Origin of the sequence: Pseudarthrobacter sp. fls2-241-R2A-168 (assembly GCF_030209335.1) — a bacterium.
In the GTDB taxonomy this organism is placed as follows: domain Bacteria; phylum Actinomycetota; class Actinomycetes; order Actinomycetales; family Micrococcaceae; genus Arthrobacter.
This window is the reverse complement of the sequence record NZ_JARVSG010000004.1, coordinates 1-461373: the sequence shown is the minus strand read 5'-3', so window position 1 is coordinate 461373 and position 461373 is coordinate 1. Positions and strand designations below refer to the sequence as shown.

The following is a 461373-nucleotide window of genomic DNA, read 5'->3' as shown; positions in this document are numbered from 1 at the left end:
CGCGTGGATCTTGTCGTCCACCAGGTGGTGGAGCTTCAGGATGTACATGTAGCCGACCGAGATCGGATCCGGGAACGGCTCGCCGGAGCGGCCGTCGAACAGACGGGTCTTGCCGGAGGAGTTGATCAGGCGTTCGCCGTCGCGGGTCACGTTGGTGGAGTCCAGCAGGCCCGTGATTTCCTCTTCACGGGCGCCGTCGAAGACCGGCGTTGCAACAGTGGTCTGGCCACTCTCGCGCGGCAGGTTCGGCAGCTGCTTGACCCACTCGGGCTCGCCTTCGATCTTCCAACCGGTCTTGGCAACCCAGCCGAGGTGCGTTTCGAGCACCTGGCCCACGTTCATACGGCCCGGGACACCCAGCGGGTTCAGGACGATATCAACGGGGGTGCCGTCGGCAAGGAAGGGCATGTCCTCAATGGGGAGGATCTTGGAGATAACACCCTTGTTGCCGTGGCGGCCGGCGAGCTTGTCGCCGTCGGTGATCTTGCGCTTGGCAGCGACGTAGACGCGGACCAGCTGGTTCACGCCCGGGGGCAGCTCGTCGTCGTTGTCGCGGTCGAAGACGCGCACGCCGATGACGGTGCCGGACTCGCCGTGGGGCACCTTCAGCGAGGTGTCGCGCACTTCGCGGGACTTCTCACCGAAGATGGCGCGCAGCAGGCGCTCTTCCGGGGTCAGTTCGGTTTCACCCTTCGGGGTGACCTTTCCGACCAGGATGTCCCCTGCTTCAACCTCGGCACCGATGTGGATGATGCCGCGCTCGTCCAGGCCTGCCAGGACTTCCTCGGACACGTTGGGGATGTCACGGGTGATTTCCTCGGCACCAAGCTTGGTGTCGCGGGCATCGATCTCGTGCTCCTCGATGTGGATGGAGGAAAGAACGTCCTCGGCAACGATGCGCTGCGAGAGGATGATGGCGTCCTCGAAGTTGTGGCCTTCCCACGACATGAATGCCACGAGCAGGTTCTTGCCGAGGGCGAGCTCGCCCTGGTCCGTTGCCGGGCCGTCGGCGATGATGCCGCCAACTTCCAGGCGCTGGCCTTCGTTCACCAGGACACGGTGGTTATAGCAGTTGCCCTGGTTGGAGCGGGCGAACTTGTTGATGCGGTAGTTGGTCTCGGTGCCGTCGTCGTTGAGCATGATGACGAGCTCGGCGGAAACCTCGGTGACCACACCGGCCTTCTTCGCGATGACAACGTCACCGGCGTCGACGGCGGCTGCGCGCTCCATGCCGGTGCCCACGAAGGGAGCCTCGGAACGGACCAGCGGCACGGCCTGGCGCTGCATGTTGGCACCCATGAGTGCGCGGTTGGCGTCGTCGTGCTCGAGGAACGGGATCAGGGCGGTAGCCACGGACACCATCTGGCGCGGGGAAACGTCCATGAACTCGACGTCGTCGGCGGGAACGAGGACGGGCTCGCCTCCACCACCACGGGCACGGACCAGGACGGTGTCCTCGGCGAACTTCTTGTTCTCGTCCAGCGGCGCGTTGGCCTGGGCGATCAGCACCTCAGCCTCGTCGTCGGCCGTCAGGTACTGGACGTCGTCGGAAACGACACCGTTCTTGACCAGGCGGTACGGGGTTTCGATGAAGCCGAACGGGTTGATGCGTCCGTAGGAGGCCAGCGAACCGATCAGGCCAATGTTCGGGCCTTCAGGAGTTTCGATGGGGCACATACGTCCGTAGTGGGACGGGTGCACGTCACGGACTTCCATGCCGGCGCGGTCACGGGACAGACCACCGGGGCCAAGCGCGGACAGGCGGCGCTTGTGGGTCAGGCCCGAGAGCGGGTTGTTCTGGTCCATGAACTGCGACAGCTGGGACGTTCCGAAGAACTCCTTGATGGCTGCCACCACGGGGCGGATGTTGATCAGGGTCTGCGGCGTGATGGCCTCGACGTCCTGGGTGGTCATACGCTCGCGGACAACGCGCTCCATACGGGACAGGCCGGTGCGGACCTGGTTCTCGATGAGCTCGCCGACAGCGCGGATGCGGCGGTTGCCGAAGTGGTCGATATCGTCGATTTCGACGCGGAGGTCCACTTCCTGGCCATCGCGGGTGCCCTTGATGGTCTTCTCGCCGGCGTGCAGCGCAACGAGGAACTTGATCATGGCAACGATGTCTTCAACGTGCAGGACCGAAGCTTCCTTGTCGCCAAGGGAGCGGTCGATGCCAAGCTTGCGGTTGATCTTGTAACGGCCAACCTTGGCCAGATCGTAGCGCTTGGAGTTGAAGTACAGGTTGTCCAGCAGGGACTGGGCAGCCTCGACGGTGGGCGGCTCGCCCGGGCGCAGCTTCCGGTAGATGTCCAGCAGCGCGTCTTCGCGGGTCTCCGTGGCGTCCTTCTCCAGGGTTGCCCGCATGGAGTCGTACTGGCCGAACTCTTCGAGGATCTGGCCTTCGGTCCAGCCGAGGGCCTTCAGCAGCACGGTGACGGACTGCTTGCGCTTGCGGTCGAGGCGAACGCCGACCTGGTCGCGCTTGTCGATCTCGAGCTCGAACCAGGCGCCGCGGGACGGGATGATCTTCGCGGTGAAGATGTCCTTGTCGCTGGTCTTGTCAGCGGCGCGCTCGAAGTAGGCGCCCGGGGAACGGACCAGCTGGGAGACGACGACACGCTCGGTGCCGTTGACCACGAAGGTACCCTTCTCGGTCATCAGCGGGAAGTCGCCCATGAACACGGTCTGCTGCTTGATTTCGCCCGTGTTGTTGTTCATGAACTCGGCCTTGACGTACAGCGGAGCCGAGTACGTAGCGTCCCGGTCCTTGCATTCGGCCATGGTGTACTTGGGGTCAGCGAACTCCGGATCAGAGAAGCTCAGGGACATGGTGCCCTGGAAGTCCTCGATCGGGGAGATCTCTTCGAAGATGTCCGAGAGGCCGGACGTGGTGGCGACGCTGAGATCGTTTTCTTCGACAGCTTTGGCTACGCGTGCCTGCCAGCGTTCGTTCCCGACCAGCCAGTCGAAGCTGTCCGTCTGGAGGGCAAGCAGATTCGGAACGTCAAGAGGTTCGTGAATCTTTGCGAATGAGAGCCGGCGAGTGGCACCATCAGTGCTGTCGGCGGTGTTAGCGGTTTCGTTATTAGAGGTGCTCGAGGCGACCAAGAGGGATCCTTCCACAGACCTTCAGGCGTTTTCAGATCTCCCCCGCTGCACCCTGCGGAATGACTCCGCAGTGCTACCATCCGGTTCCGCTATATGACCCGGGGCCGGTGCCGATAATCCTGTGACGTTGTTGACGGCACGTTGATTGCCAGCTGCCAGGCGAAAGCCCACCGCTATATGAAGGCTGAAGGTAAACAGGGAAGACGCAAATATCTACGATACGGCAAAACAACCTACATGTCTACCCCACATCCGGTCCGATTGCAAGCACCGGTTTTCGCGGCTGCCTCCGGGGTGGCTTGCTAGAGGCGCAGGGTGACGCCTTGGGCGGTGCAGGTCCCGGCGTTGGCGAACACGGCGTCCCGGACCGCGTCCCTGGACTCCTGGGCCGGGCCGCCGCCGGAGTCAACGGCTGCCGAATGGTCGATGGCGAGCAGGCTCAGCGATGCGAAGAGCCCCGCGAGATCCCCGCTGACGGTGGCCTTGGCATCTTCGGCCTGCAGGTAGATGTCCTCGAAGCCGTCGGCGTCTCCGGCAGGGACGGCCTGGTAGTCGGCGAAGAGGGAGTTGAAGAGCTCGCAGGCTGCCCTGGTTCCTCCGGCCGGCGCAGCCGTCGGCGTCGAAGCCCGTCCGGACGGAGCCACCGCCGTGGGGGCCAGTGAAGCGGACGACGGCGGGCCTGGAGTTCCGCTGCCGGCGGCGGAATCGGGCGTGGAGACAGAACAGGCGGTGAGTCCGGCGATAGCGGCGGCGGCCAGGGCCAGGTATTTTCTCACTGCTGCTCCAACCATCCCGGGGCACGGACCTGCTGTCCCCCTGCAAAACTGTCCGTCGTCCAGCCTACGCAGGACAGCGTCGTCGTGCACGTTGCCCGGATGGGGACCTCTCCCCTGCCGCCAGGTGCCGCTCGATGCCCCTGCGCAGAACGCCAGGCTTCCCCGGAATGCTTGTGCCGGCCCGGGCGTTTGAATAGTTGGGTGAGCAGCGTCACGATAGCCTTGGTGGCCTACCACCGGAATCCGATCAGGAGAGATACACATGGGCAACTCCACGGACAACACTGACGTTGTCATCCTCGCAGCAGTACGCACACCGCAGGGCCGGATCAATGGGCAACTGGCGAGCTTCACCGCCGTCGACCTCGGGGCACATGCCATCAAGGCGGCGCTCAAGGCCAGCGGCGTGGACGCCGGCCAGGTGGAGGCCGTCATCATGGGCCAGGTGCTGCAGGCCGGTGCCGGGCAGAATCCGGCGCGGCAAAGCTCCATTGGCGCCGGCATCGGCTGGAACGTTCCGGCCGTGACCGTGAACAAGGTCTGCCTTTCGGGGCTGACGGCCGTGATCGACGCTGCCAGGATGATCCGTGGCGGGGAGGCCTCCGTGGTGGTGGCCGGCGGCCAGGAATCCATGACCCGGGCACCCCATCTGCTGCCGGGGTCCCGGCAAGGCTGGACCTACGGTTCCATCCAGGCACTGGACGCGGCGGCCCACGACGGATTGACCGATGCCTTCGACGGCCAGTCCATGGGCTTGTCCACCGAAACCCGCAACCTCACGCTCGGCATCGACAGGACCTCCCAGGACAACGTGGCCGCACAGTCCCATCAGCGGGCGGCACTGGCAGCCAAGAACGGGACGTTCGACGACGAAATCGCGCCCATCAGCGTCAAGCAACGCAAGGGGGATGCACTGGTGGTCTCCACCGACGAGGGCGTCCGCCCCAACACCTCGGTGGAATCGCTGGCCGGACTGCGCGCAGCCTTCGTCACCGACGGCACCATTACCGCCGGCAACTCCTCTCCCCTGTCAGACGGTGCTGCGGCCCTGGTCCTCTCTTCCCGGGCTTATGCGGAAGAACACGGGCTGGAATACCTGGCGGTTGTGGGCAAGCCCGGGCAGGTTGCAGGGCCGGACAATTCACTGCACTCCCAGCCGTCCAACGCCATCCAGAACGCTTTGGGGCGTGCGGGTTGGAGCACGTCGGAGCTGGACTTCATCGAAATCAACGAAGCGTTCGGCTCCGTGGCGGTCCAGTCACTGAAGGACCTGGACTATCCCCTGGAGCAGTGCAACATCCATGGCGGGGCCATTGCCCTGGGCCACCCCATCGGAGCATCCGGCGCGCGCCTGGCAGGCCATGCCGCACACGAACTCAAGCGCCGCGGAAAGGGCAAGGCTGCGGTGTCGCTGTGTGGCGGCGGCGGACAGGGCGAAGCGCTCCTGCTGTACCGCGACTGATGGGCAACGCAGCACCCGGCGCCGGCCGGGACCGGTTCCTTGCCGACGCCGAGGCCCGCGGCCTGCAGGTGGAGGTTGTCGAAAGGCCCGCCGCCAAAAGCCTGGAGGAGGCAGCCGGCATCCTGGGGATCACGCCGTCGGACATTGTGAAGTCCCTGGTGGTCAAGCACAAGGACGGCTCGTTCCTGTTCGCCCTGATTCCGGGCGACCGCCAGATTTCCTGGCCCAAGCTCCGCACCCTCGTGGGCGTCAACAAGCTCTCCCTGCCTCCGGCTGATGTGGCCTTGGACGCCACCGGCTACGAACGCGGCACCATCACCCCGCTGGGCAGCACCAACAGCTGGCCGGTCTATGCGGACGCCACCATCACCGGCCGGAGGATCTCGATGGGTGCCGGAGCCCACGGCTACAGCGCTTTTGTAGACGCGGACGCCCTCACCGGTGCGCTCGGCGCCGTCGTGGCGGATATCAGCGAGCCCGCCTGACCTGCCGCCGGGGAACGCAAAAGCCCCGCCCACAGACGTGGACGGGGCTTTTGCAGGAAAAGGCGTTGTTACTTGAGGGTAACGGTGGCGCCTGCAGCCTCGAGCTGCTCCTTGGCCTTCTCGGCAGCTTCCTTCGTTGCACCTTCGAGGACAGCCTTGGGAGCACTGTCAACCAGGTCCTTGGCTTCCTTCAGGCCCAGGGAAGTGATGGCGCGAACTTCCTTGATCACTGCGATCTTCTTGTCGCCGGCAGCTTCGAGGACGACGTCGAAGTCAGTCTTCTCTTCGACCTCTTCAGCAGCAGCACCGGCGGGGCCGGCAACAGCTACAGCAGCAGCGGTAACTTCGAAGGTCTCTTCGAAGAGCTTGACGAACTCGGAGAGCTCGATGATGGTCAGTTCCTTGAAAGCTTCAATGAGCTCTTCGTTGGTGAGCTTCGCCATGGTAGGCGTCCTTCCTGTTGTGGTGTCGGCGCGGCACGAAGCCTTGCGTTACACCGGAGTCTGGTGGAGTAAAGAGACTTAGTTCTCTTCGGCAGCCGGAGCTTCGGCCGGAGCCTCAGCTTCAGCGGCGGGGGCTTCTTCAGCGGCAGGCGCTTCGGCAGCTGCCGGTGCACCGTTCTCTTCTTCAAGCTTGAGGCGCAGTGCGTCAATGATGCGTGCAGCGGCGGCGGCAGGTGCCTTGAGGACACCGGCAACCTTGGCGAGCTGCAGCTCACGGGACTCGAGCGCTGCCAGTTCGGCAACCTCGCTGGCGTTCAGTGCCTTGCCCTCGAAGTAACCGGTCTTGATGACCAGCTGCTTGTTGGTCTTGGCAAAATCCGTCAGGCTCTTGGCAGCGGCAACTGCGTCACCCTTGATGAACGCGATTGCAGTGGGGCCGGCAAGCTGGCCGTCGAATGCTTCGACGCCGGCTTCCTTGGCTGCAATGGCGGTCAGGGTGTTCTTGACGACCGCGAACTTGGTGTCCTGGCCGAGAGAAACACGCAGCTGCTTGAGCTGTGCAACGGTGAGCCCGCGGTATTCGGTCAGGACAGCGGCGTTCGATTCCTTGAAATCGTTAGTGATCTCAGCTACTGCTGAAACCTTGGTAGGCGTTGCCATAACCCTCCTTCCGGGGATAGTGCCGGTATGCGACGGTCCCCGCTCAAGAGAGCTAAAACTAAAAACGCCCCGCGCAGATGCACGGGGCTTGGCTCAACACAGATCAGTCCATGGAGCTTTGCTTCGTTCACCTGCGCCGGCCGCCCTGCGTTGAGGGTCCTTCGTCCAGAAACCCACTGCATCTCCCGCGCACAACACAGAGTTGAGTCATGCTCGAGAGAGTGGATTTCCAACAACCGACGGTCTTTGGTCATCCCAGTCTACGGGAGAGCCACGGAGACCGCCAAATCGAAGCCTTAGCTGGTGCTGGTGTGCAGGTGCGGGAGCTCCTTTTGCCAGATCCCTGTGACTCCTGCTGTCTGGAAGCCCAGTTGTTTGTTCACGGTCAGGAGGTAACGGTTTTCCGGGGCGTTCCAGGTGTAGATGACGCGCGCGTCCGGGAACTGCTCGGTAAGCCGCTCCATGTTGGCCACCTTGATCAGCAGGCCAAGCTTGTTGCCGCGGTGTTCCTGCAGGACCAGGGTGTCGTCCTGGAAGACGACGTCGGCGCGGTGCGCCAGGACAGTGATGGTGGTCAGGCCCACCAGGGTTCCGGTGGCGAGGTGTTCGACGGCGGTGACCACGGTCCGCCTGCCCTGGGCAATGGCGACTTCTTCGGCCTCCCGGAGGATGGCGCCGTCGAACACCATCTCCTGCTCAACGGGCGCATCCAAGGCGGGATCGACGTCGGCCCCGGCCAGGTTCTCCAAGGCCGCGACGGCCTCCAGCCACTGCTCCGGGCAGCGGTCCGTCCAGTGGTGGAGCCGGTACCGCCCGTTGTTGGCCTCATCCGCTTCCGCCTGCAGGTCGGCCACAAGCTTGGTGTCCAGCGGCAACGCGCAGGAGCTGAACTGTTCGATGTGCTGCAGCGTATAACCGGTGCGCTGGGCGAACTCCACTTCCCGGCTTTCGAGCGGCACAAAGCCCTGCCCCGTGCCGGGGACCAGCTGGGCGCGTTCAAATTCGTGCAGGGAAGCGCCCGGGTGGTTGGTGTCCACCAGGATCATGGTGCGGCCCTCCTCGCGGGCCAACTGTTCCGCTGCCTGCAGCAGCCGCCGGCCCACTCCCTGGCGCTGGAACTCGGGGAGGATGTCGAGGGTGAACTCCGCCAGGTCCAGGTTGTCAGTGAGGGGCAGGGCAATATCGACAGTGCCCACTATCTCCCCGTCCACCTTGGCCACGAGAATGAGCTGCCGCTCGTAAGGGTCCTGGAACTCAAGCAGCTTCTCCAGGGGGCCGTAGGCGAGGTCATCGCTCCCCCAGGTCTGCATGCGGACTTTCCGGCCTACCTCGACGGCGGCCAGGAAGTCAGCTGCGTCCGGCGCGTCCAGTGAGTCGGGAATCCAAAGCTGCTCGATCTTTACGTCTCTTGCCATAGGCGCATCATCCCAGCCGTTTCTGCCACTCGCCTTCATAACCTGCAGGTTTGAATCCAAGTGCGATATTTATGGCCAGCATATGTTGGTTTTCGTTGGCATTCCATGTCAGGACCGAACTCGCCGCTGGCCATCTCGCTTGTGCCCGCCGCAGGTTTGCTATTTTGACGAGCATGCCCAGGCGCCGGCCACGGTGTTCCTTCGTCACCAGGGTGTCCTGCTGGGCAACGGATTCCGGGACCCCGGGGCGCCAGTTCAGGACCGTGTAGGCCACCAGTTCCCCCGTGGTCCGGTGCACCGCAGCTGTGACGGCGGACTGGACACCGCCGCGCAGGAGCGTCTGTTCCTCCTCATGGACCCGTGCCGTATCCCAGTCCTCGCGTTCCCAGTCCAGTCCGGCGATGGGAACGTCGGTGCTCATAGTTGCCTTGAGCCTCGCATAGGCCTGCACAAGGTCCTCGGGGCAGGTGTCATCCCAACCGGTCAAGGTGTATTCCCCGGCCATCGGCGCAGCCCCGGCTTCCAACCGGTCCAGCACCTCCTGCGGCACGGGCAGCGCCAGGCGGCTGGATCGTTCCACCTGCTCCAGTTCATAACCGGCGGCAACAGCGAAGCCCACGGCCGGATCATTCACCGGCAGGCCGCCCGCCCCTGATTTGGCCGGCAGCAGGGAGCCGCCTTCTGTCCTGCCCATGGGCACTTCGTGGTAGGCGTCCAGGGAGGTCCTGCCGCGTGCCCTGGCAACGCCTTCGGCATGGGCCAGGAGAGCACGGCCCATGCCCTGGCGGCGATGTGCGGGGGCGATGAGGACGTCAATTCCGGCGGTGTGGGTGTTCTCGCGCAACGGAAGCGTCACCGAGCATAGGCCCACGGGTTCAGTTCCACGCCGGGCCAGGTAGAGGTGGCGTTCCTCGTAGTCGTTGCCACGCCAGTACTCCATTGCCTCGGGCAAGGTGGGGCAGCGGTCAAGGTTGCCCCAGAGGGCCAGTTCATGGGCCACCCGCAGGCTGTGGCACTCCCGGAATGCGGCACTGAGTTGTGCTCCCCCGTGTTCAGGCCCGGCAGCTGGCGGCACCTCGACGGCGGCTATGGTCAGTACTGCGTTTTCTGCTGCGGATGGTTCCGGATCCGGTGCGGCCATTTCCATAGCTTAGGCGTCGAACGTGCCCGTCCGGAGAGGTTCCCGCGGGCATCATGGAACCGCCAGCTAAAACAAGAACCGCCCGGCAAGCGCCGGGCGGTTCTGTTTGCTGCGGAAAGTACGCAGCGGATGGTCCAGGCGAGGATTTAGGCCTCGGTCAGAACCTTGGTGACGTTGGGGTCAACGGAAATGCCGGGACCGAACGTGGTGGCAACCGTGGCCTTCTGGATGTAGCGGCCCTTGGAAGCGGACGGCTTCAGGCGAAGCACCTCTTCCAGAGCTGCTGCATAGTTCTCAGCCAGCTTGATGGCGTCGAAGGACACCTTGCCGATGATGAAGTGCAGGTTGGAGTGCTTGTCGACGCGGAAGTCGATCTTTCCACCCTTGATGTCGTTGACGGCCTTGGTGACATCGGGGGTCACGGTGCCCGTCTTCGGGTTCGGCATCAGGTTACGCGGACCCAGGACCTTACCGAGGCGGCCAACCTTGCCCATGAGGTCAGGGGTGGCGACGGCGGCGTCGAAGTCGGTCCAGCCGCCGGCGATCTTTTCGATCAGGTCATCGGAACCAACGAAGTCGGCGCCGGCAGCGATTGCTGCCTCAGCCTTGTCACCCGTGGCGAAAACCAGGACGCGGGCAGTCTTACCAGTGCCGTGGGGCAGGTTAACCGTGCCGCGGACCATCTGGTCAGCCTTGCGGGGGTCCACGCCGAGGCGGAATGCAACCTCAACGGTGGCGTCGAACTTGGACGGGTTGGTGTCCTTGGCCAGCGTCACTGCCTCGAACGGTGCGTAGAACTTCTCGCCGTCGATCTTGGCGGCTGCTGCCTCATATGCTTTGCTGCGCTTTGCCATGCTGCTTGTTTCTCCTTGTGCAGTTGTGGTCTGCGGACCGCGCTGGGCCCTGCCACAGTTGGTGCTCCGACCCGTTATCCGTGCCGGATGTCCAACATTTCAGTTTTGATGGTGCCGGTGTCCCGGCGGTGCCGCCCGTCGTCGTGATCGGTTTCCCGAGCCCGGTTCAGAGGCGGCGGGTGCGACTAACCCTCGACAGTGATGCCCATGGAGCGGGCGGTGCCGGCGATGATCTTCGCTGCGCCTTCGAGGCTGGTGGCGTTGAGGTCTTCCATCTTGGTGGAGGCGATCTCGTTGACCTGGGCCTGGGTCAGCTTGGCAACCTTGACGGTGTGCGGGGTAGCTGAACCCTTGGCGACGCCTGCAGCCTTCTTGATGAGCTCTGCAGCCGGCGGGGTCTTGGTGATGAACGTGAAGGAACGGTCCTCGTAGACCGTGATTTCCACGGGGATGACGTTTCCGCGCTGGGCTTCCGTCGCAGCGTTGTACGCCTTGCAGAATTCCATGATGTTGACACCGTGCTGGCCAAGCGCAGGACCGATCGGCGGAGCCGGGTTAGCGGCACCTGCCTGGATCTGCAGCTTGATGAGGCCGGTGACCTTCTTCTTGGGAGCCAATGTAGGGTCCTTCTCTCAATAACGTCCTGGGACACAGGAGCGTGCCTCAGGTTTTTGGCCGCCATGGCGAGGCGGCCGGCCGTTCCGGTGCTGCTAAGCGGGCAGCGCCGGGACGAATTCTCGGGAAATCAGATCTTGGTGACCTGGTTGAACGCCAGGGTGACAGGCGTTTCGCGCTCGAAGATGGAAACCAGCACCACGAGGGTCTGGGATTCGACCTTGATCTCGGAGATGGTGGCGGGAAGGGTCTCGAAGGGACCTTCCTTGACGATGACGGACTCGCCAACTTCGAAGTCCACGTCCACAGGGGCCTGGTTCTGCTTGTTGACCGGCTTGCCCTTCTCGGCCTGCTCTTCTTCGAAGACCGGGGCGAGCATGGAGAAGACCTCGTCCAGGCGCAGCGGGACCGGGTTGTGGGCGTTGCCCACGAAGCCGGTGACACCGGGGGTGTGCCGGACGGCGCCCCAGGAGGCGTCCGTCAGGTCCATGCGGACCAGGACGTAGCCGGGGATGCGGACGCGGTTGATGACCTTGCGCTGGGCGTTCTTGATCTCAACGACTTCTTCCATGGGCACCTGGATTTCGAAGATGTAATCTTCCATGTCCAGGGTCTGGATGCGGGTCTCCAGGTTGGCCTTCACGCGGTTTTCGTAACCTGCGTAGGAGTGGATGACGTACCAGTCACCTTCCTGGCGGCGCAGCTTGGCCTTGAACTCCTCGGCGGGGTCAACGTCGGCCTTGGCTGCGGCGGCGGTGAGGGCGTCGGCGGACTCTTCCCCGGAGCCGGCCTCGTCCTCGGACTCTGCGTCAAAGTCATCAGAGTCGGCGTCATCGTCGGAATCGGCGTCGTTGGCTTCGGGCGCGGAGGAATCAACCTCAGACTCGTCACCGGCTTCTGCCGTGATGTCCGCGGACTCTTCCAGCTCAGTCTCGGTTACCTCGAGCTCCTGCTCAGACACTTGGTCTCCTGCTTCCTCATTGCCTAACTTGCCTATTTAAATGGCTCAATTCCGCACACCGGTGTTCCCTCCGGTTTTCCCGGACGGAACACGCAGCTGCGGATGGTTCAGCCTTAGCTGTCCCCGGGGCCGGTTCCGGCGAAGACCCACTGAACAACAGTTCCAAAACCGATATCCAGCAGGCTGACGATGACCATCATGATGGCCACGAACACCAGCACCACGAGCGTGTAATTGACCAGTTCCTTGCGGGTTGGTGCAACAACCTTCTTCAGTTCGCCGATGATCTGGCGGACAAAGAGTGCAATGCGGGCGAAGAAGCTTGCCTTGGCGTCCTTCTTAGCTGGGCGGCCCTTGGAGCTGCTGGCAGCTGTTTCGGTCACCTGGTCCTCGCTCATCTTTGCAATGTTGGATTACCCGGCCCTGATCAGAACCATGGTTGCTGCGCTTGCCCCGGGCTTTTCGCCCGGGACAGCTTGCGCAGGGCAGACAGGACTCGAACCTGCAACCTGCGGTTTTGGAGACCGCTGCGCTACCAATTGCGCCACTACCCTATGGAGTGAATCCCACCCTGACCACAACGAACCGCCAGCTTGTACTGGGGCGCACGTCATCATCCGTGTTTTCAACACCGGTGAACCAGTCTACGCAACAACTTCGCGTTCGTCGAACCGGCCCGTTTCCGGCCCTTCCCGACGCCTTTGCTGAAGCTGGCTGCAAGGCAGTCACATTCAAAACCGGCAACCCGGAGGGTCCGCTGAACAGCATAGAGTAGAACTCGTCGATTCCCACATTCCAGCCTCCGGGCTGCAAGCGAAGAACGGACCTGCCATGTCTGCCGCCCGCGTTTCCAAGCGCATATCCGCAATTGCCGAATCCGCCACCCTTGCTGTTGATGCCAAGGCGAAGGCGCTGAAGGCAGCAGGCCGGCCGGTTATTGGATTCGGCGCCGGCGAACCCGACTTCCCCACCCCGGACTACATCGTCCAGGCCGCCATCGAAGCGGCGGGCCAGCCGAAGTACCACCGCTACTCCCCTGCCGGCGGGCTGCCAGAGCTGAAGAAAGCCATTGCCGAGAAGACCCTGCGCGACTCCGGCTACGCCGTCGACCCTTCCCAGGTCCTGGTGACCAACGGCGGCAAGCAGGCCGTCTACAACACCTTCGCCACGCTGGTGGATCCGGGTGATGAGGTCATCGTCCCCACCCCGTTCTGGACTACCTACCCGGAAGCAATCCGGCTCGCCGGCGGTGTGCCCGTTGAGGTTTTCGCCGGCCCCGAGCAGGACTACCTGGTGACCGTCGAGCAGCTTGAGGCCGCGGTCACCGACAAAACGAAGATCCTGCTGTTCGTCTCGCCGTCCAACCCCACCGGCTCGGTCTACTCGCCGGAGCAGGTGGCGGAAATCGGCAAGTGGGCCGCCGCCAAGGGCCTGTGGGTTGTCACGGACGAGATCTACGAGCACCTGACCTACGACGGCGTTCCCTTCACCTCCATCGCCACCGCCGCCCCGGAACTGGGCGACAAGGTGGTCATCCTGAACGGTGTGGCCAAGACCTACGCCATGACCGGCTGGCGCGTGGGCTGGATGATCGGCCCGGCGGACGTCATCAAGGCCGCCACCAACCTCCAGTCACACGCCACGTCCAACGTTTCGAACATCATGCAGATCGCCGCCCTCGCGGCCGTGTCCGGACCGCTGACCGCCGTCGACGAGATGAAGGTGGCCTTCGACCGCCGCCGCCAGGCCATCGTCGCCGGGCTCAACGCCATCGAAGGCGTGGAATGCCCGACGCCGACGGGTGCCTTCTACGTGTACGCGGACGTCCGCGCGCTGCTGGGTAAGGAATTCCCGACGGCGTCCGGCACCTCCACCCCGCAGACCTCCGCCGAGCTGGCTGCCTTGATCCTGGACGAGGTTGAGGTGGCAGTAGTTCCGGGTGAGGCGTTCGGGCCCTCGGGCTACCTCCGCCTGTCCTACGCCTTGGGCGACGAAGACCTCGCTACCGGTGTGCAGCGGCTGCAGGACTTCCTGGGCAAGGCCCAATAGGACGCTCTCTCACTTAACGCTGGAAAAACCGGAACGCTCTATCACTCTCTTCAGGAGAGTGATAGAGCGTTCCGGTTTAAGGCGCATCAAGTGATGGAGCGTCGGGGAAAAGGGCGCGTTAAGTGAGAGAGCGTTTGGCTGGGCTAGAGGAGGCGGCGCTCGGCGGCCCACTTGGTGAGTTCGTGGCGGCTGGAGAGCTGGAGTTTGCGGAGCACCGCGGAAACATGGGTTTCCACCGTCTTGATGCTGATGAAGAGCTCCTTGGCCACTTCCTTGTAGCTGTAGCCGCGGGCTATCAACCGCATCACCTCGAGTTCGCGGGCTGAGAGCCTGTCCAGTTCGTCGTCGGCGATGTCTGCAGGGGCGGTGCCGAAGGCGTCAAGCACGAAGCCTGCCAGGCGCGGGGAGAAAACGGCGTCTCCCCCGGCCACCCGGTATACGGCATCGGTGATTTCCTTCCCGGAGATGGTCTTGGTGACATAGCCCCGGGCTCCGGCCCGGATCACGGCCACAACATCCTCCGCGGCGTCCGAAACGCTGAGCGCAAGAAACCTGGTGCTGGACAGCAGCGCGGCCGAGCCGGCGATGACTTCCCGTCCTCCACCGCCGAGGCCGCCGGGCAGGTGGACGTCCAGCAGCACAACTTCCGGCCGTTCCCGGGCGATCACGTCAATGGCCTGCTCCACCGTTGCTGCTTCCCCCACCACGTGGATACTCGGATCAAGGTCCGCCTTCAGGCCGGAGCGGAAGATCGCATGGTCGTCGACGATCACCACCCGGACTGGTGTGGCCGGCCGGACGGGGCCCGTAGCGGCTCCCTGCGTGGTGTTCATGCTTTGCCTTCCGTACTTTGTGATGGCTTCTCTGCCTGCGCAGCGGCCGGGTAACCGAGCCGCACTTCCGTGCCGTCTGTAGTGCTTGTGATGGTGGCGGTGCCGCCATGGCGGTTCATCCGGCCGATGATGGATTCCCGGACACCCAGACGGTCCTCCGGCACGTGCTGCAGTTCGAAGCCCGGGCCACGGTCCTTGATGAAGATCTCAGCCCGGCCCCCGGATACTTCCAGGTACACCGAGACGGTCCCGCCGCCGTGCCGGGAGGCGTTCAGCATTGCCTCACGGCTGGCCTGGATCAGGGCCTCGTGGCCCTCGGTGACTGCCGTGTCCCCCACGCTCACCACCTCCACGGCGTTGCCCAGCAGGTCCTCCACCTCGGCAGCAACAGCCTTGATCCGGTCCGAGAGCTGCCCGGCATCCTTCTCCGGATCGGCGAACAGCCAGCCCCGCAGCTCCCGTTCCTGGGCACGTGCCAGCCGGACGACGTCGTGCTCGTTGGACGCCCGCCGTTGGATCAGGGCCAGGGTCTGCAGCACGGAGTCATGAAGGTGGGCTGCGATCTCCGCGCGCTCGGTTTCCCGGATCCGGCCTGCACGTTCCGCCTCAAGGTCGCGCCAGAATTTCAGGGCCCAGGGAAGCAGGACCAGCACCACGCCGCCAAGGACAGCCACGGAGGCCAGCAGAGCCAGCCAGGTCTGTTCCCAGGAACCGGAGCCGGACACCATCACCAGGACGCCGGCCACCACCAGTGCCAGGCCGGCAGCGAGCCGTGCCCACCCGCCGGCCTGGTCCGCCTTGGTTTTGTCCACGAGGCCCGCACGGCGGGTTTCGTCCAGCTGTATCCACGCGATGGAGGCCCCGCCCAGGACCGCTGCAGCAGGAATCAGGGTGCCCAGCGGAACGTCGACGCCGAGGATCTGGGCGATCAGGATGCCGGCCACCAGCAGCAGCCCGGCGCCGAGCAGGATTTCCTTGCCGTACCGCATTTCACGGAACTGGAACCAGGGGGGCCGTGCTGCCGCCGCAGTGGTTCCGGCGAAGTCACCGGGCGCGGCATACGCGGGGTCTTCCGGACCGGGCGGGTAGGTGCCGGCACCTGGCATAACTGAAGTTGGCATGCCAGGTCCGGCGGCCGGGACACGGCCAGGGGCCCAACCCCGAACATCGCTGCGAACAGCTGCCTGGACGGGGGCCTGGCTCACAGCAGGCGCAATGGGCGACGCCGGGCGGCGCGCCTGCCGCCGGGCGCTTTCGTCCGCCGTGGGCACCATGATCCACAGCCAGGCATAGAAGACGATGCCGGCACCGCCCGCCAGTGTTGCCAGGGCCATGCCCACCCGCACATTGCGGACCGGCCAGCCCAGGTGCGCGGCAAGGCCGGAACAGACGCCCGCGATAAAGCGGTCGCTGCGCCGGACCAGCGGGGGCCGGATGGGGGCGGTTGTCATGGATCAATCCAAACACGGATCAGGGTTGCCCGGACCCCGTTCCGGCCTGAACCGGGGGCCACTCAGGGACCGTTCAGGGTGTCCCCCAGTAGAGCGGAAGCGCCACGGACGGAAGGATCGAGGTATGAACTCGCAAACCCCCACCCCTGATGACGGCCACCCCACGGAGCCCCTCCCCGAACGGGACAACACACACCCCACAGAGCCACTGCCAGCGGCTTCCTCTTCCCCACAGGACCAGGAGCCGGCACAGGAATCAGCTAATGAATCCACGGGCGAACCCGGCCGCGGGTCCAGCAGCGGATCCAGCCGGGACACCTCCAGCCAGGAAACCTCCAGCGGCCCCTACGCCAGCCCCTACACCGGATCGTATTCCGCCCCGAACTCCGGGAGCTACGCATATGCCGGAATGCCGGGCCAGCAGGGAGACTTCTTCGGCTGGGTCCGCGGCCACGGCATCAGCCGTGGCCAGGACCGCTGGATCGGCGGCGTCTCCAGCGGCATTGCCCACCGCATGGGCATTGACCCGCTGATCATCCGCGGCGTCTTCATCGTCCTGACCCTCTTCGCCGGGATCGGCGTTCTCCTCTACGGCCTGGCGTGGGCATTCCTGCCTGAGCCCGACGGCCGGATCCACGTCCAGGAAGCGGGTGCAGGGCGCTGGACCAGCGGCATGACCGGTTCCCTGATCGCCACCATCCTCGGCTTCAGCGGGCTGGGCGGCGGCTTCTGGGGCTGGGGCAACCACGGCTTCGGCGCCTTCCTCTGGACCATCTTCTGGGTGGGCGGCGCCATCTACATGATCTACTACCTGGTCCGGCGGAACAAGGCAGCAGCCGGCGTCCCGGCCGGCGCAGCAGCGGCAGGCACCAATGCTTACGCCGCGGGTTTCCCCACCGCAACAACTCCCCCCTACGCCGACGTCGCGGGCACCGGTCCTTTCACCGGCAGCCCCTACGGCGGCAGTTCCTCCGGCACTTCCACCGGCACCCCGTCCGGCAGCGGCTATAACGGCAGCGCGTATGGAAGCGGTGCTTACGGTGGCAGCGGTTCCGGCGGCAGCAGCTGGGACAACACGAGGCCGCCCCAGGGCCCGCCGCCGGCACCCAAGGTGCGTCCCGCTGGTCCCGGTGCTCCCGCCGTCGCGATCGTTGCCGGCAGCGCCCTGCTGATAGGTGCCGGACTCAAGGCGCTGGATGTCACCCACATCATCAACCTGGGCGACTCCGCCAACGCCATCGCGTGGGCCAGCGCGGCAGCAGTCCTGGGCCTCGGGATCCTCATGATGGGCCTGCGCGGCAGGACGTCCGGTATCCTCTCGTTCTTCGCGGTGGCAGCGCTCATCGTCGGCGGTGTCTTCAACGTGGTGGGCAACAACGGCGACCGGATGCGGTTCCAGCAGCTGAACTGGAGCCCGGCGAGCATCGAAGATGCCCGCAACGGCCTTGATGTGGCGGGCAGCCGCGGCACTGTTGACCTCACCCAGCTGGACGGCAACGCCCCGCTGGCGTCCGACGTCGTGGTTCCGCTGGACATCGCGGCAAGCAACGTGACGATCGTCATCCCCGACAAAATGCCCGTGGACATCAAGGCGGACATGGCCATGGGGAACATCCATGAAAGCGGCGGCAACCGTGGCGGCGTCACCACCAGGGAAAGCAGCTACAACAGCGACCAGCCTGGCAGCCACCTGATCATCGAGATCGACGGCGCCTTCAGCAACATCACCATCGAGGAAGGCAACTGAGATGAGCACCAACAATCCGGCCCCGGACCCCTATGTTCCGGATCCCTACGTCCCGGGAAGCACGACGGCGGCAGGCGCCTCTGGTGCCCCAGCGGCAGGGGCTAGGGTGGGCACCGTGGTGTGGGGCCTGATCGTCCTGGCCCTCGCCGCCCTGATCATCATCGCCCAGCTCGGCATCGTCACCCTGAACTGGACCTACGTCCTGATCGGCCTGATGATAGGCGCCGGCGCGGCCCTGGTGGTGGGCGGTCTCCTCTCCGCCCGGAAACGTGACAACAGCTCCTCAACACGGAAGTCTTGAACCATGGACAAGTTTTTCAGCATCGTCAGGGGCCTTGGCCTGAAACGCGGACCCGAACGCTGGCTCGGAGGGGTACTGGGAGGAGTCGCAGCCAAGCTCAACGTGGACGTGGCCTTCGTCCGGATCGCCTTCCTGGTCTTCTGCCTGCTCCCCGGACCCGCCGTCATCTTCTACCTCCTGGCCTGGGTGGTCCTGCCGGACCAGCGCAACGTCATCCCGCTCCAGACATTCCTTGAGCGGCGGTCCATCAACCGTCCATAGCGACACGGCAAAGGCTCCCGCTCCTCTTTTGGAGCGGGAGCCTTTGTTGTGTCCGGGGACTTCGCGGGGCTGGGCAATGTAACCGGTTTGTGTCGTACCCCACACCCCCCACTAGACTCTATGTGAGCTCAGCGTGGCGCTCTGCCTGTACACCTTCTCCCCAGGATTTGAGCCAGAGACATGAAAATTGGAATTCTCACCAGCGGTGGCGACTGCCCCGGACTGAACGCCGTGATCCGCGGAGCCGTCCTCAAAGGCATCGCCATCCACGGTCACGAATTCGTGGGTTTCCTTGACGGCTGGCGCGGCGTTGTGGAGGGCGACATCATCGATATCCCCCGCACCATGGTCCGCGGCATCGCCAAGCAGGGCGGCACCATTTTGGGCACTTCCCGCACCAATCCCTTTGAAAACGGCGGCGGGCCCGAGGTCATCAAAGAGCACATGGACCGCCTCGGCATAGACGCGATCATTGCTATCGGCGGTGAGGGAACCCTGGCCGCAGCCAAGCGCCTGACTGACGCAGGACTGAAGATCGTGGGCGTCCCCAAGACAGTGGACAACGACCTCGACGCCACCGACTACACCTTCGGCTTCGACACTGCTGTACAGATCGCCACCGAAGCCATCGACCGGCTGCGGACCACGGGCGAATCACACCACCGCTGCATGATTGCCGAAGTGATGGGCCGGCACGTGGGCTGGATTGCCCTTCACGCCGGCATGGCAGCCGGCGCCCACGCCATCCTCATCCCGGAGCAGAAGGTCAGCATCGAGCAGATCACCGAGTGGGTGAATGAAGCCCACGCCCGTGGCCGCGCACCACTGGTAGTGGTCGCCGAAGGCTTCGTGCCCGAGCACATGGAAACCCCGCACTCCGAGCGCGGGCTGGATACCTTCGGCCGGCCCCGGCTGGGTGGCATCGCGGACCAGCTCGCGCCTGAGCTCGAAGCCCGTACCGGCATCGAAACCCGCGCCACCATCCTGGGCCACATCCAGCGCGGCGGCGTGCCGTCAGCCTTCGACCGTGTCCTCGCCACCCGGTTGGGCATGGCCGCCATCGATTCCGTGGTGGAAGGTTACTGGGGCACCATGGTGGCGCTGAAAGGCACGGACATCGAGCACGTGGGCTTCCAGGAGGCCCTGGGCCAGCTCAAGACCGTTCCGCAGAAGCGCTACGACGAAGCCGCTGTCCTCTTCGGCTGAGGTGTCCCGTTCAGCTGAGGTGTCCTGCCCGGTGGCGCCGCGCGACCGCCCTAGGCTGGGGTTATGACACTTGACCCCGGTTCGGCCGCCATCATCCAGCTTGCGTGGGCACGGCGCCTGGGACTGGACGATGACGCTTTCAGTTCTGCCCTGGCCTCCGGCGAGCGGATTGTCCGCGCCGACGAATCAGCCCGGACCGTCGAGTTTGTCCGGCTCTTTGGCAGTTCGGCGCTGGTTGGTCCGCAGTGGATCATTGACGCCGCCGCAGCCATCCCGGATGAGGAGATGGCCCAGCACGTCACGTTGCTGACGCTCACCCGCTCGCATGGCGGCCACGGATTGGGTGCGGCGGCACTGTTTTTCGCGGATGACTTGCCGCTCAAGCAGCCCTCGGAAGAAATGACCGTCTCACACGGCAATCCGGAAGCCATTGAGCTGGAGGGCCGCTGCCCGCCGGACGATGTGAACGAGGTGGGCCTTTCGGACCTCGAGAACCGTTACACCATCGTCCATGAGGTGGAAGGCCGCCGCGTGCCCCTGGCGTGCGGCGCCTACTCCGAGTGGGTGGGCCTGCTGGCGCACCTCGGTGTCCTGGTGGACCCGGAGTGGCGGCGCCGCGGCCTGGGCTCGCTCGCCGTGTCCATTGCCGCCCATGAAGCCCTGGCGGCAGGGCTTACGCTGCAGTGGCGCACCGACGTCAGCAACACCGGATCCCTGGCGCTGGCCCGGAAGCTCGGCCTGTCAGCCGGCGGAATCCAGACCAGCGTCCACCTTGGCTGACGGGGTGGCGCTGCCCCAGTCCTGAACCGGCTGCGGCTTGGCAAAGAACAGTGCCACTGCCGCCCCGACCAGAATCACTGCGGCGGGCAGCAGGATAGACTGGCCCATCGCCGTCGCGAATCCGCTGTGGAGGGCCTCCGGCAGGCTTCCGGAAAAAGCCATGCCCTCGCCGGCAGCTCCGCCGGGTCCGCCCGTGGGAAGCTCGGCAGCCAGCCGGGACTGGATCAGCACGGCGATGGCAGCGCTGCCCAGAACCGCCCCGAACTGGCGGGTGGTGTTGTAGACCCCCGAACCGGCACCGGCCTGGCGCGGCGGCAGGTTGCGCGTGGCGGTGGTGCTCAGCGGCGCCCAAATGCCCGCGTTGGCAAGTCCCAGGACGGCGCTGGGCAGCAGGAACATCCAAATGGGTGTGTCCGGCTGCATCAGGACCGAGTTCCAGACCAGCGACACAGCCATCAGGGTCAAACCGCCAGCGGCAAGATACTTCGGGTTGACCCGGTCCACGATCTTCCCCACCACGGGCGCCAGGCCACCGGAGATCAGCGCCATGGGCACCATCAGGAGGGCTGACTGGGTGGGCGTGAGGCCACGGACCAGTTGGTAATAGAAAATCAGCGGCAGGGTGAAGGCAGTCACCGTAAAGCCCACGAGGGTGATTCCAAGGTTGGCGAGGGAAAAGTTCCGGTCCCGGAACAGCGCCAGCGGCAACAGCGGTTCGCCCTTATTGAAACGCTGCCAGAGGACAAACAGGACAAGGACGGCGATCCCCGCGATGATCAGGCCCCATACGCTGACAGGCCCTGTGATGGTGCCCCAGTTGTATGTCTCGCCTTCCTGGATGCCGAAAACCAGCAGGAAGAGTCCCACGGCGCTGAGCAGGACGCCGGGGATATCGAACCGGTGCGGATGGGTGCTGAGGGCGGGGACGTTGCGCCAGGCGAGGATAAAGCCCACCACGCCAACCGGGACGTTGATAAAGAAGATCCATTCCCAGCCAAGGCCGTCCACCAGGACGCCGCCCAGGATGGGCCCCACAAGCGTCGCCATGCCGGCGGTTGCTCCCCAGATGGACATTGCCGCCCCGCGCCGGTCCGGCGGAAAGATCCGCGTAATGACGGCCATGGTCTGTGGAGTCATGATTGCCGCCCCAAGGCCCTGCAGGACCCGCGCCGCAATGAGGGTCTCGACATTGGCGGACAGTCCGCACCACAGCGAGGCCAGCGTAAACACCACAAGGCCCAGGAGATAGAGCTTCTTGGGACCGAACCGGTCACCGAGCCTGCCGGTGATCAGCAGCGGGACCGCGTAGGCCAGCAGGTAGGCGCTGGTCACCCAGATGACCGCGTTGATGTCGGCGTCCAGGCTTTCCATGATCCGCGGGTTGGCCACGGACACGATGGTGCTGTCGATCAGGATCATAAAGAACCCGATCACCAGGGACCACAGGGCCGGCCAGGGCTTTGCTACGTTTTCCACTCGGGCATCTTTCGTCAGGGTGTTGCGGCCAGGCGGGACCCGGTGATCCTAGCCCAGGAGATTCAGGATCTCCGTACGGGCGAACATTTGGGCGGCGGCCCGGGCGGACGGTGATCCCGCGTCCGGGTCTGCGCCCGCGTCCAGCAGGACACGGGCAACATCGGTGTAGCCCTTAAACGCGGCTCCGGCCAGCGGGGTCTGTCCCCGGTCGTTGGCTGCGTTGGCCTCGGCGCCGTGTTTCAGGATCAGCTGCACAGCCTCTGCGTGGCCGTGGTAGGCGGCCAGCATCAGCAGGGAGTCGCCAGCGGCATTGGTCATGGTGGCGGGAGCGCCGGCGTCGAGATACGCGCCCAGCAAAGCCGAGTCCCCTTCCCGGGCCGCCTGGAAGAGCGTATGCGCCAGGGCAAGCGTTTCATCATCCGGACCACCGCTGGCCCCGGGAGAGTTGGCCGGTGCAGTGTGGGACGGAGTGTTATTGGACGGTACGGCGGCGTTGTCAGTCATTAGCGTGGCCCCTTGAGGAATCCGGTCTGGCGCCCCACCACCTGGCCGGCGTCGGGGGCAACGATCAGTTCCTGGGCGGCAGTGTATGGCTCGTCCCCGTCCAGGACCGTCAGTATTTCATCCGCCGCTACGGAACGCTTTATGACTGCCAGGGCAACCGGGCCCATCTCGTAATGCTGCGCCACGGAGGTCACCGCCCCTACCTTCCGCTCCCCTACCAGCACCGGGCTGCCGGCCTCAGGCAGCGTGTGCTGTGAGCCGTCGAGCTGGAGGAACACGAGCCGCCGCGGCGGGTGTCCCAGGTTGTGCACACGTGCGATGGTTTCCTGGCCCTTGTAGCAGCCCTTGGCCAGGTGGACTGCGGTCCGGAGGAGGTCCAGTTCATGCGGGATGGTTTTATCGTCCGTTTCGGCACCGATGCGGGGACGCCACGCCGCCACGCGCAAGGCTTCGGCGGCGAGGACCCCGGCCAGGGCGCGCCCGTCCACAGCATCTTCCAGCCCGGCGGCCGGAATCAGGTATTCAAACCACGGGCGTTCGAGCCCGGGGTGGTTTTCCTCTGCAACCGTTGCGTAGGAGTACCCGCCTGCGGATACATGCGGCCACGGGTCCAACCACGCAAGCCGGTCCGACCACTCCGGAACAGCCCTGGTGCTCCCCACAACGGCCCAGTCGGCCGAGACGTCGGCAATCTCCACCCGCAGCATGAACTTCATCCTGTTCAGGAACTCCGCCAGCGGGGCAGCTTCGGCGCCCTCCACGATCAGCCAGGTGGTCCCGCCGTCGTCAATCACCCGGGCGTCGAAGTCAATCCTGCCCTGCACGCTCAGGAGGAGCAGCTCGCTGGACTCTCCCGGCTGCAGGCCGGTGACCTGCTGGGAGGACAGCGTGTTGAGCCAGCTCAGGCGGTCCGGCCCGGTGACCGTCACCACGCCGCGGGAGGAAAGGTCGACGACGGCGCTTCCGGCCGCGAGGGCGCGCTGCTCGCGCAGCGGCTCGCCATAGTGGGCCGCGACGCCGGCGTCCGCACCGGCGGCCTCAACGGCTCCGGGGCGCGACAACAGAGGGCTGGGAGTAGTCATACTGGGGGCAACGTCCTTTAGTCAGGGAGTATTCCGGAGTTGGTGCGGCCGCCCGACCACAGGCGGGAGTAGCTACCGGTATTCCGGGTTTTCAAAATCGAAGCGGGTTCCGGCGGCCCATTCCTTGGGGAGGTTGCCGTAGTCCGGGTATCCGCCGGCGTCCTTGAGGATCCAGGCCAGGTGCAGGAGGTTCCAGGTCATGAACGTGGCGTTCCGGTTGGTGAAGTCGGTTTCGGGACCGCCGGAGCCCTCGTCAAGGTAGCTCGGGCCCGGACCAACAGGCCCGATCCAGCCGGCATCGGCCTGCGGCGGAATGCTGAAGCCAATGTGTTGCAGGCTGTACAGGACATTCATGGCGCAGTGTTTGATGCCGTCTTCGTTGCCCGTGATCAGGCAGCCGCCCGCCTTCGGGTAGAACGCCCACTGGCCCTTGCTGTTGAGTTCACCGGAGTGGGCGTAGAGGCGTTCGATGAGCTTCTTGGTCTGGGAGGAGTTGTCGCCGAGCCAAATGGGCCCGGCCACCACCACGATGTCCGCTTCCTGCACCGCCGGATACAGCTGCGGCCATTCGTCCGTCGGCCAGCCGTACTGGGTCATGTCCGGGTACACGCCGCTGGCGATGTCATGGTCCACGGTGCGGATCACCCGCGTGCTGACACCCTGCTTTTCCATGATCAGGCGGCTGATGGTGATCAGGCCGTCAGTGTTGGAGGTCTGCGGTGATCTCTTGAGGGTCCCGTTGAAGAAAACGGCTTTCAGGTCGCTGTAATCCCGCCCGTGCCGCGGCGCCTGCAGGTTTCCGGGATCCTCCATTGCCGCGCCCTTCCTTCGTTCCTGTGGTGGTCAGGATACTTTTTTGAGGAAGGCAGACGCATGGGCTTCAAGCCCTTTGCCTTCCTTGCCGCCCACCGCCACATCCCAGCGCCAGAGCAGGTTTCCATCCACCAGGCCGAAGATGCGCGTGGCAGCACTGTAGTCCTTGGAGTGGCTTCCGCGCATCACCATATCCGTGGTGAGCTGGATCTGCGGACCCTTGATCTGCCCGTAGTACAGCTCCGAGATGCCCCCGGGGTGGGAGATGGACACGGAAATGTCGAAGCCGCCCTCGCTGTTGCGCAGGGCTTCCACTTCGTCTGCGCTCTTCAGCGCCGGCACAATGTCTGCCGGAATGAGGCCGGGGCCGCCGTCGGCATCCAGCTGTTTGCGCTCAAGTGCCCAGAAGCCGGTCTCGACCGTCAGCGGCCGGAGCCGCGTGCCGTCGTCGTCCGTCAGCCAGCTCTCCGCCCGGTACTGCAGGTACGGCAGCCCGTTGTGCGTGAACGACACGTGCTGCAGGAAGTGCTCCGAGTCCTCGTCCCCGCTGCCCAGCCGGCCGCGGCCCTCCCACTCACCAATGAGCCAGGAAAGCGGGACAAGTTCTGGAGTCAGGTCTGTGGGAATATCAATCGGCACAGCAATTACCTCGGAAAACGGCTAGCTCCGGAAAGGGTCTACTTCTGGCCTTTGAAGAGGCGGTAGACCACAAAGCCGGCAAACCACGCCATGGACAGGCTGGCGATGCCGAGCAGGACAAGGAAGAAAATTTCAAAAGCAAGTACGGACATGATGCCATCCTAACCGTTAGTAGATGAGTAGTTTGTCTATGAAGTAGGCAAGGGAACCTACTGCAGAAACAGGCGCCAGCCCCATGCTAAGGGCAGCAGGAACATTCAGCGGCGCCCCCCGCACGGTAACAAGGCGGCGGAAGCTCACGAGCACCGCACCCACCACCACACCAAAAATCGCGGCCGGGAGCACGGCGATGTCGGACAGAACCAGCCCTGCAAGCGGCCCGGCAAGTCCGGCCAGGACGATCCCCAGGGGAGCCACGATGCTGTCCGGCCAGCGGATCAGCCCTGCCAGCAGGGCAACCGCCGCGCTGATGGCCGCCACGAGCAGCATCTCGCGGACCCCGTTGAACCTTGCACCGGCGATCCATCCGGCGCCCAGGCAGGACAGCAGCACCCCCACGGAACAGCCGAGGGTCGACTCCAGCCGCTGCGCCTGGCCGGTCCCGCGGATGAGCTGCACTACAAACACCGCCATGATTCCGAGCGCAATAAAGGGCGGGGTCCAATCCAGGAACCCGGGAGCGGGCGCGTAGGCGGCAGCCACAGCGGATCCGGCGCCGGCCAGGCCAATCACGGCGGCCAGGGTCTTTTTGGCGGGAATCCGGAGGAAGTGGGGCCAGCCGATGCCAACACCGGCTGCGATGGCCACCGCAACGGCCACAAGGGCCTCCCGGGACGCATAGACTCCGCCGACGATGGCCGCCAGTCCGGCAAGGCCCGCCACGCCAATGGTCCATGAACCCAGGGAGCGCGCGGGTGCCTGAAGTTCCGCCGTCATTCGGATCCCGGCCGGGGCTTAGTCTGTGCACTCACTGCGCTGCATCCCATCCTGCGTTGACGTTGGAAGGCGGCGCCCGCCCTCAGTGCCAGGGCATCCAGCCCTGCCCCAATCCTGCCTTATATGAACGGCATATGTCGCAAAACGTACCGTGGTCCGAAGCCAATCCATGCCGCTGGGGGACCCGCCGGGTATACTCAAGGCTCAGCTAAGTTCCCTGCCGGGGTAGCCGGATCATTGCGGATGGCAGTGGCCCAAAACCGGGGCGGGGAGCCAGTACCGGCCGGTGAAAATCCGGTTCAGTCGCCCAACGATGCGCGGACGGCCCTTGGAGGAACAATGTCGCACATCCTGTTATTGACGAACAGCACCGGTTCTTCGGTGGACATCCTGCCTGCCTTGGAATTGCTGAACCACAGGGTGCACATCCTCCCCGCCGAGCCCACAGCACTGCTGGAGACCGATCCCTGCGACATCGTACTGCTCGATGCCCGCAAGGACCTTGTGGGCGCCCGGTCCCTCACCCAGCTCCTGAAGGCCACCGGCCTCAGTGCACCGCTGGTGCTGATCCTGACTGAAGGCGGCATGGCCGCCGTTTCCTCTGCCTGGGCCGTTGACGACATCGTGCTTGAGTCAGCCGGCCCCGCCGAGGTAGAGGCCCGCATCAGGCTCTCCGTCGCCCGGGCCGTCCCGGACCAGGAGGACGCACCGTCCGAGATCCGGGCTGCAGGCGTCATCATCGACGAAGCGAGTTACACCGCACGGGTGAACGGCGCGCCGCTGAACCTGACATTCAAGGAGTTCGAGCTCCTGAAGTACCTGGCACAGCACCCGGGCCGGGTGTTTACGCGCCAGCAGCTCCTCACCGAGGTGTGGGGCTATGACTACTACGGCGGCACCCGCACGGTGGACGTTCACGTCCGGCGCCTGCGGGCCAAGCTGGGCGCCGACCACGAAAACCTCATCAGCACTGTCCGCAACGTCGGCTACCGGCTCACCCTGGTGCGGCAGCAGGAAGACGAGCTGACCGAAGCCTGAACCGGCTTCACCGCAGTCCGCCTGCAGCCTTCGACGTATAGCCTTGCTTCATGACTCCAGCACACCCTGAGAAGTGGCCCGTCCATGCAGTCCAAGGCGGGGTTGACCAGCAGCTGCTCAAAGACTGCCGCAACCTCCTGGCAGCGGCTGAAGAGTCGGACGGCAACCCGTCCATCTCCGAACAGACCCTGATCAGCATGCGCGCCGGGGATTCCACCGAACACAACGTGCTGACCCTGGCCCTGTACGCCCCGGATGAAGACTCGGATCCCTCCTCCGGCCAGGACCTGGCCGGGTTCGCCGCTGTGGTGGAAGAGCCCGATGGAACCGGGGTGGTGGAGATCGCGGTGCATCCCAGTTACCGCAACCAGGGCGTGGCGGACCGCCTGGTGGGCGTGCTGCGCGACCGGCGGGGGTTCGCCGGGTTGAAGGCCTGGTCCCACGGCAACCACGAGGCGGCCGCTGATCTTGCCGCCCGCTACGGCTACGTGCCCGTGCGTGAACTGTGGAAAATGCGGATGACGACGACGGCGGCGGACCTTCCCGACGTCGTCCTCCCGGACGGGGTGCGCATCCGCGCGTTTGTGCCGGGGCAGGATGAGGAGGGCTGGCTGGCGGCCAACCGCGCCGCCTTCGCGCACCACCCGGAGCAGGGCAGCCTTACCCGGGCGGACCTTGATGCCCGTATGGCCGAATCCTGGTTCGATCCGGCGGGCTTCCTCCTGGCCGTTGGCCGGGACAACCGGCTGTTGGGTTACCACTGGACGAAGGTCCATCCCCGGCACGGCGCCCACCCCGCAGTGGGCGAGATCTACGTGGTGGGCGTGACCCCGGAAGCCCAGGGATCAGGTTTGGGCAAGGCCCTCACGGTGGCGGGCATCAAGCACCTGCAGTCGTTGGGGCTGCACGCCGTCATGCTGTACGTCGACGCCGATAACGCGCCGGCGGTTGCCCTGTACCGGCGGCTGGGCTTTTCCCGGTGGGACATGGACGTGATGTACGGCCCGGCGGCCGGTTAGTCCAATCGCCTGACCCAGAGGGTCTTGGGACGCCAAATCAAGGGCCGTCCCGCCTTGAATGCTTGTAAGGTTGAAACAGAACCGCGCCGGCCGGAAACGGCAGCATCAAGCGCCAGGTAAAGGAGATGCCATGAACCCGGAACCTTCCGGAGCAGCCACGTCCCAAGAGACTCCAGTCCCGGTGCGCGCGCGCTTCGGCTCCTCGGAGGTTCCTGCGGCGCGGGCCACGCAGGACCGGATAGACATCCCCGACTTTGCGCCCAACCTGGAGCCCGACGGGGATATCCGGCCGGACCGTTTCCTGGACCGTGAACTGAGCTGGCTCAGCTTCAACTCCCGCGTCCTGGAGCTGGCCGAGGACCCTACACTGCACTTGCTGGAACGCGTCAGCTTCCTCTCCATCTTCGCGTCCAACCTGGACGAGTTCTTTATGGTCCGGGTGGCGGGACTGAAACGGCGGATCGCCACGGGACTGGCCGTCCCCTCCCCCGCCGGCCTGAGCCCGGTGGAGGTGCTGGAAAAGATCGGTGAGGAAGCACACCGGCTCCAGCAGCGCCACGCCCAGGTCTTCGCAGAGCAGATCCGCCCGGCCCTGGCCTATGAGCACATCCACCTCATGCACTGGGATGAACTCGACGATGCCGCCAAGCAGCAGCTCAGCCAGATGTTCGCCGAAAAAGTGTTCCCCATCCTCACGCCCCTGGCCGTTGACCCGGCGCACCCGTTCCCCTACATTTCCGGGCTCTCACTGAACCTGGCCGTGGTGGTCCGGAACCCTGTCAGCGACAAAGAGCTCTTCGCCCGCGTGAAGGTCCCGGACCAGCTGCCGCGGTTGATCTCCATTGACGGCCCGCGGGCCGGGGCCGTAGCTGGCCGGGTGGCCCGCTTCATCGCGCTTGAAGAAGTCATCGCCGTCCACCTGGACAAATTGTTTGCCGGGATGGAGGTCCTGGAACACCACACCTTCCGGGTGACCCGGAACGAGGACGTGGAGGTCGAAGAGGACGACGCCGAGAACCTCCTCCAGGCACTGGAAAAGGAGCTCCTGCGCCGGCGCTTCGGCCCTCCTGTCCGCCTTGAGGTCACCAACGACATCAACCCCAACATCCGGGCGCTGCTGATCCGCGAACTGGGCGTAGAGGAATCCGAGGTCTACTCGGTCCCCGCACCGCTGGACCTCCGCGGCCTGTCCGTCATTGCCGGCATCGACCGCGCGGACCTGCACTACCCCAAGCATGTCCCGCACACGTCCCGGTACCTCAACGAGTCCGAGACGTCCAAGGCGGCCAACGTTTTCGCGGCCATGCGCCGCCGCGACATCCTGCTCCACCACCCCTACGACTCGTTTTCCACCTCTGTGCAGGCGTTCCTGGAGCAGGCGGCAGCGGATCCCAAGGTGCAGGCCATCAAGCAGACCCTGTACCGGACCTCCGGCGATTCGCCCATCGTTGACGCCCTGATTGATGCGGCCGAGGCCGGCAAGCAGGTCCTTGCCCTGGTGGAGATCAAGGCCCGGTTTGACGAGCAGGCGAACATCTCCTGGGCCCGCAAGCTGGAGCAGGCAGGCGTGCACGTGGTGTACGGCATCGTAGGCCTGAAAACGCACTGCAAGCTCTCGCTTGTCGTGCGCCAGGAAGTGGACGGGCTGCGCCGCTACTGCCACATCGGCACCGGCAACTACCACCCGAGGACGGCCCGCTACTACGAGGATCTCGGTCTCCTCACGGCCAATGACCAGGTGGGCGAGGACCTGTCCAAACTGTTTAACCAGCTCTCCGGTTATGCGCCCAAGTCAACGTTCAAACGCCTTCTGGTCGCCCCGCGTTCGGTGCGCTCCGGGCTGATCGACAGGATTGAAACCGAGATCCGCAACGCCCGTGCCGGGCTGCCGGGCCGGGTCCAGATCAAGGTTAACTCCATGGTGGACGAGGCTATTATCGACTCGCTGTACCGGGCGTCGCAGGCCGGGGTGAAGGTGGATGTTGTGGTTCGCGGCATCTGCTCGCTGCGCCCGGGCGTTCCGGGGCTCAGCGACAACATCACCGTCCGCTCCATCCTGGGCAGGTTCCTGGAGCACTCCCGCGTGTTTGCCTTCGCGAACGGCGGGGATCCTGTGGTGTACATCGGCTCGGCGGACATGATGCACCGCAACCTGGACCGCCGGGTGGAGGCACTGGTCCAGCTGGCCAGCGCTGATGACATCCAGTATGTCCTGGACCTGATGAAGCGCTACATGGCGCCCGAAACCGCCAGCTGGCACCTGGACAACGAGGGAAGGTGGACGCGCCACCATCTGGGCGACGATGGCAGGCCCCTTGAGGACGTCCAGTCCTTCCTGCTGGCATCGCGGCCGCGGCAACGCAGCCTGAGCCGACGGTAAGGGCGCGGTTTTGTCGAGCGACGCACTCGTAGCAGACCAGACAGACCACCCAGGCGAACCCGTAGCCGTCACGGCTGCCGGTGCGCTGCCCTGGCGGTTGAATAAAGACCAGCTTGAGGTCCTCCTCATCCACCGCCCGCGCTATGACGACTGGTCCTGGCCCAAGGGCAAGATTGACGACGGCGAGACCATCCCTGAGTGCGCCATCCGTGAGGTGTGGGAAGAGATTGGCCTGTCCGCGTCACTGGGCATACCGCTGCCCCCGATCCACTACCACGTGGCGTCCGGCTTGAAGGTGGTCTACTACTGGGCTGTCAGGGTCAACGGGGACAAGCTGGTGCCCGACGGCAAGGAGGTGGACAGCGTGATGTGGTGTGCCCCCGAAAAGGCGGCCCGGCTGCTGTCCAACCCCTCCGACGTCGCACCGCTCGAATACTTGCAGGACGCCCATGGGCGTGGCGAGCTGAACACCTGGCCGCTCCTGGTGCTCCGCCACGCCAAGGCGAAACCCCGCTCGTCCTGGTCCAAGGCCGAAGGTGAGCGCCCGCTGGCCGCCACTGGAACCCGCCAGGCGCAGGCTGTGGGCCGGCTGCTCCAGGCGTGGAAGCCGCCTCGGGTGGTCACCAGTCCGTGGCTCCGCTGTGTGGCAACCATCGCCCCCTACGCGAAGGTGGCCAGTCCCAAAGTGAAGCTCTCGGAAGCCCTGACCGAACACCGGCATCAGCGGAACCCGAAGAAAACCGCTGCCGTGGTCGAGAGCCTGTTTGATAAGCAGCGGCCAGTGGTTGTCTGCACCCACCGTCCGGCGCTGCCCACCGTGTTCGGGCAGCTGGCCCAACACATGCCGCAGCAACTGGCCTCGCTCCTGCCGGCCAACGAACCATACCTGTCCCCCGGGGAGCTGGTGGTGTGCCACGTGGCCCCGGGCGGGAAAAACCGGATTGTCGCCGTCGAGCAGTTCAGGCCCTTCGACGACTGAGCCCCGCCTCTGGCCCAGTAGACTTGTGGCGTGAGCATCCCAACGCCTTATGAAGACCTCCTGCGCGAAGTCCTGGCTTCCGGCACGCACAAATCGGACCGTACCGGGACCGGAACAACCAGCGTTTTCGGGCGCCAAATGCGTTTTGACCTCTCGAAAAGCTTCCCGCTGATCACCACCAAGCGGGTCCACTTCAAATCCGTGGCGGTGGAGCTTTTGTGGTTCCTGCGCGGCGAAACCAACATCAAGTGGATGCAGGACCAGGGGGTCACCATCTGGAATGAATGGGCAGACGCCGACGGCGATCTCGGCCCTGTCTATGGTGTGCAGTGGCGCAGCTGGCCCACACCCGATGGCGGCCACATTGACCAGATCGCCGAACTGGTGGAGAACCTGAAATCCAACCCGGACTCCCGGCGGCACATAGTGTCCGCATGGAACGTCTCCGAACTCCACGACATGGCGCTGCCGCCGTGCCACGCGTTCTTCCAGTTCTACGTGGCAGACGGCAAACTGTCCTGCCAGCTGTACCAGCGCTCCGCGGACATGTTCCTGGGCGTGCCGTTCAACATCGCCTCATACGCACTGCTCACCTGCATGGTGGCCCAGCAGGTGGGGCTGGAGCCCGGCGAATTCGTCTGGACCGGCGGCGACGTCCACATCTACGAGAACCACATGGACCAGGTCCTCAAGCAGCTGGAACGGGAGCCTTACGAGTACCCGCAGCTCAAGATCACGCGGAAGCCGGCGTCGATCTTCGATTACACCCTTGAGGACTTCGAAGTGGTGGGCTACCAGCACCACCCCACGATCAAGGCTCCGATCGCCGTATGAGCACGGAGAACTCCACCGATCCGCAGTCCTTTACGGAAGAGCTGGCCGCCTCGGTCACCGGTGTGGGCCTCGTGTGGGCGCAGACACCCGACGGGGTCATCGGCAAGGACGGCGACATGCCCTGGCACCTGCCCGAGGACCTGAAGCACTTCAACCAGCTCACCATGGGCCACCCGGTGGTGATGGGCCGCAAGACGTGGCTTTCCTTCCCGGACAAGTTCCGCCCCCTGCCCGGCCGCACCAACATCGTGATTACCCGGCAAAAAAGCTGGGCCGACACGCCTGAGGCGGAGGGCGCCGTCGTGGTTCCTTCACTTGATGACGCGTTGCTCGAGTCCCAGTTTGTGGACGGCGGCGAAACCGTCTGGATCCTGGGCGGCGGCGAGATTTTCCGCCAGTCCACGGAGCTGGCGAACGTCGCGGTGGTCACCACCATCGACGTCGAAGCCGACGGGGACACGTTCGCCCCCGAGCTTGGCACCGGGTGGGAGGCTTCCGCCTCGGTTCCCCCGGACGGCTGGCTGACGGCCGCCAACGGCACACGCTACCGGTTTACCAAATGGTCACGGACTGAGGGCTAGGAATGTTAAAGAAACCCGAAACTCTCTTTGTGCTGGGCTACATGCTGCTCCCCCTGTTGGCGCTGCTGTCCGCCATCGTAGGATTCACCATGATCCTGGGCGGCAACAAGATCGCCGGGGCCATCGTGCTGGTGGTGGTGACGCAGGTCTTCGCCTTCGGGGCCTTCTTCGCGCTGCGGGCGCGCAAGGCAGCCGTGCTGGAGGAGTCGAAGCGCGGCTAGCACGCGGTGCTGCGTATGGGGAGGACACCCCATCGCGGCTGCAGCATGTTGCTAATAGGCTGGGCTGGGTTCCGGCTTGAAAGACGCTGGTCGAATATCGGGGGGATTGCCTGGTGGCAGGAAATTTGTGGGGCGCGGACGTTGCCGGGTTGCGGACGCTGGCGCAGCAGTTCGGCAAGACGGCCGATCAGCTGCTGCAGCAGTCCACGCAGCTGACAAGCCACATCAACAGCACGACATCATGGAAGGGCCAGGACGCCGTTGCGTTCCGGTCCGAGTGGAACGGAAGCCACCGGGCGATGCTCCAGCAGGCTGCCTTCGCGCTGCAGCAGGAGTCGAAGAAGCTACTCGTCAACGCTGATCAGCAGGAGAAGGCGAGCAACACGGGCGCGGGATCCGGCGGTTCCCGTCCTGGTGTCGAGGCTGGCACTCCGTCCTCGCCGTTCGTTCCCGTGGGTCCAGAGTGGCTTTCCAACGGTGACTCACCCTTCCGGAACGGCTGGGACGCCTACAACGGAGTCCTTGGGCTGAAGGGTGTTCCTCTGGGTCTTCGTGACATTTCGCAATTTAATGCCCGGCATGGCCACGAAATCGACGCCTTGTTCGGAGCGGGCCAGGACTTGGCAGCATGGAAGCGCTTTTTCAATAAGGACCTATGGGAAGCTTCGGCGCGCGCCGATCCTTTGCGGGGCGCGTTCTCAGGTACTTCTGACCTTCTGAGCGGCAAATTCGGTGACTTCGCCGACATGGCCCGGGGTACGGGAGCAGCGGAGATCGGCCCCTGGGCGAAGTTCGGTCTCAACTCCGCGGGACATGTCCTCGGGGGGATCAGCGTTGGCTTGGATGGACTCGACACGGTCAACGCGATTCGCGCCGGCGAGACTGGTGACGCGCTTAAGTCCGGCCTGAAAACCGCTCTCGGCGTCGGCTCTTTCTTCCCCCCACCCGTCGGGGTCACGTGCATGGTTGTGGGCGGCGCATGGGCCGCCGTCGAGATGGTCCCAGGGGCCAAGGACGCGATCGACGACGCCTTCGATTGGGTGGGCGACACGACTGAAGATTTGGTAGGAGCAGTCGGCGACGGTGTCAAGGACTTCTTCGGCTTCTAGAAAATGGGGACTCATAGGATGGACAGCATGACTGAGGCACAAACGGCGACAGACACCTCCCTGGGATTCGGTGTTGCAGAAATGGCTTATCTCGTACAACTGCAGGACACAGACGAATCCCGCGGCAGCGCCGCCTGGCTCCGGCTAACGGAGGAGTCAGAGAACAAGCAACTGGTCAGCGCGGGCCTCTCATCGCTCATCGCTCGCCGACTGGCGGCAGTCGATGGCACCAACGTCGAGTTTGATGCAAAGGTGGATGCAGTTGCTTACACCCTCTCCCATGCGGCGAAATGGACACAACTGGATCTGCTGATGGACGCGCAGCGCGCAGACTCGGTGCTTCATGCCGAGGCCGGAAAAATATCGCTGATCTTCCAGCCGAGAACCATGATGAGCTGGTTCGTCCTTCCCCAGGATGCTCACTTCTCCAAGGAAGCGGCAGAAGCCTTCATTGTTCGGGAGCACCTGCTCAAGTATCCGGAAGGTGGCGTGAAGATCAGATCTGGACGGGTCCCTTCCTCACAGCAGCTCCTTATCCGCAAAGACACCCGCGGCTGGGCCCACACCATTGCGCAGGGCGACGTTGTTGGACCTGAACAACTTGCGACGACCAGCGAGGACCTTACCGCGGTACTGAAGGCCTTCGGTCATGAAGCCGGCGAAAACTGATGGAAATGGATCCCGCCGTACAAAAACTACTCGTCGAACGCCAGTACTTTTATGCGACGGGTATGGAACGCACCGTGCATGCCTACACGAAGGAAGAGTGGGGCATCGGCGGTGCCCAGCCAACCGGGAACTACTCCGTCCACACAACCACCGGGCTTTTCGTGGTAACAGCCCTCATGACCATCCCTGCGCTCGGCGCACCAATTCTGCTGATCATCGCTCTTGCGAGCCTTAATCTGATTGTGGTTGTTTTTGGGTTACTTGGCACCGTCCTCTTTACCGGCGGCTGGCTACTGGGCATCATGAATCTTCGCCGCGAGTTGCGGGCTTCCAGGCAGCGCAGGCTGAAAGGGCTGCCGAAGCCGCGTTTCGCCCTGACCGATGACCAGGCCCGGGCCTGGTTTGAATCCAATCCCTCGGGTATTGCCATCACCCGCGAAAACTTCCCCGACAGCACGCGCCCATTTCCTGGTGAGGCCTAGTACTGAAGCGGCATGACTGAGATGTAAGTTCCGCTGCAAGAAAAACGCCTCGGATAGGAACGCTTATGGAAGCTGACCGCCCCGCATTCCGCTGGCCGGACGGAACTAAATATGGTCCGAGCCCCGTCAATGTGCTCGAGTACGAGAAAGAATACGGACCGGGGACCAGCGTGCACAACGGCATCCCAGGCAGCAACACGGGCAGCGGCCCGGACTCCGACGATCAAGTCCGCGCCTACCACGAACAGGCAGTGACACGCGGTGACAAGAGAATCCTGTTCCGTACCGTGGATGGCAGGCTTCACAGCTACGCGAAGGATGAGCTGGGAGTGGTCACGGCCAGTTCCCACCCGCAGGTGAGGTCCGCCGGCGGCTTCCTGGCGATGGCTGTCTTTTTCGCTGCAGCGGCAGTCTTCTCCGTCCTGCTGGTCATCGGGCCCACCGGCCAAGGCGAGGATCCGATGTGGGGTGCGCTGTTCCTGTCGGCCGCCGGACTGGGAGGCGCGGCATATGCCATTCGGATGGCGACGGTAGCTTCGACGGCAAAACGCCTGCGCGCCGAGCGTGGGATCCCCGAGCCCACCGCACACCAGTTCGACAACTAGGCTGCCCCACACGTGCCGGCGTGTCCGTTGAGCCGGAACCCGTGGGCGCGTGACGTAACCGACTGCGCCGTGCCGGTTCCGAAGTCTAAACTGTACGAATGACTACAGCAGCTACCCCTTCCGTCGGCCTGGTCGGATGGCGCGGCATGGTCGGTTCCGTCCTGATGCAGCGCATGCAGGACGAGGGCGACTTCGCCAACATCAACCCGGTGTTCTTCTCTACCTCCAACGCGGGAGGTGCCGCGCCTTCCTTCGCAGAAGGCACTGGCAAGCTCGAAAACGCGTTCGACGTCGACGCGCTGGCCAAGCTGCCTATTATCGTCACCGCACAGGGCGGCGACTACACCAAGCAGGTCCACGGCGAACTGCGCAGCCGCGGCTGGGATGGCCTCTGGATCGACGCCGCCTCCACCCTCCGCATGAACGATGACTCCATCATCGTCCTGGACCCGATCAACCGCGACGTCATCGACAAAGGTCTCGTCAACGGCACCAAGGACTTCATCGGCGGCAACTGCACCGTCTCCTGCATGCTCATGGGCCTCGGCGGCCTGTTCAAGAACAACCTGGTCGAATGGGGCTCCTCCATGACCTACCAGGCTGCCTCCGGCGGCGGCGCGCGGCACATGCGCGAGCTGCTCAGCCAGTTCGGCACACTCAACGCCGAGGTCAGCACGGAACTGGACGACCCGGCGTCGGCCATCCTGGACATCGACCGCAAGGTCCTGGCCCACCAGCGCACCGACATCGACGCCACCCAGTTCGGCGTTCCCCTTGCCGGCTCCCTGATCCCCTGGATCGACGCGGACCTGGGCAACGGCCAGTCCAAGGAAGAGTGGAAGGCCGGGGTTGAGACCAACAAGATCCTGGGCACCTCGGACGAAAACCGGATCATCATGGACGGTCTCTGCGTCCGCATCGGCGCCATGCGCTCCCACTCCCAGGCACTGACCCTCAAGCTGCGCGAGGACCTGTCCGTCGCCGAGATCGAAAAGTTGCTGGACGAGGACAACCAGTGGGCCAAGGTGGTTCCGAACACCAAGGAAGCCTCCATGGCCGACCTGACCCCCGTCGCCGCCTCCGGCACCCTGGACATCCCCGTGGGCCGCATCCGCAAGATGGAAATGGGCCCGCAGTACATCAGCGCCTTCACCGTGGGCGACCAGCTCCTCTGGGGCGCCGCCGAGCCGCTGCGCCGCATGCTGAACATCGCCACCGGGAACCTGTAGGCCGGTTCCCCAGGAGCGGCCCTGGCCCGCTTAACCGTTGCTGCCCAGCACCGGTTAAGCGGGTCAGGGCCGCTCTTGTGTCAGGCGGACATCCGGCGGGAGCGCTCTGCCATAACCTGCAGGCGGAGCTTTAACTCTGCGGGCCGGTCAAGGTGCTGCCAGTTGAGCCGAAGTACCAACCACCCCTCTTCAATCAGCGCGTTCTCCCGCCGGCGTTCAGCGAGAAGAACTTGTTCCGTGGGCCGGTACTCCGTGTACTTCCCGGCGCCATCAAACTCGATGACGGTCCTCGCTTCTGGATCAGCGAAATCGGCCCGGAACAGGCCGGAAGCAGTTGGAATCTCAAATTGGGGTATGAAGCTGCGAATACCTATGGCATGCAGCAGAAGCCTCGTCCGGGTCTCCCCCGCAGATTCGGACCGTCCGTCCAGCGCGTCCAGCAGGATACGGGCCTTCCGGCTCCCTCGCTTTTCCGGACCGATGCTGAGAAGCCGCTGGATATCGTCGCGCGAGGCTCCCTTGCGCAACGCGTGATCGCCAATGACGGCCGCCTGCTCGAGCGGCAGGATCCGCGCGCAGTCCAGAACAGTCCTCTCCAGGCTGGTTGCAAGGAAAACCTTACCGTCAGTGGTCACGAGCCGGGTGATGTCATCCTCCGTGACGGCAGCCCGATGCGTCCTGACATCCGTTCCTGCGCTTGCCCGGGAATTCGCATATCCGGTTGTTACGTGGATCAGCGGTCCGGTATTCCACACCTGGCATTCGTGCAGCCGCGCTGCGCTGAGGTGGCTGTACAGGGCAGTCCCGCCAGTGGAGAGATGGTGTGCATCAACGAGCAGGCGGTCACGGGCCCATGGCTTTAGCCCGTTCCAATACAAGTTCTGTGCGTAGGCGCCGCGACGCACACGAACTACGGTGCCGTGCCGCACCGCCGACGTGAGGAGCCGGTCCCCTATGCTGGCTTCCTGAAGCTCCGTGGTCGATGCCAGGGGCGTTGACGGCCAGCGGTCCTCTATCAATTGCCGGGTTTTCTCGGGCTTCATGGACCAATACTTCGTCCGCCGACCGTGTGAAGGGAAGCCGCAGGCTGCCGGGTGTGGACAACTCTTGTACCCGTAAATGTGCAGCAGCGGCCGTGCCCCGCTCAACCGGTGGTGGCCAGCACCGGTTAAGCGGCCCAGGGCCGCGCGTACGGTTTTAGGCGCCGAGGAAGGCGAGGTAGCGTTGGGCGGCACGGTTGAAGGCAGCCTGCGCCGTGACGCCGAGGGGACGGGCTTCATCAAAGAGTTCAGGCACGACGGCGGCACCCGCGCCCGTGCCGGAACGGGCCCACGTGCCTATCACCTCTCCCCCGGCCACCAGCGTTTTCTTGAAGACACCGTTGCCGCCGGGGACGATCTTGTTGGCATGCTCGGGAGCCAGGACAAGGCTGCGGTCCTGGTAACCCAGCAGAAACTCGTCGAAACCGGGAAGCAGGAGGACGGACCGCTGCCCCGGCACGCGGCCGTCGAGCAATGATGCCGTCTCCGTGGACAGCCAGTAACTGGTGCCCCCAAACTCCACATTGACCAGCTGGTCCTTAATGCCCTCAAAAGCCGCCCGGACCTCGGTCAGCGGAACCTGCGTCCACCAGGCGAAGTCCCGGATGGTGGCCGGCCCGTGGCTTCGGAAATAGCGCAGCGCGAACTCGGCGATGCCCTCCTGCCGTTCGAGCCGGCGCGAGTCCGGGATCCATTGATTGAAGCAGGCAAACAACTGCTGGTTTCCCGCCAGCGGCCCGAGCACCAGCCAGCCGTGCCGGCACAGTGTCCCGAGGATGTGGATACCCCGCTGGCCCTGGGTAGACTGCCCGGCGGCGTCGAAAACCTCGAAAAGGGCAGCCCTGCCGGCAGGACCACCTGCAGCGATGTACTCCAGGGCCAGGTCGCGGCACTTTTCGATGTCAGCCCAGGAAATACCCAATTCGCGGTGCCGGCCGGCAATGCCTTTGGTGAGACGCTCCGCAGTAAGGTCCAGCATCCAGTGCAGGTCCTCCGGCGCCACCAGGTGCAGCGTTCCGCGCATGGGCCACGAGCGCACCACAGCACCGGAATCAAGGGCGGAACGGACATCGGCCACGTCTGCTCCGGGAGCCCTGGCGCCCACAGCCCAGAGTGCCGCCTGCAGGTCCTGGGCCTGAATGGCTGTCATCCAGCGGACCGTGGCAGCTATCGAATCAGGATGGTGCGGTTGCGGGGGAACAGCCGGGTGCGGGAGCAGCCGTTGGGACACCAGGCGAAGCCTGCCCAGCGTTCGACGGTCAAGACGGATCCCCACCTTCGCAGCCATGGCCCCATCCTATGGCCAGGACCGGGCTACAGCTCCAGCCCGATCAGCAGCGGTTCCGGGTGGAGTTCAATGCCAAAACGACGTTCGACGCCGGCACGCACCTCGCGGGCCACCGCCACCACATCGGCTGCCTTGGCTGAGCCGCGGTTGGTGATGGCCAGGGTGTGCTTGGTGGACAGGGATGCACGGCCTCCGCTGACGCTGTCAGGCTCCAGCCCAAAGCCCTTGCCAAAGCCGGCCTGGTCTATCAGCCAGGCGGCAGAGAGCTTCACCAGCCCGTCCTGACCGGCAGGATAACGCGGCGCGCCCTCCGGCAGAGCCTCGGCCACCTCCGCCGGGACAATCGGGTTGGTGAAGAACGAACCAGTGGAAAAGGTGTCGCGGTCTGCCGGATCCAGCACCATGCCCTTGGAAGCACGCAGCCGCAGCACTTCCCGGCGGACGTCGGTGGCGTAGGCACGCTTTCCCTGTTCCACCCCCAGCGACCGGGCGAGCTCCGCATACCGGATGGGAGCACTCATGCGCCCGATCGGCAGCTGGAACTCCACCGTTAGCACCACATAACGGGGCGAGCCGTTGATGGTGGTCTGCTTCAGGATGGAGTCCCGGTAGCCGAACTTCAACTCGGAGTTGGTGAAGGTTTTGACGGCGTTCCGCTCGCGGTCCCAGGTCCGCACGGCGGCAATGGTCTGCGAAACGTCCGAACCATAGGCGCCCACGTTCTGCACGGGAGTTGCCCCGGTGGAGCCCGGGATGCCCGCCAGCGCCTCGATGCCGGACCAGGCGTGAAGGACAGCGTGCTCCACGAGCTTGTCCCAGTTGTGGCCCGCCTGCACCACCACGGCCACCCCGCCGCAGGAGTCCTGGGCGTTGACGGTGAATCCCTCCGAGGCGATCCTGACGACGGTGCCGGGGAACCCGTCGTCGGAAATCAGCAGGTTGGAGCCGCCGCTGATAATCAGCAGCGGCTCCCCAGCCGCGTCCGCTGTCCGGACGGCGTCGATGATGTCAGCCTCAGTCCGGGCCTCGATAAAGGTGCCGGCGGGGCCTCCGACGGCGGCCGTGGTGAACTGGGAAAGCAGGGTGGAAGTCACCAGACAACCCTATCGCCGAACATGAGTCCCGCTTTCCGGCTCAGCTGAGTTTGACGACGGCCTGGGCCTTCATCAGGACCTTCTGGCCTGCCGCCACAACGGTGAGGTCGATGCGCGCGGTGTTGGCCTCGGCGTCGAGTTTTCCGATCAGTCCGCTGACCTCGATGGTGGCGCCCGGCTCCTCCGTTCCCGTGGTGTCGGTGACCAGGACGGGCTTGGTGAAGCGGGTCTGGAAGTCCACGACGGCGGCCGGATCGCCTGCCCAGTCGGTGACCAGCTGCACGGCGGAGCCCATGGTGAACATGCCGTGGGCGATGACGCCGGGCAGTTCAACGCCGGTGGCGAAGGATTCGTTCCAGTGGATGGGGTTGAAGTCACCGGAAGCGCCGGCGTACTTGACCAGGTCGGTGCGGGTGACCTCGATGGTGCGGCTGCCAATCTCCTGGCCGGGGCTGAGTTCGTGGATGCTGAGGCTCATGGTTACTGTCCCTCTCCGCGGACCAGGATGGATGACGTGGTGGTGGTGACCGGCTCACGGGATTCGTCCGCGCCCAGTGCGAAGACTTCAGAGCGGGTGGTGATCATCGCTCCCCCGCCCATGGCCCGGACGCCGTCCACGTGGAGCTCTGCCACCAGCCGGTCGCCGGCAAAGATGGGGCGGTGGTGCGTGAAGCGCTGGTCGGCGTGGACCACGCGGGAGAAGTCGATGCCGGCGTCCGGATCCTCGATGAGCTGGGCGTCGGCGCGTTGGGCGATGATGATGGCGAACGTCGGCGGGGCAACAAGGTCGGCGTGGCCCAGGGCCTTGGCGGCGTCCACGTCGAAGTGTGCACGGTGGGTTGCTTTCACGGCGCGGGCGAACTCGCGGATCTTCTCGCGGCCGACGTCGTACACCTCTGCGGCAGGGTAGCTTCTGCCCTGCAGGTCCGGATTGATAGTCATGGGCTCAAGCCTATCGCTGCCTCATCTCGCGGGCGGTCTTGCAGGCCTTGGTATGATGGTTTTATCAATCCATCAATCGGCGGGGCTTGCTCCTGAGGCAGTCACCGCGCACAGGAGCGCTGCCATGTTGTCCTCCGCCCAGGCTCCGCTGTACGAGATCAAAGCCAACCTCTTCAAGGCTTTAGCGCATCCGGCAAGGATCCGGGTCCTTGAGCTGCTGGCAGCGGCGCCCAGGGAAACTGCGCCAGTGAGTTACCTGCTGGCAGAAACCGGGCTGGAAGCGTCCCACCTCTCCCAGCACTTGGCCACCCTGCGGAAGCACAAGGTGGTGACGTCGGTACGCACTGCCAATGCGGTGACCTATCAGTTGGCGCATCCCGGAGTTTCGCAGCTGCTTGCCATCGCGCGGACGTTCCTGCTGGACAGCCTCGCTGAATCGCACGAGCAGCTCAGGCTGGCACAGCAGTTGCCGGCAGAGCACCTGTCACCCGGAGCAGCCTCGTGAGCACAGGCCAGCGCACCGCCACCGGCCCGGCGATCCGGAGGGCACGGCGGTTCCTGCCGTCCCGGAAGGACTACGCGGGGCTCGCGGCATCATGGCGTACCGATCTGCTGGCCGGCATCACCGTGGGCATCGTGGCGCTGCCGCTTGCCCTGGCATTCGGCGTGAGCTCCGGGGTGGGCGCTGAAACCGGACTTGTAACAGCGATCGTGGCCGGGCTGGTGGCGGCTGTTATGGGCGGCTCCCCGGTGCAGGTGTCCGGGCCCACCGGCGCCATGGTTGTGGTGCTTGCTCCCGTGGTGGCGGTCCACGGCACCGGCAGTGTGGCTCTTTTGTCCCTGATGGCGGGCGTGCTGGTCTGTGTGCTGGGTTTCAGCGGCCTGGGCCGGGCTGTAGCCTTCATACCTTGGCCGGTGGTGGAGGGTTTTACCCTCGGCATCGCGGCCATCATCTTCCTTCAGCAGGTCCCGCTTGCCACCGGCACGTCCGGAACCCCGGGACACAACACACTCCTTGCGGCCATCGAGGCGGCATCGACGGCGGCCGCTCCAACCGTCCTGCTGACGCTCGCACTCGTGGCGCTGGTCGCCGTCGTTATGGTTCTGGCGCAAAAGCTGTCCCGGGCGCTTCCCGCGAGCCTGCTCGCGGTTTTCCTGGCCACGGCAGCTGCCGAGCTCCTGCAGCTGGACATTCCCCGGATCGGCCCTCTTCCGCATTCCCTGCCGGCGCCTGCCATCCCCGCTTTTGAGCTGGCCTCCTTGGGCAGCCTGGCGATGCCCGCTGTGGCCATCGCCTGCCTGGCTGCCATTGAGTCCCTGCTCTCTGCGAGGGTGGCCGCCGGGATGAGCGGTCCGGACGGCAAGCCCACCGGGCCCTACACTCCGGACCGGGAGCTGACGGGACAGGGCCTGGCGTCCATCGCGGCCGGCCTGTTTGGCGGCATGCCTGCCACCGGGGCCATCGCGCGGACCGCGGTCAATGTTCGCTCAGGAGCCAGGACGCGCCTTGCAGCAGCAATCCATGCGGTGGTGTTGCTGGGCATCACGTATTTTGCCTCGGGGATGGTCAGCCGCATTCCGCTGGCGGCGCTGGGCGGGATCCTGATGGTTACGGCAGTACGGATGGTTTCGCGGCGGACCGTCACCGCCATCCTGGGTTCCACCAGGCCGGACGCCGCCGTCTTTGTTCTCACGGCCATCATTACGGTAGCTTTCGACCTGATTGTTGCCATCCAGATCGGGCTTGCCGCGGCGGCCCTTTTCGCGCTGCGGAAATTCGCGTCACTGAGCAGTGTGCAGCGTGAGGACATTCCCGGGGAGCCGTCCGAAGGAGATGAGCACATCGCCGTCCTCCGGCTGGACGGAGCCATGTTCTTTGGAGCCGCCGAACGGATCCTCCAGGAAATCAGCCAGGTCAAGGACGTCCAGGTGGCCATCATCAGGCTCTCCCAGGTGCGGATGCTCGACGCCACCGGTGCCCACGCCCTGGTCGAGGTCATCTCTGCCCTGGAACTGCGCGGAATCACAGTCCTGCTCAAGGGTGTCCGGCCGGATCACCTGGCGTTGGTTACCAACGTGGGAGTAATCCGTTCCCTGCGGCACCACAAGCACCTGTTTGAGCGTCTGCCCGACGCCGTGGAGCATGCCCGCAGCCACGTCCGCCGGAGTGCGGGCTACCGCTTGTAGCCCTTGCGGATGGCCTGGCCGCGGACCACGATGCCGGCGATGTGCAGGACAAGTCCCAGCCCGATCAGCGGGAGCGATGCCATGGCCAGCGCCTGGTTGCCGCTGGTGTTGCCAACGAGGTTCAAAATGATGCCGACGGCGATCAGTCCCATCGCGCTGAAAACCAGGACTTTGTAGCGGGTTGGCGCAGTGGCCCAGAATTCGTTCAGCACCTTGCCAGTCTACCGGGCTTCAGAACAGCGCTTCCTGGACCGCCGGAACCTCGGATGAGTGCCGGCCCAGTTCGATGGTGCGGCCCTTGAGCCGGCCCAGGTCCAGCACGAACTCCAGGTTGGAGCCGTCCAGCGTGGCCAGGACGAAGCTGCCGCAGACGGACCGGACGGTGAAGCCGTGGGCGCCCGAGTCCAAAGCGTGCGGGTAGGCGTGCCGGGCAGTTCCGGAGCACAGCCGCCCGGCCAGCCGCGGTCTGGTCCAGGTTTCAGTCACTACCTCGAAGCCGTCTTCATCCGCACCGGGCAGAAGCCGGCGCGCGTCGTCGGCCAGGGCGGCGTTGCGGGAATTAAGCTGGTCCGCGGGTGCCGGCGCAGCCAGGGCTGCAGCCTTCGCCGCCGAGCGCACCTGCTGCGGCAGCCCGCCGTCGCGCGTCACCAGGTCCTCAAGGATCCGCACCACCCGGCCGTCGGCAGCGCGGGCAATGTAACTGGCCGCCACGGCACCCTGTTCGGCGAGCCGCTGCCACTTTCGAAGATCGGATGCCGTTCCCACCTTGCTGGCCCCGCTGGCAAACGTGGCGATATACAGCCAGTGCGGCTGCATCAGGTAGCTGCGCAGCCCGGGCGGCACGCCGCCGCCCCGGTGGAAGTCATGCATCAGCCGGAAGTCGTCCGCCACAAAGCACCGTTCGCACTGGTGTCCCCGGGCAGACGGAGACCGGCCTTTGCACAGGATATGGTCACGGCGGCCGGGGCCGTGCACCCGGTGGTGGCCCAGGCAGGACGTCCCTTCGACGGCGAGCCGGAAGCCCAGCCGCGTGCCGTCGTCGAGCGCTGTTTCGGTGAAGGTGCCGTCCGGGCCCTGCAGCCGCAGGACGGGAAGGGCTGCAGGCGCCCCGGGAGACTCCGGCGGCGCAGGCCAAAAGACCCCGTGGACCAGATAGGACGTATCGGTCACGGGGTCTCCTGAAGAAAAATCTGCGGGCGTTACAGCGCGGGCTGCACTCCAAAGGCTACCGCGAGCTTCATGATCTTTTCGGCGCGGCCCAGCCGGGGCAGGTCGGATCCGTCGCGGATGACCCGGCCGTTGGCTTCGAAGTCCGCCATGAAGTCCGTGGCCCAGGCGACATCCGACGGAGTGGGGCTGATGACCTCGTTGATGACGGGGGTCTGGTCGATGGCCAGGCACAGTTTGCCGGTCATGCCCATCATCACGGTGATGCCGGTCTGCTCGCGCAGGATGGGGTGGTTGGTGCCCACGGTGGGGCCGTCGATGGGGCCCGGCAGGTTGCCCACCCGGCTGGCGACCACGAGCTTGGCACGCGGGTAGGCCATCGCTTCGGCGGTGGCGGCCATGCCGGTATCGCGGCGGAAGTCGCCCGAGCCGAAGGCGAGGCGGAACGCGCCCTGGGCCTTGGCGATGTGGTTGGCTTCCTCGATGCCGACGGCGGATTCCACCAGCGGGATGACGGGGGTTTTGCCGTCCATGCGGTGGAAGGATTCGGTGACCTGGTCAGCGGACTCGGTCTTGGCGAGCATCACGCCGAGAAGGCCCGGGGTGCCGCGCAGGCCGGCGAGGTCGTCCGCCCAGAAGGGGCTGGTGGCGTCGTTGATGCGGACCCAGGCCTTGCCGCCTGCGGTCAGCCAGTCGATCACGTTGTTCCGCGCCTGGTCCTTCTGCGACGGGTCCACGGCATCTTCAATATCCAGGATGATCGAGTCGGCGCGGGACACTGCCGACTGGTCGAACAACTCCTGCTTCATGGCATTCACGAGGAGCCAGGAGCGGGCGATCTCTGCTGGGATATTGCGTTCCGGCCTTATGGTCTCGGTGGCGATGGTAGACGTCATGTATCTACCGTATCCGCCCCGCCACCGCGATGCCTCTGAAAATGGCCCGCGTGTGAGGATCAATACGAACTAAACGGGATATGACTGTTGCCTCTCCATATGGAGGCGGCAGCAAGGGCCGCAATGGGAGTCCCATACGGCACCTGCTGCTGCTCCATGGGGGTGGTCAGGGGATGTTGCTGCCCCGCGCAGTGATCCAGAGTTTGTACCAGTCCGCCCGGCTCATGGTTTCGGCCACGCGGGCAGCATCTGCACAGGCCCGGATGCGGCCGCGGTTGACCGTCCCGATCACCGGTGCAATGCCCGCGGGGTGCTTCATCAGCCAGCCCAGCAGGACGGACTCCCCCGAGCTGCCGTACTCACCCGCCAGTTGCGCCACCAGTTCAGCGGTAGCAGCCTCTGCGGACGTTGGGCTGTCCGGTTCCGCACCCGTATAGAGGCCCCGGGCGAGCGAGCCGTAGGCCTGCAGGGTGATGCGGTTCCGGACGCAGTACTCCAGGGTGCCGTGCGGGAAACTGTAGTCCAGGTGCTCGGCATGGTTCACCAGCACCTGGCTTTCCAGCCAGGCCCGCTTCAACAGGCTCATCTCCAGCTGGTTGGCCACCACCGGAGTTTCCAGCCGGTCCTGCAGCGCCTCGATCTGTGCCCCGGACATGTTGGACACCCCTAGGTGCCGGACCTTGCCTTCCGCCATCAGCTGTCCGACGGCGGCAGACACCTCCGCCGGGTCCGCCAGGGGGTCCGGGCGGTGCAGCAGGAGGATGTCCGCGTAGTCCGTCCGCAGCCGCTTCAGGCTTTCGTTGACCCGCTCCAGGATGGCTTCCCGGCTGAGGTCGTAGTGCGTCTGCAGGCCCCGTTCATTCAGCCTGATGCCGCACTTGGTCTGCAGCCGGATCCGGTCCCGAAGCCCCGGCGTGGCAGCCAGCACCTCGCCGAACACTGCCTCGGACTTGCCGCTGCGGTAGATGTCCGCGTGGTCGAACAACGTGATCCCGGCATCCAGGGCAGCCTGGACGGCGGCAGCGGCTTCGTCCACATGCTCACCGGCATGGGGCTCGTCGGACCAGCTGCCGCCCAGGCCCATGCAGCCGTAGATGAGTTCCTGCATCAGGCGGGCCACCCCGTACGGTTTGTCGAGCCTTTGCGGCTTGGCGGCATCACCGCAGCCATGCAGTGGTGTTGGAGGGCAGCTTGCCGTCTTCAAGCAGTGCGCTGCTGATCAGGACTTCGCCGGCAGGCAGGCCGACGGCGGTGTTCCCGAAGTTGGTGACCGACTGCCAGCCATTTGGGCGGCGGAAGTGCAGGACGTCAGGGCTGCCGGTCTCCACCCATTCCAGCTCCTCGCCGGTCAGCAGTTCGCGGCGGAGCTTCAGGGCCTTGCGGTAGAGCTCCAGCGTGGAGCCTTGGGTCCCGTCCTGCGCTTCCACGGCGTATTTGCTGAACCAGTCGGGCTGGGGCAGGTGCGCACCGCCGGCGCCGAAGCCGAAGGAGGTTCCCTCAACCTTCCAGGGCAGCGGGACGCGGCAGCCGTCGCGGCCGATCTCCACGCCCTTGTTGCGGAAGAAGGAGGGGTCCTGGCGCTCGGACTCGGGGATCTCGGCGACTTCCTGCAGGCCCAGTTCCTCGCCCTGGTAAAGGTAGGCCGAGCCCGGCACGGCGAGCATCAGCAGCGTGGCTGCGCGGGCACGGCGTTCACCGAGCTCCACGTCCAGCTCTTCCTTGGGGCCGCCGGCGAGCAGCCAGTCCTTCCCGTCCTGGCCCTTGGTGCCGGCCTTGCCTTTGGAACGCTGCGGCAGGCCGTAGCGGGTGGCGTGGCGGACCACGTCGTGGTTGGAGAACACCCAGGTGGAGGAGGCGCCCGTTGCGGCGGCCTCGGCCAGGTTGCGGCTGATGATTTCCTTGTACTCGGCGGCGTCGAAGTCGGCTTGGAGCAGGTCGAAATTGAAGGCCTGGCCGAGCCCATGCGGGCTGGCATAGCGGGCCCGGCGGGTGGCGTGGACCCATGCTTCGGCGACGGCGGTGCGCGGCGGGTTGTACTCGTTGAACACCTCGCGCCATTCGGCGTAGATTTCGTGGACCTCGTCCCGGTCCCAGAAGGGGTGCGTGCCGTCGTCGAACCCGTCCACGCCGGTGTTGGCCGCGCTCAGTTCCAGCTTGGAGAGCAGCGGTTCGGTCAGGTCCTTGGTGAGCGCGTGCGCCACGTCCACGCGGAAGCCGTCCACGCCGCGGTCTGACCAGAAGCGCAGGGTCTTGAGGAAGTCCTCACGGATTTCCCGGTTGGACCAGTTCAGGTCCGGCTGCTCCTTGGCGAAGATGTGCATGTACCACTGGCCTGGGGTGCCGTCAGGTTCGGTGATCCGTTCCCAGGCCGGTCCGCCGAACACTGAGTCCCAGTCCGACGGCGGGAACTCGCCGTTGGGGCCCTTCCCGTCGCGGAAGATGTAGCGGTCGCGGGCGGGCGAGCCCTTAGGTGAGGCGAGGGCCTCCTGGAACCACTGGTGCCTGTTCGAGGAATGGTTGGGCACGATGTCAGCGATCAGCTTGATGCCGGCCTCGTGCAGCGCTTTGGCCATCTCGTCAAAGTCCGCCAGGGTTCCCAGCTTGGGGTCCACGTCGCGGTAGTCGTCCACGTCGTAGCCGCCGTCAGCCAGCGCGGAGGGGTAGAACGGGCTCAGCCAGACGGCGTCGATCCCGAGCGATTTCAGGTAGGGAACCTTAGAGGTGATGCCCTTGAGGTCACCGATGCCGTCACCGTTCGAGTCGGCGAAGCTGCGCGGATAGATCTGGTAGACGGAGGCCTGGCGCCACCAGTTCGGATCGGCCAGGCGGTCGGAATCGGACAGGGTTGCCAGGGTGGCGGTGGTGGACAAGGGGTGATCCTTTGCTTCTTGTCGACTATATTTATTTTGAATCTAAATTTAGTTGCCCAAGTATTATCTGGCGCGATCCGCAGAAAGGTCAACAGCATGGCTGAAACCACCGCTGCCACCCCGCAGTTGTTGCGCCGGGTGAGCGCCGGTGCAGTCCTGGAATTCATGCGCTCCGCCACCGTGGTCACGGTCACCGAGGTCATGGAGGCAACCGGTCTGACGCGGGCCACCGCCATCGCCGTGTGCGAAGACCTTAAGGATCGGGGCTGGATCCGGGAACTGGAGAACCAGCGCGCCTTCGGCGACTACCAGAAGGGGCGCCCGGCCAGGCGGTTCGAGCTCAACGAGCGCGCCGGGTGCGTCCTCGGCATGGACGTGGGCGTTTCCAAGGCAACTGTGGTGGTATCGGATCTTCGGGGCAACACGCTCGGCAGGTCAAGCCAGCCGTTTGCGGAAGCGGAAATTTCCGCCGAAGAGCGCATCTCGGTCATCGACCGCGCCGCCCTGGCGGCCTTGGACCAGGCGGGCGCCTCCCCGGAAGCCGTGCTCGCTGCCTGCGCCGGCATCGCCGCACCGGTGGACCGCAACGGGGACGTGCTGGCCGCCCAGCACTTCTGGGGATTGTTCGACGTCGGGCTGAAGTCGGCGCTGCGGGACCGCCACGGCTGGACGGTACTGCTGGAAAACGACGCCAACCTGGCCGCCCTGGGCGAACGGTGGCAGGGCGCGGCCGCCGGGATCGACGACGTCGTGGTGATCCTTGCCAGCGAACGCTTCGGCGCGGGAGTGGTCGACGGCGGGCGGCTGCTTCACGGCAGCCGTGGCGGCGCCGGCGAACTCGCGTTCCTCGAGCATGTCCAGGGCGTGGGCGACACCTACGGGATCGCGAGCCTTGCCAGGACCTGGGCCGCCGAGGCGCTGGCGGGCAACGCCGGGACATCCCTCCGGGCCCATGCCTCCGGCGGGGTCGAGGCAGAGCAGGTGTTCGCCGCCGCCGCCGGCGGGGATGAAGTGGCACTGGACATCCTTGACCGCCTGGCTGACAGGTTGGCCCGCATCATCGGCGCGGTATCCACGTTGCTGAACCCGGAGCTGGTGGTGATCGGCGGCGCAGTGGCCAACTCCGCCGGCGTCCTGCTGGAACCCATCGGCCGGCGGCTGACTGAGCTTACTGCCACACCCCCGCGGGTGGCGGTCTCACCGCTGGGCGACTCGATTGTCACCGTGGGTGCTGTCCGCGCCGCCCTTGACTACGTGGAGAGGCACTCCCTGGACCTGGCACTGGCGGCACCGCTCAGCTAAGCGACTCCAGCGCCGCCGCGACAGGCAGCGAACCGTCGCAGAATTCAATGGTCTTCCCTGCCGTTTGTGGCAGGTCCAGCACCGCTGCCGCAACGATGGCAGTGTTGCTGCGCGACGTTGCCCGCTCCCCCGCAGGATCAGGATCCACAGCGATCATGCCCGTGCCCGGCTTGTCCGTGAGTCCACCCGGACCCAGGATGGTCCAGGCAAGGCCAGTGCTGCGCAGGTATTCGTCCGCCGCTGCCTTGGCTTCGGCGTAGGCGAAAAAGCCGTGGTCCGCCGGCACACCGTGGTCCTTGCGGGCGCCCAGGTAGGACACCATCACGTAACGGTTGACGCCGGCCTGCCCTGCCGCGTCCATGGAGCGGATGGCGGCATCCCGGTCCACAGCGTACGTCCTGTCCGGATTCCCCCCGCCTGCACCGGCTGACCAGACCACGGCGTCGTGGCCCTGCAGGGCATCGGCGAGGGCCGCCGTCGTCGAATTCTCCACGTCAAGGACCGACGGCGTGGCGCCCGTTTCCGCTACGTCGGCGGCATGGTCCGGGTTGCGGATGAACGAGGTGACGGCGTGGCCTTCTTCCGCCAGCAGGGTGGACAGGTGGAGGGCCACTTTGCCGTGGCCGCCGATAATTGCGATGCGTGTCATGTCCCCCATTCTGCCCTTTAGCCCAGGCAGCGGTAGCGGAGGTACACCACGCCGTTGCCGAACCGGTGCTCGTCGAGGAGGTCGAGCCGCAGGTTAAGTTCGTCCGGCAGGTACCGCAAACCGCCTCCCACCGCCACCGGGTTGACGAAGAGCTGGCACTCGTCCACCAGCCCGGCACGGAGCGCGGCGGCGGCGAGGGTGGCACCGCTAATGCCGATATTCCGGTCCGTGCCGGCCTTCAGCTCCCGCACGGCATCGGGGTTGAAGCTGCGCTCCACACGGGTGCGGGCAGTGGTGGCATGGGCGAGCGAAGAGGAGTAGACAACCTTGTCTGCCCCGCGCCAGATCCGGGCAAAATCCTGGATGACCGGCGGATCCTCGGGCCCGCCCATCGTGTCCCATACGGACATGACCTCGTACATGCGCCGCCCGAAAAGGTACGTGCCGGCGTCGCGCTCCAGGTCGTTTACGAAGGCGTGGACTTCCTCGTCCGGTGCGCTCCAGTCAAAGTTGCCCTGGCTGTCCGCGAGGTAGCCGTCCAAAGAGATGATGCCGGAGTAGATGAGCTCGCCCATCCGCCCATTCTGCCGGTGCGGGTGGCTTTGCGTAAGGGCAGGGCCCCTACGACGCGTCCGGCTGGCCGTCACCGCCCGCGGGCTGCCGCTCACGGACGAAGAACTGCTGGGCCAGGGTCCAGATATTTGTCACGGTCCAGTAGATCAGGACGCCGATAGGGAAGAGGATGCCGCCCAGGCCGAACACGAGCGGCAGGCTGTAGAGCAGGATCTTCTGCTGCCGCATAAAAGGCGGTTCCGGCGTCCCTGTGGACGCATTCCGCGCGAGGATCAGCCTTTGGGTGAGGAACTGTGCCGCGGTCATGGCAAGGATCATCACGACGGTCAGGATCACGACGGCGGCCTGGTCCCCGCCGCCGTGCAATACCGATGCGGTGAGCGGGGCGCCGAAGATGCCGGACTGGTCGAACTGCACCACCAGGTCGCGGCTCATGGCACCAATTCCCTGGCCCTGGCGGGCAAGTGTGCTGATGCCGGACAGGACCTGGAACAGCGCGAGGAAGAAGGGCAGCTGGATCAGCAGGGGCAGGCATGCCGAGAAGGGGTTGGTCCCGTGCTTTTTGTACAACTCCATCTGTTCCCGGGCCATTGCCTGGCGGGAGACCGCGTCTGTTTTGCCCTGGTATTTTTCCTGCAGCTTCATCAGGTCCGGCTGCAGCAGCCGCATCCGGCGTTGGGCTTTCACTTGCTGCAGGAAAATCGGAATTAGGGCGGCCCGGATCACCAGTACCAGCCCGATGATGGACAGGGTCCACGTCCAGCCGCTGGCCGCCGGCAGGCCCAAGGCGCCCAGCCTGTCATGGAACCCAACCATGATGGCGGACACCAGCCACCGGAACGGAACCATGATTTCGTCAAGAAAGCCCATACGTTTCCCCATCCCTCAGATGCCGCAAAGCTACGGCGAAACGGGGAGCTTGTCACGCAGGGGCTGGCCGGGGCAGAATTTCCGCCCCGGCTGCCACGGAAGTCCATTGGTTGCTGCTTTGGCGTGCGTAGAAACAGAGAGCCCCCTGGAACTTAGTGAATTCAGGGGGCTATCTGCAGTTAAGGTGTCTTGGGTCGAAGCGCCACCATCCACCCGGCGAACTCGCGTGCGGCACTGAAGGTCCACGTCTTCGCACCGCTTGGTCCCGCGACCGCCTGGACGCCATCAGCGACTTCAAAGCGGCGGGCACCGGCCTCGACGGCCTGGGTCATTCCGGAGGGTGAAGTGAGCGTCACGGAGCTGGAGTTGACGCTCATGCATCCGACGAGCATCGCGTTCGCGGCCGTGGTTGTTACTGCTGGGACTGCTCCCGAGGATGCTGCAGCGCCTGTCGCCGACGTAGCGACTCCGTCGAGCCCTGAGGCGCCGGAGTACCTCGCGATACCCGCGCCGCTCGTCGTCGAAGTTGTCATCCAGGAATAGCTCGCAGGCTCGGACGCAGTGGCCACCTTGTAGTAACCATAGACTTTCGGGTTTGCGATGGTGGTCACGGCTGCTATCCGTGTCCACCCGGCAGGCACACCGGTCGCTGCGACTGTGCCGCCGTTCAGGGCGAGACAGCTAACGAGCAGATCACCTTGGCCGACATTGGCCGGCTTGGGAACTGTGAGCGTGGTGGTGGCCGTGGTGTTCACCGCCTGACTCACCGACTCCCGGACGATGCCGCTGCTGCCGCCGGGGTCACTGGGGGCCACTGTCCAGGTCTGAGTCGCCGGCGTGGCATCGGCGTTACCCGCTGCGTCGGTGGCCACGACAGCGAACGTATGGGATGCGTTGGACAATCCGGTGTAGGTCTGGGGCGAGGTGCATGCGGCGCGCGGAGCACCGTCAAGGCTGCACTGGAACGTCGAATTGGCTTCACTTGAGGTGAAGGCGAAGATGGCGCTGGTCGATGTTGTTGTTGCAGGTGGTCCCGAGCTAATTGCCGTCTCAGGGGGCGTGGTGTCTGTAGGCGGAGGCGTGGTGCCCACCGTCCATGTATAGACCGCGGGGGTCGCGTCAACGCCGTTCTGGTCAGAGGCACGAACCTGGAAGGTATGCGTGCCGCTCGCCAACCCGGAGTAGGAGACCGGACTTACGCAATTTGTGAACGATGTGGTGTCGAGCGCGCAGGCGAAGGTGGCGCTGGCCGATGTCGAGGTGAAGCTGAATTGGGCCGATGTTGAGGCCGTCGGGTTGGCCGGCTTGCTAGTGATAGTGGTGTCAGGCGGAGTGGGGGTTGCGGTCCCGGCTCCAATTTTGCGCGGATCGTAAGCCGCATCGACGAGCAGAGCAGGTGAGTAGGCGGCTGCGATGGACTGCCACGGAACCGCTTTGAAGTTCTGGCGTTGTTCGTTGGCAGTGTCCTGGGTGACGAAAAAACCCTGGGGGAAGGGACCGCCGACGCCGAAGTTGGTGACGTCTATGCCGTCCATACCGGTGACAGCATCGATCCCGTTCCCGGCGGGGATGGCAAAGGCGCCCAATGGTCGGTTGTCATCGCGGCTATAGATGTGGAATCGGTTGGAGCCCTGACTGGCCGCCAGCAGGTAGCCGGCGCCCCCGCTTCCGTAGTAAATGCTGATGCCCTTGATGTCCTGGATGATGTCGCCGCCGTTCTCGGTGGTGCTGACAACTCTCGTTCCGGCGGTCGGGTCCCCGGGTTCGGCTCCGTAGCGCCAGATTCCGCCGATGTCCTCCTGCGCAATGTACAGCCGCTTCATCTCGTCATCGGCCACCAGGCCCTCGGTGTGGGCAGGACCGCTCACCGTCCAGCTGCGCACGAGCCGGCCGGTGACTGATCCCGAGGAGCCATCAAGTTCCCACTGCTCCACCTTGCCGACATCCGTGACATAGGCGAAGTATTTGCCGGTGTCGGGTGAGTGGTAGAAGGAGAACCCGCGGGGCGTCGCAATGCTGGCGGTGGGCAAGAAGCTGCCGGCCTTGGTCAGTGAGCCGTCCGAATCGTTGACTTTGTAAAAATCAAGGCTCCGTTCCCGGTTCGAGACACCCACCAGGCCTACGCGGCTGCCGCCGAGAGGGAAGTTGTAGCGAACATCAACGTTGTTCATCCGCCCGTCGGGGTAGTAGAACAGCTGCCGTCCGGACAGGTCGTAGACGACGAGACCGTGCCCGTCCCTGCTCTTGTCCGTGCCGATGATGGTGCTCTTCGAGGGGTCGGTGGGATGGATCCAGATGGCCGGATCGTCCGCGGCGTCCGGCGTTCCGGGTATCGGGGCCGTTTCGACCGTTGCAGGCACCTGGACTACAGCCGCACTCGCGACGGGAGCGGTGAGCCCCACAATCAGCCCGGCCGCCGCCAGCCCCGCAACAGACTTCGACGTGAGCATCAACCTTAGGAGTAGCCAAAGCCAGCCGCCGAACGTCCGGCCGCGGCGACGGCGCTTTGGGGAATACTGTTGCTTTGTATTTGTCTTGAGCGGATTCATCGCGTTCCGATTTCTAGAAATCTCAGACTGAGTCAGGTGCGCTGGGAACTTGCCGGGCGGGAAGCACAGCGACCATTGCTGCACTGATGAACGGGCCTCTAGGTCTGTTGGCAGTGTCATACGCCGCCCTAACTAACGACTGGCGCGTGGCGCGGCGATAATTCGAATGCTAGTACCCGGGCAAGCCAAGGGTAAGGCCCTCACTTGATTTAGGGGGCATGGCAAAGCGCACAATACGGGTATTAGGGCAAACGAGTGTGTGGGAGGGGGGTTATAGGACAAAACGTGTGTATGGGAGGGGCTTGCTTCCCAGTAAGCGCGCGGGAAATCCGGGATAGCTAAGCTTTTGAAGCTTAGGGTGGCTGGGGTGCTTGCATATCTCTGGAATGTTTGATTTGTGGCCGCGGGCTGGTTCGGAACGGGAAAACAGCCGCCGGCAAACAGCGGTACCGGTGTCTGGAGTGCGGAGCAAGCCGCTCGAGTGAGCGTTCTGATGTGAGCCGCCGGGCTGAATTGGACGCATTTCTGGGCTGGCTGCTAGGCACGGCGAATCAGTCCGCGGCAACCTCATTCGGCACGGCCCGTTCTTTCCGCGCCGCACCGGATGGTGCTGGAACATCGCCCCCGAGATTCCGGTCACGGGCGAGGTCCATGACCAGATTCAGGTCGACGGGATCTATGTCGGCTCGTGGTGCTGCCTGATCGCTGTGGCCGGGGATCACGTGCTGGGTTGGCAGTGGTGCGATACCGAGAAGAAGGCCGCGTGGGCTGCCCTGCTCGCCCGGTTCCCCGCCCCCACCGTCGTGGTCACCGATGGCGGCTCAGGGATCGCAGCGGCCCTGTCCGAGTGCTGGAGTGAGACCGCGGTTCAACGGTGTCTGGTCCACGTCCAACGGAACGTCCGGACCTACCTGACAGGCCGTCCCAGGACTGAAGCGGGCAAGGCGCTACTGCGGCTAGGAAGGGCCCTGACGAGGATCACGACCGCGGACGAGGCCGCCGCGTGGCTGGGCGGGTTGAACGACTGGCATCAGAGTTACGGACACCTGGTCAAAGCCCGCACCTACCGGAGCGGCAGTGCCATTGTGCCGGGCTGGGTCAGGGCGAATCAGGCCTGGTGGTACACCCACGACAGGCTCCGTAAGGCCTACCGGCTGCTGGAACGACTCAGCCAAGCCGGCACACTTTTCACCTACCTGCGCGCTGAGTTCGCCGGGCTGCAGATCGCCTCAACGACCAACCGCATCGAAGGCGGCACCAACGCCCAACTCCGGTTGCTGCTGCGGGCCCACCGCGGCATGAGCGAAGAGCACCGCAAACGCGCGATCGAGTGGTACCTCTACCTCCACAGCGAACAACCCCTACCACCGGCCAAACTCATCAAAACCGAGCATTACCGTCCAACCGAGACCGAAGCCGGGACCATGGTCGAGCAGAAACCCGGACCCGAGCTCTACAGCACCGGACTCAGCGCAGACGAAGGCCTCTGGCACCGCAAAGGATGGGCAGGCCGCACATGACACACCCGCGAATTACACACGTTTTGTCCTATAACCCTGGGAGGGGGCTTGCCTGCAAACAGGAAAGCCCCCGGAATCTCGGGGGATTCCGGGGGCTTAGCCTGTAGCGGTGGGGAGGCTCGATCTCCCGACCTCACGATTATGAGTCGTGCGCTCTAACCAACTGAGCTACACCGCCACGAATGAGAAAAACCTGCGCCAAGCCGGTCAAAACCGCCTTGACACAGGCCCTCATCCAGAGCCCCCCACCGGAATCGATCCGGTGACCTCGTTCTTACCAAGAACGCGCTCTACCACTGAGCTAGGGGGGCAACGAGTAAATACTCTACCGGAAGATTTCATCACCAACAAATCGGGCTCCGGGGCGGTTCGGGGGCGGTGCAACACTTGCATTTCGCCCTGCAATTTCCGCCATTTTCCGCGCCAGTGCTGGGATCTACGGGCGTGCGGGAAACCGCCGGGACCAGGGCTGCGGCAGGCTATTGCGCCGTTCGAAGGCCCCGATGTGTCGAGTCCCACATCCTGCCATACCAGTTAAACGCCGATGGGCCGGCTCGAAAGCCGGCCCATCGGGGGAAATCGGTCAATTAGAAGCTGACGGGTTTACCACTTGCCCTTGCGGTTGAAGTCGCGCTGGCCGCCCTCGTTGCCGTGGCGGGGCTTGCGGGAGCCGTCGCCGTGGCCGCCGAAGCGGGAGTCGCTGGCCTGGCCGCGGCTGGAACCGCTGTCGGCACTAAAGCTGCGCTCCGAACGCTCGCTGTACGAGCGGCCGCCGCGGTCCGCGGAGCCGCGTTCGCCGTCGTTCTTCCGGAACTCCTTTTTGAAACCGCCGTTGCCCTTGAAGTTGCCGCCACGGTCGCCGCCACGGCCGCCCTGGTAGGCGCCGCGGTCACCGGAGGGCTTGCGGCCGTTGTCCAGCTCGAGGTGGATCAGCTCGCCGCCGATCCGGGTGCGGGACAGGGCACGCAGCTGCTCGGGGCTGAGGTCCGCTGGGAGCTCCACCAGGGAGTGGTCCGAGCGGATGTCGATCCCGCCGATCTGCGCCGAGGAGATGCCGCCTTCGTTGGCGATAGCGCCCACGATGGAACCGGGCATGACGCGCTGGCGGCGTCCCACGGCGATCCGATAGGTGGCATTGCCTTCGGTCAGTGTGCGGGTAGGCCCGCGAGAGCCGAAGCCGTCCTTGGAGCGCTCGCGCTTCTGGAACTCGGGAGCTGCCGGCAGTTCCTTGACCAGCAGCGGCTGCCCGCCCTGCGCCATCACGGCAAGGGCTGCCGCGATTTCCGAAGCCGGAACGTTGTGCTCTTCCTCGTAAGAGGCGATGAGGTCACGGAACGGGGCGACGTCCTCGGAGGCCAGGGTCTCCGTGATGCGCTCGGCGAACTTGCCCAGGCGCAGCGTGTTCACAGTCTCGGCGGTCGGCAGGTGCATCTGCTCCACCGGCTGGCGGGTGGCCTTCTCAATGGAACGCAGCAGGTACTTCTCGCGCGGGGTCATGAACAGGATGGCGTCACCGGAACGGCCTGCACGGCCGGTGCGGCCGATGCGGTGGACGTAGGACTCTGTGTCGTGCGGGATGTCGTAGTTGATCACGTGGCTGATGCGTTCCACGTCCAGGCCACGGGCGGCGACGTCTGTGGCCACGAGGATGTCGATGCGGCCTTCCTTCAGCGCGTCCACGGTGCGTTCACGCTGCTGCTGCGGAATGTCACCGTTGATCGCTGCAGCCTGGAAACCGCGGGACTTCAGCTTGTCAGCCAGGTCCTCGGTGGCCATCTTGGTGCGCACGAAGGCGATTACGCCGTCGAACTCTTCCACCTCGAGGATGCGGGTCATCGCGTCCAGCTTGTGCGGGCCCATGACCTGCAGGTACCGCTGGCGGGTGTTGGCGCCGGTGGTGGTCTTGGACTTCACCGAGATCTCGGCCGGGTTGTTCAGGTACTGCTTGGACATCCGGCGGATCTGGCTTGGCATGGTGGCGGAGAACAGCGCAACCTGGCGGTCAGACGGGGTCTGCTGGAAGATCTGCTCCACGTCTTCGGCGAAGCCCATACGCAGCATTTCGTCGGCTTCATCCAGCACGAGGTACTGGAGCTCGGAGAGGTCCAGGGAGCCCTTGGAGATGTGGTCGATCACGCGGCCGGGGGTACCAACAACCACCTGGGCGCCGCGGCGCAGGCCGGCCAGCTGGGGGCCGTAAGCAGAACCGCCGTACACGGGCAGCACGGTGAAGTCATCGATGTGCTTGGCGTAGGAGGTGAAGGCCTCGGCCACCTGGAGCGCGAGCTCACGGGTGGGGGCCAGCACGAGGGCCTGGGTCTTGCGGGACGGGCCGTTGAGGTCGTGGAGTTCGGCCAGGCGGGACAGTGCCGGTACTGCGAATGCTGCAGTCTTACCGGTGCCGGTCTGGGCGAGGCCAACCACGTCGCGGCCCTCGAGCAGCAGCGGGATGGTGGCTGCCTGGATGGGTGAGGGCTTCTCGTAGCCAACATCCTGCAGGGCAGCCAGGACGCGGCCATCGATGCCGAGATCGGCGAAGCGCACGCCGTCCTCTTCGGATTCCTCAGCCTTGGCGGCGGGAGCCTCAACGGCCGGAGTTTCAACTGCCGGTGCGGAAGTCTCGGCTGCGGGCTCAGCAGGCTCTGCTGCGGGGATAGCGGCCTCGGTGAATTCGACGGCTGCGGTCTCGACGCCGGTGTTCTGGGCGTCGATGGTTTCGTTTTGATTTTCGGGCATAGGGAAATATTCCTCATCCATAGGGGGCCAGGCGGCACTACCCGAGGTGAGCGGAGCCGCAGTACGTGTGCCGTGGATGCCGGGCAAACGTTGACCGGCCGGTCACAGAAGTCCGGCGCTTTCGCAATCCCGTGGCAGGACTTCGCGCTGCATCTCTTGGCTGCTATCCCAGCAGTCTGTACAGCGTTTTCTTTAGCCGGCTCTCCCTATGAAAATGCCCGCATCACAGTTGCGGGCCCCAACACTTGCCAGTCCTGCCTCAAAAATTGGGCAGGAATAAGGGATTTCCGGAGTGGGGGATGATTCAAGTGTAAGGTACGCAGGTGCCGCAGCGGAAATTGAGCGTACGACGGCGGGCGGTGAGCTTGCGCACATGCCTCACCGTCCGGCCGCTGCTGCAGGCCCCTACCGCGCCAGCTGCCGCTCCAGCGCCTCGAACTTCTTCCTGAACTCGGGCTGCTGAAGGCGGATCCCGCCGTCGGCCTCGGCATCCTTCAACGCCTCCATGGACTCACGGTCCGGCTCGCTGAACCACTTGCCCACCGTGACGCCGTGCTTCGGGACGTACAGCTTATGGATGTGGTCGCCGGCCCGGATGGTGCCCACCTTGACGACGCGGAGGTAGGCACCCACGCGTCCTTCGCCGGTGAACCGCTTAACGAACTGCGGCTCCCCCATCCGCCGCTGGAACGTGGCGCAGGGGGTGCGGGGCGAAGTGACCTCGACCTCCACGTCCAGGCCGATCTTCCAGCGTTCCCCGATCACGGCGTTGGTGGGGTCAATTCCGGCCACCCGGAGGTTCTCGCCGAAGATTCCGGGTGGGAGCTCGCGCTGCAGCTCCGCGGCCCAGTAGTCGGCGTCGGCCTGGGAGTAGGCGTAGATGGCCTGGTCCGGTCCGCCGTGATGGACGCGGTTGGCCTGGATGTCGCCCTGGAGGCCCAGCTTGTGCACCTTCACCGGCCCGTCCACCGCACGCTTGTCGATGGCCGTGACTCCCACGTTCGAAGAGTCCGGGACAAGCTGGTGGACACGGCAGACGGCAAGGACTGAGGCGGTTTCCATGGCACCAGTGTAGGGATCCCTTAGCCTTCCGCGGCGGCCGCCGCCACCGTGGGGAGTTCTTGCGGGCTATCTGCTCGCAGCCGGGGCCGGCAGGGATTACGCTGATTCGAGGATTGCAATTGGGGGTGCAGCGCTGTGCCCAATTCACGTGGACTACTGAGGGGGACGCCATGGACCCGAACAAAGATCCGGAGCGCGAGCCGCAACGCGACGCCGGCAAGGGCGCGGGCGGCAGCGATGCCGGAGCCGGCCCGGGCAAAGCGGCAGGCCAGCCGAGCGATGCTCCCGGCGGGGACGGGGCGCCCAAACCTCCCCCCTGGCAGGTTCCCAAGCCTGAACTGCGTCCCGACCTCCTGAACCAGCCAGTCACCCCGGTGGATCCGTTCGCCCGGGACCGCGAGAAGCAGCTCAACGAGGCCGCCGCACGGAAGAAGCGCTCCCAGCGGCGTACCGTGGTGGTGGGACTGGGCGTCACGGCACTGCTCGCCGGAACCATCACCGCCGTCGTGGCAAGCAACCAGGACGACCCCGAATACGCGCAGGTCTGCTTCAACGATGAAACCGGCGAGCGCGTTGACGACAACAATTGCAACAGCTCCGCAGGGAGGGGCGGCGGGATCTACGCCTGGTACTTCTTCTCCCGCGGCGCCTATGTCCCGCCCTTGGGGCAGAACCGCTCCACTGCCCCCAGCTACACCAGGACGGTGCCCAGTGGCGCGAAGGCGTCCACGGGGTACAGCACCCAGGGCGGCACTGTGAGCCGGGGCGGATTCGGCACTACCGCGAAGAGCGGTACCAGTGGCGGCGGCGGCAAAGTCTCGGGGGGTTAGGCGTGAAGCGGTTGTTAAGCGAGCCCAGGCCCGGATGGAAGCAGAAGATCGAGGAACAGGGCCTGGTGTTCTCCACCACCACCATGGACGACGGGCGGAAGATCGAATACTGGAACGAGTCCGCGTACTACGAATTCACCACTGACGAGGTGGAAACCCTTGAGGTAGCCGCCGAGGACATGCACAAAATGTGCCTGGAGGCAGCGCGGTTCCTGGCCACCGGGGCCATGGGGGACATTGGCATCGGTCCCCAGGCCCTGGAACTGGCTGCGGCCTCCCTGCAGGCGGCTGACGTGGACGTCTACGGCCGGTTCGACTTCATCTACGACGGTCAGGGCGGCCCGGCCAAAATGCTGGAGTACAACGCCGACACTCCCACCGGACTGATTGAGGCCGCCGTCGCCCAATGGTTCTGGCTGCAGGACGTCTTCCCTGGGAAGGACCAGTGGAACGGCATCCACGAAGCCCTGATCCGGCAGTGGAAAAAGTTCCAGTTCCGCACCGGCATGAGCACCCTGCACGTTGCGCACTCGGAAGTTGAGGAGTCCGGCGAGGACTGGATGACCGCCGCCTACATGCGGGACGTCGCCAGCCAGGCCGGCTGGACCACCATCGGCATCAACATGTCCGATATCGGCTGGGACCCCAACCTGAACCGCTTTGTGGACCTGGACAACTTCATGATCAGCACCATCTTCAAGCTGTACCCGTGGGAGCTGATGATGAAGGAACCGTTCGGCCACCGCCTGCTCGAACGCGCCCACAACCCCCGCTGGGTGGAGCCGGCCTGGAAGATGCTGCTCTCCAACAAAGCACTCCTGGCCGCCCTGTGGCACCTCTATCCGGAGCATCCCAACCTGCTCCCCGCATACCTGAACGAGCCCGGTCCCTTGACGGAGTGGGTGGCCAAGCCCCTGCACGGCCGCGAAGGCGACAACATCCGGATCCACGCCCAGGGCATCAACCTTGAGCAGCCCGGCGGCTACGGCCGTGAAGGCTGGTGCTACCAGCAGTACCATCCGCTGCCGGACTTCGACGGCAACCATCCCGTCCTTGGCCTGTGGGTGGTGGACGGCGAATCCGTGGGCTGCGGCATCCGCGAATCGGACGGCCCGGTCACGGACTATTTCTGCAGGTTCGTCCCCAACACCATTGACGCCCCGGCCCCGCTCTCGGCCGCGGCCAATTCCAGCAAGGCAGGTATCGCCCTATGAGCCCCCTGACATTTCCGGCCCCGGTGGCAGCATGAGCACAGAGATCACGACGGCGGGAGGCCCGGGCGGAGCGTCCGGCGCCGGCGTCCCGGCCAAGGGACTCCGGGCCGGCATCCTGGACCTCGGCGACTCCGTCATGCTGGGCCTGGCCTCCACCGCGCCGGTGTATTCGCTGGCCGCCACCCTGGGACTGATCGTGGCAGTGAACGGGGACTACACTCCCCTGATCCTGCTTATCGGTTTTATCCCGGTCCTGTTCATCGCCTACGCCTTCCGGGAACTGAACAGCGCTATCCCGGACTGCGGCACCACATTCACCTGGTCCCGGCGTGCCTTCGGACCGTGGGCGGGCTGGCTGGGCGGCTGGGGTGTCGCGCTCGCGGGCATCATCGTCCTGGCCAACCTCGCGCAGGTGGCGGGCCAGTACCTGTGGCTGCTGGTGGGTGACGGCACACTGGCCGAAAACAAAGTACTGGTGACCGCCACCGGCGTGCTCTTCATCGCCGTGATGACGCTGGTCAATTACCGCGGCATCCGCCTGGGCGAGCACGTGCAGCGTGTCCTGACGTATGTGCAGTACATATCGCTGGGCATTTTCGCAGTGGCCATCGTGGTGGGAATCATCAGGGGTTCAGCCAGCGGCGAGACCACCATCCAGCCCTTCGATTTTGAGTGGTTCAACCCCGCCGGTGCTTTCGCGGACCCGGGTGCCGTGGTGCACGGCGCCCTGCTGGCCCTGTTTATCTATTGGGGCTGGGACACGTGCCTGGCAGTCAACGAGGAAACCGAGAACCCCTCCACCACTCCGGGCCGCGGGGCCGTGATCTCCGCGTTCGTCCTGGTGGCCATCTACGTGTCCGTTGCGCTCCTGGTGATGATGTACGCGACGGTGGGCACGGAAGGAATCGGGCTCGGCAACGAGGCGAACCAGGACGATGTCTTCCTGGCCATGAAGGACGTGGTGCTGGGCCCGTGGGGCTGGCTGATCGTCGTCGCGGTGCTGGCTTCCGTCTTGTCCTCCACCCAGACCACCATCCTGCCCACCGCCCGGGGCACCCTGTCCATGGGCGTCCATGGCGCCCTGCCCGCCAAGTTCGGCGAGGTGCACCCAAAGAACCAGACGCCGGGTTTCTCCACCCAGGTGATGGGCGGCGCGGCCATTGCCTACTACGTGGCCATGAGCTTCCTCAGCGAAAATCTGCTCTCGGACTCCATCAGCGCCATCAGCCTCTTCATCGCCTTTTACTACGCCCTGACCGGCTTTGCCTGCTTCTGGTTCTTCCGGAATACGCTCCGGCAGTCGGCGCGCAACCTGTGGTTCCGGGGCATCCTGCCGCTCGTGGGTGCGCTGCTGCTGACCGGTGCCTTCTTCGTTTCAGCGGTTCAGATGTGGGACCCGGCGTACGGCGATACCCGGATCTTCGGCGTCGGCGGTGCCTTTGTTAGCGGCGTGGTGCTCCTGGCCCTGGGTGTGGTCCTCGCGGTCGTCTGCCGGTTCCTGCCCGCCACCCGGGCCTACTTTGTGGGGAAACCGTGACAGCTGACCCGTCTGACGTCCTTGCCCTTGACTCGCTGCTGACGGCGGACGAACTGGCCCTCCGGCAGAAGGTCCGGGACTTCACGGACCAGCGCATCAGGCCGGACATCGCCCGCTGGTATGAGGACGCCGTCTTTCCCCTCGAGCTCGCACCGGAACTGGGTGAGCTCGGGGTCCTGGGGATGCACTTGAAGGGCTACGGCTGCCCCGGCCGGACCGCCGTCGAATACGGCCTGGCGGCGATGGAACTGGAAGCCGGGGACTCCGGAATCCGCACGTTCGTCTCGGTGCAGGGTTCGCTGGCCATGACCGCCATCCACACGTGGGGCTCGGAGGACCAGAAGCAGGAGTGGCTGCCCCGGATGGCCGCCGGGGAAGTCATCGGCTGCTTTGCGCTGACCGAACCTACCGCCGGTTCCGATCCCTCCTCCATGACCACCTATGCCCGACGCGACGGGTCCGGTGACGACGCCGGCTGGGTGCTGAACGGGGCCAAGCGGTGGATCGGGCTCGCTTCGGTGGCGGGGGTCCTGGTGGTGTGGGCCATGACGGACGACGGCGTGCACGGCTTCCTCGTGCCGGCCGGAACGCCTGGCGTGACCGCCACGCCGATCGCGCAGAAGCTGTCCATGCGTGCGTCCATCCAGTGTGATGTGGTGTTCGACGACGTCCGGCTGGGTCCGGAGGCCCTGCTCCCGGCGGCGCGCGGCCTGCGCGGGCCGTTCACTTGCCTGAACGAAGCGCGGTACGGCATCGCCTGGGGTGCCATGGGCGCTGCCCGCGATTCCTACCAGGCGGCACTGGCGTATTCTCAGGAGCGGCTCCAGTTCGGCAAGCCGCTGGCCGGCTACCAGCTGACCCAGGAAAAGCTGGTGAACATGCTGGTGGAGATCCAGAAGGGCACGCTGCTGGCGCTGCACCTGGGCCGGCTCAAAGACGCCGGCGTGCTGCGGCCGGAGCAGATCTCGCTGGGCAAGCTGAACAACGTCCGCGAAGCCATCCGCATTGCCCGCGACGCACGAACCATCCTGGGCGGCAACGGGATCACGCTGGACTACCCGCCCCTGCGGCACGCGGCCAACCTGGAATCGGTGCGCACCTATGAGGGCACCGACGAAGTCCACACGCTGATCCTCGGCCAGCACATCACCGGCTTGGGCGCCTTCCGCTGACCCATGCATCCCAACTAGGTAGCGCTAAGTGTCGCTGTGGAGCGCCAAAACGACACTTAGCGCTACTCAGTTTGGGTGCGGGGTTTATGCGAGGCCCTGCAGGAAGCGGCGGACCTCGGCATTGAACGCTTCGGGTGCTTCGGCGAACACCAGATGTCCGGCGCCGGGAATCACCGTCAGCTCTGCCCCGGGTATCTGCCGGTGGAGCTCATGCGCCACCGGCAGCGGTGAGCGCTGGTCTTCCTCGCCGTAGATCAGGAGGGTGGGAACAGCAATGGTGGGCAGGAGGTGGCGGTAGTCCGCGCGTCCGCTCGCGCTGAGCAGTGCCCGCAGGCTTGCCGGGCGGACATCGAGCATGATGGCGGCAATCTCGGCGACTACCGCGGGGTTGGCGGCGGGCGTGAAGAGGGTGGGCAGCCACTCGTGCACGAACTTTCCCGGCGGCTCCCCGATTTCCGCTTCCACCATGGCAATCCGGCGGTCTACTTCCTCCGGCGGCAGCGACCCTGCCCAGCCTGCATAGGCCGATACCAGCAGCAATGACGCAGGGACGTCCGGGTACCCCTTGTATAACTCAAGCGCCACCATGGAGCCCCAGGACAGGCCCAGGATATGTGGCTTTCCCTTGCCGCGGACGGCCTGCTCCACGAAGCCGGCGGCGAGCAGGCCCAGCTCCGGGGCCGAGAGGTCCGGTGCAGGATCATCGGACTGGCCGCATCCGGGAGCGTCCCAGGCGATCAGGGTGAAGTCCCGGGAGAGGTCCTCCAGTTGCTGACGCCAAATCCTGCTGTCATCGCCTGCCCCATGGAAGAGGACCAGCGGCGGCCCGGTGCCCACCTGCTGGTAGGCAATCCTGAGTCCGGCTACCTCAACGGCGTCCATATCCGCGATTGTAGGACTGCGAAGGCCTGTTGCCTACGAGCAGGCGTCAGGCCGAGAAACCGCCGTCGGCTTTGATGAGTTGGCCGGAGACCCAGCGGCCGGCCGGTGAGAGCAGGAATGCGACAGTACCGGCCACGTCCGCGGGGGTGCCCAGCCGGCCGATGGGCTGCTGTGCCGTCAGAGCTGAGCGGACCTTGTCATCCATCCAGCCTGTGTCCACGGGCCCGGGGTTGAGGACGTTGGCGGAGATGCCCAACGGGCCGAGTTCACGGGCTGCTGCGATCACGATCCTGTCCAGGGCCCCCTTCGAGGCGCCGTAGGGAAGGTTGAACGCTGTGTGGTCACTAGTCAGCGCCACGATCGCGCCGCCGTCGTCCGTCACGTGCCGGGCGAAGGCGGCAATCAGCTGCCAGCTGGCACGCGTATTAACGGCAAAGTGTCGCTCGAAGGATTCCAGGCTGGTATCCAGGATTCCCGAATCAACGGACTCGGCGTGGCTGAGCACCAGTCCCTGCAGCGGCCCTGCCAGCCGGACGGCTTCGGCGAACAACTGCTCTGCGGCGGCCGGGTCCTCCAGGTCCGCCGGCAGGGTATGCACCTGGGCGCCGATCGCCTCCAACTCGGCGGTCAGGCGCACGACGTCGTCCGGCCCGCTCCCCCACGGCATCCGGGCATCGTAGTCCTGCCAGTAGGCCAGGACCAGGTCCCAGCCTTCGGCCGCCAGTTGCCGGGCGATGCCCGCACCGATGCCGGCAAGGCGGCCGGCGCCCGTGATCAAGGCAGTGTTGCGGGCAGCGCCCGGCACAAGGGGTTCCATGGCACCAGCCTAATGGCGCGGCGTTAAGCCACGGCGACCGGCTCTTCCCGCGGGGCGGCGTGCCTGCGGATGGTGGCGCTGATGACCGCGGCGATGGTGCACATGGCCGCCGCGCCGAACCAGGCGTAGGTGTACTGTCCGGTGGAGTCGCGGATGGCGCCGGCGGCCAGGGCCGCGGCGGCGGCCCCGAGCTGGTGCGCGGCGAACACCCAGCCGAACACCACGCTGCCGTCCGCGCCGAAGGTTTCCCGGCAGATGGCGGCGGTGGGCGGGACGGTGGCCACCCAGTCCAGGCCGTAGATCACCACAAAAACGATCATGCTCGGCTGCACTTCGGCGCTCAGGAGCAGGGGCAGCACCAGCAGGCCGATGCCCCGGAACTGGTAGTAGACGGCCAACAGGATGCGGGGGTTGAACCGGTCGGTCAGCCAGCCCGAGGCGATGGTGCCCACAATGTCGAAGATCCCGACGACGGCGAGCAGCCCCGCGGCGGTGGTTTCGGCCATCCCGTGGTCATGGGCGGAGGGGATGAAGTGGGTGCCGATCAGCCCGTTGGTGGTGGCACCGCAGATCGCGAAGCCGGCGACGAGGGCCCAGAAGGTGCGGACCTTGCTGGCCCGCTTCAGCACCTGCAGGGCGCGCACGGCGGCGTTGGCGCGGGGGCCGCTGTCCGCGGGCGGTGCCTGGAAGGTTCCTGCCTCCGGCGGTTCCGCACCGTACGGCAGCGCACCGGCGTCGGCCGGCGAGTTCTTCAAAAACTTCAGCACCAGCGGGACCACCGCCAGGGCGCCTGCCGCGATGAGCAGCGACGCCTGCCGCCAACCCGGATCCTGGGCCAGCACGGCGATAAACGGAAGGAAGACGAGCTGGCCGGCGGCGCTTCCTGCGGTGAGGATACCGATGACGAGCCCACGGTTTTTGACGAACCAGGTGTTGGCGATGGTGGCAGCGAACACCAGCGCCATGGACCCGGTGCCCAGCCCGATCAGCAGGCCCCAGGTCAGCAGGATCTGCCATGACTGGTTCACCAGCACCGTGAGCGCACTGCCGGCACCGATCAGCACCAGCGCCGTTGCCGTCACCGCCCGGATGCCAAAGCGCTCCATCAGCGCCGCGGCGAACGGCGCCGTCAGCCCGAACAGGACCAGGTTGATGCTGACGGCCCCGGACAACACCGTGGTGGACCAGCCGAATTCCTGCTGCAGGGGCACCATCAGCACGCCTGGAGCAGCCCGGAAACCGGCAGCTCCCACCAGCGCGAGGAACGCGACGGCGGCAACGATCCAGGCCGGGTGCAGGCGCCGCCGCCGTGGCGGATTGTCCTGCGGGCGGACGACGGCGGATGCGGCATTGGCGCTTCCGTCGCGAGGGAGCCGGCTGGCTGCCGGTGCTGTGGTGCTTCCGTGGGTTGGCTTGTCGTCGCTCACGCGGCTGTTCCCTTCGGGGATCCGGCGGTGGCGAGCTCCACCGGCGATGTTGTCCTGGTCTGGCTGTGCCAGCTGGTGTTGGCCGCGGTCAGGCGGTCACCGCAGTGGGTGCAGGTGTCGGCGGAGCTGGTTCGCTGTCCGCAGCCCGAATGGATGACGTACATGTGGGCCTGCTCGGACGGTGCGGGCAGGTGTTTCTCCGACCAGATGGTGACAGCGTTCAGCACCGGGAGGGCGTCTTCGCCCTTCTCCGTGAGGACATACTCGCCCCTGGTGCGGCCGCCGTCGTCGTACGGCCTTTTGGTCAGCAGCCCAGACTCAACGAGGCTGGCCAGGCGTTTGGTGAGCACGGAGTCGGCCACCTCCAGCCGGGACTTCATCGCGTCGAAGCGACCGTTACCGAAAAACACTTCCCGGAGGACCAGGATGGTCCAGGGATCGCCCAGGATATCCAGGCCACGGGCCATGCTGCAGTTGCGCCGGGACCAGTCAGATCGGAGTGCCATATGGGGACCCTAGCTGACTTTCTTGAAGAAAGCCAGCACGAGCGCCCTAAGGGATGGACGAGAACGCCTGCTCGAGGTCCGCCACCAGGTCCTCCACGTCCTCTATGCCGCACGACAGCCGGAGCAGGTTCACCGGGACAGCGAGTTCGGTGCCCTTGACCGAAGCGTGGGTCATTTCCGACGGGTAGTTCATCAGCGATTCGATTCCGCCGAGCGACTCGGCCAGGGTGAACACCGAGGTTGATTCGGCCACCTTCCGGGCAGCCGCCTCGCCGCCCTTGAACTGCACGGACACCATGCCGCCGAAGCTGCGCATCTGCTTCTTCGCGAGCTCGTGGCCGGGGTGGGACGGCAGCCCCGGGTACAGGACAGCCTCCACTTCGGGGCGCTCCAGCAGCCATTCGGCAACCGCCTGGCCGTTGAGGCTGTGCCGGTCCATCCGCACACCCAGGGTCTTTAGGCCGCGGGTGGTGAGGAAGGCATCCATCGGACCTGAAACGGCGCCCACGGCGAACTGGACAAAGCCGATCTTCTCGGCCAGTTCGGCGTCCTTGACCACCACGGCGCCACCCACCACGTCCGAATGCCCGCCAATGTACTTGGTGGTGGAGTGGACCACCACGTCGGCACCCAGGGCGAGCGGAGTCTGCAGGTAGGGCGACGCGAAGGTGTTGTCCACGACCAGGAGGGCCCCGGCGTCGTGCGCTATCTCTGCGAGCGCGGCGATGTCCGTGATCTTCATCAGCGGGTTGGACGGCGTCTCCACCCACACAAAGCGGGTCTTGTTGGCGGCGACGGCCTGGCGGACGGCGTCGAGGTTGGCCATGTCCACCGGGGTGTTGCCGATCCCCCATCCGCCCAGCACGCGGCTGATGAGCCGGTAGGTCCCGCCGTAGGCGTCGTTGCCGAGCACGATGTGGTCGCCGGGCCGGGTCAGGGCGCGGATGAGCGAGTCCTCAGCCGCCAGTCCGGAACTGAAGCTGTAGGCGTGCGTGCCGCCCTCCAAAGCGGCGAGCTGTTCCTGCAGCGCGTCCCGGGTGGGGTTGCCGCCGCGGCCGTACTCGTAGCCGTCGCGGAGCCCGCCGATTCCGTCCTGGGCATAGGTGGAGCTGAAGTGCAGCGGCGGAACCACGGCACCGGTGCGCGGCTCGAAGGGCTGGCCGGCGTGGACGGCGCGGGTGTTGAAACCTTGGTTTTCCGGGAGGGACATGGTGCTCCTTATCGGGCAGGGAGGTCGGAGGTGCAGGTCAGTTGCTGAGGTAGGCCAGGAGGTCGTGCCGGGTAAGGATGCCCACCGGGGCGCCCACGAACGTGACCATCACCGTATCTACGTCCGAGAGCAGCTCCCTCGCGGCAGAGATGGTCTCCAGGGAACCGATGACGGGCAGCTTGGGGCCCATGTGCTCGGCGATCTTGTCCGTCAGCTTGGCCTCCCCGCGGAACAGCTTGGCCGTGAGGCTGCGCTCATCCACCGCACCGAGTACCTCGCCCATGACCACGGGCGGCTCCTGGGACAGGACCGGGATGTGGCTGACACCGAACTCGTTCATGATGTTGATGACGTCGCGGACGGATTCGTTGGGGTGGATGTGCACCAGGTCCGGCAGTTCGCCGTTCTTGGACTTGATCACCTCACCCACGGAGGTTTCCTCGCCGCCGGAGAGGAAACCGTAGGACCGCATCCACTGGTCGTTGAAGATTTTGGCCAGGTAGCCGCGCCCGGAGTCGGGCAGGATCACGACGACGACGGCACTCTCCGGCAGGTCCCGCGCCGCCTGCAGCGCGGCTACTACAGCCATGCCCGAGGAGCCGCCCACGAGGAGGCCTTCCTCGCGGGCGAGGCGGCGGGTCATGGCAAACGAGTCCGCGTCGGTGACGGCGATGACCTGGTCCGGGACGGACTTGTCGTAGTTCGCCGGCCACATGTCCTCCCCCACGCCTTCCACAAAGTAGGGGCGTCCGGTGCCTCCGGAGTAGACCGAGCCTTCGGGGTCGGCGCCGATGATCCGGACCAGTCCGCCGTCGGACTCCGGCCTGCCGGCCGAAACCTCCTTGAGGTACCGGCCGGTGCCGGTGATGGTGCCGCCGGTGCCGGCGCCGATCACGCAATGCGTGACTTTGCCGTCGGTATCTCGCCAGATTTCCGGGCCCGTGGTCTCATAATGGCTTCCCGGCGCTGCCGGGTTGGAGAACTGGTCCGGTTTGTAAGCGCCAGGCGTTTCGCGCACCAGCCGGTCCGAGACACCGTAGTAGCTCTGCGGGCTGTCCGGCGGAACGGCCGTAGGCGTCACCACCACTTCCGCGCCGTAGGCCTGCAGGACGGCCCGTTTGTCCTCGCCCACCTTGTCCGGCACCACAAAAATGCACTTGTAGCCCTTCTGCTGGGCGACAAGAGCCAGGCCCACCCCCGTGTTGCCGGAGGTGGGCTCGATGATGGTGCCGCCGGGCTTGAGCTTGCCGTCCCGCTCGGCGTCCTCGATCATTTTGGCCGCGATGCGGTCCTTGATGGATCCGCCCGGGTTCACGTATTCCAGTTTGACCAGGACGGTGGCTTTGATGCCGTCCGTCACGTGGTTGAGCTTGATGAGCGGGGTATTGCCGATGAGGTCCAGGACGGACTGGGCGTACTTCATGAGTACAAAGCTACCGCTTTCGCGGGCGCCTGCCCCGTCAGTCAACTCCCTGCCGAGGAATCCGTCTGCCAGAGGCCCATGATGTTGCCTTCGGTGTCCTTGAAGTAGGCGTAGTAACCCATGCCGGGAACGGCGTCCTTGGCCTGGGCCACCGAACCGCCGGCGGATTCCACCTGCGCCAGGGCTGCGTCCATGTCCTCGACGTCGATGGTGATGATGGGCGTCCTGAGGTTGTCCGTGCGCGGGAACAGGGCACCGTTGATGGCACCGGGCGCGCTTGGCATCCCTGTTTGCTGGTCCGATGGTGTGGTGATGGCGATGGTGTAGTCCATCCCCTGCATGGGGCTCAGGTTCCAACCGAATGCGCTTTGGTAAAAGCCGTTGGCGCGTTCCTTGTCGTCGGCGGGGATCTCGAAATGCACAACTCCAGCCACTGCATGCTCCTTTGAATGCGAAGTGAAGGCGCGGACGCCCCGCGCCACACCTGGGAGTCTAGTCCTTTGCACGCCATGGATTAAGGGCCCGGCTGGGACCCCGGGCGCATTGTCCGCGTGCCATGGGACGATGGCAGTATGACCATTGCAGAGGCACCCGCGCGGCTTTCCGCCGCCGCGGACGCCTCTCTCCGCTGGTATCCGGGCGGCCAGTATGACCTTGCCCGCACCTTGGGCCCGCTCCTGCGCGGCAACAGTGATCCGTCCTTCAGCGTCCAGGGTGGAGTCATCTGGAATGCCTTCACGACGGCGGACGGGCCGGCCACCGTGCGCCTCAGCCCCGCCGGCAGCGCCGAACTCGAGTTCCGGGTGGACGTCCAGGCATGGGGTCCGGGAGCAGGCACCGCCATCGGCTCAGTGCCCCGCCTCCTGGGCGCGGAGGATGACTGGAGCGCCTTTGATGCGGCGGCCTTCCACGCCACGCTCCCCCACATGGTCCGGGAGGCGCGGCGGCGGAGCCTGGCCCTCCGGCTTCCCTCCACCGGGCGGATGATCGACCAGCTCGTGCCCATCATCCTGGAGCAAAAAGTGACCGTGATCGAGGCCCGCCGGGCCTACCGCTACCTCGTACACCGCTACGGCTCGCCCGCACCGCAGGCAGGGCTGCTGGCTCCCGGTACCCTGATGCTGCCGCCCACCCCAGCACAGTGGGCACAGATCCCCAGCTGGGAGTGGCACAAGGCGGGCGTGGGACCACAGCGCTCGGCCACCGTGATGCGGGCGCTGCGTTCCGCCGTCGCGCTGGAACGGCTGGCAGCACTGCCGGCGCTGGAGGCGGCAGCAAAAATGCAGACCATCCCGGGCATCGGCATCTGGACGGCGGCCGAGGTGGTGCAGCGCACCCATGGCTGCCCGGACTCCATCTCCGTGGGCGACTACCACCTGGCCGCGTACGTCGGCGCCGCGCTGACGGGCCGGCGGACGGACGACGCCGGCATGCTCCGGCTGCTGGCACCCTGGCAGGGGCACCGGCAGCGGGTGGTGCGGATGATCCAGAGCACAGGCTTCCGGAAACCCACCTTCGGCCCGCGGATGACCATCCAGGACCACCGCCGGCACTGATCCGGCCAGCCTTCGTTACTGCAACGCCGGGTCACGCTTGATTACTGCAACGCGGGGTCACGCTTGATTACAGCAACGCGGGGTCACTTTTGGCCTAATAAACCCCGGTTTTTGGGCTAAACCTGACCCCGCGTTGTTTGAGAAGACGGGTTTTGCGAGGATCGGCGTGCTTGTTTCATCCTGGTGATGAGATCCAGGAAGCCGTCGGCGAGGTCGTCCGCGTTTGGCTTGAAATAGGACCAACCGGCGTTGATGAAGAATTCATCGCGGCGATTATCGCGTGACTGCTGCTCCCTCGAACGGTGATGTTCGCCGTCGTACTGCACAGCGATCCGGTACTTCCGATACCCAAGGTCGGTTGCCGGCGACCGCGGATCGTCGGGATCAAGGCGGAGCTGCAGTTCCGGCTCGGGCAGGTGCGCATCCAGTATCGCAAGCCGAAGGAATGTCTCCGGAAAGGAATCAGACCCTACCCGCATCTCGTCAAGGGCGAGACGCGCCTTTTCCACGCCCTTCATGTTGGGATGCTGCCGTATCAGCAGCCGGAGCCCTTCTTTGTAGGCAAACGGCGCGCTGCGGAACTCCAGTTCAGGGCGTGGAATCCGGATCAGCTGGTCTCCCAAGGCCACGAGGTATGGGAGCGGCAACTCATGGGCCAGGTCCAGCCACGTCCTTGCTGGCCCGGTGACCCTGATTCCATCAATCTCCACCACTTCACCAGGGATCATACGCACCCGGTGAGCGATGATTCCGGCCCGGCGAACACGCGGCAGGCTGTGCGGCTTGCTGAGATGGATACGCGGCTCGTTGCCCAGCCAGGGAGGAAGCCCCAGCCCGCAGAGGATGGCAGCTGTTTCATGGGACACCCAGGCATCCGTGGTCGCCGTGCAAAGCACACGGGCCCGTTCAGCCAGCTCAAGCTCCCGCCCGGCATGGGCCCGAATCAGCCGCCCTGCCCCAACAAGGTCCTTTGCGCGCAAACGCTTTGGCGCAACGCCAAGGTCGCGTGCCTCGTAGATCGTAAAAGGCAGCTTGGCGAGAGTCTCGGGAAGTGGCTTGGCGGTAACCATGGCACCAAGTGTGCACCCCACAAGCAAGACCTTCTGAAGTTATCCACAGGTATAGGTCCCTCCACCCAACGCGGGGTCATTTTTGGCCCAATAAGCCGCGGTTTTTGGGCCAGATCTGACCCCGCATTGGAGTCAGAGGCCCAGCCTGGCCACGGCCTCCTCGCGCATCTCCACTTTCCGGATCTTCCCGGACACCGTCATGGGGAAGCTGTCCCGTACATCGACGTAGCGGGGAATCTTGTAGTGCGCCAGCTTCCCGCGGCAAAATTCGGCAACGGCGGAAGCGTCCAGCGGTTCAGCACCCGGCTTGAGGATGATGCAGGCCATCAGTTCCTCCCCGTACTTGGCATCCGGCACTCCAATGACCTGCACATCCTGGATGGACGGGTGGGTGTAGAGGAACTCCTCGATTTCGCGCGGATAGATGTTCTCGCCGCCCCGGATCACCATGTCCTTGATCCTGCCCTCCACCACCACGTAGCCGTCGTCGTCCATGCGGGCCAGGTCACCGGTATGCATCCAACCGTCGGCATCAACGGCCTCGGCGGTCTTGTCCGGCTGGTTCCAGTACCCCTCCATCACGGCGTAGCCCCGGGTGCACAATTCGCCGATTTGTCCGCGTTCCAGGACTTCATCCGAACCCGGGTCGACGATCTTGCTTTCCAGGTGCGGCATGGTCCGGCCCACGGTTTCCGTCCGGTGTTGCAGGGTGTCTCCGTCGCGGGTCATGGTGGACACCGGCGAGGTCTCCGTCATCCCGTAGCAAATGGCCACGTCGCGCATGTTCATCTCCGAGATCACCCTGTTCATCACCTCGATGGGGCACAGCGAACCGGCCATCACGCCAGTGCGGAGCGTGGACAGGTCGTAGGAGGCGAAGTCCGGCAGCGCCAGTTCTGCGATGAACATGGTGGGCACCCCGTACAACGACGTCCCGCCGAAATCCTGCACGGCTTCCAGCGCCGCGGCCGGGTTGAAGCCGCGGCCCGGGATGATGGTGGCGGCACCGTGGCTCAGGGCGTTCAGGTTGCCGATCACCATGCCGAAGCAGTGGTAGAACGGCACCGGAATCACCACCCGGTCGTGCTCCGTGTAGCCCAGCAGCTCCCCGATCGAGTAGCCGTTGTTCAGGATGTTGTGGTGGGTCAGCGCGGCGCCCTTGGGAAAGCCGGTAGTCCCCGAGGTGTACTGGAGGTTGATGGGGTCGTGCGGGCTCAATTCCGCCATGCGCGTCTTCAGCGCGGCATGTCCGACGGCGTCCGCCCGCCGAAGCAGCTCTGCGTACGTCAGTTCCGCGTCAGTGAGCGGGACGGCGCCGTCGGACCCTTCGCCGCCAGTTTCCTCCCAGCCGGGCCCTTCCCCGCCGGCCCCTTCCCCACCGGGTGGGGGCAGGAACACAAGTTCGCGAAGATCCGGGCACTCCGCGAGCGCATGGCGGGCCATCCCCACAAAATCGCTGTTCCGGTCCGAGGGCGCGGCGACCAGCATCCGCATCCCGTTCTGCTTGACCACGAACTCCAGCTCGTGGCTGCGGTAGGCGGAATTGACGTTCACCAGGATGGCACCCACCTTGGCCGTTGCGTACTGGAGTAGCGTCCACTCGGCGCAGTTCGGACTCCAGATCCCCACCCGCTCCCCTTTGGCGACGCCCATGGCGAGCAGTGCGCGCGCCAGGCGGTCGACGTCGTCGTTCATTTTGGTGTAGCTCCACCGCCTCGCGTCCGCACCGGGCACCGGAGCGGCCTCGATCAGTGCGTCGTGGAGCGGGAACCTGGCCACCATTTTTTCGAAGTTCCCGCCGATGGTCTCCTCGAGCAACGGGACGTCAGTGTCCCCGGCTGTGTAAGCGCGCATGAGGGCACGCTACCAAGCGGCCCCGGGCAAACAAAGGATTGAGGCGGTGCAACAGTCGGATGGCCCGCGTAAACAGGAGCGGGGCTGCAGCCGGTGGCCGGTATTGTGAAATCCATGAGTTCTCCCATTGACCTGCAGGCAACGTTCATCCCCAACGACGGCGAGTTTTACCGTGTAAAGCTGGCCCTGGAAATCGCCATCGACGAGGTGGTGAACGAACCCGGCTGCATCCGCTATGAGCTGACCGAAGCCACCGAGGACAAGCTGGTCCTGACCGAACAGTGGGCCTCGGAGGAGGATCTGGCCAAGCACTCCAAGGGCATCGCCGTCCAGGACCTGAACGAGTCCCTGAGCGCATTGCTGGCCGAGCCCGTCAAGCTGGAACGCCTGTAGCCCCTTTCACACGAACAACGCGGGGTCACTTTGCGCCCAAAGAACCGAAGTTCTTGGGCGTAAAGTGACCCCGCGTTGCAGTTAAAAAAGGTTTAGAGATCCGGAATCTGGGAGCCGTCCTGGGGTCCCGCCGACTTGCTGGCAGCGCCTGCTTCTTCGCGCTGGCGTGCCACGTGGGCGTGGACCTCGTCCATGTCCAGGGCCTTGACGGCGTCCACAACCTGTTCCAGCTGCTGGGAGTTCAACGCGCCGGGCTGTGAGAACACCAGCACCTTTTCGCGGAAAGCCATCAGCGTGGGGATGGACGAGATGCCTGCCTCGGCGGCCAGCTGCTGCTCGGCCTCTGTGTCCACCTTGGTGAAGAGGACATCCGGGTGCTTCTCGGAAACGGCGGAGTACGTGGGCCCGAACTGCTTGCAGGGGCCGCACCATTCTGCCCAAAAATCCACCAGGACAATGTCGTTGCCTTCGATGGTTGATGCGAACTGTTCGCCAGTGATGTCAACGGTAGCCATGTTTCAACCGTACGCGTGCGTGGCCGGGATGTCTTGGCCAGGGCCGTTTGTTCGCTCCCCGCGTCATCGGGAATAAGAGTGCCCGGCGCATATACAGCTTGCACCCGGGCGCCTATTCTGAGGGTCATCAGCGTTCGGCGCGGTCCACGGGAGGGCTTATGGCTATCGCGATTTCGGCCCGGTCGCTGACCAAGAGTTTCGGCCGCCGCGAGGTGCTGCACGGGATCGACTTCGCGGTGGAAGCCGGCTCGGTGTTCGGCGTGATCGGGCCCAACGGTGCCGGGAAGACCACCACCATGCGCTGCCTCCTCGACATCATCCGCCCCACGGCAGGCGAAGTGCGGGTGCTGGGTGTGGATCCGCGGAAGGGCGGCCCGGAGCTGCGGCGCCGCATCGGCTACCTGCCCGGCGAGCTGTTCCTTGAGGGCCGGGTGACCGGTCGCAAGCTGCTGGCGCATTATGAGGCGGTGAGCGGTCCAGTTCCTGCCGGCCGGATCAACGAACTGGCCGAACGCCTGGGACTGGACCTGGACCGCCACACACGCAAACTTTCCAAGGGCAACAAACAGAAGCTCGGCCTGCTGCAGGCCTTTATGCACCAGCCCGAGCTGCTGGTCCTCGACGAGCCCACCAGCGGCCTGGATCCGCTGGTTCAGCAGGAATTCCATGCGATGGTCCGGGAAGCCCGGCACCGGGGCCAGACCATCTTCCTCAGTTCTCACGTCCTGAGCGAGGTCCAGCAGACGGCGGACACGGTGGCCATCCTCCGGGACGGACACATCATTGCCGTGGAATCGGTGAGCGGGCTTCGCGAAGGTGCAGTGCGCCGCGTCCGCATCACCGCTGCCGGAATAACGCCGGACGACGCCGTTGCGCTGCTGGCCGGGGTACCCGGCGTCGGACAGGTGGAGGTGCTGGAGTCCGACGGCACCGTGACGCTGTCCGCCCTTTTGGAAGGCCCCATCCAGCCGTTGGTGCGGATCCTGGGATCCCTGCAGCTGACCGACCTGGTCCTGGAGGAACCCGACCTGGAGGATGCCGTGCTGAAGATGTATTCCGCCCAGCCGGAGGAGGCGCAGTGAGAACACGCCTACCGCTGTTCCGCCGGGCCTTCTTTGATACGTGGCGGTCCACGCTCGCCTGGGCCGCTGGACTGGCGGCCGCAGCATTCCTCTACCTGCCCCTGTACCCCTCCATTGGCGGCAGTGCCCAGATGCAGGACATGATCAACGCCCTGCCCGCCGAAATGACCAAAGCCCTGAACTACGACCAGATCGCCACCGGCCCCGGCTATACGCAAGCCACTCTGTTCGGCCTGATCGGCTTCCTGCTGATGACCATCGCCTCCGTGGCATGGGGTGCGGCGGCCGTCGGCGGCGACGAGGAGTCCGGCCAGCTGGAGCTGACGCTCGCCCACGGTGTGCGGCGGGTACAGGTGGTCTTGGAACGGGCACTGGCATTGTTGTTGCGGGTGCTGGTCCTGGCGGGCGTGGTCTTCGTCCTGGTGTCCTTGCTGAACGGCCCCTCCCGGCTGGGGATCGAGCCGGGCAACCTGTTCGGTGCCACCGTCCTGTTCGCCGGGCTGGCACTGCTCAGCGGCACCGCCGCCCTGTGCGTGGGTACCATCACCGGCCGCAGGATCCACGGCATCTTCGCCGGGGCTGCAGTGGGGGTGCTCGGGTACGCGTTCAACGCCGCGGGCCGCCAGAGCCAGGACGTGGAGTGGCTGCTGGACCTGAGCCCGTACCACTGGGCGTACAGCAACTCTCCCGTTGCCAACGGCGCGGACTGGGCTGCGGCCGGGTGGCTGTGGGGCATCGCGGCGGCACTCGTGGTGGTCGCCGCCGTCGCACTCGAACGGCGTGACGTGGGCGCCTGAGGCCGCCGGGCAGACGGCCGGGGATGTCTAGGCCCAGGCGTGCGGCGCCGGGGTCCGGCTCCCGGGCAGCGCGCTGGAGGCCCGCCACTCATGGACCCATTCGGGAAGAACCAGGTCTGCGGGGGGCTCGCCAAACTCGCGCAGGATCTCCTCCTGGCTGACGGGCCGGCCCTGGTGGACCAGGCGGGTGGCGATGTAGGCGCGGGCGTAAATCTCGCCGTCGGCCACCATACGCTGCTCAAAGTAGATGGCCTTGGCGTCCAGCCCGATGATCCTGGTTTCGGCGGTGTAGTGCTGCCACAGTTGCAGGGACTTGCGGAACGAGATGGTTTCCGCGGACACGACCGGGCTCCAGCCCCGCCGCCGCATCCGCTTCCAGACGCCGGAACGGACCATCAGGTCGAACCGGCCAAGGTCCATCAGGGACAGGTACATCCCGTTGTTGACGTGCATGGCGATGTCGATGTCCGTGGGCAGCACGCGCAACGGCAGCGACGAATGGTCCCAGACGGTCAGCGGCGGCCGGCGCGACGACGTGATGAGCAGCAGGAGGGTTCTCAACAGCAAGTGCATTCACTCATGTTACCTGCGGGTAACTTTCGGGTCAGCCAGACATCAAGGCTGATAAGCCTCCACGTAGGATTTCCTCCATGACCCAACAACGCTACCGGGACCTGGCGGACTGGCCGCTCACCATGACGGCGCTGATCTTCCTGGCAGCGTATGCGTCGCAGGTCATCGGCCGCATTGAGGGCAGCGCGGCCATCTGGCTGGAGGCCATCATGTGGGCCACGTGGGGTATTTTCGCCGTGGACTACGTGGCAAACCTCTGGCTCGCAGCTGACCGGAGCAGCTGGTTTGTCCGGAACCTGCATGAGCTGCTGATCGTGGCCCTGCCATTCTTCCGCCCACTACGCCTGCTGCGGCTGGTGACCCTGTTGTCCGTCCTGCACAGGACGCTGGGCGACACCCTCCGGGGACGCGTGGTTACGTACGTGGCGGGATCGGCAACCATGCTCGTGTTTGTGGGCGCCCTCGCCGTCCTGGACGTGGAGCAGTCTGCGCCGGACGCGAAGATCCTGATGTTCGGTGATGCCCTGTGGTGGGCCATTACCACCATCACCACCGTGGGCTACGGGGATATGTACCCGGTAACGCCTCTCGGCCGGGTGGTGGCAGCAGCCCTCATGATGAGCGGCATCGCCGTTCTCGGTGTGGTGACGGCATCCATTGCGTCCTGGCTGGTCCAGCGGGTGGAGGACACCGCCGAAGCGGTGGCCGAGGCCGAGGAGCCCGTGCGGGCCGAACTGGCGGACCTGGTTGCGGAAATCGCCATGCTCCGCCGGGAGATTGCGGAGCTGAAGGGCCGGCAAAGCCGGTAGCATCCGCGCCCGGAGCAGCAGGTAGTACGCAGGAACGATTTTGAGTGTCCGGGACCGCACTCCCAAGTACCGGTCCAAAATATTCGGGTAATCCCTACTGGTGCCTGCGCCCCGCCGCACTTCCTAGACTCGGGATTCCTAGGACCGAACATGTGCTGGCCTGTTCACCGGGTGGCTTCCGGATGGCAGTGCCTTCTCGCGGAGCTTCCGTATTTTCTGGGTATGCGGACGCCTCCATCATGCGCCGGCGGCGGCCTGGCCTAAGGCTGGGCCGCCGGTGCGTCACACCTCGATCCGTCCTGCCCCGCTTCCTGCACCCGCAGCTGCCTGGCCGGACCGCACCTCGATGGGCTACCCATGAACCAGCCATACTTCTCTACCCCCGACGGTCCGAGCCGTAGTTTCGCCACCGACGTCCCCCGTTCCGACCTGACGGCGGGCCGCCCCACCATCAGCAACAAACTGTGGGCGGGGATGGCCACCGCTGCCGTTGTGGCGGCGGTGGGAGTGGGAGCCCTTGCCGCGCCCGTCACCATCGCTCCGGCAGGTACGACGGCGGCGGCTCCCGTTGCCGAGGCTGTTTCCCAGGCGCAGGGCACGCAGGCCGATGCTGCCGGTTCGGGTTCCGCGGAATCTGTCCAGGCACCGGCAGAAGCACCAGCCGAGGCCCCCGCTGCTGCCCCGCCGGCCGCGGAAGCGCCGGCGGAGGCAGCACCGCCGCCACCCGCCGTCGAGCCCGCACCCGCCCCGGAACCGGCACCCGCGCCGGCCGCCGACGGAAACCAGTACACCGTGGTTCCCGGCGATACCGTCGGTGCAATTGCAGGGCGGTTCGGGGTGGACATGAACGCCATGCTTGCCGCGAACGGCCTGGGCCAGTACAGCATCATCGTCCCGGGCCAGACACTGGTACTGACCGGTCCGGCAATTGCCGCCCCGGCCCCGGCACCTGCTGCTGTTTCTGCTCCCGCTCCTGCTTCGGCCCCCGCACCGGCACCGGCAGCTGCTCCGGCGCCTGCCCCGGTTGCGGCCGCTCCAGCCGTCCGGACCATTTACGTTGCCGGCGCCGGTGGGCAGTCCATGGTCGATGCCTGCATCGGGCCCATCCACTTCACGCCCAACGACGGCTACTCACTCTTTATCACCGAACATGATTTCTGCGGCGGCTGGGCCCGCTTCTCCGGAATCGGCGTGGGTGAGACGGTGAGCATCCCGGGCTACGGAACGTACACGGTGACGGCTCGCGGGCAGGTACCCAACCCCGGGACCACCAACGATGTCATCAATGTGTTTGGCGGTTTCCCCCGGGCCATCCTGCAGACGTGCATCCCGGGAACCAGCCAGATGCTCCTGATTGCGCTGAACTGAAGATTCCTGCCGCGCACGAGGATTCATAAACTTGTCCGCAGTTCCTAACCTTCAAGGTGGGGAGCTGCGGACAAGGCCAGGATTTGGCATCAAGAAACGCCACGGAGCGACCTCCGTGGCGTTGGTTGATGAAAATTTCCCGGCTAAGCGTTCATCCGTTTGCGTTCGGAGATGTGCTCCACCAGCTCGCCCACGCGCTGTTCGGAGTAATTGCGGGCGATGTCTCCCTGGCTAAGGATCCCCACCAACTTGTGGTCGGCGATGACAGGAAGCCGGCGGACCTGGTGGCTCTCCATCATGTCGATGGCCTCATCAACGTTCGCATCGGCGTCGATCCAGTAGGGCTTGCCCGAGGCGAGATCGCGGGCCATCATTTCGCGGGGATCGCGCCCGGCGGCCACGCACTTGAGCACGATGTCACGGTCGGTGATCATGCCCCTCAACTTGCCGTCGTCACCGCAGATCGGCAACGATCCGCAGTCAAGGTCCAGCATCATCCGGGCAGCATCTGCTAGGGACTGGCTTTCCTTAATACACTGCGCGTCCGTAGTCATGAATTCACGTACGGCACTCATTTGTCCTCCTTTATCGATTCTTTGATCGACGCAGGGCATCGGGCACTTGCGCCGATGGTGCCAGACTACGCCCGCGCCACTGTCATGTCGACGACGGTTTTGCCGCCTCTGGAGACAGCTCGGGAACCTGGGGTTATAGGACAAAACGTGTGTATGGGAGGGGCCTGCTTCCCAGCAGAGGCGCGGGAAATGGGCGATGGCTAAGCTTTGCCGATTTCCCTACAACGCGCCACCACCACCTGCCGCTTCTACCGCATCGCCCCATCAACACCAGATGAAGTACGACGGCGGTGCTGCCGCCGCCTTGTGCATTCGATAGCTCCAGCAGACCCCAAACGTGATGGCGTGTCGCCCGATCTGGTACAGAACGTGATGGCACGTTCCCCGATTGGGTGCAGGAGGTGGTAGCGGGTTGCCGGATGCTGCGCCACCTTGATGGGGGCGGGCTCGCAAACACGAAAAAGCCTCCGGAACCTATGGTTCCGAAGGCTTTTCCTTGGGTGGCAGATGAGGGATTCGAACCCCCGTAGGCGTTGCCAGCTGATTTACAGTCAGCCCCCTTTGGCCGCTCGGGTAATCTGCCGAACTTCAAAAGAAGTACCCGTAGATGCAGTCTGCAGGACGTCCGTTTCCGGGCCGTTCCGCTTCCAGTAACCGCGGGCAAGACAACTTTACAGAACTTCCGCCGAAGAATCGAATCGGCGCTGTAAGGCCCGGAATGGCGCGGATTCCGGACCCTGCAGGCGGTCCAGGCAGGCGGTCCCTAAGGCTGCTGTCAGGCCTAGCCCAGAATCCGGCCGGCCAGCTTCGCCTCGAACTTCATGGCCTGCTCCTCGGTGATCTGGTTCAACTGCACCGCCCGGAGCAGGTCCTCGCGGACGCCGTCCATACGGGAGGATGCATCCGCCACCGGGCTGAAAATAATGGAAGCTGCCACCGCCGCTGCCGCCACCGAGGTTGCTGCTGTTGCAACCGCCCCGGCTGCCGCCGAGGTGGTTCGTGTGACGTAGTGGACAGCTTTGCGGTGCATGGTGTTCCTTTCGAGCAGTTCCAACTCCTTCAACTCTGTCGCCGCCTCCTTCGTTCCCCCGGGATGTCCGCTGAGAGGGAACTGTGAAATACGGCTCCCCCTCATCAGCGACATCCGTATTAGGCTGGAATGCAGCGATCCCGGCCCTGTCCGCGGACAAGGCCCCCACCAGCACAAGGAGAGTCATGGCAGGCGAGTCAACGTTCGACGTCGTAAGCAAAGTGGACAAGCAGGAAGTGGCCAACGCGCTCAACCAGGCACAGAAGGAACTGGCCCAGCGCTACGACTTCAAGGGCGTCGGTGCAGAAGTGGACTTCAGCGGAGAGAAGATCCTCATGAAGGCAAACTCCGAAGAGCGCGTCCTGGCGGTACTGGACGTGCTCCAGTCCAAGCTGATCCGCCGCGGCATCTCACTGAAGTCCCTAGACACAGGTGAGCCTTATGCCTCGGGCAAGGAGTTCCGCCTCGAGGCTTCCATTAAGGAAGGCATCGCCCAGGACCTGGCCAAGAAGATCAACAAGCTGATCCGCGACGAAGCCCCCAAGTCGGTCAAGTCCCAGATCCAGGGCGACGAACTGCGCGTTACGTCCAAGTCCCGTGATGACCTGCAGGCCACGATGGCCTTGCTGAAGGACTTCGACGAGGCCGACCTGCAGTTTGTGAACTTCCGCAGCTAGCAGCCCCCGCCGTCGGGTTTCGACGCGCACAAATTCTGCCGCCGCAACAAGAGGCTGGCGCACCCGGAATATGGGCAGCGCCAGCTTCTTTGCGTGTCGCCGAAACCGGGATCAGCGCAGCGGCCTGCCGGCCATCCGCTCCAGCCTCGAAATCCGGTCCCGCATGGGCGGGTGCGTGGCGAACAGCTTGTTGATGGCGCCGCCGCGGAACGGATTTGCGATCATCAGGTGCGATGCGTTGACCAGCCTCTGATCATGCGGCAGCGGCGCAATGCTGACGCCGCGCTCGATCTTGGCCAGGGCTGAGGCGAGCGCCAGCGGATCGCCGGTGAGCGCGGAACCGTCCTCGTCGGCGTCGTACTCCCTGGTGCGGGAGATGGCCATCTGGATCAGCGACGCCGCGAAGGGCGCCAGCAGGGCCATGGCGATCATGGCCAGGGGGTTCGAGTTCCGCCGGTCGCCGCCGCCGAAGAACAGCAGCATCTGGCCCACCGATGTGATAACGCCCGCGACGGCGGCGGCCACGGACGAGGTGAGGATGTCGCGGTTGTAGACGTGCATGAGTTCGTGCCCCAGGACGCCGCGGAGTTCGCGGGCGTCCAGGAGCTGCAGGATTCCTTCGGTGCAGCAGACCGCCGCGTTCCGCGGGTTCCGGCCGGTGGCGAAGGCGTTCGGATTCATGGTGGGCGAAATGTAGATCCGCGGCATCGGCTGGTTGGCGCGCACGGACAGCTCACGGACAATCTGGTACAGCTGCGGCGCCTGCGCTTCCGTGACCGGGTAGGCCTGCATGGACCGGATGGCGATCTTGTCGCTGTTCCAGTAGCCGTACGCCGTGGTCCCGACTCCGACCAGCGCCATAATCCAGATAGGAGCCGAACTGCGGGTGCTGGCGCCAATGAAGGCTCCGAGGCCAAGCAGCACCGCCCACAGCACGCCGAAAAGCGCCGCCGTCTTCAGGCCGTTGTAGTGTTTGTGCACGATTCCTCCTCGCTCATCTATGGAAACGGCTTTCTACGGAGCCGGGTTCCGCGCGTCGTATTTCTGGAATCCCGGCTGCAGCCTCGCCGCCAGCCACGCCCCCATAATGCACAGCAGCCCGCCGAACAACAGGACCCACCCCTCGGCCACCATCTTGGTGGCGCCGCCGGCCAGCAGATCGCCGATTCGAGGGCCGCCTGCCACCACCACGATGAACACACCCTGGAGCCGGCCGCGGAGGTGGTCCGGCGCGGCGGCCTGGAGGATGGTGTTGCGGAAGACGCTGCTGATCGAGTCGGCGATTCCAGCCAGTGCGCAGCACAGTGCAGCCGGAAGCAGCCAGAAGGTAACCTCCCCGTCCGGGGAGCGGCCGGCGAGCACTGCCACCATGCCAAACGCGGCGATGGATGCACCCCACCCCATTACCGAGAAAACCACCGCGCTCCCCTGCCAGCGGACAGCGCCCAGGGGGCCTGAGAACAGCCCGGCCAGGAACGCTCCCACCGCTGTTGAGGCAAGGAGTACGCCCACCGTAGCTTCGCCGCCGCCGATCATCACAGCGCCGATGGCCGGCATGAGGGCGCGCGGCTGGGCGAGGATCATGGCAACCAGGTCGATCACGAAGGTCATGCGCAGGTTGGGACGGGTGCCCAGGAACCGGAACCCCTCGATGACCGAGCGGATGCCTGGCCTGCCGGGGCTTCCCGACGGCGGCAGGGGCGGCAGCCGGTAGACGGCCCACAGCACCAGGGCGAAGCTGGCGAAGTCGATGGTGTAGGTCCAGCCAAATCCCACCCATGCCACCAGCACGCCGGCCAGCAGGGGCCCGGCGGTCAGGGCAAGGCCGAAGGACATCATGCTCAGGGCGTTCGCCGCGGGCAGCAGTTCCTGGCGGATCAGCATGGGAAGGATGGCGCTGCGGGCGGGCTGGTTGATAGCCTGCGCGCCGCTTTGCACGGCCACAAGGAGATAGAGGACCCAGACGTTGCCCAGGTGCAGCCAGGACTGCAGGGCGATCAGGCCAGTGGTCAGCCACATGACCGTGCTGGCCAGCAGCGCCACGCGGCGCCGGTCGTGGGAGTCGGCGATGGATCCACCCAGGAGCCCGCCGATTACCAGGGGCACCAGGGCGAAGACGGCCAGCAATCCCACATAGAAGCTGTCCTGGGTCAGGCGGTAGATCTCCAGGCTCACTGCCACCAGGGTGAGCTGGCTTCCGACGGCGGATACGGCCGAGCCGAGCCAGAGCCGGCGGAAGGCGCGGCTCTCCTTGAGCGGCGTGATGTCAGCAAGCAGTTTCCCCACCCTGCAACCCTAATGTCGCCGGTGCCCCATACCGGTCACGGGAAGTTAGCCAAGCCTTATTGTGAGAAACTCAGAATAAGTGTTTCAATGGAGCCATGACGGAGCACTTTGACGGCCAGGAAGCATGGGCTGCCGCCCTGCGCGCCCACGGCCGCAGGGTGACCAAACAGCGGCTGGCGGTCCTCGCCGCCGTCGAACGCCACCCCCACTCCCCCGCCGAGAGCATCCTGGCTGCCGCCCGCGCCGAGCTCCCCGAACTGACAGCCCAGTCCGTTTACGTGGTGCTGGGGGACCTGACGGACCTGCACATGCTGCGCCGCTTCGAACCCCCGCACTCCCCCGCGCTGTATGAAACACGCGTCGGAGACAACCACCACCACGCCATCTGCATCAGCTGCGGCCGCGTTGAGGACGTGGACTGCGCCGTGGGGCACGCGCCCTGCCTCACGCCCCACTGGGATGAACACGCCAAGCCGATGACCATCCAGATCGCCGACGTAATGTACCAGGGCATCTGCCAGGACTGCCAGCAGTCCCAACAACTTCCTTCCAATCGTCCCTCAGAAGAAACACAGAAATAGGAGAACAATGACTGCCATTTCAACAACCCAGTCAGGTGCCCCCGTTACGTCAGACGCGCACTCGAAGTCAGTTGGTGCCGATGGTGCCATCATCCTGACTGACCACTACCTGGTGGAAAAGCTTGCCCAGTTCAACCGCGAGCGGGTGCCGGAGCGCGTAGTGCACGCCAAGGGCGGCGGTGCATTCGGTACGTTCAAGACCACCGAGGACGTGTCCAAGTACACGAAGGCAGCCTTCCTCCAGCCGGGCGCCGAGACCGAAATGCTGATCCGTTTCTCCTCCGTTGCGGGCGAGAACGGCTCCCCGGACACCTGGCGCGATCCCCGCGGTTTCGCCGTGAAGTTCTACACCTCCGAGGGCAACTACGACCTCGTGGGCAACAACACCCCGGTGTTCTTCATCCGCGACGGCATCAAGTTCCCGGACTTCATCCACTCCCAGAAGCGCCTGCCGGGCACGCACCTGCGCGACGCCGACATGCAGTGGGACTTCTGGACCCTGTCCCCCGAGTCCGCCCACCAGGTCACCTGGCTGATGGGTGACCGCGGCCTGCCCGCCTCCTGGCGTGAAATGCAGGGCTACGGCTCACACACCTACCAGTGGATCAACGCCGAGGGCGAGCGGTTCTGGGTCAAGTACCACTTCAAGTCCAACCAGGGCGTGAACTCCATGACCGGCGAGCAGGCTGAAGCCCTGGCCGGTTCGGACGCGGACTTCTACATCCGCGACCTGTCCGAGAACATCGAAGCCGGCAACTTCCCGTCCTGGGACCTGCACGTCCAGGTCATGCCGTACGAGGATGCCAAGACCTACCGCTTCAACCCGTTCGACCTGACCAAGGTCTGGCCGCATGCTGACTACCCGCTGATCAAGGTGGGCACCATGGAGCTGAACCGGAACCCGGAGAACTACTTCGCGCAGATCGAACAGGCCACCTTCGCGCCGTCGAACTTCGTGCCGGGCATCGCCGCTTCCCCGGACAAGATGCTGCAGGCCCGCATCTTCTCCTACGCGGACGCACACCGCTACCGCGTGGGCACCAACCACGCCCAGATCCCGGTGAACCAGCCCAAGAACCAGGTCAACAACTACAGCCAGGACGGCGCCGGACGCTACCTGTTCAACGCTCCCTCGGTTCCGGTCTACGCCCCGAACACCTTCGGCGGTCCCGCTGCGCTTGAGCCGCAGAACCCGGCCGGCGGCTGGGAGAACGACGGCGAGCTGACCCTCGCCGCGCACTCCCTCCACGCCGAGGACAGCGACTTCGTCCAGGCCGGCGCGCTGTACCGCGAGGTCTACGACGACGCCGCAAAGGCCCGCTTCCTGGACACCATCACCGGTGCCGTGGGCGGCGTCAAGCGCTCCGACATCAAGGAACGCGCCATCCAGTACTGGACCAACGTTGACGCCGAACTCGGCGCCAAGCTGCGCGCCAACCTCGGCGCTGCACCGCTCTCCGAGGCAGAAGCCGCCAACAAGATCGGCTGATCCAGCCCCTCTCTGAGTTGCTGAAAACCACCCCGTCACGGGTTTCCGTGGCGGGGTGGTTTTTTCTTTTTCCACATAGGTATTGTTCGCCATGGCCGCCGGTGGCTGCTGTCCCTAGGATCGACGCATGACAACTTTCCAGGGCATCCCCGCCGGCGCCTTCGAGTTCTACCAGGAGCTGCAGGAGAACAACACCCGCCAGTGGTGGCAGGAGAACAAGGACCGCTACCAGACGCTGGTCCGGGAGCCGTTCCTCGCATTGCTGGCCGGGCTGGAGCCCAGGTTTGGTCCCGGCAAAATCTTCAGGCCAAACCGGGACATCAGGTTCTCCCAGGACAAGTCGCCCTACAAAACCGCCCAAGGCGCCTTTGCATCCGTCCAGGAAGGAGTGGGCTTCTACCTGCAGGTCAGCGCGGACGGGCTCCTGGTGGGCGGCGGATACCACTCCCACACCCCGGCCCAGCTGGCCCGGTACCGCAACTCGGTGGACGCTTCAGGAACGGGCGAATCACTGCGGCACATTGTCGAAGCCGTGGCGGCTGCCGGTTTTATGGTGGAGGGAGAGAAGCTCAAGACCGTCCCGCGCGGGTACCCGCAGGATCACCCCAGGGCCGAACTCCTCAAACACAAATCCCTTTCCGCCGCCACCGACCTGGGACAGCCGGCGTGGCTGGCCACTCCTGCCGCCCTCCAGGAGATTGCTGCTTTGTGGGATGAGCTGCGGCCGCTGGTGGACTGGGTGGGCCGGCACGCAGCACCGTAGCCTCAACCGGCTGTGTCGGGAGCCAGTTCCACATTGTAGGAGCGGATGCGGACCACCCGCCCGTCCATAAAGTCGTAGATATCGCAGGATGCCACCCGGCTGAGGCTGCCATCCGCTGAAAGGTACCGGGCAACGCTGTCCACCACAACAGCCGCAGGTCCGGAAACCATCCGGAATTGGTCGAACGTGGTCTGCACATCCTGCAGGTCGCGGGCCAGGGATGAACAGACATCAACCATCGCCGGCTTGCCGGCCAGGACTTCCCCTCCCACAAGCTCCCACGCAACATCGTCATGGATCTGGGGAAGGGCCTCTTCAAACCGGTGGCTCGAAAAAGCGCCTGCCACCTGCTCCATCGTCATCTGCACAACGCCCACGTTCCTTCCAGCCATCCCGTGGCCCGCCGCCACAGGTGCACTTTTATTGAACTGCAGACTCCGTCCTGCCGCACTCCCAATTCTCGCTCCGACCGGCAGGCAAACGCAGAACCGCCCGCTGATTCCAGGATCAGCGGGCGGTTCTGCGGCTCCGGCGTCAGCCACGACCAGCGCTCAGGCGCAGGTCAGCGCCAGGCGCAGGTCAGTGTCAGGCGCGTGTCAGCTCGTCCTCGTCGTCGGCCGACGCCACCGGAGTACCAGCTTCCACAGGACCCCCGTTGACGGCGGTGTTTGCCGTGGCGAACCTCTCGTTCAAACGGGAGTGGCGCTGGCCGTAGGCGAAGTAGATGGCCAGGCCGATCGCCAGCCAGATGGCGAAGAAGATCCAGGTCTCCACGGCAAGGTTCGTCATCAGGTAAAGGCACAGCACGGCGGACACAACCGGCAGGACCTTACCGAAGGGAACGCGGAACGCGGGCTTGAGATCCGGACGCTTCTTGCGGAGCACCAGGATGCCCAGGCTCACCACCACAAAGGCGGACAGCGTACCGATGTTGATCATTTCCTCGAGCAGGTCCACGTTGGTCAGCCCCGCCACCAGGGCCACGGCGGCACCGCAGATGATCTGGAGGCGGACCGGCGTCGAGCGCTTGTCACTGGTCTTGGACAGCGCACGGGGCAGGAGGCCGTCGCGGCTCATCGCCAGTACCACCCGGGACAGGCCCATCAGGAGCACCATGATCACGGTGGTCAGGCCAACCAGGGAACCGAAGGCAATGACCTTGGCGGCGGAGGTGTCACCCACGGCTTCGAAGGCTGTGGTGAGGGTGGGGCTCTTCGCCTCGGCCAGCTGCGTGTAGGAGACCATGCCGGTCAGGGCCAGTGATACCAGGATGTAGAGCAGCGTCACCACGGCGAGCCCCCCGAAGATGCCCCTCGGCAGGGTCTTCTGCGGGTTCTTGACTTCCTCGGCCGAGGTGGCCACAACATCGAAGCCGATGAAGGCGAAGAACACCAGTGCAGCGCCGGCGAAGATGCCCAGGGTCCCGTATTGTGCCGGGGCGGCTCCGGTGAGGAACCCGAAGAACGACTGCTTCAGCACATCCGCGGCGCCGGCACCACCGGTGGGCTCGGCGGCGGGAATGAAGGGAGTGTAGTTTTCGAACTTCACGTAGGTGAAGCCGACGACGATCACAAAGAGCACCACACCGATCTTGATCAGGGTGAAGATGTTGCCCACGCGGGCGGACAGCTTCGTACCCAGCACCAGCAGTACCGTGAACACGGCAACGATGAGGAAGGCGCCCCAGTAGAGGTCCACCCCGCCCAGCGAGATTGCCGGCGGAATGTCGGCACCCATCAGCGCGAACACCTTGCTGAGGTAGATGCCCCAGTACTTGGCGATCACCGCTGCGGCCGTGAAGAGCTCAAGGATCAGGTTCCAGCCGATGATCCAGGCAAGCAGCTCACCCATCGTGGCGTAGGTGAACACGTAGGCGGAGCCTGCCACGGGAATGGCGGTGGCGAACTCGGCGTAGCACATGATGGCAAGGGCGCAGGTGACGGCGGCGATGGCGAAGGACAACGTCACGGCAGGGCCGGAGAAGTTGGCTGCGGCCTTGGCACCAACAGAGAAGATACCGGCACCCACAGCCACCGCAACGCCCATGATCATCAGGTCCCACGTGCTGAGGGACCGTTTGAGCTTGCGTCCGGGTTCATCGGCGTCAGCGATGGACTGCTCGATTGATTTGGTCCGGAGAAGGTTCATAGGGGGATCACAATCCTGATTTCTGATGGAAACAGACCTATCAACGATAGTGTCCATCCACTGGACGGTCCCAATTGTTCCGAATGGTGAGACGGCAGAGCTGCCAAACTATGTTCTGCATAAAGCGCTTGAGGCCCTCCAAATGGAGGACCTCAAGCCTGTAGGGCCGAAGTACTATGCCGGCCAATCCATCAGTGCGGACCGGATCAGGAACCGCTTGCCTTCGGGCGCTTCCACCGAAAATCCGCTGCCCCGCCCCGGCACCACGTCAACGGTCAGGTGCGTGTGGCTCCAGTAGTTGAACTGCTCCCGGGACATCCAGAACTCCAGCGGCTGCGGCTCCAGCCCCTCGGACACATCGAATATGCCCAGCAGCACATCCGAGTCACCGGTCAGGAAGTCTCCTGCCGGGTAGCACATGGGTGAGGACCCGTCGCAGCACCCGCCGGACTGGTGGAACATGAGCGGCCCGTGCCGAACCCACAGCAAACGCAGCAACTCGGTGGCCGCCGGCGTGAGCGCCACCCGGGAGAAGTCCTCCCCGGGCAGCGTCACTGCAGCATGGATGCTGTCCTGGGTCATCAAAACCTCAGGACCACGCGGCCGTCGATTTTGGCGTGTTTCATCTCGTCAAAAACCGCGTTGACCTCGGCGAGTTCCCGGACGGAGACCGTGGGATGGATCTTGCCCTGGGCGTAAAAGTCCAGGGCCTCCTCCAGGTCCTGCCGGGTTCCGACGATCGAGCCGCGGACCGTCAGGCCCTTGAGCACAATCTCGAAGATGGGCGCCGGAAAGTCGCCCGGCGGCAGCCCGTTGAACACAATCGTGCCGCCGCGGCGGACCATTCCAATGGCCTGCCCGAACGCTGACGGGTGCACTGCAGTGACCAGGACTCCATGGCAACCTCCGGTTTCACGCTGGATCACTTCCACGGGGTCTTCGTGCAAAGCGTTGACCGTCAGTTCGGCCCCGTGTGCCTTGGCGAGGGCGAGTTTGTCGTCGGCAATGTCCACCGCGGCAACCCGCAGGCCCATCGCCACGGCGTACTGCACCGCGATATGCCCCAGGCCGCCGATGCCGGAGATGGTCACCCACTGGCCCGGCTTGGCTTCGGTCATCTTCAGGCCCTTGTAGACGGTGACACCGGCGCAGAGCACCGGCGCCACCTCGACGGGGTCGGATCCCGCCGGTATCCGGGCGGCGAAGCGGGTATCGACGAGCATATATTCGCCGAAGGACCCGTCGACGCTGTAGCCGCCGTTCTTCTGTGCCTCGCACAGGGTTTCCCAGCCGGTGCGGCAGTATTGGCAGTCGCCGCAGGCGGACCACAGCCAGGCGTTGCCCACCATGTCGCCGACAGCAAGGTCGGTGACGCCGTCCCCGAGTGCCACCACTTCACCCACTCCTTCGTGCCCGGGAACAAAGGGCGGCGAGGGCTTGACCGGCCAGTCGCCTTCGGCGGCGTGCAGATCCGTGTGGCACACACCAGTGGTGAGCACCTTGACGAGGGCTTCCCCGGGGGCGGGCTTTGGGATGGGCAGGTCCTGGATCTGGAGGTCGGTGCCGAATTCGGTTACTACTGCTGCTTGCATTGTCGTCGTCATTGGCGAAATCCTTGCGTCGTTGTAGCGGTGGTGTTGTTAGAAGAAGCCGAGCTTGTTTTCGTTGTAGCTGACCAGCAGGTTCTTGGTCTGCTGGTAGTGGTCCAGCATCATGGCGTGGTTCTCGCGCCCGATGCCCGAGGACTTATAGCCGCCGAACGCGGCGCCCGCCGGGTAGGCGTGGTAGTTGTTGACCCAGACGCGGCCGGCCTGGATTTCGCGGCCAGCGCGGTAGGCGATGTTGCCGTTGCGGGACCAGACGCCGGCGCCCAGGCCGTACAGGGTGTCGTTGGCCAGGCCCATGGCGTCGTTGTAGTCGCTGAACTTCGTGACTGCCACCACCGGGCCGAAGATCTCCTCCTGGAAAATCCGCATCTTGTTGTGGCCCTCGAAGACGGTGGGCTGGACGTAGTAGCCCCCGGCCAGGTCGCCGGGCAGTTCGGCGCGGCCGCCGCCGGTGAGGACCTTGGCACCTTCCTGCTTGCCGATGTCGATATAGGAGAGGATTTTCTCGAGCTGGTCGTTGGAGGCTTGGGCGCCCACTTGGGTTTCGGTGTCCAGGGGGTTGCCCTGGATCATTTTCTCCACCCTGGCCACGGCGTCGGCCATGAAGGATTCGTAGATGTCCTCCTGGACCAGCGCCCGGGACGGGCAGGTGCAGACTTCGCCCTGGTTGAAGGCGAACAGCGCGAAGCCTTCCTGTGCTTTGTCGTAGAACGCGTCGTTGTCCTGGGCGACGTCGTTGAAGAAGATGTTCGGGCTCTTGCCGCCCAGTTCCAGCGTGACGGGGATGAGGTTCTGGCTCGCGTACTGGCTGATCAGGCGGCCGGTGGTGGTCTCGCCGGTAAAGGCAATCTTGCGGATCCTCGGGCTGGATGCGAGCGGCTTGCCGGCCTCCACGCCGAAGCCGTTGACGATGTTCAGCACGCCTGCGGGCAGCAGGTCGCCGATGAGTTCCACCAGGACCAGGATGGAGCTCGGCGTCTGCTCGGCAGGCTTGAGCACCACGGCGTTGCCTGCCGCGAGCGCCGGCGCAAGCTTCCAGACGGCCATCAGGATGGGGAAGTTCCAGGGAATGATCTGGCCGACGACGCCGAGCGGCTCGTGGAAGTGGTAGGCGGTGGTGTCGTCGTCGAGCTGGGAGAGCCGGCCCTCCTGGGCACGGACGGCGGAGGCGAAGTAGCGGAAGTGGTCGGCGGCCAGCGGAATGTCGGCGTTGAGGGTTTCGCGGATGGGCTTGCCGTTGTCCCACGATTCGGCGACGGCGAGCATTTCCAGGTTCTCGTCGATGCGGTCGGCGATCTTGTTCAGGATGGCGGCGCGCTCGGCCACGGACGTCTTGCCCCAGGACGGTGCAACCTTGTGGGCCGCGTCCAGCGCCAGGTCGATGTCTTCTGCGGTTCCGCGGGCTACCTCGCAGAAGGCTTCGCCGGTGACGGGCGTGATGTTTTCGAAGTACTGGCCCTTGACCGGGGCCACCCATTCGCCGCCGATCCAGTTCTCGTAGCGGTCCTTGAAGGTGACCTTCGAACCCTCGGTACCGGGCTGGGCGTAAACAGTCATTGCTAGCTCCTTTGCTGTGCAGAGGGCGGCTCTTGCTGCTGGCGGCCGCCGTTGGAATCAGCGTAGGAGCGGGCAGGTTGCAGTCAGGTTGCAACGCTGTCCCGGTGGTTGAGCCCGTCGAAATCCGGGGCTTAAGCGCGCAACCCGGTTTCGACAGGCTCAACCACCGGCGGGTGGGCGCGCAGTTTCGACAGGCTCAACCAACGGCGCCGGCTTACGCGCGCAGCTCGGCTTCCAGCCGCTCCAGGTCCGCGACGACGGCGGCCCGCTTGGGTGAGCGGGCGGGCAGGAGGCGCAGGGCGGCGCGGCGGACCCCGACGTCGTCCCTTGCCTCGGGAAGTTCGGCGTACTTGAGCAGCGACTCGGCGCTGCCGTCCGTGAGGACTGCCTCTCGCAGGAGCAACGAGACCTTGTTGCGCAGCTCCACGACGCCGGGCGCCTCGGACCGCGGCAGGACAGCGCCGCGGTAGATTTCCAGGGCGATGCGGTGCGCGCCGCGTTGCAGGCAGCTCAGCACCTGGCCGCTGTCCGGCACCACATCGACCGGAAGCCGATAGGGCCGGGAACCGGGAACGGCATCGGGGCTCAGTTGCTGGAGGACTTTGCGCAGGCGCACCATTTCAGCCCTCAGGGTGATGGTGGAACCCTCACCGGGATAGAGCAGGACGCCCAGTTCCTCAGCAGAAAGCCCGTCGGGGTGGGTGCTGAGCAGCGCCAGGATCTCGCTGTGCCGGGCGGAAAGAACAATGGTTTTTCCTTCCAGGCTGAGCAGTGCCTGGTCGCGGCCCAGCAGCTGCAGGCTGTTCCGGTACAGGCTGCCTTCCTTGACCCCCTGCCCCGGTGCGCGGGAAGCGGAAGCCGTGGCCCGGCGTCGTGCCGGCCTGTTCGCAAGCTCCGCGGCAAGCTGAAGGCGCTCCACCCGCAGCTGTGCCTGGGCGGCCGCTACTGTTGCCTCCACCAGCGACAGGGTATGCGGCGCCACCGCCGTGGCCGTGCCCGTGATGTCCACGACGCCGAGGACGGCACCGGAATCCGGGTCGTGGAAGGGCACCGCCGTGCAGCTCCAGGGGTGCACCGCCCGCTGGTAATGCTCAGCGCCGGCAATCTGGATGCCCCGGCCCAGGGCAAGGGCGGTTCCGGGGGCGCTGGTGCCCACCGTGGCCTCGGACCAGTCGGCGCCGGCAACAAACATCATGCCCTCTGCCCTGCGCTGCAGCGCCGGATCGCCCTCCACCCAGAGCAGCCGGCCCACTTCGTCGCCCACCGCCACCAGCAGGCCGCTGTCGTGGCTGGGCTGGACCAGGAGTTTGTTGATGACCGGCATGATGGCGGCCAGGGGGTGATGGCTGCGGTAATCCTCGAGCTCATCCCGGTCCATGGCCAGTGGAGCGGCAGGGTTGTCCGGGTCCGCCTTGAATCCGGCGGAGCGCTGCCACGATTCGCGGATCAGGTTGCGCAGGCCGCTGGAGGCATCGTGCAGGGAGCCGCCGTCGAGCAGCTCGTGGGCGGCCAGTGCGCCGCGCTGCAGCGGCTCCAGCTGGATCAGGTTCTTCATCGAACTCCTGTGCTGCCTGTAGGCACGGCGCTGCCGTGCCGGCCAAGGGGTGGTGGCAATTCTAACCCTGCCCTCCTCCCCCACCTAGGCCTGCCGGCGGGGTGGTCAGCCCCGGGAGATGCGGATCATCTCCTCGCGCGGCACCACCTTGATGCGTTCGCGCACCACATGGTCGAGGCCTTCGGGGCCGGTCCAGGCCGCGCCCAGGCCCGCTTCGTGGGCATCGAGCTTGTTCCAGCCTTCCCACGTGGTGTATTCGATGCCGCGTTCCTCCAGCAGGCGGATGATGGCCTGCGGATCGGGGTTCTGCGCGGGCGGCAGGGTGAGCCGGTCCTCCAGGAGGAAGCCGATGGTCTCCAACGCGTCGCCCTTGGTGTGGCCGATCAGGCCCACCGGGCCGCGCTTGATCCACCCGGTGGCGTAGATCCCGGGCACCGGGTTACCTGCGGCGTCCAGCACACGGCCGCCCTCGTTGGGGATGACACCGCGCTTTGCGTCGTACTCCAGTTCGTCCAGGGCCGAGCCGTGGTAGCCGATGGCGCGGTAGACGGCCTGCACGGGGTAGTCGATGAACTCGCCGGTGCCTTTGGCGTTGCCCGTGCCGTCAAGCTGCATGCGCTCAAACTTGATGCCTGCCACCTTGCCCGATCCGCCGTCGTCGTAAATCTCAACGGGACTGTGCAGGAAGTGCAGGTGCAGCCGGCGGGAGGAGGGGTTCTCCGATTCGGTATGCTCCTCCACGAGCCAGTTGGTGAGCGTGTTCACCATGGTCTTGATCTGGTTGTTGCTGCGGATGGCTTCGTCGGAGGCCTCATCGAACTCGAAGTCCTCCGGGTAGAGCACGATGTCCACGTCATTCATGTGGCTGAGCTCCCGCAGCTCCAGCGGCGTGAACTTCACTTGGGCCGGGCCGCGGCGGCCAAACACGTGCACGTCCGTCACCGGCGAAGCCTTCAGTCCCTGGTAGACGTTGTCCGGAATCTCGGTGCTGAGCAGCTCCTCCGGATGCTTGACCAGCATGCGGGCCACGTCCAGCGCCACATTGCCGTTGCCGATGACGGCAATCTCCTTGGCGTCCAGGGGCCAGTCCCGCGGCACGTCCGGGTGCCCGTCGTACCAGGACACAAAGTCGGCTCCGCCGAAGGAGCCCTGCAGGTCGATGCCCGGGATACCCAGGTCCGCATCCTTGACGGCGCCGGTTGAGAAGATGACGGCGTCGTAGAAGGCGCGGAAATCGTGGAGGGTAAGGTCCCGCCCGTAGGTGACGTTGCCCAGGAACCGGATGTCGCCGCGGTCCAGGACCTTGTGCAGCGCATTAACGATGCCCTTGATGCGGGGGTGGTCCGGGGCCACGCCGTACCGGATCAGGCCGTACGGCGCGGGGTAGGCCTCAAAAAGGTCGATACTGACTTCGAAGTCGCCCTCCTTCACGCCACTGGACTTTGTGAGGATGTCCGCAGCGTAGACTCCTGCCGGCCCGGCGCCCACGATGGCTACGCGGAGCGGACGTGTGGGGGTGGTTTCGCCGTGGTTGGACACTCGGAGCCCTTCTGACCGATGAGGATGCGCAGGTAGGAGCAGCGCACAGTCACTTATTCTAATTGGCCCCGGACCCCTGGCCGCGGAGCACAAAGCCGGCCTTATCCGCTTTTGGCCAGCGGAACCACATCGCCTTCGCGGTAGAGCAGCGCGCGCAGCTCGGCCTCGGCGGAGTCCGGCCGCTTGGGGTCGATGGTTTCGCCCTCGTGGTAGTGGTCCACCACGCGGGGGTCCACATAGCTTTTGCGCGCGATCGACGGCGTGTTCCCCAGTACTTCGGAGGCGTCCACCATCGCCCGGCTGATGGCCCGCTTCCGCTTCGCCGCCGTTCTCTGCGGGCCGGTCCTGGCAAGGCTGGCAGCCGCCGCCACCGTGCCCCGCAGGGTCCGGAAGTCCTTGGCGGTAAAGTCCGAGCCGGTCCGCTCCTTCACGTAGGCGTTGATGTCCGCACTGGTAACCGGCCGCCACTGCCGCCCGTCCTTGTACGCCAGGAGCCGGGCGTTGGGTCCCCGCCGCTTGAGCAGCCGCAGCAGGGCGGCAAGGTCGGCGTCGCGGATTTCCGACTCCCAGTCCTTGCCGCTCTTGGCAGGGAACCTCAACAGGATCCGGTCCTTGCGCACCTGCACGTGGGCGCAGAGCAGGGTGGCCAGGCCACGGCTGCCGTTCTCGTTGGTGTACCGCTCGGACCCCACCCGCAGTGACCCGCTGTCCAGCATCCGGAAGGCGGCCGCAAGGACCCGGTCTCGCGAAAATCCGTCACTTCGCAGGTCCATGGTTACCCGACGGCGGGCACCCGGCAGCGATTCGGCCAGCTGGAGCGCCCGGTTGAACTTCACCCGGTCCTTCCGCTCCCGCCATTCCGGGTGGTAGATGTACTGCCGCCGGCCCACCGCGTCCACGCCGGTGGCCTGGATGTGCCCGTTCTCGAACGGGGCAATCCAAACATCCGTCCACGCCGGCGGTATTCCGATACTTTCCAGCCGCTCGCGGACGGGCCCCGGTGGCAGGGTGGAGCCGTCCAGGTCCCGGTAACTGAAACCCTTGCCCGCCGCCACCCGGCGGTAGCCGCGGCCCGAAGCGTTGCTGCGCCGGAGCCTCATGGGGCGGTCTCCGGCCGGTCGGCGTAAGTCATAAAAGCAAGCCTACTGACTATTTGCCGGAATACCCGTCCTGGAAGTGATGTTATGGGTGTTGTGCCTTTTCCCGACGGATCCTCCTCCCCCGCCCACCTGCCCGCTCCGGCTACCCCAACGTCCTCGCCAGGGCCGGCTCCTGCAGCAGCAGTAAGCGGGGCACCCGCAGGCGGCGCCGGCACCAAGGGGGCGCCGAAGGCCGTGGACAAGGAGACGACGGCGGGGATCCTGTTTGGCATCGGCGCCTACGGACTGTGGGGGCTGCTCCCGCTGTACTTCTTTGTGCTGATGCCGGCAGGCGCCGTCGAAATTGTGGCCAACCGGGTGGTGTGGTCGCTGCTGTTCTGTGCGCTCCTCATCACGGTGACCCGATCATGGGGCACCCTGTCCCTGGCACTGCGGGACCGCTCCGTTTTTGGGACGCTTGCCGTGGCCGCTTTCCTGATCGCCATCAACTGGCTGACCTACACCTACGGGGTGACCACGGGACAGGCCGTGGAGGCATCACTGGGATACTTCATCAATCCGCTGGTTTCGGTCATGCTTGGCGTGCTGGTACTTAAGGAAAAACTGCGGCCGCTGCAGTGGGCGGCCGTCGCCATCGGCTTCATCGCCGTAGGAGTGCTCACCTATTCCTATGGAAAGCTCCCGTGGATTGCACTGACGCTCGCCTTCAGTTTTGGCCTGTACGGATTCGTGAAAAAGCGGGTTGGTCCGAAGGTGGATGCCGTCACCAGCCTCAGCGTTGAAACAGTGGTGCTGGCTCCGTTTGCTGCCGCCACCATGATTTACCTGGCGTCGGCCGGAACCGCCACCCTGACCACACAGGGGCCCGGCCATTTCTGGCTTCTGCTGGCTTCCGGCGTGATCACCGCGGTGCCGCTGGTGTTCTTCGGTGCCGCGGCACGCAGGCTCCCGATGACCACCATCGGGCTGCTCCAGTATTCAGCACCGGTGCTGCAGTTCATCCTGGCGCTGCTGGTGTTCAAGGAAGCAATGACCGTGGACCGCTGGATCGGGTTCGGCGTGGTGTGGCTGGCGCTGCTGGTCCTGACCGTGGACATGCTGCGCACCGCACGCAAGACGTCCGTGGCCCGCCGAAGGAGCAAAGCTTCCCTGAAATCCACCTGACCCACTGTTGCGGGGAAGCCCGGTGGAGTAGGTTGCTCGGATGGAGGACTCATATCAGGTCATCGTGATCGGGGCAGGATTCGCCGGCATCGCCGCAGCCAAGGAACTTGGCCGCAAGGGCGTCCGGGTACTGCTGATCGACTCGAACAACTACCACCAGTTCCAGCCGCTGCTGTACCAGGTGGCCACGTCCCAGATCGGCGTGTCAGCCATTGCCCGGCCCATCCGGTCGGTTTTCCGGCGCCGCAGGAACGTCCGGGTCCTGACGGCCGAGGTGTCCGCCGTCGACGCCGCAAACCACACTGTCACCACAGCCGAGGGTGACACATTCCGCGCGCAGATCCTGGTGGTTGCCGTTGGTGCCGTCCCCAATTTCTTCAACATTCCCGGCGCAGCGGAGCATACCTTCCCGCTGTATTCGGTCACGGACGCAACCCGTTTGGGAACCAGCGTGACCCGGCTGCTGGACCGGGCGGACCGGGAGCCGGGGGCGCCGGTGGAGATGGTCGTGGTGGGCGGCGGACCCACCGGCGTGGAGACAGCCGGGGCTCTGGCGGAAAACATCAAATTCGTCGTGGCCAAGTACTTCTCCCCTGAATTGGCTGCGCGGTGCCGCGTGCACCTGGTGGACATGGTCCCCACCGTCCTCACCATGTTTTCGGCGAAGTCCCAGGAGTACACCCGGCAGCGCCTGGCAAAAATCGGCGTCCAGATGCACATGGGCGTGGGCGTCACAGAAGTTCGTGACGGCGGCGTGACGCTGGCCGACGGGACGGACATCCCGGGAGGAATCGTGGTGTGGGCCGGCGGGCTCAAGGGCGGCGACCTCCTGGCCGGTTCCGGGCTCCCCCAGGGGAAAGGCGGCCGGATCGATGTCCGCACCGACCTGACCGTTCCCGACGTCGAGGGCGTCTACGTCATTGGCGATGCCGCCAACATCACCGACTCCACCGGAGCCAAGCTGCCGCAGCTCGGCTCAGTGGCTCAACAAGCCGGCAAGTGGGCAGCCCGCAACATCAACGCAGACCTCAACGGCGGCACCCGGCAGCCGTTCCGCTATGTGGACAAAGGCTACATGGCCATGATCGGGCGGGGAGCGGCGGTGGCTGAACTCGGCCGGCAGCGCATGCAGCTCCAGGGGCCGCTGGCCTTCCTGTCCTGGCTCCTGGTGCACCTGGCGCTCCTGTCCGGATTCCAGCAGAAAGTCCGGGCCTTGTTTTCCTGGCTTAACGGGTACGTCCTGCACAGCCCCGCGCAGGTGGTTATCGGCGGACCGGATAACGTCAACCGACAGCTGCCTTAAAAACCGACAGCTGCCTTAAAACCCCTGGGCCCCGGAACGGTAGTTCCGGGGCCCAGGTTTTGTTCGCGCCGTTGCGAGGGGACGCTAACTCTATTGACGGCTACGCGTTGGCCTTGATGGCCGCAGCCAGGACCTCCAGGCCGTCGTTCAGCAGCTCATCGGTGATAACCAGCGGCGGCAGGAGGCGGATGACGTTGCCGTAGGTGCCGCACGTCAGGATGATGACGCCTTCCTTCAGGCAGGCGGCGGCAACGGCCTTGGTCAGTTCCGGGTTCGGTTCCTTGGAGCCGGCCTGGACCAGTTCGATGGCCAGCATTGCACCGCGGCCGCGGACATCGCCGATGACACCGGTTCCGGCGGATGCCAGTTCCTGCTGCAGTTCCCGCAGCCGGGTAGTGGCGAGGGCTTCGATGTGGCGGGCGCGGCCGTTCAGGTCGTACTCCTCCATGGTGCCGATGGAGGCAAGTGCGGCGGCGCAGGCTACCGGGTTGCCGCCGTAGGTGCCGCCGAGGCCGCCCGGGTGGACGGCGTCGAGCAGGTCTGCCCGGCCGGTGATGGCGGAGAGCGGCATGCCGCCGGCGATGCCCTTGGCCAGGGTCATGATGTCCGGGATGACGCCTTCGTGGTTGACGGCGAACCATTCGCCGGTGCGGCAGAAACCGGACTGGACCTCGTCGGCGATGAAGACGATGCCCTTGTCCTTGGCCCAGGCTGCCAGTGCGGGGAGGAATCCTTCAGCGGGGACGATGAAGCCGCCCTCGCCCTGGATGGGTTCGATGATGATCGCGGCAACCTGGTCTCCGCCGATCTGCTTTTCGATCATGGTGATGGCGCGCTTGGCGGCCTCGGCACCGGTGATCTCCGGGTTTTCCTCGCGGTAGGGGTAGCTCATGGGCATGCGGTAGACCTCGGGCGCGAACGGGCCGAAGTTGGTCTTGTAGGGCATGGCTTTGGCGGTCAGCGCCATGGTGAGGTTGGTCCGGCCGTGGTACGCGTGGTCGAAAGCCACGACAGCGTCACGCCCCGTGGCGAGGCGGGCCACCTTGATGGCGTTCTCCACTGCCTCCGCACCGGAGTTAAACAGGACGGTGCGCTTCTCGTGGTCGCCCGGGGTGAGGCGGTTCAGCTGCTCGGCGACAGCCACGTAACCTTCGTACGGCGTGACCATAAAGCAGGTGTGCGTGAAGTGCTCCACGGCTTCCTTGACAGCACCGACGACGGCGGGATCGGACGCGCCCACGCTGGTCACTGCGATGCCTGAACCAAGGTCGATGAAGGAGTTGCCGTCCACGTCGTGGATGATGCCGCCGTCGGCGTCGGCAACGTATACCGGGACGCCGGAGGCGACGCCCGCGGCGACGACGGACTTGCGCCGTTCAGCCAGGGCCAGGGACTTGGGGCCCGGGAAGTCGGCCTGGACGCGGCGCTTCTGTTCCAGCCGGAAGGTGATGTCTGATGCGGTGGTGGTCATGGGGGGCCTTTCAGGAATTGCGGGGAGCGTTTGGGGAAGTGGTGCCGTTAGCGCGGACTCGTCAGGCGTCCAGTGCGCTCATCACGTGCTTGATGCGCGTGTAGTCCTCGACGCCGTACATGGAGAGGTCTTTGCCGTAGCCGGACTGCTTGAAGCCGCCGTGCGGCATCTCGGCGGTGAGGAGGATGTGGGTGTTGATCCAGACGGCGCCGAAGTCCAGGTCGCGGCTGAGCCGCATGGCCGTGCCGTGGTTGGAGGTCCAGACGCTGGAGGCCAGGGCGTAGTCCACATCGTTGGCCAGTTCCACCGCTTCTTCTTCCGTGCTGAACTTCTGCACCGTGATGACCGGTCCGAACGTTTCCTGCTGGACGATGCTGTCCGTCTGCTTCGCACCGGTGACGATGGTGGGCTCGAAGAAGAAGCCCTTATCCCCCGCCTGGTGTCCGCCGGTTTCGATCCGGCAGTGCGCTGGAAGGTTTTCCACCACGGAGCTGACCTGCTTGAAGTGGTTGATGTTGTTCAGCGGGCCGAAGTAGTTGTCTTCGTCGTTCTGCGAGCCGGTGTGCAGGGTCTTGGTGTGCTCCACCATGGCGGCCACAACGTCGTCATGCACGGATTCCTCCACCAGCACCCGGGTGATGGCGGTGCAGTCCTGGCCCGCGTTGAAGAAGGCGAACTCGGCGATGGCCGCGGCGCTCTTCTTGATGTCGGCGTCCTTGAACACGATAGCCGGCGCCTTGCCGCCCAGCTCCAGGTGCGCCCGCTTGAGGCTCTTGGCGGCACCGGAGGCGACGGCGATGCCGGCGCGGACCGAGCCCGTGATGGACACCAGGCCGGGGACCTTGTGGTCCACCATCATGGCGCCGGTCTGGCCGGTGCCCAGCACGACGTTCAGAACGCCGGCGGGCAGGATCTCCCCGGCGAGACGGGCCAGGACCAGGGTGGACTCCGGGGTGGTGTCCGAGGGCTTCAGGACAACGGTGTTGCCGGCTGCGAGCGCGGGGCCGATCTTCCAGATAGCCATCAGGAACGGGTAGTTCCAGGGCGCCACCTGGGCCACAACGCCGATGGGTTCGCGGCGGACGTAGGAGGTGTAGCCCTCGAAGTACTCACCAGCTGACTTGCCCTCGAGGATGCGGGCTGCTCCGGCGAAGAAGCGCAGCTGGTCCGCACCAGCGGCGACTTCCTCAGACGCGATCAGGGAACGCACCTGGCCCGTGTTGCGGTGCTGCGCCTCCACCAGTTCGTCGCTGTTGGCCTCGACGGCGTCGGCGAGCTTGAGCAGCATCAGCTGGCGCTGGCCGGGCGTGACGTGCTTCCAGCTCTTGAAGGCTTCCTTGGCTGCAGCCATGGCAGCGTCCACGTCCTGCTGGTTGGAGATGGGCGAGTGCGCCACCACTTCACCGTTCGTGGGGTTCACGATGTCCAGCGTGCCGCTGCCGGCGGGCGTGACAAAGGAACCGTTGATGAAGTTCTGCAAGGTTTGGACCACGGTGTGCAACCTCTTTCCTGGGGGCCATCGGCGTCGAAACTGATGGATCTGACTGCCTTGAGCCTATGCCAGCGCCCCTGCGCCGTGAATAGCCACCTGCACACCTTTCCCGCCGCTTTTTAGTGCGGTTGACTAGCGCCCGTTTATCCTTGGTTCATGGCCATTTCCCTTGCTGCCCTCCTGGGTGTCAAATCCCTGAACCTGTCCAAAGTGGGGGTCGCCGAGACCACCTGGCACGAGGACATCAACTGGGTGGCTGTGACCGAACTGGAGGACCCGCAACGCTTCATCAATGGCGGCGAGCTCATCCTCACCACTGGCTTGCGGCTGAAATCGGCCCCCGAGCAGCGGCGTTTTGTCCGGCAGGTACAGCGGGCCGGCGCCGTGGGTATCGGCTTCGGCGTGGGGCTGTCACATGAAGCAGTACCGCCGGCCCTGCTTGCCGAGGCCAACCGCTGGGGCCTGCCGGTGGTGGAAGTCCCCTACGAAACACCCTTCATCGCCATCGGCAAGCTGGTGGCGGACGCCCAGTCCGCGGACCATTACGCCAAACTGGAACGGCTGATCGCCGGCCACCAGGTGCTGGCGCGCGCACTGCTGACCGGCGGCGGCCTGGCCGAGCTCCTGAAGCACCTGGGCGGCATGCTCCGCGCGGACATCGCGCTCACCCAGTTCACGGCACAGCTGTACAACAGCACCAAAGACAGTCCGCAGGCCGATACCTGGGCGTCCTACCCCATCCCCACCGGCCGGCGGGATGCCTGCACCCTCTGGGTCCGCAAGCCCTTTGAGGACTCGGGCATCATCGGGTACGCCCAGAACCTGATCAGTGTTGAGCTGAACAACATGGTCAAGCAGCGCCAGGCCGAGCGCGCCCTGTGCGGGCAGGTGCTGGAGGACGTGATCCACGGGGCGCTGGAGACCAGCGAGGCGCAGCGCCGCCTGGCCGGGGTGGGCATCAACAGCACGCGCAAGAACGTGGTGCTGTTGGCTGTCTCCGCCGCCCATCACAAGGCCCTGGTGAGCACCTCGGTGCCGCGGGAACTGGAGAAGTCCGTGGCCGCCGTCGTGGGCAAGGACCTGATGCTGGTGATGAACGACGACGGCGGGGCGGCGCCGTCGCTGGCGCGGAAGTTGAGCGACCACCTGGCGGAGGCGGGGATTCACGCCACGATCGGCATCGGCGGCGCGTACACCAAGCCGAACGGCCTGCGCTGGAGCTACTTTGAGGCGCGGGATGCGGCCAGCCACGGACTGCCGGTCAACGAGCCGGAGCGGCTGAGCCTGACGTCGCTGCTGCTGGCCAGTGAGGACGTGCCGCTGGCGGACATGGCCCACGAGTCCCTGAATCCGCTGCGGACCTTCGACGCCGCCCATGGCGCCGAACTGATGACCACGCTGGAAAGCTACCTGAACAACAACGGCTCCGTGGCCGCCGTCGCCGAGGAGCTCACCCTGCACCGCAACACGGTCAGGTACCGGCTGGCACAGATCACCGAACTGACCGGTTACGACCCCGCGGTCACCACGGACCGGGTGCAGCTCTGGCTCGCCCTCGCGGTGGCCCGGCTGTCCGCCCGGCAGGGGAAGTAGCCGCAACGCGGGTGGGCCCACGCATGGGCCCACGCTACCGAGGGGCCCCAATCGAGCTTGCGAGATTGGGGAGGTAGCGGGGAGGGTTCCCTGGCCGAGCTTGCGAGGCTAGGGTGCGGGCGGGGTCAGACAGCGCCCAATAGTTGGGGTTGAAAGGGCGTTATCTGACCCCGCGTTGCCTTGCGCAGCCCCTACAGAACCCCGCGCCGCAGCAGGCCACGGGACTTTTTCCGGGCCTTGCGGTACTTGGCCTCGGCCTGGTCCATGACGTCGGCCTGGCGTTTCCGAAGCACCGCCAGCGTCTCGGCCGTGGCCTCCGCCATGGCAGGGCCCGATTCCAAGTCCTGCAGCAGCTTCCGGGCCACCACGGCGTCGTGGAAGCCGCCGAGGATTTTCTGCTGCTTGTGGGCTGCCTTGGCCACTTTCCCGGCGCGTTTGCCCTTCACCAGCACCGCCAGCTCGGCCACATGCCGCAACCGCTTGGCCTCCTTGCGGACCTGGTGGAGTGCGTTTTCGTAATCCGTGCCGCGCCGGGCCTGGCGGGCGGCCTTCTGCGAGCGCCGCAGCCTGCGCACAGACTTGTCCACGGCTTTCACGGCAAGCCGGCGGCCTGCCGCCACCTCATCCGCCCTCACCGGCGGCTTATCGCGGAAGTCTTCCAGGTTGTCCAGCAGCCGAAAATACCGCTCGGACTGCAGGGCGTCGTGTACCTGGCGGTAACCGGCGTCAAATGCCGCTCCGGCCTTGCGCTCCACCTGCTCGCGGACGGCGTCCGTGCCGGCACCCGGCGGAAGCCCGGCCAGTTGGCTGCGCAGCCCTGCCAGGACCACCTCGGCGTCCCGCGGATCGCCCAGCAGCTGGCCCAGCCAGTCCAGCTCATCCCGCAAACGCCGGACGGGCGTGGCCCGGTACAGCTTCTTGTACGCGGCCAGCACCGACCGGAGCCGGCGGATGGCGGACCTCATGTTGTGGATGCCCTCGGGTTCCTCCAGCCTGACCGCGGCGTCCTCGGCGAGGAGCCGCCGCAGTTGCTCCGTCACGTAGACGGTGACGACGGCGGCGGCCGGTGCCTTCTTTCCGGCCTGCAGTTCCACCGGGGCTGCCTGGCCTTCCAGCGCTGCGCCCGCCTTTGACGCGCCCCCGAGGGCCCGGGCCAGCTTGGATGCGTGGCCGGCCGGACGGGCTCCCGCAGCCAGGAGCAGCGGCTCGGCGGGCTCGAACAGCTCCGGCCCGCCGTGAACCAGCTCGAGTTCCCACTCGCGCCAGCTCTGCGGCTGTTCTTCCGCGTCTCCGGGGTGCAGGCGGGCTGCCTCCACCCAGTCATCTGCCAGGTCCGCCAGGTGCGTCCCGTCCCCGGCGTACAGCGCGTGGGTGGTACGCCGGGTCTGAAGCCGGACTACGGGCCTCACGTCGGCTCCCCGAAGGTGAGCCTGGACATGCGCCATCAGGCTGTCAGGCACGACGTCGGGCTGGCCCAGCGGTGCGTGCACCTCGCGGCGGTGCTGGGGTTCTGTTTCAGTGGTTGCTTCCGGCGGCAGCTTCAGGTGCCAGCCGGCGTCGGCCCCACCGGTGCGGCGGCGCAGGGTGATGCGGCGGGAGGCGAGCGTGTGCTTGTCCGTATCGAAGTAGACGGCCTCCAGGACGGCAGTATGCGGCGTCCCGACGCTGGCCACACCCGGCAGTTCTTCCAGCGCGGGCACTGCGGCGTCTTCACCGACGTCGTACTTCTTCTCGATCTCAATTCCCTCGGAAGCCATCACAGCCGTCCTTCCGCACTCGTCACGCATGGCTTGGACGGATTGGCGCCCCAGCCCCCGCTGGCAGTCTATTGCCCGGGCAGGCAGCGGCGGGAGAGCTTGACCACAAAACTGGAAACATCAAACGTCTAACCTTTAGCCTTGGGAGATGCCCGCCACTCCCCCCTCCCCTGCAATCCCGTACACCGCACATGCTTCGGCGCCTGCCACTGCTTCGGCCCAAGTGCGGACTGCCGCGCCCGCTGTTGCGGGCACTTCTGGAGGCGAGGCAACCAAGCCGCGCTCCGCCGTCGTGTTCGGCGTGATAGCTCTGGTACTCATCGGGCTCAACCTGCGGGCGGGCATCACCGGGGCATCGGCGCTTCTGCACGACCTGCAGACCGTATTGGGTTACGGACCCCTCGTGGCTGCCATCATCCCCTCCATCCCCACACTCTGCTTCGCCCTGGCCGGCGCCGGTACCTCCTGGCTGACAGGCAAATTGGGCGTGGAGAAGGCCATCCTGCTGTCACTCTCCATGCTGGCCGGCGGGCTCCTGCTCCGCGGCATCCCCGCCACCGGAATGCTGGTACTGGGCAGCGTGGTGGGAATGTCCGGGCTGGCAGTGTGCAACGTGGCCATGCCGTCCTTCATCCGTGAACACTTCGCGCACCGGACGTCGCTCATGACGGCCGTCTATACGGTGACCATGACCACCGGGGCCACCGTCACGGCCGTTGCCGTGGTTCCGCTGGCGCAGGCCCTGGGATCGCCGTCCGCGGCCGTCGGCGCCATTGGAATCACCGCCGTCGCCGCGTTCCTCGGCTTCCTCCCCGTCGCCTTGCACGTACACCGCAACAGCACCCGGTCCGCGGCCCGGCATGTGTCCCCCTGGCCGCTGCTGCGGACCCGGAAAGGGCTGCTCCTGACGGCAATTTTCACGCTCCAGGCCCTGTTGGCCTATGCGCTGCTGAGCTGGTTCCCGTACATGCTCACCACCATGGGCATGAACGCCTCGGACAGCGGGCTGATGTTCGGGCTGATGCAGCTGGTGTCCGTTCCTGCGGGCATGCTGCTCATTGCCATTGGTTCCCGCCCCCGGATGCTGCGCCCGGCGTTTTACCTGGTCAGCATCACCATGGCCGCGGGACCTGCCCTGCTCCTGGTCCTGCCGGTGGCCCTGGCCGTTGTTCCCGCGGTCCTGCTGGGGTTCGGCCTGGGTATCTTCCCGCTGGTGATGGTGATGATCAGCCGGAGCGGAGCCAGCACGGCCGAAACCACAGCACTTTCCACCCTTGCCCAGTCCAGCGGATACCTGCTTGCCACCGCCGGTCCCTTCGGCATGGGACTGCTGCACAGCGCCACCGGCGGCTGGATCCTGCCCCTTGCGTTACTGCTTTTCCTGTCACTGGTCCAGATTGTGGTGGCGCACCTGATCACCGGCAGCGCGATGACCCGCGGCGCAACTGGCGCCATGGCCGTCCGCACGGCAGGATCTTCCGCGGCCGAATCCCCCGCGGCCGGGCGGAAGTAGGACGCCATGGCCCTCAGTACCTCACACCGTCCGCCGCTTGCCGAGGAAGTCACGGCAAAGCTTCGCGCCATGATCCACTCAGGCGAATGGCCCCTGCACCAGCGCATCCCCTCCGAGACCGGACTGATGACGGATCTGGGCGTCTCGCGAGGCACGCTGCGCGAGGCCATCAAGGCCCTGGCGCACAGCGGCATGCTGGAAGTGCGCCGCGGAGACGGCACCTACGTCCGCGCCACCAGCGAGATCTCCGGTGCCGCCCGCCGCATGTACCAGGACCACACGGAGGCCCACATCCTGGAGGTCCGCCTCGGCCTGGACACCCAGGCGGCCCGGCTCGCAGCGCGCCATGCCACACCCGACGACGTCGCGGCCCTGCGCGCGCTCCTCAGCGACCGGGCCCAGGCCTGGAAAAGCCAAGACTATGCGGCCTGGGCGCGTGCCGACTGGGGTTTCCATGAGCGGGTGGCCCAGGCCTCCGGCAACCCCCTGCTGCATGAGCTCTACGTCAGCTTCGGCGCCGTGGTCCATGAGGACATGCTCAAACAGCTTCTCCGGCCCGGATTCGACGGGCTGCAGCACGAGGGGCATGACCTACTGCTCGAGGCCATAGAGCAGGGCGATGAGGACGGGTCCGTGGCCACCGTAAACCGGAACCTCAACTCCTGCGCAGAGTGGCTGGCGGCGTAGCGGCTCCCCCTTCGGAGGGAAATGCGGCGGCACGGGGTTTCACCGGCCCCTAATCGGTCAGTAGGCTTACTATTCGACGAAGGTTGTCTTCCTGGCGTGCTCCTACACGCGCACCAGGGTACCCGCCGACGAATGAGGAGTTCCCCATGGCGCGAGCACGCCTGACCGAACAGGTGCCGGGCACCGATACCCCGCAACCGCTACCGGCGCCACATCCAAACGGCCACGAACCGGCCGCGGCTCCAAGGAAACGCCCGGCCAAACAGCCCAGCGCACTTTGGACTGACGGGCTGGGCAGGGTGGGCACCCGCGCGGCCCAGGTCCTGCTGATCCTGACGGTCGCGGTGGTGTCCGTCTACGCGCTGATGCAGATCAAACTCCTGGTCATTCCGGTCCTGATCGCGCTGATCCTGGCCGCGGCGATAGGACCGTTCGTCAACATGCTCCGGCGCCGCGGGCTCCCCGGCGGAGTGGCCACCGGCATCGCCTTCTTCGCCCTGCTGGCTTTGCTCGCCGGTATTTCCACCGTGATCTACTTTTCGGTCCGCAACCAGTGGGGCGAGCTGGCGGCACAGGCTTCCTCAGGGCTGGATGAGCTGGAACAGTTCCTGCTGACCGGCCCGGTTCCCATCGAGCAGGAACAGCTGGACCAGGCGCGCGAAGGGATTGTGCAGTTCGCCACCAGCAGCCAGGTCCGGTCCGGCGCCATCACCGGCCTGTCGGTGGTCACCGAATTCATTGCCGGGGCCAGCCTGATGGTGGTCATCCTGTTTTTCTTCCTTAAGGACGGCGCGAAAATCTGGAACTTCTTCCTCCGGCCCTTCAGCGGGCAACGGGAAGCGAAGCTGCGCCGGGTGGGGAGCCGGACGCTTGAAGTGCTGGGCGGGTACGTCCGCGGTACCGCCATCGTGGCCCTGGTGGACACGGTGGCCATCGGCGCCGCACTGCTGATCATGCAGGTTCCCCTGGCCTTTCCACTGGCCATCATTGTGTTCATCGGCGCATTTATTCCGCTGGTGGGCGCCACGGTGGCCGGCATCCTGGCCGCCCTGGTGGCGCTGGTGGCAAACGGCCCGATTGTCGCGCTGATCGTGGTGGCCGTGGTGGTGGCGGTCAACCAGCTCGAAGGCGACCTCCTGCAGCCGATCGTGATGGGCAAGTCACTGCAGCTCCATGCCCTGGTGATCCTGATGGCACTGACTGCCGGCACTATCCTGGCCGGCATCGTAGGTGCCGTGCTGTCGGTGCCGCTTGCCGCCGTCGCGTGGGCCATCATCCAGGTGTGGACGGCTGAGGATCCAAACCTGGAGGACATGAACCCGAATCTGCCTCCCGCGCACAGCCAGCCGGTCTAGGCCTGGCCTTTTAATCACGAACGACGACGGTCCGGCACCTGGGCGCCGGACCGTCGTCGTTCGTTTTTGCTGCGTTAGCGCTGCAGGCCCGCGAACACATTCTTGGGCCGCTGCATCTCGCCGTGCTTGGCGCCCAGGATGACCACCAGGCCGGCGAACGCCGGGATGACCCACTGCAGCACCTTGAGCTGCTGCTGCGCCGCCTTCAGTTCATCCGAGGCATCCGGCCGCGGCTCCGTAGCACCCTCAGCACCCTGATCGGCCAGCTTCTCCACCTTCTTGCCCAGGATGCCGGAGTACAGCGTCACGGCCGCGCCCGCCACCGTCACCGCCGTCTTGATCACCGTGTCCCGCGCCACGCCGTCCTGCTTGGCAATGCGCTCCTTGTTTTCCCAGGCAATCGCGAGGTCCGCCACCAGGTGGGAGGCGAACGCAGCCGTCTGGAAGGGCGCCCACTTCATCCACCCGGCACTGGAGAGCCGGGTCCGCTCTGACGGCTCCCTGGCCGCCGCTGCCGCACCGTTCAGGCCGATGGCACCCATCAAGGATCCACCGAACCATGCTGCTGCCGTCAGGTCGTGAACCGACCGGGCAATAAGATTTCCTGCCATGATGTGCATTCCTAACGTTGAACTGGTTACAGATGCCGTGCCTGCGGACGTCTCTTGCCGTGTCCCCTCAAGGTCATGGTGCGCCTATGGTAAGCACACTTACTAATGTTACGAAAGCCCGTCTTGTACAGGCGCAACGCGTAATATCTTGGGCATGGGTACTACAGGGAGTTTGTTCGGCTGGGCCTTTGGTGACCCCGCCCGTGAAGATGACGGCAGCTACGTGGAGAAGCTTCAGCGCGAAGCGTTCGGGAATGCGCGGGACACTGCCAAAGCCAAGGGCGTGGCAGTGGTGCCGGGAACCGAAGTCTTCACCGTGCTGAGCGGAAACGATTCCCTCGTGGAACTGGAGAACGCCCCCGGGCAGTTGGTGGTCCGCTGCACCGTCCACGTCGAGGGACCAGGCGCGGAGAAGATCCGCGCCGAAGGACCCATGAACGGATAAGCAATGTCGGACAGCGACTCCACCCTGAGCCAGGCAGCGGATGCCGTCGAGGAGGCCTCGAACCACCCGGCCCTCGACGTCCTGGCCCGGGCCGGGTTCGCGGTTATGGCGCTGCTGCACGTCATCATCGGGGCCATCGCCATTGCGGTGGCCTTCGGCCAGCCCGGAGAGGCCGAGCCCACGGGCGCCATCGAACAGCTCGCGGCCAACGCGTGGGGACCGGCCGTGATGTGGGCCTGTGTGGCTGCGTGCCTGGGCCTTGCTCTATGGCAGGCCAGTGAAGCCACGCTCCGGGCCCGCCGCCTTCCCCGCAAGGAGCGGCTGGCCAAGCTGGTTTCCTCGGGCTTCCTGGCCATCGCTTACGGCAGTGTTGGCCTCAGTTTCGCGGGTTTCGCCGTCGGACTGCGGGGCGACTCCAGTGAGAGCACCCGCGATTTCAGTGCTTCGCTGATGGGAACCCCGTGGGGGCTGTGGGCGCTGGTGGCGCTGGGCCTGACCATCATCGGGATCGGCGTCTACTTCATCTTCAAGGGCATCCGGCGGGGGTTCAAGGAGGAACTCTTCCACTTCGACGGCACCCGGCGCGGACGGCTTATCGACAGCCTGGGCATCTCAGGCCATATCGCCAAAGGCGCTGCCCTGTGCCTCACCGGGCTGCTCTTTGTAATTGCCGCCGCGAAGCATAACGCCAACGAATCCACGGGATTGGACGGCAGCCTCAAGGCGCTCCGCGACCACCCCTTCGGCCCCTACCTGCTGGTTGCCATCGGGGCCGGATTCATCGCCTACGGAATTTTCGCCCTCATCCGGTCGCGCTTCGGGCGGATGTAGCTCCACTACAGGAAGGAACGCCATGTCCACCGTGTCACAGCTGTTCAACACCCCTGCCGCCGATGTCTGGCGGGTCATTGCCGACGGCTGGCTCTACTCCGGCTGGGTAGTGGGTGCCTCAAGGATCCGCGCGGTGGATGACACCTGGCCGCAGGCAGGCTCACGCCTCCACCATTCTGTGGGCACGTGGCCGCTAGTGATCAACGACAGCACCCGCGTGACAGCTGCCGAACCGGAGAAGTCACTGGAACTGGTGGCGCGCGGCTGGCCGCTGGGCGAGGCCAAAGTGGTGATCACCCTGCAGGACCAGGGCAACCAGTGCCTTGTCACCATGGCCGAGGACGCTATCCGCGGCCCGGGCAAGAAGGTCCCGAAGGCACTGCGGGATCCGATGATCACCATGCGCAACCGCGAGACGCTCAAGCGGCTGGAGCTGATGGCGGCAGGCGGAGCCGGGAAGTAGCCCGGCCGGGTTAACTATTCCGCGGTCAAAGTGAAGGTGGATGCCTGGTCGCCGAAGTCATCGCTGACCACTACCTTGACCGGCCCCTTCTTGACGTCAAACGCAATGAGCCCCTGGCGGAGATCCCCGACGCCCACTTCCTCAGTGGGCAGGCCGCCCAGGCCATCCTCAAGATAGATCCGTTCGCCTTGGTTGCCCTCCGAGTCGTACACCTCGAAGTTCATCGGCGCGGCCGTGCTGGTTCCGGTGAGCGTCTCCCATGAGACCTCGAAGACCAGGAACCCTCCGTTCGCCGGTTTCAGGTAGGACATGGCCGGGATCTCGGTGGTGTACAGGGAATCGAGGACGCCGATCTTTACGGTGTTGCCTTCGGACACGGTGACCACGAGGGAGTTTTCATCGGTGGTGCTTGCCGATGATGGAGCGGGCGCTGACTGCGAGGCCGGGGGAAGAGGCGGCTGAACGGGAACGTTCCGGCCCTCGAGGGCTGCAGCTGTGATGCTGATGGACACGACAGTGAGCAGGATTGCCGTAATCATGCTTGCGAGCCAGAGGATTACTGTGATGATCCACGCCTTCTTTTTGTTCTCCGGGTAGCCTTCCAGCGGACGGCCATCCTTGTCCCTGGCATTCCCGGTCAGCGTGATGATCAGGTCAACGATGGCCCAGATTCCCAGTCCGCCCAGCGTCAGCAGCTTGGCGACGCCGGTGCCAATCTTGCCGAGATAGAACCGGTCCGCGCCCAGGCTGCCGAGCAGGAGGGACAGGATCCAGGTGGTGACGAAGGACTTGCCCGGCCCGCCGGCGTAAGGAAGCTGCCCGTATGGCTCCGGCTGGTAGCCGCCGGACTGTCCTCCCTGGTAGTGCCCGGCGAAACCGGACGGAGCAGGCGGAACGGGCGGAACTGACGCGCTGTTTTCGGGCGCAGGCGGGTAGCTGGGGTGGCTCATGGAGGGTCCTTAGGTAAGGGCAGGCGGAATGGCAGCGGCCGGCCGGGGCCGGCAAGTGTTTCTCCAATGAATTTACTTTATTGGCCCAAAAAGTGGGATGGGCAGAAATGCCCATCCCACTGATTTGACTTCGAAAGCGCTAGACCTGCGCGGCTACACCGTCGCGGGAGATGTCCACCATGTCCTCGCGCGGCACTACCTTGATGCGCTCACGCTTGACCTCAACACCGTGCGAGCCGCCTGCTTCGGTGGCCGCTGCGCCAAGGGCGAGTTCGTGGGCGTCCAGTGCCAGCCAGCCTTCCCAGCTGGTGAACTTCACGCCACGGGCGTCCAGGAGTTCCACCACGGCGTCCTCGGCCGGAACGCTGGCCACCGGAAGGTTTTCGCGGTCTTCCAGCAGGTAGGTGACGGTCTCCAGGGCGTCGCCCTTGGTGTGGCCGATCAGGCCGACGGGACCGCGCTTGATCCAGCCCGTGGCATAGATACCCGGCACGTGGGTGCCGGAGGCATCCAGGACGCGGCCGCCGTCGTTCGGGACCACACCCTTCTTGTGGTCGAACTCGATCTCCGGCAGGGCGGAACCGAAGTAGCCGATGGCCCGGTACACGGCCTGGACCGGGTAGTCCACGAACTCTCCGGTGCCGCGGGCGTTGCCCGTGCCATCCAGTTCGGTGCGCTCGAACTTGATGCCGGCCACCTTGCCGGGCGCCTCGGCGTCGTCGTAAATCTCCACCGGGCTGTGCAGGAAGTGCAGGTGCAGGCGGCGGGAAGCCTTGAGCTCGGAGACGTCCTCGGGCTGCTCGGCGATCCAGTTGGTGAGCGTGCCGACCATGGTCTTGGTCTGGTTGTTCGTCTGGATCTGGCGGTCCGATTCCTCGTCGAACTCGAAGTCCTCCGGGTACAGGATGATGTCCACGTCCTTGGAGTGGGACAGCTCGCGCAGCTCCAGCGGGGTGAACTTGACCTGGGCGGGACCGCGGCGGCCGAAGACGTGCACGTCGGTGACCGGCGAGGCCTTCAGTCCGGCGTAGACGTTGTCCGGGATTTCCGAGACCAGCAGGTCGTCGGCGTGCTTGGACAGGACGCGCGCCACGTCCAGGGCAACATTTCCATTGCCGATGACGGCGATTTCCTTGGCTTCGAGGGGCCATTCACGGGGAACGTCGGGGTGGCCGTCGTACCAGGAGACGAAGTCCGCGCCGCCGTAGGAGCCGTCCAGCTCGATGCCGGGGATGTTCAGGTCCGCGTCCTTGATGGCGCCGGTGGCGAAGATGACGGCGTCGTAGTGGGTGCGCAGGTCCTCGATGGTCAGGTCCGTGCCGTAGTCCACGTTGCCGAAGAAGCGGATGTCGCCGCGGTCCAGGACCTTGTGCAGGGCGTTGACGATGCCCTTGATGCGGGGGTGGTCCGGGGCCACGCCATAGCGGATCAGACCGTAGGGTGCCGGGTAGCGGTCAAAGAGGTCGATGCTCACGGTCAGCTCACCGCTCTTGACGGCCTCGCTTTTGGTGAGGATGTCCGCGGCGTAGACGCCTGCCGGGCCGGAGCCCACGACGGCGACGCGCAGCGGACGGTCGGCAGAACCTACGGTGGTGCTTGATGACACGGCTGTGTTCCTTTTCTTCGATCCGTCCCAACTAAGTAGCGCTAAGTGTCGCTATGAGGGCTCAAAACGACACTTGGCGCTACCCAGTTGGGTGGGGGCTAGGTGGTAACGGAGGTCTTGCGGGGGCTGTTGGGGGTGGTGGTTCCGTAATCAGCGGTTTTGAAGTGCGACGGCGCGAACGGGCTCACGCGCACCACGTCACCGATGACTATGACTGCCGGGTTGGCCACACCGGCGGCTTCCGCCTGGTCCGCGATGGAGCCGAGGGTGCCGATGGTGACGCGCTGGTTGGGCAGGTAACCGTTCTCCACGATACCAACCGGGGTGTCCGCGGGCAGGCCGGCTTTGCCGAGGGCGGACGCGGATTCGCGCAACTGGCCCACACCCATCAGCAGCACCACGGTGTGGTCGGGCCGGGCCGGCACCTCGGAGAGTTCCTCATGGCCGGTCACCACGCTGAAGCCCTTGGCGAGGCCGCGGTGCGTCACGGGGATGCCGGCTGCGGCGGGGACGGAGATCGCGGACGTGACGCCGGAAACCACTTCAACGTCGACGCCGTGCTGGCGGCAGTATTCGGCTTCCTCGCCGCCGCGGCCCAGGACGTAGGGGTCCCCGCCTTTGAGCCGGACCACGCGGTGGCCCTTCAAGGCTTCCTCCACAAGGATCCGGTTGATCTCTGACTGCGGCACGGGGTGGTGGCCGGGGGTCTTGCCAACCTCGATGACGTGGACGTCCGGTGCCAGTTCGTTGAGCAGGTCGCGGGGGCCCAGGCGGTCTGCCACCACAACGTCGGCCTGGCCGAGGAGCCGGCGGCCGCGGACGGTGATGAGGCCGGTGTCGCCTGGACCGCCGCCCACCAGGGCGACGGAACCATTACGGGCGGCCCGGCGGCGGCGCAGCGGCAGGTCGCCCGTTTCCAGCGCAGTGGCGACGGCGTCGCGCACGGCCATGGCGCGGCGCGGGTCTCCCCCGGCGTTCACGGCGATCTTGACGTCGTCCACTTCTGCGACGGCAGGCGTCCAGGCAGCTGAGGCTTCGTGGTCGGAGGCGTTGACGCACCAGATGCGCTGCGCCTCGGCGTCGGCGGAAACCTGGGCGTCCACGGCGGAATCACCGGTGGCGGTCTGGACGAACCAGACGCCGTCGACGTCGGAGGAAGAGTAGGTGCGCGCCTCCCAGGTGAGGAGGCCGGCGCCGGCCAGTTCCTGGAGTGCGGCGGAGGCAACCGGAGCCACGACGGTGACCCGGGCACCGGCGTCGAGCAGCCCCTTGGCGCGGCGTGCAGCAACGGGGCCGCCGCCCACCACCAGCACGGGGCGGCCAAGGAGGCGCAGTGCTGTGGGGTAGATATCCTGAATTGCCATGAATCAACGGTAGGGCCGCGTCACAATCGCCCACAAAGGCCGAGCAACACCAGTTCACGTAAGGTAACGCTGCGTCACATACTGGTTCGCCGCCGTCGTCGACCGTCCTGGGGCATATTGGCGGCAATTCCAGCGGGCGCAGGCTTGATCCGCGGCGTGTCCGTGTCAAAGTGCCCCGGTTCGGCGGCTGGAGGCCGTGAAGTCGCCATGAAACAGCAAAGCCCGACGGCGGGAGTTGCCGTCGGGCTTTGCTGGAGGTTTGGAACGGGCTGGCTTAGCGGGTGCTGCCGGAGAGAAGGCCGCGGCTGCGCAGGAGCCTTTTTTCGATCGGTGCGAACACCAGCAGCTCGATCAGGATGCCAACGGCGAGGATCAGCAGGATTGCGGCCATCACCACCGACATGTCGGACAGCTGCCGGCCCTGGTCCAGGAGCGAGCCCAGGCCAAAGCCGATGGTGCCGCCTACGGCGATGATTTCCGCGGCCATCAGTGAGCGCCACGAGAACGCCCAGCCCTGCTTGAGGCCGCTCAGGTATCCTGGAAGCGCGGCGGGAAGGATGATCTGCAGCGCCATCTGGAGCCGGGACGCACCCAGGACGGTACCCACGCGGCGGTACTGCGGCGGGATCTGGTCCACGCCCGAAATGAGCCCGTTGATGATGGACGGGATGGCGCCCATAAAGATCACGAAGTACACGGTGGCGTCGGTCAGCCCGAACCAGATGATGGCTGCCGGCACCCAGGCCACCGATGGCAGCACCTGCAAACCGGAAATCAGCGGCCCGAAAGCCCTGCGGAGCGGAGCCACCTGGGCCAGCAGCAGGCCCACGGGGGTGGCAATGACAACGCTGATCACAAACCCGATGATGCCGCGCTGCATGGAGGTCCAGACGGATTCCTGGAGCTTGCCTTCGTTCCAGAGCACGCCCATCTGGGTCACCACGTCCAGCGGACCCGGCACCAGGTCGCGGCGCTTCACCCCGAGCGAGACGTAGAACTGCCAGATGAGCACCAGAACCACCAGCGCGGCGATGGGCAGGAGTACCCGGCTCCAGTCCACCCGGTGTTTACGGTCGGCGTCGGATTGCAGGGAGTCAAGGCCGGATTCAAGTTCCCGCAGGTCCTCGTGGCCGGTGGAAGTCCGCGTCAAAGCGGCATGGACGTGGGGGGTTTCGACAGGCTCAACCAACGGATCAGACACGGAGTTACTTGGCATGGCGGCGAATCTCCTCACGCAGCCGGGCGGTGATGACCCCGGTCAGCTGGCCGGCAAGCCCGGCATCGGTTCGGTGTTCCTCGGTGACGGCCCATTCCTGGACAACGCGGCCGGGGCGGGAGGACAGCAGCAGCACGCGCTGGCCCAGCCGGACAGCCTCGCGGACGTTGTGGGTCACGAAAACGATGGTGCGACCGGTTTCCTTCCAGATGCGCTCAAGTTCGTCGTGCAGCAGGTCGCGGGTGATCGCGTCCAGGGCGGCGAACGGCTCGTCCATCAGCAGCAGCTGCCGGTCCTGTGCCAGGGACCGGGCCAGGGAGACGCGCTGGCGCATGCCGCCGGAGAGCTCATGCGGCCGCTTGTCCCCCGCGGTGCCGAGGTGCACCAGCTCTAGGAGCTCCTGCGCCTTCGCCTTGCGCTCGGCCTTGCCCATGCCCCGCAGCTTGAGCGCCAGTTCGATGTTCTCCCGGGCCGTAAGCCAGGGGAACAGCGCGGCGTCCTGGAACATAAACGCGGCACCGTCGCTGGGCACTTCGAGGGCGCCCGACGTCGGCGCCTCGAGTCCGGCGATGATGTTCAGCAGGGTGGATTTGCCGCAGCCGGAGGCACCGAGGAGGGCGACGAACTCGCCCTGGCCGATGTTGGCGTTGACGTCGTCCAGCACCGGGGCGCCATCGCCGAAGCGCTTGCCCAGGTTTTCCAGTACGACTGGCATGGTGCCGTCCTTAGTTAGGTGGGGTGGATCAGTTCTGGCCGAGGCCGGCGGCGGAAATCTTGGCGGTGCTGCCTGTGGCGGCGGTGACCTCGTTCAGGGGGCGGAGGTCGAAGAGTCCGTTGAGGTCAGCCTGCTTGGTGGTGCCGGCCTCCACGCCGTCACGCAGCAGCCGGGGGTAGCTTCCGGCCAGCGGGTCCAGGGTGAAGGTGATGTTGGTCAGGGACCGGGCAAGGACGTCGTCCGCCAGTGCCGCGCCTGCTGATTCCTGCAGGGCCGAGTTGATGACGGCGGCCTTCTGCTCCGCGGGCGCTTCGTTCAGCCAGGCAACCGACTTCGCATGGCCGGCCAGGAGCGCCTTCACGGTGTCCGGGTGGTCTGCTGCGAATTTCTGGTTCACGATCAGGACGGTGGTGGGGAATTCGCCGGGCTTGCCGGTGCCTGCGCCGTCCCACAGGTCTTTTTCGTCCACCAGCACCTTCGCTCCGGCCTGGAGCACCAGGCGTGACGCCCAGGGCTCAGGCAACCACGCGCCGTCGAGCTTTCCGTCCTGGAACAGCTTCAGGGTCTGCGCGTTTTCGGTGGGGTTGATGGCCACGTCGCCGCTGCCGTCCACGTTCGTTTTGTATCCCTGGTCCGCGAGCCAGGCGCGCAGGGCGACATCCTGCGTGCCGCCCAGTTGTGGGGAAGCCAAAGTCTTGCCTCGGAGATCCGCAGCCGAGCTAATCTCCGGCTTGACCACCAGTTGCGCGCCGCCGGCAGCGGCCCCGGCAATGATCCTGACGGACTCCCCCTTGCTCTTGACGAAGGAGTTGATGGCCGGGTTGGGGCCGATGTAGGCGGCATCGATGGCACCGGCATTGAGCGCTTCAATGGCTGCCGGACCGGCGTTGAACGTCTCGGTGCTGAGCGCCGTGCTCCCCAGGGCTTCGGCCAGGAAACCCTGCTTGATGCCAACCAGTGCGGGAGCGTGCGTGACGTTGCCGAAGTACCCCAGCTTCAGTTCTGCGGCCGGAGCGGGTTCAACTGCCTGGGCCTCGCTATTGCGGGAAACGGTGGACCCCACCACGGCGCCGAGGGCGATCAGCAGTACCAGCCCGATGGCGAGGGCAGCCTCGATGGCACGCTTGCGCTGGGGAACAGCGCTTTCGCCTGCCACGATGCGGGTCATCCCGGGCTTGGAACTAGTCATTGTTTCACCATAGGGAGTGACCCAAACCCGTTCAACGAAGCGGAAACGGGGGGTCACGAAGGTTCATCTAGCGTCACATTCCGCTGCACCACTTGGGGCCTGCGCTGCCGCCGGCCGCAAGATTCGAGTACTCGCTACTCGTGCTTCCCGGCGCCCTGCCACGTAGCGTCCATAAAAGTCCTGCTGGGGAGGCTCATAAGCGAATTGACTTATAGGGGCAGGTCATGGGTAACGAGCTGTGCAGGCATGAGTGTTACGTGGTTGGGCCCGCCGCCGGGACTGGCCTCGAGGCGTTGCTGTGACCGAGGGCGACGCTTATGCCCCGCTCCTGGACCCTTCAGTGCTGGAGAGGCTGCGCGATGAACTCGAGGACGATGAGGGCGTCTGGAAGGTGTTCGTACAGAACTTTATCGAGCAACTGCCCGAACGGAATGAGAAGCTGCGGCAGGCATTGACCACCGGTGACGTCACCGGCGCCATGGATGCCGTGCTCAGTCTCAAGACCTCCAGTCAGATGGTGGGCGCGGAACGGCTGGCGGGCCTGGTCATGGACCTCGAGCAGGCCCTGCGCCATGACATCCTTGGCAGCGATCCGGCCGTGGCGCTGCCCCAACTGGCCGCCGCCCATCTCCGGCGGATCAAGCAGTGCAGCCGGCAGACCACCTACCTCCTCCAGGCCACGCTGAAGCGGAACCCGGATGGGGGCTGAGCGGCTTCAGTTGCCCTTGACATTGATCAGTTGCCGCAGCTTGTGCCGGACCTTGACCAGGTCTGCGGCGTCCTGCATCACCTGGTCAATGGGTTTGTAGGCGGCCGGGATTTCGTCGATGAACGCTTCCGAAGGCCTGAACTCGATCCCGCGCATGGCCTTCTTCAGCTCGTCCAGGCTGAAGGTCCTGCGCGCTGCGTTGCGTGAGTACTCCCGGCCGGCCCCGTGCGGTGAGGAGTTCAGGGAGGCGGGGTTGCCCAGGCCTTCCACCACATACGACGCCGTCCCCATGGATCCGGGAATCAGTCCGGGATCGCCGGGGCCGGCTTGGATCGCGCCTTTCCGGGACACCCACACGGACCTGCCGTAGTGGGTTTCCTGCTGGGTGAAGTTGTGGTGGCAGTTGATCCGTTCGCGTTCCTGCACCCGGCCGCCCACCCAGTGGCCGAACCGGGCGCTGAGGCGGTCCATCATCTCCTCCCGGTTCAGGAGCGCGAAGTGCTGGGCCCAGCGCAGCTCTGCCATGTAGCGGTCGAACTGCGGTGTGCCCTCGTCCAGGTAGGCGAGGTCCGGGTGGGGTAAGCGGATCTGGTGTTTCCGCGACACATGCTGGGCGACGCCGATGTGATGCTGGGCGATCTTGTTGCCGATGCCCCGTGAACCGGAATGCAGGAACAGCCAGACGGCGTCGGCCTCATCGGCGCAGACTTCGATGAAGTGGTTGCCCGAGCCCAGGGACCCTAGCTGCAGCTCCCACTTGGCCACATACTGGGCGGGATTGAACCCGGATTTGGCAGCGAACTGCTTCAGTTCGGCGATCCGCGGCTCGGCGCTGGGCAGCACGGTCCTGTTGTTGTGCCCCGCGGAGAGCGGAATGACGCGTTCGATGTCTTCACGGAGCTTCTTGCGGTCCTTCGGGAGGTCCGCCAGCGAGTACTGGGTCCGGACGGCAATCATGCCGCAGCCTATGTCCACGCCTACGGCCGCTGGGATGATCGCGTGCAGCGTGGGAATCACCGAGCCCACGGTGGCACCCTTGCCCAGGTGGGCATCGGGCATGAGTGCCAGGTGGGGATAAATGAAGGGCAGCTCGGCCGTCATCACGGCCTGCTCCCGGGTCTGGTCATCCAGGATGGATGCCCAGTTGAGCAGCTTGCCGTTGATGGTTTCCATGTGCAGCCTCCCACTGCCGGATGAGGACCAACGTGAGTCTTAGGCTACCGCCCGGCCCCCAAGACCGCCCTGAACCGGTTCCCCCGGGGAAACGGCAAAACCGCGGCTTGTTCGCAAAACCTGGCCTTGACGGCGGGGTTTCGCGAACAAGCCGCGGTTTAGTGTCGGAACTTAGATGCTGTAGCGCTCGTCCTCGTGGTCGCCCGGGTGGTCCTTGACCAGGCCGGCAGCCAGCGTGTTGCCGTCCAGCGGGTCGATCACCAGGAACGCGCCGGTGCGGCGGTGGTGCAGGTAGTTCTCGAGCGGCAGCGGCGTGGCGAGCCGGAGCTGCGCGTGGCCGATGTCGTTCAGTTCCAAGGTGGACGCCGGCTCCAGCTTGAAGGTGGACAGGTCCAGCTTGCCGTTGACATTGCGGACCAGGGCCTGCACGGTGCGGGTTCCGTGTTTTACCAGCACTTTCTGTCCTTCCCGGAGCGGCTTCGGGGACAGCCAGCACAGCGACGCGTACAGATCAGCCGAGGCTTCGCGGACGGTGCCTGCAGCGGCGATGGTGTCACCGCGCGCGACGTCGAATTCCTCAGCAAGGCGGATGGCCACGGACTGCGGCGCCGCTGCTTCCTCCAGGGAGGCCCCGGCGAAGTCGATGCCCACGACCGTGGTGGTGCGCGGGTCCTGGCCGGGGGTCAGGACCGAGACCTTGTCCCCCACCTTGACCGAACCTTCGGTGATCTGGCCGGCATAGGCACGGTAGTCACGGTAGGCCTCAACTTCCAGGCCGGCGGCCACGGCATCAGGAGCCAGTGCACCTTGCGGCCGGATGACCAGCTGCACCGGGAAGCGGAAGCTCTCCAGGTGGCTTTCGAGTTCGTCGGCAGCAGGCAGGGTCTCGAGCACTTCGAGCAGCGCAGGGCCCGTGTACCAGGGGGTGCGCTCGGAGCGCTCCACCACGTTGTCGCCGTCAAGGGCGGAAACCGGAACCACCAGCAGGTCGGCAATACCGTCCGAGCCGAGGCCCAGCTCGCGGCCCACCCGCTGCACGTCGGCCTCGATCTCGCGGAACACGGACTCGCTGAAGTCCACCAGGTCGATCTTGTTGACAGCCACAATCACGTGGGCCACGCGCAGCAGCTGCAGCACGGACAGGTGCCGGCGGGTCTGCTCCAGCACACCCTTGCGGGCGTCAATGAGTACGACGACGGCATCCGCCGTGGACGCGCCGGTCACCGTGTTCTTGGTGTACTGAACGTGCCCGGGGCAGTCGGCCAGGATGAAGCTGCGCCGGTCCGTGGCGAAGTAGCGGTAGGCGACGTCGATGGTGATGCCCTGTTCGCGCTCGGCGCGCAGGCCATCCGTCAGCAGGGCGAGGTCGATGCCGCCTTTTTCACCGCCGAAGCCGCGGTCCGCCGAGGTGCGGGCAACGGCGTCGAGCGTGTCAGCCAAGATGGCCTTGGAATCGTGAAGGAGGCGGCCCACCAATGTGGACTTGCCGTCGTCGACCGATCCTGCGGTGGCGAACCGGAAAAGTGTGGTGGGCAGGCCTTCGTTGATTGAGCCTGTCGAAATCTCGGAAATCGTGCTCATTAGAAATAGCCGTCCTTCTTGCGGTCTTCCATGGCGGCCTCGGAGATGCGGTCATCTGCCCGGGTGGCGCCACGTTCGGTGAGGGTGGAGGCAGCAACTTCGACCACGACGTCGGACACGGTGTAAGCGTCGGACTCTACGGCTCCGGTGCAGGACATGTCCCCCACGGTGCGGTAGCGGACGGTCTTGGTGATGACGTCCTCGTGCGGCAGCGGCTGGGACACCTCGCCCACCGCACGCCACATGCCGTCGCGGGCAAAGACCTCGCGCTCGTGGGCGTAGTACAGGCCGGGCAGCTCGATGTTCTCGCGCTCGATGTAGCGCCAGATGTCCAGCTCAGTCCAGTTGCTGATGGGGAAGGCACGGACATGCTGGCCCACGGTGTGGCGGCCGTTGTACAGGTTCCACAGCTCGGGGCGCTGGTTGCGCGGATCCCACTGGCCGAACTCGTCGCGCAGGCTCAGGATGCGCTCCTTGGCGCGGGCCTTGTCCTCGTCGCGGCGGCCGCCGCCGAAGACGGCGTCGAACTTGTTGGACTGGATGGCGTCCAGCAACGGGACGGTCTGCAGCGGGTTGCGGGTACCGTCGGCGCGCTCGGCCAGCTCGCCGCGGTCGATGAACTCCTGCACGGAGCCCACCACGAGCTTTAGGCCCAGGCGCTCCACAGTGCGGTCGCGGAAGTCGATGACCTCGGGGAAGTTGTGGCCGGTGTCCACGTGCAGCACGGGGAACGGGACCTTGCCCGGCCAGAATGCCTTGGTGGCCAGGTGCAGCATCACCACGGAGTCCTTGCCGCCGGAGAACAGCAGGGCCGGCTTCTCGAACTCGGCAACAACCTCGCGGATGATGTGAATGGCCTCGGACTCGAGGGTGTCCAGGCTGGAGAGGCGCGTGGATACGGCAGCTTCAGTCACCTGGGTGGTCTCCTCGGATAGGTAAGTGCTCATACGTGTAGTCCGCATTCTGTCTTGTCGGTGCCTGCCCAGCGGCCGGCGCGGGGGTCGTCGCCGGGCGCCACCTTCCGGGTGCAGGGCTGGCAGCCAATGGAGGGGTAACCCTGGGAAAGCAGCGGGTTGACGGGCAGGAGGTTGTCGTCCGAGTACTGGACCAGCTGGTCGAACGTCCACGCGGCCACCGGGTTGACCTTGACCAGGCCGTTGGCCTCGTCCCAGGTCACCAGCGGCGTGTTGGTCCGGGTGGGGGCCTCGTCGCGGCGGACGCCGGTGAACCAGAGCTCGTAGCCGGACAAGGTGCGGCGCAGCGGGGCCACCTTGCGCAGGGCGCAGCACTGGGCGGCGTCGCGGGCGAAGAGGTCCTTGCCCAGGAGCCGGTCCTGCTGTTCCACGGTGTTCTCTGGCAGCACGTCCACCACGTTGACGCGGAGGTTTGCGGCCACCTCGTCACGCGTGGCGTAGGTTTCCGGGAAGTGGTAGCCGGTCTCCAGGAACAGGACGTCGACGCCGGGCAGCTGGTCCGCGACGAGAGCCGGCAGGACGGCGTCGGCCATGGAGCAGGCGACGGCCACTGCGGGCAGGTCGAAGTTGCGCTCCACCCAGGCAATAACGTCGCGGGCGGGGGCGTCCCAGCCGAGCTCGGCGGCGCCGGCTTCGGCGAGGGCCTTCAGCTCATCCTTGCTGCGGAGCTTGGGGGCAGTGGTTGCCTTGGTTTCGACAAGCTCAACCACCGTCGCTTCTGCCTCGGCAGGTGCAACCACCGGGTCCAGTCCGAGTGCGTGCTTACTCACTGGAGTGCCTCCTCGTCTGCTGCGTGTGCCCATTCGGCGAAGGTCTGGCCTTCGGCGCGCTGGGCCACGAAGGTGCGGACTACGCGCTCCACGTAGTCGGGCAGGTCGTCGACGTACACCTTGAGGCCGCGGACCGTGCGTCCCAGGCCTGCTTCCTCGCGGTCGTTGGAAGCCAGCCCGCCGCCCAGGTGGACCTGGAAGCCCGGGGAGGGGTCGCCGTCGGGCGTGGGAAGCATCATGCCCTTGAGGCCGATGTCCGCCGTCTGGATGCGGGCGCAGGAGTTGGGGCAGCCGTTGATGTGCAGGGACAGTGCGTGCGGCAGTTCGCCGGACCCGGCCAGGTCGGCCAGGCGGCGTTCCAGCTCGGCCACGGCGGTGGCGGCCGTGTGCTTGGTCTCCACGATGGCCAGCTTGCAGTACTCGATGCCGGTGCAGGCAATGGTGCCGCGTCGGAACACGGACGGGCGGGCGGACAGGCCCAGGGCGTCCAGCTCGGCCACGAGCGGCTCCACCTGGTCCTTTTCGACATCCAGGACTACGAGCTTCTGGTGCGGCGTGGTGCGCAGCCGGTACGAGCCGCGGGCCTCGAGGGTGTCCGCGAGCTTGACCAGGGCGGCACCTGACAGGCGGCCGGCCAGCGGGGTGGCGCCGATGAAGAACTTGCCGTCCTTCTGCTCGTGCACGCCGATGTGGTCGCCGGGGGTGGTGGGCTTGGGCGCGGCCGGACCGTCGGCCAGCTTGTAGCCCAGGTATTCGTCCTCGAGGATCTGGCGGAACTTCTCCGGACCCCAGTCGGCCATCAGGAACTTCAGGCGTGCCTTGGTGCGCATGCGGCGGTAGCCGTAGTCACGGAAGATGCTGGTGACGCCGAGCCACACATCCGCGGCCTGCTCGGGCTTGACGAATGCACCGAGGCGCTTGCCGAGCATCGGGTTGGTGGAGAGCGCGCCGCCGGCCCAGAGGTCGTAGCCGATGCCGAGCTCAGGGTGGCGCACGCCTACGAGGGCGAAGTCGTTGATCTCGTGGACCACGTCCTGGCTGGGGTGGCCGGTGATCGCGGTCTTGTACTTGCGGGGCAGGTTGGACAGCAGCGGGTTGCCGATGAACCGCTCGCCCAGCTCCTCAATCAGCGGGGTGGGATCGATGATCTCGTCCTTGGCGATGCCGGCCACGGGCGAGCCCAGGATGACACGCGGAACGTCGCCGCAGGCTTCGGTGGTGGACAGGCCAACACCTTCCAGGCGGGTCCAGATCTCGGGGATGTCCTCCACGCGGATCCAGTGCAGCTGGATGTTCTGGCGGTCCGTGAGGTCGGCCGAGTCACGGGCGAAGTCAACGGAGATCTGGCCGATGACGCGCAGCTGCTCGGTGGTGAGCGCACCGCCGTCGATCCTCACCCGGAGCATAAAGTACTTGTCCTCGAGCTCGTGCGGCTCAAGGGTGGCGGTCTTGCCGCCGTCGATCCCGGGCTTGCGCTGGGTATAGAGGCCCCACCAGCGGAACCGGCCGTGCAGGTCCTGGCCGGGGATGGCGTCGAAGCCCTCTTTGGAGTAGATGGTCTCGATACGCTCGCGCACATTAAGGCCGTCGTCTTCCTGTTTCCAGGTTTCGTTGGCGTTCAGGGGCGTTTTGCCGTCCACTTTCCACTGCCCGTGCGGTTTCGCGGCGGGTCGGGACGGGCGGGCCGGGCGCTTCGGGGCGGCGGTGTCCGCGGACGCTCCGGCTAGAGCTGTATCAGTCATGCATCGACTGTAGGTCCCGTCCGAAGAGCGTCACAAAGGCCCGGAAACGTTGAGTCACCTAGGGAAATATTTCGTCACGAAACGCCGGACGGCCTTGAAGAAGCCACCCTCCTGTGCATCTGAAGGTGCTGATTCAGGGGCATTGGCTGGCGCTGTGGAAGGCACTTCGGAGGGTGCCGCCGCGGCAGCTTCCCGGGCCTTCGCGACGGCGGCGTCGTACCGTTCCAGCGCGATCTCCGCCAGCACGGGTGACGGCAGCAGGGGTTCGGTGACGACGTCGGCCCCCGCCTTGGCGAGCTGGTCATGGAAGTAGCCCGGCGCCAGGAGGTAGGACGCAATCACCACGCGCCCGCCGACGTCGACAGCCCCTGCGGACTCCCCCGCGCCGGCACCTCCCTCCAGTTCCTCGCGAAGCATTGCGACGGCGTCGGGCACGGACGGCTTGGCGGAGGCACCATAGGCGGCCACCATCCGGTTGGACCGCAGCTCCCGAAGCTGGCCCAGCAGTTCCTCCACGCTCACGGCAGCCTTGGGGTTGGACGAACCGGCGGCAGCGAGCACAATCACGTAATTGTCCGTAACGCCCGCTTCACGCAGCCGCTGGTCCAGGAGGGCGGCGAGGCGCCGATCCGGGCCCAGCGGAGCGGCCGCCGCACTGCCCGGCCGGCTCTTCACGGCCCGGGCGATGTCCACTTTCACGTGGTAGCCCACGCTGAGCAACAGCGGAACCACGACGGCGGACTCCCCCGCCGGCAGCCCCGCCACCACGTCCACCAGGTCCGGCTGCTGGACATCCACATAGGCTTCCCGGACGTCGAGGCCCGGGCGGAGCGCTGCGATGGCATCGCGCAGGGCGTTGACCTCGGCGGCGCCTTGTGTGTTGGATGTCCCATGGGCACAGGCGATCATGATGGGGCTGTTCATAGGGGCTAGCGTAACGTTGGAGCCGCCCTGTCCGCCCTCTTTGTAACCGCCGGGACGCTCCATGACATTCGCCTTTGACAACGCGCCCGTGTGGCTGGATCTGCTGGGCGTCTTCTTCTTTGCCGTCTCGGGTTCGCTGCTCGCGGCGCGCAAGCAGATCGATATTGTGGGGTCCCTGTTGCTGGCTTCCCTGGTGGGCCTTGGCGGCGGCGTGATCCGCGATATCATCCTGGGCGTGGTCCCGGCAGCCTTCACCAACCCCGCCTACCTGGTGCCGCCGCTGCTGGCCACGGTCCTGGTGTATTTCCTGTTCTCCAGCGTCCAGCGCTACACGTCACTGCTCACCCTGTTCGACGCCGGCGGGCTCGCTTTGTTCTGTATGACGGGCACCCTCAAGGCGCTGGCCACCGGCCTGAATCCGGTGGCATCGGTGCTCCTGGGAGTGACGTCGGCGGTGGGCGGGGGCCTGCTGCGGGACGTGGTTGCCAACGAGGTTCCGGAGCTTTTTAATCCCAAGGACATCTACGCGCTGCCAGCCTTCCTGGGAGCTGCCATGACGGCTGTCCTCTGGGTCCTGGGCGTGTTCAATGTTTTGACTGCAGCCGTGATCGCGGCCCTGGTGTTCACGTTCCGGGTCCTGGCCTGGCGGCGGTCCTGGCAGGCCCCGCTCGCCGTTCGCGGGTGGCACCGGGCAGGGGCAGGCAGCGGCGAATCACAGGGCCGCGATTAGCTAGGATATGAGCATGACTGACATGTTCCTCGAGAAGTTCCGCGCGCTTGTTCCGAAGTATCTCGAGGATGAATGGCAGGAAGAGGACGGGCTGTCCCCCGAGGAGCTGGAGAAGGCCCTCGCCGACCACCAATTCCAGATCCCCCTGGTCCTGCGCGAGTTCTACCTGGCCATTGGCGGCTGCGAAGACCTGATGGAGGCGTACCACTACTTCTGGGATCCGGACGAGCTCGAAGTTGATGACGAGGGCTTCCTGATGTTCCTCGAGGATGAGGAAGAGGAATACACCTGGGGCTTCCGGGTAGGCGACCTCGGCGTCCCGGACCCCATCGTGTACCGGCGCAACAACGCCCGGGGTCAGTGGAAGTCTGAAGAGGGCACGTTCTCGGAGTTCGTGTTCGACATGTTCGAGTGGGCCTTCGAGGACGAAGACTAGGTTCCGCTGCTTTTTGGCGGTCCTGGGGCACTTTGACACGGACACGCTGGGCCTTGAGGCCAGTTCAAGTGTTGTTCGGCCCAAAGAGCCCCACGACGGCGGCGGTCACCGTCCGCCGAAGGCTCCCTGCCGGCTAAGCTCCAGCACGGCCAACACCTGGGCCACCATTCGCTCGGGATAGTGGACTACGTCCGCGTAGCCGAATCTAAGGCAGAGACGTCCGCCAACCACCGTGGCGTTGTTACGTACGCGGTCCTTTTTGACCTGTTTTGCCTCCAGGTGGGTGGCCCCGTCGGTTTCCACCACCAGGCAATCCTCAATCAGGAAGTCCACCTCGCCCACGCCCTGGAGCTCCACGTGCCGGCGAACATACAGGCCGGCCCTCCGGAAGTGGTAGTTGGCCAATACCTCAAGAACCGAATCGGCCCGGGGAATCACGTAATCCAGGACTTAACGGGAACGTGCGTTCCGATTCCCGGGAAGTTTGCGCCGCAGGAAATCCACTGCCACATCTCCGCGCTGCGCCGCACATTGAACCATGACCAAGGCTTCCAGGACGGGAAGGCAATGCAGAGCATGGATGAGGACGTCCGCCAGGCCCGCCACCGGCAGCCAGGGGTGGACAGGATGAAGGATCCGGCCGTGGGTCAGGGTGCCCGGCACTGTCTTCTTGTGTCCAGGGCTCAAGTGGACCATTCCGGCCTTCTCCAAGGTCCACAGCTGATAGGCAGGGGCAGCGGACAGGCAGGTCACGAGCGCATTGTGCTGCAGGGCCAAACCGAGAACGCCGCCTTCCGTTGGCAGGCCATAGACACCTCGCCGGACCCGGACGACCTGGCCTGCTGCGAGGGCCTGGTCCACACGCGTTCTCGCGAATCCGGCACTGTGGAGTGCAGCAGTTCGGGCAACGCCTCCGCGATGGCGGAGAAAGGCTTCAATATCCATGGAATCAAATTCGCTCGAACCCCGCGGCAGGCGACAGTTCCAGGCAGGGCCATGTGGACAACTCGCCGTCGGAGGGCACTTCGACACGGACTCGCCGCGACTTCAGCCCTGACAGCAGGGAGCGAGCGTCAATGCACCCCAACACGGCGGGAAAGCCGACGCTGAAAATTCTTTGACACAGGCAGTAACAAGGGGCTTGCGTCTTATGACAAATCTGTCATAGACTGTTCACGGATCCGCTAAACGCCTCCGGCGGGTCTGATGCGAACGGAGAGATAGCCTCGGTTCACGGCAACATATGACTCGTATTGTTGCTGCGGACCGGGGCTATCCCGCTTAACCAGGGCCACTCACCAGAGTCACAGCAGCAAAGAAGAAGCCCGGCGCCGTCCACGGAGCCGGGCTTCCACAGAAGCAGGAACTAGCTGGCGCGGTCCACCACAGCCACAGCGAAGTTGGACAGCGATTCCTTGACCACACCGTCGGGCAGCGGAGCCAGGGCCGCAATGGCCTCATTGGCCCACTGCCGCGCCACGACCCAGGACTCGGCCGTGACCGGGTGCTCGCGCAGACCCGCCACCGCCTCGGCGAGGGCTTCGTCGGAGGTGAGGTCGCCGTCAATCAGTTTCAGGAGTTCGACGGCGGATTGGTCGCCATCCGCTGCCGCCTTCCGGAGGAGCAGCACCGGCAGGGTGGGCACGCCTTCGCGAAGGTCCGTACCCGGGGACTTGCCGGACCTGACCTTAATACCGGTCACGTCGATCACGTCGTCGGCAAGCTGGAAGGCCACGCCCACCTTCTCGCCGTATTCCACCAGCACGGATTCGTAGGCGGGATCTGCCTCGGCGAAGATGGCACCGAGCTGCCCGGAAGCAGCAACCAGGGAACCGGTCTTGTCTGCGATGACCGAGAGGTAGTGCTCCACCGGGTCCTCGTCCGGACGCGGCCCCACGGTCTCGTGAAGCTGGCCCAGGCAGAGCCGCTCGAAGGTGCGGGCCTGGATGCCCAGGGCGCGGGAGCCGAGCTCGGACACCAGGATCGAAGCGCGCGCGAAGATGAGGTCGCCGGTGAGGACAGCCACCGAGTTGCCCCACACCTCGTGGGCCGTCGGAGCGCCGCGGCGGAACGGAGCCGAGTCCATCACATCGTCGTGGTAGAGGGTGGCGAGGTGGGTCAGTTCAACCACGACGGCGGCCTGCACCACAGCGGGAAGCGAGGCGTCACCGAGGTGTGCACAGAGCAGCGTCAGGAGCGGCCGGATTCGCTTGCCGCCGGCCTCCACCAGGTGGCGCGACGTTGCGTCAGCCAGCGGATCGGAGTTGGCGATGGCCTCGCGGAGCTTCTTCTCCACCCGGGCCAGGTTGTTGGTGATGGCCGGTCCCAGCTCGGCATCCCCGGCGATGGCAGCGAACCCCGCGGGCAACTGCAGGCCGGTGGCGATGGCGGTGGTGTTCAGGCTGGGTTCAGAGTCCGGCAGGCCGTGTCCGGCGTGCGTCCAGCTGTGGTCTGCGGGGTTGGTCACGGGTTAACCCTAACTTTTTGTTGCGGATACCGCTGGTTCGAAGCCGACGGGGTGGCGGATGTGTTCGATGTGGCCGGAACCAGCGACTCCAGGACCCGGATCACCCGGTCCTCGAAGCCCTTTGCGGACGGGTCCGTGAGGTTGGCCAGGAGCCGGACCACGAACCGCATCAGCACCGGGATGGGCATGCCGGTCCGCAGCGCCAACTTCATGACCGCCGGCTTGCCGATCAGCGCGGCGAACGCCCGGCCCAGGGTGAAGTGCGACCCCCATTGCCCGCGCACGTAGTCCGCGTACCGCGAGAGGTGTGCGTCGGCGTCGTACATTCCGGCCGAGGAGGAACTGCGCGAGGAGGCGTCGATGATGAACTCCGCGGCGAACCGGGCGGATTCCATGGCGTAGGAGATGCCCTCGCCGTTGAACGGGGAGACCATGCCGCCGGCGTCGCCCAGGAGCAGCAGGCCGGGTGAGTAGTGCGGGGTGCGGTTGAAACCCATGGGCAGTGCCGCGCCGCGGATCTCGCCCACCTGGTTCTCCGGGGTGAAGCCCCATTCGGCGGGCATCCCGGCGGTCCATTCGCGCAGGACCTGCTTGTAGTCGAGCTTGCCGAATTCCTTGGACGAGTTCAGGATGCCCAGGCCCACGTTGGAAGTTCCGTCCCCCACGCCGAACACCCAGCCGTAGCCCGGCAGCAGCTTGCCGTCGCGGCCGGGGAGCTCCAGCCAGCCTTCCATCCAGTCGTCGTCAGTGCGGGGGCTGGTGAAGTAGGTGCGGACGGCCACGCCGAGGGGGCGGTCGTCGCGTTTCTGGATGCCGAGGGAGACGGCTGTGCGGGTGGAGTTGCCGTCGGCGGCGAGGACGACGTCGGCACTGAACTCGTGCGTCGCCCCCGTCTTGCGTCCGGACTCGTCCAGGAGGGCGGCCCGGACGCCGGTGACCCGGCCGTTTTCATCGCGGATGGCGTCGGTGACACTGTGCCGCTCCAGGATGGTGGCGCCGGCAGCCTGGGCGTGCCGCGCCAGTTCCTCGTCAAAGCCCAGGCGTGTGCGGATCAAGCCGTACTGCGGGAAGTCGGACACCTCGGGCCATGGGACTTCGATGGTGCGGCCGCCCGCGATCAGGCGCAGCCCCTTATTGCGGCGCCAGCCCTCGTTTTCCGGGTGGGCGAGGCCGAGCTTCTGGATTTCACGGACGGCGCGGGGGGTCAGTCCGTCACCGCAAACCTTCTCGCGTGGAAAGCTCGTCTTTTCCAGAACCGTGACCTCGAGGCCGGCCTTGGCAAGGTAGTACGCGGCAGTGGATCCGGCCGGACCCGCGCCGACAATCAGTACCTTCACAGATCAGCGCGTGATGTTGCGGCGCAGCTTGGCCACCGGGCCCTTGTGCGCGGCGATGGCGGCGGCGGCGCCGTCCGGTGACGAATCGGCAGGCTTGAAGGCGCGGTGGACCGCCACGATGCCGCCCGTGAGGTTGCGGTAGGTGACGTTGTCCCAGCCGGCGTCCTGCAGCCAGGCCGCGAGGTGGTCCTGGTCCGGCCAGGCGCGGATGGATTCGGCGAGGTACACGTAGGCGTCCGGGTTGGAGGCAACCTTTACGGCGATGGCCGGCAGGGCGCGCATGAGGTACTCGGTGTACATAGTGCGCCAGAGCGGCACCACGGGCTGCGAGAACTCGGCGATGACCAGCCGGCCGCCGGGCTTGGTCACGCGCAGCATCTCCTGCAGCGCCTTTTTGGGCTCGTTGACGTTGCGCAGTCCGAAGGAGATGGTGGAGGCGTCGAACGTGTTGTCCGCGAACGGCAGGTTGGTGGCGTCACCGGCGATGAAGTCGATGTCCGGGCGGCGGCGCTTGCCTACCTTGAGCATTCCGAGGGAAAAGTCGCACGCCACAACATCTATGCCTGCGTCAGCATATGGCTCGCTGGACGTCCCCGTGCCGGCCGCCAGGTCCAGGACCCGCTGCCCCTTGGACACTTCCATGGCTTCCACCACAACCTTGCGCCAGCGGCGGGTCTGCCCCATGGACAGAACATCGTTGACGACGTCGTACTTCGGTGCGACGTCGTCAAACATCGTGGCTACTTCGTCCGGACGCTTATCCAAGGATGCTCGGTTCACCATGACATTGTCTCAAATGTTCAGGCGGGTCCGGACCAAGCCTTATTCCGCCGCACCGGGGCCTGGCCTGCGGCGCTACTGGGGAAGGTTCAGCGACGCCTGTTGCCCGGCTGCTTCCTTGTAACCGGTCCCGGCAACAAAAAGGAGTACCGTGGTGCAATCATGACGAGCACGTTCCGCACCTTGACAGTCCCCCTCGATGGCCAACAATTCGCCGGGGGGCTGCCGTCGTTTCTGGTCCGGGACGACGTCCTCTGTTGGACCCGGCGCGAGGCAGGACTGGTGGGGTTCGGCGAGATCACGCGCTTCACCGCCGCTGGACCGGAGCGCTTTCTTGAGGCGGATATCTGGTGGCGCCACCTGGTCCTCGAAGCCGACATTTCAGACTCAGTTCAGCTCCCCGGCACAGGTCCGGTCGCCTTCGGCTCCTTCGCTTTTTCCAAGACCTCGGCCCACGAGTCCCGGCTGATTGTGCCGGAGATTGTGGTGGGCGTCCGCGACGGCCAGGCCTGGCTTACCCAGTTGACGTTCGACGGCGGACCGCTCACCCCAGAGGGCGCCCTCACGGCCCTGGACCGCTGGCTCGGCAGTGGCTCCACTGCCGAAACCACGACGGCGGCAGCGGACTCAGGCGGGGACGGCACCCCCGGCAAGGTGCCCGCCACGGCGGGCGGCGCCGTCGTACGTCCCCTGCCCCTGGCCGCCGGGGCAACGCTGCACACGGGCTCGCTGAGCGAGGAGGACTGGAAGGCCGCCGTCGCCGCTGGCGTGGCCGAGATCCGGACCGGGGCGCTGGAGAAGCTGGTGCTCGCGCGCGACATCGTGGCCACGGTGCCTACCGGTGTGAACGCCGCGAAGGTGCTGCGGGAGCTTGCCGGGCGGTACCGCGAATGCTGGACGTACGGCGTGGACGGACTGGTGGGCGCGACACCGGAGATGCTGATCCAGGTGGAAGGACGGACCGCCCAGGCGCGCGTCCTCGCCGGAACCCTGGACCGCCGCGACGCCCACGGCGAGGACGGACTTCCCCTGGACTACGCCACGCGCGTGCTCGCGGGCTCGGAGAAGCAGCGGCACGAACACGAGATCGCCATCCAGTCGCTGACCAGCCAGCTGGCGCCGTTCTCCGAAGCCATGAACGCCCATGACGAGCCGTTCATCCTGGAGCTGCCCAATGTGTGGCACCTGGCCTCGGACGTAAAAGCCGAACTGGCTGAGGTGGAAGGCCACGTGCCCACATGCCTGGCTCTGATCAACGCGCTGCATCCCACCGCGGCCGTCTGCGGGACACCGACACAGGTGGCCGGAGCCTTAATTCGCAAGCTGGAGCACCTGGACCGCGGGCCGTACGCTGGCCCGGTCGGCTGGCTGGACGCGGCAGGAAACGGTGAATGGGGCATCGCGTTGCGTGGCGCGGTCATCGAGGGTCCGGACACTGTCCGGCTATATGCCGGCTGCGGAATAGTTGACGGGTCCCAGCCCGAGGCCGAACTCGCCGAGACCTGGGCGAAGTTCCGGCCCATGCTGGAATCCCTGGGAATCCAGAACTAGGCCAGCGAGTCCGGTATCAGAGACATCACTGCTTCGCCTAGGCTTGAAAACAGGGGTAATTTAGTTATCCAATAGTGAAACTAAGTTTCCTGTGATGCACATCTCTTATTCGGCGCTACACTATGAACCGATTTAGTACCGCATACTCCTGCAACAAAAGGTAAGAAACATGCAGCTCAAGTCCCTGGCCACGGCCAAAATGACCGCCAAGGCAGCAGCACTCTTCGCCGTCGGCGCCCTCACCCTCACGGCCTGCGGCGGCGGAAGCTCAACCCCGGCAGCGTCCGAAGGCGGAGTCCAGCTCATCAACGCCGGCAAGCTCACGGTCTGCTCGGATGTCCCCTACGAGCCGTTCGAATTCCAGAAGGACGGCGAGACGGTGGGCTTCGACGTCGATATCGCCAAGGAAGTTGCCAAGGACCTCAAGGCCGAACTGAGCATCGTTGACAGCTCGTTCGAGGCCATCGAGACCGGCACCGCGCTGACCCAGTGCGACCTGTCCATCTCGTCGATCTCCATCACGGACACCCGCAAGGCCGTCATGGACTTCTCCACCCCGTACCTGGATGACGACCTCACCCTCCTGGCAACCACGGCCTCCGGCATCAAGGACATTGACAGCGCCAAGGGCAAGAAGGTTGGCGTCCAGCAGGCCACCACCGGCGCAAAGTACGCGGCGGACAAGGGGATCGATGCCCAGCAGTTCGAGGACACCGGCCTCCTGGTCCAGGCCATCCAGGCCGGCACCATCGACGCCGCCCTGGGCAACCAGTCCGTTCTCGCTTACGCCATCAAGGACAACTCCGCCTGGAAGCGCGTGGAGAACTACGCGAGCGGCGAGAAGCTCGGAATCGCCTACAAGAAGGGCAACACCGCCATGGGGGACAAGGTCAACGCCACCCTCAAGCGCCTCACAGACGACGGCAGCCTGAAGAAATTCGAAACCACCTGGTTCGGCGAGACCGCCAAATAGCCAGCGCTTCGGCCTTCCACCGAGGCCTTCGCCGCCCTGAGAATAACGCAGCCGGGGCCCCGGACACGCTGAACAGCAGTACGTCCGGGGCCTCAGCCACGCACTACGAATGTGAGCATCCATGGCAATGACCGCACGCCAACGCGCCAGAGTAAGCCTGTACGTCCAGGCAGGAATCTTTATTGTGGCCGTCGCCGCCCTGATCCTGGCCACGGACTGGAAGACCATCGGCAACAGCGTCTTCAACTTCGGCAAGATCGGCCCGATGTTCCCGGGCATCTTCACCACCGGCCTGGTGAACACCCTGATTTACACGGTGCTCGGCTTTATCGTTGGCCTGTCCGGCGGCCTCCTGCTGGCACTGATGAAGCTTTCCAGCTTTCCGCTGTACCGCTGGATCGCCACCGGCTACATCGAGTTCTTCCGCGGTGTCCCGGCACTGCTGGTCTTCATCGCCTTCGGTTACGGCGTTCCCCTGGCCTTTGGCGTTCAGTGGAACGTCACCATCATCGTCATGGTTTCGCTGGGCATCGTGGCCTCCGCCTACATCGCTGAAACGCTCCGCGCCGGCCTGCAGGCTGTGCCCAAGGGCCAGCTTGAAGCAGCCCGCTCCCTGGGCATGCCGCAGTGGCGGGCCATGGTGACCATCGTGATTCCGCAGGCCTTCAAGATCGTCCTGCCCCCGCTGACCAACGAGGTCATCCTGCTCACCAAGGACTCCTCGCTGATCTACGTGCTGGGCCTGACCGCATCGCAGTATGAGCTGACCAAATTCGGCCGCGACGGCATCTCCAGCCTGGGCGCCGGTCTCACGCCGCTCCTGGTCGCCGGCGCCTTCTACCTGATCATCACCATCCCGCTGAGCCTCCTGGCCCGGAAGTTCGAAAGCCGCTCCGCGCGGACCAAGCGATAGGCAGGGAAGCCATGAACGACGTCGTAAATTCCTCCGCCGGCCACCCCGGCACCGTCAATGCGGCAGGTGTGTCCATCAAGGACCTGCGCAAGTCCTACGGCACCAACGAAGTGCTCAAGGGCATTAGCCTGGACGTGAAGCCGGGCGAAGTGGTGTGCCTGATCGGCCCCTCCGGCTCGGGCAAGTCGACCCTCCTGCGCTGCGTGAACCTGCTGGAGCAGCCCAACAAGGGTGCCATCCACGTGGGCGGCTTTGAAGCCACCGACGCCGATGTGGACATCGACAAGATGCGCCGCAAGGTGGGCATGGTGTTCCAGCAGTTCAACCTTTTCCCGCACCTGGATGCCAAGCGCAACTGTTCCATCGCCCAGGTCAAGGTCCTCAAGCGTTCGCAGGCCGAGGCGGACAAGGTATCCATGCACAACCTTGAACGCGTGGGGCTGGGACACCTGGCGGACCGCTTCCCCGACCAGCTTTCCGGCGGCCAGCAGCAGCGGGTGGCCATTGCCCGCGCGCTCAGCATGGACCCGGAGCTGATGCTCTTTGACGAGCCCACGTCCGCCCTGGACCCCGAAACCGTGGGCGATGTCCTCTCCGTGATGCGCAACCTCGCCAAGGAGGGCATGACCATGCTGGTGGTGACACACGAGATGGGCTTCGCCCGCGAAGTGGCAGACCGTGTGGTGTTTATGGACGGCGGCGTTGTGGTGGAAGAAGGCGTGGCTGAGCAGGTCATCTCCGCGCCCACCCAGGCTCGCACCAAGGAGTTCCTGCGCCGCGTCCTGGATCCGACGCACATCGAGATCGAGGAATAGGGGCACCCGCTTTAGCCATGACGATGCCCTGCCGCTACCGGAATTCTCCGGCAGCGGCAGGGCATTTGCATGTCCCGGGAACTTCGATACGCGCCCGGAAAGCCTTTACTTCGCGCCCGCGAGGAGTCGAGAATGGGTGGCACTGCAACTCTGACCCTTCAAGGGCCTGCCGGCGTTGCAGGCCCATCACGTGCAGGAGCGATATGACCGGACGGACCTACCCGCACGGCGTCCCGTGTTGGATCGACACGGAGCAGCCCGACGTTGATGCCGCCGCCGGGTTCTACGCCGGACTCTTTGGCTGGACATTCGAGGACGTTATGCCGGCGGACGCGCCGGGCCGGTACCTGATCGCAAAGCTCGGGGGCCAGGACGTCGCAGGCATAGGCAGCGGCGGGGACGGAACCACTGCGTGGAACACCTATATATCAGTCGACGACGCCGACGCTGCCGTTCCGCGCCTCGTCGCAGCGGGTGCCAGCCTCCTCTCAGGTCCGGCGGACGCCGGAGAAGGTGGCCGCAGTGCGGCCCTGGTCGACGCAGAAGGCGCCGCGTTCCGCCTCTGGGAAGCCAACCGCCGGTTAGGGGCACAAGTGGCAAACCAGCCGGGCGCGTGGAATTTCAGCGATCTCCATACTCCAGATCCGGATGCAGCCAGAGCCTTCTATGGACAGGCATTCGGCTGGCAGGTGGACGATATCGGCTATGGACTGATGGTGCGCAGCCCCGGGTACGGCGACCATCTGGCGGCAACAATCGACCCTGGGATCCGGACGCGGCAGGCGGGGATTTCCGCTCCACCCGGCTTCGAGGACGCGATCGCATGGATCGTGGCCAGCGCCCCGGACAAACCACCGCACTGGCACGTTACGTTCACCGTCGCGGACCGGGACCAGACCGTGGCGGATGCCGAGCGGCTCGGCGCCCAGGTCCTGGGGCAGGCCGACACCGGCTGGACGCGGGAAGCATTGATCCGGGACCCGCAAGGCGGGGAATTCAGCGCCAGCCAGTTCACGCCCCCCACCGGTTAGCAGTTCCCCAGTGCGGCCATGCACAAGTGCCGGAACTAGCGCGCCAGGACTCCCCCGACGGCTGCGGCAACGGCGTCCTTGATCCGGGCATGCAGGGCACGCAGGCTGCTGCGGTCCGTACGGACTTCGATAAGGCTGCGGCCCTCCAGAGGCTGGTCAAGGGCTTCGGCGAGTGCCGCCGTCGTACTTACCGCGCTATGGCCGACGCCGTACGCCGCAGCAAGTGCCGCAAGGTCCACGGAGTGCGGGGTGGCGAAGAGGCGCTCGACGGCGTCGCCGTACGTTCCAGCCTCACGCACCGCGCCGTGTTCCAGCAGGTCGAAGATGGCGCCGCCGGAGTCGTTCAGGACCACGATCCGAAGCTGCGGCTGCTCCTCCCCTGGTCCCACCAGCAAGCCCCCGGCATCGTGCAGGAACGTGACATCGCCCAGGAGGACAGTGGTTTCCTGCCCGCTGCCCAGTGCGATGCCGGTGGCGGTGGAGATGGTGCCATCGATCCCCGCCAGGCCCCGGTTGGCATAGACGGTGGCGGCCGGTTCAGGGGCAGGCAGTCCGGCCAGGTCCGCGTCCCGGATGCCGTTGGAGGAGCCGAGCATCAGCTGGCCCCGGGCATGCTTCCAAACGAGGGACGCCACTGACGGGCCGGTGGCGGGCGCGTTCTCGGCCAGGACGAGGTCCAGCGCGTGCTGGGCGGCGGAACCGGCGAGCAGCCAGGTGTCCAGCCAGTCCGCCGGGCCGCGGCCGGCGAATTCCGCGAGGTCGGCGAGGCTTTCGAGGGGCAGTTCGGTGCGCCGGCCGGGTTCGTACCACGCCACGGGAACCGGCTGGTACAAAGCCGACGGCACGTCGGCGCGGGCAAGGAGCGCAGCGACCGGCCGGGACAGCGTGGGCCGGCCAAACAGCACCACCCGTTCGATGCGCTGCGCCGCGCCAGGGCCAAAGTGCTCCAGCAGCAGCCGGTACGGGCCCACGGCATTCGGCCCGAACCGGGCATTCGAGGACGGTTCCGCCAGCAGCGGCAGGCCGTGGGCGCGGGCGAAGGCCTCGGCCACCGGACCGGCGTCGTGTCCGGCCAGAACCACCGTCCGGTGCTCGGGCAGGTCCGTGGCGGCGGGCGGAAGATTCATGATGAGCGGCTCGGTGCCGATGCGGTAGCGCGGCCGTTCGGTTGCCGCGGGCAGCTGGTCGGCGGGCTCCGGAACCAGGGGGTCGCGGAAGGCAAGGTTGAGCTGGACCGGCCCGGGGGCGAGATCCGGGAACGCCCCGGTTGCGGCGGAGAGACCCGTCCGGACGGCCCGCTCCGGATCGGAGCCGGCCGGGATGTCGACGGCGAAACGAACCTGTTCACCGAAAATATCAGGCTGGATAGTGGTCTGGTTGGCACCGGTGCCGCGAAGTTCGTCCGGCCGGTCCGCCGAGAGGACAACCAGCGGAACCGCCGCGTGGTTGGCTTCCATCACCGCCGGCATCAGGTTTCCGACGGCGGTGCCGGACGTCGTGAGGACTGCCGCGGGCGAGCCGGTGGACAGGGCAAGGCCCAAGGCTGTGAATCCGGCGGAACGTTCGTCGATGCGGACCAGCAGTTCCACCCGGCCCTGCGCGGAAGCCTCGGCAAGCGCGTAGGCCATGGGGGCGGACCGGGAACCGGGCGAAACCACCACGTGCTGCACGCCGCCGTCGAGCAGTACCCCGACGGCGATCCGCGCGGCTGCCAGGGCTGTCAAGGAATCAGCAGCACGGGATGAATCAGGCGAGGCGTCGGGGGCAGGTTCGTTCAGCGAAGTCACCAAACCAGTCTGCCACCCCCGACGCCCTATCACCTTTCGCACCAATACGCCCCACGCCCCAGCACCTCCTTCACGAACGCCCCGACGCTCTATCACTTGATGCGCCTTAAACCGGAACGCTCTATCACTTGATGCGCCTTTAGCCGGAACGCTCTATCACTTGATGCGCCATAAATTGGAACGCTCTATCACTTGATGCGCCTTAAGCCGGAGCGCTCTATCACTCTCCTGAAGAGAGTGATAGAGCGTTCCGGTTATTCCTGCGGTAAGTGAGAGAGCGTCCTGGATTTTCCCGCGTTAAGTGAGAGAGCGTTCGATTCGGACAAGCTCAAATCGCCGCGGAGGGACCTAGCCGGGGAACACCTGGACTACGGCGGGTCGGGGCGCACGCACCTGGCCGGCTGCCGGCGTCGTGCCCGCCGGGACGTAGTCCGGGAAGTAGGAGTGCGGCGCCTCGAAGGTGCCTTCCTCGCCCGGGTGCTGCACGGAGACGAACACCGTGCGCTCGTCGTCGTGGATGACCGGGCCGCAGGTCTCGGCGTCGCGAGGAACGGAGAGGAACTGTTCCACCTTGCCACGCTCGGCGCCGTCCAGGGTGACCTTGAAGAGACCGTCGTTGTACCCGATGCCGGAGGGGGCGCCGTCGGTGGAGATCCAGAGGTTGCCGACGGAGTCGAAGGCCACGTTGTCCGGGCAGGAGATGGGCGAGACCTGGTCCACCGGGTAGCCGGAGAAGTAGGTGGCGTCACCCTGCGCCGGATCACCGCAGACCATCAGGAGGGTCCAATTGAACGTCGTGGACGTCTGGTCGCCGTTTTCGGTGATTTCCACGATGTGCCCGTCGCGGTTCTGCGTGCGCGGGTTGACCTCGGTGGCGCCTTCCTTTGTGCCGGTGCCGCGATCCGAGTTGTTGGTGCAGACCACGTAGACCTTTCCGGTGTGCAGGCTCGGCTGAACATCCTCGCAGCGGTCCATCTTGGTGGGCCCAACCTTGTCCGCAGCCAGGCGGGTGTACACCAGGACCTCCTCGACGGACATGCCCGGGACGGCGGACTTTCCGCCGACCACCAGTGGCAGCCATTCGCCCGTGCCGTCGAACGCGCCGTCGGAAGGAAGCGCCCCGGTGCCGGTGATTTCGGCAGAGGGTGAGTTGCCGGTGAACTTGGCAACGTAGAGGTCGCCCTCGGACAGCAGGTTCATGTTGTGCCGGCGGTCGCCTTCACGGTACTTCTCTGCGGAGACGAACTTGTAGAGGTAGTCGAACTTCTCGTCATCGCCCATGTAGGCCACCACGTGCCCGGATTCGGCCACGATCACGTTGGCGCCCTCGTGCTTGAAGCGGCCCATGGCGGAGCGCTTCTTGGGGGTGGAGGTGGGGTCGAACGGGTCAACCTCCACGATCCAGCCGAACCGGTTGGTTTCGTTCTCGTAGCCGGCGTTGCGGGTATCGAAGCGGGGGTCGTCCAACTCCCACTTGCGGTTGGTGGGCTTGGCGGTGAGGCCGTAGCGCTTGTCACTGGCTGAGGTGCCGGCGGCGACGAAGTAGCCGTTGAAGTTCTCCTCGCCGGAAAGGATGGTGCCCCAGGGGGTGGTGCCGCCGGAGCAGTTGCCGAACGTGCCCTTGATGGCGCGGCCGGAGGGGTCCGCGACGGTCCTGACGAGTGCGGAACCGGCAACGGGGCCGGTCAGTTCATAGGTGGTGTCGGAGAGGTAGCGGCGGTTCAGCGGTGCGCCCTTGACGTAGCTCCACGGTTTGGTGGTGTTCTTGCGCTCCAGCTCCACGACGGCCAGGCCGTGGGCGGCGCGGCCGATCGCGCGGGTTTCCTTAGCGTCGTATCCGGCCGGGACCATGATGTTCTCGTTAGTGTATTCGTGGTTGGTGAACAGCACGGCGCGGCGGCCCTTGCTGTCCGGAATTTCCACGATGTCCGTGTAGTCGTTGTTGTAGCCGAACTGGCGGGCCTGTGCTGCCGCGGTCTGGTTGTTCAGGTCGAAGTCCGGCGAGTCGGCGAACAGCGGGTCGCCCCAGCGGATGATCGGCTGCCAGGTGAATCCCTCGGGAACGGTGAAGGCGTCAACGGCCTTGTCCACCGGCTTGATGGCCGTGAACTGCAGCTTGGACTTGCCGAAGCCTTCCTTGGCGGCCTTGGAAAGGCCTACGGCACTCGCGGGTTCGGCGGACGTCACAGCGCTTCCAAGTACGACGGCGAGGGCACCGGCGGCGCCGAAGCCCAGGGCGGCGCGGCGGGACATGGTGGCGGAAGCGATGTCGCGGAAGTAGCTGTTGGAGCTGGTGTTGCAGACGTCGCCGGCGCAGGCGTTGTCACACTTGAGCGCGCAGGTGACGGGGCTCCGCTTTCCCTTGGTGTGGCCAAGCATGGGCAGCAGGTTGAACTTGCGGGCAGTCGTTTCAGACATGGGTGCCTTCCAAAAAATCGATGCGGTCCGCCCACCCTGCCAGCCAGTTCCTACGCTCAGTAGTCAGTGAGGTGAAGTTCCGGTGAACCGCCGGTGACCTGCAGAAACGTGATGGAGCGTCCGCAGGAAAGGCACCTCAAGTGAGAGAGCGTCCCGGGAAACCCCGCGTTAAGTGAGAGAGCGTCGCTACGGGGTGAGGAGGGCGTGGACGCGGGCCAGCCGGGCGAGCCACCAATCGCGACGTTCTGCGGAAGCCGCATACTGCTCAAGCAGCCCGGCGTCGGCGGCCACGTCGCGGAGGCGGATGGCGCCGTCGTCGGCCACCAACGGATCCGTGGTGACGTCCGATTCAAACAGGGACACCGTCCCCAGCCCGCACGCGTAGGGCAGTTCAGGCAGCGCTGCCGCGAGCGCAAGGCCCGCCCGGATCCCCACCGACGTGTCCAGCGCAGAACTGACGACGGCGGGCAGGGCGGCCTGTGCCACGATGTCCAGGGCACGCCGCACTCCCCCAAGCGGCGCCACCTTGACCACGATCAGGTCCGCCGCACCGGCCCGCGCCACTTTCAGGGGATCGGATTCCTTGCGGACGCTTTCATCCGCCGCGATCAGCACTGGAGTACCCGCGGACCGCAGAGCGCGCCGCACCTCGGCCAGGCCGTCGATGGTGGGAACGGGCTGCTCAGCGTATTCGAGTCCGACGCCGGCCAGCCGGGTGAGCGCCTTGATGGCAGTAGGCACGTCCCAGCCGCCGTTCGCATCCACGCGGATGGCTGCGTCCGGCAAGACGGAGCGGACGGCGGCGAGGCGGGCTGAATCGTCGTCGAGCGTCTGGCCCTGTTCGGCCACCTTGACCTTGACCGCGTCCACCCGGCCAAAGCGCGCAAGTATCTCGGGCACACGCTCCGCTGCAACGGCGGGGACGGTGGCGTTGACCGGGATCATGGGCCGCAGTGGAGCAGGAAACCCTTGCCAGCCGGCCTCGATGGCGGCGGCCAGCCAGTTGGAGGCCTCCGCGTCGGCATATTCGGGAAAGGGGCAGAATTCGCCCCAGCCGGCCGGGCCCTGAAGCAGGAGCGACTCGCGTTCCATGATGCCGCGGAACTTCACGCGCATGGGCAGGCTCACCACGCGTGCACCTGCCAGGAGTTCTTCAAGGGCGGGCACGGCAGGCGTAGGCATGGACCCACTGTACAAGCGGGCGTTTGCCGCTAGATCCATTTGTTGTGGCGGAACGTCCAGTAGAGCGCCAGTCCCATGGCCACCATCAACCCCAGCGCGAAGGGGTAGCCGAACACCCAGTCCAGCTCGGGCATGGAGCGGAAGTTCATGCCGTAGATGGTTCCCACGAGCGTCGGGGCGAACAGGATCGCCGCCCAGGACGAGATCCGCTTGACCTGCTCACTCTGCGCAAAACTGGATTCAGTGAGCCGGCGCATCTCGTCGTTCTGCCGTTGGGCCACGAGGGCGGCGTTGACGGCGAGGGCGTTCTGCAGCAGCGCCCGGAAGGAGGCTACGCGTTCGTTAAGCCGCAGCACGTGGTCCAGCACATCACGGAAATGGTCCTGGAGTTCGGGGTGGGGCACCCGCTCCGGAGTGCCGGCGGTGAGGGCCTGCAGGATGCCCGCCAGGGGGCTGGTGGCCCGCTGGAACGTGATCACCTGGCGGGAGAGTTCGTAGATCCGGCGGGAAACGTCGGGGTCGGCGCCGAAGAGGTCGTCCTCGATCTCGTCGATGTCGTTTTCGAGGCCCGCCGCCACCGGCTCGTACTCGTCCACCACCTGGTCCAGGATGCCGTAGAGCACAGCGTTTGGGCCCAGCGCGAGGAACTCCGGCATGGATTCCATCCGCCGGCGGACCTTGGCGAGGTCCGGGGATTCGGCGTGCCGGACGGTCACTACGTAGTCCTGGCCCACAAAAACGTGGATCTCGCCGAAGTCCACCTTTTCGACGTCGTCCAGGTAGCGGGCGGGCCGCAGGACCAGGAATACGCATTCGCCGTAATGCTCCAGCTTGGCGCGCTGGTGCCCGGCGAGGGCGTCCTCCACGGCCAGGGGGCTGAGGTCGAACTCCTCGGCCACGGACTGCAGTTCCTCGGCGTCCGGCCGGTACAGCCCGATCCAGGCCATCCCCTCCCGCTGCCGCAGCACAAAGTAGGTTTCGTCCAGGCTCCCGGGGTCCTGCGTGCGCAGCCCGTCAACATACACAGCGTTGTCGATGATGGTCACAGCCGTCCTCCTTTGTTGAACACAGCATCTCCTCCGGCGGGAGGAAGCGCTGCCCCTCGAAGCCCCGCGTGAGCCCATGGTTCCCTTGATCCGCACACTACTCAGCTTCACGGTTTTGGGAAGACTGAACACCGCAAGCGCTGAAACGCGCGCTCCAACAGATCTTCCACTCATACCCATATGGATATATGATGTGTCCATGGCGCGGGCGGCAACAACGGCAGATGCATTCAACGCGGTGGCCGAGCCCCGCCGCCGGGAGATCCTGGACGCCCTCAGCGAAGGCGAGCGGCCCGTCAACGAGCTGGTGGACCTGCTCGGCCTGGCACAGCCGCACGTGTCACGCCACTTGCGGGTCCTGCGCGAGGTGGGGGCCGTCGTCGTACGTGATGAAGGCCGGCACCGCGTCTACCGGCTTAATCCGCAAGCCCTCAAGCCCATCCACGACTGGGTGGCCGGTTACCGGCATCTCTGGGAGGAGCGCTTCGAGCTCCTGGAAGATGTGCTGGAGGACCTCAAAGAGTCAGACACGCAAGAGTAGGAGCAGGGCAATGCCACACACCAGCATTCTGGACGTCAGCTTTCCCAGCGATCAGGAAATCCTGATCACCCGCACCGTCAACGCGCCACGGCACCTCGTCTACAAAGCCTGGACCACGCCGGACCTCGTGAGGAGATGGTGGCCCGGCAGGCGCGGGGAGATGACGGTGGCAGACATGGACTTCCGCGTGGGAGGTGCCTGGCGGTATGTGATGGTGGCGCACGGTGAATCCGAGGTGGCCTTCCACGGGACGTACCGGGAGATCGTGCCCAACGAGCGGATCGTCCACACCGAAATCATGGAGACGCCAGGCACAGCTCCAGACAGCGAGGAGGGCGCCGTGCTGAACACTGTCACCTTTGAAGAGGCCGACGGCGGCGCCACCCTGGTCAGCATCCGCACCGATGCGGGCAGCAAGGAAGTGCGCGACATGATCGTCCAGTCCGGCATGGAGGACGGCGTCCGCGAGCAGTTCGAGATCATTGAAGAGCTGGCGGCCTCGCTCTCCTGACCCTTGCAGCGGATAAACTCGCGGGTGTGACCGCTTCCGGCCTTGCCACCCGCTCATCCTCCGCCCCGCTCTACGCCGCCGGATTCGTTACGGCGTTCGGCGCGCACAGTATTGCTGCGGGCCTGGGCGCGCAGAGTGGCAACATCGGCCTGACGCTGCTTAACCTGGGCATCCTCCTTGCGCTGTACGACATCTCGGAGGTGTTCCTCAAACCCGTTTTCGGCGCCCTCAGTGACCGGGTTGGCCCCAAGCCGGTGATCGTCGGCGGGCTCTTCGCCTTTGCGGCGCTGTCCCTGATCGGCCTGTGGGCGGCGGATCCGCTCATGCTGGCGCTGGCCCGGCTGGGCCAGGGCGCGGCGGCGTCGGCGTTTTCCCCGGCGTCGTCCTCCATGGTGGCCAGGCTGGCACGCGGCGGAAAAGCCGGCACGTACTTCGGCAGGTACGGGTCCTGGAAGAGCCTGGGCTACATCATCGGCCCGCTGCTCGGCGCCGGCCTCATCTTCGCCGGCGGCTTCCCCCTGCTGTTCGGGGCCCTTTCCGCGCTGGCTGTGGCGACGGCGGTCTGGGTCCTGGCTGCGGTGCCGCACCTGGAGCCGCTCCCCCGCCAGCGGTACACGGTGATGGACCTGGCACGGCAGGTGGGCGAGCGCCGCTTCCTGGTGCCCACGCTGGTGCTGGCCGCGTCCACTGCTGCACTCGGCGCAGCCGTTGGCTTCCTTCCCGCGCTGGCCACCCGGCACGGGCTCGGCGCCCTGGCCGGCACTGCAGCCGTCAGCGTCCTCGCCGCCGGCTCGGTACTGGTCCAGCCGTGGATGGGCCGGATGCGGGACAGCCACCGCATCACGGACAACCGGGGCACGACGGCGGGCCTGCTGCTGATCGCTACGGGTGTCGGCCTGGTGGCGCTCGCCCCGGGCGTGGTCACCATTTTCGTCGCCGCCGCAGTAATCGGCGCGGGCATCGGTGCTGTTACCCCGCTCGGGTTCGCCCACCTCGCGGACACCACACCGCCGGAGCGGATGGGACGGACTATGGGGTCCGCCGAACTCGGGCGGGAACTGGGCGACGCCGGCGGGCCGCTGCTGGTGGGCGGTATCGCTACCCTCACGGCCCTGCCTTTCGGCCTGGGCGCCCTGGCGGTGCTCGTTGCGGCGGCCAGCATCCCGCGGCTGGGCGCTGTCCCGCCCCGCCTGCCCAACTAGGTAGCGCCAAGTGTCGTTTTGGAGCTCGAAAACGACAGTTAGCGCTACCCAGTTGGGGTGCGGCCAGCTCCCAGCTTTCTGTGACACCCTTAACCGGTGACAATCTCGCGGCAGACCTCCACCAGGACACCCAGCCGGCCCGCTCCGGGTTCGGGTTTCCTGTTCGTTCTTGCCACGCTGGCGTGCATCGCCGGTCTGATCGCGACGTACCACTACTTTGTCCAGACCACCACAGGCCAGTTCATTGACGAGTCGGCGCTGGTGGAGGCTGTGCAGATCCACGGGCCGGCGGGCAAGGCGAGCACCAAGTTCCTGGACCTGCTGCCCACCATCTCACTGGTGATGGCCGCCGTCGTGGTCCTGTTTGTCACCGTGATCCGCAAGCACTGGACCGAGGCCGGCATTGCAGTGGCCGCCTGCATAGGCGCGAACATCGCCACGCAGGTGCTCAAGGACCTGCTGCCGGCGCGGCCGGACAAGGGCGTGGTGACGCTGGAGCTGAACTCGCTGCCGTCCGGCCACACCACGCTCGCGGCATCCGCTGCGGCTGCCGTATTCCTGATGGCATCGCCGCGGTGGCGGCCGATGGCCGGCTTCGTGGGAGGCACGTTCGCCATCGCCTCCGGCGTGTCCACGCTGATCAACCAGTGGCACCGGCCGGCCGACGTGGTGGCCGCATTCCTGTTGGTGGGCGCGTTTATGATTCCCGCAGGCTGGCTGATCATCCGGCGGGGAATGTGGAACGCCTGGGACGGTTTCGGCGCGCACGTGGGTTCGGCCAGGGTCTGGCTGTCGCTGCCGGTGGTGATCGGGCTGTCGTCGGCGGCCGTGGCGATGTATTCGCTGGCCCGGATCGCGCCGAGCCCCTGGCAGGAGACCAGCACCACCAACTACTTCTGGGCCGGTATCTCCCTGATTGTCATAGCCGGGTATCTGGCCACCGTCGCCACCACTGCCCTGTTCGCATTCTCCGCACGACGGCGGGACTCACCTCAGCGCTGATGCCGCGCCGCAGGGTCAGTCCGGGGAATTAAGCCGGGCAATCAACAGAGCCTCGGCGACGATGGCGTTTTCGAAATCGCCCAGGTGGATTGATTCGTTCGCCCCGTGGGCCCGGGAATCGGGATCCTCCGCCCCGGTGATGAGGACCTCCGCCCGCGGGTACAGCTTGGTCAGGATGTCGACCGCCGGAATCGAGCCGCCCACCCCCATGCAGACGGCCGGGACGCCCCACGTGTCCTCCATCGCCCCGAGCATGGTCCGGGCGGCCCGTGAGGTTGCGTCGCCCGCAAACCCCTCGGTCCGGCCGGCGGGCGTGAAGGTCACGTCGGCGCCAAAGGGAGTGTGTGACTCCACATGCCGGCGGACTGCCTCCATCGCGGCAGCCGTATCAGTCGCCGGCGCCAGGCTGAGGCTGAACTTGGCCCGGGCCACCGGCAGCAGAGTGTCCGAGGAAAGGGCCACCGAAGGAACGTCCATTCCGATAACCGCCAGCGCCGGCTTGGTCCACAGCCGCGACGTCAAGGACCCCGAGCCGGCCAGCGGAACCCCGGGACGCACGCCGGAATCCGCCCGGAATTCCTCCTCGGACAGCAAAGGCCCCGGTGCATCAGAGGAAAGGAGCCCCTCCACCGCGACGCTGCCGTCGTCGTGATGGAGCGTGGCAATCAAGCGGACAGCACGGTGACCGCATCCAGCAGCGGCCCGCCGTACGTGCCCGAATGCAGCGCATGGTCCAGTACCCGCACCTCGATGGTGCCCAGGATCAACCCGCGCAGGCTGGTGGTCAGCGCCGGTACCCCCACCTTCCAGTTTCCGGAGTCTGCCACCACCAGGACGTCGGCGTGAAGCAGGTCCGCGTGCTGTTGAAGCAGCAGGGGAAGCGACGGCGAACCGGCTTCCTCCTCGCCGTCGATGAACACCGTCACCCCGAGCTCCAGATCATCGCCCAGCACGTGCAGCGCGTTCCGGAAAGCGGCCAGGTGCAGCATCACGCCCGCCTTGTTGTCCGCCACTCCCCTGCCCCAGAGCCGGCCGTCCCGCTCCACGGCGTCAAACGGCGGGCTCTCCCAGAGCGTGATGTCACCTGCCGGCTGGACATCGTAATGCGCGTACAGCAGGAGCGTCGGCTTGCCGTTGCGGGCAGGCCTGCGTCCCACCACCGCAGGTGCCCCCGGTGCACCGTCCGGCCGGGGTGCCTGCAGGATGTCGACGTCGGTGATCCCGGCCTCGTGAAGCAGCGCAGCTACGTGCTTGGCGGCTGTGTCCAGTTCGGCCGGGTCGAAGGAGTCCCACGCCATGGCCGGAATCCGGACCAGCCCGGACAACTGGCCGACGACGGCGGCAAAGTCCGCGCCCACCGCTTGCCGGAGCGGGGACAACAGGGAGATGTGGGTGCCTTCCAGGGCCAAGGATCAGCCCACCCCGTGGTGCTGGAGCCACATTTCAAGCAGTGCCAGTTGCCAGAGCACGTTGCTGTTAACCGGGGTCCGCTGCACGTTGGGGTTGGCCAGGAGACCGTCGATGTACGCAGGCTGGAAGAGCCCGCGCTGCTTGGCCTCGGGCGCGTGCAGCGCTTCGCGGACCATGCTGATGAAGGGTTCTTCCAGGTGCCGCAGGGCCGGGACGGGGAAGTATCCCTTGGGCCGGTCCACCACAGCCGCCGGGAGCAGTTGCCGGCCCAGGTCCTTCAGAATTCCTTTCCCGCCCTGGGAGGCCTTGAATTCGGGCGGGCAGGCGGCGGCGAGTTCCACCAGTTCGTGGTCCAGGAACGGGACGCGCGCTTCGATGCCCCATGCCATGCTCATGTTGTCCAGCCGCTTAACGGGGTCGTCCACCATCAGCAGGTGGGTGTCCAGCCGCAACACTGCATCCAGGGCCGTCTCCGCCCCGGGAGCGCGCAGGTTGTCGGCCAGGACCTCACGGCTTACATCTGTACCGGAGTACCACTCGGGCTCCAGGATGTTCAGGAGCTCCTCATGGCTGTGGTCCACAAAGCTCGCTGAAAAAGCCGATAAAGCCCCGGACCGGCCCGCAGAAGCAAGCGGTTGGTGGTACCCGTACCCGCCAAATACCTCGTCGGCGCCCTGGCCGCACTGCACCACCTTCACGTGCTCCGTCACGGTTTGGCACAGTAGGTGGAAGGCCGTCACGTCATGGCTGGCCATCGGCTCGGACATCGCCCCCACTGCCCCGGCAATGGACGGGGCGAACTCGGAGGTGCTCACGTGCAGCTGCTCATGCCTGGTTCCGAACTCCCGGGCCACGAGGTCCGAGTAGGCGAACTCATTCCCGGAATCGCCGCCCGCGCCGTCGAACCCGATGCTGAAGGTCGAGAGGCCGTGCTGGCCTTCCTCCGCCAGCAACGCAACCAGGAGGCTCGAATCCAGTCCCCCGGAGAGCAGTACGCCTACCGGCACATCGGCCACCATCCGCCGTCGTACGGCCGTTTTTAGCGACTCGCGGACGGCGTCCTGCCAGTCGGCAGCGGACCAGCCCGAGTGCTCCGCCTTCCGCGTGTAGGAAGGCTTCCAGTACTCGCGGTCGTGCCAGGTCCCGTCCGGGCGGATGGTGCGGATGGTGGCCGCGGGCAGCTTCTGGACGCCGTCCAGGATGGTCCGCGGGGCGGGAACGATCGAGTGCCAGCTCAGGTAATGGTGCAGTGCAGCCTCGTCGATGGACGTGTCGATCCCGCCGGAAGCCACCAGCGCAGGCAGGCTGGACGCGAAGCGCAGCCGGCCGTGCCGGTGGGAAACGTACACGGGCTTGATGCCCAGCCGGTCCCGGACCAGCAGGACTTCCTGCCGCCGGGGGTCATACAGCGCGATGGCGAACATCCCCACCAGGTGGTGGACGAAGTCGTCGCCCCACTTCCGGTAGGCCTTCAGGATCACCTCGGTGTCGCTGGTGGACCGGAAGGTGAATTCGGGTTCGAGTTCGCGGCGCAGCTCCTTGTAGTTGTAGATGCAGCCGTTGAAGGTGATGGCCAGGCCGCCGTCGTCCACCATGGGCTGGGCGCCCGCCGTGGAAACGTCGATGATGCTGAGCCGCTGATGCCCCAGTGCAACCCAGCCCGCCTCCCAGGTTCCCCGTCCGTCCGGTCCCCTCGACGTCATTGCCCCCATGATGTCCAGAACTGCCTCCTGCGAGGCCCGTCTACCGTTGAAGGCGATTTCGCCGGCTATACCGCACATGCTGCTGTCCTCGTTCCTTGCGATTTACTGCGATCGGTGTGGTTCTTCACGGACCACCCTGATGGTCTTGAGCGTTGGATCGGCGGGATCAGGCAGGACCATCCCTGCCTCCACCCCGCTCCTGAGATAGTCGATGGCGGCTTTGTTGATCCGCTCGCCGGGCAGCAGGAGCGGCACACCCGGCGGGTACGGGGTGGCCATTTCTGCGGCAATACGCCCCGGCGCTTCCTCGCACGGGATGACTTCCACCGGCCCGAAGAACGCATCCCGGGGCAGCATCACCGTTTCCAGGAAAAGGTCCTCCTCGCTGGGGATGACGACGGCGGGAGGCCGGGGCAGGTCCGGAGCGGCTTCGGTGAGTGCGCGGAGCCCGCCCAGGAGACGCTCCGCAGTTTCCTGGTCATCTGACGCCGAGATCACCGCCTCGGTCCGGCGGTGGTCTGTTGTGCCCATGTCGATGCGGCAGTTTTCGCGCAACCAGTCGGTGGCCTGGAACCCGCTGATGCCGAGGCTGGAAACGTCGATCATGATGTGCTGGATGTCCAGGTCGTGGGAGGCTTCGGCGTGGACGAGTTCGTCTTCAAGGACGTGCAGGCCGGGGATCGCCTCAATGTCCCGGCGGAGTCCTCTGGTGAGCTCCAGGGCCTTGTCGATCATGGCTTTGCCCTCCTGCACCATCTGCCGGCGCCAGCCGTCCATCGCCGCGTACAGCAGCGTGTTGGCGCTGGTGGTGGAGAGGACGTCGGCGCACTGGTTGAGGCGGACGGGGTCCACCAGGTTGCCTTGGAGGTGGAAAATGGAGCCCTGCTCGAACCCGAGTCCCATCTTGTGCACGCTGACCACGCAGATATCAGCGCCGGCGGACATGGCCCAGGTGGGGGTGTCCGGGTGGAAGGGCAGGTGGGCGCCCCAGGCCTCGTCGACAATCAGCGGTTTGCCCCGCTTGTGGCAGATCTCGGCGATGGCCTTGAGGTCCGCGCACGTGCCGTAGGGGGTGGGGCTGACGATCAATGCGGCGGATGCGTCCGGGTACCGTTGCCACATCTCCTCAACAGTTTCCGGTGACGGCGGGTGGCTCAGCTTGAGCTCGTTGTCCCAGCGCGGCTTGATCCACCGGGGCTGCAGCCCGGACAGGACAAGCCCGGAGACCACTGATTTGTGGGCGTCGCGGCTGATGAGGAGCTCCCCCTCGCCGCGTGTGACGGCCAGGATGGCGGCCTTGATGGACAGGGAGCTGCCGCAGGTGGTGAAGAAGGCCTTGTCTGCTCCCACGGCTTCGGCAAGGAGCTGCTCTGCTTTGGACAGGTAGCCATTGGAGGACTGCCGGTCGTCCAGGCCTGAGGAGGCAACGACGTCGGACTTGAAGCTTTGTTCGCCCAGCACCTCCAGCACCCGCGGATCGACGCCGCGGCCCTGGCGGTGGGCAGGCGGTGTGAAGCCGTACCTGTCCAGTTTCTGGTGTTCGGCCAGTGCATCAAGCACCGGTGTTTCGTTCTGGTCCATGTGTCCTCCCGGATGGTTGTCTAGGAACTCTGGTCGGTGGCCAGCAGCGGCAATCCCCTTAGCGTCTGAAGCGGTGTGGCCGGCAGGCTGGTGATGTGGACGGCGTCGGCGATGACGTGGCACAGGCTGCGCTCCGCGAACGCGGCACGCTGGCGTGCAGCGCCTGTACCCCTGGTCAGCACCTGGAACAGCAGGGACTCCACAACATCGAACTCGTCCTGGCTCTTCAACGCTGCGTGCACGTGATCCAGCAGCGCCATGGCCACCTCGAACGCGGGCCGGGGCCGGCCGGTGAGAGGGTCCAGCAAGTCGCCGTCGAGCCCGAAGCGGCCCGCCTGCCAGGAAGCAAGCCGCAATTGTGTGGCGGAGACAGGGGCGGGAGGCACGCCCTCACGCCATTGCCTGGCTGCCGTCTCCACCAGGCCCCGGACCAGCCCGGCCAGGAGGACGGCGTCGTCGGCAAAAAGGCACACATCCCCCACCCGTACTTCAACGGTGCGATGCCGGTGGCTGAGCCGGGCATCAAAGTAGATTTGCCCCCTGTCCAGCAGGACTCCGGAACCCAAGATCTCGTTGACCTGGCGGTGGTAGGCATCGGCTGATCCGAAAATCTCGCAGGGCCCCGCGGTGGGCCACCGGTTCCACGCCTGGGAGCGGTAGCTTGCATACCCCGAGTCCGTGGCGTTCCAGAAAGGGGAATTGGCGGTGATGGCCATGAGCACCGGGAGCCAGATCCGGATCCGGTCCAGGACGGCGACGCCTTCCTCGTCCGACTCGATTTCCACATGTACATGGCAGCCGCAGGTCAGCTGCTCCACCGCCGTCAGGCCGAACCGCTCGATCATCCGCTCATACCGCAGGCCGGGGCTCGTTGTGGTTTTGACATGTAGGGGTGACGTGGCCAGGGCCACTGACCGTGCCCCCGCTGCGCGGGCAGTTGAATCGGCGCTGAGCCGCCGCACTGTGATGTCCCGGGCGAGCTCGTCCAGGCTGATCCTCGGCAGCGTGCAGGTTTCGATCTGCTCCTGCTTCATCTCCCGGCTCAGCCCGTCGTCACCGTTCAGGCGTTCCAGGAGGTCTCCGAGGGGCACGGCATGCCCGTCCGCGGCATCGACGATGAGGAACTCCTCCTCAACACCTACCCGGCGCATCACAGCTGCCCCTTAGGACCGTCAGCTCCCCTGCAAGGGGCTGGTCGATGGGCAGGAGGAAAAACGATAAGGAAATCAGCCATCATTCGCTCCTGGATCAAACCCATGAAGCTTTGGCTTAACTTCAGTGTCTAAAACATACTAAGCATGCTTATTTATATCGGGCAAGCTGCAACGCAGGAACCGCCCAGAACGGCGCACTTTGACGTGCTGCTTCGGGGCGGTTCCGCTGCTCTTGAAAGGAAGCTTCCGGGTCAGGCCAGCGCGGGTCCGGCCATGCTGGCATTGATTTCGGCGGAGACGGACGACGGCGGCGTGGCCGGCACCAGCCGGGACAGGAACTTTCCGCGGGCTGCTTCGACAAACCCGCGGAACAGGCCGAAGTCCTCCGGCAACTCCTCCGGGTGCCACTGGACGCCCAGGGCGAACGTGCTGGCAGGGCGCTCGATGGCTTCCACCACCTGGTCCTCGCTCCATGCGGCGGCGGTGAGGCCCTCGCCCAGTTTGTCCACGGCCTGGTGGTGGGAGACCGGCACGGGCCCGGGGTTGGGTCCGATCAGCTGCTCCAGGTGGGAACCGGGTTTGATCTCCACCGGGATGCGGTTGAAGGTGTAGCCTCCGGGCTGGTAATTGCCGCTGCCGATGACATCGGGCAGGTGCTGGTGGAGGCTGCCGCCGAGCGTCACGTTCAGCAGCTGCTCGCCGCGGCAGATGCACAGCAGTGGAACGTCCTGCCGGATGGCTTCCTGGATGAGGGCCTGCTCCCAGGCGTCCCGCTCCGGATGCGGCGCGTCGGTTGCGGGGTGGGCTTCCTGGCCGTACAGGGCCGGGTTGACGTCCCAGCCGCCCGGTACCACCAGGCCGTCGAGCCTGCTGACCAGCAGTTCCACCACGCCTGCCATCACCGGCTGCGGCGGCAGCAGGATGGGCATGCCGCCAGCGGCGATGATCGGTTTCAGGTACGTCTCGGGAAGGAAAGCTGCCCTGACCGTGCCGCAACCATCAGTACCCGCCTGCTCAAGGTAGGTGGTGAGTCCGATGACAGGTTTCATTGCGGCGTCGGTGGTGTGCACTGAGGTCCCTCCAGGAAGAATTACTGACTCCAATTTTATGGCCCATGCAGCCCCGGAATGTTTCGCCAGTGTCAATTCCAAGTGTCAAGACGATCACACTTCTTGCGGCTCATTCCTCGTCTGCCGGGACCACCCGAAAACGGCGGTTCCGCAGGGAGGGCACACGCGTCCGGACGGCCGCGATCCGTTCGGGTTCAAGCTCCGCAAAGACCAGGCCCGGCGCCTCGCCGGCATTGGCGATCACCACCCCGAAGGGATCCACCACCATGGAATAGGCAGTGGCCAGCGGTCCGCACTGGTTTGCCGCCACTACATAGGAGGTGTTCTCGATGGCCCGGGCGCGCAGCAGGGTATAAAAGTGGTCTTCTTTGCCCGGCCCGGCGATCCACATGGCAGGCAGCAGCAGGACGTTGGCTCCGGCGTCCACCAGGTAGCGGGCGCTCTCCGGAAACCTCAGGTCGTAGCAGGTGAGCATGCCCAGGCGCAGCTGGCCGTAGGAGAGCAGGGCGGGCACCCCGATGGATCCCTGGCTGGTGCCGTCACTTTCCCGGTAGCCGAAGGCGTCGTACAGATGGATTTTGCGGTACGTGCCCTGGATGGCGCCGGCGGCGTCGAGTGCCACCAGGGTGTTGAACGGCAGGCCGTCGGGATTGGCCTCGGTGGTGCCCACGACGACGGGCAGCCGGAGGTTCTTGGCGAGAGCTGCGATACCGCTGATAAAAGGGCCGTCCAGGGGCTCCGCCACAACGGCCAGGACGGTGGCTGGTTCGGCGCTGGCGTAGAGGCTGGACTCCGGAAGCACCAGGAGGTCCGCGTTTCCCAGGGCGGCAGCTTCCATCAGCTGCGCGATCTGCTGCAGGTTGTTCCGGGGTACCCGGCCGGCACTGAACTGCCCTGAGGCGATCCTCATGTCCGTCCTCCTGCCACCGGGAAAGGGCCCCCTCAACACAGACTGGCACACGCGGGTCTGCGGGAACAGTCCCTTCGTGTTTCCCCAGCCCAACCAGGTAGCGCGAAGTGTCGTTTTGATGCTCCATAACGTCACTTAGCGGTACCTGGTTGGGAAGGATGCCGTTGACCTGCGGAAACGTCGATGAACTATTGACAGAACCTTGAGTGATTACCCGTGTGTAATTTGAGGCAGCTCCGCGAAGCTATTCCTATCGGAGCCGCTAAGGCTCACAAGGTCTCAGCGGAACACCGCACAAAATTTTTAGGGGCACATCATGGGCAAGGTTGCAGGACGTAAAAAGCGCATCATCGGTACCACAGTTGCACTGGTAGCCATCGGCGGCGGAGCCGCCTTTGCCTACTGGAGCGCTACCGGCACGCACGACACCACCACCGCCGCCGGCACCGCCACCAACTTCACCATTTCCAGCACGATTACGGGGAACCCGCTCTCCCCCAACGGCCCCACCAAGACGGCCACCTTCACGGTGACCAACCCGGGCACCGGCGTCCAGAAACTCAGCAACGTTGTTGTGACGGTCGCCGGCACGGACGGTGCGGCCTGGACCGCTGTAACCGGATGCTCGGCAGCTGACTTCGTAGTCGGCACGCCGGCCTTCACTCCCACCGAGATCGCGGCCAATGGCGCCGTGACCGGCACCGTTACCCTTCAGATGGTCGACCGCCCCGGCATCAACCAGGACGGCTGCAAGGGTGCCGCGGTGCCCCTGCACTTCTCGGCCAGCTGAAGAGGGCAGGGATTAACCTTCCTGGAACAGTCCATCAGCTTCATAGCCCGATGGTGATGAAGCCCGCCTAACTGCTACAAGCTCGACTTTTTGGAAGGTTCCCGTGCCCACAGTCGCCAGCTCCCCCGAAGCCACCCCCCGGCTTCGGCGGGAGCTGGTTTTGTTTTTTCCGATGGTTCGTTCAGCGGCCTTGGCCGTTATCGTTCTCATCGCTGCGACCCTCGTGGGCGCCGTTCCGGCATCCGCCTATTGGCGCGCCGCCGGAACGGGGAGTACGACGGCGTCAGTCGCTACGCTGCTGCCGCCCACCAACGTGTCGGTGCCGGCCACCAGCAACTCCAGCGTTGCCGTCAGCTGGACTGCTTCCACCGGTGCGATCGTCCCCACGGGCTACTACGTCACTCGGCTTACCGGCACCACGGCCATTGCTGCGTGCGGTTCGAGCCCTTCGGCACCTATCGCTGCCACCTCCTGCACGGACACCTCTGTACCGGAGGGGACCCACCGATACATGGTCACGGCGGTTTACCGCTCATGGACTGCCGCCAGCACCGCGAGCGGAAGCGTAACCGTCAGCAGTGTGAGCGTTCTGGCGTTCACGTCGCAGCCGGCTGCGAGCGTCACAGCCGGCACGGCCACCATCTCTGTCAGCGTGCAGGCCCAGACCCTGCTGGGCCTTCCCGTGGCAGGCGTTCCGGTGACCATCGGCTTCGCCAACAATGCCGGCGGCGGAACACTGTCCGGCACGGTGACAGCCATAACCAACTTGTCCGGCACCGCCACCTTCACCGGCATGTCCATTAACAAGTCTGGAAGCGGCTACACCCTTGCCGCTTCCAGCACCGGATATTCCGGAGCGGTCAGCAGCAGTTTCGAGGTCACCCCAGCGGCCGCGAACAAGCTGGTCCTCATCCCCGGAAGCACTCTTACCGGCCCTGCATCCTCCGCGGCACTACTGGGTCCGGTAACCCTGCAGCGCCAGGACGCCTACGGGAACCCGGTGACGGCGGGGACCACCACCGTCTCCATGACCACCTCCGCAGCGACGGGATTCTTCGCGGCAACGGCCAACGGGGCAAAGGTCACTGCAGTGACCATCCCGGCCGGGTCCTCGTCCGCATCGTACTTTTACGGCGATACCAAAGTTGGCACGGCAACCATCACGGCAACGGCGCCGGGCCTGACCGCTCCTGCTGCAGTCACCGCGACCATCACAGCAGCCCCGGCCGGCAAGCTGAAGTTTGATGCCGTTCCCGCCATAGTCTTGAAAAACACGGCGATAACACCCACCGTGACGGTCCGCTTCCTGGATGCCTTTGGCAATCCGGCTGATGGTTCGGCCCAGGTCACGCTGACGTCCACCTGTACCGTCAAGGGCACCCTCACCGTATCCGCTTCTGCGGGAGTTGCGTCCTTCCCGGACCTCCAGATTGCCGGAAAGGCCACGGGCTGCACGCTGAGCGCAAGCAGCGGCTCCCTGGCCGGGGACACCAGCAACTCGTTCAACGCGGAGTAAGCACCATCCGGTGGTTCCGCCACCTATGAGGATTTACGCAACCGCTCCGGCGGGTGCAGGTCGATAATCGGCAGGTGCCCGTCGGTGCGGATGGCGTCACCGCCGCCGTTACGGTGGTGGTAGCCGCTGGAGTAGTTGAGGATGATGTGGATAGACTCCACGGCGTTGGCCGAGCGGAGCGTCTCGATGATGAAGTCCCGTTCCTCATCCGTGCGGTCGGCGATCTTGTGGGTGATCTGGAAGGTGAACAGTGACAGCCCCACGCTCCGGTCGTAGGTGCCGGCGCCCACCCAGTCCACGGCGAGTCCGCCCGGGAGCCGCCATCCGGGCGGGCATTTCCAGAACCGGACGTGATGCCGCTTCCGCGGGTTTCCTTCGATTTCGCGCTGGAAGGCGAGGTCCTGCTTGTTGCCGAATACGTAGAGCGAACTGACCGGTGCGGCCGGATAGCTGCGCCCCAGGACCGTGGATGTGAGCGTGCGCCAGGCGGTGCCGGGCGTGATCGGATCAGCCTCCACCCAGCCCGCCGTCATCATGGCCTGGCGCAATTCCTCCCTGGGACCCACCACGGCGAGGTTCACGGGGTCGCCCAAAACGCCGTCGCCCGTCCTCGTCCTCCCGATGAAGTAGTCCGGAATGTACAGGCTGCTGAGGATCTTGTGCACGCGCGGCAGCAGGGCGTAGGCCAGGATCAGCCAGACCGGCAGGAACACCCACGCCTGTTCCGGGCCGCGTGACAGGCGGGCGAGCAGGAAATAGTAGACCGCCCAGCCCACGGCGATGGTCACCACCAGGTACAGCAGCCGCTGCAGGACGGCCAGGACGGTGGCCCATCTGCTTTGCCGGCGGACCACGGGGCTGCTGGAACGTGAGTGGTCCGGCTCATCCGGAACAGCCCGCTGGGAGCCAGTGGACGTCACGACGCTTCTCCTTTCGGTCGCTCACCAATAGCCTAAAAGGTCCGGTGGGATAGCCGGACGCCCTCAGACTAGGCCGGAAGGTTCAGCTGCTCCACGATGATCCGGGCCGTCTCCGGCTCGCCCAGAATCCGGAAGTGCCCGGCGGCGGGCAGCTCGATGTTGGTGGCACCCGGCAGGACGCTGCCCTCCGGGATGTGCGGGTCGAACGGGCCGTAGATGGAGGTGATCCGGCTGTTAATGGTCTCCTCCCGTGCCAGCTGAAGCGTCAAGGCGTTGCGCGGGGAGAAGATCCGCAGGCTGGGCAGCAGCATGTAGCGGGCATAGCGGGAGCCGGAAAACGGCGTGCAGACGGCAATCATCCGCTCAATCCGGTGCTCGGGGTCCAGGTTCAGCATGGCGTACTTTCCGATCAGCCCGCCCTTGCTGTGCGCCACTATGGCAACATCACGCAGGCCCGCTTCCTCCAGGTGCTGGGCCACCATGCGTGCGGCGGCGGGAACATCCAGCTTGTTCCGCTGCAGCACCGTCACCACGTGGACCGGGTGGCCGGCATCATGGATGGACCGGATGAGCGGCATCATGAACTGCCAGTTTTCGTACACGCCCGGAATAATCAGCACGGGACTGAGGTGGCCTTTATGGAAGGAACCCGGCTGCACCCTGGACACTGTGCCCTGGACCTGGCAGATGGCGGCATAGACGTAGTCCTGCAGCCACCACACGGCTTTCTGCAGGCCACTGCCACGGACGGGCATCCCCGTTTCACTCATCTGTCGAGGATAGCGCCCGCACCCCGTTGCCCTATCACTTTTGGTCCCCAACCGGGCAGTTTGGGCACCAAAAGTGATGGCTCAAGTGGAGGGTCAGTAGTTCCGGCGGTGCTTCAGTCGGGGAATCACGACGGCGAACACGGCCGCCGCCGCGAAGCCCAGGATGCCGGTGGCTGAGATCCCCGCGCCCAGGGAGGCCAGGGCCGTCACCCCGGACAGGAGCACCGGGCCGCCCGTGGAACCGGCGTCCGCCATGAACCGCCACAGCCCCAGGAACTGCCCGCGCCCGCGGTCCGGCGAGAAATCAGCCCCCAAGGTCATCACCAGTCCGGAGCTGATCCCGTTCCCGAACCCGATCAGCAGCGCCGCGAGCAGCAGCCCGGTAAAGGACCCGGTCAGCGGAATCAGCAGCAGGGCCAGTCCCATCAGCAGCGTGGACGGAACGGCCACAAACTGCCGGCCCTTCCGGTCCATCAGCTTCCCGGCCGGATAAAACACCAGCATGTCGATGGCTCCGGACAGACCGTAGATCAGCGATGCGGAACTGGCATCCATGCCCAGGTGGTCCGCCCACAGCGGGATCACCACCTGGCGTGAGGAGCGCAGCGCACTCAGCAGCAGGATGCCCACACCCACGCTCAGGAACACCTTCGCGTGGGACACAGCGACGTTACGGAGGGTGGGCTCCGGACCCTTGTGCCCGCCGTCGGACGTTCCAGCCAGCTCCAGGTCGGGGATGGTGAGGGACAGCAAGGCAGCCGCAGCCATCGCCACCACCCCTACCCAGTACGCACCGCCGATGCCCGAGAACTGCATCACCGCGGCGCCCAGGAACGGCCCGATGAACACACCGATCCGGTTCACTCCGCCCAGTGTGGACAACGCCCGCGCCCGGAACTCCACTGGCACAGCCTCGGTGAGGTACTTCTGCCGTGCAAGCCCGAACACGGCGCCGGACATCCCGACAACGGCCATCGCCACCGCAAGCAGCCACAGTCCGTTGGGGATCAGCGAGGACAGCCCCGCGGCGGCCAGGGCCAGGCCGGCAGCCACTGCGGCGCCCACAATGGCCCAGCGTTCGCCGAACTTCAGCGTCACCAGGGAGGCGGGCAGGTTGAAGAACCACGAGCCCAGTCCTATCAGCGTGACGATCAGCGCCGCGAGGGCCACCGAAGCACCAAGCCCGCGGGCGGTCAGTGCCACCACCGGAAGAATGGCGCCCTGCCCGACCCCAAAAAGCAGCGTGGGGCCGAAAGCGGCCACGGCGATACCGCGCAAGGTAAAGGGCTGTGGGTCATCCGGGGAAGTCATCAGATTTATCCTAGGGCGGGCTGCAGCAGGGGCCAGAAAGACGCCGGTTTGGGGGTCACAAAACCCTTGCAAAGGACTAGCGTTTGCCTTATGGGTGCTGATCCGCGCCCACAACCAAAGGGGAGGTTCATTTCATGGGTGAAGTGTGGATCCGTACGCTCGGCAACGGGTTGGTCCGGGCAGACTATGTCACCGAAATTTCATCCACCCGCGGGTCCCTTCATGAGGACCAGGGTTTTTCGCTGAAGGTCATCGTGGACGGCAAAGGCCATGTCCTGATTGATGACAGCGACCTGCAGGGCGGCCTGGCCGAGCGGCTCGAATACGCCCGGCACGTTGAAGACGCCCTGCTGCTCGCCATGGACGAAGCGCGGGAAATCGACGCCGCGGTGGTGATTTCCTACGAGCCGGAGCGCGAGCGCTGGTCATCGGCACCGGTGTCAGTAATAACGGGAAGGCTTCCGGAGGTGGTCTGACCTTCTGCTCGGAAGCATTTGGCGGGAAAGTACGACGTCGGCCGGCGGCACGGGTGCCGCCGGCTGCTGTTCAGGAAGAGGCGAGCGTGCTTGTTTTTGCCGCCCCTGGCGTCACAACATCAGCATCTACATTCGGTGTAATAAATACGTAACTGTTGCGTGGATCACATTCACCCCCTACTCTGATTGAGGCTTGAGAAACAGGCCAATGCAAGAAGCTGCAGCGTCGCAGCCAATGCCGGGGAAGGCTTTACATTTTGAACTCCAAGCTCAACATCGTTGTCCGTGTAGATCTCGACCACGCGAAAGCACTGGTGATTGCAAAGGGGCACATCACCGTGCACAGCGTGAATGCGCTTTATGTTGTGGCCAAGCGCGCCAATTCCATCAAACAGGGTTTGTACCTGGAGTTGGATGTCTCTCATGCCGTGGTGGATGACGAGGCACTGGAGCAGCTGCAGGCGTGCTCCCAGACCCATCACCTGCCGGCACTTATTGATCCGTACCAGAAGCCGTGCGATATCAGTGTCCTGGCACCGCGACGGCAACATACCACCTCGCGGCCGGAACTGCTCGCCGCATAAAGATTATGGCCAAGGCACCCGCAGCGCCCCCTGATCGGGCCAGTGGTGCCGGCCGCACACTTTCTTCTCTCCTTAGACTTTCCACCGACTGGAAGTGCAGCCGTATCCGAATAGACGGGTAGCCGCACTCCCAGTCCGGTGGAAACCTTTTATGCGATGGCGGGTTCGCCGTCACCGTGGGCGTCCAGCCACTCCTTCAGGGCCGGGGCAGGCAGCGGGCGGGCAAAGTGGTAGCCCTGTGCAAGGTCGCAGCCCATCGCCCTCAGCGTCTGGACCTGCCCTGACGTCTCCACGCCTTCGGCAACCGCCCGGATACCCACTGCATGGGCCAGGTCAATGCAGCTGCCCACGATCGCCGAGTCTCCAGAGTCCGAACCAAGCCCGTTGATAAAGGACCTGTCGATCTTCAGCTCGTCGATGGGGAACTTCTTCAGGTACGTCAGACTTGAGTAGCCCGTACCAAAATCGTCCACGGCGAGGTTGACACCGAGATTCCTCAGGGCTGTCAGCGACTCGAGTGCAGCGTCAGGGTCCGCCATCAGGGCCGTTTCGGTGATTTCCAGCAGCAGGTGTGACGGATCAATGTCCCGCAGCTGCAGTGCGCCTTCCACCATCGTCACCAGCTCCGGGTCGGTGAGCTGCCGGGCGGACAGGTTGACGGCGAATTCAAGGCCCGCGCCGCGGCGGCCTTCCCGGCGCCAGCTGTCCGCCTGCCTGAGGGTTTCGCCCAGGACCCAGGCTCCCAGCGGGCGCACCAGCCCGGATTCTTCAGCCATGGTGATGAATTCCGACGGCGGCAGCAGTCCGCGGGTCGGGTGTTGCCACCGGACCAGCGCCTCCACTCCAATGGTCCGCCCGGTGCGCAGGTCCACGCGCGGCTGGTAGTGGACGCGGAGTGCACCCTCGTTGATTCCCCGGCGGAGTTCGCCCAGCGCGCGGAGCCGGTCCACGGTGGGATCAGACGCCGCGGGCTCATGCAGTTCCCAGCGGCTGCGCCCCAGTTCCTTGGCCCGGTACATCGCGATGTCCGCGCGGCGAATCAGCTCTTCAAGGCCTTCCCCCTCCCCCTCCGCGGCAGCTACTCCAATGCTGGCGGAGGTGACTATTTCCAGGTCTTCGATCCGAATCGGCGTCTTGAGGATCTCCAGCAGTTCTGCCGCGAGGGCAGTGGCTTCGCCGGGGCCGGTGAAGGGGCCCACCACCACGAACTCGTCCCCGGAAAGCCGGGCCACGGCACCTGCATCCGGAGCTGCTTTTGCCAGGCGCTCCGCAACGGAGACCAACAGCTCATCCCCCGCCGAATGGCCCAGGCTGTCATTGACGGCCTTGAAGTGGTCGAGGTCGATGAACAGGACGGCCAGCCGGCCGCCGCCCTTAGCGCCATTTCCCGAAACCGCGTCCAGCTTCGCCTTCAGTCCGGCCCTGTTGGGCAGGCCGGTCAGGGCGTCATGCAGGGCGAGCCGCTGCAGTTCCTTTTCAGCCTCCGCCCGGCGGGCTTCGGATTCCTCGGCAGCCCGCACTGCCGATACCAGTTCCTTTTCATACGTCCGGCGCTCATGGGCGCTGAAGACGATCACGCGGACCATGGCCGGCTGCCCTCCGGAGCCCGTAGACCGTGACGCGGAGAGCAGCGCTGCGCGGCGCCCGCCGTCGGCGTCGATGATTTCAACGGCTATTTCGGAGACAGCGCCGTTGATGCCCAGCTGCGGGATGCAGTGGGTGGAATAGAGGATCTGGTCTCCCACGGGCATCAGCGACTGCAGCTTGGATCCGGTCAGCTTGCTGCGGGAGTAACCCGACCAGCGCACAAAGGTGTCGTTGACTGCGGTAATGCGTCCGGCGTCGTCGGTGATCAGATATCCACATGGCGCCTGTTGGAACAGCGCTTCAAAATCGGCCCGGTCCGGCTCGTCGGAACCTGTCACGTACTGGCCGATAGATAGTCCAGGATGGCCCGGGCGGTATCTTCGGGTGCACTGACGTGCGGGCAGTGGCCGGTGGCCTGCAGCTGCACCAGCGTGCTTCGTTCCAGATGCCCGTGTACATAGGAACCCACCTCCGGCGGCGCAAGCAGGTCATCGGAGCATTGGAGGATCAGGCTGTCAGTCCCCACCTGTTCCAGCATGGGCCTGGTGTCCGAGAGGAAGGTGACCCGCGCGAAATGCCGGGCGATGGAAGGATTGGTCCGGCAGAAACTGCTCCGGAGTTCTTCCGAGAGCTCCGGCGCCTCCGGGTGGCCCATGGCCATCGGTGCCAGCGCCTCAGCCCAGGCGAAGTAGTTGCTGTCCAGCGAAGCGAGCAGGCCTTCAATGTCCTCCTGCGAGAACCCGCCCACGTAACCATCGGCTAAGTCGTTGATGTAGCGCGGGGAAGGTGCCACCAGGACGAGCCGGGAGAACCGCTGCGGTTCCCGCGCGGCAGCGATCACCGCAACCATCGCGCTGACGCTGTGCGCCACCAGGATGACGTCTTCCAGCTCCAGGGCATCGCAGATTTCCAGGAGGTCCGCCGCGTAACCGTCCAGCGACGCGTACTTGTCGCGGTCGTAGGCGTCCACGTCAGAGCGGCCCGCGCCCACGTTGTCAAAGAGCACCAGCCGGTACGTGTCGGCGAAGTAGGGCAGGAGCCGGCGCCACATGTCCTGGTCGCAACCGTAGCCGTGCGCAAACATCATCACCGGCGCGTCGGCCTGCCCGGATATGGTGACGTTGTTCCGCCGGATAACGGGGGAAACTGCTGAGGTGACTGTTTCGACCATGCCGCACCGGCTTCCAAGGGGTAATAAGCAAGGTTGCTTCGTGTTGCCTCAGATATTAGCCGCGGCACGCCGGCGAATCCTAGGGCGGGGCCCGGCTTGATGGAATCTTTCCTTACCCGATGATGGGGCGCTCCTCCGGGAGACGGTACAGGCGCGGCCGTGACGAGAGGGCCAGGGCGGACGCTACCGTCACCGTGCCGATGCGTCCCGTGAACATCAGCGCCATCAGCACCCACTCCGCGGACGGGGGAAGGTTGTACGTGATGCCGGTACTCATGCCCACGGTGCCGAACGCCGAAATGGACTCGAACAGCACCTTCTCCAGGCTGTAGTCGGTGAAGATGAGCAGCAGCATGGTTCCGATCACCACGGCGGCGACCCCCAGCAGTGCCACGGACAGGGCCTGGCGCTGGGAGGAGGAACTGACGGACCGGTGCGCGATGGTCACCTGGTCGCGGCCCCGTACCTCGTTCCAGATGGCGAAGCCCAGCACCAGGAAGGTGGTGACCTTGATACCGCCGGCAGTGCCGGCGCTGCCGCCGCCGATGAACATCAGGATGTTGGTGACCATCAGCGTTTCCGGGGCTGCGGCGCCGTAGTCGATGCTGTTGAAGCCGGCAGTACGGGGAAAGACGCTGCCGGCGAAGGAACCGAGGATCTTGCCGGTGAGGGAGAGCGGACCGAGGGTTTCGTTCCGGTTCCACTCAAACGCCGCGAACAGCGCCATGCCGGCGATCAGGAGGAACAGCGTTCCATAGATGGTCAGGCGCAGGTGGACAGTCCAGTTCCGGGGTTTGGTCTCGCCGCGGGTGAGCTGGATGATCACCGGGAACCCCAGCCCCCCGGCAATGATGGCCAGGCAGATGGGGGTGATGATCCACGGGTCCTCGGCGAAGCCGATGAGGTTGTTGCTGTAGACCGAGAATCCCGCATTATTGAAGGCGGAGATGGCGTGGAAGATCCCGTGCCAGAGGGCAGTTCCGGGGTTCTGGTCGTACGCGATCCAGAACCGCGCTGTGAGGATCGCGGCCGTTGCGGCCTCGAAGGTCAACATGATTTTCGCTACCCGCAGCAGCACTGCCCGGACGTCGCCAAGGTTCAGGGTGTGGGTTTCCGTCTGGGCCACGAGCTGGCCGCGCAGGCCGATGCTCTTGCGGACCAGCAGCGCCAGGAGGGTGGCCAGCGTCATGATGCCAAAGCCGCCCACCTGGATGAGCGCCAGGATGACCACGTGCCCGAACGGGGTCCAGAATGTTGCCGTATCCACGGTGACCAGGCCCGTGACACACACGGCCGATACCGAGGTGAACAGGGAGTCCATAAACGCATCAGCGTCGGGATCGGTTCGTGAGGCCGGAAGCATCAGCAGCGCCGCGCCGATGAGGATGACCATCAGGAAGGCAACGGGAACAGCCCTGACCGGGTGGGTCATGATCCTGCGAACGACGTTTGCCTTCCGGCCCTCTCTTTCGTTTTTGGCGTCCCGCAGCATCTTTTGGACGGCGGCCACGCTGGCGGGGTCGGGACCCGGTTTGGCAGGTTCCGACGGCGGGAGGCTCCTTCGCAGGCTCATCCCACGTGGATGCCCGGCCGCCGGGCCGGGTCCGGTTCGTTCTCGCGGATGATTTCCCGGACCACCGGCGCAGTGTCGCCGCGGCCCAGGAGCAGGTAACGCATGAGGTGGGCCAAGGGGTTCCCTTCAGACCATTCAAAGTAGGCGTGCGGCTTGACGCCCGTGCCGTCGCGCAGGGCCAGGAGGATGGCTGCGATAGCGTTGGGGGCGGCAGGGCTCTGGGCGCGCAGGACCCGGTGGCCGGCCACTTCAACCCCGTGGACCTGCAACGTGTCGCTGAACTCGGACGGATCCGTGATGTCGATTTCCAGGAATATGACATCGGCCGTCCCGGGCACGGGGTTGTTCTCCCGCTGCACTGCTTCCTTGTCCGCGTACTCAGCGGCGTCACGCCCCTGCGGCCGGTTGGCAATGAGGTTGATCCGGCCGTCGTAATCCAGGGTGTCGCTGATGAACCGGCGCGCATCGTCGTCGAACTCGATCCTGTCCACCCGCAGCTCGGTGGTGCGGCTGATGCGGGAGACAAGGGAGACGGCCACAATGCCCAGGATGAAGAACCCGGAGATGGCCAGGCCGTCCGGTTTTTCAATGACGTTGGCCGCCAGTGCGTAGAGCATCACCAGGGTGAGCAGGGTGAAGCCTACGGCGGCGGCCCGCTGTTTGCGGCGGATGGCGGAGATGGTGACGGCGATGGCGCCGGAGACCATCATGGCCAGGATGCCGGTGGCGTAGGCGCCGGCCTGGGCGTTCACGTCGGCATTGAAGCCGATGGTGATCAGGATGCTGATGGCGGTGTAGACGAGCACCACGGGACGGACGGCGCGGGACCAGTCCGGGGCCATGCCGTAGGAGGGCAGGTAGCGGGGGACGATGTTGATCAGGCCGGCCATCGCGGAGGCGCCGGCGAACCACAGGATGAGGATGCTGCTCACGTCATAGACGGACCCGAATCCGTTGCCGAGATGCTCGTGGGCCAGGTACGCCAGGGCGCGGCCGTTGGCCTGTCCCCCGGCCTGGAACTCCTCGGCCGGGATCAGGACGGTGGTGACGAAGCTGCTTCCCAGCAGGTAGACGCTCATGATGAGTGCCGCCGTCGTGAGCAGCCTGCGCGTGTTGCGCACCCGGCTGGCCAGCTTTTCCTCAGGGGTGGCGCCTTTGGAGGACACCAGGGGCATCATGCTGACGCCGGTCTCGAATCCGGAGAGTCCCAGGACCAGCAGCGGGAAGGCCATCAGGGCCGGACCCACGATTCCGCCCGGTCCGCCGCCGGAGGAGGCCAGGGCGTCGGTCCACGTTCCAAGCGCGCCCGGAGTTGCGAGAACCTCGGTAATGCCGGCCCCGATGATGATCGCGTTCATCACCAGGAACACGGCCACCAATGGAATTGCGACGGCGACGGCTTCGGAAAAGCCCATCAGGAAAACGGCGCCGAGCACCAGGAGGAAGAAGACGGTAATGCCTACCGCCTGGCCTTCCAGGAAGGGCGGCAGGTACGGGTTCTCGAGCAGGTGCACGGTGGCGTCGGCCGCCGAGAGGGTGATGGTGATGATCCACGAGGTGGCAACGAAGCCCAGCAGGACCAGCACAAAAACTTTGCCGCGCCAGAAGGGCAGGAGCCGTTCGAGCATGGCCACCGATCCCTGCCCGTGCGGGCTTTCCTTGGCCACCCGCCGGTACATGGGGAGCATGCCCAGGAGCGTCAGGGCCACGATGAGCATGGTGGCCAGCGGCGAAAGGGCGCCGGCGGCGAGCGCTGCGATGCCCGGCAGGTAGGACAGGGTGGAGAAGTAGTCCACGCCGGTGAGGCACATGACCTTCCACCAGCTCTGCTGTGCGGCGTGGGCTTCATTGGCCTCGGGGCCGACGGGCTGGCTGACCCGGTGTTCCAGCAGCCACTTGGCTAATGCGCTCCGCGGTTCGGTTTCAAGCTCCGGGTTGGGAACGATGGCGGGAAGGGAAGACCGGGCGGAAGCCGTCAAGGACGTGTCTTTCTTTGGTGCCCGTTACGGGCGCAAGTTCCCCGGTTCCAGGCGCGACGCTGTGCTGATAACTAACGGAGCCTAGCACCGGGCCTCGCGCCTCCCGCCCGGAATTCCGGGGATCTTAACGCTTTCTTAACGCCTGCCGTAGCCGGACGTCCGTCAGTCCTCCACGAACTCCAGCAGGTCGCCCGGTTGGCAGTTCAGGACGCGGCACATGGCCTCCAGCGTGCTGAAGCGGACGGCCTTCGCGCGTCCGTTTTTGAGCACCGCCACGTTGGCGGGCGTCAGGCCCACGCGCTCGGCGAACTCCCCCACGCTCATCTTCTGCCTGGCCAGTTCGACGTCGATGCGCACCACGATGGGCATCAGATCACCGCTTCCATGTCGGAGCGGAGGTCCGCGGCCTGCCGGAGCAGGGCGCGCAGCACCACCACCACCAGGCCGACGGCGGCACCGGCCGCCAGCATCAGGATCAGCAGGAGCGGCACGCCCGGGTCATCGGCGTTGAGGACCACGATGGCCGAGAACACGGCCAGCATGGTCCAGGCTGCCGCGATGGCCCACATGATTGCGTCCACCCACACAAAAGCCCGCCTGCTGAAGATCCGGTCCTGCTTGACCATGGTCAGCAGCTTCCAGGTGCTGACGACCACCACCTGCACGCACGCCACCTCGAGGACTCCGAAGATGGTGAGCGGCCACTGGAGGTACGCCCGCTCCGGGTTTTCAGCTGCCATGTGGGCGAACTGGCCCGGCAGGGACATGACCTGGAACAGGACCAGGAGGAGGAACGCGCCCACAAGGACGATCCGAAGGGCGGTGACAGCCACGCGATTGATCTTCATGCATCGAGTTTCAGTTACTATCTATCGAAAGTCAATCGAACCGGCAGGTTACTCCTCCTTGAGGAGGTGGGTTTTAGACCCTTCGTGCGATCGTGTTTGAAAAAACGATTTTTCCGAGACGAAGGTGACTCTTGACACGTCCGCGCAGCGCGTCTTATGGTGTTGCCAAGTCGTTTTAGCAAAACGATTTTTCACCCCAAGCATTGTCTCGCCATTTCCGTTCGAGAGAAAGTGAGTCGACAGCGATGTCCACTCGAAAGACCATCAACAGGTTCGTCACCATCGGCGGCATCTGCACCGCCGTGGCACTGGCAGCCACCGGGTGCGGCGCGGGGGGCCCGTCCACCACGGGTAGCGCCGGCACCAGCACCGTCAACGTCCTGGTGGAGGCAGGCGGCCACGCCGAACTGACCGGCGTCGCCGAACAGTGCAAAAAGGACGCCGGAGTCAACGTCAACTTCGTCGAACTGCCCTACGACGGCATGTTCAACCGCCTCTCCAGCGAGTTCTCCTCCGGCAATGTCTCCTTCGACGTCGCAGCCCTGGACTCGGTCTGGCTGCCCAGCTTCAAGGACGCCGTCCAGCCCATCGACGAGATCTTCACCGATGAAGCCAAGAAGGACATCTTCCCGGCCCTGGTCAAGGAAGCGAATGTGGACGGGCACTTCATCGGCCTGCCTGCCTGGACCAACGCCGAGATCATCCTGTACCGCAAGGACCTCTTCGAGGACGCCAAGAACAAGGCGGATTTCCAGGCCAAGTACGGCTATGAGCTCGCCGCCCCCACCACCTGGAAGCAGTACCAGGACATCGCCGAATTCTTCACCAAGGACGGTATGTACGGCACCGACGTCAAGGGCGGCGTGGAAACCGAATGGCTCGCCCACGTCCTGCAGGCAGGCTCCCCCATGGTCCTGGACGGGGACAAGGTGGTCATCGACAACGCCGCCCACAAGGAAGCCCTGGACTTCTACGTCAGCCTGGTCAAGTCCGCCCCGTCCGGCGCCGCCCAGGTGGACTGGGCCGCCGCGCAGAACCTGTTCAACCAGGGCAAGACCGCAATGACCCGCTTCTGGGCCCATGCCTACCGGCAGATCCCCAAGGATTCACCGGTGGCCGGCAAGGTGGGCACGGCTCCGATGATCGCCGGGTCCGCCGGCATTGGCGGAGTCCCGGGGCCCTGGTACCTGACTGTCCCCAAGGCCACCAAGAACACGGACGCCGCCAAGAAGTTCATCAAGTGCGCCTATGACAACAACAGCATGGGCATCGAGTCCAGCCTCGGCCTGGCGTCCCGCATCTCAGCGTTCGAGAAGTACCAGGACAAATCAGGCTACGAGAGCTTTGGTCCGCTGATCGAAACCCTCAACGGCAAGGCCACGGCCACGCGCCCGGCCACCGAAAAGTGGCAGCAGATCGTGGACACCGTGCTGGTTCCGATGCTGCAGAAAGCCGTGGCCGGCGGTGACTCCGCCACCCTCCTCGCAGATGCCAAGAAGCAGATCGAGGACCTCGTCAAGTAAGACCCCCGCGGCCGGCACCTGGGTAGCCGGTGCCGGCAGCGGCCCCCAACCAGCGGAAGAGAAAACCGTGCGTATTTCCGATCGCCGCTTCGCATTGTTCCTGATGACACCAGCGGCGCTGTTCCTGGCAGTGTTTGTCGCGTTCCCGCTGTTCCGCCTCGTTGCGGACAGCTTCTTCAAGATCTCACCGATTGCCGGCGGTCCCCGCGACTTCGTGGGCCTGGACAACTACTTCCGGGCCTTCGCCTCCGAAGCCTTCACCGGCGCGGGCTGGCGGACCCTGGGCTACACCGTCATCGTGGTCACCCTCGAATTCGCCCTCGGCCTGGGCATGGCCCTGCTGTTCACCACCCTTGGGCGCAGCTCCCAAATCTGGCGGACAGTGTTCATGTACCCGCTGATGATCGCCCCCATCGTGGCAGGCCTCCTCTGGAAGTTCCTGATGATCGATAACTTCGGCCTCATCGGAACCCTCCTGCACCAGGCCGGCATCCTGTCCAACCCCAACCAGATCGGCTGGCTCTCGGACCCGGGCATCGTGCTCTACTCCGTGGCCATTCCGGATATCTGGCTGACCACGTCCTTTATGTGCCTGGTGCTCTTCGCCGGCCTGCAGAACATCCCGGGTGACCTGATCGAGGCGGCCCGCCTCGACGGTGCCCGCGCACCGGCCCTGCTGTTCCGCATCATCCTGCCCCTCCTGCGCCCGGTCATCGCCGTCGCGCTGGTGGTCCGCGGCATTGATGCGGCCCGGGCCTTCGACACCATCCTCATCCAGACCAACGGCGGCCCGCAGTCCGCCTCCGAAACCATGAGCCTGCTGATCTACCGGACCATGATCCGCTTCGGCGATCCCGGACTGGCCAGCGCCATGGGCACCCTCTACCTGCTGGCCATGCTCGCCGTCGCGTTTGTTGCGGTGTCCACCATCTGGCGGCCAGGAAAGGACAGCTGATGCGCGTCGCCGAGCGAATTAAGAACGACGCCGGGAAGTCACCTGCAGCGGTTGCGGGACCTTCCGCGCCAACCACCGGAAGCGGCAGCGGACGCAAGCGCCGGGGCGTCAACCGTGAAGGCCTGGAAGCAGGCCGCCGGAGCACCAGGACCCTGCTCTGGGTGCTTCTGGCAGCTGCCATGGTGCTCTACGGATTCCCGTTCCTGTACCTGCTCTTCACATCCTTCAAAACCCCCATCGATACCATCGCGGTGCCGCCCACCATCCTGCCGAAGGAATGGACGCTGGAGAACTACGCCAACGCCCTGGGCCGCAGCGGTGTGCTGGCTTCCTTCATCAACAGCATCCAGACGGCCATCATCAGCACCCTGCTGTCACTGGTGCTGGCGGTACCCGCGGCGTACGGCATCACCAGGTACCAGACCCTCAGCGGCCGGATCTTCATCATGGCCGCACTGGTTACCCGCATGGTGCCGCCGGTGGCCATCGGCATACCGCTGGCCTCGATGATGGCGTCCATGGGCCTGGCCGATACGCCCATCGCACTGTCCATCGCCCACACCACCATCTCGCTGCCGCTCTCCATCTGGCTGATGTCCAGCTTCTTCGAAGCGGTGCCCAAGGACCTGGAGGAGGCGGCCACCGTGGACGGTTGCAGCAGGCTCGGTGCCCTGTGGCGGGTGGTGATCCCGGTGGTGTCCGGCGGCATCGCCGTCACCGCGATCTTTGCCTTCCTGGCCTCCTGGAACGAGTTCCTGTTCGCACTGCTGATGACGGCGATCCGCTCCCAGACAACGCCGGTGGTGATTGCGAACTTCCAGACCCAGTTCGGACTGGACTGGGGGTCCATGACAGCCCTGGCCGCTGTGTACTCCATCCCGGTCATCCTGCTGACCCTGCTTTTGCAGCGCAAGATCGTCGCAGGCATGACGCTCGGCGCGGTCAAGGGCTAGACCACCAATAACCAGTAGCCTACTGATGACGCCCAGGGGCATCACCGACCATAAGGACGTGGGAGACAGATGAGCAACAAGAACATCGGGATCAAGGACGTGGCCACCGCCGCCGGCGTGTCCGTGACAACGGTCTCCCACGTCCTCAATGAAGTGGCCTATGCCCGGATCAGCCCCGAAACCAGGGACAAGGTCCGGTCCGCCGCGGAACAACTGGGGTACGGCCCAAACCGCCTGGCCCAGGCTCTCCGCACCCAGAGGACAGGCATGCTGGGCCTGGTGAGCGAAGACATTGCCACCACCCCCCACGCCGGCCGGATCATCCTGGGCGCCGAGGAGGCTGCCAAAGCACGCGGATACAACCTCATGATCATCAACACCTCCGGCTCAGCCAGCCTCGAATCCCGGCGGGACGATGTGGAGGCCCTCCTGGAACGCCGGGTTGACGGCATCCTCTACGCCACCATGTACCACCGCATCGTGGAGCTGCCGGCCAATCTCGGCAGCGTTCCCTCCGTCCTGGTGGACTCGGTGGCCGCCGGCGGAAACATCACCGCCGTCATCCCGGATGAGGAAGGCGGTGCCCGCACCGCCGTGGAAGCATTGCTCGCGGCCGGGCACCGGCGGATCGGCTTCCTCAACAACACCGACGATGTCCCCGCGACCCGCCAGCGGCTCCATGCCTTCCGGGCCACGCTGAAGGAAGCAGGGCTCGACGGCGACTCGGCACCTGTGGAGTCGGAGGTGTCCGAGGTGCACGGCGGCTATGCGGCGGCCCGCCGGATGCTGTCCCGGGATGACCGGCCTACGGCATTGTTCTGCTACAACGACCGGATGGCCATGGGCGCCTACCGCGCGGCTGCGGAACTGGGTCTCTCCATCCCCGGCGATCTCTCGGTGGTGGGCTTCGATGACCAGGAACTGATCGCCGCCAACCTCCACCCGGGCCTCACTACCGTTGCCCTCCCGCACTACGAGATGGGTGCCTGGGCCACCGAGCACCTGATTGACGCCGTTGAAGGCAAGACCGACCTTTCCCTCATGACACTTCACCCGACCATTCTCAGCTGCCCGCTGGTGAGCCGCGATTCCATCACGGCTCCCCGGCAATAGGCAGCCAGCCCCTTCCGTTTACCACTTCCCACTTCCGCAAGAGGAACGCCAGACATGACCAGTTACCTTCATGCCGCACGCCCGGAAACAGCCCCGGCCGGGACCGCCGGGTACCGGCCTGCCATCCACTTCACGGCAAGGGATACCTGGCTGAACGATCCCAACGGCCTCGTCTACCACGACGGCGTGTACCACCTCTTCTTCCAGAACAACCCGTTCGGCAACGTTTGGGGCAACATGTCCTGGGGCCACGCCACTTCCCACGATTTGCTGCACTGGACCGAGCATCCTGTGGCCATTGCCTGCGACGAGACAGAGGACATCTTTTCCGGAAGCGTTGTGGTGGACCACGGCAACACGTCCGGTTTCGGCACGGCGGACGCACCTGCCCTCGTAGCCATCTACACCAGTGCCTTCAAAGCCGCGTCGGAACACAGCGGCACCCAGGCCCAGTCCCTGGCCTACAGCACAGACGCGGGGTTGACATGGCAGAAGTACGGCGCAAACCCAGTCCTCACCCGCAACTCAGCCCACTTCCGCGATCCCAAAGTGATCCGCTATCAAGGGCGCGATGGGGGGTTCTGGGTCATGGTCGCCGTCGAAGCGCAGCACCAAACGGTGGTCTTCTACCGGTCGGAGGACCTCAAGTCCTGGGAGCTCCTCAGCGACTTCGGCCCGGCCAACGCCGACCAAGGCGAATGGGAATGCCCTGACCTCTTTCCCCTGGCAGTGGACGGCGACCCAGACAACATCAAGTGGGTCCTGATAGTGAACGTCAACCCCGGCGCGGTGGCCGGCGGGTCCGGCGGCCAGTACTTTGTGGGCGACTTCGACGGCCTCCGCTTCACCCCGGATCCCGGTTCCGTGGTGGCGCCGGCAGGAGTGGCGGCCATCGGCGACGCCACGGCGGCCGCTGCAGCCTTGCAGGAATGCCTCTGGCTGGACTGGGGACGTGACTGCTACGCCTCAGTATCTTTCAGCAACGTCCCGGATGACCGGCGCATCATCATTGGCTGGATGAACAACTGGGACTACGCCAACCAGCTGCCCACCGCCCCCTGGCGGTCCTCAATGACCCTCGCCCGGGAACTGCGCCTGACAGCAGTCAACGGTGCAGCCCGCCTGATCCAGCAACCGTTGCTGGCCGGCCCCGGCACCGGAAACGAGGTTCCTGCTGCCAGGGACCAACTGGCCCCGGATGCCTTTGAGCTGCGGGATTCGAACCTCCGATTGCCAGCGTCCGTACCGGGCAGCGCCCACATCATCGAAGCGGAAATCCTGCCGGGAAGCACCGGACACGTGGCCTTCCATCTCTTCGCAACTGATGACGGAAGCACGGGGACCGTGCTCAGTTACAACGCCGCCACCGCCCAACTCGCCCTGGACCGCAGGCATTCCGGCAACACGGGCTTCCACGAGAAGTTTCCTTCCGTGGAGTCGGCCCCGCTGGTCCTTGAGGACGGCGTACTCAAGCTGCAGATCGTCGTCGACCATTGCTCAGTGGAGGTCTTTGCCCAAGGCGGCAAGGTAGTCCTGACTGATCTCGTCTTCCCCTCAGCCGGCAGCCAGGAAAACTGGCTATCGGCTGAGGGAGGCGCAGCGGCAATACTGAAGCTCGCGGTCTCAACACTCGCCTAACCGCAACCCAAGGGGAAAAAATCCATGTCAAGCAGCAACTACTACGACGTGACCACGTGGCCGGTCGGCAATGCATCCAAAGACGTCGGTGAAGTCATCAACAGCATCATCGCTGACATCAAGGACCGGCAGTCCGCCACCGATGAGAACAGCGGAGGAAAGCCGGGAGCGGTGATCTACCTTCCGCCCGGCGACTACCACCTCCGAACCCAGGTGGTGATCGACATCAGCTTCCTTCGGATCCAGGGCTCGGGACACGGCTTTACGTCCTCGAGCATCCGGTTCAACGTTCCCGAGGACGAATGGCCCGGCCTTCATGAGCTGTGGCCGGGCGGCAGCCGCGTTATCGTCGACCTTCCCAAGGGCGCAGACACGGAGGAAGCCAAGGGAGCCGCCTTCTACGTTGAGCGGACCGGGAGCCCGCGGATCAGCTCGGTGGAGTTCTCCAACTTCTGCATCGACGGGCTGCACTTCGAGGCGGATGGCTCAGGCATGCATCCGGAGAACACCTACGTCAACGGCAAGACCGGCATCTTTGTCGCCAACGAGAATGACTCATTCCGCGTCAACGGCATGGGCTTCGTCTACCTTGAGAACGCCCTCACCATCTACAACGCGGACGCACTTTCCGTGCACGACAACTTCATCGCCGAATGCGGCAGCTGCATCGAGCTGCGCGGGTGGGGGCAGGCATCAAAGATCACCGACAACCTGGTGGGAGCGGGCTTCAAGGGCCATTCGATCTACGCTGAAAACCATGGCGGGCTCCTGATCACCGCGAACAACGTCTTCCCCCGCGGGGCGAGCAGCGTCCACCTTTCCGGCGTCACGCGGTCAAGCATCACCAACAACCGCCTGCACTCGTTCTACCCCGGGATGCTGATTCTCGCCGCAGACAGTTCGGAGAATCTCGTGGCCACAAACCACTTCCTGCGTGACCATGAACCCTGGACACCCTTCGTGGGAGTGGGCAACGGACTGGATGACCTTCACGGGCTCCTCAGCGTCACCGGCAGCAACAACTCAGTGATCGGCAACCACTTTTCCCACATCATCGATGCAGAGAGCATCCAACCGGCCGGTGCTACGCCGGTAATCATCCGGCTGGTTGCGGGGGCCGGAAACTTCGTCTCCAACAACCACGCGGTGGCCATGGACGTCCACGCCACATCAAGCGACTCCTGCTTCTCCGCGCAAGTGGACGCCCTGCTGACCACCGAGGCTTCGAAAGTCCTTGCCGTTACGGCGGTCTCGGTGGACCCCGCATCGGCACGGAATACCATCCTGGATTCCGGAAGCGAGGCCCAGATTGTTGCGGACAGGGCCGTGAACGCCATCAGGGCCACACCCGCCATCGGCTCCTGACCAACAACGAAAGGTACATCATGCCCACAACCCAGCAGCCCAAATCCATAGATGTGGTGGTGGTCGGCGAAGCCTTGGTGGACATCGTCGTCTCCCCCGCCGGCACCGTGGAGCACCCGGGCGGATCACCTGCGAACGTGGCCTACGGATTGGGACGGCTGGGTGTGGGCACCGCATTGCTGACTTCCCTCGGCGACGACCCCCACGGCCAGACGATCGAGCGGCACCTCTCGAGTGCCGGCGTCGACCTCCTGCCCGGCTCCCGGGGCGGCGGCCGGACGGCGACGGCGACGGCCGTGCTCGCCTCCGATGGCTCAGCCAGCTATGACTTCGACGTCCGCTGGGAGCTGCCACGCACCGTTCCCGCAGCGTTGCCCAAAATCCTCCACACAGGCTCCATCGCAACGTTCCTGGCACCGGGAGCGGCTGCAGTACGGGACCTCCTGGAACAAGCACACGAGCGATGCCTGGTGACGTACGATCCGAACGTCCGCCCCGCCTTGCTCGGCAGCCAGGCGGAGGCACAGCGCATTTTCGAGGACCTGGTCCCCCTCACCGACGTGGTCAAACTCAGCGACGAGGACGCAGGGTGGCTCTACCCCGGGCTGCCGGTGGAAGACGCCGCCCAGCGCATCCTTGAACTCGGCACCGGACTCGTGGCCGTCACCCTCGGGTCAGACGGATCCCTGCTGGCAGTGTCAGGAACGCGGCTGGCCATTCCCCCGGTGAGCTCGGCCGTCGCCGACACCATCGGCGCCGGCGATTCCTATATGGCGGCCCTGATCTACGGCCTCCTGATGCGCGGAACCGACGGGCTCACCCCGTCAGTGCTGGAGTCGCTGGGCCGCCTCGCCTCGAAAGCCGCCGCCATCACGGTCCGCCGCCCAGGGGCCAACCCGCCCACGCTGGCGGAACTTCAGGGGGAGCTACCCGAGCACCAGCCCGTCCCGTAAATCCGTTGACCTATCACCTTTGGTTCCCAAACCACTGCTTTGGGAACCAAAGGTGATAGGTCAACATGCGGTGTGAAGGGTGTACCGGCAGTACCTGTCCAGGACGCGCAAATTGGAGTTACCTAGTGGTTGGGCCTGGATGCAGGCCCGCAGTCCCATCCACACAACGAAGAGGAACCACCGATGGCTACCTGGCTCATTACCGGCTGCTCCACAGGACTCGGCCGGGCACTGGCCCAAGCGGTGCTCGCGCACGGGCACAACGCCGTCGTCACAGCCCGGAACCCTGCCACCGTGCAGGACCTGGCCGACGCCTTCCCGGACACCGCACTTGCCCTGCCCCTCGACGTCACGGACCGCCCCGGGATCAGCTCGGTGGTGGAAGAGGCGAAGCAGCGCTTCGGCGGCGTGGACGTCCTGGTCAACAACGCCGGCTACGGGTACCGGGCCGCCGTGGAAGAAGCGGACGACGCCGATGTGCGGCAATTGTTCGACACGAACGTTTTCGGCGCTGTTGACATGATCAAAGCGGTCCTTCCGGATATGCGCGGGCGCAGGTCCGGGTCCATTGTGAACATCTCCTCGATCGGAGCCCGCATCACCCCCGCCGGGTCCGGCTACTACTCGGCAACGAAAGCTGCGCTGGAGGGCATCTCCGGCTCGCTCCGCAGGGAGGTGGAACCGCTGGGCATCAACGTCACCGTCATTGAACCTGGCGCCTTCCGCACCGACTTCGCCGGGCGCTCACTGACCCAGTCCGCCTCGCCCATCGGTGACTACGCGGAAACTGCCGGGAAGCGGCGCAAGGAGAACGACACCATGGACGGAAACCAGCCGGGCGACCCGGCCAAGGCCGCCGAAGCAATCCTGGCCATCGTTCAGAGCCCCAACCCGCCGTCGCTCGCGGTGCTTGGCGAGGACGCCTTCGGCGCCTTTGCCGCAGTAGCCGACGCTCAGCGCGCGGAACTGGACCAGTGGCGGGACCTCAGCCTCAGCACCGGCCTGGACCACTGAGAACCAAGAACCGACGAAGGAAAACCATGGACAACGTAACCCTCAACAACGGCGTCGAAATGCCCATCCTGGGCTTTGGCGTCTATCAGATTCCGCCGGAGGAAACCCAGGCCGCCGTCGAAGCCGCCCTCGAAGCCGGTTACCGGCACCTGGACACCGCCGCAGCCTACGGCAACGAGGAGGCGCTGGGTGCCGCTGTCAGGGCAAGCGGCATCGCGAGGGACGAACTCTTCATCACCACCAAGCTTTGGGTCCAGCACGCGCCGGCCGGCAGCGTGGAGGAGGACAGCCGGCGGGCCTTCGAGAACTCCCTCACCCGGCTTGGACTGGACTACGTGGACCTGTACCTGATCCACCAGCCGCTGGGAGACTACTACAGCGAATGGCGGGCCATGCAGAACCTCAACAAGGAAGGCCTGGCCCGGGCGATCGGCGTCTCGAACTTCCATTCTGACCGGCTGGTGGACCTCATCGACCACAACGAAATCGTGCCCGCCGTCAACCAGATCGAGACCCACCCCTTCCACCAGCGCAGCGCCGAGCAGGACCTCATGCGGGAACGCGGCGTCCAGATCGAGTCCTGGGGCCCGTTCGCCGAAGGCCGCAACAACCTCTTCACCGACCCCCTGCTCAGCGACATCGCCCAGGCACACGGGAAGTCCGTGGCGCAGGTGGTGCTCCGCTGGCTCATCCAGCGCAGCGTCGTGGTCATTCCCAAGTCCGTGCGCCCCGAGCGCATGGCAGAGAACTTCGAGGTATTCGACTTCGCCCTGAGCGACGAGCAAATGGGCAGGATCGCCAGCCTGGACACCGACGAAAGCCTCTTCTTCGACCACCGCGACCCCGCAATGGTGAGCCGGCTGGGCGGACACAGGGTGGATTGACCGCCTGGCCTCCGCCAGCGCGGGAGGCCGGCCTAGCCCGTTGAGGCGGTGTCGTCGTGGGCGGCGCCGACGGGCTTGGACTCGGGTGAGCCGCGCTGGCGGAGGTAGATGGACAGGACCACCATGGAGCCGACGGCGAGGAATTCCGACTGCCAGTTCTGCAAGGTGCGGTTCCAGAACTCTGCAGACGTCACATACTCGGTCCAGGTGACCGGCTGCTGGAAGTTGCTGATCTGCTCTTCGTTGTAGGCGCTGGTGCCGGCAAGGGACTGGACCAGCCAGCACAGGACAAAGATCAGCCCCATCGTTGTCCCCAGCGAATTCGAAAAGACCGTGCGGCGCCAGCCGGCCGCCCTGGCCCACGCCGGCGATTTCGGGTTGCTGTACTCCCCCACCAGCTGGTCCTTGTCGGATTCGATTCCGGTCTGGTCCACTTCCTTTGATTCGGGTGATCCTTTTTGCACCAGCCAGATGGTGGCAAGGATGTAGAGCAGGAACTGCAGGTACTCGGACTGCCAGTTTTCCGAGACGTCCACGGCGAAATTGGAGGATGTCAGGTACTGGCCCAGGCTTATTTCCTCAAGCCCGTTCGCAACCTGTTCCTGGTTGAACAGGGCATGACCGGTCAGCCCTTGTCCCAGCAGGGCCAGGAGGAAGATCAGCCCGAAGAAGAGGCTCAGTCCGTTGTTCCTCAGTGCTTTTTTCACTGCTTCCTCCTATCCGTGGACGAGTCCGACAACAGCCATGTAGGCCAGTCCGCCGAAAATCAGGATCAGGTACAGGGCAAAGCTCCACCGCATGACTATTTGCCTCCCACTTCGCAGGTATAGGGCGCGTCACCGTTCGGCGTGCACCCGGCTGCCGTAATCTTCCAGCCGCCCTCGGCGGCAGCCAGGAAGACTGCGTCGTTCTCGAATTCCACGAAAGCGCCCCGTCCGTATACTTCGGTGCGCGTCACTGTTCCGGGTTCCTGGACATGCAGGTTCCTCAGGTGGTCCTCGCAGCTGCTCTCCTGCTCCCGGGCAGTCTTCTCGCGTGTATCGGACGCCAGCATGGAGCAGGCTGCGGACCATTCGGAGCCCGACAGGGCCTGGTGGAACTCCCGGGCGGCATCAGCAGCAGCCGTTCCTTCCGGGGCACAGCCTGTCAGGGCCAGCAGGGCCGCGATCCCCACCAGGGCCATAACGCACAGGCGGCGCCTTCTCTTCGTCAGCGGGACCATGTCAGCCTTCTTCCTTCCCGGGACGCACTCCAAAAAGGAGGTTCAGTCCCCAGCCCACTACGGTGATGAGCACGATGGCTCCGGCCATGGACGCCAGTTCCGCCGGAGCGGTCAGGATGCCCAGGCTCACGATCAGGGTGGTTGCCCCTGCCGGTGGGTGCGGGGTCTTGAGCAGTGTCAGCACCAGTGTGGTCAGCGCCACCGATAGTGCGCCGGCCAGCAGGTAAGCCGGGGTGAGTCCGCCCACCGGGGCCGGCGGGCTGTCTTGTAATTGGAAGGCGTAGAGCATAGCGACGCCGGCCAGCAGGCCAACGACGTGGCCAATCAGCGCGTTGGCCGGCCGCGAGGCCTGCTGGGACGGGGACTCGAAAAACAGCATCACCGTAGGTCCGAGGCTGGGGAATAGCCAGGGCTGGTGGAGCACTAGTCCTGCTGCGCCGGCGGCAGCCAGCACCACCAGGGACAGCGCGGCCGCATACAGTGCGGCTGCGGGGCGGCTTTGGGTCAGCCGTGACGCGTCGGGCACTGGGCGCCTCCTCTGTTGCGGGTCCGGGGCATGTTCTGCATGGTCATTCGGCGACGATCAGGGCCTGGGGTGCGGCTTGTTTCATGCGGGTGGACAGCCACTCGAGCTGGGTTTTGGTCTCGCCCTCGCAGCGGGTGACCACCTCGAGCAGCTCCGCGTCGCGGAGCCCCTGGGCGGCCTGCTTGACGGCGGTCCAGGTGATGTCCACCAGGGATCCCAGCAGATAGAGGTCCTGCAGATCGCGCAGCAGTCCAACCGCCCCGGAACGGGTTTTGGACAGCCCATCGGCATGCAGCCGCTCCGGTTCGTCGTCTTTTTCAACCTCGCCGTAGCGTTCCACGATGGGCAGCAGGGCCTGCTCATGTTTTTCGCACTGATCGGCCAGTGACCTGCAGAGGAAGTACACGTCCGGTTCATCGCCGTGGCCGTCGGCCACCTGCCGGAAGGACTCTGCCAGGGTGTGTTCGGAGCGGTGAAGCAGGCCGAGGTAGATGGGGAGCTTCATGACCTCACCCCGTCCCGGGGCGCCGCCGGCGGTTCTGTGGGGGCGATTGTCTCGCTCACCTCACCGGCTGCGCCGCCCACCGTCGCCAGGACGCGGCCGGCCCGGGCGGGACGGGACGCCGTGGTGGTGGGGGCGGGCGCCGGACCGGTGGCATCGGCGACTTTGGTGACACGCACTGCGGCGGTCTTGTAGACGGGCTGCTTGGACACCGGGTCCCACTCCGTCAGGGTCAGCTCGTTGGCCGCCCGCGGGCGTTGTTGCGGATCGGCCTCGGCTGGATCCGCAGCGTCCCAGTACCCGTAGTGGAAGGGAGCAAAGACGGTTCCGGTACGGATGTTGGCTATCCGCACGGGGGCGAAGAGGTGCCCGCGGCGGGACTCGACGCGGATCATGTCCCCCTCGCCCAGGCCCAGCGCCCCGGCGTCGCTCTCCGCCATTTCCACCCACATGGCCGGGGCGGCATCATGCAGCTGCGGGGAGCGGCCGGTCTTGGTGCGGGTGTGGAAATGGTAGGCCGTCCTGCCTGTGGTGTAGCGGAAGGGGTATTCGCCGTCGGGGGTTTCGTGCGCCCCCTGGTACTGCGCCGTTTTGAAGATGGCGCGTCCGTTCGGCGCCATTGCCTTGTAGGCCTGAGCCCCCACGGTGGCTCCGGTGGCGAGGTCGTGCCCGTAATCTTCGGCGGCATCAGCTTGGGTGGGAAAGACCCCGTCGCCGTACAAGCGGTCCGTCCCGTTGGGGTGTTCCTCGTTGACCGGCCAGGGGATGCCGCTTCCGCCGCGCAGCCGCTCGTAGCTGAGGCCGGTGTAGTCGCACAGGCGGCCTTTGCTGCATTCCCGCCAGGCGTTGAAGCCGTCCTCCGGGCCCTCCCAGTCCAGCAGCGGACGGCCCGACTTGGTGCGGAAGTCCATGCGCCGGGAGTAGTCCAAGAAGATCTGGAGGTCGCTCCGGGCCTGGCCGGGCGGTTCGACCGCCTGCTCGGACAGGTGAACGGTGCGGTTGACGTTGGTGAACGTCCCGGTCTTTTCACCCCAGGCGGCGGCCGGCAGGACTACGTCCGCATACTGCGTTGTCTCGGTCAGGTAGAGGTCCTGCACCACCAGGAACAGCTCGGGCTTGGCCAGGATCTCGCGGATCCGGGGCAGCTGGGGCATGGACACCGCCGGGTTGGTGGCCGAAATCCACAGGAACTTGATGGAACCCTGTTCGGCATAACGGAAGATCTGTGCTGCGTGGGTGGGCGGGGCCCAGTGCGGGATGACCAGCTCTTCCACGTCCCACAGTTCGGCAAGCTGCTTGATGTGCTGGGGGTTCTCCCAATTGCGGAAGCCCGGCAGATCGCCGTCGGCCCCTGCCTCGCGGGTGTTCTGTGCGGTGGGCTGCCCGTTCATCTGCAGGATCCCGCAGCCCGGCTTGCCGATCATGCCGCGCAGCAGGTGCAGGTTGTTGACCTGGCAGGACGAGGCCGTGGCCTGCGCGGACTGGTAGAAGCCCTGCAGCACCGTGGAGAGCACCCGCTGCGAGGTCCCGAAAATCCGGGCCGCCTCCACCACCGCGGCTGCGTCCACCCCGCACTCGGCGGCCACCGCCTCCGGCGTCCACGGCTCAATCTTGTCCGCCAGATCCTCGAAGCGGAGGGTGTGGGCGGCGATGTACTCCTCATCGATCCACCCGTTCCGGATCACCTCGCGGATCAGGCCGTGCATCAGGGCCAGGTTGGTGCCCGGCCGGACGGGCAGGTGAACGTCTGCATGCCGGGCCACTTCGGTGGAGCGCGGATCCACACACACCACCATCGGCTTATTGGGCCCGGCAATCCGGTCCAGGACCCGGGCCCACAGCACGGTCTGGGTCTCGGCCATATTGTGGCCGTAAAGGAAGATGGCGTCGCATTCGTCGATGTCGGTGTAGCTGCCCGGCTGACCGTCCGAGCCGAAGGACTCCTTCATCGCCGCCGCTGCGGTGGCCGTGCACAGCCTGGTGTTGCCGTCCATGTGCGGGGTGCCGAGCCCGGCCTTGCCGATGATGCCCAGGGCGTAGTACTCCTCCAGGAACAGCTGGCCGGAGGTGTAGAAGCCGTGGCTCAGCGGCCCCTTCTCTTCCAGCAATGCCTTGCTGCGCGAAACGATGCGGTCCATCGCGGTGTCCCAATCAGTCTCCACGAGCTCGCCGTTTTCGCGGATCAGGGGCTGGGTCAGCCGGTCCTTGTTGCTCACCCCCTGCCAGGAGGCGAAAAGCCCTTTGGGACCCAGACGGCCGTGGTTGACGATGTCCATCGCCCGGCCCCGGACACCCACCATCGTGCCGTCCTTGACCGCGATGTCGATTCCGCAGCCGTTGCTGCACAGCACGCAAGCCGACTGCACCCAGCGGTCCACGTCCTGCTCGCTCAGCCCCTTCGCAAGGACCTGGTCCACCCGGACCGGCCACCGGTCCCCCTGCGCGAATGGTGTTCGAGTCCCCCAAATGTCAGCAATCCGGTCCACCATGGCCGTTTTCCTTTCGTCCGGGACAGCTTTGTCCGAGTTCCGCCGTACTGCTGGATGACGGGTTGAAAGTACTGTTTACGCAGGTCAGCCGTGAGGTCATCCTTAGATCGACAGTAGCCTTACTATTCCGGCGAGTAAAGCGCCGCCATGTCCCACGTGACTGGCGGCGGCGGAAGGTTACGTGGGCGTTCTGTTCATGCGCGCAGGGCAAGCAGTAGGCTTCACGAATACTGACCTGTTGGGGCGGGGCTGGGGGAAGACGATGTTGTTTGAGTGGATAGCACGCTATTTTCGGACGCTGGGGCCGAGGGGCCGGACGGTGATGTTCCAGCTTCCGCTGTCCATCACCATGCTGCTGGTGGTGGTCCTGGCCGCGATTCTGCATCCTGCTTTCGAGTGGACCGGGCCCTTCCCGTACACCTTGCTGGGCCACCTCCTCCTGCTGGCTGCCTGCGCCCTGGTGCCGTGGGAACGGCTTCCGGAGCGGGCAACGCTCAGCATCCCGGTGCTGGACTGCCTTGCCATTGGGCTGACCCGCGAAGCAGGCGACCAATATTTGTCGGTCCTGGGCTTCCTCCTGGTCTTCCCGGTGGTCTGGCTGTCCTACGGGCCGCAGCGCAGCGGGGTAATCATCGCCGTACTGGCTGCCTTCGTGAGCGTCGCACTGCCGCCGGCGATCCTCGACACGGGCTACACAAGCGCCTCCTTTATCCGCATCGTGCTCCTTCCTGTGGTCCTGGGAGCGATGGCACTCACCACCTACGGAGTGGCCAAGGCCCTCCGCCAGCAGCGGCTCCGGCTTGAGAACCAGGAAGCCGAGGTCCGGCGGCTGCTGGCGGCCAGCGAAAACCGCGAGCAGCTCCTGGGCACTGTCATGGATACCGTCAGCGTGGCTGTCTGCGCGCTCGACGACAAAGGCAGGACCATCCTCACCAACCAGCATCCGGGAAGCGGCCCCGCCGGCACGATCTTCATGGATACGCCGGCAGACGGGGGCGCGGGCCTTCCGGTCTATGGCATCGACCGCAAACAGCCCCTTCCCCCGGAGCGGCATCCGCGCCTCCGCGCCGCCCGGGGTGAGCCCTTCACCGACGAACTGGTATGGGTCGGCAGTGGGACCGGTCAGCGTGCGTACTCAGCCACCTGCAGGCTGATCACCACGGCGGAGGGCCGGCATTCCGGTGCCGTCATGGCCTTAACCGACGTCACTGCGCTGGTGGAGGCCCTCTCTGCCAAGGACCAATTTGTCGCAAATGTTTCCCATGAACTTCGAACGCCGCTGACGTCGATCCTGGGCTACCTGGCCCTGGCGCTGGATGAAGGCCTCGATCCCGACGTCGAACATTCCCTGGGGGTTGCCAAACGCAACGCCGAACGCCTGCTGACCCTGGTGGGCGACCTGCTCAGCACTGCCTCCGGCACCGTGACCATCACTCCCCGCCCCGCCGACCTCGCCGAGGTTGCCGCCCAGAGGGTGGAGGCCGCACAGTCGCGGGCCAAGTCCGGCGGCGTGACGTTGAATCTGCAGACGGACGGTCCGGCCACGGGATGCTTCGATCCCGACCGGATGGGCCAGGCCATCGACAATCTGGTGTCCAATGCCATCAAGTACACGTTGGCAGGCGGTACTGTCACAGTCCGCGTCAGCACCAGCGGAGAGAACCTCACCTGCGAGGTGGCCGATACCGGAGTCGGGATGACAGAAGAGGACCTGGCCCAGGCCTTCACCCGCTTCTTCCGCACGGCCAAAGCCCACTCTTCCGCCATTCCCGGTGCCGGCCTGGGACTCGCGATCACCAGGACCATCATCGAAAACCACCGGGGAAGCATCACCCTCAGCAGCACCCACGGAAAAGGGACCACCGCAACGATTACCCTTCCGGATGCGGATGCGGTGGCCCGGCCCTTGGTTTCATCCGAGCCCGGAGCAGGTTTGAGCAATTCTTGAGCGAGTCTTGACCGTATGCGCGCTGGCCCTTGAGGAATTCAGTGCACAGTATTCCGTGTAAGGCCTGAAGCGCGGCGCAACTGCAACTGGGATCTGGGCCCGGTAGCGCCAGGGCCTTGATTCGGGAACAACCGAAGGTCTTAGCGCTTGGCGGTGTCTAGAAGCTGGCACCGCCAAGCGGATCTTCCACCCACGGGCTCCGCAGCGGCCTCAATCAGCTGCAGTCATCCAACGGGATCATGCGGAGGCCCGGCTGGTGCAAACCATGTTTAGTCCCCGGTGAGCTCCGCGTGGAGTTTCTGCACACGGGCTTTGATGTCGTCCCGGACCAGGCGCATGCGCTCCATTCCCTCGATCCCGCGCTCGGAGGGCTCGTCCGTTTCCCAGACCTCGAAGCGCTTGCCTTCAACCGGTTCAAGCTTGGCCTCGGTGCCCAGCACGATGACAGCGTCCACGGTGTCCAGGACTTCGTCAGTGACCGGTTTAGGGTAGTCACCGGTGACGTCGACGCCCAGTTCGGTCAGGGACTCCACTGCCTGCGGGTTCAGGTCCTTGGCCGGCTTAGTACCGGCGGAATAGACAGCAATGGCGTCTCCGGCAAGGTCTCGCATGAGGCCGGCGGCGAGTTGGGATTTGCCGCCGTTTTTGCTGCAGACGAACAGCACTGACGGAGTCTTTTTCGGGGTCATGGGTGGCATGTTTCCTTTTCGGGTGAGATGGCGGGTTAGTTGTTGATGCCGGAGCGGCCGTGGGCCAAGCCTGTGGGGAAGCCGACCAGCACCGGTTCTGGTGCAGCGCAGCAACCGGACTGTGCATCCGCGGAGGCGCCGGCTGCCGAGGCGGTGGCGGGGGCGTCGCAGCTGGTGCCGGCGTCGGTGGAGCAGACCCCGGTTTCCGGAAGTTCAAGGTGCACGGTGTCGGCGGATTCGTGGTCACCGGCAAGGGCGGCGGCGACGGAGCGGACCTGTTCGTAGCCGGTGGCGAGCAGGAAGGAGGGAGCCCGGCCGTAGGACTTCATCCCAACAATGTAGAAGTCTTTGTCCGGGTGGGCCAGGAGCTTGGCACCGTGCGGCGGGACAGTGCCGCAGGAGTGGAACTCCGGGTCGATGAGCGGGCCCAGTTGCATCGGAGCTTCGACGGCGGGGTCCAGGTTCAGGCGGAGCTCGCGCAGGATGTCCAGGTCAGGCCTGAAGCCCGTGCAAGGGACCACGACGTCGGCCTCAAGGGTGCGGCCGTCGACCGCACCAACGGTGACGGATGAGTCCAGGGATTTGATCGAGCTGATACCGAAACCGGTGTGCAGCTCGATCTTTCCGGCCGCGACCAGCCGGCGCACCCGGCCGCCGAGCTGCCCGCGGGCGGGCAGTCCGTCGAGGTCTCCTCCGCCGTAGACTTTGTCCGCACTTGCCCCCCGGACGGCCCACAGGATCTGGGTGTCCGGCTCTTCCCTGGCGAGGTCAGCGAGGTTGATCAGCATGGTGGCGGCCGAATGGCCCGCACCAACCACCAGGACACGGCGGCCGGCAAAGGCGGCCCGGTCGCGGCGGGTGACGTCGGGCAGCGGCGCAGAGATCCGGTCCCCTGCTGCCTGTTCGCCGATGGCAGGCAGGCCCGAGGTGCCCACCGGGTTACGGGTGGACCAGGTGCCGGAGGCGTCGATGACTGCTGCGACGGTGTGGTCCCGGGTTTCGCCGTCACTGTGTTCGATCCGCACCACGAAAGGCGTGGTATCGCGGCCCTTGATGTGGGTCTTGTCCAGGCCCTGCCGGGTGACGGCCGTGACGCGGGCGCCAGCCTGCAGGCGGGAAGAAATCTGAGGCAGCGCGGCCAGGGGTGCCAGGTAGTTGTCGACCAGCTCCCCGCCGTAGGGAAGCGCGGTGGGGCGGGGTGCTTCCCAACCGGCGGCCTCGAGGAGGCGGACGGCGGCGGCGTCGGTGTTGAACCGCCATGGTGAGAAAAGGCGGATGTGACGCCAGTGCTCGATGGCCGCGCCCGCCGTCGTGCCGGCTTCAAAGATCAGCGGTTCCAGGCCCCGTTCGAGGAGGTGGGCGGCCGCGGCCAGGCCGACAGGGCCGGCGCCGATCACGGCAACCGGGAGGTTCTTCGCTGAATCCAAGGTGTCCTCTTTCATCCGTAACCGTGGTCCGGTTCAGTTAGCGGCGGGGTTGCCCAACTAGGTAGCAGTAGGTGTCGTTTTGAGGCCCCAAAACGACAGTTACTGCTACCTAGTTGGGTGGGAGGGGTTAGCAGCAGTCCTCGTCGTCGCAGCAACCTGAGTCGCCGCAGCATCCGTTGGTCATGAGAGTCACCCCCTCCCCTGTTTCGGTTTAGGCGCGGGTCACTCTCGACAACGGCACGGCTACTTGGCGGCCGGGGTCAGGGAGTCAATGAGGCCCTCGATGCGGGTCTTGATCTCGTCACGGATGGGGCGGACGGACTCGACGCCCTTCCCGGCCGGGTCCTCCAGGACCCAGTCCTCGTAGCGCTTGCCGGGAAAGTAGGGGCACTCATCGCCACAGCCCATGGTGATGACCACATCAGACTCTTTGACGGCTTCGGTGGTGAGGACCTTCGGAACCTCCGCGGACATGTCGATACCCAGCTCTGCCATGGCTTCCACGGCGGCGGGATTGATCTTGTCCGCCGGCTGGGATCCGGCGGAGCGGACCTCAATCCGGCCCTTGCCCAGCGTGGTCAGGAACGCGGCGGCCATCTGGGAACGGCCTGCGTTGTGGACGCAGACGAACAATACGGAGGGCTTCTTGGCGGTTTCGGTGCTCACGGAGTGTCTCCTGGTGTCGGTTGGCGGTGGACTGTATCCAGACAGCTCGCCAAAACCGAACATTGATGATGATCGATATAGCAAGTATCTGGCGACACATTGATGGATGTCAATATATGTTTTTGAAGGTCGCTTGAAGGCTTCAGGCGGCGGTGACGCGCGGAGCAAGGTCGGTGACGCGGCGGGCGATGTCCTCGAAAGCTCTATCAAACGCTTCCCGGGTGCCCAGGCGCAGGGGGTCGGGAATAGACCAGTGGATCCCGCGCAGCCCGGCCAGTTCCTCATGGGCGTTGTCACAAACGGTGACCACGAAGTCGGCGGCTCCCGCGACATCGTCGAGGGAGCGCGGGGCCTGGTCGGGGAGGTCGAGTCCGTGGCGGCGGGCAGCCTCCACAGCTCCAGGAGCGATATGGTCGGCCGGGTGCGTCCCTGCAGAGACTGACGGGATACTGCTGGCCTGGCGCCACAGCGCCGCAGCCAGTTGGGAACGTGCACTGTTGCGGGTGCAGACGAACAGGACACGCTCGGCACCCTGCACCGCACCCGGTACCAGCCCATCCAGGGCGCCGGCAGCCAGTCGGAGGTAGCTGCGGCGCTTATCCCCCTCAGAGCGGTGCCTGGTGGCCAGTCCGGCATCGTCAAGTGTCCGCAGGTGGTGCGCGAGCAGGTTGGAGGACATGCCCAGCTCCGCCTGCAGCTCCGTAGGGGAAAAGTCGCCCAGGGTCAGCAGATCCACAATGCGCAGGCGCGCCGGATCGGCAAGGGCAGCATGTCTAGCGACGCGCGCTTCAAAGCTGGAAGCTGGCTCAATATTCATTGATTCAATTTTGACTGAGGTAATTTCGTGCGTCAAGCTTAGATCATGACTTCACACCAACCAGCCCTGTGGCGTCGTGCCGTTGCAGAGCTGCTAGGCACCGCCTTGCTCGTTGCCATTGTCGTCGGCTCCGGGATCGCCGCCCATCAACTCTCGCCCAACGACGTCGGCCTGCAGCTGCTCCAGAACAGCACCGCCACCGTCCTTGGCCTGACGGTGCTGATTCTGGTGTTCGGCCCGGTCAGCGGCGCACATTTCAACCCCGTGGTGTCCTTGGCCGACTGGTTCCTAGGCCGGCGTACGGGCTCGGGCCTGACGCTTTCGGACGTTGGCGCCTATGTAGCGGCCCAGGCTGCCGGGGCCATCGGCGGCAGCGTGCTGGCCAACGCAATGTTCGACGTCGGGACCTCCATCTCCGTCAAGGACCGGGCAACTGCAGGGCACCTGCTGGGTGAGGTTGTTGCCACCGCGGGGCTCATCCTGCTGATCTTTGCCCTCGCCGCCACCAATCGGGGCGCCCTCGCCGCCCCCGCAGTCGGGGCCTACATTGGAGCCGCTTATTGGTTCACCTCGTCAACCTCGTTCGCCAACCCCGCAGTGACGGTCGGCCGAATCTTCAGCGACACTTTTGCCGGCATCGCCCCGGGCTCCGTACCCCCATTTGTGATCGCCCAGCTGGTCGGTGCCGCTATTGGCCTGGGCCTGCTGCTCCTGCTGTTCCCGGCCGCCGCCCGCGCAGCTGACGACGTCGTCATTCCACACGGCAGCCAAGCCGGCAAGCCCCAGGCGTAGGCCGCACGTCACTATATTGATGAATGTCAATGTTGCGGCATAATGGCTAAATGACCACACTGCCCGTGCTTGAACCGGCTGTCGACACCGCCTGCTGCCCGCCGGCAGCGCCAGCGCTGGGTGCCGCCGAAGCACAAAGCACCGCCGCCGTGTTCAAAGCCCTGGCCGACCCCAACCGGCTGCGGCTCCTGTCCATCGTCAAGGCTGCGGAGAGCGGTGAGTCCTGCGTCTGCGACCTCACCGAACCGCTGGACCTCGGCCAGCCCACCGTGTCCCATCACCTGAAAATCCTGGTCGATGCCGGGCTGTTGCACCGGGAAAAACGTGGCACCTGGGCTTACTACTCCCTCATCCCCGGCGCCCTCGAGCGTATCGGGGAACTGCTGGAGAGCCTGTGACACCAGCGGAGCCGGCGACGACGATCCGCTCCATGCGCCCGGAGGATTGGCCGGCGGTCCGAAGCATTTACCAGGAAGGCATCGATACCGGCCACGCCACATTCGAATCCCAGGCGCCCGACTGGGACAGGTTCAACGTTTCCCGGCTTCCCGGCCACCGGTTCGTCGCGGAAACTGCGGCTGGCTGGATCGTTGGCTGGGCGGCCGTCTCCCCCGTGTCGGCACGTCCCGTTTACTCCGGAGTCGTCGAACACTCCGTGTACGTTGCAGGCGAAGCACGCGGCCTCGGCGTGGGGACAGCCCTGCTGCAGGCTCTGGCCGCATCAACCGAAAACGATGGGATCTGGACCATCCAGGCGAGCGTTTTCCCCGAGAATGAAGCAAGCCTCAAACTCCATCTCGCCAATGGCTATGTCATTGTGGGCCGCCGTCAACGCATTGCGCACATGGGACACGGGCCCCTGAACGGGCAATGGCGGGACACTATCCTGATTGAACGCCGCTCCCCCACTGCCTGAACCTGCCGGACAGGCTGACGGGGCGGGTGTCAGTTCAGCCTGCGCTGCGGGGCGCGAACATGATGACCGCGACTCCCAGCAGGCAGATCACTGATCCCGCGATATCCCAGCGGTCCGGGCGGAAGCCGTCGAAAACCATGCCCCAGGCCAGGGATCCGGCGACAAACACGCCTCCGTAGGCTGCCAGGATCCGGCCGAAGTGAGCGTCCGGTTGGAGCGTGGCCACGAAGCCGTAGATGCCCAGGGCCACCACGCCAAGGCCTGCCCACCACCATTGCCTGCCCTCGCGGACGGACTGCCACACGAGCCAGGCACCGCCGATTTCGGCCGCCGCAGCCAGGATGAACAAGAGGACAGATTTTGAAATACTCACGGACCAATCTTGGCAGGGCCTGAAGATCCCGCTTCCGCCGGGGCCAGGCAAAGACTAGCGTGCGGCGTCGTCGAGCAGTTGGCGGAACTGGGCCTCGCTGTTCAGCGTGAGCTTCTGTCCGTCAAGGAAGAAGGTGGGGGTCCCGCTTACGCCCAGGCTTTTTCCGTCGGCGATGTCCCTGCGGATCCGCTCCTTGGTTTCCTCGGCGGCTACGGCTGCGTCAAACTTCCCCATGTCCAGGCCGATCTCTTCGGCGAATGTCCTGAACAGGGCCGCCTGGGAGTCCTGCTTGTCGCCCCACTGCGGCTGGGTCTCGAAAAGCCTGGCTGCCATGGCGTCGTACCTGCCCTGCTGGGCGGCCGCCTCAACGGCGAGTGCGGCTACTCCGGAGTTCGCGTGGCCCGGCAGTGGGAAGTACCGGTGAATGAACGTAATCCTGTCTCCGTACTCCGCCTTGAGCTCCTGGACGAGCGGCTCGGCGGCACGGCAGGATTCGCATTCGAAGTCCAGGAACTCCACCAGTTGGGCTTTTTCAGTGACGGGGTTCGAGACGCGGTGGCTGTCCTCCCGGACCAACTGGGCATCGACGGCCTGGGGCGCAGCGGGAGACGGTTTGTTGGCAGCGGACACGACGTACCAGACCAGGCCAGCAGCGACGAGCACCGCGAGGATGGTCCAGATGGCAATGCGGACGTTCCGTGCGGTGGAAACAGCGCTCATCGATCAGCCGGCTTCGTCCCGAGGGTCAGGCTCACCGGCGCCGGCCCGGCAGCGGCCCGGCAGCCGGGGCAGCAGGCATCTTCCTGTTCCCCAACAACCGGAGCTTCCGCCGCGGCGGGGGTCTGAGTGGCTGCTGGTGCACAGCAGTCATCGCCGGCTTCGCCGTGACCGCGCGCGTCGTTGGCGTGGGGAACTGCACAGCACGCCTCACCCCGCCAGGCACTGATACCTTCACGGACCGCGATCCCGGCAATAACCAGGGCGGCCCCGGCATCGGCCCACCACCACCCCAGGGTGCCGTTCAGGACCAGGCCGATCAGCAGGACGGCAGAAAGGTAGGTGCACAACAGGGTCTGTTTGGAATCGGCGACGGCAGTCCTTGAACCCAGTTCACGGCCCGCACGGCGCTGCGCCCAGGACAGCACGGGCATAATGGCCAGGCTCAACGCGGCGATGACAATGCCGGGAGTGGAGTGCCGGGCCTCTTCGCCTCCGGTCAGGGCACGTACGGCGTCCGTGGCCACGAAGGCGGCCAGGGCGAAGAACGAGATGGCGATGATGCGCAGCGTCAGGTGCTCACGGCGTTCCGGATCCTTGGACGAGAACTGCCACGACAGAGCCAGTGCGGAACTCACCTCAATGACGGAGTCCAGCCCGAACCCGATCAACGCGGAAGAATCAGCCACGTTGCCGGCCCAGAGTGCCACCACCGCTTCAATGACGTTGTAGGTGATGGTTGCGGCGGCGAACAGCCGGATCCGGCGGTTCAGGACGGTGCGCCGTTCCACGGTGGGGGCTCCGGGCAGCGCGGTCATGCGAAGCACTTCCCGTCCGGGGCGCAGCAGGCAGGATCGACGGCCAGGACAACACCGATCAGGTCGCTGATCGCGTGACCCAACCGCGCGTCGGCAAGCTCATACCGGGTCCGCCGCCCGTCAGGAACGGCCACCACCAGGCCGCAGCCGCGCAGGCAGGTCAGGTGATTGGACATGCTCTGCCGGGAGACGCCCAGGGAATCAGCCAAAACGGAGGGGTAAGCCGGGGCGCCGGAGAGTGCCAAGAGAACCCGCGCGCGGGTAGGGTCCGAGACCGCATACCCGAAGCGGGCCAGTACAGGCGCCTGCGTGAGTGTTTCCATGCCACCAAAGTACAAGACTGGATGTATTCACGCAAAACTGTACCGAGAAGCCCAGGACATCGCAGCCCGCCACGTCGGACCTCCTAAAAACTACTTTTCGGTATGCCTAACTTTCGGTTATCCTCGTATCAGAACGCCCCGATGATGAGGATTGCCATGGCCGCACCCACTCTTGAACTCCGCCCCGCACCCCGCAAGGTGTGGTCCCGGCTCCTGCTGCTCGGCCCTGCCTTCGTCGCCGCGATCGCATATGTGGATCCCGGAAACGTCGCCGCGAACCTCACCGCTGGAGCCAACTACGGTTACCTGCTGGTGTGGGTCCTGGTGGTGGCCAACGCCATGGCAGTCCTCGTCCAATACCAGTCGGCCAAGCTGGGCCTGGCCACGGGCATGAGCCTTCCAGAAATAATGGGCAAGCGGCTGGGCACAAAGCGTCGGCGCCTGTACTGGGTGCAGGCCGAAATCGTTGCCGGTGCTACCGACATGGCCGAGGTCATCGGCGGCGCCGTAGCTTTGAACCTGTTGTTCGGGCTGCCCCTGCTGGCCGGCGGGGTGATCATCGGCGTGGCATCGATGCTGCTGCTGGCGCTCCAGTCCCAACGGGGCCAGCGGTCCTTCGAGTACGCAATCCTGGTGCTGTTGGGCGTCATCGCTGTCGGATTCATGACCGGACTGTTCGTCAACCCGCCCGACGGCGGAAGTGCTTTAGGCGGTCTGCTGCCCCGTTTTGAAGGTACTGACACCGTCCTGCTCGCGGCCAGCATGCTCGGTGCCACCGTTATGCCGCACGCGATCTACCTGCACTCCGCCCTGGCCCGGGACCGGCACGGTTTCTCCGAAGACCCCGCCGTCCGGACACGGCTGATCCGTGCCACCCGGTTCGACGTCGTCGGTGCCCTGCTGCTGGCGGGGGTGGTGAACATTTCGATGCTGCTGCTGGCCGCGTCCAGCCTGCGCGGCATCGAGGGAACGGACACCATCGCCGGCGCCCACGCTGCTGTCACATCCGCGCTTGGCCCCGCCGTCGGCATCATTTTCGCCATCGGCCTCCTGGCCTCGGGCCTGGCCTCGACGTCCGTGGGCTGCTACGCGGGTGCCACCATCATGGGCGGGCTGCTGAAAGTCCGCATCCCCCTGCTCACCCGCCGTATCATCACGCTGATTCCGGCCTTGATCATCCTGGGGGCCGGGATTGAGCCCACCCTCGCTTTGGTGCTCAGCCAGGTGCTGCTCAGCTTCGGTATCCCGTTTGCCTTGATCCCGCTGATCCGTTTGACCGGCAAACGGGAGGTCATGGGCATCCATACGGACTCCAATGCCCTGAAGATCGCCGGGTGGACCAGCGCCACGCTGATCGTGGGCCTGAACATTGTCCTCATTACCCTCACGCTCGCCGGCCAGTCCTGAGCCGGCGCACATGTACCGGCCCCAGGCCACCGCAGTAATGCCCTGCTGAAAAGTCGAGTACCGGTTACTCGGGCGTTCCCTCTCCCCCACCCCGTATCGTGCAGCAAGAGATATCCTCGGGGACCGCTGCTGACGGGAGCAGGTTGTGGGAATTGAGCTGCGCCTGAAGCGGGCGCCCCATCAAGCGGGGGCCGGTGACGGCAGCAACGGAACGGCGCGGTTCCACAGCCGGTCAGCGGCCCCGCCCAGGTTCGGCGTTCTATTGGACCTGCGTGCCCACAGTGACGAGGCCTCCCTGCAACTCCTCGGCCTGGCCGCAACATCCGCCCTGTCGGAGCTGGCCGGATGCACCCTGGACTGTGCCGTGACACTGGTACGCCCACGCCACCCGGCCTTGACGGCAGGCGCCAGCAGCGGCGCCACCTTCCTGGCACAATCCGATCAAAGCCGCGGGGACGGACCGGTATCCCACGCCCTCGCCGGGCATCTGGCGCTCATGGCCAACAGCTACTCGGCCGATCCCCGGTGGCCTTCGTATTGGCGCCCTCTGGGCGAGGCCGGCTACAGGTCGCTCCTGTCCGTGCCGCTGCAGCTTCACGCGGACAGCCTGGCAACCCTGACGCTCCTGGCCCCGCAGGACAACGCCTTCACTCCCGGCGTTATAGTCGCGGCCGGCGCCTTCAGCAAACTGGCAGCAGGCAGCTACCTGTCGGCAGCTGAGTTGCGCGCAGCACAGGCCAGGGCGGAACAACTCGAGGCGGCCCTGCAGGGCCGTACCTCCATCGACGTCGCCTGCGGAGTGATCATGGGACAAAACCGGTGCTCCTACGACGACGCTTTCCACATCCTTGCCCAAGCCTCAAGCCACCGGAACGTCAAAGCCCGCGTCGTAGCGGAAACCATGCTGCGGGAACTGCCGGGCGGCCTGCCCTCAACGCATTTCAAGGAATGAAGCGCGGCCGTTTTGATGCCCGCGTCCGCTCCTTGGGATTCCCTAGGAACGGTTGAACCCGCAGTACGGGCACTGGGGCTTTCACGCCTTCCTGACAACCACAGACGAGGCATGGATCCAGCTGCTGGCTAGTCTTTCTCCAAGGTGGCGTTCCTAGGTTGTAGCTGTGCGTGAAGCCTTCGCGCATGCTCCCAGGACCTGCGAGGTTGTCATGAAAACAGCACCAAACCAACCAAGAGAGCCGAGGTACCGCCGCCAAAGCTACGGACGTGCCGCCATTGTCGGCTCTGTCTCGACCGTACTTTGCGCCGCGTCCCTCTTAGCCATCCCGACGGCGAACGCGGCTGTCCCGGCGTTCCCCAACAACGTGGTGGTGTTCCCCGACCGTGACTTCGTCACGATTGAGGGCTACCAGGACAAATTGGGCCAGACCGCCACCGTGGAGGTCAGCCGGCCGGGAGTCGGCCTGGTCGGTTCCGCCCAGGGCGTCGTCGCAGCCGGTGACGTGGCCTTCGAAATCAACCACCCCGGCGGCTTCTGCTGGGGTGCCGGGACAAACCTGAAAGTCACTCCCGATATCCAGCCCGGTGACGCCGTGTCCATCAAGTTCGGCGGCGCGGAAGCAGGCACCACCACCGTGCAGGACACCTTCGTCAACACCAGTTCCGTCCTCACCAACGGGAACACCGTGACCGTCAAGGGGCACGTCGGATCGGGTGTCAACAGGGACCAGATGGAACAACGCATTATCGAGCCTGCTTTGAAGGACACCTCAGTAGGCCGCCGGGACGTCCGTGCGGTCTCCGGGCCCCAGGCGGTGGAGGACGGCTACCAGTCCCGCCTTGAATTTGGACTCGACGGCCCGGATTCCTTCACCGCCACGTACATCTTTGACGAACCAGCCGCCGCCGAACTTGCCGCCGCCGCCGGCGGCGCGCGTTCCATGGCGTGGCAGGAACAGGATGCAGACGGAAACCGGCAGGGCCTGACCATCGCAGAGTTCGGCGAAGCCGGCGGCCCTGGAATGGGCGGTTGCCCTAACGGGCCACTGGGCTCCGGTCCCGTGGGGCCCACCAACGTGTCCGCAGCCAAAGTCAACGGTGACTTGAAGGTGAACTGGACGCCCGCTGCGGCTATCCCCGGAACACCGGCTATCACCGGTTACCGCGTCACTGCGGTTGCGCAGACAATGACCGGGAACGAACAGGTGGAGTCCGGCGTGCGCATCAACAGCCAGGCTGCCTCCAGCACCACCATCAAGGGCCTGGCCAGCGGTGAAGAATATGACGTCTACGTAGTATCCGTCAGCAGCGTGGGCGAGACGTACCCGGCCATCCACGCCTTTGCCGAAACGGACACCAAGGCACCGCTGGTGACGGCGTCGCCCAATGGCGGTACCTTCTCCACTCCACAGGAGCTGAAGCTGGAAGCCGACGAACCGGGCAGCGACATCTACTACACAACGGACGGATCAGACCCTGCGACCAACGGCGGTGGCGCTCCCAACGCAACCCTGTACAAGGGTCCGATCATGGTCAGCGAGAGCACCACCTTCACCTTCAGCGCAATCGATCCGTCCGGCAATGAATCCGATAACGGCACGGCCGAGTTCACCATCACCAATGATCCGGTACCGGCCGCCCCTGTCATCAGCTCCGCGCCCAAGGCAGGGATGGGAACGGCGGAACTGTCCTGGACAAAACCGGACGCCGGAGCGGCCGGGCTGGACATCACCGGCTACACAGTGCAGGCCTACACCGCCGGCGGTCCAGCGTTCGGCAGTCCCAAGAAGGTTGCCGGGGACATCACGTCGCTGGTCTATGACGGGCTGACTGGTGACACGGCCTACGAGTTCACCGTGAGGGCCAGCAACGCAAACGGCGATGGACCAGAATCAGCCAGAAGCGCTCCCGTCACCGTACAGGGCGCCGTTGTGGCCATTGCCGGACCGGACCAGACCGTCACGCGGCGGACCACGCCCACTACGGTCACCCTGGACGGCACCGGTTCCAGCACCGCCGGCGCCACCTATAAATGGGAGCAGGTTTTGACCGGAGCCTCGGATCCGGACAAGGTTCTCCTGAGCGCAGACACCACACTGAAGCCAACCTTCAGCCTGCCAATCTACAAGTACCCGATGACCAACAATCCGCTGACCTTCAAACTGACAGTCACTGTTGGCACCACCACACTCACGGACGAGGTCAAGGTAACGCCCGTCCCGGACAAGGTCACCATCAGCCTGGCCCAGTGGAAGATCGGGGATCTGCGGATCAACGGCACCAGCAACGTGGTGGGCGGCATAGTGACCGTGCACGTTGGCGGCCCACAGGGCCGTGTGCTGGGCCAGGCAAACGTGACCCCCGCGGTCGCTCCGGAAACCGGCGGCGTCTACACACTGCGGCTGCGGAATGCCGACGCAGGCACCACCAACCCCGGCAGCGTCTGGATCGAATCCAGTGTGGGAGGCACTGCCGGCCCCACCGCTGTGGCGAACAAATAGCCGCAAGGGGTTCCTGCACTAACTAAGGCCCGGCGGCTCCCGGTACCAATCCGGAAGCCGCCGGGCCTCGGTGTGTCCGCTGTCGCGCTGGTCCCTTTTGGTGCTGTTCGCTGGCGCGCCGTCCCGAGGCGCTATCCGCCGTCGCGGGTTGTCCCCAAGGTGCTATCCGCCGTCACGCGTTGTCCACCCCTGATGCTGTCCGCCGTCGGGCCGTCCCGACAAGGCGGTATCCGCCGTCGTGCGTTGTCCCGATGAGGCGCTATCCGCCGTCAGGCGTTGTCCCCAAGGTGCTATCCGCCGTCGTGCTGCACCCAACTGCTCTGCGCTCTGCCACCCATTGCGTCCCGGAGCCGTTGTCAGCCGGACAGCCCGCATGGATCAAAAGACCACCAGGCCGGTCAGAAAGCGGCAGTACCCCGCTGTGCCGGTATCGCCGCCACGTCCTGTCCAGGGGCTGCACCCGGGCCAGGCAGGCCGGCGAACCGGAGGGCGGGCGCGGCCACACCGAAGGTGGCTGTCACGATGGTCCCCAGCCCCGGGGTGGAGCGGACTTCAAGGCCGCCGCCCGCCTGCTGGATGGTGTCCCCCAGGATCCGCAGGCCAAAATGGCCTTCCGGCCGGGGCCCGCCCGGGTTGAAGCCGCGGCCGTTGTCCGAGACTGTGATCTGCGTGATCTGGCCGGCCTGCCGGATCCGAATCTTCACGGAGTGCGCCGCGGAATGCTTGGCGGCATTAACCAGGGCTTCGCGGGCCACACGATAAACCAGCACGGCCCGGTCCCGGTCCAGGTCCAGCTTGTCCGGTATGTCAACGGCCAACCGGATGCCGCGCTCCACGAGGGGCGCCTCCAGCCTCGCAATGGATGCCTTCAGCCCGAGCTCATCGAGGTCGGGAGGATACAGCTCGCTGGTCATGGCCCGGAGGGTGCGGATGTTGTCCTGCAGCATGCTGCGCGCCTTCGAGAACACGGGCCCTTGCTCTGCCGGGCCCCGTCCCTCTACTGATTCGAGGGCATACGCCAGCCCGGACAAGTCCTGGATCACTTCGTCGTGGAGTTCACTGGCGATCTGCCGGCGCTCGTGGTCCGACGCCTCGATCGCACAGTGCAGCAGGGCTGTGCGTGCGGCCTGGTGGACCTGGATCCGCCGGGCCAGCCGGACGGCCGGAATCAGCTGCGCCAATTGGAGGACGGCCAATGACAACAGCATCGGCGGCACCATACCCATCAGGACGGCCTGCTGTTCGCTGCGGACCCCGTCGCCCGAAGAGTAGGTTTCGAAGATCATCGGCGCACCGCTTTGGGACGTTGAACGGACGTAGACCTCCACCAGTTCGCCGGAGCCGGTCTCGAACGCATTTTCCGCCGCGTCCTGTGGTTCCAGGGTGGCCGTGGCCGGGCCGCCGGCGAGCAGCCTGCGCGCCCATTCCTCCTGTTCGAACACCTGCCCGATGAGTGATTCGGCGTCCGAGTAGATCACCTCGCCGTGTTCGTCCCACACTTTAATCCTGGCTACGCCGCTCTCCGCCAGCCACGGCTCGAGCCGTTGATCCAGCAGTTGCAGCGCGGCAGGATCATGGGCAATGAGCTGGTCCGTGATCAAGGGGCCCACCACCCGGTCGGCCAGACGCTGGGTAACATTTCTTGCGTTGTCCAAAGCGTGCCTTTCGGCAGCGTCCCGGATCCAGAAGGCAACGGGGGTGGCCACCAGGACAAGCGCTATGAAGCCTGCGGTAAGAAAACGCGCAACGGCGGCCCTGACCTCACGCCGCTCGGCGCTGCCACGACCACCGCGGTTGGCGGGAGCGGCATCCCCGGCATTTCGTCCTGGCATGGCGGGCCTGCTGTGGCTAAGCCGAAAGTCCCGGTGCCTGCGCCCCCGTGCTGCCCAACCCGATAAGGAGGGACGGGTGCACAATCAGGTTGCCGGGCCGGGCGTGCCTCAAGGTGTCCAGCATGATCCCCAGGGCGCCGTCCTTCGGAAGGAATGCGCACACCCCCATGCCGGCGGCCTCACGAAGGGCTTCCTGCGACGGGTTGCCCGTCAGCATGACGATCCTGGCATCGGGGGCTTCAGCGAGAATGCGTTCGGACGCCGTAAGCCCCGAACCGTCAGCGAGGTGCAGGTCCATAATGACGACGTCGGGCTGCAGTTCATGGAACATGCTCACCGCTGATGCCACTGACTTGGCCGCTCCCACACTCGCGAGGTCCGGCTCCCGGTCCAGCGCTCCGGCCAGCAGGTCCGAAAACGTGGTGTGATCGTCAGCGATCAGGATCCGCAGGCGTTCCGTTTCCTGCCGGGTGGCTGCGGGGGCAGGGTGGCGGCTTTCCTTGACCACATGAATGGGACCCCGGACTTCCGCCGGTCGTGACGCTGCCGCGGTGTTTGACAGGAGCCTGGCTTGTGCCGCCCTCAGCAACGGACCGGGGGCGCAGCCCAGTTCCTCATCCATGACCCTCCGGCAGCGGTCGTACGTCCGCAGGGCTTCGGTGTTCTCCCCATTGCGTTCCAGTCCAAGAACCAGGGCCGTCCATGCCCGCTCGTTGAGGGGATCTTCCTTCAGCGCCGCGTTGCTGAAGGTCATCGCCTTGGCAACGTCACCGACAGAAAGGGCCGCTTCTGCAGCCAGCACGCGTGCAATGTTAACCTGGTCCGCATGCAAGGCCCGCTCTTGCTCGGCCCAGGCCGGCAGCAGTTCGTCCCCGAGCAGCGGAGCCGAAGCCAGCTCAAGTGCTTTGGTGAGCAAGGCGAGCGCCTCGCTGGGTTCGGCCTGGCTGGCCATTTTTGTCAGAGTCTCAAAGCGGTCCAGATCCAGTTCCACGAGCGAACGGTCGATGGCATAGCCGCCTGTGACTGTCCGGAGGGGGCCAGTCCGGCCAGCGCCTGGCTGCAGGTGGCGTCGAAGGACACTGACGTAGCTTTCAAGCGTAGGCAGGGCAACGGCTGGATGGTTGCCGTCCCAGAGCAAGTCCATGATGCGGGTCTTGGATACCGCCGAGCCGAAACTCAACAAGAGGATTTCGAGCACTTGGCGGGGCTTGGGTCCCCCCAGGTCCTTGGCGGTGAGTTCCTTTCCACCGCGGCGGATTGTCAGCGGACCAAAAACAGAAATCTGAAGCGCCGGCATCTGTGGCGGTGCTACAGAAGGTGCTAAAGAAAGGGTGCGGGCATCGGCCGCTTTCTTCGCCAGTTCCAGAGTAATCACGAAGGTCTCCCCCAAATACAAATAGGTCAATGCGTGAGTCCCATTGAAAAGGGTGGGCAAACACCCGGACAACAGTGTTGAGTACTCAGTTCTTGGAGTACCCATACTTGGGTTTTGAGGCCCCTACGCACAGCCGGTTTTGCCACCCCACGCCGTGACCTGAAGGAAGAAACCGGCGGGGAAGCGTTTCCGCTGGTTAGACCAACGATTTGATGCTCGTGGGGATGTTGGGAAAAACCTAGGTAGCCTCTTGGGAGCGCGATGGGCAGAGCCAAAGCTTTCCCCAACCGGCCTACCCTATTTTTCCTTGTATGGGCACACTGGCGGTTTGTGACGACAGCTCTGGTGCCGGCGCCGATGGGAGGGGAATCCAGATGAACGTATCCACCAGGGCTTTCCTCAATCTCCCTTCGATGTTGGGCAATCTGTCACTGGCTGGTGGTTGGCAGCGGCTGCGGGCAGGACTGCATACTGTCCGCTTTCGCGTTCTTGCCACTGTCCTGGCTTTCCTGGCGGCGGGCCTGCTGGTTGCCGGCATCACCACGCTTGCCCTTGACTTGCGTAGCCTCAACAGCCGGGTCAACGAGGATCTCCTGCTCCAGTCCGAGCGGCTCCAGAACATCGCGGAACAGGGTGTTCCGGGCGGAGGCCCCTCCAGCTCCCTGGAAGTACTGTTTACCGTTTTCCTCCAGGGTGACACCCCGGGCCGGTATGACTCCGTGATGGCCACCATCAACGGCGGCAATACGTTCCTGCCCGCGGGAGGCCAGCCAACAGATCTCGCGGCTTCCGCAGTGCTGGAGACTGTCCGCGCGGAGCAGCGGGAAGGGCGCACCGTGTTCCATGACATGACCCTGGACGGCCGGCAGGTACGCCTGGCCATCACGTCAGTATCGCTCGGTGACGGAACGGCCGGCGGGCTTTTGGTGGCAGCGAATGAGATTGGGCGTCAGCGCGAGCAGGCCATCGGGTCCTTCGGGACTTTCGCGCTGGTCTCGCTGGCCACGCTGCTGCTGGCCGGCGCCGTGGGCTACATCGTCACGGGCCGGTTGTTTGTTCCCGTCCGGCGCCTGCGCCAAGCCACTGGATCCATCACCTTTGACGATCTGAGCAGCAGGGTCCAGGTACCGCCCGGAGACGACGACGTCTCGCAACTGGCCACCGACTTCAACCGCATGCTCGACAGGCTGGAAACCGGCATCGCCGACCAGCGCCGGTTTGTGGATGATGCCAGCCATGAACTTCGTACACCCCTGACCATCATCGGCGGCCACCTCCAGCTGCTTTCGGCGGCAGACCCCCAGGACGTCGCCGAAACCCAGGTCCTGCTGCTGGAAGAACTGGACAGAATGCAATCCCTGGTGGATGAGCTCCTCCTGCTCGCCCGCAGCGGGCGTCCGGATTTCCTCCGGCCGGACTGGATCGACGTCGACTCCTTCCTGCAGGCTGCGATGAACAGGATCAAGGTGCTGGCCGACCGGCAGTGGCGGATCGACGCCATGCCAGGGGGCCGCATCCGCGCAGACCGCCACCGCCTCACCCAGGCGGTGGAACAGCTGGCAGCGAATGCTGTGCAGTCAACGCGGCCGCACGATGTGATTTCCCTTGGTGCAGCATGGACCGGAACGCCGGACGGCACGGCACTGCCGGGACAACCCGGATCTTCCGGAGCGGGCCTGGACATCTGGGTGGCAGACACAGGGTGCGGCATCAGCGCAGCGGACCAGGAACGGATCTTCGACCGCTTCGCCAGGGCGGGAGTTTCCCGCGGCACGGAAGGATCGGGGCTGGGCTTGCCCATCGTCAAGGCCATCGCCGAAGCACACAGCGGCGCACTGCGGGTTACTTCACGGATCAACGAGGGCAGCCGGTTTGTCCTTTCACTGCCAGGAGGAATGACATGCCAAGGATCCTGATCGCCGACGACGAACCACGGATCGCGAGCTTCATCACCAAGGGCCTCACAGCCGCAGGTTTCACCACCACTTCCGTGGAGGACGGCATCCGGGCGCTGGACTACGGCAGCTCCGGGGAGTTCGACCTGCTCATTTTGGATATCGGCATGCCCAGGATGGACGGACTGGCTGTGCTTGCGGCCTTGCGGTCAATGCGCTGCGAGGTTCCAGTGATAGTGCTGACGGCCAAGGACTCACTCCAGGACACCCTTGGGGCGCTCGACGGCGGTGCGGACGACTACATGACCAAACCCTTCCGCTTCGAGGAACTTCTTTCGCGGATCCGCCTGAGGCTGCGTGACGGCGCCGGTGCGCAGGCGCCGCCGGTCCCGGTACACGGGGACATCAGCCTCGATGTCGACCTCCGCTGCGCAACCGTGCGGGGCCGGACAGTGCCGCTGTCCGCCAGGGAATTCGCCATGGCCCGGGCGTTTGTGGAGAACGAGGGCAAACTGCTCACCCGGGAGCAGCTGCTCAGCCGGGTATGGGGATACGACTTTGACGGGTCCTCCAACGTGGTGGACGTCTACGTGGGGTACCTGCGCAACAAGCTTGGCCCGGAAAAATTCCTGTCCGTCCGCGGTGCGGGATACCGCTTTGTAGCCGTCCCGGCTTCCCCCTCGCAGGCATCTTCGGCTGGATGAGAAGTCTCTCATAAACATCTCATCCCCCTCTCACGGGCCCCGGGCACAGTGGATGCACAACCAAAAGCGGATACACCACCAAGAAAGGCGAACCGATGAAGAAGTTCTGGTATCTTCCTGTTGCAGCTGTTATGGGCGCGGCGAGTCTCACCGTCTGGACCCAGGCCAACGCAGGCCCGCCCCCGGCTGTGTCGCCGGGCGTGGTGGTCGCGGACGTGAAGTCCGGCGACGACAAGCCCAAAACCGAGGACCGGCCGGCGCAGCTGCCCGCCCCAAGGCCCAGCGCCACCATCACCGCGGTTCCCGAGCCTGCCGCCGGTCAAACGCAGCTCGTGCCGGCCGAACCGCAGACTGTTCCACCCGTCGTCGATGACAAAGGCGGCCTCCGGGCACCCGGCGTCTCGGACGACCCCGTCACCCACGACCTCGGCGACGACAAAGGCGGCCTCAGGGCACCTGGCGTCACCGACGACCCCGTCACCCACGACCTCGGCGACGATAAAGGCGGGCTCAGGGACGCAGGCGTTTCGGACGACGGCCCCACCCATGACGCCGGCGACGACAAGGGCGGTCTTCGGGAAGGGGACGACGATTAGGGCAGCGACTGCCAGCACCTGACCGCCCGGCACAAGGTTTTCCCTAGAAGGCCATAACACCATGGCCTTGTTTCGCCGGCTCTACTGGGGAGCCGGCCCTACGGGGGGAACCGATTGAGGATGAAGGCTTTAACGCGCCAGTCACCGTCCATGCCACACCACAGGACCGGGAGCGCGCGCCTGCGGTTCCTGGCGGCTTCCGGAGCGCTGGCTTTGGCGGCCTCCATGGGCCTGCCGCCCCTCCCTGCCAACGCCGTGCAAGCCCCACCGGGCGCGGGCTTCACCATCACACCTGCCGACTTGTCCTTCATCCTGAAGCAGATCAAGATCGCTGAAGCCCACGTTGCCAACACCACCTCCGCAACAGGGCCTTGCGGTGCCCTGGTGGGAACCGGCCCCAACCAGCTGGCCAGCCCCCTGCTGTCCCACGGCCTCCGCACGGTGGATGGCAGCTGCAACAATCTCCAGCCCGGCCAGGAAAACTTTGGCGCCTCGGACCAGGTGTTCCCGCGCCTGGGCTCCAAGTCCTTCGGCGCCGCAGAAAGCGGCTCCTTCGGCGGACCACCCATGGCAACGGGCTACACCCAGAAATCCGGCAGTGTCTTCGATTCGCGGCCACGCACCATCAGCAACCTCATCGCGGACCAGACCTCCACCAACCCCGCAGCTGTGACGGCCGCCGGGTTCCCCGCGCGAAGCCAGGGCAACGAGGGCGTGGTGCCCTGCACCACGGACCCCGATCCGGACGCCGATCCCCCGGTGAAAGCCGCACCGGACGGCTGCGTCCCCTCGCACAACACGCTGTTCATCCCTAATGTCACCACCGACGTCGGCCTCTCCCCGCCCTACAACTCCCTCTTCACCCTGTTCGGGCAGTTCTTCGATCACGGCATCGACCAGACAGTCAAAGGCGGAGGCACCGTCTACGTTCCGCTCAAGGCCGATGACCCGCTGATCGCAGGCCCGGACCACGTCTTCGGCAACGCCGATGACCTCAACCCGCACATGCGTTTTATGGTGCTGACCCGGGGCCAGAACCAGCCGGGCCAGGACGGCGTCCTGGGAACTGCTGACGATGTACAGGACGCGCTGAACACCAACTCGCCGTGGGTGGACCAGAGCCAGACCTACGCCTCGCACTCCTCCCACCACGTATTCCTGCGCGAGTACGTCAACAACTCCGCGGGCCGGCCGGTGGCTACAGGCCGGATGCTGGGCGGCCCGGCGGGCACGCCCACGGAAGGCGGCATGGCCACCTGGGCCGATACCAAACGGCAGGCCCGGGAGCTGCTCGGAATACAGCTGCTGGACAAGGACGTCCTGAACGTCCCCCTGCTCGCCGCCGATCCCTACGGCAAGTTCATCCCCGGCCCCAAAAACGGTTTGCCGCAGTTCGTCACGAGGTCGGGCCTGGTGGAGGCGGACCGCACCGCGAATGACGGCCGCGGAACGCTGGTCCCGCAGGACGTGCTGTACTTCAACACCCCGTTCCTGACGGACATCGCCCACAATGCGGACCCGTCCCCGCAGGACTCCGACCACAATCCGGCCACCCCGCCGTCGGCGCCCACCCCCGACGGCGACAAGGCCGCCTCCGCGGATTTCGCCAGCCAGGCGCCGGGCACCTATGACGACGAAATGCTGGACGCGCACTACATCGCCGGCGACGGCAGGGTGAACGAGAACATCGGCCTGACCGCCATCCACCAGGTGTTCCACTCCGAGCATGACCGCCTGGTGGGGGACATCAAGCGGGTCCTCGCCAATGACACCTCGGCCAGGGGCACCGCAGCCCTCGCCGAGTGGAAGCTGGCGGCGGGCGCCGGGGGTTGGAACGGCGAGCGGCTGTTCCAGGCCGCACGGTTCATCACGGAGATGGAGTACCAGCACCTGGTGTTCGAGGAGTTCGCACGGAAGATCCAGCCCGGCATCAACCCCTTTGAGCCCTTTGCCTTCGCGCAGACGGACATCAACCCGGCCGTCAGCGCCGAATTCGCCCACGCGGTGTACCGCTTTGGCCATTCAATGCTCACGGAGACCATTTCCCGCCGCAACGAGGACAGCCCGGGGGCTGACAAGGTGTTTGGAACGTCCGACGACGTCCGGGGCTCCCGGAATGACATTTCCCTTCTCGAGGGGTTCTTGAATCCGCCCGCCTACACCGATGGGGGCCCAGCCGGGGCGCTCACCTCCGAGGAGGCCGCAGGCAGCATCATCATGGGCATGTCGGACCAGGTGGGCAGCGAACTGGATGAGTTCGTCACCGATACGCTCCGCAACAAACTGCTGGGCCTGCCCATGGACCTGGCCGCGATCAACCTCACGCGAGCCCGGTCAGAGGGCCTGCCCACGCTGAACGCGCTGCGCCGGGAACTTCACGGCGCCACCAACGACAGCCAACTCAAGCCGTATGCCAACTGGATCGATTTTGGCGAAAACATCAAACACCCGGCGTCCCTGGTCAACTTCGTGGCCGCCTATGGCCAGCACCCCTCCATCCTGGCAGCCACCACGCTGGAAGCCAGGCGCACGGCAGCCCGGCTTATCGTCAGCCCGGACGCCCTGGCCGGCGAGGTGTCCCCCGAGGATGCGGTGGACTTCATGAACAGCACCGGTGCCTGGGCCAACAAGGGGACTACATCCATCACCGGGCTCGACGACGTGGATTTGTGGATCGGCGGCCTGGCCGAACGGACCAACCTGTTCGGCGGTCTGCTCGGCAGCACCTTCAACTATGTCTTCGAGAGCCAGATGACCGATCTGCAAAACGGTGACCGGCTGTACTACCTGGCGCGCACGCCCGGCATGAACCTGATGGCACAGCTCGAAGGAAACTCGTTCGCCGAAATGATGATGCGCAACACCAACGCGCAGGCGCTGAAAGCCGATGCCTTCGCCACTGCCGATTGCAAGTTTGAGCTGAAGAACCTCAATGGAACGCCCGCGGGCTTCGCGGCCGCCGGCAACGCCGTCGCGGACGATCCCCAGTCGGAGTGCAACGAGTCTGCGCTGCTGATCCGCATGCCCGACGGCACCATCAAATACCGCGCATCGAACGGTGTGGACCCGGCCGGCATCAACGGCCAGGCCGTCTACAACGGATCGGTCAATGCCGACCGCATCCACGCCGGCGTGGACAACGACACCATGTGGGGCGGCGCGGGCAACGACGTCATCGAAGGCGGCGACGGCGCCGACACCGTGTTGGGCGGCGATGGCAATGACGTCATCACCGACTCGAATGGCGACGACATCCTCAAGGGCGGCCCGGACAATGACGCAATCGACGGCGGCCCCGGCCTGGACCTGCTCCTGGGCGGAGACGGGCGGGACTTTATCAATGGCGGCGCGAACTCGAACGAAACGTTCGCCGGCGAAGACGACGACTTCGTGATCGCCGGTGAAGGCCTGGACGCCGTGTTCGGCGGCGGCGGCAACGACTGGGCCGAAGGCGGCGACGGCCCCGACCTGCTCATCGGCGACTCCAGCAACCTGTTTTTCCTGGACGATTCCGAGAAGCCCGGCAACGACATCCTGGTGGGCCAGGGCGGCGACGACGACTACGACATGGAAGGCGGGGACGACATCGGAATTGCCGGGCCCGGCGTGGAAAAGGTGGCTGGTGCGTCCGGCTACGACTGGGAGAGCGGCGAATATGATCCCCAGCCGCAGGACGCGGACCTTGACCTGCCCATAGCGCCGCTGGACATCCTCCAGGTGGGTGTCCGGGACAGGTACAACGAGGTGGAAGCGCTCTCCGGCGGTCCTTTCGACGACAGGCTCCGCGGCGACGACATCATTCCCAAAACCAGGGGCGGCGCAGGCTTCATCGGCTGTGACGTGCTGGACCAGGCCGGCGTGGACCGCATCAAGGGACTCAGCGAGCTGATCCCGTCGCTGCCCACTCCCCTGGCCGACGTCGTCAATGCCTCCGCCTCGAAGGAATGCCCCGTGCTGGCCGGCCCCTCGGTCTGGGGTGAGGGCAACATCCTCCTGGGCGGCGGCGGCAGCGACCTCCTTGAGGGCCGCGGCGGCGATGACATCATCGACGGCGACCGGTACCTCAGCGTCCGGCTCAGCGTCCGCACGGATGCCAGCAACGCATCCAGTGAAATCGGCAGCGCCACGGCAATGAACGCGCAGTACCAGCGCACCTCCGACGGCGCGCTGACCGGCCCGACGCTCCAGCAGGCTGTGTTCGCGGGCACCGTGGACCCTGCCAACATCATCGTTGTCCGGGAAATCCTGCGCTCCAGCGAAGGAACCGACACCGCGGTGTTCTCGGACTTCGAGGCCAACTACACCGTCACCACCACCGGCGGCGACGGCACCCTGGGCTCCCCGGGCTCCGTCACCACCGTCCAGCACATCACCGGCGGGGACGGCACGGACACCTTGTCCAACATCGAGCAGCTCGTCTTTGGCGACGGAACCGTTGCAGCGGGCGACGATCTCGGCGAGGAGGCCGAGGATGAGGTGGACGAGGTTGAGGACGGTGTGGATGCAGGCGTCGAGGAGGAAGTCGATGACGGAATCGACGAGGTCATTCCGGGTGACGGCGAGGTGGTGGTCATCATTACGCCGACGCCGGACACGGAGCCCGCACCCGGTCCTGCGCCTGTGGACCCCGCACCAGCCAACCCTGCACCCGGTCCTGCACCCGTGGACCCGGCGCCAGCGGACCCGGCCCCCGTTCTCCAGGCACCCGCCGGTCCCGCACCGGCAGACCAGGTGCCCGCGGATCCGGCACCTGCCGATCCCGCATCTGCCGATCCGGCACCCACGGATCCCGCACCCGCCGATCCCGCACCCGCCGGCTTCTTCGTCCGAACCGTTGATTCGATGGGAACCCAGGTGGGCGAGATCGTGGCTGCCGAACCCGGTGCCACCAGGGTGGTGGTTCCCGGCCTGGAGAACGGCACCCCCTACAGGTTCCAGGTTGCACCGGCCGACGGCGGTGTTCCCGAATTCTCCGACTTGAGTGGTGCCGTTGTGCCCGGCGCCACCGAGGAGGACCGCCGCACCTTCAACCAGGACGCATTGCCTCTGGAGGCCGGGACGGACCAGCTGCCGGCGGCAGGAGCTGCACCGTTCGGCGGAGTGTTCGGAACGGCACCGGTGATCACCCTGGCGGCACTGGCCCACTACCTGTCCACCAGCCCCGGAACCGCGGCCCTGGCCCTCACCACAGGGGGCCTGCTGGCAGCCTGCGCTTTGCTGGCCTACAAGCTGTACCGCGCCCGTGCCAACACCAGCGCCAGCGCCCGGAAAGCAGCCGCCAAGGAGCCCACCAAAGCCTGACTGACGGGGAGCACGCCGCCCGGCGTGCTCCCCGCTTGGCTAAAGAAACTCCCACCTTGGGAAAGAGCGAAACACTAAGGCTGGCTGCACATGGTTCCCACAACATGTCAGCAGTAACTTCACTTCATGGTTACTTGCTCAGTCCTCCGATGCACCAATCCCGGCTCCGCCTTTACGGTAGGCAGCCAACGCCTGGTTCCCGGCTATCACGAGGCCTACGTCTGTGCGGAGCACAAGGCGTTGATCGAAGCCGGCGCCCCTTGGGATATGGAAGGGAACCTGGTCCTGATGGGCATGGACCTGGCGCCCATCCTCGCGAATTGGCGCGCCCGCCCCAGCGTTGGGTCTGAGGGCTTCACCCTCACCCTTGAAATCGCCGGCCAGATAAAGCCGGTGGAAGTTTTCCTGATGCCCAGCGAGGCCAGGACGCTGTCCAGCTTCATCGATGCGGCAAACAGCGACGGCGGCGTGTGCGCTTAGCGCTCCAAGCTTTTTCCAAGGCCAACCGGGGCGGCAATCTTCGAGCATTTCGGCTGCTGCACACTCCAAGGCGGGCACAACGTATCTCCAAGCCCCATGCCGAATATTGGATGCCATCAGCACCCTTTTCTGAGGAGAAAAAATGGTATCCACACCAGCTGAATCCACAGGCAGCCGCCTGAACCCTAGAGTTGCCACGCGCCGCGGCGTTGCCGCGGCTGCCGCCGTCATCCTGACAGCCGCTGGCCTCAGCTCGGCTGTAGCAGCCACGCAGGTAACAGTTAAGAACCCGGGGCAACTGACCGCCGTCGGCCCTGTCAACACCGAATACGGCTTCCCGTCCTGGTACGAGGACAGCACGAAAACCCGCGTGGAGTTGTGCCTTGACGCGGAGAACCCCTTATGCGGATTCCTTCCCGGCGACGTACCGGACGAAACGGCACCCATCTCGTTCCCGGACAACTTCCCGGACGAAGCCTTCTATATGCTCGCCGGCTCGGAGCTAGACCTGCCCGGCGGTGGACGGGCAGTGCTGGTCCTCGGTTTGGAAGCCGCATTTGCGAATACGGTTACCGCCGGCGACCAGGTGGTGTTTGGCCGCCAACGCATTGTGGTCAAGGGCGGACCGGCGAACGCCGCGCTGGAGTTCAAGCACCCGTACGGCACCATCACCATCGACACCGACGCTGCCGGGGACGGCAAGCTGGTGGAAGACATCTCACCAGCAGCCGGTAACTTCACCACCGCCCTGAAGAGCAACGTGGGACCCTTCCTGAAGTGGGATCCGGCGGTCGCTCCGGCGGCCCCCGAGGGCTACCTCGGAGACCCGAACCAGGAACACGCGGTGACGGGCAGCCCCATGAACTACAACAAGTTCTCGGTCACAGGCGGCGGGCTTTCCCTTGAAACGGACCAGTTCGGCCTTCAGGGCAAAATTTCCACCAACCGTGGAGTCAGTGCCGATGGCGCGGTCCACAACGGGGACATGATCGACGTCTTCGCCACCAGTGGCCCCGACTCGCAGCTCCAGGTGGACGGACAGGGCTCCGCCTTCGCGACCACCCCCATGATCAGCGATCCGGGCAGCGGCCGGTACTACGCCCGGATCAAGCTCAACGGCACTGCCCCGGAGAGCATCAAGATCACCAATATTGGCGACAAACCCGCCAGCAGCAGCATCGTCAAGCTGGCCAAGCCAAGCACCATTTCCGTCACCAAAGCAACGTTCGACGGGACATCCCTGACAGTCGGCGCCGTATCCGGCGAAGACGGAGCATTGACCGTAACCGACGTAGGTACCCTGGATAATCCCGCTCCGGGCACACCCACCGAGAAGTCCTTCCCGGTCAAAGCACCTCCCGCAAATGTCACCGTGAAGTCCGCTTCCGGCAGTTCAGCGTCCCTGCAGGTCACCGTCAGCGGCGGCACGGCAACCCCGTCGGGACTGGATCCTGTCACTCCGCAGCCGGACCCGGGTCCTGTGGTGGAGACGGGCGGCGGTTCAGGAACCGTCACCCCGGCTCCTGACCCCACCCCCGCCACCACCGCAACAGCCACCGCCGCCTCTCCCACGCTGACCCGTGGCGGCAGCGTCCAGCTGGATGGCAGCGCCTCCACCGGGGCCGCCATCTACAAGTGGCGCCAGGTTGGCGGTCCCGCGGTAACCCTGTCCAGCGACACGGCAGCAAAACCCGTGGTATCCATCCCGTTCTACGCCAAGACCACGGACACGGCGCCCCTGCCGGCTGTCACAGAGGGTGCGGTGCGGATCGAGCTGGTGGTCACCGATAAGGCCGGTGTCAGCAGCGCCCCGGCCTTCGTTGACCTGGCCATCCAAACGGACACCGTGGCCGTTGACCCCGGATCCCGCCACCGCCTCGGGACGGAGATGCGCATTGAAGGCACCTCCACACTGGGCACCACCACCCTGTTGATTCCGGCCACCACCGTGGTGGTCTACGACACCACTCCCGGCCGGCCGGTGACCAAACTCGGTACAGCGCAGGTTGACACCCTGGGCGCCTGGTCCCTGAGGGCCAAGCCCGGACCCAACCGGCAGATCACCAGCGTGTTGGTCCAGACCAGCCGCGGCGGCACTGCAACGGGAGCTGTCGCTACCCGCTAGCCGCTCTGGATGCTAAAAGTCCAGGACCCTGTCCGCTGATGCGGGCAGGGTCCTGGACTTTTGGCTGCCGAGGCTAGGCAGCACACCTTCCAGCCCATAGGCTGATGGCCGAGGTCCGAATCCATGAAGGGGTGCAGAGTGGCAGAAGGAACCAAGGCCGATCCGTGGCGGCTGGTCACCGCCCCGGGATCGTCTGAATACACCATGTACAAGGATCCCGAGGCGGATCCTCCGGCACTGGTCTGCCAGGTAGGCTCCACCACGCTGAAGTATCACCTGCAAGCCATCGAAGACCTGCATGCCTGGCTGGTGGAGCAGGGCGGCTGGGTTCCGCTCGGGGCGGCGGACGAGAACAAGCTGGCACCCGAAGGCAGCGTTGAGGCCTGGGGCAGGGATGAAGCCAACCCCGTGGGCGGCTGGTATGGGCTTCGGAAGGGCTACCGGGGCCGGTTCGGGATGTACCTTCCGCCGTTGCTGGAGGAACTCGGCCTTGCCGAACTCACCCATGACAAGCGCAACAACCTGGTCCGCGCCATCCCGCAGCCCTGATTAGCCCCCCCTCGTGCGCCTACCCGTCCTGCCCTGCCCGGCAATGCGTCCGGCGAAAGGGCAGGCACACTAGCAACGCCCCGGTCTCCCGGACCGGGGCGTTGCTATTGTGCGTTGAAGGACGGGCCTACTTCTGGCCCGTCAGCAGTGTTCCCTGGATCGCCGTCAAAGGCACTGCCCCGTAGTCCCTGGAATCGATGGACACACCGCGGTTGTCCCCCAACACAAAAACGCTGCCGGCCGGCACTACCTCCGGCCCGAAGTACGTGGCATCGATGCGGCTGTGGTCGATGAAGGGTTCTGGAACGGGGACGTCGTCGACGTACAGTTCGGAATCCCGGATGGCCACGGTCTGACCCTCCACTGCGATGATCCGCTTGATGGCCGTGTGGCCGTCAACGGGGCTGGTAAAGGCAACCACCACGCCATTCCGGATCCAGCCCGCCGCGGCGGCTGGCTTGTACAGGAGCACCACGGCGCCCTCGGCAATGGTGGGCTCCATGCTGTCCGAGGCAACGGTGAAGGGTTCCACCAGCCAGGCGCGGGCGGCGAAGATGGCCAGGGCGGGAATCAGCGCCCTGGCCAGGAGGCGGGAGTGCTGTCCCTTCAGGACATGGACTTTTGGCCGCAGCAGGCGGTGGCGTGGAGCCCGCCGCCTGCCGCGGCCAATGATGCGCGCCGTGGTCAGTCCTTCTCGTTGTCCCACGTGGCCTTGGCCGCCGTCATGGGATCATTCGGGTCCCAGTCGCTGTCCTTCAGTCCTACCCGGAATTGGACCATCATGTCGTGGTCCTCGTGCGGGAGGTTATGGCAGTGCATCATGTAAATGCCCTGCTGCGGCGTGAACTTCATCAGGACCCGGACGGTCTCGCCTTCACCGACGTACACCACGTCCTTCGGACCGCGTTCGTGGGCGAAGGGGGCCCCTCCGTTGCGGCTGAGGATCTGGAAGTCCACCAGGTGGATGTGGACGGGATGGAACCAGCCGCCGGAGGAGTTCTCGATTTCCCAGATCTCCACGTCGTTCAGCGCGGGATCGGCGACCACTTTCTTGTAGCCGCTGGCGATGACGTCCTGCCAGCTGTCATCGTTGATGGTCCACAGGTTGGAGCTGTCATTCCGCTTGACCCGGAACTTACGTGTTTTCACTGCCTGCCCCGCTGACAGCGACATGGCCTCGCTCTTCACAAGGGTGGTGGGGATCCGGTTCCAGGTGGGGTCCGAGGTGTCCACCGGCTCGTCCGTGACGTCAAACGCCATGATTTTGTTGGTGAAGTCGTAATCCACATTGTTTTTGTTGGACAGGTTCCGGAGTTCGATCCGCTGCCCGGTCTTGTACTTCCGGAAGTCGATCAGGACCTCGTAGCGCTCCGCACCGCCATGGCGGTAATTCGCCACGCTTTGCGCCGCCGGCATCAGGCCGCCGTCGGTCCCCACCAACACCAGGGGATCCCCCGTGCTGAGCGTCGGCCGCAGCGAGCGGGAGATGGAACAGTTAAGGATCCGGAAGCGGTATACGCGTTTCTGCACCTTCATGACCGGCCACGGCTTCCCGTTGACCAGGATCACGTCGCCCCACAGGCCCGAGTGGGTGTTGTCGTCGTACCCCAGGGACCCGTCGGCGGCGAACATCGCATCACTGACCGTCAGCGCCACATCGTACCGGCCCTGCGGGAGCAGCTGGCGTTCGATCGGATCGTGCATGTGGTACTGCGCGGCAAGGCCGGAATAGGCGTTGAGGGCCGTGAAGTGGACACCATGGTCGTGGTACCAGAGCGTGCGGGCCGGCTGGAAGTTGGGGTAATGGTAGTCCTTATAGAAACCCGGAAGCGTGATGTCGCTGGCGTAGCCGTCGTACTGCGGCAGGGACGCTGACCCGTGCAAGTGGGTGGACGTGGAGAGGGAGTGCCCGTCCAGCGCGTGCTGGGCCGGAAGCTGGTTGCGCACCCTCAAGACGGCTTTTGTGCCCTGGTCAAGGCTGATGGTGGGACCGGGGAACAATCCGTTGTAGCCGAGGATTGGCGTGGTGAGCCGCGGAAGGATGTTGGCCGTGGCGGCCTTCTCCGTCACCCGGTAGTAGTTGACCGGCAACCCGTCTGCAGGGTCGATGCCGGTGGAATAGGGTTCGAGGATCGGGGACTGGACAAAGGATGACTGGAACGGCCGAGGCATATCCCTGTCGCTGAGCCGGCTGGCCGACTTGGCCTCCACCGATCCTGTGGGCAACATGGCAGCCCCTGCTCCCAGGACTCCGAGTCCTCCGAATATTAGAACCTGTCGGCGTGAAATGGTCATGGCCGGCCTCCTTCGTTGTTGTGTCCGACTGTGCCGGAACCAGCTTGGAGATTTCCTGCGCAGGATTTGCGTGCCCTTGGAGAAACCATGAAGGCCGGCGCGCATCCCGGAAATCCGGCGGACACGCTACTTCCCTCCCCGGTGGTGTCCGGCGCCCAGTGACAGCCCTGGTCCTCCTGGCAGTTCCAGCGCCAGGTCGATTGCTTTATCCGGGAGCTCGTACACGAGCGTGGCGTTGATGCTTTCCCCTTGGCGGGCCTTGGCTGGTCCGGGAGAAAACCAGACCGGCTTCCAGGTCCCGGTGCTAAGGGCCGAGACGGTGTACCTGGACGGGTCGAAGGACAGGCCGTCCTGCTCCATCGCAGTCAGCTCCACCAGGATGCGTACCCGGTGCACTTCGTTGCCCGGCGGCTTGGCGAGCGCAGCCGACGGCGTGGGGGGCATCCATCCATCCACTTCGAGGGGTATCACGCCGTGGATGCGTGCCAGCCCGCCATCAAGGCTTCCTGATGCCCCCAGCATGGCAGGAGGCGTCCGCGGGGTGGCCAGCAGGATGCTGGCCAGCAGGGCCCCGACGATCGTGAGCAATATTGCCGGAACAAGATATTTGGTGCGCGTGCGCAATGCTGTTGGTGCCATACCGGCAGTGTCCCCACGGCTCCTAGGGAATCCCTAGGAGCGGGAAAAGGGACCTTCCCCCATCAAGTGAAGAACTTGAGCAAGTCCTGCGCCGTCCTTGATCATCTGCTCACCGGTCCTTGATCAAGGAGGTGCACAGTAGTCCCAGCGAGCGCAGTAGGTGTGTCCTGAATAGTTGAGTACTCATTACTCGTGCGCTCCAAATATCCCGCCCCGTAACGTGCAGCACAGAGTGCCGTTGTGGTCACTCGCTCAGGGTTTCGAAACTGTCAGGCGGGCAGGTTATGCGGATAAATTTCCGGGTGCGGACAGGGCATCCCAGGACCGGGGCCGATGGCGGAGGCGGCGGAACAGCGTTGTTCCGCAAAGAGCCATCGGCCCCTGCACCCTCCCGGCCGCGCCCGGGCTACGCGGCTTCATCCCCTGACCGCGCCGTTGGCAGCGCCCGGTGGGACCAGCAATGACCGTTGCGGAGTACGACGACGAGAGCGCACCGCTGCTGGACGGTTCAGTACTGGACAGGTTGCGTGAGGAGCTGGATGACGACGAAGGTGTGTGGAAGGTATTTATCCAGGACTTCGTTGCCCAGCTGCCGGCCAGGACGGAGAAGCTGCGCCTGGCGCTGACCACAGGAGACAGCGTGGGCGCCATGGTGGCAGTGCTGAGCCTGAAGACTTCGAGCCAGATGGTGGGGGCCGAACGGCTCGCGGACCTTGTGCTTGAGCTGGAGAACCTGCTCCGCGTCGAATGCTCCGGCCGCGACCCTGCTGTTGTCCTGCCTCGGCTCGCGGCAGGCCGCCTGGTGCAGATCAAGGAGTGCGCGCAACAGACCAGGTATTTCCTGCAGCGGCACCTTTAGCGGCCAGGCGTTCCCATGGAGCCCGTTCCGGGCGGAACGGTTTTGCAGGCCGGACCAAAAATGACATCAAGAAACTTGAGCGGATCTTGAGACTTTTGCTCCGGCAGGACCTTAGGATCGGGTCAGTGCCGCTGGCACCGGACTGACGGCTGCCGGACTGGCAGCCCCGACGATTGCGGGGACCGATCGCTGTGTTCAAGTTTGTAAAAGTACTTACCGCTGCCCTTGCCGTCAGCGCAGGCCTGGCACTGGCAGGGGTTCAACCGGTCCAGGCAGCACCAGCGGCCCAGGTTACGCTCAGCCCGGCCACGGGGCCGGCGGGATCTTCCGTCACTGTCAGCGGGGCCGGTTTTAAGGTTTCCACGTCCGGAACGGTCATAGTCGGCTCGGCGACGTTCCCTTTCCGGACGGCCTCCAACGGAGCGTTCAGCACGGCGATCACCATACCGGCGGCCGCAACGGGAAAATTGACCATCACCGCCAAGACCTCCTCCATCCAGGGGTCCTCGGTATTCACCGTGGCTCCCCCGGTGCAGGAGCTCCCGCCGGTCAGCACTGCCCGCCTGCGGTTCGGGGCGGCAACCCCAAATGGGCCCCTGGCCAGCGCTGAGCTGGACGAGGTGGTACGGCTGGCAGGGGAAAGCCCGTCCAGTGTCCTCTTCTACAAGGACTTCCTGCAGGCTCCGCCGATCAGCGAAATGAATGCGGCACGGGCACGTGGCGCAGTGCCGTTGGTGACGTGGGAGCCGTGGGCATGGGGAGGTGGACTGGATCAGCCCGCTTACGCATTGGACAGGATCGCTGCGGGCGATTTTGATGCCCGGATCGTTGAGTGGGGGCAGGCACTGGCTGCTTGGGGTTACCCGGTGCAGCTGAGGTTCGCCCATGAGATGAACGGCAACTGGTATCCCTGGGCAGAGGGCGTCAACGGCAATGGGGCCGGGGACTACGTCCAGGCATGGCGGCACGTGCATGATGTGGTGGCTGCCACGGGCGCATCCAATGTCTCATGGGTATGGAGTCCGAACGTTCCCTATTGGGGTTCCACTGACTTGGCCGGCTTGTTTCCCGGCGCCGGATATGTCGACGTCGTAGCCTTGGACGGATACAACTGGGGCACGTCAGCGTCGTGGAGCGGTTGGGTCTCGCCGCAGGATCTTTTTGCTCCGGGTATTGCCGAACTGAAGGCGCTGGCCCCGGGCCTGCCGATCCTGATCGCTGAGACCGCCTCCAGCGAGGCCGGCGGGTCCAAAGCCGCATGGAACACGGATCTGGTGTCCTACCTCGCGGCCCAGCCGGACGTGATGGGTTTCGTCTGGTTCCATATGCAAAAGGAAGCGGACTGGCGCATTAACAGCAGTGACGCCTCGGCGGCCGCCTTTAAGTCAGCGTTGGCGGCCCGCCGGGCGTCGTAGGGCTTGGGGCCGGTTACGGCCGGGCGGCGGGGTTCCGGCGTACCAGGGCGATCAGTGCCACACCAATGAGCATGATGCCGAGTGCGGTGAGCATGCCGGCTCCAACGTTGAGTCCGGTGTAGGCCAAAGCGGCGCCGGACGCGGGGATGGAGGCGTTCATTCCGTACATTGTTAGTTGATTTCCTCTGCTGTGTATTGCGCTTCCCAGCGGTCGATGCGCCGCCGGGTGATCTTGGTTTTCAGGACGGCGCTCCAGGAAGCCAGGAACCATCCGGAGCGCAGCCACATGAACAATTCCTGCGGGAAGAAGGTGGCCGCGATCAGGATGTCCTTCCAGTCCCTGTGCGGGATCCGCAGTGCCCGTTTGATGTCCAGCGCCACAAACAGGATGGGCACCAGCCACCAGAACAAGACCACGTGGAACACGTTCAGGGCCACGGCCAGGACGATCACGGCGATCCACAGGAGCTTGAGGAAGACGCCCAGCAGGCCCATGGCCTGCTGGGCCCAGTCCCGGAGCGTCAGCCGGTTGACTCCCAGGTCCAGCAGGTCCTCCACCGTGCCCACTTGCCACTTCATCCGCTGGCCCCAGAGGGCTTTGATGGACTTCATGGAATCGGTGTAGGCCCTCACGTCGGGTGAAACCTGGCAGATGTAGCCGAGCTCGCGGATGCGGTAGGTCAGTTCGAAGTCCTCAACCTGGGAGGTGTAAACCCACGGCCCTTCCCTGTCATCCCGGGCGGCGATCTGCCGCAGGACGGCATTGTTGATGGCGCAGCCGGTTCCGGCCAGCACGCTCGTTCGCCCCCGCCGCAAGGCGGTATCGGTCCAGGTGGCAAACTCGGCCTTTTGCAGCCGGCTCAGCAGTCCGGGATCCTGCATGGTGAATTTCGACGACGACCCGCCCAGGAGTGCCCCCGTTTCGTCAGCAAATTCGCGCTCCCAGGCTGCCAGCGCGTTCGGCGGCAGCACGGTGTCCGCGTCCAGGCAGACCACCACGTCAGCATCGGAGGCGTATTCTGCCCAGGCACGGTTCAGTGCCTGGGACTTGCGGTGCTCCAGCCGGGGCAGTTCCATCACCGTGACCGGGTACTTGCGGGCCTCCCATGCCGTGGCATCCGTGCAGCCATTAGGGACCACCACCACCAGGTCCGCAGGCCGTTCCTGGCCCATCAGCCCCTCCAGGGTAGCCCCGATGGAACCGGCCTCGTTATAGGCAGGTACCAGCACCACTACACGCAGGCCCGGACCCGCCGCTTCACGCGTGTGGTCGTCGGCCGTGCGCACCCGCTCCCGCAGGGCAGGCGCGCCGGAACGCACCACTTCTTCAGCTGCCGGGGGCAGGGCAACGGACACGGGAATCTCCTTCTGAATTTCATTCGTCCCAACGGGACGCAAAATCCAGCTAATAGCCCCCGCCGCAGAATTAGCCCCCGGGGCGCATCAAGGTTCAGTCAATTACTCTCAATTCTTCATCAACAGACAAATTCAGGCACCTACACCAATAGTTCGACTTTGCGAAATCGTGCTCCAAAAATAGCTATTTCACTTCCAGAAAACGCGTCTGACCAGCACCTTCTTCGCGCAGCACCGCACTCAAAACCGCGTTGCGGGTAATTTGTGTCACATTATCCCGGGCTATGAAAATAGACCTTTCCTGATTCTTGAGCGTGACCGGCGGTTGCCCTTGATGCATTTCCACTAAATGTAGAGATAGTCGGGCCGGCAGCACTGCCTGCATTTTCAAGGCAGTCCTCAAACGAGGCACGCCAGTAACGCAAAGGACAGCTTTTGGGCACCAGCATGGCCACCACCCCGGGTACAGATGCCCATCACGGATGGCCGCCGGCTGCCCTGATCCTGCGGGCTGCGCGGAACCTCGCGGATGAGACCGGCAGCTCCCGCATCGCCCTGCAGTTCCTCAGCGACTACCTCGACATGCTTCCCGCCCGGTTGCAACGGATACTGCGGGGCCTGCAGGCAAGCGACGTGGAAACATCCATGGACGCCATCCTGAGCCTGAAAATCGCTTCCGCCATGGCCGGGGCATTCGACGTCGAGGCCTGCTGCCATGGCATTGAGGCCCTGATCCGCCGGGAACAGTTCCCTACGGCCCGCGAGGACGCCCTGGCCCTCACCATCAACACCCTCTGCCTGATTAAGAGGACGCCGGGGCTGCTCGCAGGCGCCCAGGACGCCCTGGTGCCGAAAAGTTAGCTCCCGGGCCACCCGTGGCTGTGACGCCGCCAGAGTCCTCCCAATGTGTGGCTTCCCCCAATGACCTGCGGTTCTATCCCATCCTGCTTCCCGGCAGGCATAGGATTTCCCCATGAGGATTGCCGTTGCAGGGGGAACCGGAATTGCAGGGCGCCACGTTGTGGCCGTCGCGAGGGAGCGCGGCCATGACGTGGTCAGCCTCAGCCGTTCAGAAGGGGTGGACCTGGTCAACGGCCGCGGCCTGGTCCAGGCGCTGCAGGGTGTGGACACCGTCATTGACGTTTCCGGCCTCCAGACAATATCCACCAAAAAGGCCGTCGATTTCTTTACCAACGCCACCCAGAACCTGCTGGCGGCGGAGAAGCTGGCGGGCGTCAAACACCATGTTGCCCTGTCCATCGTGGGCATCGACAAAGCTGATTCCGGCCTCTACGCCGGAAAACTGGTGCAGGAGGACGAAGTCAGGCACGGTGGCATTCCCTGGACCCTCCTGCGGTCCACCCAGTTCCACGAGTTTGTGCCCATGACCGTCAATGCCGCTTCTGCAGGCCCGCTGGTTTTCGTTCCCAGGATGTTTACCCAGCCGGTGGCCGCAAGGGAAGTAGCTGTTGCCCTGGTGGATGCGGCCGAGGCCGGGCCGAAGGGCCGCCTTCCGGACCTGGGCGGCCCACGGGCGGAAGTGCTGAAAGCCATGGTGGAGGCGTACCTCGCCAAAACCAGTCAAAAGAAGCGGATCGTCCCGCTGCGCATTCCCGGCACCATGGGGAGGGCGATGCGCAAGGGTGCGTTGATCCCGGTGGCGGGTGCCGCCGTCGGACGCCAGACGTTCCTGGAGTGGCTGGAAGCCGGCGAAGGCCTGTAGCCCGCGAAAAGCCAGGGGGAACGTCCGGCCGGCACCGCCAATCAGGGCATATCACCCGCGCCCCTGGCCGCCCAAGGCACAACTACTTGGTTTCCCACGCGCCCAAATTCGAGTACACGCTACTCGTGCCCCTGCCCCCGCTCCCCCGTTACGTTCGAGGGGCAACGCGCGGATGAACCCGCGCGGGCGCCGTTCATGAGGGGGAACGTCAATGACAGTACCGGTGCAGGGCACCAGCAGAAGAGTGATCAAGTCCGGCGATGGCAACCAGGAAGCCGCTGGCTTCCCCAACGGCCCGGCCTTTGAGCCGTACGGCTTCCTCTTGGACCTGGTCACGGATGCCGACTCCGAAGCGGCATCCCTCAGGCGCCTGGCGGTGGCAGCGTCCGTGGCGCTCACACAGGCCATGGGGGTCCAGGTGGACTGCACCGCAATGCTCGTTGCGGGCCACAGGGCTCCTATCCGCGCGGCGAACAATGGCCGGGCCGCGGGCCTGGGCTACCTGGAACAGGAGCTCGACGACGGCCCCCTGGCCCAGGCCGCGGCGGCAGACACTCCGGTGGTGGTGGAGGGTGCCGCGGCCTCGCTGCGGTGGCGGGCCTACCAGCGCAGGTTCCTTGACGCCGGCTACGGTGAGGTGGTGGCCGTTCCCTTGCGCCTTGACCCCGGCACCACCGCCGCCCTGGCCTTCTTCGCCCCGCTGGACGTGCGGTTCGATGCCGATGCCGTCAGCCACGCCAGGTGGTTCGCCCGGGTTGCGTCACAGAGCCTGAAACTGGCCCTCGAGGTCCGGAGCGTCCGCTCGGCCGGAGATAATTTGAAAACGTTGCTGGAGAGCCGGACGTCCATCGACGTGGCCTGCGGGGTGATTATGGGCCGCAACCGGTGCTCCTATTCGGACGCCTTCGGCATGCTCGCAAGTGCGTCCAGCCACCGGAACAAGCAGGTCCGCGAAGTGGCCGAGGGACTCCTGAAGAACCTCCCCAACGGGACCCCCGGGACACGCTTCGAACTCTGAGTCCGATTTTGCCCGGCAGCACAAGGGGTTTCTGATTTTTGGGCCTGGAATCTGCGGAAAACCACATAGTTACTCTTCCCAGGTTCCCTTTGGGCCCGGCATCCGTATTATTCATCCATGTGGACTAAACAGCATCAGTCGTTCTGCAATGCCTGCGGCAGAAGCACCAAACACGTCACACATTTCCAGAAGGACGCCACCGGCGCCCTGATCGCCGATGCCCGGTGCACTGAGTGCCCTGAGTCCTCAGAGGTGGCCGCCTAGGACCGTCCGGCCGCGGCTGCCAGTTCCCGTTCCACCTTCCGTTCCGGCTCGGGTGCAGCAGTGGAGCGGCCGACGGCGGCATCGAGCCTTTTGTTGGCCCAGCGGCGCACGGGCGTTTCCACCACGCGGAAGGATGCGTAGGCGAGCAGTACCGTGACGGCTGCAGCCAGCGGTACGCGAAGCCAGAGTGACGGGACCAGCGGCATCAGCAGCAGGTAGACGGGCATGTGCCAGAGGTACAGGGCGTAGGAGAGGTCCCGCCCGGGGCCAGCAAGCCAGGGATGGCTCAATATCCGTGCGGTGAAGCCGGCCGGGGACAGCACCAGCCAGCCGGTGGCCAGTGCCGCCAGCAGTGCCAGCGCGGTGGGCCCGGCAGTCCAAAAAATGCTGAACCAGAGGCCGGGGGTTTCCGGTTCCTTCAGCAGGAAGACGGCGGCCAGCAGGACAAGGGATGCGGGCGGCCCGGCCCATCTCGCTGCGGCAAGCAGCGACGCGTGGGACCGGGATCCCTGCCGGACAACCGTGAGGACCAGCGCCAGGGTGCATCCGATCAGCAGCTCATCGGCCCTGGTGTCCGGCCCGTTGTAGAGCCGGTTCAGCGGCGCCCCGGCCAGGACCAAAAAGAACCGCTCCAGCAGGAACGCCGCGGCCAGGCCGGCGGTGATCCAGGCTACCGTCCGCACCTTCCAGAACCGCAGCAGGACCAGGAGGAGCAACGGCCATACCAGGTAGAACTGTTCCTCCACGGCGAGAGTCCAGGTGGGGCCGAGGGTTTCACCGGTGATGGAGCCGCCGAACGTCCCAAAATGCGCCAGGTTCATCACGTATCCGGCGGCGGGCAGGACGAAGCCTTCCTGGCCGCCCCACTTCGACGCCGGAAACACCACGCCTACAGTGACAACCACTGCGCACACCGCCAGGAGCGCGGGCCACAGCCGGGCCAGGCGCTTGGCGTAGAAGATGCCCAGGCGCAGCCCGCCGGTGGCGAGGTACTCCTTCATGATCAGGAGGGTGATCACAAAGCCGCTGAGGGTGAAGAAGACGTCCACACCGATGGATCCGCCAGGGGCCAAGCCCGTGGCCGCATGGAAGAGGAACACAAACGCCACGGCAATGGTCCGCAGCCCGTCCAGGGCGTGTTTGCGCCCGGAAATAAGCCCGGATGGGGGCACGTCCGGACGTCCGGGAGCTGACACATTTCCACTGCTTGACGTAAAAACCACTAAGCAAGCATATATAACGTTTCCATAACTGCGCTGGGTGCAGGCTGGGCGGAACCTCCGAAGCCACACCTTGGAAAACACTAGGACTGCCCTTGGCAACGGCTGCAGGGTTCCCCCAACATCCGCCCAATACCGTTCCAGCATGAGAGCAACCACAGTACCGCTGCACACCCTGGTTGGCCCCGAAACCGGCGGGACTTTGCCGCTGGCGGGCTTCCAGGAACCTGCCCGGCCCCTCCTGGACAGCGTCCCCCTCCTGGACCATGCCGTCCTGGACAAGCTGCGCGCGGACCTGGACAACTATGAGGAAGTGTGGCGGGTGTTCGTCCAAAACTTCGTCGCCGCCCTCCCCCTGAGGATCGACAGGTTGCGGCTGGCGTTGACCACCGGAGATCTCCCGGATGCCATCGATGCTGTCCTCAGCCTCAAGACCGCGAGCCTGCAGGTAGGGGCCGAACGCCTTGCCGGCCACGCCCGGGATCTGGAACTGGCGGTGCGTGAAGGTACCCGTGACCGTGACCCGTCCGGCGTCCTGCCCTGGCTCGCTGCGGACCACCTGCCGCAGATCAGGCAGCGTGCCGGGCAGACTACCTACATCCTCGAAGCGCACCTCAAAAGGGCCAGCGCAGCTTCCCCGTCAGAAACGCGCGCAGCCAGCTGAAAGGCACCTCCCCATGACAACTGCACGCCACCGCACTTCCGCAAGGACCGCTGCCGCCTTCAGCGCGGCAGCCGGACTCCTGCTGGCCGGCGCAGGCCCGTCCTTCGCGCACGTCAGCGTGGATCCGTCGTCGCCCGCTGCCGGCGGCTACTCGCAACTGACCTTCCGGGTTCCCAACGAGTCGGCCACGGCCAAGACCACCAGGATTGCGGTGGCGCTGCCCGCCGGAACTCCGTTCACATCGGTCTCCGTCAAACCCCTGGAGGGCTGGACCGCAGAGATCACCGAGGCCGCACTGCCCTCCCCCGTGACCATCGAGGGTGCCACCATCTCCAAGGCGGCCTCCGCCGTCACCTGGACAGCGGACGCGGCCCACCAGCTGGGCCGGCGCGAATACCAGAGCTTTTCGATCTCGGTGGGCCGGCTCCCCGCGGCCGGAACCACAGTGGCCCTGCCTGCAACCCAGTGGTACTCGGACGGAACGGTGGTGGACTGGGCAGATCCGGCAACCCCCGGCCAGGAGGAACCGAAGCACCCGGCGCCCTCGTTTGTCACCACAGCAGCCCAGGACGGCCACGGCCCCGCGGCCCCGGCCGAACCGGAAGGGCTGTCAGCAACCACGGAGGTGTCACCCGCCGCGGACAACACCCTTGGCCTGGCCGGCCTGGGTACCGGAATCCTGGGCCTGGCGCTGGGAACCGCGGCCCTCGTCCGTACGCGGGCGCCGCGGAAACCGCAGCCTAGCGGGATACAGCCGGGGACTCGTCGTCGGCCGCTATGAGGATGTTGCCCTCGCTGATGGACTCGGAGAGGACGTCGTGCTCCACGGCCGTGGCCAGCGGCTTCTCCTTGACGAAAAGCAGCACGACGGCGGCAATCAGCGCCAGCGGGACCATCCAGATGAAGATGGGGGTCAGGGCGTCGTTGTAGGAGGAGATGATCAGCTCCCGGATCTCCGCCGGCAGCTGGTTGACCAGCGCGGGGGTGAGCGAGTTCGATCCGCCGGGGGCGTTGCCGCCGGATGCGGAGGCCGGCATGCGCTCGGTGAGGAGTTCGGCGAGGCGGCTGGCGAACAGGCTACCCACCACCGCTGAACCCAGGGTGGCGCCGATCTGGCGGAAGAAATTGTTCGACGCCGTCGCGGTGCCCACCTCGCGCAGGGCGAAGGAGTTCTGGACCACCAGCACCAGGATCTGCATGCTCAGGCCCAGCCCGAGGCCCATCACGGCAAGGTAGGCGCAGATCTCCCAGAGCGGCTGGCCGGGTTTGAGGGTGGAGAGCAGCACCAGGGCCACCGCCACCAGCAGGGAACCGGCGATGGGCATCCATTTGTACCGGCCGGTCCGGCTGACCAGCTGGCCGGATCCCACGGAGGCCACCAGGAGGGCACCCATCATGGGAATCATCAGCAAGCCGGATTCGGTGGCGTTCACACTGAAGGCCATCTGCAGGTAGGTGGGCAGGTAGCCGATGGCGCCGAACATGGCCACGCCGATCAGCAGGCCGGCGAACGTGGAGAGGTTGAAGTTCAGGTCCTTGAAGAGGTGCAGCGGAATGATGGGTTCAGCCGTGCGCCGCTCCACCAGGACGAACGCCACGGCGCTGGCCACGGTGCCGGCGATCAGGCCGATGATGATGGGATCGGACCATTCGTACTTGCTGCCGCCCCAGGTGGCGAACAGCACCAGGCAGGTGGTGGCGATGGCCATCAGCACCATCCCGCCAAGGTCCAGTTTGGGCTTGCCGGAGTGCTTGGGCAGTTTGAGGAAGAACGCGGCTCCGGCCAGGGCCAGCAGGCCCAGCGGGATGTTGATCCAGAAGACCCAGCGCCAGCCCGGACCTTCGGTGAACCAGCCGCCCAAAAGCGGGCCGGCCACGGAGGCGATGGCGAAGACGCCGCCCATCATGCCCATGTATTTGCCGCGTTCCCGGGCCGGGACCACGTCGGCGATGACCGCCTGCGAGAGGATCATCAGGCCGCCGCCGCCCAGGCCCTGGATGACGCGGGCGATGATCAGCACACCCATGTCGTTGGCGAGCGCACCCACCACGGAGCCGATCATAAACAGCAGGATGGCAGCGATCAGGAGTGATTTGCGCCCCATCAGGTCACCGAGCTTGCCGTAGATGGGCATGCTGATGGTGGAGGTGAGGATAAACGCGGTGATCACCCAGAGCATGTCGCTGACGCCGTGGAGTTCGCCCACGATGGTGGGCAGCGCGGTGCTCAGGACGGTCTGGTTGAGGGCGGAGAGCAGCATGGAGAGCATCAGGCCCACAAAAAGCAGCACCATGTGCTGCTTCTGCGGGGCCTGCGCTGTTTCGGGCGGAGGGGCCGTGGTCATGAGAGTTTCCTTTGCAAGTGGTGGAAGAGCGCCACCGCGGGCGCTAGGTCTTCGGGAGTGAGCCCGGTGGCGGGATCGAAATCGGTGGATTTTGCCCGGAACTTGGCGGGGACTGCCGCGAGCATCACGGTCATCCGCGCGGTTTCCTCCGGGCTGAAGCCTCCAGCACCTGCGGCCCAGTCCGGGTCACGGCTGAAGTGGCCGGCCACGGCCTGGCACACCAGGGCTTCGGCCTTGGCCATGTACTCCATCTGCCGCGCGAACAGGTGCGGGTGCCGCTTCAGGATGAGCCGGCGCCGGGCGTTGTCCGTGTCCCGGATGGAGGAACGGGCGACGGCGACCAGCAGCAGGGTGACCTGCTCCAGCAAGTCTTGTGCCCCGCCCAGTTTCGCCGCCTCAGCCGCGTCCAGGACCGGCTCGTGGAGGCCGAGCACGGCGTCCTCTTTCGACGGGAAATAGTTGAAGAATGTCCGGGGCGAGACCCCCGCGCTCTCCGCGATGGCCTCGACAGTGGCGTGCTCCAGGCCGCGCTGCTGTGCCAGCGAGGCTGCGGCTTCATGGATGGCAGTCCAGGTTTCGACCTTTTTGCGCTCACGAAGGGAGGGGGAAGAAGTGGGGGGCATGCGTTTATTTTTGCATAACTGCAAAGATTGCACAACTGCATGTTTTTCAGGACCGGGCAGATGCCAAAGCGGAGAAAAGCTCAAGATCGACACAATAAATCCCGATGATGGACATATGCGCTTCCGCCAAGTGACTTGGCTTCCTAGAGTGGCTGTAAGCGCAGCAGGAACTACTACGTCAAGGGGGACGGGATGGCCTCGGATAGTCCGCTCGCGGGACAAGAAGCACCGAGCGTGGAGCGGCCAAGGGCATCCCCCGTCCCCGCTCCGCCCAAGACACGCCTGGAAAGACCCTGCGCAGCGCAACAGAGCAGGCCTTCCAGGAGCCGGGAGCATGAGGTGCGTCGGCTGATCATCGACCTGGCCGCGCTTGCCGCCAAACATCGCCCCGCCGTTGCCTAGGAAGTCCGTTCCCCCCTGCCGGCCGACGTGTCGTTTCGCTGCGAATGGTGAAGCGGGCAGTTAGGCTGGGCTACACAGACTCTGGGGGGAGAGTAGAGATGAAGCCAATCACTGTTGACGGCGGCAAGGGCACGTTGGAACTCGGTGACGACGGGGTTTTCCACCTTGTGTGGAAGCCGGGAACCGTACTGGTGGCCGCCGATGTACACGCGGCGATGGCAAAGCTTAATGAGCTTGCCGACGGTGCCGAGTACCCGATGTTGATCGATATGGCGAACACCCAGGCTGTGACGCGTCAGGCCAAATCCGTCTTCAGCCACAAGTGTGCAGCTTCACGAATTGCCCTGCTTGGCTCGAGCCCGGTCAACCGTGTCATTGCCAACTTCGCCATGGCACGGCGCACCCTCCCGTGTCCCACCCGGTTTTTCACCTCCCGCAATGAGGCCCTGTCCTGGCTTCTTCCGGCGCCCGTGCCGCGTCCCGACCACGGCTTGTAACGCCGATTGCCGTTCCCGCGCGTGTGGATCCACAGGTGATGGGTGCCTTTACGCAAAGGGAAAGCCCCTCCTGGGAGGGGCTTTCAACGTAGTGGTCAATTGTCTTCTGATGTAGGTCAGCGGTGATGCACTCCCCCTTCCCGGACGCCCCGGCGCCCATCCGGACTATGACAAGAACTGACTCTAATCAAGCGACCGGGGCCAGTAAATGGCCTGGGCAAAGGAAAGTCGATGGAGATTCTCCGCCCTGCTCAGAGGCGGCGGGCAGCGGACAAATGTTGCGGCTAGTCCAGCGGAGTGGCGTCGCGCCAGTAGGACGTTGCCACGGTTTCACCCTCCTGGCGGCGGCCGCCATGGAGGACGCCCGGAAGCGTCGGCTCCTCGGTTGGCGAGGGGAGGCGGAAGATGGAGAGTTCGGACATGTCCAGAAGGCGTCGGCCTCCGGTCACAGTGTCCAAAATCCAGAACAGCCCGCACTCCGGCATCGTGTCCGTGACCGGGCCTCGATGGACCAGGATGTCCTTATGGAAGGCTTCGATGCCGTCGCCTGACGCGAGTTCATCCGTTGATTCCACAACCACACGGCCGTTGCTTGCCATGACTGTCCTTTCCGGTTGCCGAGACTTCTCCCCACCTCCAGTTTTCCGTCCCAAGGTGGCGGCGAGGTGTCATTAAGGTGATGTTTCCCTGACAACCACTTGGCCGGGACGGGGAGTCCTGTTTACTGAGTCAGTCGGTTCCAGGCTTCCAGGAACTTCCCGGCAAGGTAGGCGTGCCCGGCGGTGTTGGGGTGGGCGCCGTCGGCATCATAATTCGGGCTGTTCGCGGTGGTGAACCATCCGGCCTCGACGGCGTCAATGAATGGAGCGCTGGCCGCCGCGGCACCGTCCCGGACAGCGCTGTTCACGCGGCGCAGGTCCTCCCCGAGGGGTTGCGGTGCGGACGGTCCCAGCACCACCACCTGGATGCCCGGCCAAAACCTGCGCGCCGCTTCGATGGTCTGCGTGGCGGCTGCTTTGACTTCGTCCGGATTGGCGATCTGGGAGTCGTTCTGGCCGCCCTGGAGAATAAGGACATTGGGAACAAAAGCGGGGTTCGCCGCGATGTTCCGCAACCGGACTTCGTACTCACCGCCCTGATCGTCCCGGGCGCCACCGCCCCAGGCGAACCCTGTCCCGCCCACCCCGTCAATATTGGTGGGATATCCGAGCTGCCCGGCAACAAGGTAGGCCCACCCCTGGTCCGGCCGTCCCGCACCGACGCCGGCTGTGTAGGAATCGCCAAGAATCAGCACCACGGGCTCGGCGGGCAGCTCGATTCCCGGTGCCTGGGATGTTGCGCTAGCAGTAGCCGTAGGAGAGGCAGTCGCCGTCCCCGCGGGAGTGGCGGTGGCTGACGGAGTAACGCTGCTCGTGGCGGCCGGCATGCTTGGCGCCGGCGGGAGAGCCTCATCCACGTTGCGCGGACCCATCAGGGCGATGGCCGCCACCCCGAAGGCAGCCACTGCCAGCACAAAGAGCGCAGCGTATTTGATCCACTCCTGTTTGCTGATGCTGGGGCGCCCGCCGTTCCTTGTCACCCGGCACATACTACCGGCGGGAACGGTCCAGACCTGTTTCCACGGCCCGGGTGACCACCCCCCTTAGTGAGGCGTACGACGGCGGCGCGCGGCCGCCGTCGTACGCTCACTTTCCCGAGGCGCGAGTTTTGAGCTAATTAGGTCCTCTCCCAGATAGCGACCCAGTCAACGTAGACATGGCCGCTGGTTTCGGGCGCCGGGCAGCTTGTTAGGCAGGCCTCCGTCTGCATGATGTAGTGCATTGGTGTGGCCGGTACGCCTCTGGCGGCTACACCGATGGAAACTCCATCGAGGAAAAATTCGATCCGCCCGGGACTCCACTCAGTGGTGGCTGTGTGCCATCCTCCATGGGGAACGTTTGGACGAAAGACTTCAAAGTGATGCCCATCTGGGCCGACGTAATGCCAAGCCGCATAAATGACCTTGCCCAGGTCCCCCTCCGGAAAGTCGATCTCCCCGTCCTGTGGCCACTGCTTGCTGTCGGGCCACAGCAACCATGCCAACTTGAATCCCGGGAGGACATCGGCCTTGAAGCGCACAGAGTAGCGCCCGTACACCTGGCTGTTCCAGGGCCGCTGGGTAGCTCCCCCAACTATGGGGGATGGTGCGGCGCCCATGGCCACGCCATTTTCCGAATGGAGGAACATGTCCAGGGCGCCGTTATGGACACTCAGGACCTTCGATGGGAAATACCCGGATGTCCGGGCGCCCTTTGGCTGCTGTTGCGCAGCCGTATCGGGCGTGCCATCGAAGTAGTTCGCGCTCCAGCGTGTGCCGTAGATGCCTGGAAAGCCACCAAGTCCAACGTCGCCGTCGTTGAAGTCCTCCGCGAAGACCTGCCTCCACCCGGGCAGGTCGCCGACGGGCATGGCATCGGAGGCAGGCAAGGGCGCGGATTCCGGAACAAGCTCGGGAGCCGGAGCTGGGATTTCAATAGTCGGTTGTGCAGCACTTGGAACTGGGTCCGCGGGAACCGGAGTCGCCGTTTCAGCATTTTGTGTGGGCGCTGGACTTTCAGTTTGGCTGGGTGCTGCGCTTGCCGTATCAGCACTTTGGCTGGGCGGTGGACCTTTCGTTTCCCCGTCAGGGGTGGGCGCTGAATAGGAAGCAACGCCGATGGTGCCGCAGGTGAGAGCGAACATGGCTATTAGCAGGACGAGGATCCGGGTCCTCGTATGGCGCTGACGTTTATCCACGGTTGTCACTTCCTCCGAAAGGAGCTGGTGCGTTTTGCCGCGGCCGACAGCAACGCCCAGCTCTGGATCCGGCTGAGGCGGCTCCCCTGGATGTAGATCCCCGCTTGCATAGTTGTCCTCCCATGCATGGTCCGGCAGGGAACCTCAAGCGAAACCGTTGTGCGGCGCCCGCATCCCCCTGTCCGGTCCACCCTATGAGGGGCGCCATAGCCGGTCATGAGTACCGGGTACTCGTTTTTCCGCGTGCTACCTGAGAGCGACTACTCGGTTTACTCGGTTTTTTCGGTTAGACATCGGGACTTCACCGGGCCCGAGATTCGGCCCATGCCCCTGCCTGGAAAGGAGAAAGCCCCTCCTAAGAGGGGCTTTCCACGTAGTGGTCATGTGTCTTCTGGTTTATATCAGCCTTGATGCACTGCCCCCTCTCCAGACGCCCCCCGGCGTCCATCTGGACTATGAACTCTAATAACGGGTCCGGGGAGAGTAAAGGGGTTGTGCTAAGTAATTTCCGCTGACATCCATTTAGCCGGCACTCTCCGCTGATGAGAGCCTGAACAAAGGAATGTTCCAGAAACTAAGTAGCAGAATGTGTCGTTATGGCCCCTGATAACGGCACTTACTGCTACCTACTTCCAGACCTGTCACGGCACCTGTCGGCCACCCGTCTGTAAACTGGCGGAGGCTGCGCGAAACGTTCGCGTAAACGATTCCCTGAGGACGGCGACATGACGACGATGGTAAAAGTGGCCAAGCTTGCCGGCGTGTCCATCTCCACCGTCTCGCACGTCCTTAACGGCACCAGGCACGTCAATGATGAGACCCGGCAGAAGGTCCTAAAGGCCATCGAGGAAACGTCCTACCGCCAGGACGCGCTGGCCCGCGCCATGCGCCGGTCCCGGACTGACAGCATCGGCCTCATAGTGTCCGACGGCGGCGAGCCGGCTTTTGCGGAAATGATCCGGGGCGTCGAGGAGACAGCCGCCAGCCAGGGAGTCACCTTGCTGCTGGCCAATTCCGCCGAGGATCCGCAGCGCGAGGCGCGGGCCGTCCAGGCACTCCTGGAGCGCCGGGTGGACGGCCTCATCCTGGCCCGCGTCGCAGGCTCCGGCCTGGACGCCATCAGCGAGTTTGCCAACCACGAGACTCCCCTGGTGCTGATGGACCGGCTGTCCGACGACCCCTACGACCAGGTGGGCGTGGAAAACCGCGAGCCCATCAGGGAACTGGTGCAGCACCTCACTGCCCAGGGCCACGAACGGATCCTGCTGATAGCCGGGGACACCCGGGTTGCCACCCTGCGGGAGCGGCACGAAGCCTTCACCGAAGCCATGGCGGCCGCCGGCATCCCCGCGGCAAAGCAACTGACCGTCTCAGCTCACGACTCCAAGGAGACCGACGCCGGAATCCGCAAGGCCTTGGGAGCGGCTAAGCCACCAACGGCCGTCATAGCCTGCAGCACGGTGCTCGCCGCCGCTGCGCTCCGGCAGATCCAGCAGCGTGGCCTGCGCATGCCCGACGAAATTGCCTTCGCAGTCTTCGACGGCTTCGCTTATGCGGACCTGTTCGAACCCCAGCTCACCACGGTCCGCCAGCCGGCTTTCGATGTGGGCTCCACGGCGGCCGAGCTCCTGGCAAAGCGGATCGCAGACAAGTCACGTGAACCGGCCATCGTCCGCCTCGCCCCCGTTATCGAATACCGGGCGTCCACCGGCCCAGCTCCCGCCTAGCCCAGGCTGACGGACTTCGCGTCCGGACCTTCTGAGCCGGTCCGGCTACCGCTCGCATCGTTCACTTCCACGAGCAGGTTGGTGTGGACAGTTACCCAGCCGTCAGCTTCCAGCGGGCGGTGGTCGAACTGGTCCGGAACCAGGACTACCAGCCTGCCTTCCGGGTCGGAAAGGCTGGTGAGCGCATCCCGGCCGTCGATGAGCTGCCCGCAGCTGGCGTTCCACCCGCCGTCCGGCAGGACGCGCTCAGTGATGAGACAAAAGCCGGTACTGTCGAGCCGGTCCGGTGCCACGAAGTAGTTGCTGTTGTTGTACTCACCTAGGTACCGGACATCCTCCAACCACACCTCTTGCTCCAGGTCCGAATAATCTCCCGCAAGCACGTCCTGATCGGTCGGTGCCTGTTCCAGAACATCAAGTGTTCCCGGCTGGGCGAGGAAAAGCGCGGACCAGAGAAATGCCAGGCCCACCCAGGTACCCAGGCCCACCGCAGCGGCCAACGCGATGATGAGCTTCCATCCGCGGGTCAACGGTGTGACGCCGGGATAGGCGGTGGTGAAGTAGCCGGGTGTATCCATGCTCTGCCCCCTCAGGCTGGTTGGTCCCTGTGTAGGCTACACCGGCTTGAGGACCTTTCGCTGCGGGCGGGAATCCGCCGTGAACCCGGACCCGGGTCCGCCCGCAGGAAACCGCTGTTCAAAAAACTTCAACGTGACCCATTGCACATCGAAACGTTTGTCTCTACTATCGAAACGTTCGCGCAATCGTTTCGCTAGAGGGAGTCACAGTGGCAACCATCGTCGATGTCGCATCACTTGCCGGCGTATCGACGTCCACGGTGTCGCACGTCCTGAACGAAACCAGGCACGTCGAGCCGGAAACCAAAAAGCGTGTAATGAGCGCTGTGAAGGCCACAGGCTACCGGCGTGACGTGCTGGCCCGCTCCATGCGCCGCGCCAGGACCGACTCCATCGGACTGGTGGTCTCCGATGCCGGTGAACCGGCATTCGCAGACATGGTGCATGGCGTGGAGGAGGCGGCTGCGCACAACGGCCTCTCCCTGCTGCTGGCCAACTCGGCGGAAGATCCCGCCCGGGAGCGCGCAGCGGTGGAAGCCCTCCTGGACCGCCGGGTCGATGGCCTCATCCTCGCGCGGGTGGCGGGGTCAACCGCCGGACTATTGGAGCGGATCAGGAAGGAAAATAAGCCGCTGGTCCTGCTGGACCGGCTGGCGGACCTGGGCGGGGACCAGGGGCAGGTGGACCAGGTTGGCGTCAACAACCAGGCCGCAATGGCAGCCCTGGTTGACCACCTCACGTCCCAGGGCCACGAGCGGATCCTACTCGTTTCCGGGGACCTGCGGGTGTCTTCGCTCCGCGAGCGCTATGACGGTTTCCGGGCCGCCATGCTCACGAAAGGCATGGCAGTACCACCCGAACTTCTTTGCGAAGGCACAGTCACTGCGGCAGCCACGTTCGACCGTGTCCGGCCGCTGCTGGCCACCCCCTCAGGACGTCCGACGGCGATCCTCGCCTGCAGCACCCTCCTGGCGGCAGGTGCGTTGCGGGCTGTGCAGCACGAAGGACTCCGGGTGCCTGGCACCATGGCCTTCGCGACGTTTGACGGCTTCACCTACTCGGACCTGTTCCAACCACAAATAACCACCGTGCGCCAGCCCGCGTTCCAGCTGGGTGAGAGCGCGGTGAGTTTACTTTTGCAGCGGCTCGAGAACCCCGCTGCGCCCGCCACTATCCTCCGGCTCGAGTCCCGGATCGAGTTCCGCCGCTCTACCAGCAACAGCTCCACCGACTAACCCAAACAAACCAACGTCGCATCCCACCAGCGCACCTCCCCCGGGCGCAGCATGCAAAGGAGCATTCCATGAGAAAAACAGTCCGCACGACCCTGGCCACAGCGGCAACCGCTGCCCTGCTGGCCCTCACAGCCTGCGGCAGCGGCACGGATGCAGCCACGCCGGCGGCGGACGGTCCCTACGCCGCTCCGGCCAAGGACATCACCGCCAGCATCTCCGTTTCCAACTGGGGCGATCCCGGCGACAAAGCCGTCTATGACGGCGTAGCCGAGCGCTTCAAGGAGAAGTATCCCAACGTCACGGTGAACAACAACTTCACCCCGATCACCACCTGGACCGAGTACGTTAACAAGCTCGTCACGCAGGCAGCAGCCGGGCAAGCGCCGGATGTCATCAACATCGCCACCGAGGGCGTCGAGCTGGGCCTGGCCAACGAGCTGTTCACACCCCTGGACGGCTTCCTCAAGAACGATCCGGAGGCCAAGTCCCTGCGCGAGGACATCGACCCCAAGCTCCTCGAAGGCTTCAGCAAGGACGGCTCCACGTATCTGATGCCCAACACGTTCAACACCATGGTGATCTACTACAACACCAAGATGTTTGCGGCCGCCGGGATTGAGCGCCCCAGCGACGACTGGACCTGGGACGACTTCCTGGAGATCTCCAAGAAGCTGACCACCGGCTCAGGCGCGGACAAGGTGTACGGGTTCGCCATGCCGTACTACTCCTTTGGCATCACCCCGTGGCTGTACTCCAATGGCACGTCCGTGATGAGCGATGATCTGGACAAGGCCCAGCTCACCGACGAGAAGGTTAAGGAAACCGTGGGCTGGGTCCGGGACCTCGTCACCAAGCACGGTGTATCCCCGCAGCCGAAGGGCTCCGACCCGTACCAGCTGTTCCCCGCCGGCAAGGCGGCCATGACCGGCGCCGGGCACTTTGTCACCGGCGGCTTCGAAAAGGCCGGCTTCAGCGACTACGACATCCTTCCGTGGCCGAAGGGCACCACCAAGTCAACCGTGTTCGGCGCCGGCGCCTTCGCAGTCTCCAAAGCGTCCAAGAACAAGGAGCTGTCCTGGGAGTTCATCAAGATGCTCACTGACCAGCAGACCCAGAAGAAATGGGCCGACGCCGGCGCCGCTGTCCCGTCCACCAGGACCGCCGCTTCGTCCCCGGATTTCCTTGCCTCCCCGGAGCACGCCGAAGAGTTCTACAACTCACTTTCCTACGCGAAGCCGGTAGCGGCTCCGCGTGCCTACAACGTGCTGGATCCGGCGTTTATGCGGGCCATGGACGAGATCATGTCCGGCCAGGACATCGGCGCCTCCCTTCAGAAGGCCCAAAAGGATGTTGAGGAGGCGTTGCAGCAGTGACCCTGATCGTCCCCCAAACTGAGCTGCCGCCCGCGCCCCCGTCCGGGCGCGGGGGCCGCCCCGGGCATCGAAGCGCCGCCCGCCGTCGGGAAGCCCTCACCGGCTACCTGTTTACGGCACCCACGGTGATCGGCTTCCTGGTCTTCGTCCTCGGCCCGCTCATCGCGGCCCTGTACCTCAGCCTCACCAAGTACAACATCCTCACGGCACCAAAGTTCATCGGACTGGACAACTACGTCCGGATGTTCCGGGATGAGCGGCTTGCCACGACGTACGGCAACACCGTCCTCTACGTGGGCGCCGCCGTCGTACTGATCAACGGGTTCGCGCTCCTGTTCGCCGTGCTGATCAACCAGCGGCTCCCCCGCGCGTTGACCTACGTGTTCCGCTCCGCCTACTTTTTCCCGTACCTGGTGGCGCTGGTGTACGTGTCCATCATCTGGCAGGCGCTCTTCCAGAAGGACACGGGCATCCTGAACTACTACCTCACCGCCATGGGCGGGGAACGGATCGACTGGCTCAACAGCCCGGAGTTCTCCAAAGTGTCAGTGGTCATCGTGGACACGTGGCGGAACGTCGGCTTCGCGATGCTGATCTTCGTGGCCGCCCTGCAGGAAGTCCCCAAGGACATGGTGGAGGCCGCCCGGATGGACGGCGCCAACGAGTGGCAGATTTTCCGCCGGATTGTCCTGCCGATGATCAGCCAGGCAACTTTCTTCAACATCACCATCACTATCATCGGCGCGTTCCAGATCTACGAATCGATCATCGTGCTCACCCGCGGCGGCCCCGGCGATGCCAGCCGCAGCGTGGTGATGTACATCGCCGAAGTGGCCTTCAACAAGTTCGACATGGGCTACGCCTCAGCCATCGCGGTGACCCTGTTCCTGATCATCATGCTGGTGACCATGGTGCAGTTCCGCCTCAGGAAATCATGGGTGAACAATGAGTAACGCCGTCCTCCCCTCCCGCACCCTTTCAGGACAGGACGTACGACGGCGGCGGCGCGCCGGCGTCGGGAAGTCCATTTCCGTCGGGCTGCTTGTCCTGGGCGCCGTCGGAATGATCGCCCCCTTCCTGTGGATGTTCACCACGTCCCTGCGGGACGCCGGCCACGCCTACGACCTGCCGCCGCAGTGGCTGCCCACCGAATGGGACTGGGGAAACTATGCCGCAGCAGTCAGCGGGCCGGTGCCCATCCTGCGGAACATGTTCAACAGCGCTGTCATAGCGATTGCCGTCAGCGTCGGCATGATCATCACCGCACCGATGGCCGGATACGCCTTCGCCAAGCTGGAATTCCCGGGCCGCAACTCCATCTTCGTGGGCCTGCTGTCCTCGCTGATGGTGCCGGCGCAGGTGACCATCATCCCGCTGTTCCTGCTCATGCGGAGCTTCGGCCTGCTGGACAACCCGCTCAGCCTGATCCTGCCCGGCATCACCGGAGCCCTGGGCGTATTCCTGCTCCGGCAGTTCTTCCTGGGCCTGCCCCAGGAGATCATCGACGCCGCCCGCATGGACGGGGCAACCGCCTGGCAGACCTACCGGCTGATCGCCCTTCCCCTGGCCAAAAACGCGGTCAGCACCCTCGGTGTCATCACCTTCCTGGGCAGCTGGAACGCCTACTTCGCCCCGTCCATCTTCCTCAACAGCACCGATACCGCCACCCTCCCGCTGGGCCTGGTCCTGATGCTCGGCCCCTACGGCGCCGGCAACGTGGCCCAGGTGATGGCAGCGACCACTATCGCCATCGCCCCGGCACTGATCGTCTTCCTTGTGGCACAGCGCTGGATCATCGCCAGCCTCACCCAGTCAGCCGTCAAGGGCTAAACCACCAACTCTTTTGAAAGGTACATCTACCATGGCAACATCGCCGCGCTCCGGCCTGCTCTCAAGCCTGACCAAGCTCTCCACGGCCCGCACCGCCCGAGCCTCCAGCTGGGACCAGACCGGCCGCAACCGGGACAACTGGATCATCATGCCCGGAGAGGAACGCGTCCTGGCGGACCTCGAAGGCCCCGGCGCCATCACCCACATCTGGATGACCCAGTCCTGCCGCATCCAGCCGGGGCCGGGACAGATCTCACCGGAACTGGTGGGTGTCCCCATGCTGGAAATCCACAACGCCCTGGGTGTCAGCTGGGAAGTGGTGGACCCGGACTATTACCGCAAGATCGTCCTGAAAATGTACTGGGATGACCAGGAAACCCCGAGTGTCATCGCACCCTTGGGCGACTTCTTCGGCCTGCTCAACTCGCTCTCCGGCTCCTACGACTCGCTGCCGCTCTCCGTCTCCGCCAAAGAACCTGAACTGAACACCTTCGGCGGCAGCGCGGCCTTCAACAGCTACTTCGAGATGCCGTTCAACTCACGGGCCCGGATCGTCGTCGAAAACCAGAACGATATCCCCTACCTGCAGTACTTCTACATTGACTACGAGCTGTACACCGAGCCCCTCCCGGAAGACACCGCGTACTTCCACGCCCACTGGCGCCGGCAAAAGCCCAACGCCGGCTGGGGCCCGGACCTGCAGACTAACAGCATCGAAGTGGCCATCCCCAACCTCACCGGCGAGGACAACTACGTTGTGCTTGAGACCGAGGGCCAGGGCCACTACGTGGGCTGCAACCTGGCCGTGCGGCATTTCCAGGGCTCCTGGTGGGGCGAGGGCGATGACATGATCTTCATCGATGACGACACCTGGCCGCCCAGCCTCCACGGCACCGGCATGGAGGACTACTTCGGCCACGCCTGGGGAATGCAGCACAACGCCTTCCTCATGAACGGCACCATGGTCCATGAGGAAAATGTGCCAGGCTTCCACCACAGCTACCGCTTCCACATGACCGATCCCATCCGGTTCCAGAAGCGCATCAAAGTCACGTTCGAGCACGGCCACGCCAACCACCTCTCCGATGACTGGTCTTCCACCGCCTACTGGTACCAGACGCTTCCCTCTCCCGTCCTGGACATCGACGCCGTGGAGGATCGGCTGCCGCTGCGCCCGCGGGACCAGGTGGAAGAACTCCCGCTGCCGGAGCTGACGCCCGCGCAGCAGGCTGCCCGTGACGCGGCCGCCGAGCGGATGCAGAAATTCACGGAGGCCCGTGACGCCGTCCGGAACGAGCGGCGGGCCGAAATAGACCAGTGGGAAAAGGCCAACGCGGAGCAGGCCCGGGACATCCGGCAAAGGTTCCACGCCGCCAACAGCGTCCCGGTCTCCTGACCATTCCTACCGCAACCACGAGGACCAGCATGAATGCGCACGAACTGCGGCCCGCCTTCCACTTCACTGCCGCCGAGGGATGGATCAACGATCCCCTGGGCGTTACGTGGAAGGACGGCCAGTACCACCTCTTCTACCAGTACGTCCCCGGCCGCACCACCTGGGCGTCCAACTGCCACTGGGGCCATGCCACGTCCCCGGACATGGTCGCCTGGACGGAGCAGGGTGTCGCCATCGCCCCGGGTGACGGGGACGACGGCGTCTGGTCGGGTTCCATCGTGACCGACGCCGGTGGCGCCGCCACCATGTTCTACACTTCCGTCACCGAGCCGGACCTCGGCATCGGCACCGTGCGGACCGCCACCCCGGACGACGCTTCCTGGAACAGCTGGGCCAAGGGCGGAAAGCTGATGACCGCCCCCGAGCTGGGCGTGGTGGCCTACCGGGACCCGTTCGTGTTTCGCGACGGCGGGCAGTGGCGCATGTTCGTGGGCGCCGGGCTTGAGGGCGGCACGGCAGCCGCCGTCTCCTACAGTTCCCCTGATTTGAAGCAGTGGACCCTGGACGGCATCGCCGCGCAGCGTTCCGGCGCTGAGATGGAACCGGTGTGGACCGGCACCATGTGGGAGTGCCCGCAGCTGTTCGAGATTGATGGCTCGCACGTGCTGGTCACGTCCATTTGGGAGGACGATGTCCTGCACTACGTGGCCTACGGGGTGGGCACCTACTCCGACGGCACGTTCACTGCACGTTCCTGGGGCCAGCTCAGCTACGGCAAGAGCTACTACGCGCCCTCCTTCTTCCGGGACAAGGACGGTGTGCCGGCACTGATCTTCTGGGTCCGCGGCGTCATCAGCCCCGACGGCCAGTGGGCCAGCGCCCTCAGCGTCCCGCACACACTCACCTTGGACGGCGACACCCTGGTGGCCACACCCCACGCCGACCTCGCCAACTACACGCAGACCGCGCGCGTGGAGCAGTTGGGCGGCGGTGCCTATGAAACCGTGCTCGACGGCGGCGCGGACCTTCGCTGTACAGTCGCCGCTGGGACGGTCATCTGCTTCGGGAGCCCGGACGGCCAGCTGGCCGCGCTTCGCCACAACGGGGCCGGCCTGGAGGTGACGGCGCCCGGAAACGCCGACTTCACCGGGGTATTCCTCCCGGTTGCTGAGGGGACAGACGTCCGCGTCCTCATCGACGCCGGAGTGCTGGAAATCTCCGGCCAACAGGGCATCATGGCGGTTCCGCTGCCCATCACGGTCGCGGCGGTAACCCTTACCGTGACCGGTCCGCAGGAGCTGAGCCTGGCGATGGTCGGCTCGGTGGAAACCCCGCAGGATGACCATGCAAAAGCACAGCCAGCCCTGACAGGTCGCTAAAGCGCCAGCGCTTCCACCCGTCCCTGGGATTCAAGGACTCTGCCGGCCGCCTGGCAGCACCAGCCCGTACGCTGGCGCTGCTAGGCGGCAGGCGGAGTAGTTTTCGCTTCGATCGGTAGCCACAGCTGTCCGCGGCCCCTCGAACCGTCCGGTTCCGGCTGGACGGTCAGCAGTTGTGGTCCTGGCGCCCATAGGTAGGGGTTGGCGGGGAACCACTCGGCGGCGGCGTCGGCCCACAGCTTTTGCAGGGCCTCGGGGAATTTTCCCTCAGTCTCGAAGACCACCCACAGGCCGGCCGGGACTTCCTTGGAGTCAAATCCTTCCGGCACCGGCTGCGACGATGCCGCGGCACGCCAGTAATCCAGTTCGCTCCCCTCGGTTCCCGGCTCCTCGATGTTCTCGGTGACCGCCACGAGACCGAGCGGCTCGGTGTCGGACAGCTCGGCCAGGCGTGGCCGCACCGAGGGGTCCAGTCCCCGCTCGAACGCCTCTATGCCTGGGTTGGGTCCTTCATAGATGAGCCGGATCCGTGTCCTGAGGCCAATCAGGCGGAAGGCTTCCTTCTTGACGATCTGGTGTTTCATGCCTGCGCTCCCTTCAATTCGAAGATGGAATCTCAATTGCGGTTGTGAGTGGAGCACGGCGCCGGGGCGGCGTGCCTGTGAGGGGCTAAGCCCATGCATGGCTTTGAAGGCGCGGGTGAACGCCTCGGCGGACCCGTACCCGTACCGTGTTGCGACGTCCAGCACCCCCTGGCCGGCAATGATTTCGGCCGTCGCCGCCGTGAGTTTCCGGCGCCGGATGTACTCGGAGACGGGCATGCCGGCCAGCGAGGCGAACATCCGCCGGAAGTGGTACTCCGAGGTGAGCGCGACGCGGGCCAGCCCGCCGACGTCGACCGGCGCGGTCAGGTCCGCCTCAATGAGCTCAACGGCCCGGTTCCATTCCTGCACGGCATCCTCCCCTTCCCTTCTACGGTATGGCCAGCAGGGTTCAGGCAACCCAACTATCCCTGCCCGAAAAGATCAGGCGCCCGGCAAGTTGAGGCAGAAGGAGCCGCCGAAGCCCTCTTGACAGGCCCCAGATCTGGCCTTCTGATTCACGTACCTACTTGATCAGGAAAGGCCGTGGTGGCTATGCCTGCCATCCAAGCAACTCCCCCGGCGAAGCAGTCCCGCCTCCGGACGGGAGCCGGCCTCATGGCACTGGCCGGGCTGGCCTTCGTGGCATACGCCGCGGTCTTCCTGGCGCTCAACTTCGCCGGCACCTTCCTGGAGTTGGGCATCGGGCCCGATGAAGTGGACAAGACCAAGGCGGACGTGGAGGCGTTCAGCCCACAGCTGTTTCACTACATCAGCCACCTGCACATCGCCCTCAGCGGTTTTATCGCCGCCACCGGGCTGGCCCTAGCCGGCCTCGCCTGGTTCGGGGTGCGCCGCGGAGAACGGTGGGCCTTCACCACAGCCGTCGTCATCACAGTTGCCGGGCTCGCCGTCGCAGTCCCCGCACACTACCCGTGGGGCCTGGCCACGCTTGGGCACCTCGGCCCGGTCTACCTGGCCGTCCTGATTTTCCTGGCCGGGGCCGGGACAGCGTTCAGCGGGCTGCGAATGGACTCCGCCTCCTCTCCGCGCCCGGCGGATGCAGCGGACTAAGCGAGGACGCTCTCCGCGCAAGGCGTACGACGGCGGCGCGCGGCCGCCGTCGTACGCCCACCTCATTAAGGTACGGGCCTGCGCAGGGCGCCCCGGGTCGCCTCACGTTCACCGCGGTGTCATGTGTTCGCTGCCTGCCGGACTCATTCAGTACGGCACTCAGGTGAACAGTGGTGCGTGCTCATTACCGATGACATCAACGTGGAGAATTCACCATGAAGCACACCAAGCTGCTGACCGCGGCTGCACTCGCTGCCGGCCTGGCCCTGGGAACATCCCTTCCCGCCCACGCAGCGGACACCAACCCCAACGGCACGGACAACCATTTCGACCTGCAGGCGCACCGCGGCGGGCTCGGCCTCACCGTCGAATCCACCCTGGCCTCCTTCGCCAAGGGCCTCGAGACAGGCGTCTCCACCCTCGAACTCGACCTGCAGATCACCAGGGACGGCCGCGAAGTCATCACCCATGACCGCAAGATCAGCGGCCAGAAGTGCCAGGACACCGCCCCGGTCACCCCGGCAGATCCGCAGTTTCCCTACGTGGGCAAATACATCAAGGACCTCACCTTCGCCCAGGTCCGCAGCCTGGACTGCGGGTCGCTGACCCTGCCCCAGTTCCCGGGCCAGCAGGCCTCCCCCGGCGCCAAAATGCCCACACTCGCCGAGGTCTTCGACCTCACCCGGCAGTACCGTGCCAGCCAGGTCAAGTTCAACATCGAAACCAAAGTCGAAGCGGGCGCCCCGGAGCAGACGGCACCGCGCGAGCAGTTCGTGGACGTCGCACTGCGGGAGATCAACGCCGCGAACATGGCCGGCCGCGTCTCCATCCAGAGCTTCGACTGGGGCTCACTGCGCCTGGTCAAGGAACGCCAGCCCGGCATCCGCACCGTCGCCCTGACCAACAAGGACTTCCTGCAGGCCGGCAAGCCCGAAGCCTCACCGTGGCTCGGCGGGATCGACTCGGATGACTTCGGCGGTGACCTGGTGGACTCAGCCGCTTCCCTCGGCGTGGACGCCATCTCCCCTGTTCACGGCACACCCCAGAACGGCACCGTCACCGACGCAGGATACGTCCCCTACGTCACGGCCGACATGGTGAACCGCGCCCACGCCAAAGGCATGCAGGTCATCCCCTGGACGGTCGATGACAAGCCCACCATGCGCGCCCTCATGGACACCGGCGTGGATGGACTGATCACCGATTACCCCAACCGCCTGCGCGAGGTCATGGCCGAGCGGTCCCTGAAGCTGCCCAAGCAGTTCACCTTGGAGCCCGGCGCCTCAGCAGCCAGCTGACTCCACCAACCACTGAATGCCCCTGCCCCCACTACCCGGGACAGGGGCATTCCCTTTTCCAGGTTCCTCCCGGCCGCGCCCAACTCTTGAGCCGCAACAAACACGTTTAGGGCACCAAGTGCTGGACAGCGGGCCGCGGCGCACCTCACTCTGGTGTGAAGCCGCCGGCAGCGTGGCTTGGAACAGGAGACCGGCGTGGCGATTTCGGGAGGCTTTTTCGGACGTGCTTTCCACCGGCACGATGCCACCCCGCCGTCCCTCGTCGATTTGCTCCCGGTTTCCGGCCACCAATTGCGGATGCGGGTGGAACCGCGCCTGGCTGAGCTTGTTGGAACGGTGGTGGCGACGCTTCGGGCCGCCGGAGTGAGGCCCATCCCCGTCACCGACCCCCACGGGCGGCAATGGGCTCCCGCCTACGTCCTGGGCAGGCTGGAACTGGAAGGTGCCCGGGCGGAAACGGCCTCCAACATGGCCGTGGCGGAGGTGGTGCTGGACGGCTCAGGCCGGTTGGCCCGCAACCATCCCGTGCAGGTCACAGGCAACGCCCACAGGCTGGTGCCTGTCAGCTGCCCGAGCGTGGCTGACAGCTATGAGCAGTTCATCCGCGCCCTGAAAGTTGCGGAAGAACCCCGCGGCGATGGTTTGGTCCTCACCCCGCACGGGAGCCTGATGATTGCCGGCCCCGAAGGCGAACCTCTTGCTTTGGCTGACTATTTGGACAGCCTCTGCCGCACCGGGGCCTATCCCGCCTAGTTCTCCCGGCGGGTCTCCTGCAGCCGCTTGATGAACCAACGCGACTGTTCCGGCCCGTAGGGCAGCACCGGGATGGCCTTGGTGGCATCGTCCGGGGTGTCCCGGATGGACCCGCGGGCCTGGCGGACCGCGGTGGTCATGGTGTTGGCCATGGTCTTGACGAACTGGTCGCTGCACGGCTTCCCGTGCCCCGGGATCAGGAACTCGTAGCGGTGGCGGAGCGCCGAGATGTGCCGGAGCGCGTCCGCCCACTCCTCCGGGTACGAGTCTTCGAAGGACGGGTGGGCGCCCTGCTCCACCAGGTCACCCACGTACAGGGTGGTGGGGGTGCCCACCAGCAGGTCGCCGTCGGTATGGCCGCGGCCCAGGTAGAACAGGGTGGCGGTGAGCCCGCCGAGATCAACCAGCACGGGCTGGTCCTTCACCAGGGCGTTGGGAACCACGAGCTCCACGTTCTCGCCCTCGCCCGTGGACATCTCCGGCTCCAGCGTCCCCACGAAGCGGCGCTGGAGGTCCCCGCGTGAGTCGATTTCAGTGGCGCAGTTCTGGTGCGCCCAAAACTCCGTGACGCCGGCTTCAGCAAACACGGCGTTGCCGAAGAAGTGGTCGTAATGCGCGTGGGTGTTGACGACGACGAGCGGCAGCTGGGTCTTCTCCCGCACCGCGTCCAGGATCTCCCGCCCCTGCCGGGGGCCGCAGCCGGTATCGATCACCATGGCCCGCTCGGATCCCACGATCAGTCCGGTGTTCAGCAGCGATCCTTCGGTGACCAGCACATAGTTGTTCGCGCCGACTTCGAGCCATTCCGACATTGTTTCTCCGTACCTCCGGCAAAGCAGTGTTCGTTCGTCTAGGCGTCGATTGTACCCACCGGCCCTTGGTTGAGCCTGGGGCCACGCCTGCAGGGTTCCCTGGCCGAGCTTGCGAGGTAGGGAGCGGGTGGGGAATGAAACCCCGTGAGGCCGTTCGGTGGCCGGAGTCTCCTGGAACCGTACGCGGTGCCATGCGGCCGCAGCCGGGCACCGCCGGGGAGGGCGGCCGCACCCTCAATACGTCGTGACCCTTGACACATTCCAACTTCTGTCCAATGCTTAAACGAAAGTGCCGCAGAGCCGCGCACTCGAATGGAGTAGTGCATGAACCACCAATTCCCCTCCCCAAACCACCTGCCCTCCCGCCGCAGCATGCTGCTGGCCGGCCTGGGGGCAGCCCTCTCGGCCCCTTTCCTGTCCGCATGTGCAGGCTTCGATACCAGCGGAGCAGCCGCCGGCAGCGGAACCGTGAGTTTCCTGTCCACGCAGTTCACGCCTGTCGAGGAAAAGCAGCGCTATGAGCAAGTCCTGAAGAAATCCCTCCGGGTGCCCGTCGCCTATAACGCGGTCGATCCCAGCGTCTTCGCCTCCACGGTGAAAACCCAGACGTCCGCCCAGAACATCCGCACCTCGCTGCTCGGCGGGCTACACGGTGAGCTGGCGCCGCTGGCAGGTTCGCTGGAGAACGTGGACAGCATCCTCTCGGACCTGGCCGGCCGCGGGTTCGCCAAGGAGATCCTGGAACTAACCAAGGCGGGCACGTCCTCGGCGAAGTACGTCCCCTGGATGCAGGCAACCTATGTTGTGGCCATTAACAAGAAGGCCCTCGAATGGCTGCCGTCCGGCGTGGACGTCAACAACCTCAGCTATGAGGACTACCTGGCGTGGGCCAAGGCAGCCAAGCAGGGCGCCGGACGCCCCGTGTTCGGCATGCCGGCAGGCCCCAAGGGCCTGCACCACCGCTTCTACCAGGGATTCCTGCTGCCCAGCTTCACGGGCGGCCAGATCACCACGTTCCGCAGCCCTGACGCCGTGGAAGCATGGAAATACATGCAGGACCTGTGGGACAACATGGTGCCTGCATCCACCAACTTCGACGCCATGCAGGAACCCCTGGGCCGGGGCGAAGTGCTGGTGGCGTGGGACCACGTGGCCCGGCTGATCAAGGCCCCTGCGGACAACCCCGGCGAGTGGCTCATGGTGCCTGCCCCCCAAGGCCCCAAAGGCCGTGGCTACATGCTGATCGTGGCCGGCCTCGCCCTGCCCACGGGTGGAACCGAACGCGAATTGGCCGAACAGGTGATCCGTGGCCTGTCCGAACCGCTGACCCAGGTGGAAACCCTGCGGCAGAATGCCTTCTTCCCCACCGTCCAGACCGAACTCCCCACGGACCTGGCCGGCGCCATCGCCCTCGAAGCCGGCGCCGTCCGGCTGCAGCAGCGGTCCGAGGGCGCGCTGCTGGCATTGCCGCCAGTGGGCCTGGGAGCCAAGGAGGGTGAGGTGTCCCAGATCTTCAAGAACGTCTTCCAGGAAGTCTGCCTGAACAACCAGGACATCCAGCCTGTCCTGGACCGGCAGGCGAAGGAACTTAACACCATCGTCCAGGAACTCAACGTCCCGTGCTGGGCGCCCGATCCCGTCTCCGCGAAATGCGAGGTAGCGTAATGACCGTCCAAGCGCCCCCGGCTCCCGCCAAAGCCGCCGCCCCCGCGCGGCGCCGCCGCGTCCCGGCCGCGGTCTGGCTGATCGGGCCCTCCGTCCTCTTCATGACCCTCCTCCTGGGCTGGCCTGTGGTGGAAGGCGTCCTGCAAGCCTTCCGGAACGAGCAAGGCTTCACCCTCGAGTTCGTGAACCGCATGGTCCAGGACCCGTACTTCTGGCCGGCCGTGCGCAACACGCTGCTGCTGATCGCTGTGATGATCCCCATCCAGTTCGCCTTCGCCATCACCATGGCGCTGCTCCTGCGCGCCAATCCGCGGCTGAACAAAGTCCACTTCTTTGTCTGGGCCATCCCCCTGGCTCTCAGCGACCTCGCCGCCGGCCTGGTGTGGCTCTCCATCTTCAATGACCGCGGCTACCTGAACTCGGCCCTGTCATGGCTGGGCATCGAGGGCATCTCCTGGCTGGCCTATGACAACCAGACCACGATGTTCATCTGCGTCCTGATCGCAGAACTGTGGCGGGCAACCTCGCTCGTGCTGGTGATCGTCGTCGCAGGCCTGCAGGGCATCCCGAAGGACTACGACGAGGCCGCCCAGGTATTCGGGGCAACGTTCTGGCAGCGCCTGCGCCACGTCACCCTGCCCCTCCTGAAACCCAGCCTCCAGGTGGCCCTGATCCTCCGCACCATCCTGGCGTTCCAGACGTTCGCGGTGGCACAGGCCCTGACCGGGCAGAACTTTCCGCTGGTGGTGGGGGAAACCTACCGCTGGTACACGGGGCTGCAGAACCCCAATGTCGCTGCCGCCCTGGCCTTGGTGATCCTGGCTGTGTCCATGCTGACGTCCATCTTCTACCTGCGGGCTCTCCGCGACAAGACCCAGGAAGGCACGCGATGAGCCAGGCAACCGCAGCCCACGCAACAGTCGATACCGCACCGCTGAAGCGCCAGAAACGGAACAGGGTCCTGCTGCAGCTCGCCTGCCTCGCCGTCTCCCTGTTCATGCTGGTCCCCATCTACCTGATCTCCCTGGCGGCGCTGTCCACCCGCGAATCCCTCAATAAGTTCCCGCTGAGCCTGCTGCCCACCAGCTTCTCGTTGGAAACGCTCAACGCGTTCCTTGGCTCCACCGGCGTCTTCGGTGCACTGGGCAACTCGCTGATTGTCGGCGTCGGCACCCTGCTGCTCTCCGCGCTGATCGGCGTCCCGGCCGGTTACGCCCTGGCCCGGTTCGCCTTTCCCGGCAAGGAGCCGTACCAGCTGTTCCTGCTCTTCACCCGCGCACTGCCCATCGTGGTGTTGTCCGTCCCGCTCGCCAGGCTCTTCCTCACCGTGGACATCTACGACACCACCTACGGCGTGATCCTGCTGCACACCGCACTGGCGCTGCCCACCACCATCCTCATATCCGCCAGCGTGTTCCTTGGCGTCCCGCATGACGTAGAGGAGGCGGCCCGGGTATTCGGCTGCAGCCCGTTCAGCGCCTTCATGCGGGTGGTGATGCCCATGGCCCTTCCCGGCATCGCCGCCGCCTCGATTTTCACGTTCGTGATGTCCTGGAACGAGGTCCTCGGCGCATCGATCCTCACCCTGGACCACCGCACCCTGCCGGCCCAGGTGCTCACCTCGCTGGCCGATTCGCCCCTCGCCTACCGGTTTGCCGGCGGCTTCGCGCTGGTGATCCCGTCCATCATCTTCATCGCCTTTATGCGCCGTTACCTCACCAACATGTGGGGCTCCACCATCCGCTGACCCGGCCAGCCGGGTCCTCCCGGCATCCACAAACTTCCCAGCTTCCAGAATCCCCCAAGGAGCCGATCCCATGGCTGATATCACCATTTCCAACCTCGTCAAGACATACCCAGGCGGCACTGAACGGGCCACCGACGACGTCTCCCTGCACATTGCCGACGGCAGCTTCACGGTGCTCCTGGGCCCGTCCGGCTGCGGCAAGACCACGCTGCTGCGCATGCTGGCCGGGCTTGAACTGCCCGACTCCGGCGCGGTCACCATCGGCGGGCGCGACGTCACCTACCTGCCGCCGAACAAGCGCAACATCTCCATGGTGTTCCAGTCCTACGCCGTTTTCCCGCACCGCTCCGTCCGTTACAACATCGGCTTCGGGCTGCAGATGGCCAAGGTGCCGAAGGAGCAAATCGACAAGAAAGTCCAGTGGGCTGCGGACCTGCTGCAGCTGACCCCGTACCTGGACCGGCTGCCGGCCAAGCTCTCCGGCGGCCAGCGCCAGAGGGTGGCCGTGGCCCGGGCCATCGTGGTGGACGCGGACGTGCTGCTCATGGATGAGCCGCTGTCCAACCTTGACGCCCTGCTGCGCCTGAACTTCCGGTCGGAGCTGAAGAAGATCGTGCAGGACCTCGGCACCACGACGGTCTACGTCACCCACGACCAAAGCGAGGCACTCTCCCTCGGCGACCAGGTTGCCGTCATGCGCAAGGGCCGGATTGCCCAGCTCGGCGATCCGCTGGATGTTTATGACGCCCCGAGCGACCGCTTCGTGGGCGGCTTCATCGGCTCCCCGCCCATGAACTTCGTGGATGCCGCAGTGACCCCTGACGGCGAACTGGTGGTCGGGGACCAGCGGCTCATGGCGCCGTCCCTGCTCCGGTCCTTCGGGAACCACAACATCGTCCTGGGTGTCCGGGCCGAAAACGTGTCCGTGGCCAAGGACCGCGAGTCCGGGTACATCGCCGCCACGGTGCTGGTGGTGGAACCGATGGGCTCCACCATCCTGCTCACTGTGGACGTGGAGGGCCAGACCCTCAAGGTCCAGGCCCCGCCGAGCTTTCGGACCGCACCGCACCAGACCATCTGGCTGGGCTTCTCCCCCAACACGATGCGCTTCTACGACCGCGAAACCTCAATGGCACTGGAGGCCAACTAAATGAACGCCCACCCCAACGTCAGCACCGACGAGCTCCGCGCTGCGGCGATGGAAGTGCTCCGGCGCAACGACCTGGGCACCATGACGACGGCGGCGCCGGACCTTTATCCCCACATGTGGAGTTGGGATGCGGCGTTCGTCGCGATCGGCCTCGCCAGGGTGAGCGTACCCCGCGCCATCACCGAACTGCGGACCCTGCTGGCCGCGCAGTGGTCCAGCGGAATGATCCCCCATATTGTGTTCAGCGACGACGAAGAGCGCTACTTCCCGGGCTTCGACCGCTGGGGCACGGCCACCGCCGAGGCACTCCCGGAGGGTGTCAAGAGCAGCGGCATCTGCCAGCCGCCCGTGCACGTGATTGCCCTCCAGCACATCCTGGACCGGGGCCGGGAGAACGGCGGCAGCGACCAGGCGGCGGCAGAAGAGTTCCTTCGCGAGTCCTTCGACGGCTGGCTGGCCTGGCACCGCTGGCTGGCCGAGGTCCGCGATCCGGACGGGGTGGGCCTGGTGGAGATCCACCACGGCTGGGAATCGGGCTTTGACAATTCACCACGCTGGGACGGCCCGTATGCGGCCATCCAGCCCGGCGAGCTGGAGCCCTTCACGCGCCGGGACACCCTCCACGTGGCGGATCTTAGGGAGCGCCCGGACGATGCCGAGTACGCAAAGTACCTGTGGCTGGTCCAGCAGATGGCGTCCGTGGGCTTTGATGACCAGGCCGTCCAGGAGATCGTGGACTTCCGGGTTCGGGACGTCTTCTTCTCCGGAATCATGGCAGCGTCCACCGAGGTCCTGGCCGCCCTGGCCCAGGAGATCGGCCGCCCCGAGGCCGCTGAACTGCGTGAAATGGCCGCGCGCTTCCGTCGCGGTGTGGCATCCACCGTGGATCCGGAAACGGGATTGGCCAGGGACTACGATGTCCTGGCCGGCAAGTGGATTTCCACCGAAACGGTCTCCGGTTTCGCGCCGCTGGTGGCCGGCGGCGACACCGCACTCCTGGCCAGCCAACGCGAACTGCTGCTGGGCAAGGACTGGATGGGGTTTCCCGGCATGAAGTTTGCCCTGCCGCCGTCCACCTCGCCCGCCAGCGCGGCGTTCAGGCCCCGGACGTACTGGCGCGGCCCGGTCTGGCCGTTCCTGAACCTGCTGCTGGGCTGGGCCAGCGCCCGCGACGGGCAGCGGGACCTGTACGAGGCTCTGCGCACCGAGTCCCTGCAGCAGCTGTCCGACCTCACGTTCGCCGAATACTATGAGCCGTTCACGGCGGAGCCCCTGGGCAGCCTGGCCCAGGCATGGACGGCGGCGGCTGCCCTGGAATGGCTGGGCCGCCCGTGACCACAGTGCTGGTGGCGTGTGACAAGTTCAAGGGCAGCCTTACGGCCGCCGAAGTCTGCGCGGCAGTGGCCTCAGGCATCAAAAAGGCCCGTCCCGGGACGGACGTGGTGGCGCTTCCCATAGCCGACGGCGGTGACGGCACCGTTGCGGTGGCGCTGAACGCGGGTTTTGAGGAGATCACGACGACGGTCACGGGACCGGGCGGGCAGCGGGTGGCATCCTCATTTGCCTTGAACCGCGACGACGGTACAGCCGTTGTGGAAATGGCCCGGGCGTCGGGGCTGCTTCAGCTTCCCGGGGGGGTTCCCGATCCGCTGTTCGCCACCACGTTCGGCACCGGCGAGCTGGTCCGGGCGGCCCTTGATGCGGGTGCCCGGACCATTGTCCTGGCCCTTGGCGGCAGTGCAACCACGGACGGTGGCGCCGGTTTCCTGCAGGCGCTCGGCGCCAACCTCTCGCGGGCTGACGGGTCCCCGCTGGAACGCGGCGGCTCGGCACTGGCCGGCTTGGCCGCCGTCGGCCTTGACACGCTTGATCCGCGGCTGGCCGGCTGCCGGATCATCCTGGCCGCGGATGTGGACAATCCGCTCCTGGGTCCCAACGGGGCCGCCGCCGTCTATGCGCCGCAAAAGGGCGCTACCGCGGCGGACGTGGAACTGCTGGAAGAAGGACTCCGGCACTACGTGCAGGTCCTGCAGGCAGCCGGGGTTCCCGCCGGTGCCGAGGACGTGCCGGGTGCTGGGGCAGCCGGCGGCCTGGGCTTTGCCGCCCAAAGCATCCTGGGTGCCACCACCAGGGCGGGGATCGATGTGGTGATGGACATCGCGGGGTACCGCCATGCCCTGGCTGCCCTGACCGGCGCCGACCTGGTGGTGACCGGGGAGGGCTGCCTTGATGAACAGACCCTCAACGGCAAGGCGGTGGCGGGCATCGCCCAGGCGGCGTGGGAAGCGGGTGTTCCCACGGTGGCAGTGTGCGGGCAGCGGCACCTGGGACGCAGCGAACTGGCCCAAAAGGGCATCAGCCAGGCCTACGCCCTCACCGAGCGTGAACCGGACGTTGCCCGCTGCATGGCGCAGGCCGCGGCCCTGCTGGAGGACTCCGCTGAGCAGCTCGCACGGGACTGGATCAGGGCACACGCTTCCTTCCCGGTATGAAGTAAGTTGTTTTGAGGAAAAACGGGAGGACGACATGACGGTGGAACGGGTGCCGGCGAGCCTGGGCGGGGCGACCTCCCACGGGCACCTCCTGGAGCTGATCCGGTCCACCGGCGGGTTGTCCCGCCAGCAGTTGCTGGCCGCCACCGGCATGTCCCGCGCCACCTTGTACGAGCGGCTGGAGAGCCTGCTGCGCCGTGGATTCATCTACGAGGCCGAATCCTTGGAGGCCACGGGCGGACGCCGCTCGCGCAAGATCCGGTTCGATGACCGGGGCCGGGTGGTGCTGACCATCGCCCTTGGCCAGACGCATGCCACGGTGTGTGTCACGGATATCCGCGGCGAGGCCTTGCGCTCGATCACCAGCACCCAGGACATCAGTGGCCCGGCCGGGTCCGTGCTGGCACCCCTCATTGACGCCGGGAAAGCCCTGCTGGCCCAGGGGTCCGGCGAGGTTTTGGTGGGGGTGGGCGTCAGCCTGCCCACACCGGTTGAAGCGGAGACGGGCTACGTTGCGCACGCCACCACCATCCCCGGCTGGCCCCGCGACGCCGTGGCACGGGCGGTAACGGACGCCTGGAATGTGCCCTTCGCCGTCGAAAATGATGCCCGGGCGGCCGCGCTGGGCGAACGCGTCAGCGACGCGGAAACAGTTGTGTACGTCAAAGTGGGAACGGGCATCGGCTGCGGCATAGTGGTGGAAGGGTCCATCCTGCGCGGAGCCCGCGGCGCGGCCGGCGACATCGGGCACATCCGGATGGCGGAGGATGGTCCGCTGTGCCGGTGCGGCCGCCACGGCTGCCTGGCCGCGTACAGCTCGGGCCGCGCAATTGCAGAGCGCCTGGGCGGGCACGGGCCCTCCAGCCTCAATGCGCTCAGCGAGGCCGGCCGTGCCGGGGATCCCGCCGTCACGCCGGCACTGACCTCCGCCGCACGTGTGCTGGGCCTGGCGCTGTCCGCCACCATCACCACACTGAATCCGGACCGGCTGGTTATCGGCGGCATCATCGGCGCGGTCCCGGCCTTCGTCGAACAGGTCAGCGCCACGGTGATGTCCACAGTGGTGGAGCGCATCGCGGACGGGCTGGCCATCGAGGCCGGCGATCCCGGGGACCGTTCCGCATCGCAGGGCCTGGTCACCCTGGTGATGCGAAAGGTCTTCTCCCCCGGGGCGATCGACGCCGGAACCCACGAGGCAGGCGCGGGCACCAGTGTGACTGCTTCGGCTTAGGCTCCCTTCATAGAGAGCAGGGTGTACGACGGCGGCACTTGCCGCCTCCGCACGCTCACCCCATCGCATCATCCGCCACGCATCCACCCCCGGCCGGACCAGTAACGGTGCAGTAACGCGCGCCTGATGGACTCATACCTGTGGTTCCCCCGCGTGTGAGGCCGGTGTGATGAGGCAGCCCTGGAGTTCGGTCCGGATGGCGGGCCTGGCCCTGGACGTGCCGGCCCAGCTTGCCCCGTCGGAGGAGCACGGCATCGAAAGCGGCGCCGCCACCCTTGAGGGCGCCGGCATGCGGCTGACTGTGGATGCCAGCCCCTTCGCCGACCCCCTCACCCGCTACGCGGACAAGCCCGGCTACGAGCATTGGCAGGAGGCTGTGGCCAGCCAATCCGCTGACTTTGTGGTGTTTGAAGAGGAGGGCACCCGCACCGTTGCGGTCGCCATCCCCGGCCGCGCCACCGCCGTCGTCCATCAACCGGCAGACGGTGAAAGGGACGTCGCCCTGCAGATCCTGCGAAGCATCCGTACTGATGAAGGAGAGTCTCATGTCTGAAGAGCAATACCCCGCCGCCCCGTACCTCGCGGCGGTCTCAAACACGGCCGCGGGTGAAGGCAACCCGGGCTTCGGCAAGGTCCAGGCCTACCTTGAGCGGTTCGGCTACCTCGCCGAATCCACCGCACGGGACATCGGCGTCCTGGACGACCCCACCGAAGGAGCCCTGAGGAACTTCCAGGAGTTCTTCCACCTGCCGGTCACCGGCGTGTTCGACGACGCCACCCGGGACGCGATGATGCAGCCCCGCTGCGGGCTTCCGGACATGCGCGGCGACGGCCTGGCCTTCTCCACCGCGTGTGCCTGGGGCGACCGGACCCTGACGTTCGCGTTCGACACCGGAACCGACGACGTCGGCGGCACCGCCGAGTTCGACGCCATCAGGCGGGCCATCCAGACCTGGCAAAACCTGGGCGGACTGACGTTCACCGAAGTGGCCCTCGGTTCCAGCCCCGACATCCGGATCGGATGGCGGCCCGCGGCGGACCCGGACCATTCGATGGTGGGCGGCATCCTGGCCCACGCCGACTTCCCTCCCGGCTGCAGCGTCATCACCAACACGTTGCCCAAGCCGGTGCACTTCGACGACAGCGAGCACGTGTGGAGCGTGGGCGCAGTGGCAAGCGCCTTCGACATCGAAACGGTGGCACTCCACGAACTCGGCCATATCGTGGGCCTCTTGCACTCGAGCGTTGCGAATTCCGTGATGGCACCCACCGTGGCATCCAACTTCACCAAACGGGCCCTCACCCAGGACGACATCGACGGATACCGGGCGCTGTACCCGGCAGCGCCGCAGGCCTGGTCCGGCTGGAACTCCCTGGGCGGCACCCTCACCTCGGACATCTCCGTAGGCAACAACAAGGATGGCCGGCTGGAAGCCTTCGTCCGGGGCACCGACGGAGCTGTGTGGCACCGATGGCAAACCGCGCCCAACGGCAACTGGTCCGGCTGGGCCTCCCTGGGCGGCGTGATTACCACCGAGATCGCCGTGGCCAACAACCAGGACGGCCGGCTGGAAATCTTCGCCCGCGGCACCGACAACGCTCTCTGGCACATGTGGCAGACCACCCCCAACGGCAACTGGTCCGGCTGGAATTCCCTGGGCGGCGTGATCACGGGGCCGCCGGCCACCGGACGCAACGCGGACGGCCGCCTCGAGGTCTTCGCCCGCGGTACCGATGGCGCTGTGTGGCACCGGTGGCAGACTGCGCCCAATGGAAACTGGGCCGGCTGGGCTTCCCTGGGCGGCGTGATCACCTCCGAGATCTCCGTGGGCAGGAACGCGGACGGCCGTCTCGAAATCTTCGCCCGCGGCACGGATAACGCCCTCTGGCACCGGTGGCAGACAGCACCCAACGGCAACTGGGCCGGCTGGCAGTCCCTGGGCGGCGTGCTCACCTCCAACATCACCACCGGCAGCAACGCCGACGGCCGGCTCGAGGTCTTCGTCCGCGGCACCGACAACGCCCTGTGGCACAAGTGGCAGACAGCACCCAACAGCGGCTGGTCCGGCTGGGCCTCCCTGGGCGGCATCCTCACCTCCGATATCGCCGTAGGCAGGAACGCGAGCGGACGCCTCGAGGCTTTCGTCCGCGGCACGGACAACGCCCTGTGGCATATGTGGCAAACGGCCCCCAACAGCGGCTGGTCCGGCTGGGCCTCCCTGGGCGGCATCCTCACGTCCAACATCACCGTGGGGAACAACGCGGACGGCCGGCTGGAGGTCTTCGTCCGCGGCACGGACAACGCGCTGTGGCACATGTGGCAGAACAGTCCTTTCCTGACCGAAGAATCCACCGGCGCTTCCGGCGCTGCTGCCATGGCGGAGGAGGCAGGCGCCGACGCTGCCTCCGCGGCAGTGGTCCCCGAAACAGTGGACATGCCAACCGGCACCATGGCCGGGAGCGTGACAAACAACGGCCACAAGCAGCCCGCAGCGGCGGCCATGCCCGCCGGGGTTATGGACGCCCCAGCCAAGGAGCCCACGGGCAAGCCCGGCACGCCTGACAAGGAAGGCGCCATGCCGGCCCTGGGCATGTCCGTCAGCGCCTGAGCAGGCGGGTGGCAGGAACCGTAAGGTACGACGGCGGCCCGCGGCCGCCGTCGTACGTCACCTCCGACGCACCCCGGGATGGCCCGCCGCGGCCGGCAGTAAAAGGCACCACCAGGAAATGGACATGGCATGAACACCACCGACCGCCCCGCCCCGGAAGCAACACCTGACGAAGAGCAGTTGCTGGCTTCGCTGCGGCAGTTCATCCGGACCAGAGGCGCCGCCTACCTTGAGGATCCGAACATCACTTCGATCGGTGTGGGCCACAAAGTGGTTGACGGTGTGTCCACAGGCGAGATTGCCCTCCAGTTCACGGTGGGTGAGAAGGCGGCGCCGGAAGCCCTGGAGGCCCTCAACACCACGCCCATACCGGAAGCGATCGTGGTGGACGGGGTTGCCGTGCCCACTGATGTTATTGAGCGGAACTACCGTCCCTCGTTCCGGGCGGTCGCCGAGGTGGAGCCGCCGGCCACCAAAGTCCGGCTCGATCCCATCAGGCCGGGGGTCAGCGTGGGCCACTTCCGGTCCAGCGCCGGCACCATCGGCTGCATCGTGTATGACAGGCACGAGGGCACACCCATGATCCTCAGCAACTGGCATGTGCTGCACGGTGAGTCGGGCGCCCTGGGCGACGCGGTGGTGCAGCCGGGCCCGCACGACGACAACCGGGTGAGCGCCAACGGGCTGGGCAAGCTGGTGCGCTCCCACCTGGGCGTCGCCGGAGATTGTGCTGTGGCAACCATCGAGGACCGCGGATTCACTACCGCGATCCAGTCGTTGGACGTGACCCCGGATCAGCTCGGCGAACCCGAAATCGGTGACAAGGTGGTCAAAAGCGGCCGCACCACGGGGGTGACCCATGGCAAGGTGCGCCGGGTGGATGTGATCGCAAAACTGAGTTACGGGTCCGCGGGGACCCACGCCATCGGTGGCTTCGAAATCGGCCCGGACCCGGACAATCCCCCGGTGGACGGGGAAATCAGCCGCGGTGGGGACTCGGGGTCCGTGTGGATTTTCAAGACCCCTGCCGGAGGGCTCACAACCGTTCTGGCGGGCCTGCATTTCGGCGGGGAATCGGGCGACAGCCCTGACGAGCACGCCCTGGCCTGCCTGCCCCAATCCGTGTTCGAAAAGCTGGAGATCACCCTCCGCCCGCCGGCAGCTCCTGAGGCCGCCGAGGATGTTCCCGAAGGGTTCGGCAGTGATTTCCTCGGCCCCCACATCGGCCTGCCCACCCTTGCCGCCGGCCTGGACAGTGACGCTGTCCGCCTCGCAGGCTCGGAGGTCATCCCGTACACCCACTTTTCACTCTCGATGAGTAAGTCCCGGCGGTTTGCCCGCTGGGTGGCGTGGAACATCGACGGCGCCGGCTTGGTAAAACTTAGCCGGACCGGCATCACTTTCATCAAGGACCCCCGCGTCCCGGCCGACGTCCAGACAGGTGACGAGCTGTACAGCGGCAACCGGCTGGACCGTGGGCACATCGCCCGCCGCGCCGATCTGGTCTGGGGACAGCCCGACGAGGCGGCCCGGGCCAACAAGGACTCGTTCTACTTCACCAACATCACCCCGCAGATGGACGATTTCAACCAAAGCAGCAAGAACGGGGTCTGGGGACGGATCGAGGACGCGGTGTTCGCGGACGTCGACGTCGACCGCCTGAAAGTCAGTGTGTTTGGCGGGCCCGTCCTCCAGGACGATGACCGCGCGTATCGGGGCATCCGCCTGCCGCGCGAGTACTGGAAGATCATCGCGTTTGTGGAGCAGGGACAGCTCAAGAGCAGGGCCTTCCTGCTGACCCAGAACCTCATCCAGGTGGAAGCGCTCGAACTCGACGAATTCCGGGTTTTCCAGGTTGCCGTGACCGAAATCGAGGAACGGACCAGCCTGCAGTTCGCGGAAACGCTGCGGCAGGCTGACACGCTCGTGGTCCCGGACTCGGTGGGTGACCGGCGGCCGCTGGAGGATCCGTCGGACATCCAGTGGTGAGTACATCCAGTGGTGAGCCATCCAGTGGTGAGTCACCAGGGGTGTGCCGTTCGCCTACTGGATGTCTGCCTCCGGGGGCGGCAGCCGGTATCCCAGGTCCTCGTCCACGGACTGCACGCCGTGCACGGACTTCAGGGCGGGCAGGCTGTCATCCTCAGCGGACCCAGTGATGAAGCCCATCTGCAGCACCTGCTCCACCTGCATGCCGCGGGCGCGCAGGGCGTCCGCGACATCGGCGATGGCGGACACGTGCTCCGGGTCCACCGTGATGTTGATGTTGACCATGCTTCAGATTATCCTCATTGCGGTACGTACAGCGGTGCTCACAGCGGGGCGATGACCAGGCCGGAGCCAACGTCCAAAGACGGTGCCATCAGCCGGTCGCATTCCTGGACCAGTGAAGACCAGAGTTCCCGGCCACGGAAGCCGGTGGCCTGTGCCCAGAGGGCGGCAACGCCCGCGGCATGGGGCGTTGCCATGCTGGTGCCGCTGATGCTCCGGTACCGGGTAGGCATGGGCCAGGACGAGTAGACCTGCCAGCCGGGGCCGGCAACGTCAACCTGCCCGCCGCGCACCGGCAGGCTGCGTGCGGAGAAGAAGGCAACGTCCAGCTGATGGTCCAAAGCGCCCACAGCCATGATGAAGGGGCTGTTGGCCGGGGTGCCCACAAAACCGAAGTTGCCCTGGAGCCGCTTGGCGTTGTTTCCGGCGGCCGCGATGATCAGCGTCCCGGCGTCCAGTGCCCGTTCGCCGGCCGCCACATAGGGCGGGTGGACCTGTGGCACGTCGGCTCCCAGGGACATGGAAATAATGGCGCAGCCGCTGGTCACCGCCCAGTCGATGCCGGCGAGGATCCCGGCGTCGCTGCCTGACCCGGCGTTGCTGAGCACCTTGCCGGCGAAAATTTCCGCCTCGTAGGCCACGCCGTAGCGCGGCCCCGTGGACGGGGACTTGGCGCCGCAGGATGTGCCGATGCAGTGCGTGCCGTGCCCGTGTCCGTCCGTGGCGGGTTCCCCTTGGATGAAGGAACGGATGGTGATGTTGCGTCCGGCGAAGTCCGGGTGGGTTGAGTCGAAGCCGGTGTCCAGGACGGCCACCTTGACCCCGCGCCCGGAATACTGGGATGAGTGGGCCTGGACCGCCTGCAGCCCCCACGTGAACTGGGCCGTGTCCTGGAAGATGGGCACCGTTGGGGGTGCCGCCACCGCCGCGCCCTGACCGTTTCCGCCGTTAAGGCGGGTGTCCAGGTCCAGGACAGCGTCGCGGTAGCCCCTGACGTATTCTATGGGGCCTGCCGGGAGGACGTGGTGGATCAGTTCCGGCGATACGGACAACACCGCCCCCTGCACCGCTTCGGTGCTCTGCAGCGCGCCGATCTGCTCCGGCGCCGCCGAAACCACGGCGATGCCCAGGGAACTGAAGAACGTGGCGTCCGCGCCGCTGGTTTCAGAGACATCCACTTCGCGGTCCTTGAAGTCACGCGAGTCCGCCACGTTGGACAGTCCTGCCGATTCCAGCACCGAGGAGGGGCTGCCCTCTTCCCGGGCAAACACCACGATGAACCGGCCTGTGGTCTCGGCGCCGGAATAGTCCGCCTCCGGGATGGACCCGGACGCGTTCTCGGACGCTGGGAAGGAATTGGGGTTAATCATTTCAGGTCTCCTTTGAGCGGGGGATGGATGGTGTTAGAGGACCAGTGTCCTGGGGGTCACCGTCAGGCGGAGGCCGGCTTTTTGTCCGAGGAGGCTCCTGGACACGACGGGAACGGGAATGAATCCCTGCCAGCGGTTCAGGGTGGGGTCGGTGTCCTTCAGCTGGTCCTCATCGCCCGCGTCCCAGTTGCGAAGGGCGCCAGGAATGGTGCTGTTCCACGCTGCCCAGGCCTTGGGCAAGGGCCGGGCCTCAGAAGGCGGTTCGATGTCCACCAGCAGTGTGTCCTGCCAGTCCTCGGTCTGCTCCAGGTGGTCGGCAAAGAAGAAGTGCCCGTCCTTTTCGATGATGGACATCAGCGTCAGCTTGAGCGCCTGGCGCAGGCGGGGTACTTCCTTCCCATCGACGCGTGGCCGTGGGGCCGCGGACGAAAGGAACGTGGTCAACAGCGGGACCGGTGAGTCGATGGGGTCCCCTTCTTTCCAGTGCTCGATCTGGACCGGGCAGAAGTGGGCAGCACTTTGTTCGTGGACCAGGACGGGAAGCCCGCGGATGGCCAGGCCCACGTCGAGTTGGTACTCGACTTCCGGCGGGTCGGCCCTGCCCACGGTGAAGCCCACCAGTTCCACCTCAACTTTGAGGTCGCCGAAGAGGAAGCGTTGGAGGTTCTGGTAGCCCTCTTCTGAGTTGACGATGCCGTAGCGTCCGCTGTGGCTGCGATGCACCACGGCCACCACCGCGCCTTTGACGGCGGCATTGTCGATCTGGACCAGCCCGTCGCTTCGGGCACCCACCGCTTTGGAGGACAGGCCCATGGCGACGTCGTAGTCCTCAGGGTTGGACCCCACCAGGCAGAAGAGTTCGTCCACGGGGAACCCGTCGTCGGGCATCTCGGTGGCGTGGAAGCTTTCGCGCGTCCGGATCCGCCGGAGCGCTGGTGGCGTGAGGTATTCGTACATGCGGTCAGGGCCGAAGATGTCTGCCCCCTGGAAGCGTGTGGCGTCCCGGAGTTTCTCGAACAGGCCCAGGCCGACGGCGAACCGGATTCCGCCGTGCGGCGTGGCATACGTGAACACTCTGGCGACGTACCTGGCGCCGGCCGCGGGGTCGATCCCGCCGTCGTCGCCGGCCAGGCTTTCGGGGATGACGCGCTGCAGGAGTGAGCGGCAGATGAGTCCTCCCATGGAGTGCGCCACAAGGAAGACCTTGGGGGCACCGGTTTTCTCCAGCACGAGTTTGATCATGCCGAACAGGTCCTTTGCCGCTTCCTCGAACGTGAAGTTTTCGGCCTCCTCATCGAAGGTGTCCGCCGCGTCGTCGTAGAAGCGGTGGATCCAGATCGACGCCGGATTCACGGACTTGGCGTCCGCGCTGTTCAGGAAGGCCGAGTGGTCCCCATGGACCGGCACCTCGTAGTGGTGGTCTGCCACCAGGCGCAGCATGGGCGACTCGAACTGGTGGAATTTTGCCCGTCCGCCGCCGTCGGCACGGACATGGACCGAGCCTTGGCTGAACCCGTAGAAGGGGTCGTCAACAGCACTGTTGATCGCGGAGCCGGTGCCCGCAAACCCGCGGACGTAGATTACCGGGAGCCGGCCGTCGTGAAGGGTGTTTCCCATGGAGAGAGTGGAGCACGGGAGCCGTTACGGCTGCGTTACTGCCTAGGTGGGGTTGAGCGCGGCCCGCCCGCCCAGCAGGGAACCGGCGGCTGCAATCAGGCGGTCCGCCACCGGACGGGCCTGGCGGTCAAGGAGGTGGGCCACGAGGGCGGTGAGGGATCCGGAGGGCAGGAGACCCATGTCCTTTTCCAGCTGCTCCCGGTACCGTTCGTAGGCCCGCAGGGCTGCGCCGGGATTTTCGCGCTGCAGTTCCGCCGCAACGAGCCACGAAACGGCACGCTCGTAGAGGGGCTCAATTTCCAGTGTGCCGTGGGCAGCTTCCGCTGCCGTTTCACAATCACCTGCGGCGAGGGATTTCCGCGCCAGCAGGGCGAGGGCCTGGAAACGCTCCTCCGTCAGGCGGTTCTGCGCGAAGACCACCCAGTCCTCGTACCAGCCGGGGAGCAGTTCAGCGTCGCGCAGGTCATGCAAAAAGGCGGCGCCGTTCCCCGTGTGCCGGTCTTCCTGGAGAGCCTGGATCTGGGCCCGGACGCGCTGCACATCAACGTCCACCCGCTCGTCCAGGGACAGCATGGCTCCGCCGTTAACCAGCAGCCCGGGCACCTGGCGGGAAATCAGGTGCACCGTGACGCGCAGGCTTTCCAGTGCCCTGGCGTCAGGGTACTCCGGCCATAACAGGCCGCTCAGATACCCCCGCATGCCAGGTCCATGCACGGCCAAGGCAGCGATCAGCCGTTGCTGGCGTGTTGCAACATGGAGAATTTCGTCGTCCCGGCGAAGCCGCCAGGACCGAAGTAAGTCCAGTTTTAGTTCCCCACAGCCCACGGTGCCCATGGAAACCTGATTTCCGATTTGTCAAAAGGATGAGGCAGGTATGAATGAGCATCCTCAGTACGAACAGTGCTGTCAATAAGCTGCTACCCCCTTCTTCGATAGGGAGAGTGCACTCTCTCCTGCCGGTCAAAAAAGGTGTCATAGGGGGAAAGCCGCTTTACCTTCGGGTTGGAGCAACTTGCCGTGGGGGTGCTCCCACTGCAGGCGTTCCCGTGGTGGGTCTGACGGTGGTGGTCACAGGCGCCGGCGTAGCGGTCCCTGAACTTGCCGACGGCGACGGCGACGGCGGGAACGGAGAGGTGGTCGACGGCGACGGCGCGGGCCCGGACATGGAACCTGTGGTGGGTGGCAGGGTTGCATTGCCGGCGGTGGCGGCCCCGGGCGCTGGGAGCGGGACTGAAATCCCCTTCCTCACTGATCCTTCCGGAGCGTTCGGTTCGGCCACGGTTACTTCCAGGTTGGCCTCCCGCAGTTGGGTGGTGGTCCATTCCCCGCGCACCACGCACGCTTTACCTGGCTTCAGGATTCCCGTGCAGCCGTTGAAAATGACGCGGAACGCCGTGTTGTTTAGGCCGACGTCGGGCACGCTCACGTCAGAATCAGTGCCGTTGGTGACTTCGATCGACTCAACAGTGCCGGCAACAGCAACGGGGTTGGTCTGCGCGGCCTGGACTATCCAGGTGTCCTCGCCAATCCGCACCCGGTTCTCAACTACCGGCTGTGAGTCCTCCGTATTCCGGGCACCGCCGGATGGACCTGTGCAGGAAGATAGGACGCCCACGCCAAGTAGGCATGCAATGCACATTTCCATTGCTGAATGTCTCAACTCTCAGCCTCCTGGAACGAATTCGACTCGATATTCCGGATTTTCTTCCAGGACGATTGCCACACCGCTCTCGCGCCGCCAGCCTTCGGGAAGAAGAAAGAATTTGTCAGCGCTCCTGGTGACAAACTTCAATCCCGTGTATTTGAAGTGATATTTCGCGTCCGGGTCCGGAATCCTGTCCTCCCGGACCGGGCTCGCCAGAGCCAGTGAGTGGACGCTGTAAACAACCACGGAGGGGCGTTTAGCCAGCTCTCGTTCATATTCGCGGGACCTGCCTGTACCCAGCGCCGCGGCGTAGAGCGAGCAGGCCCAGAACAATGCCAGAACCACCAGCAGCACAGTGCACACGTAGCCGAGTTTCTCCCACATGGGCAGATATCTGAGCCTTTGGCCGCTCGGTGCGGCCAGCCTCCGAAGGACCCAAAAGGCGTAGGCGCTTACCGCAACGCCGCTGCCCAGGGCAACCGGTTCAAAGAGGAAAGGGGAGACGAAAGGAGGTTCCTCAAACATCACCCACACGCCAAGCGTGGTGACCAGAACGCCCGCAAAGAGGACTATCCACGCCCCGAAGAGAATGTACCTGTGTACGCCGCCCCGGCCGATGATATTGAGTGTAAGGGCGTGAATTCCAATACAGACAACACTGATGAGAAGTATGGATATCGCAGGCACAATGATCGCGTCGGCGCTTCGCAGCAGATAGTCCACGGTGGAGTATTCGAGAATGCTTTGATCTATGCCGAAATAGGCGGTGCGGGTAGCCGTCATGGTCCAGCCGAACCAAAATGCCAGCGCGGTGGCGACAGTGGTCAAGGGCGCAATAATGGCAAACCACTGAATTATTGAGTGGCTGAGATCCACCCCCGTTGTGGGGGCTGAAGGCGACTTCCGCCGGACAGTGTTAAGCCGGGCGGCTGCAGGCATGGGCGATCCACGGCTGCGCTGCGCGTCCGGCCGGCGTACTGGAACCCTGCCCGAGTTCACTCTTGCTCCTCATGCCTGGTAGGCATTTCGCATTTGCTCACACAGGCCGTTACTAGGGCGTTACTGCATCGGGCGGCGGTTGAGCCTGGCGAAACCCTGGCCGTGGCTGAGCCTGTCGAACGAGACATTCACAGCACTCTGTCAATCAGTGGCCCGTCGGTCCTGCCGCCGATCAGTTAACTGCTGCCGCACTAGTCCGCTCTGGCTTACGGGCGCTCGTGTGTCTCATAACTAACGATGAGTACTCGATTTTGCCTGAGGGTTGCAATACATAGTTACGAGAATTGCCCTTGCCACCGCACATCCAGCACTCCGCCGAAAATCTGTGACTGTGCAGATGAGGGGATTGTTCACTGGTTGCGACGTCTCGTTTCTCCAGGGTTTCGAGCGGCACTGTCACCTTGACACTGATTCGATCCTATGGGGCGTCTCGAACGTACAGCCGCGGTCACTCGCGGCATGCCGGGGCGTAGGGCCGAGCCCCTAAGAGCTCCCCCCACTCCTGTTGGGTCAGTATTCGTCCCGCGATCCGACACGCGCGCTCCTCCCACGCCGTCGGCTCGGCGACGATCACTTGAGTGTTCCCGTCAGTCTGTTCGAGTAGGAGCCTGCGCTCGTCCTCCTCTTCGAGGAACGTGCCTTTGCTGGTGAAAGTGTCGGTGCGAAAATTCGCCGACCAATCGCCGAGGTCCCACGTCACCATCGCGCCGTCTGCTCCGGCCGTCACCAGCTCACCGGTCGACCGGAACTCCGCTGCGGTGACCTCGCCCTCGTGAGTGCGAAGATTCTCCGCGACGTTGCCAGTCCCGGTGTTCACCACCACCACGCGGGTGCCGGCTGGGATGGCGATTTGATGGCCGTCAGGACTGAAGTCCGCCACGGTTGGAGTCGCTGGCAATGGGACCGTGATAGGTGGCGTTGCCCCGGAAACATCGACGATGCGGACCGCGAGTAAGCCGTCCCGGAGTGCAATTCGACGGCCGTCCGGGCTGACGGCCAGAAGCCCGTTGCCGGCAATCTGGTCGATCGCCTTTCCCGAGGACGTATCAAACACCATGGTGGGTCCTAATCGACTGGCGTACAGCCGCGAGCCGTCCGGCGCAAACTTGACCGCGCCGAACTGTCCGACCCACCCGGAGGGGCCGGGGTCAGAGCTGTTCACGTCCAGGTCCAATAGCATCGGGTCCCCAGTGCCGGCACGCCAGAGGGCGACGCTCCCGGACGATTCGATCCAGGATGTCGCCTCCAGCGCTGCAAAGAGGAATCCGTCGGTGGAGTATTCAACGTCTGCCGCCGCCTCAGGCAAGCCCTGGTAGGTCTTCAAGCCGGCGCGACCCCCGTAAGCCAGATCGAGCGTTCCCGTTCGTCCACGATCGCAGGGGAGGGCGTTGCAGAGTCCCAACGCCTGGCTGAATGCAACGGTGCCCGAGACAGGGTCGACGGCGGTTGCCGCCACCATTCCTCCGAAGGGTGAGTATTCGCCGAGCTGGGATCGATTGGCGAGATCGAATAGCCGTAAATCGTCGTCACTGTCGATCACTGATGCTCGGGTTCCGTTCTTTGCGAGCGACATGCTCGCGGGCGTCACTCCGTCTTCCTGAATGCGGGTGATGCTCGTGACCCGGGGTGCCCGCGCGAACACCCGCACGAGGTTGGTACGTGTCTCGGTGCTGTCCCAGATCTGGATGGCCTCCACCGCGAGCAGCAGCGCTCGATCGAAGTCCGGATCCTCCAGCGCGGTCGCGGCAACGCGCCGCGCCTCTGCGACCGTTGCACGCTCGCCGGCGAGACTTGCCTGGAACCCTGCCACAAGACTCGCCGTGATAGCAACGATCGCGAGAGCCACTGCGCCGGCAGACACCCAGGACAGTCGGCGCACCATGCTGCGCTCCTTACTTAGCTGTCTCTGGGTAGCCGCCAGTCCTGCGGTCTCAGCAGCTGCGCAGGCTTCTAGGAACTCTCGCTCAACCACTGTGAGCGCGGGCTTGACTGCATCCCGCCACTGCTGGGCCGCCGTTTGGCGGCCGCCGCGATAGAGCTCGCCGTTTGGGCGCCCCATCGCATCCCAGGCGGTGGCTGCGGAACCAAGATGCCGCATGATCCGTTGGCCCTCGATATCATCGGCTAGCCACTCCTTCAACCGTGGCCATTCTCGTGCAACCGCTTCGTGGGATAGCTGAACCGACTCCTCATCGGTGGTGAGCAGGCGGGCATCGACCAGTCGATCGACGATCTTGGCATGGTCCTCGTCGATTGCGATCCGCGTGCGCTCGATCCGACGGGAAATCACCACACCGTCTGCAGATGCTTCGACGAGACGGAGAAGGATGTCGCGCAGCAGCCGCGTGCCCTCCGGGGAGAGCGCGCCGAAGACCTCTTCCGCGGTCTTCGCGACGGCACCGTCGATCTCACCGGATGCCCGATACCCGTCGACGGTCATGACGCGGCCCTCGCGCCGTAACCACACCTGGTGCAGGGCGTGGGACAACAGTGGAAGGTTTCGCCCGTCGGCGTCGCGGATAAGGATCTCGACGAGGCCTGGTTCCAGGATGAGTCCAGCCTGATCCGCCGGCTTCTCGATCACGGCACGGAGTCCTTCGGGGCTCAGCGCGGTCAGCATGAGCATGTGCGATTGGATGATCTCGGCGAAGCCTTTGTGTTCAGCCAGGTCTCCCAGACGGTCCGCGCGGATGGTGACGACGAGCATCCCGCGGAAAGCCTCTCGCGACAGAGCGTCGAAGAACTTCATGATCTCGGCGGGGTCGTCCGCGGCGAACGCCTGTTCGCATTGATCGACGATGAGCAGCGAATCCCCGGGGCGTCGAACTACGTCTCGAAGGGCCTCGAGAGGACGCTCGCCGGGCGTTACTATGACGACCTGCGTGCCGCGTGCGGTGAACTGGGCGGCTATCCCGGCCCTAACGAATGAGGACTTGCCGAGGCCCGACGCGCCCGCGATGAGGAGCACGCCGTGTTCATCAAGCGCCCGCAGTGCTCCGGTCAGCTCCTGCGCGCGACCGAAGTACCACTCGGCATCCGTCACGCCCGCGGGAGGCAGGCCGAAGTACGGACACTCGGAGCTCCCGGCCCGCAATACCTGGGCGGACAGTAACGAGGGATCCTGCCTGAGAATGGCCTGCTCCAGTTCGGCGAGCTCTGTGCACGGATCCAGTCCAAGATCGGCAACAAGGAGTCCCCGCGCCCTGCGTACGGTGGCCAGCGCCTCCGCTTGCCGGCCCTGGCGGTACTGCGCCACGCTCAGCATGACCCATCGCCGCTCGCGCAGCGGAGCTTCGGCGACGCGGGTGCGCGCTAAGGCGGCGACCTCCTGAACCTCGCCGGCTTGCAGCCGCGCATCGAGGAGTAGCTCCTCGGCTCCGAGGCGGATCTCCTCAAGACGGCCGGAGGCGATCTGAGCCGGCCCCCAATCGATGAGTTCGACGAACGCCTCACCCCTCCACAGCGCGAGGGCCTCCGAGTACGAGTGTGCGGCACGTTCCGGCTCACCAAGCTTCAGCTGTTGGGAACCCCGACTGACGAGCCGCTCGAACTGGTCGGCGTCGACCTCGATATGGTCCGCGGTCAGCCGATACCCGAACGGGGTCGTTTCGATCCGTGCAGGCGCGATGAGCCGACGCAACCGCATGATGCAGCCCGGAATCACCTTCGACCATGAGGCCGGCAGATCAACGCCCCAGAGCGCCTCGGCGAGGGATTCGACCGACAAAGATGAGCCCAAGCGGACCATGAGCGCACCGAACACCACACGATCGCGCGGTGCCAAAGGAATCCGATCGTCATCGAGCGTCAGCGCTCCAAGAACGCGTACCTCCATGAGGCCACGTTCCGCCCTGACCCCACATCCGTCAAGTCGGCTGATATCGGGACGATACCGCGTTTTTGGGCGCCGGTATCCTGCTGATACCGGCGTGTTCTTCACTGGTGGAAACAGCCACGGCGCTGCATGGATCGAAGTAAAGGACTTGACATGTGGACTTCAAACCGGCCCTCCCGCGTCACTCACGGCGGGCGCTCACACCCGATCGGTGTCGCCGTCGCAGTGCTGGGGTGCATTGGCCTCTCCGCGTGCACCGCCGCCGAGGCGCCCTCCCCCACATCGACTACGGAGGCTCGCACCGTCGCACCGTTCCCGGAGAGCGGCGTCATCGACGCCGGCACCTACCTCGTGACCGGCTACCCGGTGCCCTTCGAGATCACCGTCCCAGACGGCTGGGTGACGTACGACGGGTCGGGCCTGGGCAAGGACGACCCGGATCTCCCGGATGAATGGGATGTCGCCGTGACTTTTTGGCCCGCCACCCATGTCCCGACGGACGCGTGCGCCTGGAGCGGCGCGCTCGTCCAGGTGGATCCGACGGCTGAGGCGTTCGTCGATGCGATGACGGCGCAGGCGTCAACGGTAAGCACCCCTCCGGTCAAGGTCATGGTGGGCGACTACTCCGGCTTCGAGTTCGACCACGCCGTCGAGAGCGACGTCGACATCACAGCCTGCGATGGCGGCAAGTTATGCATCAACTCGGATTTGGCGCAGGACTGCGACGGACGCGCGTACAGAAATGTGGGCGAGCGCGAAACCTACCGGGTGGTCGACCTGAACGGCGAACGCGCCGTGATCACGGTGGGCCAACCCCCCGAATCGATCAATCCGGATATGACGAGAGAGGCACGCGCCATCTTCGACTCAATTGTGTTCAGGTCCGACAAGTGACCGGCTGATGCGATAGGCGATCCGGCCTGCGGGCGCCGGCTCCTTCTCTGAACCCATCTGGTGTCTCATAGCCTCGGTGTTTCGAAACGCTAGGGATACGAGACGTCGTAAGTGTTCGATTGAATTGGCCGAAAAGGTTGACCCCGGTCCCCGGTGACCACATTGGTCGTTGCGGTACTTTCGGTCCCTCGTCTAAGGGCATTCGCCGCTGGGAAGCACGCATGGGCTCGAGCAACATCCTGACATCCAAGCACGCTGCTTCCATGGAAAAAATCTCCTGTGAAGAAACCGGAACCAGCGCAGTAGTCGTAGGCATAATGTGCAAATCGACGACGAACAGTCAGACGCGGCAAGATCTCTCGGGAACGACGTCACCACCTCATACTCGGCATACGGGCGAGTCATGGTCGCGGCAAGAGCCTTGCGCACTCCCCTGACCGGTGTACGAGTAGAGATTGCGAGGCGCGGCCGGGCATCGGTTGCCTCCGGTGGTTGAGCCTCTCGTGTCTATCGGCGGAACCGGCCTGGCGTCCACAGCCCCCGCATTGGTCAGGCCACGCAAAGTCATAGGCCCGTCGCAGACTCGGTGGTCGAAGGTGAGCGTCAGCTCGGTGACTTTCCGGACGGCGGCTCGTCGTTCGCCACCCACGGCTTGTCGATGATCCGGCCGACGCCGAGGATGGCCACCTCCGGGTGGTTGATGATCGCCGCCGACCCGCCTACGCCCAACACTCCGTAGTTGTTCAGTTGAACGTGCCGCTGCCCAACTCGGTGGGCGTGGCCTTGCCCTGGCGCGCGACGTCGGTCAGCCGCCGGATCTCCGCGTCGAGCTCCCGGGCACTCAGCTTTTCCGCTGCCCGGACCGACTGGACCACGAGACCCCGATCGGTCTGGGCGGCGATGCCGAGGTTGATCCCGTCGAACGAGACGATCTCCTGGGACCCGTCGGCCGAGGTTTCGATCCGCGTGTTCAGCTCCGGGTACTTCTTGAGGTCAGCCGTGAAGAGGCTGCGTCAGCGAGGTGGGTGAAGCCACCAAGGTTTGACGTGGAGACAATCGATCGCGAGAAGGTCATCAAGGACCGGTTTCTACGTGTCGCCCAGGCGAAAGGGTGCCCTGAGAGGACTCAATGCGCCTTGCGCGCGCGTCAGGAGTCACGTGGGAGGGCATCGGGGGCTCTATCGGCATGTCCAAGCAGGCAGCGTGGGAGTCCTACCGACACCTCGAGCAGCGAGACCATGCGGAATGATGGCATCGATGTTGCCGAGAACCACGGCGTCGCCACCATCACGTCCGGCGGTAGAGGATCACCGTCAGCCATGGATGCAAACGCAACCCCGCCTACAGTAGTCATGCTTACGTGGCTGAGTGCGGAACCCGCCCATGCCTACGCGAACAGCATTCGTCGTCTCAGTTCCAGGTCGATGTTGCAGCAGCAGTGACAGCGGCACGCGACATGATGTGGGAAGCGAGAGTCTGAGCGCGCCCGTCAGTGCTCGGGATTAGCCAGGAGCCGCTCACCAGCTGGTTCTGACGCCCATTTGGGCAGATGTGTCTTGCGCGTTAGATCCGATTTGGCCCGCGGGTAGGTGAGCCCGATTACGACCAAGGCAATCACCATCGGGGTGGCCCTGCCTTCTGTCCAGTATATGAACCGAGGAAGCTCCAGCACCCCTACGAAGACGACCGCGTAGGCGAGGAACGACGGGACACTACTCTTGCCTATTGATGAGTACAACGCGCCAAGTATCACGCCGACGACCAGCCAGAAGGCAAGCATCCCTATGAGTCCGAACTCGGCATAGGCAACCAGGAAGCTACCTTGATTGTTGAACTCGATGTTCCCCATCGTGCCGAGGGTTTGTTTCCACCAGGCCTCGGGTTCGTACCCGAATATACCGGGGTGCTGGGGCGCTCCGGGGGCGTTCCATATGCCCGGGATGCTGAAGTACGGGTCGGCGCCCGAACCAGCATGCGCGGTTGCGAAGATGGCGCTGTTGTTATAAGCGGTAACGTAGTAGCCGGCCAGCCGTGCGGAAACCCATTCCGTGAAGGGCAAAGTAGTCATTGTCTGGTAGTAGACCCAACTGCGCGTGTACTCGGATATGGCGAACACGGCCCATATCAAGGGGGCCCCGATCAGCGGTGCTATTCTTGCCAGTCCACGCCAGCGCGAGCCTGGCTTCACAGTGACAGCTGCTATCACCATGACGGGTATGCAGATTTCAATGAGGGCGAGGCGTTCTGCATAGAACATGGTTCTAATGCCAGCGAGGAGAATCAGCAGCACCCATGCCTTTCCGCCTACTCCCAGACGCTGAAGAAGTAACCCAATCACGGCAACTACAGGAGCAAATTGCGTCATTGTCGTGAGGCCACCGATAGGTTTGGCATTGCTTTTCAGTGAGCGGATAGCGCCAAGCTCCCGATCCACTACGGCTATGAGGTCGGCTAATCCCACGCCTTGGATTACGGCGCTGGCTATCCAGATCGCATATCCGGCGAGTACCAAGGCGAACATGACGCGATACGCGACGCGCAAGAATCCAACTTGCCGCGCGTTGAGTTTCAGCGTCATCGATCTGCCTCGCACTGCCATTCCCGTACCGATTAAAGTGCCGGCCAGTGTGGCCACGATGGCCAAAAGCAACGTCAGGGATAAGTCCTCGTTTAGGTACTTTGGGACTCGCCACAACGAAAATGCGGCATCGTCGAGGAACACGGCTGTTATTGCCATGGACCCCGAAACGAGGAGTATCGGCCAGACGGGGTTCAGCCACCATGGAATGCTGATGGCCAATTCGTAAAGCTGGCCCAACTCGGCCTTGCGCAGGACGGCGCGATGTGCAGTTCGAGTAGGCATTTGTTCCCCCGTTGACTGAGACTCCATTGATTCTAAGTGAAGGAGAATCATCAAAAATTCATGCGCTGCTGAAGCTTACGTGCCGGCACCTCGACCAGGTAATACAAGCCAATCCCTGCGCCCACTCCAACTGCCACTGTGACAGCGACCTCGGGCATCGTGGGCAGGAAGTCAAGGGTGGGCTTCATCACGTCGAGCAAGACGTAATGAAGGAGATAAATACTGTAACTGGCGAGGCCGATGATATTTATGGGCTTCCAGGCGCTGACTAACTGGAAGCAAGCCTTGATCGCGCTTTTACCCGGTATCATGCCGTAGACGATCACGAACAATGCGGCGAGGGCATGGAAGGTGTACCGGAACGTCATCTCATAATTTGAACCGAGGGGCGCAAAGCCCACGACAAAAAACGCCCCGCCGAGCAAAAGTGCCCAGTCCTTACCGAGATGGCGGAGTTCGTCGAGCCGCCCTGTCTGCCATAGATGGACCATGACTGCCGCTGCGATCCCCCACCCGATCGCATCAATGCGAGTATCGGTGGCGCGGGCGATTCGGATGTCACTAGCTCCGTCATAGACGAGCCACATCCGCCAGAAGGTCGCCCCGAGAATACCAACCACTGCGACGACTTGCAGCCCGGCGAGCCAGTTCCGGCCCCGGACCAGAAACAGCCAAAGCAGCGCGAAGGCAATATAGAACTGCTCTTCGACAGCCAGACTCCAAACCACTTGGGACCCTGGCAATAGATTTGTGGGTTCGCGGTTCGCTCCGACCTGGACCCAGTTGTAGGCGAAGAAGATCTGCGACAGGAAAGCTGGCCAGTCCACGTTGAACGTCTTTAGGATCGGCCCAAGAAGCAGCGTGGGCAAAAGGATAGCCACCATGAACGGTGGTGCGAGCTTGAATGCGCGCTTAGCATAGAAGGCCCCAGCATTGAAGGAGGCAGAATGCACGCGCTCCTTGATCAATATACTTGTGATGACGAAACCGGAGATGACAAAGAAAACCGTCACGCCGGACGGGCCCGGGATGAACGTTAATCCCGCGTGTTGAAGTACCACCAGGAGCACGGCGAAGGCCCGCATTGCGTCGATGTGCGCGTAGCGGCCAGCAAGCAGCCGAGGACCTTTGACTTTGGGCGGGTCGAGCACGTCATGGCGATGTGCCATTGGAATCCCCCAGATATAATGCGCGCCCCATCAGCGCGAACAGAGTCCATAGTAGGACAAGTCAAGCAAAGTTCGATTTCGACAGCACCGACCACGAGTTCTTCAACCTAGCGCCGGACGCTGTAGGTGAGATAACCCACCGGGGCCACCAGATTATGCTCTGATCAGCCACCGGGCATTCGGCGAAGGCTGCATCACCCTCAGGTCCGGTCGCGGGGCGTCACAAAGTGCCAAGGCTGATCCGACCAACCCGCACGTCGGGGCGAGGATGGCAACGTAGTCTCACATTTCGATGATGAAGCCCACGACAATCACCGCGAGCACCGCAAAGTCAGGCGCCAATTGCCAAGGCTTCTCCCGAGCCGATGACGTGCTCCCCATAGGGACCCGCACCCGGCCCACCAAGTGCCCAACAAGACCGGGCGCAAGTAACTCCAGCCCCGGATGAGTACTCGGTTACCAGCAAGACGCGTAACTACCACTGTGGTTTGTATGACTTGCGCCAAATAGCTTCTGGGTATGGTCATCAAGATCGGAAATATTGGTTCGGCAGAAGTGCAAGACTACGGAGGCGTCAGACGCCGGGGTTTACTCCGCTTCGGCACCCTCGTAACGGCGATCACTGGCGCCTCAGCTGTGTCAGCTTTGGCTGCCGGCAGCGCTGCGGCTGCGCCTGGAGACAAGACGCCGCCAAACACATACGTCCCTGTGGCGGAGAAGGGCTCACCGTCTGGCGTCGCAACCCTGGACTCGACTGCGAAGCTTCTTCCCGATCAACTGCCTGATCTTTCTACCACCTTTGCCAGCAAGGCTGAGGTGCGTGTGACTGTGGCAGCATCGGATTCGGCGCCGCGCGCCAAGGCCCGCGCCGATCACGTGTGCACCGGAACCGGGGACTTGGCTGTCATCCAAGCTGCACTGGATGAACTACCCGATAACAACGCGGTTTCGGGCGAGGTTGTGCTCCTGGCGGGGAACTACCAGGATGCCACGGGCGGTACTGTCGCCATCGGCTCTCCGTCGTCCGCGGCTCTCAACCCTCGGAAAATTCTCCGCTTCCAGAGGGGCGCGCGCCTTAACGTTTCTGGGCGGACCGGACGCAAGGCCGTCTTGAAGGTCGAGTCTCCCGACTGCCAGATCATCAACGCCAATGTGTCCAACAGTGAGGCGTTCGGGAACGGTACGGGCATTGCCATTGGCGGCGACATCTCCACGTTTGGTGGACGCTGGGACCGCGTGTGCAACCGCGTGACTATCTGGCAGCCCATCCTCTCCAACCTCACGACGGGCATCGAGTTCTGTAGTATCGACGGAGGGCCCGGCGTGGGCGGCTCATCGGGCGATTGCAACGTCCACGGCGGCTACCTTTTCCAGAATCAGACCGCCATCCGTGCCGCCGGCTACACTAACACCGTCTACAGCCCAACGCTTGCCTATAACAACGTCGGAGTATGGGTGGAGTCGCGGCGCGTGGAGGCGCAGCTTAGATGCTACGGGCTAACGCTGGTCGGCTGGAACGAGGTCGGCATTAAGGTTGACGGCGGCTACGGCTCAACATTCCACGACACCTGGATGGAACATGTATCCCCGAATGGCAGTACGGCTAGTGAGGCCATCCGGCTAGGTCTGTCGTCGACTACCCGCACCCATCTCACTCGATTTGCTGGAACGACCACGCTCCAGCTCGCAAACGAGGCTTACGGCGTCCGATATGTCGGCGCTGTTGGTACCAAATTCGACAATCTCGTGTTCTCCACAAGTGGCGCTGTTCCATCCGCTTCCCTAATCCGCAACGAGGGTGACTCCAATAGCAAGGGCAACGAAATTGACCGAATCACATTCGGCCCAAATGGAATTCCCAGCCACAGCGTCCTGAGTATTGACCCCGCCGCGTGGGGGGATGTGTTCATCAACCGTATTCCGGGAACGGTCGGAAGTCCCGGCTTCTCAAGTCGAGTGAACACCTCTACTAGAGCCTCACGATCGCCAGTAGTTCGCAAGCCCACTGACACCTCCAAGACCGCAGACGCCGTGCTGTCGAGCGACCCTGACATGACGATTGCCCTCGCGCCGGCAACAAACTATGCACTGACGGGATTGATCATTTTCGATGCGAGCCAGGATGGCGACTTTAAGATGCAGCTAAGTATCTCGGCAGCAAACGGGACGGTTCAGTGGGCCGGGACAGGCCCCGCTTCTTCACATACGTCGTCCGTTGGAATCTCGAGCGTGACAACTCAGCAGGCATCTTCCGGTTTTGTTCAGGCGTGGGGCGGGGCTGCTTCGGGCACCCCCATTGCGGTTCCAATTGCGGGCATTGTAAAAACCTTGGACCTCGCCACGCTCACGATGAAGTGGGCACAGAATACGGCTGACCCCACGCCGACCATTCTGAAGAACGGTTCTTGGCTGAAGCTGGAGCCAATCCCGTAAAAAGGTTTCGCTTAGGAGGTCGCCAGCGCGTCCTTGAACACAGGGACGAGTGCCGCAGCGTACTGCTTCGTCGTGTGCACGGTATCCCGCTTGACGGGCGTATTACCCACGAACGACGGGCAGTATCCGGAGCCGTTGCAAAACCAGCTGCGTGTGTCGATTAGCTTGGCACCGGCAGCGTCAGCAGCGGTCTTCATGGCAGCCGCTGTGTCGACGAAGCTGGTGGGGATTTGGTACATGCAGTCACGCGGCGTACTGGTGCGGTTTGCGCAATCGGCAGGGGCCTTGCCGGACGGCGGCGCCGTGACGATGACGAGCTTAGCACCGCTGGGCTTCAGTGCCTCCAACATGCCGGCCGTCCCGGTCTGCCACTCCTGCTGCGCTGCGGCACCAGTCGCTCCGGAGGAAAGCGCCCCGAGAAGGCCGGAGGTGTTGGTCAGGAACACGACCTGCGGCTTAATGTTGTTAATCTCGGTAATCGCCGCATCCTTGAATGCGGCACACTCGGCCATAAAACCCGGCCTGTCGTCCTTCGTTTCGAGGTCCAGCATCGTGCAACCAGCCTTGGTCATGCCCCGCACGTTATGGGTATCGCCCATAGCAGCCCGAACGGTGGGAAGCAGCGTAATGCCGGTTGAGTCTCCGAATACCACAGCTGTCTCGGCCTTGTCAGTTCCGAAAACGCAGGTTGGCTTGAACAGGTCAGTGCTGCCACATCCGGCGCTGTCCTCGTCGGGCTTGCCCTCGGCCAGGACGCTACTCAACGACGGTGATAATTCCGGCCATTCGGAAGCAGTGAGGGCAGTGTCTATCTGGGCCGAAAGACGCGTGGCGTTCGTTTCCACCACGGGCGCCGATGGCTTCAGCGTCCCGAAGGTTACCGGAACAGAAGACGCCTCAACCGGAGCAGAGTGTTGAACCGCTAGGGGGACGACTACCGCGGTCGCGACTACCAAAGAAGCTAGACCGAAGAGCTGATGTTTCGAGTCCATCTGCGGACCCGTCTGCTTCCGGCGCGCGTACCAAGAATTGGCCTTATACATCGCGGTCAGCCGACTCTGCGTCGGCTTCTCAACGTACTCATACGACAACGCTGCCAGGAACGCCATCAGCACAACCATCACCACGTAGAACGTGACGTCCTTGGCAGGCCAGAGGGCGCCGCCAATGATAATGACGGGGAAGTGCCAAAGGTACAGCGAGTACGAGGCGTTGCCGATATAAGCGCTGACCTTGTTGGTAAGGAAGTTGAAGCCTGCGACCGGGCTGCCGCTGCCAGCGATGATGACCAGAGCAGTTGAAACGACGGGGAGGGCCGCCCACGGCGCTGGGAACGTGAAGGACTTAGCGATGATGGCAATGCTCGCGGTGATCCCGACGATACCCACCCACCCGAGGACAAGCCGGAAGGTTGGGCCAATCTGCCTAAACAGTGGATTCAGAACCGCAAGGAGGGCACCAACACCCAGCTCCCACGTGCGGGAAGGCGTTGAGAAGTAAGCCCACGCAGCGTTGTCCTTTGTCTCCAAGATTGCCCAGGCGAAAGACAGAGCAGTCAGCGCGGCCAAAACTACGGCGAGAATGATGCGTCTCCTGGCAATTGGAGCACCCACCTTGACTGCCATTCCCAGCACCAGGACGAGCACTAAGGGCCACACGAAGTAGAACTGTTCCTCAACGCCAAGGGACCAGTAGTGCTGGAGCGGCGAGATGGGTGCGTCCTCAGACCAGTAATCGGTGCCTGTCAGAGCGAAGCGCCAGTTGGCGGAGAAGAACATCGCCCACAGCCCGTCCTGCAGGATGCCATTGGCGCGCTCCGTGAAGAACGCAAAGTAACTGACCGTGACCGTCACGACGATGGCAAGGATGCCGGCGGGAAGGATGCGCGCCACGCGCCGGAAATAGAAGTCCCTGAAAGACACTCGCCCGGCTGTCTCATGCTCCCGCACAAGGCCGAGCGTGATCACGAAACCCGAGATAACAAAGAAGATGTCAACGCCGACGAAGCCGCCACCTGGGTATCCGGTCAGGTGGTTGGCAACAACGGCGAGAACCGCGACGGCTCGTAATCCCTGAATGTCTAGACGCCGAGCGTGGGACGCGGTTTTCCCTGCGTTTGAAGGGCGGTTTTTGGTCAGCGTCGATTGCGCCATGCTTCCCCCATGTATTGAGACCTGCCCTAATGATAAGGGTTACGAACGATGGGTGAAGCGCCGCTGCCATCGCTCACCAGTTGGTAGTCTCCGGAGAAGGCTCCTTACAACATCCTTTTCCTCCGCAAGTTAAAGGTCTGCCAGGAGGCTGTTCGGGTTTTCGATGGCGTCGGCCACCAAGCGGAGGAAGCCGGCAGCTGTGCCGCCGTCGCAGACGCGGTGGTCGAACGTGAGCGTCAGCTCGGTGACCTTGCGTATTCTCAGTTCGCCGTTCACTACCCACGGCTTGTCGATGATCCGCCCGACGCCGAGGATGGCAACCTCAGGGTGGTTGATGATCGCCGCTGAGCCGTCCACGCCGAACACTCCATAGTTGTTGAGCGTGAAGGTGCCGCTGCCCAGCTCCGTGGGGGTGGCCTTGCCTTGGCGCGCGACGTCGGTCAGCCGGCGGATCTCCGCATCCAGTTCCCTGGCGGTCAGCTTCTCCGCGGCGCGGACTGACGGGACCACGAGGCCACGGTCGGTCTGGGCCGCAATGCCGAGGTTGATGCCGGCGAACGAGACAATTTCCTGCGACCCGTCGTCCGCGGTTTCGATCCGGGTGTTCAGTTCCGGGTACTTCTTCAGCCCAACCGTAACAAAGCGGGCAATAAATGCGAGGAGGCCCGGGACTTCAGAGCCGCCGGCTTTGAGTTCCTTGCGAAGCTCGACCAAGGCAGTGGCGTCGACATCCACCCAGACGGTGGCCTCCGGGATCTCCGACCGGCTGCGCGTCATGGTCGCAGCAACGGCCTTGCGCACTCCCTTCACGGGTGTGCGGGAAGAGATGGTGAGGCCAGTGCGGGCGTCGCGGCCCTGGGTTTCGACAGGCTCAACCACCGGGCTTTGCTTGGTTTCGACAGGCTCAACCGACGGCCGCGGTTTGGTTTCGACAGGCTCAACCTCCGGTGTGTGGATGGCTGCTTCCACGTCCTTGCGCATAATCAAGCCACCCTCGCCGGAGCCGGGCAGCTCGCCGAGGTCGACGCCGTGCTCCCGGGCCATACGACGGACCAACGGAGAGATCACGGCACCGAGCTTGCCGGGGACGCGGGTGCGCAGGAGGGAGAGGTCGTCGAGGTCCTTCGTTTCGGCCGCTTTGGTTTCGACAGGCTCAACCACCGCAACGGATGACTTGCGAGCGCGAGTGCGCCGAGCAACGCCATGGCCACCCGGAGTTCCGTACCCGATCAAGACATTCCCGGACCCGGCTTTCTCTTCTTCCCGGTAGGTCTCGGCTGCCGCCTCAGCAACAGCCGACGCGGATGATGGCGCTCCGGGAGCGGCATCGGGCCTGTCGGAGCCGGACGGCATGCTGCTTGCAGCATTGCCGTCCGGCGAAGGGACGGGGGCGGCATCATCCATGGCGGCCACCGGGTCGCCCAGTTCAGTCTCAGTGGGCTTGGTCTCGGGCTGGGTTTCAACCGGCGTCACCGAGATCAGCGGCTTCCCCACGTCCAGGGTCTCCCCCGGCTGCCCGTGCAGCTCCGCCACAATGCCGGCATACGGCGACGGCACCTCAACCGTGGACTTCGCGGTCTCCACCTCGGCAATCGGCTGGTCCACGGTAATCGTGTCCCCCACCGAAACGTGCCACGACACCAGCTCGGCTTCGGTCAGCCCCTCGCCCAGGTCCGGCAACAAAAACACACGCGCTTCACTCATAGTCAGTTCTCCCACTGAAGGTCGTCGACGGCGTCGAGGATGCGGTCCACGCCGGGCAGGTAGTACTTCTCAAGCTTGGGCGCCGGGTACGGGATGTCGAACCCGGTGACGCGCCGGATGGGGGCGGCCAGGTAGTGGAAGCAGCGCTCCTGGACCCGGGCCACGATCTCGGAGGACACGGACGCGAAGCCGTGCGCCTCGGCGATCACCACAGCCCGGCCGGTCTTCCGCACCGACTCACACACCGTCGCGTCGTCGAACGGCACAATGGTCCGCACGTCAATGACTTCCAGCGAGCGCCCCTCCAACGCAGCCGCCTCGGCGGCGGCAAGCGCGGTGGGGACGGACGGACCATAGGCGATCAGCGTCGCGTCAGTGCCGGGACGCGCGACGGCGGCGCGCCCCTCAGTGGCGAGGCCCGCCGTCGTGCCTTCCACGTAGGAGGACCGCAGCTCAGCCAAGTCCACCAGGTCCTTGGACCAGTACAGCTTCTTGGGCTCCAGAAACACCACGGGATCGTCCGAGTCGATGGCCTCGCGGAGCATCCGGTACCCGTCCGCCACGGTGGCGGGGGTGAACACCTTCAGGCCGGCGGTGTGGGCGTAGTAGGCCTCGGAGGAATCGCAGTGGTGCTCCACTCCCCCGATGCCGCCGCCGTAGGGCACCCGGATCACCATGGGCAGCTTCACCGCCCCGCGGGTCCGGTTGTGCATCTTGGCCACGTGGCTGACGATCTGCTCGAACGCCGGGTAGGCGAACGCGTCGAACTGCATCTCGATCACCGGGCGCATCCCGTTGATGGCCATGCCCACGGCCATGCCCACAATGCCCGACTCGGCCAGCGGGGTGTCGAAGCAGCGCTGCTCCCCGAAGGTTGCAGTGAGCCCGTCGGTAATCCGGAACACTCCACCCAGCGTCCCCACGTCCTCGCCGAACACCAGGACGGACGGGTCGGCCTGCATCGCGTCAACCAAAGCGGTGTTCAACGACTTGGCAAGGGTGACCGGCTGCGGGCCGGCGGCTTCGGCAGATGCAGCGGCGGAGGCGGCTGCCCGGGCGGTAGCCGCGGAAACATTGCCGTTGGCCTCGGATGAGGTGGTGATGGTGGGGCTCATTTGCCGGCCTCCTCGGTAGATGCTGCGTCGCGGGCCAGTTCGTCGGCGAGCAGGGCGGACTGTTCCTTCAACTGCGGCGTTTGCTTGGCGAAGACGTGGCGGAAGAGCTCCTGGGGATCCACCGGCACGTCCTCGCTGAGGCCTTCGCGCAGCTGGGTGGCCACCGCTTCGGCGTGCAAAGCAATCCGCGCCTCCACGGAATCGTCCAGCAGGCCACGGTCCGTCAGGTAGGCGCGCATCCGGTTCACCGGGTCCTTCGCCCGCCACTCGGCAACTTCAGCGCTCTCCCGGTAGCGGGTGTCGTCGTCGGCATTGGTGTGGGCCTGCATGCGGTACGTGTTGGCCTCCACCAGCAGCGGACCGGAACCCTCCCGAGCGAGCGCAACGGCCCGGTCCAGGACGGCGAGGAGCGCGACGACGTCGTTGCCGTCCACGCGTTCGCCGGCCATGCCGTAGCCCACGGCCTTGTGCGCGAGCGACGGCGCCACGGACTGGTGTGCCAGCGGCACCGAGATGGCGTACTTGTTGTTCTGGACGAAGAAGATGACGGGCAGGTGGAAGACGGCGGCGAAGTTCAGGGCCTCGTGGAAGTCGCCTTCGCTGGTGGCGCCGTCGCCGCACATGGCCAGCACCACGGTGTCCTCGCCGCGGAGCTTGGCGGCGTGGGCCACGCCCACGGCGTGCAGCAGCTGGGTGGTCAGCGGCGTGCACTGGATGCCCACCTTGTGCTCGAGGGGATCGAACCCGCCGTGCCAGTCGCCGCGGAAGATGGTCATCACCTGCACGGGGTCCACGCCGCGGGTCATCACGGCCACCGCGTCGCGGTAGGTGGGGAACATCCAGTCGCCCTCGGACAGGCACAGGGCGGCCGCCACCTGGCAGGCTTCCTGGCCGTGGCTGGACGGGTAGACGGCCATGCGGCCCTGCCGGACCAGTGCCGAGTTCTGGTCATTGACGCGGCGGCCGACGACGAGCTGTTCGTACGCGGCCAGGAGTTCCTCATCGCCGGGCAGGGGGTACTCGTGGCCGGGTTCGGTGCCCTGCTCACCTTCGGGCAAGAGCCGGCCTTCCGGGTCCACCATCTCGATCTGGTGCCGGGCCGGGAGCATGTAATCCTCGGCTGTGATGCCGAACTTTTTGGCGGCCTCGGTGAGGGCGTCCTCTGCCGGCACCGGGCTGGCATGCTCGCGTGCGGCGTGGTCTGCGGAGATCGTCATTGTTCCGTCCTTCTGTTGCCACTATTCCTTCCCAGTATCTGCCCGCAGCAGGTTTCGTATCCAGCATCTGGAGGAATCGTGGAGAAGCTGCTTGATTCTGCCTTCGCCGGGAGACGAATTGTCATTGTGAGCCGGCTTACTGACGCTGGCTATGGACAAATTGGACATGCAAGGGGGCACACATGGATGTACAGGGGGCGGCTCTGTGGGTCTGCGGACCGGATGGCGGAGGATAATGGCATACACGGCCCGAAGGAGCGACGCGCATGAGCAGCTATGACTTGGAGACGGAGAGCCACCAGGGCCTTGCAATGGAACCTGTTCCGGACGGGCACGCCGGCTCATCGATGGATGCTGCGGCGGAGCTGTTCAAGGCCGTGGCACACCCGGCCCGGGCGCAGATCCTGGAGCTGCTCACCCAGGGTGAGTGCACCATCCCTGAACTGTGTGACGGCACGGGGCTGAAGCCCTCGCACCTGTCCCGGCATCTGACCCAGATGCGCGGGCAGCACCTGATCAAATGCCTCCGGTCCAGCGGCCGGCTGGTCTATCGGCTGGCATACCCGGAGGCTGCCGAGCTGCTGGTTGCTGCCAGGTCAGTGCTTCAGGCGCGGACAGGGGAAGCGGTCAGTTCCCTGGGCCCCACGCCGGAGGTGCAGCCGTTCTCGTCCCTGTGGGGCGAGCGGTTTTCGGCGCCGGAAGCGGCACTGGTTTCGCGTTCGGTGATCGCGGACGCCTGCCAGGCGATGGCGGCGCGGACCGGTTGCAGCCCGGAGGCGGCGGCCGGCCGGCTCATCACGGTGGCCCGTACGTGCAGAATCACGCTTCTGGAAGCCGCGCTGGAAGAACTGCGCACAGGCGAGGACAGCAGCGACGACTGATTCTTGCAGGTCCCCGGACAGGCCTGACTGTCCGCCCCGGGCCCGCCGTGGCCAGCCTTCGTTCGGACCGTGCACCGGCCTTGACAAAAAATTGCGTTGACCTCTGGCCTGCCTCAGGACGAGACTTTTTAAGTGAGTTGACGAAAACGTCAATTCGTCCAATTTATTGAGTTTCTTCTCCTGTCGATCACAGGGTGAAGGCTTCGCACCAAGTGGCAGGGGTTGCCCTTATTGGGGGTTCTTGGAGCGGGGATGGACGCGGAGGGGACAACGAGGTTTCCTCCGCCTTTCCATCACCTTTCGCGGTGACCGTAGCTGCGGAAGATGGGGCGGTGGAAACAAGCGCCTCGGCTTGCGGGACCGGGGCGGCATTTCATACACGGGAATCACAATGGGTGGGAGAAACCGTCATGGGGATCGAAAAGCTGTGGGACCGGCTGGATACGGAAACGCGGCAGTGGTTTGTGGATAATCCCGGGTGCGTGATCCTCCCCCGGGCCGTGGTGGCAGCGATCAGCAAGGCCACGGGAGTGGAGTTGGAACAGGACCGGCACGGTGAAACTGTCCTCTCCCCCAGCGACTGCGACTTCATCCGCAGGGAAGCGGAACGGCACGATGCCCTCCGCAGCGAGTCCGCCGCCCCGCGCTCCTGACCGCTTGGCCGGCAAGCCCGCATCTGGTTCTTGGCTGGCTGCCTTGGTGGTGGGTGGCTTTCCGAGGTCGCCTGCGATCTGCTCTACGAAGCCACTCTGTACGCCCAGTGTGGATCCGCGTGAACTTTCGTATTCAGCTTCGGTTGGAACTGCAGACGTCTGAAGGCTTTCATCTACACTGAGAGACGAATTGTAGATGTGAGCTCGCTGACTGACAGGCGTTGTGGACAATGGCAAGCAGGGATGCGCGGACTGAGCCAGTCCCGCTGGATGACATCGACCGCAGGATCATTTCTGAACTGACCAGGGACGGCCGGATGTCCGTGACCCAGGTTGCCGAGAACGTCCACATCTCCCGTGCGCACGCGTACACCCGGATCGGCCGGCTTACCAGCGAGGGCGTGCTGTCCCGGTTCACGGCGCTGGTGGACCCGATCAAGGCCGGGCTCCGGTCCTCCGCCTACGTGACCCTAAAGCTGAAGCAGGATGCCTGGCGCGAACTCCGCGACCAGCTAGGCGCGATCCCGGAGGTGCACCACGTGGCCCTGGTGGGCGGCGATTTCGACGTGATCCTGCTGGTCCGCGCCGTGGACAACATAGACCTGAGGCGGGTCATCTTCGACCAACTGCAGTCCATGCCCGGAGTACTCGACACCCAGACCTTCCTGGTGTTCGAGGATCTGGATACGCGCTAGGTCAGTGGCGCGCTTTTGCTTTGATGAATCCTGCGGCCAGAAGTCCCACGCCCGCTAGTGATGCCAGCATTCCGCCCAGCGCTACTGCATATTCGGTGATAGTCATTTCCGTTGCCCCTCCCCTGCTGTCCTGCCTGATGGACCCAAGCTACCCATACAAGCTCAGCATTGGCCGAAGGCTCGGCTATAAGTTGGGTCAAGATCTGTGCAGCATCCAGGCAGAGGACAGATATCAGTCAGGGCAAGAAAGCGGGATTTCCTACCGGTACCCGTCGACAATTGCGGCAGCAATCTCCTTGTAGGCACGTCGGGTTTCGGGCTTCAGCACGTCCAGGGTGACTAGGTCACCATCTGCAACGCCACGGTCATGCGGAACGGCGATCAACTCCCGGCAAATGCCCGAAAGGTGCTCCTCGATAGCGTCCTTGTCCACACGTGAGGAGACTTCGTCCTTGTCAGTGATCACCACGATGGCGTTGCGAGCCAGGTCCTCGTACCCGTGGCTTGCCAGCCAGTGCAGCGTGCTTCGTGCGCGCTTGGCGCCGCTGACGGCGTAGCCAGCAGCAATTACCAAGTTGTCCGCGGACTGAAGGATCCCGCTCATGGCATTATGTGTGACCCCAGTCCCGCAGTCAGTCAATGCAACCGAGTAGTAGCTGGAGATGAGCTTTCGGATACGCAAATATTCAGCAGCGGTGAGCGAATCCGAAACCTCCGGATCCTGCTCCCCCGCGATCAGATGCAACCTACCGGCGTGATGCATGTATCGGGCGAGGGCAGTAAGCGAATCAATCGACTCAATGTTCTCCAACAGGTCCGTGATGGTCCGGGGGCTGGCTTGCTGGTAAATGCCTTCGCCGAGTGCACGTTCCACAAGATCACCCGAGTCAGGGTTGGCATCGATGGCACAGGGAGCATCTCCCCGGTATTCGGCCAAGGTTAGGCCAACACCGACCGTGGTCGAGGTCTTGCCGATGCCGCCTTTGAGGCTCAGGATCGCTGTGTTATAGCTGCCTTGGAGCTGACGCGAAATGCGTCGGGCCAAATCGTCTTCTTGGCGCTGCTTGGCACCCGGTCCCAGGTTCCACGCGCCGCCAGTCATTTTATAGAGGGCCCCACGAAACCCACCTACCGGGCGAGGCTTCTGTTCTTTGACGAATAGCCCAGGTGAGCTGATGAAGTCCGGCATTGGGCTTTCGGCGATGGTGTCGGCGACAGTCGGTCGAACGCGGCGGAATTCAGGCGATTCAGCGGGAGCGGGGGTAGGAGCCGGCCCGGCTGCGTCTCCTGGATTCGGTACTGAGGAGATGGTATCTGGCGAGGCAGGCTGCGCCGATACCGGTGGCCGGCTGGGGGCAGCCGGCTTTCCAACATCCGCTGCAGCGGCCGCGTCCGCCCAGGAGGTGCGGCGCGTCAACGGCTCACCGTCGGGCTGGACTGAGAGGGTCGGTGTTACAGCTGGCATGGTTCCTGTCCAGGCATCCCGCGGCGAGCCGTCGGCGCGACGAAGGTCGCGGCGTCGGCGCGGCTGCGGCTGCCCTGCATCCGTTGCATGGGAGCGTGCGTTTTGATCCGCCGGATCGGGCATGAGTGTCCCCCCAGGACGTTCGGCAAAAGGTTCTGCAGCACTGGTTCAAACACTAAGTCTATGGGCTTTGTTGCAAAGGCCGGGTCAGATGCGGGTAAGCGCAGCCGCTACCACCGCTGCTGCGAGGACAAGAAGAATCACGAGGACGGCGTAACCCTGCCACCTGGGACGGCCTTTATGAGGATTGATGTCAACATACGGCATGGCTAGCGCTTATTACCTCGGGGGACTGGGCGGACGGGAATCCGGACTCCACGACGCTTAAGCCGCAGCAAGTGATACAGGATAACGAACGGTACCAGCAGAGTGCCCAGCAAGGCGCTCAGCGCTAGGGCGTAGTCGGAAAAAGCCACGACAGCCTCCATTGGTCAGTAGTGATACCTTTCCAATGAACCCAACCACGTTTCAATTTGTTTGACAAATCTAGTCAATCGTTCCTGGCATAGCAGGACGCTCCTTTTGACAATTACGCGACCACATCGCACAAGACGTTGGCTGATTTGCCATCCGCAATTCCCGCGCTGCTAGCCAACCATCCGCAGCAGGCATCACGGAGATCTTCACGAGCCCGGCGGTGCCAGTCTTCGGCAAGTCGAACGGAAAGCCAGGGTACAGGCAGCCCGTCCAGCTCGTAGCCCAAGTCGAATGATCACTGGCGGGTCAAAGCGTGAGGAGATGGGCCCGCCGCTGTCACAAAGAACTATGTTTGTGGCCATTTCGACTGGATTGTTGCAGTTGTGTTGAGTGGCATGTGGTCGAAAGTCGAACAGGTCTTCCGGCGCCGAGCTGATAGGTACAATGTTCTGGACCGCACGAATATTGCCGTTCTGGTGGCGTGCCCAAGGCAGGTCTCCAGACGAGAGGCCAGGGGGACCCGTTTTGGACCTACGCGACTACTTTCAAGTTCTAAGGCGTAGTTGGATTGTGATTTCGGCTTGCGTAGCGGTGGGTCTCCTCCTGGCTGGCGCTTCCGTACTCCTCACCAAGCCTTCGTATACGGCGAGTACGCAGCTTTTCGTAGCAACTCAAAGTTCTGGAAGCATCCAGGAACTGCAGCAAGGAAATACGTTCACACAAGCGAGGGTGCAGTCGTATGTCAAGACGGTTAGCACCCCGGTTGTCCTGCAGCCTGTGATCGAATCGTTGGGGCTTGGCTCTGATTCTGGCCAACTAGCCCAAAAGATCAAAGCCAGCACTGACCTTAATACCGTGCTGATCACCATTACAGCCACGGACACGTCACCTGTGCAGGCTGCCGCCATCGCGCAGGCTGTCGGGGAAAGCTTGGTTCGGGCCGTAGAAACCCTCGAAAGACCTCGGGCCGGCGGAGAATCCCCTGTCCGGCTCTCTGTAGTAACGCCGGCAACAGCGCCTACGCAGCCTTCTGCCCCCAACACCAAGCTGATGCTGATCCTCGGCACGCTTCTTGGCCTGATCGCCGGTATCTTGGCTGCCGTGCTTCGTGCCGCTATGGACACGAAGATAAGAGGGGAAGCCGACCTTCGTCGTGTCACTGACGCCCCAGTCCTGGGCGGTATTGCCTTCGATGCGGAGGCGAACACGCGCCCCCTACTTTCACAGATCTCGCCCCACTCGCCCAGGGCAGAGTCCTTTCGCCAACTGCGTACCAATCTGCAGTTTGCCAATGTCTCCGGAGCAGCAAGATCCGTGCTGGTGACCTCATCGCTTCCAGGCGAAGGGAAGAGCACAACGGCGACTAACCTTGCCATCGCCCTCGCGCAAGGTGGTCAAAGTGTTTGCCTCGTCGATGCCGACCTCCGCCGACCTATGGTAAACGACTACTTGGGTCTGGATCGCAACGCCGGCCTGACTAACACTCTCATCGGGGCTGCCGATGTCAATGACATGCTTCAGGCATGGGGTGAGGACAACCTGTATGTCCTCACCTCCGGGCCCATACCCCCAAACCCCAGTGAGCTATTGGGGTCGGCTCAAATGAGCAATCTTCTTGACAGGCTGGAAGAGACATTCGATGTGGTGATCATTGATGCTCCGCCACTACTGCCAGTTACTGATGCAGCGGTTCTGGCCCAGCGCGCCGGCGGGGCAATCGTCGTAGCTGGCGTTCAAAAAGTTAAGCGTCACGACCTTGAACGGTCGCTTCAGGCACTCAATATGGTTGGAGTCCAAATTCTGGGAATCGTGCTTAACCGTCTGCCCAATAAAGGCCCGGACGCGTACTCCTACACCTACTACACCAGCGAGGACACCGCTCAGGCTTCCGGAGACCGCCCAACCAGAAGGCGAGGCGTCAAGGCCGAAAAGACTGAGCTCTCGAGATACTCTCGTGAAAAGACGCCACAGGGAACATTAGCCTCCCGGGAGCCATCAAACTATCCGAAGTCACTCAGCCGGATTTCGGGCCACGAGTAGGTAACTCTGAAGAACGACGTGATTTCTCGCACTACGTCCGAATTGGTTGCTTCGACGTCGCGGATAGGGTCTGAAGATTCCTAGCGGGCAAACATCTCCGCCAGAGTGAAGAAACTGCCATGAGATCATCATTTCAAAAAAGGGGCAGCTGCGTTTGGGAGAAAGTGAGTTGGTTCGGCAGCATCCAACCTTTCATCGCCTCGCCCGCGAATCATGCTGAAAATTGATGCTGTGAAGCGTCTCGATGACTCATTCTCAGCAACGCCAGGCCTCTTTTGTCGTGAAGGGGTGCTTAGTGTTAACGGCAGGTTGTCTGAGGGTGCATTGGCAAACGTTGATGATCATCCAAGATGCCTTGCGGATTTGTCTATATCGATCTGGATTCCGTGCAGATGCACATTCACCTCAAGTCCTAGCGATATCGCAATTGAATATATCCATTTTAAGGGGGACGCTTACATGCATGTCTTGATGCCGGAGAGAATACTTGATCGTAATGTCGGCGGGAATACAACTTATGCCCGAAATATAGCAAGGGGCCTTTACGAGCGCGGCATTCTAGTGGGGAGAATCCGTGCCGGAAAACATCCTGCCCACACCACGCTCCTCGAGACCCGAGAGGCTTTGAGGGCACCAGTCAAAGACCGAATACTTCATTACGTTGCAGACACTGGACCCTTCCTTCCCACTCGGGGTCCCTCCGTGGTCACAGTCCACGGTGTTGCAAGTCGCTGGATCTCCACGGCCAGGACGTCTCGTCAAGAATTTATTTGGCGTCAGCGCGTTGCTTCTGCCATCAGCAATACTCGCCGAATAATAACGGTTTCAGAATCAAGCGCGGACGACATCTCCGCTGTTTTTAATGTCCCGCGAGAAGATATTGTTGTGATCCATCATGGTATTGACACGACGGCCTTTGCCTCAGAATCTGTCCTGTCTGAGGAAATCGCAAGGAAGCTCCCCGCCGAGTTCGTTCTCTACCTTGGCAATATCGAGCCTCGCAAGAACCTTGTCGAACTTGTAGAAGCCGTAAATCGCATTTCTTCCTGTTCTTCCTCCATTCCATTAGTTATTGCTGGGCGCCCCGCGTGGAACTATCAGGAAAGCATGGAAGCTATAGAGTCATCTTCGAAGGTAATCTACCTCGGGTTCGTGAGCGATGATGATAGGCGTGCACTCATGCAAAGGTGCTCGATCTTTGTGTTTCCGAGTCTCTACGAAGGTTTTGGATTTCCGATCCTAGAGGCCATGGCCGCCGGGGCACCAGTACTTACGACGGATAAGGGCTCACTAGCAGAGGTTAGTGGCCCCGCCAGAATCATGGATGGTACCGACAGGGCTAGCATCGCGGACTCTCTAGCCTCGGCACTCGCAGACACTTCCTGGATGATTCAGGCACCGGTGGAAGGGCAAGACTGGGCAAGCCGCTTCAGTTGGGACAAGAGTGTGCAGGCGCACCTAGAAGTTTACGGGGAGCTACTTCAGTGAAGCGCGTATTGATAGCCCATGGTTATAGTGCCAAAAACAGCGGCGACGGTCTGCTTGTACATGAAAGCATCGAGCTTATTAAGGAAGCCTTCGGAAGTGAGGTGTGCTTAACAATCCTGGCCTCCTACCCAGAATCTTTCAGTCATCTGGGCGTTAGAGTTGTTGGTACAAAGCCCACTAGTCGGGGTTACGACAAGGAATATGTATCTCTTCTTCGATCCAGGTTTCGCGACTTTGATGTCGTCGTGGGAGTTGGGGGCGGATACCTTCGAGCTGGAAATTGCCTCGAACTGCTGAAGACAGGCCTAGTCATGGGGCCACAGCTCATGCAAGTGGCCCGCAGCAAGACTCCAAGCGTCTACCTTCCTCAAAGCATCGGGCCCGCCCGACTTGGTAGCCGAGGTCTCATGGCCGCCTTGTTAAGAAGAATAGGTACAGTATGGGTGCGCGATGATCGAAGTGCGAAAGAGTTTGCTGACGCGGACGTGTCACGATCACCTGATCTTGCAATTTTAGGGATGAAGCGCACTTATCTACCTTTTGGCCAAAACGATCCGGTAGTCCTATCGGTTCGAAGTCACCGCGGAAGTGTTCCTGAGGCAGTTTACGTTCTGCGGGCCAAGATGGGAGTTGTAGACAGCTTCATTCAAAGCACCGTGGGCGGGAATGATGACACTCGTGCCGTACACTCGCTCCTTCCCCGGAAGGTCCTCGACCAAGCTTCTCTCATGCTTCGGCCGGCTTCAGCCAAGGTGGTTGTAGCCATGCGCCTTCACGCGGCTCTTATGGCTCTTCGAGCCGGCCATTACGTTATCCACCTATCCTATGAACGTAAAGGATTCGGCGCCTTTTCTGATCTCGGATTGAGTGAGTACGTTTTTAACGTACATGACTTTGATCCTGAGCAGGTGAGACGCCTAGCCCAGGATCTGTTGGAGAATGAAGAATTACGGGATCATTATGACGCCTCTGTAGCCCGCGCTAGTGATGAGGTGCGTTCTAGTCGCAGGGCGATTGTTTCGTCACTTCAGCAAGCCGTAGGGCTTGGAAAAAAATGAAAAGCCCGACTAACAATCGGCATGATTTGCAAGAGGCGATTAAAGACGCGTCTCATATGCGCGTTCGGGGTGCTTCGGCAAAAGGTAGGTTACTGCTTGGTTTCATAGACCAAGGGATTGTCAGCGCAAGCGGCCTATTAACTTTCGTAATTGCTGCACAATTTCTTGCACCCACTGAACTTGGACATTACTCTTTTGGCTTGGCTACCTGCCTATTGATTGTAAGCCTGTCTCGGGCCATATGCGGAGAACCGTTGCTCGTTCGTTCCGTCGGGCAGTATATTGGGCGTCCTTCTGTTGCCCGCGATACGCGAGCTATGTTGGGGCTTACGATCATTATTGGCCTATTTTCCGCGGCTTGCTGTTACTTCGTTGGAATAATTGGACAAGGTACTAGCGGCCCACTCGTCGCAGCAGCTATCGCAGCTCCAGGCTTGGTTCTTCAGGACTCGCTCCGCTACTGCTTCATCGCGCAAAAGAAAACAAGCGCCTTAGTTACTAATGACAGCTTGACCCTGGTAATAGGCGCAACCGCGATAGCTTCATCTGGACTACTAACACGAGACAGCTTTTCCATGCTCGCATCTTGGGGCCTAGCGTCCTTAGTTGTAAGCCTAGCTACTTTGATCTGGACCGCCACCCTTCCATCCGTTAAGAACGCTTGGGCTTGGTTTCGTGGAACCTGGAGAAGCAGTTCCGCGTATTTTACGGAGAACGCCATGGGTGCCTTGGCCAGCTACACAATCGTCGTGATACTTGCTGTCTTCGTCGCGTCATCAGAGGTTGCCGCTTATAGGGCAACTTTGGTCGTCTACGGGGTGGCGAATCTGGTTATCAATTTCATGCGGACCCAGATTCTTCGGGAATTACGTGCTGACATGCTTAGTACTGTCGGGGGGTTGAGCCGAACGTCGGGAAAGCTGGTCATACCGGTCGTTGTCACGATCGTAAGCATGCTGGGAGCCCTTCTCCTGATGCCGCAACGCCTTGGAGAAATTCTGCTCCAGGATACTTGGATGCTCGTTTCCGCCCTACTGATCCCCGGGGCGCTTAACCGTCTTGCCGCCGGCCTATCGATCGTTCCAACTATCACCCTGCGGGTCCAAGGCATCACGTGGAGGGCCACCGTAATTAAAATGGTGATTCTCGTGGTTTCACTTGTGCTCGGTCCTCTAGGTGCACTCTATGCGGGTGCCGCCGGTGCACTTCTAGCAGACACGGCATGCTATGGCTTGACGGCCGTACTCTTATTCGTGCTTTCCATACGACAGTCTCGAAACCACTCAAATAAGCCCGTGACAGTGTGAAATAGTACGAAGCACCATGGCTGCAACCCAGAAGTCCTTTGTGAACTTTGGAGGCTCTTCACGGTTCGTGGTGAATGTTCTGCCGTGAAGGATGTTCATGCCGCTGTTCTGGCGGCACTGCGCAACAGGATACGCGTTTTGTAGTTGCGTGCGTTGGTGAATCCCCGGCCGGTCCTCTTTATGTGCTTTATCGCGGTGTTGTTAGCTTCCACTTTCGCGGTTGTCGCACCGGTGACAATGAGCACTTCGATCTCTTTCCACCACCGACAGACTGTGCGCCAGAGCCGGTTGGTTTCGGGCTGCGAGGCTTGAACCACCAGTGCCTGAAGCTGGTCTTTCGCGGCGGCCGCGTCGGCGAGGGACCCGGTGGCCAGCAGGGCTCGGAGCTGTTCCTTGACCAGCCAGGCCGCTTGCAGTTTTCCGGTGGCGTCGTCGGTACCGAACACGGTGCTAAGCCTTTCCCGTGCCCGGTCCGAGAGTGTGTCCCCGGCGCGCAGGAGCAGTCGACGGTTGGCCCAGACGGGGTCGATCTACGACCGGGATCACCCACTACCGCCTAAGGGTCCAGCAGGACATCCTCGGGCCCCCAGTGGAACAGACAGGCCGTCATGCCTGAATGGGAGGGGCCACGTTGCTTTATGGTTCAGCTGGAAAAAGCGTATACGCGGTCGAGCGTCTTACCTTGCTGCTGATCATTGCACTCTTTAAGCGCGTGTCGCACTGCCTCGTTGACGGTCCGTCTAAACTCCACGGAATAAAGCTCTGACCAAAATGCGAGAAGTTCATCGGGTTCAACAATACGTAATGGCATGTCGACTCCAGCAAAGGCAGGGATGTCCCTAACAACGATTGCCACTCCCACTAGGGCTGCTTCCAGAACTGCGATGGGAAATCCCTCCCACAGGGCTGAATGAATGTACACATCCATTTCGCCTAGACGCTTCAGAGTTTCCTCTCGGGGAAGCCATCCCGTGGTGGGGATATCTGCAGCGTGGAGCATTGCCTCTATTTCAGGATCCCCGCCTCCGATCCAAAGAGGATCAACCGAGTAGCCGTTCCCGCGTAAAAACTCGATGCACTCGAGAAAATATCCTGGATCCTTCTGTGCACCAAGTCGCCCTGCTCCTACAACTTTAAGTTTAGTCGAACCACTCGGTGGGGCTGGAGCAGGTTGGATGTCAACTGCTGGCACGTTAGTCAGGAGGACAGTCTTACTCGACGCCAGCGGCCATTGCGAAAGAGCCTGCTCCCTTTTGGAACAGGCAGCGAACGTCGTAGTGTTGAAAGCTAGGAGCCATTCTGCAACCCAATAGGCCCCCCTGTGTACGGCACTGACGTCGCGTCGCTCAAACCCGTAGCAATGGGGCGTGTAAACGATGGGATGCCTTACAGACTTGCGAATAGCTAGACGAGCGTATGCCCCGCCAAAACTTGAGTGTGCATGTATGGTCGCCTCCGGGTATCGCTGAATAATCCTGCGAATGCGAGCGATTCTACTGATGTGGCCGCTTCCCATCTCGACGACCTCCGCAAAATCACTCAACAGGGAATCGTTGATCGGCGCATCCGAACGAGCAGCGTAAATAAGAACGTGCTTCGCCTCAGGATAATTTCGACAGTAGTCCCCTATCGCGCTGGCCACGCCCCCACCGTAGCTTTCGGCGACATGGACCACGATCTGCTCGTTACCCTGCAATTGTTTGCCCCCCGGCTAGCAAATCTCCCGAAGCCTAATCAGGCTCAAGTTCAACAGTACCAACGTCTCTGGGACATCACTCCATCTTGCCGATGATCCTCGTCACCGAATGGCATCATGTCGTAATCATCCCGTTGACGCTGAGGATTTGCGGAGCGCGGCCACGATGCGCGACGATTGGCGCGTACTTTCAGGTCAAGCTGCTGAAGTGATGCGGGTTCGACGCGCTTGCGGTAGCTAGACGATGAGGGCAAGGGTGTTTGGACGGGGACCGAGCGCCGATTCAGCCTTTTCAACGGCCCCGGTGATGAAATGAGGGTCTACTTGCGTCAGGAATTGGATTGGCGCGTTCGATCATCCAGACTTTTGGGCCTGGTGGACGCCTGCGTCCTGACATGGGCGGTCCTAGGCGCATTCGTCCTTCGATTTGGAACCGAATCCGACCAAATCAACGGACATGACATGGCCTACGGCTGGGGGTCGGTACTTCTCATTGCCACTTGGTGGACAATGCTCGGCGCTTGGAATAGCCGGCAGAGCAGGGTATTGGGTTCTGGCTCAGATGAATACAAGCGTGTTGCCGCAGCCTCACTTTGGCTATTTGGCCTTATAGCCATTTTCTCGTACGTTTTCCGTATTGACACAGCCCGCGGTTATGTTGGGATTGCGCTTCCCGTCGGGCTCCTCGGCTTATTTCTGGCGCGTTGGCTAGTACGGCAGCATCTCAACGTGCAAAGAAATAGCGGCAACAGTATGAATCGGCTGATGTTGCTAGGCGGACCAGGTGCGGTTTCTCATCTTGAAAAGTCCTTAAATAGGTCTAAACAGGCGGGCTACCTTCCGGTAGCTGTATATACGCCCGGATCGGACTCCACGGCCTCGGTGAAGGCGGGCTCCGGACTCCCCGTACTGGGCACCAGCACTGACCCGAACCTGATTCTCGAAGCGATCGACCGGTGCAAAGCTGATGCGGTGGCCATCTCCGCGGGAGTTCAGTTGCATCCTCAGGTCCTCCGTCATTTGGGCTGGGAACTAGCTTCCAGAAACATCGGCTTGATCATGGCACCTGCCCTGACGGATATAGCAGGGCCACGAATACATACACAGCAAGTGGCCGGTCTTCCTCTAATTCACGTCACAACGCCCTCGCTCCAGGGTGGTCAGAGGGTAGCTAAGCGTCTCTTCGACATCATTGCGGCGGGTTTCCTCATTCTTGCGACCTCACCGCTGATGGCAATAGCAGCCATACTTGTGAAGCTTGACAGCAAAGGACCGGCACTTTTTAAACAGGACCGTGTGGGCATTGAAGGCAGGATCTTCAAAATGCTCAAATTCAGATCGATGACCGTCGATGCTGAGGAACGTCTCGCTGACTTGCAAGGGGTGAACGAGGGTAGCGGCGTGCTCTTCAAGATGAAACACGACCCTCGTGTTACCCGGGTTGGTCGGATTCTGCGAAAGTTTAGCATCGATGAGTTGCCACAGCTTTTTAACATTTTTAGCGGATCAATGAGCCTTGTCGGGCCTAGGCCGCCGTTGCCGAGAGAAGTCGCCGTTTACGAACGAGACGTCAGGCGGCGGCTTCTTGTGAAGCCCGGGCTTACGGGTCTATGGCAAGTCAGCGGCAGGTCCAACTTGTCGTGGCAGGATTCTGTACGCCTGGATTTGTACTACGTCGAGAACTGGTCGCTAACTGGGGACCTGCTCATCCTGCTTCGGACTATAAGAGTAGTGCTCAGGAGCACAGGAGCTTACTAAGACTTGATTACCTCTCACCTCGGCGTTTCAGCCTGTGTGAAGGCGGTCAGTAGATAACACCATGCGCGATAAGCATGTTGGGCAAATTGATGCGGCGGCCTAACCCGCCCGAGGCGGACAAAATTCCAGATAGGAAGTGAGCCGATGGCGCAGGGACGAGGCCGGAAAATGGTCGTTAAGGTCGTCAGTACAGCAGCATTGTTAATACTGCTTTCAACGGGCGCGGCTGCTTGGCTATACAGCAGAGCAGACGTAATAAGCGAAGAGCTGAAGTCAGCAGCGGACCTGATACCGCAACTGAAGACTGCAATCGCCGCAGATGACATCAAACGCGCGACATCTGCGGCTGACGAACTGAGAGCGCATACAGCCACCGCCAAAAGCGCTGCGAACGATCCTCTCTGGGTGCTCGCATCAGCAATCCCTGAATTCGGGGAAAACTTTGGTGCAGTCTCGGAGGTTGCCAGGTCGGCGGATGATGTTGCTGTGCTTGGAGTTGCCCCGCTCGTGGAGGTTTTCAAGTCCCTCGACTGGAAGAAGTTGGTTCCGGGAAATTCTGATGTGGACCTTGCAGGCATCCACGTGGCCGCACCGAGGATTGCATCAGCCGCGCACGCCGTTCGTGAATCTGCAAGCCGATTAGAGGCCATTTCCGTCGAGAACTTGCTTCCGCAGGTGTCGGAACCGCTCGTGAAGGCACGGGAGGAACTTGCCGGCATTTCGGTCCCGCTATCGGCCGCCGCTAACACCTCATCAATAGCCCCCGCCATGTTGGGAGGTGAAGGTGCTCGCAATTACTTGCTCATGGTTCAAAACAATGCGGAAACGCGCGCGTCGGGGGGAATTCCTGGAGCCTTAGCGGTCCTAACCTTTGATAATGGCAAGATGACCCTAGGCGCGCAGAGTAGCGCCACCATCCTTGGACCCATGGCTCCCGTCCTTCCGGTCGAAGAAGAACAAAAGCGGATATACACAGCTCGGCTCGGCAAGTACATGCAGGACGTCAACTTGACTCCGGATTTCCCTACAACCGCGGCTACTGCGCAAGCTATGTGGGAAGAAAAGACCGGACAACGTGTTGATGGGGTGATCTCCATCGACCCGCTGGTCCTGAGCTACATCCTTCAGACAACGGGACCGGTTGCAATTGGAGGTTCGGAACTTGCTGCAGTCGAGGCTTCGGGTCTTCCAACCGAGTTGACTGGAAGCAACGTTGTGCCGACCCTGCTTTCAGACGTTTATGCAAAAATTCACCAACCGAAATTGCAAGATGCCTACTTTGCGGCTGTGGCCCAGGAAGTGTTTGCTGCACTTTCCCATGGAAGAGGAGAAAGTCAGGGCCTCATAGCAGGGCTCACGCGCGGAGTAGAGGAGGGACGGGTGCTTCTTTGGTCGACGAGGGTCGATGAACAGTCGGTGATTGGCAAGTACACTCTGAGCGGTTCCATAGCAGGCCCTTCCGTCTCACCTGCAGAGTTCGGCGTCTACTTCAACGATGGGACGGGCGCCAAGATGGACTACTACGTGAAGCGCACTGTTAAGCTCATCAAGGAATGCCCGAGGGATGGCTACGAGCAGACGACGGTCCGTATCACAAGCACAAATACCGCACCCGGGGATGCGGCGACGTCGCTGTCTGAATACGTGACCGGAGGCGGCTTTTATGGTGTTCCTCCGGGATCAGTTCAAACCAACATCGTCGCCTACGGCCCGGTTCAGGCGAATGTCGAGTCTGCAAGGGCGGACGGGAAGCAAACGGAATTTGCGCCATACGTGCACTCAGAGCGTCCGGTTGGTGTCTTGGCCCAGCGCCTTGCGCCGGGTGAGACCAAGACCGTCGAATTCACTTTTGGGAAGATCGTTCAACACAGCGAACCTAACTTGGTTGTCACTCCTACGGTCCAATCTGTAAAAGACGTCACTCTGCCCAGCGAAAAGGCTGTTTGTGACTAGGGCCCGTGACAAGCGCGTTAACACTATGTAAACCGACTGGATTGAGATTGCCCGCAACGAACTGCAGGTGGTACCGTCTTTTTTGGGATATCTATCCGTAGTTCTGCACACGGTCTCGTGCGGAGGGGAAAACTCCCCAAAATCGGGTACATCAAAAACTTAAACGTCTCCGGGGGGACAAACATGAAGAAAACACTTGCAGCACTCGCACTGGCTGGATCCATCGCACTCGTCGGCTCAGCTCCGGCAATGGCAGCCACCTACCCAGCACTTCCGCCCCAGGCAGCCGTTTCTGACGGTGTTGTAGGCCCGGGTGAGACGTTTGTATTCCGTGGCCAGGGCTTCCTCGCCGGAGAACGGCTGATCATCCGTGTTACGCCGGGCCAGGCCCCTGCTTCCAACGGCGCCAACATTGCCGGTGGCCGGGCAGTAGCAGCACGCATCGCAGTTGTCGCAGAAGCACAGGAGCTGTCCGCTACTGCTGACGCTCAGGGTGCCGTCTCACTGCCGATCGCCATCAGTGAGGCCGGCACCTACTCCATCACGGCCACTGGCACCCAGTCCGGCGTGACCGTTGGCCCTGTCACGGTCACCGTGGCAGCTTCGCTCGCCAACACCGGCGGCTCGGTTTCCGGCACCACGGGCGGGGCTCCGCTTGCCAACACCGGCGGCCTGGCCAACACCGGTGCCGACTCCGGGCTGGTCCTGTGGACCCTGGTTGGCGCTGGGGCCCTGGCGGCCGGTGCAACCTCCGTAGTGGTGGTTCGCCGCCGCGCCAAGGCAGAGGCCGCTGCCTAACCGCAACGCTTTCCAGCACCAAAGAAGGTGGGTGCTTCTCCGATAATTCGGAGAAGCACCCACCTTTTGCTTTGTGTGGTATCTATTTGATCTATGGGGAGACATTGGCGCAAAGCACCACGGCAGCTCGACCTTTCCATTGCCTTCCCCCGCCCAGAGGTGCTGCGCTATGTGCTTCTTATCCTCCTAGCCGCGTCAGCCCTCGGGACGTCCGCTTTCGCCCTTCTACGGGCCTCCTGAGGGCCGCTTGAGGTTTCTCGAGAACTATCGCCTCTGGCGCACAGTACTGGTCGCCATGCTTATTCCCCTGGCGCTCGTTGCTTTTTGGCCATCGCCAGTTGATAAGCCTGTTTCAGGACAACTCACGGCGGTCCTGAATTTTCTCCACGGCCATGGCGTACCCGGCTGGTTCGATTACAAGTTTGTTGAAGCCTTCGCGAACGTTGTTCTTTTCGTGCCGGTCGGTTTTGTAAGTTCACTTGCATTCCGTGCCAAACGCTGGTGGCAAATTGGAGCCTTCGGATTGCTGATTTCCGGTTGTATAGAGCTTGGCCAGCTGCTCTTTCTTGAAAACCGCTTTGCAAGCCCGTCGGACATCGTGACAAATGCGTCAGGAGCGGTCATAGGCGCCCTCCTGGCCGCCTTTGTGGCCGAGACGCAGAAGAGGCCCGCTGCCCTGCGCCAACGGGCCCCCAAGAAGCCTTAGCACGTCAAGGCTAGCCGACGAAGCCCTTCATCCAAGTCTTCAGATCCTCGCCGAACTCGACGCGCTCGGAAGCCAGTGTGATGACGGCCTTGAGATAGCTCAGCTTGTCGCCGGTGTCGAAGCGACGTCCTTTGAAGACCACACCGTACACCCCTGAACCTTCACCCTCACCTGCGGCAAGCGTCTGCAGCGCGTCCGTCAGCTGGATCTCCCCGCCGCGGCCAGGCTCCGTCGTCTCAAGAATGCCGAACACGGACGGGTGCAGTACGTAGCGGCCGATCACAGCCAGGTTGGAGGGCGCCTCTCCCGTTGCAGGCTTCTCCACCAGGCTGTTGACGCGGACGTATTCCTCACCTTCCACCGCGGTGATATCCGCGCAGCCGTAAGCGCTGATCTGGGACGGATCTACCTCTATCAGGGCGATCACGGAGCCACCGGTCTTCTGCTGCACCTCCATCATGGTGGTGAGCAGGTCCTCGGCCTCGTCAATGAGGTCGTCACCCAGCAGCACGGCGAACGGCTCGTTGCCGACGTGCTGGCTGGCACACAGGACGGCGTGGCCCAGGCCCTTGGCCTCGCCCTGGCGGACGTAGTGAATGGGCCCCAGCTCCGACGCGTACTGCACGGATTCCAGGCGTTCCTTGTCGCCCTTAAGCTCCAATGCACGCTCCAGGCCTGGCTCGCGGTCAAAGTGGTCCTCAAGGGAGCGCTTGTTGCGCCCCGTGATCATCAGCAGGTCTGTGAGGCCGGACTTGACGGCTTCCTCGACGACGTACTGGATGGCCGGCCTGTCTACAACCGGCAACATTTCCTTCGGCATTGCCTTGGTGGCGGGCAGGAAGCGAGTCCCCAATCCGGCAGCAGGAATGACGGCTTTGGTTATTGCTTTCCCCGTAGTCATAGCTGAACCTTACAAATCAGGGGCAGGCAAAGGCAATTTTCCGCCACCGAACTGCGGCTCACGCTTCTTCGAAAATGCCCGGACCCCATCTCGCGGCCCCGGGCAAAGGCACCACCTATTCGCCCGGGTAAGTGCCGGAGTCCGGCGAGAACGTAGTCCCACCTTCATCCGTCACCAACTGGTCCGATTCGCTCAGGACCGCTGATGCGGAACAGTCATCGCACCGCCCAACAAATTGGTGGGGGCAGGCCGAGAGGTTGATGCCGTCCCCAGTGGATAATCTGGCTCGCATGGGATCCTGCCGTTCCTGAATCGTCCCCGGCTTGCCGGGCGACTCAATGTTCTTGCCACCACGATCATGGTGCCGGCGAAAGGCTGGATGAGAGCCTTGGTGCGAAAGCCCTCTCCTCGCCGGCACTCCCAGTAAACAGCCAAGCCAAGCGGGAAACACGAGTAACCCATACCCGTTCCTCCAGGCCGACCGTACTTCCCCATACTCAGGAGAGGTGCTACTACCCAAACCCCCTATGGTTTCGACGGGATCAACCCACCGGCAGTCACCGCCGGCTCCCCACGAGGTCGAGTTTCGCTCACCACCCGGCTGGGTTTCGACAAGCTCAACCACCGCAGAAAATTGGCGGTCCCTAGGCGAACTAAGCAGCTACGGGCTACTGATAGACGAGGCACGGTAACAGGCGTAATCTAGCGCTGGGCACGATAGACAGGTGCCCTGCAGTCGAAGGTGCCCGATGACTATCCGGGCACTGCGTTCAGGCCCACGCTGGGGCATACAAGAGGCCTATCAGGCCCTGGTCGACGACGCTGCCGGCCCGGGGCCGAACAATTCCATCTCTTTGTATGGAAGAACTGTTTTCTCTTCTAAGAAGCAAACAATGAAAATTCATGTCCGTCGATTGGTCATGCTCTTCGTAACCATGCTGTTCGTCTTCACAGCGGGATTGTCAGCGGCGCAGGCCGCGAGCCCGCACTTCAAGAGAGGCGGCGAACCCGTCTGTACCATCAGCCAAAGCGGGTCGACATCAAGTACCACCTGCCGAACTGTCCTGTCAGGCCTAGGCAATGAGGATCTTAAGGCAACTCTTACGGTCGGCGGTTTTGCCGTCTACACGTGTGAGAACAATGGTGGCCAGCAGGCCCCCGGGCAGAACAAGGTCCTCGAAGGTCCTGCTACTGCACCCACTTTTATTGACAGCGGTGCCATCAAGAACGGGAACCTGACCCTGGTAACCAACCCGACAGTCCTCACAGCACCCGCGACTGTAACAGGCGCGCAGGCCGGTTGCCCGAACAACAACTGGAAAGGCGTTAGCCCCAAACTCTCGGTGACCAGTATTACGCTCGTCATTGAGCAGCCTCCAGGAACGGAAATCTTCACCTGTTCCGCCTCCGATCCTGACGGACTGACGGGAAAGGTGGCGCTCAGCTGCTGACTCCTCGCGTGTAACCACCAAAAGCGCTGGCGGCACCACGGTGCCACCAGCGCTTTCTGCGCTTGCTACCTCTATCTCAGCGGGCGCGGATGGTGCGGTAAATTCCGGTGTGATCCAGGTCGCCGTCGCCTGCCGCCACCATATCTTCGAAGGCGTTTTGCACGCAGGCTGCGAGCGGGAGTTTCAGTCCCGTCTGTCCGGCGATTTCCATGATGAAGCCCAGGTCCTTGAGCTGGTTCTTTGCAGATCCGCCGCCGTCAAAGTCCTGTTCCACCCACCGCCGTCCCTTTTGCGCCAGGACCTCGGAGTTCGCCAAGCCACCCGCAAGAACCGCCTGGACCTTCTCCAGATCCAGGTTGCTGCCTGCCGCCAGGGCCATCGCCTCGGCCAGGGCGGTCACGGTGGCCGCCACCACGATCTGGTTGCATGCTTTCACGGTTGACCCGGCACCGGTCTCCCCGAACCGCACCACTGTTGAGCTGTAGAGCCCGAACAGCGGTGTCACCCGGTCCACGGCCTCCCTCGGGCCACCGGCCATGATGCTCAGCCGGGCTTCTTCAGCCCCGATAGTGCCGCCGCTCAAGGGGGCGTCCACCACCACCACGCCCCAGCTGCGCTGGCACCGGTCTGCGAAGTCGGCCACCGCCACGGGTGACACGGTCCCGTGGATCACCAGGATGGGGTGCTGTATTCCGGCAGTCCGCCAGCCTGCCAGCAGGCCGTCGTCGCCGTGGAGCAGGGCCTCCACCTGGGGCAGGTCGGGCAAAACGGTCAGGACGACGTCGCGCGCGGCCTCCGCCGGGGAGGCCGCCAGGGTGCCTCCTCCGATGGCCCGGGCCTTTTCCGGTGTCCGGTTCCACAGAGTCAGGGGAACTCCGTGCCTGAGGATGTTCCGTGCGATGGGGGCGCCCATCGGTCCGGTGCCCAGGAGGGCAACGGACGGATAGGTGCCGGGCAGCTGCTGCTGTTCCAGTCTGGGCGTCTGCACGGGCTTAGAAGGGGATGAGTCCGGCAAGGGCGGGCAGGAACGTGCTGAACCACGGGACGGCAGCGAGCACCAGCAGTCCGAGGAACACGGCGATCAGGTAGGGCCAGAAGTGTTTGAGGCTCCGTTCCACCGTTTCGTGCCCCGTGGCGCAGGCAACGTAGAAGCCGACGCCGGCGGGCGGGGCGAAGGAGCCGATGCCCATGGAGATGATCAGGACCATGGCGTACTGCACCGGGTTGACGCCGAAGTCGACGGCGATGGGCAGCAGCAGCGGCGCGAAGATCAGGACAGCAGGGAGGCCTTCGAGCAGCTGTCCCATGATCACCAGCAGGACGATGGTGAAGAGCATAAAGAGCAGCGGGGAATCGCCCAGTCCTGACATGAGGTCATGGATCTGCTGCGAGACGCCGGCAACGGCGAGGGTCTGGGCCAGGGGCGAGGCCGCGGCGATGATGAACAGCACCATGCCCGCCGTCGTGGTGGTTTCCCGCAGTGTGTCACCCAGCAGCTTCCTGCTGCCGCGCCGGTAGGCCGCGGCGAGGATGAACGCGTAGGCCACTGCCACCGAGGACACTTCGGTGGGGGTGGCGAAGCCGCTGAGGATGCCGACCACCATGCCCACCGGGAGCAGCAGGGTGGGGATGGCGAAGAACGTCGCTGTGCCGCGGGCCCGCCAGGTGGCCTTGGGGCTGGCGACGCCGCCCTGCTTCTTGGCCCGCAGGAAGACCAGCGCCATGACCACCAGGGCCAGGAAGGCCGCCGGAACGAAGCCGGCCAGGAAGAGCGTGGTGGTGGAGATGGTGGTGATGGAGCCGAGGATGAGCAGCACGATGCTGGGCGGAATGGTTTCGCCCATGATCGCGGAGGCGGACAGCACGGCCACCACTTCCCCGCGGGGGTACTTCCGCTCTTCGAGCATGCCGCGCATGGTGGTGCCCACTGCTGCGACGTCGGCCACCTTGGAACCGGAGATGCCGGAGAAGATGTACATGGTGACGACGACCACCTGGAGGAGTCCACCGCGGAGGTGTCCGATGAGGGCGTCCACGAGCCGGGCCAGTGGGAGGGTCAGTCCGGCCGAGTTCATCACGGTTCCGGCGAGGATGAAGAAGGGGATGGCCAGCAGGACGAAGCCTTTGGCCCCGGATGCCATACCGATGGGGATGGCGCTGATTTCAGAGATGCCGCCCAGGTACAGGTAGATTCCCGAGGCCAGGGCCAGGACGAAGGCGATGGGCAGGCCGAGGAACAGCAGGATGAACAAGACTGCCAGGACCACGGCGAGGAGGGCGTTGGGGGACGCGTAGTAGAACAGCGGCTGGGCCATGGCCACGAGGGCAAAGAGGACAGCGGTAATGCCTGCGGCCACCAGTACGGGCCGGCGTTCCTGGCGCCACAGTTTCAGCAGGGCGAACCAGGCGATGAGGACCATGCCGAGCGAGAAGGGCAGTGAGACCCAGAAGACGGGCAGCTGCAGGATGGGTGTCTTCTCCTCGAGCTGCTGGACCAGGGTAGGAACAAAGAGGGCGAAGGTGCCGGCGCTCATCACCAGGACGAGCCAGTCCACGAGGGCCGCCAGGTAGGGCTTCCAGGCCGCGGGGAGCCGCATGATGAGGGCCTGGACGGACATGTGCGCGCCCTTGGGGTACGCGATGGCGCCGCCGATGAAAGCGATGGTAAGGAGCGCGATTTCGGAGACTTCCTGCGTCCAAAGGACGGAGTCGCCGGTGATGACCCTGATCATGATGTTCAGCAGGATGACCACGAGCTCTGCGATGATGGCCGCACCCACCACACCTTCGAGGGCCTTATCGAACCACAGTGCGCCGCTCCAGCGCGGCGGGACGTGGTCGTGGTGGAGGATTTCTTCCGCGTCTGAGGGGATGACCTCCTCTAATTCCTCGGGAGTATTGATGTGTTTCATGTGTCTTCTTCCGGACTGTCGACGTTGAGAGTGGGATGCGGTGGGCGGGGTCCGGGGAGCGGTGGGCTCCCCGGACCGCGCGTGCTACTTGCTGGCGTTGAAGGCGACTGCCTGGTCGAAGAACTCTTTGCCGATCAGGTTTGAGAACTCCGGGTAGAGGCTCTTGGAGGCGGCCTTGAATTCCTCCAGGCCGGCGGCGCTGACCTCGTTGGCCTGCATGCCCTTGGCCTTCAGCTCGTCCAGCTGCTTCTTGGACTGCTCCTCGTCATAGCCGGTCTTGTACGTTGCCGTCTCCTCCGAGGCCTCGGTGACGGCCTTCTTCTGGTCCTCGGAGAGGCTGTCCCACTTCTTGGAGGACAGCGCCAGGACCCAGGCGTCGTTGATGTGGTTGGTCAGGGAGACGTACTTCTGGACCTCGGAGAACTTGTTGGTCCACGGTACTTCGATGGGGTTTTCCTGCCCGTCGATGGTGCCGGTCTGCAGGCCGGTGAAGACCTCGGAGAACGCCATGGTGGTGGGGCTGGCGCCGAGCTTGGTGAAGTAGTCAGTCCACAAGGTGTTGCCGGGGACGCGGATTTTCAGGCCCTTCAGGTCCGAAGGCTGCTGGATGGGCCGGACCGAGTTGGTGATTTCCCGGCCGGTGCGGGTCAGGAAGCTGAGCGCAACGGTGTCCTTTTCTTTGAGCTTGTCCTTCAGTTCCTTGCCGGGCTCACCGTTCAGGAAGGCTGCCTCCTCCTTGGTGTCCTTGAAGAGGTAGGGGATGCTGATGGCGTTCATCTCCGGCACCACCGACGCGTACACCGACGTCGAGAGGATCAAGGCGTCCAGGGACCCTCCCTGCAGACGCGTGACGGCGGCGTTCTGGTCGCCGCTGAAGCTTGTTCCGTTGGGAACCACAGTGACAGTCACGGAACCATTGGATGACTTCTTGACCTGGTCCGCAAAGTGCTGTGCGGAAACACCCACCGAGGAGGTGAGAGGGTCCGGGATAGAGAGCTGGATCTTGGCGGGCGGAGCGCCAGTCCCGCCGGCGGGAGCTCCGGAGGCGCAGCCGGCGAGGACTGAGGCTGCCAGGGTGCAGGCGAGCACCCCGGTGAGGGCGCGGGTCTTGGAATTCATGTGAAGCCTTTCTTCTTTGGAAGGAGTCTTGTTCCGGAGGCGTGAACGCTGTGAGGTCCATTGCCGCGCCCGGGGGCAGTGCGTGGACGGTTAGGCGGTGACTGCGGTTTCCGAGACCAGGGCTTCGGTTTCCCGGCGGAGCTCAAGGGCCTGTGCCAGGGAGTCATCCATGATCACATCGTCCCAGCCAACGATTCCGCCCTTAGGCACGTCGTTGCGCAGTTCCACGTGATGGGCCAAGGCCACCGGGAGCGCGCCTGTGGCCACCGAGTGCTTCGCGGAAACCAGCTGGCCCCAGACGGTGTATCCGCCTTCGCCGTCGAGGAATTCGCCGGCCTTGAGGTCCTTCTTGGCGGTGGCAACGACGTCGCCGAAGAACCCGATGGGCGCACCCGTGGCAACCCCGCGGAGGACCGCGTTGGCGATGGACATGTTCAGCTCCAGGCCCACGTAGTGGTACGGACGGTAGAGCGCCGCGTACTGGCCGGTGGGGTCCGGGTGCCAGGGGTACTCGTTGAAGCAGCCGGAGACGTAGTCGTTCGTGGCCTTGACCACCACGAACACGCCCTCCTGGGTGTTGTGGGGGATCCAGGTGCCGTCGCGCTTGACGCTGGACATGACCTCAACGCTGCCTTCGTGCGCGAGGACTCCCCCGACGTCGGCCGGGCGGCAGATCGTGGCGATCTCCTCGACGTCCCCGGGCGTGAAGGTCAGCCCGGAGTCAGAAGGCACCAGTCCGGCGCCGTTGGCCACGGCCGCCATTTCGATGGAGGCCTTGGTGCCGTCACGGAAGGAGGTGTGCATGTTGGGGTTCAGCTGCCCGGAGTCGGTCAGTTCCTTGGAGAACTCCCAGTTCTCCCACACGTTGTCCGGGTTCATCTCGTGGTAGTGCTCAAGGAATTTTGCACCCTTGCCGGCACAGACGACGTCGAACCCGCTGGTGCGTGCCCAGTCCACCAGTTCCATGATCAGTGCAGGCTGGTCGCCGTAGGCCATGGAGTAGACCACGCCTGCTGCTTCAGCGCGCCGGGCCAGGGCCGGGCCGGCCAGTGCGTCCGCCTCGACGGTGACCATGATGATGTGCTTTTTGGTGTCGATGGCGCGCAGTGCGTGCTTCACGCCGACGATCGGGTTGCCTGTTGCTTCGACAATGATGTCGATGTCCACATCGAACAGCTCATCTGCGTTGGCGATGATGGCCGTTGAGCGGTCCCGCAGCGCGGTGGCGATGTCCGGGGCGATCTGGTTCTTGGGCCATCCCACCAGGTCAAAGGCGCCTTCTGCACGCTTGACGTTGATGTCGGCGATTGCCACCACATGGATTCCGGGGATGTTGTTCGCCTGGGCCAGGTACATGGTGCCGTAGCGTCCGGCTCCAATGAGTCCTACCCGGATGGGGCGGCCGTCTTGCTCGCGGTCGCTCAGAAGCTTGTGAAGGTTCATGGGGATCTCTCTGCTTGCGTTCAGCGCGGAAGCATCCTCCACCGGTATTTGGCGGAGCAACTTCTTCGTCGCTAACTGGAATTCTCATCCGGAGTGGAACCGGTTCCACATTTGTACCAGTCGGTGTTAGGCTGTGTCAACAATCACTTCGCAGGGCCAAAAGTTCGCTGGCACGGCTGACTGGAGCAGATGCGTGGGCCGCCTACATGATGAGAAAGAGGAGGAAGAATGAAGAAGCCCCCAACAATTCGCGATGTCGCAGCGGCGGCGGGCGTTTCAGTCTCCGTCGTATCCCGGGTCCTGAACCCGGAGTCGGGGCCGGTAGCACCGGCGAAACGCGAAACGGTGCTGAGAGTCATCGAGGAACTCGCCTACCGGCCGCGTGCCGCCGCCCGTGAGTTGAGCGTGGGCAGCACGCCCACTGTGGGGCTGGTAGTGGCGGACCTCGCCAACCCGTTCTTTGCCCAACTTGCGGACCGCATCGTCTGGGAGGCCCGCAGCCACGGCGTGCAGGTGATGGTCATGACCACGCAGGAGGACCCCCACTTGGAGGCCGACTCCCTTGACACCCTCCTTGACCGTTCCGTGGCGGGAGTCATCGCCACGCCCACGGGCGCGAACGTTGAAAAGTGGGCCCGCCTCCAATCCATGGGCGTGGACGTGGTCTTCGTGGACCGCACCATCCCCGAACTGGGGAACGTCGACGTCGTAAGCATTGCCAACACAGACTCTGCCCGGCGCGCCACTGAATACATGCTCAGCCTGGGGCACAAGCGCATCGGCCTCATTTCCGGGCCCGTCACAACGTCAACGGGGCGGGCAAGGATCCAGGGCTACCAGGGCGCCCACGAGGCCCACTCTGTCACTATGGATCCCCAGCTGATACGCGATGTGCCGTTCCGGGGAGACGGCGGGGGTGACGCGGTGGGGTCCCTCCTGGGCCTTCCTGACCGTCCTACTGGCCTCATCGTGGCCAACACGGCCCAGGTGCAGAGCTCCGTCCGGCGCCTGATCCAGACGGGCGTGCAGATACCTGAGGATCTCTCGGTCATAGTCTTTGACGACAATCCATGGACCGAGCTGACAACGCCTCCGCTCAGCGTGATCAAGCAACCCATCGACATGCTCGCAGTCCATTCGCTTGAACTGGTGCTGGGACGCATGCAGGGCAAACTCCCTTCCACCCCGCGCGTCATCGAAGTCAACGCAGACTTTGTCCCGCGCAGCAGCTGCTCCCCGCTCCTCCTGACACCCAGCCGATAAGGAAACACATCATGACTGTTATTGTTACCGCCATCTTCACCCCCAAGGACGGGGCGTTCGACGACGTGGTGGCCGCCCTCTCCCCCGCCATCGCCGAAGTCCACGACGAGCCCGGCTGCGAGCTCTATGCAATCCATGAGGCACCCAACGGCCAGATCGTCATGATCGAAAAGTGGGAATCCGCGGAACTGCTGGACGCCCACGGCGCAGGGGAACCCGTCAAGCGCCTGAACGCCTCGCTCGAAGGCCTCCTGCAGGGGCCCGTTGAGGTCACCCGGCTCGCGCAGATCCCCGCAGGAACACCGCATCAGGGCACCCTCTGATGAAGCCGGTCATTGTTGTGATGGGTGTGTCCGGCGCAGGGAAATCGACAGTCGGGGCCGCGCTTGCCGAACGCCTGGGCGCGGCATTCGTCGACTCCGACTCGCTGCACCCGAAAGCGAATGTCGAGAAGATGGCCGCCGGAACGCCGCTGACGGACGAGGACCGGTGGCCCTGGCTGGATCTGGTGGGAGCCGAGCTGGCTTCAGCCCACGCTGACGGGATTGTTGTTGCCTGCTCCGCCCTGAAGCGCGCCTACCGGGACGCCATCAGGGCAAAAGCACCCTCGGCACTGTTCGTTCAACTCCAAGTGGAGCTTCCGCTCCTGCAAGAGCGTGTTGCCAAGCGGCCCGGACACTTTATGCCCGCTTCACTGCTGACTTCCCAGCTGGAAACGCTGGAGCCCCTGCAAGCAGACGAGGCAGGACTAACGGTGTCCACGCAGGAAGGAATCGAGGCGACGGCCGACGCGATCGTCTCGCAGCTTCGCGCCCCTGCGGCAGTCGCGTCCTGAAGCAGCGCTGCCTTGGGTCTCTAGGGTGGGTGGGGTGGCCGCCCTTCGGCTACCCCGCCTGCTTTGGTTTCGCTCCCCACCCGCACCCTCGCCTCGCAAGCTCGGCCAGGGAACCCTGCGTGCGTGGGCCCGGCTCAACCACCGAACTGCGGCTCGCGCTTCTCCTGGAACGCCCGGAACCCTTCGGCGTAGTCGTCGGTTTTGCAAAGCCGTGCCTGCTCGGTGTTCTCCTCGGCCATGGCTTCCCACAGGCCCAGGCGCTGGTCCCGGATGTGGGCCACCAGCTCCTTGCTGGCGGTGAAGGCACCGGTGGCGCCACGGGCCACCTTGGCCACGATGGCCCGGGTGGTCTCCAACAGCTCGTCGGCCGGCATGGCGCGGCTGAACAGCCCCTGCGCCACGGCCTCGGTGCCGCTGATCAGTTCGGCCGTGTAGATCAGGTCCAGCGTCCGGTGCATGCCCAGCCGCTCCGTGAAGTACCAGTGCCCGCCCGAATCCAGCGTGGCACCCAGCTTGGCGAACGGCGAGCCGAACTTCGCGTTCTCCGCCACGTACACCACGTCCGTGGCCAGGAGCAGCCCCAGCCCCACCCCCAGGCAGGCGCCGTGGGCCGCCGCGAATGTGGGAGCCGGGAACGCGCTCATCTTCTTCAGCAGCGGTTCCACCAGCCCGCCCAGGTACGCGGCGGCGTCGTCGCTCTCCGGCGTGACGTTCTGGATGTCGCGGCCGGCACAAAAGGCGCGGCCCTCTCCCCTCAGCAGCAGCGCCCGCACCTCACCACGTGAGGCGGCGGCAGCAGCGTCGTCGTACGCCTGGGACAACTCCGCCAGCGCCTGCTCATCCAGCGAGTTCAGCTTGTGCGGGGCGTCCAGGACGATCTCGGCGACGTTGTTGCTGATGGAGAGGGAAATCATGGGGCTCCTTGGTTCGTCCGTGTCCCCACCCGCACCCTAACCTCGCAAGCTCGGCCAGGGAACCCTGCGGGCGTGTACCCGGACTCAATTGTTAGTAGAAATTACACGTCGAAGTCGACGGTGACTTCCTTGCTGGTGGGGTGGCTCTGGCAGGTCAGGACGTAGCCCTTGTCCAGCTCATCCTGCTCCAGCGCGTAGTTTTCGTCCATGGTCACGCTGCCGGTGACCACCTTGGCCCGGCACGTTCCGCACACTCCCCCGGCGCACGCGAACGGCACATCCGGGCGGACCCGCAGCGCGGCGTTGAGGATGGACTCGCGGGCGTGGGTGGGGCTGGCCACCTCGCCCTGCAGGCCGTCCAGCTTGAACGTGATCTTGTACGTCTCCTTTGACTCGTCCACCACCACGGGCCGGCCCGCATGCCCCTCCGGCTTGTCCGGCTTGCCCGATGTAAACAGCTCGAACCGGATGTTCTCCGGCTTCACGCCGCGCTCGGCCAGGGTGTCCCGGCACAGCTGCACCAGCTCGAACGGCCCGCACAGGAACCACTCGTCCACATCGTCCGCGTGGATGGCGGTGCCCAGCAGCTGCTGGAGCTTCTCGGCGTCGATCCTGCCGCTGAGCAGCGGCGCGATCCGCTGCTCGCGGGACAGCACGTGGTGGATGGCCAGCCGCTGCGGGTACTTGTCCTTCAGGTCCGCCAGCTCCTCCAGGAACATCACGTCCATGGCGGCCTTGTTGGCGTAGATGAGATCGAACCGGCACTGCGGGTTGGCGGCCAGCAGCGTGCGGGCGATGGCGATCACCGGGGTGATCCCGCTGCCGGCGGCGATGGCCACAAAGTTCGCTTCCCCCTGCCCGGCGACGTCCCCGGCGAGCTCCTCCGGGTTGTTCATGGAGTTCATCCGGTTCTGCTCCACGGCCTGGCCGTCCTTGCCGTGCCTGGACACAAACGCGCCCATGGGGCTCATCACGTCCAGCGTGTCCCCGGCCTTCAGCTCGGCGTTGGCCCAGGTGGAGAACAGCCCGCCCAGGTCCTTCTTCACGGCCACGCGGATCTCGCTGCTGCCGTCCGCGAAGCTGCGCGGCTCGGCGCAGATGGAGTAGCTGCGGCGCACCTCGTGCAGTTCACCGGTCTCATCCGGGAGCTTGGTGCGCAGGGCAACGTACTGGCCGGGCAGGTAGTCGAACTGGCCGGCGAGCTCCTGGGGCACATGGAAGGCCACCTCGATGGCGTCCTCGGTGAGCCGGCGCACCTCCTTCACGGCGAGCGTGTGGAAGGACGGACGACGCCGGCCGGTGGCCTGCGCCGATTCGGCGGCGGTCTGGCGGACAACAGGCATGGGACTTCCTTACAGCACTTTGAAGTAGTCGAACGGTTCCTTGCAGTCCTGGCACACGTACAGCGCCTTGCAGGAAGTGGAGCCGAAGCGGGTGAGCTCTTTGGTGTTCAGGCTGGCGCACTGCGGGCACTTGACCGCCATGGTCAGGCGGATGGGACCGGCGTGCCTTTGTGCCGTGGACAAGCCCGACGGCGGGGCGATGCCGTACTCCTGCAGCTTCGCCTTGCCTGCCTCGGTCATCCAGTCCGTGGTCCAGGCCGGCGCGAGGACCAGGTCAACCTGGACGTCCTCGTAGCCTTCTTTGGCGAAGGCTGCTTTGAGGTCGTCGCGGATGGCGTCCATGGCCGGGCAGCCCGAGTAGGTGGGGGTGATGGTGACGGTGACTTTTCCTGTTTCCGCCACCTGCACGTTCCGCAGGATGCCGAGGTCCTCGATGGTGAGCACCGGGATCTCCGGATCGCACACGGTGGCGGCGATGTCCCAGGCCTTCTGCCGCGGAGTCCGGGTACGGGTTTCGAAGTCCGAGATGTACATGGCCGCGGTCACCAACTTGCTCCGGGATGCTCGCGGGCCAGCACCTGCATCTCGGCCAAAAGGTAGCCCAGGTGCTCCGAGTGCTTGCCCCGTCTGCCACCACCCGGGGCTGCGGGGACGTCCGGAACCTTGAGCTCGGCTTCTTGGAGGACTTCGCCGGTGAGCCGGTCAAAGTCCTCGCGCAGGCCGGACGGCGCGGCGGCGGCACCCGCCTCGACGAGGCGCTGCGTCAGGTCGTCGTCCTGGAACAGTTCGTTGACGTACGGCCACATCAGGCGCAGGCCGTGGATCATTCTGGTTCTTGATTCTTCGGTGCCGCCGGCCAGGCGGAGGATCCACTGGGCGCTGTGGTCCCGGTGGTAGTCCACTTCCTTTACGGCCTTGGCGGCGATGGCGGCCAACGTGGCATCCGTGGATTCGGTGAGCCGGCGGTACAGCTCGAACTGGTAGTAGCTCACGATGAACTGGCGGGCGATGGTCACCGCGAAGTCGCCGTTGGGCTGCTCGAACAGCTGGACTGAGCGGAACTCGTGCTCGCGGCGGAAGTAGGCGAGGTCATCCTCACTCTTGTCCCAGGCGCCGCCGGCGTAGCTGAGGAAGCTCCGGGCGTGACCCAGCTGGTCCAGGGCGATGTTGCCCAGGGCCACGTCCTCCTCCAGTTCAGGCGCGCGGGAGATCCAGTGGCCCAGGCGCTGGGCGAGGATCAGGGCGTCGTCGCCGAGTCTTAGGGCGTATTCGGCGACGTCTTCGGTGGGTTTGGCCAGGCCGGTGCGGACCTCGAGGGCGATGTCCTCCGGGCGCAGGGCGTTGCCGGGGGTGATGCGGGTGGCGGAGGCGTTGGAGTCGCCGCCGGCCACTCCGGTGGAGATGTCGCCGTGGCCGGTGGTCTCGGTTGCTTCGGGGCTCACAGGTGCTTTACCCCTTCGCTCTTGGTGTAGTACGTGGCGTGCCGGTAGTCCTTGCCCTGGGGCGACTCGAAGAACGAGCCCTTGGCGTCCGGATCACTGGCGGCGATGGCGTCGGCCGGCACCACCCAGATGGAGACGCCCTCGTTCCGGCGGGTGTAGAGGTCGCGGGCGTTGCGCAGAGCCATGGCGGCATCCGGTGCGTGCAAGCTGCCGGCGTGCACGTGGCTCAAACCGCGGCTCGACCGGACGAATACCTCCCACAGCCCCCAGGCGTTGCGACCTTCGGTGGTTGAGCTTGGGGCCACGCCGGTGGTTGAGCTTGTCGAAACCTCCGGACGATCGTTGGTTGAGCTTGTCGAAACCTCCGGGCTCGGACTCGGGTTCTGGGACTTAACCTCTGGACTGGCCGAGGCGGGCATTTCCGGGTTGCCGTGGGGGCTCATGCTGCGTATTCCTTCGTCGTCATTGACTGCTTTGCCTGCTGTTTTGCCGCATAAGCCGCAGCTGCCTCACGGACCCAGGCGCCGTCGTCGTGCGCCTCCCTCCGGCGCTCCAGGCGCTGGGCGTTGCAGGGGCCGCGGCCGGCCAGGACTTCCTGGAACTCGTGCCAGTCCAGCGGGCCGTGCTCCCACTTCTTCGTGTCCTCGTTGAAGCGGACCTGGTCGTCCGGGAGGGTGAGGCCCAGGACCCGGACCTGCTCCACCATCATGCCCACGAAGCGGCTGCGGAGTTCGTCGTTGCTGAAGCGCTTGATGTTCCAGGCCATGGACTGCTTGGAGTTGGGTGAATCGTCATCCGGCGGGCCGAACATCATCAGGGCCGGAGCGTACCAGCGGTTCACGGCGTCCTGGGCCATCTGCTTCTGCTCGGGGGTGCCGTTGGACAGTTCGAGGAGGATCTCGAAGCCCTGGCGCTGGTGGAACGACTCTTCCTTGCAGATGCGCACCATGGCGCGGCCGTAGGGGCCGTAGGAGGCGCGGCACAGCGGGACCTGGTTGCAGATGGCGGCGCCGTCCACCAGCCAGCCGATGGCACCCATGTCCGCCCAGGTCAGCGCCGGATAGTTGAAGATGGACGAGTAGCGGGCCTTGCCGGCGATGAGGTCGTCCATCATCTTGTCCCGGCTTTGGCCCAGGGTCTCGGCGGCGCTGTAGAGGTAGAGACCGTGGCCGGCCTCGTCCTGGACCTTGGCCATGAGGATGGCCTTGCGCTTCAGGCTGGGGGCGCGGGAGATCCAGTTGGCCTCCGGCTGCATGCCGATGATCTCGGAGTGGGCGTGCTGGGAGATCTGCCGCAGCAGCGTCTTGCGGTAGGCCGCCGGCATCCAGTCCTTGGGCTCGATGCGCGAATCCTCGGCCATGACGCGGTCAAAGTTGGCCTGACCTGCCGCCTCATCTTCCGGGGATAGCTCAGCTGGCACTGACTGCAAGTTCTGCGCTGCCATGGTTGCTCCTATGCAAAGACCTTCTGGGACGTGCCGAATTATTTACCGACCGTTCGTTCAGGATATGCGGAAGCGCAGAAGCCCGTCAAGCGTCACACCAGTTCCACCAGCCAAAGCAGGTAGCGCGGAGTGTCGCTTCTATGTCTGTCATGCGGCTGGAAACGGGTACGGGCTGGCAGTTACATGCATGCTGGCGCGCGAGCCACGGACCTGGGTCTGAAATGCTCTCTAGCGTCGTACGTCAATGCGGCTCTGGACGACGGCGGCAAGAGCCCTGAGTACCTGTTGTTCGGAGACAGGAAATTCCCGGGGCTCCTGGTCGATGATGCATAGGCTTCCGATGTTCCAGCCGCGCGGACCGTGTAAGGGAAAGCCAGCGTAGAAACGGATAAAGGGCTCACCGACCACAAGCGGGTTTGAAGCGAACCGGTCATCGGCGTGTGTGTCGTTGATGACAAGCATCGCATTCCCCTCGACCGTCCTAGTGCAGAGCGCGATCTCCCGGGGCGTTTCCTCCCGTAAAGGGCCCACCGCTGACTTCAGGAACTGGGTGTCTTTTGCGATGAGGGACAGGGACGCCGTGCTCACGCCAAAGAATTCCTTGGCGGCGACGACCACCCTGTCATAGATCTCATCCGCCCCCGAGTCCATCAGACCCGTCTCGTGCAGCGACTGCAGCCGTTCCGCCTCTGCCCGCTCAGGGCTGAGCAGAGTCCGTCCGGCGGCTCCCAGCGCCGCCAAAATATCTTCGTCATCGACCTCTTGAGTATCGGAGGCATGTCCGGCATTGCCCCGGCTCGTCCCGGTTGCAACTGTCGGGCTACTGCCCTTGTCAAATCCATCGGCCCCCGCGCCGATATCGACGTGACGTTCAGGCTCCGGCAGGGATAGGGCCCCATGGAGGTAGGCGGACAATTCAAACTCCGAAAACTGACGCCGCCCGAAATAAACCGGCCAGGCAATTGTGGGGTCCAGACCAGCAAGAACCATGAGAGCAAGTTCCCGTCGTCGGCGCTCGGCCTCTTCATCCACACTGACCACCTCCTACCCCGGCATCCCTTGAGCGGAACTGCCGTTCGCCGTTACAAGCCATATTGATAAGTGTACTTACTAATATGTCGGCTGAACACCCAGACCGACCGGCAGCGTAAAGGGCTCAATTTCAATCTCCACCGCACGTCATCAACGATCTGGTGCCACGTCTGCGTTGGCCGCGGCGCACTGCCCACTTGCTGGCACCCGCACGGCAGCGGAGGCAGGGCTGGCTCCTGAAGCGTTCCTGAGACCAGGAGCCAGCCCCTTGCGGAGCCCCCGGTGAAGGCTAAAAAGAACCTCTCCCCAGCGAGGTAGAACACCGCTACTGCAGATACTTCTTTACCTGAGCGCTTTCGACAAGAGCAAAGGCCCGACCAGTTTTGCGAGGAGTCCCTGAGACAGGGTGCACGGGCGACTGTAGAAGCTGATCCTGATTCGGCCTGGGCTCACTTGATGGTCTTGCCGGATTTGGGGAGCAGAAGCAAGGATTGGTTATGAGGGACGCGCGACTGGCAGCCAGAATTCTGCTCCAGGAGAGGTCTGTGGCTCTGATCGATGTCTGGATCCTGTACTGGAACAACGGCGGGCGCTGCCATCCCTTTGAATTCGATGCCATCATTCATGGTGCGTTGCCGGGTGCCTGGTTTGATACGGAAGCTCTCGGCTTTGCACTGGATGAGTTAATGCTGGAAACCAGCGGCTGATCGGACTCCCTGCCGGCGGAGTCTCTGTCTAGGGGGCAGCCGCTGGCCTCCACCCTGGCAGCAGCTCATCCAACCTTCCCAGACGTTCCGGGTAAAGCGTTCCCTTCTTCAGTGCGTACCGCTGAACTGCCAGCCACTTGCCCAGCGCGTATTCCTCAGCTGATGCGGATGCCCCCATTGTTGGAAGCCTGCCGTACGTCTGCAGGTGGCCGACGATTTGTTCCAACCGGCTGTTCCAACCTTCGGTGTCACCAGAGGGGCGCTGGCGCCAGCCGGCCAACGCGTTGTTTAACTTGGCTAGGCGTTCCTCATGCTGGCGGTCCCGGCTTGCAGCTTGCCGGTACAGCCAGTTAGCCAGGCTTCGCTCGGCAAAGTCGGGAGACGTGCTCGATGGCCACCTGCCGTGACCGGTCTTGAATTGAACGACACGGGCAAGCATCTGATCCCAGCCGGGACGCAGCCTGTAGGGCGAGCTCCACCCGGGCAGCACCCTTTCCAACTTCTCAAACCTTTCCGGCAGGAGTAGCCCGTTCCGCAAGCTGGCCTTCTGATGCCGGAGCCAGAAAGCTAGCATTCGCTCGCCCGGGCCTTCGCCGGACTGGGAGGGAACCCGGTTGCACTCCTTGACGAAGCTAACGTACTTATCGAGCTGTTCGTCCCAATCACGGCGAGGAACCATATCGGGGTCTCGGCCTGAGGCCCCCACGGATTCCAATTTCTCCACTTCCTGGTTCCTGCCTTTTCGTGGATGCGTCAGGACTCGTTACCCAGACGAGTCCATCTTTTCGAGTTCGCTCTATGTCGTCTAGGCAGCAGGTCGTTCTGCCACTTCCCCGGCGTGGGGGCGGAGGCCATCATTAGAGGTACAGAGCGCTGCGATTTGAATCGGAGGCTGCCATGATCCAGGCCCTGCTGTGCAAGCTGAACATTCGGCACGAATGGCATCTCGAACATGCCGAAGACGGCGGCGTTTATAGACGCTGTCGCCGATGCGGCAAGGATGACGATCAACGCGGCGAAGGGACACGGGGCGACTACAGTGCCTGGGTAGGGCCGACAATAGGGTAACGCCAACCGTTCCCCACCTACATGGCTTCCGCAGCGGATTGTGGCGTTCTGGCTAGCACTGCTCCTTGCTGTCTGCAGGAGAGCGTCCTCTATTCTTGCCCACGCTGCAAGGCACTTTACGGGACCTCCGCCCCCCGGACAGGAAGACGCGGCGGGTCTCGTATGTCATGAGCCCCGCAGGGCGTTGCGCGGACGAATGTGGTAGATAGGCAGCATGGAAATTCGTCGGGCGATGCCTGTAATCAAGACAGATGACCCGGCCCAGGCGCGGGCGTTTTACGAAGGCTTCCTTGGTTTCCGTGTCGTGATGGACGAAGACGGCATGCTCATGCTCGCATCCACGAGCACGCCAACGACTCAGATCATCCTCGCCTGGAACAGCTCATCTGCGGTCGACCCTGAACTGCTTGGGGTCGACCTGTCAATCGAGGTTGCTGACGTCGACGGCGCGCACAAGCGGGCTGTGACCGACGGGTTGGATATCGTGCGCGAACTGCGGGATGAACCTTGGGGGATTCGGCGGTTCTTCCTCCGCGACCCGAGTGGCTGCACCATCAATGTTGCGAGCCACATCGCCCGCCGTCCCTGATCAATGTTCCGCCCCGCCCGCCGCTGAGACAGGGGATCGTTGAACGCGGGCTCCACCATGGATTCTTCGGCCCGCCGTCCAAGGTTTTCCCACGTTGACGTTCTTACCATCGGAATTGCGGGTTAGCGGCCGGAATTGCTTCACCAGTCTGTCCCCATGGGAGGAGGCGCAGATGAACTTTCAAAACTCGCTGGGCCTCTGGAGAGCGACGGCGAGCTCCGTTTCGGGACGGCTACGGTCGTCCACTGCCTGGCGGCAGGCAGGCGTCGCGGCCCTTGCCCTGCCGTTCTTGACACCGATCACATCGGCGGCTGCACACGACGCGATCGAAACGGCGGAGCCTGCTGACGGGTCAGTTCTGTCATCGGTTCCCGCGGCAGTGAAACTGACATTCAACAACACTCCCATCGCCCTCGGCGCTGCAGTGCAGGTCACGGAAGGCGGCCGTAAGATTTGTGAGGTCACCGCTCCGGCCAAGGGTGGTCCCGCGGAGAGAGGAACGCCGATGATGCCCCGTGCTTCGTTCCGGCTGTTCCGCACTGGGCTCATCGGTTCGGTGGTGCTCAGCCTGGCAGTGGGCGGGCACCTGGCCGGCGGAGGCCAGCTGCCGGCGTTCTCTGTCCTGGCTGCCCTGTGCGGCGTGACCATGATCCCGATAGCGGCGTTGACCCGTTCCCGTCTGTCCATTCCGGTTCTGAACGGCCTGATCGGCGCCGGGCAGCTCTGGCTTCACTGGGCGTTTGAGGCACTGTCCGCAGGGAATCCGCCCACGGTCCCCGCAGCAATGCTGGCAAGCCACGGCGACCACCTCCACCGCGCGGCCACACGCGTGGTTTCCGAGACTTTGGCCGTCTCCGCCCGTGCCCACGCTTTGGCGCCGGAGTCGTTGATGTTTGTCTCGCATGCGGTCGCCACCCTGGTGACGGCACTTCTTTTGGCCCGTGGCGAACGAGCCTTGGAGATTGTGGCCGGCTGGCTGGAACCGCTCCTGCGGCGTCCCGAACCGGCCGCCATTCTCCCGGACCGCGTTCCCGGGCCCTGCTTTCTGGCAGTGGTCCTTCGGGCGTCGCGGCCAGGCCTCCGGCTGCCCTCACGGCGCGGCCCACCGGCACTGGCCGCCGCCTAAAGCCTTTCTGCACTGGCAGGAACCGAAGGCGGCAACAGCGCTTTCACCCGGACGCATCGCCGTACGGCCCGTTCCTGTCCTAATGCACTTTTGAAAGGCACCCGACCATGAAGACCTCCATCCGCCGCACCCTCAAGACGACCGGGGCCACCGCGCTCACGGCCGTTCTCCTGGCCGCCGGCGCGGCCGCAGCCTCGGCCCACGTCACCGTCGACCCGTCAGTGACCAAAGAGGGCGGGTTCACCAAACTCACGTTCAGCGTTCCCAACGAATCCGCCACCGCCAAGACCAGCCGGCTCGAAGTGAAGCTGCCCACCGACACCCCGCTAACCTCCGTCTCGGTCAAGCCCATGGACGGGTGGACAGCCCAGGTCATCACCACCGACCTGCCCAAACCTGTAGAAGTAGCGGGGGCAACCGTCACCAAGGCCCCGTCCAGTGTGGTCTGGACCGCCGATGCCACCCACAAGATCGGACAGAACGAGTTCCAGACCTTTACGCTCTCCGTCGGCCGCCTCCCGGCTGCTGGCACCACGGTCGTGCTGCCAGCAGCGCAGGGTTACACCGACGGGACAACGGTCAACTGGGCTGATGTCCAGGAAGCAGATCACGACCGTCCAGCAGCAGCGTCTTCTGCAACCGCGTCAGCGGCAGCAACAACGGAGGCGGCAGAAACCCACCCGGCACCCTCGTTTGTGACCACGGCAGCAGACGCTGACGCCGCCGGGGCTAGTTCGGCCGCCGCGCAGGCGCCAGCCGCACCGGCTGCCGCTGCTTCTTCATCCAGCGGCGGGGACACCGCCGGCTGGATTGGGCTCGCTGCGGGCCTGATCGGTCTCGCTGCCGGTGTGACTGCACTGGCGCGCACCCGCCCCGCCCGCAGCAACTAGCCACTCGCTTTCGCACTGAACAACCCCCGCCGGTATGACCGGCGGGGGTTCCTCCGTACTGTCCTCAACGCTTCGCGCTGGCCGCGAACAGAGTCGTCTACGGCACAACAGAGCGAGACGCGAAAAACAAGACCATGACCGTTTTAAAGGCGACTCCCGTGCAGAGTCACACGGTCACCAAATTGGTCCTTGAACCTCTCACAAAAGCCCAACGCGGTCAGCTGCACGAAATCAGCCTGCGGATCCAGCGGGCCATCCGGGAGCAGGAGGGCTGGCAGCCGGCGCCCCCGGGTAGCGGCTAGTTGTCCTTGGCGCGATTGCTGCTGCGGCGAAGCCAGCTCATGGCTTTCCTGATGGAGGTGAAATACGCCACCGGACATGGCAACGGGCTAATTCGCAGAACAAACAGTGCGATGACGTAATCGACCGGAGAAGAACCTAAAAGCGCGATCTTTGAAACGCTTGGCGAAGGGGGTACTTTTCGGGCAGGTCGGGTGAACGTGACCCCTTCAACATCGACGAGCAGGGGAAGACTGCGTCCCTGGCTTAGCGCCTCGATCGCGGCATTGGCCCGATGCGCGTCCTCCGGGCCAATGGCGTGTCCGGACCTCCACCGAAGCCTGAGGATCCCGTCAGTGAGCTCAAGGGTGCCTTTGTCAGTGATCTCGATGTTGTGCATTGGTCCTCGTCACGATGGTTCCGCCCCCAAACACGACCGTAGTGCATCATGTCCCCGCGGCGCTGGCCCCGCCCCGGCAGGAACACGATGAGTCGGCTCCCGGGCACGCCCCACCGTTCAGGCACCAGTCCAGCGGCGCAGCGTGCTGTTGACAAGGCCGATCAGGACTGCGGTCCACCAGCAGGCCTGCGAGACGGTGAGTGCGATCATGAGCCGAAGACGCAGAGGGCGGGTCAGCTCGCTGAAGCGCGTGTGGGGCGGGAGCGCCAGCAACTGGTGCATGGCCGGTGCGATGCTGAGGCCATTGAGCATCAGGACCAACACGCAAACGAGTTTAACCACGGTGACCGGGTTGGTTAGGTCCGGGTCGATCAGGGCGCCGGACGCGAGCAACAGGGCCAGGCCGCCCCAGATCAGCGGTTTGGCAGCGGCCTCGAGCTTCCCGGACGCATGCATTTCCACCTTGCCGAGCAGCCACAGCAATCCCAGCCAATCGACCACGAGGATGGTGCCAAAGGACAGGACGAGCGCCAGGATATGGCCCGCGAGCCCAAACCGGTGCAGTACAGGTCCGCAGTCCACGTGGTGCCCGACGAGCACCGAAGCCAGCCATCCGGCCGTGCACAGCAGACCCAGCAGGAGCAGCCGTTGGATGTGGCGGCGCGTCAGCGGTTCCGGGGGGACCGCTGGCTCCAGCGGTGATGTACCGGGCTGCGAGGGGTCGGGGCGGACCTGGGCCTCGGCCGTCACTGGGCCGACCCGGCAGCTGGATGCTGCCCTGCCGGGAAGCACAAAAAGGGCATGAAAGAAGTCATGGGGATCCTTGGGGGAAGGAAGTCGGCGATTTCCGGCAAATTACAGCGGGGGAAATTTCGGCCGAGGCGCGCTGCGCCTCAGCCGAATCATGGGGCGGCGCGAAATCGATCGCTCCCGCCTAGCGCTGGCTACTCTTTCGTCAGCTCCACGTCCGTGAACTCCACTGTTGCTCCCTTGGCCAGGGCAGGCGTTTCGGACTCCTCGCCGTGGCGGTTGAAAGTGGGAACCCCAAGGGTGGCGCGCAGTGTGTACGTGCCTGCTTCAGGCACGGTGAAGTTGTTGGCGTAGTGGTAGAAGGTGGAGTAGTAGAAGTTCAACTTCATTTCCTGGACCACCTTGCCCTGGGCATCCACCACTTCAACAGTGATCGGCACCTCGGGAACGATCCTGCCGGTGGAGGTCTCGGTGGGGATGATTTCGATGTGGTGGGTTTCGCCGGCTTCCGGTGCACGGAAATGCGTGGCGTGCTCATCGAACCACGGTTCAGCAGCTTCGGTGATCAGGTTGACTGTCCATTCCCCGGATTCCACCGTCTTGCCCTTTTCGGCAAGCTCCTCGGCAAGCACCTCGTACTGCTTCTGGACGCCGGCCGGAACGGTGAAGCCTTCCTCCTTTGCGGCGGCCTGGGCCCCGCATCCGGTGAGCGCGGCGAGGAGAAGAGGGGCGGCCAGCAGGGCCGTGGCGGCACGAAGCATCAAAAATCCTTAAGCGGGTATGAGGGAGAGAACCGGGATGGTTCAAGGAGCAATGCAGGAAGCCCAAGGTGGTGCGCACCCAGCGCGCAGCCGCCCGTTATCCAAACCGTGCGGCATTGCATCCTGGCTCGCGGGGGGCGAGTTAGGCTGACCTAAAAAGAAGATTACCGAAGACCGAAAATTAAGCAAAGTTCTTGTGCGCTAATTCTCAAAGGTTACGTTTCGGCGTGATGCTGGCGGCGGGCTTGACACCGTTACCCGTCCCGCGGACTATCGGAGAAGCCGCTGGGGCCAGGATGTCGATTGGATGCCGGCCAGTGGTCCGGCCCTCGAAGGGTAGTCGGATGCCGTCAGCGCCACCTCGTTTCCGGTTCCTCCGGCGGCTGGCCATGGCCGCAGCCGTTCTTCTGGTGTTCGCCATGGCGGGTTGCACTCCCCCGGACCAGCAGTTCCCTGCAGGCGTTCGCATCGCTGCCGTTGGCGACATCAACGGCGTCAAGAACCGTGAGCCGGACAGTCCGTCCGGCCGCAATGCTGCGGCAATAACACAGCTGGCGCAGGACAACGGGATTGACGCCTTCCTGGGGCTGGGAGACTTCCAGTACTCGGTACCGCACTGTGAGGACTACGTGAAGTACTGGACCCCGCTGTGGGGTGGCACCAAGCCCAAGTTGTACTGGGTTTCCGGCCCCAACCACGATTGGCAGCCCGGCCGCAACGAAGACCTTGAAGACTTCATGGACGGCCGATGCCCGGGGGCTCCGGAGAAGGCTGCGATCAACCAGCAGCGCGGGTTCATCGGGAACGGGCAACCCTACTCGAAGGACTTCGGGAACTGGCACTTCGCATTCCTGTCCTCGGCGACCTGGCGGTACGACCGCCATCAGGCCCAGTTGGAGACAACCTGGCTGGACAACGACCTCGCTGCCGCCAAGGCGGCCGGCAAGCACCTGGCCGTGGTGTACCACGAGCCGTATTTCACATCCAACACCGCTGAACATAGCCGGGCCGCTGAGCAAAAACCGTGGATCGACGTGATGTGGAAGTACCGCGTCCGGCTGACGCTGTCCGGGTCACAACACAACTACGAACGGTCCTGTCCCGTGAACAACTCCGACCAGTGCGTCAGTGACGGGATGACGGCGTTCCAGGTCTCGACAGGAGGAATCGGCCTGCGTTCCTTCACCAGCAGGCCGCCGTACATCGAGAAGCGGTTCAGCGATACCCACGGGTTCCTCCGGCTGACGCTGCGGGCGGACGGGTCCTTCGACTGGAAGTTCGTCCCCACGTCCGGTTCGAGCACGGATTCGGGGACCCGCCCCGCACCGTAGCCGCGGCTTCTTTCTCTCGGTTACCGGCCCTGCAGTCCACACGCTCGCTCAGGTTTTCCACAAATGTTCCCTGGAGCGCCACCTGTCTTAAAGAAGTCCGGATACCATGTGTTGTTCTACGGCAGTTCCTGGCTTCCGGGAAGTTGGAGGAAATCGTGGACGGAAGGTCGCTTCGGGCAGTTGCCAAGACCGCCTCCCTTGCTGCCCTCCTGACTGTTGTGGCCACGGGGTGCACTCCGGCCGGCGTCAAGCACCATGCGTCCGGGAACCCTCCGGTCCGGGTTGTTGTAATCGGCGACTCGCTGAGCACAGGCTACGGGACTTCGCCGGACCAGGCCTGGCCGAAGCTCCTGCAGCACGCGCACCTGACCCAGAAGCGGCCGGTACAGGTCACCAATGCGTCAGAGAACGGCAGCGGCTACCTGGTGGCCGGGGAGGGCGGGAACACCTTCGGCACGGAAGTCGAGTACGCCGTCGGGCCGGACGCGGACGTAGTGGTCTTCTTCGGATCCGACAACGATGCGGGAGCAGACCCGGAGGAGCTGAGGGAGGCCGCGGCCTCAACGTTCGCCGCGGCTTCATCCCGGGCTCCGCAGGCAGTCCTTGTGGCGGTGGGTCCGCTGTCCGGCAGCGAAGAGCCTGATCCGGTGCTGGCCGGCGTGCGCGACTCCGCCGCCTCCGCGGCACAGAACCGCGGGGTACCCTTCATTGATCCCATCGCAGAGCAATGGCTCGGCGGCCGTGCCGACGTCCTGCTGGGACCTGACGGTGAACATCCCAGCGCGTCCGGGCAGAAGCTCCTGCGGGACAAAATGAAGGAAATCATTGCAGCCGCGGTGGAGGGCTGAACGGAGCCTCCTGTTGCCCGGGGCCATAGTCCCGATTCAGAACTTCTTAAGCCTTTCTTACTCACGCTGCGGAAGGGTAGAACCATAGGCGCAGCAGCGCCCTGCCCCTCCCCGAAGGACATCATGGACGGCCCAGCTCCTGACGACCGACCTCAAGCTCAAAGTCCACCGCCGACTCGCCCGGCGGTCGGCACCCGGTTTTTGGTACTCCCCCAGCCCCGCCACTGGCTGCTGCTCGGGGCACTCCTGTGCGCGGCCGTCGTCGTGCTTGGCCTGTCTGTAGGGCTGCTGCCCGGCGAGACGGCTGCGGAACTGGGCGTGGACCAAGGCCTCAGCCTGCACCATACCGCCGCGCTGACCGCTGTGGCCATGACGATCAACCTGCTGTTTGGTCCGGTGGCCGGGATGGTGATGATCATCCTCATAGCACTCGGCATTTGGCTGGCCCGCCGCGATCTTGCCAGGGCTGCCGCCTTTGCCCTGCTGGCGTGCTCGGGCTGGGTGGCAAGCGAGGTCTTCAAGCTCATCCTTGCGAGGCAGCGGCCCGACCCCGCGCTGCTCTTCGATCCACTTTCGCCGGAGACAGGATCGAACAGCTTCCCCAGCGGCCACACCTGCTTCGCCGTCGCCCTGGCGTACGCCTTGTATTTCCTGGCCCGCGGAACCCCTTGGGCCAAGGCAGTGGCGGCAGCCGGCGCAGTGATGGCCGTCATCGTGGCTTGGTCACGGCTCTATGTTGGAGTCCACTACCCCACCGATGTTGCTGCCTCGTTCCTGGCCGCCAGCGCGGCGGTGGTGCTGCTCGCGGGACTCTGGAACCGCTTCGCACCCAGGCTGGCGCGCCGCTTGCCCGCCTCATTCCACCATCAAGCCGATCCCCCAGGACCTGACCATGCATAGCATTCTCGCCTCGGGATTGGTCCCGGCACTGGCCGGCACGGGCTCCCCCTCCCTGCTGGACCCTGCCAGCCTCCTCGAAGGCCTCGGCCCTGCAGCCCTCGGAGTCATCGCAGCGATGGTGTTCATCGAATCCGGCGTGCTGTTCCCGTTCCTGCCCGGAGACTCCTTGCTCTTCACCGCCGGCCTGCTGCATCAGCAGCTGCAACTGACCCTCCCCATCCTGATCGGCGTCATCACTGCAGCTGCGATTGCCGGCGACCAGGTGGGCTACATGCTGGGACGCAAGTTCGGGCGCCGGTGGTTCAAGGATGACGCCCGCGTGCTGAAGACCGCCCACTTGACCGCCACGGAAGACTTCTTCCGCCGCCACGGAGGGGCCGCCGTCGTACTGGCCCGCTTTGTGCCCATTATCAGGACTTTCGCGCCGCTCACCGCCGGGATTGCCCGCTACGGGTACAAGGCCTTCACGCTGTGGAACGTCGTGGGCGCATTGGCATGGGCGACGTCGGTAACCCTGCTGGGCAGCTGGCTGGGACACTACGAGATTATCGCCAGGAACATCGACGTGATCGCTGTGGTGATGGTCCTCGTTTCGGTGGTGCCCTGGGTGATCGAGTTCCTCAAGCGGCGCCGCAACCATCGCCGGACCGAGCCGGCGGGAGAAGCTTCAGCCGGCGCTAAAACCGCTGCGGAAGAATAGGCCGTATGACACGTGCCGAGGGACCCTCCCTGCTGCTCGTCGAGGACGATCCGGTCCTGGGCCCGCTGACAGCCGAACTGTTGGAGCCGGACTACCGCGTCCGGCTGGCGGCCAACGGGCAGGAGGGCCTGCACCTGGGGATGACGCAACCGTGGGACGTGATGGTGATAGACCGCGGCCTGCCCGTCATGGACGGGATCAGCCTGATCACGGCCCTGAGGTCGAAGGGCATCTCCACACCGATCCTGGTCCTCACCGCACTGGGCGACACGGACGAAAAGGTCAGGGGCCTGGACGCTGGTGCCAACGACTACGTGACAAAGCCGTTCGACGCCGGCGAGCTGGCTGCGAGACTGCGCGCCCTGACCCGTACCTACACCCAGCCCGCCGGTCCGGTGAGCTTCGGCGCCTGGGAGCTCGACCCGGCGTCGCGTTCTGTCCGCTCCGTGTACGGCGGCCTGGTATCACTCACGGCCAAAGAGACGGCTCTGCTGACGGCACTGGCTTCCGAGCCCGGCAGGGTATTTACCCGCGACGAGCTCCTCGCCAGCCATTTCCACGCCACAGACCAGCCCGGTGTGATCGACACCTATGTCCACCACCTGCGCCGGAAAATTTCCAAAACAGTGATCCGCACCGTGCATGGCGTGGGCTACCAGATCGGTGATGCAGCATGACGTCAAGTCCTACTTCAGTTGAGCCTGACCGGGATACCCTCCGCCGGGCATCGCTAAAAGTAGCGCTCCGGATCAGTGCTGCCTGCGCCGTGCTGGTCCTGGGCCTCCTCGCCGCCGCGACCGCGTACCTCATGAACAAACTGGCCCACCCGGACCTGCCCGATGCTGCGGGGGCTGGGAGGGCTTACACGTACCTTGATTCCCAAGACCTGATCGAGGGAATGATCCTGGCTGGAGTGGGCGGCATTCTTCTGGCAGGCATCGTGGGATGGCTCAGCGCCCGCAGCGCCATCCGGCCGTTGGGCGAAGCGCTGGCCCTGCAGCGGCGATTCGTCCAGGACGCGAGCCATGAGCTGCGCACTCCCCTCACCATCCTGGACGCCCGCATCCAGCTCGCCCAGCGCAAGGTGGCGCCCGGTTCCGAAACAGGCCAGGCCTTAGCCAGGATCAGGGAGGATACCGCCACCCTGACAGGCATCATCACCGAGCTCCTGATGGCGGCGACCGGGCATGCGTCCGGCCCCGCGGAACCTGTGGATGTAGCCAACGTGGCCGGGTCAGTGACTGAGGGCCTGCAAGAACTGGCGGACCACCAAGATATCCGCCTTTCGTTCTCCGCCAGCGGGCAGCCGATTGCGCGGATCGCCCCCGGCTCCCTCCGGCGCGCCGTGCTCGCCCTGGCGGACAATGCCCTCGCCCACACCCGGCCCGGCGGGAGCATCGCGATCAGCGTAGGAGTCGAGGACCGCCAGGCGGTGATCCGGGTGGAGGATACGGGGCACGGAATCACCGGGGTGGACCCGGACCGGATCTTTGACCGCTTTGTCCGGACGGCCCGACGGGATGAACCCGGCGGCAGGCGCAGCTTCGGGATCGGCCTTGCACTGGTCCGCGAGATTGCCTCTGCCGCGGGCGGCACCATGGAAGTAGCCAGGACCGGGCCGGAGGGGACCACCATGAGGCTTGCGCTGCCGCTGACCCGGCGGTAGCTGTTGGCCGCCGCCGCGTGCCAGCTGTTGGCCGCCGCCGCGTGCCGTGAAGCAGCTCCGGCAGGGCCGGCTGCCCAACACGGGTGCGTGCCGCCGTCGTCCATTTCCTGCTGTGCGTCACGGGGCACTTCCTGCCCGGGAATCTCGGGCTACCCTAATTTCCCGTCATCTCGTGAATATGCTTGCCAAGCCCACGTGGCCTTAATAACATCGGAAGTCTTCATGGTTCGGCCGGATCAGCGGCGGCAGAACGAACCCACGCGCCTTTTTCGTATCCACATACTCTCGGCCCCCTCCGAGTCCTCCGCCGCCTCCGGCCGCGGAACCCGGAAGGCACCGACGCCTCAACAAACCCGATCATCATCATGCTGGCATGGGGTGGCGACTTGGAGAACCGATGGCCTTTAAACGATTCCTGGCTCTTGTGATCGGCGTTGTGCTGACCTGCACCTTCATGCCTGCACTGAACTCTGGTATAGCCCATGCTGCGGCCGGTCCCTGTATCGGTGCGCCGCCAGCCGACGGCACGGCATACGCTGAGACCCGGCAGTTCGTGGACACCCAGGCGTGGTGGATGCCGGATGTTGACCAGCCCAACAACTCCACCACCAACGCCGGCCATGTCCACCTGGGGGCGTGCATCCCCGAACGCGAAACGATCAGTTCGGGCAATGTCACCGTGAACGTACGGGTGATCCTCCATGACAACCCGGGCAAGGCCAATTACGTCTCGATGGTGTTCAAAACCCCTGATAGTGAAACCACCGTCCAGAAGTGTTACCTCCGGGCTACAGCAAAGAACTTCACCTGCCCCGGCCCGTCCAGCACGGGCAAGGGCGACTTCGTGTGCACTGGAACCTGCGAGCGCTGGCTGACATTCTCCTGGCCAATTTCCTCCTTCAACCATTCGGGACTGGAGGAAGTCCGCCTGCGCGGCTACGTCCCCCAGCCGGGCGGCAAGGAGATGCTGGCTAACTTCAACTGGCAGGCCAACATCCAAAACGGCAAGTCCCTGTCCAACGTATCGAGGGATCCCTTCCTGCGGGGCAAAGGGTGGTACACCCACGCCCTGTACTGTGAGGCCTCACTCCGCAGCCTTCCCCTCCCGGACGGTCCGGTATCGGGTATCTGGACTCCCTCCGTGGGCCTCACCACCCACCCCGACGCCTCGCTCCCGGCAACCCACTCATTCATCTCCATCGACCCGGACTTCCACGCCGTGCCGCCCAACCGCGGAACCGTCCTCTGGGACGCTGCCGGACCCTACGGACCCGAGCCCTTTGGGGCCGCCCCTATCTCAATCGACACCAGGACCCTGGCCAACGGGCTCCATAAACTGCACCTGCGAACGTCATGCCGCGACGACACTCTGGGTTCGACAAACTCCGGCGTCACGGTGATCCCCTTCACGGTGGCCAACTAATAACTGGTGATCAGCGTTTCCAAGTACCCGGGCGCGCACTACTCAAGTATCAGGAACCCTATTCCACGCTTCGAAGCAGGTACCAGCTACTCGTGACTTCCGCCTGCCCTGAAAACTAGGCTTGCAAAACAGTGTGGCCAGACCATGGTCGATTGCGCTGCAGATGCTGCTGGGGCATGGGGTTTCAACTCCGGGGAGCAACATTGTCTGAGCAAGGATTTTTCAACAAAAGTTTGTCCGGCACCGGCAGCAGGTGGTTCTGGCCCGGCAGACCCGGGGACGGAAAGCCCGGGGCACTGCTGACAGCACTGGTGCTTGCGGCTGAGGGTGGCTTGGTGATGCTGCCTGTTGCTGCCACCGCCGCCGGGCCTGACTTGCCCGTTTCCACGAATTGTTCTGCTCGGCTGCTCCCGGGCATAGGTGGCCAGGGCAGCAACGCCGTCGCCGCGACCAGCAACGGGCTGGTGGTTGGCCTGGCCGATACCGCCACTGGCGGGTCCGCTCCGGTGCTCTGGCGGGACGGTCAGCCCACCGTGCTGGCGATCCCCCTCGATGCAGCGGTTCCTGAGTCGGTGAATGCGGCTGGCGTGGTGGTCGGAACGGGCTATGACACCGCCAATGAGGTGCTGGTTGGCTGGTGGTGGCAAGACGGTCAGTACCACCCCCTCCCGGTCACTCCCGGTGAGATTGCACTCCCATCGATGGTGTCGGACAGCGGCGTTGTTGTGGGGGCGGTGATCGACGACGAGGAGCACTCCGACGGACCGGGTGCCGACGACGACGAGCGTCCCGCCGTGTGGTCCGCCGTGACCGCGGCGCCCCGCGAACTTGCGTTGCCTGCCGGAGCGCGGGGCGGTCATGCCTTCGCCGTAGGCCCGGACGGCACGGCGGGTGGGGTGGCCCTTGGCGACGACGCCACCCCGGTCGTGTGGTCTCCCGCCGGCACCCCGAGGGCCCTGCCGACTCTCACCGGGAAGGGCGGTGTGGTGCTTGGCATCGACTCTGCCGGGCAGGCGCTGGGTCAGAGTGCCGTGGCCGAAGGAACCCACGCGGTGGCCTGGGGAGCCTTGGGCGTGATTTCCGACGTCGGCTCAACCGCCGCAGGCCCCTCGTCCAGCGCGGCATCAGGCACTGCAGGAACGACAGTGGGTGAAGGCAGTTCGCCGTCCTTCCGCGGTTCCCGGCCCCAGGCGCTGATGTGGACCGGCAAGAGCGCCCGGATCCTCCCACCGGGCTCTGATGCCCAGTTCACCGGAGTCTCCGGGTCAGCGAGCTCTGTGGCACGTCAAGGCGGAACCACCGTTGTGATCGGGTTCTCCGCCGCAGCCAACGGGTTGCGCCGCGCCACCGAATGGAGCTGCAAGTGACCGCCCACCAGCACACGCGCCACCCGCTGCGCCGGGCGCTCGCCGTCCTGCTCGGCACTGCACTGGTTCTCGCCAATGTCTATTTCCTTGCCACATCGCGGGAGTCCCAGGCCACTGCCGCAACCTCCGTAAGCCTGGGATTCGCCGGTGACACCGGCGGCAACACGGTGACCGGCAAGGTCATTGATGCAGCACGCACCGCGGGGGTCGGGGCGATGTTCAACCTCGGGGACTTGTCCTACTCCCAGATCACCCCGGAATCGTCCTGGTGCTCGTTCGTCAAGCAGCATGCCCTGACGATGCCCTACGAGTTCGTGTCCGGGAACCACGAGGACAATGGACCTGACGGCGTATGGTCCAGCTTTGCCTCGTGCCTGCCGGACCAGCTGGGCTCGGTCGGAAACTACGCGCAGCAGTTCTACACGGACTACCCGGCAGGCAGCCCCCTGGTCCGCGTCATCATGGCATCCCCGAAACTGACTTACAGCGGCAGCAGCCTGGACTGGTCCTACAAGTCGGGCACCCAGGGCTACAAGTTCGTGTCGTCGGCGATCGACTCCGCACACGCAGCGGGAATCCCGTTCGTGGTGGTGGGCATGCACATGTACTGCCTGTCCATGGTCAACTTCCCCTGCGCTGCCAGTCCTGACCTGATGAACCTGCTGGTGGCAAAGAAGGTGGATCTGTACCTGCAGGCCCACGACCACGCATACGCCCGCAGCTACCCGCTCGCACTCAAGGGCAGCTGCACGGCCATCCCCGTCAGCAGTTTCAACCCCGACTGCGTCGCCGACACTAACCCCAGCGGGCAGTTCGCCGCCGGGACCGGGACCATCCTTGCCACCGTGGGTTCGGGCGGCAGATCGCTCAACAGCGAGAGCAACACGACGACGGCGCCGTACTTCCAGCGGTTCATGGGCACCAACAACAACCCGACGTACGGCTTCTTGAAAGTATCGGTGACCAGCACCACCCTGACCGGTTCGTTTGTTAGAGCCTCGGGTGGAACCTTCACCGACAATTTCACAGTCACCCGGTCGGCACCTCCACCGCCGACGCCTACCCCGACACCAACGCCCACGCCCACGACACCGACGCCGCCTCCCACCACGACGTCGCCGCCACCAACCACGACATCGCCTCCGCCCACAACGACTTCGCCTCCGCCGGCACCGACAGCAGTCTCTGTCCGGTCCTCGGCCACCGGAGCCGGCGAACTGACCGCTGCGGGGTCCTACACGGCCGCCCTGCCTTCAGGTTGGCAGCCGGGCGACACAGTGTTCCTGTTCTCGCAGGTCACCGTGTCCTCGGCGGCGAACGCCACGGCCCCGGCAGGATGGACGCGGGCAGTCGGCGACTTCACCAGCGCCGGATCCGCGTCGGCCCACCAGGCGGTCTGGTACCGGGTAATGCAGGCCGGCGACACCGCGCCGAGCGTGCCTGAACCCGCCTCCCGCTACGCCTGGTCCACTGTTGCCGTACAGGGCGCGAACCAGACAACACCGCTGGATGTCACGCCCACCACTGACACCAACAGCGGCGTGGTCTATCCGGGTGTCCGTGCCCCATCAATCACGCCGGTAACGCCGGGGGCGCTGCTGCTGACCGCACATGGCGTCAGGAACGGCACCAACTCGGCCACCACCACCTTTACCCCGGCAGCAGGGACAACCGAGCTTGGCGACGTGACGTCAGGCATCGCATCCAAATCGAACGCCGCAATCGAAGTCAGCTCCCTCCCGCTGACCGATACCTCCGCGACCGGCGCAAAAACAGCCAGCGCAGCATCAAGCTCCGGCACGGTCATCAACCAGTGCGGTTCGGCGATCGTTGTGCGGCCCGCGGGTCCGTGAGCTTGCCTTAATCCGTAGTCCATTTGAGTTAGGTTAGGTTTCCCTTATAAGGTGCACCGGTGACGTTACAGACAGAGCTCGCCGGCGTCTCCTTTGCCGCCACCCTGGCCCGCTTTGGAGACCGCACCGCCGTCAGTACCCAGACCGAATCACTAAGCTACCGCGAGCTCGCCCGCCGGGTGGAGGACATGGTCCACTCATTCGGCGAAGGCCGGCGCCTGGTTGCACTGGAGGCCGAGAACAGCCTGCCGTCGCTCGTGGCCTACCTCGCCGCCCTCGCTGCCGGGAACCCGCTGCTGGTCCTGCCCTCCGGCGGCGCGGCTGCCGATGCCCTGATCGCGGCCTACAACCCCGACGTTGTGGTGCGGGCATCCTCCGGCGAAGCGGTCCTGGACGTGCGCCGCGAGGGCACCGCGCACGATTTGCATCCGGACCTGGCGCTGCTGCTCAGCACGTCAGGATCAACCGGTTCACCCAAACTGGTGCGCCTGTCCGCCGGCAGTATCCAGGCCAATGCCGCCGCGATCGCCGAGTACCTGCAGCTGCGGCCGAGCGACACCGCCGCCACCACACTCCCTCTCTCCTACTGCTACGGGATGAGCGTGGTCAACAGCCACCTCCTGGTGGGTGCCACCCTGGCGCTGACGGATCTTTCAGTGGTGGATCCCTGCTTCTGGGACCTCGTCAGAACTGAGAAGGTGACGTCCTTCGCCGCGGTGCCCTACACGTTCGACCTCCTGGACCGCGTGGGCTTGGCGGACATGGACGTGCCCAGCCTGCGCTACATCACCCAGGCGGGCGGCCGGCTCGCTCCCGACCGCGTGCGCTCCTACGCCGAGCTGGGCCGACAGCAGGGGTGGGACCTGTTTGTGATGTACGGCCAGACCGAGGCGACGGCGCGCATGGCCTACCTCCCGCCCGACCACGCTGCTGAGCATCCGCAGGCCATCGGCGTGCCCGTGCCCGGCGGGTCCTTCCGGCTGGAGCCCGTCCCCGGACTGGACGCCTCAGAGCTGGTGTACTCCGGGCCGAACGTGATGCTGGGGTACGCCGAGCAGCCCGAGGACCTTGCCCTGGGGCGGGTGGTCACCGAGCTTCGTACCGGCGACCTCGCCCGCCGCGGCGCCAGCGGCCTCTACGAGATTGTTGGCCGTCGCAGCCGGTTCGTGAAGATTGTGGGCCTCCGGGTGGACCTGGGGCAGGTGGAAAAGATCCTGGCCGATCTCGGCATGACCGCTGCCGCTGCCGGCACCGACGACGCCGTGGTGGCCGCCGTCGAAGGCGACCACGACCTCGCCCTCATCGCCAAAACCCTGGCGCAGGACCTGGGCCTGCCGCGCGCCGCCGTCGAACTTTATCCTGTGGAGGCCATTCCGCGCCTCAGCAACGGGAAGCCGGACTACCCCGCCGTGGCCGCCCTCGCCTCTGAAAGAGCGGACGATGACGGCGCCGCCTTGGCCACGAACGCGAGCTCCACCGATGTGCGCCGCATCTTCGCCGAGGTGCTGGAGCAGGACGACGTTGCCGATACCGACACGTTCGTGTCCCTCGGCGGCGACTCGCTCTCCTACGTGGCGGCGTCCCTCCGGCTGGAGCAGGCGCTCGGCTACCTTCCGCAGGGCTGGCACCTGATGCCGGTGTGCGAGCTCGCCCCGGCGCCGCACGCATCGCCCGGCCAGGTGCCGCCGTCGGGCAATCCTTCGAAGAAGCCGAGGGGGCTTGGTGCCTGGCGGCGGAAGGTGCTCGCGCCGATGGAGACGGGGATCGTGCTCCGCGCCGTGGCCATCATCTTTATCGTCTCCACCCACATCGGTTTCTTCCACTGGACCGGCACGGCGCACGTCCTCATGGCCCTGGCCGGCTACAACTTTGCCCGATTCCAGTTGTCCGGGGAGCGCACGGCTCGGCTGCGGCGGCACCTGCGCAGCATCGCGCGGATTGTGGTGCCCAGTGTGGCGGTCATCGCCCTTGCGTTCGCCATCACGGACAAATACGCCTGGTACAACGTGTTCCTGCTGAACCCGCTGCTGGGCCCGCCGGGGTGGAGCGACTACTCGCGTTTCTGGTTTGTGGAGATCCTGGTCCACATCCTCCTGGGCCTTGCCGCGGTGCTGGCCATCCCGGCCGTTGACCGGGCAGTGCGCCGGTGGCCGTGGGCGTTCGGGATGGCCCTGGTGGCGGTTGATATGCCGCTGTTTTTTGGGCTCGTGGACAGCCACTATCCGGGCCAGGGTCCAGTGCTGTGGCTGTTCGGGCTGGGCTGGGCCGCTGCCACGTCCAGAACGCTATGGCACAGGGCGGCCGTGACGGCGGTGGCATTCCTGGTGGTTCCCGAGTCTTTCGACAACCCCTACCGCAGCGCCACCATCCTGGCCGGCTGCCTCATCCTGCTCTGGCTGCCCACCCTGCACGTTCCCCGCGGGCTGCACCGGATTACCGCCCTGCTGGCCAGCGCTTCCCTGCACATCTACGTGACGCACTGGCTGGTGTATCCGCTGGTTGATCCGTACAGCAAGGGCCTGGCCGTGCTGGCGTCCCTGGCCTGCGGGGTCCTCTACTGGATCCTGGCCACGCGGGCCATGGGGTTCGTGGAGAAACGGATGAAGCGCCGGCGCTCGCCCGCTGTTGTGCCCGCTGTGCATTCCCGCCCGGTTACTTTCCGGGCCTAGGGACGCCGCGCCGTGCACGACGGCGTGTCCCGGCCCTGGCGGCCCGGCTTGCGGGAGTAACCGGGAAGGAACGCACTGGCCCCTGGTGTTCCCTAGCGGTTACGCGGCGGGCGGGACTGGGCGGTGCTCATCTGCCTGGCTTTCCGCGCCTGCAGGATCCGGCTGATGATGGTGGGGAGCAAGGCGAACAGGAGTTTCTTCACAAGACTGGTCCTTTGGTCGGGGCCTGGTTTTTTCGTGCAGGTTACGGCTGTCGCTCTGAAGCCCGGACCTCGCTGAACGGGTCGTCCGGATCCTTCAGCGGCACGCCGCCCGCTTCGGTCCCCGAATAAGAGGGGCGGGCAGGTTCGCCGTAGATAGTTTCGCCGTAGGTGGCGGGCGTGGGAGCCTGGTCCCGGTACACCGGTTCTGCGCCCCATGGCGGAGCTTTTGTTCCGGCCGTCTGTCCAGCCATGGACTGGACTCCGGCCTGTGCTGTTGGGGCCCCTGCCTGCAAACCGCGGGCCACGCGGCCGGCGAGGATCCCGGCGCCGGCAGCCAGGAGCAGGAACGTTCTAGGCCTGCGGCGGGCGAAGGACTGCACGTCAGCCAGCAGCGCCGACGGTTCCTTATTTTCAATCCAGGAGGCAACCGAAGTGGCCCTCCCGGCGGCCTGCCGGACCAGGTCGCTGGCCACTCCCTGTTCCGCCGGAGCATCCGCCATCGAGTGCAGTTGGCTGGAGATGCTGCGGATTCCATCGGCAGCCTTCCGTTGTTGCTCTCCGGCCTGGCTGCTCACGCCCGCCTTTGCCTGCTGCAACAGACCCTGCGCGCTGGACTTGGCCTCGGTGACGACGTTTCCGGTCTCAAGCCTGGCGGTCTGGGCCACATTGCGGGCCGCACCGGCCGCCTGCCCGGCAACCTTCGACGTCTCCTCCTTTGCTGCATCTTTCTTGGTGACATAGGTTTCCGGCTCCGCCGAAGCATCGGCCGGGGTGTTCCCGTACTGGTCGAGAGGGCTTCCGGCAGAGGGCTCAGGCCACTGGTTCTCGGACATCGTCACTCGCTTCCACTGGATCCTGCTGGCTGTTTAAGCCCAGCCGGATCAATTAGTAAGTAGGGTTACTAATTAGATAGTAGGCATACGGGCGGACTGTCGCGCAAGACGGGATGCGCAATCGGGTAGCCCTCCTTCTGCCCAACCACCTCCGCCGAGATGACAGTTCACGGCAGTCCCCGTCCCTGCCATTGCCGTCAAATGTCATCTCGCGGTCCATGAGGGACTTCCCTAACGCCTCCAGCCGTTCGACCCGTTCCACGCTGGCCCAGGTTTTGGCCCCGTTCTGCAGGTTTAGCGGCCACTTTGCCGGCAATCACGTGGATAACCGGGCCGGTTTGGCAGCGGCGGCACGGGCTGGCCCTGCAGAATTCCGGACCCGCCCGCCTTACTTGCAGGGGATTGTCGCTTCGCTGGGCAGCTATGTCAGAATATGCGCATGAATGCAGATAATAGTGCTTGCTCGCTCAGCGCCGACAGCCAGTACGTGGAGCTGGCCGTTGAGGTGTTCGCGATGCTGGCCGACGCCACGCGTGTGCGCATCATCCTTGCCCTGCGCGACGGCGAGATGGCAGTGGGTGCGCTGGCCGACGTGGTGGGGAAATCACCGGCCGCGGTTTCCCAGCACCTGGCCAAGATGCGCCTGGCCCGGATGGTCTCCACCCGCCAGGACGGCACCAAAGTTTTGTACCGGCTGGAAAACGAGCATGCGCGACAGCTCGTCGCGGATGCCATCTTCCAGGCCGAGCACGCCCTTGGCGGAGAACCGGCGCACCACCGCCGCGAACGGAAGGCCGCATCATGAGCAGGCAGGACCACGTTCATCAGCACGCAGAGGCCGGGCCTTCCCACGACGACGATCACACCCACGATCACGAGCACTCCCATTCCCATGATCACGGCCATGACCACGGGCACAGCCACGATGACGACCACGCCCATGACCACGGCCACGAGCACGACCACGACCACGACGGGCACCATCACCACAGGGGTTTCAAAGGCTGGCTCTTCGAACTGTTCGTTCCCCACACGCACGATGCCGCCGACTCGATCGACGACGCCATGGAAGCCAGCGTCGAAGGTATCCGCGCGCTGAAGATCAGCCTCTTCCTGCTCCTCGCCACCACCATCCTGCAGTTCCTGGTGGTGCTGGTCAGCGGCTCCGTGGCCCTTCTGGCCGACACCATCCACAACTTCTCCGATGCCCTCACCGCGGTGCCGCTCTGGGTCGCGTTCATCCTGGGCCGCCGCGCCGCCACCCGCCGCTACACGTACGGCTTCGGCCGGGCGGAGGACCTGGCGGGCCTGTTCATCGTTGCCGTCGTGGCCCTGTCCGCCGTCGTTGCAGCCTGGCAGTCGGTGGACCGTCTGCTGAACCCCCAGCCGCTGGCCAACCTCTGGTGGGTCTTCGCCGCCGGCCTGATCGGCTTCGCCGGCAACGAGGCGGTGGCCATCTACCGCATCCGGGTGGGCCGCCGGATCGGCTCCGCCGCCCTCGTGGCCGACGGCGTGCACGCCCGCACGGACGGTTTCACGTCCCTGGCGGTGGTGCTCGGCGCAGTGGGCGTGATGCTCGGCTTCCCCCTGGCCGACCCCATTGTTGGCCTCCTGATCTCCGCTGCCATCCTGGTGCTGTTGTGCGGAACGGTGCGCAGCATCGGCCGTCGTCTTATGGACGGTATTGAGCCGGACCTGGTGGACACCGCACAGAAGGCGCTCGAGGGAACGCCGGGCGTCCTGGCCGTGCCGCGCCTGCAACTGCGCTGGTCCGGCCACCGGCTACAGGGCGCAGCCACGTTGGTGATGGACGACGGCGTCACGCTGGCTGACGCTGAACAGGTCACCCGGGAAGCCGCGCACCGCCTGAAGCATGCCCTGCCCAAGGCGGACGACATGGTCCTCACTCCCCTGGCCGCCACCCGATAGCGCAAAGCAGGGGCCGCCGTCGTACGTTCCTTCCCAGTTACCTCCGTGGGCTAAGCGGCGCGGGGGCGAAAACAATGGCCCCTTCCGTTCCGGAAGTGGAAGGAACTGGGCGGGAACGCACGCCTGAACCCGCGCCGTCAAACGCTCATGTCCCGCTCCTTCACCAGGCGGGCCGCAGCGGCCGCAGCAAGAAGCACGACGGCGGCCATCACCAGGGCGCCGTCCCGGTTGAAGGCCTCAACGGGCATGGCGGAGGAATGCCGGAACGGGCTCAGGTCCTGGAGCCAGGTAGGCAGTCCCAGCAGTTCGCCGAACTGTCCCAGGACCAGCGCAACGGCAAGTGCGCCCCAACCAACAGCACTGGTCCATCGGGGCCGGATCGCGAACACCAGTGCCGTCAAAGCAGGGAATACGAGCGCCGCGGGCACGTGGGCCAGGGCGCCGGCAAACACAGTTCCGGGGTTGCTTCCCCCGGCCTGGACCAAGGCGAGCACCAGGGCGGCGGAGGCTCCGGCAGCAGCGGCGATGGCCGTCGTCGAGATTGCTGCGATGGCAAGTGACCCGCCCAGCCAGCGGACGCGCGACGCCGGCGCGGCCAGGAGCAGCTCGGCCCGCCCTTCCGCCTCTTCCGCACGAAGCCGCAGCACGGCCTGGATGCCCGCGGCAGCAGCCATGATCCCGGCGAGCCCCAGCATCGCGGTGGTGAACAGGTCCACCATGCTTGCTTCGCCCGGCACCACGCGGCTGATCAGTTCGGCCACGGACGGGTTTCCGGCCAGGGCGTCCCGTACCACCGGGCCCAGGCCGCCGGCCACCACACCGAGCACCGCAGCAGTCAGGCACCAGCCGGCCACGGTTCCGCGTTGCAGGCGCCAGGCCAGCCCAAAAAACGAGGCCAGGCCGGGACGAGCCCGCGCCGCCCCTGATTCGTTCGCAGGGATGTAGCTGGCCCCCAGGTCCCTGCGGTTCCTCAGCAGCACGGCGGTGGCTGCCAGGACGAGGGCCGCGGAGGCAAGGACGAGAAGCGGACGGGGGTCGGCATCCGTAAACGGCCGGATCCGCTGGCCCCACCCGATGGGTGAGAACAGCGAAGGCCAGGCGGCCACTACATGCAGCGGGGAATCCGCGGTGCCCAGCGCATCCCCCGCCCCGCGCAGCAGATAGGCCGCGCCCACCAGTGCAGCCGCAACCCCGTTGGCGCTCCGGGCGGAGGGCATGGCCTGCGCCACCAGGGCGGCTGTGGCCGTGAAGAACAATCCAACGGCCCCCACAGCCGCACCGGCGAGCAAGGAACCCGTCACTGGCAGGCCGGCACCGGCGAACCCGGCCGCCACCACCAGGGCAAGAACTGCGTTGGCGCCGCCGCCCAGCATCAGGGTGGCACCAAGGGATGCCGTCCGGTTCACAGGGGCAGCGCCCACCAGCTCCGCGCGGCCCTGGTCCTCATCGGCACGGGTGTGGCGCACCACCAGGAACGTGCTCATGAGCCCGGCCAGCACCGCGGTGAACGAATAGCCCTGGAAGAAGGTGACTGCCCCGGAGCTGATCCCGTCGGGAAGCCCGCGAAGGAACAGGAAAGCTGGACTCGCAGCGGCCACGCCCATCAGGGCGGCCCGCTCCGTGTCCCCAGCGAATTCCGTAGTCACGGCGGTGGCTGCGGCGTATCCGAGCCCGGCGATGCCCACGGTCCAGGCCGCGAGAACGCCACGGTCCCGGCGCCCCTGGAGCAGGGCCAGGCGGACGACGGCGCCCATCACCGGACCTGGCTTTCCCTGTTGACGGGGGTGGCCGGGGTTGCGAGGCTTGCCTGGCCCGGCCGCCTGTTGGCCTGCCCGGTCCCATATCCTGTGGCCTGCCCGCCGTAGTGGCGCATAAACAATTCCTCAAGGGAAGGGGGCGAGGCAGTGAAGGCCGTGACGCCGGCTGTTGCCAATGCTTGCAGGACCGCCCCCAGGTCCGCTGCATCGGCGTCGAACTCCATGGCTGACCCGCCACGGCGGAAGTCATGGATGCCCTGCAGCGTTGACACCCCTTCCGGGTTCTCTGCTGCGGTGACGCGGAAGCGGGTCCTGGTCAGATGCCGCAGGTCGGCGAGGGTGCCGGATTCCACGGCCGCTCCAGAGCGGATGATGGTGACCCTGTCACACAACTGTTCCACCTCCGCCAGGATGTGGCTGGACAGCAGCACCGTGGCCCCGTCCGCACTGACCCTGCGGACATGCCGGCGGAAGACGTCGTCCATAACCGGGTCAAGGCCGGAGCTGGGTTCATCCAGGAGGTAGAGCCGGGCGGGCCGGGAAAAGGCGGCGATCAGCGCTGCCTTCTGCCGGTTGCCCTTGGAATAGGTCCGCGCCTTTTTTCGCGGATCGAAATCAAATTCATCCATCAGTTGCCGCCGAAGCCCTTCGTCGGCTCCGCCACGCAGGCCGGCGAGCAGGTCCACCACTTCCCCGCCGGTGAGGTTGGGCCAGAGCGTCACGTCCCCCGGGACGTAGGCGATATCCCGGTGTGCCCGCACAGGTTCGGCCCAGGGGTCAATGCCGAACACTCGTGCTGTTCCGGAGGTGGGCTTGATCAGGCCCAGGAGTATCCGCAGGGTGGTGGATTTTCCGGCACCGTTGGGACCGAGGAAGCCGTGGACCTCGCCGGGCATCACGGAGAGGTCAAGGCCCGTGAGCGCCGGGGTACGCCCGAAGCTTTTGACGAGGTGCCGGGTGTGGATTACTGGGGATGATTCTGGGTGCATGGCCGGGTCCATTCCTGGGTCGCAACGATCACACCCAAGGCGGTTGCCAGGGGCATGCCGCGTGCGCTTCCGCACGTGGGCCGACCAGGCTTCCCGGCTCTCCGGTGCACATCTTACAGCCGGGTGTCAGGGGGCGGAAGGGGCGGCGGAAGGGGCGGCGCTTCCGCCGCCACCGAGCATTCCTGCCTGAGCGGCCCCTCCCTGAGTAGGCTGGGCTGATGGCCTTCCTCGCTGCCCTGGCACCCACCTTCGCGGCCGTGGCCATCCTCATGCTTCTCACCATGGCCGTGCTCCGGGGCGCGCGCACGCCCCAGTACCTGGCTCCGGCCCTGGCCATCCTCCGCGGGGCCGCCCAGCTGGCCCTCATCAGCCTGGTGCTGGGCGGCATCATCACCGATCCGCTGTGGGTGGCGGCCGCGCTGGTGGTGATGTTCAGCGTGGCTGCCGTGACGGCAACCCGCAGGCTGGGCTGGTCGGGGCCGCGGTTTTTGGTGGTGGCAGGGACCATGGCCCTGGGGATTGCGGTGACGCTCGGCGTCGTGTTCGGCACCGGGGCGGTGGCACTGGAGCCGCGGTACGTCCTGGCTGTGGGCGGCATTGTGATCGGCAACTGCATGACCATCGCCGTCCTTGCCGGGCACCGGTTCTACGAGGCCGTCCGGGAGCAGTGGGACCAGGTGGAAGGCTGGCTGGCCCTCGGCGCCACTGCACGGCGGGCCACGCTGACGCAGGCGCGGAACTCGGTGCATGCGGCCCTGATCCCCTCCACGGACCAGACCAAAACCACCGGCCTGGTGACCCTGCCCGGTGCGTTCGTGGGAGCGATCTTCGGCGGCGCGTCCCCGCTCGAGGCCGGCCGCTTCCAGGTGGTGGTGCTGGCGTCCATCATGGCGGCCGGTTCGATCACCGCCGTCGCACTGATCCGGACTCTCGGCGCAGTGAAGGTGCGGCCCGCCTAGCGGCTCTCGTGCCTAGCCTTCGCACTCCGTGCAGTATTTCTTCCCGTCCTTTTCGCGCGCCAGCTGGCTGCGGTGGTGGACGAGGAAGCACGACATACAGGTGAATTCATCGGACTGGACGGGGACCACCTGCACCTGCAGCTCTTCGCCCGAAAGGTCCGCTCCGGGCAGTTCAAAACTGTCCGCCAGCTCGGTTTCGTCGAGATCGATCACACCCGCCTTGGGCGCAGCCTTGTCCGACTTGAGCTCATCAAGCGGTTCGCTGAGCTCTTCCTCGGCAGACTGCCGCGGGGCATCGTAATCAACTGCCACTGATTCTCCTTTATTGCTCTGGATGTTCTTGTTGGAACCACGACACAACCCGGCGGAGCGGCTGGTTATTCCCGTTTACGTTGGAGGCATTCTACTGGCCGCGCGGCGCCGTGGCGATGCGCCAAGGCAGCTCTACGCCGGCCCTCTACGCCCGCCCACCTGAAAGCACCTGCTCCAGCTCCGCGGTCATCGCGTTGACCAGCTCGGGCCTGCCGTGGAACTGGGCAGGCGTGTTCTGGAACAGTTCGATGCCCCAGACGCCCTCTTCCAGCACGGCCACGAGTGTTTGATGCGCGTTGGTGGCCGGGGCGATGTCCGTCCGGCCCGGCGGAACCAGCCCGCTGATGGCAGTAAGCAGCACGACGCCGGGTCCCAGCGGCCGCAGTCCGCGCACCTTGGTGACGTACGTGGCCGTCGCATGGTCCTTGAAGATGGGCTCGAGGTGCCCGAAGATCTGGTCCGGTCCGGTGGCGGTGCTGCCGTCGAACCCGATCTGGAGCCCGCGCTGCGTGAAGAGGTCTGCCATTCCCCGGGCATCCCGCTGGTTCCAGGCATCAATCAACCCCTCGTACAGCCCGCGGACTTTGTCCAGGTCCGCATCATCCATCGCCGCCCCCTAGAAACGTTCGGATAGTCTCTGCCATTCTCTGCGACTGTGTCCAGTGCAGATAATGATTTCCTTCCAGGGTGACGATCTCGTGGCGCCGGACATTCTTCAGGAGGTTTTCCGCCGCGGCTGTCTTGTCGGCTGAATGCTCGGTCTTCTCGTCAGCGACGAAGGCCAGCACCGGCAGGTCATCCGGGTACGTCACTCCCCGGAGGGCCTGGGAGTTGTTCCCGATCCGGGCCGTCTCATCCACCACGGCCGGGTTGCCGAAGTTCCAGTTCATCATCATCCGCATGCGCCGCAGCTCATCATCGGTGTACGCCTTACTGTCCGGGTCGGTAATGCCGGGCGCCACTGCGGTCACCGCGCGGAGCACCCCCGTGACGGCCAGGGCCCGTTGCCAGTTGAACTCGGGCTGGGGCTCCGGCACCGGCTCATTTCCGGGCTTGGGGATAGTGGCATCAATGCCCACCACGGCCGACACTTCCGCCCGGTACCGGTTGGCGTAATCAAGCATGTAGAAACCGGCGATCGAATGCCCGGCCAGCACGTAGGGCTGCTTCACCTGGAGCTTGGCCAGCACTTCGTGGAGTTCATTGCTGATGTTCTCGTTAGTCCGTGGGCTGGCTTCAGGGTCGCTGTACCCGTACCCGAACCCTTCCACTACAGTCACGTCAAAACCATTGAGCTCACGGATCAGCGGCTGGAAATCGAGGGCAGGAGCCGGCGTCGACAGACCACTGAGGAGGACGATCCGCTGGCCCTCCTGCCCGTTCCGGTACACGTTCAGGGAACCGCTTCCGACGGCGACGCGCTCGCCGTACGCGGGCGTGTTCGCCTTTTCGGTCCGCTCCAGGACCAGGTTGACCGCCGTCGAGAGCAGGATCAGTCCCAGGATGACGAGGGCCGCGATCCCGGCACGGCGCAGCCCGCGCCGGGGCTTTTTGGACACCCCGGCGCGGGCTGCTTCAGGCTGGTTGGAAACCTCTCGAGGAACTGGACGCATGAGCCCTTCCGATCCATCCGACCTTATGGTGCGCCTAGGCGGGCTTGGCAAACACAGCCGCACTCATGATTTCGTAGGCCACGAACGGCTGGTCACCTTCCACCCAGGCGTCATGGCCGGCAGGAATGGTGTACGCGTGGCCGGCGCTTACCGTGCTTTGTGTTCCGTCATCCATTCGCACTGTCAGTGTTCCCGACGCACAGATTCCTACGTGATTGACCTGGCAGCTGTCCGTATGCACCACGGTCTTGATGGTCTCGGACCAACGCCAGCCGGGCTCAAAGGTAAACCTGCCCAAGGTGGTGTCCCCGACGTTAACCACATCGACGGCGGTCTTGGGCGGACGGCGCCGCTCATCGGGATCGTCGAATGACTTTGCTTCCAGGGTTTTTACTGCTTCTCCGGCCATTTCCTTCTCCTGATAGGGAGTTATTGGAACTATTCATCCGGAGCGCCCAGACCGCTCCCGGGCTTCGTTGGCCGGCCCAGGTGGGGACCAGTGCCGTGCCAACGCTGGCACCCAGCGGTATCAGAGTGCGCCCGGCAGCGGATCGTGTCAATACGCTGGTGCGGCAATCCACAACGCAATTACGTCAAACAATTGGGTCTTTTTGATCAGGCCCTGCACGCCTACCGTGGGAAAACACAGGACGGCCAACCCGGGCTGCCGAAGTACGGAGGGTCTTAAAGATGACAACGCACGTCGCAGACTGCAGCGTAACCAACTGTTCCTTCAATGACCACACCAACTGCAACGCCGCAGCCATTACCGTCAGCGGCGCCGAAAACCACGCCCAGTGCGCAACATTCATCGACACCGGCATGCACGGCGGCCTGCCCAAGGTGCTCGCCGACGTCGGAGCCTGCCAGCGAAGCGAATGCGTCCACAACGACCACCTGATGTGCAACGCGCCTGAAGTCCGTGTGGGCCCCGGCGCGGACAACGCCGACTGCCTCACCTATTCACACAGCTAATTCCGCACCCCGGTGGTTGAGCGGGATTCCGGTGGTTGAACCTGTCGAAACCTGGTTTCGACAGGCTCAACCACCGGGGCTTTGTTTGCCCCGCCTCGTCTGCCCGCCTACTCTGCCGGCACCCACACCGTGCAGTCCGCAGCATCGGCCACCACGGCCTCAAGCTCCCCGGCGCGGTGCAGCACTTCCAGCTGCCGGGACGCCCCGGTGCCCACGGCAAGCACGTCGTCGACCAGTTCCTCCACCCGGCCCAGGTCGCCCATGTCCTCCAAAGCCTCGCGGATGTGGTCCAGCAGCACATTCACCACCGCAAGCGCGGGCGCGGGTTGCAACGTCAGCGGGTCCAGCAGTTCCCCGCGCAGCCCCCACCGGCTCGCTTTCCAGGTGGCCAGCCGCACGAGCTCTGTGGGTACGGCTACGGGCGGGACGCCCGCCCGCCATTCCCGGGCGGCCGTTTCCACCAGCCCGCGCGCAATTCCTGCCAGCAGCACAGCGTTCCGCGGGCGCAGGCACACATCGGCAATCCGGATCTCAACGGTCGGGTAATGCCGGGACAGCCGCGCGTCGAAATACACCATGCCTTCGTCCAGCAGGACGCCGGTGCTCACCATGTCATGCACCAGCTGGTGGTACGCCTCCGGCGAGCCGAGGATATCCAGCGGCCCGGCGGACGGCCACCGGCTCCACACCTGCGCCCGGTAGCTGGCATAACCGCTGTCCTGCCCGTGCCAGAACGGCGAATTCGCGCTGAGCGTGCTTAGCACCGGTAGCCAGGTGCGGATGCGGTCCAGCACTGCCACGCCCTCATCGTCCGAGTCCACTGCGACGTGGATATGGCAGCCGCAGGTGAGCTGTTCCCTGGCGGTCAGCCCGTATTCCTCGGTCATGGCAATAAAACGCCGCAGCTGCACCGGATGGGGATCAGTGGGCAGGGGTGATGTTCCCAGGGCCGCAGCCCGCACCCCAACCCTGCGCGCTTCTGCATCCGCCATGGCCCGCCCCAGGATGATGTCCGCCTCGAGCGTTGCCATGGTGGCGTGTGGAGGGGTGACCACCTCGATCATTTCCTGCTGGAATTCGGCCGTGAGGACCGGTCCGCCGCCGGGACCGGCCGGGCGTTTGTAGCCCTCCAGCAGCCCTGCGGCCAGTGGCACGGGCTCCCCCGTCTCCGGACTCACCAGCAGCAGTTCCTCCTCCATGCCAAACGTACGACGCCGGCGCTCGCCTCCGCGGCTGCCGTCAGTTGCCGCCGGGGTGCTTTCCGCTCCTGAGCCGTCCATCGCCGTCGTCCTTCTGTCATTCCATCCGGGCCAGTTCGTCCCAGAAACATGCAAGCGTGACTGCGCCGTTCACGAGGACCGCAAGGTTGGCGCTCTCGTCGCTGTCGTGCCAGTGGTCCTCCACCAGGCCGGTACCGAAAAACAGGACAGGAGCATCCAGGGCCCTGGCGAGCAGCTCGGCAGGACCACCGCCGGCGTTGCCCATCCTGCCCACGGCGGCGGACTGGAAGCCCCGGCCCATGGCCCGTTCCAGCGCGGAAACCGCCGGATGGTCCGGGGTCCGGTACGCTTCCTGCGCTGTCTCCAGGTCCACGCTGAAGGTGTGACCGAAGCTGTCCCCGATAGTGGACTCCACCCACTGCCGCAGCAGCTCCGCCACCTTTTCCACCCGCTGCCCGGGCACGGTCCGGAAGCTCAGGTCCGCCGAGGCCACGGCCGGCACGGCGGCACGTGAAACCCCGATAGGGTCCCCGGCGATGAGTGACGTGACCTCGACGGCGGGACGCAGCCACAGCCGCTCCAGCACCGTATACCCCTGCTCACCGGTGACCGCGCCGGATTCGGACCGCTTCAGCCAGTCCTCCTCGCTGAAGGGAAGCCCGGCGAGCGCCTGCCGCAGGTCCTCCGGGAGCGGCTCGACGTCGTCGTAAAAACCCGGAACAGCAATGCGGCCCTCCCCATCGTGCAGGAGCGCCAGCAGCCGGCCCAGCTCGAAGGCAGGATTGGGTGCGTTCCCGGACACGGCGCCGCTGTGGACATCCCGCTCCGGCCCGAACACTTTCAGGCTGGCGGAGAGCATGCCGCGCAGGCTCACACAGACGGCGGGATGGTCCTCGCGCCACAGCAGGGTGTCGGAGAAGAGGACCATGTCGGCCCGCAACCGGTCCCCCTGCTCCTCCAGCAACTTGGCCAGATGCGGCGAGCCGCCTTCCTCCTCGCCCTCGACCAGGTACTTCAGGTTGACGGCGGGCGCGGTGGTTGAGCCCGCCCCGGTGGTTGAGCCTGCCCCGGTGGTTGAGCCTGTCGAAACCCCGCTGGAGTGAGAGAGGGTTTGGGTTTTGGCCGCATTAAGTGAGAGAGCGTCCGGGTTTTGGGGGCCATTAGTGAGAGAGCGTTGGTGCAGGTGCGCGCGCACCGACCACAGGTGGGCCAGGACCTGCCCCTTGGCATCGGAGCTCCCGCGGCCATATAGCCTGCCGTCGCGCACTACGGGTTCGAAGGGGGCCGTCTGGTCCCACTCCTCGGGCTTTGCGGCCCGGACGTCGTGATGGCTGTAGACCAGGACCGTGGGGGCTCCGGGCGCCTCGCACCATTCCGCGTAAACAGCATGCGACTCCCCGGTGGGCAGCACTTCCACCGTGGGGAAACCGACGCCCCGGAACGCCGCCGCCAGCCAATTGGCCGAGCGGAGCAGGTCCTGCGCGTGCTCCGGCACTCCCAACACGCCGGGCACGCGCACCCACTCCGCCAGCTGCCCTTCCAACTCGCCCTGCCGCGACCGGACGAAGGCGTGAAGGTCCGAACCGCCGTCGTGATCCTCGTCGGGATGCTCCCGGCCGCCGTCGTGGTCACGCAAACCGTGGTGCTGCTCCACGGTTTACCGTGGCTGGGCCGGGTTGGTTGGAACCCCCTGGGACGGCGGGTTGACGGGAGGTCCCGGCACGTTGGCCGTCTGCGGCGCGTCAGGCTGGCCGGTGTTCACCTCAGGGGTGCTGGGCGTCCGTGGGCCGCGGGGCTCTGCGCCGCCCTGCAGGTCGTGGAGCCTCTTCTCCAGGATCTGCATGATGGGCAGCCGGTTTCCGTGGGCCTTCTCGTACGTGATCAGCTGCGCTACGTCTGCCTCCTCCAGGCCGGAAATGCGCGACGGCAGCGTTCCCGCCGGCAAGTGGTCGTAGTCCGGCAGGGGAAGTTCGCTGTGCTGCGGGACATTGTTCTCGGGTACATGTTTCATGGGTGTTCAACTCCTTATGTCAGAATCAACAGCGTCATGTGAGTGAGGCCAGCAGCGCGCCGCATGCCTGTTCGCAGCGCCGGCACGCTTCGGCGCAGATCTGGCAGTGGTCATGCATGTCCGCGTGCTTTTCGCATTCCTCCGCACAGGCTTTGCAGGCGGTCCGGCAGGCTTCCACGAGTGCCCGGGTGATGGTGCGGTCGGACCCGGTGAGCCGAGACAGCACCTTTCCCGTGGTGGCGCAGATGTCCGCGCAGTCCAGGTCTGTCCGGATGCATTTAGCCAGCTCCGCCACCATGTCCTCGCCCAGGCAGGCGTCCGCGCAGCCAGTGCACGACTGGGCGCATTCGTAGCAGGCGCTGATGCACTCGGACAGGGTGGCGACATCGATATCGCCGAGGTCCTTGGGATATGCGTCAATCATGGACCGGATGTGGGTCATGCTGTTCTCCTTCCCTTGGCTTCCCCAAGTCGCCAACCCTATTGATAAGCACACTTACTTGTTTTACGGTACCGGGATGGCCGCCGCTGGTACAGAGTGCGGAGCCCTCTTCCCGTCGGCGGGATGGGGCACGGCAAATGAGGCTAGAGCGGCCCGGATGCCGTCAGAGCCGCTGACCATGTTTCATTCCATGCGCGCAGAGGGTTCCTTTGGGAGCGACTCGCGCACGCCGTTCAGCCTTCCAGATTGGCGATCCGGGCCAAGTCGGCTGACAGGCTCAACTTTGCGCCGCCGTCACCATTGCCCTCCAGATGGTTGTAAAGGAACCCCAGAAGTTCCACTGCCCTGCGGTTCAGCCGGCGCGACTCCTCCAGGTCCCGGTCCAGCCGGGCAATCTCGGCCCGCAACTCCGCGACGTCCGTGGCGGCTATGGCCAGCCGAAGGTTGATCTCTTCCAACGGATCACTCAGGGGCTCGTGCTCGTGAATGGCCTCAATCAGGGGATCATGCATGGCAGGGGCTCACTTTCAATCGACTGCAGCCTCGGCGCCGCCTGGCGCCTCAAGCGGGAACTGGGGCGTCGGGCACCAAAGGCCGCGCCCGCCGTCGGGCTGGATTGCGAGCTGCCCCGCAACACTGCAGGGTAGCGCCAGCCCGAAAGGCGATCGGGCGGACAGTGTTGGGCATGGGTGCATATGGATTTCAGGGGCATAAAGACCTTTCAGCCAGTTCCCATAGGTCGCAGCCCAGAGGGACTGCGCACTGACGGGCCCTGCTTGCCGCCGAATGAAGAACATAATAAGCACCCTTATCAACCCGTGGGAAGACCTTGTTTCCGAACCGCGGATCCTTTTCCGTCCCGGGCTGCCGGCAGCCGGCTCAACCGGACCGCGCGCTTGAAAATACCCTCCCGCCGCGAGTAAATTCGGAAGTGTGACAGGGATCATTCCCGTCCTCCTGCCGCCCTCCTGCGGAGGCTGCGGGAGTAGCTGCTGGAGCAGGCCGGTAGCACATGGTGCAGAACCGGATAGAGCGTGAAATGCCGTCCACCCACTTCCAGCAGTTCCTAATGAAGCCACCACTGCCGACCCTTCGGCGGATCACCCGCTGGGACCCGATTGCCTCTATGGCCTGTACGTCAGTTGGGCCTCGCTGCACGGCTTCCGGGCGAAATCGGACCAGGCTTTCCGGGCCGGCATGCTCCGGTGCGGCGTGAATCCGAACGACTGCCGCCTGCACATGACCGGGGCCGCGGCCGCCGACTACATCCTTTACAGTTATCCCGCCGTGGCCTGATGGTGGCCGCCCACGGCAAGGGGACAGCCATGGGATACGATCCGCACGAGCAAGAGGAACGCCGCCAGCTCAACCACATGCTGCTGGCAGCCGACATCACCGTTGCTGAACTCTGGTTGCGGTACTTCAGCATGAGCGGCATGGCCGGAGAGTATGAGGTGCAGGCCTATGTGGAGGGGCTGATTTCCCTCCCCTCCCTCCAGCGCAGCCTGCTGGCCATGGCCGCGGAGGAACTTCGAAGCGAGTCGGCCTGAGGCCGGGCGTGAAGGTTACCCCGTGTACTGATCCGGAACCCTTTCTTGCGGCTCCTTTCCGCGCTAATCTGGGCTCACAACCCACAGGCCGTAAGCCATGGGTCTTTGGGCTCATGCAGTTGGGCCTCTGGAGCAGATCCGGAGGAGAACCACGCGGTGAACACCCCTAGGCGCAACACTTCCAGATGGCGGCGCGGGGCCGCCTTATCCTCTGTCCCAGCACTGCTGGCGTTGACTTCCTGCTCCGCCGAAGTCCAGAGGGGCTGGCTTCCGGGCGAACGGGACACTACGGATCACACCCCCCTGGTCACGGACCTCTGGGTTAATTCGTGGATAGCCGCCATCATTATCGGCGCTATTACCTGGGGACTCATCCTCTGGTGCATCATCGCCTACCGCCGGCGCAAAAATACGGTGGGCTTCCCGCGGCAGATGAGCTACAACCTCCCGCTGGAAGTCTTCTACCTCTCCGTGCCGCTGATGATCATCATGGTCCTGTTCGTCTTTACCGACCGGGACCAGCGGGCCATGGACGACCGCTTCGAGAACCCGGACGTAGTGATCGACGTCCGCGGCAAACAGTGGGCGTGGGACTTCAACTACGTCAAGGAAGACGTCCATGAGGACCCGGGCGTGCAGGCCCACCTCGACGGCAACTGGGGCACGCCGGACCGGCTTCCCACCCTCTACCTGCCGGTCAACAAAAAGGTCGAACTGCAGCTGAACTCCCGCGATGTCCAGCATTCGTTCTGGGTGGTCGAGTTCATGCAGAAACGGGACTTGTACCCCGGTGAAAACCAGTACAACAGGTACATCGACATCGTTCCCACCCGTACCGGCGAGTACACCGGCAAATGCGCCGAACTCTGCGGCGAATACCACTCCGAAATGCTTTTCAAAGTACGGGTGGTGACCGAGCAGGAATACAACAACCGCATTTCCGAACTCCGGGCCAAGGGCAACACCGGCATCCGGGGCGATGAATATGACCGGAACCCGGCAAGGCCAGCCCTGGAGCAGGCACAACAAAGGACGGAACCGTAATGACCACCACCGGCCAGAACATGGGCGCAACGTCTGCCACCGCCGCACCGGCAGCGGTCAAACGCGGCAAGGGCAGCATTGTGGTCAGCTGGCTGACCACCACCGACCATAAAACGATCGGCTATCTGTACCTGATTGTCTCGTTTGTGTTCTTCTGCCTGGCGGGCGTAATGGCGCTGCTGATCCGTGCCGAGCTGTTCGAGCCCGGCCTCCAGATCCTGCAGACCAAGGAACAGTACAACCAGCTCTTCACCATGCACGGCACCGCGATGCTGCTGATGTTCGCCACCCCGCTGTTCGCCGGCTTCACGAATGTGATCATGCCCCTGCAGATCGGCGCCCCGGACGTCGCCTTCCCGCGGCTGAACGCGCTGGCATTCTGGTTCTTCCTCTTCGGCTCCATCATTGCAACCTCCGGCTTCATCACCCCGCAGGGCGCCGCCTCCTTCGGCTGGTTTGCCTACGCGCCGCTCTCCAACACCACCTTCACTCCCGGGCTCGGCGGGGACCTGTGGGTGTTCGGCCTGGCACTGTCCGGTTTCGGCACCATCCTCGGTGCGGTCAACTTCATCACCACCATCGTCTGCATGCGCGCCCCGGGGCTGACCATGTGGCGGATGCCGATCTTCACGTGGAACGCCCTGGTCACATCCATCCTGGTGCTGATGGCGTTCCCGCCGCTGGCAGCCGCCCTGTTCGCTTTGGGAGCTGACCGGAAGTTCGGCGCCCACATCTATGACCCGGCCAATGGCGGCGCCATCCTTTGGCAGCACCTGTTCTGGTTCTTCGGCCACCCCGAGGTGTACATCATCGCGCTGCCGTTCTTCGGCATCGTCTCGGAGATCTTCCCGGTCTTCAGCCGCAAGCCGATCTTCGGGTACAAGGGCCTGGTCTACGCAACGATCGCCATCGCCGCCCTGTCCGTGACCGTGTGGGCCCACCACATGTACGTCACCGGCGCAGTGCTGCTGCCGTTCTTCGCGTTTATGACCATGCTCATCGCGGTTCCCACGGGCGTGAAGTTCTTCAACTGGATCGGCACTTTGTGGGGCGGTTCGCTGACGTTCGAAACGCCCATGCTGTGGAGCCTCGGCTTCCTGATTACGTTCCTTTTCGGCGGCCTCACCGGCATCATCCTGGCCTCTCCGCCGCTGGACTTCCACGTATCGGACACCTACTTCGTGGTGGCGCACTTCCACTACGTGGTGTTCGGCACCGTGGTGTTCGCCATGTTCGCCGGCTTCTACTTCTGGTGGCCCAAGTTCACCGGGACCATGCTCAACGAACGCCTGGGCAAGATCCACTTCTGGATGCTGTTCCTCGGCTTCCACGGCACCTTCCTCATCCAGCACTGGCTGGGCGTTGAAGGCATGCCCCGGCGCTACGCGGACTACATGCCCGAGGACCAGTTCACCTTCATGAACCAGTTCTCCACCATCGGCTCCTACCTGCTGGGGGCGTCACTGATCCCGTTCTTCTGGAACGTCTACATCACCTGGCGGAGGGGCAAGAAGGTCACCGTGGACGATCCTTGGGGCTTCGGCGCCTCGCTCGAGTGGGCCACGTCCTGCCCGCCGCCGCGGCACAACTTCACGTCCCTGCCCCGGATCCGCTCCGAACGTCCGGCGCTGGATCTGCACCATCCTGAGCTGAGCGTCCGGGAGCACGCGCCCGTCCACAGCCCGGCAGCGGACGTGCTCGGCGCAGCGGACATCGGCGAGCGCGATGTCCGCAGCCCGGACCCCAACCAGTAACACGCACCCACGCCCTGCCGGTGTTTCTCCCGCGAGACAACCGGCGGGGCGTATGTGTCCCCATACCCCGGCGCTTAGAACCAAACACGTAACAACTACCAGCGAGCCAGACGGTACCGCCTGGCTCTGGATCGAGGGATGAGCATGGCACAGTTCACGGATAAGGTAGCTCTGGTCACAGGCGGCGGCTCGGGGATCGGCGAGGCCACGGCCAAGGAATTGGCAGCCAAGGGCGCCAAAGTGGTGGTGGTGGACCTGAACCTGGAGGCTGCGCAGCGCGTGGCAGGCGAGATCGGCAGCGCAGGCGGCTCCGCGGCCGCGTTCCAGGCCAACACGGCCAGCAAGGAAGACAACGAAAAGGCCGTCCGGTTTGCGGTGGACACCTATGGCAAGCTCAACTACGCCGTGAACAACGCCGGGATCGGCGGCAAGCCTGCCCCCGCCGGAGACTTCGACCTGGACGAGTGGGACAAAGTCATCAGCATCAACCTCAGCGGAATCCTCTACGGCATGCGGTACCAGATCCCGGCCATGCTCGACGCCGGTGCCCGGCAAAGCGCGATCGTCAACATGGCATCCATCCACGGCATGGTGGCCGCACCAATGAGTGGCGCCTACACAGCCGCCAAGCACGGGGTGGTAGGACTGACCAAAAACGCCGCGGCCGAGTACGGTGCCCAGGGCCTGCGCATCAACTGCGTGGGACCCGGATACATTTCCACACCGCTGCTGGAGAACAACCTGGACGAAGAAGCCAGGAACGGCCTGGCCGCCAAGCACCCGCTGGGCCGCCTGGGCACCGCTGAGGAGGTAGCCCACATGGTGGCCTTCCTGCTCTCGGATGAGGCATCGTTCTCCACCGGCGGCTACTACCTCGTGGACGGCGGCTACACCAGCCTCTGAGGGGCCGCCTGCCGCTGCCGTGAAACGCCGGCGCTCCCGGAATTTCGGGTGGGCGTTTCAGCGCCTCGGAGAGCGCTCGGGGGACGGCTGCCCGCTGCTGAACAGCCGCCGGTCCGGCGTCGGGCATTACTGCTTGTTGAGCTTGTCCTGGATAGTTCCCGCGGCCTTTGAGGACGGCGGCGGCCGCCACCAGGACCCACATGGCGCCGTGGAACAGGCCGTCAGCCAAAGTATTCAGTTGCAGGCGCTGATGCAGGACGGTGCCGTCCACAAAGCCGCCCATCCCCATCCCGAAAAAGGAACGCAGGCGCTTTCGCGGACGGCCTGGCTGACACTCCTCCACCCCCTCGTCCGGCGAGCCTTTCACGCTGTCCCCTACCCGCCGTCGGCCGCCCTACCCACCCTGACGCAGGGAGTTCGCAGAACCCTTGACCAAGTCCGGCAGCAGGTGGAAACGTAGGGCACGCGGTGCGCCTCCAGCAGCGGGGTGGTTCCTGCAGGCGAGGGAACCGCACTGCCAGCCACGACATCCAAGGTGGCGCTCATGCGAGCAATGGTTTACCGCGGCCCGTACAAAGTCCGCATCAAAGAAAAAGACATTGCCAGGATCGAACACCCCGCTGTCAGAGGGCTGCGGCGGGCTGCGGGAGCGCGGCGATGACGCAGGCTGCCGCCGGCCGGGCCTCGTTCACCACCGTGGCGGAGGGCGTGCACCGCGTCTCCGAGGCATTCGTGAACTTCTACCTGGTGGAAAGCGCGGACGGCTTGACCCTGGTGGATTCCGGACTGCCGGCCATGTGGAAGTCCTTGGAGGAATCCGTTCGGGGGCTTGGGCACGCGATCGGCGACATCAGGGCCGTGGTCCTCACCCATGCGCACTTCGACCATCTGGGTCTCGCGCACCGGCTGCATATGGAGTTCAAGGTGCCGGTCTGGGTCCACGGCGGCGACTCGTTCATCGCCCGCCACCCGTACCGGTACCAGCATGAGAAGTCCCGTTTTGTGTTTGCCCTGGCCCATCCCGGAGGCTTTCCGGTTCTCGCCAGTATGACCAAGGCGGGCGCGCTGCGGGTGAAGGGCGTGGACGATTTGACCCTCTTCCCCGCCCAGTCCGGCAGCCTGCCGGTGCCGGGGCAGCCCGAGGTGGTGTTCTCCCCCGGCCACACCGCGGGGCACTGCGGGCTCTACCTGCGGGACCGGGACGTGCTGTTCAGCGGGGACGCACTCGTCACGCTGGACCCCTATTCCGGCCGGACCGGTCCGCGCATTGTGGCCGGCGCCGCCACCATGGACAGCCGCCAGAACCTGGACACCCTCACCCAGCTGGCGGAGACGGGCGCTTCCCTGGTCCTGCCCGGCCACGGTGAGCCCTGGACCGGCGGGATCGGGGAGGCAGTGGCAGCAGCCCGGCGTGAGGCGGCGTCCTGACCCCGCCGCGGCAGCCCGCCGTCGTACTCCTCCTACTGGTCACAGAAAAAACACCGTGTTGAAACATTTCAGCAATCTCGGCCGGGCAAGCTGTGACTACGGGGATACAACAGCAGGAGGCACCGCATTATGGAGGCACAAGGAGTACGCACGGCCCAGCTTCGCATCGGGGATCAGATCGAGGCGTGGCACAACGGCAAGCTGTTCCACCGGGGGCGCGTTACCGACGTCGTCCCGGCCCTGGAACTGTTCTGGATCCTCGATGCAAGGACCGGCACACGCAAGTTGCTGGATCCTGAGGCGCTGGAGATCCGGCATGTGGAGGCACCGGCGGAGCCGCTGGCCACTGCCTGAGCTACTTTCCTGCCGCGGCCCCGGGACAGTAACCTCTGGAACCAGAAGAAATTTTGGTGAAGGAGGCCGGGGTTGAGCGAGGGAGAGTCGCAGGGCAATTGGGGGGACAGCGGAGAGCCGTGGAACAACGGGGAGGACCGCCAGCTGCAGGAGCTGGTCCTCAACAGTGTGGATGTCAGGGCGTTTTTGCAAGAACTCGCCGCCCTCACTGCCTCCACCTTGTCCACGCCGTCGGTTCGGCTCCACTGCGGGGTGACGGTGGTGCGGCAGCGGAAACCCGGCGTGGTGGCGAGCAGCGATGAGCGTGCCCGGGCATTGGATGAGTTGCAGAACGCGTTCGACGACGGGCCGTGCCTTACCGCCTTACGGCGCCACGAGATTGTCCTGGTCCAGGACGTCAGCCGGGAGAGCCGGTGGCCCGACTACCTTGGCACGGCACGGGAACAAGGCATCGGCTTAATCCTGGCCATCCCGCTGGAACTTGCCGGCGACGCCGAGGCCGTGGTGAACCTCTACGCCGAAAAGCCTGCCAGCCTCTCGCCTCTGGACATCGACACTGCGCAGAATTTCGTGGGCAACGCGGCCAAGTCACTGCGGCTGGCGCTGAAGCTCGGCAATTTGCGGGACACCAGCAACGATCTGGCCGCTGCCATGAAGTCCCGGGCGACCATTGATATGGCCGTGGGAGTGATCATGGCCCAGAACAGCTGCAGCCATGACGATGCGATCAATGAGCTCACGCGCACCTCCGGGGCGAGGAAAACCAGGCTCCGTGAGACGGCAGAAGTGGTGGTGGGCGCGGTCAGCGGCAGGGGCTCGGACGCGGCCCGGGACAGCATCCGGTCTTTGCTGGAGGAGTAGGGAACGCGTTGTTGGCGCTGTTTAGAATGAAGCCCATGCGGAACCACCGCGGCAGTACGGGCCTCACATGCCCGCAGAACCGAAGGAGAACACCGTGATTGGATTTATTGTTGCCGGCCTGGTCATCGGCGCGCTTGCCCGCCTTATCAAGCCGGGCAAGCAGAACCTGGGCCTGCTCGCCACCTTGCTGCTGGGGCTGGTGGGCTCGGTCATCGGCGGAGTGGTGGCTTCCCTGCTGGGCACCGGGGACATTTTTGAGCTGAACTTCCTGGGCTTCATCGTGGCCGTCATCGCGTCGGTGCTCCTGGTGGGCACGGCCGAGGCTATCGCCGGGCGCCGCTCAGTGCGCCGCTGACGTTTCACGGCAGAGGCAACGCGGGGTCACTTAAAGCCCTCCCAGGCCTCCGGGGCGGGCCGTAAGTGACCCCGCGTTGCACTTAGGGGCGTTCCTGGTACACGTCCGGGATGCCGTCCTGGTCCGCGTCCAGCTTTTCTGCTTCTTCGGCGGCGCGGTATTGGCGGTTCCGGGTCCGGAGCACGGCGGTGGCCAGCAGCGCCGCCAGCAGGGACGCGGTGAGGATTCCCACCTTGGCGTGGTCGTCGTGCAGGCTCCCGTGTCCGAAGCTGAGCTCGGCCACCAGCAGTGACACCGTGAAACCGATGCCGGCCAGGACCGCCACCCCGAAGACGTCAATCCACTTGAAGGATTCATCCAGCCGGGCCCTGCTCATTTTTGTGAGGAGCCACGTGGTGCCCATGATGCCCACCGGCTTGCCCAGCACCAGGGCCACGATGATGCCCAGGGCCACCGGATCGGCGAGGGCAGAGCCAAGCCCTTCCCAGCCGCCCACTGCTACGCCGGCTGAGAAGAACGCGAAGATGGGCACCGCGATCCCCGCGGAAATGGGCCGGAACCGGTGCTCAAAGATCTCCGCCAGTCCCGGCCCGGCTTCCGGCCCGCCCGCAGCCTGGGACCGGATCACGGGGATGGCGAAGCCCAGCAGGACGCCGGCCACTGTTGCGTGGATGCCCGAGGCGTGGACCAGAGCCCACGTCACCACCCCTAGCGGCAGCAGGATCAGCCACGCCGCCGCCGTGTGCCGGCCGAAGAAATAGCGGAACTTCTGCGCCAGGAACGCATAGATGGCCAGCGGAATAAGGGCCAGGAGCAGCGGCATGACCTGCAGGTCGCTGGAGTAAAAGAAGGCGATGATGCTGATGGCGATCAGGTCATCCACCACGGCCAGGGTGAGCAGGAAGATCCGCAGGGCACTGGGCAGGTGCGAGCCGATGATGGCCAGGACCGCCACCGCGAAGGCGATGTCCGTGGCCGTGGGGATGGCCCAGCCGCGCAACGTCTCCGGGCTGGCCAGGTTGATGAGGGCGTAGATGGCTGCCGGGGCCACCACGCCGCCGAAAGCGGCAGCCACGGGGACAATCGACTTGTTGAGCTGACGCAGGTCCCCCGCCACAAACTCCCGCTTGAGCTCGAGGCCCACCAGGAAAAAGAAGATGGCGAGCAGCCCGTCCGCCGCCCACGCACCCAGGCTGAGCTCAAGATGCCAGGGCTCGTACCCGACTTTGAAATCCCGCAGGGCGAAGTAGCTGTCCGACGCCGGCGAGTTGGCCCACACCAGGGCGATCACCGCGGCGGCAACAAGCAGTGCTCCGCCCACGGTTTCCTTGCGAAGGATCTCCCCGATCCGCAGGGCTTCGGCATAGCTGCCGCGTCCAAAGATGGTGGAGCGGGTGGGGCCGGAAGGGGGCGTTTGGCTCATTAAGCGTCCTCAAACTGGGCTCGACAGAATTATGCCGACCAGACTTCCCGGCGCACCTTCGATCAATCCTACAGGGGCAGGATGGGCCGCGGCCTTCCATGTCTCCGGCGCCGCGGGCGCATTGTGGTCCGGTTCACATTCCGGCCCATCCGCAGCGGAAGCTGCACCGAACCACTGTTGTCCCTCATCTGGGACAACAACGTCATTTGTATGAGGAGATTGCTTTCCGATGAACAAGACACTCCGCTTTTTGGCTGTTCCCACACTCGCCCTGGGCGCCCTTGCCCTCTCCGGCTCTCCCGCCCTGGCCGCCGATCACTCCTACCAGTCCACGCTGGGCCAGATCAACGGCAGCTCCGCCTCCGGCACCGTGACGGTGGACGTCACCGGCAACCAGGCCCACGCCGTCCTGAAGGTGTCCGGCCTGGCCGCCACGTTTATGGACGCCCCGTACCCCCACGTCCAGCACATTCACGGCGGCGCTCAGGGCGCTTGCCCCGCACCCTCCGCGGACAAGGACGGCGACGGCGTCATTTCCACCACCGAAGGCGCACCGGGCTACGGCGGCATCGTCACCACCCTGTCCACCAGCGGCGACACCAGTCCCGCCGCCGGGCTGGACCTCAAGGTGGCCGGCCAGGGTGCAAGCTACACCGTTGACCGCACGTTCGAATTGAACGCCGAAACCAAGGCCGCACTCGAAGCCGGCACCGCCGTAGTGGTTGTCCACGGCCTTGATCCCGCCACCCTGAGCGCGGCCGGACAGGCCGCCAAGAGCGACCTCGTTCCCAGCCTCCCGCTGGCAGCGACCTCCCCCGCCCTGTGCGGAACCTTGAAGGCAGGCCAGATGACCATGCCCGTTGGCGGTGCTGAAACCGGCATCACCGCAGGGACGGCCGGGCCCGACGCCGGTGCCCTCGCCCTCGGAGGGGGCCTGGTGCTCGCCGCAGCAGCCGGCGGCGCCTATGTAGTCCGTCGCCGCAGCGCCCGGTCAGCCGCGTAGCAACAGGCTGACTGGATCACCGCTGTGACGATCATGAATTCCGGCCACCGTTGGGGTCTTGGGGCCTCAACGGCGGCCGGGCTTCTGCTCCTGCTGGCCGTGAGCGGCTGCGCTGGGGGCAGTACGGGAACGCCCGACGCCGGCCCTGCACCTTCGGTGTCCGCCGCACCTTCTGCGCCGGCCGCCCCTGCCACGCCTGGTTCCACCGCAAGTTCCTCCCCACCGGCGGCTCCGGCCCCAAGCCCGGCTGATGCGGCACCCGCCGTACCCGCCGCAGCAGAGCCGGCCGTCCTTTCCCGGTCGGAACCGGTGACCCTGGAAATCCCCGCCATCGGCCTGACAACCGGCCTTATCAAGCTGGGACTGCTGGACAACGGTTCGCTCGAAGTCCCCGAAGACAAAGGCAACGGCGCGCCCGCCAGCTGGTACAACGGCTCCCCCACCCCCGGCGAGCGTGGCCCGTCCGTGGTGCTTGGCCACGTGAACGCCCTGGGCGGCCACAAAGGTGTCTTCGCCGATCTTCGGCAGCTCAGGCCTGGAAGCGACATCATTGTCCTGCGGGCCGACGGCAGCTCCGCCGTGTTCAGCGTGGATCACGCGGCGCAGTACAGCAAGGACGGGTTTCCCACACTGGAGGTTTATGGAAACACCCCCGGTTCCGAACTCCGGCTCGTCACGTGCGACGGGTACGACCCCTCCACCGGACGCTTCAACGACAACTACGTCATCTACGCAAAGCTCAAAACCTGACACTGGACCGCGAACCGATGATCCACGAAAAGCCGAACAAGCGGCCGCACCCCTGAGGAGCGGCCAGGACGGACGAGTCATGCACAACCGCACACCAATGCTGGCAGCCCTGGCACTGTGCTCCCTGCTGCTTACTGGCTGCGCTGGGACCGCAGCGTCCGTGGGAGTGGCTCCCGCACCGGCGTCGGACGCCACGTCACAGCCAGCCGCCCACGGTGGCCATCACGACGGCGGCACCTCCTCCCCCCGCACCTCCGCCAACGGCCCGAGCGACGCCGCGAAAATGGTGTGCGGGGACCAGCCCATGGACCGGCTCACCGCCATCCTGCGCCTGGAAGAGGACCCGCACACCGTGAACAGCTGGGCGGACAGCACCTTCACCTGCACCTACCACCTTGCGGAGGGTGCACTGGAGATCTCCGTCAAGGAAGCGGCGGGGCAGGCCGCGGCGATGAAGTACTTTGATGCCATGCAGGCACTGGCCAAAGACGCGCGGCCCATCCAAGGGCTCGCCAACCTGGGCTTTCCGGCGTACGAAACAGCGGACGGAACGGCAGTATTCCAAAAGGACAATTTTGTGCTGCAGGTGGACGCGTCCGGCCTTCCGGCAACGCTCGGCCCGGACGCCATCACCCGCAACGCCCTGGCCTACCAGCTCTCCACCACCATCCTTGCGTGCTGGGTGGAGCACCACTAGGACGCAGGTCCTACCCTGCCTTACGGCGGGAGCCCGCTTTGCTGTCGTAGGCGATCGCTCTAACGGCGGCGTCGAGGTACCCGCCCGCCGCCTGGGAATTGGCCAGCCGCACCAGTTCGGCGGCCACCACCACCAGCTTGACGTTACGGTGGCTGCTGGTGCTGACGAGCACCTTGAAGGCCTCCTCCGAACCCATTTTCAGCTGGCCCATCAGGATGCCCCGGGCCTGGTCGATCACGCTCCGGGTGGATGTGGCCCCGGCCACCGCTTCCCGGGCAGTCTCCTCGGTTTCGCGCTGGAGTGTGGAGGTGAGGTCGATCATGACGCCTTCCAGGGCGGTGACCGTCCCGGCGTCGTCCACTATGGCCTCACCGGATGTAAGTACCCGACGTGTCCGGCCGCGGGAGTCGATGATCCGGTGGTACATGCAAAAGTACCCTCCGGTGCCAACAACCTGGGCCACGATCTCTTCGCAGCGGACCCTGTCCTCGGGGTGCTTGTGCGAGTACAGCAATTCCACGGTGGGCACTACTTCGCCACGCTCGTAACCGTGCAGCAGGAACATGCCGTCCGACCAGCGGAGCTTCCAGGTGTCCAGGTCCACATGGAACGTCCCCGCCACACACGGGTTTTCTCCCAGAGCGCTCGAGTACGTGTAGGGGCCGCTCAACTCACCCATGGAGCCAACCTCCGGTTCATCACCCAGCCGCCCAGCATGGGCAGGCACCATTGCCGTTGACACAAGTATGGCCGTGAACGCGCCGCGGGGATAGCCGGGATGCGTTTACGATTTCGACGGGGCGGTGCGCAGGTTCAGCTCCAGCCCTTGACCCGCATACCCCCAGGGGGTATATTTCCGAGTGTTGTCAGTGAAGTGGTATGTCCCGGCCGGTGCACCGCACCCGCTTTCACAGCCGTTCAACCCAGCGACGCCCCATCGCCTTCCGTGCTGATCCCGGCGACGCCCCACCACCTTCCGCACGAACTGCCGCAACGCTCCAGCATTTACCTCCCGGAGCAGCGGCTGAAACGTCCTCCAAGGAGGAACAGATGCAGGACCACAGGCACCATCACGACGACGACACCCCCGCCAGCGCCACCCTCACCGAGGCGGAGCGTGCGTCAGCCCCTGCCGCGGCTGCCGCGGGGCACGGGCCCGAGCACGGCCACGGGCACGGGCACCAGCACCACCAGCAGCCCCAGCCTCATGCGGGCCACGACGACGACCACACGGTCCACAGCCACGGGCAGCATGCCGGACACAGCACAGCCATGTTCAAGAACAGGTTCTGGCTGACCCTGGCGCTCTCCCTTTCCGTGGTCTACTTCAGCCCCATGGTGGGCCACATCCTGGGTTACATGGCCCCGATGTTCCCCGGCTCCGCCTGGATCCCGCCGATCCTGGGAACGGTGATTTTCCTCTACGGCGGCCAGCCGTTCCTCAAGGGCGGGCTGCAGGAGCTGAAGGACCGCCGGCCCGGCATGATGCTCCTGATCGGCATGGCCATCACCGTGGCATTCGCCGCGTCCTGGATCACCAGCCTGGGAATCGGCGGCTTCGACCTGGACTTCTGGTGGGAGCTTGCTTTGCTGGTGGCCATCATGCTGCTGGGCCACTGGATCGAGATGCGGGCCCTCGGTTCGGCCCAGGGCGCCCTGGATGCGCTCGCCGCACTGCTGCCCGATGAAGCCGAACGCATCACGGACAGCGGCACCGAAACTGTGCCCGTCTCCGAACTCCGCCCCACAGATCTTGTCCTGGTCCGCTCCGGCGCCCGGATGCCCGCCGACGGGACGGTGGTCCAGGGCCAGGCCGAATTCGACGAATCCATGATCACCGGCGAATCCAAAACCGTGCCGCGCGGCCCCGGAGATGCGGTGGTGGCCGGGACGGTCGCCACGGACTCGAGTGTCCGCGTCCGGGTGGACGCCGTGGGCGAGGACACCGCCCTGGCCGGCATCCAGCGGCTGGTGGCCGAAGCACAGGCCTCCTCATCGCGGGCCCAGGCCTTGGCCGACCGCGCCGCAGCCTTCCTGTTCTACTTCGCTGCGGGCGCCGGCGTCATCACCTTCATCGTGTGGACGCTGCTGGGCAGCATCCCCGAGGCCGTCACCCGGACCGTCACGGTGCTCGTCATCGCCTGCCCTCACGCCCTGGGCCTTGCCATTCCGCTGGTCATCGCCATCTCCACCGAACAGGCCGCCCGCGCCGGCGTACTGATCAAGAACCGGATGGCACTGGAGCGGATGCGCACCATCGACGTTGTCCTCTTCGACAAGACCGGCACCCTCACCACCGGCGAGCCCGAGCTGAAGGACGTGGCCGCGGCTCCTGGTGTGGATGCCGATGACCTGCTGGCCCTCGCCGCTGCCGTCGAGTCCGACAGCGAGCACCCCGTGGCGCGGGCCATCGTCCGCGCCGCCCGGGAGCGGAACCTGTCCCTGCCTGCCGTGACCGGATTCGCGTCGCTTACCGGCCGCGGCGTCCGGGCCGCCGTGGACGGCCGCACGGTGCACGTCGGCGGACCCGCGCTCCTGCGCGAGCTTGGCGCCGTCGTACCTTCCGCTCTGCAAGCCACGACGCGCGGCTGGATGGACCGCGGCGCTGCCGTCCTGCATGTAATTGACGACGGCGGGAGCGTCCTTGGGGCGGTCAGCCTTGAGGATGCGGTGCGGGCCGAGTCGAGGCAGGCGGTGGCGGCACTGCAGCAGCGCGGCGCCAAGGTCGCGATGATCACCGGCGACGCGCGGCAGGTGGCGCAGGCCGTCGCCGCAGAGTTGACGATCGACGAGGTGTTTGCCGAGGTCCTGCCCGCGGACAAGGACAAGATAGTGGCCGAGCTCCAGTCCCGAGGCCTGAAGGTGGCCATGGTGGGCGACGGCGTCAACGATTCACCCGCACTGGCCCGCGCCGAGGTGGGCATCGCGATCGGAGCGGGGACTGACGTGGCCATGGAATCGGCCGGGGTGGTGCTGGCCGGGAACGACCCCCGCGCGGTGTTGTCCATGGTGGATTTGTCCCGGGCGAGCTACCGCAAGATGTGGCAGAACCTGGTGTGGGCCACGGGCTACAACATCCTGTCAGTGCCGCTGGCCGCCGGCGTCCTGGCCTTCGCCGGGGTGGTCCTCTCCCCTGCCGCCGGTGCCGTGCTGATGTCCGTTTCCACTATTGTGGTGGCGTTGAACGCCCAACTGCTGCGGCGGGTCCGGCTCAACCCATCCGAGGTACGTTAGACCGACGCCCGCTCACTTGTGGCCGCCCAAACCCCCACGCGCGCTCAATTGTGGCCGCCGTAGCCCTGACGCCCGCTCACTATTGGCCGACACGCCCGTCCCGGAAAGGAGGAATTGTCCATGAGTGCAACCATTCGTCGCCTGCCGTCCCTCCTCGGCGTCGCGGCGCTGATGGCTGTTGTGCTGGCCGTCATGGCCGGGATCCTCGGGATGCACGTGATGACGGCCGCCCACTCGGCGCAAACATCCCACGCCGTGCTCCAGGGCACGGATTCCTCCCCGGCCGCCGACATGCACGGGTCCGCCCACAGGGGCCACGCCACACCGCCAAGCCTGGCGACGGAGTCCTGCTTTGGTTCCTGCCCGGAGATGCAGGATCCGGGACCGATGTGTGTCCTCCTGGCCAAGACCGCATCACTGACTGTCTTTCCGCCCGACGGGACTTCCCACGTGGAACCCAGCCACACCGCAGGTGCCAGTCCGGCAGCTCTCTACTCCTACATTCCGGCAAGTCCAACGCCCTGCGATCTGTCCATCAGCCGAACGTAAAACAGGACGGTGCAGCGCACTTGCGCACACCACCGCTGGTCCCGTTCAACTACTTTCCTGAAGGACACTTTCCATGAACACCACGATCAAAACGCTTTCCGCCGCAGCCGCCCTGGCAGCTTCGCTGGGCCTCGCCGGCTGCGCCGCCGATTCCGGAACCTCCGGGGGCATGCACTCCACCCACGCCGGTTCGAGTCCGATGTCCAACACCATGCCGGACGCCAATGCCGACCATAACCAGGCCGACGTCATGTTCGCCCAGATGATGATTCCGCACCATGCCCAGGCGGTGCAGATGAGCGGGATCGTCCTGGCCAAGCCGGACGTGCCTGCTGACGTCACCGCGCTGGCCACCAGGATCAAGGACGCCCAGGCACCGGAAATCGAGACCATGACCGGGTGGCTCACCGGCTGGAATGTCCCCGCGACGGCCTCCGACCAATCCGGGCACGGCATGTCCGGAATGGTGGACGCGGAGGGCCTGACTAAACTCAAGGCCGCCCAGGGAACCGAGGCCGCCAGGCTCTTTATGGAGCAGATGACCGGTCACCACGAAGGAGCCATTGAGATGGCCAAGGACGAAATCGCCGGGGGCAAGTATCCCGCGGCCATCCAACTGGCCCGCGAGATTATCACTGCCCAGGAAGCGGAGATCGCCGAGATGAAGAAGCTCCTGGCCGCCCTCTGACCCTCTCTCACTTAACGCAACTACCCGGCCAACGCTGGCTCACTTTCTTAGGAAAAGTGAGCGAGCGTTGGCCGGTAAACAGCATTAAGTGAGCGAGCGTCCCATGGGCACCGCAACGACCGGGTCAGGTGCTGCGGTGTTTGACGTGCTCGGGGCGGATTCCTATCCCAACGAACCTGGCGGTGATCCGGCGCAGCAGCGGCGAGGCGGCCCGCAGGAGCATCACGAACCAGCGGGGCGCAATGCGGTTCCCGTTGGTAGCCCTAAGCAGCACCCGGTGTCCGTTGCGCTGGAGCTGCTGCATGATCTTCACCGGCATCTCCCGCCGCCGTTGCACGGCCGCGAGTTTCCCAACGGGAGCAGTTCCACCCGCAAGATCCTCCCCGATGGCGTTGGCCAGTGCCACGGCGTCCTGGATGGCGAAGTTCACGCCGACGCCGAACATCGGCGACATCGCGTGCGCAGCGTCGCCGATAGCCATGAATCCGGGACGGTACCAGCGCCGCAGCCGGTTGATCTGGACGGACAAGAGTTTCACCTGGTCCCAGTCCGTGAGGTTGCCGACGACGGGGCGCAGGATCGGCGCCGCGCCGGTGATCCGCGCCTGGAGTGCGTCGATCATTCCTCCGCGGAGCTCGTCAAAACCTCCTTTGCGGATCACCATCCCGGACTGGTACCGGTCGCCCCGGTCGATCGTGAGAACCAGCCCCTGCGCGGAGATGTATCCGAGCGTCGGGGGCGGAGGGTCCGGCGGCTTGGGCAGGTTGAACCAGAGCACATCGATGGGCACACCGAAGTCGTCGGGAATCAACCCGGCCGCGTGACGCAAGGCCGATTCCCGTCCGTCGGCAGCGACGGTGAGGGTGGCACGGATCTCCAGGCCGCCGTCGGACGCGAGTGCCCGCACCCCGCGCACCTGGCCCTCTTCGATGATGAGGCCGGTGGCCTCGGTGAGCATTCGCAGCTCGAAGCTGGGGAACGTGTGCGCCTCGCGGGCGAGGAAGTTCAGGAAGTCCCACTGGGGCGCGAGGACCAGGAAGTTGTCCGGCGCGGGGAGTGTACTGAAATCTGCCGTGGTGATCCGGTGGCCGTCGATGACGATGTCCAGAGTGGACAATTTGCTCAGTGGCAGTTCCAGGAATTTGTCGCGGAGCCCCAGTTCGCCGAGCAGGGTCACGGTGGAGGGATGGACGGTGTCGCCGCGGAAGTCGCGCAGGAAGTCGCCGTGTTTTTCCAGGACTGTGACCTGCAGGCCCTGCCTCGCAAGCAGGTACCCCAGCACCATGCCCCCTGGGCCGCCGCCGGCAATGACGCAATCCCGTTTGATCTGGCTGTCCACAGTCATATCATCGTGCTTCCGTGCCCTCGGGTGATAGAGCGTTGCCGGGAAAGCGGCCAAAAGTGATGGCGCGTCGGTTGGGAAGCGGCCAAAAGTGAGCGGGCGTGCGGGGTGGGGCGGCCGGCGTCGGGCTGATGCATGTTAAGTTGAAAAGCACGGAGGCACCGGCTGGAAAGAGAATCTCCCTTGGACTCACCCGCACCAGTAAGAATCCTGACTGTCTGCACGGGCAACATCTGCCGTTCTCCGGTGGCCGAGCGGTTGCTGCAGGCGGGACTGAACCAGGTGCTGCCGGCCGGTTTCGAGGTGCGCAGTGCAGGGACCCGGGCCATGGTGGGCGACCCCATCCAGCCCATTTCGGCCGACATCATCCGCACCTTCGGCGGGGACCCGGAGCAGTTCGCCGCCCGCCAGCTGACGCCCAAGATCCTCCGCGGGGTGGACCTGGTGCTGACCATGACCTCCGGGCACCGCGGCGAAGTCCTGCAGGTGGACGCGTCCCTCCTCAAGCGCACCTTCACCATCCGCGAGTTCGCCCGCATGCTCGATGTCCTGGACCAGCGCGCCGAGGCGGCCGGCAACGTATCAGAAGGAACGGACGACGACGGCGATCCGCTCGCTGCCAACCACGCCTTCTGGCGCGGCTTGCCTGCGCGGGCGGCAGCTGTGCGCCACTTGTCACTGCCCGCGGACTCGGCTGAGAACGACATCATCGACCCGTACCGCCGGGCGCCCGAGGTTTACCGGCAGATGGAGGACGAGCTCGCGCCGGCCATCGTATCCATCCTGCGCCACGCACGCCTCAACGCCCCCGTTCGCTGGAACGGTGCGCCGACGCTCTAGCGTTTAGGCGACCCCGCACCGTTCCAGCGAACCCGCGCACTCGCGCGCCCGAGACTGCTGCCGCCTGCCGGGGTGACCTGCGCGCCGGACCCACTGCCGCCGTCGTCATTCCCGCCGTAGGCAAGTGTGCGGGTAATCTGTGGATTCCCCCGATGTATCGCCTTTCCGCCGCTGCTAATTTTCGGCAATGGGCAGCCAGCGAAAGCATCCCGGCACGCAATATCCCGGTCCCAAACCCCGGGCTGCACGCCGCCGGCACCCCTTGCGGACCATCCTCCTGGCGCTGCTGGCCGTAGCGATCCTGGTTCCGGTTGCCGCTGGCGCCTACCTCTACAACCTGGGCCAGATCTACCAGTCCAGGACCAACATCATCGCAAGCCCCTTCCCTGCCGAGTCCACCCGTCCACAGCCGCACGCACCGGGACCGGAAGCGGCCGGATCCGGAGGTCAAGGAGGCGCTCCGGGGGCCGGCGCAGCGGCCGGTACGGCCCCCGGAACCGCGGCGGGGACAGCGGCGCAGGAAGCGGACCCCTATGCGGACGCGGCACTGAACATCCTGGTGATGGGCAGCGACAGCCGCGGCGCCACAGCGGACGATGCCCTGTCCGGCGCCAACTCCAACCAGCGCGCCGACACCCTGATGCTGGTCCACATCCCCGCTGACCGGTCCAGGATCTACTCCATCTCGCTGATGCGGGACCTGTGGATCGGCATCCCGGACCACGGCCAGGCAAAGATCAACGCAGCCCTTGCCGTCGGCGGCGTACCGCTGATGGTCCAGACCGTGGAGGCTCTGTTCCAGCAGCGGATCGACCACGTGGCCATGATCGACTTCGAAGGGTTCAAGGGCATGACCGATGCCTTGGGCGGGGTGCCCGTGAACGTCCCCGAGCCGTTCGTCTCGCGCCACGACAACTTTGCCTTCAGCGCCGGAACCCAGACGCTGGACGGCGAGCATGCCCTTGAGTTTGTCCGCGAGCGCTATGCCTTTGCCGACGGCGACTACCAGCGGGTCCGCAACCAGCAGGCATTTGTGCGGGCCCTGTTCGCGAAGAACCTCAGCCCGGAGACCCTCCTCAACCCGGTGAAGCTCCACAACGTCCTCAGCGCCATGGCCCCGTTCATCAGCGTGGACAGCGGACTGGACGCGGCAACCCTGGCCCGGCTCGCCCTGGAACTGCGCGACGTGCGGGCCGGCGACATGGTGATGTTCACCCTGCCCACACTGGGAATCGGCACCTCGGCGGACGGCCAGTCGATCGTCCTGCCGGACCCCTGGGCGGTGGATATCATCTCGCAGGCCCTGGCAGATGACAGTTTGGACACGTATGTAGCCAGCGGAGCCCTCGCGGGCGGACACTGATCCCACCAAACGCACAATGAGGTGAGGCACAATGAGCATGCCAGGCGGTTCTGAGCCCTCCGGCACCACCCCTTCCGGGTCCCATCCGCACGGCCTGGGCTGGGTGGCGCATGGACGTCGGCGCTGGATCGCGGCCCTGCTGGCGCTGGCACTGGTGGCGGTTGCCGTCGTCGCGATCGTCAACCTGAATAACGCGGGCAAAGAGACGCAGCCCGCAGCAGCCCAAACCGCTTCCCCAGCCGCAAGCCCCGTGGATACTCCGTCTGAGACTCCCTCCGAGACACCCCCGCCTGCCCCGGCCGCCCCGCCGCCGCCACCCCCTATTCCGGAGCTTCCGGCTGCACCTATGAACGTGCTGGTGATTGGCAGTGACATGCGCGGAGATGCCCGCGAGGCAGCAGCACAGACGGCGGCCACCGGTGAACCCATGGACCAGCGCGCCGACGTCCTGATGGTGGTCCACGTCCCGGCCGACCGGCGAAGCATGTACATGATCTCCATCAACCGCGACTTGTGGGTGGACATTCCGGGCCTGGGCGGTTCCAAGGTCAATGCCGGCCTCCAGTACGGCGGCATCGACATGCAGACGGCCGCGGTCCAGTCTTTGCTGGGTATCACCATCGACCAGACCCTCATGGTGGACTTCGGCGGCTTCAAGATCCTCGTTGACGGGCTGGGCGGAATCGACGTGGACGTACCCGTCCCGTTCCAGTCCACCCATGACACCGGGCACGTCTTCACCCCAGGTGTGAACCATCTGGACGGTCAGGCAGCTCTGGAGTTTTCCCGCGAGCGCTATGCCTTTGCCGACGGCGATTTCCAGCGGGTGCGCAACCAACGGACCCTGCTCCGCGCCATCCTCGCCCGCCTCACTGCCAATGGCGCCCTGAACGATGTGACGGCGGTACGGGGGCTGGTGGACTTCGCATCCTGCTGCCTGACGGTGAACAAAGGCTTTGACCCGGTGCAGGCTGCCATCCTTGCCTACAGCCTGCGCAACCTTGACGCCACTGCGATCCGCACCATGACCCTGCCCACGGCCGGGGCCGGATTCGTGGGGGCCCAGTCAGTGCTGTTTCCCGATTACGGCGGCATCAACGCGGTGGGCGCGGCGCTGCGGGAGGGCAGGATCGCCGAGTTCGCCGTGGAATAGGAGCTGGCCGGCCTCCGGCTGCGCAGGCCGGCGCATGGCGTGGCCGGGTTCCGTCCTGTTCAACCAGGGCTTACCCGGGGTTCACCTGAGGGCAACAGTCCGTGCGCCCGGCCCACACAAGCTGGTGCCCATGACTGACATTTCCCGCCGCACCATCGTCAAAGGTTCCGTCCTCGCCGCCGCCCTGGCTGCCGCACCCGCCGCCGCCCAGGCCAGTCCTTCCACGCCGGTCCGCTCTCCCGGGGCAGTGGCGCTGGTCCGGAACCGGCTCACCCTGCCCAGCGGCATCGCCACCGGCGATGTCACTTCAGATTCGGCTGTGCTGTGGTCCCGCGCGTCGGCTGCGGGGCGGATGATGGCGGTGCTGCGCGCAGTGGACGACGGCGGGGAGATCCTGCGCGGGCGCGGCGCCTTTGAACGCGTCCTCCGTGGGCCCCGCGCCACCCAGGCGTCCGACTTCACCGCCAAGATCCACGCCGGGAACCTGCCATCCAATACCCGCTTCGCGCTGGAAATCAGCTTCGAGGACGACGGCGGCGCGGCGGGTGAGAGCGTTCGGGGCACCTTCCGGACGGCTCCGGACGCCGGGACGTACAACGGCAAGGGACGCACTGGTGACACCAGCGCCGGAGGTGAGGTGCCGGCGTCGTCCGCGCAAAGCTTTGTGTGGACCGGCGACACGGCGGGCCAGGGCTGGGGAATCAACGAGGAAATCGGCGGAATGCGCGGCTACCGGGCCATGCACCAGACGCGGCCGGACTTCTTCATCCACTCGGGTGACACCGTGTACGCCGACGGACCCATCGCCGAGACGGTGGTGGAGAAGGACGGGCAGGTGTGGCGGAACCTGGTCACGGAGGAAGTGTCCAAGGTGGCCGAAACCCTCACCGAATACCGCGGCCGGCACCGTTACAACTCCATGGACGCCAACATGCGCGCCATGTTCGCCGACGTTCCGGTGATCGCCAACTGGGACGACCACGAAACCACCAACAACTGGTATCCCGGCGAGATCCTGGATGATCCCCGCTACACCGTCCGCGACGCGAACACCCTCGCTGCCCGCGGGCGGCAGGCATGGCAGGAGAACATGCCCATCGCCGATTCGGCAGCGCTGTGGCGCCCGGGAACGTTCGACGACGCCGGGCAGTACCAGCCCGCGCGCATCTACCGGAAGATCAGCCGCGGCCCGCAGCTGGACATCTTCTGCCTGGACATGCGCACCTTCAAGTCCCCCAACACCGACGGCAAAGAGGCCTACACCACGAATATCCTGGGCCAGGAGCAGGTGGACTGGCTCATCCGTGAGGTCACGAAGTCCAAGGCGACGTGGAAGGTCATTGCCGCGGACCTGCCGCTGGGGATTATCGTGCCCGACGGCCCGGTGAACCAGGAGAGCCTGTCCAACCGCGATCCGGGTGCTCCCCTGGGCCGCGAGCTCGAGATTGCGGGGGTGCTCAGCGCTTTCAAGCACAACCGGGTTAAGAACGTGGTGTGGCTGACCGCCGACGTGCACTACTGCGCCGCCCACCACTATTCCCCCGAACGGGCGGCCTTCACGGACTTCGATCCGTTCTGGGAGTTCGTGGCCGGGCCCATCGCGGCGGGGTCGTTCGGGCCGAACGCAATGGACGGGACGTTCGGACCGGAGGTGGTGTTCTCCAAGGCGGGCCGCTTCGCCGGGGAGTCCCCGCGCAACGGCGAGAACCAGTTTTTCGGGCACGTGCAGCTGGATGACGAGACCTTCACGGTGAGCCTCCGGAACGCGAACGGGGCCACGGTGTTCTCCAAGGTGCTGACGCCGGAACGGTAGCCGCGCGCTTCTTTGAGGACACGCGCTTCTTTGAGGACAAGCAACGCGGGGTCACTTCCGGCCCAATAATCCGCGAATATCGGGCGTTATCTGACCCCGCGTTGCGGTGGCCAACACTCCTGCCGTTCAGCAGCCGGGTTTAGGTTCGGTGGCCCGTGGGTACGCCGCTGGTAGTGTTCCTGCATTCGGCAAGCCAGGCGGACGGAGTGATTTCTTGTGAAAGAGGACGGACTGACGGAGGCCGTGCAGGAGGCCGGGGCGGTGGAGCTGCTCCTGGTGCGCCACGGTGAGAGCGAAGGAAACGTGGCTGCCACGGACGCGCGGCTGGCCGGGGCCGAGGTTATCGAGGTGCCGGCCCGGGACGCGGACGTGAACCTGTCCGGGACCGGCCAGGAGCAGGCCAAAGCCCTCGGCGCGGCGCTGGCCCGGATCGCCGAGGACCACCGGCCCGATGCGGTGGTCTCCTCCCCGTACGCCCGGGCGCGGCAGACCGCCGAGATCGCGGTGGAAGCCGCCGGCTGGCCGGTGAAGGTCCGCACCGATGAGCGGTTGCGGGACCGGGAACTGGGCATCCTGGACCGGCTGACGCGGCTGGGGGTGGAGAAGCGTTTCCCGGAGGAGGCCGAACGCCGGGAGTGGCTGGGCAAGCTGTACTACCGGCCGCCGGGCGGGGAGTCCTGGGCCGACGTTGCCCTGCGGCTGCGCTCCGTCCTGGACGAGCTGAACAACCTCAGCACCGGGCACCGGGTCATGCTGGTCTGCCATGACGCCGTGATCCTGCTCTTCCGGTATGTCTTGGAGGGAATGAACGAGGAGGAAATCCTGGACCTGGCGGCCAGCACCTCGGTCCTCAATGCCTCCCTCACCCGGTATGTGCGGCCGTCCGGCGAAGGGCCCTGGACGTTGGAGAGCTTCAACGTGGCGGACCACCTGACGGAGCAGGGTGTCACGGTCACCGAGCACGCCGGAGATGTCAGTGTCCACCCGAAGTGAGGCCAACTCCCCTACCCTGGTGACGCCGTCGCTGCTGCGCGAGTGGCCGCTGCCGGCACCGGGCGAGGACAAGTATTCACGCGGTTCCGTCCTGGTGATCGGCGGAGCGCGGGCCACACCGGGTGCGGCACTGCTGGCCGGTACTGCTGCACTCCGGGCCGGCGCGGGGAAGCTGAGCCTCGCCGTTGCAGAGTCGGTGGCCGTGCAGGTGGCTGTGGCGCTGCCCGAATGTGGCGCGATAGGCCTTCCCGAAACTGCTGAGGGGTCGCTGACAGGGGAAGGGCTGGACCGGATCTCCACCTACCTCGACCGTGCCGACGCCATCCTGGTGGGCCCGGGCCTCGACGACCCGGATCTTGCCGAGGAGCTTTTGCGGGGCCTGCTGGAGCGGGAGACCGGAACCGGCGGCTCCGACCGGGGCGGCTCCGGCTCAGGCGATTCAGGCTCTGGTGGGAAGACCGCGGACGGAGGTCCCGCCGTCGTCCTTGACGCCTTTGCCTTGGGCGGCCTGCTGAAGCTGGCCGACCAGCTGGAACCGTGGAAGGGGCGGCTGATCCTTACACCGAATCCCAAGGAGGCCGCGGTCCTGCTGGAGCGGGAGGTGGATGACCTCGCGGCTGACGTGGCGGCGATAGCGGACAAATTCCAGGCGGTGGTGAGCTGCCAGGGCTTTATAGCCCGGCCGTCGGACGGTGGCGCGAGCGGGGAAGCTGAGCTGTGGCAGATGACCACGGGCTACGGCGGACTGGGAACATCCGGTAGCGGCGATGTGCTGGCCGGCGCGATTGCGGGACTGCGCGCACGCGGAACAACCAGCGCACAGGCTGCCTGCTGGGGGACGCATCTCCATGCTGCCGCAGCGGACCGGCTCGCCAGCAGGATGGGGCCCCTCGGATTCCTCGCCCGCGAACTGGCTGACGAACTGCCCGCCCTGATGCTGGAGCTGAACACCTGAGCCACTAAAGCAACGCGGAGTCACTTCCGGCCCAATGTTTCCGTTTTATTGGGCCGGATCTGACCCCGCGTTGCAGGAAAGTGAAGCCCCGGCATGGGATGACCCCCGGCTGAAGCCGGGGGCCACCGTATCGGGAGGTTCAGGCGTAGGCTGCCGATGCGCTTTAAGCGCTGTGGCGTGCATACTAGCGATCCGCCCAAGAGGCAGTCAGCAATTTATCGAATACCCGACGTCCCGATCCTGTTGAAACTAGGCGGCAATTTCCTGCTTTGCCCCCTTCGTCTCAATTTCGATCTTGCGCGGCTTGGCCCTTTCGGCGACAGGAATCCGCAGCGTCAGGACACCGGCGTCGTAGCTTGCCTTGACGTTATCTGTATCCAGGGTGTCGCCGAGGATCAGCTGGCGGCTGAACACGCCGCGCGGCCGCTCGGAGGCGATCAACTCAGTGTCCTTGCCCGCGGGGTCCGGACGCTCGGCCCGCACCGTCAGGACATTCCGTTCCACATCCAGGTTCACCGAATCCACTGCAACACCGGGCAGATCAAAGGCGACGACGAATTCCTGGCCCTCACGCCAAGCGTCCATCGGCATCGCTGCCGGACGCGCTGCCGTGCCGAGGACCTGCTGGGCCAGCCTGTCCAGCTCGCGGAACGGATCGGTTCGCATCAACATGGCTTCCCTCCTCGTAAGAGACGGTCCAACAATTGGTTTGGGGTATCAACCGATCTGTAGTGGCTGATATAGATTTTTTACCACTGCGCCAGTAGGTCTGCAAGCGGTTTTGGGAAGAATTTTCTCGTTTCTGCCAGGTTCGTCCAGGCGCGGCGAAGGGGCCTCCCGCGCTGTGCAGAAGGCCCCTTCTCTCCGGTGTTTTGGCTGGTCAGCTACGGGTGGGATCCGGGCGCAGTGGCGTGGGCCCGGGATCCGGCACGGGCAGCGGCCCGGGAGGTTCCGGCGTCGGGAAAGGATTGGGCGGCTGTGGGCCGGGATGGCCGGGCTGGGTGGGATCAGGCTGGTCCGGGCCTGGTTCCGGCGGGAACGGTTCGGGCTCGTGCACTGGCGGGATGGTCATATGCTTCCCCTCTCACGCTGGGCGGATGTGCCTTAGCGTGAACAGGATACGCCTGCGGCCGGAACCCCACTAGGCCACCGTTTCCCCGACGCCCTATCACTTTTGGTCCCCAAGACGGCCGCTTGGGACCAAAAGTGATAGGGCATCGCCTGTATTTCTGCGGGAGGTGATGGGGCGTTATCGTCCGGTAGCGAACGGCCGGTTCATTGTCGGGGCGGGTCTATATATTGAAACCATGACCCAGACTCCGCTGCAGGATTCCGCCAGCACCACCGCCACGCCCGCTCCCCCGGTTGCTAAGAAGGTTCCCACCGAACGCAAGCACCACGGGGACACCTTTGTGGACAACTACGAGTGGCTGCGGGACAAGGAATCCGCCGAGGTCGTGGAGCACCTGAAGGCGGAGAACGCCTACCAGGAAGCGGTCACCGCACACCAGGAGCCGCTGCGCGAGGCCATCTTCCAGGAGATCAAGGGCCGCACGCAGGAGACGGACCTGTCGGTCCCGCACCGCAAGGATGACTGGTGGTACTTCAGCCGGTCGGTGGAAGGCAAGGAGTACGGCATCCAATGCCGGGTCAAGGCGGAAGACACCGGCAATCCCGTACAGGACTGGACGCCGCCCCGGGTGGAGCCCGGCGTGGACATCCCTGGCGAGGAAGTCCTGCTGGACGGCAACGTCGAAGCGGAGGGCAAGCCCTTCTTCTCCGTGGGCGGCACGGCCGTGACGGTGGACGGGACCCTTTACGCGTACGCCGTGGACAACAGCGGCGACGAACGCTTCACCCTGCGCATCAAGGACCTCCGCACCGGCGAGCTCCTCCCGGACGTCATTGAAAACATCTTCTACGGCGTCTCCTTCTCCCCTGACGGCACCCGCATCTTCTACACCGTGGTGGACGCGTCCTGGCGCCCCTACCAGGTCAAGGCGCACACCCTGGGCACGCCGGTTGAGGAAGACGCAGTGGTCTACCAGGAGGACGACGCCGCCATGTGGCTGGGCTTCGAGCTTTCCGCGGACCGGCGCTACCTGGTGCTGGGCATCGGCTGCTCCGAATACAGCGAAACCCGCCTGCTCCGCTTCGACGACCCCGCCCAGGAACTCACCACCGTGATTTTCCGCAACGAGCGGGTCCTGTACGAAGCCGAACCGTTCCTGCTGCCCGGGCCGGACGGTGAAAAAACGGAAAAGATCCTGCTGACCCACAACCGCAGTGCCGTTAACTCCATGGTCTCCCTCGCGGACCCGGCCGAGCTGGGGAAGCCGCTGGCCGAACAGCAGTGGGCCACAGTCGTCGAACATTCCGACGACGTCCGCGTCAACGGCGCGGGCGTCACCTCCACCCACCTCGTGGTGTCCATCCGCAAGGACACCATCGAGCGCGTCCAGGTGATCGGCCTGGCCGGCCTGGGCACCGCCGCACAGGAGCCGCCGGTGGAGCCTGCGTTCGACGAAGAGCTGTACACGGCGGGAGTGGGCGGATCGGACTATGAAGCCCCGGTGATCCGGCTGGGCTACACGTCCTACTTCACGCCGTCGCGCGTTTACGACTTCGTGCTGCCCACCCCGGAAAAGCCCGCCGGCGAGCTGCTGCTGCGGAAGGAAAGCCCCGTGCTGGGCGGCTACGACGGCCGCGACTACGTGGCCACGCGCGAATGGGCGACGGCGGCGGACGGCACCCGCATCCCGCTCTCGGTGTTGCGGCACAAGGCCGTCAAACAGGATTCGACGGCGGCCGGGCTGGTGTACGGCTACGGCTCCTATGAGCTGAGCATGGATCCCGGCTTCGGCATTGCGCGCCTGTCCCTGCTTGACCGCGGTGTGGTGTTCGTGATCGCGCATATCCGCGGCGGCGGTGAACTGGGCCGGCACTGGTACGAGGACGGCAAGAAGTTCACCAAAAAGAACACCTTCACCGACTTCATTGACGCCACCGACTGGCTGGCCGCTTCCGGCTGGGTGGACCCGTCCCGCATTGCGGCGTTGGGCGGCTCCGCCGGCGGCCTGCTCATGGGAGCGGTGGCCAACATGGCTCCGGAAAAGTACGCGGCGATTGTGGCGCAGGTGCCGTTCGTTGACCCGCTGACCAGCATCCTGGACCCGGACCTGCCGCTCTCCGCCCTTGAATGGGAGGAATGGGGCAACCCCATCACGGACCCCGAGGTCTACGGCTACATGAAGTCCTACGCCCCCTACGAGAACGTGCACCGGACAGCATACCCGAAGATCGCCGCCGTGACATCTTTCAATGACACCCGGGTCCTCTATGTGGAGCCCGCCAAGTGGGTGCAGGAGCTGCGGAACAAGACCACCGGGAGCCAGCCGATCGTGATGAAGATCGAGATGGACGGCGGCCATGGCGGCGCGTCCGGCCGCTACGTCCAGTGGCGCGAACGGGCCTGGGACTACGCCTTTATTGCCGATTCCCTTGGGGCCACGGAGCTGCTCCCCGGTGCCGGGCTGAAGTAGGCGCAAGCGTACGACGGCGGGCGCGTCCCGCCGCCGTACGCCCGCCTTTTGCCCCACGCACCGCAGTGGCCTTAGCCCTGCGGGTGCTCCGCCAGCCACTCCGCCAAGGTTTCGAGGTTGGCCCGGACCGTTCTCCCCTGCGCCCGGGCCACGAGCGCGTCGGCCAGTTTGCCAAAGACCCCGCCCAGGCCGGATGCGGCGTCGATCCTCTGGGTGACGCGCGTACCGCCGTCGGCCGGTTCGAGTTCGAACGTCACGGTGAAGTCCAGCTTGCCCTCGACCGAACGGGACACCATGCGCCGGGGCGGATCGAACTCGATGACCTCCACAACCCAGTCGAACTGCTGCCCCATCACTTTGCTGGTTCCGCGTCCGCGGGAACCGAGCCCAACAGGGCCCTCCCCCACCTGCCCGGACGAGGTGACCGAGGAATCATAGACGGCGATGTTTTCGAACCTGGACAGGAAGTCAAAAACCTCCTGCGGCGGGCGGGCGATGACAACACTTTCTTCTACAACAGGCACTGCAGTCTCCTTTGAAAGGCACCTGATGCCGGCACGGCTCTGCCGGCACAATGGCAGGCACAGCGCCAGATTGGACCCGCCGCCTGGCCCTGTCAATGCCTTCCGCATGGGCCGGCCGTCACCAGCCCGGAGGCCTGCCGGCGCCTGTAAACCCCTGTGACCAGCAGCAACATAACCCTGGCCGCCCGCTGCCCGGTACCAAAAGAAGGTAATCATGCTTACTATTGTCTGGCGCCGGCTGCCCGCTGGGGGCAGGTTAACCGGCGCCGATGTGGAGGTTTTGAGTGAGCATGGAACAGGAAATGCGTCCCTTGACCGACGACGAACTGATCGCAGAGCAGGCCACGGCTTTGCCGGACAAGGAAGTTGCCTCTGTCCTTGACCTGAACGCGGACCTGGATCTGGGTATCGACGCGGCAGCGCCCATCGACCTTGCCGTCGCGGCCAACGCCAACGTGGCGGCCCCCATCGACGCGGCCGCCTCGGCCAACATCCTCTCCTTCGGCTCGGAGGCGCAGGCGCTGGCCGACCAGGGCGTCATGATCGATCAGGGCATCGTGGCCGACGCCAACGCCGAGTCCACACAGGACAGCGTCATCGACCAGGGCAACGACACTATCGACGACGGCACCACAGGTACCGCGGGCACGGCCACCGGCACGGATGCCACCGGCACGGATGGCACCGGTACAGCGGCCGACGGTGGGAGCCTCCTCCCCGGTGGAACGGGTACGGACGGACTCGTCCCCGGCGGCGTGGGCGACGCCCTGCCCGATGTTGGCGCTGTGCCGGTGGATCCCGCGGCGGCGCTCGACGGGGACCTGCTCAACGTCAACGTGGACCTTGCGGCCGACGCGGACATCGCCGCGCCCATCAATGGAGCCGTGGCAGCCAACGCCAACGTGGCCGCACCGATCGACGCAGCCGTCGCTGCCAACATTGGATCGATCGGCAGCCAGGCCTACGCCGTGGCGGACCAGGACGCACTGATCACCCAGCACATCGAGGGCGCAGCGAACGCCTCTGCTGACCAGCAGTCCAACCTCGAACAGTAACCACAGATGACCCACACCAGCGGTGGGCCGCGCCCCCAGGCCGGCCCGCCGTCGTCTGCTGCGCCCCTGGCCGGGCACCAGCTGCCGGTCCCTGCCCGGGCCGATGGCGTCCAGCTGATCGGACAGTCCCAGGGATCCGGCTACCGGCAACCCCCTTCGCTGGTCCGCCGCGGGGATGGCCAGACCCTCCAGCTGACGCCGCTGCTGTTCGCGGTGCTGGAGGCAGTGGACGGCATCCGGACCGTGGAGGACATCGCGGAGCACGCCAGTGCGGCATCGGGCAGGCTCATCAGCGCCGATAACGTGCGCACGTTGATGGACTCCCAGCTGCTGCCGCTGGGCCTGCTCCGGCTGGCAGACGGGTCACAACCCGAGGTGCGCAAGGCAGACCCCCTGCTCGGCATGCGCTTCCGCTACACAGTGACGGACCCGGAACGCACCCGCAGGATCACCGCACCCTTCGCCGTCCTCTTCCACCCGCTGATCGTGGTGGCGGTGACGGCGGCATTCCTGGCCTCGTGCTGGTGGGTGCTGATGGTGAAGGGGCTGGGATCGGCGACCCATGAGGCGTTCGACAACCCTGTCCTGCTCCTGCTGATCCTTGCCGTCACCATCTTGTCCGCCGGCTTCCACGAGTTCGGCCACGCAGCCGCCGCGCGCAAGGGCGGCGCCACGCCCGGTGCCATGGGGATGGGTCTTTACCTCATCTGGCCGGCGTTCTTCACGGACGTCACCGATTCATACCGGCTGGGCCGCGGCGGCAGGCTCCGCACAGACTTGGGCGGGCTGTATTTCAATGCCATCGTTGCGGTGGCCATCATGGCGCTGTGGTGGGCCACAGGTTTCGACGCGCTGCTGCTGGTGGTGGTCACGCAGATCCTGCAGATGGTCCGGCAGCTGCTGCCGCTGGTCCGGTTTGACGGCTACCACATCCTGGCGGACGCCACCGGGGTCCCGGACCTCTTCCAGCGCATCAAGCCGGTCCTGCTCGGCCTGCTCCCCTGGCGGTGGGGCCGCCCGGAAAACAAGGTCCTCAAGCCCTGGGCGCGTGCCGTGGTGACGCTGTGGGTCCTGGTTACCGTGCCACTGCTGATCTTCAGCCTGGCCATGATGGTGGTCTCGCTCCCGCGGCTGCTCGCCACCGCCTGGGCCAGCGCCGCCAAACAGCAGGCAATGCTCAGCCAGAGCCTTTCCGACGGCGACCTTGCCGGCGCTGCCGTGCGCACCCTGGCGATCGCCGCCGTTGCCCTGCCCACGGTAGGCATGCTCTACATCCTGTTCCGGCTCCTGCGGCAGCTGGTCACCGGGCTCTGGCAGAAGACGCGCGGCAAGTTTGTGCAGCGCACCGCTGCGATGTGTGCTGTGGCGGCACTGCTGGCCGGGCTGGCGTGGGCATGGTGGCCCGACGGCGGGACGTACCGTCCGGTCCAGCCCTACGAACGCGGCACGCTGGCTGATGCAACCACCTCCATCCTGCCGTCCGCGGGCACGGCCCTGCGAGAGGGCGGCAGCGGCAGGACCGTTGCGCTCTGGCCGGAAGGAGCCGCGACGCCCACCCGCGAGAACCCGCAACTGGCCATGGTGCTGGTACCTGTGGAGGGTGCAGCCGCCGGCTCGTCCGCTGTTGCTCCGGCTGGATCCGGTGGTGCAACCGCTCCGTCGTGGGTGTTCCCGTTCGACCGGCCAGCTGCGCCCGAGGAGGACGGCAACCAGGCGCTGGCCGTGAACACCGCCGATGGTTCGGTGACGTACAGCGTGGCCTTCGCGCTGGTGTGGGCCGAGGACGGGGAACCCGTTGAAACCCGGAACGAGGCTTATGCCTTTGCCAGCTGCAGCAGCTGCGCGGCCGTAGCCGTGGGGTTTCAGGTAGTGCTCATCGTGGGCCAGACGGACGTCATTGTCCCGGAGAACCTGTCGGCCGCGGCCAATTACAACTGCCTGGACTGCCTCACCTACGCCCTGGCCAGCCAATTGGTCCTCACCCTGGACGGCCCGCTGACGAATGAAGGCATGGCATCGCTGCAGGCGCTGTGGGCGGAGATCGCGGAGTACGGCCGGAACATCCAGAATGTGCCGCTCTCGGAGATCCAGGGCCGGCTCGCGGCCTACAAGGAGCAGCTCACCGCCATCATCAAGGCCGACCCCAGCGCCACGAAGAACCCGACGCCGGGTGGAACAGCCACCCCCACAACATCCGCAGAACCCGGCCAACCGGCACCCGGGCAGTCCGCTCCGGGGCAGTCGACTCCCGGCTCAGGCACGGGGACCCAGGCACCCGCGCCGGCAGGGACGGCCGCTCCCGCCGCACCGGTGACGGAGCCCGCCCCTGGTGGCGCACCCCCGTCGTACATTCCCGTTGAGACGCCGGTCCCAACGGCGGATACTGGGGGCACGGCCCCCGCCGTGGAACCGCAGCCGACCCCAAACCCCAGCTAGGAGAGCAGATGTCTTTGAGCAAGGGAACCTCCGTGGAATGGAATACGCCGCAGGGCAAAACGCACGGCAGGATCGTCGAGAAGAAGACCAACGACTTCGAGCTGGACGGCCATACCCACCGTGCCAGCGAGGACGAGCCCCAGTACGTCGTCGAGTCCGCGAAAACCGGAGCAGACGCGGCCCACAAAGCCTCGGCGCTGACGGAAAAGAAGTAGCTGATGGCCGCGCAGCACGAAGTGGTCATCATCGGCGGCGGCAACGCAGGGATCTCGCTCGCCGCCCGGCTGGAGCGGTACGGCGTCAAGGACGTGGCCGTCGTCGAACCCCGGGACCACCATCTGTACCAACCACTGTTCTCGCACATCGCCGGGGGCAGGGCCTCGGCCAAGGAAGCCGTCCGGCCCCAGGAACAGCTGATTCCGGAGGGCGTCACCTGGATCCGGGACGCCGCTGCCGGGGTGGACACGGACTCGAACACCGTGACCCTTCAGTCCGGTGCCACCGTGGCGTACGGGCAGCTGGTGGTGTGCCCGGGCCTGCAGTATGACTGGGAAGCAGTGCCCGGCCTCGCCGAAGCCGTGCATTCACCACACGGCGCCTCGCACTACGAGTTCGAGCTGGCGCCCAAGGCGTGGACCCTGCTGAGCGGGCTGGAATCCGGCACCGCCCTTTTCACCATGCCCGCCGGCCCCATCAAGTGCGGCGGCGCGGCGCAGAAGCCCATGTACCTGGCCTGCGACTACTGGAAGGCGCGGGGCGTGCTGGACCGGATCCGGGTGGTGATGGTCCAGCCCTATCCCACAGTGTTCGGAGTGCCGGAGGTGGACCGGGAGCTGGACCGCAAGATCGCCGAATACGGCATCGAGCTGTGGACCAACAGCGAACTGGTGTCCGTGGACGCGGCGGGCCAGGTGGCCACCATCCGCAACACCGGGTCCGGCGCGGAGGAGAACCTGCACTACGACGTCCTCAACGGTGTCCCGCCGCAGTCAGCGCCGGACTGGCTCAAGGCAACGGACCTGCCCGCTGCCGGAGACGCCGGCGGTTTTGTGGAGGTGGACCGGCAAACCCTGCGGCACATCCGGTTTCCGAACGTCTGGTCCCTGGGCGACGCTGCCGGGACCACCAACTCCAAGTCCGGCGGCGCCCTGCGCAAACAAACCAAGGTGCTGGCCAAGAACCTGGTGGCCGCCCGGAATGGCAAACCGCTGCCGGCCAAATACAACGGCTACTCGGTGTGCCCCTTCACGGTCTCCCGGAATACCGTGGTGTTCGCCGAGTTCGACGACCGCTACCGGCCCATGCCCACCGTACCCCGGGTGCCCACCTGGAACGAGAGCAGGCTGTCCTGGGTGGTGGACCGGGACATTTTCCCGCAGGTGTACTGGAATATGATCCTCAAGGGGCGGGCGTAGGCGCTTTCAGGGCGCGGTTGGGGAGCGCCCGGGCCACGCGCCACTCGTCCGCCAGGACCGCGTAGACCAGCTCGGTGGCCCACCCGCCTTTGTAGTGCCACTTGTCCACGTGCCGCGCCTCCTGCCGCATGCCTAACCGCCGGCAGAGCTCTGCGGATGCCGTGTTGAGTTCGTCCAGCCGCGCCTCGATCCGGTGCATGCCCAGCTCCTCGAAACCCAGCCGAAGCACCGCCTCCGCAGCTTCCGTGGCGTAGCCCTTGCCCCTGGCGCCCGGTGCGAGGCTCCAGCCCACTTCACCCTGGCCATTCCCGGGCAGCCACTTGAGCACCACCTCGCCCTGAAGCCCGGGCTCACCGCAGGCCTCGATGGCCAGGGCCACCCAGTCCCCCTCCTTCTCGAAGACGAAGTTGGCGTACCGGCCCACCCGCTCCATGGACTCGGTGTACGTCTTGGCCCGGCCGGGCAGGAACCGGGCGGTTTCCGGCAGCGAATGGTAGGCGTGGAAGTCGTCCAGGTCCCGGCCCTCAAAGCGGCGCAGGATGAGCCGCTCCGTACGGATCGGCAGGGTGATCTGCTGCATGGACCGAGGCTAACCCATGGCCCGGCGATTGCTCCAAAAACGTCGTTGTGGAGGTCTGAAAGGCCAGGCCCACGCCGGGCGGGTTCCCTGGCCGAGCTAGCGAGGCGAGGGTGCCGGCGGGGAGCAAGGAGGAGCCGACGGCGGCCGTCGGCTCCTGGCGGTTCGCTTGCCGTTGCTCCAGTCACCTTCCCGGCGTATGGTTCGCGTACGGGCTGCTGGCGCCTGCGCTTTTCGGCGTTTTCCGCTGTCCCTTCTCTCCGAAGGTTGTGCCATGTTGAAGCCAGCGATTCCCCGGGCAGCCTTCCTCGCGTTCGCCATGGTGCTGCCCCTGGCGGCGTGCACCTACGAGGACAACTCGGAGGGCCCGACCCAACCGGCGACAACAGCTCCCGCCGATGTCAAGGTCCTGCGCATCGGCACGCAGGATGACGGAAATGTCCCAACCCGCGGCCAGATCGAGGAGTTTGCCCGGCAGGTCAGGGAACGTTCCGGCGGGAGCCTCTTGATTGAGCCGGTCTTTAGGGCAGGCGGCGGTGAGGTGAGGGCCTGGGACCAACTGGTGGCACACAGGGTAATGAGCGGAGACCTGGAAATGGCTGTCATCCCGGCCCGCACCTGGGACACCGAGGGAGTGCTGTCCTTCCGGGCACTCTCAGCGCCCTTCCTGGTGACCTCCAGCGCCGTTATCAAGGAAGTGGTCAAACCCGAGTTCGCGCAGGGCATGCTGGCCGGCCTGAAGGACGTGGGCCTCACCGGCCTGGCGATGTTCCCGGACGGCCCGCGGGTGCTGTTCTCCTTCACCACGCCCATCCTCACGCCGGAAGACATCAAGGGGAAAGTGATCAGGGCACCACTGTCCGATACCAATTTCGCTGTCTTGGCGGCCTTGGGAGCAGTACCCGAGGACCTGGCCGAGCAGGAATTCGGTGGAGGTGTAGACGCCGGAACCGTGGCCGGCGCCGAGTCCTCTTTGGCTTATGCCTCCAATCTGCCTATTGCATTGAACAAGACCGGCCACGCCATCGCCACCGGAAACCTGGTGGTCCATTCGAAGATCAACACGATGGTGATCAATAACCAAGCCCGGGCTGCGCTCAGCGCCGAGGAACAGCAGATTCTCCAGGACGCGGCAGACGACACCCGGGAATGGGCTTCCTCGCTGGCCTCACCGCTCTCGATGGAAGCGCGGCGGTATTGCCAGGACGGCGGCAAGGTGGTGCTGGCAACCGAAGAGCAACTGGCCGCCTTCCACGACGCCGCAGCCCCGCTGTACAACACCCTCGAGCAGGATGCCGGCACCCGGAACCTGATCGCTAAGCTGCGCGAACTCGTCGCGAGGACTCCGCCCGACCCCGCCGTCGAGCCCTGCGACTACTACACTTACTGACCGCTGCTGACGACGGCGGCCGTCGCCTCCGCGATGGCCCGTTCCTCGTCAGTGGGCACCACCAGGACGGGGAGGCCGGACTGCGGCGTGGAAATCACGCGTGGTTCCTTGGACCGCTCGGCGTTCAGGCCGGCGTCGAGCTCCACACCCAGGGCCACCAGCTTCTCCGCCACGAGCGCCCGGAACTGGTGCGAGTTCTCGCCGATTCCCGCGGTGAACACCAGGGCCTTGGCCCCGCCGACAGCCACGTGGTAGCCGCCGATGTACTTGGCGAGCCGGTAGGACGTGACGGCGAGCGCGGTGGCCGCCTTCCCGTCGCCGGCCTCGGCCGCCTCCACCACCGAGCGCATGTCGTTGTTGCCGGCCAGGCCCTTCAGCCCCGATTCCCGGTTGAGCATGGTGTCGATGTCCTCGGGGCTCCAGCCTGCCCGGCTGAGGAACACCAGGATGGACGGGTCCAGATCGCCCGAGCGGGTTCCCATGACCAGGCCCTCCAGCGGGGTGAAGCCCATGGAGGTGTCCACGGAGCGGCCGCCCCGGATGGCGGTGACGGAGGCGCCGTTGCCAAGGTGGGCGATGACGCCGTCGAACTCGTTGACCGGGAGGTCCAGCAGCGCAGCGGCGCGGCGGGTGACGTACTCATGGGATGTCCCGTGGAAGCCGTAGCGGCGGATGCCGTGGTTGGTGTACAGCTCGTCCGGGACCGCATAGCGCCACGCATGTTCCGGGAGGGTGCGGTGGAAGGCGGTATCAAACACGGCCACCTGCGGCATCTTGGGCCACTTCTTGCTGATGGCACGGATGCCCAGCACGTTGGCAGGGTTGTGCAGCGGCGCCAGCGGGTTGAGCCGCTCGATGGCGCGGGTGATCTCGTTGTCGATCAGGACCGGCTCGGCGAACCGCTCACCGCCGTGCACCACCCGGTGCCCGACGGCGGCCAGTTCCAGGTCGCCCAGCTCCTGGTGGATGGCTGCGTCCACCTGTTCCAGCGCCTCGGCGTGATCCCGCGGGCCCTCGATTTCGCCGTCACCGTCGCCGCCGTTGCCCATGCCGATCTTTTCGATCAGCCCCTCGGTGAGGACGCTCCCGGCGGCGACGTCACGCACCTGGTACTTGAGGGAGGACGAGCCGGAGTTGATGACGAGCACGAGCATGCGGGGCCTCCTGAGCCTGGCTTCTGCAGTTCAACCCCACTATATGCGGGGCCCCTGACCGCGCGGTTTCCTTGCGGATGGGCGCGGCCTGTGCCTAGAGTCGGCGGACAGGCTGGACCACGGCGAGAGGACATTTCTATGACGAACGAGCCCACCCAGATCGACGGGAACGACCCCACCAACACGGGATCCAGCAGCACCGCGCCGCTGAACGCACAAGGGGGCTCCGGAACCAAGGATCCCACCGGCGTGGAGGGCGCCAACCCGGCCCTGGACGATACCGGCGGCCTCAAAGCAGCTGAGACGGGCGATGCTCCGGAAGCGCCGGAGAACACCGAGGGCCTCGACCTCACGCCACAGGGGCTCTCCGATGAACCCGCGAAGGAAGAGGACAGCGAGAGCCTGGCCAAGCCGGACAACAGCTAGGCAAGCAAAGGGCGACGCCGGCGCCCGCCCGGGTGCCGGCGTCGCCCGTTGCTTGCCCTAAGCGGACCTCAGGTGCTTCCCGGACCTCAGGCGGGACGTCCGCGCGCAGGCCCCGGCGCTCCATGCACCCGCCGCCTGGAGGGAGCGCGGACAAGGCCGTTGGCGGCCAGCACGGCTCCCAGTCCTTCGGCTACGGCGCTGAGCGTCTTTTCGAAGAACCACACGGGTTCGTACATGGCAGGGAACGGACCAAAGGCCGGGATGTCGAAGTACCGGTAAAGCATCACGGCCGCGAAGGCGCTCAGCAAAACAGCCAGCGCCATGGCGTAGGCAACCTTGCTGCCCCGGATCAGGACGTAGACAGCCACCAGCACCGCCGCGGCTGATTCAAGCAGGAACAGGTTGCCCTGCCCGATGCCGCCGGGGTTGGCAGCCTGATAGCCGGGGGCCAGCAGGATATGCACCCCGGCGTCGACGAACAGCGCCAAGGCTGTCAGCACCCTCATGGCCATGTTCATTTGACCGTCAGCGTTCCTTTCATGTTGGGGTGGTAGACGCAGAAGTATGAATAAGTTCCGGGCGTCGAGGGGGCCGTGAAGGTGCCTGTCGCACCGCTTCCGCGGACGTCGACGTCGAAGGCCTTGTCCTTTTCAGCGGTGACGGTATGCGGGGCGGAATCCATGTTGATGACCGCGACGACCGCGCCCGGCGCCACCGTAATCGGCCCGCCAAAGTTGAAGTCCTTGATGGTGATCGTGGCCGCTGCCGAGGCGGCAGCGGTGCTGGTTCCTCCCGGCGGCGCAGTGCTGTTTCCGCTTCCGCCGCTTGGGGCGCAGCCGCCCACCAGCAGCGCGGCCATCAGTAGTACCGCGGCCCTGCGTCCAAGCCTTTTCATCCCGCACCGTCCTCGCTGCCGGAAACCACCGCAGGGAGCCCCCTGCCGTCCTCTTATTGTGCGCCTGCCTGCCAGGAATTGGCCCGTGCGTGCGGAAATTGGGGGCAGTCCAGGGAACCTCCCCACACGCACCTTGACCTCGCAAGCCCGGCCCGGGAACCCCGCGGGCGTGGGCCCACGTTGCTAGGAAGCGGGCGCCTGCGCCTGGATGGCCGTGATGGCCACCGTGTTGACGATGTCCTCCACTGTGCAGCCGCGCGAGAGGTCGTTGACCGGCTTCCGCAGCCCCTGCAGGACCGGCCCGACGGCCACCGCCCCCGAGCTCTGCTGCACCGCCTTGTACGTGTTGTTGCCGGTGTTCAGGTCCGGGAAGATGAACACGCTGGCCTGCCCGGCAACTGTGGAGCCAGGCATTTTGGACTCGGCGATGGAGGCGTCCACGGCGGCGTCGTACTGGATGGGGCCTTCGACGGCGAGGTCCGGGCGGCGCATTCGCACCAGTTCGGTGGCCTGCCGCACCTCGTCCACGGCCTCGCCGGCACCCGAACCGCCCGTCGAGTAGGACAACATGGCCACCCGCGGCTCCACCCCGAACTGGGCGGCGGTCTCGGCGGAGGCGAGCGCGATGTCCGCCAACTGCTCCACGTTGGGGTCCGGGTTCACCGCGCAGTCGCCGTATACCAGCACGCGGTCCGGCATCAGCATCAGGAACACCGAGGACACGATCTTCACGCCCTCCCGGGTCTTTACGAACTCCAGCGCCGGCCGGATGGTGTGCGCGGTGGTGTGGGCTGCCCCGGACACCATGCCGTCCACCACGCCGAGCTGGACCATCATGGTGCCGAAGTAGCTGACGTCCTGCATGATTTCCAGGGCTTTGGGCAGGTCCACGCCCTTGTGTGCCCGCAGCTCGGAGTACTTTTCGGCGAACTTCTGCCGGAGGTCCGAGGTGGCGGGGTCCACGATGTTGATCCCGGACAGGTCGATGCCGCGCGCAGCCGCGAGCTCCCGGACGTCCGATTCCGGGCCGAGCACTGTGAGGTCGCAGACGTCGCGCCGGTGCAGGATTTCGGCTGCGCGCAGGATCCGCACATCCGTCCCCTCGGGCAGGACCACATGGCGGCGCTGGGCCCGGGCCCGCTCGATGAGGTCGTGCAGGAAGCGCAGCGGGGTCATGCGTTCGGCCCGCGGCAGGTGCAGCCGTTCCACCAGCTCCGCCTCATCCACAATGCGGGACCAGAGCCCGAGGGCCGAGGCCACTTTGCGGCGGTGCCCGGACCAGATCTCGCTCCGGACCTCCGATACACGGCGGGCGGTGGTGTACGTGTCATCGGTGGCGGCGAACACCGGGAACGGGGCCTGCGCCAGCAACGGGTAGATGTTGGCGTCCGGTGCCAGGCCGCCGGTGAGGATCAGTGCCGACGCCACCGGGAACTCCGGCGAGAAGGACGACGCAAGGCACGCCACCATCACGTCAGCCCGGTCTCCCGGCACGATCACCAGGGCGCCTTCGTCCAGGACGTTCAGGAAGTTGCCCACGTTCATGGCGGCCACCTTGATGTCCCGGACGTCACGTTCCATGTCTGGCCGGCCGGCGATCTGCCGCACGCCCAGGGCGGCCGCAACCTCGCCGGTGGTGGGCCGGGCGATCTCCTCCAGCTCGGGCAGGACATAGACGGGCCGCTTGGAAGCGCCAGGTTTCACGGCGGCGGCGATAGCCTCGACGTCGTCCGGGTCGGCGCGGTTCACCATGATGGCCAGCAGGGCGCACTTCTCCGCGGCGAGCTCCTTGCGGGCAACCTCGACGGCGGCCGCGGCCTCCGCCACGGTGCGGCCCTTCGCGCCCACCACCGCTACCACGGGGGCGGCGAGGTTGTTGGCCAGGCGGGCATTCAGGTCGAATTCGACGGCGGCATCCTGGCCTGTGAGGTCGGTCCCCTCAATGATCACCACGTCGCAATGGCGGGACATCTCGGCGAAGATTTCCACGCATCGGGAGTCGATCTCCTCGCGCTTTCCTTCGGCCAGCAGGGACCGGACCTCCTCGTGCGTGAGGCCGCCGCGGCACCGCTCATCCTCCAGCTCGAACCGCGACTTCATCAGGGCCACCATGGGATCGTCCGCCGGATCAGGGCCGTGGACCACCGGTTTGAAGAAGCCGATCCTGTCCGCGTGGCGGTGCAGGGTGTCCGCCAGGCCCAGTGCCACGAGTGACTTGCCTGATCCGGGGGTGGTTGCGCTGACGTAGATGCTTGTGGCCATGGTCTGCCCTTTGCTGGTGTGGTGCTGCCGGTACTCCATCCTTGCATCTGCACCGGGACTCGCGGCAGCGTTTGCCCCGCCGGGAGGTGTGGTGATGGGGCACCGTAGTCCGCCGCCGTCGTGCATTCCCGCCCGGTTGCTTTTCGGGCGCTTCCCCGGCGCGCCGCAGACGACGGCGTGTCCCGGCCTGGAAGGCCGCTCACGCGGGAGTAACCGGGCTGGAGCGCACGCCTGCCCTTGACACCGGACCCCCTCATGGGATTACCTAATGAACATTCGGTAAATAAAGCTGGAGGCAATGACGCATGGCTGAAACAACCCTTTCCGGGCCCCATCACCAGATCCTGGAGAACGATTACGCCTCCGAGTGGATGGGCATCGAGGTCCTCTCGCTGAGCGACGGCCACGCCACTATCCGGATGACCCTCCGGCAGGAAATGCTCAACGGCTTCGGCATGGCACACGGCGGAATGATCTTCGCCTTCGGGGATACGGCGTTTGCGCTCGCGTGCAACCCGGCCGTCCCGGCGCCCGGGGAGGAGAACAACATCACTGTGGCCTCCGGCGTGGACATCAACTTCCTCAAGTCCGCCTACCGCGGCCAGGTGGTCACCGCCGTCGCCGACCGCCGCTCCAGCGCCGGCCGCAGCGGGCTGTACGACATCCAGATCTTTGCTGCCGACCCCGGCGCCGAACCCGATCCCGAAAAGCCAGGCGAGCTCATCGCAGAGTTCCGCGGCCGCAGCCGGACCATCCCCAAGAAGTAGGAAAACCAATGACCCTCCATGCCCCCGAAACTCCGGCCGCCACCGCAACAGATGCCACGCTGGACCGTGAGGAAACCATGTCCCGCGACGAGCTTGAGGCCCTCCAGCTCAGCCGCCTGCAGCACACAGTGGCCTACGCCTACGACCGCGTTCCCCTGTACAAGCGCAAGTTCGACGACGCCGGCGTCCACCCCAGCGACCTGCGCGAACTCAGCGACCTGGGCAACTTTCCGTTCACCACCAAGGACGATCTCCGCGCCGAATACCCCTTCGGCATGTTCGCGGTTCCACAGAGCGAAGTAGCCCGCATCCACGCCAGCTCGGGCACCACCGGCCGGCCCACCGTCGTCGGCTACACCAAGCAGGACCTGGCGGACTGGGCCAAACTGGTGGCGCGCAGCTTCCGCGCCTCCGGCATCCGCCCCGGCATGAAGGTCCACAACGCCTACGGCTACGGCCTGTTCACCGGGGGCCTTGGCGCCCACGCCGGCGCCGAAGCGCTGGGCTGCACCGTCATCCCGATGTCCGGCGGCCAGACCGAACGCCAGATCCAGCTGATCCAGGACTTCAAGCCGGACGCCATCCTGGCCACCCCCACCTACCTGCTGACCATCGCAGACGCCATGGCCCACATGGGAATCGACCCCACCTCCACCTCGCTGAAGTTCGCGGTCCTGGGCGCCGAGCCGTGGACCCAGGAGATGCGGCACGAGCTTGAAGTCACCATGAACATCAAGGCCTGCGACATCTACGGCCTTTCCGAGGTGATGGGCCCCGGGGTCGCCGGCGAAGCCGTGGAAACCCAGGACGGCAGCCACATCTGGGAGGACCACTTCCGCCCCGAAATCATCGACGCCTTCAACCCCGTGGTGGGCAAGGAAAATGTCCTGCGCGACGGCGAACACGGCGAACTCGTGTTCACCTCGCTCACCAAGGAAGCCCTGCCGATCATCCGCTACCGCACCAAGGACCTCACCCGGCTCCTGCCCGGCACCGCCCGCCCTGCTCACCGGCGGATGGGCCGCATCACCGGCCGCAGCGATGACATGATCATCCTGCGCGGCGTGAACCTCTTCCCGTCCCAGATCGAGGAAATCGCGCTCCGGATCCCCGAACTCAGCCCGCACTTCCAGCTCGAACTCACCCGCCCCGAGGGCCAGCGGATGGACCAGCTGACGGTCCGGATCGAACGGCGGGATGCCGTCACCGCCGAGCAGAGCACGACGGCGGCACGCACCTTGAAGGAGCAGATCAAGATCCACGTGGGTTCTTCGTGCACGGTGGATGTTGTGGAGCCGGGCTCGCTCGAGCGGTCCAACGGCAAGCTGCGCCGGATCTACGACCTGCGGCCGAAGGGATAGTCAGGCCCCGTTCTACCCGCCTGCACTGACCGACCGACCGTTCATGAGAAACTAGCCACTATGCCCAGCACCACTGACACAGCCAGCACCGCCGGCACCAAGCGCGGCCGCCCTGGATACGACCAGCAATCGGTGCTGCGCATCGCCGTGGATGTCTTCAACCGCCATGGATATGACGCGACGTCCATGGGCATCCTGGCCGACAACCTGGGCATCTCGAAGTCGGCGATCTACCACCACGTGCCGTCCAAGGGCGACCTGCTCAAGCTCGCCCTGGACCATGCCCTGGGCGGGCTCGAGGCCATCCTGGAGGAGCCGCAGGCCACCTCCGGCGCAGCAGATGCCCGGCTCGAGTTTGTGCTGAGGCAGACCGTGGCCGTACTGGTGGACCGGCTGCCGTTCGTCACCCTGCTGCTGCGCCTGCGTGGAAACACCGAGATTGAACGCGACGCCCTGGAACGGCGCCGTACGTTCGACCACAAGGTGGCCGGACTGATCTCCGCAGCACGGGATGAAGGCTCGCTGCGCCAGGACATCGACCCCCGGACTGTCACCCGGCTCCTCTTCGGCATGATCAACTCGATCGTCGAATGGTACAAACCGGGCGGCTCCCTCTCCCCCAAACGGCTGGCCGACGACGTCATCACCATGGCGTTCGACGGCCTCCACTCCCAGCCCTAGCCTCCCCAACTGAGTAGCGCTAAGTGTCGTTTTGACGGTTCATAACGACACTTAGCGCTACTCAGTTGGGCTAGCTGCTCCCGTGGCGACCGCCCCGCTGATCCGCCCCCGGGCTCCCTGTCCTTCCGGATACTAAGTGTGCTTGGTATTTCTGCTGTTGCCCGGCTACGGTGGTAGGACAGCCAGCATCCGCAGGAGGTCAGTCCATGAGCATCAGCACCAGCCAGGGATTACGCCGTTCCGCGCGCTTTGGCACGGTTGCCGGAGGCGTGGTGCTGGCAGCCTCCCTGACCCTGACCGGCTGCACATCCCAGGCTCCCCCGGCGCCCACCGAAACGTCCGGTGCCAGTACGGCGGGTGCCAGCACGTCGCCGTCGGCCGGGACCTCCCCTGGTACCGGCGGTTCAGCCAGCGCCTCCCCCGGCGCCCCGGCGCCCGCGCCTGATGCTTCCGGCGGCCTCCCCGAACTGGTTGAGAACCTGGCCCCCTCGGTGGTGACCATCTTCACCGAAGGCGGCCTTGGCAGCGGCGTGGTGTACTCGGAGGACGGACTCATCCTCACCAATGAGCACGTGGTCAGGGGTAACACCAAGGTGGAAGTCGGGTTCGCGGATGGCCAGCGGGTAGAGGGCACGGTGAGGGCCACCGACGCCGTCACCGACCTTGCGCTGGTGCAGGCGGACCGCAAGGGCTTGCCCAAGCCCACCTACCAGAGCACGCTGCCCAAGGTAGGCGAAGGCGCGCTGGTACTCGGTTCCCCTCTAGGCTTCGAGAACACGGCCACAGCAGGGATCATCTCCGGCCTGCACAGGTCCATTCCGGGTTCGGCCTCCAACAGCCTGTCCCTGGTGGACCTGATCCAAACAGACGCCCCTATCAGCCCCGGTAACTCCGGCGGTGCTGTGATCAACATGCGCGGCGAAATCATTGGCATCAGCGAGGCATATATCCCGCCATCGGCCGGTGCCGTCTCCCTGGGCTTCGCCATCCCGGCAGCCACCGCCGTGCAGGTGGCGGAAGAACTGCTGGCCGACGGCACAGCCGAACACGCCTACCTCGGCCTGACTCCGGGCGAACTGACGCCGCAGATCGCCGATCAGCTGGGCATCGAGGCGAGCGGCGGCGTGGTGGTTCTGGCCGTGGACGAGGACGGCCCGGCGGGGCGGGCAGGAATCCGCCCCGGTGACGTCCTGGAGTCCATGGAGGGAGTGGAGCTGAATGCCCCGGAGAAGCTCCTGGCGGAACTGCGCAACCGCAACCCCGGCGACACCGTTAGTTTCAAGGTCAAGCGTGGAGACCAGAGCCTGGATCTCAAAGCAGACCTGATTGACCGGCCCACCCAGTAGTACAACCGAGAGGAAGGTAGAAGCATGAGCCACCCCAAGGAAGAACCGGATGCAGGATTCATCGTCCCGGACCCGTCCAAGGTCCGCGAGGACGTTCCCGGCGACGCCGCGGACGAGGCCAACGCGATCCGATTCAGTGAGGAGCAAGCGCTGATCGAGGAGCAGGCCAACGGCATCCGCCCGGATACCTACAGCGTTCCCTCCGGCGGCCCCACCATGGACGAGGCCCGCGGCAACATGGACCTGTCGGACCAGACCGGGGCAGCGCCGTCGGACGACAGCAGCGACGACGGCCTGCACAGCGGCGCCGAATCCTGACACATGCATAACGACGGCAGGCGCGTCCCGGTTAACGGGGCGCGCCTGCCGCTTTCAGTGGGTCTTTAAAGTTCGTATTCGGCCTGTACTCCGAGCGACTCGTGGACACAGAGGATGTTGCGCTCGGTGTCCATAAACCAGGCGCACTTCTCCGAGTTCGTGGTGCAGATGTGATTCTCGGTTCGAAGGTCCGGCAGGTCGTAATCCTGGAACTGCACTCCCCTGGCTTCCATGTCACGGACCGTGCGTTCGATGTCCGTGACCTCAAAGCTCAGCGCAGTGTGATCGGAATGTTTGCCATCCGAGACGGGCATCAGCTGCAGCATCGGGCCGCCGTTGGTGCCGAGGAGTTCGCTTCCGTCGTCTGTCATGCCACGGTGCGGGAGTCCGAGTTTTTCCGTGTAAAAACGGCGGGCGCGCTGTGGATCATCGACTGGCAGGACGGTTGTGACTGTGTTCAATCTAAGGCTCATCTAGCCACCTCCTACGGGGAGAATTTTACGCCCGAGGCGCCCGAAAAGCCCGGCCCTTCCCCCTGCTTGGGACGCTCTCTCACTTAACGTGCCCCAACCGCCAACCCTCTCTCACTTTCTTTAGGAGAGTGAGAGTGCGTCAGGGAAAAGCGCGCGTTAAGTGAGAGAGCGTCCCAGGGGGTGGGCTACTTTTCGACCAGGGTGAGGACGTCGTAGGTGGCTACTATTTCGTCGTTCTGGTTGGTGAGGACTGCATCCCAGGCCACCTCGCCGTATTCGTCGGTTTCGCGCGGGGTGATCTTCTTGGCAGTGAGGGTCACGCGGATGGAGTCGCCCGCTGCCACCGGCGTGATGAAGCGCAGGTTTTCCAGGCCATAGTTGGCCAGGACCGGGCCCGGCGCGGGCTCCACGAACAGTCCGGCGCCCCACGCGAGCAGGAGGTAGCCGTGGGCCACAATGCCCGGGAAGAACGGGTTGGCTTCCGCGGCTTCATGGTTGGTGTGGGCGTAGAACGTATCGCCGGTGGAGTTGGCGAAGGCGCTGATGTCCTCCAGGGTGACCTGGCGCAGGTCGGAGCGGACGGCGTCGCCAATCCGCAGCGTCTCCAGCGACTTCCGGAACGGGTGCGTCCCCTCGGTTTCCACTGTGAAGTTTCGGTCCGCACCTGTGTGCCACACGCCCGTAACGGCCGTGAGCATGTTGGGTGAGCCCTGGATGGCGGTGCGCTGCATGTGGTGCATCACCGAGCGGATGCCGCCCAGTTCCTCGCCGCCGCCGGCGCGGCCGGGGCCGCCGTGGACCAGGTGCGGCACAGGCGAGCCGTGCCCAGTTGACGAACGGGCGTCCTCGCGGTTGAGCATCAGGACGCGGCCGTGGTGGGCGGCGATTCCGGTAACGAGTTCGCGGGCCACAGCAGGATCGTTGGTGCAGACCGAGGCCACCAGGGAGCCGCTGCCGCGGGCGGCGAGGCGGACGGCGTCGGGAATGTCCTTGTAGCCGATCACCGACGAAACCGGGCCGAATGCCTCCAGCGAGTGCACTTCCTCCGCCTCGGGGTTGTTCCAGTTCAGCAGGACGGGCGCCATAAACGCGCCGCCGTCACCTACCCCGGTGGACCCGTCGGCAGCGGTGACCGACGGCGAATCGAGGGTTCCGTACGCAAGCTCACCACCGGCGTCGAGCATGGCCTGCACGGCCGCACGCACGTCCTTAAGCTGCTCCACGGAGGCGAGCGCACCCATGGTGACGCCGTCAGCGCGGGGGTCGCCGAGGACAACCCTTTCGGTGATGCGCTTGCCGATCGCCGCTGACACAGCGGGTACCAGCTCCTGGGGCACGATGGCGCGGCGGATGGCGGTGCACTTCTGCCCGGCTTTGGCCGTCATTTCGATGACCACGGACTTGACGAAGGCGTCGAATTCCGGAGTGCCCTCCACCGCATCGGGGCCGAGGATTGCGGCGTTCAGCGAGTCGGTTTCGGAGGTGAAGCGGACGCCGCCCTGAACCACATTCGGGTGGGACTTCAAGGACAGGGCGGTGGACGCGGAGCCGGTGAAGGCGACCAGGTCGCGGTAGTCCAGGACGTCCAGCAACCCCCGGACGGAGCCGGAAATCAGCTGCAGCGAACCCTTGGGCAGGATGTTGGATTCAACGATCGCCTTGACTACGGCTGCTGCCACGTACCCTGTGGGGGTGGCGGGCTTGACGATGGTGGGGACGCCGGCGATGAAGGCGGGCGCGAACTTCTCCAGCATGCCCCAGACGGGGAAGTTGAAGGCGTTGATCTGGACGGCCACGCCCGGGATGCGGGTGTAGATGTGTTCGCCGGCGAAGGATCCGTCCTTGGACAGCACCTCCATGGGCCCGTCCACCACCACCTGCGAGTTCGGCAGCTCACGCCGACCCTTGGAGCCGAAGGTGAAGAGGACGCCGATGCCGCCGTCGATGTCGATCATGGAGTCGACCTTGGTGGCGCCGGTCTGGGCCGAGAAGGTATAGAAATGGTCGCGCCGGGCGTTCAGGTACTGCGCCAGCTCCTTGAGCTTGAGGGCCCGCTGGTGGAAGGTCAGCTTGCCCAGTTCGGCCTGGCCGGTGGTGCGGCCGTACTCAACCACGGCACCCAGGTCCAGCCCTTCGGTGCTCACCTTCGCCAGGATTTCCCCGGTGCTGGCGTCCCGGACGGGGACAGCGGAACCGGCGGAGGCGTCGTCGGGCGTCCACCACCCGTCCATGATGAAGCTGGGCACTGTCTCCACGGTGTCGACCGTGGCCTGGGGAGCTGTGGCGGTGGTGGTCATCGTTGACGGGTCCTTCCAACAAGGGGGCTTACTGCGGCGGGCAATGATTACTGACCGTCCGTTCGGTAATATATTCACCATACATGACGTCCCGTGCTGCAGACTAGAAGGCCGGGACTGAAATGGCCACCCTAAAGGAGAACGAATGAGCGCCCCATCACCGAAGGATGCCGCAGAGACCCAGCCGGACGCGCACGAGCTGTGGAAGATTACCCTCGGCGAACTCGACGAGAAGATGGGCGTGAAGATCCTCGAGGAATCGGTGGAGCGGGTGGTGGCCACCATGCCTGTGGAGGGAAACAGGCAATCCTTCGGGCTGCTGCATGGAGGCGCGTCCCTTGCCGTGGGTGAGGCCGTGGGGTCCTGGGCGGCGGTGATCCACGCGAGCACCATGGGCAAGACGGCGGTGGGCGTGGACGTCTCGGCCACCCACCACCGTTCCGCGCGCGAGGGGCAGGTGACCATCACCGCCACCCCCATTCACCTGGGCGGCACCCTGACCACGCACGAGGTGGTCATCACCAACGAGGCCGGCCAGCGGCTCTGTACCCTGCGCATCACGAACCTGCTGATGAGGCGCCACAAAACCCATTGACCTATCAGATATCGTCGCCATTCGGCCGCTTTGGCGACGATATCTGATGACTCATCCGCGGGTGCGTTGCTTCCGGCGGCGGACCAGCACCATCAGCACGCCCCCCACCACAATCGCCGCCGCTGCTGCCCCTGCGGCCGGGACCAGCGCATTGGCTCCGGTGACGGCCAGAGCGCTGTTGTTTCCAACTCCGCCGGACGTATTGGCTAAGCCCGCGGGGTCACTGACAGGCGGGAGCACGACGACGGCGGGCGGGTCTTGCGCCGGAGCCAGCGGTACCGGCGGGGCCGGGTCAGCCGGGGGCGGGTCCAGGACGAAGGATGCGGTAGCCGGTGCCGAGGACAGTCCATCGAGGGCCTGGGTTACGGAAACCGTGTGGGTTCCGGGGGCCAGTCCGTCAGGAAAGGGAACTTGCCAGGTTCCGCCCGCAACCAGCTCCAGCGGAACCAGGGCCGTTGCCGGCGACCGGGACCCCGCCGGGCCGCCCGATGTGGGGCTGCCAAGGGGCTTGCCATCGATCGACACCGTCACCTCTGCCCCCTCCGCACCGCTGCCGGAAATGGTTCGCGGCAGGTTGTCCTGGCGGAAATGCTGCCGGTCATTGATGCTTGCGATGACAGGACGCGGGGGCGTTACCTGGACTGTTGCCGTGGCAGCAGGGCTGTCGGCCGTTCCCGGCGAGGACAGCACGGCGTTGGCCGTTACACTGCCGAAAGCTGCCGTGCCAGCCACGCTGGCCGTCCAGTGCCCGTCCAGGCCTACTGTTCCGGAACCCGCCACATCGCCTGACACGGTGACGGTTGTACCCGGAGCGCCCGTTCCGGAAAGCGTGGTTAACTCCGTCAGGGGCTGGCCGGCGGGAGCCGCGATGGTGGGGGCGGCCAGGGGAGCCGGCGCAACCTCTGCCGTCAGCGATGCGGCCTCGGAACGGCTGTGGCCATTAATCGTTTCAGCCTGGAAGGTCAACGAGCCAGCAGGCCATGGAACGGTGAAGCTCCAGTTACCGGCATTGTCCACCGGCACGTCGAAAGGGTCGTGGCCGGGCAGGGTAACGCGGACAGCGGTACCCGCCGCAGAGGCCGGCTCCACGGGAATCCGTCCCGAAATTGCCTGCCCCGCCTGCACGGTTTCCCCAGGCGCGGGCGAGGTCAGCACAGGCTTGTTCAGGAAGACTTCCAGCTGGTACCCGGGCAGCACCTCGAGGGCGTCCTGCAGTGTGGCTGCCAGGGCAAAGTTCTGTGCGCCTCCGCTTTCCCCGGCGGAATGGATCCCCACTGCGAAGTTTCCGCTGATCCATGGGCCGCCCGAGTCGCCGCCAGCCGACTGCACATCCAAGGACAGGAAGCCCCTGATAGCCCTGAGATCCTTTTGGTCGGCTGCATAGTTGTTCCCCTCAATGAGGTAAATCCCAACCTCGCTGATAGTGCCGCACGACCATCCGGTCCGCCAGCCGGAACGGCACACGTCCATGCCGATCACTGGGGCAGCCGCGCCGATGATTTTGACGTCCGGCCCAGGGGCAGTCCGGTCGTTCCACGTGGTAACAGCCGGCAGCGGGTCCAGGTCTGCGCGTAGGGCACCTATGACCGAGACGTCCGTTCCCACGTTCCCTGGGTCTGTGGCGTTATTGGGCTGCAGTACGGGGGTGTTGCCCGGTCCGCCGAATTGGCTGAACTCAAAGTTGCCCAGCAACCCTGCCCGCGCCCCCTGCAACAACAAGTCAGCGGTTTTGGACGCGCCGTCCTCGCCACAGTGCCCAGCGGTGAGGACGGCAGGCAGGCCAGCCGGGGCGAACGCGGAGAAACCTGTCGAACAAATCCATCCGCTGTCCGCTGCATAGCCCACCCCACCCAACACATCGGCTTCCGGCTTCAAAGGGGCTCCCGGCGCCAGTTCCACGTTTGCGTACCTGGACACGAATTCCGACGGTGAGATCTTCCCGGTGCCCGTTTCCGTCGCCACGGAAGCCGTAGCGGCCGGCGTGGCGGTGCCTGCCGATTCCGGCGTGTTCACGCCCCCGGTCCTGATGACAAATTTGGAGCCAGTGCTGGCTACCGCCTGCAGGCCCGTGATACCGACGTCGCGCACATAGGCCTGGAAAAGCTGCTCGGTGCTGGCGGCAAGTTCGGACCCGAGCGCCAAGGATGCGGATGCTGCTGATTCAGGCGCAGCTGCCGCTTCCAGTTCCAATGGAAGGTCAGGAGCGGCGGCCATGAGCCCGTGTACGGCTGCCTGCAGTTCGGCTCCGAAGCCCGTCACGATGATCCTGGAGTCTTTCACCCGGATCCCCGTGTAGCCAGGGACGGCGCGGAGCTTCACGGCGGCTGCCTCTGCCCGGACGCTCAGCTCCCCCGCCGCGTCGAACTGCTCCGGGGTGGCGCCGAGGTCACGCTGGACCGCATCCGCGAGACCGGCTGCGGAAATGCCGCCGGAAGCGGCGGGCACCGGGGTCTCCGTGGCGGGGCTTCCTGCGGAGCTTGCGGCAGGACTGGTGGCCCCACTTGCCGAGTCGTCGCCCGCCGCCCATGCGGGAACAGCCGCGCAGGCGGAGGCAGCGAGCAGGCCAGTAACCGCGCTTAGGGAGAGGGCACGGCGCAGTTTGTTCACGTTCAGGTGGTACCTGTTCACCGCGACACCGCCGCTCCGCAAAGGGACAGAACAGCGTCAAGATCGGCGGAGTTGAGTCCGTTGCGCAGCAGGAAGTTGCGGGTGTCGAGGCCCCGCACAAACTCAACAACGGCGTCGCCGCGCTTCTCCAGCAAGGGGACCAGCTCGTGTTCCTCAACGTAGCGCTCGCGGTCGTGCGGCGGTCCGTGGGTACGATAGCGCTCATTGATGCCACGGGCTGCCCGCCGGTAGCCTTCGGCGATGTCCTGGTCGGAGTCCCCCGCCAGATCCTGCACCATGGCCGCCACCATTCCGCTGCGGTCTCGGCCGGCGGCGCAGTGCAGCACCACGTCGCCACGGGAGGATGCAGCAGCGAGGGCCTTGAAGACGCCCGCCAGCTTTTCGGGGAAGATCCGGGCGTTGTCCGCATAATAGGCGGGGTCGTTGAGGTATGGGCCGGCGAGTTGCGTGAAGCGGGGATCGCCCGGTTCTTCGGTGGGTGCCGAAACCACCGTGATACCGGACCAGGCGGACTCGGGCACCGGGGGATCGGTTTCGCGGCGCCGCGCCTCCGCAGCGTTGCGGAGGTCGATCACGGTGCGGATGCCGCCGTCGTACGCCTGCCGCCAGCCCGCCGCAGTCAGCCATTCGCGCCGCCCCATGCGGTACACACCGCCCGCGACATGCCACGCGTTGACAGCACCATCCCAGCCCATGGACCCGTCCGCTCTCTTCATCCGGACAGCTAATCACAGGGGTTAGGTAGGGTGCACGTCACGTTGCGGGGAGTGTTGGGCAAATATGGGTACTCGTGGCCGGTGACGGGCGGCACGGGCAGGCGTACGGTGGCACATATCTGCCCGCCTCCCGCCGTCCAAAGGAGAACACCATGGAAAATAGAGCAGTACGACGGCGGCACTCGGCTTTCGCCGCTTTCCTCGCCACCCTCGTCATGGCACTTGGCTTCACAGCGGTCCCCGCTGACGCGGCGCCGCAAGAGCAGGTGGACTATGTGGCGCTGGGTGATTCGTATACGGCGGGAACGGGCGCGGGCGAACCCCTGCGCCCGCCAAATGTTGATTGCTGGCAGAGCCAACCCGGATACGTCGATCTTGTGGGAGCCAGCGGCAGGATAAAACTGGCAGCGAACGGGGCCTGTCACGGCGCGGTCCTCTCCAGGCTGAGCCCAACGTATGACCCCGTCATCTATACGCCAACTGTGCAGGAGCAGATTCGCTCCTTGGTCGCCCGGAGGGACCTATCCCGTAGAACCGAGCTTGTCTCGATGACCGCGGGCGCTAACGATCTTGGTTTTGCGCGCGTGTTGGGGGTGTGCGCCTTCTCGGACGAGGCCACATGCAGCGCGGCCGTGACAGCCGCAACTTCACCCAAGGCGCTAGGGTTCCTGACGGCAAGCCTGATTCAAACGTATGGAACCATCCAAGTAATCGCACCCAATGCGAGGATTGCGGTGCTTGGGTACCCCCTGCTATTTGCCCCGTCTAGTCCTTTCGCGCCCATCCCACCAGCAAATCAAGCGGCAATGAACCAGGCCACCTTGGCGGTGAATGGAACCATCGCACAGGCTGTTCGAAAAGTCGATGCTTTGCCGCTGACAGATATAAAGTTCGTCGACGTAACTAGCGAGTTTGCAGGCCATGCGGTCAACACAGCGGAGCCCTGGTTGCAACTAGATCCAAATAACTTCGCCGCAGATTACAACTTCCACCCGAACAAGGAAGGTCACCGCGCTTACGCGTCCGCGCTCCTGGAGGCGGTCAAGCCGGCACAGCTAGTGCGGTAACGAATAACGGAAAGACCCCTACCCGCGCCGGGCCAGGCGGTATTCGAGCCCGGCGCGGACCATGGGCCATTCGTGTTCGAGGATGGAGAACACCACGGTGTCGCGCAGGATCCCGTCCCGGGTCCTTGAGTGGTTGCGGAGTACGCCGTCCTGCTTCGCGCCGAGCCGCGCGATAGCCTCCCGCGACTGATGGTTAAGCCAGTGCGTCCGGAACTCCACGGCGGGGCAGCCCAGCACCTCAAACGCGTGGCGCAGGAGCAGCAGCTTCGAGTCCGGATTCGTCCCGGTCCCCTGCACGGAAGCCGCGTTCCAGGTGGAGCCGATCTCCACGCGGGGAGTCCCGGCGTCGATATTCATGTAGGTGGTCATGCCGACGATCCTGCCCGGACCGCCCGTTGCCGGATCGGTCAGCCTCGTGGTGAACGGCACCATGGAGCCCTGCTCTTGGAGGGCGAGCCGCCGGCCAATTTCCGCCGCCATCTCCTCAGGAGCCGGCACCGAGGTGTACCAAAGCCGCCACAGCTCACCGTCCACAGCGGCCTCCACCAGTCCGTCGTGATGCTCCGCGGCCAGCGGCTCGAGGGTTACATACCGTCCGGTCAGGGTAAGGGGTTCTAGGAAAGTCACTGCACCAGCCTAAGGTCCAACCTCCGCAGCCCCCTACGTGGGGAACGGACCCCGGCAAGCGAACGAGGGAGATGACGTGTCAGGACATAATCCGGATCCGGAAGAGGACAAGCTGACTGGCCTGGAGCCCGGAGGCGGCGTACCGCCGGGCGAGACGCCGCCCGGGGAAGCCTCCACCAGCACCACGCAGGGCCATGACGAGCACGGCACGAAGAAGGGCACACAGGTCGCCGTGATCGCTGCGATCGCGGTGGTGGTCCTGCTGGCGCTGCTCTACTTCGTGGGCTATATCGTCGGGTTTTTTGACTAGCACACGGCACTAGCTGGGCCAGTCAAAAAAGCCTTTTCCGGTTTTGCGCCCCAGCTCGCCCCGGGCCACCTTGTCCTTGAGGATCTGCGGCGGGGCGAAGCGCTCCCCCAACGTGGAGTGGAGGTATTCCGCGATGCCCAGCCGTACGTCCAGCCCCACGATGTCCGTTGTTTTCAACGGCCCGGTCGGGTGCTTGTAGCCCAGGACCATGGCGGCGTCGATGTCCTCCGCCGACGCCACACCCTCCTCCACCATGCGCATCGCCTCCAAAGCGATGGCCACGCCCAGCCGTGAGGATGCGAAGCCGGGAGCGTCATTGACGACGACGGCGGTCTTGCCGAGTGCCTCCACCCACCCTTTCGCCGCGGCAGCGAGTCCGGCAGACGTGCGCTTGCCGAGTACCACCTCGATGAGCGTGGACGCCGGAACCGGGTTGAAGAAATGCAGGCCCAGGAAATTTTCGGGCCGCTTCAGTTCGCCGGCCAGGCCGTCCACCGAGAGGGACGAGGTGTTTGACGCCAGGTACGCGTCCGCGGCCAGCCGCTCCTCGATGCCGCGCAGCGCCGTGACTTTCAGGTCCCAGTCCTCCGGCACCGCTTCGACCACCAGTTGCCGGTCCTTGAAGGCGTCGTAGTCCACGCCCACGGCCAGCCGGGACACGAGTTCGTCCAGGTTCGCATCAACAGCGCCGCGCTCGATGCTTTTGGCGGCAGCAGATTCAACGCGTTCCCGGGCGGCCTCTGCCGAGGGCTCGTCGCGCTCAATGACCACCACGTCGGCGCCCTTGACGAGGAAGGCGTGGGCGATGCCGGCGCCCATGCGGCCCCCGCCCAGGACGCCAACCTTCGACGGCAGGCCAGGGGAAAGCTGTGGTGTGCTCATGATTTCTTCTCCCGGGTCTCGGTATCGGCACTCTTGGCGGCCTTCTTCTCAGCGTTCCTGTCGAGGAACTTCTGCATCCGGTCAAACTTGGCCTCGGACTCAAAGAGAATGCCCTGGGCCAGTTGGTCTATAAGCGGATGCGCCTCGGCGGGTGCATGGAACACGGACTTGGTGATCCGCACGGCCAGCGGGTCCTGCCGGCCGATCCGGTCCGCCAAGTCATGGGCCGCGTCCAGCAGTCCTTCGGGCTCGTGGATTCCTGTAACGAGGTTCACTGCGAGGGCTTCGTCCGCGCCAAGGACCCGCCCCGCGAGAAGGATCTGCTTGGCAACGGGCTCCCCCACCAGTTCCTTGAGCCGCCAGCTAGCACCCGCAGCGGCGAGGATGCCCAGCCCGGTTTCGGGGTTGCCGATCCGGACGGCGGGAGTGCCGATCCGGAAGTCGGCAGCGTAGGCGAGCTCGGCCCCCCCGCCCAGGCAGTACCCGTCGAGGGCCGCAATAACAGGCATGGGCAGCTTGGCGATCCGGACGAATATGGTCGAGTTGATCCCCTGCAGCGCATCGTCCCGGCACCGCTCGCGCAGCTGGGCGATGTCCGCCCCTGAGGCAAACACTCCGTCCACCCCCGCGATGATCAGCACCTTCGGATTCTGCTCCAGGGCCGTGCACACCACGTGGAGTTCATCCACCATTTGCTGGTCGATCGCATTGCGCACCTCGGGCCGGTTGAGGAGCACCACCACACGGTCGGTGCGCTCCTCCACCAGCAGCGCCTGGAACTTCTCCGCCGCCAGGTCCACAGCGGCCGCCATCAGACCTTCTCCAGCAGCATCGCCGTACCCTGGCCCACACCAATGCACATCGTGGCCAGTCCCACCTTGGCATCCTCCCGCTCCATCCGCCCCAGCAGCGTGATGGCAATCCTGGCCCCGCTGGAACCCAGCGGATGCCCCAAAGCGATGGCACCGCCGTCGAGGTTCACGATGTCCGGGTCCAGGCCGAGCCGGCGGATGCATGCCAGGGATTGCGTGGCAAAGGCCTCGTTAAGTTCGACGGCGTCAAGGTCACCTACGCTGAGGCCGCTCCGCTTCAGGATCTTCTGCGTGGCGGGCACGGGGCCAATGCCCATGATCTCCGGCTCGCAGCCGGCCGAGGCGCCGTCGATGATCCGGGCCCGCGGCGTCAGGCCCAGCCGTTCGATGGCTGCCTCGGAGGCGACGATGATTGCTGAGGCGCCATCATTGAGCGATGAGGAGTTGCCGGCCGTGACCACGCTGCCACCGTGAGTGACCGGCTTCAGTCCGGCAAGCACGTCCAGGGTGGTGCCCTCGCGGGGGCCTTCGTCGGTGTCCACAACATGCTCGGACTTCCGGGTCTTCACCGTGACCGGGACGATCTCGTCCTTGAACCGGCCGGCAGCGATGGCGTCCAGGGCGCGTTGGTGGGAGCGGACGGCGAAGGCGTCGGCGTCGTCGCGCGAAATGTTGTCCACGCGGGCCACTTCCTCTGCGGTTTCGGGCATGGCGTAGGTCATTTTGCCGTCACGGGACAGCTCGCCCTTGTGGAACCGGGGGTTGGTGAAACGCCAGCCGATGGAGGTGTCGAAGATTTGGCCCGGCTTGGCGAAAGCTGCGGTGGGCTTCTCCTGGACCCAGGGTGCCCGGCTCATGGACTCAACGCCGCCGGCGATCACAATGTCCGCGGCGCCGGCCTTGATCATGTGGCTTGCCTGGATGATGGCGCTCAGGCCGGACGCGCAGAGCCTGTTGACCGTGATGCCCGGGATATGGAGGGGCAGCCCCGCGAGCAGGGTGGCCATCCGAGCCACATTCCGGTTTTCCTCCCCGGCCCCGTTGGCGTTGCCCAGGATCACTTCGTCGATGCTGTCCGGATCCAGGCCCGCCCGGTTCACCGCTTCCCGGATCACCAGGGCCGCCAGGTCATCGGGGCGGATGGACGACAGCGCGCCGCCGTATTTGCCCACCGGCGTTCGGACCCCGCCAACAAGGAAAGCCTGCGGACCTGCGGTTGCAGCCATGGAAACACCCTTCACGCGATAAACAGCACTGTCATCTGCGGCCGGCAGCTCCCTCAACCAAGTAGCGCGAAGTGTCGTTTTGAGGGTCCAAAACGACAGTTGGCGCTACCCAGTTGGGTTCACTTACCGACCGTTCGTTCTGTAAATAGTACACGGCAGGTGTCTGAAGTGGATACCAGCGGTCCTAGATGACCGTGACGCCCAGATGCGCCGCGAGCAGGGGCGCCAACAGGCCCAGCTGGTATTCATCGACCACCACGCCGGCCAGGCTGCCGAGCCCGCTGATGCTCCGGAATTCGGTGCCGCGGAGATCGAAGTCCTTGAGCCTTGCCCCGCTGAGGTCCAGGGAACCGATGGTGCAGTTCTTCAACGCCACCCGGGTGCCTGCCGCAGAACCGAGGTCCAACTCGTTGATGATGCAGTCGGTGATCAGCACGTCCGTCAGCTTGGCGCCCCGCAGGTTGAGGAAGTCCAGCTTGCCGCCGTCGATCCGGACCGACTGCCAGCCGCTCTCGTACAGTTCCGCGGATCCCAGGCGTGGGTTCCGCAGCTCAACGTCCCGCCAGGTGGTCCGGGCTGCCCTAAAGACGGGCGCGTACAACTCACCCAGGATGCAGTCGCGAAAGGAGGAACCGCGGAGTTGGGAGTCATTGAAGGAGACGCCCTGGAACTCGCACTCCGCAAAATCCGTCCCGCCCAACTCCAGGCCGTCGGCCTCCACACGGCTGTACCGGCCGCCGTCGTGCCTTGCGCCGCGCCGGAACCCCTGCGCGGGATCCTCAGTGAGGTCCGCCAACACAACAGGCGAAAGCCTGGGCGCAGTAACTTTTGACGCAGCTTTAGCAGCGCCGCCTCGACCGGCTGGGGCCGCCACTAGGAAAGCGATTCCGCTTTAGCCGCGATCTCCATCAGGTCCTTGGTGAGGGCCTTCCTGGTGGCGGCCATGCCCATCCTGCCGAACAGCAGCATCATGATTTTGCTGGCGGCGGTGGGCTTGATGACCTCGGCGCCGAACGTGAGGGTGAGGTCGGTGCCGCCGTCACGCGGGGACAGGCTGAACCGGGTGGTGTAGTCCGCACCGCCCTGCTCGGCTTTGACGGTGGTGCTTCGGCCCGGCTCGGCTTCGGCCACCCACATCTCCACCGTTTCAGCCTTGCCGAACATCTTCCGGGTCTCCTTCCAGCGCGTCCCCTCGCTGTATGGGCCATCGGTGAGGAGCTGGACGGAATCAACCCCGGAAAGGGTGGCCGCCGAGCCGGGGATGTCCGTAATAACGGACCAGACTTTTTCCGGCGGCGCCTGGATGTGCTGGGTGAGGCTCATGCTGTGGTCCATGCTTCGAGCCTAGCCGCGGGCCCAGACAATCAACAGGCGCCCCCCACCGCCCGGAAAACGGAAGGCCTGAAATAGTAAGCAAGCTTCGTGTTAGTGTGAAAAGGCACTGTTTGATCAACGGAAACGAAAGGAGGCCACCACCATGGGCCTCGGAGACAAGATCAGTAACGCAGCAGAAGACCTCGGCGGCAAGGCCAAGGAAGCAACGGGAAATGCCACCGACAATGACCGTCTGAAGGCTGAAGGCCAGACCGACCAGGTCAAGGCTGACGCCAAGAAGGTCGGCGAAAGCGTCAAGGACGAGTTCAAGCGCGACTAGCCTCTTCCTGCGGCAGTCCGGCTCTACCGGGCCGGCTGTAACAGAGCGAAACGGCGGCGGATCCCCAGGGATCCGCCGCCGTTCTGTTTGTCCATGTCCAGGTCCGGGGGAAGCCACCCGCCGGAACCATCACCATCCGCTGCGCGTAGGCGTGTGCCCTTGGCGGGAGTCCTCAGGCATCGTCATTTCGGCCCGCAACCCCAGGAGCCGGATGGGACGGTCCGGCTCGATTTTCGCCATAAGGTCGAGGGCCCGGGCGAGCACTTGCTCCGGAACTGAGGTCTCGGGGATCTTCCGGGCGTACGTCTTGGTGATGAACGGGGCGTAGCGGACCTTGAGTGTCAGCCCCACCACCGGGCGCCCCTCCGCGGCGACGTCCTCCAGCACGTGTGCCGCCAGCTCCCTGACTGCCTCCTCGACCTGCCCGGGTTCCGTCAGATCCCGCTGGAACGTAGTTTCCCGGCTGTGCCCGCGCGCCACCCAGGGCGTGTCATCCACCGTCCGCGAACCGTCGCCCCGCCCAAGCTGGGCGTACCAGGGTCCCATCTTCGGTCCGAACTCGGGGACCAGGTCATCGGGGTTGGACGCCGCAAGCTGGGCGACGGTCTTGATGCCGAGCGTGGCAAGGCGGCGCGAGACCTTCGTTCCCACGCCCCACAGCTCGATGGTGGGCCGGCTCCCCATAACCTCGAGCCAGTTCTCGCCGGTAAGCCGGAACACGCCTGCAGGCTTGCCGAACGTCGTCGCCACCTTGGCCCGGACCAGCGTGTCACCGATGCCCACGCTGCAGTGCAGCCGGGTCTCTTCGAGGACGGCACGCTGCATCTGCCGGGCATAGGCCTCGGGATCCTCGGCCTGCACCCCCACAAACGCTTCATCCCAGCCCAGCACCTGGACTGTGGCGCCAGGTTGCGCGCGAAGCACCGCCATAACGTTGTCCGATGCTTCCAGGTAGGCCTCATGGTCCACGGGCAGGATCACGGCGTCGGGCACTTTCCGGGCGGCGATGCGCAGCGGCATCCCCGAGCCCACCCCGTACGCCCTGGCCTCGTACGAGGCCGTGGATACTACCGCCCGTTCGGTGGGATCGCCGCGGCCGCCAACAATCAACGGTTTGCCCGCGAGCTCGGGCCGGCGCAGCACCTCGACGGCCGCGATGAACTGGTCAAGGTCCACATGCAGCACCCATGGTTCACTCACAAGCCCCAGTCTGCCCCGGCCGCGCACGCGGCACCACTGCCACGCCGCCCGCCAGGTGGAAACGCCGACGGCGGGACTCCCCTCCCAGACGCGGTTAGCCTTAGCCATGACCTACGCAGACCTGAGCGCCGAGAGCACCGCGGCCGGCGGCTCCCCCTCCCTGGGCGGCTACCTTGCCACGCCGCCCGGCCCCGGCCCGTTTCCCGGCGTCGTAATGATCCACGAAGCGTTCGGGCTGAACGACATGACCCGGCGGCATGCGGACCGGCTGGCCAGTGCGGGTTACCTCACCCTCGCGCTTGACCTGTTCAGCGAGGGCGGCGCGCGCCGCTGCTTGGTCAGCACTATGCGGAGCATGCTCAAGGGCAGCGGGCGCCCCTTCACGGACCTCGCCACAGCCCGGACATGGCTGGCCGAAGCGCCGCAGTCCAACGGAAAGACCGGCGTCATCGGCTTCTGCATGGGTGGCGGCTTCGCACTGCTCGTAGCCCGCGACGGCTTTGACGCCGCCTCGGTCAACTATGGCCGGCTGCCCGGAGACCTGGAGGACGCACTCCGCGGCGCCTGCCCCATCGTGGCCAACTACGGCGGCAGGGACACTACGCTCAAAGGTGCCGCCCACAAGCTCGAGGAAGCCCTCACCAGCCTCGGGATCGAGCACAACGTCAAGGAATTTCCCACTGCCGGCCACTCCTTCCTCAACGACGCCGACCTTGGCCCTGCCGCGCTCCGGCCCCTGATGCGGGTCATGGGAATCGGCCCGGACCCCGAGTCCGCCCCCGAAGCCTGGCAGCGGATCGAGGAGCACTTTTCCCGCTACCTGAAGGACTGAGCGCGCGGCGAACAGTCCAGCCCGGTTTTTAGCGGCAAAACCGGGCTGGACGGCGGTCGTTACGCTGCCCGCCGGTAAAAACTGGGCTGGAGTGGGCTGGAGAAACGGCAACGGCGGGCCACCCCCGGGAAGGTGACCCGCCGCCGTCGCGGTTTCTACAGGCTCAACGGCCTGCACGAAGAGTTAGCTGTACAGCTCGCTCTTGGGCTGGTTGTTCTTGACCTTCTGCCAGCCCAGCCACAGGACAACCGCGAAGAACGGGATGGTGGCCAGGGTCCAGAGGCCCAGGTAGAACACCTCGCCGCTCTTGCTGGTCATGGTGTCGAAGCCGATCAGCACGGTGATGGCGAGCAGGCCCACCAGGCCGGCCCAGCTGGTCCACGGCGAACCGGGCATCGGCAGGCTGGACGTAACACCCTTGCGGTGGCGCAGCACAATCTGGCTCGCGAAGATGGAGCCCCAGCAGAAGATTACGCCGATGGAGGCCGAGTTGAGGGCCAGGTCGAACGCGTAGGAGCCGCCCAGCCAGATGTTCAGCAGGATGCCCACCAGGTAGAAGGCTGCGATGGCGAGGATGGCCGCGTACGGGACGTGGCGCCTGGACATCTTGGTGAGCCACTGCGGGGCGTGGCCGTTGTTGGCCATGGTGCGGAACACGCGGCCAATCGAGTACAGGCCGGAGTTGCAGGACGAGAGGGCAGCGGTGATCACGATCATGTTCATCACGTCGCCCACCCAGCCCAGGCCCATCTGGCCGAACACCGTGACGAACGGCGAGGTGCCGGCCACGTACTGGTCCGAGGGCAGCAGCATGGCGAGAAGGGTCACGGAACCGACGTAGAACACCACAATGCGGAGTACGACGGCGCGGATCGCCTTGGGCACTTCGCGTTCCGGGTTCTGCATCTCGCCGGCGGTGATGCCCACCAGTTCGATGCCGTTGTAGGCGAAGATCACGGCGTTGAGGACCAGGACCATCACCAGCGCGCCCTTGGGGAACATGCCGCCTTCAGCGGCGAAGAGGTTCGCCACCGAGGCATGGCCGTCGCCCACCTGGGCGTTGGTGACCACCATATAGGTGCCCACGGCCAGGAAGATCAGGATGGCGCCCACCTTGAGGCAGGAGGCCCAGAATTCGAACTCGCCGAACGCCTTGACGCTGAGCAGGTTCACTGCCACCAGGAGCGCCAGCGCGGCGATGGCGGAGGCTTCCACCGGGACATTGGGGAAGAAGAACTGGAAGTAGAGGCCAATCGCGATCAGTTCGGCGATGCCGGTCATGCCCCAGTTGATGAAGTACATCCAGCCGGAGAGGTAGGCGCCTTTTTTGCCGAACATTTCGCCGGCGTAGCTGACGAACGAGCCGGAGGTCTGGCGGTACATGATGAGCTCGCCCAGCGCCCGCATCAGCAGGTACGCGATGACGCCGGCGATGGCGTAGGAGAAAATCAGGGCCGGACCGGTGGAGGCCAGGCGCCCGCCGGCACCCATGAACAGGCCGACGCCGATGGCGCCGCCCATGGCGATCATGGTCACATGGCGCCTGCCCAGCGTTTTGCTGTAGCCCTCGGCGCTGAGGGTGGGGTCGACGGCGGTGGATGGTGCCGTGGGGTTCTGGAGGTCTGTGGGGGTACTTTGAGGCACAACGGTTCCTTGTGGGTTGGGGGTTGGCCGCATCCGGGACACGAATGATTCCGCTCACAAAATTCGGGGAAATGCCTGTTGGGCAACCGAATGTGATCAGAATCTCTCGTGGCGCCGAAGCTTCGAGCGGCTCGTCTATCTTACAAGACGCAAAGGGGTGCTACGTGACCCGCGCTACACCGGCATCTGCAGGACCAGATTCTGCTGCCCGTCCAGGAAGACTTCGTAAGGGCGAAGGTTGCCCGCGCCGGTGGTGGAACAGCCTGTGGCCAGGTCGAACGCGTGCTGGTGCAGCGGACACACCACCACATTGAGGTCAATGGTGCCGTCGGCCAGCGGGCCTCCCCTGTGCGGGCAAACAGCAGGGAGCGCCCGGAGCGAGCCGTCCCGGAGCCGGAACACAGCCACCTGCCCGCCGTCCACCGCAAAGGCCCTGCCCTCGCCCGGCGGAATCTGCTCCACCGGGCCCAGCACATACGCCTTTCCGCCTGTTGTCGTCTCGGCGCTCATCGGACGGGTACCTGCGGGAGGACAGTCAGCGGCAGCGAGGTACGGTACTGTCCCGGCGTCATTGCGTCCCCGCGCTCCGTCCAGGGGTCCTCGTAGCTGTCCACCGATTCCTGCATCGCCGCGTCCAGCTGCGCCGCGATGCCCTCCGAATCGTTCACAATGACATCCCGCAGATGCTCGATCCCTACCCGCGGAACAAACGCGTAGGTCCGTTCCAGCCAGTTGGCGCGTTCCCGGTAGTACTGCATGAATCTGCCCGCGAGAATCTTGACCTCTTCGGGATCATCAACGGTGGCAAGGAGATCGCCCTTGCGGATATGGGCGCCGGCAGCACCGCCCACATAGATCTCCCACCGGCCGCCTTCCACAGCCACCACGCCAACGTCCTTCACCAGCGACTCGGCACAGTTCCGGGGGCATCCGGACACCGCCAGTTTCAGCTTGGCCGGCGCCTCGATCCCCTGGAAACGTGATTCGATCTCGATGCCCAGCTTGGTGGAGTCCCCGGTTCCGTAGCGGCAGAAGTCCTTGCCCACACAGGTCTTCACGGTGCGGAAGCTCTTTCCGTAGGCGTAGCCCGAAGGCATGTCCAGGTCCGCCCATACCTGGGGCAGGTCCTCCTTGCGGATCCCCAGCAGGTCGATCCGCTGCCCGCCGGTGAGCTTGATCAGCGGGACGTTGTGCTTTTCGGCAACATCGGCGATGCGGCGCAGCTGCTGGACGCTCGTCACGCCACCCTTCATCTGCGGCACCACCGAGAAGGTGCCGTCACGCTGGATGTTGGCGTGCACGCGGTCGTTGATGAACCGGGCGTCGCGTTCGTCAATGTATTGGTCTGCAAGCATCATCTTCAGCAGCGAGGCAAGCCCCATCTTTGATTTTGCATCCTCGCCGCCGGGCGCGAGCGCCTGGAACACGGCGGAGACCGAACGCAGCCCGCGCTTCCGGATTTCCGCCATCAGTTCCGCCTTGTTCAGCGGGATGGCGGGGACGTAGTAGCTGGCCGCCGGGTCCTCGGCCACGTCTCCGTCGGCCGCCCATTCCACCACCTGCCGCACCAGCAGCTTGCACGAGCCGCACCCCTTGCCTGCGCGGGTGGCCTCCATGGCTCCCGCAACGGTGGTGCACCCGCCCTGCACCGCGTTTACCAGCGCCTTTTTGCTGACGCCGTTGCAGTTGCAGACCTGCGCGTCGTCGCTGAGATCGGCCACTCCGGTGTCCCCGTCGGGGGTGCCGAGATCGAACATCAGCCCGATCCGTTCCTCGGGCAGGGGCAGTCCGCGGTCGTACGCCTGGGTCAGGTAGGCCACCTTCCGGCTGTCACCGAGGAGCGTGGCGCCCACCATCTTGTTGTCCCGCACCACGATGGATTTGAAGACGCCCCGGCTGGGTTCGGAGAAGACAATGTGCTCGTCGGTGTCGAGTTCCGGCCCGTGCAGTCCCATGGAGGCAACCTCGACGCCGGCCACCTTCAGTTTGGTGGCCGTGCGTGAACCCAGGTAAAGGGCGGAGGTGTCAGTCCCTGTGACCTGGTTGGCCAGCACCACGGCCTGCTCCCACAGGGGCGCCACCAGCCCGTACACCTCTCCCCGGTGCTGGACGCACTCCCCCACCGCGTAGATATCGTCCTCGTCCTGCACCCGCAGCCTGTCATCCACCACAATCGCACGTTCCACGGGCAGGCCGCTCAGGACTGCCAGGTCCACGTTAGGGCGGATTCCTGCAGCCACCACCACCATGTCGCACGGGATCACGGTGCCGTCGCGGAGGCTGACCCCGGTGGCCCTGTCGCTGCCCAGCACAGCGGTAGTGCGGCTGCCGGTAAGTACCCCGATGCCCAGGGCCTCCACGCTGCGCCGGAGCACCGCACCGCCGTCGGGCCCCATCTGGGCGCTCATGAGGTGACCGGCCGAATGGATCACTTCAACCTCGATGCCGTGACTCCGCAACCCGTAGGCTGCCTCAAGTCCCAGCAGTCCTCCACCGATGACCACTGCCCGGCGGTGGTGCTCATGCTGGGCATAGGCCACCATTTTGCGGGTGTCATCGATGGTGCGGAACCCGAACACGCCCTGCTTGACCTGCCCGCCCGGAGTGTAGAGCCCGTCCATCGGCGGCATGTGGGAGCGGCTCCCGGTGGCGATGATCAGGGTGTCGTAGGGCGTCACCCTGCCGTCGCTGGCGAAGACGTGCTTCGTGAAACGGTCGATCCTGTCCACCCTCACTCCGGCGTACAGCGTGATGCCGTTGTCCTGGTACCAGGACAGCGAGTTGAGGAAGATGTCGGCGTCGCTTTCCTCGCCGGAGAGGACGTGGCTGAGCATGATCCGGTTGTAGTTTCCGTAGGGCTCATCGCCGAACATGGTGATGGTGAACTGTGCGGCTCCCCCGCGGGCCAGGATTTCCTCCACGGCCCGGGCTCCGGCCATACCGTTGCCGATCACCACCAGCCGGCGGCGCCTGCCTTGCCCGGATGGCTGGGTACGCGGAGTCTCCAGCAGGCTGGTCATCAGTACTCCACCATGCCCAGGTCAATCACCACGGACCCGGTAACGCCCTCCGGGGCAGCAATGTAAAGCTCGACGGCGGACCCGCCCTCGATGTCCTCCACCACCCGCAGCGGAACATGGACGTCGCTCTTGGCTCCGATGGGAAAGTACCGCATGGGCACGCCGTTGCGCAGCAGGACAACCGTGATCAGCTCCGAGCTTGAGTTACCTCCACGGAAGTACAGCGTCTGGTTGATCACCCCGTCCGGGACGTAGTGCGAGAGCTCGCTGTGGATGGGCACCGGCTTTTCCATCCCCGCGCCCTGGAAGGGGAAGATGCCTTGGAGGAAAAGGTTCTTGGTCAGCATGGGCATTCCCTTTCGGCCGGCAACAACTGTTACCGCCCATCCTGCGCCGCCCATGTTTCAGCCTGCCGGTTCCCCGGTAACGATCCTTTAACGCAAAACTCACGGTTTTCCGGGGCCTGTGAGGTTCAGGCCGGCGCGAGCACACCCCGGTCCATCGAATAGCGGATCCAGCGCCCCGTGGCGCTCCCGCCGTTGCCTTCCCCGGCGGACTGCTGGCACGCGGCGAACCATTTCCGGAGGGCGCGGTCGTGGCTGACCATCACCACGGTTCCGCTGAACCCGGCGAGCGCAGCCTCCAGCTGTTCCACCAGGACGGGCGCCAGGTGGTTGGTGGGTTCGTCCACGATCAGGGTGCCGTAGCCACCGAGCAGCAGCCGGGCAAGGGCCAGCCTGCGCTGCTGGCCGGCGGAGAGGCTGCCGACAGGAACATGGAACTCGCTGGTGCGGAACAACCCCAGCCCCAGCAGGGCTTCGGCATGTTCGTCGATGTTGCCGCCCAGGCCCGCCGCGAACGCCGGAAGCAGCCGGAGCGACGGACGCGGCGGCAGTTCCAGTTCCTGCTGCAGGTAGCCCACCCGTTCGGGCCGGGTGACACTTCCGACGGCGGGCGCCAACGTTCCGGCGAGCACGGACAGCAGCGTGGACTTGCCCGCACCGTTCGGCCCGACGATCAGGATCTTTTCGCCCACGCCGGCCTGGAAATCCGTAGGTTGCAGGCGTCCCGGCACGCTCACGGCGAGGGCAGCCAATGGGGCCTCCAATGGCACCTGCTGCGCAGGCGCCCCGGCGGTGCTGGTGCCGTCTGGCGAGGCTTCATATCCCATCCCTGCTGGCGGCGCGAGCCGCAGCGGCACGGGCGGCTGCTCCACCGGGCTGGCTTCGAGCCGCCGCAACCGCTCCCGTGCATTGCGGACCTGGCTGCTCGCGGCCCGTTCCCAGGTGCCCGTTTTGAAGCCGAACGCCATTTTGTCGGCGTCGCGTTTGCGGCCGTACCCCATGTTCCCCGGCCGCGTTTCCGCCTGGAGCTTCTCGGCTGCCATGGCGTCCAGCCAGCCGTGGTACTGCTGGACCCAGCGCTGGCGTTCGGCGGCCTTCTCCCGGAGGTAGCCGTCATAACCGTTGCCGTAGCGGGTCACAGTGCGGCGCTCAGCATCGACTTCGATGATCGTGGCGGCCACCTTGCGGAGCAGCATCCTGTCGTGCGAAACCACCACCACGATGCCGCGGTGCGCTGCCAGCCGCTCCTCGAGCCATGCCACGCCGCGGGCATCGAGGTGGTTGGTGGGTTCGTCCAGGAGCAGGATGTCCGCGGGGTCGGCCAGGACGCAGGCCAGGGCCACGCGTTCCTGCTCGCCGCCGGACAGTGATCCGAGTGTCCGGCTCCGGTCCAGGCCGCCCAGGCCCAGCCGGTCCAGCGCAGCTTCCACCCGGGATTCCGCGGCGTAGCCTTCCCGGAGCTGGTATTCGGTCTGCAGCCTGCCGTAGGTTTCCAGGTCGTCGTCTGCGGCGTCGGCCAGCCCGGCCTCGAGCCGGTCCAGTTCCGCTTCCAACGAGCGGAGGGAGGCGAGGGAAGCGTCAATGGCACCACCCACAGTGAACGACTCCGGCAGCCCATGGGTCTGGGCGAGGTATCCAACCCGGCCGCTGGTGGTGGCGGTGCCTTCCTGCGGCTGCTCATACCCGGCCAGGATGCGCAGGAGGGTGGATTTGCCGGCGCCGTTTTCGCCCACCACCGCCACGTGCTCGCGCGCGGTGATGGCCAGGTCGATGCGGTCCAGCAACAGGCGGTCGCCGTAGCCGTGGGAAACGCCGGTAAGGTTCAGGTGTTCAGTCAAGGGAAGTCCTCGCAAAGTTCCGAAGTGCGGCCGCGGGAGCGAGCCCGGAAGATGGGGCGCCCGGCCAACGGCCTTGGATTTTTGGGGAACAGTCCGGCCTGGCCGGGCTGTTGTCAGGACTTCATCGCTCCAGCCTGCCTGTCTGCGCTTACCGAGTCAAGCGGCTATCCCACCTCCAGTAGCCCGCAGTTGACGTCCCCGGCCGCGTTGTGACTGCGTTACCTGCGAGCCAGTTGGGTGGGGATAGGCTGAAACCATGGCCACCGTTCACCGCCGACCACCCGCACCACAGCCGCAGCTGTACCGGTTTTCACGCCTCGACTTCACCGCGGTGGGCCTTTATGTCGCAATTGCGGGGTTCTTCGCGGTGGCCGGTGAACTGGTGGCGCCCGTCCTCCGGCAGCTCGCGCCCACGCCCGCCGCCGCTTCCTACGCCATGAACCTGCTGTTTTATGCCTCAGTGGGAATTCTCGCGCTCCTGGCGGCACGCAAAGTAGTTGGCCGTGACCTGCGGGTTCTTGCAACCCGGCCGTGGTTCACCCTGTTGATGGTGCCTGCGGCTGTGATCGCCATGATGATCCTCTCGGCCATCGCGGTGGCGGCCAGCGGCAGCGTGGTGACGTCAGAGAACCAGGCCGGACTCCAGGCGTTAATGCAGCAGGTCCCGGCGTGGCTGATGGTCCCGCTGCTGGTGGTGGTCGGCCCGTTCGTGGAGGAATACATCTTCCGCCACCTGCTGATCGGGAAGCTGAGCCAGCGGATCAACATCTGGGTGTGTTGTGTCCTGTCCGTGTTCCTGTTTGCGGCACCCCACATCGTGGGTAAAGAAGCACTGACGCTGACCGTCCTGCTGCCCTACCTGGCCATGGGCGCCACGCTGGTGTTCGTGTACGTCTGGACGGGGAAGAACCTGATGTTCTCCTACTTCGTCCACGCCGCCAAGAACCTGCTGGCGGTGGTGTTCATCTACGCCATCCCGCCCGAGGTCTACGAACAGCTCCAGCAGGTCCAGGCCTGAAACCAACGCGGGGTCAGACCCGGCCCATAAAAGCCACATCTTTGGGCGCGGTCTGACCCCGCGTTGCTCCCTAACCCCACAAGCCCGGCCAGGGCACCCTGCGGCGTGGGCCCCCATTGGTGTCCAAGTCTGTCGAAAAGGCCCGGGTCCACGTAGCTTGGGGGCATGGGACTGAATATCCAGATTGTTGTCGACTGCCGCGATCCCCACCAGTTGGCCCAATGGTGGGCCGAATCCCTTGAGTGGGCGGTGGAGCCCCAGGACGAGGGCTTTATCCGGTCCATGATTGAGCAGGGCTACGCCACCGAGGACCAGACAACAACCCACAACGGCAAGCTCGTGTGGGCCACCGGCTGCGCCATCCGGCCGCCCGAGGAACTGGAGGAGAAAGCGCCGCAGCGGCGGATTCTCTTCCAGACGGCGCCGGAGGGCAAGACCGTCAAAAACCGCGTGCACTGGGACCTCAACCTCGCCGGCCGGGACAAGGATGAGGTGCGCCGGGAGCTCGAGTCCCGCGGCGCAACGTTCCTCTGGACGGCCAATGAGGGCCCGCATTTCTGGCACACCATGGCGGACCCCGAGGGCAACGAGTTCTGCATCAGCTGACCCCGATTACTAGACTTGGACGGTGAGCAACCAAATCCCCGCCTCGGTGTCCGACGTCTTCGATCCAACCCGCTGGCGTGTGGTGTCCGGCTTTGACGACTTCCAGGACATGACCTACCACCGCCAGGTGGAAAGGGATTCCGACGGCGGCTGGGTGCGTGACCTGCCCACGGTCCGGATCGCTTTCAACCGGCCCGAGGTCCGCAACGCCTTCCGCCCCGGCACCGTTGATGAGCTGTACCGGGCCATGGACCATGCGAGGATGTCCCCGGACGTCGCCACCGTCCTGCTCACCGGCAACGGGCCCTCCCCCAAGGACGGCGGCCACTCCTTCTGCTCGGGCGGCGACCAGCGGATCCGGGGCCGGGACGGCTACAGGTATGCAGACGGCGAGACCCAGGAGAGCATCGACCCGGCCCGCGCCGGCCGGCTGCACATCCTGGAAGTCCAGCGGCTCATGCGGACCATGCCCAAGGTGGTCATCGCCGTCGTCAACGGCTGGGCAGCCGGCGGCGGACACTCCCTGCACGTGGTGGCAGACCTCACCATCGCTTCCCGCGAGCACGGGAAGTTCAAGCAGACGGACGCCACCGTGGGCAGCTTCGACGCCGGTTACGGCTCAGCCCTGCTGGCGCGCCAGATCGGCCAGAAGGCCGCCCGCGAAATCTTTTTCCTTGCGCGCGAATATTCCGCAGAAGACATGGTTCGGATGGGCGCCGTGAACGAGGCCGTGGACCACGAACGCCTCGAAGAGGTTGCGCTGGAGTACGCGGCCGACATCGCCCGGCAGTCACCGCAGGCCATCCGGATGCTCAAGTTCGCCTTCAACCTTGCTGATGACGGCCTGGCCGGCCAGCAGGTGTTCGCCGGCGAAGCCACCCGGCTGGCCTACATGACGGACGAGGCGGTGGAGGGCAAGGAGGCGTTCCTGCAAAAACGCGATCCCGACTGGTCCGGCTTCCCGCACTACTTCTAAGGCAGGACCGGCAATGAGCACCGAACCCACAGGCCCCCAAGCGAACACCGCACCAAGCGGCGCCCTCAACATCGATCCCGCACTGAAGGCCCTGGCTGCCGCCCTCCACGGCGAGGGCCCCGCCGTCGAACTATCCGTCGACCAACAAGGCAACCTGGTGGTAGGCCATGTGGAAACGCCCGGCTGCGACGACGCCGTGGCCGTGGTCCGCACCTCCGGGTCCACCGGCACACCGAAGGCCACCGTCCTCACCGTTGAATCCCTGGCCGCGTCCTCCATGGCCACGGCACTGGCGCTCAAGGGTGAGGGCCAGTGGCTCCTGGCGCTTCCCGTCCAGTACGTTGCGGGCATCCAGGTCCTGGTCCGCTCGCTGTTCGCCGGCACCCGCCCGTGGGTGATGGACATGTCCGGCGGGTTTACGCCTGAAGCCTTCACTGCTGCCGCCCTGGAGTTGACCGATAAGATCCGGTTCACTTCGCTGGTCCCCACCCAGCTGCAGCGGCTGCTGGAGGATCCGTCGCCGGAAACGCTGGCTGTGCTCCGGCGCTTCAATGCCGTCCTGCTGGGCGGGGCCCCTGCTTCCGCTTCGCTGCTGGCCGCTGCCAGGGATGCGGGCGTCCGGGTGGTCACCACCTACGGCTCCGCCGAGTCCTCCGGCGGCTGCATCTACAACGGCTATCCGTTGGAAGGTGTCTCGGTCCGGGTGGACGGGGACGGCCGGATCCTGCTGGGCGGCGATACCATCGCCGCCGGCTACCTGGAGGCCCCGGACCAGGAGTCCGGCACCTTCTTCGAGGAGGACGGCGTGCGCTGGTACCGCACCAGCGACCTCGGCACCATCGACGAGGACGGCCGCCTCACCGTCCTGGGCCGGGCCGACGACGTCATTATCACCGGCGGCATCAAAGTGTCTGCCGCGCACGTGCAGGAAGAGCTGGAAAAGTCCGACGGCGTGGCCGCGGCTTTTGTGGCCGGCGTCCCGTCCGCTGAGTGGGGCCAGGCGGTGGCCGCTTATGTGGCACTGGCTGGTTCCGGTACGGGTGCCTGGCCGGCCGAAGCTGGCGGCTCCACGCCAAGCCGGGACCACGCCGTCGTCCTCGAAGAGGAGTGGCACCGGACGCTGGGCATCCTTGCGCCCAAAACCGTGCTCACTGCCTCTTCGTTGTTGATGCTGCCGAACGGCAAGCCCGATCGGCTGGCCATGGCCGCCAAACTGAACGCCCTGCACCAGGGAAAGTAAAGTAGACCTGCACCACCGGGCAGGGCCCCACCCTGCCGCCTTCCCCAAACCAACGCGAGGTACTGACCGTGGCCACAGCCGCACAATGGATCCAAGGCGCCCGACTCCGGACGCTGCCCGCTGCGATTGCGCCGGTGCTGATCGGCTCCGCCGCCGCCTACGAGATGGATTCATTCCTTCTGTTCAACGCCATCCTCGCCGCCCTCGTGGCGCTCCTGCTGCAGGTTGGCGTGAACTTTGCGAACGACTACTCGGACGGGATCCGCGGCACCGACGATGACCGGGTGGGCCCGCTCCGCCTTGTTGGTTCAGGCGCCGCGAAACCCGAGCACGTCAAATATGCCGCCTTCGGTACGTTTGCCGCCGCCATGGTCTTTGGGCTGATCCTGGTGGTAATCACCCAGAGCTGGTGGCTGATCCTGGTGGGGCTGGGCTGCGTCATGGCAGCCTGGGGCTACACCGGCGGCAAAAACCCCTACGGCTACATGGGCCTGGGCGACGTGTTCGTGTTTGTGTTCTTCGGACTGGTGGCCACACTGGGCACCACCTACACCCAGGCCGGACAGATTAACCTGCCGGCCATCATCGGTGCGATCGGCACCGGGCTGATCGCCACGGCGCTGCTGATGGCCAACAACGTGCGCGACATTCCCACCGATATGCAGGCGGGCAAGAAGACCCTGGCCGTGCGGCTGGGTGACAAACATGCCCGGGAGAGCTACGTCCTGATGCTCGCCGTGGCGATCATGCTGGTGGTGATCCTGGCGCCCGGGCGGCCCTGGATGCTGATCGTCCTGCTGCTGATTCCGGCCTGCCTGATGCCGGCATGGCTGATGATCAACGGCCGCAAGCGCAAGAGCCTGATCCCGGTCCTGAAGCAGACCGGGCTGATCAACCTCGGCTACAGCGTGCTGTTCGCGCTGGGCCTGGTGCTCAGCCACGGGTTCTAGGCCGCGGCGTTACTTCGTGCCGCCGGGGCTGGCTAACGGGTGGGCTGGCTAACGGGGGGCTGGCTAACGGGTGGGCTGGCTGCCGGCGGCCCTAGGCCTTTTTGCGGTCCTTGGCGTCGTTGCTGATGGCGATCTCCGGGTTGGCATCGAGGAGGGCGTCCTCGGCGTTGGCGTCCTGCACTTCGTTCGCTGAGCGGAGCGGCTTGGCGTTGCCCGAGAAACGCTGGTGGAGGGCCGCTGCTGCAGCATCACGCTGCTTCTGGAAAAACAGGTAGCTGACGGCGAAGGCGATGAGTGCCGCGCAGATGACGGACATCAGCACGCCGAGCTGCAGGAGCATAAACACCACGAACAGGGGCGCGAAAAGAGCCAGGCGGATCAGGGAATATTTCAAAAAGGCCACTATTCAAGTTTAGCCGCCTCCCGCCGAAGGCCGCCGCGCCTCCTGACGATAGACTTAATGGCATGCTCCTCCGTGTGGGTTTGGCCGTGGCAGTCCTCGTCATCTTTGTGTATGGCCTCGTGGACGTGATCCGCACTGAGGGACGCCTGACCCGGGGGATCTCCAAACCGGCCTGGATTGTGGTCATGATCGTCCTGCCCGTTATCGGCGCCATTCTCTGGCTCCTGATCGGCCGGCCACGCGGCACGTCCCCCCAGCAGAGCCAGCGCCATCCCACCGCTCCGGACGATGATCCGGACTTCCTCCGTAACCTTGAAGCGCGCCGGCGCAACCAGGCGGAAGCGGAGCGCCTGAAGAGGCTCAAGGATGAACTGGATGCCAAGGCGAAGAACCAAGGCAACGGCACTGCCGGCGGCAAGGACAAGCACGAAACCGACGAACACGACGCCGACGGGCTGAAGTAGGGGCCGATGGCTCAGGATCCTGTGGGGGAAGACAGGCCCCGGACCATGCCCCAAGGGGCGGCAGGTCCGCCTACGCCCCCAGGTTCCCTTGCCCCTCCACCCAGGCCCGGATTGTCCTGGTCCGCTCCGGCCCCCATTCCGGTCATCCCGGTGGCACCGCGGAACGTTCGGACCGCCCGCACACTGTGGCTGTTCAGCTTCGCTGCCGGGCTTGCCGTGCTCGTCGGATCCTTTATGACCCGCGAATCCCATCTGCAACGGCTGAAACCGGTGGTGGCGGGGATGGCGCCCGGCGGGGACCCGGAAGCTGTCACCACAGCAACCGGCATCGTCTTCTGGGGCAGCATGGGGGCTGTCCTCCTGGTGATCCTGCTTGAGGCCGCCATGCTGGGCGTGGTGATGGGCCGGCAGGGCTGGGGCAGGTGGGCCCTGCTCCTCCTACTGGCCGGACACGTCTTTGTCCTGCTCGTGGCGGCTGCGTTCCTGGTGCCCGACGGCGATGCGGGCAGCTACGTGGTGCTGCTCTGGGGCCTTGACCTCCTGCTGGCGGTTGTTGGGCTGATGTTTTTCCTGATGCCCTCCGCCAATGCCTGGCTGAAATCCGCCCGGTAATATCCGCCCGCTTAGAAAGAGCCGCTAGGCGGACTGTGCCACCATCCCGGAGCATTCGGCCAGGATGCCTTCGCAGCTGCGGATGACCACCCTGCACAGTTCAAGGGCCGAGCGGTCGGTCAACGGGTTTTCGGCCAGGGCCCGCCACTGGTCCAGGCACCGGCGGGCCGCTGAAGCCAGCTGGTCCGGGCCGGCATCGGAATCCAGTCCCAGCCTGGCGTGGGAGGCTGCACCCCAGCCCCCGATAAGGCCCTCCGCTTGGGCGGCCAGCTCAGGGGGCAGCGGGGTGCCCGTGGTTCGCAGGGTTGCCAGCAGCCGGAGTTCACGGAACTCGTGGGCATTGACCTGCAGCCGTTCCAGCGCGGCTGCCAGCCGGCCTGTGCCCTCACGCGGTGAGGTGCGCATCAGGGCTTCCACCCCTACCAGGGCCGTTCTTGCCTTAAGGGCCTCGGCGCGGGCCTGGAACTGGCGCCCTAACAGCTCCAGCAGCGGATGCAGCCCGCTGCGCCGGGCCAGTTCATGCGCCAGCGGCGTGGGATCAGTAAACCCGTTGCGGATGAGGACTGCCGCAAGCCGGATGCCGAACAGGCCGTACCTCTCGAGCAGCGAGGCGCGGGCCGCCGTCGTCAGCCCTTCGGGGCCTGCCACACGCAGGAACCGGTCCGCGGACAACAGGAGCTTTTCACGGTGCGCCCGTTCCATTCCGGCCAGGAGCCGCAGGGCCTCAAAGTCGGGCTGGCGCATGGTGCGGGCGCCTTGCGCCAGGAGCCCGGCCACCGGGACCACCCCCAACACCAGTTTCTGCAGGTTGTGGTCCCGGCGGTACCGCTCGGCGATGTCCGCCGCGGAGAGGAGGGAATCGATCCTCCCGGCACCCACCTCATCCGCCCTGGAGAGCACGGCAAGGGCGTTGACAGTACCGGACCTCCCCGCCTCGGCGTCCTTGAAGGACTCGAGGAACCTCAGGTCGGATGCATGCATGTGCCGCATCAGGTAGATGATCGCGTCCGCCTCCGATGGCGTGTCCTCCGGGGTAAGGAAGCTGGTGGACCGTGCGGCCACATCGGTGGAAAGGGAGGCTATCCCCGGTGTGTCGATCAGGGTCATGTCCTGCAGTACCGGTGAGGGCCACTCCACTTCCAGCCTGTCCACGTCGTCCGCCGTGGCGTCACCGAGGACAAACACCAGGCGGCCGTCAACGCGCTTCACGGGAAGGCTGCGCGGTTCGCCGGTCGCAGGGTAAAGGGTGATCCGGGGGGTCCGGCCGTAGCGGTACCAGGTCACAATGCGGGTGCACTCCGCGGTGTCAGTGGGCGCTATCTCTTCGCCGAGGATGGCGTTCAGGAGGGTGGACTTCCCTGCCTTCACCATGCCGGCAACCGCAACGCGCAGGGGTTCTTCCAGCCTCCGGGCATAACCCTGCAGCACTGCCACGGCAGCGACGTCGTCCCGGTAGGCGCTCAACGCCTCCCGGACAAGGTCCGCGGCACCGGCGATGGTGGAGGCTGTCATCCGGCCCCTGCCACAGCTGGTGCCGCCCCCGCTGCGCCGGCTGCGGCAGGAGCTCCGGGATTCACGGTGACGGGGTTGCCAGTCCGCACAGTGTCCGCAGCTGCTTCGGCGGCCACAGCCTCCGCGGCGCGCGCCAGGGCGTCGACCTTCTTCAGCTCCGCTTTGATTTCGCGGATGCGCACTTCCTTTTCCAGGGCATAGGTGGTGGCGGCTTTTTGCGCTGCGGCCACTGAATCTCCCAGGGAGCGGTGGTGCTCGTCCGCGATGTCCGTGAAGTGGTCCCGGATGGAACGCTGTACCAGCCGCAGCCGGTCCTTGAGCTGTTTGCCCACCTGGAAGGTGACGTCGTCCAGTTGGCGGCGGACCAGGGCTTTCGCCTCGGCCTGGCGCCGCTTCAGCCTGGCTTCCTTGTCCTCCCGATATGCCTTGCGCCCCAGCAGCAGCCCGGCGCCCACGGACAAGGGGTTGATGAGGGCCATGCCGAAGATGCCCGTCAGCAGGCCGAACATCAGCACACCGCCGTAGGATCCGCGCATTCCGATCAGCACCTTTTGCAGTGGATTGACCCTGCCACTGTCCAGCATCGGCATATCGTCCACCGGGTCCAGTGCGTCGCCGCTGTCCGAGACGTGCAGTACTGGCAGGGTCACCTCGTCGGCAGCGAAATGCTCCGCAACCTGGGCGGCCAGCCAGTGGGCGCGTTCGCTGGTCCATACGAACGTGTCCGAAATGGCAGCTGCGGCGCACTCCTCGAGCCACTGGGAGAACTGGGCCCAGGCAGGTCCGGGATCACCGAGGTCGATGGCCGCCTCGGCTTCACGCTGGATCCGGCGCAGCCGGTCCCGGAGGTCATATTCCATGTCTGCGATCAGGTCGCTGATGCCGTCGCTGAGGGTAATCTGCCACCGGGCGGACCGCTTTCGCAGCTCGTCGGCTTCGGCCTTGGCCACTTCGAGGCCGGCAATCATCTCCGGTGTTTTTCCCGGGTTTTCGAAGGCTGCAAGCTCTGCCTGCAGGGACAGCCGGAGGTGCTCGGTGACGGACAGCAGGTCCTGGCTCACGGAACGGCGCTGGAGCCGTTGTGCCTTGCCCACGATTTCCGTACGCAGGTGTGCGATCAGGCCGGGGAAGCCGGACTCCACGTTCAATTCGGCATCCTGCAGGCGGGAGGCTTCAAGGCGGAGGTCGGAGGAGACGCTGAACAGGGGAATGTCCGCCGCCACGCCGGCAAGGTGGCCGCGGTCGATCTCCTCCACCCGCCGCCAGTCGGGGTAAAGGTCCGTCTTGGACAGGACGCCCACAACATTGGGCGTGATCCGCATGGCCTGGCGCAGGAAGCGCAGTTCCGGTTCTGTGTACTCCTGGGAGGCATCGGACACCAGCAGCATGGCATCAGCCGTGGGAAGCGCAGTGAGGGTGGTCAGGGTATGCGAGGAGTTCAGCCCGCCCACACCCGGGGAGTCAATGACGGTGAGCCCTCCCGTGAGGATTTTGCGGGGCAAATACACCTCCCCCGCCACGAGTTTTTTGCCGTTTCCCGGGTTGCCCCGCTCGGAAACATACGACGGCAGGTCCGCAATGGGAACAGGGTGCCGTTCGATATTGGCTTCGTCGGTGGCATCGGATCCCGCCCTGGGAACCAGGATCGCCGCGGAGGCGGTGTCGCCGTACTGCACCACGGTGGGGACCGACGTGGCGATGTCATCAGCGACCGGGCACGCCGGCGCGTTCACCAGCGCGTTGATGAGTTTGCTTTTGCCTTGCTTGAATTCGCCCACAACGATGACGCGAATGCTGGGGTCCTCCAGCCTCCGCAAGGTCTGGTCGAGGCGTTTGCGCAGGTCGAGGCGGTCTCGGGTCCCGGTTAGTTCGAGGCCTTGCTTAACCAGCCCGGCGAGTTGCACGGTCGTCGCAGGTGGTGACGGTTTCGCCGGTCCGGCTTCTGCCATAGTGTGTCCTTTGCCTCAGGTCAGTCCTCGATGATCGCGTCATCCGCGGCCATCGCTGTAGTGACGTCAAGGTCATTGTCGGCCACGATGACCGATTCGTCGATGGTGGTGAAGTCGGCATCAACGTCGCCAACCTCAACCGCGGTATTGGTGTAGTCCACTGTGTTGTCGGCGATAACAACGTTGTCCTCGACATTGGTGATCTCGTTATCGGCGAGAACAACGTTGTCCGTGATGGTGGTGTCCGTCGAGCTGTCGCTGTTGCCGACGTCCTCCAGGTCTACATCAACGCTGTGATCCGAGTAGTCGGTGGTGTTGCCCACGTTGTCGAAATCAACGTCCGTGTTTCCAATGTCATTGAGGGAGTTGTCGTTACCGGAATCCCGGACATCGATGTTCGTCGAGCTGTCCTCGCGGATGTCGGTGTTCCCTACGTTGTCCAGATCGGCATCAATGTCTACGTCAGTGTTGAAAGAGTCGTCGATGTCGGTGTCCGTGTTGCCCACGCTGGCATCCCGGCCGGCGTGGATGGAGTTGTCCGTCGAGTGATCCTCGGAGTTGTCCGTGGTGTGGGAATCCTCGATGTTGTTGGAGTCGTCAACACTGGCGTCGTCGCCGGCCGCAATGGCCCGGTCACCGGAGGCGATCACGGAATCGTTGTCGAACCACTGCTCCACGTCGCCGTCGGCCCAGACATTCTGGTTCACGGACTGGTCGGTGAAGGTGTCCCGGTCGTCCACAACGGAGGTGTAGGAGTAGTTGTTCACTACATGGTGGAGCTGCTGGATGGCGTGTGCATGGTCCTCGTGCTCTTGGTGCCCGGCACTATTCCCGCTGGCTGGCGGCGGGGTGTAGCTGGTTCCGCCGCCGCCGTTGTGGCTCGTGGTGGCACTGTTGCCGCCCACGTTGTAATCCCGGTCAAAACGGGCAGCATTGACCGTAACGGGTGCGTAGTCCAGGACAACCGGCATCGCTGCGTCAACATCCGCCGAGCAGACACCGCCCAGACCGTGGGCTTCAAGGGCGCGTTCCGGATCGTCCAGGAAGTCCTGGGCTGCCTGGCGGTCGCCGAAGAGGTGCATCAGGAACTGGACGAGATCGTTTGCGAGTGTCATGTGGTTGTCCTCATCTTCTCGAAAATTGCCGGAGCGCCCGTAGTCCCAACCGGGCTTGCATCCAACGTACGGGTCCCTCCGCGACCGGGCATCGGGCCCTTCCCCCCTACCCGATGTCCTCCCTCTGGGAAACTTGAGCGCCTCCGGTTAGGGGTTTAGGGGCCCAGCGGATTCATTCCTTTTGGCGGTCTTCGGAATCCAGTGCCAGGCGCAGCCTTGTCATCAGGTCTGATCGGTTTTCGGCGCCCAGGCGGCGGCGCATGCGGGCAATGTGGTGTTCGGCAGTGCGCGGGGAGATGTAGATGGCCTCCCCGATTTCCCGGTACGTCTTGCCCTCAAGCACCAGCCTGGCCACTTCCTTTTCGCGGTCGCTCAGGCCCGAGCCGTCCGGGTTCGTCCCGTTGGTACCCACGGCCGGTGCATCGCGGGACTCCGGTACCCTGGACTTCCCGTTCCCTGCCTCGCTTGGCTGCGGGTGAAGGTCCCGGGCACAGGACAGCAGCCGCACCATGTCCTTGCGTTCCTCGGCACGCGCGGCGGCATGTCCGGCCAACCGTGCGCCTTCCCATGGCATACCCACCCTGCCCAGGGCCCGCGCCGCCGCTTCAACGTCGGCAGGACGGATCTTTCGGGCCAGCACTGTAACCCAGGCCTTGCCAGCTGCGGCAAAGACCGCGGCGAGGTGGCTGTGGGCCGCGGCCCGGGCCAGGGCGGTTGCATGGGGAGCCAGCTCTGCCGGGCTGTCACTGAGCAGTGCTGCCTGGACGGCTGCCCAGTGGAAGGGCACCGCCCACAGGGGCGGATCCCCCAAGTGCCCCAGCAGCTGGTTTGCCTCGTCCAGGTAGTGTGCCACCCGGTGGGTTTCGCGGAGCCGGGCGGCAGCTATCATCAGCTCACCCCACGGCAGGAGGCTGTAAAGGTCCACAGAGATGTGCAGCATGGCTTCATGCGCCCGCTCCCAGGCCATGACAAGTTGCGCGATTTCACCGTTGCGCCGGGCGATCCCGACTTCCAGTGCCGCACACATGAACTCATCGCGGGGGACGAGCGGCCAGTGGTTGGCTTTCGAGGCCTCATTGATGGCGAGCCGTGCGTCCTCAAGCCTGTCCTGCTGCATGGCCGACCACGCCTGAAGCAGGAAGAGCCTGGGCTTGGCTGCGTTTCCGCCCTGGCCCGCCGCCACTGCTGACATGCAGACTGTCTCTGCCAGATGGGGTTCTCCGGTATGCAGGGCGAGCAGTGCGGCCAACGCCGCCGGAGTGTCCGGGAGGGGAAGCGCCGCACCTGTCCCGTTGAGCATGTCCGAGGCATGGATCAGCACGGGGAGTGCCCTGTGCGGCTCGACAGCCAGCGACTCCATGATTCCCTTGCCCGTTTCTGCAAGGGCCACTGCCAGCAAGGTGGGAGCGGCCGGTGGCGCTTCTGCCCGGAAGAGTGACTTGGCGCCACGCACGTTGCCACTGCCGATCATGGTGACGGCGGCAAGCGGTGCAGACGTGCCTGCTCTCGAGGCGCCCAACCAGCTGTACGCGTCCCCGCCCCGGGCCAGCATGCCGCGCTGGGCCCACACTGCGGCTGCCACGTCCACACCACGGCGGACGTCCGGCGGATCAGCACATACCAGGAGCGTATCGATAATCCGGGTAGCGGTGTCCAGGTCCCCGTTGCCCACGGCTGCCTGGGCACGCCGTGCGGCGGTGCCGAGCTCGTCGGCTCCTGCCAGCAGTGCCTCGTCATAGAGTTGGGCGGCCAGACCAGGATCCTGTTCCAGCGCCTTGTCGCCTGCGTGTTCCAGCTCGGCCGCAACCCGGGGATCGGCGAGCCCGCCGCGAGCCAGTTCGCGGGCCAGGTCTCCCAGCGGCTGGCCGTGCTCAGCATAGGCGGACACCAGCTCACGCTGGAGCGCGTGCACCCGGGTTGTGGGGGCAACTGTCAGCAGGGCATGCTGGGCAGGTCCTACTACTGTTCCGTCCGGCGTCAGCAGACCCGCGGATTCTGCCCGCTCCACCAGGGCGTCAAGGCCCTCCACATCGCCGCCGTCGATCTTCCGCTGCAGGTCAGCAGGCAGCGGGCCGGGCAAGGCAAAACCAACAGACAGTGCCAGGAGGAGTTCGCGGACCGCCGCATTCGCGCCCTTGAGCTGCCCGGCCATCTGCTCGGCGACATGCGGCAATTGGCTGTGGTTCAGCTCCACCGGCAGGAAACCATGATCTGCCAAGTGCACCTCGTTGCCGGCCATGCTATACCCCCGTATCTGGAGAGGTGACGGATTCAGGAACTTCAGACGGGGTCGCCGAAGCTGTGGGCGTTCCTGTCTGGGGTTGCGTAGGCTCTGGAGTTACTACGGGTGAAGAGGGAATCACGGTCGGCTCGGGCGGCGCCGCCGGAGACGCAGTCCCAGTCGGCTCGGGCTCCGCCGTCGGAGGAGGGTCAGTCGCAGTCGGCTCGGGCTCCGGCGTTGAAGGAGGCTCAGTCTCAGTGGGCCCAGGCTCCCCCGTCGAAGGAGGCTCAGTCACAGGCGGGACCGGCTCACCCGTTACGGGATCCGTCACCACCGGCTCGCCCGTCAGGGGATCTGTCGGCACTGGCTCGCCGGTGACGGGATCAATGGCTACGGGTGGTGCGGCATTGGCGTCCGGGGCCACGGCACCAGGGCCGGCTGCGGCGGGACCAGCGGGCCCGCCCGTCGCAACGTCAAGCCCGGCTACGGCGGCCGGGCCGTTTTCCGCTGCCACCCTCCACAAAGGCCGGCTGGTGGGCGACGCTTCAACATCAAGGCCCGGGCCGGTGTAAGGCACGGCCTCTGTGGTCATGTCCGCTCCAACACCGGCTGCGGGGAGTACGGCTGCCGCAGCAACTGGCCCGCCCCCTGTCCCGCCGGCACTGTCGGCAGTCGGATCGGGTTCGGGGGCAGCGCCAGCTTTCGGCACAAACATGGCGGTGAGGTCGGTGAATCCCGCAGGGCTCTGGGCCGTGGTCGCCGTAAGGACCGAGACCAGCGCAGCGGCGGCAGCGATGGCCGTCAGCCGCACAGTCGGCTTCGGCGCGTGGGCGCCGCCGTGCGCATGGGCAGGTGCCACCGCGCCCGCAACTGCACCACCCGCCGTCGTACCCTTGCGCGACCAGCTGGCATGGCGGCTGGCCGCGTGCGCGCTGGTGCCGGAAGTGAGTCCGACGGCGGTGCGCGCGGCTCCGGCAGGCACCGCCGTCACGGCTGCCCGGGACTCTGCCTCCGCGTGTGCCAGCACAGCTGACAGCGCCGCGCCCAGGCAGATGGAGGACTTCGGATCGGCATCGACGGCGATGGGCCGGTCCAGCTGTTCGGAAATCAGCTGCGCCACGAGCGGGATCCGCGATGAACCGCCAATCAACAGCACGGCGGAGAGATCGGCCGGTTCCAGCTCCAGCTGGTCCAGCGTCTGCTCCAGCGCCTCGACGGTATCCCGGACAGGTTCCTCTATCAGCGCTTCAAATTCCGAACGCACCAGGCGGATCTGCTGCTGGAAGCCGGGAAGGAGCACTGAAATGGTGGCCTCGCTGTCCGAGGAGAGCGCTTCCTTGGCTTCCACGCACTCGCGCCGCAGCCTGCCCAAAGCTCCGCGCACTCCGTCATCTGCGGGGTTGAGAGTGGAGAGGACGCCGCCGGTGTGCTCTGCGACGTAGCGGAAGACCTCGGCATCGAAGTCGGCACCGCCCAGGTTTTCGATGCCCTCCGGGCGCCCCAACAGCTGGAACCTGCTGCTGCCTGCTTTGCGCAGGACAGCGGTATCAAAGGTTCCGCCGCCAAGATCGTAGACGGCGATGGTGCTGCCCACTTCCACGCGGACCTGGGAGGCGTAATACAGCGCCGCCGCAACCGGTTCGGTGACGAGCGTGATGTTGTCCAGTCCCTTTGCGGCCATGGCGGCCAGGATCATGGAGGTCCGGTGGGTGCCCCACGCGGCAGGATGGGTAACGACGACCTCAGACGGCGGCGCGCCCTCGCGCTCTACGGCCCGGTCCACCACCCAGCGTGCCATGGTGGCAAAAACATCCTCCGGTGGCAGGGACAGGCCGCCCACGGCAATGGGGACTACATCGCCCACCCGGCGCTTAAATTCCCGCACCACCTGACCGGGGAAATCGAGGCTGCGGCGTTCTGCGGCCTCCCCCACCAGGAGGGAACCTTCCTCGGGGTAGTACACCACTGATGGCACGGCGGTTCCGCGAAGTCCCAGCGGCAGGCACTCCGCGGCAGGGGAAATACCCTGGCCAAAGCGGGAAACGGCGGCAGCAGTGAAACTGGTCCCCACATCAATGGCGAGAACATAGTTCATGGGTACCTCAGGGCAAACTCGCGTTTCGCCGGCAAGCTTCATCACTGGCGAACGTCACCAAGGTAGCATCACGGCAGGACGGGGAACACCCCTATTGCTACACCGATTGGTTATTTGCCTGCAGATCCCCCGAAGTTGGGAAGAATTCCCTGCTTAGAGCCCGGAGTATGAGTGCAGTCCATTGAAGAACTGGTTCACGATGGTGAAGTTGAAAATCACGCACAGGTAGCCAACGATCGAGAGCCAGGCGGCACGTGTTCCGGTCCAGCCGCGGGTTGCGCGGGCGTGGAGGTAGCCGGCGTAAACCACCCAGATCACAAAGGTCCAGACTTCCTTGGTGTCCCAGCCCCAGAACCTGCCCCAGGCCTTTTCCGCCCAGATGGCACCGAACATCAGGGTGAACGTCCAGCCGATGAAGGCGATGGCGTTGATCCGGTAGGACAGGTTTTCCAGGCTCAGCGCGGACGGTACCAGGCGCATGAAGCCGAGCTTGTCCGCGCCGCCGGCGGCAACGGTTTTTTGCCGGTGGGACTGGACCAGTTGCAAGGCGGACATAGCGAACGTCAGGGTGAACAGCGCGGAGGAAAGCACTGCGATGGACACATGGATGATCAGCCAGTAGCTCTGCAGGGCGGGAACCAGGTGGCCCACCGGGGTCCAGTACGCCACGGAGGCGGCCACCAGCATGATGATGCCCAGGCCCACCACGAACGTGCCCAGGAAGCGCAGGTCGCGGCGGATCAGCACCAGCAGGAATACCGCGATGGCCACGAAGGCGCCGGTGGTGAGGAATTCGTACATATTGCCCCACGGCACGCGTCCGGCGCCGAGGGCGCGGGTCAGCACGCCGGCTCCGTGGATCACTGCGCCCAGGACGGTCAGGGCCACGGCCACCCGCGCGGGCGCGCGGCGTTCGGCGGCGTACCGCATGTCGCCGTCGGCAGTGATGACTCCCCCGCCTCCTGTTGCGGCTGGCCGTGCAGTGGACGACGACGGCCGCTCAGCCCTGCCCGCCGGCCCGGCCAGGTGGGACTCGCTGCGGGCCGCCGCGCCTGCGGCAACGGGCACCTTGGCGGATTCTTCGGCCTGTGCAGCTTTGAGGTCGATGGCGCGCAGGGCCTTGCTGCTCTTGGCAAGGTCCCATGCGAAGGCGATGAACGCTACCGTGTACGTGCCGGCTGCCAGCAGCATAAAGAGCTCGCTGTACTGGCCCATGGTTTCGTTGATTCCGAACGGCATTACTGGTCCTTTTCGGGCCCGGAGGGGCCGGCTGGGGTGCGTGGAAGTGAAGTGGTGGCAGCGCCTGCGCCATTATCGGGGCTGCTGCTGGGAGTTTGCTGTGATGATGCGGGCTCAGCGTCTGAGGCCAGCTGCCATTCCGCGGAGAGCAGCTTGCGTACGGCGTCCGCTTCGCCCGCGAGCCGGTGGTCTTCGCCGCGGGCCAGGAGCCCGTATTCCACCATGGTGCGGCCGTCTTCGTGGGTGCCGGTGCGGACCCAGACGCGGCGGCGGTTGACGTACAGGGACAGGATCAGGCCGGCCACCGCCAGGAGCGCGAAGATCAGCGCGTAGAGCTGGCCGGGGTTGTGATGGATGTCCACGCCGATGTAGCGCTTCACGCCGTCAAAACTGATGGTGCCCTTGCCGTCCGGAAGCGTGTAGCTGGTGCCGGGAGCCAGTTTGATGCCGCCGGCAGCGAGGTTCCGGGCGTTCAGCGGGGTGAGGTTCCTGACGTCGATTTCGAAGACGTTCTGCGGGGCGCCGTCGTCCAGGCCAAGGTCACCGTAGTAGGAGTTCAGCGTCAGCTGGGGGTTGAACAATCCGGGGTCTCCGCTGAAGGAGACCCCTTCGTTGGAGACAAAGGCCGTGGGCAGGAAGAAGCCCTGGAATCCCAACTGGTCAGGCTTCGCGTCCGGCACTTTGATCACCACGGAGGAGTAGTAGTTGTCCCCCTGCAGCTTGCCCACTACCGGGCCCTGCATGGCAACGTTTCCCTCGCCGTCCCTGACGGTCACCATGGGGGCGTAGCCGTTGCCCGTGAGGTAGATGCTGGTGCCGCCGAGGGTAATGGGATCATTGACTTTCAGGATTTCCTTCTGCGCCGGGGCATCGGGGTTTTCCTTGGTGGTCACGGCTGCGGAGAAGTCGATGGGCTGGCCGATCTTGCCCCGTGACTCACGGTCAAACGTGATGTCGAACTTGTCCAGCTGCAGGGAGTAGGGCTGGAGCTGGCTGGACTGGAAATTGGTGCCGGGCGTGAACTGGTCGTAACCCACGAGGGTGTTCACGAACGTATCGCCCTCCACCAGGATGCGCTGCCCGCTGTAGCCGAACAGTCCGCCGATGGCCACGGACACCAGCACCCCGATCAGCGAGGTGTGGAACACCAGGTTTCCGACTTCTTTCGCGAAGCCGCGCTCGGCGCCCAGGGAGGGGCGTTCGCCGCCGGCGTCCCGGACCTCCACGCGGTAGCCGCGCTTCTTCAGCACCCCGGCGGCACTGGTGATGGCCTCCGACGCCGGGATCCCGGCGTCGGCCGGAATGACAAGGGTGCCGTACTCAGGAAGGCGCGACAACCGCTTGGGGGTGCGCGGCGGCTGGGAGCGCATGGCCTTGTAGTGGGCGATGGCGCGCGGCACCACGCAGCCGATCAGGGAGATGAACAGGAGCAGGTAGATGGCCGAAAACCAGGCCGAGGAGTAGACGTCGTACAGCTGAAGGGTGTCCAGCAGCTTGCCGTAGTCCGGGTGGTTCTTGATGTATTCGGTCACCACGGACGGGTTGGCCGGCCGCTGCGGGAAGAGCGAGCCGGGCACCGCCGCGACGGCGAGGAGCAGCAGCAGGAACAGTGCGGTGCGCATACTGGTCAGCTGGGTCCAGGCCCAGCGGAGCATCCCCACCGGCCCCAACGCCGGCAGCGCGGCGTCGGCCTTGGCCTCGGCGACCTTGTCGCCACGCTCTTTGCCGCCGGCCCGGGTGGAGGACTTCTTTTTTACGTTCACACGCTCGCTCATCAGATCGGCAACTTCACATCAGTTTGGAACCAATACTGCAGCCCGGTCACCCAGGTACCCCAGACGCCACTGGCCATCAGGAGTCCCAGGAGCACCAGGATGCCGCCCCCGGTCCGCTGGATAGCCAGCCGGTGCTTGCGGAAGAAGGCCATCACTCCCATTCCCCGGCGCAGCGCCAGGGCGATCAGCAGGAACGGGAGGCCCAGCCCCAGGCTGTAGACGAAGGCCAGGAAGGCGCCCTTCGCCGCGGATGAACCGCCGGACAGGCTTAATAGCTGGACGGCTGAGTAGGTGGGTCCGATGCAGGGAGCCCAGCCCAGCCCGAACGTCAGGCCCAGCAGCGGCGCGCCCCACAGCCCGGCCGGTGGCTTGGCGTGGATTTTGGCGTCCCGCTGCAGCCAACTGAAGCCGCCCATAAACACCACGCCCATGACGATCACCAGGATGCCCAGGAGTTGGGTGATCCAGGCGTTCTGCGAGCCGGTAATAAGGGTGCCCAGCTGACCGAACGCGCCGCCCAGGAGGACGAAGATCACGGAGAACCCCAGCACGAACAGGCCGATGCCCGCCAGCATCCGGCCGCGCTTCTGCTTTTGCAGGTCCACCCCGGACAGCCCCGTGACGTAGCCCAGGTAGCCGGGCACCAGCGGCAGAACGCAGGGAGACAGGAAGGAGACCAGTCCGGCCAGCAGCGCCACCGGGATGGCAAGCAGGAGCGAGCCGCTGAGGATGGCTTCGGCGAAGGGGCTGTTCATGGTTACCCGGCCACGGCGGCAGCGATGAGGGTCTTCAGTGTGCCCTTTTGGATTTCACCCAGGACACGCGAAGCCACGCGCCCCTGTTTGTCCAGGACCAGCGTGGTGGGGACTGCTCCCGGGGGAACCAGGCCGGAGACGGCCAGCAGGACGCCGCCGTCCTTGTCGTCGAAGCTGGGGTAGGTCAGGTTGAAGGACTTTTCGAACGCTTCAGCGGTGGGCTTTTCGTCCCGCAGGTTGACGCCGAAGAACTGCACGCCCTGGGGCTTGAACTCCTGGTGAAGCTCTTCGAGGATGGGTGCTTCCACCCGGCACGGGGCACAGGCAGCGAACCAGAAGTTCAGGACCGTTACCTTGCCCTGGAAGTCTGCCGGCGCCACGGTGGTCCCGTCGAACAATGTCCCGTTGACCTGCACGGGGGATTTGCGGTCCGCCGCGGCGAACTCCGTGACGGAACCATCGCCGGCCACGTAGTTCTTGTTGTCCCCGGCCCGGGCCTGCTCGGCGAGGGCGTCCTGCTGGGCACAGGCCGAGAGGCCCAGGGTGAGGGCGGTCAGGGCGAGGCCGCCGGCGGCAAGGACGCTGCGGCGGGAGGCCAACGGCGCGGCCCTATTGATGCTGTCAGTCACTACTAGGCTCCAGGGGTGCTGGCTGCACCGGGAAGAAGGGATGCCGCTGGTTCGCTGTACGTGACGCGCACAAGGGCGCCGTCGTCGTCGAACACCAGCGACGTGATGGAGGTCAGGGTGCACTCGCGCTTGCGCGGGTCATGCCACAGGGGCTTGCCTTCGGCGCTGAGCCGGGTGGCCCAGATGGGGAGCTGGTGGCTGACCATGATGGCCTCGGGCCCGTCGGTTCCGAAGTCTCCGTTGGCCAGTTCGATGGCGCGCAGGCGCGCCTCCTGCACGGCGGCCATGACCCGCGCTGCCTGCTGCTTATACGGCTCGCCCCACGAAGGTCGCAGGGGGTTAACCAGCCGCGGCCAGTGCTTGGGCCGGCGCAGTTCAGCCTTGGTGACCTTCATGCCCTCGAAGTAATTCTCTGCTTCGATGATCCGCTCGTCTGTGTGGATCTGCAGCTGCAGCGCTTCCGACGTCGGCCGGGCAGTTTCCTGCGCGCGGTCCAGCGGCGAGGCGGCCAGGTAAGTGATGCGGGCACCGGCGGCAGCACGCTGCCGGAAATGCTCCGCGAGCATGCGCGCCATCTCCTGCCCCAGCTCGGAGAGGTGGAATTCGGGCAGCCTGCCATACAGGACGCCGTCGGGATTGTGTACCTCGCCATGGCGGAGCAGATGGACAGTGGCTTGGGGCATGTTTACCAGTTTCTCAAAGATGGCGTGCGATCCGAAATCTTCTACCCGTTCTTTCTACAAAGAGTAGAACTGAAGTTTATGAAGAAATGTTCCGCGAGCGGGAACAAAAGATGCAAATGCATGTTTATAGTAGATGCAGCAGTTAGTTGAGACTTCAACTTATGAAGCTTCAACGGCACGACCCTCAACAGGCAACCACACACAAGGAGCATCATCATGGCACTTCCCGCAGACGTCACCACCGGCACCTGGACTCTCGACAACTCCCACAGCGAGATCGGCTTCACCGTCCGCCACGCAGGCATCAGCAAGGTCCGCGGCCAGTTCAAGGAAGCCGCCGCCACCCTGGACCTTCCCGGTGACGTTGCCGACGCCAAGATCAGCGCCACCATCAACACCGCCAGCTTCGATTCCGGAGATGCCAACCGCGACGGCCACGTCAAGGGCGAAGACTTCTTCGACGTGGAGAAGTTCCCTGAAATCTCCTTCGTCTCCAACGGTCTGGTAGCCAAGGGCAACAGCTACGAACTGACCGGCGACCTCACCATCAAGGGTGTCACCCGCCCCGTCACCCTCGAGACCGAGTTCAACGGCGTGGCCGTTGACCCCTTCGGCAACACCCGCGCCGGCGTATCGGCCGAGACCATCATCAGCCGCAAGGACTTCGGCCTGACTTGGAACGCTGTCCTCGAGACCGGCGGCGTCCTGGTCAGCGACAAGGTTGCCATCAACCTCGAACTCGCCTTCATCGCTCCCGCGGCCTAATTCTTCAACGGTCAGGTTTCTTCACCTGAAGAACCCGGACTGAACGAAAAACCCCGGCACCGGCTTCGGCCAGTGCCGGGGTTTCCGTTTTTAAGTCGTGCCGCCCTTTGTCCCGCCCTGCGCCGTGAAGCCGGAACTCGTTGCGCAGGGACAGTCCCTGCGCAACGAACCGCGAAGTCACTGCGCTCACCGGCCCGCCGCAGGGCTAATAGAACCCAGGGCGCGGCTACAGTGAGGGCCATGAGCAACTTTGAGGATGCCAGGCCCCGCACCGGTTTCTCCGCGATGTTCTCGGTGGCCGGCCTTCCCACCGAGCTCAAGGTTTCCTTCTGGATCTGGTTCGTGGGCGGCATCCTCGGCCTGCTCGGCGGACTGCTCGGCGTGCTGGCCTCGCTGACCCTCTTTGCCGCAGCACCCGGCGCGGCCCTCGGGGTCCTGTTGCTGATGCTGTTGGCAGCCGCCGTGGGCACCTCGCAGATCGTCTTCGCGTTGCGGATGAAGGCAGGCAGGCAGTGGGCCCGGCTGGCCCTCACCATCCTGACGGCCGTCACCCTGGTCCTTGCCTTGGCCAACCTGGCCATGCGCGTGGGACAGGGCGGCAACTGGGCAGGCTTCCTCATCAGCCTTGCTGCAGCGGTCCTGCTGTGGCTGCCCCGGTCACAGGCGTGGTTCGCCGCTGCAGGCAGCAGGAGCGGCAACAGCTGAGCGGCGGGACGGGCCATCGCATTTGCAGCACGTGAACCCGCGGATCGGCGGGCGGAATACCTCCTTCGAATGACCCCCAAGCGGCTGGTCCGGGGGTACGGTGGACTTAAGCCATGCTGGGGGTAGGGCGCAGGACCGAATCCCGGCAGCCCACCAGGATCCCGACATGCAAAAGGACAGCTCATGAGTAATCCTCCCGTCCCGCCTCCCGTGCCCAACGAACCCGAGCAGGGCAACCAGCAGCCGCGCTACGGTGAAAACGCACCGCAATACGGCCAGCAGTCCGGCCAGAACCCGCCCCAGTTCGGGCAAAACGCACCGCAGTACGGGCAGTCCGGCGCACCGCAGTATGGGCAAAACGCACCCCAATACGGGCAGAACGCGCCGCAGTATGGCCAGAACCCGCCGCAGGCGCCGGGCTACGGACAGCAGCCGTATGGCCAGCAGCCCTACGGCCAGTCCCCGTACGCCCAGTACCCCTCCGAGCAGCCGCAGGCCACGGGGAGCACCGGCATTCCCAAAGGCGTGGATCTCGCGTTCAAATTGATCCTGGGTGCTGGCATCCTTTCGGCAGTCAGTTCTCTGGTTCTGGCCTTCGGCGGTGGCGACTACTTTCTGCAAGCCATGCAGCAGGAGGCGCAACGACAAGGGCAGCCTCTACCCGCCGAGGCGAGCGACATGCTGCAGGGCAGTCTGGTGATTGGGGGCATCCTGGGTGCGCTGATCACGCTAGGCCTATACTCCCTTGTCGCTTTTCCCGTCAGGAAGGGCAAAAATTGGGCCCGTATCCTCGGAACAGTTTTTGCGGCCGTTTCGGTGCTAGGTCTTTTTGGGTCCTTTGCTTTTGGAACGACCTACGGACTTCTTCAGGTCGTCGCAATCCTTCTGGGCATCGCCGGAATAGTCCTTCTGTACCTACCCGCGAATTCACCGTACTTCAACCGGCAGCAGCCCTTCGCCAACCCTTACGGCGGCGGCCTGGGCAACCCCTACGGCCGGTAAGCAAGCGCATTTCCACACCTGCGGGCGTGGGTCCCGGAACTGCCGGAGAAATCAGGCAGTCTGCCCCGGGGCCTGCGCCCGTTGTGCGTGGTAGGCCAGGATCTGCAGTTCGGTGGCCATGTCCACCTTGCGGAGATTGACCCCTTCCGGCACCTGGAGCATCACCGGGGCAAAGCTCAGGATGCTGTGCACCCCCGCAGCCACCACCCGGTCGCAGACGTCCTGCGCCACTGCGGCCGGCAGTGCCAGCACCACCATGTTGGCCCCTGTCCGGTGCAGGACGGTCTCCATGTCCGCCACGTCGCTGACCCGCAGCCAGCCCACTTCGTTACCCACCACCATCTGGTCGGCGTCAAAAATAGCCACCACGTCGAAGCCCCGGGATTCGAAGCCGCCGTACCGGGCCAGGGCCTTGCCGAGGTTGCCTGCGCCAACGATAGCGACCTTCCAGTCATGGGTCAGCCCCAGGGCCGCCGCGATGTGCCGGCTCAGGTACTGCACTTCGTAACCCACGCCCCGCGTGCCGTAGGAGCCCACGTGGGACAGGTCCTTGCGCAATGTCGCGGAGCTGACGCCGGAGGCTTCGGCGAGAGATTCAGAGGAGACCCGCTCCACCCCCTCGGCCAGCAGGGTATTCAGGGCACGCAAATAGAGCGTCAGCCGGGCCACCGCAGCGGGCGGAATCTGTTTAGCCGGCGTGCCCGTGGTGTCCGGGAGATCCGGGACAGCCTGGGGGGTTGAATCCAGCGAAGCCACCAGCCCCTCCCTCGCATCGCGTTGTGACTCCACTCTAGAGCCCTCCCGCCGGAGCCAACAAAGCAGGGAGAAACAAAGCAGGAAGCCACGATGCACGCGCCATCACCGGTACTGCTCCCCTACTGCGCAATGGCCCGCTGGAGTACGCGTTCCAGCCGGATCTCGTCGATCTTCCAGAAATCGCGCTGCACACCGTCCACCAGCACCACCGGGATCTCCTCGGCGTACCGCTCCCGCAGGTCCGGCTGGTTGTCCACCAACTCTTCGGTCCACTCAAGGCCCAATGAGGCCGTAACCCGCCCCACGGCGTCGCGCGCTTCCTCGCAAAGGTGGCAGTCAGCTTTGGTGATCAGGACGACGCGGGGTGTAGCCATGGCTTAACCGTATCCCCGTTCATGGTGCCAGGGGACGCCGACGCCGTCCTGCCGGCCGATTGACTAGACTCGACTCCATGCCCGAGGAGAAGTACGTCGCCGTAGTCACCAAGCCGGTTGCTGCGCCGCAGCCCGGCGAGGCGGCATTCTTCGATGTGGACAACACCCTTATGCGCGGTGCCAGCCTGTTTCACGTGGCCCGGAAGATGCACCAGCGCGGGGCCTTCACCCTTACCCAGGCAGCCGGCTTCGCCTGGAAGCAGTTCAAGTTTGTGGCCCGCGGCGAAAACATGGACGACGTCCACGCGGTCCGCGATTCCGCCCTCACCCTGGCCGCGGGCATTACCGTGGAAGACATCAAGGCGCTGGGCGAGGAAGTCTACGACGAGATGATCGTCTCCAGGATCTGGCCCGGCGCCAAGGCACTCGCCGAGCAGCACCTGCGGGTGGGGCGGCGCGTGTGGCTTGTAACGGCCACCCCAATCGAGGTGGCCACCGTGATCTCCACCCGGCTGGGACTCACCGGAGCGCTGGGCACCGTGGGTGAGGTGTCGGAAGGCATGTACACCGGACGGCTGGTGGGAGACATCCTTCACGGCTCCGCCAAGGCCGTGGCAGTCCAGGAGCTCGCCGATGCCGAGGAGCTGGACCTGAAGCGGTGCTGGGCCTACAGCGACTCCTACAACGACATCCCTTTGCTGACCCTGGTGGGCCACCCGGTGGCCATCAATCCGGACGCCCGCCTGCGCCGCCACGCCCGCGACCACAACTGGCCCGTTTACGACTTCCGCGCAGGCCGGCGGGCGGCAACCCTCGGCCTCAAGGCCGCCACGGTGTGCGGCGCCGTCTACGGACTCTGGAAAGGCTTCGCCCGGATCCGCGGGCCGCGGGCGTAAGAACCCGCACGCAAGAGTCCGTCGAATCATAGGCTTGTCCGCGGATCCGAACCTTGACGGTCAGGATCTGCGAACAAGACCGGGACGAACCAACAGGGAAACAGAAATGCCCGCCACCTCGGAAGGCGGCGGGCATTTCCACGCAGTTCGAAGTATCTCTACTTCTTGTTGCGGCGCTGGTGACGAGTCTTGCGAAGCAGCTTGCGGTGCTTCTTCTTGGCCATACGCTTGCGACGCTTCTTAATAACTGAACCCACGAAAGTTCCTTACAAACTAGATGCAGTACCTGTCTGATGGAAAATGTTCGTGGACAGAGCTACGAACTGAACAACTGACAGATTCTTACAATGACGTAAAACGTTCCTTAACAGGGTACCGCCTATCCGGGGCGGCTTCTGACCGGCGTGGCCGCGACCGGCCGAAACGATCGGCCGAAACGGGGCTTTGCGGCGTGACGGCGTCAGGCGGTTTCGGTGTGGCCGTCCACTACAGCGCCTTTGAGGTACTGCTCGACGGCGTTCTCAGGTACCCGGTACGAGCGGCCGAACCGCACCGCGGGCATTTCGCCGGCGTGGACCAGCCGGTAGACGGTCATTTTGGAGACGCGCATGACCTGGGCTACTTCAGCCACGGTCAGGAACTTCGCGTTGGAGAAGTTCTGTTCTGCCGACATTTCCCTATTTTCCTTTGCTGACGGATGGACAACAGTGACCCCAGGTACGTGCCAATGCGGTGTTCCGATGCTGAGCCATCCACCAACCACCTTCTAGATACTCTAGATGTTCCTGTGGCCAATGTGAAAGTAGTGCGCTCCCCTATTTCGCCCCCTAATTGACCGCCCGGCGCTTGCGGGCAGAGGCCGCCAGCTGGTCCAGCACGGACACGGAGACGTCCCAGTCCATGCAGGCGTCCGTCACGCTCTGCCCGTACACCAGCTCCGACCGGCCGGCCGCATGCTCGGCGACATCGAGGTTCTGGGCCCCACCTACCAGGAAGCTCTCAAGCATCACGCCGGCGATGGCCTGGGCCGAGGTGCCGCCGTCCTCGAGCTGGGCTCCGATTTCCAGTGCCACTTCGGCCTGGCGGTGGTGGCTCTTGCCGCTGTTGGCGTGGCTGGCATCCACGATGAGGCGCGGGTTCAGCTGCTTGCCGGCGAGTTTGGCGGAGGCACTTTCGACGTCGGCAGCCGAGTAGTTGGGCCCCTTGCGGCCGCCGCGGAGGATGACGTGGGTGTCCGGGTTTCCGGCGGTGGCCACCAGGGCTGCCCGGCCGTCGCCGTCAATGCCCAGGAAAGACTGGGCTGCCGCGGCGGCTCCGCAGGCGTCGACGGCCACCTGGAGATCGCCGTCGGTCCCGTTTTTGAAGCCGATCGGCATGGACAGGCCGGAGGCCAGCTGCCGGTGGATCTGGCTTTCGGTGGTGCGGGCGCCGATGGCGCCCCAGGAGATCAGGTCCGCCATGTACTGCGGGCTGATGGGCTCGAGGAATTCGGTGGCTGTGGGCAGCCCCAGCGCGGTGACCTGCTGCAGGAAATGCCGTGCGGCGCGCAGGCCGGTGCCCATGTCGTGGCTGCCGTCCAGGCGCGGATCGTTGATCAGGCCCTTCCAGCCCACCGTGGTGCGGGGCTTTTCGAAGTAGGTCCGCATAACGATCAGCAGGTCTTCCTTGTGCTTCTCGGCCTGGCTGACCAGCCGGCGGGCGTATTCCAGCCCGGCCTTGGGATCGTGGATGGAGCAGGGCCCCACAATCACCAGCAGGCGGTCGTCCAGGCCGTCCATGATGGCGCGTACTTCATCGCGTCCGCGTTCGACGACGCCTGCCGCCTCGGGTGCCAGCGGCAACTCCGCGATGAGGTCCTGCGGGGTGGGCAGGGCAGTGAATTCGCTGACGCGCAGGTTGGACGTGGACTTGGCCACGGCTTCATTGCGGGGAGTGCAAGTGTGTGCGGGGGCTGTTGCGGTGCTCATTGTGGGTCCTGTTCCAGATGGGAAGCGGGCCCAGTTCAGAACCCGCCGGAGAAACGGCGAAGGGCAGAGAATAATCTCTGCCCTGTTGGCTCTGAAGGAAAGTTGGATGCGTGTCAGTTAGACGCGGGCCCCTCCAGAGCCAACGAAAAATATGCATACCAACGGTTTGTCATGCCATGAACCATAACCGCCCAGCGGCCGCACCGCAAAAGTGTTACGCCGCGTCACGGGACAGGCTGGCCACCAGTTCCGCGTGCTTCTGGTCCGTCAGGCGGTACCAGTACATGATGGCGACGGCGGCCAGCACCAGGGCGCCCGGCAGCAGTCCCGCCGCGGCCCGGATGGCGAGGGTGGCTGCATCGGACTGCTCGGCCGTGCCCGAAACGTAGCCGCCCCATGCCAGCGAGAAGGCCACCAGTCCGCCGCCGAATCCCATCCCGAGCTTCCGGGTGGCAGCGAGAAGTGCGTAGTTGATGCCCTGCACCCGGACGCCGGTTTTCCACTCCCCGTATTCCACGGTGTCCGCGATCAGGGCCCAGGTGAGGATGCTGACCGAAGCTGATGCCAGGAGTCCCAGCACGAGGCCCGCCAGGCCCAGCAACGGCGCGCCCTGCGGCGCCAGGAAAACCAGTGCGCCGCCCACCACGCCCAGCCCGCCGCCGGCGATGTACACGGCACGCTTGCCCCAGCGCGTCACGGGCCGCGGCAGCAACACAGCCAGCGTGAGGGTAATGACCACCTGGGCACCTGCCATCACCGGGAACAGGTCCATCCGGGACAGCACGTCACGGAGGTAGTAGAACTGGGCGGCACCCGTGGCGGACGTGCCGGTGACGAAGAGGATGGAACTCAGGCACAGGATCACCAGCGGCGTGTTGGCTTTCAGGGCTGCGACGCTTTGGGCGAGGGTGATTTTGGGGATGCTGCCGGCCACCCGTTCAACGCACACGGTTCCGGTCAGGGCATACAGCCCGGAGCCAACAACGGCGAAGGCCAGGGTCAGCCAGGTGAAGATCTGCTGCATGTCCTGGCCGGCGCCGAGGAGCGGTGCAATGAAGAATCCGAGCGTGGCGCCCACTGACAGGCCGCCCATGGTCCTGGCCCCGCCGAGCCGCGCGCGGTCCCTTGCATCCTGGGTCATTGCACCCACCAGGCACCCGTAGGGCACGTTGACCATGCTGTACGCGATGCAGACCAGGCCGTAGGTGCAGTAAGCGTAGAGCAGCTTCAGTGACGGATCCACGTCCGGAACATGGAACACCGCCACACTCAGCAGCAGGGGAATGAAGCCAAACACCAGGAAAGGCCGGAATTTACCCCAGCGCCGGCTGTGTACGCGGTCCACGATCCGCCCGGCGGCGATGTCCGTGAAGGCGTTGAAGATCCGCGCCACCAGCAGCAGGGTTCCTGCAGCTGCTGCCCCGATCCCCGCAACGTCCGTGTAGTAGACAAGCAGGAACATGTTCCCGGTACTGATGATCATGCTGTTCGCGGCGTCGCCGGCCCCATAGCCGAACACGCTGAGCCTGCTGAGTTTCTTCATTCGTTCCTTGGTTCCGGAGGCTTGAGAAACCGTTTTCTCATCCCGCTCAAAGGAACTTACCCCAAAATCTTGCGGAGAAACAGCAACTGCCGGATCCAGTGGTGCTCCTGGCCCCCTTCGTGGTTGTTGAACCGGTACACCTCGATCTCCTTGGCGGCGCCAGCTCCCGCAAGCAGGTGTTCAGCGGACGTAGGTCCAGATCCTAGGGCTGTCCGGTGGACAAGGACAGGGCTGGCCACGCACTGAACACCAGTTACAGCCGCGAGAGTTCAGGGACAAAAACCTGCAGCGGGCTGCTGGCCGCCACCAGGGCACGGAGTTCCCCGAGGCCACCGTCCACAGTCCCTGCCGCTCGCGCCTGAATCAGGACGTTCCCCAGCGCCGTCGCTTCCACGGGTCCCGCGATCACCCTTTTGCCGGTAGCGTCGGCGGTGAGCTGGCAGAGCAGGCGGTTCTGGGAACCGCCGCCCACCACGTGAACCACGTCCACGGACCTGTCGGCGAGCCGTTCGGCGTCCCGGATGGTGCGTGCATAACCGGCCGCGAGGCTGTCCACGATGCACCGGGTGATGGCTGCCGGGTCGTTGGGCAGGACTTCACAGGTGCGGCGGACGGCTGCCCGGATCCGGTCCGGCATGTTGTCCGGGGCGATGAAGTAGGGATCGTCCGCGTTGATCTGCGGGCCTCCCGGCGGCAGCGCAGCCGCCGCATCCAACAGGGCCGGAAGTTCGAGGTTGAACCCTTCGGCTGCCCAGGTCCGCTGGCATTCACTGAGGAGCCAGAGCCCGCCCATGTTGCGCAGGTAGCGGATGGTTCCGTCCACGCCGCGCTCGTTGGTGAAGTTCGCTTCGCGGCTGGCCTCGGTGAGCACCGGATGCTTCAGTTCCAGCCCCACCAGGGACCAGGTGCCGGAGGAAATGTAGGCAAAGTCCTCCTCTCCGTCATCCGCTGTCGCGGGGACGGCGGCGACGGCTGAGGCGGTGTCGTGCGAGCCGACCGCCACCACCTTCGTGTCCTGCGGCAGCCCCACCTGCGCGGCGATGTCCGGCAGGAGCGTGCCGACGGTTTCGCCCGGCTGGACAAGCGGCGGGAACAGGTCCTTCCGCAGGCCCAGCGCGGTAAGGAACTCGGTGGCCCACTCCCCCGCTACGTTGTCGAACAGTCCGGTGGTGGAGGCATTGGTGGCTTCCGTGCGGCGCTGCCCCGTGAGGAGGAACGCGATCAGGTCCGGGATCAGGAGCGCCTGCACGCCGTCCAGGTCCGCCTCTGTGGCCAGCTGGTAGATGGTGTTGAACTGCAGGAACTGCAGCCCGGTGGTGGCGTAAAGGCGCGCAGGGTCAAGTTTCCGGTGCACGGGCTCGACGGCGGCGCGGCTGCGATCGTCACGGTAGCTGAACGGCTGGGCTGTGAGCTCCCCGGCCTTGTTGACCAGGCCGTAGTCCACCGCCCAGGTGTCGATGCCGATGCTGGCCACACGTTCGCCCTGTACCGCAGCGACTGTCGCCGCCGCTGAAAGCCCCTTGAGCACCTCAGCAAAGAGGGCATGGAAGTCCCAGCGGAGGCCGCCGTCGATCTCCACCACGCCGTTGGGGAAGCGGTGGACCACCTCGAGCTGCACGCCGGCTTCGCCGCCGCTGCCTTCGACGCCGCCGCCTTCGATGACCCGGCCCAGGATGACCCGGCCTGAGGAGGCGCCGATGTCGACAGCGGCGAAGACACTGCCGGCAACAGCCTTGGCGGCGGCCGCGGCGGAAACTGCCCCGGCCTGGGCCGGGGCAGTTTCGGTGGTGCGTTCGGTGCTCATCGCAGGAAGGCTGCGGCCACTCCGGCGTCCACGGGGATGTGCAGGCCGGTGGTGTGGGACAGTTCGTTGCTGGTAAGGACGGCGGCGGCGTTGGCCACGTGCTCGGGCAGGACTTCGCGCTTGAGCAGGGTCCGCTGGGCGTAGTACTCGCCCAGTTTTTCCTCGTCCACGCCGTACACGGCGGCGCGCTTGGCGCCCCAGCCGCCGGCGAAGATGCCGGAGCCGCGGACCACGCCGTCGGGGTTGATGCCGTTGACGCGGATGCCGTGCTCGCCCAGTTCGGCGGCGAGCAGGCGCACCTGGTGGGCCTGGTCTGCCTTGGTGGCGGAGTAGGCGATGTTGTTGGGTCCGGCGAACACGGAGTTCTTGGAGGAGATGTAGATGATGTCTCCGCCCAGGCCCTGCGCGATCATCACCTTGGCTGCTGCCTTGGCCACCAGGAACGAGCCCTTGGCCATGACGTTGTGCTGCAGGTCCCAATCCTTTTCGGTGGTTTCCAGCAGCGGCTTGGAGATGGACAGGCCGGCGTTGTTGACCACCAGGTCCACGCCGCCGAACGCCAGGACAGCGGCGTCGATGGCCGCGGACACCTGGGCCTCGTCCGTGACGTCGGCCTGGACACCGATGGCAACGTCCGGGCCGCCAAGCTCTTCGGCCACCTTCTCGGCGTTCTCCAGGTTCAGGTCGGCAATGACCACGCACGCGCCTTCCGCGGCGAGGCGGGTGGCAATGGCCTTGCCGATGCCCGACGCCGCACCGGTCACCAGGGCGATTCGGGTGGCGTGGGACTTGGGCTTGGGCATCCGGGCCAGCTTGGCTTCTTCCAGCGCCCAGTACTCGATCCGGAACTTCTCGGATTCCTCGATCGGGGCGTAGGTGGAGATCGCCTCGGCGCCGCGCATCACGTTGATGGCGTTGATGTAGAACTCGCCGGCAACCCGGGCGGTCTGTTTGTTGGCGCCGAAGGAGAACATGCCCACGCCGGGCACCAGCACGATGGCCGGGTCCGCACCGCGCAGGGCCGGGGAGTCAGCGTCCGCGTGGCGGTCGTAGTAGGCCTGGTAGTCCTCGCGGTAGTCGGCGTGCAGTTCGTGCAGCCTGGCAATGGAGTCCTCGACCGAGGCGTCGGCGGGCAGGTCCAGGATCAGCGGCTTGACCTTGGTGCGCAGGAAGTGGTCCGGGCAGGAGGTGCCCAGCGCGCCCAGGCGCGGGTGCTCGGCGGCTTCGAGGAAGTCCAGGACGACGGCGTCATCGCTGAAGTGCCCCAGCTGCGGCTTGTCCGTGGAGGCCAGGCCGCGGATCACGGGTGCCAGCGCTGCGGCCTTGGCTTTCCGCTCTGCCTCCGGCAGGGCTGCGTAGCCGGGCAGCTTGGGCCCGAACGGTTCGGCCTTGCCGTTGTCCTTGATGTACTTCTCGGCCTGCTCGATGATCCACAGCGAGTTCTGCTCTGCTTCTTCGCTGGTGGCGCCCCAGGCGGTTATGCCGTGGCCGCCCAGGATGGTGCCGATAGCCTGCGGGTTGGCTTCCTTGATCGCTGCGATGTCCAGGCCCAGCTGGAACCCGGGACGGCGCCAGGGCACCCAGACCACCTTGCTGCCGAAAATCTTGGTGGTCAGCGCCTCGCCGTCCACAGCGGTGGCAATGGCGATGCCGGAGTCCGGGTGCAGGTGGTCCACGTGAGCGGCGTCCACCAGGCCGTGCATGGCGGTGTCGATCGACGGTGCGGCACCGCCCTTGCCGTGAAGGCAGTAATCGAAGGCGGCCACCATCTCGTCTTCCCGCTCAACGCCAGGGTAGACGTTCTTCAGCGCGTTCAAACGGTCCAGGCGCAGCACCGCAAGGTTTTCGGCCCTCAAGGTGCCGAGGTCCCCGCCGGAGCCCTTCACCCAGAGCAGCTGGACGTCCTCGCCCGTGACCGGGTCCTTCTCGGTGCCCTTGGCGGAGGTGTTGCCGCCGGCAAAGTTGGTGTTCCGCTTGTCCGCACCCAGGCGGTTGGAACGGGAAATCAGGTCTTCAACAGTCATATTGGTGCTCATAGCTGGTTAGGCGCCCCATCCGGCTTGCTGGCCGCCTACGCGGTCCTCGTTGATCTTCTTCTGGTACCCGCTGGCCTTGAACGCAGCCAGCGGGTCCGCGGGCAGCCCGCGGGATTCACGCCACTCGGCCAGGACGGGCCGGACGTCGGTGTAGAAGGCATCGTTGAAGATGCCGTTGGCAGCCAGGACATCACCGGCGCGCTGCGCTTCGGCCAGGGCTGCGGTGTCCACCATCAGAGCCCGGGCGGTCATTTCCTGGACGTTCAGGACCGAGCGGATCTGGCCCGGAATCTTCTCCTCCAGGTTGTGGCACTGGTCCAGCATGAGGGCAACGCCCGAATCCTTGCCGAAGCCGCCGCCGCGGATCACCTCGTGCATGATGCGGAAGAGCTGGAACGGATCAGCCGCACCCACGATGAGGTCGTCGTCGGCATAGAAGCGCGAGTTGAAGTCGAAGGAACCCAGCTTGCCCAGGCGCAGCAGCTGCATCACGATGAACTCGATGTTGGTACCCGGCGCGTGGTGGCCGGTATCCAGGCAGACGAACGCCTTCTCGCCCAGCGCCAAAGTCTGTGCATAGGAGGTGCCCCAGTCCGGAACATCGGTGTGGTAAAAAGCCGGCTCGAAGAACTTGTACTCCAGCACCAGGCGCTGCTCAGCACCCAGGGCCGCATAGATCTCCTGGAGGGATTCGGCCAGGCGGTCCTGGCGGCCGCGGATATCGTCCTGGCCCGGGTAGTTGGTGCCGTCCGCCAGCCAGATCTTCAGGTCCTTCGAGCCCGTGGCGTGCATGATCTCGATGCAGTCCAGGTGGTGGTCGATGGCGCGGCGGCGCACCGCCTCGTTGGAGGACGTCAGCGAACCGAACTTGTACTCGTCATCCTGGAAGGTGTTGGAGTTGATGGTTCCCAGGCCCACGCCCAGGCCGGCCGCGTACTCCTTCAAGGCGGCGTAGTCATCCACCTTGTCCCACGGAATGTGGAGCGCAACGGTGGGGGCCAGGCCGGTCAGTTCATGGACCTTGGCGGCATCCGCCAGTTTCTCCTGGACGGCACGCGGGGTGCCGGGCGTGCCGAACACCTTGAACCGTGTGCCTGAATTTCCATAGGCCCACGAAGGGACCTCGATGGCAAGCTCCTCGAGCCTGCCCAGCGCCGTTGCTACGTCATTCATGATGGTGGTTCTTTCCGGTGTCTTGGTGGTGGTCTTGTTGAGAGTCTTGGTGTGGTGCAGCATGGTTGGCCGTGCGGCAATGCTCCGGGCCCGCTGCTGGAGCCGCAGGTTGCCTCAGCCGGCGGTTGCTTCCGCCGCCGCGAGCTGGCTGTCCAGGTTGAAGACTTCTTCGAGCACCTGGAACCCCTCATCGGGCGCCTGGCCGGTGTTCTCGAAGAGGGTGGCCATTTCCGCCTGCCAGCGGGCGTTCACGTCGGCCAGGGCCATCCTGGCGCGGACGGCGTCGAAGTCGTCGCACTCGAGGTAGCCGATCAGGAGCCCATCCCCTGCAAGGAAGAGGGAGTAGTTGTTCCAGCCGGCGTCCTTCAGGGCGCGGAGCATTTCCGGCCACACGGCGGTATGCCGCCGGCGGTACTCGTCCATCAGCGCCGGCTGGACCGACGACCGGAAACACACCCTCATGGGAAACTCCCCTGAACTCTTGCATCTTTGAATCGTTTCATTGTTACGATTCAAAGTACTCTTGTACCTGAGCAGGTGTCAAGCAATCCCGGGCCGTCTTTTTCAGCAATACAGCCGGAGTCGCAGGCACTCGGACCGTCAGCACGGAGAATCATGAACCGCACAGCCAGCATCAAGGACGTAGCCAACCATGCCAGCGTGGCGGTGGGCACGGTTTCGAATGTGCTGAACTACCCGGACAGGGTCTCGGAACGGACCAAGGAGCGCGTGCTGCGCGCCATCGACGAGCTGGGCTTCGTCCGCAATGACGCCGCCCGCCAGCTGCGCGCCGGCCACAGCCGGACCATCGGCCTGATCGTCCTGGACGTTGGCAACCCCTTCTTCACCTCAGTGGTGCGGGCAGCCGAGGATGCGGCCGCCCTCCAGGGCAGTGCGGTACTGCTGGGTGACAGCGGCCACGATGCCGGCCGCGAGGCAAACTACATCGACCTGTTCCAGGAGCAGCGCGTCCAGGGCCTGCTCATCTCTCCCGTCGGCGATGTGACCGAGCGCCTGGACCTCCTCCGCGAGCGCGGGGTGCCAACAGTCCTGGTGGACCGGCTGGCGGACGAGGAAAAGTTCAGTTCAGTAGCAGTTGACGACGACGCCGGCGGGTACCTCGCTGCCCGGCACCTGCTGGACACCGGCCGCCGTCGGCTCGCCTTTGTGGGCGGCTCAACCACCATCCGCCAGGTGGCGGACCGGCTGCAGGGCGCCAGGCGCGCTGTGAAGGAAGAGCCGGACGCCACCCTGGAAGTGCTGGTGTCCGAGGGCATGACAGTCCTGGCCGGACGCAGCGTGGGCAACACCCTGGTGGAGCGGGACCGGGAGGACCTGCCGGACGGGATCTTCTGCGCGAACGATCTTCTGGCGCTGGGGATCATGCAGTCACTGACCATGACGCACACCCTCAGGATTCCGGAGGACATTGCCTTGATCGGCTACGACGACATCGACTTCGCCGTTTCCGCGGTAGTGCCCTTGTCCTCCATCCGGCAGCCTACCGAGGCCCTTGGCCGGACAGCCATCGAGCTCCTGGCCGAAGAGGTCGAAGCCCAGCATCCCCGGCACCGTGCAGTCATCTTCACGCCGGAACTGGTGGTCAGGCAGAGCACCGGGACGCCGTCAGCGAACTGATCCCGGGCCCGCGGGTTACTCGTTCTCCTGCCGCAGCCACATCATCGACTCGGTCCGGGACGTGAAGAAGCGGGTGGGACAGGGCGGAACGTGGACACCCAGGAAGAAGTTCGCCAGGATCCGGTCCACAGGGCTGGCGCCCAGGAGGGCGATCCGGTGCGCGGCGCATGGGATCGAAAAAACGGACCGGGCCGCCCTGGTGACTGATTCGGTGGTGGCCATGTCCACCAGCATGGGGTAGGTGGCATCCCCCGCTATGTCGTTCACCGCTGCCATAGCCGCCGCGGCGTCCTGTTGTTCTATCCGGACTTTCGGTTCCCAGATAAGGTGGATCACGCCGTCGGGACGCAATTCCACGGTGCCCTTACCGCCGTCGACCGTTACTGGCTCCATGCCCCGCTCTCCCCTCCGTTTGCAGGCTCCCCCAATACTGCTCCTGCTTTGACTTCCCGGAACCAACTTAGACCCCCAGCGCCGTTCCAAGCGCACTCACAGCCTTTCCGCAGGCTTCATGAACCGAAGCCACAGGTCCGGACGGTACGAAGGAAGCATGACACAGCGCGCCATACCGGAACAGGCACTCATTGTCCTGCTGGGAATCGATGGCGCCGGCAAGTCCACGGCTGCCAAGGAGGTGGAGAAGCTGCTTCACGGCACCCCGGTACTGGTACTGGGCAACTACTCTGGCAGGAAAACCATCCTGGCCCTTGCGCAGCGCTTCAAGGTGCCGCTGCCCGTCCACGTTTCCGATGTCCTGGAAACCGCCGTCCGTGTCTTCAATGTCCTGCTCAACCATCGGCGGGCGGCCCGGTTCGGCGGCGTTGTCATCATGGACAGGCACCTCTACTGCCAGCTGGCGCTGCGGAAAGCCCGGGGAATCCGCCGCAGCCGTGCGCTCTCAACGCTGTTGCGGCTGCTTCCGCAGGCGCAGGCAGTGGTCTACTTCGACATCACAGCAGAGCAGGCTCATGAACGGATCACTTTGCGCGGCGAGGACCAGGAGAACCTTGGGGACCTCGAGAAGTTCCGGATGGGGTACGCCGGACTGCCCTGGTACCCCGGCTTTATCCTGCTTGATGCCGGTACCGGCATCCAGAGCAGCGCTGCACAGCTGAAGCAGGTGATAGCCAGCGTCACGGCACGGGCTGAGGCCCTGGCCCCGGCCGCGACCCACGGCCAATAGCCTCCAAGCCAAATCTCTTTCGGTCAACCCCGCTACTGCTCTTGTAGGCCGCGGGGAGCAGAAGCAAGGATTGGCTATGGAAGACCTGCGGCACACCGCCAGAGCCCTGCTGCAGCGGAAGGATCTTGGCCTGATCGATCTGTGGGTTCTCTACTGGAACCACGGAGGGCATTGCCACCCCTTTGATTTTGATGCGTTTATCCACGAGATCATGCCCGCCAAATGGTTCGACATGGAAGCCCTGCAGGTGGCGGTGGAAGAGTTGTCGCTCGAAGCCGTGGCCTGAGCGCACCCCACACTGCAAAACATTTACCAACTGGACTGCGGCTGCACGGATTTCGGTTCGGTTTCCACAGTCAAGCCTTTGAATCGTTACAATACTGGACGGGAAGCCTGTCTGTGCTTCACACTTGAATCTGGAAAGCGCTTGCCCGCCGCGGGCCTCGCGCCGGGAAAACAGCCCTCCGGGGCCGAATGGAGCACCATGGGAACACCAACCGCCACAGACGCCGGAACCCAGGCCAGCGGGGATACTCCTGCAACCGGACCTCACGCCACTGCAGCCCAGGCAGCGACCGCAGGCGAATCTTCACCCGGGCCGGGTGGTGCACCTGCAGCCAAGGTGGCGCTGGTAGGTGTCCACGGCTTCGGGACACACCACCTGCGTAACCTTGGACGCCTCCAGACCGCCGGCGTCGTCGATCTTGTTGCTGTGGCCGATCCCAATCCCCCTGCCGCAGGCTCGGTCCCCGAAACAGCGCATGTCTTCCCTGGCCTTGCGGAACTGCTGGCGGAGACCACCGGCCTGGACCTGATCATTGTTGCCACCCCCATCCAGACGCACGCGCCGCTGGGCCTGGCAGCCCTGGCCACCGACGCCGACCTCTACCTGGAAAAGCCTCCCGTCGCCTCACTGGCGGATTTCAACCGGCTAGCCGACGCTGCCGCAGCGTCCGGCCGAAGTGTCCAGATCGGGTTCCAGAGCCTGGGATCGCATGCACTGGCGGCGGTCGAAAAGCTCCTCGCCGACGGCACCATCGGAACCTTGCAGGGCATCTCCGCAACCGGCCGCTGGGTCCGCGACCGGGCCTACTACAAGCGGTCCCGGTGGGCCGGCAGACGGACCATCGACGGCGTGGATGTGGTGGACGGCGTGGCCACCAATCCCCTGGCCCACGCGGTGGCAACCGCACTGAGGATTGCCGGAGCACGCACGACGGCGGACATTGCGTCACTCGAAACCGAGCTGTACCGCTCCAACCAGATCGAGTCCGATGACACGTCAGTGATCAGGATCCGCACCCGCACCGGCCTGCCCATCACGTGCGCCCTGACGCTGTGTGCCACGGAATCCGTGGAACCGTACGTGACGCTCCAAGGCTCGGCCGGCACCGCCGTCTTCCACTACACGGAGGACCGCCTGACCGTTGAGACAGGCAAGGGCCGTACCGAGGAGGTCTTCGGCCGGGACGACCTGACGGAGAACCTGCTGGCCCACCGCAGCAACGGCACCCCTCTTCTGAGCCCGCTCCTGGACAGCGGCGCTTTTATGCTCGTCCTGGAAGCCATCCGCACCGCGCCGCTGCCCGCTCCGATTGACGGAGAGTACGTCCAGTGGGAGGGCGAGGGAGATTCGGCCCACGCCGTGGTCGCCGGCATCGAGGATGCCCTGGAACGCTCGGGCGCGCAGCACGCCACGTTCAGTGAGCTGGGACTCCCCTGGGCCGCCTCGGCGCCGCACGTGTTCAGCCTGCCGGGATCCTGAACGGCTTCCTGAACGGCTTCCTGAAAGCGCCGCCCGCCGGCGGCTGGTCAGGCCGGCGGTGCGGCCTAAGGAATCACGGACGCAGGCTGCGGGAGTTCCGCCACAGCAGGACACCGATGACGACGGCGGACAGGATACCTCCGGCCCCGGTGGCCACCAGCCCCAGGCGCACCCCCAACTGCTCGGTTAACCAGCCGGCCAACAGCCCGCCCATCGCGTGTCCGCCCAGCAGCAGCGGCAGGTAAAGCGCCATCACCCGGCCCCGGATTTCCGGCCCTGTCTCGAGCTGGACGGCGGTGGCCGCACTGGTCAGGAACAACAGGGTCATCAGGCCCACCACCACCAGCATCCCGGTGAAGAGGATGAGGTTGGGCATCAGGGCCGCCACCAACTGGGCGAGCCCAAAGAGGCCGGCCGCCAGGACAATCCCCTTCCGGCCCAGCGTCCGCAGGCGGGCTGCCAGCAACGCACCGGCCAGGGCACCAACCGCACTGACAGTGTTGAAAAGGCCGAACCCTTCAACGCCGTTGTGCCAGACGCGTGCCGCAAAGGCTGCCAGCACCACGGGCCCGTTCATTCCGAACATCCCCAGCAGGCCCGCCAGCGCGATGATCAGCAGCAGGGAGGGCCGGTCCTTGACGTACCGGAATCCGGCCAGGAGCTGGCCCCTCCCCCGCGCCGCAGGGGTGCTGGGGTGCAGCTCGGCGGGACGGATGGCGGCAATCATGCACAGGACCAGCACGCACAGCAGGGAGTTGGCCGCGAATGCTGCGGCTGATCCGGCCTGGGCAATGACCACACCGGCCAATGCCGGCCCGGCCATGGCGCCCAGCTGGCCAATGGCATTGTTGAGGCCGATGGCCGGGCGCAGCGCGGTGTCACCCACTACTTCATTAACGAAGACAGTGGTGGCGGGCTGGTTGATGGCTGACGTAATACCGAGCGCAATGCAGCTGGCATAGACGGCCCAGACGGTGATGGTCCCGCTCGCTGCCCACGCTGCAAGTCCCATGGCGAGCAAGGCGATAACGGCCTGGCAGGCCAGCATGATGCGGCGCTTGGGAAAGAGGTCCACCAGCAGGCCGCTGAGCGGGCCCACCACCAGCATGGGCAGGAATTGCAGGGCAACAGCCACACCCACTGCCGCGGGACTGCCGGTCAGCTGCAGCACCAGCCAGTCCTGGGCCAGCCGCTGCATCCACACCCCCACGCTGCCGGTGAAGAGCAGCACCAGGAAAATCCGGTAATTGCGCTGGGTCAGGGGCTGGTACCACGGGGGCTGGTTCTGTGAAGGACGGAGGGACTGCTGGGATCGTTGGCGGTCGGAAGACACGTCGGACTCAACTCAATAGTGATGGACAGAACCGGGATGCCTGGTGCTGGAGACTTCAGGCGCGGCTGGAGCGCATTTTGACGGCGGCCGAGGCCAGGATCAGAATGCCGGGGACCACCACGAACAGTGCTGCGAGCATCCAGACGAACACCACTGCCCCGAAGAGCGCCGCAATCAGCAGGAGGGATCCACTCCAGTCCCGCACGGACACGGCCTGGCCGGTTTCAAGCGCGGAGCGCCAGGCGCTTTGGGCGTCGGAACTGCGGGCGTCTGCGCTGCCGGCCCGGGCGCGTGAGTCCGCGCCGCCCGAGAGGTGGGGACCATTGAAGTCGGACCAGGCTGCGGTGGTGCGCAGGAGCAGGACGGCCCCCGCGGCGGCGAGGACCAGCGTGGCAGGCAACACCACTTCCCGGCCGGGAAGCTGCCCCACCCAAGCGAGCAAAAGGTTAAGGACAATCACGACGGCGGCTGCCGCCGTCGTAATTCCCAGCTTCCAGCTGCCGGGCAGGGCAGCCTTGAACGTGCCCCAGAGGCTGCGGACGGAATCGTCGCGGCCGGAGAGGTGACGTTCGAGATGGGTGATCCCCGCCGCATACGCGGCGGGGATCGTCACGAGCGGGATGGACAGCACCAGTACCAGCACGCCGGCCAGGAGGGTCTCGGAGAACAGCGCGAAGCGGTTGACCGGGACGGGTTCGTGGTGGTTCTGTGCGGGGGTGGTGCTGTCCATGACGCTCATTTTCTGTTGGATTCTTCCGTCAGCCCTTGAGGCCCTGGGTGGAGACGCCTTCGACGATGTAGCGCTGGAAGACCAGGAAGAAGATCAGCACCGGCAGCAGGGCGAGGACGGACATGGCAATCATGGCGCCGTAGTCCGAGCTCTGGGTCTGGTCCACGAAGAGGCGCAGGGCCAGCGGCAGCGGGTACTTTTCCGGGGTGTTCAGGTAGAGCAGCGGGCCCAGGAAGTCGTTCCAGCTCCAGATGAAGGAGAAGATCGAGGTGGAGATCAGGGCTGGCTTCATCAGGGGCAGCATGATGGAGGTGAAGATCCGGACGTGCCCGGCGCCGTCGATCCGTGCAGCCTCGTCCAGTTCGGCGGGCAGGTTGCGCATGAACTGGACCATCAGGAATACAAAGAACGCGTCGGCGGCGAGGAACTTGCCGATCAGCAGCGGGACGTAGGTGTCAACGAGGCCGAGCTGCTGGAACACGATGTACTGCGGGATGATCACCACGTGGAACGGCAGGAGCAGGGTGGCGATCATCATCCCGAAGAAGATGCTGCGGCCGGGGAACTTGATCCTGGCGAAGGCATATGCGGACACGGACGCGGAGAGGATGGTTCCCACCACGGCTCCGATCGCCAGGATCAGCGAGTTGGTGAAGAACTGCAGGGTGGAGACGCCGCCGATGCCCTCCATGGCCGTGACGAAGTTGTCGAAGCTGAAGTTGCTCGACCACAGCGACGTGTTGCCGCCGCCGATCTCGGCGTTCGGTTTGAAGGACGAGGCGATCATCCACAGGCCCGGGTACAGGACCACGGCCGTGAGTGCGAGAGCCACCACGTGGAAGAGGGTGCTCTTGGCGCGCTTGGCCCCGGCCGATTCGGACTTGGGGTTGTAGTGCGGCACCTGTGCGTCCGCAGTGGACTGGGTGGGAGTTGCCATGGTTGTCATTTTGCATCACCGCTGTAGTGGACCCAGGACTTGGACGTGCGGAAGAAGATGAGGGTAATGATGCCCACCACGATCACCAGCAGCCAGGCCATCGCCGAGGCGTAGCCCATCCGGAAGTCACTGAAGCCCCGCAGGTACAGGTAAAGGGTGTAGAAGAGGGTGGAGCCGGCCGGGCCGCCGTCACCGTTGGAGATGATGTAGGCGGAGGCGAAGATCTGGAACGCGTGGATGGTTTCCATCAGCAGGTTGAAGAAGATGACCGGGGAGAGCATGGGCCAGGTGATGTTGAAAAACTTCCGTACCGGCCCGGCACCGTCCATGGACGCGGCCTCGTAGAGATCGTTCGGGATCTGCTTCAGGCCGGCCAGGAAGATCACCATGGGGGCGCCGAACTGCCACACCGTCAGGAGGATGAACATCGGCATGGTCATGGCCGGGTTGCCCACCCAGCCGCCCAGGTTGATCCCAAAGAAGGACAAGCCCTGGTCCACCGGGCCGGAGTCGCCGAACATGGCCTTCCAGACGATGGCGATGGACACGGACGCGCCGATCAGGGACGGCGCGTAAAAGGCCGAGCGGTAGAAACCCTGGCCTCGACGCTTGCTGTTCAGCAGCATCGCCACCGCCAGTGCTGCGGCGAGCTTCAGCGGGGTGCCGAAGACCACGTAGCCCACAGTCACGCCCACCGACTGCAGGAACCGTTCGTCCTGGAAGAGGGTGGTGTAGTTGTCCAGGCCGATCCACTTGGGCGGATCGAAGAGGTTGTAGTTGGTGAAGGACAGGTAGAGCGAGGAAATCATGGGCCCGACAGTGAGGGCGATGAATCCCAGCAGCCAGGGCAGCAGGAAGGTGTAGCCGGCGCGGGCGTCCGCCCCGCGCTGCCTTGACTTGCGCAGCGCGGGAGCGGACGACGTCGAACGCCTGCTCAGTGTTGGGCTTTGAGTCACGAGTTCATTCCGTCAGTTGTGGACGTCTTGGTCAGACTGTCTGCCTGATCAGGCGTTCTGCTTGATGAGGTCTTCGGCTTCCTTGAACCATGCGTCGGCTGCGCCGTCGATGGTCAGCTTGCCGTAGTTCAGGTCCGAGGAGACGCGCTTGAAGGAAGCTTCCAGGGTGCCGAAGCCGACGATGGGCGGTTCCGGAGCGTCCTTGAGGTACTTCTCGATGGACTTTTCGTAGTCCACCACGAGCTTGTCGGTGCCTTCAAAGGTAGTCCCGTCACGCTGGGTCTTCGACGCCGGAACACCGCGGGAGGTCTTGAAGATCTGGCCAACCTCGGGATCGTTGACCATGAAGTCGATGAAGCGGGCGGCGGCGTCCTTGTACTTGGTCTTGGCGCTGGCCACCATCAGCATGGACGGCTTCAGGAACAGGCCCAGATTGTCCTTGTCATCCGACGGGACGGGAACCAGCTTGAGTTCCTTCGCGCCGCTGTCTGCGAGGTAGCCGGCCATGAAGTTGTCCCAGGTGACTTCGGTGGCGGTCACGTTGGAGCCGAACGGTGACTTGGGGGCGAGCTGGGTGACGCGCTCTTCAGAAACGATGGCAGGGGTGCCGCGGAGGCCTGCGGTGGTGTTCCACCACTTCTTCATGTCGTCCTTGGTGAAACCGAGCTTGCCGTCCTCGGTGAAGGCCTCGATGCCCTTCTGGCGCAGCCAGATGTTGAACATCCACCAGACGCCGGTGTAATCCGTGGAGCCGAAGAGGGCGCTGTTGCTCTTGGTGCCCACCTCGGTGAGGAAGTCGTTGAATTCCTTGTAGGTCCAGGAGCCGTCCGGCTCTGCGACGCCAAGGGATGCCAGCTTGGCCGGATCGTAGTAGACGGCGAAGGCGTTGGTGCTGGTGGGGATGCCGTAGGTCTTGCCCTTGATCTGGCCGGAGGGCAGGAGGGACTTGTCAAAGGCATCCGTGTTGATCTTGACGGTGCCCAGGTCCAGGAGCTGGTTGCGCTGGCCGTAATCCCGCAGGTAGGACAGGTCCCACTGCATCACGTCCGGCAGGCCGCCGCCCGCGGCCTCGGTGGCGCGCTTCTGCCAGTAGCCGGCGAAGTCGGTGAAGTTGCCGTTGACCTTGATGTCCGGGTTCTTCGACTCGAACAGGGCAATGGCCTTGCGGGTGCGCTCGGCGCGGTCGTCGTTGCCCCACCAGGTGTAGTTGATGGTGACCGGCTTCTCTGCGGAGCCGGTTTCCCCTCCTGAGGAGCTGGAGCCAGTTCCACAAGCCGCCAGTGCCGCGGCAGATGCGGTGCCGACGGCTACGGTGGTAAGGAAATGCCTTCTGTTGATCATGGGAGCCTCCTTGCTCGATGTGTGCAATCCCATTGCCCGAATCTACAACGAGAGTAGTGAGCTGGCTTACACGGCTTCTGAAACGATACAATATCGGCATTCCCGGAAATGGGCAAGCGTTTTCCAAAGATCTGATTTTCACGCAGCATCCATCTTCCCAGCAGACAAAGGAGTCCCATGACTTTGCAGGAAACCTCCAGCCCGGCGAGCGTCTGGAACAACATCGAAGGCATCGCCTTCGGCGGCGACTACAACCCGGAACAGTGGCCTGTCAGCGTCCGCCTCGAGGACCTGGAGCTGATGAAGGAAGCAGGCGTGAGCTTCCTCAGCGTGGGAATTTTCTCCTGGGCGCTGCTGGAACCAGCTGAGGGCACGTACGACTTCGCCTGGCTCGACGAGGTCATGGACAACCTCGCTGGAATCGGCGTCAAGGTGGCTCTGGCAACGGCCACGGCCGCTCCCCCGGCATGGCTTATACGGAAGCATCCGGAGATCCTGCCGGTCACGGCTGACGGAACCGTGCTGGGGCCGGGGTCGCGGCGGCACTACACGCCGTCGTCGGCCGTCTACCGCCGGTACGCCACGGGAATCACGCGCAAGCTCGCCGAGCGGTACAAGAACCATCCGGCCCTGGCGCTCTGGCACGTTGACAATGAACTGGGCTGCCATGTCTCAGAGTTCTACGGCGAGGAAGATGCCGCCGCCTTCCGGTCGTGGCTGAAGCGCCGGTACGGGACCATCGATGCCCTGAACGCATCCTGGGGTACGGCTTTCTGGTCCCAAAACTACGGCTCGTTTGACGAGATCCTGCCGCCCGCCGTCGCGCCGTCCACGCTGAACCCGGGGCAGCAGCTGGACTTCCAGCGGTTCAACTCCTGGGCGCTGATGGACTACTACCGGGAACTCGTTGCCGTCCTGCGTGAGGTGACTCCCGGCGTGCCGTGCACCACCAACCTGATGGCCTCAAGCGCCACCAAGTCCATGGATTACTTTGACTGGGCCAAGGACCTGGACGTCATCGCCAACGACCACTACCTGGTGGCCGCCGACCCGGAACGGCAGATCGAACTCGCGTTCAGCGCTGATCTCACCCGCGGCATCGCGGGGGGTGACCCGTGGATCCTGATGGAACATTCGACGTCGGCCGTCAACTGGCAGCCGCGCAACCAGCCCAAGATGCCCGGTGAAATGCTGCGCAACTCGCTGGCCCACGTGGCCCGCGGTGCCGATGCTGTGATGTTTTTCCAGTGGCGGCAGAGCTTCGCCGGCTCGGAGAAGTTCCACTCGGCCATGGTGCCGCACGGCGGACGGGACACGCGTGTGTGGCGTGAGGTGGTGGACCTGGGTTCGGCGTTGAAGCGGCTGGCTCCGGTGCGCGGTTCCCGCGTGGAGTCCCGCGTTGCCATCGTGTTTGATTACGAGGCGTGGTGGGCCAGTGAAATTGATTCCAAGCCGAGCGTCGACGTGAAGTATCTTGACCTCCTGCGGGCCTTCCACCGGCAGCTGTTCCTGCGGGGCGTTTCCGTGGATATGGTGCACCCGTCCGATTCCCTTGAGGGGTACGACCTCGTGCTGGTGTGCACGCTGTACTCGGTGACTGACGAGGCGGCCGCGAACATTGCCGCTGCAGCCTCCGCCGGTGCCACCGTGCTGGTGAGCTACTTCAGTGGCATCGCGGACGAGAAGGACCATGTGCGGCTAGGAGGCTATCCGGGTGCCTTCCGGGACCTGTTGGGCGTGCGGGTGGAGGAATTCCATCCCCTGCTGGCGGGCACGCAACTCAAGCTGAGCGACGGGACGATTTCCTCTGTCTGGAGCGAGCACGTTCACCTTGCCGGTGCGGAAGCCCTTCAGACCTTTACGGAGTACCCGCTGGAGGGCGTTCCGTCCTTGACCAAGCGATCCGTTGGTGCCGGTGCGGCCTGGTACCTGGCCACGTTCCCGGACCGGGAAGGGATCGAGTCGATTGTTGACCAGTTACTGGAGGAGTCCGGTGCTGCGCCCGTTGCAGCCGCCGATCCTGGTGTGGAGCTGACCCGGCGCCGCTCCGACGACGGCCGCAGTTTCCTCTTCGCCATCAACCACTCGCGCTCGTCCGCGTCGGTCCAGGCTTCCGGTGTCGAGCTGCTGTCCGGCGAGCGGTTTGAGGGTTCGGTTCCTGCCGGCGGAGTTGTGGTGGTTGCGGAGGACTGACTCGCTTCAGTTATCCATATAGCTTCTGTTTCAGCCACCTTTCTCGGTGTCCTTTGGCAGAGTTGACGTATGGAAGCCATCGGGGATCAGCTCGCGGAATTCGGCCGTTTTTTCGCCGCGCGTGCGCTGGTTCCTGATAGCTCCTTAGGCGCTGATTCTGCGGTTCAGCCTGGGACGGCTTCGGGCGCTTCCGGGTTTGCTGCCTTGGGCTCCGGAATTGTCAGACCCCCGCACCAGAATGGGTTTATGGAAGCCATTGGGGAGCGGCCTGAGCAGTACGGCGGTAACGTCGTGGTGCTCGGACGGGCCGGGGTCGCCATGTCATCCGTCGCTCTGGATCTCGGTGGTCCGGCCGCCGCCGCCCCGTGCTCTATGTCCGGCTCCGGCCCTTCCGCGCACGACGGCGGGACGCTGCTTAGTCCCGGCCGGCACCTTAATCCTGTACCCGCCGAGGCCACCCCACCTGGCACGGCATCAGCCGCATCAGAAGCAGGGCCCACGCAGGCTGATTCCGCAGCACGCGAGCATGCCGACGCTCACTCCTCATCAGCCGTGGCTCTAACAGGGCCCAAGCAGGCTGATTTCGCACAAGCCAAGCCCGCAGAGGCCGACTCCTCATCAGCCGTAGCTGTAACAGGGTGCACGCCTGCTGTGAATGAGTCCGACCCAGCTGCTTCTGTGACAGGCCGGGTGCCGGTTGATTCCCTAGGCGCCGGGGAGCCGTTGAGCCTGGCGGAGCTCGGCAGGCTCGTGGCGCGGGCCGCTGCCGCCGCACCGTCGGCACTTGCCCGGGCCAGCTATGTTGAAGCCGCCAACTATGCCGCTGGAGTGGAGGAAATTTCCCGGGCCGTGGAGTACCTGCAGGTCC

General features: G+C 65.1%; 424 protein-coding genes, 4 tRNA genes and 5 pseudogenes (1 of these 433 only partly in view). 204 read left to right on the top strand and 229 right to left on the bottom strand.

Features of this window, described 5'->3' with window-relative positions:
• Together rpoB and QRN11_RS04095 are read right to left on the bottom strand one after the other, a co-directional pair.
• Positions 1-3108, bottom strand: the 5' portion of a protein-coding gene (rpoB, locus tag QRN11_RS04100) for a DNA-directed RNA polymerase subunit beta (RefSeq protein WP_285249979.1). 402 nt of this gene lie to the left of the window's left edge; the window shows 3108 of its 3510 coding nt (coding positions 1-3108); it begins with the start codon at positions 3106-3108; its stop codon lies off the left edge, out of view.
• A gap of 302 nt (positions 3109-3410) precedes the next feature.
• Positions 3411-3884, bottom strand: a complete 474-nt coding sequence (locus tag QRN11_RS04095) for a hypothetical protein (RefSeq protein WP_285249978.1) — start codon at positions 3882-3884, stop codon at positions 3411-3413.
• A gap of 262 nt (positions 3885-4146) precedes the next feature.
• On the opposite strand from QRN11_RS04095, the gene QRN11_RS04090 reads away from it, so the two are divergent.
• Entirely contained in the window at positions 4147-5346 is a 1200-nt protein-coding gene (locus QRN11_RS04090; protein WP_091415046.1) for an acetyl-CoA C-acetyltransferase, read from the top strand.
• Positions 5346-5831: an aminoacyl-tRNA deacylase gene (locus tag QRN11_RS04085; protein ID WP_285249977.1), complete on the top strand. Its 486-nt coding sequence runs from the start codon at positions 5346-5348 to the stop codon at positions 5829-5831. The genes QRN11_RS04090 and QRN11_RS04085 overlap by 1 nt, the downstream gene beginning before the upstream one ends.
• Positions 5832-5899: 68 nt before the next feature.
• Here the strand turns inward: QRN11_RS04085 and rplL are convergent, their stop codons facing one another.
• From rplL to QRN11_RS04040, 9 genes are all read right to left on the bottom strand, one after another.
• A complete protein-coding gene (gene rplL / locus QRN11_RS04080) occupies positions 5900-6274 on the bottom strand; it encodes a 50S ribosomal protein L7/L12 (protein ID WP_066277893.1) in 375 nt (124 codons plus the stop codon).
• A 78-nt stretch (positions 6275-6352) separates the two neighbouring features.
• Positions 6353-6934 carry a 50S ribosomal protein L10 gene (gene rplJ, locus QRN11_RS04075; protein ID WP_079596662.1) on the bottom strand — a complete coding sequence of 194 codons (582 nt, stop codon included), beginning with the start codon at positions 6932-6934 and terminating at the stop codon, positions 6353-6355.
• 296 nt (positions 6935-7230) lie between these two features.
• Positions 7231-8349 carry a GNAT family N-acetyltransferase gene (locus QRN11_RS04070; protein WP_142057492.1) on the bottom strand — a complete coding sequence of 373 codons (1119 nt, stop codon included), beginning with the start codon at positions 8347-8349 and terminating at the stop codon, positions 7231-7233.
• 7 nt (positions 8350-8356) lie between these two features.
• On the bottom strand, positions 8357-9490 hold the full coding sequence (locus QRN11_RS04065; protein ID WP_285249976.1) for a GNAT family N-acetyltransferase: 1134 nt from the start codon (positions 9488-9490) through the stop codon (positions 8357-8359).
• A 146-nt stretch (positions 9491-9636) separates the two neighbouring features.
• Positions 9637-10344, bottom strand: a complete 708-nt coding sequence (gene rplA / locus QRN11_RS04060) for a 50S ribosomal protein L1 (protein WP_091415037.1) — start codon at positions 10342-10344, stop codon at positions 9637-9639.
• A 185-nt stretch (positions 10345-10529) separates the two neighbouring features.
• Positions 10530-10961 carry a 50S ribosomal protein L11 gene (rplK, locus tag QRN11_RS04055; RefSeq protein WP_003803853.1) on the bottom strand — a complete coding sequence of 144 codons (432 nt, stop codon included), beginning with the start codon at positions 10959-10961 and terminating at the stop codon, positions 10530-10532.
• Positions 10962-11089: 128 nt separating this feature from the next.
• A complete protein-coding gene (gene nusG, locus QRN11_RS04050) occupies positions 11090-11920 on the bottom strand; it encodes a transcription termination/antitermination protein NusG (protein WP_285249975.1) in 831 nt (276 codons plus the stop codon).
• Positions 11921-12033: 113 nt separating this feature from the next.
• The gene (gene secE, locus QRN11_RS04045) at positions 12034-12318 is read right to left on the bottom strand and encodes a preprotein translocase subunit SecE (protein ID WP_091415032.1); all 285 of its coding nucleotides are present in this window, start codon (positions 12316-12318) and stop codon (positions 12034-12036) included.
• Between the two features lie 83 nt (positions 12319-12401).
• A tRNA-Trp gene (locus QRN11_RS04040) sits at positions 12402-12474 on the bottom strand.
• A gap of 277 nt (positions 12475-12751) precedes the next feature.
• On the opposite strand from QRN11_RS04040, the gene QRN11_RS04035 reads away from it, so the two are divergent.
• A complete protein-coding gene (locus tag QRN11_RS04035) occupies positions 12752-13969 on the top strand; it encodes a pyridoxal phosphate-dependent aminotransferase (protein WP_285249974.1) in 1218 nt (405 codons plus the stop codon).
• A 143-nt stretch (positions 13970-14112) separates the two neighbouring features.
• On the opposite strand, the gene QRN11_RS04030 is transcribed toward QRN11_RS04035, so the two are convergent.
• Complete coding sequence (locus QRN11_RS04030) at positions 14113-14802, bottom strand: LuxR C-terminal-related transcriptional regulator (protein WP_285249973.1); 690 nt, start codon at positions 14800-14802, stop codon at positions 14113-14115.
• Positions 14799-16253, bottom strand: coding sequence for a PspC domain-containing protein (locus tag QRN11_RS04025; RefSeq protein ID WP_285249972.1), 1455 nt, complete (start codon positions 16251-16253; stop codon positions 14799-14801). The genes QRN11_RS04030 and QRN11_RS04025 overlap by 4 nt, the downstream gene beginning before the upstream one ends.
• A gap of 124 nt (positions 16254-16377) precedes the next feature.
• On the opposite strand from QRN11_RS04025, the gene QRN11_RS04020 reads away from it, so the two are divergent.
• The 5 genes from QRN11_RS04020 (at position 16378) to QRN11_RS04000 (ending at position 20548) form a co-directional block, all read left to right on the top strand.
• Complete coding sequence (locus tag QRN11_RS04020; protein ID WP_285249971.1) at positions 16378-18000, top strand: PspC domain-containing protein; 1623 nt, start codon at positions 16378-16380, stop codon at positions 17998-18000.
• 1 nt (position 18001) lies between these two features.
• Positions 18002-18301 (top strand): hypothetical protein, encoded by a 300-nt coding sequence (locus QRN11_RS04015; protein WP_170850644.1) that lies wholly within the window; start codon positions 18002-18004, stop codon positions 18299-18301.
• Positions 18302-18304: 3 nt separating this feature from the next.
• Entirely contained in the window at positions 18305-18562 is a 258-nt protein-coding gene (locus QRN11_RS04010; RefSeq protein WP_091415023.1) for a PspC domain-containing protein, read from the top strand.
• A gap of 180 nt (positions 18563-18742) precedes the next feature.
• Complete coding sequence (locus QRN11_RS04005) at positions 18743-19768, top strand: ATP-dependent 6-phosphofructokinase (RefSeq protein ID WP_091415021.1); 1026 nt, start codon at positions 18743-18745, stop codon at positions 19766-19768.
• A gap of 63 nt (positions 19769-19831) precedes the next feature.
• On the top strand, positions 19832-20548 hold the full coding sequence (locus tag QRN11_RS04000; RefSeq protein ID WP_285249970.1) for a GNAT family N-acetyltransferase: 717 nt from the start codon (positions 19832-19834) through the stop codon (positions 20546-20548).
• Here QRN11_RS04000 and QRN11_RS03995 read toward each other — a convergent pair.
• The 6 genes from QRN11_RS03995 to QRN11_RS03970 form a co-directional block, all read right to left on the bottom strand.
• Entirely contained in the window at positions 20510-22024 is a 1515-nt protein-coding gene (locus QRN11_RS03995; RefSeq protein ID WP_285249969.1) for a DHA2 family efflux MFS transporter permease subunit, read from the bottom strand. The two genes, QRN11_RS04000 and QRN11_RS03995, sit on opposite strands and share 39 nt — an antisense overlap.
• 48 nt (positions 22025-22072) lie before the next feature.
• Complete coding sequence (locus tag QRN11_RS03990; protein WP_142060484.1) at positions 22073-22528, bottom strand: ankyrin repeat domain-containing protein; 456 nt, start codon at positions 22526-22528, stop codon at positions 22073-22075.
• Complete coding sequence (ygfZ, locus tag QRN11_RS03985; RefSeq protein ID WP_170850642.1) at positions 22528-23610, bottom strand: CAF17-like 4Fe-4S cluster assembly/insertion protein YgfZ; 1083 nt, start codon at positions 23608-23610, stop codon at positions 22528-22530. Before ygfZ ends, QRN11_RS03990 begins: the two co-directional genes overlap by 1 nt.
• A gap of 72 nt (positions 23611-23682) precedes the next feature.
• Positions 23683-24423: a flavodoxin family protein gene (locus QRN11_RS03980; RefSeq protein WP_285249968.1), complete on the bottom strand. Its 741-nt coding sequence runs from the start codon at positions 24421-24423 to the stop codon at positions 23683-23685.
• Between the two features lie 30 nt (positions 24424-24453).
• Positions 24454-25062: a nitrobindin family protein gene (locus QRN11_RS03975; RefSeq protein WP_050054283.1), complete on the bottom strand. Its 609-nt coding sequence runs from the start codon at positions 25060-25062 to the stop codon at positions 24454-24456.
• A gap of 168 nt (positions 25063-25230) precedes the next feature.
• The gene (locus QRN11_RS03970; protein ID WP_091415006.1) at positions 25231-25998 is read right to left on the bottom strand and encodes a permease; all 768 of its coding nucleotides are present in this window, start codon (positions 25996-25998) and stop codon (positions 25231-25233) included.
• 339 nt (positions 25999-26337) lie between these two features.
• Here QRN11_RS03970 and QRN11_RS03965 point away from each other — a divergent pair, with 339 nt between their 5' ends.
• The 12 genes from QRN11_RS03965 to asd all read left to right on the top strand — a co-directional run bounded on the left by QRN11_RS03965 (position 26338) and on the right by asd (position 37144).
• A complete protein-coding gene (locus QRN11_RS03965) occupies positions 26338-27036 on the top strand; it encodes a winged helix-turn-helix transcriptional regulator (protein ID WP_091415003.1) in 699 nt (232 codons plus the stop codon).
• 50 nt (positions 27037-27086) lie between these two features.
• Positions 27087-28055, top strand: coding sequence for a mycothiol synthase (gene mshD / locus QRN11_RS03960; protein WP_285249967.1), 969 nt, complete (start codon positions 27087-27089; stop codon positions 28053-28055).
• 130 nt (positions 28056-28185) lie between these two features.
• Positions 28186-30435 (top strand): RNA degradosome polyphosphate kinase, encoded by a 2250-nt coding sequence (locus QRN11_RS03955; RefSeq protein ID WP_091414999.1) that lies wholly within the window; start codon positions 28186-28188, stop codon positions 30433-30435.
• Positions 30436-30445: 10 nt separating this feature from the next.
• Positions 30446-31414 (top strand): NUDIX hydrolase, encoded by a 969-nt coding sequence (locus tag QRN11_RS03950; RefSeq protein ID WP_285249966.1) that lies wholly within the window; start codon positions 30446-30448, stop codon positions 31412-31414.
• 30 nt (positions 31415-31444) lie between these two features.
• Positions 31445-32248, top strand: a complete 804-nt coding sequence (locus QRN11_RS03945) for a thymidylate synthase (RefSeq protein ID WP_142060494.1) — start codon at positions 31445-31447, stop codon at positions 32246-32248.
• Positions 32245-32829, top strand: coding sequence for a dihydrofolate reductase (locus QRN11_RS03940; RefSeq protein WP_091414992.1), 585 nt, complete (start codon positions 32245-32247; stop codon positions 32827-32829). The genes QRN11_RS03945 and QRN11_RS03940 overlap by 4 nt, the downstream gene beginning before the upstream one ends.
• A gap of 2 nt (positions 32830-32831) precedes the next feature.
• Positions 32832-33050, top strand: coding sequence for an NF038396 family protein (locus tag QRN11_RS03935; protein WP_091414989.1), 219 nt, complete (start codon positions 32832-32834; stop codon positions 33048-33050).
• Positions 33051-33163: 113 nt separating this feature from the next.
• Positions 33164-34159, top strand: a complete 996-nt coding sequence (locus tag QRN11_RS03930; protein ID WP_285249965.1) for a WXG100 family type VII secretion target — start codon at positions 33164-33166, stop codon at positions 34157-34159.
• Positions 34160-34186: 27 nt separating this feature from the next.
• On the top strand, positions 34187-34828 hold the full coding sequence (locus QRN11_RS03925) for a hypothetical protein (protein WP_285249964.1): 642 nt from the start codon (positions 34187-34189) through the stop codon (positions 34826-34828).
• 5 nt (positions 34829-34833) lie between these two features.
• Complete coding sequence (locus QRN11_RS03920; RefSeq protein WP_285249963.1) at positions 34834-35310, top strand: hypothetical protein; 477 nt, start codon at positions 34834-34836, stop codon at positions 35308-35310.
• A 65-nt stretch (positions 35311-35375) separates the two neighbouring features.
• Positions 35376-35915: a hypothetical protein gene (locus tag QRN11_RS03915; protein ID WP_285249962.1), complete on the top strand. Its 540-nt coding sequence runs from the start codon at positions 35376-35378 to the stop codon at positions 35913-35915.
• Between the two features lie 98 nt (positions 35916-36013).
• The gene (gene asd / locus QRN11_RS03910; RefSeq protein WP_285249961.1) at positions 36014-37144 is read left to right on the top strand and encodes an aspartate-semialdehyde dehydrogenase; all 1131 of its coding nucleotides are present in this window, start codon (positions 36014-36016) and stop codon (positions 37142-37144) included.
• Between the two features lie 80 nt (positions 37145-37224).
• On the opposite strand, the gene QRN11_RS03905 is transcribed toward asd, so the two are convergent.
• The 5 genes from QRN11_RS03905 to QRN11_RS03885 form a co-directional block, all read right to left on the bottom strand.
• Complete coding sequence (locus tag QRN11_RS03905; RefSeq protein WP_285249960.1) at positions 37225-38187, bottom strand: PDDEXK family nuclease; 963 nt, start codon at positions 38185-38187, stop codon at positions 37225-37227.
• Positions 38188-38341: 154 nt separating this feature from the next.
• Positions 38342-39472: a winged helix DNA-binding domain-containing protein gene (locus QRN11_RS03900; RefSeq protein ID WP_285249959.1), complete on the bottom strand. Its 1131-nt coding sequence runs from the start codon at positions 39470-39472 to the stop codon at positions 38342-38344.
• A gap of 26 nt (positions 39473-39498) precedes the next feature.
• The gene (locus QRN11_RS03895) at positions 39499-40566 is read right to left on the bottom strand and encodes a UDP-N-acetylmuramate dehydrogenase (RefSeq protein ID WP_285249958.1); all 1068 of its coding nucleotides are present in this window, start codon (positions 40564-40566) and stop codon (positions 39499-39501) included.
• Positions 40567-40606: 40 nt separating this feature from the next.
• Positions 40607-41044 (bottom strand): MaoC family dehydratase, encoded by a 438-nt coding sequence (locus QRN11_RS03890; RefSeq protein ID WP_285249957.1) that lies wholly within the window; start codon positions 41042-41044, stop codon positions 40607-40609.
• Between the two features lie 2 nt (positions 41045-41046).
• A complete protein-coding gene (locus QRN11_RS03885) occupies positions 41047-41508 on the bottom strand; it encodes an FAS1-like dehydratase domain-containing protein (RefSeq protein ID WP_285249956.1) in 462 nt (153 codons plus the stop codon).
• 124 nt (positions 41509-41632) lie between these two features.
• Between QRN11_RS03885 and QRN11_RS03880 the strand changes: the two genes are divergently transcribed.
• The gene (locus QRN11_RS03880) at positions 41633-42013 is read left to right on the top strand and encodes an ArsR/SmtB family transcription factor (protein ID WP_285249955.1); all 381 of its coding nucleotides are present in this window, start codon (positions 41633-41635) and stop codon (positions 42011-42013) included.
• A complete protein-coding gene (locus QRN11_RS03875; RefSeq protein WP_285249954.1) occupies positions 42010-43695 on the top strand; it encodes a SulP family inorganic anion transporter in 1686 nt (561 codons plus the stop codon). The genes QRN11_RS03880 and QRN11_RS03875 overlap by 4 nt, the downstream gene beginning before the upstream one ends.
• Here QRN11_RS03875 and QRN11_RS03870 read toward each other — a convergent pair.
• The 5 genes from QRN11_RS03870 to QRN11_RS03850 form a co-directional block, all read right to left on the bottom strand.
• Positions 43683-43907, bottom strand: coding sequence for a DUF3188 domain-containing protein (locus tag QRN11_RS03870; RefSeq protein ID WP_285249953.1), 225 nt, complete (start codon positions 43905-43907; stop codon positions 43683-43685). The two genes, QRN11_RS03875 and QRN11_RS03870, sit on opposite strands and share 13 nt — an antisense overlap.
• A gap of 19 nt (positions 43908-43926) precedes the next feature.
• Positions 43927-44865 (bottom strand): DUF2797 domain-containing protein, encoded by a 939-nt coding sequence (locus tag QRN11_RS03865; protein WP_285249952.1) that lies wholly within the window; start codon positions 44863-44865, stop codon positions 43927-43929.
• 29 nt (positions 44866-44894) lie between these two features.
• Positions 44895-45758 carry an HpcH/HpaI aldolase/citrate lyase family protein gene (locus QRN11_RS03860; protein WP_285249951.1) on the bottom strand — a complete coding sequence of 288 codons (864 nt, stop codon included), beginning with the start codon at positions 45756-45758 and terminating at the stop codon, positions 44895-44897.
• A gap of 166 nt (positions 45759-45924) precedes the next feature.
• Positions 45925-46866 carry an aldo/keto reductase gene (locus tag QRN11_RS03855; RefSeq protein ID WP_285249950.1) on the bottom strand — a complete coding sequence of 314 codons (942 nt, stop codon included), beginning with the start codon at positions 46864-46866 and terminating at the stop codon, positions 45925-45927.
• 49 nt (positions 46867-46915) lie between these two features.
• Positions 46916-48628, bottom strand: a complete 1713-nt coding sequence (locus QRN11_RS03850; RefSeq protein WP_285249949.1) for a glycoside hydrolase family 13 protein — start codon at positions 48626-48628, stop codon at positions 46916-46918.
• 96 nt (positions 48629-48724) lie between these two features.
• On the opposite strand from QRN11_RS03850, the gene QRN11_RS03845 reads away from it, so the two are divergent.
• Positions 48725-49930 (top strand): ROK family protein, encoded by a 1206-nt coding sequence (locus QRN11_RS03845; RefSeq protein WP_285249948.1) that lies wholly within the window; start codon positions 48725-48727, stop codon positions 49928-49930.
• On the opposite strand, the gene QRN11_RS03840 is transcribed toward QRN11_RS03845, so the two are convergent.
• The 4 genes from QRN11_RS03840 to QRN11_RS03825 all read right to left on the bottom strand — a co-directional run bounded on the left by QRN11_RS03840 (position 49923) and on the right by QRN11_RS03825 (position 54472).
• A complete protein-coding gene (locus QRN11_RS03840; RefSeq protein ID WP_285249947.1) occupies positions 49923-50579 on the bottom strand; it encodes an SDR family oxidoreductase in 657 nt (218 codons plus the stop codon). The genes QRN11_RS03845 and QRN11_RS03840 overlap by 8 nt on opposite strands.
• Positions 50580-50596: 17 nt before the next feature.
• Positions 50597-51154: a dihydrofolate reductase family protein gene (locus tag QRN11_RS03835; protein WP_285249946.1), complete on the bottom strand. Its 558-nt coding sequence runs from the start codon at positions 51152-51154 to the stop codon at positions 50597-50599.
• Between the two features lie 46 nt (positions 51155-51200).
• Entirely contained in the window at positions 51201-52022 is an 822-nt protein-coding gene (gene yidC, locus QRN11_RS03830) for a membrane protein insertase YidC (protein ID WP_285249945.1), read from the bottom strand.
• A gap of 179 nt (positions 52023-52201) precedes the next feature.
• Entirely contained in the window at positions 52202-54472 is a 2271-nt protein-coding gene (locus QRN11_RS03825) for a phytase (RefSeq protein WP_285249944.1), read from the bottom strand.
• A 489-nt stretch (positions 54473-54961) separates the two neighbouring features.
• Here QRN11_RS03825 and QRN11_RS22620 point away from each other — a divergent pair.
• Both QRN11_RS22620 and QRN11_RS03820 read left to right on the top strand, forming a co-directional pair.
• Positions 54962-55033 (top strand): annotated as a pseudogene (locus QRN11_RS22620) (IS1/IS1595 family N-terminal zinc-binding domain-containing protein); the annotation flags it as partial.
• Between the two features lie 50 nt (positions 55034-55083).
• Positions 55084-56091 carry an IS1249 family transposase gene (locus QRN11_RS03820; protein WP_350223966.1) on the top strand — a complete coding sequence of 336 codons (1008 nt, stop codon included), beginning with the start codon at positions 55084-55086 and terminating at the stop codon, positions 56089-56091.
• A 104-nt stretch (positions 56092-56195) separates the two neighbouring features.
• On the opposite strand, the gene QRN11_RS03815 is transcribed toward QRN11_RS03820, so the two are convergent.
• The 4 genes from QRN11_RS03815 to QRN11_RS03800 form a co-directional block, all read right to left on the bottom strand.
• A tRNA-Met gene (locus QRN11_RS03815) sits at positions 56196-56269 on the bottom strand.
• A gap of 61 nt (positions 56270-56330) precedes the next feature.
• Positions 56331-56402 (bottom strand) — tRNA-Thr (locus tag QRN11_RS03810).
• A 292-nt stretch (positions 56403-56694) separates the two neighbouring features.
• On the bottom strand, positions 56695-58827 hold the full coding sequence (locus tag QRN11_RS03805; RefSeq protein WP_285249943.1) for a DEAD/DEAH box helicase: 2133 nt from the start codon (positions 58825-58827) through the stop codon (positions 56695-56697).
• Positions 58828-59232: 405 nt separating this feature from the next.
• The gene (locus tag QRN11_RS03800) at positions 59233-59889 is read right to left on the bottom strand and encodes an MOSC domain-containing protein (RefSeq protein WP_285249942.1); all 657 of its coding nucleotides are present in this window, start codon (positions 59887-59889) and stop codon (positions 59233-59235) included.
• 170 nt (positions 59890-60059) lie between these two features.
• Here QRN11_RS03800 and QRN11_RS03795 point away from each other — a divergent pair, with 170 nt between their 5' ends.
• Genes QRN11_RS03795 through QRN11_RS03780 form a run of 4 tightly spaced genes read left to right on the top strand, consistent with a single transcriptional unit; the run spans position 60060 to position 64642 of the window.
• A complete protein-coding gene (locus tag QRN11_RS03795; RefSeq protein ID WP_285249941.1) occupies positions 60060-60719 on the top strand; it encodes a Tat pathway signal protein in 660 nt (219 codons plus the stop codon).
• Positions 60720-60721: 2 nt separating this feature from the next.
• The gene (locus tag QRN11_RS03790) at positions 60722-61933 is read left to right on the top strand and encodes a glutathionylspermidine synthase family protein (protein WP_285249940.1); all 1212 of its coding nucleotides are present in this window, start codon (positions 60722-60724) and stop codon (positions 61931-61933) included.
• Between the two features lie 31 nt (positions 61934-61964).
• The gene (locus QRN11_RS03785; protein WP_285249939.1) at positions 61965-63470 is read left to right on the top strand and encodes an APC family permease; all 1506 of its coding nucleotides are present in this window, start codon (positions 61965-61967) and stop codon (positions 63468-63470) included.
• The gene (locus QRN11_RS03780) at positions 63467-64642 is read left to right on the top strand and encodes an acyl-CoA dehydrogenase family protein (RefSeq protein WP_285249938.1); all 1176 of its coding nucleotides are present in this window, start codon (positions 63467-63469) and stop codon (positions 64640-64642) included. The genes QRN11_RS03785 and QRN11_RS03780 overlap by 4 nt, the downstream gene beginning before the upstream one ends.
• A gap of 84 nt (positions 64643-64726) precedes the next feature.
• Here the strand turns inward: QRN11_RS03780 and QRN11_RS03775 are convergent, their stop codons facing one another.
• The 7 genes from QRN11_RS03775 to QRN11_RS03745 all read right to left on the bottom strand — a co-directional run bounded on the left by QRN11_RS03775 (position 64727) and on the right by QRN11_RS03745 (position 71341).
• A complete protein-coding gene (locus tag QRN11_RS03775) occupies positions 64727-65524 on the bottom strand; it encodes an alpha/beta fold hydrolase (protein WP_285249937.1) in 798 nt (265 codons plus the stop codon).
• Positions 65525-65570: 46 nt separating this feature from the next.
• Positions 65571-66341, bottom strand: a complete 771-nt coding sequence (locus tag QRN11_RS03770; RefSeq protein ID WP_285249936.1) for an SDR family oxidoreductase — start codon at positions 66339-66341, stop codon at positions 65571-65573.
• Positions 66342-66364: 23 nt separating this feature from the next.
• Positions 66365-67639: an MFS transporter gene (locus QRN11_RS03765; protein WP_285249997.1), complete on the bottom strand. Its 1275-nt coding sequence runs from the start codon at positions 67637-67639 to the stop codon at positions 66365-66367.
• Positions 67640-67764: 125 nt separating this feature from the next.
• Entirely contained in the window at positions 67765-68274 is a 510-nt protein-coding gene (locus QRN11_RS03760; protein ID WP_285249935.1) for a winged helix-turn-helix transcriptional regulator, read from the bottom strand.
• A 46-nt stretch (positions 68275-68320) separates the two neighbouring features.
• The gene (locus QRN11_RS03755) at positions 68321-69484 is read right to left on the bottom strand and encodes a cystathionine gamma-synthase (protein WP_142060550.1); all 1164 of its coding nucleotides are present in this window, start codon (positions 69482-69484) and stop codon (positions 68321-68323) included.
• A gap of 37 nt (positions 69485-69521) precedes the next feature.
• Entirely contained in the window at positions 69522-70907 is a 1386-nt protein-coding gene (locus QRN11_RS03750) for a cystathionine beta-synthase (protein ID WP_285249934.1), read from the bottom strand.
• A gap of 41 nt (positions 70908-70948) precedes the next feature.
• Positions 70949-71341, bottom strand: a complete 393-nt coding sequence (locus tag QRN11_RS03745; protein ID WP_091416125.1) for a VOC family protein — start codon at positions 71339-71341, stop codon at positions 70949-70951.
• A 138-nt stretch (positions 71342-71479) separates the two neighbouring features.
• On the opposite strand from QRN11_RS03745, the gene QRN11_RS03740 reads away from it, so the two are divergent.
• Entirely contained in the window at positions 71480-72463 is a 984-nt protein-coding gene (locus QRN11_RS03740; RefSeq protein WP_285249933.1) for a DNA-3-methyladenine glycosylase family protein, read from the top strand.
• 116 nt (positions 72464-72579) lie between these two features.
• Here QRN11_RS03740 and QRN11_RS03735 read toward each other — a convergent pair whose 3' ends face one another.
• Positions 72580-73533 (bottom strand): hypothetical protein, encoded by a 954-nt coding sequence (locus QRN11_RS03735; protein WP_285249932.1) that lies wholly within the window; start codon positions 73531-73533, stop codon positions 72580-72582.
• A 132-nt stretch (positions 73534-73665) separates the two neighbouring features.
• Positions 73666-75387 carry an AMP-binding protein gene (locus tag QRN11_RS03730; RefSeq protein WP_285249931.1) on the bottom strand — a complete coding sequence of 574 codons (1722 nt, stop codon included), beginning with the start codon at positions 75385-75387 and terminating at the stop codon, positions 73666-73668.
• Positions 75388-75501: 114 nt separating this feature from the next.
• On the opposite strand from QRN11_RS03730, the gene QRN11_RS03725 reads away from it, so the two are divergent.
• Positions 75502-75780 carry a putative quinol monooxygenase gene (locus QRN11_RS03725; protein WP_091417048.1) on the top strand — a complete coding sequence of 93 codons (279 nt, stop codon included), beginning with the start codon at positions 75502-75504 and terminating at the stop codon, positions 75778-75780.
• Positions 75781-75872: 92 nt separating this feature from the next.
• Here the strand turns inward: QRN11_RS03725 and QRN11_RS03720 are convergent, their stop codons facing one another.
• The gene (locus QRN11_RS03720) at positions 75873-76295 is read right to left on the bottom strand and encodes a thioredoxin family protein (RefSeq protein ID WP_285249930.1); all 423 of its coding nucleotides are present in this window, start codon (positions 76293-76295) and stop codon (positions 75873-75875) included.
• Between the two features lie 158 nt (positions 76296-76453).
• On the opposite strand from QRN11_RS03720, the gene QRN11_RS03715 reads away from it, so the two are divergent.
• Positions 76454-77377 (top strand): ABC transporter ATP-binding protein, encoded by a 924-nt coding sequence (locus QRN11_RS03715; protein ID WP_285249929.1) that lies wholly within the window; start codon positions 76454-76456, stop codon positions 77375-77377.
• Positions 77374-78174 carry an ABC transporter permease subunit gene (locus QRN11_RS03710; RefSeq protein ID WP_285249928.1) on the top strand — a complete coding sequence of 267 codons (801 nt, stop codon included), beginning with the start codon at positions 77374-77376 and terminating at the stop codon, positions 78172-78174. The genes QRN11_RS03715 and QRN11_RS03710 overlap by 4 nt, the downstream gene beginning before the upstream one ends.
• A gap of 27 nt (positions 78175-78201) precedes the next feature.
• Here QRN11_RS03710 and QRN11_RS03705 read toward each other — a convergent pair whose 3' ends face one another.
• A complete protein-coding gene (locus tag QRN11_RS03705) occupies positions 78202-78747 on the bottom strand; it encodes an acyl-CoA thioesterase (protein WP_285249927.1) in 546 nt (181 codons plus the stop codon).
• A gap of 77 nt (positions 78748-78824) precedes the next feature.
• On the opposite strand from QRN11_RS03705, the gene QRN11_RS03700 reads away from it, so the two are divergent.
• The gene (locus QRN11_RS03700; protein WP_285249926.1) at positions 78825-79556 is read left to right on the top strand and encodes a potassium channel family protein; all 732 of its coding nucleotides are present in this window, start codon (positions 78825-78827) and stop codon (positions 79554-79556) included.
• A gap of 357 nt (positions 79557-79913) precedes the next feature.
• A complete protein-coding gene (locus tag QRN11_RS03695) occupies positions 79914-80924 on the top strand; it encodes a LysM peptidoglycan-binding domain-containing protein (protein ID WP_285249925.1) in 1011 nt (336 codons plus the stop codon).
• A gap of 143 nt (positions 80925-81067) precedes the next feature.
• Here QRN11_RS03695 and QRN11_RS03690 read toward each other — a convergent pair whose 3' ends face one another.
• The 3 genes from QRN11_RS03690 to QRN11_RS03680 all read right to left on the bottom strand — a co-directional run bounded on the left by QRN11_RS03690 (position 81068) and on the right by QRN11_RS03680 (position 82529).
• Positions 81068-81499 (bottom strand): CBS domain-containing protein, encoded by a 432-nt coding sequence (locus QRN11_RS03690; RefSeq protein WP_142060574.1) that lies wholly within the window; start codon positions 81497-81499, stop codon positions 81068-81070.
• A 501-nt stretch (positions 81500-82000) separates the two neighbouring features.
• Positions 82001-82082 (bottom strand) — tRNA-Tyr (locus QRN11_RS03685).
• Positions 82083-82280: 198 nt separating this feature from the next.
• Positions 82281-82529 (bottom strand): hypothetical protein, encoded by a 249-nt coding sequence (locus QRN11_RS03680; protein ID WP_142060576.1) that lies wholly within the window; start codon positions 82527-82529, stop codon positions 82281-82283.
• A gap of 185 nt (positions 82530-82714) precedes the next feature.
• Between QRN11_RS03680 and QRN11_RS03675 the strand changes: the two genes are divergently transcribed.
• Positions 82715-83206: a YajQ family cyclic di-GMP-binding protein gene (locus QRN11_RS03675; RefSeq protein ID WP_050054209.1), complete on the top strand. Its 492-nt coding sequence runs from the start codon at positions 82715-82717 to the stop codon at positions 83204-83206.
• A 111-nt stretch (positions 83207-83317) separates the two neighbouring features.
• On the opposite strand, the gene htpX is transcribed toward QRN11_RS03675, so the two are convergent.
• Complete coding sequence (gene htpX, locus QRN11_RS03670; protein WP_285249924.1) at positions 83318-84187, bottom strand: zinc metalloprotease HtpX; 870 nt, start codon at positions 84185-84187, stop codon at positions 83318-83320.
• Positions 84188-84220: 33 nt separating this feature from the next.
• Positions 84221-85492, bottom strand: coding sequence for an MFS transporter (locus QRN11_RS03665; RefSeq protein WP_285249923.1), 1272 nt, complete (start codon positions 85490-85492; stop codon positions 84221-84223).
• 95 nt (positions 85493-85587) lie between these two features.
• Between QRN11_RS03665 and QRN11_RS03660 the strand changes: the two genes are divergently transcribed.
• The 3 genes from QRN11_RS03660 (at position 85588) to QRN11_RS03650 (ending at position 88325) form a co-directional block, all read left to right on the top strand.
• Positions 85588-86073 carry a Fur family transcriptional regulator gene (locus QRN11_RS03660; protein ID WP_142060582.1) on the top strand — a complete coding sequence of 162 codons (486 nt, stop codon included), beginning with the start codon at positions 85588-85590 and terminating at the stop codon, positions 86071-86073.
• Between the two features lie 7 nt (positions 86074-86080).
• A complete protein-coding gene (locus QRN11_RS03655; RefSeq protein ID WP_285249922.1) occupies positions 86081-87562 on the top strand; it encodes a catalase in 1482 nt (493 codons plus the stop codon).
• 127 nt (positions 87563-87689) lie between these two features.
• The gene (locus QRN11_RS03650) at positions 87690-88325 is read left to right on the top strand and encodes a DUF2461 domain-containing protein (RefSeq protein WP_285249921.1); all 636 of its coding nucleotides are present in this window, start codon (positions 87690-87692) and stop codon (positions 88323-88325) included.
• Between the two features lie 2 nt (positions 88326-88327).
• Here QRN11_RS03650 and QRN11_RS03645 read toward each other — a convergent pair whose 3' ends face one another.
• The 8 genes from QRN11_RS03645 to QRN11_RS03610 form a co-directional block, all read right to left on the bottom strand.
• Entirely contained in the window at positions 88328-88687 is a 360-nt protein-coding gene (locus QRN11_RS03645) for a nuclear transport factor 2 family protein (RefSeq protein ID WP_285249996.1), read from the bottom strand.
• Between the two features lie 223 nt (positions 88688-88910).
• A complete protein-coding gene (locus tag QRN11_RS03640) occupies positions 88911-90473 on the bottom strand; it encodes an amino acid permease (RefSeq protein WP_142060588.1) in 1563 nt (520 codons plus the stop codon).
• 174 nt (positions 90474-90647) lie between these two features.
• Positions 90648-91055, bottom strand: a complete 408-nt coding sequence (locus QRN11_RS03635) for a DUF779 domain-containing protein (protein WP_285249920.1) — start codon at positions 91053-91055, stop codon at positions 90648-90650.
• On the bottom strand, positions 91055-92077 hold the full coding sequence (adhP, locus tag QRN11_RS03630) for an alcohol dehydrogenase AdhP (protein WP_285249919.1): 1023 nt from the start codon (positions 92075-92077) through the stop codon (positions 91055-91057). Before adhP ends, QRN11_RS03635 begins: the two co-directional genes overlap by 1 nt.
• Positions 92078-92113: 36 nt before the next feature.
• Positions 92114-93637 carry an acetaldehyde dehydrogenase ExaC gene (gene exaC, locus QRN11_RS03625; RefSeq protein WP_285249918.1) on the bottom strand — a complete coding sequence of 508 codons (1524 nt, stop codon included), beginning with the start codon at positions 93635-93637 and terminating at the stop codon, positions 92114-92116.
• Positions 93638-93851: 214 nt separating this feature from the next.
• Positions 93852-95192: a helix-turn-helix domain-containing protein gene (locus tag QRN11_RS03620; protein ID WP_285249917.1), complete on the bottom strand. Its 1341-nt coding sequence runs from the start codon at positions 95190-95192 to the stop codon at positions 93852-93854.
• Between the two features lie 105 nt (positions 95193-95297).
• Entirely contained in the window at positions 95298-96731 is a 1434-nt protein-coding gene (locus QRN11_RS03615; protein WP_285249916.1) for an FAD-dependent oxidoreductase, read from the bottom strand.
• A gap of 101 nt (positions 96732-96832) precedes the next feature.
• Positions 96833-97831: a DNA topoisomerase IB gene (locus QRN11_RS03610; protein ID WP_091416187.1), complete on the bottom strand. Its 999-nt coding sequence runs from the start codon at positions 97829-97831 to the stop codon at positions 96833-96835.
• An 84-nt stretch (positions 97832-97915) separates the two neighbouring features.
• Between QRN11_RS03610 and rarD the strand changes: the two genes are divergently transcribed.
• Both rarD and QRN11_RS03600 read left to right on the top strand, forming a co-directional pair.
• Complete coding sequence (gene rarD, locus QRN11_RS03605) at positions 97916-98995, top strand: EamA family transporter RarD (RefSeq protein WP_285249915.1); 1080 nt, start codon at positions 97916-97918, stop codon at positions 98993-98995.
• Between the two features lie 40 nt (positions 98996-99035).
• On the top strand, positions 99036-100298 hold the full coding sequence (locus QRN11_RS03600; RefSeq protein ID WP_285249914.1) for an NAD(P)/FAD-dependent oxidoreductase: 1263 nt from the start codon (positions 99036-99038) through the stop codon (positions 100296-100298).
• Between the two features lie 100 nt (positions 100299-100398).
• Here QRN11_RS03600 and gabT read toward each other — a convergent pair whose 3' ends face one another.
• Both gabT and QRN11_RS03590 read right to left on the bottom strand, forming a co-directional pair.
• Positions 100399-101769, bottom strand: coding sequence for a 4-aminobutyrate--2-oxoglutarate transaminase (gene gabT / locus QRN11_RS03595; RefSeq protein WP_285249913.1), 1371 nt, complete (start codon positions 101767-101769; stop codon positions 100399-100401).
• 61 nt (positions 101770-101830) lie between these two features.
• Positions 101831-103261 carry a gamma-aminobutyraldehyde dehydrogenase gene (locus QRN11_RS03590; protein WP_285249912.1) on the bottom strand — a complete coding sequence of 477 codons (1431 nt, stop codon included), beginning with the start codon at positions 103259-103261 and terminating at the stop codon, positions 101831-101833.
• Positions 103262-103417: 156 nt separating this feature from the next.
• On the opposite strand from QRN11_RS03590, the gene QRN11_RS03585 reads away from it, so the two are divergent.
• The gene (locus QRN11_RS03585) at positions 103418-104854 is read left to right on the top strand and encodes a PucR family transcriptional regulator (RefSeq protein WP_091416198.1); all 1437 of its coding nucleotides are present in this window, start codon (positions 103418-103420) and stop codon (positions 104852-104854) included.
• Positions 104855-105045: 191 nt separating this feature from the next.
• Here the strand turns inward: QRN11_RS03585 and QRN11_RS03580 are convergent, their stop codons facing one another.
• Complete coding sequence (locus QRN11_RS03580; RefSeq protein ID WP_285249911.1) at positions 105046-106611, bottom strand: CYTH and CHAD domain-containing protein; 1566 nt, start codon at positions 106609-106611, stop codon at positions 105046-105048.
• A 148-nt stretch (positions 106612-106759) separates the two neighbouring features.
• On the opposite strand from QRN11_RS03580, the gene QRN11_RS03575 reads away from it, so the two are divergent.
• The 3 genes from QRN11_RS03575 to QRN11_RS03565 all read left to right on the top strand — a co-directional run bounded on the left by QRN11_RS03575 (position 106760) and on the right by QRN11_RS03565 (position 110166).
• Positions 106760-108124 (top strand): MFS transporter, encoded by a 1365-nt coding sequence (locus QRN11_RS03575; RefSeq protein WP_285249910.1) that lies wholly within the window; start codon positions 106760-106762, stop codon positions 108122-108124.
• 6 nt (positions 108125-108130) lie between these two features.
• Positions 108131-108811 carry a FadR/GntR family transcriptional regulator gene (locus QRN11_RS03570; RefSeq protein WP_091416206.1) on the top strand — a complete coding sequence of 227 codons (681 nt, stop codon included), beginning with the start codon at positions 108131-108133 and terminating at the stop codon, positions 108809-108811.
• A 146-nt stretch (positions 108812-108957) separates the two neighbouring features.
• Complete coding sequence (locus tag QRN11_RS03565) at positions 108958-110166, top strand: AI-2E family transporter (RefSeq protein WP_285249909.1); 1209 nt, start codon at positions 108958-108960, stop codon at positions 110164-110166.
• 74 nt (positions 110167-110240) lie between these two features.
• Here QRN11_RS03565 and QRN11_RS03560 read toward each other — a convergent pair whose 3' ends face one another.
• Positions 110241-110777 (bottom strand): hypothetical protein, encoded by a 537-nt coding sequence (locus tag QRN11_RS03560; protein ID WP_285249908.1) that lies wholly within the window; start codon positions 110775-110777, stop codon positions 110241-110243.
• Positions 110778-110931: 154 nt separating this feature from the next.
• Between QRN11_RS03560 and QRN11_RS03555 the strand changes: the two genes are divergently transcribed.
• Genes QRN11_RS03555 through QRN11_RS03545 form a run of 3 tightly spaced genes read left to right on the top strand, consistent with a single transcriptional unit; the run spans position 110932 to position 112516 of the window.
• The gene (locus QRN11_RS03555; protein ID WP_091416212.1) at positions 110932-111222 is read left to right on the top strand and encodes a hypothetical protein; all 291 of its coding nucleotides are present in this window, start codon (positions 110932-110934) and stop codon (positions 111220-111222) included.
• Positions 111223-111225: 3 nt separating this feature from the next.
• Entirely contained in the window at positions 111226-112053 is an 828-nt protein-coding gene (locus QRN11_RS03550; RefSeq protein WP_142060612.1) for a DUF1206 domain-containing protein, read from the top strand.
• A gap of 22 nt (positions 112054-112075) precedes the next feature.
• Positions 112076-112516: an SRPBCC family protein gene (locus tag QRN11_RS03545; protein WP_142060614.1), complete on the top strand. Its 441-nt coding sequence runs from the start codon at positions 112076-112078 to the stop codon at positions 112514-112516.
• A 14-nt stretch (positions 112517-112530) separates the two neighbouring features.
• On the opposite strand, the gene QRN11_RS03540 is transcribed toward QRN11_RS03545, so the two are convergent.
• The 6 genes from QRN11_RS03540 to QRN11_RS03515 form a co-directional block, all read right to left on the bottom strand.
• Complete coding sequence (locus tag QRN11_RS03540) at positions 112531-113466, bottom strand: TM2 domain-containing protein (protein ID WP_285249907.1); 936 nt, start codon at positions 113464-113466, stop codon at positions 112531-112533.
• A 139-nt stretch (positions 113467-113605) separates the two neighbouring features.
• The gene (locus tag QRN11_RS03535; RefSeq protein ID WP_285249906.1) at positions 113606-115072 is read right to left on the bottom strand and encodes an FAD-dependent oxidoreductase; all 1467 of its coding nucleotides are present in this window, start codon (positions 115070-115072) and stop codon (positions 113606-113608) included.
• Positions 115073-115170: 98 nt separating this feature from the next.
• Positions 115171-116436 carry a uroporphyrinogen-III C-methyltransferase gene (gene cobA, locus QRN11_RS03530; protein ID WP_285249905.1) on the bottom strand — a complete coding sequence of 422 codons (1266 nt, stop codon included), beginning with the start codon at positions 116434-116436 and terminating at the stop codon, positions 115171-115173.
• Positions 116437-116710: 274 nt separating this feature from the next.
• Entirely contained in the window at positions 116711-117652 is a 942-nt protein-coding gene (locus QRN11_RS03525) for an ABC transporter permease (protein WP_091416234.1), read from the bottom strand.
• A complete protein-coding gene (locus tag QRN11_RS03520; protein ID WP_050054183.1) occupies positions 117642-118367 on the bottom strand; it encodes an ABC transporter ATP-binding protein in 726 nt (241 codons plus the stop codon). Before QRN11_RS03520 ends, QRN11_RS03525 begins: the two co-directional genes overlap by 11 nt.
• Positions 118368-118395: 28 nt before the next feature.
• Positions 118396-119535, bottom strand: coding sequence for an ABC transporter substrate-binding protein (locus QRN11_RS03515; protein ID WP_285249995.1), 1140 nt, complete (start codon positions 119533-119535; stop codon positions 118396-118398).
• Positions 119536-119854: 319 nt separating this feature from the next.
• Between QRN11_RS03515 and QRN11_RS03510 the strand changes: the two genes are divergently transcribed.
• Complete coding sequence (locus QRN11_RS03510) at positions 119855-120265, top strand: Hpt domain-containing protein (RefSeq protein ID WP_285249904.1); 411 nt, start codon at positions 119855-119857, stop codon at positions 120263-120265.
• Positions 120266-120271: 6 nt separating this feature from the next.
• Here the strand turns inward: QRN11_RS03510 and QRN11_RS03505 are convergent, their stop codons facing one another.
• From QRN11_RS03505 to QRN11_RS03480, 6 genes are all read right to left on the bottom strand, one after another.
• Complete coding sequence (locus QRN11_RS03505) at positions 120272-121438, bottom strand: RtcB family protein (RefSeq protein WP_285249903.1); 1167 nt, start codon at positions 121436-121438, stop codon at positions 120272-120274.
• Positions 121439-121609: 171 nt separating this feature from the next.
• Entirely contained in the window at positions 121610-123019 is a 1410-nt protein-coding gene (locus tag QRN11_RS03500) for a sulfate adenylyltransferase subunit 1 (RefSeq protein ID WP_285249902.1), read from the bottom strand.
• Positions 123019-123966 carry a sulfate adenylyltransferase subunit CysD gene (cysD, locus tag QRN11_RS03495; RefSeq protein WP_142063877.1) on the bottom strand — a complete coding sequence of 316 codons (948 nt, stop codon included), beginning with the start codon at positions 123964-123966 and terminating at the stop codon, positions 123019-123021. The genes QRN11_RS03500 and cysD overlap by 1 nt, the downstream gene beginning before the upstream one ends.
• Positions 123963-124763, bottom strand: coding sequence for a phosphoadenylyl-sulfate reductase (locus QRN11_RS03490; RefSeq protein WP_285249901.1), 801 nt, complete (start codon positions 124761-124763; stop codon positions 123963-123965). Before QRN11_RS03490 ends, cysD begins: the two co-directional genes overlap by 4 nt.
• The gene (locus QRN11_RS03485) at positions 124760-126505 is read right to left on the bottom strand and encodes a nitrite/sulfite reductase (protein WP_285249900.1); all 1746 of its coding nucleotides are present in this window, start codon (positions 126503-126505) and stop codon (positions 124760-124762) included. The genes QRN11_RS03490 and QRN11_RS03485 overlap by 4 nt, the downstream gene beginning before the upstream one ends.
• Positions 126506-126559: 54 nt before the next feature.
• The gene (locus QRN11_RS03480) at positions 126560-127429 is read right to left on the bottom strand and encodes a sirohydrochlorin chelatase (RefSeq protein WP_285249899.1); all 870 of its coding nucleotides are present in this window, start codon (positions 127427-127429) and stop codon (positions 126560-126562) included.
• A gap of 61 nt (positions 127430-127490) precedes the next feature.
• Between QRN11_RS03480 and QRN11_RS03475 the strand changes: the two genes are divergently transcribed.
• Both QRN11_RS03475 and QRN11_RS03470 read left to right on the top strand, forming a co-directional pair.
• Positions 127491-128159: a trimeric intracellular cation channel family protein gene (locus QRN11_RS03475; protein WP_285249898.1), complete on the top strand. Its 669-nt coding sequence runs from the start codon at positions 127491-127493 to the stop codon at positions 128157-128159.
• Positions 128160-128172: 13 nt separating this feature from the next.
• Positions 128173-128595 carry a hypothetical protein gene (locus QRN11_RS03470; protein ID WP_285249897.1) on the top strand — a complete coding sequence of 141 codons (423 nt, stop codon included), beginning with the start codon at positions 128173-128175 and terminating at the stop codon, positions 128593-128595.
• Between the two features lie 105 nt (positions 128596-128700).
• Here the strand turns inward: QRN11_RS03470 and QRN11_RS22615 are convergent.
• The 4 genes and pseudogenes from QRN11_RS22615 to QRN11_RS03445 all read right to left on the bottom strand — a co-directional run bounded on the left by QRN11_RS22615 (position 128701) and on the right by QRN11_RS03445 (position 133179).
• Positions 128701-129540 (bottom strand): annotated as a pseudogene (locus tag QRN11_RS22615) (type IV toxin-antitoxin system AbiEi family antitoxin domain-containing protein).
• 421 nt (positions 129541-129961) lie between these two features.
• On the bottom strand, positions 129962-131062 hold the full coding sequence (locus QRN11_RS03455) for a polyprenyl synthetase family protein (RefSeq protein ID WP_285249894.1): 1101 nt from the start codon (positions 131060-131062) through the stop codon (positions 129962-129964).
• Positions 131059-132399, bottom strand: a complete 1341-nt coding sequence (locus QRN11_RS03450; RefSeq protein WP_285249893.1) for a geranylgeranyl reductase family protein — start codon at positions 132397-132399, stop codon at positions 131059-131061. The genes QRN11_RS03455 and QRN11_RS03450 overlap by 4 nt, the downstream gene beginning before the upstream one ends.
• A gap of 3 nt (positions 132400-132402) precedes the next feature.
• Positions 132403-133179: a demethylmenaquinone methyltransferase gene (locus QRN11_RS03445; protein WP_285249994.1), complete on the bottom strand. Its 777-nt coding sequence runs from the start codon at positions 133177-133179 to the stop codon at positions 132403-132405.
• 162 nt (positions 133180-133341) lie between these two features.
• Here QRN11_RS03445 and QRN11_RS03440 point away from each other — a divergent pair, with 162 nt between their 5' ends.
• The 5 genes from QRN11_RS03440 (at position 133342) to QRN11_RS03420 (ending at position 138462) form a co-directional block, all read left to right on the top strand.
• Positions 133342-134730: an isochorismate synthase gene (locus QRN11_RS03440; RefSeq protein WP_285249892.1), complete on the top strand. Its 1389-nt coding sequence runs from the start codon at positions 133342-133344 to the stop codon at positions 134728-134730.
• A gap of 169 nt (positions 134731-134899) precedes the next feature.
• Positions 134900-135703 carry an ABC transporter substrate-binding protein gene (locus QRN11_RS03435; protein ID WP_285249891.1) on the top strand — a complete coding sequence of 268 codons (804 nt, stop codon included), beginning with the start codon at positions 134900-134902 and terminating at the stop codon, positions 135701-135703.
• Between the two features lie 121 nt (positions 135704-135824).
• Positions 135825-136616 carry an amino acid ABC transporter permease gene (locus QRN11_RS03430; RefSeq protein ID WP_091416272.1) on the top strand — a complete coding sequence of 264 codons (792 nt, stop codon included), beginning with the start codon at positions 135825-135827 and terminating at the stop codon, positions 136614-136616.
• A gap of 11 nt (positions 136617-136627) precedes the next feature.
• The gene (locus QRN11_RS03425) at positions 136628-137431 is read left to right on the top strand and encodes an amino acid ABC transporter ATP-binding protein (protein ID WP_091416275.1); all 804 of its coding nucleotides are present in this window, start codon (positions 136628-136630) and stop codon (positions 137429-137431) included.
• Between the two features lie 203 nt (positions 137432-137634).
• Positions 137635-138462: a VOC family protein gene (locus QRN11_RS03420; protein WP_285249890.1), complete on the top strand. Its 828-nt coding sequence runs from the start codon at positions 137635-137637 to the stop codon at positions 138460-138462.
• A 35-nt stretch (positions 138463-138497) separates the two neighbouring features.
• Here the strand turns inward: QRN11_RS03420 and menD are convergent, their stop codons facing one another.
• From menD to QRN11_RS03400, 4 genes are all read right to left on the bottom strand, one after another.
• Positions 138498-140249: a 2-succinyl-5-enolpyruvyl-6-hydroxy-3-cyclohexene-1-carboxylic-acid synthase gene (menD, locus tag QRN11_RS03415; RefSeq protein WP_502935004.1), complete on the bottom strand. Its 1752-nt coding sequence runs from the start codon at positions 140247-140249 to the stop codon at positions 138498-138500.
• Positions 140250-140597: 348 nt separating this feature from the next.
• Entirely contained in the window at positions 140598-142667 is a 2070-nt protein-coding gene (locus QRN11_RS03410; RefSeq protein WP_285249889.1) for a PhoX family protein, read from the bottom strand.
• Between the two features lie 186 nt (positions 142668-142853).
• Positions 142854-143849 carry an o-succinylbenzoate synthase gene (locus QRN11_RS03405; protein ID WP_285249888.1) on the bottom strand — a complete coding sequence of 332 codons (996 nt, stop codon included), beginning with the start codon at positions 143847-143849 and terminating at the stop codon, positions 142854-142856.
• Positions 143850-143878: 29 nt separating this feature from the next.
• The gene (locus QRN11_RS03400) at positions 143879-144895 is read right to left on the bottom strand and encodes a magnesium and cobalt transport protein CorA (RefSeq protein WP_285249887.1); all 1017 of its coding nucleotides are present in this window, start codon (positions 144893-144895) and stop codon (positions 143879-143881) included.
• Positions 144896-145094: 199 nt separating this feature from the next.
• On the opposite strand from QRN11_RS03400, the gene QRN11_RS03395 reads away from it, so the two are divergent.
• From QRN11_RS03395 to QRN11_RS03380, 4 genes are all read left to right on the top strand, one after another.
• On the top strand, positions 145095-145436 hold the full coding sequence (locus tag QRN11_RS03395; RefSeq protein ID WP_285249886.1) for an ArsR/SmtB family transcription factor: 342 nt from the start codon (positions 145095-145097) through the stop codon (positions 145434-145436).
• A 10-nt stretch (positions 145437-145446) separates the two neighbouring features.
• Positions 145447-145947: an SRPBCC family protein gene (locus QRN11_RS03390; protein WP_285249885.1), complete on the top strand. Its 501-nt coding sequence runs from the start codon at positions 145447-145449 to the stop codon at positions 145945-145947.
• A 26-nt stretch (positions 145948-145973) separates the two neighbouring features.
• A complete protein-coding gene (locus QRN11_RS03385; RefSeq protein WP_285249884.1) occupies positions 145974-147149 on the top strand; it encodes an MFS transporter in 1176 nt (391 codons plus the stop codon).
• Between the two features lie 96 nt (positions 147150-147245).
• Positions 147246-148151: a phosphatase PAP2 family protein gene (locus tag QRN11_RS03380; RefSeq protein ID WP_285249883.1), complete on the top strand. Its 906-nt coding sequence runs from the start codon at positions 147246-147248 to the stop codon at positions 148149-148151.
• A gap of 15 nt (positions 148152-148166) precedes the next feature.
• On the opposite strand, the gene QRN11_RS22495 is transcribed toward QRN11_RS03380, so the two are convergent.
• The 7 genes from QRN11_RS22495 to QRN11_RS03350 form a co-directional block, all read right to left on the bottom strand.
• Positions 148167-148820, bottom strand: a complete 654-nt coding sequence (locus tag QRN11_RS22495; RefSeq protein ID WP_350223964.1) for a hypothetical protein — start codon at positions 148818-148820, stop codon at positions 148167-148169.
• Positions 148817-149560 (bottom strand): M20/M25/M40 family metallo-hydrolase, encoded by a 744-nt coding sequence (locus tag QRN11_RS22490; RefSeq protein WP_350223963.1) that lies wholly within the window; start codon positions 149558-149560, stop codon positions 148817-148819. Before QRN11_RS22490 ends, QRN11_RS22495 begins: the two co-directional genes overlap by 4 nt.
• Before the next feature lie 3 nt (positions 149561-149563).
• Complete coding sequence (locus tag QRN11_RS03370) at positions 149564-151342, bottom strand: N-acetylglutaminylglutamine amidotransferase (RefSeq protein ID WP_285249882.1); 1779 nt, start codon at positions 151340-151342, stop codon at positions 149564-149566.
• Between the two features lie 24 nt (positions 151343-151366).
• A complete protein-coding gene (locus QRN11_RS03365; protein ID WP_285249881.1) occupies positions 151367-152845 on the bottom strand; it encodes an aminotransferase class I/II-fold pyridoxal phosphate-dependent enzyme in 1479 nt (492 codons plus the stop codon).
• A 20-nt stretch (positions 152846-152865) separates the two neighbouring features.
• Positions 152866-153996: a glutamate--cysteine ligase gene (locus tag QRN11_RS03360; RefSeq protein ID WP_285249992.1), complete on the bottom strand. Its 1131-nt coding sequence runs from the start codon at positions 153994-153996 to the stop codon at positions 152866-152868.
• Positions 153997-154250: 254 nt separating this feature from the next.
• Complete coding sequence (locus tag QRN11_RS03355) at positions 154251-155069, bottom strand: gamma-glutamyl-gamma-aminobutyrate hydrolase family protein (RefSeq protein ID WP_285249880.1); 819 nt, start codon at positions 155067-155069, stop codon at positions 154251-154253.
• Positions 155070-155178: 109 nt separating this feature from the next.
• Positions 155179-155979: a carbon-nitrogen hydrolase family protein gene (locus tag QRN11_RS03350; RefSeq protein ID WP_091416311.1), complete on the bottom strand. Its 801-nt coding sequence runs from the start codon at positions 155977-155979 to the stop codon at positions 155179-155181.
• 316 nt (positions 155980-156295) lie between these two features.
• Here QRN11_RS03350 and QRN11_RS03345 point away from each other — a divergent pair, with 316 nt between their 5' ends.
• The gene (locus QRN11_RS03345; protein ID WP_142063947.1) at positions 156296-156769 is read left to right on the top strand and encodes a hypothetical protein; all 474 of its coding nucleotides are present in this window, start codon (positions 156296-156298) and stop codon (positions 156767-156769) included.
• Between the two features lie 190 nt (positions 156770-156959).
• Positions 156960-158285, top strand: a complete 1326-nt coding sequence (locus QRN11_RS03340) for a hypothetical protein (protein WP_285249879.1) — start codon at positions 156960-156962, stop codon at positions 158283-158285.
• A 23-nt stretch (positions 158286-158308) separates the two neighbouring features.
• On the opposite strand, the gene QRN11_RS03335 is transcribed toward QRN11_RS03340, so the two are convergent.
• The 3 genes from QRN11_RS03335 to QRN11_RS03325 form a co-directional block, all read right to left on the bottom strand.
• Positions 158309-159205: an LssY C-terminal domain-containing protein gene (locus QRN11_RS03335; protein WP_285249878.1), complete on the bottom strand. Its 897-nt coding sequence runs from the start codon at positions 159203-159205 to the stop codon at positions 158309-158311.
• Positions 159206-159273: 68 nt separating this feature from the next.
• Positions 159274-159975 carry an esterase/lipase family protein gene (locus QRN11_RS03330; protein WP_285249877.1) on the bottom strand — a complete coding sequence of 234 codons (702 nt, stop codon included), beginning with the start codon at positions 159973-159975 and terminating at the stop codon, positions 159274-159276.
• A gap of 93 nt (positions 159976-160068) precedes the next feature.
• A complete protein-coding gene (locus QRN11_RS03325) occupies positions 160069-161286 on the bottom strand; it encodes an MFS transporter (protein ID WP_285249876.1) in 1218 nt (405 codons plus the stop codon).
• 134 nt (positions 161287-161420) lie between these two features.
• Here QRN11_RS03325 and QRN11_RS03320 point away from each other — a divergent pair, with 134 nt between their 5' ends.
• Positions 161421-161762 (top strand): hypothetical protein, encoded by a 342-nt coding sequence (locus QRN11_RS03320; RefSeq protein ID WP_091416326.1) that lies wholly within the window; start codon positions 161421-161423, stop codon positions 161760-161762.
• 257 nt (positions 161763-162019) lie between these two features.
• Positions 162020-162346 carry a hypothetical protein gene (locus tag QRN11_RS03315; RefSeq protein ID WP_285249875.1) on the top strand — a complete coding sequence of 109 codons (327 nt, stop codon included), beginning with the start codon at positions 162020-162022 and terminating at the stop codon, positions 162344-162346.
• A gap of 149 nt (positions 162347-162495) precedes the next feature.
• On the opposite strand, the gene QRN11_RS03310 is transcribed toward QRN11_RS03315, so the two are convergent.
• The 6 genes from QRN11_RS03310 to QRN11_RS03285 all read right to left on the bottom strand — a co-directional run bounded on the left by QRN11_RS03310 (position 162496) and on the right by QRN11_RS03285 (position 169504).
• Positions 162496-164271, bottom strand: coding sequence for an EAL domain-containing protein (locus QRN11_RS03310; protein ID WP_285249874.1), 1776 nt, complete (start codon positions 164269-164271; stop codon positions 162496-162498).
• Positions 164268-165104 (bottom strand): alpha/beta fold hydrolase, encoded by an 837-nt coding sequence (locus tag QRN11_RS03305; protein WP_285249873.1) that lies wholly within the window; start codon positions 165102-165104, stop codon positions 164268-164270. Before QRN11_RS03305 ends, QRN11_RS03310 begins: the two co-directional genes overlap by 4 nt.
• 112 nt (positions 165105-165216) lie before the next feature.
• A complete protein-coding gene (locus QRN11_RS03300) occupies positions 165217-166677 on the bottom strand; it encodes a TrkH family potassium uptake protein (protein WP_350223962.1) in 1461 nt (486 codons plus the stop codon).
• Positions 166674-168656 carry an APC family permease gene (locus QRN11_RS03295; protein WP_091416338.1) on the bottom strand — a complete coding sequence of 661 codons (1983 nt, stop codon included), beginning with the start codon at positions 168654-168656 and terminating at the stop codon, positions 166674-166676. Before QRN11_RS03295 ends, QRN11_RS03300 begins: the two co-directional genes overlap by 4 nt.
• 162 nt (positions 168657-168818) lie before the next feature.
• Complete coding sequence (locus QRN11_RS03290; RefSeq protein ID WP_091416340.1) at positions 168819-169025, bottom strand: helix-turn-helix domain-containing protein; 207 nt, start codon at positions 169023-169025, stop codon at positions 168819-168821.
• Positions 169025-169504: a DUF2975 domain-containing protein gene (locus tag QRN11_RS03285; protein ID WP_285249872.1), complete on the bottom strand. Its 480-nt coding sequence runs from the start codon at positions 169502-169504 to the stop codon at positions 169025-169027. The genes QRN11_RS03290 and QRN11_RS03285 overlap by 1 nt, the downstream gene beginning before the upstream one ends.
• A 245-nt stretch (positions 169505-169749) precedes the next feature.
• Here QRN11_RS03285 and QRN11_RS03280 point away from each other — a divergent pair, with 245 nt between their 5' ends.
• The 9 genes from QRN11_RS03280 (at position 169750) to QRN11_RS03240 (ending at position 179902) form a co-directional block, all read left to right on the top strand.
• Positions 169750-171027, top strand: coding sequence for an ABC transporter substrate-binding protein (locus tag QRN11_RS03280; protein ID WP_285249871.1), 1278 nt, complete (start codon positions 169750-169752; stop codon positions 171025-171027).
• Between the two features lie 67 nt (positions 171028-171094).
• On the top strand, positions 171095-171982 hold the full coding sequence (locus QRN11_RS03275) for a carbohydrate ABC transporter permease (RefSeq protein WP_285249870.1): 888 nt from the start codon (positions 171095-171097) through the stop codon (positions 171980-171982).
• Positions 171982-172935, top strand: coding sequence for a carbohydrate ABC transporter permease (locus QRN11_RS03270; RefSeq protein ID WP_285249869.1), 954 nt, complete (start codon positions 171982-171984; stop codon positions 172933-172935). The genes QRN11_RS03275 and QRN11_RS03270 overlap by 1 nt, the downstream gene beginning before the upstream one ends.
• Positions 172936-173004: 69 nt before the next feature.
• Complete coding sequence (locus tag QRN11_RS03265; protein ID WP_285249868.1) at positions 173005-174048, top strand: LacI family DNA-binding transcriptional regulator; 1044 nt, start codon at positions 173005-173007, stop codon at positions 174046-174048.
• Positions 174049-174102: 54 nt separating this feature from the next.
• Positions 174103-175686 (top strand): glycoside hydrolase family 32 protein, encoded by a 1584-nt coding sequence (locus tag QRN11_RS03260; RefSeq protein ID WP_285249867.1) that lies wholly within the window; start codon positions 174103-174105, stop codon positions 175684-175686.
• Positions 175687-175710: 24 nt separating this feature from the next.
• Positions 175711-177051 carry a NosD domain-containing protein gene (locus QRN11_RS03255; RefSeq protein WP_285249866.1) on the top strand — a complete coding sequence of 447 codons (1341 nt, stop codon included), beginning with the start codon at positions 175711-175713 and terminating at the stop codon, positions 177049-177051.
• Positions 177052-177071: 20 nt separating this feature from the next.
• On the top strand, positions 177072-178004 hold the full coding sequence (locus tag QRN11_RS03250) for a carbohydrate kinase family protein (protein WP_285249865.1): 933 nt from the start codon (positions 177072-177074) through the stop codon (positions 178002-178004).
• Positions 178005-178187: 183 nt separating this feature from the next.
• On the top strand, positions 178188-179018 hold the full coding sequence (locus QRN11_RS03245; protein ID WP_285249864.1) for an oxidoreductase: 831 nt from the start codon (positions 178188-178190) through the stop codon (positions 179016-179018).
• Positions 179019-179044: 26 nt separating this feature from the next.
• Positions 179045-179902 (top strand): aldo/keto reductase, encoded by an 858-nt coding sequence (locus QRN11_RS03240; protein ID WP_285249863.1) that lies wholly within the window; start codon positions 179045-179047, stop codon positions 179900-179902.
• Positions 179903-179934: 32 nt separating this feature from the next.
• Here QRN11_RS03240 and QRN11_RS03235 read toward each other — a convergent pair whose 3' ends face one another.
• From QRN11_RS03235 to QRN11_RS03215, 5 genes are all read right to left on the bottom strand, one after another.
• Positions 179935-180609 carry a DUF6766 family protein gene (locus QRN11_RS03235; RefSeq protein ID WP_285249862.1) on the bottom strand — a complete coding sequence of 225 codons (675 nt, stop codon included), beginning with the start codon at positions 180607-180609 and terminating at the stop codon, positions 179935-179937.
• 95 nt (positions 180610-180704) lie between these two features.
• Positions 180705-181124, bottom strand: a complete 420-nt coding sequence (locus QRN11_RS03230; RefSeq protein WP_285249861.1) for a hypothetical protein — start codon at positions 181122-181124, stop codon at positions 180705-180707.
• A 1-nt stretch (position 181125) separates the two neighbouring features.
• Complete coding sequence (locus tag QRN11_RS03225) at positions 181126-181650, bottom strand: HPP family protein (RefSeq protein ID WP_285249860.1); 525 nt, start codon at positions 181648-181650, stop codon at positions 181126-181128.
• A 43-nt stretch (positions 181651-181693) separates the two neighbouring features.
• Positions 181694-182155 carry a hypothetical protein gene (locus tag QRN11_RS03220; RefSeq protein ID WP_091416379.1) on the bottom strand — a complete coding sequence of 154 codons (462 nt, stop codon included), beginning with the start codon at positions 182153-182155 and terminating at the stop codon, positions 181694-181696.
• Positions 182152-184641: a molybdopterin oxidoreductase family protein gene (locus QRN11_RS03215; RefSeq protein WP_285249859.1), complete on the bottom strand. Its 2490-nt coding sequence runs from the start codon at positions 184639-184641 to the stop codon at positions 182152-182154. The genes QRN11_RS03220 and QRN11_RS03215 overlap by 4 nt, the downstream gene beginning before the upstream one ends.
• Positions 184642-184963: 322 nt before the next feature.
• On the opposite strand from QRN11_RS03215, the gene QRN11_RS03210 reads away from it, so the two are divergent.
• Entirely contained in the window at positions 184964-186589 is a 1626-nt protein-coding gene (locus QRN11_RS03210; RefSeq protein WP_285249990.1) for a sensor histidine kinase, read from the top strand.
• Between the two features lie 269 nt (positions 186590-186858).
• On the opposite strand, the gene QRN11_RS03205 is transcribed toward QRN11_RS03210, so the two are convergent.
• The 4 genes from QRN11_RS03205 to QRN11_RS03190 form a co-directional block, all read right to left on the bottom strand.
• A complete protein-coding gene (locus QRN11_RS03205) occupies positions 186859-187278 on the bottom strand; it encodes an arsenate-mycothiol transferase ArsC (RefSeq protein ID WP_285249858.1) in 420 nt (139 codons plus the stop codon).
• Positions 187279-187313: 35 nt separating this feature from the next.
• Positions 187314-188705, bottom strand: a complete 1392-nt coding sequence (locus QRN11_RS03200) for an FAD-dependent oxidoreductase (protein WP_285249857.1) — start codon at positions 188703-188705, stop codon at positions 187314-187316.
• A gap of 243 nt (positions 188706-188948) precedes the next feature.
• Complete coding sequence (locus QRN11_RS03195; RefSeq protein ID WP_285249856.1) at positions 188949-189371, bottom strand: arsenate reductase ArsC; 423 nt, start codon at positions 189369-189371, stop codon at positions 188949-188951.
• 142 nt (positions 189372-189513) lie between these two features.
• On the bottom strand, positions 189514-190188 hold the full coding sequence (locus QRN11_RS03190; protein WP_285249855.1) for an arsenate reductase/protein-tyrosine-phosphatase family protein: 675 nt from the start codon (positions 190186-190188) through the stop codon (positions 189514-189516).
• Between the two features lie 45 nt (positions 190189-190233).
• Here QRN11_RS03190 and QRN11_RS03185 point away from each other — a divergent pair, with 45 nt between their 5' ends.
• The 3 genes from QRN11_RS03185 to QRN11_RS03175 are packed head-to-tail and all read left to right on the top strand — an operon-like array spanning position 190234 to position 191896.
• A complete protein-coding gene (locus QRN11_RS03185; protein WP_285249854.1) occupies positions 190234-190980 on the top strand; it encodes an aquaporin in 747 nt (248 codons plus the stop codon).
• 50 nt (positions 190981-191030) lie between these two features.
• The gene (locus tag QRN11_RS03180; RefSeq protein ID WP_285249853.1) at positions 191031-191378 is read left to right on the top strand and encodes an ArsR/SmtB family transcription factor; all 348 of its coding nucleotides are present in this window, start codon (positions 191031-191033) and stop codon (positions 191376-191378) included.
• Positions 191379-191410: 32 nt separating this feature from the next.
• Entirely contained in the window at positions 191411-191896 is a 486-nt protein-coding gene (locus QRN11_RS03175) for a GNAT family N-acetyltransferase (RefSeq protein WP_285249989.1), read from the top strand.
• A gap of 34 nt (positions 191897-191930) precedes the next feature.
• Here the strand turns inward: QRN11_RS03175 and QRN11_RS03170 are convergent, their stop codons facing one another.
• The 4 genes from QRN11_RS03170 to QRN11_RS03155 are packed head-to-tail and all read right to left on the bottom strand — an operon-like array spanning position 191931 to position 194127.
• Complete coding sequence (locus QRN11_RS03170; protein WP_091416408.1) at positions 191931-192269, bottom strand: YnfA family protein; 339 nt, start codon at positions 192267-192269, stop codon at positions 191931-191933.
• Between the two features lie 54 nt (positions 192270-192323).
• On the bottom strand, positions 192324-192989 hold the full coding sequence (locus QRN11_RS03165; RefSeq protein WP_285249852.1) for a DsbA family protein: 666 nt from the start codon (positions 192987-192989) through the stop codon (positions 192324-192326).
• Positions 192986-193804: a cation diffusion facilitator family transporter gene (locus QRN11_RS03160; RefSeq protein ID WP_285249851.1), complete on the bottom strand. Its 819-nt coding sequence runs from the start codon at positions 193802-193804 to the stop codon at positions 192986-192988. The genes QRN11_RS03165 and QRN11_RS03160 overlap by 4 nt, the downstream gene beginning before the upstream one ends.
• On the bottom strand, positions 193801-194127 hold the full coding sequence (locus QRN11_RS03155) for an ArsR/SmtB family transcription factor (RefSeq protein WP_285249850.1): 327 nt from the start codon (positions 194125-194127) through the stop codon (positions 193801-193803). Before QRN11_RS03155 ends, QRN11_RS03160 begins: the two co-directional genes overlap by 4 nt.
• 156 nt (positions 194128-194283) lie before the next feature.
• Between QRN11_RS03155 and QRN11_RS03150 the strand changes: the two genes are divergently transcribed.
• From QRN11_RS03150 to QRN11_RS03140, 3 genes are all read left to right on the top strand, one after another.
• Complete coding sequence (locus QRN11_RS03150) at positions 194284-195534, top strand: Nramp family divalent metal transporter (RefSeq protein ID WP_285249849.1); 1251 nt, start codon at positions 194284-194286, stop codon at positions 195532-195534.
• 145 nt (positions 195535-195679) lie between these two features.
• Positions 195680-196486: a GAF and ANTAR domain-containing protein gene (locus tag QRN11_RS03145; protein WP_285249848.1), complete on the top strand. Its 807-nt coding sequence runs from the start codon at positions 195680-195682 to the stop codon at positions 196484-196486.
• Between the two features lie 211 nt (positions 196487-196697).
• Entirely contained in the window at positions 196698-198989 is a 2292-nt protein-coding gene (locus tag QRN11_RS03140) for a fibronectin type III domain-containing protein (protein ID WP_285249847.1), read from the top strand.
• A gap of 398 nt (positions 198990-199387) precedes the next feature.
• On the opposite strand, the gene QRN11_RS03135 is transcribed toward QRN11_RS03140, so the two are convergent.
• Positions 199388-200821, bottom strand: a complete 1434-nt coding sequence (locus QRN11_RS03135) for a sensor histidine kinase (protein ID WP_285249846.1) — start codon at positions 200819-200821, stop codon at positions 199388-199390.
• 16 nt (positions 200822-200837) lie between these two features.
• Positions 200838-202196, bottom strand: a complete 1359-nt coding sequence (locus tag QRN11_RS03130) for a BTAD domain-containing putative transcriptional regulator (protein WP_285249845.1) — start codon at positions 202194-202196, stop codon at positions 200838-200840.
• Between the two features lie 374 nt (positions 202197-202570).
• Here QRN11_RS03130 and QRN11_RS03125 point away from each other — a divergent pair, with 374 nt between their 5' ends.
• The 7 genes from QRN11_RS03125 (at position 202571) to QRN11_RS03095 (ending at position 213846) form a co-directional block, all read left to right on the top strand.
• A complete protein-coding gene (locus tag QRN11_RS03125) occupies positions 202571-204112 on the top strand; it encodes a sensor histidine kinase (protein WP_285249844.1) in 1542 nt (513 codons plus the stop codon).
• Positions 204097-204795 (top strand): response regulator transcription factor, encoded by a 699-nt coding sequence (locus QRN11_RS03120; RefSeq protein WP_285249843.1) that lies wholly within the window; start codon positions 204097-204099, stop codon positions 204793-204795. The genes QRN11_RS03125 and QRN11_RS03120 overlap by 16 nt, the downstream gene beginning before the upstream one ends.
• A 95-nt stretch (positions 204796-204890) precedes the next feature.
• Entirely contained in the window at positions 204891-205391 is a 501-nt protein-coding gene (locus QRN11_RS03115; RefSeq protein WP_285249842.1) for a hypothetical protein, read from the top strand.
• A gap of 150 nt (positions 205392-205541) precedes the next feature.
• Positions 205542-210692: a peroxidase family protein gene (locus QRN11_RS03110; RefSeq protein WP_285249841.1), complete on the top strand. Its 5151-nt coding sequence runs from the start codon at positions 205542-205544 to the stop codon at positions 210690-210692.
• Between the two features lie 126 nt (positions 210693-210818).
• The gene (locus tag QRN11_RS03105; RefSeq protein ID WP_285249840.1) at positions 210819-211172 is read left to right on the top strand and encodes a hypothetical protein; all 354 of its coding nucleotides are present in this window, start codon (positions 210819-210821) and stop codon (positions 211170-211172) included.
• Positions 211173-211314: 142 nt separating this feature from the next.
• Positions 211315-213297, top strand: coding sequence for a hypothetical protein (locus QRN11_RS03100; protein WP_285249839.1), 1983 nt, complete (start codon positions 211315-211317; stop codon positions 213295-213297).
• Positions 213298-213435: 138 nt separating this feature from the next.
• A complete protein-coding gene (locus QRN11_RS03095; RefSeq protein ID WP_285249838.1) occupies positions 213436-213846 on the top strand; it encodes a DUF6855 family protein in 411 nt (136 codons plus the stop codon).
• A 127-nt stretch (positions 213847-213973) separates the two neighbouring features.
• On the opposite strand, the gene lepB is transcribed toward QRN11_RS03095, so the two are convergent.
• The 3 genes from lepB to QRN11_RS03080 all read right to left on the bottom strand — a co-directional run bounded on the left by lepB (position 213974) and on the right by QRN11_RS03080 (position 216780).
• Positions 213974-214552, bottom strand: a complete 579-nt coding sequence (lepB, locus tag QRN11_RS03090; protein WP_285249837.1) for a signal peptidase I — start codon at positions 214550-214552, stop codon at positions 213974-213976.
• Complete coding sequence (locus QRN11_RS03085) at positions 214531-216141, bottom strand: multicopper oxidase family protein (protein WP_285249836.1); 1611 nt, start codon at positions 216139-216141, stop codon at positions 214531-214533. The genes lepB and QRN11_RS03085 overlap by 22 nt, the downstream gene beginning before the upstream one ends.
• Positions 216142-216267: 126 nt before the next feature.
• Entirely contained in the window at positions 216268-216780 is a 513-nt protein-coding gene (locus QRN11_RS03080; protein WP_285249835.1) for a hypothetical protein, read from the bottom strand.
• 460 nt (positions 216781-217240) lie between these two features.
• Here QRN11_RS03080 and QRN11_RS03075 point away from each other — a divergent pair, with 460 nt between their 5' ends.
• The gene (locus QRN11_RS03075; RefSeq protein ID WP_091416454.1) at positions 217241-217639 is read left to right on the top strand and encodes an Hpt domain-containing protein; all 399 of its coding nucleotides are present in this window, start codon (positions 217241-217243) and stop codon (positions 217637-217639) included.
• Positions 217640-217824: 185 nt separating this feature from the next.
• Positions 217825-219054, top strand: a complete 1230-nt coding sequence (locus QRN11_RS03070) for a glycosyl hydrolase (protein ID WP_502935006.1) — start codon at positions 217825-217827, stop codon at positions 219052-219054.
• A 13-nt stretch (positions 219055-219067) separates the two neighbouring features.
• On the opposite strand, the gene QRN11_RS03065 is transcribed toward QRN11_RS03070, so the two are convergent.
• The 3 genes from QRN11_RS03065 to QRN11_RS03055 all read right to left on the bottom strand — a co-directional run bounded on the left by QRN11_RS03065 (position 219068) and on the right by QRN11_RS03055 (position 220801).
• Positions 219068-219214 carry a hypothetical protein gene (locus QRN11_RS03065; RefSeq protein WP_285249833.1) on the bottom strand — a complete coding sequence of 49 codons (147 nt, stop codon included), beginning with the start codon at positions 219212-219214 and terminating at the stop codon, positions 219068-219070.
• Between the two features lie 11 nt (positions 219215-219225).
• Positions 219226-220410: a glycosyltransferase family 2 protein gene (locus tag QRN11_RS03060; protein ID WP_285249832.1), complete on the bottom strand. Its 1185-nt coding sequence runs from the start codon at positions 220408-220410 to the stop codon at positions 219226-219228.
• Positions 220411-220594: 184 nt separating this feature from the next.
• Complete coding sequence (locus QRN11_RS03055; protein WP_285249831.1) at positions 220595-220801, bottom strand: hypothetical protein; 207 nt, start codon at positions 220799-220801, stop codon at positions 220595-220597.
• 44 nt (positions 220802-220845) lie between these two features.
• Here QRN11_RS03055 and QRN11_RS03050 point away from each other — a divergent pair, with 44 nt between their 5' ends.
• The 3 genes from QRN11_RS03050 (at position 220846) to QRN11_RS03040 (ending at position 223151) form a co-directional block, all read left to right on the top strand.
• Complete coding sequence (locus QRN11_RS03050) at positions 220846-221271, top strand: Hpt domain-containing protein (protein WP_285249830.1); 426 nt, start codon at positions 220846-220848, stop codon at positions 221269-221271.
• 112 nt (positions 221272-221383) lie between these two features.
• Complete coding sequence (locus QRN11_RS03045; protein WP_091416464.1) at positions 221384-222133, top strand: SDR family oxidoreductase; 750 nt, start codon at positions 221384-221386, stop codon at positions 222131-222133.
• A gap of 211 nt (positions 222134-222344) precedes the next feature.
• The gene (locus tag QRN11_RS03040) at positions 222345-223151 is read left to right on the top strand and encodes a GAF and ANTAR domain-containing protein (protein WP_285249829.1); all 807 of its coding nucleotides are present in this window, start codon (positions 222345-222347) and stop codon (positions 223149-223151) included.
• A 260-nt stretch (positions 223152-223411) separates the two neighbouring features.
• Here the strand turns inward: QRN11_RS03040 and QRN11_RS03035 are convergent, their stop codons facing one another.
• The gene (locus tag QRN11_RS03035; RefSeq protein ID WP_285249828.1) at positions 223412-224611 is read right to left on the bottom strand and encodes an acyltransferase family protein; all 1200 of its coding nucleotides are present in this window, start codon (positions 224609-224611) and stop codon (positions 223412-223414) included.
• A gap of 169 nt (positions 224612-224780) precedes the next feature.
• Between QRN11_RS03035 and QRN11_RS03030 the strand changes: the two genes are divergently transcribed.
• Entirely contained in the window at positions 224781-225299 is a 519-nt protein-coding gene (locus tag QRN11_RS03030; RefSeq protein ID WP_285249827.1) for an Hpt domain-containing protein, read from the top strand.
• 13 nt (positions 225300-225312) lie between these two features.
• Positions 225313-226080 carry a YcnI family copper-binding membrane protein gene (locus tag QRN11_RS03025; RefSeq protein ID WP_285249826.1) on the top strand — a complete coding sequence of 256 codons (768 nt, stop codon included), beginning with the start codon at positions 225313-225315 and terminating at the stop codon, positions 226078-226080.
• Here the strand turns inward: QRN11_RS03025 and QRN11_RS03020 are convergent.
• The gene (locus QRN11_RS03020; protein WP_285249825.1) at positions 226040-227644 is read right to left on the bottom strand and encodes an MDR family MFS transporter; all 1605 of its coding nucleotides are present in this window, start codon (positions 227642-227644) and stop codon (positions 226040-226042) included. The two genes, QRN11_RS03025 and QRN11_RS03020, sit on opposite strands and share 41 nt — an antisense overlap.
• Complete coding sequence (locus QRN11_RS03015) at positions 227641-228267, bottom strand: TetR family transcriptional regulator (RefSeq protein ID WP_285249824.1); 627 nt, start codon at positions 228265-228267, stop codon at positions 227641-227643. Before QRN11_RS03015 ends, QRN11_RS03020 begins: the two co-directional genes overlap by 4 nt.
• A gap of 500 nt (positions 228268-228767) precedes the next feature.
• On the opposite strand from QRN11_RS03015, the gene QRN11_RS03010 reads away from it, so the two are divergent.
• On the top strand, positions 228768-229166 hold the full coding sequence (locus QRN11_RS03010) for a DUF7793 family protein (RefSeq protein WP_285249823.1): 399 nt from the start codon (positions 228768-228770) through the stop codon (positions 229164-229166).
• 284 nt (positions 229167-229450) lie between these two features.
• Here the strand turns inward: QRN11_RS03010 and QRN11_RS03005 are convergent, their stop codons facing one another.
• From QRN11_RS03005 to QRN11_RS02995, 3 genes are all read right to left on the bottom strand, one after another.
• Entirely contained in the window at positions 229451-229765 is a 315-nt protein-coding gene (locus QRN11_RS03005) for a hypothetical protein (protein WP_285249822.1), read from the bottom strand.
• Positions 229766-229887: 122 nt separating this feature from the next.
• The gene (locus QRN11_RS03000) at positions 229888-230754 is read right to left on the bottom strand and encodes an SGNH/GDSL hydrolase family protein (RefSeq protein ID WP_285249821.1); all 867 of its coding nucleotides are present in this window, start codon (positions 230752-230754) and stop codon (positions 229888-229890) included.
• A 128-nt stretch (positions 230755-230882) separates the two neighbouring features.
• The gene (locus QRN11_RS02995; protein ID WP_285249820.1) at positions 230883-231614 is read right to left on the bottom strand and encodes a glycoside hydrolase family 16 protein; all 732 of its coding nucleotides are present in this window, start codon (positions 231612-231614) and stop codon (positions 230883-230885) included.
• A 1052-nt stretch (positions 231615-232666) separates the two neighbouring features.
• Here QRN11_RS02995 and QRN11_RS02990 point away from each other — a divergent pair.
• Positions 232667-233668 (top strand): LacI family DNA-binding transcriptional regulator, encoded by a 1002-nt coding sequence (locus QRN11_RS02990; protein ID WP_285249819.1) that lies wholly within the window; start codon positions 232667-232669, stop codon positions 233666-233668.
• Here the strand turns inward: QRN11_RS02990 and QRN11_RS02985 are convergent.
• On the bottom strand, positions 233665-234246 hold the full coding sequence (locus QRN11_RS02985; protein ID WP_285249818.1) for a hypothetical protein: 582 nt from the start codon (positions 234244-234246) through the stop codon (positions 233665-233667). The genes QRN11_RS02990 and QRN11_RS02985 overlap by 4 nt on opposite strands.
• A gap of 209 nt (positions 234247-234455) precedes the next feature.
• Between QRN11_RS02985 and QRN11_RS02980 the strand changes: the two genes are divergently transcribed.
• The 6 genes from QRN11_RS02980 to QRN11_RS02955 all read left to right on the top strand — a co-directional run bounded on the left by QRN11_RS02980 (position 234456) and on the right by QRN11_RS02955 (position 241459).
• Entirely contained in the window at positions 234456-235481 is a 1026-nt protein-coding gene (locus tag QRN11_RS02980) for a LacI family DNA-binding transcriptional regulator (protein ID WP_285249817.1), read from the top strand.
• Positions 235482-235549: 68 nt separating this feature from the next.
• A complete protein-coding gene (locus QRN11_RS02975) occupies positions 235550-236854 on the top strand; it encodes an ABC transporter substrate-binding protein (RefSeq protein ID WP_285249816.1) in 1305 nt (434 codons plus the stop codon).
• Entirely contained in the window at positions 236851-237807 is a 957-nt protein-coding gene (locus QRN11_RS02970; RefSeq protein ID WP_285249815.1) for a carbohydrate ABC transporter permease, read from the top strand. Before QRN11_RS02975 ends, QRN11_RS02970 begins: the two co-directional genes overlap by 4 nt.
• Positions 237800-238684 carry a carbohydrate ABC transporter permease gene (locus QRN11_RS02965; RefSeq protein WP_285249814.1) on the top strand — a complete coding sequence of 295 codons (885 nt, stop codon included), beginning with the start codon at positions 237800-237802 and terminating at the stop codon, positions 238682-238684. Before QRN11_RS02970 ends, QRN11_RS02965 begins: the two co-directional genes overlap by 8 nt.
• A 31-nt stretch (positions 238685-238715) precedes the next feature.
• Entirely contained in the window at positions 238716-240080 is a 1365-nt protein-coding gene (locus QRN11_RS02960) for a glycoside hydrolase family 172 protein (protein WP_285249813.1), read from the top strand.
• A gap of 29 nt (positions 240081-240109) precedes the next feature.
• Positions 240110-241459, top strand: coding sequence for a glycoside hydrolase family 32 protein (locus QRN11_RS02955; RefSeq protein ID WP_285249812.1), 1350 nt, complete (start codon positions 240110-240112; stop codon positions 241457-241459).
• An 80-nt stretch (positions 241460-241539) separates the two neighbouring features.
• On the opposite strand, the gene QRN11_RS02950 is transcribed toward QRN11_RS02955, so the two are convergent.
• Positions 241540-242412: an AraC family transcriptional regulator gene (locus QRN11_RS02950; RefSeq protein ID WP_285249811.1), complete on the bottom strand. Its 873-nt coding sequence runs from the start codon at positions 242410-242412 to the stop codon at positions 241540-241542.
• 183 nt (positions 242413-242595) lie between these two features.
• On the opposite strand from QRN11_RS02950, the gene QRN11_RS02945 reads away from it, so the two are divergent.
• From QRN11_RS02945 to QRN11_RS02935, 3 genes are all read left to right on the top strand, one after another.
• The gene (locus tag QRN11_RS02945; protein ID WP_285249988.1) at positions 242596-243114 is read left to right on the top strand and encodes a hypothetical protein; all 519 of its coding nucleotides are present in this window, start codon (positions 242596-242598) and stop codon (positions 243112-243114) included.
• A gap of 215 nt (positions 243115-243329) precedes the next feature.
• Positions 243330-244412 carry a glycerophosphodiester phosphodiesterase family protein gene (locus QRN11_RS02940; protein ID WP_285249810.1) on the top strand — a complete coding sequence of 361 codons (1083 nt, stop codon included), beginning with the start codon at positions 243330-243332 and terminating at the stop codon, positions 244410-244412.
• Between the two features lie 195 nt (positions 244413-244607).
• A complete protein-coding gene (locus tag QRN11_RS02935) occupies positions 244608-245165 on the top strand; it encodes a hypothetical protein (RefSeq protein ID WP_285249809.1) in 558 nt (185 codons plus the stop codon).
• Here the strand turns inward: QRN11_RS02935 and QRN11_RS02930 are convergent.
• Positions 245162-245977, bottom strand: a complete 816-nt coding sequence (locus tag QRN11_RS02930; RefSeq protein WP_285249808.1) for an MBL fold metallo-hydrolase — start codon at positions 245975-245977, stop codon at positions 245162-245164. The genes QRN11_RS02935 and QRN11_RS02930 overlap by 4 nt on opposite strands.
• 324 nt (positions 245978-246301) lie before the next feature.
• Between QRN11_RS02930 and QRN11_RS02925 the strand changes: the two genes are divergently transcribed.
• The 10 genes from QRN11_RS02925 (at position 246302) to QRN11_RS02880 (ending at position 258860) form a co-directional block, all read left to right on the top strand.
• Positions 246302-247642 (top strand): ABC transporter substrate-binding protein, encoded by a 1341-nt coding sequence (locus QRN11_RS02925; protein WP_285249807.1) that lies wholly within the window; start codon positions 246302-246304, stop codon positions 247640-247642.
• On the top strand, positions 247642-248535 hold the full coding sequence (locus tag QRN11_RS02920) for a carbohydrate ABC transporter permease (RefSeq protein WP_142056925.1): 894 nt from the start codon (positions 247642-247644) through the stop codon (positions 248533-248535). The genes QRN11_RS02925 and QRN11_RS02920 overlap by 1 nt, the downstream gene beginning before the upstream one ends.
• Positions 248532-249389 carry a carbohydrate ABC transporter permease gene (locus tag QRN11_RS02915; protein WP_285249806.1) on the top strand — a complete coding sequence of 286 codons (858 nt, stop codon included), beginning with the start codon at positions 248532-248534 and terminating at the stop codon, positions 249387-249389. Before QRN11_RS02920 ends, QRN11_RS02915 begins: the two co-directional genes overlap by 4 nt.
• A gap of 70 nt (positions 249390-249459) precedes the next feature.
• Positions 249460-250539, top strand: a complete 1080-nt coding sequence (locus QRN11_RS02910) for an ABC transporter ATP-binding protein (RefSeq protein WP_285249805.1) — start codon at positions 249460-249462, stop codon at positions 250537-250539.
• Complete coding sequence (gene ggh / locus QRN11_RS02905) at positions 250540-251874, top strand: glucosylglycerate hydrolase (protein WP_285249804.1); 1335 nt, start codon at positions 250540-250542, stop codon at positions 251872-251874. It abuts the gene before it with no gap.
• The gene (locus QRN11_RS02900; RefSeq protein WP_285249803.1) at positions 251871-253031 is read left to right on the top strand and encodes a glycerate kinase; all 1161 of its coding nucleotides are present in this window, start codon (positions 251871-251873) and stop codon (positions 253029-253031) included. Before ggh ends, QRN11_RS02900 begins: the two co-directional genes overlap by 4 nt.
• Positions 253032-253065: 34 nt before the next feature.
• The gene (locus tag QRN11_RS02895) at positions 253066-254262 is read left to right on the top strand and encodes an ROK family transcriptional regulator (RefSeq protein ID WP_285249802.1); all 1197 of its coding nucleotides are present in this window, start codon (positions 253066-253068) and stop codon (positions 254260-254262) included.
• A 169-nt stretch (positions 254263-254431) separates the two neighbouring features.
• A complete protein-coding gene (locus tag QRN11_RS02890; protein WP_285249801.1) occupies positions 254432-254815 on the top strand; it encodes a hypothetical protein in 384 nt (127 codons plus the stop codon).
• Positions 254808-256871 (top strand): DUF8189 domain-containing protein, encoded by a 2064-nt coding sequence (locus QRN11_RS02885; RefSeq protein WP_285249800.1) that lies wholly within the window; start codon positions 254808-254810, stop codon positions 256869-256871. Before QRN11_RS02890 ends, QRN11_RS02885 begins: the two co-directional genes overlap by 8 nt.
• A gap of 129 nt (positions 256872-257000) precedes the next feature.
• The gene (locus tag QRN11_RS02880) at positions 257001-258860 is read left to right on the top strand and encodes a DNA/RNA non-specific endonuclease (RefSeq protein WP_285249799.1); all 1860 of its coding nucleotides are present in this window, start codon (positions 257001-257003) and stop codon (positions 258858-258860) included.
• Positions 258861-258914: 54 nt separating this feature from the next.
• Here the strand turns inward: QRN11_RS02880 and QRN11_RS02875 are convergent, their stop codons facing one another.
• The 7 genes from QRN11_RS02875 to QRN11_RS02845 all read right to left on the bottom strand — a co-directional run bounded on the left by QRN11_RS02875 (position 258915) and on the right by QRN11_RS02845 (position 268608).
• On the bottom strand, positions 258915-259145 hold the full coding sequence (locus tag QRN11_RS02875; RefSeq protein WP_091416562.1) for a hypothetical protein: 231 nt from the start codon (positions 259143-259145) through the stop codon (positions 258915-258917).
• A 38-nt stretch (positions 259146-259183) separates the two neighbouring features.
• Positions 259184-260512 carry a S8 family serine peptidase gene (locus QRN11_RS02870; protein ID WP_285249798.1) on the bottom strand — a complete coding sequence of 443 codons (1329 nt, stop codon included), beginning with the start codon at positions 260510-260512 and terminating at the stop codon, positions 259184-259186.
• A 33-nt stretch (positions 260513-260545) separates the two neighbouring features.
• Positions 260546-262129: an alpha/beta hydrolase gene (locus QRN11_RS02865; RefSeq protein ID WP_285249797.1), complete on the bottom strand. Its 1584-nt coding sequence runs from the start codon at positions 262127-262129 to the stop codon at positions 260546-260548.
• A gap of 42 nt (positions 262130-262171) precedes the next feature.
• Positions 262172-262828, bottom strand: coding sequence for an AfsR/SARP family transcriptional regulator (locus tag QRN11_RS02860; RefSeq protein ID WP_285249796.1), 657 nt, complete (start codon positions 262826-262828; stop codon positions 262172-262174).
• Positions 262829-263120: 292 nt separating this feature from the next.
• Positions 263121-263744, bottom strand: a complete 624-nt coding sequence (locus QRN11_RS02855; protein ID WP_285249795.1) for a hypothetical protein — start codon at positions 263742-263744, stop codon at positions 263121-263123.
• 48 nt (positions 263745-263792) lie between these two features.
• Entirely contained in the window at positions 263793-264602 is an 810-nt protein-coding gene (locus tag QRN11_RS02850; RefSeq protein ID WP_285249794.1) for a hypothetical protein, read from the bottom strand.
• A 619-nt stretch (positions 264603-265221) separates the two neighbouring features.
• Positions 265222-268608 (bottom strand): nSTAND1 domain-containing NTPase, encoded by a 3387-nt coding sequence (locus QRN11_RS02845; protein ID WP_285249793.1) that lies wholly within the window; start codon positions 268606-268608, stop codon positions 265222-265224.
• 153 nt (positions 268609-268761) lie between these two features.
• Here QRN11_RS02845 and QRN11_RS02840 point away from each other — a divergent pair, with 153 nt between their 5' ends.
• Positions 268762-269502: a hypothetical protein gene (locus QRN11_RS02840; RefSeq protein WP_285249792.1), complete on the top strand. Its 741-nt coding sequence runs from the start codon at positions 268762-268764 to the stop codon at positions 269500-269502.
• A gap of 571 nt (positions 269503-270073) precedes the next feature.
• On the opposite strand, the pseudogene QRN11_RS02835 reads toward QRN11_RS02840, so the two are convergent.
• From QRN11_RS02835 to QRN11_RS02825, 3 genes and pseudogenes are all read right to left on the bottom strand, one after another.
• A pseudogene (locus QRN11_RS02835) lies at positions 270074-270503 on the bottom strand (2-oxo acid dehydrogenase subunit E2); the annotation flags it as partial.
• 488 nt (positions 270504-270991) lie between these two features.
• The gene (locus tag QRN11_RS02830; protein ID WP_285249791.1) at positions 270992-272302 is read right to left on the bottom strand and encodes an O-antigen polymerase; all 1311 of its coding nucleotides are present in this window, start codon (positions 272300-272302) and stop codon (positions 270992-270994) included.
• 113 nt (positions 272303-272415) lie between these two features.
• Positions 272416-273534 carry an acyltransferase family protein gene (locus QRN11_RS02825; RefSeq protein ID WP_285249790.1) on the bottom strand — a complete coding sequence of 373 codons (1119 nt, stop codon included), beginning with the start codon at positions 273532-273534 and terminating at the stop codon, positions 272416-272418.
• A 519-nt stretch (positions 273535-274053) separates the two neighbouring features.
• On the opposite strand from QRN11_RS02825, the gene QRN11_RS02820 reads away from it, so the two are divergent.
• Positions 274054-275967: a hypothetical protein gene (locus QRN11_RS02820; protein ID WP_285249789.1), complete on the top strand. Its 1914-nt coding sequence runs from the start codon at positions 274054-274056 to the stop codon at positions 275965-275967.
• An 11-nt stretch (positions 275968-275978) separates the two neighbouring features.
• On the opposite strand, the gene QRN11_RS02815 is transcribed toward QRN11_RS02820, so the two are convergent.
• The 4 genes from QRN11_RS02815 to pdhA form a co-directional block, all read right to left on the bottom strand.
• Positions 275979-278120 (bottom strand): acyltransferase family protein, encoded by a 2142-nt coding sequence (locus QRN11_RS02815; protein ID WP_285249788.1) that lies wholly within the window; start codon positions 278118-278120, stop codon positions 275979-275981.
• A gap of 129 nt (positions 278121-278249) precedes the next feature.
• A complete protein-coding gene (locus QRN11_RS02810) occupies positions 278250-279824 on the bottom strand; it encodes a dihydrolipoamide acetyltransferase family protein (protein ID WP_285249787.1) in 1575 nt (524 codons plus the stop codon).
• A gap of 2 nt (positions 279825-279826) precedes the next feature.
• The gene (locus tag QRN11_RS02805; protein WP_285249786.1) at positions 279827-280939 is read right to left on the bottom strand and encodes an alpha-ketoacid dehydrogenase subunit beta; all 1113 of its coding nucleotides are present in this window, start codon (positions 280937-280939) and stop codon (positions 279827-279829) included.
• On the bottom strand, positions 280936-282156 hold the full coding sequence (gene pdhA, locus QRN11_RS02800) for a pyruvate dehydrogenase (acetyl-transferring) E1 component subunit alpha (protein WP_285249785.1): 1221 nt from the start codon (positions 282154-282156) through the stop codon (positions 280936-280938). Before pdhA ends, QRN11_RS02805 begins: the two co-directional genes overlap by 4 nt.
• A gap of 266 nt (positions 282157-282422) precedes the next feature.
• Here pdhA and QRN11_RS02795 point away from each other — a divergent pair, with 266 nt between their 5' ends.
• The 3 genes from QRN11_RS02795 (at position 282423) to QRN11_RS02785 (ending at position 284385) form a co-directional block, all read left to right on the top strand.
• On the top strand, positions 282423-283037 hold the full coding sequence (locus QRN11_RS02795; protein ID WP_285249784.1) for an ArsR/SmtB family transcription factor: 615 nt from the start codon (positions 282423-282425) through the stop codon (positions 283035-283037).
• 410 nt (positions 283038-283447) lie between these two features.
• Positions 283448-283690, top strand: a complete 243-nt coding sequence (locus QRN11_RS02790) for a hypothetical protein (RefSeq protein WP_285249783.1) — start codon at positions 283448-283450, stop codon at positions 283688-283690.
• A 230-nt stretch (positions 283691-283920) separates the two neighbouring features.
• Complete coding sequence (locus tag QRN11_RS02785) at positions 283921-284385, top strand: Lrp/AsnC family transcriptional regulator (RefSeq protein ID WP_285249782.1); 465 nt, start codon at positions 283921-283923, stop codon at positions 284383-284385.
• 259 nt (positions 284386-284644) lie between these two features.
• On the opposite strand, the gene QRN11_RS02780 is transcribed toward QRN11_RS02785, so the two are convergent.
• Entirely contained in the window at positions 284645-285973 is a 1329-nt protein-coding gene (locus tag QRN11_RS02780; protein ID WP_502935003.1) for a MinD/ParA family ATP-binding protein, read from the bottom strand.
• Positions 285974-286792: 819 nt separating this feature from the next.
• Here QRN11_RS02780 and QRN11_RS02775 point away from each other — a divergent pair.
• The 4 genes from QRN11_RS02775 to QRN11_RS02760 all read left to right on the top strand — a co-directional run bounded on the left by QRN11_RS02775 (position 286793) and on the right by QRN11_RS02760 (position 292220).
• A complete protein-coding gene (locus QRN11_RS02775) occupies positions 286793-288367 on the top strand; it encodes a tyrosine-protein kinase domain-containing protein (protein WP_502935005.1) in 1575 nt (524 codons plus the stop codon).
• Between the two features lie 213 nt (positions 288368-288580).
• Entirely contained in the window at positions 288581-289855 is a 1275-nt protein-coding gene (locus tag QRN11_RS02770; protein WP_285249779.1) for a glycosyltransferase family 4 protein, read from the top strand.
• Entirely contained in the window at positions 289852-290913 is a 1062-nt protein-coding gene (locus QRN11_RS02765) for a polysaccharide pyruvyl transferase family protein (protein ID WP_285249778.1), read from the top strand. Before QRN11_RS02770 ends, QRN11_RS02765 begins: the two co-directional genes overlap by 4 nt.
• A gap of 719 nt (positions 290914-291632) precedes the next feature.
• The gene (locus QRN11_RS02760; protein ID WP_285249777.1) at positions 291633-292220 is read left to right on the top strand and encodes an MATE family efflux transporter; all 588 of its coding nucleotides are present in this window, start codon (positions 291633-291635) and stop codon (positions 292218-292220) included.
• Between the two features lie 95 nt (positions 292221-292315).
• Here QRN11_RS02760 and QRN11_RS02755 read toward each other — a convergent pair.
• Both QRN11_RS02755 and QRN11_RS02750 read right to left on the bottom strand, forming a co-directional pair.
• A pseudogene (locus QRN11_RS02755) lies at positions 292316-292750 on the bottom strand (ISL3 family transposase); the annotation flags it as partial.
• Positions 292751-292863: 113 nt separating this feature from the next.
• A complete protein-coding gene (locus QRN11_RS02750; protein WP_285249776.1) occupies positions 292864-293895 on the bottom strand; it encodes a glycosyltransferase in 1032 nt (343 codons plus the stop codon).
• Positions 293896-294228: 333 nt separating this feature from the next.
• On the opposite strand from QRN11_RS02750, the gene QRN11_RS02745 reads away from it, so the two are divergent.
• The 4 genes from QRN11_RS02745 (at position 294229) to QRN11_RS02730 (ending at position 299131) form a co-directional block, all read left to right on the top strand.
• The gene (locus QRN11_RS02745; protein WP_502935002.1) at positions 294229-295674 is read left to right on the top strand and encodes a sugar transferase; all 1446 of its coding nucleotides are present in this window, start codon (positions 294229-294231) and stop codon (positions 295672-295674) included.
• A 168-nt stretch (positions 295675-295842) separates the two neighbouring features.
• Entirely contained in the window at positions 295843-297627 is a 1785-nt protein-coding gene (locus tag QRN11_RS02740; RefSeq protein WP_285249774.1) for a DUF4012 domain-containing protein, read from the top strand.
• 183 nt (positions 297628-297810) lie between these two features.
• Positions 297811-298425 carry an LPXTG cell wall anchor domain-containing protein gene (locus QRN11_RS02735; RefSeq protein WP_285249773.1) on the top strand — a complete coding sequence of 205 codons (615 nt, stop codon included), beginning with the start codon at positions 297811-297813 and terminating at the stop codon, positions 298423-298425.
• Positions 298426-298720: 295 nt separating this feature from the next.
• A complete protein-coding gene (locus tag QRN11_RS02730) occupies positions 298721-299131 on the top strand; it encodes a VanZ family protein (protein WP_285249772.1) in 411 nt (136 codons plus the stop codon).
• 10 nt (positions 299132-299141) lie between these two features.
• Here QRN11_RS02730 and galU read toward each other — a convergent pair whose 3' ends face one another.
• Positions 299142-300032: a UTP--glucose-1-phosphate uridylyltransferase GalU gene (gene galU / locus QRN11_RS02725; RefSeq protein WP_285249771.1), complete on the bottom strand. Its 891-nt coding sequence runs from the start codon at positions 300030-300032 to the stop codon at positions 299142-299144.
• A gap of 749 nt (positions 300033-300781) precedes the next feature.
• On the opposite strand from galU, the gene QRN11_RS02720 reads away from it, so the two are divergent.
• Complete coding sequence (locus QRN11_RS02720; RefSeq protein WP_285249770.1) at positions 300782-301483, top strand: hypothetical protein; 702 nt, start codon at positions 300782-300784, stop codon at positions 301481-301483.
• Between the two features lie 76 nt (positions 301484-301559).
• On the opposite strand, the gene QRN11_RS02715 is transcribed toward QRN11_RS02720, so the two are convergent.
• The 4 genes from QRN11_RS02715 to QRN11_RS02700 form a co-directional block, all read right to left on the bottom strand.
• Positions 301560-302471, bottom strand: a complete 912-nt coding sequence (locus QRN11_RS02715; RefSeq protein ID WP_285249769.1) for an NAD(P)-dependent oxidoreductase — start codon at positions 302469-302471, stop codon at positions 301560-301562.
• 4 nt (positions 302472-302475) lie between these two features.
• A complete protein-coding gene (locus tag QRN11_RS02710) occupies positions 302476-304395 on the bottom strand; it encodes a TRAP transporter large permease (RefSeq protein ID WP_285249768.1) in 1920 nt (639 codons plus the stop codon).
• Between the two features lie 84 nt (positions 304396-304479).
• Entirely contained in the window at positions 304480-305514 is a 1035-nt protein-coding gene (locus QRN11_RS02705) for a DctP family TRAP transporter solute-binding subunit (RefSeq protein ID WP_091416689.1), read from the bottom strand.
• 90 nt (positions 305515-305604) lie between these two features.
• Positions 305605-306957, bottom strand: a complete 1353-nt coding sequence (locus QRN11_RS02700; RefSeq protein ID WP_285249767.1) for an NAD(P)H-dependent oxidoreductase — start codon at positions 306955-306957, stop codon at positions 305605-305607.
• Between the two features lie 228 nt (positions 306958-307185).
• Between QRN11_RS02700 and QRN11_RS02695 the strand changes: the two genes are divergently transcribed.
• Genes QRN11_RS02695 through QRN11_RS02685 form a run of 3 tightly spaced genes read left to right on the top strand, consistent with a single transcriptional unit; the run spans position 307186 to position 309055 of the window.
• The gene (locus QRN11_RS02695; RefSeq protein WP_285249766.1) at positions 307186-308220 is read left to right on the top strand and encodes a LacI family DNA-binding transcriptional regulator; all 1035 of its coding nucleotides are present in this window, start codon (positions 307186-307188) and stop codon (positions 308218-308220) included.
• 11 nt (positions 308221-308231) lie between these two features.
• Entirely contained in the window at positions 308232-308543 is a 312-nt protein-coding gene (locus QRN11_RS02690) for a putative quinol monooxygenase (protein WP_142056995.1), read from the top strand.
• Positions 308543-309055: a gluconokinase gene (locus tag QRN11_RS02685; RefSeq protein ID WP_285249765.1), complete on the top strand. Its 513-nt coding sequence runs from the start codon at positions 308543-308545 to the stop codon at positions 309053-309055. The genes QRN11_RS02690 and QRN11_RS02685 overlap by 1 nt, the downstream gene beginning before the upstream one ends.
• 134 nt (positions 309056-309189) lie before the next feature.
• Here the strand turns inward: QRN11_RS02685 and QRN11_RS02680 are convergent, their stop codons facing one another.
• From QRN11_RS02680 to QRN11_RS02650, 7 genes are all read right to left on the bottom strand, one after another.
• Positions 309190-309969: an enoyl-CoA hydratase/isomerase family protein gene (locus tag QRN11_RS02680; RefSeq protein ID WP_285249764.1), complete on the bottom strand. Its 780-nt coding sequence runs from the start codon at positions 309967-309969 to the stop codon at positions 309190-309192.
• Between the two features lie 101 nt (positions 309970-310070).
• Positions 310071-311312 (bottom strand): 1,2-phenylacetyl-CoA epoxidase subunit PaaE, encoded by a 1242-nt coding sequence (paaE, locus tag QRN11_RS02675; RefSeq protein WP_091416705.1) that lies wholly within the window; start codon positions 311310-311312, stop codon positions 310071-310073.
• A gap of 9 nt (positions 311313-311321) precedes the next feature.
• Positions 311322-311846 carry a 1,2-phenylacetyl-CoA epoxidase subunit PaaD gene (gene paaD, locus QRN11_RS02670; RefSeq protein ID WP_285249986.1) on the bottom strand — a complete coding sequence of 175 codons (525 nt, stop codon included), beginning with the start codon at positions 311844-311846 and terminating at the stop codon, positions 311322-311324.
• Between the two features lie 8 nt (positions 311847-311854).
• The gene (gene paaC, locus QRN11_RS02665) at positions 311855-312754 is read right to left on the bottom strand and encodes a 1,2-phenylacetyl-CoA epoxidase subunit PaaC (protein WP_285249763.1); all 900 of its coding nucleotides are present in this window, start codon (positions 312752-312754) and stop codon (positions 311855-311857) included.
• Positions 312751-313197 (bottom strand): 1,2-phenylacetyl-CoA epoxidase subunit PaaB, encoded by a 447-nt coding sequence (gene paaB / locus QRN11_RS02660; RefSeq protein ID WP_285249762.1) that lies wholly within the window; start codon positions 313195-313197, stop codon positions 312751-312753. The genes paaC and paaB overlap by 4 nt, the downstream gene beginning before the upstream one ends.
• Positions 313194-314198, bottom strand: a complete 1005-nt coding sequence (gene paaA, locus QRN11_RS02655; RefSeq protein WP_285249761.1) for a 1,2-phenylacetyl-CoA epoxidase subunit PaaA — start codon at positions 314196-314198, stop codon at positions 313194-313196. The genes paaB and paaA overlap by 4 nt, the downstream gene beginning before the upstream one ends.
• Before the next feature lie 228 nt (positions 314199-314426).
• Positions 314427-315230: a GAF domain-containing protein gene (locus tag QRN11_RS02650; protein WP_285249760.1), complete on the bottom strand. Its 804-nt coding sequence runs from the start codon at positions 315228-315230 to the stop codon at positions 314427-314429.
• Positions 315231-315775: 545 nt separating this feature from the next.
• On the opposite strand from QRN11_RS02650, the gene QRN11_RS02645 reads away from it, so the two are divergent.
• Positions 315776-315937, top strand: a complete 162-nt coding sequence (locus QRN11_RS02645; protein WP_285249759.1) for a hypothetical protein — start codon at positions 315776-315778, stop codon at positions 315935-315937.
• Positions 315938-315965: 28 nt separating this feature from the next.
• Here QRN11_RS02645 and QRN11_RS02640 read toward each other — a convergent pair whose 3' ends face one another.
• Positions 315966-316661 (bottom strand): helicase associated domain-containing protein, encoded by a 696-nt coding sequence (locus QRN11_RS02640; protein WP_285249758.1) that lies wholly within the window; start codon positions 316659-316661, stop codon positions 315966-315968.
• A 558-nt stretch (positions 316662-317219) separates the two neighbouring features.
• On the opposite strand from QRN11_RS02640, the gene QRN11_RS02635 reads away from it, so the two are divergent.
• From QRN11_RS02635 to QRN11_RS02625, 3 genes are all read left to right on the top strand, one after another.
• Positions 317220-317594 carry a VOC family protein gene (locus QRN11_RS02635; RefSeq protein ID WP_285249757.1) on the top strand — a complete coding sequence of 125 codons (375 nt, stop codon included), beginning with the start codon at positions 317220-317222 and terminating at the stop codon, positions 317592-317594.
• A 172-nt stretch (positions 317595-317766) separates the two neighbouring features.
• Positions 317767-318720, top strand: coding sequence for a copper resistance CopC family protein (locus tag QRN11_RS02630; protein WP_285249756.1), 954 nt, complete (start codon positions 317767-317769; stop codon positions 318718-318720).
• Between the two features lie 107 nt (positions 318721-318827).
• Complete coding sequence (locus tag QRN11_RS02625; protein WP_285249755.1) at positions 318828-319610, top strand: YcnI family copper-binding membrane protein; 783 nt, start codon at positions 318828-318830, stop codon at positions 319608-319610.
• 298 nt (positions 319611-319908) lie between these two features.
• Here the strand turns inward: QRN11_RS02625 and QRN11_RS02620 are convergent, their stop codons facing one another.
• The 3 genes from QRN11_RS02620 to QRN11_RS02610 form a co-directional block, all read right to left on the bottom strand.
• Positions 319909-320289, bottom strand: coding sequence for a DUF7793 family protein (locus QRN11_RS02620; RefSeq protein WP_285249754.1), 381 nt, complete (start codon positions 320287-320289; stop codon positions 319909-319911).
• A 117-nt stretch (positions 320290-320406) separates the two neighbouring features.
• On the bottom strand, positions 320407-321039 hold the full coding sequence (locus QRN11_RS02615) for a hypothetical protein (RefSeq protein ID WP_285249753.1): 633 nt from the start codon (positions 321037-321039) through the stop codon (positions 320407-320409).
• A 194-nt stretch (positions 321040-321233) separates the two neighbouring features.
• Positions 321234-321800 carry an iron transporter gene (locus QRN11_RS02610; RefSeq protein ID WP_285249752.1) on the bottom strand — a complete coding sequence of 189 codons (567 nt, stop codon included), beginning with the start codon at positions 321798-321800 and terminating at the stop codon, positions 321234-321236.
• Positions 321801-322144: 344 nt separating this feature from the next.
• Here QRN11_RS02610 and QRN11_RS02605 point away from each other — a divergent pair, with 344 nt between their 5' ends.
• The 10 genes from QRN11_RS02605 to QRN11_RS02560 all read left to right on the top strand — a co-directional run bounded on the left by QRN11_RS02605 (position 322145) and on the right by QRN11_RS02560 (position 334557).
• Positions 322145-323131 carry a metallophosphoesterase family protein gene (locus QRN11_RS02605; protein ID WP_285249751.1) on the top strand — a complete coding sequence of 329 codons (987 nt, stop codon included), beginning with the start codon at positions 322145-322147 and terminating at the stop codon, positions 323129-323131.
• A gap of 155 nt (positions 323132-323286) precedes the next feature.
• A complete protein-coding gene (locus QRN11_RS02600) occupies positions 323287-323979 on the top strand; it encodes an SGNH/GDSL hydrolase family protein (RefSeq protein ID WP_285249750.1) in 693 nt (230 codons plus the stop codon).
• Between the two features lie 201 nt (positions 323980-324180).
• The gene (locus QRN11_RS02595) at positions 324181-324879 is read left to right on the top strand and encodes a phosphatase PAP2 family protein (protein ID WP_285249749.1); all 699 of its coding nucleotides are present in this window, start codon (positions 324181-324183) and stop codon (positions 324877-324879) included.
• Complete coding sequence (locus QRN11_RS02590; protein WP_285249748.1) at positions 324872-325579, top strand: DedA family protein; 708 nt, start codon at positions 324872-324874, stop codon at positions 325577-325579. The genes QRN11_RS02595 and QRN11_RS02590 overlap by 8 nt, the downstream gene beginning before the upstream one ends.
• A gap of 5 nt (positions 325580-325584) precedes the next feature.
• Positions 325585-326256, top strand: coding sequence for a response regulator transcription factor (locus QRN11_RS02585; RefSeq protein WP_285249747.1), 672 nt, complete (start codon positions 325585-325587; stop codon positions 326254-326256).
• A complete protein-coding gene (locus QRN11_RS02580) occupies positions 326253-327245 on the top strand; it encodes a sensor histidine kinase (RefSeq protein ID WP_285249746.1) in 993 nt (330 codons plus the stop codon). Before QRN11_RS02585 ends, QRN11_RS02580 begins: the two co-directional genes overlap by 4 nt.
• A 397-nt stretch (positions 327246-327642) precedes the next feature.
• The gene (locus QRN11_RS02575) at positions 327643-328668 is read left to right on the top strand and encodes a hypothetical protein (protein ID WP_285249745.1); all 1026 of its coding nucleotides are present in this window, start codon (positions 327643-327645) and stop codon (positions 328666-328668) included.
• Between the two features lie 335 nt (positions 328669-329003).
• Entirely contained in the window at positions 329004-330035 is a 1032-nt protein-coding gene (locus QRN11_RS02570) for a hypothetical protein (RefSeq protein ID WP_285249744.1), read from the top strand.
• Positions 330032-331888: a metallophosphoesterase family protein gene (locus QRN11_RS02565; RefSeq protein ID WP_285249743.1), complete on the top strand. Its 1857-nt coding sequence runs from the start codon at positions 330032-330034 to the stop codon at positions 331886-331888. The genes QRN11_RS02570 and QRN11_RS02565 overlap by 4 nt, the downstream gene beginning before the upstream one ends.
• Before the next feature lie 59 nt (positions 331889-331947).
• On the top strand, positions 331948-334557 hold the full coding sequence (locus QRN11_RS02560) for an AMP-binding protein (RefSeq protein ID WP_285249742.1): 2610 nt from the start codon (positions 331948-331950) through the stop codon (positions 334555-334557).
• A 244-nt stretch (positions 334558-334801) separates the two neighbouring features.
• Here QRN11_RS02560 and QRN11_RS02555 read toward each other — a convergent pair whose 3' ends face one another.
• Positions 334802-335593 carry a hypothetical protein gene (locus QRN11_RS02555; protein WP_285249741.1) on the bottom strand — a complete coding sequence of 264 codons (792 nt, stop codon included), beginning with the start codon at positions 335591-335593 and terminating at the stop codon, positions 334802-334804.
• A gap of 439 nt (positions 335594-336032) precedes the next feature.
• Between QRN11_RS02555 and QRN11_RS02550 the strand changes: the two genes are divergently transcribed.
• Both QRN11_RS02550 and QRN11_RS02545 read left to right on the top strand, forming a co-directional pair.
• The gene (locus QRN11_RS02550) at positions 336033-336398 is read left to right on the top strand and encodes an ArsR/SmtB family transcription factor (protein WP_091416751.1); all 366 of its coding nucleotides are present in this window, start codon (positions 336033-336035) and stop codon (positions 336396-336398) included.
• A complete protein-coding gene (locus QRN11_RS02545; protein ID WP_285249740.1) occupies positions 336395-337522 on the top strand; it encodes a cation diffusion facilitator family transporter in 1128 nt (375 codons plus the stop codon). Before QRN11_RS02550 ends, QRN11_RS02545 begins: the two co-directional genes overlap by 4 nt.
• A 137-nt stretch (positions 337523-337659) precedes the next feature.
• Here the strand turns inward: QRN11_RS02545 and QRN11_RS02540 are convergent, their stop codons facing one another.
• Positions 337660-339276, bottom strand: a complete 1617-nt coding sequence (locus QRN11_RS02540) for an ABC transporter permease (RefSeq protein ID WP_285249739.1) — start codon at positions 339274-339276, stop codon at positions 337660-337662.
• The gene (locus QRN11_RS02535) at positions 339276-340268 is read right to left on the bottom strand and encodes an ABC transporter ATP-binding protein (protein ID WP_285249738.1); all 993 of its coding nucleotides are present in this window, start codon (positions 340266-340268) and stop codon (positions 339276-339278) included. The genes QRN11_RS02540 and QRN11_RS02535 overlap by 1 nt, the downstream gene beginning before the upstream one ends.
• Before the next feature lie 218 nt (positions 340269-340486).
• Between QRN11_RS02535 and QRN11_RS02530 the strand changes: the two genes are divergently transcribed.
• Positions 340487-341227: an ABC transporter permease gene (locus QRN11_RS02530; protein ID WP_285249737.1), complete on the top strand. Its 741-nt coding sequence runs from the start codon at positions 340487-340489 to the stop codon at positions 341225-341227.
• Positions 341228-341239: 12 nt separating this feature from the next.
• Here QRN11_RS02530 and QRN11_RS02525 read toward each other — a convergent pair whose 3' ends face one another.
• From QRN11_RS02525 to QRN11_RS02510, 4 genes are all read right to left on the bottom strand, one after another.
• The gene (locus tag QRN11_RS02525; RefSeq protein WP_091416764.1) at positions 341240-341539 is read right to left on the bottom strand and encodes a DUF4193 domain-containing protein; all 300 of its coding nucleotides are present in this window, start codon (positions 341537-341539) and stop codon (positions 341240-341242) included.
• A gap of 145 nt (positions 341540-341684) precedes the next feature.
• A complete protein-coding gene (locus QRN11_RS02520) occupies positions 341685-342146 on the bottom strand; it encodes an SgcJ/EcaC family oxidoreductase (protein ID WP_285249736.1) in 462 nt (153 codons plus the stop codon).
• Complete coding sequence (locus tag QRN11_RS02515; protein WP_285249735.1) at positions 342139-343152, bottom strand: alpha/beta fold hydrolase; 1014 nt, start codon at positions 343150-343152, stop codon at positions 342139-342141. The genes QRN11_RS02520 and QRN11_RS02515 overlap by 8 nt, the downstream gene beginning before the upstream one ends.
• A 34-nt stretch (positions 343153-343186) precedes the next feature.
• Positions 343187-343561 (bottom strand): cupin domain-containing protein, encoded by a 375-nt coding sequence (locus tag QRN11_RS02510; RefSeq protein WP_142057055.1) that lies wholly within the window; start codon positions 343559-343561, stop codon positions 343187-343189.
• Positions 343562-343842: 281 nt separating this feature from the next.
• Here QRN11_RS02510 and QRN11_RS02505 point away from each other — a divergent pair, with 281 nt between their 5' ends.
• On the top strand, positions 343843-344127 hold the full coding sequence (locus tag QRN11_RS02505; protein WP_091416783.1) for a DUF1540 domain-containing protein: 285 nt from the start codon (positions 343843-343845) through the stop codon (positions 344125-344127).
• A 107-nt stretch (positions 344128-344234) separates the two neighbouring features.
• Here the strand turns inward: QRN11_RS02505 and QRN11_RS02500 are convergent, their stop codons facing one another.
• The 5 genes from QRN11_RS02500 to QRN11_RS02480 form a co-directional block, all read right to left on the bottom strand.
• Positions 344235-345407, bottom strand: a complete 1173-nt coding sequence (locus tag QRN11_RS02500) for a carboxylate-amine ligase (protein ID WP_285249734.1) — start codon at positions 345405-345407, stop codon at positions 344235-344237.
• A 16-nt stretch (positions 345408-345423) separates the two neighbouring features.
• Complete coding sequence (locus QRN11_RS02495; protein WP_285249733.1) at positions 345424-347001, bottom strand: M20/M25/M40 family metallo-hydrolase; 1578 nt, start codon at positions 346999-347001, stop codon at positions 345424-345426.
• A gap of 3 nt (positions 347002-347004) precedes the next feature.
• Complete coding sequence (locus QRN11_RS02490; protein WP_142057061.1) at positions 347005-347358, bottom strand: DUF8129 domain-containing protein; 354 nt, start codon at positions 347356-347358, stop codon at positions 347005-347007.
• A gap of 34 nt (positions 347359-347392) precedes the next feature.
• Positions 347393-347800 (bottom strand): four-helix bundle copper-binding protein, encoded by a 408-nt coding sequence (locus QRN11_RS02485; RefSeq protein WP_285249732.1) that lies wholly within the window; start codon positions 347798-347800, stop codon positions 347393-347395.
• Between the two features lie 233 nt (positions 347801-348033).
• Positions 348034-348312, bottom strand: coding sequence for a hypothetical protein (locus tag QRN11_RS02480; RefSeq protein WP_285249731.1), 279 nt, complete (start codon positions 348310-348312; stop codon positions 348034-348036).
• Between the two features lie 813 nt (positions 348313-349125).
• Here QRN11_RS02480 and QRN11_RS02475 point away from each other — a divergent pair.
• The 8 genes from QRN11_RS02475 (at position 349126) to QRN11_RS02440 (ending at position 356049) form a co-directional block, all read left to right on the top strand.
• Positions 349126-349350, top strand: coding sequence for a hypothetical protein (locus QRN11_RS02475; RefSeq protein ID WP_139204881.1), 225 nt, complete (start codon positions 349126-349128; stop codon positions 349348-349350).
• Between the two features lie 156 nt (positions 349351-349506).
• Positions 349507-350394: an aa3-type cytochrome oxidase subunit II gene (gene ctaC, locus QRN11_RS02470; protein ID WP_502935001.1), complete on the top strand. Its 888-nt coding sequence runs from the start codon at positions 349507-349509 to the stop codon at positions 350392-350394.
• Positions 350394-352148: an aa3-type cytochrome oxidase subunit I gene (gene ctaD, locus QRN11_RS02465; protein ID WP_370455787.1), complete on the top strand. Its 1755-nt coding sequence runs from the start codon at positions 350394-350396 to the stop codon at positions 352146-352148. The genes ctaC and ctaD overlap by 1 nt, the downstream gene beginning before the upstream one ends.
• Positions 352149-352292: 144 nt before the next feature.
• Complete coding sequence (locus QRN11_RS02460; protein ID WP_285249984.1) at positions 352293-353051, top strand: SDR family NAD(P)-dependent oxidoreductase; 759 nt, start codon at positions 352293-352295, stop codon at positions 353049-353051.
• A gap of 657 nt (positions 353052-353708) precedes the next feature.
• Positions 353709-354479 (top strand): MBL fold metallo-hydrolase, encoded by a 771-nt coding sequence (locus QRN11_RS02455; protein WP_285249730.1) that lies wholly within the window; start codon positions 353709-353711, stop codon positions 354477-354479.
• 129 nt (positions 354480-354608) lie between these two features.
• Positions 354609-354833, top strand: a complete 225-nt coding sequence (locus QRN11_RS02450; RefSeq protein WP_285249729.1) for a hypothetical protein — start codon at positions 354609-354611, stop codon at positions 354831-354833.
• 72 nt (positions 354834-354905) lie between these two features.
• Positions 354906-355694: a GAF and ANTAR domain-containing protein gene (locus tag QRN11_RS02445; protein WP_285249728.1), complete on the top strand. Its 789-nt coding sequence runs from the start codon at positions 354906-354908 to the stop codon at positions 355692-355694.
• Positions 355695-355788: 94 nt separating this feature from the next.
• Positions 355789-356049, top strand: a complete 261-nt coding sequence (locus tag QRN11_RS02440) for a GlsB/YeaQ/YmgE family stress response membrane protein (protein ID WP_091417128.1) — start codon at positions 355789-355791, stop codon at positions 356047-356049.
• Between the two features lie 82 nt (positions 356050-356131).
• Here the strand turns inward: QRN11_RS02440 and nhaA are convergent, their stop codons facing one another.
• Positions 356132-357472 carry a Na+/H+ antiporter NhaA gene (gene nhaA, locus QRN11_RS02435; protein ID WP_285249727.1) on the bottom strand — a complete coding sequence of 447 codons (1341 nt, stop codon included), beginning with the start codon at positions 357470-357472 and terminating at the stop codon, positions 356132-356134.
• A gap of 229 nt (positions 357473-357701) precedes the next feature.
• On the opposite strand from nhaA, the gene QRN11_RS02430 reads away from it, so the two are divergent.
• The 3 genes from QRN11_RS02430 to QRN11_RS02420 all read left to right on the top strand — a co-directional run bounded on the left by QRN11_RS02430 (position 357702) and on the right by QRN11_RS02420 (position 359922).
• Positions 357702-358475: a CHRD domain-containing protein gene (locus tag QRN11_RS02430; RefSeq protein WP_285249726.1), complete on the top strand. Its 774-nt coding sequence runs from the start codon at positions 357702-357704 to the stop codon at positions 358473-358475.
• Between the two features lie 33 nt (positions 358476-358508).
• Entirely contained in the window at positions 358509-359225 is a 717-nt protein-coding gene (locus QRN11_RS02425; protein WP_285249983.1) for a sortase domain-containing protein, read from the top strand.
• Between the two features lie 79 nt (positions 359226-359304).
• Complete coding sequence (locus QRN11_RS02420; RefSeq protein ID WP_285249725.1) at positions 359305-359922, top strand: hypothetical protein; 618 nt, start codon at positions 359305-359307, stop codon at positions 359920-359922.
• Positions 359923-359932: 10 nt separating this feature from the next.
• Here the strand turns inward: QRN11_RS02420 and QRN11_RS02415 are convergent, their stop codons facing one another.
• Positions 359933-360601 carry a PAS and ANTAR domain-containing protein gene (locus QRN11_RS02415; RefSeq protein ID WP_285249724.1) on the bottom strand — a complete coding sequence of 223 codons (669 nt, stop codon included), beginning with the start codon at positions 360599-360601 and terminating at the stop codon, positions 359933-359935.
• Positions 360602-360972: 371 nt separating this feature from the next.
• On the opposite strand from QRN11_RS02415, the gene QRN11_RS02410 reads away from it, so the two are divergent.
• From QRN11_RS02410 to QRN11_RS02400, 3 genes are all read left to right on the top strand, one after another.
• Positions 360973-363156, top strand: a complete 2184-nt coding sequence (locus QRN11_RS02410) for a heavy metal translocating P-type ATPase (protein WP_285249723.1) — start codon at positions 360973-360975, stop codon at positions 363154-363156.
• Positions 363157-363276: 120 nt separating this feature from the next.
• The gene (locus QRN11_RS02405) at positions 363277-363705 is read left to right on the top strand and encodes a DUF6153 family protein (RefSeq protein WP_285249722.1); all 429 of its coding nucleotides are present in this window, start codon (positions 363277-363279) and stop codon (positions 363703-363705) included.
• 73 nt (positions 363706-363778) lie between these two features.
• Complete coding sequence (locus tag QRN11_RS02400) at positions 363779-364393, top strand: DUF305 domain-containing protein (protein WP_285249721.1); 615 nt, start codon at positions 363779-363781, stop codon at positions 364391-364393.
• Between the two features lie 124 nt (positions 364394-364517).
• On the opposite strand, the gene QRN11_RS02395 is transcribed toward QRN11_RS02400, so the two are convergent.
• Positions 364518-365738 carry an FAD-dependent oxidoreductase gene (locus QRN11_RS02395; protein WP_285249720.1) on the bottom strand — a complete coding sequence of 407 codons (1221 nt, stop codon included), beginning with the start codon at positions 365736-365738 and terminating at the stop codon, positions 364518-364520.
• A 180-nt stretch (positions 365739-365918) separates the two neighbouring features.
• Between QRN11_RS02395 and QRN11_RS02390 the strand changes: the two genes are divergently transcribed.
• From QRN11_RS02390 to QRN11_RS02365, 6 genes are all read left to right on the top strand, one after another.
• Entirely contained in the window at positions 365919-366575 is a 657-nt protein-coding gene (locus QRN11_RS02390; protein ID WP_285249719.1) for an arsenate reductase/protein-tyrosine-phosphatase family protein, read from the top strand.
• A gap of 187 nt (positions 366576-366762) precedes the next feature.
• On the top strand, positions 366763-367938 hold the full coding sequence (locus tag QRN11_RS02385) for an LCP family protein (protein WP_285249718.1): 1176 nt from the start codon (positions 366763-366765) through the stop codon (positions 367936-367938).
• Positions 367939-367969: 31 nt separating this feature from the next.
• A complete protein-coding gene (locus QRN11_RS02380) occupies positions 367970-369091 on the top strand; it encodes an LCP family protein (RefSeq protein ID WP_285249717.1) in 1122 nt (373 codons plus the stop codon).
• A gap of 130 nt (positions 369092-369221) precedes the next feature.
• Positions 369222-370904, top strand: coding sequence for an alkaline phosphatase D family protein (locus tag QRN11_RS02375; protein ID WP_285249716.1), 1683 nt, complete (start codon positions 369222-369224; stop codon positions 370902-370904).
• Between the two features lie 216 nt (positions 370905-371120).
• On the top strand, positions 371121-371897 hold the full coding sequence (locus QRN11_RS02370) for a histidine phosphatase family protein (RefSeq protein ID WP_285249715.1): 777 nt from the start codon (positions 371121-371123) through the stop codon (positions 371895-371897).
• A complete protein-coding gene (locus QRN11_RS02365; RefSeq protein WP_502935000.1) occupies positions 371875-372852 on the top strand; it encodes an NAD(P)H-hydrate dehydratase in 978 nt (325 codons plus the stop codon). The genes QRN11_RS02370 and QRN11_RS02365 overlap by 23 nt, the downstream gene beginning before the upstream one ends.
• A 249-nt stretch (positions 372853-373101) precedes the next feature.
• Here QRN11_RS02365 and QRN11_RS02360 read toward each other — a convergent pair whose 3' ends face one another.
• Positions 373102-373524 carry an Hsp20/alpha crystallin family protein gene (locus QRN11_RS02360; protein ID WP_285249713.1) on the bottom strand — a complete coding sequence of 141 codons (423 nt, stop codon included), beginning with the start codon at positions 373522-373524 and terminating at the stop codon, positions 373102-373104.
• A 635-nt stretch (positions 373525-374159) separates the two neighbouring features.
• On the opposite strand from QRN11_RS02360, the gene QRN11_RS02355 reads away from it, so the two are divergent.
• Positions 374160-376394: a S9 family peptidase gene (locus QRN11_RS02355; protein WP_285249712.1), complete on the top strand. Its 2235-nt coding sequence runs from the start codon at positions 374160-374162 to the stop codon at positions 376392-376394.
• 71 nt (positions 376395-376465) lie between these two features.
• Here the strand turns inward: QRN11_RS02355 and QRN11_RS02350 are convergent, their stop codons facing one another.
• Positions 376466-376918, bottom strand: coding sequence for an SRPBCC family protein (locus QRN11_RS02350; RefSeq protein ID WP_181762593.1), 453 nt, complete (start codon positions 376916-376918; stop codon positions 376466-376468).
• Between the two features lie 290 nt (positions 376919-377208).
• Between QRN11_RS02350 and QRN11_RS02345 the strand changes: the two genes are divergently transcribed.
• From QRN11_RS02345 to QRN11_RS02330, 4 genes are read left to right on the top strand one after another with little or no spacing between them, the layout of a single operon-like run.
• On the top strand, positions 377209-377973 hold the full coding sequence (locus QRN11_RS02345) for a peptidoglycan-binding protein (protein ID WP_181762595.1): 765 nt from the start codon (positions 377209-377211) through the stop codon (positions 377971-377973).
• Positions 377974-377979: 6 nt separating this feature from the next.
• Positions 377980-380409, top strand: coding sequence for a M50 family metallopeptidase (locus QRN11_RS02340; RefSeq protein ID WP_285249711.1), 2430 nt, complete (start codon positions 377980-377982; stop codon positions 380407-380409).
• 8 nt (positions 380410-380417) lie between these two features.
• Positions 380418-380624, top strand: a complete 207-nt coding sequence (locus QRN11_RS02335) for a hypervirulence associated TUDOR domain-containing protein (protein ID WP_285249710.1) — start codon at positions 380418-380420, stop codon at positions 380622-380624.
• A 3-nt stretch (positions 380625-380627) separates the two neighbouring features.
• Positions 380628-381824 carry an NAD(P)/FAD-dependent oxidoreductase gene (locus tag QRN11_RS02330; protein WP_285249709.1) on the top strand — a complete coding sequence of 399 codons (1197 nt, stop codon included), beginning with the start codon at positions 380628-380630 and terminating at the stop codon, positions 381822-381824.
• Here the strand turns inward: QRN11_RS02330 and QRN11_RS02325 are convergent.
• Complete coding sequence (locus tag QRN11_RS02325) at positions 381808-382404, bottom strand: GNAT family N-acetyltransferase (RefSeq protein WP_285249708.1); 597 nt, start codon at positions 382402-382404, stop codon at positions 381808-381810. The two genes, QRN11_RS02330 and QRN11_RS02325, sit on opposite strands and share 17 nt — an antisense overlap.
• 271 nt (positions 382405-382675) lie before the next feature.
• Between QRN11_RS02325 and QRN11_RS02320 the strand changes: the two genes are divergently transcribed.
• Positions 382676-383791, top strand: coding sequence for a TRAP transporter substrate-binding protein (locus QRN11_RS02320; RefSeq protein WP_285249707.1), 1116 nt, complete (start codon positions 382676-382678; stop codon positions 383789-383791).
• Here QRN11_RS02320 and QRN11_RS02315 read toward each other — a convergent pair.
• Positions 383785-384945, bottom strand: a complete 1161-nt coding sequence (locus QRN11_RS02315) for an acetate kinase (protein ID WP_285249706.1) — start codon at positions 384943-384945, stop codon at positions 383785-383787. The two genes, QRN11_RS02320 and QRN11_RS02315, sit on opposite strands and share 7 nt — an antisense overlap.
• Before the next feature lie 138 nt (positions 384946-385083).
• On the opposite strand from QRN11_RS02315, the gene QRN11_RS02310 reads away from it, so the two are divergent.
• Positions 385084-385371, top strand: coding sequence for a hypothetical protein (locus QRN11_RS02310; RefSeq protein WP_091416851.1), 288 nt, complete (start codon positions 385084-385086; stop codon positions 385369-385371).
• A gap of 86 nt (positions 385372-385457) precedes the next feature.
• Here QRN11_RS02310 and QRN11_RS02305 read toward each other — a convergent pair whose 3' ends face one another.
• From QRN11_RS02305 to pta, 3 genes are all read right to left on the bottom strand, one after another.
• Complete coding sequence (locus tag QRN11_RS02305) at positions 385458-385889, bottom strand: hypothetical protein (RefSeq protein WP_285249705.1); 432 nt, start codon at positions 385887-385889, stop codon at positions 385458-385460.
• Entirely contained in the window at positions 385886-386266 is a 381-nt protein-coding gene (locus QRN11_RS02300) for a cupredoxin domain-containing protein (RefSeq protein WP_142059682.1), read from the bottom strand. Before QRN11_RS02300 ends, QRN11_RS02305 begins: the two co-directional genes overlap by 4 nt.
• Before the next feature lie 183 nt (positions 386267-386449).
• Entirely contained in the window at positions 386450-388528 is a 2079-nt protein-coding gene (gene pta, locus QRN11_RS02295) for a phosphate acetyltransferase (RefSeq protein WP_285249704.1), read from the bottom strand.
• A 305-nt stretch (positions 388529-388833) separates the two neighbouring features.
• On the opposite strand from pta, the gene QRN11_RS02290 reads away from it, so the two are divergent.
• From QRN11_RS02290 to QRN11_RS02270, 5 genes are all read left to right on the top strand, one after another.
• Complete coding sequence (locus QRN11_RS02290) at positions 388834-389295, top strand: hotdog fold thioesterase (RefSeq protein WP_091416855.1); 462 nt, start codon at positions 388834-388836, stop codon at positions 389293-389295.
• Positions 389296-389303: 8 nt separating this feature from the next.
• Entirely contained in the window at positions 389304-390656 is a 1353-nt protein-coding gene (gene paaK / locus QRN11_RS02285) for a phenylacetate--CoA ligase PaaK (protein ID WP_091416858.1), read from the top strand.
• 60 nt (positions 390657-390716) lie between these two features.
• The gene (locus QRN11_RS02280) at positions 390717-391337 is read left to right on the top strand and encodes a TetR/AcrR family transcriptional regulator (RefSeq protein WP_142059676.1); all 621 of its coding nucleotides are present in this window, start codon (positions 390717-390719) and stop codon (positions 391335-391337) included.
• 206 nt (positions 391338-391543) lie between these two features.
• A complete protein-coding gene (locus tag QRN11_RS02275) occupies positions 391544-392683 on the top strand; it encodes a S1C family serine protease (RefSeq protein ID WP_285249703.1) in 1140 nt (379 codons plus the stop codon).
• Positions 392684-392707: 24 nt separating this feature from the next.
• Positions 392708-393001, top strand: coding sequence for a hypothetical protein (locus tag QRN11_RS02270; protein WP_142059672.1), 294 nt, complete (start codon positions 392708-392710; stop codon positions 392999-393001).
• Positions 393002-393066: 65 nt separating this feature from the next.
• On the opposite strand, the gene QRN11_RS02265 is transcribed toward QRN11_RS02270, so the two are convergent.
• Together QRN11_RS02265 and paaZ are read right to left on the bottom strand one after the other, a co-directional pair.
• Complete coding sequence (locus tag QRN11_RS02265) at positions 393067-393474, bottom strand: VOC family protein (protein ID WP_091416870.1); 408 nt, start codon at positions 393472-393474, stop codon at positions 393067-393069.
• Positions 393475-393659: 185 nt separating this feature from the next.
• The gene (gene paaZ, locus QRN11_RS02260) at positions 393660-395771 is read right to left on the bottom strand and encodes a phenylacetic acid degradation bifunctional protein PaaZ (RefSeq protein WP_285249702.1); all 2112 of its coding nucleotides are present in this window, start codon (positions 395769-395771) and stop codon (positions 393660-393662) included.
• A 145-nt stretch (positions 395772-395916) separates the two neighbouring features.
• Here paaZ and QRN11_RS02255 point away from each other — a divergent pair, with 145 nt between their 5' ends.
• Positions 395917-396366, top strand: a complete 450-nt coding sequence (locus QRN11_RS02255) for a PaaI family thioesterase (RefSeq protein WP_285249701.1) — start codon at positions 395917-395919, stop codon at positions 396364-396366.
• A gap of 51 nt (positions 396367-396417) precedes the next feature.
• On the opposite strand, the gene QRN11_RS02250 is transcribed toward QRN11_RS02255, so the two are convergent.
• Together QRN11_RS02250 and QRN11_RS02245 are read right to left on the bottom strand one after the other, a co-directional pair.
• Positions 396418-398973 (bottom strand): trypsin-like serine protease, encoded by a 2556-nt coding sequence (locus QRN11_RS02250; RefSeq protein ID WP_285249700.1) that lies wholly within the window; start codon positions 398971-398973, stop codon positions 396418-396420.
• A 17-nt stretch (positions 398974-398990) separates the two neighbouring features.
• The gene (locus QRN11_RS02245) at positions 398991-399710 is read right to left on the bottom strand and encodes a tyrosine-protein phosphatase (RefSeq protein ID WP_285249699.1); all 720 of its coding nucleotides are present in this window, start codon (positions 399708-399710) and stop codon (positions 398991-398993) included.
• A gap of 152 nt (positions 399711-399862) precedes the next feature.
• On the opposite strand from QRN11_RS02245, the gene QRN11_RS02240 reads away from it, so the two are divergent.
• Positions 399863-400777, top strand: coding sequence for an SGNH/GDSL hydrolase family protein (locus QRN11_RS02240; protein ID WP_285249698.1), 915 nt, complete (start codon positions 399863-399865; stop codon positions 400775-400777).
• A gap of 18 nt (positions 400778-400795) precedes the next feature.
• On the opposite strand, the gene QRN11_RS02235 is transcribed toward QRN11_RS02240, so the two are convergent.
• Positions 400796-401404 carry a GNAT family N-acetyltransferase gene (locus QRN11_RS02235; RefSeq protein WP_285249697.1) on the bottom strand — a complete coding sequence of 203 codons (609 nt, stop codon included), beginning with the start codon at positions 401402-401404 and terminating at the stop codon, positions 400796-400798.
• 76 nt (positions 401405-401480) lie between these two features.
• On the opposite strand from QRN11_RS02235, the gene QRN11_RS02230 reads away from it, so the two are divergent.
• A complete protein-coding gene (locus tag QRN11_RS02230; RefSeq protein WP_091416890.1) occupies positions 401481-401714 on the top strand; it encodes a DUF6480 family protein in 234 nt (77 codons plus the stop codon).
• Positions 401715-401723: 9 nt separating this feature from the next.
• On the opposite strand, the gene QRN11_RS02225 is transcribed toward QRN11_RS02230, so the two are convergent.
• The 5 genes from QRN11_RS02225 to QRN11_RS02205 form a co-directional block, all read right to left on the bottom strand.
• On the bottom strand, positions 401724-402596 hold the full coding sequence (locus QRN11_RS02225) for a 3-hydroxyacyl-CoA dehydrogenase family protein (RefSeq protein WP_285249696.1): 873 nt from the start codon (positions 402594-402596) through the stop codon (positions 401724-401726).
• Complete coding sequence (locus tag QRN11_RS02220; protein WP_285249695.1) at positions 402593-403408, bottom strand: enoyl-CoA hydratase/isomerase family protein; 816 nt, start codon at positions 403406-403408, stop codon at positions 402593-402595. Before QRN11_RS02220 ends, QRN11_RS02225 begins: the two co-directional genes overlap by 4 nt.
• Entirely contained in the window at positions 403408-404634 is a 1227-nt protein-coding gene (locus QRN11_RS02215; RefSeq protein WP_285249694.1) for a thiolase family protein, read from the bottom strand. Before QRN11_RS02215 ends, QRN11_RS02220 begins: the two co-directional genes overlap by 1 nt.
• 184 nt (positions 404635-404818) lie before the next feature.
• Positions 404819-405508 carry a pentapeptide repeat-containing protein gene (locus tag QRN11_RS02210; protein WP_502934999.1) on the bottom strand — a complete coding sequence of 230 codons (690 nt, stop codon included), beginning with the start codon at positions 405506-405508 and terminating at the stop codon, positions 404819-404821.
• Positions 405508-405969: an SRPBCC family protein gene (locus tag QRN11_RS02205; RefSeq protein WP_285249692.1), complete on the bottom strand. Its 462-nt coding sequence runs from the start codon at positions 405967-405969 to the stop codon at positions 405508-405510. The genes QRN11_RS02210 and QRN11_RS02205 overlap by 1 nt, the downstream gene beginning before the upstream one ends.
• A gap of 142 nt (positions 405970-406111) precedes the next feature.
• Between QRN11_RS02205 and QRN11_RS02200 the strand changes: the two genes are divergently transcribed.
• On the top strand, positions 406112-406288 hold the full coding sequence (locus tag QRN11_RS02200) for a CsbD family protein (RefSeq protein WP_050053911.1): 177 nt from the start codon (positions 406112-406114) through the stop codon (positions 406286-406288).
• Positions 406289-406417: 129 nt separating this feature from the next.
• On the opposite strand, the gene QRN11_RS02195 is transcribed toward QRN11_RS02200, so the two are convergent.
• Complete coding sequence (locus QRN11_RS02195) at positions 406418-407488, bottom strand: DNA polymerase IV (protein WP_502934998.1); 1071 nt, start codon at positions 407486-407488, stop codon at positions 406418-406420.
• A gap of 106 nt (positions 407489-407594) precedes the next feature.
• On the opposite strand from QRN11_RS02195, the gene QRN11_RS02190 reads away from it, so the two are divergent.
• Positions 407595-408320, top strand: coding sequence for a dienelactone hydrolase family protein (locus tag QRN11_RS02190; protein ID WP_285249691.1), 726 nt, complete (start codon positions 407595-407597; stop codon positions 408318-408320).
• Between the two features lie 183 nt (positions 408321-408503).
• On the opposite strand, the gene QRN11_RS02185 is transcribed toward QRN11_RS02190, so the two are convergent.
• The 5 genes from QRN11_RS02185 to QRN11_RS02165 all read right to left on the bottom strand — a co-directional run bounded on the left by QRN11_RS02185 (position 408504) and on the right by QRN11_RS02165 (position 415166).
• Positions 408504-409964 carry an amino acid permease gene (locus QRN11_RS02185; protein WP_091416909.1) on the bottom strand — a complete coding sequence of 487 codons (1461 nt, stop codon included), beginning with the start codon at positions 409962-409964 and terminating at the stop codon, positions 408504-408506.
• 174 nt (positions 409965-410138) lie between these two features.
• Entirely contained in the window at positions 410139-410474 is a 336-nt protein-coding gene (locus QRN11_RS02180) for a Rieske (2Fe-2S) protein (RefSeq protein WP_285249690.1), read from the bottom strand.
• On the bottom strand, positions 410471-412984 hold the full coding sequence (gene nirB / locus QRN11_RS02175; RefSeq protein WP_285249689.1) for a nitrite reductase large subunit NirB: 2514 nt from the start codon (positions 412982-412984) through the stop codon (positions 410471-410473). Before nirB ends, QRN11_RS02180 begins: the two co-directional genes overlap by 4 nt.
• Entirely contained in the window at positions 412984-413331 is a 348-nt protein-coding gene (locus QRN11_RS02170; protein WP_285249688.1) for a molybdopterin oxidoreductase, read from the bottom strand. Before QRN11_RS02170 ends, nirB begins: the two co-directional genes overlap by 1 nt.
• A 125-nt stretch (positions 413332-413456) precedes the next feature.
• Entirely contained in the window at positions 413457-415166 is a 1710-nt protein-coding gene (locus QRN11_RS02165; RefSeq protein ID WP_285249687.1) for an ABC-F family ATP-binding cassette domain-containing protein, read from the bottom strand.
• A 256-nt stretch (positions 415167-415422) separates the two neighbouring features.
• On the opposite strand from QRN11_RS02165, the gene QRN11_RS02160 reads away from it, so the two are divergent.
• The 5 genes from QRN11_RS02160 to QRN11_RS02140 all read left to right on the top strand — a co-directional run bounded on the left by QRN11_RS02160 (position 415423) and on the right by QRN11_RS02140 (position 419956).
• Positions 415423-416184 carry a CPBP family intramembrane glutamic endopeptidase gene (locus QRN11_RS02160; protein ID WP_285249686.1) on the top strand — a complete coding sequence of 254 codons (762 nt, stop codon included), beginning with the start codon at positions 415423-415425 and terminating at the stop codon, positions 416182-416184.
• 165 nt (positions 416185-416349) lie between these two features.
• Positions 416350-416790 carry a VOC family protein gene (locus QRN11_RS02155; RefSeq protein ID WP_285249685.1) on the top strand — a complete coding sequence of 147 codons (441 nt, stop codon included), beginning with the start codon at positions 416350-416352 and terminating at the stop codon, positions 416788-416790.
• 22 nt (positions 416791-416812) lie between these two features.
• Positions 416813-417766 (top strand): 1,4-dihydroxy-2-naphthoyl-CoA synthase, encoded by a 954-nt coding sequence (locus QRN11_RS02150; RefSeq protein ID WP_285249684.1) that lies wholly within the window; start codon positions 416813-416815, stop codon positions 417764-417766.
• 13 nt (positions 417767-417779) lie between these two features.
• Positions 417780-419006, top strand: a complete 1227-nt coding sequence (locus tag QRN11_RS02145; protein ID WP_285249683.1) for an AMP-binding protein — start codon at positions 417780-417782, stop codon at positions 419004-419006.
• A 68-nt stretch (positions 419007-419074) separates the two neighbouring features.
• Positions 419075-419956, top strand: a complete 882-nt coding sequence (locus QRN11_RS02140) for a 1,4-dihydroxy-2-naphthoate polyprenyltransferase (protein ID WP_091416929.1) — start codon at positions 419075-419077, stop codon at positions 419954-419956.
• A gap of 91 nt (positions 419957-420047) precedes the next feature.
• Here QRN11_RS02140 and QRN11_RS02135 read toward each other — a convergent pair whose 3' ends face one another.
• Positions 420048-420359, bottom strand: coding sequence for a DUF4229 domain-containing protein (locus QRN11_RS02135; protein ID WP_170850686.1), 312 nt, complete (start codon positions 420357-420359; stop codon positions 420048-420050).
• A 62-nt stretch (positions 420360-420421) separates the two neighbouring features.
• On the opposite strand from QRN11_RS02135, the gene QRN11_RS02130 reads away from it, so the two are divergent.
• Complete coding sequence (locus QRN11_RS02130) at positions 420422-420823, top strand: PLD nuclease N-terminal domain-containing protein (protein WP_091416933.1); 402 nt, start codon at positions 420422-420424, stop codon at positions 420821-420823.
• Positions 420824-420934: 111 nt separating this feature from the next.
• Positions 420935-421435 carry a hypothetical protein gene (locus QRN11_RS02125; RefSeq protein WP_142057243.1) on the top strand — a complete coding sequence of 167 codons (501 nt, stop codon included), beginning with the start codon at positions 420935-420937 and terminating at the stop codon, positions 421433-421435.
• A 24-nt stretch (positions 421436-421459) separates the two neighbouring features.
• Here the strand turns inward: QRN11_RS02125 and QRN11_RS02120 are convergent, their stop codons facing one another.
• The 10 genes from QRN11_RS02120 to QRN11_RS02075 form a co-directional block, all read right to left on the bottom strand.
• Positions 421460-422947 carry a dynamin family protein gene (locus QRN11_RS02120; protein ID WP_285249682.1) on the bottom strand — a complete coding sequence of 496 codons (1488 nt, stop codon included), beginning with the start codon at positions 422945-422947 and terminating at the stop codon, positions 421460-421462.
• Positions 422944-424896 carry a dynamin family protein gene (locus QRN11_RS02115; protein WP_285249681.1) on the bottom strand — a complete coding sequence of 651 codons (1953 nt, stop codon included), beginning with the start codon at positions 424894-424896 and terminating at the stop codon, positions 422944-422946. The genes QRN11_RS02120 and QRN11_RS02115 overlap by 4 nt, the downstream gene beginning before the upstream one ends.
• A 20-nt stretch (positions 424897-424916) precedes the next feature.
• Positions 424917-426011 carry an IniB N-terminal domain-containing protein gene (locus QRN11_RS02110; RefSeq protein WP_285249680.1) on the bottom strand — a complete coding sequence of 365 codons (1095 nt, stop codon included), beginning with the start codon at positions 426009-426011 and terminating at the stop codon, positions 424917-424919.
• Between the two features lie 172 nt (positions 426012-426183).
• Positions 426184-428250 carry a LuxR C-terminal-related transcriptional regulator gene (locus QRN11_RS02105; RefSeq protein ID WP_285249679.1) on the bottom strand — a complete coding sequence of 689 codons (2067 nt, stop codon included), beginning with the start codon at positions 428248-428250 and terminating at the stop codon, positions 426184-426186.
• Between the two features lies 1 nt (position 428251).
• Positions 428252-430327, bottom strand: coding sequence for an Hsp70 family protein (locus QRN11_RS02100; RefSeq protein WP_285249678.1), 2076 nt, complete (start codon positions 430325-430327; stop codon positions 428252-428254).
• Positions 430328-430480: 153 nt separating this feature from the next.
• Complete coding sequence (gene ccsB / locus QRN11_RS02095; protein ID WP_285249677.1) at positions 430481-431566, bottom strand: c-type cytochrome biogenesis protein CcsB; 1086 nt, start codon at positions 431564-431566, stop codon at positions 430481-430483.
• Complete coding sequence (resB, locus tag QRN11_RS02090; protein WP_285249676.1) at positions 431566-433341, bottom strand: cytochrome c biogenesis protein ResB; 1776 nt, start codon at positions 433339-433341, stop codon at positions 431566-431568. Before resB ends, ccsB begins: the two co-directional genes overlap by 1 nt.
• On the bottom strand, positions 433341-434096 hold the full coding sequence (locus QRN11_RS02085) for a cytochrome c biogenesis CcdA family protein (RefSeq protein WP_285249675.1): 756 nt from the start codon (positions 434094-434096) through the stop codon (positions 433341-433343). Before QRN11_RS02085 ends, resB begins: the two co-directional genes overlap by 1 nt.
• Positions 434097-434098: 2 nt before the next feature.
• Positions 434099-434725 (bottom strand): TlpA family protein disulfide reductase, encoded by a 627-nt coding sequence (locus QRN11_RS02080; RefSeq protein ID WP_285249674.1) that lies wholly within the window; start codon positions 434723-434725, stop codon positions 434099-434101.
• A 2-nt stretch (positions 434726-434727) separates the two neighbouring features.
• Entirely contained in the window at positions 434728-435408 is a 681-nt protein-coding gene (locus tag QRN11_RS02075) for a histidine phosphatase family protein (RefSeq protein ID WP_285249673.1), read from the bottom strand.
• Positions 435409-435624: 216 nt separating this feature from the next.
• Here QRN11_RS02075 and QRN11_RS02070 point away from each other — a divergent pair, with 216 nt between their 5' ends.
• The 3 genes from QRN11_RS02070 to QRN11_RS02060 all read left to right on the top strand — a co-directional run bounded on the left by QRN11_RS02070 (position 435625) and on the right by QRN11_RS02060 (position 437880).
• The gene (locus tag QRN11_RS02070) at positions 435625-436173 is read left to right on the top strand and encodes a YceI family protein (RefSeq protein WP_285249672.1); all 549 of its coding nucleotides are present in this window, start codon (positions 435625-435627) and stop codon (positions 436171-436173) included.
• Positions 436174-436413: 240 nt separating this feature from the next.
• Positions 436414-436878 carry a hypothetical protein gene (locus QRN11_RS02065; RefSeq protein ID WP_285249671.1) on the top strand — a complete coding sequence of 155 codons (465 nt, stop codon included), beginning with the start codon at positions 436414-436416 and terminating at the stop codon, positions 436876-436878.
• 183 nt (positions 436879-437061) lie between these two features.
• On the top strand, positions 437062-437880 hold the full coding sequence (locus tag QRN11_RS02060) for a DUF2790 domain-containing protein (protein WP_285249670.1): 819 nt from the start codon (positions 437062-437064) through the stop codon (positions 437878-437880).
• Between the two features lie 51 nt (positions 437881-437931).
• Here QRN11_RS02060 and QRN11_RS02055 read toward each other — a convergent pair whose 3' ends face one another.
• Entirely contained in the window at positions 437932-438636 is a 705-nt protein-coding gene (locus QRN11_RS02055; RefSeq protein ID WP_142057210.1) for a redox-sensing transcriptional repressor Rex, read from the bottom strand.
• Positions 438637-438755: 119 nt separating this feature from the next.
• Positions 438756-439010: a glutaredoxin family protein gene (locus QRN11_RS02050; protein WP_285249669.1), complete on the bottom strand. Its 255-nt coding sequence runs from the start codon at positions 439008-439010 to the stop codon at positions 438756-438758.
• A gap of 77 nt (positions 439011-439087) precedes the next feature.
• Between QRN11_RS02050 and QRN11_RS02045 the strand changes: the two genes are divergently transcribed.
• A complete protein-coding gene (locus tag QRN11_RS02045) occupies positions 439088-439906 on the top strand; it encodes an HAD family hydrolase (RefSeq protein ID WP_285249668.1) in 819 nt (272 codons plus the stop codon).
• A gap of 158 nt (positions 439907-440064) precedes the next feature.
• Here QRN11_RS02045 and QRN11_RS02040 read toward each other — a convergent pair whose 3' ends face one another.
• From QRN11_RS02040 to QRN11_RS02005, 8 genes are all read right to left on the bottom strand, one after another.
• The gene (locus tag QRN11_RS02040) at positions 440065-440163 is read right to left on the bottom strand and encodes a 30S ribosomal protein bS22 (protein WP_003792170.1); all 99 of its coding nucleotides are present in this window, start codon (positions 440161-440163) and stop codon (positions 440065-440067) included.
• A 203-nt stretch (positions 440164-440366) separates the two neighbouring features.
• A complete protein-coding gene (locus tag QRN11_RS02035; RefSeq protein WP_050053879.1) occupies positions 440367-440579 on the bottom strand; it encodes a helix-turn-helix domain-containing protein in 213 nt (70 codons plus the stop codon).
• 154 nt (positions 440580-440733) lie between these two features.
• Positions 440734-441873: a 3-deoxy-7-phosphoheptulonate synthase gene (locus QRN11_RS02030; protein ID WP_285249667.1), complete on the bottom strand. Its 1140-nt coding sequence runs from the start codon at positions 441871-441873 to the stop codon at positions 440734-440736.
• A 214-nt stretch (positions 441874-442087) separates the two neighbouring features.
• On the bottom strand, positions 442088-443416 hold the full coding sequence (locus QRN11_RS02025) for a glycoside-pentoside-hexuronide (GPH):cation symporter (protein ID WP_285249666.1): 1329 nt from the start codon (positions 443414-443416) through the stop codon (positions 442088-442090).
• Positions 443417-443669: 253 nt separating this feature from the next.
• Positions 443670-445220, bottom strand: coding sequence for a rhamnulokinase (locus tag QRN11_RS02020; protein ID WP_285249665.1), 1551 nt, complete (start codon positions 445218-445220; stop codon positions 443670-443672).
• Positions 445217-447256: a bifunctional aldolase/short-chain dehydrogenase gene (locus tag QRN11_RS02015; RefSeq protein ID WP_285249664.1), complete on the bottom strand. Its 2040-nt coding sequence runs from the start codon at positions 447254-447256 to the stop codon at positions 445217-445219. The genes QRN11_RS02020 and QRN11_RS02015 overlap by 4 nt, the downstream gene beginning before the upstream one ends.
• 6 nt (positions 447257-447262) lie before the next feature.
• Complete coding sequence (gene rhaI / locus QRN11_RS02010) at positions 447263-448429, bottom strand: L-rhamnose isomerase (protein WP_285249663.1); 1167 nt, start codon at positions 448427-448429, stop codon at positions 447263-447265.
• Between the two features lie 114 nt (positions 448430-448543).
• Positions 448544-448891 carry an L-rhamnose mutarotase gene (locus tag QRN11_RS02005; protein ID WP_285249662.1) on the bottom strand — a complete coding sequence of 116 codons (348 nt, stop codon included), beginning with the start codon at positions 448889-448891 and terminating at the stop codon, positions 448544-448546.
• 153 nt (positions 448892-449044) lie between these two features.
• Here QRN11_RS02005 and QRN11_RS02000 point away from each other — a divergent pair, with 153 nt between their 5' ends.
• Positions 449045-450067 carry a LacI family DNA-binding transcriptional regulator gene (locus tag QRN11_RS02000; RefSeq protein ID WP_285249661.1) on the top strand — a complete coding sequence of 341 codons (1023 nt, stop codon included), beginning with the start codon at positions 449045-449047 and terminating at the stop codon, positions 450065-450067.
• A gap of 15 nt (positions 450068-450082) precedes the next feature.
• Here QRN11_RS02000 and QRN11_RS01995 read toward each other — a convergent pair whose 3' ends face one another.
• Positions 450083-450460 carry a DUF7793 family protein gene (locus QRN11_RS01995; protein WP_091417006.1) on the bottom strand — a complete coding sequence of 126 codons (378 nt, stop codon included), beginning with the start codon at positions 450458-450460 and terminating at the stop codon, positions 450083-450085.
• Between the two features lie 157 nt (positions 450461-450617).
• Here QRN11_RS01995 and QRN11_RS01990 point away from each other — a divergent pair, with 157 nt between their 5' ends.
• The 3 genes from QRN11_RS01990 to QRN11_RS01980 all read left to right on the top strand — a co-directional run bounded on the left by QRN11_RS01990 (position 450618) and on the right by QRN11_RS01980 (position 453015).
• Positions 450618-451250, top strand: coding sequence for an AAA family ATPase (locus QRN11_RS01990; protein WP_285249660.1), 633 nt, complete (start codon positions 450618-450620; stop codon positions 451248-451250).
• A 76-nt stretch (positions 451251-451326) separates the two neighbouring features.
• Positions 451327-451536 (top strand): hypothetical protein, encoded by a 210-nt coding sequence (locus QRN11_RS01985; protein ID WP_091417016.1) that lies wholly within the window; start codon positions 451327-451329, stop codon positions 451534-451536.
• 198 nt (positions 451537-451734) lie between these two features.
• Complete coding sequence (locus QRN11_RS01980) at positions 451735-453015, top strand: Gfo/Idh/MocA family protein (RefSeq protein ID WP_285249659.1); 1281 nt, start codon at positions 451735-451737, stop codon at positions 453013-453015.
• Positions 453016-453088: 73 nt separating this feature from the next.
• On the opposite strand, the gene QRN11_RS01975 is transcribed toward QRN11_RS01980, so the two are convergent.
• From QRN11_RS01975 to QRN11_RS01955, 5 genes are read right to left on the bottom strand one after another with little or no spacing between them, the layout of a single operon-like run.
• Positions 453089-454348, bottom strand: coding sequence for an MFS transporter (locus QRN11_RS01975; RefSeq protein ID WP_285249658.1), 1260 nt, complete (start codon positions 454346-454348; stop codon positions 453089-453091).
• Positions 454349-454403: 55 nt separating this feature from the next.
• A complete protein-coding gene (locus QRN11_RS01970; RefSeq protein ID WP_285249657.1) occupies positions 454404-455087 on the bottom strand; it encodes a Poxvirus protein I5 in 684 nt (227 codons plus the stop codon).
• A gap of 19 nt (positions 455088-455106) precedes the next feature.
• Entirely contained in the window at positions 455107-456024 is a 918-nt protein-coding gene (locus QRN11_RS01965) for a carbohydrate ABC transporter permease (RefSeq protein ID WP_285249656.1), read from the bottom strand.
• Positions 456021-456971, bottom strand: a complete 951-nt coding sequence (locus QRN11_RS01960; RefSeq protein WP_285249655.1) for a carbohydrate ABC transporter permease — start codon at positions 456969-456971, stop codon at positions 456021-456023. The genes QRN11_RS01965 and QRN11_RS01960 overlap by 4 nt, the downstream gene beginning before the upstream one ends.
• A 48-nt stretch (positions 456972-457019) precedes the next feature.
• Positions 457020-458312, bottom strand: a complete 1293-nt coding sequence (locus QRN11_RS01955) for an ABC transporter substrate-binding protein (RefSeq protein ID WP_285249654.1) — start codon at positions 458310-458312, stop codon at positions 457020-457022.
• Positions 458313-458489: 177 nt separating this feature from the next.
• Between QRN11_RS01955 and QRN11_RS01950 the strand changes: the two genes are divergently transcribed.
• Positions 458490-460505 carry a beta-galactosidase gene (locus QRN11_RS01950; RefSeq protein WP_285249653.1) on the top strand — a complete coding sequence of 672 codons (2016 nt, stop codon included), beginning with the start codon at positions 458490-458492 and terminating at the stop codon, positions 460503-460505.
• A gap of 246 nt (positions 460506-460751) precedes the next feature.
• Positions 460752-461373 (top strand): annotated as a pseudogene (locus tag QRN11_RS01945) (hypothetical protein); the annotation flags it as partial.

Bases quoted from the DNA above. Each gene is read 5' to 3' on its own strand.
- QRN11_RS02960 (WP_285249813.1), top strand. From the start codon at position 238,716: ATGGCAACATCGCCGCGCTCCGGCCTGCTCTCAAGCCTGACCAAGCTC.
- QRN11_RS02180 (WP_285249690.1), bottom strand. From the start codon at position 410,474: ATGAGCGCCGAGACGACAACAGGCGGAAAGGCGTATGTGCTGGGCCCG.
- QRN11_RS02940 (WP_285249810.1), top strand. From the start codon at position 243,330: ATGAAGCACACCAAGCTGCTGACCGCGGCTGCACTCGCTGCCGGCCTG.
- paaZ (WP_285249702.1), bottom strand. From the start codon at position 395,771: ATGACCACCACCGCCACAGCTCCCCAGGCCACGGTCGACACCGTGGAG.
- asd (WP_285249961.1), top strand. From the start codon at position 36,014: ATGACTACAGCAGCTACCCCTTCCGTCGGCCTGGTCGGATGGCGCGGC.
- QRN11_RS03545 (WP_142060614.1), top strand. From the start codon at position 112,076: ATGTCCACCGTGTCACAGCTGTTCAACACCCCTGCCGCCGATGTCTGG.
- QRN11_RS02910 (WP_285249805.1), top strand. From the start codon at position 249,460: ATGGCTGATATCACCATTTCCAACCTCGTCAAGACATACCCAGGCGGC.
- QRN11_RS02710 (WP_285249768.1), bottom strand. From the start codon at position 304,395: ATGAAACACATCAATACTCCCGAGGAATTAGAGGAGGTCATCCCCTCA.
- paaE (WP_091416705.1), bottom strand. From the start codon at position 311,312: ATGCCTGTTGTCCGCCAGACCGCCGCCGAATCGGCGCAGGCCACCGGC.
- QRN11_RS03010 (WP_285249823.1), top strand. From the start codon at position 228,768: ATGAAGCCAATCACTGTTGACGGCGGCAAGGGCACGTTGGAACTCGGT.
- QRN11_RS03690 (WP_142060574.1), bottom strand. From the start codon at position 81,499: ATGAGTGCCGTACGTGAATTCATGACTACGGACGCGCAGTGTATTAAG.
- QRN11_RS02105 (WP_285249679.1), bottom strand. From the start codon at position 428,250: ATGGCCGGCAACGAGGTGCACTTGGCAGATCATGGTTTCCTGCCGGTG.
- ggh (WP_285249804.1), top strand. From the start codon at position 250,540: ATGAACGCCCACCCCAACGTCAGCACCGACGAGCTCCGCGCTGCGGCG.
- QRN11_RS03825 (WP_285249944.1), bottom strand. From the start codon at position 54,472: ATGCTCACGTCGAAGTCTGTTGCGGGGCTGGCGGCGGCCGGGCTGATT.
- QRN11_RS02060 (WP_285249670.1), top strand. From the start codon at position 437,062: ATGAGTAATCCTCCCGTCCCGCCTCCCGTGCCCAACGAACCCGAGCAG.
- QRN11_RS03705 (WP_285249927.1), bottom strand. From the start codon at position 78,747: ATGCACTTGCTGTTGAGAACCCTCCTGCTGCTCATCACGTCGTCGCGC.
- QRN11_RS03840 (WP_285249947.1), bottom strand. From the start codon at position 50,579: ATGACACGCATCGCAATTATCGGCGGCCACGGCAAAGTGGCCCTCCAC.
- QRN11_RS02945 (WP_285249988.1), top strand. From the start codon at position 242,596: ATGCCTGCCATCCAAGCAACTCCCCCGGCGAAGCAGTCCCGCCTCCGG.
- QRN11_RS03915 (WP_285249962.1), top strand. From the start codon at position 35,376: ATGGAAGCTGACCGCCCCGCATTCCGCTGGCCGGACGGAACTAAATAT.
- QRN11_RS02335 (WP_285249710.1), top strand. From the start codon at position 380,418: ATGTCTTTGAGCAAGGGAACCTCCGTGGAATGGAATACGCCGCAGGGC.
- rplA (WP_091415037.1), bottom strand. From the start codon at position 10,344: ATGGCAAAGCGCAGCAAAGCATATGAGGCAGCAGCCGCCAAGATCGAC.
- QRN11_RS02070 (WP_285249672.1), top strand. From the start codon at position 435,625: ATGGCACTTCCCGCAGACGTCACCACCGGCACCTGGACTCTCGACAAC.
- QRN11_RS02740 (WP_285249774.1), top strand. From the start codon at position 295,843: ATGGTCGTTAAGGTCGTCAGTACAGCAGCATTGTTAATACTGCTTTCA.
- QRN11_RS02695 (WP_285249766.1), top strand. From the start codon at position 307,186: ATGAAGAAGCCCCCAACAATTCGCGATGTCGCAGCGGCGGCGGGCGTT.
- QRN11_RS03150 (WP_285249849.1), top strand. From the start codon at position 194,284: ATGGCCGCACCCACTCTTGAACTCCGCCCCGCACCCCGCAAGGTGTGG.
- QRN11_RS03600 (WP_285249914.1), top strand. From the start codon at position 99,036: ATGGAGGACTCATATCAGGTCATCGTGATCGGGGCAGGATTCGCCGGC.
- QRN11_RS03900 (WP_285249959.1), bottom strand. From the start codon at position 39,472: ATGGCTGCGAAGGTGGGGATCCGTCTTGACCGTCGAACGCTGGGCAGG.
- QRN11_RS02120 (WP_285249682.1), bottom strand. From the start codon at position 422,947: ATGACAGCCTCCACCATCGCCGGTGCCGCGGACCTTGTCCGGGAGGCG.
- QRN11_RS02460 (WP_285249984.1), top strand. From the start codon at position 352,293: ATGGCACAGTTCACGGATAAGGTAGCTCTGGTCACAGGCGGCGGCTCG.
- QRN11_RS03555 (WP_091416212.1), top strand. From the start codon at position 110,932: ATGGGTACTACAGGGAGTTTGTTCGGCTGGGCCTTTGGTGACCCCGCC.
- QRN11_RS03220 (WP_091416379.1), bottom strand. From the start codon at position 182,155: ATGAAGCTCCCCATCTACCTCGGCCTGCTTCACCGCTCCGAACACACC.
- QRN11_RS03210 (WP_285249990.1), top strand. From the start codon at position 184,964: ATGTTCCAGCTTCCGCTGTCCATCACCATGCTGCTGGTGGTGGTCCTG.
- QRN11_RS02345 (WP_181762595.1), top strand. From the start codon at position 377,209: ATGGAACAGGAAATGCGTCCCTTGACCGACGACGAACTGATCGCAGAG.
- QRN11_RS03250 (WP_285249865.1), top strand. From the start codon at position 177,072: ATGCCCACAACCCAGCAGCCCAAATCCATAGATGTGGTGGTGGTCGGC.
- QRN11_RS02925 (WP_285249807.1), top strand. From the start codon at position 246,302: ATGAACCACCAATTCCCCTCCCCAAACCACCTGCCCTCCCGCCGCAGC.
- QRN11_RS01980 (WP_285249659.1), top strand. From the start codon at position 451,735: ATGGGAACACCAACCGCCACAGACGCCGGAACCCAGGCCAGCGGGGAT.
- QRN11_RS03025 (WP_285249826.1), top strand. From the start codon at position 225,313: ATGACAACTGCACGCCACCGCACTTCCGCAAGGACCGCTGCCGCCTTC.
- QRN11_RS02620 (WP_285249754.1), bottom strand. From the start codon at position 320,289: ATGCACAACATCGAGATCACTGACAAAGGCACCCTTGAGCTCACTGAC.
- QRN11_RS01965 (WP_285249656.1), bottom strand. From the start codon at position 456,024: ATGACAACCATGGCAACTCCCACCCAGTCCACTGCGGACGCACAGGTG.
- QRN11_RS03990 (WP_142060484.1), bottom strand. From the start codon at position 22,528: ATGACTGACAACGCCGCCGTACCGTCCAATAACACTCCGTCCCACACT.
- QRN11_RS03000 (WP_285249821.1), bottom strand. From the start codon at position 230,754: ATGTGCCGGGTGACAAGGAACGGCGGGCGCCCCAGCATCAGCAAACAG.
- QRN11_RS01985 (WP_091417016.1), top strand. From the start codon at position 451,327: ATGGAAGACCTGCGGCACACCGCCAGAGCCCTGCTGCAGCGGAAGGAT.
- QRN11_RS03775 (WP_285249937.1), bottom strand. From the start codon at position 65,524: ATGGACGCCGTTGAGGTAGCCGGACTCAGGATTGCCTACCAGCAGGTG.
- QRN11_RS03185 (WP_285249854.1), top strand. From the start codon at position 190,234: ATGACTTCACACCAACCAGCCCTGTGGCGTCGTGCCGTTGCAGAGCTG.
- gabT (WP_285249913.1), bottom strand. From the start codon at position 101,769: ATGACCACCACCGCATCAGACATCACCTTCCGGCTGGAACAGAAGCGC.
- rarD (WP_285249915.1), top strand. From the start codon at position 97,916: ATGGGTGTTGTGCCTTTTCCCGACGGATCCTCCTCCCCCGCCCACCTG.
- QRN11_RS02865 (WP_285249797.1), bottom strand. From the start codon at position 262,129: ATGGGAAACACCCTTCACGACGGCCGGCTCCCGGTAATCTACGTCCGC.
- QRN11_RS02015 (WP_285249664.1), bottom strand. From the start codon at position 447,256: ATGAGCACCAATATGACTGTTGAAGACCTGATTTCCCGTTCCAACCGC.
- cysD (WP_142063877.1), bottom strand. From the start codon at position 123,966: ATGAGCACTTACCTATCCGAGGAGACCACCCAGGTGACTGAAGCTGCC.
- QRN11_RS02305 (WP_285249705.1), bottom strand. From the start codon at position 385,889: ATGAACATGGCCATGAGGGTGCTGACAGCCTTGGCGCTGTTCGTCGAC.
- QRN11_RS04070 (WP_142057492.1), bottom strand. From the start codon at position 8,349: ATGGCAAGAGACGTAAAGATCGAGCAGCTTTGGATTCCCGACTCACTG.
- QRN11_RS02760 (WP_285249777.1), top strand. From the start codon at position 291,633: ATGGGTGCCTTGGCCAGCTACACAATCGTCGTGATACTTGCTGTCTTC.
- rplL (WP_066277893.1), bottom strand. From the start codon at position 6,274: ATGGCGAAGCTCACCAACGAAGAGCTCATTGAAGCTTTCAAGGAACTG.
- QRN11_RS03360 (WP_285249992.1), bottom strand. From the start codon at position 153,996: ATGCGCCGGGTAGGTGTTGAGGAGGAGTTCCTCATCGTCGATGCCGCG.
- QRN11_RS03300 (WP_350223962.1), bottom strand. From the start codon at position 166,677: ATGAGCCTGCGAAGGAGCCTCCCGCCGTCGGAACCTGCCAAACCGGGT.
- QRN11_RS03270 (WP_285249869.1), top strand. From the start codon at position 171,982: ATGCGCGTCGCCGAGCGAATTAAGAACGACGCCGGGAAGTCACCTGCA.
- QRN11_RS02355 (WP_285249712.1), top strand. From the start codon at position 374,160: ATGACCCAGACTCCGCTGCAGGATTCCGCCAGCACCACCGCCACGCCC.
- QRN11_RS02875 (WP_091416562.1), bottom strand. From the start codon at position 259,145: ATGGTCAACATCAACATCACGGTGGACCCGGAGCACGTGTCCGCCATC.
- QRN11_RS02420 (WP_285249725.1), top strand. From the start codon at position 359,305: ATGCACAACCGCACACCAATGCTGGCAGCCCTGGCACTGTGCTCCCTG.
- QRN11_RS03845 (WP_285249948.1), top strand. From the start codon at position 48,725: ATGGCTGAAACCACCGCTGCCACCCCGCAGTTGTTGCGCCGGGTGAGC.
- QRN11_RS03980 (WP_285249968.1), bottom strand. From the start codon at position 24,423: ATGGAGGATCCCGGAAACCTGCAGGCGCCGCGGCACGGGCGGGATTAC.
- QRN11_RS03115 (WP_285249842.1), top strand. From the start codon at position 204,891: ATGAAGAAGTTCTGGTATCTTCCTGTTGCAGCTGTTATGGGCGCGGCG.
- QRN11_RS02155 (WP_285249685.1), top strand. From the start codon at position 416,350: ATGGGACTGAATATCCAGATTGTTGTCGACTGCCGCGATCCCCACCAG.
- QRN11_RS02410 (WP_285249723.1), top strand. From the start codon at position 360,973: ATGCAGGACCACAGGCACCATCACGACGACGACACCCCCGCCAGCGCC.
- QRN11_RS03085 (WP_285249836.1), bottom strand. From the start codon at position 216,141: ATGACCATTTCACGCCGACAGGTTCTAATATTCGGAGGACTCGGAGTC.
- QRN11_RS03965 (WP_091415003.1), top strand. From the start codon at position 26,338: ATGTCGCACATCCTGTTATTGACGAACAGCACCGGTTCTTCGGTGGAC.
- QRN11_RS02065 (WP_285249671.1), top strand. From the start codon at position 436,414: ATGAGCAACTTTGAGGATGCCAGGCCCCGCACCGGTTTCTCCGCGATG.
- QRN11_RS03580 (WP_285249911.1), bottom strand. From the start codon at position 106,611: ATGGCTTCCGAGGGAATTGAGATCGAGAAGAAGTACGACGTCGGTGAA.
- QRN11_RS02265 (WP_091416870.1), bottom strand. From the start codon at position 393,474: ATGAGCCTTAGATTGAACACAGTCACAACCGTCCTGCCAGTCGATGAT.
- QRN11_RS03750 (WP_285249934.1), bottom strand. From the start codon at position 70,907: ATGAAGTACGCCCAGTCCGTCCTGGACCTCATCGGCAATACCCCGCTC.
- QRN11_RS02225 (WP_285249696.1), bottom strand. From the start codon at position 402,596: ATGAGCACACCACAGCTTTCCCCTGGCCTGCCGTCGAAGGTTGGCGTC.
- QRN11_RS03785 (WP_285249939.1), top strand. From the start codon at position 61,965: ATGAGCACAGAGATCACGACGGCGGGAGGCCCGGGCGGAGCGTCCGGC.
- QRN11_RS03105 (WP_285249840.1), top strand. From the start codon at position 210,819: ATGGTTACTTGCTCAGTCCTCCGATGCACCAATCCCGGCTCCGCCTTT.
- paaB (WP_285249762.1), bottom strand. From the start codon at position 313,197: ATGAGCCCCCACGGCAACCCGGAAATGCCCGCCTCGGCCAGTCCAGAG.
- mshD (WP_285249967.1), top strand. From the start codon at position 27,087: ATGACTCCAGCACACCCTGAGAAGTGGCCCGTCCATGCAGTCCAAGGC.
- QRN11_RS02545 (WP_285249740.1), top strand. From the start codon at position 336,395: ATGAGCAGGCAGGACCACGTTCATCAGCACGCAGAGGCCGGGCCTTCC.
- pta (WP_285249704.1), bottom strand. From the start codon at position 388,528: ATGGCCACAAGCATCTACGTCAGCGCAACCACCCCCGGATCAGGCAAG.
- QRN11_RS02880 (WP_285249799.1), top strand. From the start codon at position 257,001: ATGAACACCACCGACCGCCCCGCCCCGGAAGCAACACCTGACGAAGAG.
- QRN11_RS03190 (WP_285249855.1), bottom strand. From the start codon at position 190,188: ATGAATATTGAGCCAGCTTCCAGCTTTGAAGCGCGCGTCGCTAGACAT.
- QRN11_RS03755 (WP_142060550.1), bottom strand. From the start codon at position 69,484: ATGTCCCTCCCGGAAAACCAAGGTTTCAACACCCGCGCCGTCCACGCC.
- QRN11_RS02050 (WP_285249669.1), bottom strand. From the start codon at position 439,010: ATGGCTACACCCCGCGTCGTCCTGATCACCAAAGCTGACTGCCACCTT.
- QRN11_RS02375 (WP_285249716.1), top strand. From the start codon at position 369,222: ATGACTGACATTTCCCGCCGCACCATCGTCAAAGGTTCCGTCCTCGCC.
- QRN11_RS02975 (WP_285249816.1), top strand. From the start codon at position 235,550: ATGAGAAAAACAGTCCGCACGACCCTGGCCACAGCGGCAACCGCTGCC.
- adhP (WP_285249919.1), bottom strand. From the start codon at position 92,077: ATGACGACGACAATGCAAGCAGCAGTAGTAACCGAATTCGGCACCGAC.
- QRN11_RS02820 (WP_285249789.1), top strand. From the start codon at position 274,054: ATGGTCATCAAGATCGGAAATATTGGTTCGGCAGAAGTGCAAGACTAC.
- QRN11_RS03650 (WP_285249921.1), top strand. From the start codon at position 87,690: ATGACAACTTTCCAGGGCATCCCCGCCGGCGCCTTCGAGTTCTACCAG.
- QRN11_RS03940 (WP_091414992.1), top strand. From the start codon at position 32,245: ATGAGCACGGAGAACTCCACCGATCCGCAGTCCTTTACGGAAGAGCTG.
- paaA (WP_285249761.1), bottom strand. From the start codon at position 314,198: ATGGCAGCGCAGAACTTGCAGTCAGTGCCAGCTGAGCTATCCCCGGAA.
- QRN11_RS02110 (WP_285249680.1), bottom strand. From the start codon at position 426,011: ATGACACTCGCAAACGATCTCGTCCAGTTCCTGATGCACCTCTTCGGC.
- QRN11_RS03365 (WP_285249881.1), bottom strand. From the start codon at position 152,845: ATGGACCAGAACGAAACACCGGTGCTTGATGCACTGGCCGAACACCAG.
- QRN11_RS02290 (WP_091416855.1), top strand. From the start codon at position 388,834: ATGGCTGAAACAACCCTTTCCGGGCCCCATCACCAGATCCTGGAGAAC.
- QRN11_RS03800 (WP_285249942.1), bottom strand. From the start codon at position 59,889: ATGGAAACCGCCTCAGTCCTTGCCGTCTGCCGTGTCCACCAGCTTGTC.
- QRN11_RS02425 (WP_285249983.1), top strand. From the start codon at position 358,509: ATGAATTCCGGCCACCGTTGGGGTCTTGGGGCCTCAACGGCGGCCGGG.
- ccsB (WP_285249677.1), bottom strand. From the start codon at position 431,566: ATGCCGTTCGGAATCAACGAAACCATGGGCCAGTACAGCGAGCTCTTT.
- QRN11_RS02385 (WP_285249718.1), top strand. From the start codon at position 366,763: ATGGGCAGCCAGCGAAAGCATCCCGGCACGCAATATCCCGGTCCCAAA.
- QRN11_RS02870 (WP_285249798.1), bottom strand. From the start codon at position 260,512: ATGATTAACCCCAATTCCTTCCCAGCGTCCGAGAACGCGTCCGGGTCC.
- QRN11_RS02505 (WP_091416783.1), top strand. From the start codon at position 343,843: ATGACAACGCACGTCGCAGACTGCAGCGTAACCAACTGTTCCTTCAAT.
- nhaA (WP_285249727.1), bottom strand. From the start codon at position 357,472: ATGAGCCAAACGCCCCCTTCCGGCCCCACCCGCTCCACCATCTTTGGA.
- QRN11_RS03760 (WP_285249935.1), bottom strand. From the start codon at position 68,274: ATGGCACTCCGATCTGACTGGTCCCGGCGCAACTGCAGCATGGCCCGT.
- QRN11_RS03205 (WP_285249858.1), bottom strand. From the start codon at position 187,278: ATGACCCCGAAAAAGACTCCGTCAGTGCTGTTCGTCTGCAGCAAAAAC.
- QRN11_RS03430 (WP_091416272.1), top strand. From the start codon at position 135,825: ATGGCAATGACCGCACGCCAACGCGCCAGAGTAAGCCTGTACGTCCAG.
- QRN11_RS03435 (WP_285249891.1), top strand. From the start codon at position 134,900: ATGCAGCTCAAGTCCCTGGCCACGGCCAAAATGACCGCCAAGGCAGCA.
- QRN11_RS04085 (WP_285249977.1), top strand. From the start codon at position 5,346: ATGGGCAACGCAGCACCCGGCGCCGGCCGGGACCGGTTCCTTGCCGAC.
- QRN11_RS03715 (WP_285249929.1), top strand. From the start codon at position 76,454: ATGGCTATCGCGATTTCGGCCCGGTCGCTGACCAAGAGTTTCGGCCGC.
- QRN11_RS02550 (WP_091416751.1), top strand. From the start codon at position 336,033: ATGAATGCAGATAATAGTGCTTGCTCGCTCAGCGCCGACAGCCAGTAC.
- QRN11_RS03240 (WP_285249863.1), top strand. From the start codon at position 179,045: ATGGACAACGTAACCCTCAACAACGGCGTCGAAATGCCCATCCTGGGC.
- QRN11_RS02955 (WP_285249812.1), top strand. From the start codon at position 240,110: ATGAATGCGCACGAACTGCGGCCCGCCTTCCACTTCACTGCCGCCGAG.
- QRN11_RS03215 (WP_285249859.1), bottom strand. From the start codon at position 184,641: ATGGTGGACCGGATTGCTGACATTTGGGGGACTCGAACACCATTCGCG.
- QRN11_RS03040 (WP_285249829.1), top strand. From the start codon at position 222,345: ATGACAGTACCGGTGCAGGGCACCAGCAGAAGAGTGATCAAGTCCGGC.
- QRN11_RS03290 (WP_091416340.1), bottom strand. From the start codon at position 169,025: ATGCCCATCGTGGTGCGCATCGACGTCGAACTGGCCAGGCAGAAGATG.
- QRN11_RS02895 (WP_285249802.1), top strand. From the start codon at position 253,066: ATGACGGTGGAACGGGTGCCGGCGAGCCTGGGCGGGGCGACCTCCCAC.
- QRN11_RS02720 (WP_285249770.1), top strand. From the start codon at position 300,782: ATGACTATCCGGGCACTGCGTTCAGGCCCACGCTGGGGCATACAAGAG.
- QRN11_RS03885 (WP_285249956.1), bottom strand. From the start codon at position 41,508: ATGACTATCAATCCGGACCTGCAGGGCAGAAGCTACCCTGCCGCAGAG.
- QRN11_RS03320 (WP_091416326.1), top strand. From the start codon at position 161,421: ATGGGTGAAGTGTGGATCCGTACGCTCGGCAACGGGTTGGTCCGGGCA.
- QRN11_RS04020 (WP_285249971.1), top strand. From the start codon at position 16,378: ATGAACTCGCAAACCCCCACCCCTGATGACGGCCACCCCACGGAGCCC.
- exaC (WP_285249918.1), bottom strand. From the start codon at position 93,637: ATGACTGTTTACGCCCAGCCCGGTACCGAGGGTTCGAAGGTCACCTTC.
- QRN11_RS02795 (WP_285249784.1), top strand. From the start codon at position 282,423: ATGAGCAGCTATGACTTGGAGACGGAGAGCCACCAGGGCCTTGCAATG.
- QRN11_RS02310 (WP_091416851.1), top strand. From the start codon at position 385,084: ATGACGAACGAGCCCACCCAGATCGACGGGAACGACCCCACCAACACG.
- pdhA (WP_285249785.1), bottom strand. From the start codon at position 282,156: ATGACGATCTCCGCAGACCACGCCGCACGCGAGCATGCCAGCCCGGTG.
- ygfZ (WP_170850642.1), bottom strand. From the start codon at position 23,610: ATGACTACTCCCAGCCCTCTGTTGTCGCGCCCCGGAGCCGTTGAGGCC.
- QRN11_RS02985 (WP_285249818.1), bottom strand. From the start codon at position 234,246: ATGGATACACCCGGCTACTTCACCACCGCCTATCCCGGCGTCACACCG.
- QRN11_RS03165 (WP_285249852.1), bottom strand. From the start codon at position 192,989: ATGAGCGCTGTTTCCACCGCACGGAACGTCCGCATTGCCATCTGGACC.
- QRN11_RS02920 (WP_142056925.1), top strand. From the start codon at position 247,642: ATGACCGTCCAAGCGCCCCCGGCTCCCGCCAAAGCCGCCGCCCCCGCG.
- QRN11_RS02075 (WP_285249673.1), bottom strand. From the start codon at position 435,408: ATGCCCCAAGCCACTGTCCATCTGCTCCGCCATGGCGAGGTACACAAT.
- QRN11_RS02280 (WP_142059676.1), top strand. From the start codon at position 390,717: ATGCCCAGCACCACTGACACAGCCAGCACCGCCGGCACCAAGCGCGGC.
- QRN11_RS02590 (WP_285249748.1), top strand. From the start codon at position 324,872: ATGCATAGCATTCTCGCCTCGGGATTGGTCCCGGCACTGGCCGGCACG.
- QRN11_RS03855 (WP_285249950.1), bottom strand. From the start codon at position 46,866: ATGCAGGAACTCATCTACGGCTGCATGGGCCTGGGCGGCAGCTGGTCC.
- QRN11_RS02585 (WP_285249747.1), top strand. From the start codon at position 325,585: ATGACACGTGCCGAGGGACCCTCCCTGCTGCTCGTCGAGGACGATCCG.
- QRN11_RS03350 (WP_091416311.1), bottom strand. From the start codon at position 155,979: ATGAGGATCGCCTCAGGGCAGTTCAGTGCCGGCCGGGTACCCCGGAAC.
- QRN11_RS02330 (WP_285249709.1), top strand. From the start codon at position 380,628: ATGGCCGCGCAGCACGAAGTGGTCATCATCGGCGGCGGCAACGCAGGG.
- QRN11_RS02500 (WP_285249734.1), bottom strand. From the start codon at position 345,407: ATGGACGGCTCAGGAGCGGAAAGCACCCCGGCGGCAACTGACGGCAGC.
- QRN11_RS02510 (WP_142057055.1), bottom strand. From the start codon at position 343,561: ATGGCCGGAGAAGCAGTAAAAACCCTGGAAGCAAAGTCATTCGACGAT.
- QRN11_RS02685 (WP_285249765.1), top strand. From the start codon at position 308,543: ATGAAGCCGGTCATTGTTGTGATGGGTGTGTCCGGCGCAGGGAAATCG.
- QRN11_RS03110 (WP_285249841.1), top strand. From the start codon at position 205,542: ATGCCACACCACAGGACCGGGAGCGCGCGCCTGCGGTTCCTGGCGGCT.
- secE (WP_091415032.1), bottom strand. From the start codon at position 12,318: ATGAGCGAGGACCAGGTGACCGAAACAGCTGCCAGCAGCTCCAAGGGC.
- QRN11_RS03880 (WP_285249955.1), top strand. From the start codon at position 41,633: ATGTTGTCCTCCGCCCAGGCTCCGCTGTACGAGATCAAAGCCAACCTC.
- QRN11_RS03970 (WP_091415006.1), bottom strand. From the start codon at position 25,998: ATGACGGCGGAACTTCAGGCACCCGCGCGCTCCCTGGGTTCATGGACC.
- QRN11_RS03640 (WP_142060588.1), bottom strand. From the start codon at position 90,473: ATGAACCTTCTCCGGACCAAATCAATCGAGCAGTCCATCGCTGACGCC.
- QRN11_RS02770 (WP_285249779.1), top strand. From the start codon at position 288,581: ATGCTGAAAATTGATGCTGTGAAGCGTCTCGATGACTCATTCTCAGCA.
- QRN11_RS02190 (WP_285249691.1), top strand. From the start codon at position 407,595: ATGACCTACGCAGACCTGAGCGCCGAGAGCACCGCGGCCGGCGGCTCC.
- QRN11_RS04065 (WP_285249976.1), bottom strand. From the start codon at position 9,490: ATGGCCGCACCGGATCCGGAACCATCCGCAGCAGAAAACGCAGTACTG.
- QRN11_RS02130 (WP_091416933.1), top strand. From the start codon at position 420,422: ATGCTCCTCCGTGTGGGTTTGGCCGTGGCAGTCCTCGTCATCTTTGTG.
- QRN11_RS02825 (WP_285249790.1), bottom strand. From the start codon at position 273,534: ATGGCACATCGCCATGACGTGCTCGACCCGCCCAAAGTCAAAGGTCCT.
- QRN11_RS02300 (WP_142059682.1), bottom strand. From the start codon at position 386,266: ATGAAAAGGCTTGGACGCAGGGCCGCGGTACTACTGATGGCCGCGCTG.
- QRN11_RS03005 (WP_285249822.1), bottom strand. From the start codon at position 229,765: ATGGCAAGCAACGGCCGTGTGGTTGTGGAATCAACGGATGAACTCGCG.
- nirB (WP_285249689.1), bottom strand. From the start codon at position 412,984: ATGACCAGCCTGCTGGAGACTCCGCGTACCCAGCCATCCGGGCAAGGC.
- QRN11_RS02610 (WP_285249752.1), bottom strand. From the start codon at position 321,800: ATGCTTCGTGCCGCCACGGCCCTGCTGGCCGCCCCTCTTCTCCTCGCC.
- QRN11_RS02365 (WP_502935000.1), top strand. From the start codon at position 371,875: ATGTCAGTGTCCACCCGAAGTGAGGCCAACTCCCCTACCCTGGTGACG.
- QRN11_RS02170 (WP_285249688.1), bottom strand. From the start codon at position 413,331: ATGCTGACCAAGAACCTTTTCCTCCAAGGCATCTTCCCCTTCCAGGGC.
- QRN11_RS02485 (WP_285249732.1), bottom strand. From the start codon at position 347,800: ATGACCCACATCCGGTCCATGATTGACGCATATCCCAAGGACCTCGGC.
- QRN11_RS03285 (WP_285249872.1), bottom strand. From the start codon at position 169,504: ATGAAGATCAATCGCGTGGCTGTCACCGCCCTTCGGATCGTCCTTGTG.
- QRN11_RS03515 (WP_285249995.1), bottom strand. From the start codon at position 119,535: ATGACCCGCATCGTGGCAGGCGAAAGCGCTGTTCCCCAGCGCAAGCGT.
- QRN11_RS03565 (WP_285249909.1), top strand. From the start codon at position 108,958: ATGGCGCGAGCACGCCTGACCGAACAGGTGCCGGGCACCGATACCCCG.
- QRN11_RS03345 (WP_142063947.1), top strand. From the start codon at position 156,296: ATGGGCAAGGTTGCAGGACGTAAAAAGCGCATCATCGGTACCACAGTT.
- QRN11_RS02415 (WP_285249724.1), bottom strand. From the start codon at position 360,601: ATGGGTGAGTTGAGCGGCCCCTACACGTACTCGAGCGCTCTGGGAGAA.
- QRN11_RS03280 (WP_285249871.1), top strand. From the start codon at position 169,750: ATGTCCACTCGAAAGACCATCAACAGGTTCGTCACCATCGGCGGCATC.
- QRN11_RS02100 (WP_285249678.1), bottom strand. From the start codon at position 430,327: ATGAACTATGTTCTCGCCATTGATGTGGGGACCAGTTTCACTGCTGCC.
- QRN11_RS02915 (WP_285249806.1), top strand. From the start codon at position 248,532: ATGAGCCAGGCAACCGCAGCCCACGCAACAGTCGATACCGCACCGCTG.
- QRN11_RS03740 (WP_285249933.1), top strand. From the start codon at position 71,480: ATGACCATTGCAGAGGCACCCGCGCGGCTTTCCGCCGCCGCGGACGCC.
- QRN11_RS03500 (WP_285249902.1), bottom strand. From the start codon at position 123,019: ATGAGCACGATTTCCGAGATTTCGACAGGCTCAATCAACGAAGGCCTG.
- QRN11_RS03080 (WP_285249835.1), bottom strand. From the start codon at position 216,780: ATGGCACCAACAGCATTGCGCACGCGCACCAAATATCTTGTTCCGGCA.
- QRN11_RS02680 (WP_285249764.1), bottom strand. From the start codon at position 309,969: ATGATTTCCCTCTCCATCAGCAACAACGTCGCCGAGATCGTCCTGGAC.
- QRN11_RS03675 (WP_050054209.1), top strand. From the start codon at position 82,715: ATGGCAGGCGAGTCAACGTTCGACGTCGTAAGCAAAGTGGACAAGCAG.
- QRN11_RS04015 (WP_170850644.1), top strand. From the start codon at position 18,002: ATGAGCACCAACAATCCGGCCCCGGACCCCTATGTTCCGGATCCCTAC.
- QRN11_RS03020 (WP_285249825.1), bottom strand. From the start codon at position 227,644: ATGACCACGGCCCCTCCGCCCGAAACAGCGCAGGCCCCGCAGAAGCAG.
- QRN11_RS02810 (WP_285249787.1), bottom strand. From the start codon at position 279,824: ATGAGTGAAGCGCGTGTGTTTTTGTTGCCGGACCTGGGCGAGGGGCTG.
- QRN11_RS02320 (WP_285249707.1), top strand. From the start codon at position 382,676: ATGTTGAAGCCAGCGATTCCCCGGGCAGCCTTCCTCGCGTTCGCCATG.
- QRN11_RS02995 (WP_285249820.1), bottom strand. From the start codon at position 231,614: ATGCCCGTCGGCGACCTGCCCGGGTGGAGGCAGGTCTTCGCGGAGGAC.
- QRN11_RS03585 (WP_091416198.1), top strand. From the start codon at position 103,418: ATGGCCATTTCCCTTGCTGCCCTCCTGGGTGTCAAATCCCTGAACCTG.
- QRN11_RS02930 (WP_285249808.1), bottom strand. From the start codon at position 245,977: ATGTCGGAATGGCTCGAAGTCGGCGCGAACAACTATGTGCTGGTCACC.
- QRN11_RS03180 (WP_285249853.1), top strand. From the start codon at position 191,031: ATGACCACACTGCCCGTGCTTGAACCGGCTGTCGACACCGCCTGCTGC.
- QRN11_RS03135 (WP_285249846.1), bottom strand. From the start codon at position 200,821: ATGCCAGGACGAAATGCCGGGGATGCCGCTCCCGCCAACCGCGGTGGT.
- QRN11_RS02255 (WP_285249701.1), top strand. From the start codon at position 395,917: ATGAGCGCCCCATCACCGAAGGATGCCGCAGAGACCCAGCCGGACGCG.
- QRN11_RS02045 (WP_285249668.1), top strand. From the start codon at position 439,088: ATGCCCGAGGAGAAGTACGTCGCCGTAGTCACCAAGCCGGTTGCTGCG.
- paaD (WP_285249986.1), bottom strand. From the start codon at position 311,846: ATGTACATCTCGGACTTCGAAACCCGTACCCGGACTCCGCGGCAGAAG.
- QRN11_RS03075 (WP_091416454.1), top strand. From the start codon at position 217,241: ATGACCGTTGCGGAGTACGACGACGAGAGCGCACCGCTGCTGGACGGT.
- QRN11_RS02690 (WP_142056995.1), top strand. From the start codon at position 308,232: ATGACTGTTATTGTTACCGCCATCTTCACCCCCAAGGACGGGGCGTTC.
- QRN11_RS03420 (WP_285249890.1), top strand. From the start codon at position 137,635: ATGACCGGACGGACCTACCCGCACGGCGTCCCGTGTTGGATCGACACG.
- QRN11_RS01950 (WP_285249653.1), top strand. From the start codon at position 458,490: ATGACTTTGCAGGAAACCTCCAGCCCGGCGAGCGTCTGGAACAACATC.
- paaK (WP_091416858.1), top strand. From the start codon at position 389,304: ATGACCCTCCATGCCCCCGAAACTCCGGCCGCCACCGCAACAGATGCC.
- QRN11_RS02885 (WP_285249800.1), top strand. From the start codon at position 254,808: ATGTCTGAAGAGCAATACCCCGCCGCCCCGTACCTCGCGGCGGTCTCA.
- QRN11_RS02035 (WP_050053879.1), bottom strand. From the start codon at position 440,579: ATGTCGGCAGAACAGAACTTCTCCAACGCGAAGTTCCTGACCGTGGCT.
- QRN11_RS02450 (WP_285249729.1), top strand. From the start codon at position 354,609: ATGGAGGCACAAGGAGTACGCACGGCCCAGCTTCGCATCGGGGATCAG.
- QRN11_RS03905 (WP_285249960.1), bottom strand. From the start codon at position 38,187: ATGAAGCCCGAGAAAACCCGGCAATTGATAGAGGACCGCTGGCCGTCA.
- QRN11_RS03125 (WP_285249844.1), top strand. From the start codon at position 202,571: ATGAACGTATCCACCAGGGCTTTCCTCAATCTCCCTTCGATGTTGGGC.
- QRN11_RS03100 (WP_285249839.1), top strand. From the start codon at position 211,315: ATGGTATCCACACCAGCTGAATCCACAGGCAGCCGCCTGAACCCTAGA.
- QRN11_RS04005 (WP_091415021.1), top strand. From the start codon at position 18,743: ATGAAAATTGGAATTCTCACCAGCGGTGGCGACTGCCCCGGACTGAAC.
- QRN11_RS03525 (WP_091416234.1), bottom strand. From the start codon at position 117,652: ATGCCAAGTAACTCCGTGTCTGATCCGTTGGTTGAGCCTGTCGAAACC.
- QRN11_RS02735 (WP_285249773.1), top strand. From the start codon at position 297,811: ATGAAGAAAACACTTGCAGCACTCGCACTGGCTGGATCCATCGCACTC.
- cobA (WP_285249905.1), bottom strand. From the start codon at position 116,436: ATGGCAATTCAGGATATCTACCCCACAGCACTGCGCCTCCTTGGCCGC.
- QRN11_RS02745 (WP_502935002.1), top strand. From the start codon at position 294,229: ATGAGGGTCTACTTGCGTCAGGAATTGGATTGGCGCGTTCGATCATCC.
- QRN11_RS01995 (WP_091417006.1), bottom strand. From the start codon at position 450,460: ATGGAGCCAGTAACGGTCGACGGCGGTAAGGGCACCGTGGAATTGCGT.
- QRN11_RS03305 (WP_285249873.1), bottom strand. From the start codon at position 165,104: ATGGTCGAAACAGTCACCTCAGCAGTTTCCCCCGTTATCCGGCGGAAC.
- QRN11_RS02000 (WP_285249661.1), top strand. From the start codon at position 449,045: ATGAACCGCACAGCCAGCATCAAGGACGTAGCCAACCATGCCAGCGTG.
- QRN11_RS02815 (WP_285249788.1), bottom strand. From the start codon at position 278,120: ATGGCGCAATCGACGCTGACCAAAAACCGCCCTTCAAACGCAGGGAAA.
- QRN11_RS02215 (WP_285249694.1), bottom strand. From the start codon at position 404,634: ATGGCTGCAACCGCAGGTCCGCAGGCTTTCCTTGTTGGCGGGGTCCGA.
- QRN11_RS01970 (WP_285249657.1), bottom strand. From the start codon at position 455,087: ATGAGCGTCATGGACAGCACCACCCCCGCACAGAACCACCACGAACCC.
- QRN11_RS02790 (WP_285249783.1), top strand. From the start codon at position 283,448: ATGGGGATCGAAAAGCTGTGGGACCGGCTGGATACGGAAACGCGGCAG.
- QRN11_RS03770 (WP_285249936.1), bottom strand. From the start codon at position 66,341: ATGGAACCCCTTGTGCCGGGCGCTGCCCGCAACACTGCCTTGATCACG.
- QRN11_RS03610 (WP_091416187.1), bottom strand. From the start codon at position 97,831: ATGAGGCTCCGGCGCAGCAACGCTTCGGGCCGCGGCTACCGCCGGGTG.
- QRN11_RS02705 (WP_091416689.1), bottom strand. From the start codon at position 305,514: ATGAATTCCAAGACCCGCGCCCTCACCGGGGTGCTCGCCTGCACCCTG.
- QRN11_RS02990 (WP_285249819.1), top strand. From the start codon at position 232,667: ATGACGACGATGGTAAAAGTGGCCAAGCTTGCCGGCGTGTCCATCTCC.
- yidC (WP_285249945.1), bottom strand. From the start codon at position 52,022: ATGGGCTTTCTTGACGAAATCATGGTTCCGTTCCGGTGGCTGGTGTCC.
- QRN11_RS03120 (WP_285249843.1), top strand. From the start codon at position 204,097: ATGCCAAGGATCCTGATCGCCGACGACGAACCACGGATCGCGAGCTTC.
- QRN11_RS02780 (WP_502935003.1), bottom strand. From the start codon at position 285,973: ATGCCCGATCCGGCGGATCAAAACGCACGCTCCCATGCAACGGATGCA.
- QRN11_RS02340 (WP_285249711.1), top strand. From the start codon at position 377,980: ATGACCCACACCAGCGGTGGGCCGCGCCCCCAGGCCGGCCCGCCGTCG.
- QRN11_RS02840 (WP_285249792.1), top strand. From the start codon at position 268,762: ATGTGGACTTCAAACCGGCCCTCCCGCGTCACTCACGGCGGGCGCTCA.
- QRN11_RS04030 (WP_285249973.1), bottom strand. From the start codon at position 14,802: ATGAACACCACGCAGGGAGCCGCTACGGGCCCCGTCCGGCCGGCCACA.
- QRN11_RS03325 (WP_285249876.1), bottom strand. From the start codon at position 161,286: ATGACTTCCCCGGATGACCCACAGCCCTTTACCTTGCGCGGTATCGCC.
- QRN11_RS02160 (WP_285249686.1), top strand. From the start codon at position 415,423: ATGGCCACCGTTCACCGCCGACCACCCGCACCACAGCCGCAGCTGTAC.
- QRN11_RS02625 (WP_285249755.1), top strand. From the start codon at position 318,828: ATGAAGACCTCCATCCGCCGCACCCTCAAGACGACCGGGGCCACCGCG.
- QRN11_RS03520 (WP_050054183.1), bottom strand. From the start codon at position 118,367: ATGCCAGTCGTACTGGAAAACCTGGGCAAGCGCTTCGGCGATGGCGCC.
- QRN11_RS03575 (WP_285249910.1), top strand. From the start codon at position 106,760: ATGCCCGCCACTCCCCCCTCCCCTGCAATCCCGTACACCGCACATGCT.
- QRN11_RS03655 (WP_285249922.1), top strand. From the start codon at position 86,081: ATGACTGCCATTTCAACAACCCAGTCAGGTGCCCCCGTTACGTCAGAC.
- QRN11_RS02535 (WP_285249738.1), bottom strand. From the start codon at position 340,268: ATGCACCCAGAATCATCCCCAGTAATCCACACCCGGCACCTCGTCAAA.
- QRN11_RS03045 (WP_091416464.1), top strand. From the start codon at position 221,384: ATGAGGATTGCCGTTGCAGGGGGAACCGGAATTGCAGGGCGCCACGTT.
- QRN11_RS02085 (WP_285249675.1), bottom strand. From the start codon at position 434,096: ATGAACAGCCCCTTCGCCGAAGCCATCCTCAGCGGCTCGCTCCTGCTT.
- QRN11_RS02325 (WP_285249708.1), bottom strand. From the start codon at position 382,404: ATGCAGCAGATCACCCTGCCGATCCGTACGGAGCGGCTCATCCTGCGC.
- QRN11_RS02360 (WP_285249713.1), bottom strand. From the start codon at position 373,524: ATGTTGATGCGAACCGATCCGTTCCGCGAGCTGGACAGGCTGGCCCAG.
- QRN11_RS02270 (WP_142059672.1), top strand. From the start codon at position 392,708: ATGAGCCACCCCAAGGAAGAACCGGATGCAGGATTCATCGTCCCGGAC.
- QRN11_RS02490 (WP_142057061.1), bottom strand. From the start codon at position 347,358: ATGAAACATGTACCCGAGAACAATGTCCCGCAGCACAGCGAACTTCCC.
- QRN11_RS03560 (WP_285249908.1), bottom strand. From the start codon at position 110,777: ATGGCAGGAAATCTTATTGCCCGGTCGGTTCACGACCTGACGGCAGCA.
- QRN11_RS03485 (WP_285249900.1), bottom strand. From the start codon at position 126,505: ATGACTGATACAGCTCTAGCCGGAGCGTCCGCGGACACCGCCGCCCCG.
- QRN11_RS03440 (WP_285249892.1), top strand. From the start codon at position 133,342: ATGACGAGCACGTTCCGCACCTTGACAGTCCCCCTCGATGGCCAACAA.
- QRN11_RS03140 (WP_285249847.1), top strand. From the start codon at position 196,698: ATGAAAACAGCACCAAACCAACCAAGAGAGCCGAGGTACCGCCGCCAA.
- QRN11_RS02700 (WP_285249767.1), bottom strand. From the start codon at position 306,957: ATGAACCTTCACAAGCTTCTGAGCGACCGCGAGCAAGACGGCCGCCCC.
- QRN11_RS03410 (WP_285249889.1), bottom strand. From the start codon at position 142,667: ATGTCTGAAACGACTGCCCGCAAGTTCAACCTGCTGCCCATGCTTGGC.
- QRN11_RS03330 (WP_285249877.1), bottom strand. From the start codon at position 159,975: ATGAGTGAAACGGGGATGCCCGTCCGTGGCAGTGGCCTGCAGAAAGCC.
- QRN11_RS03700 (WP_285249926.1), top strand. From the start codon at position 78,825: ATGACCCAACAACGCTACCGGGACCTGGCGGACTGGCCGCTCACCATG.
- QRN11_RS03730 (WP_285249931.1), bottom strand. From the start codon at position 75,387: ATGCGCGCTTACACAGCCGGGGACACTGACGTCCCGTTGCTCGAGGAG.
- QRN11_RS01990 (WP_285249660.1), top strand. From the start codon at position 450,618: ATGACACAGCGCGCCATACCGGAACAGGCACTCATTGTCCTGCTGGGA.
- QRN11_RS03795 (WP_285249941.1), top strand. From the start codon at position 60,060: ATGGACCCGAACAAAGATCCGGAGCGCGAGCCGCAACGCGACGCCGGC.
- QRN11_RS02575 (WP_285249745.1), top strand. From the start codon at position 327,643: ATGGCCTTTAAACGATTCCTGGCTCTTGTGATCGGCGTTGTGCTGACC.
- QRN11_RS03540 (WP_285249907.1), bottom strand. From the start codon at position 113,466: ATGAGCCACCCCAGCTACCCGCCTGCGCCCGAAAACAGCGCGTCAGTT.
- QRN11_RS03395 (WP_285249886.1), top strand. From the start codon at position 145,095: ATGGCGCGGGCGGCAACAACGGCAGATGCATTCAACGCGGTGGCCGAG.
- QRN11_RS03620 (WP_285249917.1), bottom strand. From the start codon at position 95,192: ATGAAGAACCTGATCCAGCTGGAGCCGCTGCAGCGCGGCGCACTGGCC.
- QRN11_RS02380 (WP_285249717.1), top strand. From the start codon at position 367,970: ATGAGCATGCCAGGCGGTTCTGAGCCCTCCGGCACCACCCCTTCCGGG.
- QRN11_RS02400 (WP_285249721.1), top strand. From the start codon at position 363,779: ATGAACACCACGATCAAAACGCTTTCCGCCGCAGCCGCCCTGGCAGCT.
- QRN11_RS02965 (WP_285249814.1), top strand. From the start codon at position 237,800: ATGAGTAACGCCGTCCTCCCCTCCCGCACCCTTTCAGGACAGGACGTA.
- QRN11_RS02730 (WP_285249772.1), top strand. From the start codon at position 298,721: ATGCTTATTCCCCTGGCGCTCGTTGCTTTTTGGCCATCGCCAGTTGAT.
- QRN11_RS02635 (WP_285249757.1), top strand. From the start codon at position 317,220: ATGGAAATTCGTCGGGCGATGCCTGTAATCAAGACAGATGACCCGGCC.
- QRN11_RS04000 (WP_285249970.1), top strand. From the start codon at position 19,832: ATGACACTTGACCCCGGTTCGGCCGCCATCATCCAGCTTGCGTGGGCA.
- QRN11_RS02475 (WP_139204881.1), top strand. From the start codon at position 349,126: ATGGGATACGATCCGCACGAGCAAGAGGAACGCCGCCAGCTCAACCAC.
- QRN11_RS02455 (WP_285249730.1), top strand. From the start codon at position 353,709: ATGACGCAGGCTGCCGCCGGCCGGGCCTCGTTCACCACCGTGGCGGAG.
- QRN11_RS03260 (WP_285249867.1), top strand. From the start codon at position 174,103: ATGACCAGTTACCTTCATGCCGCACGCCCGGAAACAGCCCCGGCCGGG.
- QRN11_RS03725 (WP_091417048.1), top strand. From the start codon at position 75,502: ATGAGTTCTCCCATTGACCTGCAGGCAACGTTCATCCCCAACGACGGC.
- ctaD (WP_370455787.1), top strand. From the start codon at position 350,394: ATGACCACCACCGGCCAGAACATGGGCGCAACGTCTGCCACCGCCGCA.
- QRN11_RS01955 (WP_285249654.1), bottom strand. From the start codon at position 458,312: ATGATCAACAGAAGGCATTTCCTTACCACCGTAGCCGTCGGCACCGCA.
- QRN11_RS03890 (WP_285249957.1), bottom strand. From the start codon at position 41,044: ATGAGCCTCAGCATCCACGAACTCAGCCCCGGCCAGGAGATTGGCAGC.
- QRN11_RS02860 (WP_285249796.1), bottom strand. From the start codon at position 262,828: ATGCGGGGGTATCTGAGCGGCCTGTTATGGCCGGAGTACCCTGACGCC.
- QRN11_RS03735 (WP_285249932.1), bottom strand. From the start codon at position 73,533: ATGGTTACCGCCAAGCCACTTCCCGAGACTCTCGCCAAGCTGCCTTTT.
- QRN11_RS02890 (WP_285249801.1), top strand. From the start codon at position 254,432: ATGAGGCAGCCCTGGAGTTCGGTCCGGATGGCGGGCCTGGCCCTGGAC.
- QRN11_RS03245 (WP_285249864.1), top strand. From the start codon at position 178,188: ATGGCTACCTGGCTCATTACCGGCTGCTCCACAGGACTCGGCCGGGCA.
- QRN11_RS04010 (WP_091415023.1), top strand. From the start codon at position 18,305: ATGGACAAGTTTTTCAGCATCGTCAGGGGCCTTGGCCTGAAACGCGGA.
- QRN11_RS02540 (WP_285249739.1), bottom strand. From the start codon at position 339,276: ATGGGCGCCGTCGTCCGCCTGGCCCTGCTCCAGGGGCGCCGGGACCGT.
- QRN11_RS03680 (WP_142060576.1), bottom strand. From the start codon at position 82,529: ATGCACCGCAAAGCTGTCCACTACGTCACACGAACCACCTCGGCGGCA.
- QRN11_RS02630 (WP_285249756.1), top strand. From the start codon at position 317,767: ATGAACTTTCAAAACTCGCTGGGCCTCTGGAGAGCGACGGCGAGCTCC.
- QRN11_RS03805 (WP_285249943.1), bottom strand. From the start codon at position 58,827: ATGCCCGAAAATCAAAACGAAACCATCGACGCCCAGAACACCGGCGTC.
- QRN11_RS02405 (WP_285249722.1), top strand. From the start codon at position 363,277: ATGAGTGCAACCATTCGTCGCCTGCCGTCCCTCCTCGGCGTCGCGGCG.
- QRN11_RS03920 (WP_285249963.1), top strand. From the start codon at position 34,834: ATGGATCCCGCCGTACAAAAACTACTCGTCGAACGCCAGTACTTTTAT.
- QRN11_RS03370 (WP_285249882.1), bottom strand. From the start codon at position 151,342: ATGTGCGGTATAGCCGGCGAAATCGCCTTCAACGGTAGACGGGCCTCG.
- QRN11_RS02430 (WP_285249726.1), top strand. From the start codon at position 357,702: ATGAACAAGACACTCCGCTTTTTGGCTGTTCCCACACTCGCCCTGGGC.
- QRN11_RS02520 (WP_285249736.1), bottom strand. From the start codon at position 342,146: ATGGATGATGCGGACCTGGACAAAGTCCGCGGGCTGTACGAGGGGTTG.
- QRN11_RS03015 (WP_285249824.1), bottom strand. From the start codon at position 228,267: ATGCCCCCCACTTCTTCCCCCTCCCTTCGTGAGCGCAAAAAGGTCGAA.
- QRN11_RS03175 (WP_285249989.1), top strand. From the start codon at position 191,411: ATGCGCCCGGAGGATTGGCCGGCGGTCCGAAGCATTTACCAGGAAGGC.
- QRN11_RS03695 (WP_285249925.1), top strand. From the start codon at position 79,914: ATGAACCAGCCATACTTCTCTACCCCCGACGGTCCGAGCCGTAGTTTC.
- QRN11_RS04090 (WP_091415046.1), top strand. From the start codon at position 4,147: ATGGGCAACTCCACGGACAACACTGACGTTGTCATCCTCGCAGCAGTA.
- QRN11_RS02515 (WP_285249735.1), bottom strand. From the start codon at position 343,152: ATGCGTCCAGTTCCTCGAGAGGTTTCCAACCAGCCTGAAGCAGCCCGC.
- rhaI (WP_285249663.1), bottom strand. From the start codon at position 448,429: ATGAATGACGTAGCAACGGCGCTGGGCAGGCTCGAGGAGCTTGCCATC.
- QRN11_RS02805 (WP_285249786.1), bottom strand. From the start codon at position 280,939: ATGAGCCCCACCATCACCACCTCATCCGAGGCCAACGGCAATGTTTCC.
- QRN11_RS03065 (WP_285249833.1), bottom strand. From the start codon at position 219,214: ATGAACGCCTCCATCCCCGCGTCCGGCGCCGCTTTGGCCTACACCGGA.
- QRN11_RS03425 (WP_091416275.1), top strand. From the start codon at position 136,628: ATGAACGACGTCGTAAATTCCTCCGCCGGCCACCCCGGCACCGTCAAT.
- QRN11_RS02605 (WP_285249751.1), top strand. From the start codon at position 322,145: ATGCCGTCAGCGCCACCTCGTTTCCGGTTCCTCCGGCGGCTGGCCATG.
- QRN11_RS02220 (WP_285249695.1), bottom strand. From the start codon at position 403,408: ATGGCGGCCGCTGTGGACCTGGCGGCGGAGAAGTTCCAGGCGCTGCTG.
- QRN11_RS03470 (WP_285249897.1), top strand. From the start codon at position 128,173: ATGACTGACATGTTCCTCGAGAAGTTCCGCGCGCTTGTTCCGAAGTAT.
- QRN11_RS04025 (WP_285249972.1), bottom strand. From the start codon at position 16,253: ATGACAACCGCCCCCATCCGGCCCCCGCTGGTCCGGCGCAGCGACCGC.
- QRN11_RS02200 (WP_050053911.1), top strand. From the start codon at position 406,112: ATGGGCCTCGGAGACAAGATCAGTAACGCAGCAGAAGACCTCGGCGGC.
- QRN11_RS02275 (WP_285249703.1), top strand. From the start codon at position 391,544: ATGAGCATCAGCACCAGCCAGGGATTACGCCGTTCCGCGCGCTTTGGC.
- QRN11_RS02145 (WP_285249683.1), top strand. From the start codon at position 417,780: ATGAGCACCGAACCCACAGGCCCCCAAGCGAACACCGCACCAAGCGGC.
- QRN11_RS02245 (WP_285249699.1), bottom strand. From the start codon at position 399,710: ATGAAGAGAGCGGACGGGTCCATGGGCTGGGATGGTGCTGTCAACGCG.
- QRN11_RS03480 (WP_285249899.1), bottom strand. From the start codon at position 127,429: ATGAACAGCCCCATCATGATCGCCTGTGCCCATGGGACATCCAACACA.
- QRN11_RS03255 (WP_285249866.1), top strand. From the start codon at position 175,711: ATGTCAAGCAGCAACTACTACGACGTGACCACGTGGCCGGTCGGCAAT.
- QRN11_RS02315 (WP_285249706.1), bottom strand. From the start codon at position 384,945: ATGCTCGTGCTCGTCATCAACTCCGGCTCGTCCTCCCTCAAGTACCAG.
- QRN11_RS02030 (WP_285249667.1), bottom strand. From the start codon at position 441,873: ATGAGCACCGCAACAGCCCCCGCACACACTTGCACTCCCCGCAATGAA.
- QRN11_RS02005 (WP_285249662.1), bottom strand. From the start codon at position 448,891: ATGAGGGTGTGTTTCCGGTCGTCGGTCCAGCCGGCGCTGATGGACGAG.
- QRN11_RS03645 (WP_285249996.1), bottom strand. From the start codon at position 88,687: ATGACGATGGAGCAGGTGGCAGGCGCTTTTTCGAGCCACCGGTTTGAA.
- QRN11_RS02480 (WP_285249731.1), bottom strand. From the start codon at position 348,312: ATGCATGATCCCCTGATTGAGGCCATTCACGAGCACGAGCCCCTGAGT.
- QRN11_RS02025 (WP_285249666.1), bottom strand. From the start codon at position 443,416: ATGAAGAAACTCAGCAGGCTCAGCGTGTTCGGCTATGGGGCCGGCGAC.
- QRN11_RS02020 (WP_285249665.1), bottom strand. From the start codon at position 445,220: ATGAGCACCGAACGCACCACCGAAACTGCCCCGGCCCAGGCCGGGGCA.
- QRN11_RS03720 (WP_285249930.1), bottom strand. From the start codon at position 76,295: ATGGCTACCGTTGACATCACTGGCGAACAGTTCGCATCAACCATCGAA.
- resB (WP_285249676.1), bottom strand. From the start codon at position 433,341: ATGAGCGAGCGTGTGAACGTAAAAAAGAAGTCCTCCACCCGGGCCGGC.
- QRN11_RS02580 (WP_285249746.1), top strand. From the start codon at position 326,253: ATGACGTCAAGTCCTACTTCAGTTGAGCCTGACCGGGATACCCTCCGC.
- QRN11_RS02555 (WP_285249741.1), bottom strand. From the start codon at position 335,593: ATGTCCGAGAACCAGTGGCCTGAGCCCTCTGCCGGAAGCCCTCTCGAC.
- QRN11_RS03860 (WP_285249951.1), bottom strand. From the start codon at position 45,758: ATGACGTCTACCATCGCCACCGAGACCATAAGGCCGGAACGCAATATC.
- QRN11_RS02205 (WP_285249692.1), bottom strand. From the start codon at position 405,969: ATGGACCACAGCATGAGCCTCACCCAGCACATCCAGGCGCCGCCGGAA.
- QRN11_RS02115 (WP_285249681.1), bottom strand. From the start codon at position 424,896: ATGGCAGAAGCCGGACCGGCGAAACCGTCACCACCTGCGACGACCGTG.
- QRN11_RS03230 (WP_285249861.1), bottom strand. From the start codon at position 181,124: ATGGTCCCGCTGACGAAGAGAAGGCGCCGCCTGTGCGTTATGGCCCTG.
- QRN11_RS03390 (WP_285249885.1), top strand. From the start codon at position 145,447: ATGCCACACACCAGCATTCTGGACGTCAGCTTTCCCAGCGATCAGGAA.
- galU (WP_285249771.1), bottom strand. From the start codon at position 300,032: ATGACTACGGGGAAAGCAATAACCAAAGCCGTCATTCCTGCTGCCGGA.
- QRN11_RS03925 (WP_285249964.1), top strand. From the start codon at position 34,187: ATGACTGAGGCACAAACGGCGACAGACACCTCCCTGGGATTCGGTGTT.
- QRN11_RS03955 (WP_091414999.1), top strand. From the start codon at position 28,186: ATGAACCCGGAACCTTCCGGAGCAGCCACGTCCCAAGAGACTCCAGTC.
- QRN11_RS02845 (WP_285249793.1), bottom strand. From the start codon at position 268,608: ATGGAGGTACGCGTTCTTGGAGCGCTGACGCTCGATGACGATCGGATT.
- QRN11_RS03550 (WP_142060612.1), top strand. From the start codon at position 111,226: ATGTCGGACAGCGACTCCACCCTGAGCCAGGCAGCGGATGCCGTCGAG.
- QRN11_RS03635 (WP_285249920.1), bottom strand. From the start codon at position 91,055: ATGACCCAGGACAGCATCCATGCTGCAGTGACGCTGCCCGGGGAGGAC.
- QRN11_RS03155 (WP_285249850.1), bottom strand. From the start codon at position 194,127: ATGGAAACACTCACGCAGGCGCCTGTACTGGCCCGCTTCGGGTATGCG.
- QRN11_RS03935 (WP_091414989.1), top strand. From the start codon at position 32,832: ATGTTAAAGAAACCCGAAACTCTCTTTGTGCTGGGCTACATGCTGCTC.
- QRN11_RS02395 (WP_285249720.1), bottom strand. From the start codon at position 365,738: ATGACTGTGGACAGCCAGATCAAACGGGATTGCGTCATTGCCGGCGGC.
- QRN11_RS03570 (WP_091416206.1), top strand. From the start codon at position 108,131: ATGGCCCTCAGTACCTCACACCGTCCGCCGCTTGCCGAGGAAGTCACG.
- QRN11_RS03475 (WP_285249898.1), top strand. From the start codon at position 127,491: ATGACATTCGCCTTTGACAACGCGCCCGTGTGGCTGGATCTGCTGGGC.
- QRN11_RS03835 (WP_285249946.1), bottom strand. From the start codon at position 51,154: ATGGGCGAGCTCATCTACTCCGGCATCATCTCTTTGGACGGCTACCTC.
- QRN11_RS03160 (WP_285249851.1), bottom strand. From the start codon at position 193,804: ATGACCGCGCTGCCCGGAGCCCCCACCGTGGAACGGCGCACCGTCCTG.
- QRN11_RS03405 (WP_285249888.1), bottom strand. From the start codon at position 143,849: ATGCCTACGCCTGCCGTGCCCGCCCTTGAAGAACTCCTGGCAGGTGCA.
- QRN11_RS02785 (WP_285249782.1), top strand. From the start codon at position 283,921: ATGGCAAGCAGGGATGCGCGGACTGAGCCAGTCCCGCTGGATGACATC.
- QRN11_RS02240 (WP_285249698.1), top strand. From the start codon at position 399,863: ATGGAAAATAGAGCAGTACGACGGCGGCACTCGGCTTTCGCCGCTTTC.
- rplJ (WP_079596662.1), bottom strand. From the start codon at position 6,934: ATGGCAACGCCTACCAAGGTTTCAGCAGTAGCTGAGATCACTAACGAT.
- QRN11_RS03265 (WP_285249868.1), top strand. From the start codon at position 173,005: ATGAGCAACAAGAACATCGGGATCAAGGACGTGGCCACCGCCGCCGGC.
- QRN11_RS04035 (WP_285249974.1), top strand. From the start codon at position 12,752: ATGTCTGCCGCCCGCGTTTCCAAGCGCATATCCGCAATTGCCGAATCC.
- QRN11_RS03505 (WP_285249903.1), bottom strand. From the start codon at position 121,438: ATGGAAACCATCAACGGCAAGCTGCTCAACTGGGCATCCATCCTGGAT.
- QRN11_RS03660 (WP_142060582.1), top strand. From the start codon at position 85,588: ATGACGGAGCACTTTGACGGCCAGGAAGCATGGGCTGCCGCCCTGCGC.
- QRN11_RS02530 (WP_285249737.1), top strand. From the start codon at position 340,487: ATGGCCTTCCTCGCTGCCCTGGCACCCACCTTCGCGGCCGTGGCCATC.
- QRN11_RS03030 (WP_285249827.1), top strand. From the start codon at position 224,781: ATGAGAGCAACCACAGTACCGCTGCACACCCTGGTTGGCCCCGAAACC.